The organism is Stenotrophomonas sp. MH181796 (assembly GCF_009659995.1).
In the GTDB taxonomy this organism is placed as follows: Bacteria; Pseudomonadota; Gammaproteobacteria; order Xanthomonadales; family Xanthomonadaceae; genus Stenotrophomonas; species Stenotrophomonas riyadhensis.
This window is the reverse complement of record NZ_RAHU01000003.1, coordinates 229,968-660,590: the sequence shown is the minus strand read 5'-3', so window position 1 is coordinate 660,590 and position 430,623 is coordinate 229,968. Positions and strand designations below refer to the sequence as shown.

General features: G+C 66.5%; 376 protein-coding genes and 3 pseudogenes (1 of these 379 cut by a window edge). 208 read left to right on the top strand and 171 right to left on the bottom strand.

All coding sequences use genetic code 11. The features are described from left to right. Positions 1–124 precede the first annotated feature (124 nt). On the top strand, positions 125–1,159 hold the full coding sequence (locus D5301_RS10360; protein WP_153855597.1) for a hypothetical protein: 1,035 nt from the start codon (positions 125–127) through the stop codon (positions 1,157–1,159). 503 nt (positions 1,160–1,662) lie between these two features. On the opposite strand, the pseudogene D5301_RS24235 reads toward D5301_RS10360, so the two are convergent. After that, a pseudogene (locus D5301_RS24235) lies at positions 1,663–1,827 on the bottom strand (IS5/IS1182 family transposase); the annotation flags it as partial. A gap of 141 nt (positions 1,828–1,968) precedes the next feature. Here D5301_RS24235 and D5301_RS10350 point away from each other — a divergent pair. From D5301_RS10350 to D5301_RS10325, 5 genes are all read left to right on the top strand, one after another. Then, the gene (locus D5301_RS10350) at positions 1,969–3,060 is read left to right on the top strand and encodes a DUF6708 domain-containing protein (RefSeq protein ID WP_153855595.1); all 1,092 of its coding nucleotides are present in this window, start codon (positions 1,969–1,971) and stop codon (positions 3,058–3,060) included. 172 nt (positions 3,061–3,232) lie between these two features. Continuing rightward, positions 3,233–4,270, top strand: a complete 1,038-nt coding sequence (locus D5301_RS10345; RefSeq protein WP_153855594.1) for a DUF6708 domain-containing protein — start codon at positions 3,233–3,235, stop codon at positions 4,268–4,270. A gap of 974 nt (positions 4,271–5,244) precedes the next feature. Continuing rightward, positions 5,245–6,045, top strand: a complete 801-nt coding sequence (locus D5301_RS10340; protein ID WP_153855593.1) for a DUF6708 domain-containing protein — start codon at positions 5,245–5,247, stop codon at positions 6,043–6,045. Positions 6,046–6,512: 467 nt separating this feature from the next. Further along, a complete protein-coding gene (locus tag D5301_RS10330) occupies positions 6,513–7,454 on the top strand; it encodes a DUF6708 domain-containing protein (RefSeq protein ID WP_153855591.1) in 942 nt (313 codons plus the stop codon). Positions 7,455–7,550: 96 nt separating this feature from the next. Beyond that, complete coding sequence (locus tag D5301_RS10325) at positions 7,551–8,597, top strand: DUF6708 domain-containing protein (protein WP_153855590.1); 1,047 nt, start codon at positions 7,551–7,553, stop codon at positions 8,595–8,597. A 102-nt stretch (positions 8,598–8,699) separates the two neighbouring features. On the opposite strand, the gene D5301_RS10320 is transcribed toward D5301_RS10325, so the two are convergent. Beyond that, positions 8,700–9,152 (bottom strand): hypothetical protein, encoded by a 453-nt coding sequence (locus D5301_RS10320; protein WP_153855589.1) that lies wholly within the window; start codon positions 9,150–9,152, stop codon positions 8,700–8,702. A 500-nt stretch (positions 9,153–9,652) separates the two neighbouring features. On the opposite strand from D5301_RS10320, the gene D5301_RS10315 reads away from it, so the two are divergent. From D5301_RS10315 to D5301_RS10290, 6 genes are all read left to right on the top strand, one after another. Continuing rightward, positions 9,653–10,534: a M15 family metallopeptidase gene (locus D5301_RS10315; RefSeq protein ID WP_248857913.1), complete on the top strand. Its 882-nt coding sequence runs from the start codon at positions 9,653–9,655 to the stop codon at positions 10,532–10,534. A gap of 102 nt (positions 10,535–10,636) precedes the next feature. Further along, positions 10,637–10,897: a PAAR domain-containing protein gene (locus D5301_RS10310; RefSeq protein WP_110712641.1), complete on the top strand. Its 261-nt coding sequence runs from the start codon at positions 10,637–10,639 to the stop codon at positions 10,895–10,897. Between the two features lie 42 nt (positions 10,898–10,939). After that, a complete protein-coding gene (locus tag D5301_RS10305; protein WP_153855588.1) occupies positions 10,940–12,373 on the top strand; it encodes a hypothetical protein in 1,434 nt (477 codons plus the stop codon). Between the two features lie 15 nt (positions 12,374–12,388). Then, a complete protein-coding gene (gene tssM, locus D5301_RS10300) occupies positions 12,389–16,102 on the top strand; it encodes a type VI secretion system membrane subunit TssM (RefSeq protein WP_153855587.1) in 3,714 nt (1,237 codons plus the stop codon). Further along, entirely contained in the window at positions 16,099–17,082 is a 984-nt protein-coding gene (tagF, locus tag D5301_RS10295; protein WP_110712638.1) for a type VI secretion system-associated protein TagF, read from the top strand. Before tssM ends, tagF begins: the two co-directional genes overlap by 4 nt. Positions 17,083–17,084: 2 nt before the next feature. Then, positions 17,085–17,870: an OmpA family protein gene (locus tag D5301_RS10290; protein ID WP_110712637.1), complete on the top strand. Its 786-nt coding sequence runs from the start codon at positions 17,085–17,087 to the stop codon at positions 17,868–17,870. A 51-nt stretch (positions 17,871–17,921) separates the two neighbouring features. Here the strand turns inward: D5301_RS10290 and tssA are convergent, their stop codons facing one another. Continuing rightward, positions 17,922–18,983: a type VI secretion system protein TssA gene (tssA, locus tag D5301_RS10285; protein WP_110712636.1), complete on the bottom strand. Its 1,062-nt coding sequence runs from the start codon at positions 18,981–18,983 to the stop codon at positions 17,922–17,924. Between the two features lie 236 nt (positions 18,984–19,219). Here tssA and D5301_RS10280 point away from each other — a divergent pair, with 236 nt between their 5' ends. The 13 genes from D5301_RS10280 (at position 19,220) to D5301_RS10220 (ending at position 35,797) form a co-directional block, all read left to right on the top strand. Next, positions 19,220–21,979, top strand: coding sequence for a type VI secretion system Vgr family protein (locus D5301_RS10280; protein WP_228756375.1), 2,760 nt, complete (start codon positions 19,220–19,222; stop codon positions 21,977–21,979). Positions 21,980–21,984: 5 nt separating this feature from the next. Next, positions 21,985–22,551, top strand: a complete 567-nt coding sequence (locus D5301_RS10275) for an Ivy family c-type lysozyme inhibitor (RefSeq protein ID WP_162622058.1) — start codon at positions 21,985–21,987, stop codon at positions 22,549–22,551. Further along, the gene (locus tag D5301_RS10270) at positions 22,548–24,002 is read left to right on the top strand and encodes a hypothetical protein (RefSeq protein WP_153855585.1); all 1,455 of its coding nucleotides are present in this window, start codon (positions 22,548–22,550) and stop codon (positions 24,000–24,002) included. The genes D5301_RS10275 and D5301_RS10270 overlap by 4 nt, the downstream gene beginning before the upstream one ends. Next, positions 23,995–26,196 carry an SH3 domain-containing protein gene (locus D5301_RS10265; RefSeq protein WP_153855584.1) on the top strand — a complete coding sequence of 734 codons (2,202 nt, stop codon included), beginning with the start codon at positions 23,995–23,997 and terminating at the stop codon, positions 26,194–26,196. The genes D5301_RS10270 and D5301_RS10265 overlap by 8 nt, the downstream gene beginning before the upstream one ends. A 2-nt stretch (positions 26,197–26,198) precedes the next feature. Further along, positions 26,199–26,792 (top strand): hypothetical protein, encoded by a 594-nt coding sequence (locus tag D5301_RS10260; RefSeq protein WP_153855583.1) that lies wholly within the window; start codon positions 26,199–26,201, stop codon positions 26,790–26,792. A gap of 221 nt (positions 26,793–27,013) precedes the next feature. Then, complete coding sequence (locus D5301_RS10255; protein ID WP_153855582.1) at positions 27,014–27,559, top strand: hypothetical protein; 546 nt, start codon at positions 27,014–27,016, stop codon at positions 27,557–27,559. Positions 27,560–27,652: 93 nt separating this feature from the next. Beyond that, entirely contained in the window at positions 27,653–28,273 is a 621-nt protein-coding gene (locus D5301_RS10250; protein WP_153855581.1) for a hypothetical protein, read from the top strand. 118 nt (positions 28,274–28,391) lie between these two features. Further along, on the top strand, positions 28,392–29,009 hold the full coding sequence (locus D5301_RS10245) for a decarboxylase (RefSeq protein WP_153855580.1): 618 nt from the start codon (positions 28,392–28,394) through the stop codon (positions 29,007–29,009). 119 nt (positions 29,010–29,128) lie between these two features. Further along, entirely contained in the window at positions 29,129–31,900 is a 2,772-nt protein-coding gene (locus tag D5301_RS10240; protein ID WP_153855579.1) for a type VI secretion system Vgr family protein, read from the top strand. Positions 31,901–31,902: 2 nt separating this feature from the next. Continuing rightward, complete coding sequence (locus tag D5301_RS10235) at positions 31,903–32,766, top strand: DUF4123 domain-containing protein (protein WP_194936626.1); 864 nt, start codon at positions 31,903–31,905, stop codon at positions 32,764–32,766. Positions 32,767–32,785: 19 nt separating this feature from the next. Next, on the top strand, positions 32,786–33,283 hold the full coding sequence (locus tag D5301_RS10230; RefSeq protein ID WP_164161586.1) for a hypothetical protein: 498 nt from the start codon (positions 32,786–32,788) through the stop codon (positions 33,281–33,283). Next, a complete protein-coding gene (locus tag D5301_RS10225) occupies positions 33,270–34,967 on the top strand; it encodes a DUF2235 domain-containing protein (RefSeq protein WP_164161587.1) in 1,698 nt (565 codons plus the stop codon). Before D5301_RS10230 ends, D5301_RS10225 begins: the two co-directional genes overlap by 14 nt. 56 nt (positions 34,968–35,023) lie before the next feature. Continuing rightward, positions 35,024–35,797 carry a CDP-diacylglycerol diphosphatase gene (locus D5301_RS10220; RefSeq protein WP_324187302.1) on the top strand — a complete coding sequence of 258 codons (774 nt, stop codon included), beginning with the start codon at positions 35,024–35,026 and terminating at the stop codon, positions 35,795–35,797. On the opposite strand, the gene D5301_RS10215 is transcribed toward D5301_RS10220, so the two are convergent. Beyond that, positions 35,794–36,393 carry a GNAT family protein gene (locus D5301_RS10215; RefSeq protein ID WP_153855575.1) on the bottom strand — a complete coding sequence of 200 codons (600 nt, stop codon included), beginning with the start codon at positions 36,391–36,393 and terminating at the stop codon, positions 35,794–35,796. The genes D5301_RS10220 and D5301_RS10215 overlap by 4 nt on opposite strands. Positions 36,394–36,608: 215 nt before the next feature. Here D5301_RS10215 and D5301_RS10210 point away from each other — a divergent pair, with 215 nt between their 5' ends. Together D5301_RS10210 and D5301_RS10205 are read left to right on the top strand one after the other, a co-directional pair. Continuing rightward, on the top strand, positions 36,609–39,335 hold the full coding sequence (locus tag D5301_RS10210; RefSeq protein ID WP_153855574.1) for a TonB-dependent receptor: 2,727 nt from the start codon (positions 36,609–36,611) through the stop codon (positions 39,333–39,335). A 110-nt stretch (positions 39,336–39,445) separates the two neighbouring features. Then, a complete protein-coding gene (locus D5301_RS10205) occupies positions 39,446–40,072 on the top strand; it encodes a hypothetical protein (protein WP_153855573.1) in 627 nt (208 codons plus the stop codon). Between the two features lie 29 nt (positions 40,073–40,101). On the opposite strand, the gene D5301_RS10200 is transcribed toward D5301_RS10205, so the two are convergent. Continuing rightward, complete coding sequence (locus D5301_RS10200; RefSeq protein ID WP_153855572.1) at positions 40,102–40,743, bottom strand: hypothetical protein; 642 nt, start codon at positions 40,741–40,743, stop codon at positions 40,102–40,104. Positions 40,744–40,926: 183 nt separating this feature from the next. On the opposite strand from D5301_RS10200, the gene D5301_RS10195 reads away from it, so the two are divergent. Further along, the gene (locus D5301_RS10195) at positions 40,927–42,087 is read left to right on the top strand and encodes an amidohydrolase family protein (RefSeq protein ID WP_153855571.1); all 1,161 of its coding nucleotides are present in this window, start codon (positions 40,927–40,929) and stop codon (positions 42,085–42,087) included. 49 nt (positions 42,088–42,136) lie between these two features. Here the strand turns inward: D5301_RS10195 and D5301_RS10190 are convergent, their stop codons facing one another. Continuing rightward, complete coding sequence (locus D5301_RS10190; RefSeq protein ID WP_153855570.1) at positions 42,137–42,574, bottom strand: DUF3806 domain-containing protein; 438 nt, start codon at positions 42,572–42,574, stop codon at positions 42,137–42,139. A gap of 173 nt (positions 42,575–42,747) precedes the next feature. After that, positions 42,748–43,629 (bottom strand): LysR substrate-binding domain-containing protein, encoded by an 882-nt coding sequence (locus D5301_RS10185; RefSeq protein ID WP_100434859.1) that lies wholly within the window; start codon positions 43,627–43,629, stop codon positions 42,748–42,750. A gap of 121 nt (positions 43,630–43,750) precedes the next feature. Here D5301_RS10185 and D5301_RS10180 point away from each other — a divergent pair, with 121 nt between their 5' ends. Both D5301_RS10180 and D5301_RS10175 read left to right on the top strand, forming a co-directional pair. Continuing rightward, complete coding sequence (locus D5301_RS10180) at positions 43,751–44,449, top strand: ankyrin repeat domain-containing protein (RefSeq protein ID WP_153855569.1); 699 nt, start codon at positions 43,751–43,753, stop codon at positions 44,447–44,449. Between the two features lie 51 nt (positions 44,450–44,500). Beyond that, positions 44,501–45,958 (top strand): amidohydrolase family protein, encoded by a 1,458-nt coding sequence (locus D5301_RS10175; RefSeq protein WP_153855568.1) that lies wholly within the window; start codon positions 44,501–44,503, stop codon positions 45,956–45,958. Positions 45,959–46,255: 297 nt separating this feature from the next. Here the strand turns inward: D5301_RS10175 and D5301_RS10170 are convergent, their stop codons facing one another. Then, on the bottom strand, positions 46,256–46,909 hold the full coding sequence (locus D5301_RS10170; protein ID WP_153855567.1) for a response regulator transcription factor: 654 nt from the start codon (positions 46,907–46,909) through the stop codon (positions 46,256–46,258). Next, the gene (locus D5301_RS10165; protein WP_153855566.1) at positions 46,902–49,931 is read right to left on the bottom strand and encodes a sensor histidine kinase; all 3,030 of its coding nucleotides are present in this window, start codon (positions 49,929–49,931) and stop codon (positions 46,902–46,904) included. Before D5301_RS10165 ends, D5301_RS10170 begins: the two co-directional genes overlap by 8 nt. A 96-nt stretch (positions 49,932–50,027) precedes the next feature. Here D5301_RS10165 and D5301_RS10160 point away from each other — a divergent pair, with 96 nt between their 5' ends. The 7 genes from D5301_RS10160 (at position 50,028) to D5301_RS10130 (ending at position 56,810) form a co-directional block, all read left to right on the top strand. Continuing rightward, entirely contained in the window at positions 50,028–50,363 is a 336-nt protein-coding gene (locus D5301_RS10160) for a hypothetical protein (RefSeq protein ID WP_110712614.1), read from the top strand. Between the two features lie 77 nt (positions 50,364–50,440). Then, positions 50,441–50,857, top strand: coding sequence for an AraC family transcriptional regulator (locus D5301_RS10155; RefSeq protein ID WP_228756374.1), 417 nt, complete (start codon positions 50,441–50,443; stop codon positions 50,855–50,857). Continuing rightward, positions 50,854–51,510 carry a hydrolase gene (locus D5301_RS10150; protein WP_100434852.1) on the top strand — a complete coding sequence of 219 codons (657 nt, stop codon included), beginning with the start codon at positions 50,854–50,856 and terminating at the stop codon, positions 51,508–51,510. The genes D5301_RS10155 and D5301_RS10150 overlap by 4 nt, the downstream gene beginning before the upstream one ends. A gap of 2 nt (positions 51,511–51,512) precedes the next feature. Then, complete coding sequence (locus tag D5301_RS10145) at positions 51,513–51,938, top strand: DoxX family protein (RefSeq protein WP_049398467.1); 426 nt, start codon at positions 51,513–51,515, stop codon at positions 51,936–51,938. A gap of 119 nt (positions 51,939–52,057) precedes the next feature. Further along, positions 52,058–53,905 (top strand): amidohydrolase, encoded by a 1,848-nt coding sequence (locus D5301_RS10140; RefSeq protein ID WP_194936628.1) that lies wholly within the window; start codon positions 52,058–52,060, stop codon positions 53,903–53,905. After that, positions 53,884–55,167: an alginate export family protein gene (locus D5301_RS10135; protein ID WP_153855564.1), complete on the top strand. Its 1,284-nt coding sequence runs from the start codon at positions 53,884–53,886 to the stop codon at positions 55,165–55,167. The genes D5301_RS10140 and D5301_RS10135 overlap by 22 nt, the downstream gene beginning before the upstream one ends. Beyond that, the gene (locus D5301_RS10130; protein ID WP_110712609.1) at positions 55,161–56,810 is read left to right on the top strand and encodes an MFS transporter; all 1,650 of its coding nucleotides are present in this window, start codon (positions 55,161–55,163) and stop codon (positions 56,808–56,810) included. Before D5301_RS10135 ends, D5301_RS10130 begins: the two co-directional genes overlap by 7 nt. 123 nt (positions 56,811–56,933) lie before the next feature. Here D5301_RS10130 and D5301_RS10125 read toward each other — a convergent pair whose 3' ends face one another. Further along, positions 56,934–57,758 carry an alpha/beta hydrolase gene (locus D5301_RS10125; protein ID WP_153855563.1) on the bottom strand — a complete coding sequence of 275 codons (825 nt, stop codon included), beginning with the start codon at positions 57,756–57,758 and terminating at the stop codon, positions 56,934–56,936. 186 nt (positions 57,759–57,944) lie between these two features. On the opposite strand from D5301_RS10125, the gene D5301_RS10120 reads away from it, so the two are divergent. Further along, positions 57,945–58,340: a hypothetical protein gene (locus tag D5301_RS10120; protein WP_153855562.1), complete on the top strand. Its 396-nt coding sequence runs from the start codon at positions 57,945–57,947 to the stop codon at positions 58,338–58,340. A gap of 69 nt (positions 58,341–58,409) precedes the next feature. Here D5301_RS10120 and D5301_RS10115 read toward each other — a convergent pair whose 3' ends face one another. The 13 genes from D5301_RS10115 to D5301_RS10055 form a co-directional block, all read right to left on the bottom strand. After that, positions 58,410–59,123 (bottom strand): DUF2968 domain-containing protein, encoded by a 714-nt coding sequence (locus D5301_RS10115; RefSeq protein ID WP_153855561.1) that lies wholly within the window; start codon positions 59,121–59,123, stop codon positions 58,410–58,412. A 99-nt stretch (positions 59,124–59,222) separates the two neighbouring features. Beyond that, positions 59,223–61,376, bottom strand: coding sequence for a TadG family pilus assembly protein (locus D5301_RS10110; RefSeq protein ID WP_153855560.1), 2,154 nt, complete (start codon positions 61,374–61,376; stop codon positions 59,223–59,225). Between the two features lie 8 nt (positions 61,377–61,384). After that, positions 61,385–61,840, bottom strand: a complete 456-nt coding sequence (locus tag D5301_RS10105) for a DUF3613 domain-containing protein (protein WP_153855559.1) — start codon at positions 61,838–61,840, stop codon at positions 61,385–61,387. Continuing rightward, positions 61,837–62,715: a Flp pilus assembly protein TadD gene (locus tag D5301_RS10100; protein WP_153855558.1), complete on the bottom strand. Its 879-nt coding sequence runs from the start codon at positions 62,713–62,715 to the stop codon at positions 61,837–61,839. Before D5301_RS10100 ends, D5301_RS10105 begins: the two co-directional genes overlap by 4 nt. Continuing rightward, on the bottom strand, positions 62,715–63,650 hold the full coding sequence (locus D5301_RS10095) for a type II secretion system F family protein (protein ID WP_110712602.1): 936 nt from the start codon (positions 63,648–63,650) through the stop codon (positions 62,715–62,717). Before D5301_RS10095 ends, D5301_RS10100 begins: the two co-directional genes overlap by 1 nt. A gap of 28 nt (positions 63,651–63,678) precedes the next feature. Beyond that, positions 63,679–64,635, bottom strand: coding sequence for a type II secretion system F family protein (locus D5301_RS10090; RefSeq protein WP_110712601.1), 957 nt, complete (start codon positions 64,633–64,635; stop codon positions 63,679–63,681). Positions 64,636–64,637: 2 nt separating this feature from the next. Next, the gene (locus D5301_RS10085) at positions 64,638–65,987 is read right to left on the bottom strand and encodes a CpaF family protein (protein WP_110712600.1); all 1,350 of its coding nucleotides are present in this window, start codon (positions 65,985–65,987) and stop codon (positions 64,638–64,640) included. After that, a complete protein-coding gene (locus tag D5301_RS10080; RefSeq protein WP_153855557.1) occupies positions 65,972–67,228 on the bottom strand; it encodes a fimbrial protein in 1,257 nt (418 codons plus the stop codon). Before D5301_RS10080 ends, D5301_RS10085 begins: the two co-directional genes overlap by 16 nt. A gap of 27 nt (positions 67,229–67,255) precedes the next feature. Then, entirely contained in the window at positions 67,256–68,614 is a 1,359-nt protein-coding gene (locus tag D5301_RS10075) for a type II and III secretion system protein family protein (RefSeq protein WP_110712598.1), read from the bottom strand. Positions 68,615–68,632: 18 nt separating this feature from the next. Then, positions 68,633–69,673, bottom strand: a complete 1,041-nt coding sequence (gene cpaB, locus D5301_RS10070; protein WP_153855556.1) for a Flp pilus assembly protein CpaB — start codon at positions 69,671–69,673, stop codon at positions 68,633–68,635. Between the two features lie 23 nt (positions 69,674–69,696). Then, positions 69,697–70,173 (bottom strand): TadE/TadG family type IV pilus assembly protein, encoded by a 477-nt coding sequence (locus D5301_RS10065; RefSeq protein ID WP_110712596.1) that lies wholly within the window; start codon positions 70,171–70,173, stop codon positions 69,697–69,699. After that, a complete protein-coding gene (locus D5301_RS10060) occupies positions 70,170–70,715 on the bottom strand; it encodes a prepilin peptidase (protein WP_153855555.1) in 546 nt (181 codons plus the stop codon). The genes D5301_RS10065 and D5301_RS10060 overlap by 4 nt, the downstream gene beginning before the upstream one ends. Positions 70,716–70,782: 67 nt before the next feature. Beyond that, positions 70,783–70,974: a Flp family type IVb pilin gene (locus tag D5301_RS10055; RefSeq protein WP_049448369.1), complete on the bottom strand. Its 192-nt coding sequence runs from the start codon at positions 70,972–70,974 to the stop codon at positions 70,783–70,785. A gap of 688 nt (positions 70,975–71,662) precedes the next feature. On the opposite strand from D5301_RS10055, the gene D5301_RS10050 reads away from it, so the two are divergent. From D5301_RS10050 to D5301_RS10035, 4 genes are all read left to right on the top strand, one after another. Beyond that, entirely contained in the window at positions 71,663–72,643 is a 981-nt protein-coding gene (locus D5301_RS10050) for a helix-turn-helix domain-containing protein (protein WP_110712594.1), read from the top strand. A 235-nt stretch (positions 72,644–72,878) separates the two neighbouring features. Then, positions 72,879–78,182 (top strand): ESPR-type extended signal peptide-containing protein, encoded by a 5,304-nt coding sequence (locus D5301_RS10045; RefSeq protein WP_153855554.1) that lies wholly within the window; start codon positions 72,879–72,881, stop codon positions 78,180–78,182. A gap of 61 nt (positions 78,183–78,243) precedes the next feature. After that, the gene (locus D5301_RS10040) at positions 78,244–79,086 is read left to right on the top strand and encodes an OmpA family protein (RefSeq protein WP_153855553.1); all 843 of its coding nucleotides are present in this window, start codon (positions 78,244–78,246) and stop codon (positions 79,084–79,086) included. 121 nt (positions 79,087–79,207) lie between these two features. Continuing rightward, entirely contained in the window at positions 79,208–79,498 is a 291-nt protein-coding gene (locus D5301_RS10035; RefSeq protein WP_019659952.1) for a hypothetical protein, read from the top strand. Positions 79,499–79,583: 85 nt separating this feature from the next. Here the strand turns inward: D5301_RS10035 and D5301_RS10030 are convergent, their stop codons facing one another. Beyond that, positions 79,584–80,411, bottom strand: a complete 828-nt coding sequence (locus D5301_RS10030; RefSeq protein ID WP_153855552.1) for a class I SAM-dependent methyltransferase — start codon at positions 80,409–80,411, stop codon at positions 79,584–79,586. Positions 80,412–80,474: 63 nt separating this feature from the next. Between D5301_RS10030 and D5301_RS10025 the strand changes: the two genes are divergently transcribed. Beyond that, the gene (locus D5301_RS10025) at positions 80,475–80,882 is read left to right on the top strand and encodes a MerR family transcriptional regulator (protein ID WP_110712590.1); all 408 of its coding nucleotides are present in this window, start codon (positions 80,475–80,477) and stop codon (positions 80,880–80,882) included. A gap of 73 nt (positions 80,883–80,955) precedes the next feature. On the opposite strand, the gene D5301_RS10020 is transcribed toward D5301_RS10025, so the two are convergent. The 3 genes from D5301_RS10020 to D5301_RS10010 all read right to left on the bottom strand — a co-directional run bounded on the left by D5301_RS10020 (position 80,956) and on the right by D5301_RS10010 (position 85,690). Further along, positions 80,956–81,672 (bottom strand): MgtC/SapB family protein, encoded by a 717-nt coding sequence (locus D5301_RS10020; protein WP_005409984.1) that lies wholly within the window; start codon positions 81,670–81,672, stop codon positions 80,956–80,958. 101 nt (positions 81,673–81,773) lie between these two features. Beyond that, entirely contained in the window at positions 81,774–83,546 is a 1,773-nt protein-coding gene (locus D5301_RS10015) for a chloride channel protein (RefSeq protein ID WP_153855551.1), read from the bottom strand. Positions 83,547–83,608: 62 nt separating this feature from the next. Next, positions 83,609–85,690, bottom strand: coding sequence for a TonB-dependent siderophore receptor (locus D5301_RS10010; RefSeq protein WP_153855550.1), 2,082 nt, complete (start codon positions 85,688–85,690; stop codon positions 83,609–83,611). A 131-nt stretch (positions 85,691–85,821) separates the two neighbouring features. Here D5301_RS10010 and D5301_RS10005 point away from each other — a divergent pair, with 131 nt between their 5' ends. Continuing rightward, positions 85,822–86,742: a M14 family metallocarboxypeptidase gene (locus D5301_RS10005; protein WP_153855549.1), complete on the top strand. Its 921-nt coding sequence runs from the start codon at positions 85,822–85,824 to the stop codon at positions 86,740–86,742. 106 nt (positions 86,743–86,848) lie between these two features. On the opposite strand, the gene D5301_RS10000 is transcribed toward D5301_RS10005, so the two are convergent. Next, a complete protein-coding gene (locus D5301_RS10000) occupies positions 86,849–87,700 on the bottom strand; it encodes a LysR family transcriptional regulator (protein WP_153855548.1) in 852 nt (283 codons plus the stop codon). A gap of 160 nt (positions 87,701–87,860) precedes the next feature. Here D5301_RS10000 and D5301_RS09995 point away from each other — a divergent pair, with 160 nt between their 5' ends. Beyond that, the gene (locus D5301_RS09995; RefSeq protein WP_010485170.1) at positions 87,861–88,214 is read left to right on the top strand and encodes an SMR family transporter; all 354 of its coding nucleotides are present in this window, start codon (positions 87,861–87,863) and stop codon (positions 88,212–88,214) included. Continuing rightward, complete coding sequence (locus D5301_RS09990; RefSeq protein WP_110712584.1) at positions 88,214–88,537, top strand: SMR family transporter; 324 nt, start codon at positions 88,214–88,216, stop codon at positions 88,535–88,537. Before D5301_RS09995 ends, D5301_RS09990 begins: the two co-directional genes overlap by 1 nt. A 210-nt stretch (positions 88,538–88,747) precedes the next feature. Here D5301_RS09990 and D5301_RS09985 read toward each other — a convergent pair whose 3' ends face one another. The 3 genes from D5301_RS09985 to D5301_RS09975 all read right to left on the bottom strand — a co-directional run bounded on the left by D5301_RS09985 (position 88,748) and on the right by D5301_RS09975 (position 93,225). Further along, entirely contained in the window at positions 88,748–91,696 is a 2,949-nt protein-coding gene (locus tag D5301_RS09985; RefSeq protein ID WP_153855547.1) for a TonB-dependent receptor, read from the bottom strand. Positions 91,697–91,765: 69 nt separating this feature from the next. Beyond that, positions 91,766–92,710 (bottom strand): FecR domain-containing protein, encoded by a 945-nt coding sequence (locus tag D5301_RS09980; protein WP_153855546.1) that lies wholly within the window; start codon positions 92,708–92,710, stop codon positions 91,766–91,768. Next, positions 92,707–93,225, bottom strand: coding sequence for a sigma-70 family RNA polymerase sigma factor (locus D5301_RS09975; protein WP_110712581.1), 519 nt, complete (start codon positions 93,223–93,225; stop codon positions 92,707–92,709). Before D5301_RS09975 ends, D5301_RS09980 begins: the two co-directional genes overlap by 4 nt. Before the next feature lie 151 nt (positions 93,226–93,376). Between D5301_RS09975 and D5301_RS09970 the strand changes: the two genes are divergently transcribed. Both D5301_RS09970 and betT read left to right on the top strand, forming a co-directional pair. Further along, the gene (locus tag D5301_RS09970; protein WP_106468284.1) at positions 93,377–93,757 is read left to right on the top strand and encodes a VOC family protein; all 381 of its coding nucleotides are present in this window, start codon (positions 93,377–93,379) and stop codon (positions 93,755–93,757) included. 195 nt (positions 93,758–93,952) lie between these two features. Further along, positions 93,953–95,932, top strand: a complete 1,980-nt coding sequence (gene betT / locus D5301_RS09965; RefSeq protein ID WP_153855545.1) for a choline BCCT transporter BetT — start codon at positions 93,953–93,955, stop codon at positions 95,930–95,932. 100 nt (positions 95,933–96,032) lie between these two features. Here betT and D5301_RS09960 read toward each other — a convergent pair whose 3' ends face one another. After that, a complete protein-coding gene (locus tag D5301_RS09960) occupies positions 96,033–98,657 on the bottom strand; it encodes a TonB-dependent receptor (RefSeq protein WP_153855544.1) in 2,625 nt (874 codons plus the stop codon). A gap of 227 nt (positions 98,658–98,884) precedes the next feature. Next, the gene (locus D5301_RS09955) at positions 98,885–99,862 is read right to left on the bottom strand and encodes a zinc-binding dehydrogenase (RefSeq protein ID WP_153855543.1); all 978 of its coding nucleotides are present in this window, start codon (positions 99,860–99,862) and stop codon (positions 98,885–98,887) included. 433 nt (positions 99,863–100,295) lie between these two features. Here D5301_RS09955 and D5301_RS09950 point away from each other — a divergent pair, with 433 nt between their 5' ends. The 4 genes from D5301_RS09950 (at position 100,296) to D5301_RS09935 (ending at position 104,590) form a co-directional block, all read left to right on the top strand. Beyond that, positions 100,296–102,659, top strand: a complete 2,364-nt coding sequence (locus tag D5301_RS09950; protein WP_153855542.1) for a ribonucleoside-diphosphate reductase subunit alpha — start codon at positions 100,296–100,298, stop codon at positions 102,657–102,659. A 99-nt stretch (positions 102,660–102,758) separates the two neighbouring features. Continuing rightward, a complete protein-coding gene (locus tag D5301_RS09945; RefSeq protein ID WP_087922822.1) occupies positions 102,759–103,799 on the top strand; it encodes a ribonucleotide-diphosphate reductase subunit beta in 1,041 nt (346 codons plus the stop codon). A gap of 25 nt (positions 103,800–103,824) precedes the next feature. Then, positions 103,825–104,292, top strand: coding sequence for a flavodoxin (locus D5301_RS09940; protein WP_153855637.1), 468 nt, complete (start codon positions 103,825–103,827; stop codon positions 104,290–104,292). After that, positions 104,264–104,590, top strand: coding sequence for a thioredoxin family protein (locus tag D5301_RS09935; RefSeq protein ID WP_153855541.1), 327 nt, complete (start codon positions 104,264–104,266; stop codon positions 104,588–104,590). Before D5301_RS09940 ends, D5301_RS09935 begins: the two co-directional genes overlap by 29 nt. A 330-nt stretch (positions 104,591–104,920) precedes the next feature. Here D5301_RS09935 and D5301_RS09930 read toward each other — a convergent pair whose 3' ends face one another. Continuing rightward, on the bottom strand, positions 104,921–106,252 hold the full coding sequence (locus tag D5301_RS09930) for an Nramp family divalent metal transporter (protein ID WP_153855540.1): 1,332 nt from the start codon (positions 106,250–106,252) through the stop codon (positions 104,921–104,923). Between the two features lie 116 nt (positions 106,253–106,368). Here D5301_RS09930 and mntR point away from each other — a divergent pair, with 116 nt between their 5' ends. Beyond that, a complete protein-coding gene (mntR, locus tag D5301_RS09925; RefSeq protein ID WP_006372477.1) occupies positions 106,369–106,839 on the top strand; it encodes a manganese-binding transcriptional regulator MntR in 471 nt (156 codons plus the stop codon). A gap of 68 nt (positions 106,840–106,907) precedes the next feature. On the opposite strand, the gene D5301_RS09920 is transcribed toward mntR, so the two are convergent. The 3 genes from D5301_RS09920 to D5301_RS09910 form a co-directional block, all read right to left on the bottom strand. Beyond that, a complete protein-coding gene (locus tag D5301_RS09920) occupies positions 106,908–107,468 on the bottom strand; it encodes a thioredoxin-like domain-containing protein (protein WP_153855539.1) in 561 nt (186 codons plus the stop codon). Next, on the bottom strand, positions 107,458–109,617 hold the full coding sequence (locus tag D5301_RS09915) for a TonB-dependent receptor (RefSeq protein WP_110712573.1): 2,160 nt from the start codon (positions 109,615–109,617) through the stop codon (positions 107,458–107,460). The genes D5301_RS09920 and D5301_RS09915 overlap by 11 nt, the downstream gene beginning before the upstream one ends. A 262-nt stretch (positions 109,618–109,879) precedes the next feature. After that, positions 109,880–111,550: an autotransporter outer membrane beta-barrel domain-containing protein gene (locus D5301_RS09910; RefSeq protein WP_228756372.1), complete on the bottom strand. Its 1,671-nt coding sequence runs from the start codon at positions 111,548–111,550 to the stop codon at positions 109,880–109,882. A 211-nt stretch (positions 111,551–111,761) separates the two neighbouring features. Here D5301_RS09910 and D5301_RS24230 point away from each other — a divergent pair, with 211 nt between their 5' ends. After that, positions 111,762–112,022 (top strand): hypothetical protein, encoded by a 261-nt coding sequence (locus tag D5301_RS24230; RefSeq protein ID WP_228756371.1) that lies wholly within the window; start codon positions 111,762–111,764, stop codon positions 112,020–112,022. A 637-nt stretch (positions 112,023–112,659) separates the two neighbouring features. Here D5301_RS24230 and fabR read toward each other — a convergent pair. After that, positions 112,660–113,316, bottom strand: a complete 657-nt coding sequence (fabR, locus tag D5301_RS09905) for an HTH-type transcriptional repressor FabR (RefSeq protein ID WP_005409961.1) — start codon at positions 113,314–113,316, stop codon at positions 112,660–112,662. Positions 113,317–113,408: 92 nt separating this feature from the next. Here fabR and D5301_RS09900 point away from each other — a divergent pair, with 92 nt between their 5' ends. Both D5301_RS09900 and D5301_RS09895 read left to right on the top strand, forming a co-directional pair. Then, positions 113,409–114,479, top strand: coding sequence for a ferredoxin reductase (locus tag D5301_RS09900; RefSeq protein WP_194936625.1), 1,071 nt, complete (start codon positions 113,409–113,411; stop codon positions 114,477–114,479). A gap of 11 nt (positions 114,480–114,490) precedes the next feature. Then, a complete protein-coding gene (locus D5301_RS09895; RefSeq protein WP_071229068.1) occupies positions 114,491–115,639 on the top strand; it encodes an acyl-CoA desaturase in 1,149 nt (382 codons plus the stop codon). A 5-nt stretch (positions 115,640–115,644) separates the two neighbouring features. Here the strand turns inward: D5301_RS09895 and D5301_RS09890 are convergent, their stop codons facing one another. The 5 genes from D5301_RS09890 to D5301_RS09870 form a co-directional block, all read right to left on the bottom strand. Further along, positions 115,645–115,980, bottom strand: coding sequence for a tetratricopeptide repeat protein (locus D5301_RS09890; RefSeq protein WP_008267331.1), 336 nt, complete (start codon positions 115,978–115,980; stop codon positions 115,645–115,647). Next, positions 115,980–116,555, bottom strand: coding sequence for a flavin reductase family protein (locus D5301_RS09885; RefSeq protein WP_110712570.1), 576 nt, complete (start codon positions 116,553–116,555; stop codon positions 115,980–115,982). Before D5301_RS09885 ends, D5301_RS09890 begins: the two co-directional genes overlap by 1 nt. After that, a complete protein-coding gene (locus D5301_RS09880) occupies positions 116,552–117,181 on the bottom strand; it encodes a superoxide dismutase (RefSeq protein ID WP_153855536.1) in 630 nt (209 codons plus the stop codon). The genes D5301_RS09885 and D5301_RS09880 overlap by 4 nt, the downstream gene beginning before the upstream one ends. Before the next feature lie 395 nt (positions 117,182–117,576). Next, positions 117,577–119,097, bottom strand: a complete 1,521-nt coding sequence (locus D5301_RS09875) for a thioredoxin family protein (RefSeq protein WP_153855535.1) — start codon at positions 119,095–119,097, stop codon at positions 117,577–117,579. Positions 119,098–119,216: 119 nt separating this feature from the next. Then, positions 119,217–119,666 carry a GNAT family N-acetyltransferase gene (locus D5301_RS09870; RefSeq protein ID WP_153855534.1) on the bottom strand — a complete coding sequence of 150 codons (450 nt, stop codon included), beginning with the start codon at positions 119,664–119,666 and terminating at the stop codon, positions 119,217–119,219. 66 nt (positions 119,667–119,732) lie between these two features. Here D5301_RS09870 and D5301_RS09865 point away from each other — a divergent pair, with 66 nt between their 5' ends. The 10 genes from D5301_RS09865 to D5301_RS09820 all read left to right on the top strand — a co-directional run bounded on the left by D5301_RS09865 (position 119,733) and on the right by D5301_RS09820 (position 131,454). Further along, on the top strand, positions 119,733–120,668 hold the full coding sequence (locus D5301_RS09865; protein WP_153855533.1) for a TIGR03571 family LLM class oxidoreductase: 936 nt from the start codon (positions 119,733–119,735) through the stop codon (positions 120,666–120,668). 125 nt (positions 120,669–120,793) lie between these two features. After that, positions 120,794–121,105 (top strand): DUF3817 domain-containing protein, encoded by a 312-nt coding sequence (locus D5301_RS09860; protein WP_032129991.1) that lies wholly within the window; start codon positions 120,794–120,796, stop codon positions 121,103–121,105. A 154-nt stretch (positions 121,106–121,259) separates the two neighbouring features. Beyond that, positions 121,260–122,456 (top strand): MFS transporter, encoded by a 1,197-nt coding sequence (locus D5301_RS09855; protein ID WP_153855532.1) that lies wholly within the window; start codon positions 121,260–121,262, stop codon positions 122,454–122,456. Further along, a complete protein-coding gene (locus tag D5301_RS09850) occupies positions 122,453–123,646 on the top strand; it encodes an isochorismate synthase (protein WP_153855531.1) in 1,194 nt (397 codons plus the stop codon). Before D5301_RS09855 ends, D5301_RS09850 begins: the two co-directional genes overlap by 4 nt. Further along, positions 123,643–125,295, top strand: a complete 1,653-nt coding sequence (locus D5301_RS09845) for an AMP-binding protein (RefSeq protein ID WP_153855530.1) — start codon at positions 123,643–123,645, stop codon at positions 125,293–125,295. The genes D5301_RS09850 and D5301_RS09845 overlap by 4 nt, the downstream gene beginning before the upstream one ends. Beyond that, positions 125,295–125,927, top strand: a complete 633-nt coding sequence (locus tag D5301_RS09840) for an isochorismatase family protein (protein ID WP_153855529.1) — start codon at positions 125,295–125,297, stop codon at positions 125,925–125,927. Before D5301_RS09845 ends, D5301_RS09840 begins: the two co-directional genes overlap by 1 nt. Further along, positions 125,927–126,184 carry a phosphopantetheine-binding protein gene (locus tag D5301_RS09835; RefSeq protein ID WP_049462779.1) on the top strand — a complete coding sequence of 86 codons (258 nt, stop codon included), beginning with the start codon at positions 125,927–125,929 and terminating at the stop codon, positions 126,182–126,184. The genes D5301_RS09840 and D5301_RS09835 overlap by 1 nt, the downstream gene beginning before the upstream one ends. Continuing rightward, positions 126,181–130,071: an enterobactin synthase subunit F gene (locus D5301_RS09830; RefSeq protein ID WP_153855528.1), complete on the top strand. Its 3,891-nt coding sequence runs from the start codon at positions 126,181–126,183 to the stop codon at positions 130,069–130,071. Before D5301_RS09835 ends, D5301_RS09830 begins: the two co-directional genes overlap by 4 nt. After that, positions 130,062–130,820, top strand: coding sequence for a 2,3-dihydro-2,3-dihydroxybenzoate dehydrogenase (locus tag D5301_RS09825; protein ID WP_153855527.1), 759 nt, complete (start codon positions 130,062–130,064; stop codon positions 130,818–130,820). The genes D5301_RS09830 and D5301_RS09825 overlap by 10 nt, the downstream gene beginning before the upstream one ends. Before the next feature lie 187 nt (positions 130,821–131,007). Continuing rightward, positions 131,008–131,454, top strand: a complete 447-nt coding sequence (locus D5301_RS09820) for a transposase (protein ID WP_153855526.1) — start codon at positions 131,008–131,010, stop codon at positions 131,452–131,454. Between the two features lie 64 nt (positions 131,455–131,518). Here the strand turns inward: D5301_RS09820 and D5301_RS09815 are convergent, their stop codons facing one another. The 6 genes from D5301_RS09815 to D5301_RS09790 all read right to left on the bottom strand — a co-directional run bounded on the left by D5301_RS09815 (position 131,519) and on the right by D5301_RS09790 (position 139,509). Beyond that, positions 131,519–132,979 carry an esterase-like activity of phytase family protein gene (locus D5301_RS09815; RefSeq protein WP_153855525.1) on the bottom strand — a complete coding sequence of 487 codons (1,461 nt, stop codon included), beginning with the start codon at positions 132,977–132,979 and terminating at the stop codon, positions 131,519–131,521. Between the two features lie 21 nt (positions 132,980–133,000). Continuing rightward, entirely contained in the window at positions 133,001–135,319 is a 2,319-nt protein-coding gene (locus tag D5301_RS09810) for a TonB-dependent receptor (protein ID WP_153855524.1), read from the bottom strand. A 268-nt stretch (positions 135,320–135,587) separates the two neighbouring features. Further along, entirely contained in the window at positions 135,588–136,028 is a 441-nt protein-coding gene (locus D5301_RS09805) for a DUF2894 domain-containing protein (protein ID WP_324187301.1), read from the bottom strand. After that, entirely contained in the window at positions 135,946–136,584 is a 639-nt protein-coding gene (locus D5301_RS09800; RefSeq protein ID WP_097047766.1) for an OmpA family protein, read from the bottom strand. Before D5301_RS09800 ends, D5301_RS09805 begins: the two co-directional genes overlap by 83 nt. Continuing rightward, positions 136,581–138,845, bottom strand: a complete 2,265-nt coding sequence (locus D5301_RS09795; protein ID WP_153855522.1) for a DUF802 domain-containing protein — start codon at positions 138,843–138,845, stop codon at positions 136,581–136,583. Before D5301_RS09795 ends, D5301_RS09800 begins: the two co-directional genes overlap by 4 nt. A 10-nt stretch (positions 138,846–138,855) precedes the next feature. Further along, the gene (locus tag D5301_RS09790; protein WP_153855521.1) at positions 138,856–139,509 is read right to left on the bottom strand and encodes a DUF3348 family protein; all 654 of its coding nucleotides are present in this window, start codon (positions 139,507–139,509) and stop codon (positions 138,856–138,858) included. A gap of 145 nt (positions 139,510–139,654) precedes the next feature. Here D5301_RS09790 and D5301_RS09785 point away from each other — a divergent pair, with 145 nt between their 5' ends. Then, the gene (locus D5301_RS09785) at positions 139,655–140,575 is read left to right on the top strand and encodes a M14 family metallocarboxypeptidase (RefSeq protein ID WP_014037468.1); all 921 of its coding nucleotides are present in this window, start codon (positions 139,655–139,657) and stop codon (positions 140,573–140,575) included. A 50-nt stretch (positions 140,576–140,625) separates the two neighbouring features. On the opposite strand, the gene D5301_RS09780 is transcribed toward D5301_RS09785, so the two are convergent. From D5301_RS09780 to D5301_RS09740, 9 genes are all read right to left on the bottom strand, one after another. Then, on the bottom strand, positions 140,626–141,018 hold the full coding sequence (locus tag D5301_RS09780) for a diacylglycerol kinase (protein WP_008265627.1): 393 nt from the start codon (positions 141,016–141,018) through the stop codon (positions 140,626–140,628). Between the two features lie 82 nt (positions 141,019–141,100). Then, entirely contained in the window at positions 141,101–141,727 is a 627-nt protein-coding gene (locus D5301_RS09775; RefSeq protein WP_153855520.1) for a hypothetical protein, read from the bottom strand. Between the two features lie 49 nt (positions 141,728–141,776). Continuing rightward, positions 141,777–142,304 carry a nuclear transport factor 2 family protein gene (locus tag D5301_RS09770; RefSeq protein WP_153855519.1) on the bottom strand — a complete coding sequence of 176 codons (528 nt, stop codon included), beginning with the start codon at positions 142,302–142,304 and terminating at the stop codon, positions 141,777–141,779. Between the two features lie 38 nt (positions 142,305–142,342). Next, positions 142,343–142,795, bottom strand: coding sequence for a hypothetical protein (locus tag D5301_RS09765; RefSeq protein ID WP_194936624.1), 453 nt, complete (start codon positions 142,793–142,795; stop codon positions 142,343–142,345). Positions 142,796–142,827: 32 nt separating this feature from the next. After that, the gene (locus D5301_RS09760) at positions 142,828–143,574 is read right to left on the bottom strand and encodes a hypothetical protein (protein ID WP_228756370.1); all 747 of its coding nucleotides are present in this window, start codon (positions 143,572–143,574) and stop codon (positions 142,828–142,830) included. A 395-nt stretch (positions 143,575–143,969) separates the two neighbouring features. Further along, entirely contained in the window at positions 143,970–144,317 is a 348-nt protein-coding gene (locus D5301_RS09755) for an RcnB family protein (RefSeq protein WP_153855518.1), read from the bottom strand. A gap of 161 nt (positions 144,318–144,478) precedes the next feature. Beyond that, a complete protein-coding gene (gene arsB / locus D5301_RS09750; RefSeq protein ID WP_153855633.1) occupies positions 144,479–145,510 on the bottom strand; it encodes an ACR3 family arsenite efflux transporter in 1,032 nt (343 codons plus the stop codon). A gap of 14 nt (positions 145,511–145,524) precedes the next feature. Next, positions 145,525–146,028: an arsenate reductase ArsC gene (locus tag D5301_RS09745; RefSeq protein WP_153855517.1), complete on the bottom strand. Its 504-nt coding sequence runs from the start codon at positions 146,026–146,028 to the stop codon at positions 145,525–145,527. Between the two features lie 15 nt (positions 146,029–146,043). After that, positions 146,044–146,373 carry a winged helix-turn-helix domain-containing protein gene (locus D5301_RS09740; protein WP_153855516.1) on the bottom strand — a complete coding sequence of 110 codons (330 nt, stop codon included), beginning with the start codon at positions 146,371–146,373 and terminating at the stop codon, positions 146,044–146,046. Positions 146,374–146,390: 17 nt separating this feature from the next. Between D5301_RS09740 and arsH the strand changes: the two genes are divergently transcribed. Beyond that, positions 146,391–147,119, top strand: coding sequence for an arsenical resistance protein ArsH (gene arsH / locus D5301_RS09735; RefSeq protein WP_153855515.1), 729 nt, complete (start codon positions 146,391–146,393; stop codon positions 147,117–147,119). Between the two features lie 30 nt (positions 147,120–147,149). On the opposite strand, the gene D5301_RS09730 is transcribed toward arsH, so the two are convergent. Then, a complete protein-coding gene (locus D5301_RS09730) occupies positions 147,150–147,560 on the bottom strand; it encodes a helix-turn-helix domain-containing protein (protein ID WP_153855514.1) in 411 nt (136 codons plus the stop codon). Positions 147,561–147,644: 84 nt separating this feature from the next. Between D5301_RS09730 and D5301_RS09725 the strand changes: the two genes are divergently transcribed. Then, positions 147,645–148,274, top strand: a complete 630-nt coding sequence (locus tag D5301_RS09725) for a cation transporter (RefSeq protein ID WP_153855513.1) — start codon at positions 147,645–147,647, stop codon at positions 148,272–148,274. A 120-nt stretch (positions 148,275–148,394) separates the two neighbouring features. On the opposite strand, the gene D5301_RS09720 is transcribed toward D5301_RS09725, so the two are convergent. After that, complete coding sequence (locus D5301_RS09720) at positions 148,395–148,769, bottom strand: hypothetical protein (RefSeq protein ID WP_153855512.1); 375 nt, start codon at positions 148,767–148,769, stop codon at positions 148,395–148,397. Between the two features lie 568 nt (positions 148,770–149,337). Here D5301_RS09720 and D5301_RS09715 point away from each other — a divergent pair. Then, positions 149,338–149,667: a hypothetical protein gene (locus D5301_RS09715; protein WP_153855511.1), complete on the top strand. Its 330-nt coding sequence runs from the start codon at positions 149,338–149,340 to the stop codon at positions 149,665–149,667. On the opposite strand, the gene D5301_RS09710 is transcribed toward D5301_RS09715, so the two are convergent. Next, positions 149,661–150,065 (bottom strand): ribonucleotide reductase subunit alpha, encoded by a 405-nt coding sequence (locus D5301_RS09710; RefSeq protein ID WP_094000758.1) that lies wholly within the window; start codon positions 150,063–150,065, stop codon positions 149,661–149,663. The genes D5301_RS09715 and D5301_RS09710 overlap by 7 nt on opposite strands. 194 nt (positions 150,066–150,259) lie before the next feature. Between D5301_RS09710 and moaA the strand changes: the two genes are divergently transcribed. The 19 genes from moaA (at position 150,260) to D5301_RS09615 (ending at position 170,086) form a co-directional block, all read left to right on the top strand. Then, positions 150,260–151,240, top strand: a complete 981-nt coding sequence (gene moaA, locus D5301_RS09705) for a GTP 3',8-cyclase MoaA (protein WP_054171909.1) — start codon at positions 150,260–150,262, stop codon at positions 151,238–151,240. A gap of 8 nt (positions 151,241–151,248) precedes the next feature. Further along, positions 151,249–152,244 (top strand): bifunctional molybdenum cofactor biosynthesis protein MoaC/MoaB, encoded by a 996-nt coding sequence (gene moaCB / locus D5301_RS09700; protein ID WP_153855510.1) that lies wholly within the window; start codon positions 151,249–151,251, stop codon positions 152,242–152,244. Beyond that, complete coding sequence (glp, locus tag D5301_RS09695; protein WP_153855509.1) at positions 152,244–153,497, top strand: gephyrin-like molybdotransferase Glp; 1,254 nt, start codon at positions 152,244–152,246, stop codon at positions 153,495–153,497. The genes moaCB and glp overlap by 1 nt, the downstream gene beginning before the upstream one ends. Beyond that, positions 153,497–153,757: a MoaD/ThiS family protein gene (locus tag D5301_RS09690; RefSeq protein ID WP_006371550.1), complete on the top strand. Its 261-nt coding sequence runs from the start codon at positions 153,497–153,499 to the stop codon at positions 153,755–153,757. The genes glp and D5301_RS09690 overlap by 1 nt, the downstream gene beginning before the upstream one ends. A gap of 3 nt (positions 153,758–153,760) precedes the next feature. Next, positions 153,761–154,261 carry a molybdenum cofactor biosynthesis protein MoaE gene (locus tag D5301_RS09685; RefSeq protein WP_153855508.1) on the top strand — a complete coding sequence of 167 codons (501 nt, stop codon included), beginning with the start codon at positions 153,761–153,763 and terminating at the stop codon, positions 154,259–154,261. Between the two features lie 33 nt (positions 154,262–154,294). Then, entirely contained in the window at positions 154,295–154,843 is a 549-nt protein-coding gene (locus D5301_RS09680) for a molybdenum cofactor guanylyltransferase (protein ID WP_153855507.1), read from the top strand. Further along, entirely contained in the window at positions 154,840–155,205 is a 366-nt protein-coding gene (locus D5301_RS09675) for a hypothetical protein (protein ID WP_153855506.1), read from the top strand. Before D5301_RS09680 ends, D5301_RS09675 begins: the two co-directional genes overlap by 4 nt. 144 nt (positions 155,206–155,349) lie before the next feature. Continuing rightward, positions 155,350–156,768 carry a NarK family nitrate/nitrite MFS transporter gene (locus tag D5301_RS09670; RefSeq protein WP_088026206.1) on the top strand — a complete coding sequence of 473 codons (1,419 nt, stop codon included), beginning with the start codon at positions 155,350–155,352 and terminating at the stop codon, positions 156,766–156,768. 72 nt (positions 156,769–156,840) lie between these two features. After that, positions 156,841–160,647, top strand: a complete 3,807-nt coding sequence (locus D5301_RS09665) for a nitrate reductase subunit alpha (protein ID WP_153855505.1) — start codon at positions 156,841–156,843, stop codon at positions 160,645–160,647. Then, on the top strand, positions 160,647–162,191 hold the full coding sequence (gene narH / locus D5301_RS09660; protein WP_012511273.1) for a nitrate reductase subunit beta: 1,545 nt from the start codon (positions 160,647–160,649) through the stop codon (positions 162,189–162,191). Before D5301_RS09665 ends, narH begins: the two co-directional genes overlap by 1 nt. After that, positions 162,191–162,871 carry a nitrate reductase molybdenum cofactor assembly chaperone gene (narJ, locus tag D5301_RS09655; protein ID WP_153855504.1) on the top strand — a complete coding sequence of 227 codons (681 nt, stop codon included), beginning with the start codon at positions 162,191–162,193 and terminating at the stop codon, positions 162,869–162,871. The genes narH and narJ overlap by 1 nt, the downstream gene beginning before the upstream one ends. Next, positions 162,868–163,575, top strand: a complete 708-nt coding sequence (gene narI, locus D5301_RS09650; protein ID WP_125895825.1) for a respiratory nitrate reductase subunit gamma — start codon at positions 162,868–162,870, stop codon at positions 163,573–163,575. The genes narJ and narI overlap by 4 nt, the downstream gene beginning before the upstream one ends. A 3-nt stretch (positions 163,576–163,578) precedes the next feature. After that, positions 163,579–164,478 (top strand): peptidylprolyl isomerase, encoded by a 900-nt coding sequence (locus D5301_RS09645; RefSeq protein WP_153855503.1) that lies wholly within the window; start codon positions 163,579–163,581, stop codon positions 164,476–164,478. 23 nt (positions 164,479–164,501) lie between these two features. Continuing rightward, positions 164,502–165,833 (top strand): nitrate/nitrite transporter, encoded by a 1,332-nt coding sequence (locus D5301_RS09640; RefSeq protein ID WP_153855502.1) that lies wholly within the window; start codon positions 164,502–164,504, stop codon positions 165,831–165,833. A gap of 142 nt (positions 165,834–165,975) precedes the next feature. After that, positions 165,976–167,190 (top strand): coproporphyrinogen III oxidase, encoded by a 1,215-nt coding sequence (locus D5301_RS09635; RefSeq protein ID WP_153855501.1) that lies wholly within the window; start codon positions 165,976–165,978, stop codon positions 167,188–167,190. Between the two features lie 11 nt (positions 167,191–167,201). Beyond that, positions 167,202–167,978 carry a helix-turn-helix domain-containing protein gene (locus D5301_RS09630; RefSeq protein WP_012511268.1) on the top strand — a complete coding sequence of 259 codons (777 nt, stop codon included), beginning with the start codon at positions 167,202–167,204 and terminating at the stop codon, positions 167,976–167,978. Between the two features lie 19 nt (positions 167,979–167,997). Continuing rightward, on the top strand, positions 167,998–168,741 hold the full coding sequence (modA, locus tag D5301_RS09625) for a molybdate ABC transporter substrate-binding protein (protein WP_153855500.1): 744 nt from the start codon (positions 167,998–168,000) through the stop codon (positions 168,739–168,741). Positions 168,742–168,744: 3 nt separating this feature from the next. Then, the gene (gene modB, locus D5301_RS09620) at positions 168,745–169,428 is read left to right on the top strand and encodes a molybdate ABC transporter permease subunit (protein WP_005413347.1); all 684 of its coding nucleotides are present in this window, start codon (positions 168,745–168,747) and stop codon (positions 169,426–169,428) included. Further along, positions 169,418–170,086: an ATP-binding cassette domain-containing protein gene (locus D5301_RS09615; RefSeq protein WP_153855499.1), complete on the top strand. Its 669-nt coding sequence runs from the start codon at positions 169,418–169,420 to the stop codon at positions 170,084–170,086. Before modB ends, D5301_RS09615 begins: the two co-directional genes overlap by 11 nt. A gap of 408 nt (positions 170,087–170,494) precedes the next feature. Here the strand turns inward: D5301_RS09615 and D5301_RS09610 are convergent, their stop codons facing one another. The 7 genes and pseudogenes from D5301_RS09610 to D5301_RS09585 form a co-directional block, all read right to left on the bottom strand. Further along, on the bottom strand, positions 170,495–171,295 hold the full coding sequence (locus D5301_RS09610) for a class I SAM-dependent methyltransferase (RefSeq protein ID WP_153855498.1): 801 nt from the start codon (positions 171,293–171,295) through the stop codon (positions 170,495–170,497). Continuing rightward, positions 171,292–172,068 (bottom strand): ABC transporter ATP-binding protein, encoded by a 777-nt coding sequence (locus D5301_RS09605; RefSeq protein ID WP_153855497.1) that lies wholly within the window; start codon positions 172,066–172,068, stop codon positions 171,292–171,294. The genes D5301_RS09610 and D5301_RS09605 overlap by 4 nt, the downstream gene beginning before the upstream one ends. Continuing rightward, the gene (locus tag D5301_RS09600; RefSeq protein ID WP_324187304.1) at positions 172,065–172,703 is read right to left on the bottom strand and encodes an iron ABC transporter permease; all 639 of its coding nucleotides are present in this window, start codon (positions 172,701–172,703) and stop codon (positions 172,065–172,067) included. Before D5301_RS09600 ends, D5301_RS09605 begins: the two co-directional genes overlap by 4 nt. After that, positions 172,672–173,031 (bottom strand): annotated as a pseudogene (locus tag D5301_RS24380) (iron chelate uptake ABC transporter family permease subunit); the annotation flags it as partial. The gene D5301_RS09600 and the pseudogene D5301_RS24380, both read right to left, overlap by 32 nt. A gap of 59 nt (positions 173,032–173,090) precedes the next feature. After that, positions 173,091–174,128, bottom strand: coding sequence for an ABC transporter substrate-binding protein (locus tag D5301_RS09595; RefSeq protein ID WP_153855496.1), 1,038 nt, complete (start codon positions 174,126–174,128; stop codon positions 173,091–173,093). Further along, the gene (locus D5301_RS09590) at positions 174,125–174,667 is read right to left on the bottom strand and encodes a DUF2478 domain-containing protein (RefSeq protein ID WP_194936623.1); all 543 of its coding nucleotides are present in this window, start codon (positions 174,665–174,667) and stop codon (positions 174,125–174,127) included. Before D5301_RS09590 ends, D5301_RS09595 begins: the two co-directional genes overlap by 4 nt. A gap of 2 nt (positions 174,668–174,669) precedes the next feature. Beyond that, a complete protein-coding gene (locus tag D5301_RS09585) occupies positions 174,670–176,652 on the bottom strand; it encodes a TonB-dependent receptor (protein ID WP_153855494.1) in 1,983 nt (660 codons plus the stop codon). Between the two features lie 182 nt (positions 176,653–176,834). Here D5301_RS09585 and D5301_RS09580 point away from each other — a divergent pair, with 182 nt between their 5' ends. After that, complete coding sequence (locus tag D5301_RS09580; RefSeq protein ID WP_110712527.1) at positions 176,835–177,641, top strand: TOBE domain-containing protein; 807 nt, start codon at positions 176,835–176,837, stop codon at positions 177,639–177,641. A gap of 839 nt (positions 177,642–178,480) precedes the next feature. Here D5301_RS09580 and D5301_RS09575 read toward each other — a convergent pair. From D5301_RS09575 to D5301_RS09560, 4 genes are all read right to left on the bottom strand, one after another. Beyond that, positions 178,481–180,010 (bottom strand): sulfite reductase flavoprotein subunit alpha, encoded by a 1,530-nt coding sequence (locus tag D5301_RS09575; RefSeq protein ID WP_324187300.1) that lies wholly within the window; start codon positions 180,008–180,010, stop codon positions 178,481–178,483. Then, positions 180,007–180,435, bottom strand: a complete 429-nt coding sequence (locus tag D5301_RS09570; protein WP_032128130.1) for a PAS sensor domain-containing protein — start codon at positions 180,433–180,435, stop codon at positions 180,007–180,009. The genes D5301_RS09575 and D5301_RS09570 overlap by 4 nt, the downstream gene beginning before the upstream one ends. 229 nt (positions 180,436–180,664) lie before the next feature. Beyond that, complete coding sequence (locus D5301_RS09565; protein ID WP_005409898.1) at positions 180,665–180,979, bottom strand: AzlD family protein; 315 nt, start codon at positions 180,977–180,979, stop codon at positions 180,665–180,667. Beyond that, entirely contained in the window at positions 180,976–181,707 is a 732-nt protein-coding gene (locus D5301_RS09560; protein WP_153855493.1) for an AzlC family ABC transporter permease, read from the bottom strand. The genes D5301_RS09565 and D5301_RS09560 overlap by 4 nt, the downstream gene beginning before the upstream one ends. 127 nt (positions 181,708–181,834) lie before the next feature. Here D5301_RS09560 and D5301_RS09555 point away from each other — a divergent pair, with 127 nt between their 5' ends. The 15 genes from D5301_RS09555 to D5301_RS09485 all read left to right on the top strand — a co-directional run bounded on the left by D5301_RS09555 (position 181,835) and on the right by D5301_RS09485 (position 208,344). Next, the gene (locus D5301_RS09555) at positions 181,835–182,299 is read left to right on the top strand and encodes an Lrp/AsnC family transcriptional regulator (protein WP_005409896.1); all 465 of its coding nucleotides are present in this window, start codon (positions 181,835–181,837) and stop codon (positions 182,297–182,299) included. Between the two features lie 394 nt (positions 182,300–182,693). Further along, entirely contained in the window at positions 182,694–183,374 is a 681-nt protein-coding gene (locus D5301_RS09550; protein WP_032128127.1) for a TonB-dependent receptor, read from the top strand. 16 nt (positions 183,375–183,390) lie between these two features. Further along, positions 183,391–183,921 carry a sigma-70 family RNA polymerase sigma factor gene (locus D5301_RS09545; protein WP_032128154.1) on the top strand — a complete coding sequence of 177 codons (531 nt, stop codon included), beginning with the start codon at positions 183,391–183,393 and terminating at the stop codon, positions 183,919–183,921. 69 nt (positions 183,922–183,990) lie between these two features. Beyond that, the gene (locus D5301_RS09540; protein WP_107433708.1) at positions 183,991–184,971 is read left to right on the top strand and encodes a DUF4880 domain-containing protein; all 981 of its coding nucleotides are present in this window, start codon (positions 183,991–183,993) and stop codon (positions 184,969–184,971) included. 58 nt (positions 184,972–185,029) lie between these two features. Then, positions 185,030–185,581 carry a hypothetical protein gene (locus tag D5301_RS09535; RefSeq protein ID WP_153855492.1) on the top strand — a complete coding sequence of 184 codons (552 nt, stop codon included), beginning with the start codon at positions 185,030–185,032 and terminating at the stop codon, positions 185,579–185,581. Between the two features lie 144 nt (positions 185,582–185,725). Next, positions 185,726–186,286 (top strand): hypothetical protein, encoded by a 561-nt coding sequence (locus D5301_RS09530; RefSeq protein ID WP_228756369.1) that lies wholly within the window; start codon positions 185,726–185,728, stop codon positions 186,284–186,286. Between the two features lie 57 nt (positions 186,287–186,343). Next, complete coding sequence (gene gspG / locus D5301_RS09525) at positions 186,344–186,781, top strand: type II secretion system major pseudopilin GspG (RefSeq protein WP_110712520.1); 438 nt, start codon at positions 186,344–186,346, stop codon at positions 186,779–186,781. Positions 186,782–186,790: 9 nt separating this feature from the next. After that, the gene (gene gspK, locus D5301_RS09520; RefSeq protein ID WP_153855490.1) at positions 186,791–187,696 is read left to right on the top strand and encodes a type II secretion system minor pseudopilin GspK; all 906 of its coding nucleotides are present in this window, start codon (positions 186,791–186,793) and stop codon (positions 187,694–187,696) included. Then, positions 187,693–188,856, top strand: coding sequence for a type II secretion system protein GspL (gspL, locus tag D5301_RS09515; protein WP_153855489.1), 1,164 nt, complete (start codon positions 187,693–187,695; stop codon positions 188,854–188,856). Before gspK ends, gspL begins: the two co-directional genes overlap by 4 nt. Next, entirely contained in the window at positions 188,853–189,380 is a 528-nt protein-coding gene (gene gspM / locus D5301_RS09510; protein ID WP_324187299.1) for a type II secretion system protein GspM, read from the top strand. Before gspL ends, gspM begins: the two co-directional genes overlap by 4 nt. Then, positions 189,377–191,758: a type II secretion system secretin GspD gene (gspD, locus tag D5301_RS09505; RefSeq protein ID WP_153855488.1), complete on the top strand. Its 2,382-nt coding sequence runs from the start codon at positions 189,377–189,379 to the stop codon at positions 191,756–191,758. Before gspM ends, gspD begins: the two co-directional genes overlap by 4 nt. Beyond that, on the top strand, positions 191,755–193,188 hold the full coding sequence (gspE, locus tag D5301_RS09500; RefSeq protein ID WP_324187298.1) for a type II secretion system ATPase GspE: 1,434 nt from the start codon (positions 191,755–191,757) through the stop codon (positions 193,186–193,188). Before gspD ends, gspE begins: the two co-directional genes overlap by 4 nt. Before the next feature lie 7 nt (positions 193,189–193,195). Next, positions 193,196–194,395 (top strand): type II secretion system inner membrane protein GspF, encoded by a 1,200-nt coding sequence (gene gspF, locus D5301_RS09495; protein WP_153855487.1) that lies wholly within the window; start codon positions 193,196–193,198, stop codon positions 194,393–194,395. Positions 194,396–194,612: 217 nt separating this feature from the next. Continuing rightward, complete coding sequence (locus D5301_RS09490) at positions 194,613–195,782, top strand: substrate-binding domain-containing protein (protein WP_049400282.1); 1,170 nt, start codon at positions 194,613–194,615, stop codon at positions 195,780–195,782. Between the two features lie 187 nt (positions 195,783–195,969). Continuing rightward, a complete protein-coding gene (locus tag D5301_RS09485; RefSeq protein WP_153855486.1) occupies positions 195,970–208,344 on the top strand; it encodes a filamentous haemagglutinin family protein in 12,375 nt (4,124 codons plus the stop codon). Positions 208,345–208,767: 423 nt separating this feature from the next. Here the strand turns inward: D5301_RS09485 and D5301_RS09480 are convergent, their stop codons facing one another. Genes D5301_RS09480 through gspH form a run of 3 tightly spaced genes read right to left on the bottom strand, consistent with a single transcriptional unit; the run spans position 208,768 to position 210,184 of the window. Further along, positions 208,768–209,382, bottom strand: a complete 615-nt coding sequence (locus D5301_RS09480) for a prepilin-type N-terminal cleavage/methylation domain-containing protein (RefSeq protein WP_153855485.1) — start codon at positions 209,380–209,382, stop codon at positions 208,768–208,770. After that, on the bottom strand, positions 209,379–209,741 hold the full coding sequence (gene gspI, locus D5301_RS09475; protein WP_032128115.1) for a type II secretion system minor pseudopilin GspI: 363 nt from the start codon (positions 209,739–209,741) through the stop codon (positions 209,379–209,381). The genes D5301_RS09480 and gspI overlap by 4 nt, the downstream gene beginning before the upstream one ends. Further along, positions 209,738–210,184: a type II secretion system minor pseudopilin GspH gene (gspH, locus tag D5301_RS09470; RefSeq protein ID WP_153855484.1), complete on the bottom strand. Its 447-nt coding sequence runs from the start codon at positions 210,182–210,184 to the stop codon at positions 209,738–209,740. The genes gspI and gspH overlap by 4 nt, the downstream gene beginning before the upstream one ends. Before the next feature lie 104 nt (positions 210,185–210,288). On the opposite strand from gspH, the gene D5301_RS09465 reads away from it, so the two are divergent. Continuing rightward, a complete protein-coding gene (locus D5301_RS09465) occupies positions 210,289–210,753 on the top strand; it encodes a general secretion pathway protein (protein WP_194936622.1) in 465 nt (154 codons plus the stop codon). Positions 210,754–210,853: 100 nt separating this feature from the next. Here D5301_RS09465 and D5301_RS09460 read toward each other — a convergent pair whose 3' ends face one another. After that, positions 210,854–211,189 (bottom strand): hypothetical protein, encoded by a 336-nt coding sequence (locus D5301_RS09460; RefSeq protein ID WP_049399766.1) that lies wholly within the window; start codon positions 211,187–211,189, stop codon positions 210,854–210,856. Positions 211,190–211,390: 201 nt separating this feature from the next. Between D5301_RS09460 and D5301_RS09455 the strand changes: the two genes are divergently transcribed. From D5301_RS09455 to D5301_RS09430, 6 genes are all read left to right on the top strand, one after another. Further along, a complete protein-coding gene (locus tag D5301_RS09455) occupies positions 211,391–213,007 on the top strand; it encodes a ShlB/FhaC/HecB family hemolysin secretion/activation protein (protein WP_049399765.1) in 1,617 nt (538 codons plus the stop codon). 38 nt (positions 213,008–213,045) lie between these two features. Beyond that, positions 213,046–214,830: a MotA/TolQ/ExbB proton channel family protein gene (locus D5301_RS09450; RefSeq protein WP_153855483.1), complete on the top strand. Its 1,785-nt coding sequence runs from the start codon at positions 213,046–213,048 to the stop codon at positions 214,828–214,830. A 10-nt stretch (positions 214,831–214,840) separates the two neighbouring features. Continuing rightward, a complete protein-coding gene (locus tag D5301_RS09445) occupies positions 214,841–215,254 on the top strand; it encodes a biopolymer transporter ExbD (protein ID WP_005409874.1) in 414 nt (137 codons plus the stop codon). 39 nt (positions 215,255–215,293) lie between these two features. Next, positions 215,294–215,959: a cell envelope integrity protein TolA gene (locus tag D5301_RS09440; RefSeq protein WP_049399763.1), complete on the top strand. Its 666-nt coding sequence runs from the start codon at positions 215,294–215,296 to the stop codon at positions 215,957–215,959. A gap of 41 nt (positions 215,960–216,000) precedes the next feature. Next, positions 216,001–217,746, top strand: coding sequence for a putative porin (locus D5301_RS09435; protein WP_012511241.1), 1,746 nt, complete (start codon positions 216,001–216,003; stop codon positions 217,744–217,746). A gap of 98 nt (positions 217,747–217,844) precedes the next feature. Continuing rightward, positions 217,845–218,174: a hypothetical protein gene (locus D5301_RS09430; RefSeq protein ID WP_005409871.1), complete on the top strand. Its 330-nt coding sequence runs from the start codon at positions 217,845–217,847 to the stop codon at positions 218,172–218,174. A 131-nt stretch (positions 218,175–218,305) separates the two neighbouring features. Here D5301_RS09430 and D5301_RS24465 read toward each other — a convergent pair whose 3' ends face one another. The 5 genes from D5301_RS24465 to D5301_RS09405 all read right to left on the bottom strand — a co-directional run bounded on the left by D5301_RS24465 (position 218,306) and on the right by D5301_RS09405 (position 222,649). Next, a complete protein-coding gene (locus D5301_RS24465) occupies positions 218,306–219,700 on the bottom strand; it encodes an ATP-binding cassette domain-containing protein (protein WP_153855482.1) in 1,395 nt (464 codons plus the stop codon). A gap of 126 nt (positions 219,701–219,826) precedes the next feature. Continuing rightward, on the bottom strand, positions 219,827–220,216 hold the full coding sequence (locus tag D5301_RS09420; RefSeq protein WP_110712508.1) for an OsmC family protein: 390 nt from the start codon (positions 220,214–220,216) through the stop codon (positions 219,827–219,829). Between the two features lie 116 nt (positions 220,217–220,332). Further along, positions 220,333–220,974 (bottom strand): hydrolase, encoded by a 642-nt coding sequence (locus tag D5301_RS09415; protein WP_110712507.1) that lies wholly within the window; start codon positions 220,972–220,974, stop codon positions 220,333–220,335. A gap of 56 nt (positions 220,975–221,030) precedes the next feature. Next, a complete protein-coding gene (locus D5301_RS09410; protein ID WP_071227966.1) occupies positions 221,031–221,711 on the bottom strand; it encodes a hydrolase in 681 nt (226 codons plus the stop codon). A gap of 71 nt (positions 221,712–221,782) precedes the next feature. Next, on the bottom strand, positions 221,783–222,649 hold the full coding sequence (locus D5301_RS09405) for a pirin family protein (RefSeq protein ID WP_110712506.1): 867 nt from the start codon (positions 222,647–222,649) through the stop codon (positions 221,783–221,785). Positions 222,650–222,800: 151 nt separating this feature from the next. Between D5301_RS09405 and D5301_RS09400 the strand changes: the two genes are divergently transcribed. The 10 genes from D5301_RS09400 (at position 222,801) to D5301_RS09355 (ending at position 234,314) form a co-directional block, all read left to right on the top strand. Beyond that, entirely contained in the window at positions 222,801–223,727 is a 927-nt protein-coding gene (locus D5301_RS09400) for a LysR family transcriptional regulator (protein ID WP_006370410.1), read from the top strand. A gap of 185 nt (positions 223,728–223,912) precedes the next feature. Then, on the top strand, positions 223,913–224,416 hold the full coding sequence (locus D5301_RS09395) for an RNA polymerase sigma factor (protein WP_153855480.1): 504 nt from the start codon (positions 223,913–223,915) through the stop codon (positions 224,414–224,416). A gap of 82 nt (positions 224,417–224,498) precedes the next feature. Further along, on the top strand, positions 224,499–225,455 hold the full coding sequence (locus D5301_RS09390; protein ID WP_153855479.1) for a FecR domain-containing protein: 957 nt from the start codon (positions 224,499–224,501) through the stop codon (positions 225,453–225,455). Positions 225,456–225,637: 182 nt separating this feature from the next. Next, positions 225,638–228,760, top strand: a complete 3,123-nt coding sequence (locus D5301_RS09385) for a TonB-dependent receptor (RefSeq protein WP_153855478.1) — start codon at positions 225,638–225,640, stop codon at positions 228,758–228,760. Between the two features lie 53 nt (positions 228,761–228,813). After that, positions 228,814–229,578, top strand: coding sequence for a Slam-dependent surface lipoprotein (locus D5301_RS09380; RefSeq protein WP_032129432.1), 765 nt, complete (start codon positions 228,814–228,816; stop codon positions 229,576–229,578). Positions 229,579–229,668: 90 nt separating this feature from the next. Next, positions 229,669–231,123, top strand: coding sequence for a porin family protein (locus D5301_RS09375; RefSeq protein ID WP_153855477.1), 1,455 nt, complete (start codon positions 229,669–229,671; stop codon positions 231,121–231,123). A gap of 136 nt (positions 231,124–231,259) precedes the next feature. Next, a complete protein-coding gene (locus tag D5301_RS09370; protein WP_019337750.1) occupies positions 231,260–231,664 on the top strand; it encodes a response regulator in 405 nt (134 codons plus the stop codon). 9 nt (positions 231,665–231,673) lie between these two features. Next, complete coding sequence (locus tag D5301_RS09365) at positions 231,674–233,269, top strand: PAS domain-containing protein (RefSeq protein ID WP_153855475.1); 1,596 nt, start codon at positions 231,674–231,676, stop codon at positions 233,267–233,269. 70 nt (positions 233,270–233,339) lie between these two features. Then, positions 233,340–233,681: a type II toxin-antitoxin system prevent-host-death family antitoxin gene (locus D5301_RS09360; RefSeq protein ID WP_110712500.1), complete on the top strand. Its 342-nt coding sequence runs from the start codon at positions 233,340–233,342 to the stop codon at positions 233,679–233,681. Between the two features lie 3 nt (positions 233,682–233,684). Continuing rightward, the gene (locus tag D5301_RS09355) at positions 233,685–234,314 is read left to right on the top strand and encodes an AAA family ATPase (protein WP_153855474.1); all 630 of its coding nucleotides are present in this window, start codon (positions 233,685–233,687) and stop codon (positions 234,312–234,314) included. A 96-nt stretch (positions 234,315–234,410) separates the two neighbouring features. Here the strand turns inward: D5301_RS09355 and proP are convergent, their stop codons facing one another. The 3 genes from proP to D5301_RS09345 all read right to left on the bottom strand — a co-directional run bounded on the left by proP (position 234,411) and on the right by D5301_RS09345 (position 236,602). Next, positions 234,411–235,898: a glycine betaine/L-proline transporter ProP gene (gene proP, locus D5301_RS09350; protein ID WP_153855473.1), complete on the bottom strand. Its 1,488-nt coding sequence runs from the start codon at positions 235,896–235,898 to the stop codon at positions 234,411–234,413. Positions 235,899–236,160: 262 nt separating this feature from the next. After that, positions 236,161–236,289 carry a hypothetical protein gene (locus D5301_RS24370; protein ID WP_256202341.1) on the bottom strand — a complete coding sequence of 43 codons (129 nt, stop codon included), beginning with the start codon at positions 236,287–236,289 and terminating at the stop codon, positions 236,161–236,163. Between the two features lie 85 nt (positions 236,290–236,374). Then, the gene (locus D5301_RS09345; RefSeq protein WP_121503426.1) at positions 236,375–236,602 is read right to left on the bottom strand and encodes a hypothetical protein; all 228 of its coding nucleotides are present in this window, start codon (positions 236,600–236,602) and stop codon (positions 236,375–236,377) included. A gap of 162 nt (positions 236,603–236,764) precedes the next feature. On the opposite strand from D5301_RS09345, the gene D5301_RS09340 reads away from it, so the two are divergent. Continuing rightward, on the top strand, positions 236,765–237,181 hold the full coding sequence (locus D5301_RS09340) for a host attachment family protein (protein ID WP_153855472.1): 417 nt from the start codon (positions 236,765–236,767) through the stop codon (positions 237,179–237,181). Positions 237,182–237,291: 110 nt separating this feature from the next. On the opposite strand, the gene D5301_RS09335 is transcribed toward D5301_RS09340, so the two are convergent. Next, positions 237,292–237,885, bottom strand: coding sequence for an NUDIX hydrolase (locus D5301_RS09335; RefSeq protein WP_153855471.1), 594 nt, complete (start codon positions 237,883–237,885; stop codon positions 237,292–237,294). Between the two features lie 218 nt (positions 237,886–238,103). Here D5301_RS09335 and D5301_RS09330 point away from each other — a divergent pair, with 218 nt between their 5' ends. Beyond that, positions 238,104–240,449 carry a GH92 family glycosyl hydrolase gene (locus tag D5301_RS09330; RefSeq protein ID WP_153855470.1) on the top strand — a complete coding sequence of 782 codons (2,346 nt, stop codon included), beginning with the start codon at positions 238,104–238,106 and terminating at the stop codon, positions 240,447–240,449. A 238-nt stretch (positions 240,450–240,687) separates the two neighbouring features. Here the strand turns inward: D5301_RS09330 and D5301_RS09325 are convergent, their stop codons facing one another. Then, positions 240,688–242,067 (bottom strand): sensor histidine kinase, encoded by a 1,380-nt coding sequence (locus D5301_RS09325; RefSeq protein ID WP_180847650.1) that lies wholly within the window; start codon positions 242,065–242,067, stop codon positions 240,688–240,690. Further along, positions 242,060–242,734, bottom strand: coding sequence for a response regulator (locus tag D5301_RS09320; protein ID WP_110712493.1), 675 nt, complete (start codon positions 242,732–242,734; stop codon positions 242,060–242,062). The genes D5301_RS09325 and D5301_RS09320 overlap by 8 nt, the downstream gene beginning before the upstream one ends. 62 nt (positions 242,735–242,796) lie before the next feature. On the opposite strand from D5301_RS09320, the gene D5301_RS09315 reads away from it, so the two are divergent. Genes D5301_RS09315 through D5301_RS09305 form a run of 3 tightly spaced genes read left to right on the top strand, consistent with a single transcriptional unit; the run spans position 242,797 to position 248,290 of the window. Then, on the top strand, positions 242,797–244,047 hold the full coding sequence (locus D5301_RS09315; protein WP_153855468.1) for a TolC family protein: 1,251 nt from the start codon (positions 242,797–242,799) through the stop codon (positions 244,045–244,047). Continuing rightward, positions 244,044–245,216 carry an efflux RND transporter periplasmic adaptor subunit gene (locus tag D5301_RS09310; protein WP_153855467.1) on the top strand — a complete coding sequence of 391 codons (1,173 nt, stop codon included), beginning with the start codon at positions 244,044–244,046 and terminating at the stop codon, positions 245,214–245,216. Before D5301_RS09315 ends, D5301_RS09310 begins: the two co-directional genes overlap by 4 nt. Beyond that, on the top strand, positions 245,213–248,290 hold the full coding sequence (locus tag D5301_RS09305; RefSeq protein WP_153855466.1) for a CusA/CzcA family heavy metal efflux RND transporter: 3,078 nt from the start codon (positions 245,213–245,215) through the stop codon (positions 248,288–248,290). Before D5301_RS09310 ends, D5301_RS09305 begins: the two co-directional genes overlap by 4 nt. A 110-nt stretch (positions 248,291–248,400) precedes the next feature. Here D5301_RS09305 and D5301_RS09300 read toward each other — a convergent pair whose 3' ends face one another. After that, complete coding sequence (locus D5301_RS09300) at positions 248,401–248,715, bottom strand: hypothetical protein (protein WP_032129447.1); 315 nt, start codon at positions 248,713–248,715, stop codon at positions 248,401–248,403. A 79-nt stretch (positions 248,716–248,794) separates the two neighbouring features. After that, complete coding sequence (locus tag D5301_RS09295; RefSeq protein ID WP_153855465.1) at positions 248,795–249,535, bottom strand: SDR family oxidoreductase; 741 nt, start codon at positions 249,533–249,535, stop codon at positions 248,795–248,797. A gap of 105 nt (positions 249,536–249,640) precedes the next feature. Between D5301_RS09295 and D5301_RS09290 the strand changes: the two genes are divergently transcribed. Next, positions 249,641–250,534: a LysR family transcriptional regulator gene (locus tag D5301_RS09290; RefSeq protein WP_153855464.1), complete on the top strand. Its 894-nt coding sequence runs from the start codon at positions 249,641–249,643 to the stop codon at positions 250,532–250,534. 65 nt (positions 250,535–250,599) lie between these two features. On the opposite strand, the gene D5301_RS09285 is transcribed toward D5301_RS09290, so the two are convergent. From D5301_RS09285 to D5301_RS09265, 5 genes are all read right to left on the bottom strand, one after another. After that, entirely contained in the window at positions 250,600–251,967 is a 1,368-nt protein-coding gene (locus D5301_RS09285) for a heavy metal sensor histidine kinase (RefSeq protein WP_153855463.1), read from the bottom strand. Further along, positions 251,964–252,662, bottom strand: a complete 699-nt coding sequence (locus D5301_RS09280) for a heavy metal response regulator transcription factor (protein WP_110712486.1) — start codon at positions 252,660–252,662, stop codon at positions 251,964–251,966. The genes D5301_RS09285 and D5301_RS09280 overlap by 4 nt, the downstream gene beginning before the upstream one ends. Before the next feature lie 45 nt (positions 252,663–252,707). Continuing rightward, positions 252,708–253,592: a copper homeostasis membrane protein CopD gene (gene copD, locus D5301_RS09275; RefSeq protein WP_197612624.1), complete on the bottom strand. Its 885-nt coding sequence runs from the start codon at positions 253,590–253,592 to the stop codon at positions 252,708–252,710. Positions 253,593–253,602: 10 nt separating this feature from the next. Further along, entirely contained in the window at positions 253,603–253,980 is a 378-nt protein-coding gene (copC, locus tag D5301_RS09270) for a copper homeostasis periplasmic binding protein CopC (RefSeq protein WP_153855462.1), read from the bottom strand. 110 nt (positions 253,981–254,090) lie between these two features. Next, positions 254,091–254,945 carry an AraC family transcriptional regulator gene (locus D5301_RS09265; RefSeq protein WP_153855461.1) on the bottom strand — a complete coding sequence of 285 codons (855 nt, stop codon included), beginning with the start codon at positions 254,943–254,945 and terminating at the stop codon, positions 254,091–254,093. 186 nt (positions 254,946–255,131) lie between these two features. On the opposite strand from D5301_RS09265, the gene D5301_RS09260 reads away from it, so the two are divergent. Beyond that, a complete protein-coding gene (locus D5301_RS09260) occupies positions 255,132–257,264 on the top strand; it encodes a TonB-dependent receptor (RefSeq protein ID WP_153855460.1) in 2,133 nt (710 codons plus the stop codon). Between the two features lie 114 nt (positions 257,265–257,378). On the opposite strand, the gene D5301_RS09255 is transcribed toward D5301_RS09260, so the two are convergent. Next, complete coding sequence (locus tag D5301_RS09255) at positions 257,379–257,855, bottom strand: MerC domain-containing protein (RefSeq protein WP_153855459.1); 477 nt, start codon at positions 257,853–257,855, stop codon at positions 257,379–257,381. A 32-nt stretch (positions 257,856–257,887) separates the two neighbouring features. Here D5301_RS09255 and D5301_RS09250 point away from each other — a divergent pair, with 32 nt between their 5' ends. The 8 genes from D5301_RS09250 to D5301_RS09215 all read left to right on the top strand — a co-directional run bounded on the left by D5301_RS09250 (position 257,888) and on the right by D5301_RS09215 (position 264,518). Beyond that, positions 257,888–258,421, top strand: a complete 534-nt coding sequence (locus D5301_RS09250; RefSeq protein ID WP_153855458.1) for a DUF2796 domain-containing protein — start codon at positions 257,888–257,890, stop codon at positions 258,419–258,421. Beyond that, on the top strand, positions 258,418–259,113 hold the full coding sequence (locus D5301_RS09245) for an ATP-binding cassette domain-containing protein (RefSeq protein ID WP_324187297.1): 696 nt from the start codon (positions 258,418–258,420) through the stop codon (positions 259,111–259,113). Before D5301_RS09250 ends, D5301_RS09245 begins: the two co-directional genes overlap by 4 nt. Further along, positions 259,106–260,359, top strand: coding sequence for an ABC transporter permease (locus D5301_RS09240; protein WP_153855457.1), 1,254 nt, complete (start codon positions 259,106–259,108; stop codon positions 260,357–260,359). Before D5301_RS09245 ends, D5301_RS09240 begins: the two co-directional genes overlap by 8 nt. Positions 260,360–260,361: 2 nt before the next feature. Next, positions 260,362–260,913, top strand: coding sequence for a DUF3299 domain-containing protein (locus D5301_RS09235; RefSeq protein ID WP_153855456.1), 552 nt, complete (start codon positions 260,362–260,364; stop codon positions 260,911–260,913). Then, on the top strand, positions 260,903–261,523 hold the full coding sequence (locus tag D5301_RS09230; protein WP_153855455.1) for a DUF3299 domain-containing protein: 621 nt from the start codon (positions 260,903–260,905) through the stop codon (positions 261,521–261,523). Before D5301_RS09235 ends, D5301_RS09230 begins: the two co-directional genes overlap by 11 nt. Next, positions 261,523–262,269 (top strand): hypothetical protein, encoded by a 747-nt coding sequence (locus D5301_RS09225; RefSeq protein ID WP_153855454.1) that lies wholly within the window; start codon positions 261,523–261,525, stop codon positions 262,267–262,269. Before D5301_RS09230 ends, D5301_RS09225 begins: the two co-directional genes overlap by 1 nt. Before the next feature lie 151 nt (positions 262,270–262,420). After that, the gene (locus D5301_RS09220; protein WP_153855453.1) at positions 262,421–263,953 is read left to right on the top strand and encodes an MFS transporter; all 1,533 of its coding nucleotides are present in this window, start codon (positions 262,421–262,423) and stop codon (positions 263,951–263,953) included. 4 nt (positions 263,954–263,957) lie between these two features. Next, entirely contained in the window at positions 263,958–264,518 is a 561-nt protein-coding gene (locus tag D5301_RS09215; RefSeq protein ID WP_153855452.1) for a TetR/AcrR family transcriptional regulator, read from the top strand. Between the two features lie 92 nt (positions 264,519–264,610). Here D5301_RS09215 and D5301_RS09210 read toward each other — a convergent pair whose 3' ends face one another. Beyond that, entirely contained in the window at positions 264,611–265,492 is an 882-nt protein-coding gene (locus tag D5301_RS09210; RefSeq protein ID WP_153855451.1) for an AraC family transcriptional regulator, read from the bottom strand. Between the two features lie 106 nt (positions 265,493–265,598). Here D5301_RS09210 and D5301_RS09205 point away from each other — a divergent pair, with 106 nt between their 5' ends. Then, positions 265,599–266,135 carry a peroxidase-related enzyme gene (locus tag D5301_RS09205; protein ID WP_032129465.1) on the top strand — a complete coding sequence of 179 codons (537 nt, stop codon included), beginning with the start codon at positions 265,599–265,601 and terminating at the stop codon, positions 266,133–266,135. A 70-nt stretch (positions 266,136–266,205) separates the two neighbouring features. On the opposite strand, the gene fdhD is transcribed toward D5301_RS09205, so the two are convergent. Continuing rightward, positions 266,206–267,045, bottom strand: a complete 840-nt coding sequence (fdhD, locus tag D5301_RS09200) for a formate dehydrogenase accessory sulfurtransferase FdhD (RefSeq protein WP_032129466.1) — start codon at positions 267,043–267,045, stop codon at positions 266,206–266,208. 243 nt (positions 267,046–267,288) lie between these two features. Between fdhD and D5301_RS09195 the strand changes: the two genes are divergently transcribed. After that, complete coding sequence (locus tag D5301_RS09195) at positions 267,289–269,574, top strand: FdhF/YdeP family oxidoreductase (protein ID WP_153855450.1); 2,286 nt, start codon at positions 267,289–267,291, stop codon at positions 269,572–269,574. 477 nt (positions 269,575–270,051) lie between these two features. Next, complete coding sequence (locus D5301_RS09190) at positions 270,052–270,591, top strand: DUF411 domain-containing protein (RefSeq protein WP_153855449.1); 540 nt, start codon at positions 270,052–270,054, stop codon at positions 270,589–270,591. 125 nt (positions 270,592–270,716) lie between these two features. Here D5301_RS09190 and blaL1 read toward each other — a convergent pair whose 3' ends face one another. The 5 genes from blaL1 to D5301_RS09165 form a co-directional block, all read right to left on the bottom strand. Then, positions 270,717–271,589 carry a L1 family subclass B3 metallo-beta-lactamase gene (gene blaL1, locus D5301_RS09185; RefSeq protein ID WP_153855448.1) on the bottom strand — a complete coding sequence of 291 codons (873 nt, stop codon included), beginning with the start codon at positions 271,587–271,589 and terminating at the stop codon, positions 270,717–270,719. Between the two features lie 118 nt (positions 271,590–271,707). Continuing rightward, the gene (locus D5301_RS09180) at positions 271,708–273,177 is read right to left on the bottom strand and encodes a P-loop NTPase fold protein (protein ID WP_153855447.1); all 1,470 of its coding nucleotides are present in this window, start codon (positions 273,175–273,177) and stop codon (positions 271,708–271,710) included. Between the two features lie 90 nt (positions 273,178–273,267). Next, entirely contained in the window at positions 273,268–275,685 is a 2,418-nt protein-coding gene (locus D5301_RS09175; RefSeq protein ID WP_153855446.1) for a TonB-dependent receptor, read from the bottom strand. A gap of 70 nt (positions 275,686–275,755) precedes the next feature. Next, the gene (locus D5301_RS09170) at positions 275,756–276,607 is read right to left on the bottom strand and encodes a FecR domain-containing protein (RefSeq protein ID WP_153855445.1); all 852 of its coding nucleotides are present in this window, start codon (positions 276,605–276,607) and stop codon (positions 275,756–275,758) included. Continuing rightward, positions 276,604–277,128 carry an RNA polymerase sigma factor gene (locus tag D5301_RS09165; RefSeq protein WP_153855444.1) on the bottom strand — a complete coding sequence of 175 codons (525 nt, stop codon included), beginning with the start codon at positions 277,126–277,128 and terminating at the stop codon, positions 276,604–276,606. The genes D5301_RS09170 and D5301_RS09165 overlap by 4 nt, the downstream gene beginning before the upstream one ends. 203 nt (positions 277,129–277,331) lie before the next feature. Here D5301_RS09165 and D5301_RS09160 point away from each other — a divergent pair, with 203 nt between their 5' ends. From D5301_RS09160 to D5301_RS09145, 4 genes are all read left to right on the top strand, one after another. Continuing rightward, positions 277,332–277,598 carry a hypothetical protein gene (locus D5301_RS09160; RefSeq protein WP_153855443.1) on the top strand — a complete coding sequence of 89 codons (267 nt, stop codon included), beginning with the start codon at positions 277,332–277,334 and terminating at the stop codon, positions 277,596–277,598. 9 nt (positions 277,599–277,607) lie between these two features. Then, a complete protein-coding gene (locus D5301_RS09155) occupies positions 277,608–278,780 on the top strand; it encodes a low temperature requirement protein A (protein WP_153855442.1) in 1,173 nt (390 codons plus the stop codon). A gap of 87 nt (positions 278,781–278,867) precedes the next feature. After that, positions 278,868–279,302 carry an EamA family transporter gene (locus tag D5301_RS09150; RefSeq protein WP_153855441.1) on the top strand — a complete coding sequence of 145 codons (435 nt, stop codon included), beginning with the start codon at positions 278,868–278,870 and terminating at the stop codon, positions 279,300–279,302. Positions 279,303–279,333: 31 nt separating this feature from the next. Continuing rightward, positions 279,334–279,726, top strand: coding sequence for a DUF3224 domain-containing protein (locus tag D5301_RS09145; protein ID WP_153855440.1), 393 nt, complete (start codon positions 279,334–279,336; stop codon positions 279,724–279,726). Between the two features lie 18 nt (positions 279,727–279,744). Here D5301_RS09145 and D5301_RS09140 read toward each other — a convergent pair whose 3' ends face one another. From D5301_RS09140 to D5301_RS09115, 6 genes are all read right to left on the bottom strand, one after another. Next, positions 279,745–280,386 carry a response regulator transcription factor gene (locus tag D5301_RS09140; protein WP_153855439.1) on the bottom strand — a complete coding sequence of 214 codons (642 nt, stop codon included), beginning with the start codon at positions 280,384–280,386 and terminating at the stop codon, positions 279,745–279,747. Then, a complete protein-coding gene (locus D5301_RS09135; protein WP_153855438.1) occupies positions 280,379–281,434 on the bottom strand; it encodes an ATP-binding protein in 1,056 nt (351 codons plus the stop codon). The genes D5301_RS09140 and D5301_RS09135 overlap by 8 nt, the downstream gene beginning before the upstream one ends. 377 nt (positions 281,435–281,811) lie before the next feature. Next, on the bottom strand, positions 281,812–282,549 hold the full coding sequence (locus D5301_RS09130) for an MgtC/SapB family protein (RefSeq protein WP_014037331.1): 738 nt from the start codon (positions 282,547–282,549) through the stop codon (positions 281,812–281,814). A gap of 28 nt (positions 282,550–282,577) precedes the next feature. Next, positions 282,578–285,337 carry a magnesium-translocating P-type ATPase gene (gene mgtA / locus D5301_RS09125; protein ID WP_153855437.1) on the bottom strand — a complete coding sequence of 920 codons (2,760 nt, stop codon included), beginning with the start codon at positions 285,335–285,337 and terminating at the stop codon, positions 282,578–282,580. A 62-nt stretch (positions 285,338–285,399) separates the two neighbouring features. Beyond that, on the bottom strand, positions 285,400–285,699 hold the full coding sequence (locus tag D5301_RS09120) for a hypothetical protein (RefSeq protein ID WP_088026117.1): 300 nt from the start codon (positions 285,697–285,699) through the stop codon (positions 285,400–285,402). Positions 285,700–285,991: 292 nt separating this feature from the next. After that, positions 285,992–286,291, bottom strand: a complete 300-nt coding sequence (locus D5301_RS09115) for a hypothetical protein (RefSeq protein WP_153855436.1) — start codon at positions 286,289–286,291, stop codon at positions 285,992–285,994. A 241-nt stretch (positions 286,292–286,532) separates the two neighbouring features. Here D5301_RS09115 and D5301_RS09110 point away from each other — a divergent pair, with 241 nt between their 5' ends. The 4 genes from D5301_RS09110 (at position 286,533) to D5301_RS09095 (ending at position 291,661) form a co-directional block, all read left to right on the top strand. Beyond that, positions 286,533–287,267 (top strand): CS1 fimbrial subunit B flags: Precursor, encoded by a 735-nt coding sequence (locus D5301_RS09110; RefSeq protein WP_153855435.1) that lies wholly within the window; start codon positions 286,533–286,535, stop codon positions 287,265–287,267. Between the two features lie 110 nt (positions 287,268–287,377). Beyond that, a complete protein-coding gene (locus D5301_RS09105; RefSeq protein WP_153855434.1) occupies positions 287,378–287,872 on the top strand; it encodes a CS1 type fimbrial major subunit in 495 nt (164 codons plus the stop codon). Between the two features lie 67 nt (positions 287,873–287,939). Continuing rightward, a complete protein-coding gene (locus D5301_RS09100; protein WP_153855433.1) occupies positions 287,940–290,477 on the top strand; it encodes a TcfC E-set like domain-containing protein in 2,538 nt (845 codons plus the stop codon). Then, on the top strand, positions 290,474–291,661 hold the full coding sequence (locus D5301_RS09095; RefSeq protein ID WP_153855432.1) for a hypothetical protein: 1,188 nt from the start codon (positions 290,474–290,476) through the stop codon (positions 291,659–291,661). The genes D5301_RS09100 and D5301_RS09095 overlap by 4 nt, the downstream gene beginning before the upstream one ends. Positions 291,662–291,714: 53 nt before the next feature. On the opposite strand, the gene pip is transcribed toward D5301_RS09095, so the two are convergent. After that, the gene (gene pip / locus D5301_RS09090) at positions 291,715–292,662 is read right to left on the bottom strand and encodes a prolyl aminopeptidase (RefSeq protein WP_153855431.1); all 948 of its coding nucleotides are present in this window, start codon (positions 292,660–292,662) and stop codon (positions 291,715–291,717) included. Positions 292,663–292,774: 112 nt separating this feature from the next. On the opposite strand from pip, the gene D5301_RS09085 reads away from it, so the two are divergent. Beyond that, positions 292,775–293,440, top strand: coding sequence for a TraX family protein (locus D5301_RS09085; RefSeq protein ID WP_153855430.1), 666 nt, complete (start codon positions 292,775–292,777; stop codon positions 293,438–293,440). Between the two features lie 463 nt (positions 293,441–293,903). Beyond that, positions 293,904–294,269 carry a hypothetical protein gene (locus tag D5301_RS09080; protein WP_153855429.1) on the top strand — a complete coding sequence of 122 codons (366 nt, stop codon included), beginning with the start codon at positions 293,904–293,906 and terminating at the stop codon, positions 294,267–294,269. A 129-nt stretch (positions 294,270–294,398) separates the two neighbouring features. Here D5301_RS09080 and D5301_RS09075 read toward each other — a convergent pair whose 3' ends face one another. Next, complete coding sequence (locus D5301_RS09075; protein WP_153855428.1) at positions 294,399–296,594, bottom strand: TonB-dependent siderophore receptor; 2,196 nt, start codon at positions 296,592–296,594, stop codon at positions 294,399–294,401. Positions 296,595–296,833: 239 nt separating this feature from the next. Here D5301_RS09075 and D5301_RS09070 point away from each other — a divergent pair, with 239 nt between their 5' ends. The 3 genes from D5301_RS09070 to D5301_RS09060 all read left to right on the top strand — a co-directional run bounded on the left by D5301_RS09070 (position 296,834) and on the right by D5301_RS09060 (position 299,453). Continuing rightward, positions 296,834–297,427, top strand: coding sequence for a TetR/AcrR family transcriptional regulator (locus D5301_RS09070; RefSeq protein ID WP_153855427.1), 594 nt, complete (start codon positions 296,834–296,836; stop codon positions 297,425–297,427). A 45-nt stretch (positions 297,428–297,472) separates the two neighbouring features. Then, complete coding sequence (locus tag D5301_RS09065; protein WP_228756366.1) at positions 297,473–298,585, top strand: crosslink repair DNA glycosylase YcaQ family protein; 1,113 nt, start codon at positions 297,473–297,475, stop codon at positions 298,583–298,585. A 211-nt stretch (positions 298,586–298,796) separates the two neighbouring features. Beyond that, the gene (locus D5301_RS09060) at positions 298,797–299,453 is read left to right on the top strand and encodes an alanyl-tRNA editing protein (protein ID WP_153855426.1); all 657 of its coding nucleotides are present in this window, start codon (positions 298,797–298,799) and stop codon (positions 299,451–299,453) included. A gap of 125 nt (positions 299,454–299,578) precedes the next feature. On the opposite strand, the gene D5301_RS09055 is transcribed toward D5301_RS09060, so the two are convergent. The 5 genes from D5301_RS09055 to D5301_RS09035 all read right to left on the bottom strand — a co-directional run bounded on the left by D5301_RS09055 (position 299,579) and on the right by D5301_RS09035 (position 305,022). After that, positions 299,579–299,857: a DUF3325 domain-containing protein gene (locus D5301_RS09055; protein WP_153855425.1), complete on the bottom strand. Its 279-nt coding sequence runs from the start codon at positions 299,855–299,857 to the stop codon at positions 299,579–299,581. Continuing rightward, positions 299,854–301,464 carry a PepSY-associated TM helix domain-containing protein gene (locus tag D5301_RS09050; RefSeq protein WP_153855424.1) on the bottom strand — a complete coding sequence of 537 codons (1,611 nt, stop codon included), beginning with the start codon at positions 301,462–301,464 and terminating at the stop codon, positions 299,854–299,856. The genes D5301_RS09055 and D5301_RS09050 overlap by 4 nt, the downstream gene beginning before the upstream one ends. Next, positions 301,461–301,760 (bottom strand): DUF3649 domain-containing protein, encoded by a 300-nt coding sequence (locus D5301_RS09045; protein WP_153855423.1) that lies wholly within the window; start codon positions 301,758–301,760, stop codon positions 301,461–301,463. The genes D5301_RS09050 and D5301_RS09045 overlap by 4 nt, the downstream gene beginning before the upstream one ends. A 52-nt stretch (positions 301,761–301,812) precedes the next feature. Beyond that, on the bottom strand, positions 301,813–303,990 hold the full coding sequence (locus D5301_RS09040; protein WP_153855422.1) for a TonB-dependent siderophore receptor: 2,178 nt from the start codon (positions 303,988–303,990) through the stop codon (positions 301,813–301,815). A 195-nt stretch (positions 303,991–304,185) separates the two neighbouring features. Next, positions 304,186–305,022, bottom strand: a complete 837-nt coding sequence (locus tag D5301_RS09035; RefSeq protein ID WP_153855421.1) for an SIP domain-containing protein — start codon at positions 305,020–305,022, stop codon at positions 304,186–304,188. Between the two features lie 170 nt (positions 305,023–305,192). Between D5301_RS09035 and D5301_RS09030 the strand changes: the two genes are divergently transcribed. Next, positions 305,193–305,801, top strand: a complete 609-nt coding sequence (locus D5301_RS09030) for a TetR/AcrR family transcriptional regulator (protein ID WP_153855420.1) — start codon at positions 305,193–305,195, stop codon at positions 305,799–305,801. A gap of 560 nt (positions 305,802–306,361) precedes the next feature. Here D5301_RS09030 and D5301_RS09025 read toward each other — a convergent pair. The 4 genes from D5301_RS09025 to D5301_RS09010 form a co-directional block, all read right to left on the bottom strand. Beyond that, on the bottom strand, positions 306,362–307,288 hold the full coding sequence (locus D5301_RS09025; RefSeq protein WP_153855419.1) for an ABC transporter six-transmembrane domain-containing protein: 927 nt from the start codon (positions 307,286–307,288) through the stop codon (positions 306,362–306,364). A gap of 189 nt (positions 307,289–307,477) precedes the next feature. Continuing rightward, positions 307,478–308,554: an ATP-binding protein gene (locus D5301_RS09020; protein WP_153855418.1), complete on the bottom strand. Its 1,077-nt coding sequence runs from the start codon at positions 308,552–308,554 to the stop codon at positions 307,478–307,480. Positions 308,555–308,557: 3 nt separating this feature from the next. After that, positions 308,558–309,274 (bottom strand): response regulator, encoded by a 717-nt coding sequence (locus tag D5301_RS09015; RefSeq protein ID WP_153855623.1) that lies wholly within the window; start codon positions 309,272–309,274, stop codon positions 308,558–308,560. 53 nt (positions 309,275–309,327) lie between these two features. Next, positions 309,328–309,894: a hypothetical protein gene (locus D5301_RS09010; RefSeq protein ID WP_324187296.1), complete on the bottom strand. Its 567-nt coding sequence runs from the start codon at positions 309,892–309,894 to the stop codon at positions 309,328–309,330. Between the two features lie 236 nt (positions 309,895–310,130). On the opposite strand from D5301_RS09010, the gene D5301_RS09005 reads away from it, so the two are divergent. Together D5301_RS09005 and D5301_RS09000 are read left to right on the top strand one after the other, a co-directional pair. Beyond that, positions 310,131–311,312: an efflux RND transporter periplasmic adaptor subunit gene (locus D5301_RS09005; protein WP_153855417.1), complete on the top strand. Its 1,182-nt coding sequence runs from the start codon at positions 310,131–310,133 to the stop codon at positions 311,310–311,312. A 2-nt stretch (positions 311,313–311,314) separates the two neighbouring features. Next, positions 311,315–313,258, top strand: coding sequence for a MacB family efflux pump subunit (locus D5301_RS09000; RefSeq protein ID WP_153855416.1), 1,944 nt, complete (start codon positions 311,315–311,317; stop codon positions 313,256–313,258). A 214-nt stretch (positions 313,259–313,472) separates the two neighbouring features. Here D5301_RS09000 and D5301_RS08995 read toward each other — a convergent pair whose 3' ends face one another. The 3 genes from D5301_RS08995 to D5301_RS08985 form a co-directional block, all read right to left on the bottom strand. Further along, on the bottom strand, positions 313,473–314,633 hold the full coding sequence (locus tag D5301_RS08995) for a M23 family metallopeptidase (protein WP_194936621.1): 1,161 nt from the start codon (positions 314,631–314,633) through the stop codon (positions 313,473–313,475). A 77-nt stretch (positions 314,634–314,710) separates the two neighbouring features. Then, a complete protein-coding gene (locus tag D5301_RS08990) occupies positions 314,711–316,420 on the bottom strand; it encodes a diguanylate cyclase (protein ID WP_153855414.1) in 1,710 nt (569 codons plus the stop codon). Positions 316,421–316,849: 429 nt separating this feature from the next. After that, entirely contained in the window at positions 316,850–317,491 is a 642-nt protein-coding gene (locus tag D5301_RS08985; RefSeq protein WP_110712439.1) for a TetR/AcrR family transcriptional regulator, read from the bottom strand. A gap of 123 nt (positions 317,492–317,614) precedes the next feature. Here D5301_RS08985 and D5301_RS08980 point away from each other — a divergent pair, with 123 nt between their 5' ends. Together D5301_RS08980 and D5301_RS08975 are read left to right on the top strand one after the other, a co-directional pair. Then, the gene (locus tag D5301_RS08980) at positions 317,615–319,903 is read left to right on the top strand and encodes a TonB-dependent receptor (protein ID WP_194936620.1); all 2,289 of its coding nucleotides are present in this window, start codon (positions 317,615–317,617) and stop codon (positions 319,901–319,903) included. A 17-nt stretch (positions 319,904–319,920) separates the two neighbouring features. After that, positions 319,921–320,817, top strand: a complete 897-nt coding sequence (locus D5301_RS08975; RefSeq protein ID WP_153855412.1) for a tyrosine-protein phosphatase — start codon at positions 319,921–319,923, stop codon at positions 320,815–320,817. A 98-nt stretch (positions 320,818–320,915) separates the two neighbouring features. On the opposite strand, the gene D5301_RS08970 is transcribed toward D5301_RS08975, so the two are convergent. The 10 genes from D5301_RS08970 to D5301_RS08925 all read right to left on the bottom strand — a co-directional run bounded on the left by D5301_RS08970 (position 320,916) and on the right by D5301_RS08925 (position 330,217). Continuing rightward, entirely contained in the window at positions 320,916–321,173 is a 258-nt protein-coding gene (locus D5301_RS08970) for a hypothetical protein (RefSeq protein ID WP_049422212.1), read from the bottom strand. After that, on the bottom strand, positions 321,170–322,522 hold the full coding sequence (locus D5301_RS08965) for a TFIIB-type zinc ribbon-containing protein (protein WP_153855411.1): 1,353 nt from the start codon (positions 322,520–322,522) through the stop codon (positions 321,170–321,172). The genes D5301_RS08970 and D5301_RS08965 overlap by 4 nt, the downstream gene beginning before the upstream one ends. A gap of 21 nt (positions 322,523–322,543) precedes the next feature. Further along, positions 322,544–323,683 (bottom strand): SPFH domain-containing protein, encoded by a 1,140-nt coding sequence (locus D5301_RS08960; protein WP_153855410.1) that lies wholly within the window; start codon positions 323,681–323,683, stop codon positions 322,544–322,546. A gap of 101 nt (positions 323,684–323,784) precedes the next feature. Then, positions 323,785–324,669 carry an NAD(P)-dependent oxidoreductase gene (locus D5301_RS08955; protein ID WP_153855409.1) on the bottom strand — a complete coding sequence of 295 codons (885 nt, stop codon included), beginning with the start codon at positions 324,667–324,669 and terminating at the stop codon, positions 323,785–323,787. A 108-nt stretch (positions 324,670–324,777) separates the two neighbouring features. Continuing rightward, positions 324,778–326,100 carry a transporter gene (locus D5301_RS08950; protein WP_153855408.1) on the bottom strand — a complete coding sequence of 441 codons (1,323 nt, stop codon included), beginning with the start codon at positions 326,098–326,100 and terminating at the stop codon, positions 324,778–324,780. 46 nt (positions 326,101–326,146) lie between these two features. Further along, a complete protein-coding gene (locus tag D5301_RS08945; RefSeq protein ID WP_110712432.1) occupies positions 326,147–326,896 on the bottom strand; it encodes a hypothetical protein in 750 nt (249 codons plus the stop codon). A gap of 13 nt (positions 326,897–326,909) precedes the next feature. After that, positions 326,910–327,614, bottom strand: a complete 705-nt coding sequence (locus tag D5301_RS08940; protein WP_110712431.1) for a C39 family peptidase — start codon at positions 327,612–327,614, stop codon at positions 326,910–326,912. A gap of 99 nt (positions 327,615–327,713) precedes the next feature. Further along, a complete protein-coding gene (locus D5301_RS08935) occupies positions 327,714–329,030 on the bottom strand; it encodes an adhesin (RefSeq protein ID WP_153855407.1) in 1,317 nt (438 codons plus the stop codon). Between the two features lie 42 nt (positions 329,031–329,072). Continuing rightward, the gene (locus D5301_RS08930; RefSeq protein ID WP_153855406.1) at positions 329,073–329,690 is read right to left on the bottom strand and encodes a hypothetical protein; all 618 of its coding nucleotides are present in this window, start codon (positions 329,688–329,690) and stop codon (positions 329,073–329,075) included. Then, positions 329,687–330,217, bottom strand: coding sequence for a hypothetical protein (locus D5301_RS08925; RefSeq protein WP_153855405.1), 531 nt, complete (start codon positions 330,215–330,217; stop codon positions 329,687–329,689). The genes D5301_RS08930 and D5301_RS08925 overlap by 4 nt, the downstream gene beginning before the upstream one ends. A gap of 396 nt (positions 330,218–330,613) precedes the next feature. Here D5301_RS08925 and D5301_RS08920 point away from each other — a divergent pair, with 396 nt between their 5' ends. The 4 genes from D5301_RS08920 (at position 330,614) to D5301_RS08905 (ending at position 333,163) form a co-directional block, all read left to right on the top strand. Then, the gene (locus D5301_RS08920; protein ID WP_153855404.1) at positions 330,614–331,969 is read left to right on the top strand and encodes a sigma-54 dependent transcriptional regulator; all 1,356 of its coding nucleotides are present in this window, start codon (positions 330,614–330,616) and stop codon (positions 331,967–331,969) included. 69 nt (positions 331,970–332,038) lie between these two features. Continuing rightward, entirely contained in the window at positions 332,039–332,500 is a 462-nt protein-coding gene (locus tag D5301_RS08915) for a helix-turn-helix transcriptional regulator (protein WP_153855403.1), read from the top strand. A 10-nt stretch (positions 332,501–332,510) separates the two neighbouring features. Next, positions 332,511–332,936, top strand: a complete 426-nt coding sequence (locus D5301_RS08910; protein WP_110712426.1) for a VOC family protein — start codon at positions 332,511–332,513, stop codon at positions 332,934–332,936. Beyond that, a complete protein-coding gene (locus D5301_RS08905) occupies positions 332,933–333,163 on the top strand; it encodes a hypothetical protein (RefSeq protein ID WP_153855402.1) in 231 nt (76 codons plus the stop codon). Before D5301_RS08910 ends, D5301_RS08905 begins: the two co-directional genes overlap by 4 nt. A 7-nt stretch (positions 333,164–333,170) precedes the next feature. On the opposite strand, the gene D5301_RS08900 is transcribed toward D5301_RS08905, so the two are convergent. Then, complete coding sequence (locus D5301_RS08900) at positions 333,171–333,866, bottom strand: HAD family phosphatase (protein ID WP_153855401.1); 696 nt, start codon at positions 333,864–333,866, stop codon at positions 333,171–333,173. 133 nt (positions 333,867–333,999) lie between these two features. Here D5301_RS08900 and D5301_RS08895 point away from each other — a divergent pair, with 133 nt between their 5' ends. After that, positions 334,000–334,908, top strand: coding sequence for a hypothetical protein (locus D5301_RS08895; protein WP_153855400.1), 909 nt, complete (start codon positions 334,000–334,002; stop codon positions 334,906–334,908). Between the two features lie 18 nt (positions 334,909–334,926). Here the strand turns inward: D5301_RS08895 and D5301_RS08890 are convergent, their stop codons facing one another. Together D5301_RS08890 and D5301_RS08885 are read right to left on the bottom strand one after the other, a co-directional pair. Further along, positions 334,927–335,667: a DNA/RNA non-specific endonuclease gene (locus tag D5301_RS08890; protein ID WP_153855399.1), complete on the bottom strand. Its 741-nt coding sequence runs from the start codon at positions 335,665–335,667 to the stop codon at positions 334,927–334,929. A 289-nt stretch (positions 335,668–335,956) separates the two neighbouring features. Continuing rightward, a complete protein-coding gene (locus D5301_RS08885) occupies positions 335,957–337,261 on the bottom strand; it encodes a hypothetical protein (protein ID WP_153855398.1) in 1,305 nt (434 codons plus the stop codon). Positions 337,262–337,599: 338 nt separating this feature from the next. On the opposite strand from D5301_RS08885, the gene D5301_RS08880 reads away from it, so the two are divergent. The 6 genes from D5301_RS08880 to D5301_RS08855 all read left to right on the top strand — a co-directional run bounded on the left by D5301_RS08880 (position 337,600) and on the right by D5301_RS08855 (position 347,180). After that, the gene (locus D5301_RS08880) at positions 337,600–340,956 is read left to right on the top strand and encodes a S8 family serine peptidase (RefSeq protein WP_153855397.1); all 3,357 of its coding nucleotides are present in this window, start codon (positions 337,600–337,602) and stop codon (positions 340,954–340,956) included. A 108-nt stretch (positions 340,957–341,064) separates the two neighbouring features. Continuing rightward, on the top strand, positions 341,065–342,246 hold the full coding sequence (locus D5301_RS08875; protein ID WP_228756383.1) for a YadA-like family protein: 1,182 nt from the start codon (positions 341,065–341,067) through the stop codon (positions 342,244–342,246). Positions 342,247–342,401: 155 nt separating this feature from the next. Further along, complete coding sequence (locus tag D5301_RS08870) at positions 342,402–343,976, top strand: alpha/beta fold hydrolase (protein ID WP_153855395.1); 1,575 nt, start codon at positions 342,402–342,404, stop codon at positions 343,974–343,976. 87 nt (positions 343,977–344,063) lie between these two features. Next, the gene (locus D5301_RS08865; RefSeq protein ID WP_153855394.1) at positions 344,064–345,515 is read left to right on the top strand and encodes a hypothetical protein; all 1,452 of its coding nucleotides are present in this window, start codon (positions 344,064–344,066) and stop codon (positions 345,513–345,515) included. 48 nt (positions 345,516–345,563) lie between these two features. Next, positions 345,564–346,469, top strand: coding sequence for a hypothetical protein (locus D5301_RS08860; protein WP_153855393.1), 906 nt, complete (start codon positions 345,564–345,566; stop codon positions 346,467–346,469). 219 nt (positions 346,470–346,688) lie between these two features. After that, positions 346,689–347,180 carry a hypothetical protein gene (locus D5301_RS08855; protein WP_153855392.1) on the top strand — a complete coding sequence of 164 codons (492 nt, stop codon included), beginning with the start codon at positions 346,689–346,691 and terminating at the stop codon, positions 347,178–347,180. Positions 347,181–347,309: 129 nt separating this feature from the next. On the opposite strand, the gene D5301_RS08850 is transcribed toward D5301_RS08855, so the two are convergent. Further along, the gene (locus D5301_RS08850; protein ID WP_153855391.1) at positions 347,310–348,956 is read right to left on the bottom strand and encodes a fatty acid--CoA ligase; all 1,647 of its coding nucleotides are present in this window, start codon (positions 348,954–348,956) and stop codon (positions 347,310–347,312) included. A 129-nt stretch (positions 348,957–349,085) separates the two neighbouring features. On the opposite strand from D5301_RS08850, the gene D5301_RS08845 reads away from it, so the two are divergent. Further along, a complete protein-coding gene (locus tag D5301_RS08845; protein WP_153855390.1) occupies positions 349,086–349,760 on the top strand; it encodes a response regulator transcription factor in 675 nt (224 codons plus the stop codon). 4 nt (positions 349,761–349,764) lie between these two features. Here D5301_RS08845 and D5301_RS08840 read toward each other — a convergent pair whose 3' ends face one another. The 4 genes from D5301_RS08840 to D5301_RS08825 are packed head-to-tail and all read right to left on the bottom strand — an operon-like array spanning position 349,765 to position 356,692. Then, positions 349,765–353,100 carry a PAS domain-containing hybrid sensor histidine kinase/response regulator gene (locus tag D5301_RS08840; protein ID WP_153855389.1) on the bottom strand — a complete coding sequence of 1,112 codons (3,336 nt, stop codon included), beginning with the start codon at positions 353,098–353,100 and terminating at the stop codon, positions 349,765–349,767. A gap of 36 nt (positions 353,101–353,136) precedes the next feature. Then, the gene (locus D5301_RS08835) at positions 353,137–353,616 is read right to left on the bottom strand and encodes a MaoC family dehydratase (RefSeq protein ID WP_110712411.1); all 480 of its coding nucleotides are present in this window, start codon (positions 353,614–353,616) and stop codon (positions 353,137–353,139) included. Between the two features lie 2 nt (positions 353,617–353,618). Next, positions 353,619–354,497, bottom strand: coding sequence for an alpha/beta hydrolase (locus D5301_RS08830; RefSeq protein WP_153855388.1), 879 nt, complete (start codon positions 354,495–354,497; stop codon positions 353,619–353,621). Positions 354,498–354,529: 32 nt separating this feature from the next. Next, positions 354,530–356,692: a TonB-dependent receptor gene (locus tag D5301_RS08825; protein ID WP_153855621.1), complete on the bottom strand. Its 2,163-nt coding sequence runs from the start codon at positions 356,690–356,692 to the stop codon at positions 354,530–354,532. 221 nt (positions 356,693–356,913) lie between these two features. Between D5301_RS08825 and D5301_RS08820 the strand changes: the two genes are divergently transcribed. The 5 genes from D5301_RS08820 to D5301_RS08800 all read left to right on the top strand — a co-directional run bounded on the left by D5301_RS08820 (position 356,914) and on the right by D5301_RS08800 (position 363,903). Further along, the gene (locus D5301_RS08820; RefSeq protein WP_153855387.1) at positions 356,914–357,918 is read left to right on the top strand and encodes a PHB depolymerase family esterase; all 1,005 of its coding nucleotides are present in this window, start codon (positions 356,914–356,916) and stop codon (positions 357,916–357,918) included. Positions 357,919–358,188: 270 nt separating this feature from the next. After that, positions 358,189–358,986, top strand: a complete 798-nt coding sequence (locus tag D5301_RS08815) for a DUF4198 domain-containing protein (protein ID WP_110712407.1) — start codon at positions 358,189–358,191, stop codon at positions 358,984–358,986. A gap of 30 nt (positions 358,987–359,016) precedes the next feature. Next, positions 359,017–359,922 carry an EF-hand domain-containing protein gene (locus D5301_RS08810; RefSeq protein WP_153855386.1) on the top strand — a complete coding sequence of 302 codons (906 nt, stop codon included), beginning with the start codon at positions 359,017–359,019 and terminating at the stop codon, positions 359,920–359,922. A gap of 33 nt (positions 359,923–359,955) precedes the next feature. Then, on the top strand, positions 359,956–361,407 hold the full coding sequence (locus tag D5301_RS08805; RefSeq protein WP_153855385.1) for a DUF2271 domain-containing protein: 1,452 nt from the start codon (positions 359,956–359,958) through the stop codon (positions 361,405–361,407). A gap of 126 nt (positions 361,408–361,533) precedes the next feature. Continuing rightward, positions 361,534–363,903: a TonB-dependent hemoglobin/transferrin/lactoferrin family receptor gene (locus tag D5301_RS08800; RefSeq protein WP_153855384.1), complete on the top strand. Its 2,370-nt coding sequence runs from the start codon at positions 361,534–361,536 to the stop codon at positions 363,901–363,903. A gap of 192 nt (positions 363,904–364,095) precedes the next feature. Here the strand turns inward: D5301_RS08800 and D5301_RS08795 are convergent, their stop codons facing one another. The 6 genes from D5301_RS08795 to D5301_RS08775 form a co-directional block, all read right to left on the bottom strand. After that, positions 364,096–364,470: a MerR family transcriptional regulator gene (locus D5301_RS08795; protein ID WP_110712403.1), complete on the bottom strand. Its 375-nt coding sequence runs from the start codon at positions 364,468–364,470 to the stop codon at positions 364,096–364,098. A gap of 56 nt (positions 364,471–364,526) precedes the next feature. Continuing rightward, a complete protein-coding gene (locus D5301_RS08790) occupies positions 364,527–365,018 on the bottom strand; it encodes a carboxymuconolactone decarboxylase family protein (RefSeq protein ID WP_228756364.1) in 492 nt (163 codons plus the stop codon). Positions 365,019–365,155: 137 nt separating this feature from the next. After that, positions 365,156–366,007: a helix-turn-helix transcriptional regulator gene (locus D5301_RS08785; RefSeq protein ID WP_324187295.1), complete on the bottom strand. Its 852-nt coding sequence runs from the start codon at positions 366,005–366,007 to the stop codon at positions 365,156–365,158. Positions 366,008–366,022: 15 nt separating this feature from the next. Continuing rightward, positions 366,023–366,412, bottom strand: a complete 390-nt coding sequence (locus tag D5301_RS08780; RefSeq protein ID WP_110712401.1) for a hypothetical protein — start codon at positions 366,410–366,412, stop codon at positions 366,023–366,025. After that, complete coding sequence (locus D5301_RS24365) at positions 366,402–366,524, bottom strand: hypothetical protein (protein WP_258015455.1); 123 nt, start codon at positions 366,522–366,524, stop codon at positions 366,402–366,404. Before D5301_RS24365 ends, D5301_RS08780 begins: the two co-directional genes overlap by 11 nt. 133 nt (positions 366,525–366,657) lie before the next feature. Further along, complete coding sequence (locus D5301_RS08775) at positions 366,658–367,584, bottom strand: hypothetical protein (RefSeq protein WP_153855383.1); 927 nt, start codon at positions 367,582–367,584, stop codon at positions 366,658–366,660. Between the two features lie 205 nt (positions 367,585–367,789). Between D5301_RS08775 and D5301_RS24020 the strand changes: the two genes are divergently transcribed. The 3 genes from D5301_RS24020 to D5301_RS08765 all read left to right on the top strand — a co-directional run bounded on the left by D5301_RS24020 (position 367,790) and on the right by D5301_RS08765 (position 370,581). Then, complete coding sequence (locus D5301_RS24020; RefSeq protein WP_012511114.1) at positions 367,790–367,951, top strand: hypothetical protein; 162 nt, start codon at positions 367,790–367,792, stop codon at positions 367,949–367,951. Between the two features lie 75 nt (positions 367,952–368,026). Beyond that, the gene (locus D5301_RS08770; protein ID WP_153855382.1) at positions 368,027–368,728 is read left to right on the top strand and encodes a lasso peptide biosynthesis B2 protein; all 702 of its coding nucleotides are present in this window, start codon (positions 368,027–368,029) and stop codon (positions 368,726–368,728) included. 11 nt (positions 368,729–368,739) lie between these two features. Then, positions 368,740–370,581 (top strand): asparagine synthase-related protein, encoded by a 1,842-nt coding sequence (locus D5301_RS08765; protein WP_153855381.1) that lies wholly within the window; start codon positions 368,740–368,742, stop codon positions 370,579–370,581. On the opposite strand, the gene D5301_RS08760 is transcribed toward D5301_RS08765, so the two are convergent. From D5301_RS08760 to D5301_RS08745, 4 genes are read right to left on the bottom strand one after another with little or no spacing between them, the layout of a single operon-like run. Further along, positions 370,578–371,288: an ABC transporter ATP-binding protein gene (locus D5301_RS08760; protein ID WP_153855380.1), complete on the bottom strand. Its 711-nt coding sequence runs from the start codon at positions 371,286–371,288 to the stop codon at positions 370,578–370,580. The genes D5301_RS08765 and D5301_RS08760 overlap by 4 nt on opposite strands. A 12-nt stretch (positions 371,289–371,300) precedes the next feature. Next, entirely contained in the window at positions 371,301–372,656 is a 1,356-nt protein-coding gene (locus D5301_RS08755) for an ABC transporter permease subunit (RefSeq protein ID WP_153855379.1), read from the bottom strand. After that, entirely contained in the window at positions 372,653–374,122 is a 1,470-nt protein-coding gene (locus tag D5301_RS08750; RefSeq protein ID WP_153855378.1) for a DUF3526 domain-containing protein, read from the bottom strand. Before D5301_RS08750 ends, D5301_RS08755 begins: the two co-directional genes overlap by 4 nt. A gap of 8 nt (positions 374,123–374,130) precedes the next feature. Beyond that, positions 374,131–376,521 carry a TonB-dependent receptor gene (locus D5301_RS08745; RefSeq protein ID WP_228756363.1) on the bottom strand — a complete coding sequence of 797 codons (2,391 nt, stop codon included), beginning with the start codon at positions 376,519–376,521 and terminating at the stop codon, positions 374,131–374,133. Positions 376,522–376,649: 128 nt separating this feature from the next. Between D5301_RS08745 and D5301_RS08740 the strand changes: the two genes are divergently transcribed. Then, positions 376,650–378,302 carry an ABC transporter ATP-binding protein gene (locus D5301_RS08740; RefSeq protein WP_153855377.1) on the top strand — a complete coding sequence of 551 codons (1,653 nt, stop codon included), beginning with the start codon at positions 376,650–376,652 and terminating at the stop codon, positions 378,300–378,302. A 50-nt stretch (positions 378,303–378,352) separates the two neighbouring features. Here D5301_RS08740 and D5301_RS08735 read toward each other — a convergent pair whose 3' ends face one another. Then, positions 378,353–379,255, bottom strand: coding sequence for a LysR family transcriptional regulator (locus tag D5301_RS08735; protein ID WP_153855376.1), 903 nt, complete (start codon positions 379,253–379,255; stop codon positions 378,353–378,355). Positions 379,256–379,364: 109 nt separating this feature from the next. On the opposite strand from D5301_RS08735, the gene D5301_RS08730 reads away from it, so the two are divergent. The 5 genes from D5301_RS08730 to D5301_RS08710 all read left to right on the top strand — a co-directional run bounded on the left by D5301_RS08730 (position 379,365) and on the right by D5301_RS08710 (position 384,793). Next, the gene (locus D5301_RS08730) at positions 379,365–380,486 is read left to right on the top strand and encodes a 4-oxalomesaconate tautomerase (protein WP_153855375.1); all 1,122 of its coding nucleotides are present in this window, start codon (positions 379,365–379,367) and stop codon (positions 380,484–380,486) included. 74 nt (positions 380,487–380,560) lie between these two features. Continuing rightward, positions 380,561–381,622: an ABC transporter substrate-binding protein gene (locus D5301_RS08725; RefSeq protein ID WP_153855374.1), complete on the top strand. Its 1,062-nt coding sequence runs from the start codon at positions 380,561–380,563 to the stop codon at positions 381,620–381,622. Positions 381,623–381,636: 14 nt separating this feature from the next. Next, a complete protein-coding gene (locus D5301_RS08720; RefSeq protein WP_153855373.1) occupies positions 381,637–382,470 on the top strand; it encodes an ABC transporter ATP-binding protein in 834 nt (277 codons plus the stop codon). Further along, positions 382,454–383,230 carry an ABC transporter permease gene (locus tag D5301_RS08715; RefSeq protein ID WP_153855372.1) on the top strand — a complete coding sequence of 259 codons (777 nt, stop codon included), beginning with the start codon at positions 382,454–382,456 and terminating at the stop codon, positions 383,228–383,230. Before D5301_RS08720 ends, D5301_RS08715 begins: the two co-directional genes overlap by 17 nt. A gap of 129 nt (positions 383,231–383,359) precedes the next feature. Beyond that, entirely contained in the window at positions 383,360–384,793 is a 1,434-nt protein-coding gene (locus D5301_RS08710) for a porin (RefSeq protein WP_153855371.1), read from the top strand. A gap of 37 nt (positions 384,794–384,830) precedes the next feature. Here the strand turns inward: D5301_RS08710 and D5301_RS08705 are convergent, their stop codons facing one another. Further along, positions 384,831–386,078, bottom strand: a complete 1,248-nt coding sequence (locus D5301_RS08705; protein ID WP_153855370.1) for an arsenic transporter — start codon at positions 386,076–386,078, stop codon at positions 384,831–384,833. 142 nt (positions 386,079–386,220) lie between these two features. Here D5301_RS08705 and D5301_RS08700 point away from each other — a divergent pair, with 142 nt between their 5' ends. The 3 genes and pseudogenes from D5301_RS08700 to D5301_RS08690 all read left to right on the top strand — a co-directional run bounded on the left by D5301_RS08700 (position 386,221) and on the right by D5301_RS08690 (position 388,225). Next, on the top strand, positions 386,221–386,535 hold the full coding sequence (locus D5301_RS08700; RefSeq protein WP_228756362.1) for a hypothetical protein: 315 nt from the start codon (positions 386,221–386,223) through the stop codon (positions 386,533–386,535). 91 nt (positions 386,536–386,626) lie between these two features. Next, positions 386,627–387,028: pseudogene (locus D5301_RS08695) on the top strand (hypothetical protein); the annotation flags it as partial. Between the two features lie 168 nt (positions 387,029–387,196). Continuing rightward, positions 387,197–388,225 (top strand): tetratricopeptide repeat protein, encoded by a 1,029-nt coding sequence (locus tag D5301_RS08690; protein WP_153855368.1) that lies wholly within the window; start codon positions 387,197–387,199, stop codon positions 388,223–388,225. Positions 388,226–388,280: 55 nt separating this feature from the next. Here D5301_RS08690 and D5301_RS08685 read toward each other — a convergent pair whose 3' ends face one another. From D5301_RS08685 to msuE, 3 genes are read right to left on the bottom strand one after another with little or no spacing between them, the layout of a single operon-like run. Further along, positions 388,281–389,315 (bottom strand): methionine synthase, encoded by a 1,035-nt coding sequence (locus tag D5301_RS08685; RefSeq protein WP_153855367.1) that lies wholly within the window; start codon positions 389,313–389,315, stop codon positions 388,281–388,283. A 39-nt stretch (positions 389,316–389,354) separates the two neighbouring features. After that, on the bottom strand, positions 389,355–390,332 hold the full coding sequence (locus D5301_RS08680; RefSeq protein WP_110714320.1) for a DUF1852 domain-containing protein: 978 nt from the start codon (positions 390,330–390,332) through the stop codon (positions 389,355–389,357). A 58-nt stretch (positions 390,333–390,390) separates the two neighbouring features. Next, the gene (gene msuE / locus D5301_RS08675) at positions 390,391–390,972 is read right to left on the bottom strand and encodes an FMN reductase (protein WP_110712388.1); all 582 of its coding nucleotides are present in this window, start codon (positions 390,970–390,972) and stop codon (positions 390,391–390,393) included. 176 nt (positions 390,973–391,148) lie between these two features. Here msuE and D5301_RS08670 point away from each other — a divergent pair, with 176 nt between their 5' ends. Together D5301_RS08670 and D5301_RS08665 are read left to right on the top strand one after the other, a co-directional pair. After that, complete coding sequence (locus tag D5301_RS08670) at positions 391,149–392,063, top strand: LysR family transcriptional regulator (RefSeq protein WP_110712387.1); 915 nt, start codon at positions 391,149–391,151, stop codon at positions 392,061–392,063. Beyond that, the gene (locus D5301_RS08665) at positions 392,063–392,932 is read left to right on the top strand and encodes a methylenetetrahydrofolate reductase (protein WP_110712386.1); all 870 of its coding nucleotides are present in this window, start codon (positions 392,063–392,065) and stop codon (positions 392,930–392,932) included. The genes D5301_RS08670 and D5301_RS08665 overlap by 1 nt, the downstream gene beginning before the upstream one ends. Positions 392,933–392,963: 31 nt before the next feature. Here D5301_RS08665 and D5301_RS08660 read toward each other — a convergent pair whose 3' ends face one another. After that, the gene (locus D5301_RS08660) at positions 392,964–393,242 is read right to left on the bottom strand and encodes a hypothetical protein (RefSeq protein ID WP_110714319.1); all 279 of its coding nucleotides are present in this window, start codon (positions 393,240–393,242) and stop codon (positions 392,964–392,966) included. A 189-nt stretch (positions 393,243–393,431) separates the two neighbouring features. Between D5301_RS08660 and D5301_RS08655 the strand changes: the two genes are divergently transcribed. Continuing rightward, positions 393,432–394,265 (top strand): trypsin-like serine protease, encoded by an 834-nt coding sequence (locus D5301_RS08655; protein ID WP_110712385.1) that lies wholly within the window; start codon positions 393,432–393,434, stop codon positions 394,263–394,265. A gap of 88 nt (positions 394,266–394,353) precedes the next feature. Then, positions 394,354–394,881: a DUF6622 family protein gene (locus D5301_RS08650; RefSeq protein ID WP_110712384.1), complete on the top strand. Its 528-nt coding sequence runs from the start codon at positions 394,354–394,356 to the stop codon at positions 394,879–394,881. A gap of 75 nt (positions 394,882–394,956) precedes the next feature. On the opposite strand, the gene D5301_RS08645 is transcribed toward D5301_RS08650, so the two are convergent. The 4 genes from D5301_RS08645 to ptsP form a co-directional block, all read right to left on the bottom strand. After that, positions 394,957–396,210 carry a carbohydrate porin gene (locus D5301_RS08645; RefSeq protein ID WP_110712383.1) on the bottom strand — a complete coding sequence of 418 codons (1,254 nt, stop codon included), beginning with the start codon at positions 396,208–396,210 and terminating at the stop codon, positions 394,957–394,959. 14 nt (positions 396,211–396,224) lie between these two features. After that, positions 396,225–397,931, bottom strand: coding sequence for a fructose-specific PTS transporter subunit EIIC (locus D5301_RS08640; RefSeq protein ID WP_153855366.1), 1,707 nt, complete (start codon positions 397,929–397,931; stop codon positions 396,225–396,227). Positions 397,932–398,005: 74 nt separating this feature from the next. Continuing rightward, complete coding sequence (locus tag D5301_RS08635; protein WP_153855365.1) at positions 398,006–398,962, bottom strand: 1-phosphofructokinase family hexose kinase; 957 nt, start codon at positions 398,960–398,962, stop codon at positions 398,006–398,008. After that, entirely contained in the window at positions 398,959–401,469 is a 2,511-nt protein-coding gene (gene ptsP, locus D5301_RS08630; RefSeq protein WP_153855364.1) for a phosphoenolpyruvate--protein phosphotransferase, read from the bottom strand. Before ptsP ends, D5301_RS08635 begins: the two co-directional genes overlap by 4 nt. Before the next feature lie 155 nt (positions 401,470–401,624). Here ptsP and D5301_RS08625 point away from each other — a divergent pair, with 155 nt between their 5' ends. After that, positions 401,625–402,608, top strand: a complete 984-nt coding sequence (locus D5301_RS08625) for a LacI family DNA-binding transcriptional regulator (RefSeq protein WP_153855363.1) — start codon at positions 401,625–401,627, stop codon at positions 402,606–402,608. Positions 402,609–402,661: 53 nt separating this feature from the next. Here D5301_RS08625 and D5301_RS08620 read toward each other — a convergent pair whose 3' ends face one another. Continuing rightward, positions 402,662–403,270, bottom strand: coding sequence for a hypothetical protein (locus D5301_RS08620; RefSeq protein ID WP_153855362.1), 609 nt, complete (start codon positions 403,268–403,270; stop codon positions 402,662–402,664). A gap of 14 nt (positions 403,271–403,284) precedes the next feature. Next, positions 403,285–404,841: an MFS transporter gene (locus D5301_RS08615; RefSeq protein WP_153855361.1), complete on the bottom strand. Its 1,557-nt coding sequence runs from the start codon at positions 404,839–404,841 to the stop codon at positions 403,285–403,287. Between the two features lie 151 nt (positions 404,842–404,992). On the opposite strand from D5301_RS08615, the gene D5301_RS08610 reads away from it, so the two are divergent. The 10 genes from D5301_RS08610 (at position 404,993) to D5301_RS08565 (ending at position 418,412) form a co-directional block, all read left to right on the top strand. Next, positions 404,993–405,874: a LysR family transcriptional regulator gene (locus D5301_RS08610; protein ID WP_110712376.1), complete on the top strand. Its 882-nt coding sequence runs from the start codon at positions 404,993–404,995 to the stop codon at positions 405,872–405,874. A 259-nt stretch (positions 405,875–406,133) separates the two neighbouring features. Then, positions 406,134–406,820 (top strand): sigma-70 family RNA polymerase sigma factor, encoded by a 687-nt coding sequence (locus D5301_RS08605; RefSeq protein ID WP_197612010.1) that lies wholly within the window; start codon positions 406,134–406,136, stop codon positions 406,818–406,820. Further along, positions 406,817–407,860 (top strand): FecR domain-containing protein, encoded by a 1,044-nt coding sequence (locus D5301_RS08600; RefSeq protein ID WP_153855359.1) that lies wholly within the window; start codon positions 406,817–406,819, stop codon positions 407,858–407,860. The genes D5301_RS08605 and D5301_RS08600 overlap by 4 nt, the downstream gene beginning before the upstream one ends. Positions 407,861–407,968: 108 nt before the next feature. Then, complete coding sequence (locus tag D5301_RS08595) at positions 407,969–410,425, top strand: TonB-dependent receptor (RefSeq protein ID WP_228756361.1); 2,457 nt, start codon at positions 407,969–407,971, stop codon at positions 410,423–410,425. A gap of 46 nt (positions 410,426–410,471) precedes the next feature. Further along, a complete protein-coding gene (locus tag D5301_RS08590) occupies positions 410,472–412,355 on the top strand; it encodes a PepSY-associated TM helix domain-containing protein (RefSeq protein ID WP_153855357.1) in 1,884 nt (627 codons plus the stop codon). A gap of 135 nt (positions 412,356–412,490) precedes the next feature. After that, positions 412,491–415,139, top strand: a complete 2,649-nt coding sequence (locus D5301_RS08585) for an excinuclease ABC subunit UvrA (RefSeq protein ID WP_153855356.1) — start codon at positions 412,491–412,493, stop codon at positions 415,137–415,139. 135 nt (positions 415,140–415,274) lie between these two features. Further along, positions 415,275–415,844 (top strand): TetR family transcriptional regulator, encoded by a 570-nt coding sequence (locus tag D5301_RS08580; RefSeq protein WP_324187294.1) that lies wholly within the window; start codon positions 415,275–415,277, stop codon positions 415,842–415,844. A gap of 61 nt (positions 415,845–415,905) precedes the next feature. Then, positions 415,906–416,382: a nuclear transport factor 2 family protein gene (locus D5301_RS08575; RefSeq protein ID WP_180846742.1), complete on the top strand. Its 477-nt coding sequence runs from the start codon at positions 415,906–415,908 to the stop codon at positions 416,380–416,382. A gap of 140 nt (positions 416,383–416,522) precedes the next feature. Continuing rightward, complete coding sequence (locus tag D5301_RS08570; RefSeq protein WP_324187293.1) at positions 416,523–417,620, top strand: hypothetical protein; 1,098 nt, start codon at positions 416,523–416,525, stop codon at positions 417,618–417,620. 60 nt (positions 417,621–417,680) lie between these two features. Continuing rightward, a complete protein-coding gene (locus D5301_RS08565) occupies positions 417,681–418,412 on the top strand; it encodes a hypothetical protein (protein WP_153855354.1) in 732 nt (243 codons plus the stop codon). Positions 418,413–418,432: 20 nt separating this feature from the next. Here the strand turns inward: D5301_RS08565 and D5301_RS08560 are convergent, their stop codons facing one another. The 3 genes from D5301_RS08560 to D5301_RS08550 all read right to left on the bottom strand — a co-directional run bounded on the left by D5301_RS08560 (position 418,433) and on the right by D5301_RS08550 (position 420,473). Further along, a complete protein-coding gene (locus tag D5301_RS08560) occupies positions 418,433–418,864 on the bottom strand; it encodes a hypothetical protein (protein ID WP_324187292.1) in 432 nt (143 codons plus the stop codon). 39 nt (positions 418,865–418,903) lie between these two features. Continuing rightward, positions 418,904–419,260 (bottom strand): hypothetical protein, encoded by a 357-nt coding sequence (locus D5301_RS08555; protein WP_153855353.1) that lies wholly within the window; start codon positions 419,258–419,260, stop codon positions 418,904–418,906. A gap of 457 nt (positions 419,261–419,717) precedes the next feature. Then, positions 419,718–420,473, bottom strand: coding sequence for a tetratricopeptide repeat protein (locus tag D5301_RS08550; protein ID WP_153855352.1), 756 nt, complete (start codon positions 420,471–420,473; stop codon positions 419,718–419,720). 79 nt (positions 420,474–420,552) lie between these two features. Between D5301_RS08550 and D5301_RS08545 the strand changes: the two genes are divergently transcribed. Together D5301_RS08545 and D5301_RS08540 are read left to right on the top strand one after the other, a co-directional pair. Beyond that, positions 420,553–421,404 carry a hypothetical protein gene (locus tag D5301_RS08545; RefSeq protein WP_153855351.1) on the top strand — a complete coding sequence of 284 codons (852 nt, stop codon included), beginning with the start codon at positions 420,553–420,555 and terminating at the stop codon, positions 421,402–421,404. A 93-nt stretch (positions 421,405–421,497) separates the two neighbouring features. Continuing rightward, on the top strand, positions 421,498–421,923 hold the full coding sequence (locus D5301_RS08540; protein ID WP_153855350.1) for a GFA family protein: 426 nt from the start codon (positions 421,498–421,500) through the stop codon (positions 421,921–421,923). Between the two features lie 130 nt (positions 421,924–422,053). Here D5301_RS08540 and D5301_RS08535 read toward each other — a convergent pair whose 3' ends face one another. Continuing rightward, positions 422,054–422,530, bottom strand: a complete 477-nt coding sequence (locus tag D5301_RS08535) for a GNAT family N-acetyltransferase (protein WP_153855349.1) — start codon at positions 422,528–422,530, stop codon at positions 422,054–422,056. Between the two features lie 892 nt (positions 422,531–423,422). Between D5301_RS08535 and D5301_RS24215 the strand changes: the two genes are divergently transcribed. From D5301_RS24215 to D5301_RS08520, 4 genes are all read left to right on the top strand, one after another. Continuing rightward, positions 423,423–423,818, top strand: coding sequence for a zonular occludens toxin domain-containing protein (locus D5301_RS24215; RefSeq protein ID WP_228756360.1), 396 nt, complete (start codon positions 423,423–423,425; stop codon positions 423,816–423,818). Positions 423,819–423,890: 72 nt separating this feature from the next. Next, positions 423,891–424,628, top strand: coding sequence for a hypothetical protein (locus tag D5301_RS24210; RefSeq protein WP_228756359.1), 738 nt, complete (start codon positions 423,891–423,893; stop codon positions 424,626–424,628). Further along, positions 424,625–425,176 carry a TraX family protein gene (locus tag D5301_RS08525; protein WP_153855348.1) on the top strand — a complete coding sequence of 184 codons (552 nt, stop codon included), beginning with the start codon at positions 424,625–424,627 and terminating at the stop codon, positions 425,174–425,176. Before D5301_RS24210 ends, D5301_RS08525 begins: the two co-directional genes overlap by 4 nt. 63 nt (positions 425,177–425,239) lie before the next feature. After that, the gene (locus tag D5301_RS08520; RefSeq protein WP_153855347.1) at positions 425,240–426,031 is read left to right on the top strand and encodes a hypothetical protein; all 792 of its coding nucleotides are present in this window, start codon (positions 425,240–425,242) and stop codon (positions 426,029–426,031) included. Between the two features lie 91 nt (positions 426,032–426,122). On the opposite strand, the gene D5301_RS08515 is transcribed toward D5301_RS08520, so the two are convergent. The 5 genes from D5301_RS08515 to D5301_RS08495 all read right to left on the bottom strand — a co-directional run. Continuing rightward, positions 426,123–426,485 carry a hypothetical protein gene (locus D5301_RS08515; RefSeq protein ID WP_153855346.1) on the bottom strand — a complete coding sequence of 121 codons (363 nt, stop codon included), beginning with the start codon at positions 426,483–426,485 and terminating at the stop codon, positions 426,123–426,125. A 69-nt stretch (positions 426,486–426,554) separates the two neighbouring features. Then, positions 426,555–426,935 (bottom strand): DUF3653 domain-containing protein, encoded by a 381-nt coding sequence (locus tag D5301_RS08510; RefSeq protein WP_153855345.1) that lies wholly within the window; start codon positions 426,933–426,935, stop codon positions 426,555–426,557. Between the two features lie 409 nt (positions 426,936–427,344). After that, complete coding sequence (locus D5301_RS08505; RefSeq protein WP_126412179.1) at positions 427,345–427,890, bottom strand: hypothetical protein; 546 nt, start codon at positions 427,888–427,890, stop codon at positions 427,345–427,347. A gap of 826 nt (positions 427,891–428,716) precedes the next feature. Then, the gene (locus D5301_RS08500) at positions 428,717–429,763 is read right to left on the bottom strand and encodes an ATP-binding protein (protein WP_072167141.1); all 1,047 of its coding nucleotides are present in this window, start codon (positions 429,761–429,763) and stop codon (positions 428,717–428,719) included. Between the two features lie 22 nt (positions 429,764–429,785). Next, a protein-coding gene (locus tag D5301_RS08495; RefSeq protein ID WP_024956856.1) for a hypothetical protein crosses the window boundary here: on the bottom strand, positions 429,786–430,623 show its 3' end. 1,013 nt of this gene lie beyond the right edge of the window; only the last 838 of its 1,851 coding nucleotides appear in the window; its start codon lies beyond the right edge, outside the window; its stop codon occupies positions 429,786–429,788.

Sequence of the window (430,623 nt, the reverse complement as noted above, 5' to 3'; positions counted from 1 at the left end):
TGCGCGCGCTTCAATCCACTACCCAGCAGGTGTGTGGCCAGGTAAGGATTGCCAATCCAGAGTTGGTTTTGCCCGACATCCCCCCAGATTGATGTGCGGCGATTAAGAACGGGTTGATGACCGAATGAAGATTGAAGTGATGGATATGGATGGCGCAATACAAGGGCGTGGCGGAAAGATGTATCCGCTACTCTTGCGTCGCACCGAAGATGGTGGCCCTGATTTTATCCTCGACGTAAATGAGGATGTTTTGATTGTTGTTCCGGATGTCAATTCAATTTCGGCTGGTAAAGGTATCGCGGTTATTTTGCTGTTCGCGATTATCTTGATAGTTGGCGTTGTTCTTGGTTTTTTGCCGATGCTCCTGGAGGATGCGTCGAAGTTGGTTTTCCCGTTGATTATGGTTTTCCTGGTTGCCGTTTTGGGTACTGCGGCGGCAGTATTTGTTTTCAGGGCGGTGCGTAATGGCGATCGCTTGGATCCGATCCTGTTCAATAGGCTGGACCAGACCGTTACCCATTACGGCGCATCTGGGGGCGTGGTCTACAATTGGAAATCGCTAAAGCCGTTTATTCGTATCATTCAGGTCGTGCATGCCGCGGGTGGCTCGGTTACGTACCAGTTGATACTGGCGGATATTGAGGATGGTACCGGTATCGTCCGCTCGGAATTTATTGCGGGCAAAGGTGATCTGATAGGCGCGGGTGCTCATAGGTTTGGATTCTTTCAGGTTTTCATGGAAGGCTCTCTTTCCGATCTTCCTAGGTTCCAGCTAGTTTCGTCGCGTATGGGCTGGCTTAAACGGATGGTGGTGAGTATCTGGACATTGGATGCGACTCGCAAGTGTTTGTTGGGTCGGCAGCCATGGACGCCCGTTATCACGTTGGTAAGTTTGCTTTGGACCGTTCTGTTGATGCCATTTCAGCTGTCAGAGCTGATCGCCGCTTGGATATCAAAGGGGCCATTCGGAGTTAAGGAGACGGGCCCTTGGCCGTCGCGATTTGATGCCTTGAAGGACGACTCAGTCCTGAAGTCGAAGGCGGATCGCTATGGTGACGTGACCCCAATTTCAAAGTGGATAATTGCTATTGCGCTTGCCTTGGGGGCCTTTGTCTGGATACTTCTCTTCGTCCTCTTGTACGTCGCTATACGGCGTTGAGTTGCTTGACGATAGGAGCCTGGATGATTATCTGCCCGGGCAGGCTCAGCACAATCATGGCGAGTAATTTGGACCGCTGCTGTCCGGTCGTGATCGCACCGCGTCGAGCTTTTTTTTTTTGGGGGGGGGGGGCATCGGTCGCCAAGGTGGCTGGATTTGGCCTGTTTTCAGGCCTCCCGGTTCTGAGAGCCAAGTTCGCGTTACGCGTGTGATTGTCCCCTTCTTGCGGGCTGCAGCGTCAGTGCCAGGGACTTAAGGGTGCCCTGAAAAATCGTTGCTGAGTGCTGGATTTCCAGCACCTGGATGGTCCGAAGCCATCAGGCACAGAGGATTGCCATCCTCTTTCGTGTTCGAAGTGCCCTTGAGGGCATCTGGGGAAGGAGTTAGCCCTATGCCGGCAGCAATTGCAGGCGCGCCATCCGCAGGTTGGGGGCCGTAAACAGGACACGCACTCTTCTTCGCCGTACAGCAACGCCAGGGTGAGTGGTCGGCGCGCACCTCCATTGCAACAGGTGAGTGTGCAGCGTCGTCTGCATTGAGTACGGCGGATGAACTACGCGTCCCGGGCTCGGGTAATGCGGCTCGATCTGAGCCAGCAGTGCCTTCCACGGCAACACCTGCTCCATCTCGGCCAGGAAGATCTCACGCAGGCTGACGTATTCAAACACATCGGGATGTTCTACGGGCCCAATCTGGCAGCACGGTTCCTCTGGCGGCCTGGTGCCTGTAGAGTTTGAATGGCGCTACGTGCAAATCGGCTCATGAGTGTCTGCGGAAGTCTGGCTGGTCCATAAGAAGAAGTAGTCCTGATGAATAGAAGCGCTCGCGATGCCCTGTTTGGTATGAACAGGCTCCCAGATAAAAGTGGGGCTTGGGGGAGGTTGCTTAGATTAGGGAAAGAGCCTCGAGAACTTGAGCCTGCGTCGGTCAATGCAATCCAGTCAATTAATGATTCGTTCCTATCGTTTGCTCATGATGTCCAAGTGTCGAGCAGGGGCTTTGCTTTTGTGCTCGGACTGGCAATAGGTTGTGCCGGGCTCAGTATGGTTCTTGCTGACGTGGTGATGGGTAACCTCCTGTCAAGTCCTAATTTCTGGCCTGACGCCGCAGCCGCATATGGAGTACTTGTCCTGATTTCAGGCGGGTTCATTGCGTGGGCAGTTGCATCCGTGGTGCGAACTATGGCGCCACCCGTAGTGTTGAGCAGGAAGCATCGACGCTTCTATTCATGGCTTGGACCCAAAGCTGGGTGGGTGGCGTTGAACTATGACGAAGTTCGGCCCGTCTGCATGGTTTCCAGAAGTTATAGCCTGGCAGGTGGGGCCACCGGCTATGTACTCGCAGTGGTGGAGCTTGGTAGCTCGGATAGACAGATCAAGATGTATGTGCCATTGGCTCAGCCGCACCGTGACATTCGTGCTCCAGAGATGATCTGGGAGTTCATTCGTGTGTACATGGATGGAGACCCCCGCAGCTTACCGGAGGTGGATCCTTTGCCGTCACCTGGCGACGCAAGGGCAGACTTGGCGCTAATGGACCGTCAGTTGTTCGGGGGTTTCATAGACAATCATCATCGAGTCAAGTCGGGAGCGTTTCCCCTCGCTTATATTGGAATTGTTGGGTCGTTCATGTACTGGTTTGAGAAGGCCGGACTCTGGATATCGCGTAATGCCCCCAAGCCTCAATGGCCAGAAGAAGTTCGAGCTGAGATTGCAGCTGGAGCCCCGAATGAGTCCTTCCGGGTCAGGCGGCTTACGGAAGCGGAACGGCTGGCATACTCGGGGCGGCTGAAAAACTTGAATCGGCGATGGGCGCTTCTTGGTTTTATCTCAACGATCATCGTATTCATGATGTTCGCCGTGCTCGGGGTGCCGCCTTGGTTCGCTAGTGCGGATTTCTAGGTGGGATCGATATATTGAGGTTCTATGCGTAAGGGATTTTATGGGTAACCAATAGCGAGCCGAGCAGCAGTGCTACTCAGGATTTGCCAGTTCGACGGTTTTGAATGCGGGGAGATGTTTGTTGCCATTGAATGGCAGTTCAAGCAGCTCCGGGCTTGGTTGAAGGGATAATATGGACTACACAGGCCTTGATTTTGGAAAGCTGAGGTTTCCAAAGAATAGACCCGTCACGACTGAGGAGCGGGTAAACCAGTTAAGCAAGTCTGAGCGCGCTTCGGGCTCGCCAAATGGGTATTTATCTGTTATATCGATCGGTGAAGATTGCTTGGAGCTTGTTGATCGATGGTATCCCGTCAAGGGATTCAATGCGTGGCTCGGAATGATGTTGGGTTTGATGATTATTCCAGGGTTTTTCTATTTTATTTTTGTATTTTTTAGTTCTGGTTATTCAATCGGGGACGTGGAGTCGTCGATAATATGGCTTTTTGTTCTGGTTGCTTTGCCTGTTTTTGCGTTCATTGTTTGCGGGGTTTCGTGGCTTATAAGAAGTGAATGCTTTCGTTGGACGCACTATCCGATGAGGCTGAATCGGCGCACTAGAAAGGTTCATTTATTCAGGCAGGACGGCACGGTGTTAACTGCAGACTGGGATAGCCTGCTTGTGTGCATTGCGTCAGCGCACTCGCCACCAATGGGAAAAACTAGTGATCTCAGAGCACACGTTCTTTCTGATGACGGAATGACGGTTCTGGAGAGTTTTACGCTGGGGTATGTGTTCCTTGGTGGCGAGGAGGATTTGCTTCATCTGTGGGAGCTTGTACGTAGATACATGGCGCATGAGGCGGGTGGTGAATTGATGGGGGAGGATCCCGTATTTGTGCCGGTACTTGGGCGCAAGGAAGGCTTTGAGTTTGGCGTTGCTAGAACGTTCGCGCCAATGATTCACTGGCCCTTGATGCAGCTGGTTGTCGCGCTACCCTTCGCATTCATTGCGCTGTCACGTTGGCTTGCGATGAGTACTAGTCGCATACCTGAATGGCCTGAGGAGGTCTTGCGAGAAAGTGATTCCTCGATGAGTTCTGTGGGGCAGCTCGACTGGAGGAATAACGCGCCTCTTGGATTTAAAGACAAGGGGTGGCCGATGATTTGTACTGCCTTGGGCGTACTCCTTGGTTGCTCTATTGTCGGGTATATCGGCGCTGCGCTTTGATGGCGCGGGGTTTGGGACTCATTTGGATGGAGTGCTGATGAGCCTCTCGTAACCCCTGGGGTCATTGTGGATGCCTCTCCCTACTTAGAAATTGGCGAGAAATTGAAGGCCATAAGTATGGGGCGTCGTCCCGGGTATCCGAGCGAGGCAATGACGGTATTAGGCCGAATGCGCTCGAAGCCTGAGCGCTTGAGCTGTTCCGAGGGCCTGATGTGAGATCGGCTGCGCCGGCGCATGTGGGCGCGGTCTAGGTCGTTGGCGTGGCAGGTTGTACGCCACGAAGGCATGTCGGCCCGCTATGGGTCTTGCGCGTACGTATGCAAGTCCGCTGATCGCGTTGGTAGGCCATGGTGCTTCGCGTAAGAAAGGCGTCCCTTCCGCGTCTATACAACTTTCTCATAGCCTTGCTGGGCCCATGCTCAAGTGAGTTGCCCTGCAGACTACCCATCTGATCGTTGATGCCTCTCTGCGTATGGAAGATCGTGCGTGCAGGGGGGGGGGGGCATCGAGGGCGTTCACTCAAGCAGAATGGCGTGAAGCGCTTGATGGTCGGAAGCAGAGGCTATTCTCAGGCTAGCTGGTTCCGGTGGGGGGGCGGGGGATACGCGAGTAAAGCAGCATCTGTGGGTCAGCCAGAGTGAAGAGCTACTGCGCGCGCTTCAATCTACGGCTCAACAGGGGCAATCGATGGCAAGTGCGCGGGCGGCGCCGTTACTGATAGCGGATAGGTCCAGGGTAGTTGCCGATGCGCCTATGGTGGCACGCGCGGGCGCAGGTATCATCCAGGCAAAGGAAGTTGCTAGAGCACGGCTGAAGATCGCCCGGCGAAGAGGATTGACGTGTATACAGGTTGGCTGACGAAATTCAGGACAAACAGGCCGATTGATGCGATTGAGCGACTGGAGAGGCTGCCGCGGGAGCGAGATGAACGTTGCTCTGAGCGGCACTGTGTAATCAGTCTTAATTCCACTTACATGGATGTAATCGATCGCCGCTATCGTCTGAGAGGCATGGTTGGTACAACGGTTGCAACGTTGGTATGCAGTGCGATGGCGCTGTTTGGTCTTTGGATGCTTTCTTTCTGGGTGCCAAACGCTCGACCGGATGGCATCTATGATTGGCGGGTCGCCGCTGTGTTTCTTTTGATCTTTGTTGGTCAGTGGCCCTTGGTTTGTTGGCTCACCTTTGGGCGAGATTTTTTTTCCTACAAGTACTATCCAATCAGGTTTAATCGACGCACGCGGATGGTGCATGCCTTCGTTGGAGGTGGAGACGGAGGCGTAGTCAGCGTCCCCTGGGAAGAGGCGTACTTTCACTTGGGTCACGGGGATCGTGAGAAGTACTTGCGTGATATTCGAGTGCACGTAATGGACGGTGATGTAGTGCGCCGCACTTTCGCCGTTGGTCACTACTTTGATGATGAGAAGAAGGTGAGGGAGATATGGGAGTTCATTCGGCGTTATATGGATGAGGGGCCGGAGCATTTGATTGACCCTGTGGCACCGCGGCGGCTGAACCTCTCCGTGGCAGATTCCTGGAAGAATTGCTATTTGACCGTGGTTATAAGCCTTGGTGAGTCCCTGCTTCAGTTGAGATGGCTGCTTATGCCTTTCCTCATTCCTCTGATAGCGTGCCGCTGGCTTGTACTCAAGAGTAGCAAGGCACCCACCTGGCCGGCGTATGTCAGGAAGGAATCAATGATTGACGCAGATGACCCGAACCTTTGGCGAGAGCCTGACTATGTCGGCCAGTTCCATGAAGGTGAACGCTTCTGAACGAAATGCGGCGGCGTCTTCTTGCGACGATGGGGAGGTGGCTCTCGTCGGCTGGCGTTTGCGACGCCTCTATCGGCCGGATACACAACCATCTTCCTTCCCGACCAAGTCGCGAGCTCCCATTGCGCCTCGGTTGGGAGCGTACGCTTTCGGCCTGGTCCCCTTCCTGCCCACTCGCAGAAGTCCATCGCGTCCTGCCATTTCACTCCGGCGGCAGCCTTGAGGTCGGCACGCTACAAATCAGCGTCGATTTTCGACGTGCGCATCCCACGATCGGCCAGCAGCCTCTGTGAAGGCATCAAAATCCGCAATCGACACTTTGTGGGCCATGCTCGAGAAGCCCTCCAGCGTGATTTTCGGGGGGGACGTCATCATTCATGCTTGGGCAGCCCTCGCGATGACGCCACGAAGCCACCCAGTAACTCAATCCCGTGTCATGCTCACTGGGGACGCTGAAAGGAGTTTCGATGTTCACCGGATGGATGCGGGAGTTTCCCCTGGGGCGTGGGCTTTCTCCACATGAGGACGCCTCGCGTTTCGATGCCCATAGCCCCCAATCCGTGACGCCTGCCGAGCGCGCCTGCCTGGTCCGCTTCAACTCGACCTACATCGATCTGATCGATCGTCGTTTCCGGCTGCGCGGCATGGTATCGACCACCGTGGTCCTGCTTGGCACGCTGGGGCTGTTCCTGCTTGGCTTCTTTCTTCTCTTCACTCTGGTCATCCCCAACCTTGAGGGAGATGGCTGGGACTGGGTGATGTATGTGATGGTGGCTGCGTGCGTGATCGGCGCCCCAGCACTGTTCTGGCATATCACCCTTCGATACGAGTTCTTCACCTACGTCTGGTACCCGACGAGATTCAATCGGCGTAACCGCACGGTCTACTTCTTCACCGGCGGGAAGGAGGGAGCCGTATCCGTCCGTTGGGATGAGGCCGTGTTCTACATCGGGCGAGGAACCAGCGAGGAGTTCCTGCGTGATCTGCGTTGCAGCATCATTGAGGATCACGTCGTCAAGCGGACCTTCGCTGTCGGCCACTACTTCGATGACGAGCAGAAGATACGGGCGATCTGGGAGTTCCTTCGTCGCTACATGGAGGACGGTCCTGCGGAAGTGGTCGACACTATCGACGGTAGGCAGATGAACCTGTCCGTGGTGCCTTCATTGCGCAACTGCTATCTGTTTGTGGTGGCCAGCCTCGGGCCAGCCATGCTGAGTGCCCGATTCATCCTGATGCCGCTGCTGTTGCCCCTGGTGTTCTGCCGGTGGCTGGTCCTGCGATCCTGTCGCATGCCTGTTTGGCCGCAGTGGGTAGAGGAGGCGTGTGCGGTTGATGCGGATGATCCACTTGGACTGGTCGAGACGGACGTCATGGCACAGGAGCAGGCCGTTGCATCATCTACTTGATCGAGCGCTCGTCAGGATGATTGTCGATCAACGCAGAGCGGGGCAGCGGGTGCCGTCCAGCTGCGACTTCGCTTTCATGCGCAGGGAGGATGGGCGATGAGCCAGTTCGCCGGCTGGCTTACCCAGCGGTATCGCAATAATCGTCCCCTTGCCGAGTACGAAAGGGCTGCCGATGTGCGTCATTTCGACTCATCCACGTTTGTCCCGATTGATAAGGGAATCATCGCCATTGATGATGATTGCATCGAGTATGTTGATCGTCATTTCTTGTATCGAGGTTGGGCGCTGATGGGGGCGAGCGTCTTCATCATGCTGGGGCTGTTGTTCGTCATTGCGATCCTGCACGCAACTTCATCGCTGGTTGATCGGACTGGGCCGCTCGAATCGAATGAGGTGTATGCAATCGCAGGCTTGATCGCCCTCGTTCTTGCATTCTTGGCGTTCATTCTATGGAAGATGCTCTTCCGGGATATCCTGCGTTATAGGTACTACCCCATCCGCTTTGATCGCGCTACGCGTCAGGTGCACGTCTTCACGGGGGGGCGTAACAAGGTGGTGTCGGCGCCCTGGTCGGATGTCCGCTTCATCATCGGCAGGGACAAGCCTGCGGGACCCGGCGAGGACTACACCTACGATCTCAGGGGCCTGGTGACGCGCGGCGATCAGGTGGTCCACACCTTTGCAGTCGGGTCGGATTGCGGCTCCAACCCCGCCGTCGTGCTTGCGCACTGGGAAATGATCCGGCGCTTCATGGAAGAGGGGCGTTCCGCGCTCCCGTTCCCGCCGTTGCAGCTCTACACCTCGGTAGCACCGAGCTTCCGCAATGCATTCATCATTCATGTGTCTTCGGCCGGCTCAGGGCTGATGTGGATCGCGCTGCCGCTCACCTTGCCCTGGGCACTGTTCCGCTTCCTGGCGATGAAGCTGTGCCGTGAGCCGGTCTGGCCCGCGTCCATCGTCAGGCGCACGGCGGCTTCTTCGGGTACGCCGCCACTCCGCGCCCCAGGCGTGTACGGGCGGGTTGATCATGCGGAAGGGCGCGCGGAAAAAATGGAGCACTTCTGGAAGGAATCGATAGCTGCAGCGAAGGCCCGCAACGATGAGGTGCGGCAGCAGCTGCTGCGGGCAACCGACGGTACCTGATCAAGCAGGTGGTGGGTAAAGCTGCACGGCCGCAGCGTGTGCGGACCAGGAAGCGCCTACGGGGAAAACCGAGTCGAGCACGGCTCGACTCTACTGAACCAACTACATCGCCGGGCAGGCCGGGTCCTTGCCGCTCACGGCGGCGCAGATCCGCCGGCGGCAATCCACGCCCTTCAGCGAGGTCGGGCTGGGGCAGCTGCGCAGCTGGGCCTGGATGTTCGACTCGGTCGACGCGGACTTCTTGCTGGCCACGCGCTCGAAGGCGGCACGCTCGTCCTCGGTGCGCTTGCGCTGGTCGGCCTCGATCTGCGCGATCAGGTCATCCATGCTCTGCGGCTGGGTACTGGCCTTCGCCTTGCCCTTGGCCTTGTCTTCTTCCTTGATGATGCCGAGCAGGGTGCCGAGCAGGTTTTCATCGCCCTTGCCCTGGGTGCCGGCCCGCGGCGCCTCGCGCGTGCTGCGTGACGCTGCTGCAGGGCTGCGTGCGCTGGTGCCTGTTGTTGCCGTGGCGGGGGCGGCGACTGCCGCGGCTGCATCAGCAGGTGCGGGCGCCATGCTCTCTGCAGGTGCAGGTAGCGCGGGCTCACCCACTGCAGGCGGCGCATCCACGATCATGGCCGCACCGTCGCGTGATGACGTGGCGGGGATATCCGGGTGCCCCGTTGCGTGAGCCGGATCCGGGGCCAGCGAATACTCGCTGGGCTCGGGGTAATCGGCGCTGCCGGAGAGGCCCCACGCAGCAAGCCCGGCAATTGCGACGACGGCGGCGCCGATGCCCAGCCATAGCCCGAGGCGACGGGTGCCACCAGACGATACGCGCGCAGCACGAGGCGACGCGGTTGCCTGCCGGCCCTCCATGTCTGCCAGAATACGGCCCGCATTGGGGGCCTGGCCTTTGGTCTGCGCTCCCCCTGAGAGCAGACTTGGCCGGTTGATTCCGCCATTATTCAAGTGCTTCCAGCCCTTGGTTTGAGTCGGCATCTGCCGAAGCGAATTTTCGCATTCTTAGTGAAAGCGGTTGGGGCGTCAACCAGATCGCGTGTCAGGGAGGACCAGTGTTGCCAATCGTGGTTGCAGCCATTGCCGTCGTGCTGCTTGTGGCACTGGTGTGCTGGGTGTTGTTGTTCCCTGAGACGGTGGAGTCGCTGCGTCAGGCGTTGGCGCGCCGGTTCGGCGGATTCCGGCGCAGGGCCGGGCGGGTCGGGGACAAGGTCGGTCACGGCGTCACGCGGGTGCGCAGTGGGGTTCGTGAAGAGGCCGGTGCGGCGCATAGCGCGATCCGGCGTCATTGGCCGATTCTGGCAATTGCCACGGCCGCTCTGGTGATTCCTCCAATTGTGATACTGGTCACGCGCCAGACGGTGGTGCTGGAAGATTTTCGCGGCGATGATCTGGCGGAATCCAGTTCGATGGTGGCCCAGCTGCTGCGTGGCGAGCGTCTGACCCCGCCGCCGCCGCCGCCGCCGGAGGTGTTCACGACCGCCGAGGTGCGTCGTTTGCGGCCTGAAATTGTCACGGCGGACCGCAAGTGGAACCAGATCGATGCGGATCTGCAGCAGCGCGTGCTGGCCATCTACGAGGTGATGCGGCGCCAGTATGGCTACGAGATGGTGCTGATCGAGGGCTATCGCAGCCCTGAGCGCCAGGCCGAGTTGATGGCGGGAGGCAAGGCGACACGGGCCGGTGCGTGGCAGAGCTGCCATCAGTATGGCCTGGGCGTGGACAGCGCCCCGATCCGTGACGGCAAGCTGCAGTGGGACATGAATGATGAGTGGACCAAGCGCGGCTACTTCCTGTACGGCGAACTGGCTGAACAGGCAGGGCTGGACTGGGGCGGCAACTGGCGCAGCATCAAGGACTATGTTCACGTGGAAATGACATCCCGCTGCCGCGCGGCGCGTGCGGCCAAGCGTGAAGAGCTGTCACGCCAAGGGTGATAACCACACGGCGGTGCTGGTATGGTTATGGCGATGATCTGGGTCGCCGGGGCACAGGGGGCGATGGAGCGCCAGGTCACACAGGATCAAGGAGCATGATGGATGGCACGACCATTTATTGTCGTTGGTGACAAGCTCAGCCACGGTGGCAGCGTGGTGGCAGGCACTGGCGAGACCGACATCAATGGCAAGCCGGTGGCGCGCGTGGGTGACCGTGCCGTGTGCGCGATGCATGGCACGACCACGATCGTCAGTGGTGACGCAACCGTCATGATCGACGGCCAACCGGTGGCGCGCGACGGTGACCGTACCGGATGCGGGGCGACATTGGTGGCTTCGCAGGCCGCTACCGGCCTGCGCTGATCGGCGCGGTCGACGGGAGCAGCGCATGGAGCAGGGCAACTGATGGCAGGATGGCTGGGCAAGGCAGCGTCGGTGGTGATGGTGTTCATCGCTACCTGGGGCGCGACGATTCTCTATTGGCGCAACAGCGGCACGGTACCGACCGGCATGCAGATGCTGGCCTACCTGGGCCTGCTGCCTGTTGGGCTGAGCAGCGCAGGCTTCATGCTGCGCGGCGCTGTGCGCCGTGGCGCAGAATCGGCGCTGGACAAGGCCACGTCTGATGACGCCAAGGCGGGAGCTGCAAAGCAGGAGGCGACCGATCCGCAGTCCGCTGCGCCGCCTTCGGTCGCGCTGCTTGCCGGCACCCTTCGGTTGGGCGTGGATCTGGATGCGCCGGCGCTGCTGGCGACGGCTGCGGCGCCACCGCGCCCTTCGCTGGATGGGCGCTTCCGTGACAACTACAACCTGCCGGTGCGGATGAGCGCGGCCCAGGATCTGGACGAGTTCGAGGTCGTGCAGGCGCGCCAGGATGGCATCGACACGGCGGCGCATGAACGCCGCGCACTGGCGTTGCTGCGACCGGTGCTGGAAGAACTGCTGGAAACCGTGTTCACGGCGCTGCCGGAGATCGTGGCCTCTGAGGAAGTGGTGGTGGCTGGGCTGCGTCGTCGCGACGAACAGCGCGTGGAGAACGTACTCAGCATCGAGCTTCTGGTGCCCGGCAGCTGGTCCGATCCGCTGCGCCACTGGGCACAGGACTGGCTGCTGGAGCAGGCGCGCCTGGCGGGCCTGGATGCGCGCCGCTTCGATGTGCGCGTCACCACGCTGGATGGCGCCCGCGAAGTCTGGCCGCATCTGCAGCGGGTGATCGATGCGCTGTCGACGGGGCAGCCGCGCTGGCACCTGGTGCTGGCGGCCACCTCCTTCATCGATTCCGCGCTCGTCGCGGCCTGGCAGGCCTCGGGCGTGCTGGCGACCGCGCAGAATCCCGATGGCCGGGTGCCGGGCGAAGGCGCCGCCGGCGTGCTGCTGTCCAGCCGGGCGCTGGCGCACGACGGGGCCGGCCGCGTGTGGCGCCCGCAACTGGTGCGTGCCGAACAGATCGAAGCGCAGCGCCCGGCCGAGCAGCGCCGGCAGCTGGCGGCGTTGGCCACGCACTGGCATGCCTCCCTCGGCCAGGCGCCGGCGCAGGCGCAGTTCGTGCTGCACGATGCCGATCACCGCGGCGACCTGATGGTCGATGCCGCTGCCATCGCCGCGACGCTGGCGCCCGACCTCGATTTCAGTCCGCAGAGCCTGGCGCTGGCGATCAGTGCCGGCGAGCTGGGGCCGGTGCTGCCGATCGCCCAGCTGGCGCTGGCCCATGCACAACTCCAACGCCAGGCCGAACCGGTGTTGCTGCTCGGCGTTGCCGACAACCAGCAGCGCCTGTTCGGCCTGGTCGACCCTCTTCCTTCCCCGACGCTGCCGGCCGATGCGCCGTCGGCCTCCTGACCCCTGGATCCCTGCATGAGTTTGAGCAATTTCAGCTACTACCTGCGCGACTACCGTCTGTGGATGGTGATCGGCCTGGTCGGTGCCGCTGCGCTGGCCCACTACGGTGAAGCCGAAGCGCGGCAGATAGGCATCTGGGTGGCCGTCGTGCTGGCAGGCCTGCTGCTGCTGGCGCTGCTGGTCTGGGGCATCAAGCGGATCCTCGCGCGGCGTGCGGCCAAGCGGGTGGAGGCGATGGTCAAGGACGAGGCGGACAAGGCGGTGGCCTCGTCGCAGCCGGCGCAGCGTGCCGATACCGAGGCGCTGCGCACCCGCATGATGGACGCGGTCAAGCAGATCAAGTCCTCGCGGATGGGCGTGCTGAAGGGCAACGCCGCGCTGTACGAGCTGCCGTGGTATGTGATCATCGGCAATCCCGCGGCCGGCAAGAGCACGGCCATCCTCAACTCCGGGCTGCAGTTCCCGTTCGAGGACAACCGCGGCAACGTGGTGCAGGGCATCGGCGGCACCCGCAACTGTGACTGGTACTTCACCACCAATGGCATCGTGCTCGATACCGCCGGCCGTTACTCGGTCAGCGTCGAGGACCGCATGGAGTGGCTGACCTTCCTCGGCCTGCTGAAGAAGAACCGCCCACGCGCGCCGATCAACGGCGTGATCATCGCCGCCAGCCTGGCCGAGCTTTCCGGCAGCAAGCCGGAATTCGCGATCGAGCTGGCCAAGAACCTGCGCCAGCGCGTGCAGGAAATCACCGAGCGGCTGGAAGTGTTCGCGCCGGTCTACGTGCTGTTCACCAAGGCTGACCTGATCGCTGGCTTCAGCGAATTCTTCCGCAACCTGGACCCGGGCGAGCGCGAGCACGTGTGGGGCGCGACGCTGCCGTTCGACGTACAGCAGCAGGGCGATGCACTGGCCGCCTTCGACAGCCACTTCGATGAGCTGGCCGAAGGCATCAAGGAAATGAGCCTGACCCACATGGCGATGCAGCGTGGCCGCGAGGTGTCGCCGGGCCTGCTGTCGTTGCCGCTGGAGTTCGTCGGCATCAAGCCGGCGCTGCGTACGTTCATCGCCACGCTGTTCGAAGACAATCCGTACCAGTTCAAGCCGGTGTTCCGCGGCTTCTACTTCTCCAGCGCGCTGCAGGAAGGGCGCTCGGTGCACCATGCTTCCGAGCGTGTCGGCCGCCAGTTCAATCTGGAACGCGGCTCCAATGTCGATGAAGCGCCGACCGGCCACACCGCGTTCTTCCTCAAGGATCTGTTCCGCAAGGTGATCTTTGCTGACAAGGAGCTGGTGCGGCAGTATTCCAGCCCCCATCAGAACCGCCTGCGCTATGGCGTGTTCCTCGGCGCGGTAGGTGTGCTGGCGTTGGCGCTGGGCCTGTGGACCTGGTCGTATACGACCAATGCGCAGCTGGTGGCCAATGCGACAAAGGATCTGGACCAGGCCGTGCGGGTGCAGAAGGACCGCATGGACCTGAAGTCGCGCATCGACGCGCTCCTGCTGCTGCAGGACCGCATGGAGCAGCTGGACCGTTACGGCAAGGAGGGCGGCATCACCACCCACCTCGGCCTGTACCAGGGCACGGCCATCCGGGAGAAGCTGCTGCGTGAGTACAACCATGGCATGCAGCAGGTGATGCTGGCCCCCACCGTATCGAACCTGGAGAACTACCTGGGCCAGGTGGTAGCCGAGCGCGACAAGCTGGGGCAGGGCAACAGTACCGCCGCCGAGAGCGAAGTGCTGTACCAGAATGCCTCGCCGACCAGCACCAACGATGCCTACAACGCGCTCAAGACCTACTTGATGCTGGGTAATCCCAAGTACGTGGAAGGCGCGCACCTGTCGCAGCAGCTGACCCTGTTCTGGCGTACCTGGCTGGAGGCCAACCGCGGCCAGATGAGCCGTGAGGAAATGGTCCGCGCGGCCGAGAAGCTGATGACGTTCTACGTGGCGCAGGCCGGCAAGCCGAGCTGGCCGCAGGTGCAGAACAAGGTCACCCTGGTCTCCGATACGCGCCAGGCGCTGGGGCAGGTGATGAAGGGCCAGCCGGCGATGGAGCGCGTGTATGCACAGATCAAGGCGCGGGCCGGCGCACGTTTCGGTACCACCACGGTCGACAGCCTGGTGGGTGTCGAGCGCAATGGCCGCCTGATCAACGGCAGCTACGCCATTTCCGGCGCCTTCTCGCGCAAGGCGTGGGAGGAGTATGTGCAGGATGCGATCAAGGAGGCGGCCAATACCCAGCTGAGCACCACCGACTGGGTACTGGGCACCACCGAGCAGAGCGACCTGTCACTGGCTGGCAGCCCGGAGCATGTCTCGCGCGAGCTGGTGAACATGTACAAGAACGACTACGCCCGCGAGTGGACCAAGTTCCTGCGGGGCCTGAGCGTGGCGGAGTTCAGCACCTTCGACGAGGCTGTCGGCCGCATCAACAAGCTGGGCGACGCCAGCAACTCGCCGTTGCGCATGCTGCTGGAGCGCATCAACGAGGAGACGGTGTGGGACAACCCGCAGGCGCTGGCACGCTCCAGCAAGGCGCGCAAGGGCTTCGTGGCCTGGTTCCAGCGCACCATCCTGCGCAAGGACCCGGCGGCGACGGCGGCGGCGCAGCCGGTCGGCCCGATCGGCAAGGCCTTTGAAGGCATCGCACGGCTGACCAGCGAGCGCGGTGACCAGCCTGCCGTCATCACCGCGTACTTCGAGACGCTGGCCAAGCTGCGTGCCCGCCTGAACGCGATCAAGAGCCAGGGCGAAATCGGCGTCGGCACCCGCAAGCTCATGCAGGACACCTTCAGCAACGAGGGTTCGGAGCTGAGCGTGGGCCTGGCACTGGTGGACGAGCAGGTGCTGACCGGGCTGGACGAGAAGCAGCGCGAGGCACTGCGTCCGCTGCTGCTGCGACCGCTGACCCAGACCTTCAGCACGCTGATCGCGCCGACCGAGGATGAGGTCAACAAGACCTGGAAGGCGCAGGTCTACGATCCGTTCAAGGCGCGCATCGGCCAGCAGTACCCGTTCAACCTCAACTCCGATGTCGATGCGGCACCCAGTGACATTGCCGGTATCTTCGGCGCCAGCGGCAGCATCGCCGCCTTCAACAAGGAGGCACTGGGGACGCTGGTGATCCAGCGCGGTCCGCTGCTGGAGACCCGGCGCTGGGCCGGGCAGGGCGTGAACCTGTCGGCCGAGCTGGTGGCCAACTATGGCAACTGGGTGAGTGGTTCGGCGGCTGGTGCGGCGCAGGACACCACGATCTTCGAGATCCTGCCGGCCCCGGCAGCCGGTGCGCTGGAGTACACCATCGAGATTGATGGCCAGGTGCTGCGCTACCGCAATACGCCGCCGCAGTGGACCACCATGCAGTACCCGAACGTCGGCCAGGTGCCGGGCGTGAAGATCACGGCGGTGACCGGCGATGGCAGGACGGTGGAAGTGTTCAGTGCGCCGGGCTCGAACGGCGTCAACCGCCTGATGTCGGCCGGCCAGGTCGAGCGCCTGGATGATTCCAGCCGCATCACCTGGACGGGCAATGGCGTGTCGGTTCCGGTCGAGATGCGCATCGTGCGCCGTGCCGGTGAAGCTGCGCAGGGTGGCGGTGATTGGCAGCGCGGCTTGCAGTTGCCCGAACGGGTGGCTGGTGGCGAACCCGCCGCACCGGCGGTGCCCACTGCCGCGCCGGCCGCGCCGGCGACACCGGCCCCGGCCGCTGGAGGTGCCCGATGAGCCGCGTGGTCAGCGCCGGTGTGTCGTACTTCGGCAAGGTGCCATCGCGTGGCGATTTCGTGCGTGCGGCCGACAACCATCAGTTGCTGGGCTGGCTGGATCGCTGGGCCGGCGAAAGCCTGGAGTTGCTGAGCCAGAGCCCGGACTGGAAGCAGCGCTACGACGAAGCACCGGAGATCCACTACGCCTTCCTCGGCTCGCGCAGCAAGATGGTGTTGTGCGGTCACTTCCTGGCCAGCCGCGATGCGTCCGAGCGACGCTTCCCGCTGCTGTCGGCGCTGCGCCTGGATGCACCGGAGCCGCTGCCGTTCATCGGCCGCAGCCCGCTGGCGATGTCCAACGCGTGGTCGGGCCTGGCCCGTCTCGCCCGCCAGGCCTACCAGGACAGTGATGCCGCACAGGCACTGGCGCAGCTGGCCGACGCGCGTTTCAGCATCAGCACCGATCCCGGTGACTACAACGGCAGCTTCCAGGATTTCCTGGAGAACACCACGGTCGCCGACCTCGAGCAGCGCCTGCGCGATTCCGGCCATGGTGACGTGGCGCTGCGCCAGGTGCTGCCGGCCCTGGGCCTGCTGCTGCAGCCGGTGCTCAGCGGCGGTGACGTCAACATCGACAAGGCACTGGTGTTCCCGCTGGTCCGCGATCCCGCCTATCGCCCGCTGGTGGCGGCGTTCTGGCTCGACCTGCTGTCCAGCTTCGTCGCCCGCGGTGATTTCGAACTGGCCGTGCTGATCCGCAATGATGCCGCGCCGAGCATGATCGTCGGCTTCAACGGCGCCGACCGCCAGGTGCTGCGCGCGGTGCTGGATCCGGCCGAGGCCGGCGACTTCCTGATCCGCATCCAGCACTCGGAATGGGTGGACGACTACCTGCGCGGCGACTACAACCTCAACCGCTTCGGCAGCTTCCTCGACCGTGACGACCTGGCCCTGGCCACCGCACGCAAGCTGTTCGGCGAGACTTTCCTGGGAACCTGACGATGCGCCTGTGCAATTCTCTTTCTCTCGTGCTGCCGCTGCTGCTGGCCGTCGCGCCACTGTCGGCGCAGAACGCGCCGGCTGCAGCCCAGGCGACCACGGAGCGCCCGGTGGTGATCGAAGGCGTGGTGCCTGACCAGGCAACCAAGGCCAAGCTGCTCAACAACCTGCGCGCGGTCTATGGGGCCGATCGCGTTGTCGACCGCGTCCAGGTCGAGACCATCGCCACGCCGCCGAACTGGGGCGATTACGTATCCGGCATGATCAACCCTGGCCTGAAGCGGGTGTCGCCCGGCAAGCTGGAAGTGAACGGCCAGGCCGTGAAGATCAGCGGTGAGGTCGGCAACGAGGCCCTGCGCCAGCAGGTCGCCAGTGACCTGAGCCTGGCCAGCAACACCAGCTACACGGTCACCAACGCGCTGAAGGTGGGATCGCAGCAGAACGTGCTGGACCAGACCCTGGCCAACCGCATCATCGAGTTCCAGAGTGGCAGCGCCCGCCTCACGCCGTTCGGCATGAGCATCCTCGACGAGATGGTGGCCAAGATGGCGCAGATGCCCGACAGCCGCTTCCTGATCATTGGCCACACCGACAACGTCGGCCAGCGCGAGTCCAACCTGACCCTGAGCCACGCGCGTGCGCTGGCGGTGAAGAACTACATGATGTCCAAGGGCATCCCGGGTAGCCATATGGACGTGCTGGGCAAGGGGCCTGATGAGCCGGTGGCGGACAACACCAGCAACGATGGCCGCGCGCGCAACCGTCGCATCGAATTCAAGATCCAGTAACCGCGCGGAGAGCGGGCCAGGCCCGCTCTCCGCTCGATGGCCCGGAAGCGCTCAGTCTTCCGGGTTCACGTCCAGCATCTCTTCCATCTGCTCCAGCGTGCCATGGTCCTTGATGACCCGCTTGAGCCACACGTGCAGCGGCATTTCGCCCCAGCGCGCGGCTTTCTCGGCCAGATAGGCCACGGGGCTGTGCGGTTCGGTACGACGGAAGAACTCGGCCACCTGGCGCAACTGCTGCAGGGCTTCCTTGCGTGAACCGGGAGCACCGGCCGGCCCACGCGGGGCGGCGCTGACCGGCGCCGGGTCGAATGCCGGGGCATCCGCGGCAAAGTCGGTGCCGCTGAACGTGTCCTCTGCCGGCCCGGTCTCGCCATCGAGCAGCACGCCCGCCTCACGCGCGAAGCGCAGTACGGTGCGCTGTAGATGCTCAAGCTGCTCGCGGACCGCGCTGAAGCTGGGGCCATCCAGGCCGAGCCGGTTGTCGACCGCGGCCTGCAGCTCGGCCAGTGCCTGGCTGCAGTCCGGCAGGTCATCGGCCAGCTGGCGATAGAAGCCGTGCTGGGTATCGCGGCGGGCGGCATTGAGGATGTCCAGTCCGGGGCGGCCGTCATCGTCCTCGCTGCTGTTGGCGCGGGCATGGGCGTGCTCGAAATCGGCCAGGCTGAAGCGGCCCTGGGGGGCGACGATGATCGGCACCGCCCGCAGCCACTGCAGCGAATTGGTCAGCAGCCAGCTGAGGTTGCCGATACGTTCCTCGAAGTCGCCGTCCGGTGCCTGTGGATGCACCTCTTCCCAGAACCGGTCGCAGAGGCCGGCGGTGACCCGGTAGCCCGCGGCCAGGCCCTGGAACCCCTCCAGCTGGGTGGCGGCCTCGCTGAGCCAGCCAGCCAGCCGCAGATCCTTGGTCCGGGTCTGCAGCAGATCGTTGGCATCGCGCAGCACGCTGCTCCAGTCGGCGTACTTGATGTCGGTCTGCCACGCGCCCTGGTCCAGGGTCGGGTCGTCGGCACGACGGTTTTCGATGATCCGATCGAACTCGGCCGAGAACGACAGGTCTTCACCGGTCGGGGCGTGTTCGGAAATCGGGGCCAGCAGGGCTTCCTGATCCAGCATGGCAGGTCTCGTTGGGGACTGCGGTCGATTCTAGCGGTTGAATGTGAACGCGGTTACGGGATGAGGGAAAGTCACGGGGGCTGAATACGGCATTCCGTCAGTTATGTGACGGAGAACGCAGTTCATTGCCCGATCTTGCGCCGTGATTTTGACGAACACCACGATCTGGTAGATTTATTGGCTGGAAACCGACGCCGCGCACCCGAGAGTCGTGCGGCTTTCACTCTGGAAATGGCATGGATCAGCTGAACAACCTGATGGCGCAGGTCGCCGGTCTTGGCGACGCCCAGCGTCTGTATCGCCTGCAGTCCGACGCATTCACGGCATGCACCGTGGAGCGTTGGCGTGGACGTGACGCGTTGGGCGAACACGCGTGGACCGAAGTAGACGTGCTTTCCACCGATGCGGATGCTGCCCTGGAGGCACTGCCTGCAACGCGTGCCACATTGACCCTGCAACTGGCTGACGGTGGGCAATCGCAGCGCAGCGGACTGGTGGCCGATGCCGCCCGGGTTGGAGGCGATGGTGGACTGGTCCGCTACCGTCTGCATCTGGTGTCATGGACCTGGTGGCTGCAGCACGCGCGCCACAGCCGTGTGTTCCAGGAGCAGGCCGTTCGCGCGATCGTTGACGCGGTTCTTGCCGGGCATGGGGACATCGCGCGCTGGCGCTGGGCCGAGGGGGTCGATGACTTCCTGGGCGAACGCGTGCGCAGCTACTGCGTGCAGTACCGCGAGAGCGATCTGGATTTCCTGCAGCGCCTGCTGGCCGAAGAGGGGCTGGGCTGGCGGCTGTACGCCGATGAAGAGGCTCCCTGCGGCAATGGCATGGAGATCTTCGCCGACAGCGTGGCGTTGCCGGAGGATGCGACCAGCGCCGGGTCCGGCGTGCGTTTCCATCGCAGTGATGCCACCGAAGCCAGTGACAGCGTGCAGGCCATCGGCATGTGCCGGAGCCTGGCCAGCACCACGGTCAGCCTGCAGAGTGATGATTACCGACAGGTACGTGCCTTGGCCGGCCAGTCGCCGATGGACGGCGGTGGCAGCCAGTCGGCGCGCGAGGATTTCGATGCCGTGGGTGCCTACGCGTTCAGCGATGGTGCCGCCGCTTCGCGCCAGGCGCGGCTGCTGGCCCAGGCACGCGAAGCACACAGCCGACGCTGGCGCGGACAGGGCACCGTGCGTGGCCTGCGATCGGGGGCCTGGCTGCGGCTGCAGCAGGCGCCGGGCGCGACACCGCCGGAGCTGCTGCTGGTTGCCGTGGACCATGCCGGCATCAACAACCTGCCGACCGACCTGCGGCGCAGCCTTGATGATGCGTTCGGTGTCGCGCCGGCCGAGAGCGACGACGCGGCGCTGTGGCAGCAGGCCGATGCGGTGGGCTACAGCAACCGGTTCGAGGCGGTTGAACGCAGCACGCCGTGGCGGCCACTGCTGCTGGATGGCACCGGTGCCCGGCTGAATCCGCGCCCGACCGTGCCGGGCTACCAGACGGCCGTGGTAGTGGCCGGGCAGGGCGGCACCAGCAAGGATCTGCATGCGGACAGCCAGGGCCGTGTGCGCGTGCGCTTCCATTTCCAGCAGGGACAGGGCGGGGGCGCTCACGACAGTGCCTGGTTGCGCGTGGCACAGCGCTACGCCGGCCCTGGCGTTGGCAGCCAGTTCCTGCCGCGGATCGGCCAGGAAGTGCTGGTCGGCTTCCTGGATGGCGATATCGATCGGCCGCTGGTGCTGGGAACGCTGTACAACGGGCGTGGCGAGGCCGGTGTGGTGCCGACGCCCGCTGGTGCCAGTGGCCAGGGCGACGTGTCGGCCTATGGCCAGGCCGGCGATGCACGCCACAGCGCGCAGGCCAACCTCAGTGGTGGCCAGGCACCGGCGTGGCATGCGGCCGGCGCGGGCGACCAGGCGCATCGCCAGGGCGGTGCGCTGTGGGGTATCCGCTCGCGCGAATGGGATGGCGGTGAAGGCAGCAACCATCTGTTGTTCGACGATTCCAACCAGCAGCTGCGTGCGCAGCTGGCCAGCAGCCAGCAGGTATCGCAGCTGACGCTGGGTCATCTTCGGCACCAGGCTGACAACTTTGTCGGCAGCGTGCGTGGCACCGGTTTCGAACTGCGCAGCGATGCCTGGGGTGCGGTACGCGCGACGGCGGGCGTGTGGCTCACCGCCTATGGCCATCGATCGTCCGCGCCCGCGGGCGAGGCGGTGCAGCCCTCCGCGCTGCTGGCCCAGCTGCAGACGCTGGGCGAGCGATTCACCCAGGCCGCGCGCAAGCACGTGACCAGCCCGCTGGCGATGCAGGAGGGGGCGAGAGGGGCGATGCGGTCGCGCATTGTGCAGAAGCAGGCCCCCTTGCCGGCGATGACGGCAGCTGTCCGAACGGTGGTTGCCGGGACGCAGTACACGTCGGGAGTCGCGGAAGCCCCTAAGCACAGTGCCGAGCCCGGTGAAGGACGGACTCCCCATAGCGGCGCTCCTCTGCTTGGGATGACGGCACCCGACGGGGTAGTGCACGTCGCCGGTCAGGGCATGATGTGGAGCAGCGGCGAAGCACTGCTTCTGGCCAGCGGCGGGCATTCCGATACCACGGTCATGGGGCAGGCCCGCCTGCATGCAAGCCAGTCGTTGGGCCTGTTGGCAACCACCGTCGAGGAAGGCGGGGCAGCTGCAGCGATGTCCGTTGTGAGTGGCACTGGGGCGCTTGAAGTCCAGGCACAGGCAGATTCCATTCGCATCCAGGCGCGCTCGGGCCTGCGCGGTGCGAGTGGCCAGGCCCACATCGAGCTCGCTGCGGGCAAAACGCTGCATATCGCTACGTCAGGAGGCGCCAGCATCACCGTGGCCGATGGTGGAATCGTGGTCAATGCGCCCGGTTCGATCGCTGTCCACGCGCAGCGCAAATCCTTCCTCGGTCCCAGCAACTACAAGAGCGAGTTGCCGACGTGGGTGCTGGGCAACATGAAGCAGAAACGGATCATCGGTTTCTCAGGATGAAGAACATGAAGAAGACGATATTCCTGCTGCCACTGGTGGCGGCGTTGTCGTGGGAGTGCGCTGCAGCAGCGCCACTGGACGCGCATGCAAGCGGCGCCCGCCCGGGAGACGCCTCCATCGATCTTCCGCAGCCGACCTGCGCCAAGCAGCCCCTGGCGACATACCTGTTCGCCCTCGTCGGCAAGGGGCTGTCGGCCCCCGATGGCTGCGGGCGCAGCAATGCAGTGGTGACCCAGGCATTCGATACCCTTCTGGCAGAGGTGCCCGCCAAGCAAGCACCGTCGCTGAAGGCGCGACTGCTGACCGGGCCCAGTGCGGCAGGCAAGCCGTTGTCGATCGAAGGGCGTACCTGGTGGCTGTACTCCGCCTGCCAGGCACATGCCTGCGGCTCAACACAGCTGGCAGCACTCTACGATCCTGCAGACAGGCACATGGTCGGCCGCTTGATCCTGAACTGTGAGGTGCGCTGGTTGGGCAATCCATCAGACGCGCAGCGCGCGGTGCTCGATGCACGCAAGCCCGTGAATCTCGAGATGGTCAGGCGGCTGGGTGACTGCGGGGGCGAGCCATGAGTGCTAAAAACCTGAAGGCGTTCCTGGATGCTGTCGGCTTCGAGGAATCGAGCGGAGACATCGGCATCATCAATACCTATAACTACATCGGCAAGTACCAGTTCGGTGAGCAGGCGCTGATGCAGCTTGGGTATTACAAGACGACGGCCGAGATCAAGAAAAAGCAGGAGTGGAAGGGCCACTGGACGGGTAAGAACGGTGCTACGAGCCGCGAGGTGTTCCTTGCGGACGAAGCAATGCAGGACAAGGCGGGCGAGGAGTGGATGCGCGAACTCTGCCGGCAGGGGCGCTATTTCGGCACGACCAAGTTCATCGGTCAGACCATGAAGGGCTTCGTGGTGACCGAGTCCGGCATCATTGCCGCCGCCCACCTGAAGGGCTACGGCCCGGGCAAGCCGGACAAGAAGACCGGGCAATGGGTGCGCCCTGCCGTGCTTGCGTTCCTGCGTACCGGCGGGGCGGAGGACGGTACCGACGCCTACGGGTCGAGTGTTTCGAAGTACATGAAGAAGTTCGGGGGCTACGAGCTGGGCTGCTGCGCGCCGGTAGAGGCGCAGACAACCTGGATGTATCCCTTCCCGGGGCAGGGCAAGAGCGATGCCTTTGATGGCGCGATGTACCTCGGCCTTCCTGCCCAGGAAGAAGGCGCCTTGGCGCGTGTCGACGATGGCTTCTTCCCGGTGGGGGCCAGCGGCCTGTGGCATGGGGGCGTCCATTTCGATGCAGGCAGTGGCACCGTGCTGGACCAGACCCAGGGCGTGCGCTGCATCAAGGACGGCGAGGTGGTGGCCTACCGGATCGACGAACGCTATCCGGAAATCACCTTCCCGCAGGTGCAGCGCAAGGCACTGTATTCGAAGGGCTTCGTGCTGGTGCGGCATACGCTGAAGCTGCCGGCCGATGCACAGGCGAAATTCGAGGCGGCCGACAAGGCGGCGAAGGAAGCACAGGACAAGAAGGTTGCGACGGCGGCGGGCAGCGCTCCTGCGGCGCCGCAGACGGCGGCCGCTCCGGCTGCTGCCGCCACCGCTCCGTCCAAGGCGGTCGCGCCGGCACCCGCCACGAAAACTGCGAAGGACTCGAAGGATTCGAAGGATTCGAAGCCAGCCGCCGCGCCGGAGCCGGGAACCGAGCTTTCCTTCTACAGCCTCTACATGCACCTGATGGACTTCACGGGCTATCAGGAGGATCGCAAGCGCGCACGCCCCGGGTTCTGGACCGAGGGCAACGAGTTCGTGGTGGGCGAGAAAGCGAAGGACGCGCAGGAGGTGCCACCGCCGCCTGCGGCGGCGCAGGCATCGATCGATGAGGATGACCACATCGGCTGCGATTGCGGTGGAACTTCGGGTGAATCCGATGATGTCGCCGACGCTCTGGAGCAGTTGGGCTGGGGGCCTGGACAGGTGAAGGAATGGGACAACGTCGTGCAGGAGGCACACGCAGATGAGTGAGGCTGCACCCGCGCCGATCATCGGTTTGAACATCCGCAGCGAGGCCAGCGGCCGCTCGGCCCGGTTGGGCCTGTTGCCGCGCGGTGCCCGGATCACCGTGAAGAACCGCAAGGACAAATGGGCACAGATTGACCGGATCCTCGAAGGCGAGATCGCACCGGTTCGCCCGGGCGAGGCCGTTGACCCAGCCGCGAAGCAGGGCTGGATATTCATGCCCGAGCTTGATCCCGGTCCGAAGCAACCGGTCCAGCTGGACAAGGTGGTCATTCCCGAAAAGCCGATCGCGATCGGTGCAGGCGCACTGCTGGGCCATGTCGGCGAGTACCAGCAGTACGTGGATGCCCAGCCGTTGCCCAAGCGTGGCATACGCCCATTGATGCACCTGGAGGTTTTCGCCGGTAGCGAGCTTCCCGTATTCCTGGCCAAGTCGCGTCGCTATGCGTCGCTGCTGCCGCCGGGAACAGGAAGCCTGTTCGTGATCGAGAAGGGCGCGCGCCTGAAGAAGGCGGCCGATCCGGACGGCGTGATGGAGCCGGAGCCTGGCTTGATCCAGCTCAAGGACTCGGGCCTGGGCGCGTGGACGCTTGTCCAGCGTTCGGAGTTGAAGGTGTTCGATCGCAAGGCGCTGGGTGCCTATTCTGCGAGCAGCAAAAGTTATGCAAACGCAAAGGATGGACAGTTCACCGGTGTATTCGTAGGCCCTGCCGATACCCAGCGTACCCAGTCGGAGAAGGAAGCGCGAAAGCACAACTACCAGCGGCGCGAGATGCGGATGCCATTGGGAGAGCCGTTCTGGATCCTGCGCAAGGATCTGCAGCAGTGCTCGGCGTGTGGGATGAAGTGGTGGAAGAAGCACCCGTTGCGTGCCGATGGTCCCGACGGTGAGGCCGTGGGCCTGGTGCGGGTGATGTCCCGCGCAGAGCTGGAGCGGCTGCCTGCGCCGAAACGTGCGCTGGACAGTGATGGCAAGGCCTGGTGGGAAGTGGCTGCCTGCGGCGAGAAGCCGGGTAGTTTTGTGCTGGGCTGGGCATGCGAGGCGGGGCACGCCAAGGTGGGCTGGCAGTCGCCTTGGGCGTGGCCGGGATTCGAGACGGTGGAGGAGGGGGGCATCCAGCCGGTCGACATGATGGCGGCGACGCTGGTGAAGCTGGGGATGATGCAGCCCCATGAGGTGACCGACCATCGCATGCGTGCGGACAAGGTTGAGCGCAGCGCGTTGATCCAGAAGCTGCACGCCTTGCTGGACACCGACGGCAATGGGCATATCAGCAAGCCTGAACTGCAGGCAGCCAGCAAGCAGCCCCTGCTCGCGCAGGCGTTGAGCCGGATGATTGTCCGCTACGAAAGCGAGTGGGGCGGGGAAGACGCCAAGTGGAACGAGCTGGATCCGCTGATGCTCGACGGCGCTGTGGAATGGAGCGCGGAGAAGCTGCGCATCAAGAACCTGCGCTGGTGGAAGGATGTGGCGCCCAATGTGAAGGGTTTCCCGGGCGCGCCGGAGGTCTTCCACCTGCACCCGGTCGGGTTGCTGAACAACTTCTACTCCGCGGTCGCCACGGCCAATGCCAACGCGGCACCCAGCAAGGACGACAGCTACAACGGCGAGCGTGAGAAGAGCGGTGCGCAATGGTACAAGCGGTTCAAGCAGAGCAAGAACGTTGCGGATCTGAAGGAGCCCTTCCAGTCGAACATCACCCGCTTCCTCGCGGCGCTGGATGAGGCCGGTGTGACCGTGAACATCAATACGACGCTGCGCCCGCCCCAGCGCTCGTACCTGATGTACTACGCACGGGAAATCGTCAATGGCACGGATCCAGCCACGGTGCCAGCGTTCGAGCCGCAGAATGGCGATGCGGCCGTGAACATCGATTGGCAGCACCTGGATGCCAATGGCAAGCCGGATCTCAAGGCCGCCAAGCAGGGAGCCAAGGCCATGGATAGCGCCTACGGTGCTGCAGGCGCCATCGGCAAGCCCTACCGATCAAACCACAATGGCGGTGAAGCAATCGACATGCGGTTGAGTCCTGCCTGGGGCATCGGCAAGACGGTGAAGAAGGCCGATGGCACCAGTGTGACGATCGGCAGCAAGCGTGACATCATCGACGTGGGTGCCAGTTACGATGTCCTGCATTGGAACTACGACGGCAAGCCGAAAAAGGTCGATGATCCCCATTGGTCCAAGACAGGCAACTGAAGATGGCGGGTTTCGTGATTAGAGCTGCTCTTTTGGTAGTGGGTGTCGCGCTCGCAGTGGGGTGCCATGCGCAGCCTCCCGAAGTGGGCGGCTGGCGCAGGGTCTCCGACAGTGATCTGGAGCGGCAGTTCCACTTCTCCATGCTGCCTCATGCCGCAGCTGCGGGGAGTCGCTGGGCGGTCTACGATGCCAAGGCGGGCAAGGTAGTGTGTTGCCTGTCAGTGGAAAGTGCCGAGGTGGGCGAAAGCGAGCTCCAGGATCGCTTTGACATTCCCGGGCCGTGGGTCACCGATCTGACCAATGGCTGGAATCTCGATGCCGCGCCCTATCGCCCGCATGTCCAGCTGCTGAAGGTGCAGGGTGCGATGAGCAGCTATACCTTCAAGGAAGAACGTGAAGCCGCCGGAGGCCTGCTGCTGCCGCCGGACGCGCGGGCGGTGGGGGCGAACATCCTGGAGATCGCCGGCGAGCGCTATACGGTCCAGCGCCGCGAGACCTCGCTGGCCGATGGAGACGGTGGTGTTCATACCTACACCTTGAAGCCGGCCAAGGGCGGGGCGGCCTTGAAGATCGAGGTTCCGTTCGGGACCTACTAGATTCGGGACCGGGCGTCAGCGGTGGCCCGCAACAGTGCGCGCGGTTGGCCGCAGGCATACGGGAATCGACGTCGGTCTGCTGCGCCCGTGGGTGATGCGGCGCAGCGTTCTGCGTGCCAATCGGGCGCTTCACCTCTGGGAGGCCGGGAGTCATGCACCAGGACAGGTCAGTGAATCGTCAACGCCCCGTTGCGCTGCGTCAGCTGTTCCTGGCCAGCCTTGTGCTGTCGCTGGCGGCGTGCCGGCAAGCCACCTCACAGGATGTCGAGCAGGCCGACACCGCCCGCCGTGCGCAGGCCGCCATCGAGGCACAGATCAAGGCCGACGCCCATGCCGCGCAGGCGGAGCCACCGCTGCCGGGTGATCCGGACAGCACTGAAACGCTCTTTGACGGATTGCTCGATTGCCAGCCGAAGGGCTGGTACCTCAGTGCTGAATCAGGCCGGCCCGCGAACCCTTACCTGGCCCTGCACACGCCGGAACCCTGCGAACGCGATGAGGCGTTCGGGATGGCGTACTTCTGCGTCAAGGCCGATTTCCATGGCCTACCGATCTACAGGGTGGTTGCCCATCTGGGAACCGCACCCACGCCCATCGGCATCCTGATCGATCTGCCACTGGACCAGGCGCGTGCGCGAACCCGCATGGCGCTGGGATCGGAGTTTCCCGATGATGCGCGCAGCCGGCGCGGCGAAAGGCCAATGCTGGGCCCCCAGGCCGGTGATGCACAGAAGTCACAGTTGATATGTACGCCCGATTGGGCCTGATCAAGAAGGGCAGGCGATGGCGCGAACAGGGAAAACGTGGAGTCCACACCGGCGGTTCGCGCGCTTCTTGTCGAAATCCTGGAACGCAGAACGATGATGAAGGGCAATACCAGCGTCTGGCGGGGACTGCAGCCTGTGCTGTTGCTCAGTCTTCTTCTTTCGGCCGCCGCTTGCACGGGGAAGCCGAATTCATCGGAGAACCCGGCCGCAGTTGTGCCGCCGACGGGGGTGGTCACCACGACGAAGGAAGTGCCTGCAACAACAGCGGGCAACGCACGATATGCCGGCGTCAAGATGCTCTCCCCTCATTCCGGGTGCGCTTTCCTGAGCAGTCCGATCAACTTCTGTGATGATCGTCATCGTGCCCAGATCGACAAGGTGCTCGCCGAGCAGCGGCCGAACTTCAACGGGCACTACATCGTGGCGGAGCTGGAGGAATGGCCTGAGTACTTCCAGCGCTCGGTGGTCGTCATCAACGCCCGGAGCGGGGTGGTGTATCCGTTGCCGATCGACGCATTGTCCGGCCCTTTGTCCAGCAAAGGAGAGCCGACCACTTATGGAAAGGTGGACACATCCGTGGATGCGCAGCAGTTCTGCCTGGTCGGAGCGATGCTGGCCTACCGTTCGATCAACGACGGGCGCTTCTGCTTCGGATTCGATGGTGTCCGCTTTACCGGACACCAGACTGCATACATGGCGCCCGAAGGCCAGTGATGGGTTTTCAATGGGCGGGGGCGGGCTCGCCGGCCGGAGCGCATGGCATGGCAACCGCTCCACCTTCATGGCATCCTCACGAAACTGATTGGCCTGACGCCATCGATGGATGAACGACATGCAGAACTGGATCGGACGCGCCGCCGGTGGACTGGCGTTGGCTCTCTGCCTGGCTGCGCCGCTGGCGCAGGCCGCTGAGCCGACCTTCGGCGGCTGGCGCAATCTCGGTTCCCGCGATGGTGCCGAGCCTGCATTGCGGGACGTTCCGTTCGCGCTGTTGCCCACGGCCGTGGCCCGCGATGCGCGCTTCTCGATCTACGACCGCGAGAGCAAGCGCGTGGTGTGTTGCCTGCAGGTAGCCAGTGCCGAGCTGGATGACACCGCGCTGCGCAAGGTCTACCAGTTGCCGGAGCAGTGGGTGACCGATCTGCGCAATGGCCGTAGTGCGGCACCTCCCTGGCCGACGCGGGTCTACGAAATGCGTCGCACCGATGAACTCGTCGACTACGGTTTCAGTGATGCGGCGGAGGCTTACAGCGATCTGGGCGGGCTGCTGCTTCCGGCCAGCGCACGGCTGCTGCCCGATGGCAGCGTGCAGGCCGGGGCGACCTATCGCCTGCAGTTCCGCAGCACGCCACTGGGTGATGACAGCAGCGCGCTGGACCGCTTCACCCTGCAACCGGTGCAGGACGGGGGCAAGCCGGTGGCGGTGGAAGTCTCCTACGGAACCTATTGATCCGGAACGTTAATCCGGCGTGACGGCGCGGGCGTGCGCCGTGGTTTTCCATCTGCTACCGTCGTCCTACAGGGGAAGGACCTGCCTCCGGCTACCGGGGCAGCAACGGTAGGAACGCCATGGAAGCGATTCGCAACCTCATGGTGCAGGCAGCGGGCCTGGAGGCCGGCAGCCGCCTGTATCGGTTGGATCTACCCGGCACGCCGGCGGTCGTTGTCGACCATTGGCAGGGCCATGATGCCCTGTCGCAAGGGCGGCAGCTGCAGATCGATGTGCTTGCGCTGGACGCGTCGCTGCCACTGGCCGGCTGGCTTGGGCAACCGGCGTGCCTGCATGCACGGCTGGCCGATGGCCGGGACTGGCCGCGCCACGGCGTCATTGCCGATGCGCGATGCGTGGGCAGCGATGGCGGGCTGGCGCGCTACCGGGTCACCCTGCGTGACTGGACCTGGTGGCTCGACCAGGCGCGCCGCAGCCGTGTTTTCCAGGAACAGAGCGTGCGCGACATCCTGGATGCGGTGTTCCAGGCGTACCCCGAACATGCCCATTGGCGCTGGAGCGATGAGGTCGACGGGATGCTGTCCCGCTCACGGCCCCGCAGTTACTGCGTGCAGTACCGCGAGACCGATCTGGCCTTCGTACAGCGGCTGCTGGCCGAAGAAGGGTTGGGCTGGTGCGTGCAGGAGGCGGAGGACGCAACGGCGGGGCATGGCATTTTCCTGTTCGCCGATTCGACCCTGCTGCCGGAAGCCGCCGCGTCGCAGGCAGCCGGTGGCATCCGCTTCCACCGCGCCGATGGCACCGAGCAGAGTGATGGCGTGCAGCAGCTGGGGCAGCTGCGCCGCCTGCAGAGCACCGACGTGCAGCTGCACAGCAGCGACTACCGCAGCGTGCGCTCGCTGGCCGGCCAGCTGCCGGTGCAGGCTGCAGCGCAAGGGGCAAGGGAGGATTACGATCCGGTGGGGGCGCACGCCTTCGCCGATGCGGCCGAGCTGCAGCACCATGCGCGGCTGGTGGTGGAAGCGCTGGACGCGCAGGCCCGCCAGTGGTGCGGGCGCGGCAGCGTCCGCAGCGCCGATGCGGGACAGGCCTGGGTGCTGACCGGCACGCCGGGCGCCTTGCCGACGGAGCTGGTGCTGGTGACGGTCGAGCATGCGGGCGTGAACAATCTGCCGACAGACCTGCGCCATGCACTGGCCGCGGATACGGCGCCCGATCCGTTCGGTACGTTGCTTGGCCAGGCACGTGAGCAGGGCTATGCACAGGATTTCGTCGCCCTGCAGCGGGAGCAGCGCTGGCGCCCGGTGCTGGACGATGGCACCGGTGCCCGGCGCAATCCGCGACCGCTGGCGCCCGGTTACCAGACTGCGATCGTGGTGGCTGGGCAGGGCAGTGACGGCGGTGAACTGCATGCCGATGCGCTGGGACGGATCCGGGTGCGTTTCCATTTCCAGGGCGAGCAGGGTGATGCGGGCAGTGCGTGGCTGCGCGTGGCGCAGCGCTATGCCGGCCCCGGTGTCGGCAGCCAGTTCCTGCCGCGTATCGGCCAGGAGGTGCTGATCGGATTCCTCGAGGGTGACATCGACCGCCCGTTGGTCCTGGGCGCGTTGTACAACGGGCGCGGCGAGGCCGGGGTCGCGCCGACACCGGCCGGGGCGAACGCGGAGCTGGACACCTCGGCCTATGCGCAGGCACGCGATGGAGGGGGCAGCGCGCAGGCCAACCTGGGCGGTGGCCAGGCACCGGCCTGGCATGCGGCGGCGGCGGGCGAAGCGGCGCATCGGAACGCCGGCGCGCTGTGGGGCGTTCAGTCCCGCGAGTGGCAGGGCGAGGGCTGGAACCACCTGCTGTTCGACGACAGCGACCAGCAGCTGGGCGCACAGCTGGCCAGCAGCCAACAGACCACGGCGCTGGCGCTGGGTCATCTGCGGCACCGGGCGGACAACTATCGCGGCAGCCTGCGTGGTACGGGTTTCGAACTGCGCAGTGATGCCTGGGGCAGTGTCCGCGGGCAACGCGGGCTCTGGATGGATGCCTATCAGCATCGTGGCGAGGAGCCGGCCGGCGCCACCCCGCAGGCCGCGGCGCTGCTGCAGCAGTTGGCGACACTCGCCGAGCGCCAGGCCCGCGCCGCGGCGACCCACCTGACGGTGCAGCCCGCGTCGCATCTCGGGGTGCAGTCGCCACAGCACTCCCGGCTGGATGGTGCGCGCGCGCCGCTGCCTGTACTGCTGGCCAGCGTACGCAGCACGGTGCCCGGCGAGACGATGCAGGCGGCGGTCGGCGCCGCCCCTCAACGCAGCGCGGAGGCGGCAGAAGGGTCCGTTCCGCATAGCGGCGACGCGCTGCTTGGCCTCTCTGCCCCCGCTGGTGCGGTGATGGTGGCCGGCCAGGGACTGCAGTGGGCGCAGGGTGAAACCCTGGTGCTGGGCAGTGGCCAGCACAGCGATGCGACGGTCATGGGGCAGGCGCGCTGGCACGGCCGCCAGGCCATCGGTGTGCTGGCCGCAACCCTGCAGGGCGCCGATGCAACGGTGCCTGCCTTGACCATGGCCAGTGCGGAGCAGGTGCTGGATATCAAGGCGCAGCAGGATCGTGTGGGCATGCAGTCGCGGCAGTCGCTGCGCGCTGCCAGCGCCCAGGGCGCTGTTGAACTCGGAGCGGGCCGCACCGTCCATGTGGCCACCTCGGCGGGTGCCAGCATCACCATCAGCGGCAGCAACATCGTCTTCAATGCGCCCGGGCGCATCACGGTGCACGCAGGGCGCAAGTCATTCCTGCCGGGGGGAGGCAGTCGCTACCCGCTGCCGGTGTTCCCGCAGTCCGTGTGTAAGGAATGCCTGCTGCTGGCGGCGCAACGCGCGGCGCCCTTGACGCCGAAGGGAGGCTGAGCGTGACCCGGGACTGGCATTTCCCACCTCTCGCGCTGCCGCCACTGGAAGCGGAAGCGCAGCGCTTCGTGCTGCTGGATGGCGCGCAGTGCGGCCAACCCTCGCAGGTGCTGCGTACGCTGCCGTGGACGCCGCTGCGGTTGTTTGATGGCCTGCTGGCCGACGGCAGCGAGGACGCCAGCGTGTTCCTGGCACGGCTGCCGCGTGACATGGACATTGAGCGCTTCCTGCAGCGGGCGGCTGCGCAGGCACGCTCGCCGGGCCTGCTGAGCCTGATCGACACGACCCTGACCGCAGAGGCGCTGCAGCAGCGCCTGCAACGGCGCCTGGATGCCAGCTACCCCAACGGCAAGGAGTTCCTGGCGCGCTTCTTCGATGCACGCGTGCTGCCCTGGTGGGTGCAGGTGCTCGATGAGCCGCAGTGCCGTGCATTCCTGGCGCTGGGGGAGCGCTGGTGGTACCTGCGGCACGACCTGCAATGGGCGCACCTGGATCTGCACGACGCCGCGCAGGATCCGCATGAACCACCGTGGGTACTGGAGGCACCGCAGCGGCGTGCCCTGATCGACGCCAGCTACCCCTATACCCTGATCGACCACTTCCAGCTGACCGACCCCGAGCTGTTGGCGCGCCTGCCACGGGCGCGCTGGTACACCTTCTTTCGGCGCGTGGTGGCGACGGCCGCTGCGGCCGGCATCGAAGACAGCCGCCGCGTGGTGATGGTGGCGACCTGGGCGCTGTTGGCCGGTACGGATCTCGGCGAGGACCCGGCATGGCAGCAGCGCCTGCAGGACTTCGCCAGCGGGCGGCGCAGCGCGGCCGATATCGGCGACGAAGTCTGGCCCCTGGAAGAAAGCTGGGATTGAACGGAGCGGGATCGCGATGATGAGCAACAAGTACCTGTGGTGGAGCATGCTGGCGGTGATCGCCGTGCTGGTGATGGGCGTGGGCTGCAGCCGGGCGATGGCACGCGGCAAGACGCCGATCATGTCGTTGTTTGCGTTCAACTACAGCCCGTACTACCTCGCCGACGTGCGCGTCGATGGGCAGTATCTGGGCGGGCTGGACGGGTACACCAATGGCGGCTCCGGGATGGGCCCGCGGGCGCCGCAGGGCAAGGGGCCGGACAGCGTGCGCGTGCGCTGGATCGAGGCCAATCGCTATGACCTGGCGACCAACCGCTACCTGAGTGAAGGGCACCGCGTGCCACGCGAGGCCGTGGTGCCGCTGAAGACCCCCTATCCGCCGAACCCCGCGACGTTGCTGCTGCATTTCTATCCGGACGGCCATGTCGAGGCCGAGCTGCTGGACAAGGGTGTCAACAAATGGAATGTGCGGCGCATGCCAGTGCCGAAGGAGCACAAGGACCATGACCAGTACTGATCCGACCGCGATTCCGGGGCAGGTGGATCTCGAGCCCGGCACTCCCGATCCGGTAGCCCAGGCCGAGGGCACCGCGCGCACGGCGCGGCTGGCCCGCGGCACACGCCCGTTGAGCGATGCCGAGCGCCGCCGCCGCCAGGAAGCGATGTGTAAAACGGTACCCGACAAGGAGGCCGCCACCACGGGCTGTACCCAGAGCCTGCACCTGAGCGTGTTCTTCGACGGCACCGGCAACAATCGCCAGGAGGAACTGGACAAGGACAAGGGAGAGCGGGCCCTTTCCAACATCGCCCGCCTTTACGACGCGCATGTAAGGGATCGCCCCAACAGCAAGCGCCAGTACCTGTCCGGTGTGGGGACGCCATGCCCGGAAGTCGGTGACAGCGGTGGCCTGCTGGGACTGTCGATCGGCAAGGGGGGGCGCGAGCGCATCGATTTCGCGCTGCAGGCGCTGGACGAACTGATCGATACCCAGCCGGAGCCGATGCGGATCCTGGTGGTCAGCGTGTCGGTGCTGGGGTTTTCGCGCGGGGCGGCCTCGGCACGGGCGTTCGCCCGCGACCTCGCCGCGCGCTGCCGGCGGCAGGCTGACGGCACCTGGCTGTACCGCGAACGCATCCCCCTGCGGATCGGTTTCATGGGGGTGTTCGACACGGTGTGCTCGGTGTGGCCGAGCCTGGCAGCCGCCGCAGTGAATTACCGCAATGGCCATACCGGCTGGGCCGAAGGCATGGGCGTTCCGGAAATCGTGGAGCAGTCGGTGCACATGACCGCTGCCCATGAGCTGCGCGGCCAGTTCCCGCTGGATTCGACCCGCGAGCACGCGCTGTATCCGGCCAACACGGTGGAGATCTGGTTCCCCGGCGTGCATTCGGACGTGGGCGGGGGCTATGACCCCCAGCATCAGGGGCGGCAGAACAGCATCGCGCGCTTTGCGCTGAACGAGATGTACGACATGGCGCAGGCCGGTGGTGTGCTGCTGAATCCGATCAGCCTCCTCGAAGATCAGGTCAAGGCCGAGTTCGACAAGCAGGATCCTGAGCTGCAGGCGGTGTTCAACGCCTATCTGCAGGCGGTGCGGGTCAAGCGTGGACGCATGGAAGACGTGCAGGCCTCGCACATGGAGCTGCTGTATCGCTGGCTGCGCGTGCGCGTGGCGCGCGGTGACAAGTTGCCATCGATGCAACGCCTGGCCGCGCGCGAGGATGCGCTGCGTGAACAGGTGCGGACCCTGCGTCGCCGCCAGTCGCAGCTGCCGTCCCCGTGGAGCAATGACAATCTGCATCTGGCCGAGCAGGGCAATGCGGACAGGACTGCCGAGTGGAACCGGGTTTCCGACGAACTGAAAGCCCGCGATGACGAGCTGTCTGCCGTGCGGAAACAACGCCGCGGGCTGGAGAAGGAGAACGACACGATGCTGGGCAAGATCGTCGGGCTGCGCCGGCGCCGTGAACGCGGTGCGACGCTGACGATGGCCGAGCGCGTCACATTGGAGTCGTGGGACAACACCACGCTGCTGCCGCCGGAGGTGGAGACGTTCTTCGATGGCTATGGCCATGACTCGGTGGCGCACTGGTTCATCGGCAACCTGAGCCAGTGGCGCGTGCTGTACTTCGGCGCGACCAAGTACACGCCGGGCAAGGTGGAGGAAAAAGCCGAGGCGCCGGAGGCGCTGCCTGGCTGAGGGCGCAGGCTACACTAGGCGGCGCGGCCGTGGGTCGTGCCATCGATGTGAGTGCCGTGTCCCGTCTGTTGCTGCTGTTGTCCTTGTTCGTTCTGGCTGGCTGTGCCAGTACGCCTCCGCCGCCGGCCCATTCCGATGCGCTGTGGCGGTTGATCGAGCGTGACTGCCGGGGCGCCGAGGGCCCGCGCGGCGACTGCCTGCGCGTGGAGACGGCGGCGGATCGGCGCGATGTGCTGGTCAAGGATGCGCATGGCGACTACCAGTTCCTGTTGATGCCGCTGGACAAGGTCAGCGGGATCGAGAACCGCGGTCTCTACCAGCGGGGGGCACCGAACTACTTCGCGGCGGCCTGGCGGGCGCGCAGCCATACCGAGCTGGCGCTGGGCCAACCGCTGCCGCGCAGCGTCGCCAGCCTGGCACTGAATTCACCGCATGGCCGCTCGCAGCATCAGCTGCATATCCACGTGGATTGCCTGCGTGCCGACGTGCTGCAGGCACTGGATGCCCATGCCGGTGAGCTGGGCACCCAGTGGGCAGCGCTGCCGGTGCTGCTGCGCGGCCATCAGTACCAGGCACGCCTGCTGCCAGGGGCGGAGCTGACCGCGAATCCGCTCAATCTGCTGGCCCATGACCTCGCAGGCGTGGACGACGTGGGCCAGTGGAGCCTGGTCGTGGCTGGCCGGGACGCAGTGCAGGGTGGCCCCGGCTTCATCCTGCTGGCCACCCGCGTGGACGCCGGCACCGGCAACGAGGCCAGCGCCGAAGAGCTGCAGGACCACGCCTGCTCGGTGCTGACCGGTGCCGGCAACGCGCTGGAGCGGGTGCGCTAGTCCAGCGCCGGATGCTGGCGGCGCCACATCGGCGCGGTCAGTGCCAGCAACTGGCGGTCCTGCCAGCCCTCCAGGCCCAGATGATGGTCGCGCAGCACGCCTTCCTGTTCGAAGCCGAAGGCTCGCAGCGCGTTGGCGAATGGCGCGCTGCAGTCCGGCGGCAGCATCACGAACAGGCGATGCAGGCCGACATCCTCGAACAGGAACGGGCACAGTGCCCGCAGCGCGGCATCGGCATGCGGGTGCCAATGCTGCAGCGACAACAGTTCGGCGCTGCGCGCGTGCAGTGACTGCAGCCGGATGTGCAGCTGGTCCAGCACCGTGCTGTGTTCATCGTCGAACACCCCCAGCAGCAGCTGGTCGTTGTCCTGCTCCAGGCGGGAACGATGCATGTTGGCGAGAAAGCGGGCTTCCTCGTCGATGCCGCCGGGGTGACGGCGGCCGCGCCGGCGGCGGTCATCGAACAGGCGCCAGCGTGGCAGATCGGTGCGTTGGAACGGACGCAGGGTGACCGGCGCTGCCTGCAACTGCAGCAGGTGGCGGCGCAGCACCGGGCGCAGGGGGGGAAGGGTAGGGGGCGGGTACGAGGTCATCATCCCGGCAACGATGGCCTCGCCCGCAGAGCCAGACCATTCAAAACATTGCAAAAACGGGGCGGGCCTGGGGCCGGGTCTGATTCGGTTCAGGCATAAGCCCATCAGGGCTGGTCATTTCCGTTGAAACCCCCCATTCAGGACACTTTCGTTACGGGATCGTTATGTGCCGCACAGGCCGCTGGCCCCGTACCACCACCCACTCCCCCAGGAAGCCCATGTCCGCCTCTCACAAGGCGCTGCGCCCGCGTCCGCTGGTGCTCGCGCTGTCGTCCCTGATGCTGGTCTCGTTGCCGGCCTTCGCGCAGGAAAGCGCACCCACCTCGCTGCAGGAAGTGAAGGTCACCGGCTCGCGCATTCCACGCGCCAGCGTCGAAGGGCCGTCGCCGGTGACGGTGATCAGCCGCGAGCAGATCGACGCGCAGGGCTACCGCAACGCGTTCGATGCGCTGAGCGCGCTGACCGAGAACACCGGCAACGTGCAGGGCGAGGACTTCGGCAACACCTTCACCCCGGCCGCCAACACCATCAACCTGCGCGGGCTGGGCCCGAACCGCACGCTGGTGCTGGTCAACGGTCGTCGCCAGGCCGACTACCCGCTGGCCTATGAGGGCTCGGTGAACGTGGTCAACCTGGCCAACATTCCCAGTGCGCTGATCGAGCGCATCGAGGTCCTGGCGGCAGGTGCGTCGGCGGTATACGGCTCCGATGCGATCGCCGGCGTGGTCAACATCATCCTCAAGGACCGCTTTGAGGGTGTGGACGTGAACGTGCGCGCTGGCGGCACCCTGCAGGGCGGCGGTGACAACCAGCGCGTGCAGGTGGTCGGTGGCAGTTCCGGCGAGCGCTGGGAAGGGCTGTTCGGCTTCGAGTTCGACGTGCGCAAGGCGATCCATGCGCGCCAGCGCGACTTCATGGATTCGCTGGACGATGATCCGGCCGGCAAGGCGCCGCAGGCGACTGCGATCGCCTATCGCCGCAATGCCGCCACTGGCCGCAACATCGATCCGGGCGTCACTGGCTGCGACGCGGCGTCGGGCATCTATGGCGGCAGCGTGTTCCGCGCCAACAACCCGCGCCAGGGGTGGTACTGCGGCAGCAACGAGGCCGCCGCCAGCTACTGGACCGTGCAGACCCAGAAGCGCAACCTCAACGGCTATGGCCTGCTGACCTTCCACGTCAACCAGACCACCGATCTGTTCGCCGATCTGGCGGTGGGCAGTGCGCGCATCACCAACAACACCCGTGCGCCTACCTGGACCTCGGCCCGCAACTACTTCTACAACCAGACCACCGGCAACCTGGAAAGCTGGTACCGCCGCTTCGCGCCGGAAGAAATCGGTGGCCTGCCGCGCAACGCGAACCGTTTCCTGGAAAACTCGTGGTCGTTCAATGTCGGCGCGCGTGGCCAGATCGGCGACAGCGGCTGGGACTACGAAGCGGTCTACAGCCGTTCGCGCTACGAGAACCGTACCCGTCGTCCGGTGCTGCTGGCCGGCATCAACGAATACCTGCTTGGCCCGAAGCTGGGCGTGCGCAACGGCGTCGAGGTCTATGCACCGGACCCGGCACGCCTGTTCAAACCGCTGACGCCGGAGGAGTACCAGGGCCTGTCCGGTTACCAGGAAAGCCGCAACGCGGCGTGGCTGCAGACCTTCAGCGCCAGCGTCAACGGCCGCCTGTTCGCGCTGCCCGGTGGTGACGCTGCGTTGGCAGCGGTGGTCGAAGCCGGCAGCCAGGGCTACCGCAACCGCCCGGACCCGCGGCTGGGAACCGGTGAATTCTGGAACACCAGCGCCGGTATCGGTGCCGGCGGCGAGCGTGACCGCTACGCCGCGGGTGTGGAACTGCAGCTGCCGCTGCTGCAGTCGCTGACCACCACGCTGGCCGGACGCTATGACCAGTACCGTGCCGGCGGCGAGCACATCGGCAAGGCGACCTGGAGCTTCGGTGTCGAGTTCCGCCCGATCGAGAGCCTGCTGATCCGCGGCTCTGCGGCGACCAGCTTCCGTGCGCCGGACATGAACTACGTGTTCGCCACCGAGACCCGTGGCTACAACCCGGGCATGACCGACTACTGGCGCTGCCGCACCGCCGGCCAGTCGTATGACAACTGCGACTACAACGGCCTGTCGATCGACTACAGCAACCGCGCCAACGCGCAGCTGCAGCCGGAAACGGCCAAGTCGTATGGCTTCGGTGTGGTCTGGTCGCCGCTGGCCGGGCTGGATTTCAGTGCCGACTACTACGACATCCGCATCGACAACGAGGTGACCAGCCTCGATACCAGCCGTATCCTGCGCGACGAGGCCGATTGCCGGCTGGGCCGTACGCTGGGCGGCGAAGCGCGTGACATCGGTTCGCCGCTGTGCCAGGACGCGCTGTCGCGGGTGATCCGCAATCCGTCCAATGCCACCGTGCAGCCCGACCAGGTGACCCGTGTGCTGATCAATCCGATCAATGCGGCCTCCGAATCGGTGCGTGGCCTGGACCTGAAGGGCAACTGGCGTTTCGATGCCGGCCGCTATGGCCGCTTCACCACGCGCCTGGCCTACACCGTGGTGCTGGAGCACAAATACCGACAGTTCTCCGATGATCCGGAGCGTGACATCCGCAATTCGCTGGATGACTACCAGTGGCGCAGCAAGGCCAACGGCAGCATCACCTGGAACCAGGGTGACTGGACCACCACGCTGTACGGCAACCGCTTCGGCTCGCTGCCGAAGACCGATGGCAGTGGCCGCATTGCGCCGTACATGACCTACAACGCCAGCGTGTTCCGCCAGTTCGGCGAGAATCTGTCGGTGGGTGTGATCGTCAACAACCTGCGTGACAGCCGCCCACCGGCGGACAAGAACGGAGGCGGCTGGCCGTTCTATCCGGTCGGCAACTACGATCCGTATGGCCGCCAGTACTGGGTGCAGCTGGACTACCGGTTCCGTTGATCCTGCAGGCGAACGAAAGGCCCGGCATTGCCGGGCTTTTCTTTGTGCAGTGCACCCGTGTAGCCGCTGCGTGCGTGGCATGCTGTGACGCTACCCGGAGGAGGATGCGCATGGATGTCAGGGTGTGGAGCGTGATTGCAGTGCTGGCTGTTACAGGTTGCAGTGGCAAGCAGGCGGCCAGCGTGGACGATGCCGCGGAGGTGGCCAATGCCGCGCCTGCGCAGTCTCACGCGCGGGCGGCGGAGCACGCTGGGCCATCGCGCGCGGCAACGGCATCGAGCGCCACGACGGCTGCCGCTGGGCCCGCGCGAACGGAGGGGCACTTCCTCGAGGGCGAGCGCATGCTGCTGAGCGAGGGTGCGGTGTCCGTGCAGAAGAGCGAGGCGCTGCTGGGTTCCGACAAGGCTTTCGCGCAGGCAATCAGCCAGTTCGAGCGCGATGCGGCCGGCCACCCCGAAGTGCAGGACCTGACCCGCCTGTACAGGACGGCCGCCAGCCGTCTCATGGGCCAGGACGGCACGCTGGTGTCCCTTGCCTGCGGCTACAGCCTGTGTGTTGGCGAGATCCGCAGCCGCACCGATGAGGATTTCAGCGCCTGGTCCGAAGCAATCGGCATGGACAAGGCAGCCCCGGTCTACAGCCTTGCCACGGCGCCGATGACATGGGGCAGGGACCAGCACGGTGGGCGTTTCGTGTTCTCGGTGGACCCGGCCGCCAACGGCATGGCGGGCCCGTAGCACCGGCGGATGCCCGGCGCCACGGCGTGTTACGGAAGCGCCTGCAGCAGGTACGACTCGATGACGTAGCTGAAAGGCTGCTGCTGGCGGTCACGCAGCAGGGCACGCACTTCCAGGATCACGCCGTGGTCGCCTTCCCCGCGTGGCGGCCAGAAGGTCTGGTCGGCCAGGGTCTGGCGCTGGAAGCCCAGCGGACCGACCACGCGACCGAACGGTTCGTCGGTGCTGTCCAGTACCTGGTTCATGGCCGGGCTGAGGTGGCCAGGCAGGTACCAGTTGTCGGCCTCGGACAGCACGCGGCTGCCGCAGACCAGCTGCACGCGGCGATAGCGCAGGTCGGTGCCGGGTTTCGCGCCCAGTGCCTGCAGCACGTCGGCCGGTGCCGTCTTGTCCTGGCCGTGCACGCGCACCGCGCGGACCCGTGCCTGTTCGGCCAGCCCATGTTCGGCGCACCAGTGTTCCAGGGTGGCGGTCGCGCTCTGTCCGGACAGCACGCGCTGGTGCAGGCGCTCGACGAGTGCAGCCGGGGCGATGCGCTGCTGGCCCGGCGGCGACTGCAGCGGCGCAGCGGCCGCAGCATCAGTGGCGGACAGGCTGGCGATCGGCGCGGCGGCGAGCAGGGACGCGGCCTGCCAGCGGCGGAGACGATCGTGGCGGTCGGACGGGCCCATGCGGCATCACAGCGGAAACAGGCGCCTATGGTACCCGTTCAGCGGTGTGCACGGTGTCGCTGCGACCGGCGGTCGCAGGGGCATTCATCGCTCTGGTGAATGCGTGCCATCCAGATATTTCGTTGGCCGATGGTTGTGTCGAGGCGCAGGATGGCGCCAGTCCTGGCTTTCCTGGAGTTCCCGATGACCCTGCAGTTCGTCCACGGTGGCGTTGACCGCGATGGCGCACCGCTGCATTTCCATATCCGTGATGGCCGCATCAGCGGGCTCAATGGCGATGCTGTGCCTGCCGATGAGGCGGAATGCGTCGATCTGAAGGGCTTCGCGGTGCTGCCCGGGCTGGTCGATGGCCACATTCACCTCGACAAGAGCTTCGTCGGCGACCGTTGGCACCCGCATCAGCCGGTGAACAGCCTGCGTGAGCGGCTGGCGGTGGAAAAGGCGGCAGTGGCGGCTGCGGCGCCGATGGTCGATCGTGCCGAGGCGCTGATCCGCCAGTGCAGTGCTTTCGGTACGGTGGCGATGCGCTGCCATGTCGATATCGATGGCAGCACCGGCCTGCGTCACCTGGAAGCGGTGCGCGAGGCCGCATTGCGCTGTGCCGACATCATGCATGTCCAGCTGGTGGCGTTCCCACAGGCCGGCGTGATGTCCTGCCCGGGTACCGCCGCCGTACTGGAGCAGGCGCTCGCCGCTGGCGTGGAGGTGCTCGGTGGCATCGACCCCACCACGCTCGATGGCGATGCCGAAGGCCAGCTGGCGCTGCTGTTCGGCCTGGCCGAGCGCTATGGCGTGCAGCTGGACATTCACCTGCATGAGCCCGGCGAAACCGGCCTGGCCCAGCTGCTGCGCATCGCTGCTCGTACGCGGGCGGCAGGTCTGCAGGGGCGGGTGGCGGTCAGCCATGCCTATTCGCTGGGGGACGTGCCGCTGTCGCGCGCGCTGCAGGTGGGCGAAGCATTGGCCACGGCCGGCGTAGCGATCATGAGCAACGCGCCGGGTGATCATGCGTTCCCGCCGCTGCGCGCGCTGCATGATGCCGGCGTGCGCGTGTTTGCCGGCAACGACAACATCCGTGACTGCTGGTGGCCGTATGGCAACGGCGACCTGCTGCAACGGGCGATGCTGCTGGGCTACCGCTCCGGCTTCCATACCGATGCCGACCTGATGCTGGCGCTGGACATGGTGACCACCCAGGCCGCGCAGGTGATCGGGCTGCCGCAGTACGGTCTTGTGGAAGGGCATCCGGCCACTTTCGTGGCGGCGCGTGCCGATCACGGCCCGGCCGCTGTGGCCGGGGTGCCGGTGGAACGACGCGTAGTGGTCGACGGTCGCTGGCTGTAGATCCACGCCGGGCCAACCCGTGTAGCGCCGAGCCATGCTCGGCGGCTTTTCAGACGTAGTCGTCGGCGCGGGTGGCGACGAACTCTTCCAGCCACGCCAGCAGATGGGCGATGTCGATGACCTCGCCCTGCTCGACGCGCTTGAGCAGCAGCGTGCTGGCGCCGATCTGCAGGCTGCTGTCGGCATAACGCAGCACCGCATCAATGCCCCAGGCATCGGTGACCTGCATCCAGGCCAGGCCCGGCACGCGCTGGGCCAGGGTGTCACCGAACGCCACGCCCAGCGCTTCCCAGCCATCGCAGTCGTTGCGGTCGATCAGCTCGGCATCGACCACGCGCTGCAGTGTGGCGGCCGGCAGCGGCCACTGCACCGGTAGCGTCGGAAAGCCGGCGGCCACGCGCGCAGCGATCAGCGAACGCTGGTGCTGCAGGTGTGTCTGCAGGGCAGCGGGCAGGGGATCGAAGCGGGCGGGGATTTCGTCGGACATGGCAAGGCGCCGTGGAGCACGGAAACAACAGGCACTGTAGCCGGCGATGCAGTGCCCTGGTGCGGCAGGTCTGATCAGATATTGATGATCAATGCGCGAGATCCATGCCCGCGCTGGACAATGTGGCTGTCGAGGTTGCCGGCCAGCGGCCGGCACTACCTCTGGTGCGGTGGTCAATCCGGTTCGCGCTGCACCTGGCGCCACAGTTCGCTGGCCAGCGCGCGCACGGCATCATCTGCGTCGGCACGATGCAGCAGGCCGATCTCGTAATTGTCGATCACCGGCAGCTCGCGTTCGCCATCGATGATGCGGTGATCGCGGGTGACCGCGCGGCGTGGCAGCAGGCTGATGCCGATGCCATCGGCCACCGCGCCCTGGATGCCACTCAGCGACGAACTGGTGAAGGCGATGCGCCAGCGCAGGCCCAGCGCCTCCACGGCGTGGATCATCTCGTCGCGGTACAGCCCGCGCGGCGGGAAGGTCACCAGCGGCAGGGGGTCCTGCAGCAGGCAGCTGCTGCGCAGGCTGTCGATCCAGTGCATCGGCTCGCGTCGGCAGTGCACCGCCTGGCGGGTGTTGCGGCGTTGCTTGACCAGCACCAGGTCCAGCTCGCCGTGGTCGAAGCCGTGGGCCAGGTCGCGGCTGAGGCCGCTGCTGATCTCCAGTTTCACCTGTGGATGGCGGCGGCTGAAAGCGGCCAGCATGCGTGTGGTCTGTGCGTTGACGAAGTCCTCGGGGACACCGATGCGCACCGCGGTTTCCACGGTGGCGCCGGCCAGCGCCTGTGCCATTTCCTCGTTCAGGTCGAGCATGCGCCGCGCGTAGCCGAGCAGGGTATGACCGGCGTCGGTGGGGTGTACGTCGCGGTGGCCGCGTTCGAGCAGGCGATGCCCGGCCAGTTCCTCCAGCCGGCGCACCTTCTGACTGACCGTGGACTGGGTCGAATGCAGGCGCGTGGCCGCCGTGGTGAAGCTGCCGCAGTCGGCCACCATCACCAGCGCCCGCAGCAGGTCCAGTTCGAACAGCGTTCTATTCGATTTGGCACTGTCTTGCATTTGAACATTTCACTTCTGGATGCGCGTGACGACTTCTACCATGCAGGGGAGGGGGCAGCAAGCACCGCGCCCCGGTTGTACCGGCATCGCCCGCAGTGCTCGCCGCACAGGAGAACCGAAGATGCGAATCCATCGTTGCCATCGCTGGCCCGCTCCGGTGGGGCGCCTGTTGCTGCTGTGCCTGCTGGCGATGGTCATTCCAGCCTGTTCGGCCACCGCGGGCTCGGCCGATGCCCGCCTGCGCGATGCCGCCGCCCGCGGCGATGCCGAGGCAGTGCGTGGGGCGCTGGAGGACGGCGCCGATCTGGAGGCGCGTGATGGCCAGGGTCGTACCGCGCTGCTGCTTGCCACGCATGGCAACAATGTAGACGCCGCGCGTGAACTGATCGAAGCCGGCGCCGACGTCAATGCCAAGGACGCCATGCAGGACAGCGCCTACCTGTACGCCGGCGCGCGTGGACTGGACGAGATCCTGGCGATGACCCTGGCGCATGGCGCCGACCTGCGCAGCACCAACCGCTACGGCGGCACCGCCTTGATTCCCGCCGCCGAGCGCGGCCACGTCGCCACCGTGCGCACGCTGCTGCGTGCCGGCGTCGCTGTAGACCATGTCAACCGCCTGCACTGGACCGCGCTGCTGGAAGCGATCCTGCTCGGTGACGGCGGCGCGCGCCACGTGCAGATCGTGCAGCTGCTGCTGGAGGCCGGCGCCGACCCCGAGCTGGCCGACGGCGACGGTGTGACGCCGCTGGCGCACGCGCGCCAGCGCGGCTATACCGGAATTGAAACCCTGCTGCGCCAGCACGGCGCGGTGCGCTGAATGCAAACCCCTTCCACCCGCACGCTGGGCGTGCCCATCAGGATGCTGTCCATGTTCCGTTCCCGTCCGTTGTCCCTTGCCATCCTCCTTGCGGTGGCGCCGCTGTCGGCGTCTGCTGCCGAGCGCGCCGACCTGCTGATCCGCAATGCCACCGTGGTCGATGTCGAGCACGCCAGCACTTTGGCCGGGCAGAGCGTGGTGATCCGTGGCGAGGACATCGTCGCCGTCGGCCCGGACGCGCAGCTGCGCAGCCAGTGGAGCGCTGCCCGCCAGATCGATGCCAAGGGCAAGTACCTGATCCCGGGCCTGTGGGACATGCACGTGCATTTCGGCGGTGGCACGGCGCTGATCGAAGAGAACAAGGCGCTGCTGCCGCTATATATCGCGCACGGCATCACCACCGTGCGCGACTGTTCCGGTGACCTGCCCGAGCAGGTGCTGCAGTGGCGCGGCGAGATCGCAAAGGGCACGCTGTTTGGTCCGCGCCTGCTCAGTTCGGGCGCGAAGATCGAAGGCATCAAGCCGGTCTGGAAGGGCACGATCGAGGTGGGGAGCGAGGCTGACGCCGACAAGGCGATCACCCGCCTGCAGCGCGACAAGGTTGATTTCGTGAAGATCACCGACAGCACGCTGAAGCCGGAACTGTTCCTGTACTCGGCCAGTGCTGCGCGCAAGGCCGGCTTCAAGGCCTCGGGGCATATTCCGATGGCACTGACCGTGGAGCAGGCGGTCGATGCCGGCCTGGCCTCGATCGAGCATCTGGATTACGCATTCAAGGCCGGCAGCAAGGACGAAGCGCAGATCGCCGCCGACTTCGGTGCCGGTCGCATCGACCGCGCCGAAGCCAACCGGCGCCTCGACGCCAGCTTCGACCGTGACACGGCGATGCACGCCTACCGCGATTTCGCAAAGCGCGGTGTATTCGTGACCCCGACCCTCAATGGGGGCCGCATCCTCGATTTCCTTGACCAGGATGACCACGCCAACGATCCGTACCTGGCCTACATCGGCCCTGGCCTGCGCGCGACCTACCAGTGGCGCGTGGACCGCGCGGCCAAGGCCACGCCGGCACAGATCGAAGCGCGCCACGCGCAGTACCACCAGGTCGCGGCGGTGCTGCCGATGCTGCAGGAGGCCGGTGTGACGATCATCGCCGGTACCGATGCGGGCTTCCTCAACTCGTTCAACTTCCCGGGCATCGCCCTGCACCAGGAGCTGCAGCTGTTTGTGAAGGAGGGCCTGAGCGCACCGCAGGCGCTGTCGGCCGCAACCCGTTCCGGCCCGGCCTGGTTCGGCCAGATGGACCGTTACGGTGGTGTCGCACAGGGCAAGGCCGCCGATCTGGTGCTGCTGACCGCCAACCCGCTGCAGGACATTGCTGCCACCGAAAAGATCGACAGCGTGATCCTGCGCGGCAACGTGTATGACCGCGCCGCGCTGGACAAGATGCTGGCCGACACCAAGGCCAAGGTCGCAGCGTGGAATGTCGAGGCCGCGAAGACGCAGTGATCGACAGGGTCAGAGCCCTTCCCGGCGGGAAGGGATCCGACCCTATGGCCTTGAACGGAATCCACGCATGGCGTGGATCTACCGTCTCGACCAAGGTCGACACCTACCAACAGCCATCGGAATCTGTCAGAGGTGGGGCGGTGTCGGAGTGCGGGGTGTCAGCCGCATGGGCCCGAGGCATGCCTCGGGCGGGTTGGGCAGGACGCCCAATCCCGCTTTTGCCGTTGCTGTTGAGGTTGCCGGCCAGCGGCCGGCACTACCGCGGGTGCAGGGCCGCAGACCCTGCCGAACACCCCCCTAATCGTGACCGCTGTCGTCCAGGCTGATGATCCCGCGCCGCAGCGCCTGGGTGACCGCGTGCGTGCGATCACCCACGCCGAGCTTGTCCATCAGGCTCTTCATGTGCGCTTTCACCGTCTGCTCGGAAATCTGCATGCGCTCGCCGATGCGCTTGTTCGACAGCCCGCTGGCGACGTGCCGCAGCACCTCGGTTTCACGCGGTGACAGCCGATCCTCGACGACATGCGCCGCAATGCTCGCCGCCACTGCCGGCGGAATCGGTGCGCGCCGGCCACCGGCGACGATGCGGATGGTGTCGATCAGTTCGTGACGCAGCATGTCCTTCAGCAGGTAGGCGCTGGCACCGGCCTGCAGCGCGCGGACCGCGCGTACGTCACCACGGTAGGTGGTCAGCACGATGATGCGCGCGCGCGGGTCCATCGCGCGGATCCGTACGATCGCTTCGACGCCATCCAGCCGTGGCATCTGCAGGTCCATCAGCACCACGTCGGGCTGCAGCCGCTGGTAGCAGGCGATGGCTTCCTCGCCATCGGCGGCTTCGCCGAGCAGGCGCAGATCGGGTTGTGCGCCCAGCAGGGCGGCCAGGCCGTCGCGCAGCAGTGGATGGTCGTCGACCACCAGCACGCCGATCGGGGCAGGGGACTCAGTCATGGTTTGCTTTACTCCAGGGCCAGCGCCAGCGCGATGGACGGCGGTGATACAGGCGCCGTGCCGGGACCGCCAGCGCCACTTCGGTGCCCAGGCCGGGCCGGGTCCACAGCTGCAGTTCGGCGCCAAGACGTTGTGCACGTTCACGCATGCCCTGCAGCCCCCAATGGCCGTGGCCGGCGTCTTCATCGGTGATGCCGACGCCATCATCGCGCACGTGCAGCAGGAAGCACCGCGTGCCGTATGACAGCTCCACTTCGATGGCGCTGGCGTTGGCATGGCGCAACGCATTGCGGATGGCTTCGCGTCCGATCAGGAACACTTCTTCGGCGGCATCGGCCTGCAGTGGTGGGGTTGCGCCTTCCACGGTCAGGCGCAGTGGATTGGTGCCATGCCCGGCGTACTCGGCATGCACATCGGCCAGCGCTGAAGCGAGGTCACGGCCGGCGAAGGGACCATCACGCAGTGCGTTGACCCGCTCACGGCCCTCGGCCAGGTTGCGCTCGGCCAGTTGCATCGCCGATTCCAGCTGGCCACGCACCGTGTCCGGGGTCTGCGGCGACTGGCTGATCGCGTGCAGGCGCAGGATCAGGCCCTGGCTGCCCTGCAGCAGGGTGTCGTGCAGGTCGCGGGCAATGCGTTCGCGTTCGCCGTTGCGTTCCTGCAGGCGTGCGCGGAACAAGGCCGCCAGTTGCCCGCTGCGGATGCGCACCGCCATCACCAGCAGTGCGAGGATCGCGGCTGCGCACAGCAGCTTGAACCACACGGTCTGCATGAAGGTGGGCGCGATGCGGAAGCTGCGGCTGGCAGGCGTGGTGCTCCAGATGCCGTCTTCGTTGGCGGCCTCCACGTCGAACCGGTAGTTGCCGGGGGCGAGGTTGGTGTAGTACGCCCGCGTGCTGCTGCCGGCATCCTGCCAGCCGTCGTCAACGCCGGACAGGCGATAGCGGTAGCGGTTGCGCTCCGGGCGCGCCAGCGACAGCGCCACGTAATCGATCTGCAATTGGCTGGTGCCGGCCGGAAGGCGCAGGCCATCGCGCAGTGGCTCGTGCTCACTGCCATACAGCACTTCGCCGATGCGCACGCTGGGCGCCATGGTGTTGACGTGCGAGCGGGTGGTGTCCAGCCAGGCCAGGCCCTGGTTGGTGGCCAGCCACAGCAGTCCGTCATCGGCCAGCGTGGCGGTGGCGATCGGTCCGCTCTGCAGGGCGATGCCCGGCATGCCATCCACCGCATCGAACAGGCGTGGCGTCACCGGCTGCCCGGTACGCAGCGCCCGTCGCAGCTGATCGCTCCCCAGCCGGACCAGGCCACGACTGCCATTGAGCCACAGGTGACCGTGCGCATCGGCAACCATGCCGGTGATGCCCTCCAGCACGCCGGCCATGTCGGTGTTGACCGGCATGAAGCGGCCATTGCCGATGCGGGCGGCCAGCCCGGCCTCACCGGCCACCAGCAAAAGATCCTCGTGGTGTAGCAGTGCGGTGACCGGGCCGACCGACAGCCCGTGGTTGGCGTCGAAGGTTTCGATGCGGGTCGCGCCCATGCTGCGCAGCCGGCCGTCGGCATAGCCGAGCAGCAGCTGGCCATTGGCATCCAGCGCCAGTGATGAGCAGGCCTGTTCGGGCAGGCGCGTTTCGCGCTGCCACTGGCCGTGCAGATAATGCAGCACGCCACGTTCACCGGTGCAGACCCAGGCCTGGTCGTCATCGGCGAACAGCAGGGCATGCAGCGGTTGCCCGGTGAAGGGCTCGGGCAGCGGAATCAGCGTGGTGTGGCCAGCCACCGTGCGTGCCAGGTTGACCCAGTCGAACTGCCAGATCGGCGTGGGCGCCAGGCGCGCGGCCGCCTGCAGTTGTGCGGCGCTGCCTTCCAGCAGTGGCCGGCGCAGGTCGTACGGCTTGAGGTCCTCGCCGTAGCCGTACACACGCCCATCGCTGGCCCGCACCAGCGAGCGATAGGGATCACTGGGGCCGACCGCCAGCGTGTGCACGCTGCGCGCGCGGAAGCGGTTGAGGCCGAGATTGGTGCCAACCCAGAGATTGCCTTCGCGGTCGGCGATGATCGGCACGGCCGAGGTGGCGGTCAGCCCGTGCGGCGAATCGAAACGCTCCATGCGCACGGCGCGGCTGCCGTCGAACGTGATCCGGGCGACACCGCCATGCGGGCTCATCGTGGCCCATAACGCGCCGTCGGCAGTGAACTGCAGGCGTGCGGCGACCAGGTCCGGCAGGCGTCGCGCCTCGCGTTCGCTGTCAGGCAGCAGGCCCTGCGCGTTGGCCAGCGGCGAGGTGCCGCGCACACGGTCCGCCAGCCAGACTTCGCCCTGCGGGCTCTCGGTCAGCGTCGCCATCTGGGATACGGCGATGCCGGTGTCCTCGAAACGCGGCTGGCCTGCAGGGCGCATCCAGATCCTGAGGTCGGCCAGTACCCAGAAGGTGCCGCGGCTGTCGTGCAGCACCCATTGCACGCGGTGTTCCGGCACCCCCGTGCCCGCGGGCAGCGGCTGCCAGCGCTGGCCATCGAACTCGCGCAGCCCTCCATTGATGGCGGCCCACATCCGGCCGTCGCGGTCCTGGCTGAAGTGCGGGACCACGCCAACCGGCACGCCCTGGCTGCGGCCGTAGTTGTACAGCTGGCCGCGCGCGAACTGGCTGATGCCTGCCTGGAAATAGCCGATCCACAGTGCGCCATCGGCGCTGTGTTCCAACGTGACCATGTTGGTGGACGGGTAGCGGGTGCCAGCCGGTGGCGCCTGCCGTTCGAAGCGGCGTCCATCGAAACGGTACAGGCCCGAACCGGTGGCCAGCCACAACAGGCCGTCACGGTCCTGGCTGATGTCCCAGATGTCACCGGGTGCACCCTGGCCGACCCGCCACGCGGTGTGCTCGTAGCCAGGCAACCCGCTGCTCACGGCCGGTCGCTGCACGGCAAGGGCGGGCAGGGCGGTCCACAGCAGCAGGCACGTCAGCAGCGCCGGCAGGCGACGCAGGAACGGGAAGGGGCGGCCATGCATGGCGCGCATTCTGGCAGGTGCGGGGCAGCCCCGGGTGACCCGAACGGGGTAGGCGCCTGGTGCCGAGGTCGGCTATCACGCCGGCATGTCCTGTGGAGCCCGGCCATGCAACGCCTGTTCGTGATGTTCCCCGACCGCGGGCCGGGCATCGGCCTGCTGTGGCTACGGCTGTGCGTGGCCGCTGCGTTGTGCACGCCGGGCACGCACGCCGCGGGCTGGCTGTCGGCGCTGTGCCTGCTGGCGGTGGCGATGCTCGCGCTGGGCGTACTGACGCCGCTGGCGGTACTGCCGGCAACACTGGGCCTGTATGCACAGGCACTGCCGTGGCCACTGGTGGTGTTGCCGCTGGCCTTGCTGGCGCTGGGCCCGGGTGCCTATTCACTGGATGCGCGGCTGTTCGGTCGTCGCCGGCTCGGCCATCGGCCTCCCCCATTCGGGTAGGTGCTGGCCTCGACCGACGGGGGTAGGGCATCGCCCGGCGTACACGCACCATGGGCCACCCCTTCGCGGCGCCCCACATGGCCACTGTTTCCCCGTCGGCTTCGCCTGCTGCATCGCTGGCCCCGCACCAGGCGGCGGCATTGCAGCGCGCCCTGCGCTACGTCGACGAGCATCTGTCACAACCGTTGCGGGTGACCGAACTGGCGCAGGCCGCCTGTGTCAGCCGTTTCCATCTGGTGCGCCTGTTCCGCAGCGGCACCGGTGCAAGCCCGCTGCGCTACGTGCGCCGTCGCCGCATCGAACGTGCGCGCCAGTTGTTGCCGGTCGCGCAGCTGCCGATGTCCTGCCTGGCGCAGCAGCTGGGCTTCTTCGACCAGAGCCATTTCGTCCGCAGCTTCCGCGCCGAGACCGGCTGCAGCCCCGGCCAGTACCTGGCCGGTGATGCCGCCCTGTTGCTTCCCCCTGATCGTGTTTCCAACGGAGTCCAACCATGAGCCTTGCCACCGCCACGCCCGCCCCGGCCCTGTTGTCGCCCACCGACCATGCCCTGGTGCTGATCGACTTCCAGTCGCAGATGGCGTTCGCTACCCACACCATCGACATCTCCGCGCTGCGCAACAACGTGTCGCTGATCAGCAAGGGGGCCAAGGGCTTCAACGTGCCGGTGCTGCTGACCACCGTTGCCGAAGCGTCGTTCTCCGGCCCGATGTTCCCGGAACTGCCGGAGATCTTCCCGGGCCAGCCGGTGTTCGACCGCACCTCGATGAACACCTGGGAAGACCAGCCGGTGATCGACGAGATCAACCGCATCGGCAAGCGTCGCCTGGTTGTTGCCGGCCTGTGGACCAGCGTCTGCATCGTCGGCCCGGCGCTGTCGGCGCTGGCGCAGGGTTTCGAGGTCTACGTGATCACCGATGCCTGCGGTGATGTCAGCGAAGAAGCACACGAGCGTGCGATCACCCGCATGGTGCAGGCCGGTGCGGTGCCGATGACCAGCGTGCAGTACCTGTTGGAGCTGCAGCGTGACTGGGCGCGCGGTGAGACCTACGACCTGACCACCGGCATCGCCCGCGACCACGCCGGTGGCTATGGCATCGGCATCCAGTACGCCAAGCGCATGTTCGGCGCGCAGGAAGGCGGGCACTGAGCATGCTGGCTGGCCATGGCCTCGACCTGGCCCTGCTGATGCTGCGCGTGGCAGCCGGGGGATTCCTGCTGCCACATGCGCTGGGCAAGCTGTTCGGCTGGTTCGGTGGCCCCGGGCTGGCCGGCTTCGCCACCGAACTGCGCGGCTTCGGCCTGCCAGCGGTGGCACCGCTGCCGCTGCTGCTGGCCCTGCTGCAGGTGCTGTCAGGGCTGGCCGTGCTGCTGGGCTGGCAGACCCGCGTCGCCGCGCTTGCAGCGGCGGCCTTCATCGGCTTCACCGTACTGTTGGCCCTGCCCAAGGGCTGGTTCTGGATGCGCGGCGGCAGCGAGTACCCGTTGATGTGGACCACGGTACTGCTGGCCCTCGCGCTGACCGGGCCCGGCGCCTGGGCACTGGACGGCCAACGCCTTCCGGGAGACCTCGCATGAGTCACGATCCACTCGATCACGGCCGCCGCAACGTGGTGCTGGCCGGCAGCGCCGCGGTGGCGCTGGGCCTGGCCGGCCGTGCCGGTGCCGCACTCGATTCCACTTCCAAGGAGCGTCGCATGAGCACGCTGGTCATCCGCAATGCCCGCATCACCACCCTTGACCCACAGCAGCCGCATGCACAGGCGCTGGCCGTGCAGGAAGGGCGCATCGTTGCCGTCGGCAGCGACGAGGAGATCATGCGTGGCTGGGGCAATGAAGCGACCCTGATCGACGCCCAGGGCCGGCGCCTGCTGCCTGGCCTCAACGACAGCCATACCCACCTGATACGTGGTGGCCTGAACTACAACCTGGAACTGCGTTGGGACGGCCTGCGTTCGTTGGGCGATGCCTTGGACATGCTGAAGGCGCAGGTCGACCGCACGCCTGCACCGCAGTGGGTGCGCGTGGTCGGTGGCTTCACCGCCACCCAGTTCAACGAGAAGCGCCTGCCCACGCTGCAGGAGCTCAACGACATCGCGCCGGATACGCCGGTATTCCTGCTGCACCTGTACGACCGGGCGCTGCTCAACCGCGCCGCGTTGCGCGCCTGCGGCTATACCAAGGACACCCCGGATCCGCCGGGCGGGCAGATCGTGCGTGATTCGCTCGGCAACCCGACCGGGCTGCTGCTGGCCAAGCCCAACGCGCTGATCCTGTACGCGACCCTGGCCAAGGGTCCGAAGCTGCCGATCGAGTACCAGGCCAACTCGACGCGCCATTTCATGCGCGAACTGAACCGGCTCGGCATCACCTCGGTGATCGACGCCGGCGGCGGTTTCCAGAACTATCCCGAGGACTACCAGGTCATCGAGCAGCTGCATCGCGATGACCAGCTGACGGTGCGCATCGCCTACAACCTGTTCACCCAGAACAAGGGCAAGGAAGTGGATGATTTCCGCGGCTGGAGCGAGATGCTGCAGCCGCGACAGGGCGATGACCTGCTGCGCCACAACGGTGCCGGCGAGATGCTGGTGTTCTCCGCCGCCGACTTCGAGCTGTTCAACGAGCCGCGCCCGGAACTGCCGCCGGAGCTGGAGCCCGAACTGCACGATGTGGTGAAGCTGCTGGTCGAGAAGCGTTGGCCGTTCCGCATCCATGCGACGTACGACGAGAGCATCACCCGCATCCTCGATGTGTACGAACAGGTCAACCGCGAGGTGCCGTTCGATGGCCTGCACTGGTTCATCGATCACGCCGAAACCATCACCCCGCGCAACATCGAGCGCATCCGTGCGCTGGGTGGCGGCATCGCCGTGCAGCATCGCATGGCCTATCAGGGCGAAGCCTTCGTCGAGCGCTACGGCGTGCAGGCCGCGCGGCATACGCCGCCGGTCAAGCGCATGCTGGCCGAAGGCGTGCCGGTCGGTGCCGGTACCGACGCCACCCGCGTGGCCAGCTACAACCCCTGGGTGGCGTTGTCCTGGCTGGTGACCGGACGCACCGTGGGCGGACTGGCCCTGTATGGCGATGAGAACCTGCTCGAACGCGAGCAGGCGCTGCGCCTGTGGACCCAGGGCAGCGCCTGGTTCTCCGGCGACGAGGCGGTGAAGGGCACGCTGAAGGCCGGCCAGCTGGCCGACTTCATCCTGCTCTCGGCCGATTTCTTCCGCGTGGATGATGCGCAGATCGCCGACATCACCAGCGTGTTGACCGTGGTCGGTGGCCGCATCGTGCATGCCGACGCCGACTATGCCGGGCTTGCGCCGCAGCTGCCGCCGGCGATGCCCACCTGGTCGCCGGTCAACAGGTTCGGTGGCTACCACGTCGGCGGTACCGCCACCGGATTGGCCGCCGCGCACCATCACCATCACGGTGTGGCCTGCAGCGCCCACGGCGCGCACGGCCATGCGGCCCGGCATGCTGCACCCACCGACGACCTGACCGCGTTCTGGGGCGCGATGGGATGCTCGTGCTTCGCGTTCTGAGCCTGGCGCTGCTGGCCGCACCCTCGCTTGCACAGGCCTGCGACGGTGGCCGCTGCAGCGAAGTGGGCAATGGCCAACTGCAATGGGAGGCGTCACTGCGCGTGCGCGGCCTGTACTACGACCCGACCCGGTTCGGCATTGGCGGCGCAGAGGATGGCTATGGCCTGCTGCGCGCGCTGGCCTCGGCCACCTATGTGGAAGAGACCTGGCAGGCGAAGCTGCAGCTGGGTGTGCATGGGGAGAATGGCAAGGCCGGTGGCCCTGGCCGTACCGACCGCAGCGCGATGGATGTGCAGCAGGCGTATTGGCGCTGGCAGCAGGGCGCGTTCCATCTGCAGCTGGGCCGGCAGGAAGCCGGCTATGGCAGTTCACGGCTGCTGTCGGTGCGCGATGGGCCGAACATCCGCCTGGCGTTCGACGGTGCACGTGCAGGCTGGAAAGGCCGCTTCGGCACGTTGGATCTGATGGCGCTGCGGCCGGTGGAGAACCGACCAGGTGCCTTCGATGATCGCGGCGAACACGGCGCCCACCTGTGGGGTGCCTATGCCACCACGGCGCGCGGGCAGCGGGCGGGTCAGTGGGATATGTACCTGCTGGACTACCGCCGCGACGGCGCGCGCTTCGCCGCGGGTGTGGGTGCCGAACGTCGGCAGACCCTGGGCACGCGCTGGTTCGGCCAGGCCGGTGCACTGGACTGGAACAGTGAGCTGGTGGCGCAGGGCGGTGAACTGCGGACGACCGCCGGCACCCTCGATATCCGCGCCTGGACGCTGGCGACCGATACGGGGTGGCGCTGGACCAACCTGCCGCTGCAGCCGCGGCTGGGGCTGAAGGCCGACATCGCCAGTGGCGATGGCAACCTGCATGACGGCCGGCTGGGAACCTTCAACGCCTTGTTCCCGAAGTCGGCCTATTTCAGCGAGGCCAGCCTGCTGGCCCCGGCCAACCTGATGGACATCCAGCCGACCCTGACCCTGCGCCTGCACGACGCGGTGACGACGGAGCTGGGCGTACAGATGGCGTGGAAGCATCGGCGCGCCGATGCGGTCTACACCACGCCGGCACCGCTGGTGGCCTTGCCGGGCAGCGCCGGTGGCGCGCGCCGTATCGGTAATCAGTACAAATCCGAAACCCGCTGGCAGGCCAGCGAACACTGGCAATGGCAGCTGCAGCTGGCCTGGGTCGACGCCGGTCCTGCGCTGAAGCAGGCCGGAGGCCAGGACACGTTGTTCGCCTCGATCGTTGGAGCATGGCAATGGTGAACGCAACCGCGTCGCAACCTTCCGCACAGGCCGCAGGCGCCTGGTCCCCGCTGAAAATCCGGATGTTCCGCTCGATCTGGCTGGCGATCCTGGCCAGCAACATCGGCACCTGGGTCAATGACGTGGCCGCCGCCTGGGTGATGGCCGAGCGTACCGGTTCGCCGTTGATGGTGGCCCTGGTGCAATCGGCCACCACGGTGCCGATCGTGCTGCTGGCACTGGCCGCCGGAACCCTGGCCGACATCGTCGACCGCCGCAGGTACCTGCTGGCCACCCAGGGCTGGATGCTGCTGGTCGCGGCGGTGATGGCGGCACTGACCGCGATGGACATGCTGACCCCGCAACTGCTGGTGCTGCTGACCTTCTGCATGGGCTGCGGTGCGGCGATGGCGATGCCGGCACAGGCGGCGATCGTGTCCGAACTGGTGCCGCAGCCGATGCTGGCTTCAGCAGTGGCGCTGAACTCGATCGGCATCAACATCGCGCGCTCGATCGGCCCGGCCATCGGCGGCGTGATCGTCGCCCAGCTCGGTGCGGTCTGGGCGTTCGGCTTCAACGCCATCACCTTCGCCGCGATGCTGTTCGTGGTGTGGGGCTGGAAGCGCGACCCGAAGCAGTCCAGCCTGCCGCCGGAAGGCTTCGGTGCCGGCCTGAAGGCGGGCCTGCGCTATGCCAGCCGTGCCGGACGGTTGCAGGCGGTGTTGATCAAGTCGGTCGGCTTCTTCTTCTTTGCTGCGGCAATGAATGCACTGCTGCCGGTGGTGGTGCGCGGCCAGATGCAGGGTGGGGCGGGGCAGTACGGCATGCTGCTCGGCTGCATCGGGATCGGTGCCGTGGGTGGTGCGTTGCTGCTGCCGAAGCTGCGTGCGCAGATGGACCGTGACCTGCTGGTGCTGCTGGCCACCCTGTCGCTGGCGCTCAGCCTGGTCGGGCTGGCGCTGACCCGCAGCTGGTACGTGCTGCCATTGGTGATGCTGATCAATGGGTTTGCCTGGATCACCGTGCTGTCGTCGCTGCAGATTGCCGCGCAGACCGCAGTGCCAGCGTGGGTACGGGCGCGTGCACTGGCGCTGTACATCATGGTGTTTTCCGCTGGCATGGCGGCGGGTGGCCTGAGCTGGGGTGCACTGGCGCAGCGCACCTCGCCGGAGCTGGCCTTGCTGGTGGCTGCCGCGGGTGCGGTGATCGGCGGATTGCTGGTGTGGCGCGTGCGCATTGCCGGTACTGAAGACCTGAACCTGCGCCCGGCAGGACACTGGCCGGCACCGGAACTGTCGGTGCCGGTATCCAACGATCGCGGCCCGGTGCTGGTGACCATCGAGTACCGCATTGACGATGCTGATCGCGCCGCGTTCCAGGCGCAGATGCGCGCACTGGGCACGATCCGTCGCCGCGATGGCGCTGTGGTCTGGGGTGTGGTGGAGGACGTGGCCAGCCCGGGCATCCACCTGGAGTATTTCGTGACCCCGTCGTGGCTGGAGCATCTGCGCCAGCACGAACGCATCACTGCCGATGACAAGGCGATCCAGGAAGTGCTGCGCGGGCTGCATCGTGGCGAACGTGCGCCGGTGGTGCGCCACTTCGTGGGTGGGCATGACCCGCTGCCGAAAACCGGTGTCCCGCACCACCACAGCGATATCTGACGTTCTCGTGGTAGAGCCGGCCGCTGGCCGGCTGCGCTGGATCGCGATGGATGATCGGATTGCCGGCCAGCGGCCGGCACTACCGAAGGGGCGGCGGCGCCATTACGGCGCCGCCGCGGCACATCAACTGCGTGCGAACGCCAGCAGATCGGCGTTGAACCGGTCGGCGTGGGTGACGGTCAGGCCGTGCGGGGCACCTGCGTATACCTTCAGTTCGGTGTCCTTGATGATCTGCGAGGACAGCTTGGCCGAGGCATCGAATGGCACGATCTGGTCGTCATCGCCATGCACCACCAGCGCGGGCACATCGATCTTCTTCAGATCCTCGGTGTAGTCCACCTCCGAGAATTCGTGCACGCAGTCGTACTGGCCCTTGACGCCGCCGAGCATGCCCTGCAGCCAGAACGAATCGCGCATGCCCTGGGTAACGGCGTTGCCGTCGCGATTGGCACCGAAGAACGGTGTGGTCAGATCCTTGAAGAACTGCGAGCGGTCACCGCCGGTGCCCTTGCGGATGCCGTCGAAGACGTCCAGCGGGGTACCGGCCGGATTGGTGTCGGTCTTCAGCATCAGCGGCGGCACGGCGCCGACCAGCACCACCTTGGCCACGCGCTTGCTGCCGTGGCGGCCGATGTAGTGGGCCACTTCGCCACCACCGGTGGAATGGCCGACCAGGATCGCGTCCTTCAGGTCCAGCGCGTCGATGACCGCGGCGAGGTCGTCGGCGTAGGTGTCCATGTTGTTGCCGTCCCAGGTCTGGCTGGAACGGCCGTGGCTGCGGCGGTCGTGGGCGATCACGCGGTAGCCGTTCTGGCCCATGAACAGCATCTGCGGGTCCCAGGCATCAGAGGACAGTGGCCAGCCGTGCGCGAACACGATCGGCTGGCCGTTGCCCCAATCCTTGTAGAAAATGCGGGCGCCATCGGCGACGGTGACGTAATTGCTCATTGCAGGTTCCTTGGCGGAAGGGAGGGAAGGTACTGGCAGCGGTGCCAGTGCCTTCGGCAGTACATCGCAGCGCACATCGGACGGCTTGCACGGCTGTGCTGGATTGCCCGGGCTGTGACGCATATCGCTCTGGCATGAAGCGGCCACCGCGCCGACGATGGCGGCAGCCTGGTCGAGGAGCCCGCGATGCCGAGACTGCGATGCAGCCCGCTGTTGTGCCTGCTGCTGGCCACGGCAGCGCAGGCACAGAGCAATGTCTACAAGTGCGTGGATGGACCGCATGCGGTGTACCAGCAGACGCCCTGCCAGGGACGTGCGGAATGGCGCTGGGAGGTGCCGGCGGAGGCGTCGCTGTCGCGTGGACCGGTGCCAGAGGCAGCCAGGACGGCCAGTGCGGTTCCGGCTCGACCTCGTGCCGCGCGGGTGGGACGGGCACGGGCCGCGCTGATACCCATCAGCGCGGATCCCGGCGCCTGTGAGCGTGCGCGGCAGCAGCGCGGGAAGGTGCTGGCCAAGGCCAAGCGCCTGGACTTCGTACAGCGTCGGCAGCTCGATGACGCGGTGTACGACGCGTGCCGCTGAATCCGCTAATGCTGGAAACGACAACGGCGCCCAAGGGCGCCGTCGTGCGGGACTACTGGGCGTTGGCCTTCAGCGACCGTCGCTGGCGGCGGCGGGTGCCGGCGAGGGCACGCTGTCCGGCTTGGGCAGGCTCAGCTCCGGGTTGCCCTGTTCGGCCTGCAGGATCTGGATGCGGCGTTGCAGGGCGTCCAGCTGGCTGTTGGTACTCTGCACATCGGTGCTGAGGCTCACGGCCTGCTGCTGGGCCTGCTGCAGGGCGGCGCTGACCTGCGCCGACTGCGCCTGCTGCTGTTCCATTTCCTGCTGCAGGGTGCGCAGGCGTTCTTCGTTGTAGGCCACCAGGCGCTCGGTGTAGCGCTTGCCGGCTTCCAGGCGGGTGGTGTCGATGTAGACCTGGGCCAGCTGCTCGGACTGCTGGGCGAAGGTGCGGTAGACACGTTCGGCATTGTCCACCGCGTCGGTCTTGATCACCCGCCAGAAGTTCTTCTCCTGGAACAGCGCGACGTAGTAGGTCAGGGTGTTGGCGTTGAACAGCAGGCTGGCGCCGTAGTTGCCGTTATAGGTGGTGCGCAGCTCGGTCAGCTGGCGCGCATCCATCAGCTGCTTGAGCTCGTCAACGGTGTTGCGCACCACCGGCGCGCTGCGCGTGGCCGGCTCGGCGGCAGCGTCGCGGTCGCCACGTGCAGCCATCGCCGCCGGTGCCACCAGCATCATGGCCACGGCCAGCAGTGCCGCGCCGCGCGCGTGCCGGGCGAAGACCGCGCCCCCTGAAGTTTCTCGCATGTCTAGACCATCCACGGATGAGTGTGGGTTGAGATGAAGGTGGTTCCCCGCCGGGAGTCTAGCATGGGCGCGGGCGCCGCCAAGGGCGCCCGTCACGGGTCAATAGACCAGCTGTGCCGCGCTGCACTGGATCGACTGCACATTGACGTCGGTGCGACCCAGTTCCAGCCCCAGCACGCTGGCCAGCAGGTTGGTCAGCAGGGTGCCGACACTGTTGAGGACCGGGCGCAGCGCGGCCAGGATCGGCTTCAGCAGCGTACACAGCAGCCCGCTGCAGCTGACACTGCCATCGGGGTTGGTGACGCCGGTTCCACCGGCACCATCGAGGAAGCCGGCCGGCGCGGTCTGGATGTACGAGGCGAGATTGTTGCGCACGCAGCCGTTGTAGTCGATCAGGTTCCCGAGCAGGCTGTCGCAGCGGTTGATCAGCAGGCCGCCGACCAGTGAGCCGAGCAGCCCGTCGAGCACGCCCAGGCCCTGGCCGGTGACGGTGACATTGAACGCATCCCAGACCGGCCCGTCCTTGTGGCAGGTGGCCAGGTTCAGCAGGCCGCAGGCGTAGGGCAGGCCACCGGGTACGTTCCAGCTGTTCAGCGGCGCCAGCTGCCGGCTGGGGTCGCCATCGCGCAGCAGCGGAATCAGCTTGTTGACGTCATAGCGCGTGTTGGGCGGAAAGGCCGCCTGCAGGTAGCGGTCGGCCAGTGCCTTGGCCGTGTCGTTGGCGCTCATGCCCTGTTTGGGCGAGCTGAGCATGCCCGACAGCACCCGCAGCAGTTCATTGACCAGATCCGACACCGCGTTGCCTACTGCCAGCGGGTTGATCCGGGTCGATGCAGTCTCGCCGGCGGCCAGAGTCAGGTTCTGCGAGCTGGTCAGGGCGGGCAGGGTGATCTTGTCATTGATCAAGGGTTGTCCGAGCAGCTTCAGCAACTGCTCGTTCTTCAGGGTGGCGTCGCAGACATTGCTCTTGGAGAAGCGTTGCGCAGGGTCGACATTGCCGACACAGGCGCGCAGCACCGACGAATCGACCTGGATGGTGGCCTTCTGTGGGCTGGCGCCGCATTGGATGCCGGTCAGCGTGCCCATCGCATTGGCGACATCGACATGCAATGGCAGGTGCAGGCGCGTGCCGAGCAGATTCAGCAGCGGGCCCACCGCGAACAGGTTATTGCTGTCCACGTCTACCATCAGCCGCACCTGGGCGTTGTACGCGCGCGTGCCGACGCCGCCGATGGCGATCGAGGGCGGCTCCACCACGCCGGCCTGGATGTTGATGCCCAGCAGATCCAGTCCCTTCACCGCCACGCCATTGCCATCGTTGGCGATGGAGATGGCGGTACTGATCAGGTTGAGCACGTTGACCTTCGTTTCCAGCGCGCTGCCGACGGTGCCATCGGGTGAGACAACTTCCGCGAACAGGCCACCGCCGCCGGACTGGCTGCCCAGCACGATGTTGAGCTTGTTGATGTCCAGCTGGGTGGCGACCAGGTCGGACAGGGCGCGCAGCTGCACGCCCACGGTGGTATCGCGGCCGACCACGGTGGCCGTGGCATCGACCAGCTGCGCCAGCGAGATCTTGTTGACCGACAGCAGGCGATTGAAGTCGGCCACGCTGAGATTGGCGGTGACCGGGATGTTCAACGCCTTGAGCAGGCCCGACGGGGTGATGTTGGCCTGGGCCAGACCGTCATAGGAGAGCACGGTGGCGTTGGTGACATCCAGGCCGACCAGGCGCAGGGTCGACAGCAGTACCGAGTCGCCATTGGTGCGCAGCAGCTGCGAACCGACCGCGAATACCGCTGTCGGTTCGGAACGTCGGGCTACCGCCTGCACGCTGACGGTGGGCAGGCTGGTGTTCTGGCCGAAGAACGGCAGCACGCTGCGCTGCGCGACCACCTGCACTGCATTGCGCGGATTGGCGGCATCGACGCTGGTGATGAAGCGGTTCGTGGTGGCGCGTGTGGCGCTCCAGTTGCCGCAGCGGATCTGCAGGGTGCCCGGGAACTTGTTCTGGGTGACTGCGCTCTGCCGTGCTGCGCTGTTGTCGCTGTTGTCCGAGGTGCACAGCTCCAGTCGTTGCGCACCGGCCAGCGCGGCCAGGTCGGCGACCTTCTGCGCGTCACGCTTGGCCCAGAACAGGTAGCCGATCTCGATCAGGCCCAGCATTGCCAGCAATGCCAGCATGACCAGCATCATGGTGACCGACATGCCACCGCGCGGGCGGTTGAAACTGAACTGGCGTGGGCGTTTCATGGCCTACCTCAGCGTCCGGATGAGGATGTTCCCTTGGACTTGGCGACATCGGTTTCAAAGAAGTCCGGGATCTCGTGTTCGAAACTCTTGATGTAGCGGGCATAGCTCAACGTGGCCTGGTCGCCGAGGATCGGCAGGCGCTGGCCGGCCTGCTGGCCCGATGCCTGCAGGCGGAACAGGCCGCGGGCGGTATCGCCGATCTGGCTGCGTGCAGGGCGGACCACCGGTGCGGCGGCATCAGTGGCGGCGATCGCCGCCGGCATCGCGGCAGGTGCCGGCGGGGCTGGCGCGGACAGGTCCACAGTCGTCAGCGCCTCGGACTGCAACGGTTGCGAGGCCGGTGTGGGGCTGCCGCCGCCGAGCATCTGCCCGGTCAACGGCTGTTGCTGCGCCTGCGCGGTGCCTGCAATCAACAGGCAGGCCAGCACTGGCAACAGGCGTCGGGTCAGGAGCGTTGCGGTCATGGTGTGTTCCCGTTCGGGTGATCAGAGGTGCTGAAGCGTTCCAGCATCGAAGGCGGCAGGCGCTGCGGATCGCGCTCATCGCGGGTCTCGCGGCGCGGCTCGACGGCCAGTCGTGTGTTGCCTGCAGTACTGCTGGCGACGGCACGCGGCGGTGGCGGGGCGGTTGCCGAGGCTACGGTTGTGGCCTGGCGCTGCTGCAGGCGGGTGCGGATCTGCGCGGCCTGCTGCTGGATGCTGCGCCGTGTGTCCTCGTTGAGGTTGGCCTGCTGGGCCAGGCGCTCGGCGGTGGCGGTATCGCCGCGCAGCACGGCCCACAGGGCGAGGTTGGCGGTGGCCTTGGCGTTGCCCGGGGACAGTTCCAGCGCCTTGGCCAGCGGCTCCCGCGCCTGTTCGAACTGGCCGGCCCGCAGGCGCGCGTAGCCGAGGTCGCCCAGGTAGTCGGTGTTCAGCGGTTGCAGTTGCGTGGCACGGGCCAGCGCCTGTTCACTGCCGGCATCGTCATCACGGCGCGCGGCGATCAGGCCAAGCCCGTGTGCGGCCGCGGCGGCCTGGGCGCCACTGGAAAGATCGCGGTACAGGGCGATCGCTGCGTCGGCCTGGCCGGTTTCGCGCAGCGCATCGGCCTGCAGCAGGCGCAGCGCCGGCGGATCGCCGTAGCGCTGGCGGAAAGCGTCCACGTGGGCCAGCGAGGCATACCAGGCGCCCTGCAGCTGCATGCGCCCGATCAGTTCCAGGTAGGCGTTGCGGCTGTCCTGCGGCGCCGGTTCGGGTGCGGCCAGGCTGGGTGCACGCAGGTACTTCGGCGTCGTCGACGCGCAGCCGCTGGCAGCGGCGGCGAGCACAAGCAGCAGGCAGGAGGTGCGCAGGGCAGGCATCAGGGCGATCCCATCTTGGACATGGTGGTGGCCAGCGCGACCAGCGCCGGGCCGGCAAGGACCAGCATCAGCGCTGGCAGCAAGGTCAGCATCATCACCACGGTCATCTTCACCGAGAGCTTGCCGACCTTTTCCTTCAGTGTGTTGCGACGCTGTTCGCGCAGCCGGATGCTGAACTGCCGCAGCGGCTCCTGCACCGCGCCGCCATGCGCGTGCACCTGCAGGATCAGCTGCATCAGGCTGGTCAGGTCATCGTCGGCATAGACTTCGCTCAGGCGCCGCAACGACTGCGCGCGCGTGCGGCCATGGGTGTAGGCGACGTTGGCCTCCTGCAGCTCGGTGCCGAGTACCGGCAGCGCATCGCGCAGCTTGTCGCCCAGCGTCTGCAGGCTCTGGTCCATGCTGAAGCCCACGCCCTGCAGCAGGCGCAGCAGGTCGATCAGCAGTGGCAGCTCGTTGTCGACCGCACGCCGGCGACGCTTTACCCAGGAGGAGAGAATGAACTTGGGCAGCAGCAGGCCCGCAGCGAGCGCGCCAATCATCATCATGATCCTGGCCCACCCCGTGACGCTGCTGAACGTCAGCGCCAGTACCAGCACCAGTACGGCCAGCAGCAGGCGCAGGCCGAGGTAGATGGCGGTACCACGGCGGGTGTTCCACCCGGCCAGATCCAACAGCAGGCGGTCTTCATTGGCCAGCAATGCCGTTTCCAGGCGACCGCCACTGAGGGCGCGGCCGAAGCGTTCCAGCCAGCCCAGCGAATCGCGCCGTGCAGCTTCGGTGTCACGGGACTCTTCGCGCGGCTGCAGGGCCGTCTTCAGCGTGGCCGTTGTACGCTGCTCACGATGGCTGCGTATCCAGCCGCCGATACCGAGCAGGGCGACGCCGGCGGCCAGTACCAGAAGGGAGAGGGCGAACCAGGCGCTGGCGCTCATCGGTCTTCTCCAGGGGAGTGGTGGTCGTTCATAGCGACTTGGCCAGGCGATACAGCAGGAAGCCACCGGCCAGCTCCATGCCCAAGGCAATCAACAGGATCTTGTGACCGAGTGGGTCGTGCAGCACCGGCTGGAAGAAGTCCGGGCTGGCGATCGCCATCAGTACGGCGCAGGCCGGTGGCAGCAGGCCCAGCACCCAGGCCGACATGCGCGTCTCCGAAGTCGTCGCTGAAAGCTCCTGCTGGGCCTGCTCCAGGTCACGCATGAAATCGCCCATGCGCTGGAGGATCTGGTCGGAGCGGCCACCGATGCGCACGCTGACACCGATCACTACCGACAGCACCTTCAGCACATCCATGCGATAGGGATGGGCGGCCTGTGCGAGCGCGCGGTCCAGCTCCATGCCACTGCGCGCGAAGCGCACCGTGGTGTCCAGCAGGCCGCGCAGCGGCGCGCTGGTCTGCATCGACGCAACCTGGAACGCGGCCTGCAGGCTGTTGCCCAGTGCGGTCAGCCGCACCAGGTTGTCAAGGAAGTCCGGCAGCTGGTGCAGCAGCTGCGCACGCAGTTTCGTGGTCCGCCGCATCACCCACAGCCAGCAGCCCAGCAGGTACAGCAGCAGGGTCAGCGGGAACATCCATGCGGTGCCGAGCCGCAGTGTTGCCACCACCGCAAGCACCAGGCCGGGTACCAGCAGCATGATCGGCAGCTTCCAACCCGTCTGCAGGCCTGCGCGCTGCAGCAGGCCGTCCAGTGGCAGCACGCGTCGCCCGCTGCCGGCGGGTCGCGCAGGATCGTTGGCCGCGGTGACGGACGGTCCGGCAGGTACCCCGCCGCCGGCACTGCCACGCGCCAGCTGCTGCTCGGCGTGCTGCATCGAGGCCTGGCGCTGTTCGCGGCTGCTGGCCGTGCCCCACAGCCAGACCGCCAGCGCCACCAGCACCGAAATGATGCTCAACACGCCCAGCAGCAGGCCGGTGCCCATGCTCAGAAGTCTCCGTACAACGATTCGCGCAGCTGCTGGCGGAACGGCTCCAGCTTGTGCGAATGCGGATGGAAGCCCAGCCCGATCCAGCGATCGGTCTCCTTGCCGCTGCCGTCGATCTGCAGCTCGTGGCGGAACATCTCCTGGGTGGTGATCAGGTTGTCGCTGACGCCGGTGATCTCGGTGATCGAGACCAGCACACGGCGCCCGCTGCCCAGGCGCGAGATCTGCACGATGAAATCGATGGCACTGGCGATCTGCCGGCGCAGGCTGTCCTCGCTGCCCTGGAACCCGGCGAACCCGGCCAGCATCTCGATGCGGTACAGGCAGTCGCGCGGCGAGTTGGCATGGATGGTGGCCATTGAGCCGTCATGGCCGGTGTTCATCGCCTGCAGCATTTCCAGCACCTCGGCGCCACGGACCTCGCCGACCACGATACGGTCCGGGCGCATGCGCAGGCTGTTGCGGACCAGGTCGCGGATGCTGACCGCACCGTGGCCCTCGGCGCCGCCGATGCGGCTTTCCAGCCGTACTACATGCGGGTGGTTGAGCGACAGTTCGGCGGTATCTTCGACGGTGATCACGCGCTCGTTCGGGGGCACGTAGCTGGCCAGTGCATTCAGCAGCGAGGTCTTGCCCGAACTGGTGCCGCCGGACACCAGGATGTTGCAGCGGCCCAGCACCATGGCCTTCAGCAAGGCCTGCATCGGCGCATCGAAGGTGCCCTTGGCCAACAGTTCGTCGGGGGTGAACGGATCCTTGCGGAACTTGCGGATGGAGACCATCGGCCCGTCCACCGCCAGTGGCGAGATGATCGCATTGAGGCGACCACCATTGGGCAGGCGCGCATCGACCATCGGATTGGAGTCATCCAGGCGGCGGCCGAGCGGGGCCAGGATGCGGCGCAGGATGCGCAGCAGGTGCGTGTCATCGGTGAAGCGCTGGGTGGCGCGCTTGAGCTGGCCGCCCTGCGAGACGTGCACGTCTTTGAAGCCGTTGATCAGGATGTCTTCGATGGACGGATCGTGCAGCAGGTCGTCCAGCGGCCCGAAGCCGGTCAGTTCCTTGACCAGCCCTTCGGCGACCACCTGCATCTCTTCCTCGTTGATCGGAATGCGCCATTCCTGGATGAAGCCCACGGTCTGCACCTGCACCCAGCGGGCGATGGTGTCAGGGGCCCAGGAATCGATGTCGATGCGCTCGTCCTCGATGCTGTTGAGCAGGTGCTCATGTGCGGCCGACAGCACCTTCTGGTACTGCTCGGTCTGCGCGAACGGCTGGTGGCCCGGTGTACTGTCGGGCAGCACCGGGCGGGTGGCGGCATGCGGGAACGGGGTTACCTTGTCTTCCATTGCGATCCACCCAGGGCAAGGGAGAGTCTTTCCCGCAGGCCTTGCGCCTGGACCGGGCAGGCCGCCGGGTCCAGGCGCGAGACGAGCGGGGCGAGGGCACGCAGATAGGGGTCGCGCGGCGCGTCCTGCAGCAGCAGGTGGCCCTGGCTTGCGGCCAGGCGCACGCGCGGGCGCTCAGGCAGAGTGGCCAGCAGAGGCACCTCGAAGCGGCGCGCGATCTGCTCCGGGCTCATGCCGCTGCTGTCGTCGTGGCGGTTGATCACCAGCTGCAGGCGTTTTTCGCGTTCGCGTTGCCCGGCCAGATGCTTCAGGGCCTGGTCGAGCGACACCAGGGTGGCGATCGAAGCGTCGGTGACCAGCCAGATCTCGTCCGACTGGTCCAGCAGCAGCGGTGGCAGCTGCCGCAACGGGCAGCCACCGGCATCGCACAACACGCTGGCGAAGACGCCGCGCAGGCGCTGCAGCAGCGCGCCGGGATCGGACGGCGGCACCGCATCGCTACCGCTCGCACGGTCCAGCAGGACCAGCCCGGAATCGTGACGTGCCATCGCGGTGCGGGCGAGGGTGGCATCAATGCGGCTGGCGTTGCGCAGTGCGTCTTCGTAGTGGAAGCGGCTGTCCAGGTTGAGGTACAGCGCCAGATCGCCTGAAGGCTGTGCCAGCTCCATCAGCAGGCCATCCTGCTGCAGGGCCTCGCCCTGGGCGAGCGCACGTGTCTGTTGTGCCAGCACCGACAGGTGCGCGGCCAGGGTGCTGGTGCCGACGCCGGCACGCACGCCCAGCAGCACGATCAAGCGTGCCTTGTGCGCGTGCTGTGCTGCGGCGGCCGGCCGTGGCGACAGCGCCCGGCGCAACGCTGCTTCGATGCCGATATTGTCGCTGTCCAGGTCCAGCACGTCGCGCAGTCCAACGCGCAGGGCCATCACCACGCCTTCCACCTGGCCTGCGCTGGTGGCGCCGACTGCAACCAGCATCAGGTCCGGTTCGGTCTGCTGCAGCTGCTGTGCAAGCACGCTTGAGGCGGCCGCGTGCTCCGGGCGGAAGTCGAGCAGCACCAGGCTCTGCGGCCCTCGCTGCAGGTCCTGTGCAGAGGTCGGGGTACTGCTGTCCTGCCAGTGCAGGGTGGTGGTCGGCGGCAGCTTTGCCGCCAGCCGGGGCAGCAGTTCGCGATCGATTCCGTACAGGACCAGGTTCATCGGTGGTCCTTGCGGATGCAGCGGCTGGGCGGTGGCGTAGGGCATGGGCGTGGTATCGCAGGCATCATGGAATCAGCGTGAGAAGCCGGGTACCGGGTCCTGGCTGATCGGGCCAAGCAGCCACGCGCCCCATTCGGGCAGGTGCGGCTTGGCCTCGCGCTCGCCAGGCAGCGGCAGCTCGGTGTTGCGGGCCAACGGCTGGACCAGCCGTGGCGTGACGATGATCACCAGCTCCTTGTCCTGGCGCTTGTAGTCGAAGTTGCGGAAGAACGAGCCAATGATCGGAAGGTCGCCCAGCAGCGGGATCTTGCCGACGTTGGAAACGACGTTGGAGCTGACCAGGCCGCCGATCACGAAGCTCTCACCGTCGCCCAGCTCGACCGTGGTGTCGGCGCGGCGCGTGGTGATCGATGGAATCTGCACGCCGTTGAGGGCGATGGCGTTGCTGTAGTCCAGATCACTGGCTTCCGGCGCCACCTTCAGTGCGATGCGGTTGGGGGCCAGCACCGTCGGGGTCACGGTCAGGCCGATGCCGAACGGCTTGTAGGTGATGGTTGTGGTGCCAAGGCCCTGGGGCTCCAGGATCGGCAGTTCGCCACCGGCGAGGAAGCTGGCGCTCTGCCCGGACAGGGCGACCAGGGTCGGTTCGGCCAGCACGCGTGCCATGCCGTTGCTCTGCAGCAGGTCGACATCGGCGTTCCACAGGCCCTTGGTCGAGCCGAACACCAGGCGGAAGGCCGAGGAAATGGGCGATTCGGCTTCATTGCCGGAGTTGCCTTCCTTCATGCCGGGCAGGATGCCGGTATTGCCCGGCAGCTGGCCGCCAGGTCGGGCGAAGCCATAGGCGAAGTTGCCATTGCGGTTCTGGAAGCTGATGCCGATCTGCTTCAGCGCGGTCTTGTTGAACTCGACCACCTTGACCTCGACCTGGACCACGCCGCCACTGTTGACGGTGGATGCGTCGGCAAGCAGGCCATCCTTGCCCAGTGCCATGGCAGCGGTCTTCTGTTCCTGCATGTGCGAAAGCACGCTGTCGGTGCTGCCCTGGAGCAGGCCCTGGCTGTCCTGCTGGGTGAACATCAGCCCGCTGGTGCCGGCGTCGGCCGCGCCCTGCACCGCGCTCTGCACGCGTACCTGCAACCGCTGTGGCTCGGCCTGCTTGTGGTGCCAGAGCAGCAGGGTGGTGGTGCCCGGCGCCTTGCCGACCAGCAATGCCTGGCGCCGCCCACGCAGCATCACGACATCGGCGACACCGGGATCGGCGATGGCAACCCGCTCCAGATCAGCCGGCAGGTTCCAGGGGCGTTGCTCACGCGCCTGCAATACCAGATCGTCGGCGGCCACACTCGTTGCCGGAGCCAGCAGCACCAGCAGCAGGGCCAGCCAACGCTGGCGGGGAGAGGGGTGTGGGCGGTGGCGACGTTGGGTCATGGATGCGCTCGATGCAGGTCAAAGGGAACCACGAGGGGTGGAACTGTCACCGCGGATGATCTCGATGCCGGCGGACCCGCGTGGCGCGCTGCGTCGAGGCGCCGGGGCGCGGGCGGGCGCATCCGGGGTGCTGCGGGCAGGCGCGTTGCCGCGACCGGCCAGTGCGTCGCCGTCGATGCCTGCGAAAGCGTTGTTCTCCGGCCGTTGCAGCGCGAGCTGCTGTTCTGCGTCGAGGCCGCGCAGCGGATCGATCACGCCGCGCGCCTGGGGGAACAGGGCGAGGTCGGGAAGGCCGGTGTCGGCGGGATTGCGCAGGGCCAGGAACAGCTTGCCCTGCTGCGCGCCCAGCAGCAGACGGTTGGCATCGGCCACCGGTACGGCCAGCACGGCGCTGCGCGCTGGCTGGGTGGCTTCATTGCCCGCAGCGTGGTTGCTGCTGTTGCCGGTGATGTCGGCAGCGCGTGGATCGTTGCGGGTGTCGCCTTCAGTGTTGGCGACGGCATCACTGGCAACCGGGGCGATATCCTGCTGGCCATAGCTGAGTACGCGCAGGCGTGACAGCAGCAGGCGGGTCTGGGCCGCTTCGGCCGGACCGCTGGCGTTGGGCTGGGCGTTGCGCAGGTTGAGGAAGACGTCGACGAAATCCCCCGGCAGGATGCGGTTGCCGGCACCGACCAGTTCGTCGACGGGTACCGCCAGCGCGCGCTCACCAGGGCGAAGCTGCAGCGAGAAGCCCTGGGCCAGTGCGCTGCTGCTGATCGCAGTGCCTTCAGCGATATCCTGCACCGGCACCTTGCCGACCACCGCGGCGATGCTGCTGGCAGCACCGGCAACCGCCGTGGTCCGCTGCGCCAGGCGCAGCCCATTGGCGCTGATCGGCTCGCCGGCAGGCAGGCGTGCGACCGCTTCCACCACGGTGACCGCCTGCGCTTCGCTGTGCGCGACCGGTGCGGCCGCGGCAGGTGTAGCCTGCTTGCGCCCGATCATCAATGCGATCACCGCCAGCAGCACGGCCAGCCCGATCAGGGCGACGGCGGCGATGCGGGTCAACTTGAGCATGGAACCGTCTCCTTCAGCGATCGTCAGTTGCCGCTGCCGAGGTCGAGCTGCGCGACCGCGATGCTGCGGATGGGAGCCGTCATCACCCACTTGTAGAGCGTGGCGGTGCCGGGCAGGAAGGGATGGCTGGCGTAGTCGTAGCTGACCGTCACGGTCATGCATTGGGCCGTGGCCAGGCCGGCGCAGGGGGCCTGAGCGGATACGGTGATGGCGTTGCTGCCCCCGTTGCTGCAGTCGACGCTCTGTCCCGAGAAGTTCAGCAGCCACTGCATCGAGCTGCGGGCCGCGACGCAGGCTGCAGTACGGCGCTCATTGGCGGTGCCGTAGCGCAGGGAGGCGCGCGCGCCCTCGGCCGAGGCCGTCGCCAGGGTCTGCTGCGCGGCCATGATCATGACCCCGGAAAAGGTGAACAGCAGCAGCGGCAGCAGGCCCAGCATCAGCATCAATGCGAACTCGATGCTGGCCACGCCGCGTTGCTGCCGTGGACTGTGGATGTTCATGCCACACCTCCGTACGTGCTGATGAGGACCCAAGCGATGGCGGACACTCCCAGGTAGGCGGCGTAGGGAATGCCCTGGCGTCCCTGGCGGGCGCTCTGCATCCCGCGCAGCGCCGGGTGCGAATGCCATTGCGAACTCGCCCGGTGCATCTGGGCCTGCAGGCCGATGGGCAGTATCGGACCCAACCGGCGCGACACCAGCACCAGTGCGGCATGTGCGCCCGCCGCCAGGCTGGCGACGATCCAGATCGGCAGCAGCGCTTTCCAGCCAAGCATCAGGCCCAGCACCGAGAAGAATTTGACGTCGCCAGCGCCCATCCAGCGAAACGCGTAGAACGGGAGCAGCGCGACCAGGCCGAGCGCCGCGCCGGCAACGTGGGAAGCCCACGGCAGGCGCGGCGCGCTGAACTGCCCGGCGATGATCAGTACGATGGCGATGACGGACGCGGACAGCAGCCAGGCGTTGGGCACCCGGCGGGCGTACAGATCGCTGATCGCGATCCGCAGGCATACACCGATGGTCAGCAATCCCAGCAGTGTCATCGCACACTCCATCGTCCGTCAGTGGACGGTCAGCAGCTGTTGTCCCTGATCCAGCCTGGGACGCGGCTCAGGCGGGTGTGGTGCCTGATGCCTTGTTGGCAAGCTTGGTGAGATTCTCAAAGAGCGTGCTGAAGAACGTCTGGATCTGCGTGCTGCCCAGTGCGATCAGCACACCTGCAATCACAGCCGCCAGCAGGCCGTACTCGAGTGCGGTAACGCCATCTTCTTCCTTCAGGAACTTGCGGATCGATGCGTTCATGACGTTTGTCTCCCTCTACCTGTCTGCTACAGGACACCTGTTGGGCGGTGGCCCGGCTCCGCCGGGATCGTCCGTGGGCCTCCGCACATCCTGGCGGAGGAGGCACGGCGGGATGGACCCGCTGTGCTCAAGCAGGGTGATCGTCTCCAGGCGGGACGCCGTTCGCGCAACCGCGACCGCGCGGCGCGGGGCCGGTGGTCGGCGTGTCGAGCGATACGCGCATGGTCATGCTGTCCCCCTGGGTGCGGTCATAATCAAAGACCGGATCACCGTGTTATCGACTTAGCCTGAATGGCGGCCGGCTGCAACCGGAACCTATATGCAAATTCGGCAGAAAATCGTCGGACCTTAAAACTTCAGTCGGTTTCTGTGACGAAAATCCGTTCCCGGGCAAAACGATTCATCGACGTGCAGATAATGTGATTCCGCTTGCCGGCGCATGCGAAAACCGTGCCAGTGGCGGGGACATTTTCTTCACCTGTGTATCTGTTTTCTTCAGTGGGGGCTTGCGGGTTTACCGGGATGGATTATCGGGCATACTCGTATTCAAGCTCTCGTATTTTCATGGGCGGTTGCGTGGCATTGGCCGCGTCCGCCCCGGCAGCAGCGGCGGTTCCTGGAATGGCGTGGCCCTGTCAGGCAGTGGGGGTCGCGCCGTGTGGCGGATCAACGGGGGGACGACACTGTCATGGTCGATGGTGGGGTAGGAGACAGCGACGACAGCGGCCTGCGGTCGATCGACCTGGCGACGCTGAGCGGCGTGCTTCGTGTATGTGATGTCGAACTGCTTCTGCTCGATGGCAACGGCCCTCGGGCAGCCTTCGCGTCGCGCGTACATGAAGAGGCCTTGTTCTGCAGCATCAGCTGCGGGTTCCATTGCCGTGGTCGTTTCATGCTGCCACCGGACTGGGCGATGCTGGGGTATCTGCACGCAACGGATGAAACGTTGAGCTGGTGCCACGGCGTACCGCTTACCCCTGGCATGGCGCTGACAGTGATGCCGGAAGGCATCAGCGAGTTCACGCTGAGCCCGGGCACGCACATGACCCTGATGCTGGTGCCGGTTGCGCGGGTGCAACGCAAGCTGACCGAACTGAGCCTTCGCAGTACGCCGCCGGCGGGCCAGGCGTTGTCGTTGTTCAATCTCGCCAGCGAAAGCACGCCTCTTGCGCAGCACTACCAGCAGCTCCACCTGCAACTGGGGCAGGGTGCGAACCTGCAGCCGGAAGAAACCGAGAAACTGCTGCACGAACACGTGCAGGCTTTGCTCGGCGCCGGTGCTGCAGACCGGCCTGGATGCAGCCGTGCACGGCGCACCCATTATCTGATCGCGCAGCGGGCGGAGAATTTCATGCGGCTCAACCTGCGCCGCAATATCTACATGAACGAGATCTGCGATGCCGCAGGCGTCAGCGAGCGCGGCCTGCGCTACGCCTTCGAGGATCTGTTCGGTACCTCGCCCAATCGCTACCTGTCGATGCTGCGCCTGTGCGCCGCCTGCCGCAGCCTGTCGATGGCCGATTCCAGCCGCCGTTCGGTCAAGGCCATCGCCCTCAGTTGTGGCCTGTGGGACCTGTCGCGTTTCGCCGACAACTATCGCAAGGTGTTCGGTGAACTGCCGCGTGACACGCTGATGCGCGCGCCCGCGCAGATCGGCCAGCCCGCCTGATCCAGGCCCCGTAAGGGTTTCCCGGCAGTTCCTGCCGGAATTGCATATCCGCTTGCCGATATGGTTGCCGCTTCTGCATAACGGGCTGCCGATTCCGACCGTGGATTTGCCGGAATGCGCGATTGTCGTGCCGGAATGAAGTGCGCAGCCGCCGTTGCAAACGCTGAAATGTCAGTCACCTGCCTAACGGCAAGTCCACTGACACTCCAGTTGTTCGCCTACGGGGGAAATGCTCATGAACCGCATCTACCGGCGTGTATGGAACCGCCAGCTCAATGCTCTGGTTGTGGCCTCGGAACTGGCCACCGGCGATAGCGGCGGCAGCGCTGCCCGCGATCCGCGCAGTGCCCTGCTGATGCCCACCGCTCTGGCCCTGGCCCTGCTGTGCGCGCTGGCCAGCGGGCATGCGGGAGCATCCGAATCCAATCAATCGCTGCGTGACCTGCAGGCGCTCGCAGCCAAGTACGCGCAGCCGATGCCGGTCAAGGTCGATGCCGAAGTGGCGTTGGCCGCCGCCTCGCGCCAGGCGCAGAGCACCCCGGCAATCAGCGCTGATGCGCGTGTCGGCCTGCAGCTGAGCACGAGCGCGTTGCCTGTGGTGCGCGACGTGCTGCCGGCCACGGTGCAGGTGAAGCTGGGTGCGAACGCCGCGCCGAAGCAAGTTGCCGTTCCGGCGCTGGCGGCCGATGTCCGTGCCAATGTAGGGTTGGGTCACGCGGCTGCCAATGGCGCGAAGGTTGATGCATCGCTGGCGGCACAGGTTGCGCCGTCCGCACATGCGCCGCTCGCTGTCGCTGCGGATGCGAGGGCGAAAGCCCATGTCGGTGTCGCCGGCAGCCAGGTGGCTTCGATCGATGCCGGGGCCAAGGCGGCGGCCGCCATCAGCGGCGCATCCGCCGGCTCCGTGTCTGGCCTGAAGGCCTCGGTTGACGGCACGCTTGATTCGCAGTTGAAGGTGGCGGGCCACCAGATCGATGGCCAGGGCCAGGGCCAGGGCCAGGGCCAGGCCAGGGCAACGGCGGCGGTCACGTTGCCGGCCAAGGAAGAACTGCCGGGCGAGACCCACGATCGTGCGATCACCGCCGCCTTCGATGCCGGCGTGGCAGGCAAGGTGCGCGTACAGGCACCGGACGGCCAGGAGGTGGTGGCCGACCGCAACCTCAAGCTTGCGGGTCAGGCCACTGTGGCGGCGCAGAACAGTGCGCTGGGTGTCGGTGGCCTGGTAGGCGGCGTCGTTGGCGCCGCTGGCAGTGCAGTCGGCGGCGCGCTGAACGGCACCGTCGGCACGGTTGGCAGCGCAGTGGGCGGTGCACTCAACGGCACGGTTGGCACGGTGGGCGGCGCGGTAGGTGGTGCACTGAACGGTACGGTCGGCAACGTCGGCGGTACGGTGGGCGGTGCGCTGAACGGAACCGTTGGTGCAGTCGGCAGCGCAGTGGGCGGTACGCTCAACGGCGCGGTTGGTACTGTCGGTGCCGTCGGCGGCGCCGTGGGTGGCGCACTGAATGGAACCGTCGGCAACGTCGGAGGCGCAGTGGGCGGTGCACTCAACGGCACCGTTGGCACGGTGGGCAGCGCGGTAGGTGGCACGCTCAACGGTGCGGTTGGCACTGTCGGTGCCGTTGGCAGTGCGGTGGGTGGTGCACTGAACGGCACGGTCGGCAACGTCGGCGGTACGGTGGGCGGCGCGCTGAACGGAACCGTTGGTGCAGTCGGCAGCGCAGTGGGTGGCACGCTCAACGGCGCAGTTGGCACTGTCGGTGCCGTTGGCGGTGCGGTCGGTGGTGCACTGAACGGCACGGTCGGCAACGTCGGCAGCGCGGTTGGCGGCACGCTCAACAACACGGTGGGCGCGGTGGGCAGCACCGTTGGCGGGGTGCTCAATGGCGCTACCGGCGGCAGCAGCGGGGGCTTGGGCGGCCTGCTGGGCAACACGCTTGGCAGCGTCGGCAGCGCCGTGGGCAACCTGCTCAACGGCAATCTCAACGGCACCATCGGCAATCTCGGCAGTGCCGTAGGCGGCCTGGTCGGAGGTACGCTGAGCGGCCTCGGCCTGACCAAGCCCTCGGCGATTCCACCGACCAGCCCGAAGGCGCCGGCTCCGGCTGATCCGAATGCGGGCCTGATCATCGGCACCGGCGGGCTGGTCGGCAACGTCGGCCAGCTGATCGGGCCGACCACCACCAGCCTGTTCGGCGGCAACGGCTACCTGAGCAACGGCAATCTCAAGCTCAGCAACGCCAACGTGATGCAGACCTATTCGACGGTCAACGTGCTGGGCCTGCCGGTGGTGAACCTGTCGCCGGTCGGCAGCACGCTCAATGGCCTGGGCGGTGCCGTCACTGGCGGCAGCTCGCACCTGACCCTGATCGGTGGTGTCACCTCCGACAGCTACATCTACAACATCAACAACGGCAACCCGGGTGGACTGCTCGGCCTGCTGCTGCCGAAGGACTCGCCGGCGTGGGCGGCCAAGTGCCTGGACATCGCCCTGGCCGACATTTCCTGCTGGGCCGTCAACGCAGCGCAGGACTACCAGGTGCTGATGGGCGACGGTGCTTTCGCCAACGGTTCGAAGGAAGTGGTGATCGGTGCCAATGCACGGCACGAACTGCCGAAGGTCGATGCCAACGTGGCCTTCCCGGGTGCAGGCACCAATGACCCGAGCAACCCGACCGGCGTGCCGACCGCGGACTACGCCGCACGCATGGGCCATTCGGTGATCGTCGGCGACAGCGCGGTGGGTACGGCCAACGGGCAGACCCTGCTCGGTGCCGAGGCCACCTCGAACCAGGCCAACTCGGTCGCGCTGGGCTATCGCTCCGCTGCGCTGCGCGGGGCCCAGGCCAGCTACACCGCCTATGGGCTGACCGCACCGCAGGTCTCGGCCGGTGAAGTGTCGGTGGGCACCGCCGGTGGCGGCGAGCGCCAGATCACCAACGTCGCGGCCGGCAGTGTCAACACGGATGCAGTCAACGTGGCGCAGTTGAAGGGCGCGATCAGCCTGATCAACGGCGTGGCCGATGCCGCCGTGACCTACGACCTGGATGCTGGCGGCAACCCGAACTACCGTCGTGTCACGCTTGGCGCGGGCACCGGCACCACCACCATCGGCAACCTGGCCGGCGGCGCGGTCACCGCCGGCAGCCTGGAGGCGGTCAACGGCGGCCAGCTGGCCGCGACCAACGCCGCCATCGCCAGCTTCTTTGGCGGCCGTGCAGCGTTTGATCCGGCCAGTGGCGCCTTCACCGCGCCGCTGTTCGAGATCAGCACCATCTCCACCGGTGGCGCCATTGCCAAGGGCTTGTATACCAACGCCACCGATGCGTTCGCGGCGGTCGACGGCTCGCTGGTCAACCTCAATACACAGATCACCGATATCCGCAACGGTGGCACCAAGTACCTGCGGGTGAACTCGACCGGCACCGAAGCCCTGGCCAGTGGCACCGATTCGATCGCGGTCGGCACCAATGCCCGCGCCACCGCCGCGAACAGCATCGCGGTGGGTGCCGGCAGCCTGGCCGACCGTGCCAACAGCGTGTCCATCGGTGCGGCCGGTGCCGAACGCCAGGTCACCAACATGGCCGCGGGTACCGCCGCCACCGATGCGGTCAACGTCGGCCAGCTGCAGGCGTCGGAGCAGGGTGCCCTGCGCTATGACCTCAACGGCGACGGCAGCGTCAACTACGCCAGTGCCACGCTGGGCCAGAGCGGCACCGCCACCACGCTGCGCAACCTCGGCCCGGGCCAGGTCAGTGCCACCAGCAGCGAGGCCATCAACGGTGCCCAGCTGTTTGCGGCCAACCAGGCCGTGGCCACCCACCTCGGTGGTGGCGCGGCGGTCAACGCCAGCGGCGTGCTGACCGCACCGACCTACTCGATCAACAACGTCGCCGCCAACGGCACCGTGACCAAGGGCAGCTACAACGACGTCGGTACCGCCTTCGATGCGGTCAGCAATTCGCTGGCCAACGTTGCCGACCAGACCGGCGAGGTCGACAAGCTTGCGGTGAAGTACGACGTCGATGGCGCTGGCAACGTACTCAACAGCGTGACGCTCAAGGGCACCGGCACTGGTGCGGTGAAGATCACCAACGTCGCCGCCGGCAGCATCCTGGCTGGCAGCAGCGATGCCATCACCGGCGACCAGCTGTTCAGCACGAACAGCACCATTGCCAACTACTTCGGTGGCACCACCGCGTACAACGGCACCACCAACGTGTGGACCGCGCCGAAGTTCAGCATCTCCAGCATCGCCACCGATGGCACCTTCACCAGCGGCGACTACAACAATGTCACCGCCGCCTTCACTGCGGTGGATGGCTCGCTGAAGGTCCTCAACCAGCGCATCACCAACGGCGGCGGTGGCAGTGCCTACCTGGCGGTGAACTCGACGGCAGCGGCCGCTACGGCGGCGGGTGCGGAAGCGGTAGCGGTCGGCCCGCAGGCCAGTGCGGCCGGTGCCAACAGCGTGGCGGTCGGCAACGGTGCCAGCGCCAGTGCCGGCAACAGCGTCGCCCTGGGTGCCGGTTCGGTGGCCAGCGTCGGTGCACAGAGTGGCTACACCGGCGCGTATGGCCAGACCGGCGCCAGCAACTCGGCCGGTGAAGTTTCGGTCGGCAGCACCGGCGGCGAGCGCAAGATCACCCATGTTGCCGATGGCTCCGATACGTACGACGCGACCAACGTCGGCCAGCTGAAGAACGGCGTGAACTACGCCATCGACGAGTCGAAGAAGTACACCGACCAGAAGATCCAGAACATCACCAACGTGGCCGGCAGCTTCCGCGCCAACAACACCAACAACCTGGCCGATCCGTCTGCCAGCGGTGCCAACTCGGCCGCCGGTGGCGCAGGCTCTACCGCCGCCGGTGCCAACTCGACCGCGCTGGGCAATGGTTCGCAGGCGCAGGCCGACAACTCGGTGGCGCTGGGTGCGGGTTCGGTGGCGAACCGGGCCAACACGGTCTCGGTCGGTGCCGCCGGTGCCGAACGCCAGGTGGTCAACGTGGCCGACGGTTCGCAGGCCACCGATGCGGTCAACGTGCGCCAGCTGCAGGCTTCGCAGCAGGGTACGATCCGCTACGACACCACGGTGAACGGCGCGACCAACTACAACAGCGTCACCCTGGGCAGCACCAGCAGTGGCCCGACCACGGTGCGCAACGTCGCCGCCGGCACCGCCGGTACCGATGCAGTCAACGTCGACCAGCTGAAGTCGGGCATGGCGCAGACCCTGGACTGGTCGAAGGCCTACACCGACGAGCGCATGGGCGGCTTCGAGCGCGACCTGCGCAAGACCGACAACCGTGCTTCGGCCGGTATCGCTTCGGCGATGGCTACCGCGGCGCTGCCGCAGCCCAGCGAGGCCGGCCGCAGCATGGCCTCGATCGCGGCCGGCAGCTACAACGGCGAGTCGGGCGTGGCGGTGGGCATCTCCGGCGTCTCCGAGGGAGGCCGCTGGATCTACAAGTTCAGCGGGTCGACCAACAGCCGTGGCGAGGCCGGTGTGGCCGTCGGTGCCGGCATCCAGTGGTGATCGCTGTTGCCGGGCCGCACGCGCGGCCCGGCACCGCGCAAACGTCCATAGGGGGAATGACATGAAACAGCATCGCATCGCCCGCAGCGGCCAGATGGCCGCCATGCTGGGCCTGATCCTGGGGATGGGCCTGCTGGCCGCCTGCCGCAGCCATGCGCCGGCCGCCGACGCTCCTGCCGAAGCCACCGCCGTGCACTTCCCGGAGGCCTCGAAGGCCTCGCTGAAGGAAGGCATCTATCCCGACGTCGCCGACCTGCGCCGCTTCGCGCCGGGCATGACCAAGCGGCAGTTGTACACGCTGCTGGGCACGCCGCATTTCAATGAAGGCATGTGGGGCGTGCGTGAGTGGAACTACCTGTTCAACTTCCGCACCGCACAGGGCGCGGAGTACTTCACCTGCCAGTTCCAGGTCCGCTTCGACAGCAAGGGCATCGCCCAGGGCGGCTACTGGAAGCCTGAATCATGTGCGGCGGTGCTGGACCCGCCGCGGCCTCCGGCGCCACCGCCACCGGCACCGGCACCGCTGCCGGAGCAGCCGTTGCGCCTGTCCGCCGATGCGTTGTTCGGTTTCGACAGCGCGGTGCTCAGCGCTGAAGGCCAGCAGGCGGTGCAGGGCATCCTGGCGCAGGTACGCGAAGCCGCGCAGGTACAGTCGATCCGGGTGACCGGCTACACCGATCGGATCGGTAGTGCCAGTTACAACCAGACCCTGTCGCAGCGTCGCGCCGACGCCGTGCGCAGCGCGCTGGTACAGGGCGGCGTGCCTGCAGCCAGCATCAGTGCCGAAGGACGCGGCGCGGCCGAGCCGATCGTGCAGTGCGAGCAGCGCAACCGTCGCGAGCTGATCGCCTGCCTGGCGCCGAACCGGCGGGTGCAGATCGCCGGGGTGGCGCAGCCACGCTGAGTTTCCTGCGCCGGGGCATCGCTCCGGCATCCCGAGTCCCCCCTGACCGTCGGCAGGACGTGGTTACGTCTCCCCCGTTGACCGCGCCTGCCGGCGGCTCAGGTTTTCCATGGTGCACGCGATGAACGCCCAATTCCTGCCTCTTTCCATGAAGACGGAAACCACACTGAGTGTGTACGGCCAGCTCGGCAATCATGCCGTGGTACGCATTCCCGGGCGGCGCCTGCCGGGGCTGATCCTGCAGGCCGATACCGTGGCCGGCTTCCTCGCCCAGCTGCAGGAAGCCCAGGCCTGCCTGCGCAGCGGGCGCGCACAGCGCACCGACGCCGAGCTGGACATGCTGATCGACGTGCTCCAGCAGTGGTATGCGCTGATCGAGTCGCGCCTGGCCGACGCTGGCGAGGCGCTGTAGAAGAAAAGGGGGACGGAGGGGATTAAGTCGTTCTTGCCCCGGCAGTGCCGGAAACGACTTAATCCCCTCCGTCCCCTTTTTTGTATCAGGCGCGGGCGCGGACCAGCCAGCACGCCGCATCCACGCGTACACGGTCGCCCTCGATGAACGGGGTGAATGCCGCCACAGCCTTGTTCCGGAGCGAGGTGGCGCGGTCTTCGGGCAGATTGCGCAGCGCCAGTCCCAGCGGGCCAAGTTGGCCGACATAGGTTGGCAGCTCGTCGCGGGCGATCGAACAGGGCAGGTCGACCGCAACCACTTCGACGTCCTTCCAGCCGGCGGCCTGCAACAGGCGCTGCACGCGCTTGCCATCGGCAAAGGCGAACTGGCCCGGTGCGCCAGGCGCACGGGGTGGTAGCTCGAGTTCATCACCAATAGCGCGTTCGGCCGTGGTCATGAACGTGTTCTCGTCGGCACTGCGCCAGGCGATGAAACGCAGGCCCGCGCCTGGCGTTGCGGCGTGGTGCAGGTTGGCGAAGGCGGCCTCGGTATCTTCGAAGAACATCACGCCCAGCCGCGACTGGATCCAGTCGAAGTGCGCGGAGGGCAGCGGATGCTGCTGCGCATCGGCCACGATGAAGTCCGCGTCCAGTCCTGCCGCTCCGGCGCGCTGGCGGGCCAGCGCCAGCATCGGCGCGGAGATGTCCAGGCCGGTGCAGTGTGCCGCCGGGCGCGCAGCGGCCGCGGCCAGCAGGCTGGCCCCGGTACCGCAGCCGATGTCGAGCAGTTGCGTGACGGTTTGCGGAAGCTCGGCCATCAGCAGGTCGGCCATCGGCTGGAACAGACCGTCGAGGATGGCCTGCTGGGCGACCCAGATCTGGCCGCCAGGGCCATTCCAGAGCGCATGCTGATCAACGGGGGATGTACTGGTCATGGCCTTGTCCTGCCGGGTAGTTGCCCATAGGTTGGCGCTTGAAGGTCACTTGAGGTCAAGCCCGTGCGTGAACTGGATATCGGCGAGGTGGTCAAGCGCAGTGGCGTGCCGGCCTCGACCCTGCGCTACTACGAACAATTGGGCTTGTTGCAGGCCCTGGGCCGTCGCGGTCTGCGTCGGCAGTATGACGAGCAGGTGCTGGAACGGCTGGCACTGATCGGTCTCGGCCAGGCGGCCGGGCTGTCGCTGCAGCAGATTGGAGCATCGCTGCCGCCGCAGCGCGGATGCCTCACGCTGGACCGGGAGGCCCTGCTGGCGCAGGCTGATGTGCTGCAGCAACAGATCAGCCAGCTGCAGCGGGTACGCCGGCACCTGCAACGTGCGGCGGCCTGCCCGGAAGCGCAGGACGCGCGGCAGTGCGGTTCATTCCGCAAGTTGCTGCGGGCACAGCAGCGCATGGCGGGTGGATGAGAGACGAGCATCCACGCATGGCGTGGATCTGCTGCGCCGCGACCTCGGTAGGTCCACGCCCTGCGTGGATGAATCAGTCGCGGGTGCTGACTTCCCAGGTGGCATGCAGCACGCCCGGCACGTGTTCCATCCGTGCCAGCACCACGTCCAGCTCGTCGGCACTGACGGCGGTACTGACCAGCACCGCGATCACATCGGTGGGCGCGTCGGCATGCTCGACCACCTGTACGTCGCCGACCGGATACTGCGCGGCCTCCAGCGCATCGACCAGGCGCTCGCGCACGCGCGGCACGGCTTCGGCATCCACGCTCAGGCGCACTTCGTAGGTCGCTTCGGTGGCGGCCTCGTTGATCGGGATGCGGTTGATCGCATTCACCAGCGGCCGCAGCAGGGTGTTGCCAGCGATGATCAGCACGGTCAGCAGCACGCCTTCGGCCAGCATGTCCGCGCCGGTACAGCTGCCGACCGCCGCCGAGCACCACAGGGTGGCGGCGGTGTTCAGGCCGCGCACGTTCATGCCTTCCTTCATGATTACGCCGGCGCCGAGGAAGCCGACCCCGGAGACCACGTAGGAGATCACCCGCACCGCCTCGGCACTGCCGGCGATGCGCATGCCCAGGTCGACGAAGGCGGCGGCGCCGACCGCCACCAGCACGTTGGTGCGCAGGCCGGCGGTGCGTTGCCGGTACTGGCGCTCGGCGCCGATCAGCGTGCCGAGCACGAAGGCGGCCAGCAGGCTGACCACGGTGTCGGCGAAGGGGCCGGCCTGGAAGGTTTCAATGAAGCGCATGGCCGGAGTCTACCCGGTCGAGGTGACAGTAGATCCACGCCATACGTGGATTTCGAGGGGGCCAGAAACGACTTAATCCCCTCCGTCCCCTTTTTGCGGGGTCAGTCGGTGTCCTCGACGCGCTCGCCCATCAGTTCGCGCTGGCGCTTGTCCAGTTCCTCGGCGTAGCGCTTGCGCACGAAGGCTTCGGAGACCACGCCCAGCACCTGGCCGTCGGCGGCGACCACGGCCAGTTCGTCGGCCTGGGTCTGGTCGAAGCGTTGCATCACGCTGACCACGTCTGCGGCCGGTGACAATGACACGTCACGGTTCTCGGCCAGCTCGCCGATCATGGTCTCTGGCTTCACGCCGTCGCCGTAGACGCGTGGGATCTGCACGATGCCGGCATAGTGGCCTTCGCCATCGATCAGCACCACCCGGCTGCCCGAACCCAGCGGGAAGCGCTGGCGGAACGCGGCAGCGTCCAGGTCGGCCGGTGCGGTCGCCACGCCCTTGCGCATCAGCCGGCCGGCATTGAGGTTCTGCACCCAGCCGACGTCGCGTGCGCTCTTGATGGTCTCGCCACGCAGGTGCATGCGCCAGGTCGAGAACGAATAGCCGAACCACTGCCGCACCAGCGTACTGGACACCAGCACCGCACTCATCACCACACTGGTCAGCAGGAAGTCGTGGGTGCCTTCCAGCACCAGCATGGCCATGGTCATCGGCGCGCCGACCACGGCGGCGGCCAGCGCCGCCATCCCGGCCAGGGCGGCCGAAGTTGCATCAATCACCGGCACGCCGGTGGCCATCGCCAGCAGGCCGGCGAACAGGGCGCCGACCAGGGTGCCCATGAACAGCGAGGCGAAGAACAGGCCGCCACGGAAACCGAACCCGAGCGAGATGCCGGAGGCCAGGCACTTCAGGGTGAGCAGGCCGCCGATCCAGATCAGCGGCAGATGCGTGGTCAGGTCCAGGTGCAGGGCGCCATGGCCGGACGACAGCACCTGCGGGCTGGCCAGTGCCAGCGGTATCAGCAGCAGGCCGCCCACCACCGGCCGGCCCCACAACGGCAACGGGCTGCGCTTGACCGTGCCCTCGATCGAGGCGATCAGCCGCATCACCGTGATGCCGACCATCGCGCAGCAGCAGCCCAGCAGCCCGTAGATGGCGTAGTCGGCGGCGCGGACATCAATCGTCGAGGCGGCGGGCAGCAGGTAGGCCTCGATGCCGGCCTGGTCGGCGACGAATGCGCCAGCCAATGCAGCGACCGCCACCGGGGCCAGCGCGGCCGGGGTGTAGGCGCCGATGACGATCTCGAAGGCGTAGAACGCACCAGCCAGCGGTGCACCGAAGGCGGCGGCGATGGCGCCGGCGGCACCGGCGCCGACCAGGATGCGCACGTCGTTGCGGCGCAGGCGCATCACCCGGCCCAGTTGCGAGCCGCTGCCCGCGCCCATCTGCGTATACGACGCCTCCAGCCCGACCGAGGCGCCGCAGCCGTTGGACAGCAGGGTCTGGGTCAGCACGATGAGGTTGTCGCGCATCGACATGCGGCCGCCATGCAGGGCATTGGCTTCCACCGCATCGAGCAGGGGCCGCTTGAGCCGGGTCGCGGCCAGGCTGACCAGGCCGACCAGCAGGCCACCCAGTGGCAGTACCAGCAGCGCGGTCCAGGTCAGCGAGGGCAGGGAACTCAGGCGCATGCCGTCGTCCAGCCCGTACAGGGTGCCCTGTAGCCAGCGTGCGATGCCGGACTGCAGCAGGGTCAGGTAGCCGGCGATCAGGCCGACCAGCAGGGCAAGCGCGATGAACCACAGGTCACTGCCGCGCAGGCGCAGGCGCAGGCCCTGGAAGGCCGCATGCAGGCGCGATGGCGAAACAGGCAGTGACATGGTGGCGGCATGATACGCCGCCACCGTGATCGCCGCCGTCACTGCATCGGGCGGTTACTGCGTCAGAAGCGGTAGCGGCCCTGCACGTAGAAGGTGCGCGGCGCAGCCACCATGCGCCCGGCGTTGCCATCGACGTTGCGGGTGTACCAGCGCTTGTCGGCCAGGTTGTTGACCCCCAGCGCGATCTCGCTGTCGCCCAGCCCGGGCACCTGCCAGGCCACCTGCGCGTTCCACAGGCGCACGCCCGGCACGCGGCCCACGCGCGCATCGGCGGTCTCATCCCAGGTGTTGGCCGCATCGGAGAACTGGCCGCTCTGGTGGGTGCTGGAGACATTGAAGGTCCAGCCGGCCAGTGCATAGCGTGCGCCGACGCTGTCGGTGTCGCGCGAAGAGAACGGCACGTCCAGGCCACGGTTGTCACCGGACTGCTGGATCGCCTTGGTCCAGGTGTAGTTGGCGTACAGCTCCAGCCCGGCCAGCGCGCTGTCTTCGCTGAAGTGGTACTCCAGCGCGCTCTCCACGCCCTTGTGGTCGGTGGCGCCGATGTTCTGGAAGGTTGGCGGGGTGATGCCCGGCACCTGCAGGATCTGGTTGTCGAAGCGCATCTTGAACACGGTCACTTCCGCGCGCAGTGCACCGTCCTGCCAGCGTGCGCCGAGTTCGGTGGTCCTGGCCACTTCCGGGTTCAGCGGGTTGCTGGCGGTCTGCGAATTGAGCTGGATGTTCTGCACCGGCCCGAACGAGGTGGTGTAGTTGCCGAACACGGTCAGCTGCGGGGTCAGCAGGTAGGCGATGTTGAGCGAGGGCAGTGCCTTGTCGTTGCGGCTGCTGAAGGTCGCCGCGCCACCCGCCTGGCGGCGGTCCATGTCGATCCACTCCATGCGCACGCCCGGGGTGATCCGCCACTGGCCGATCGCGATGCGGTCGTCGATGTAGAAGGCGTGTGCGTCGGTGGCGTTGTCGAAGCGGGTGGTGGCGCTGGCCGCGCCGGTGCGGCGGGTGACGGTGTAGCTGCGGTCGTTGCCGCGCTCGCGCAGGAACCGGTAGCCGGCGGTGATGTCATGCACCGTGCTGCCCCAGTGCAGGCGCTGGGTATAGCGCGGCTCGATGCCGAGCACGCGGTAGTCGCGCGGCTGCACGGTCAGCTGGGTATTGGCGGCGTTGATCAGCGAGCTGGCACGGCTGCTTTCGTTGTAATAGGCCAGCACCTCGAACTCGCTGTTGGCCGACAGGGTGTTGGTGTAGCCCAGGTCGATGCCGGTGCGGTGGCCCTTCCAGAAGTCGGTGGGGCGGGTGTTCTGGAACGGGTCGGCCTCGTACTGGGCGCGGGTCAGGCCGCCCGGCGTCAGCGAGCGCACATCGTAGTAGGAGAGCTTGGCGCGCAGTTCCTGCTGCGCGTCGATGGCGTAGGCGAACTTCAGCGCGAGGTCGTTGAAACGGTCATCGCTGCCCTGGCGCCAGCCGCGGCCGTCCTGGCCGGAGTACAGCAGGGCCGCGCCCAGGCCGTTGTCGCCGGTGCCGCCGAGGAAAGCGTTGTACTGGGTGCTGTCTCCGCCGCCATGGTCGTAGGCGGTGTAGCGCACGCCGGCCTCACCGTGCAGGCCGGCACCGGTGGGAATGGCGCGGGTACTGAAGTTGATGATGCCGCCCACGTTCTGCGGCCCGTAACGCACCGCGCCGCCGCCACGCACCACATCGATCGATTCGATGTTGGACAGGCTGGTCGGTGCGAACGACAGCTGCGGCTGGCCATACGGCGCCACCGCCAGCGGTACGCCGTCCAGCAGCACGGTCGAGCGCGGCGAGTAGCGCCCGGTCAGGCCGCGCACGCCGATGTTCAGCGACACCGAGCTGCCGGCGGTACCGGAGTTGTCGGTGACCTGCACGCCGGGGATGCGGCGCATGGCATCGCCGATGCTGGCCGCGCCGCTGGCTTCGATGCGCTGACGGTCCACCACGGTGCGCGCGCCAGCGAAGCTCTTCACGCTGTCGTGCAGGCCGGTGCCCAGCCAGCTGCCGGAGACCTGGATGCTGTCCAGCGTGGTGGCGCCGTCCTGGGCGAAGGCGCTGGCAGCCGGGAGCAGGCACAGGGCGAGGGCGGCGGCCAGTGGCAGGCGGGCCGATTGCGGGGCGTGGGTGGGCATCGGTGCAGGTCGCGGAAGGTCGTAAATGAGAATTATTGCTGATTCCATTCGCCAATGGAATGCGTCTCCGGTTCATGCCGATGGCGCGGTGGTAGAGTAGGCGATTGCTTCCTGACTCGCTGAGATCTGCCATGTCCCAAGCCGCCTTCTACCCCGTCGGAACCCCTGGCCAGCCGTGGGGAGCGGCGGAACGGGAGGCGTGGCGTCGCCGCCAGCAGCGCCTGCGTCGCTACGACGAGGAGGTGCTGCCGCGCATCGAAGCGCTGGCATCGCGCTTTGACAAGGTGGCCTATGGCCAGCTCGATTACGCGGGCGAGACCTACACCCTGTACGCCCTGCGCAGCCGCGACTGGAACCCGGCGCTGCCGGCCGCGCTGGTCACCGGTGGCGTGCACGGCTACGAGACCAGCGGCGTGATGGGCGCGCTGGAGTTCCTCGAAAAGCACGCCGCCGACTATGCCGGCAAGGCCAACCTGCTGGTGGCGCCGTGCGTGAATCCGTGGGGCTTCGAGCGCATCAACCGCTGGAACTTCGATGCGATCGACCCGAACCGCAATTTCCGCGCCGATGGCCCGGCCCGCGAATCGACCGCTGTCATCGAGCTGATCGCGCCCTACCAGGGCCAGTTCGTACTGCACATCGACCTGCACGAAACCACCGACAGCGACGAAAGCGAGTTCCGCCCGGCGCTGGCGGCGCGCGACGGCAAGCCGTTCGAGCCGGGCCTGATTCCGGATGGCTTCTATCTGGTGGACGACAGCGAGAACCCGCAGGCGGCCTTCCAGCAGGCAGTGATCGCCGCGGTGGAGAAGGTCACCCACATCGCGCCGGCCGACGACAAGGGCGAGATCATCGGTTCGCCGGTGGTGGCCCATGGCGTGATCGAGTACCCGCTGGTGAAGCTGGGCCTGTGCGCCGGCATTACCGGGGCGAAGTACACCACCACCACCGAGGTCTACCCGGACAGCCCGCGTGCGACCCCGCAGCAGTGCAACGACGCGCAGGTGGCGGCGGTGTGCTCGGCGCTGGATTACGCGTTCGCCCATCGCTGATCGGTTCGGTAGTGCCGGCCGCTGGCCGGCAACTGAAAAAGGGGACGGAGGGGACTAAGTCGTTTGTGCCACAAACGACTTAGTCCCCTCCGTCCCCTTTTTCGGTTCACCCCAACGCGTCGGCCCACCATAGTGCGGCCGGTCCGGGAGGCGTGTCGCGGCGCCACAGCAGGTCGCTGTGGATGCGCCGTGGCCAGCCGGGCAGTACCAGTTCCACCAGCCGCCCGCGGTCATAGCGCTGCACCAGCGCCCGCGGCAGTTCGGCCCAGCCGAGGCCGTCCTCGGCCATTTCCATCACCATCAGGTAGTCGGTGGCGGTCCAGGCCAGGCCGGTGACCACGCGCGCCTGGTCGACTTCGGCGCTCAAGCGTACCTGCCGATGCCGCGCCAGCTGAGCGGCGGCGCGACGGCCAGCGCTGGCGAGCGGATGCTCGCGCGCCACGTACACCGACAGTTCGCTGTGATGCGCCAGCGGCCGTGCCACCAGCCCATCCGGATAGTGCTCCTGCCGTGGCAGCAGGCCCAGCGCGGCGCGTCCGTTGCCCACCAGTTCGAGCACGTCCTCGCCCTCGGCATCCAGCCATTCCAGCTCGATCTCCGGGAACGCCTCGGCAAAGCGCTGCAACACGCGCTGCTCCGGATCGAGCTGATAGACGTCGGAGAACGCCACGGTCAGCCGCGCTTCGACCGGGGCGGCCAGCCGCACGCTCAACTGCTGCAGGCGGGTATCGGCGGCGAGGATTTCCTGGGCATGACCGAGCACCTGGCGCCCGGCCTCGGTCAGCTGCGGGTAGCGCCCGCTGCGGTCGAACAGGCTCACGCCCAGGTCGGCTTCCAGGTGGGCGATGGCGGTGCTGACCGTCGACTGGGTTTTGTGCAGGCGTCGCGCCGCCGCCGAGAACGAGCCCAGCGCCGCGGCTTCCACGAAGGCCTGCAGGGATTCAGGGGAGTAGGGCATCGATCCATCGTTCCTGTCGATGGAATCCATTTTGATCCCACCGTAAAAGGCGATGATACTGGCTTCCGTCGCCCCCGTCTGCGGGGCGTTCCGGACCCTCCACGCTCGGCGTGGATCCATTGATGAGGCGGCGTGGTCCCCGCCCTGCAAGGAGCTTCACATGTCCCGTACTGTTCCCGCCCGTGGCGCGCTGGTCGCCTGGGCCTGCCTGACCGTGGCGATCGTCGCCGAAGTGGTCGGTACCTCGTTCATGGCCCATGCCGCCCGCGATGGCGGCTGGACCGGTTACCTGATCATGGCCGGCGCGCTGGCGCTGTCCTACTTCTTCCTCGCGCAGTCGGTGCGCCGCATCGCCGTCGGCGTGGCCTACGCAGTGTGGGAAGGCCTCGGCCTGACCCTGCTGACCGTGGTCGGCCTCACCGTCTTTGGTGAAAGCCTGTCGCTGCAGCAGCTGGCCGGCCTGGTGCTGGCAGTGGTCGGCATCGTCTGCGTCACCCTTGGGGAGGCGCACTGATGAATACCCTGGCCCTGTTTTTCGTGATCTGTTCTGCGCTGATCGACGTCGCCGCCAACATGATGGTGGCCAAGTCGGAAGGTTTCCGCCGCTGGCGCTGGGGCGTCGGCGCGATCGTCATGGTCTGGATCGCCTTCGCCCTGCTGGGACAGGCCGTGCGTTACATGGATCTGGCCACCGCCTACGCGATGTGGGGGGCGATCGGCGTGATCGGCACCGCCACCTGCGGCCGCCTGTTGTTCGGCAACCGCCTGCGTCCGATCGGCTGGGTCGGCATCGGTCTGGTCACTGTTGCAGTGCTGCTGCTGAGTACTGCGAAGTAACGCGTCGCTGTGCCAACCAAGGTTGGCACCTACCAGTGCTGAGCTGCTGTGCCAACCCAGGTTGGCACCTACCAGTGCTGAGTTGCTGTGCCAACCAAGGTTGGCATCTACCAGTGCTGAGTTGCTGTGCTGGGATGTACCAGAGCGTGAGCTGCCGCAGGCAAGCGCCCCGGGGATGATCTCCCCGGGGCGTTGCTGTTTCTGCAGCACTCAGAAGCGTGCGGTGAAGTTCAGCCGCGTGGTGCGGCCCGGGCCCGGCATCAGGCTCATCGCCAGCGTGTCCATGTAGTAGGTGTTGCGCAGGTTGCTGACCACCAGCTCCACTTCGCTGCGCGGGGTGAACTGCCAGCGTGCGTAGAAGTCATAGATCGCGGTCGGCAGGTAGATGTTCTGCAGGCCGGTCGAGCCGGTGGTGTTCCAGGGCTTGTCCAGTTCGTGGGTGGGGCCGCTGTTGTAGGTGCGGCGGATGCCGGTATCCAGTCGCTTGTCGAACAGGCGGAAGCCCAGCGTGCTGTGGATCGAGTACTTCGGCGGGTTCTGTGCATTGACGAACGAGGTGCCGAAGCCGCCGTCCACGCAGTCCGGGGTGGTGTCCAGCTTGCTCCACTTCGCATACGGGTCTTCGCGCAGGCGCTTGGCGGTGGCCGCGTCGCAGGTGCGCGCGCGCTGGTAGTAACTGGCCGACAGGTCCAGGTAGGCGATGCCGGCGTCATAACCGGACTGCAGCTCGTAGCCGGACACCGTGTAGTTGTCGACGTTGTCGACGTAGAACGCCCAGTTGCTGGAATCGAAGCGGCGGGTGATGGCGTTGTCGATATCGTTCTTGAACCAGGCCACCTTGAACGCCAGGCGGTCACCGTCGCGCCACAGGTCCTGCTTGAGCAGGCTGAAGCCGATGTCCCACGAGCGGTTCTTCTCCGGCTTGAGGTCGGCCACCGGCGCCGAGGTGCTGTTGCCCAGCGTCGACTCGAACAGGCTGGGCATCTTCCAGCCCTGCGCGTACTTCACGTAGAAGAACATGTCCTGATCGAGGTTGAAGCGCGCCTCTGCATACGGCGCGAAGCCGTGGCCGGAACGGCGGATCGCCGGCTTGTAGCCCCAGGCGGTGGGAATCTGCTTGGTATAGAAACCGTTGGCGCCGCGCGGATCAGGAATGAAGCCGTCGAAATCGTAGGCCTGGCCCAGCGTGCTGTCGCCATAGGGCGTGGCGCGCAGCGAGTCGTAGGTGTAGTTGCCCTGGGCATCCGGGTACCACTCCTTGTACCAGCCCGGCAGCAGCTGGCCGCCCTTGCTCAGGCGCGCGAAGGTGTAGCGCAGGTCACGCGATTCGCTGACGAAGGCGACGCGGTTGCGGTCGCGGGTGCGGTAGTCGGTGAAGCGGCCGCCCGCGGTCAGCGACAGCCAGTCCCACGGCTGCCATTGCAGCGAGGCGACGGCGCTGGCCTCGCGGCGCGTGCCCGAGCGCAGGTAGCGGTTGTTGTTGAAATCCACCGGCAGCACCGGTGAGTTGGGCGCGGTGTCCTCGTGCTGGAAGGAGGCGCCATAGCGTAGCGTCCAGTCGCCCAGATCATTGCTGAAGCGCGTGGTGTTGCTGCTGTCCACGCCCCAGCGCTGGGTCTTCACGTCCGACTGCAGGCCCGGGCCATAGGTTTCGCCCAGCGTATCCGGCATCTGGTCGTTGGGCACGTCCTTGAACAGCGGCGTGTTGGCGATGTTGCTGTTGAACATGCGGCTGGTGGCGGTGGTGAACCACAGGGTGCTGCTCAGGTCCAGCCACGGGTGTGCCTCGGGCCGGTAGCGGTGGCGCAGCGAGGTGGCGTTGACCCGCATTTTTCCCGGCTCGAACTGGAACATGGTGTTGGCCTTGTCCACGTAGGTCACCCATTCATTGGACTCACCTACGCGGCCGATCGCCGACGGCATGATCTCGCCGAAACTCGAATTGAAGTAGCGGTGGCTCAGCTCCAGGCGTTGGTCCGGGTTGGGCGTCCAGGTGAATTTAAGCAGTGCGGATTCGTTGTTGGTATGCGTGTTGAGCACTTCATCGCCCGGATGGAAGAGCTTGGACACCGCCTGGCTGGACATGCCGGTACCGCCGCTGGACAGGTGCTGGTTGTCGTAGCGATGCGCACCGTTGCTGCCGGCGAAGAAGTTGCCCTGGCGGCGGCGCGCATAGGCCGCGACCAGCTGCCAGTCTTCGCCACGCTGGGCGAACGCCACGCTGCCATTCCAGTCGCGCGGGTCGCGCAGGCTGTTGCGGTTGTCGCTGCCGCGCGCGATCTGCTTGAAGGTGCGGGTGCGGTCGATGCTGTTGTCGGCCACGCCGCCGCGCATGCGCAGGCCCCAGGTCTGGCCATCGTCGAGGATGTCATCGACGTTCAACGTTTCCATGTAGACCACGCCGCCGATCGCGCTGGCGGCGTTGGCGGCCAGGCTCGGCCCCTTCTCGATGCTGACCGCACTGATCAGGTCCGGGTCGAGATAGCTGCGCTGCTGCACGCCGGCATAGCCGCGGTACACGTCGATGGCCTGCTGGCCGCCGTCGATGATCACCGGCACCCGGTTCTGGCCCTGCAGGCCGCGGATGTTGACGTCCAGCGCACCGCCGTTGCGAACGTCAGCGGTGTGCACGCCCACTGCACCGGCCAGCACGTCGCCGATCGACTGGCCGCGGAAGCGTTCCAGCTGCTGATGGTCCAGGTGCACGCGGGAGCCGCTGTCACGGTAGACCGCGTCCGCATCGGCCAGCCCCCACGGTGAAGCGCCTTCGCCGGCCTGGCCAGCCACGCGCAGGGTGCCGATCTGGCGTACCCCGGCTTCAGCGGTAGGTGCCGCCTGCAGCACCACGCCGCTGGCATCACGCTGGAAGACCAGGCCGGTGCCGGCCAGCAGCTGCGCCAATGCGGCGTCAGTACCGAGCGTGGCCTGCACACCGCTGCTGTGGCGGCCGCGGGTCAGGCGCGCATCGGCAGCGATGGACAGGCCCGACTGCTGGCCGAACGCGGTCAGGGCCTGGTCGAGCGGGCCAGCCGGGATCTGCCAGCGAATGGCGGCCGCAGTGTCCTGTGCATGGGCGGCGGCCGGCAGCAGGCACGGGGAGGCCATGGCCAGGCACAGCGCGATGGCCAGGGGGCGAGGGGAGGGGCAAGGCAGTTTCATGGGGGCGGCAACATCCGCAATGGGTTCCCTTGTAGTGCCCGGTGAGCGCGCAGAAAGGGAACCGCAATTTCAAAGCGGACGCACGACGGTCCACCACGGCCAGCGCTGCTCGATACGGATCGGCAGGGCGCGGGCCAGCAGTTGCAGCGCCTGGGTGCTGTCCAGGCGTGGCATTACCGCCGTGACTTTCAATGCGGCGAGCGCCGGATCACAACCCAGATAGCCCTGATGGTGGCGGGCCAGCTCATCGATGACACGGATCAAAGGCGTGTCCTGTACCTGCAGGCGTCCGTCCTGCCAGTCACCGCGCAGAGGATCGGCAGCGACCGTTGTGAGCCCGCCCATCGGGCCGATCCGCACCGCGTCTCCCGCAGCCACATCCAGCGCCGCACCGAACATCGGCAGGCAGCGCACCGCGCCCTCGAATACATCCAACCGGCTGTCCTGCGCCTCACGACCGACGGCGAAGCGGGTGCCGATCGGCTGCAGGCGTGCGCCCGGCACATGCACGGTCAGCGGCAGGCTGGTGAATGCAGGGTGGTGGCCGGTCTGCAGCAGCAGTTCGCCACGCAGCAGATGCAGGGCGCGGCGGTCGCTGCCGATGTCGATCGTGACTTCACTGTCGGCGTTGAGCCACAACTGGCTGCCATCCATCAGCGTCCAGTGCCTGGTATGGCCGGCAGCGGTGCGCTGCGTCTGCAGCCCGTGTTGTTCACGCAGCCCGTGCAGGCCCAGCAGTGAAACCGCACCGATGCCGAGGGCGCCGCCGAGACTGCGAAGCGCGCGGCGGCGGCGACGTCCGGCAGCATCCAGCGCCGTGGCAGCAGCCGGTGCCGACAGGGGCGCAAAGGACTGCCAGACCGACTCGACCCGGTGCCACGCATCGGCATGACGGGCATCGGCGTGCAGCCATGCGTGCCATCGCTGCTGGTCGCCGTCACTCCAGCCCTGTTGGCGCAGCGCGAACCACGCTGCCGCCTGCTCCAGTGCCGGGCTGGCCAATGCGGCATTCATGCCGTGGCATCGCCGGACAGGCGCAGGCAATGCAGCATCGCCTGCGCCATGTACTTCTTGACCATGCGCTCGGACACGCCCAGCTGTTGGCCGATCTCCGCATAGCCCAATCCGGACAGTCGTGCCAGCAGGAACGCGCGGCGTGGGCGTTCGGCCAGGCCAGACAACATGTCGGCGATGGCATGCAGCAGTTGCAGTGCCTGTGCGCGTTCCTCCGCAGACGGGTGCACCGGCTCCGGTTGCGCAGCCAGTGCGGCCAGGTAGGCGCGCTCCAGGTCCGCGCGCTGCCAGTGGTTGACCAGCAGGGCGTGCGCGATGGTGCTGAGGTAAGCGCGCGGCAGGCGCAGTTCGGACGGATCGACGCGACGGCTGAGCAGGCGCAGGAAGGTGTCCTGGGTCAGGTCGGCAGCGCAGTCGGCGTTGTGGGTGCGGCGGCGCAGCCAGCCCAGCAGCCAGCCATGGTGTTCGCGGTAGAACCCCGCCAGCGCGGTGCTGGAGGCGGCGGGCACGGCCATCGGCATCGATCATTAATGAGAATGATTCCCATTATAGGGTGATCGAGCGGTGTACGACAAACCCTGCGCACGTGGCAGCAGGCCGGAGGCGTGCATTTGCGATGCCCGCCGGGCTCGCCGACACTGCGGTCTTTCCACAAGGAGTGCCCGCATGTTCAGTCACATCACCGTCGGAACGAACGATATGGACGTCGCGCATCGCTTCTACGATGCCCTGTTCACCGCATTGGGCGCCCGTCCGGGTGTCTTCGATGACAAGGGTCGGCTGGTGTACTTCAAGGACGGCCGCATGTTCATCGTCACTGCACCGATCGATGGGCAGCCGGCGTGCCATGCCAACGGCGGCACGATTGGTTTCACCCTCGACAGCGCCGAGGCCGTGCGTGGCTGGCAGGATGCGGGCGTGGCCCATGGCGGCACCGCCATCGAAGACCCGGCCGGCATCCGCACCATGGCCGGGCGCCAGCTGTTCCTGGCCTACCTGCGCGACCCGGATGGCAACAAGCTGTGCGCGGTGCATGTGATGTCGTGATTGGACAGTACGCGCGTGGTCGCGATGCACGCGGTCCACGCGCGGCTGTGCTCGCAGGTACGGTTCGGCGCGCGCGTGATAACACGGAATGGTGGGTCGAGCCTGCGACCACAGGCCGCAACTTCATGCTCTGTCCACTGCGGTTCAGCCAGAATCGGTCGGCTAACCCTTTGATCTACCGGAGAACGCCGCCCCATGGAAGTACTGGAGCCGCAACAATCCCCGGTGCGCACCCTTCGACCTGTGTTCGCCTTCGCGGCGATCGTTGTCGTGGCGTTCGCGCTGTTCGTCAGCCTGTTCCCGCTCGGTGCGGGCCGCCTTCTGGTCAAGGCGCAGGACTGGGCCGCACTCAATGTCGGCTGGTACTACCTGCTGGCGATGACCCTGTACCTGGTGTTCGTGGTCGGCGTGGCGCTGTCCAAGTACGGTGGCATCAAGCTCGGCGCCGACCATGACGAGCCGGAGTTCAGCTACCTTTCCTGGGCCGGCATGCTGTTCGCCGCTGGCATCAGCATCACCCTGTTCTTCTTCTGCGTCTCCGAACCGCTGACCCATTACCTGCAGCCGCCACAAGGCGATCCGGCCGCAGGCGAGGCCGGCGCGCGCCAGGCCATGCAGCTGCTGTTCCTGCACTGGGGCCTGCATGGGTGGGGCGTGTTCGCGCTGGCGGCGATGGCGATGGCCTACTTCGCCTATCGCCACAACCTGCCGCTGGCGCTGCGTTCGGCGCTGTACCCGCTGATCGGCAAGCGCATCAATGGCCCGATCGGCTACACCGTGGACGCGCTGGGCATTGTCGCCACCGTGTTCGGCATCGGCGCTGACATGGGCTTCGGCGTGCTGCACCTCAACGCCGGCCTGTCGCACCTGTTCAACATCCCGCACTCCAACCTGGTGCAGATCATCCTGGTGGTCAGCATGATGGGCGCGGCGGTGGCCGTGGCCGTTTCAGGCGTGGAGAAGGGCGTGCGCTGGATGGCCAACATCAACATGCTGCTGGCGATAGCGCTGGTGCTGTTCATGCTGTTTGCCGGGCCGACGCAGTACCTGTTCAGCACGCTGATGCAGAACCTGGGCGACTACCTCGGCAGCGTGGTCGGCAAGAGTTTCGATGTGTACGCCTATGGCGGCCGACCGGAATGGCTGGGCGGCTGGACGGTGTTCTACTGGGCCTGGTGGATCGGCTGGGCGCCGTTCGTCGGCCTGTTCATCGCGCGCATCTCACGTGGCCGCACCATCCGCGAATTCGTGTTCGGCGTGCTGCTGATCCCGCTGGGCTTCACCCTGGCCTGGCTGTCGATCTTCGGCAACAGCGCGCTGGACCAGGTGCTGCACCACGGCCAGCAGCAGTTGGCACAGCTGGCGGTGGATGATCCACCGACGGTGCTGTATGCATTGTTGGATGGCTACCCGTGGAGCCGCACGGTGATCGCGGTGACGGTGCTGGTCAGCTTCATCTTCTTCGTGACCTCGGCGGATTCCGGGGCCGTGGTGTTGTCGACGTTGTCCTCGCATGGCGGGGCGCCGGAGGATGATGGTCCGCGTTGGCTGCGCGTGTTCTGGGGCACGGTGATCGCGGTGCTGACCGCTGGGTTGCTGCTGGCTGGCAGCATCGATGCGCTGAAATCGGCAGTGGTGCTGGCCTCGCTGCCGTTCTCGGCGGTGCTGTTGCTGATGATGTGGGGCCTGACCCGCGCTTTCAGTGACGAATCGCACCGCAAGCGCGCGCTGCAGTACCGGCCCTCGCCGCTGATCGGTGACGACCGCCACCACCAGGGCTGGCGCCAGCGCCTGAGCCAGGCCATGCACTTCCCGGTGCGCGACCAGGTCTACCGCTTCATGGACGATACGGTGAAGCCGGCGATGGAAGCGGTGGCCGAACAGCTACGCGGGCAGGGCTGGGACGTGGCGACGCGCTTCGAGGCTGGCGACATGGAGCTGTCGGTGAACCACGGCGAGCAGCAGGACTTCCTGTACCGGGTGATCCTGAGTGGCTACCTGACGCCGTCGTTCGCCGCACAGCAGCTGCGCAACCAGCGCTACTACCGCGCTGAAGTGCACCTGTTCGAAGGCAGCCAGGACTACGACCTGGTCGGCTACAGCCGCAAGCAGATCATCAACGACATCATCAGCCAGTACGAACGGCACCTGCAGTTCCTGCACCTGAGCCGCTGATGCACGACCGCCGGGCATCCCCCCCGGCGGTCGGTGGTAGTGCCGGCCGCTGGCCGGCAGCACAAATGGGGCGGCGCATTACCGCCGCCCCGATATCGCATCAGAACCGGTAGCGCGCCCCCAGCGAGACGAACTGCCCGCGCAGGTTGTACTGGCTGATGTCGAAACCATTGGAGCCACCGGCCGGGTCGAACGGCGGGTCCTTGTCGGTCAGGTTCAGCACCGACAGCGACAGCGTGGTGTTGGGAATACCGTCGTAGGCCACGTAAAGATCCAACTGGTGATACGGCTTGATGCGGTCGCGCAACCCCGGGTTGCTGGTGGCCGTCGCCACACGCTGGTCGTAGCCACTCACGTACTGCAGGCTCAGCGTGCTGCTCCAGTCGCCCACCGCCCAGTTCAACGACGTGGTGCCGCGGGTTCGGGGCAGTGCGCCGTGGCGGTTGTTGCCGGCGCCGTCATAGGGCGCCTGGCCGGCCACCAGCGGCTGCTTGAAGCTGAGCAGGTGGGTCCAGCTGCCGGCCACGGTGAAGTTGCCCCAACCGTCGGTGCGGAAGGTACGGCTGGCGTCCAGGTCCAGCCCCGAGGTGGTCAGCTCACCCTGGTTGGCGTACTGGTTGGTGATGAACTGGATGCGGCCGTTCTCGCGTTGTACGCGGCCCGGGAACAGGGTCGGGTTGTCGACGATGAACTGCGCACTGTCAGGCTTGACCAGGTTGTCCTGTTCGATGCGGTACCAGTCCAGGCCGATGCTGGTATCGCCATCCGGCGACCACACCGCACCCACGTTGAAATTGCGCGAGCGCTCGGCCTTCAGGTCCGGGTTGCCGGTGCGGATGTTGGTCACGCCGCGGCTGCCGCCTGGTTGCAGTGGGTCGAACGGATCGATCACCGAGCCGTAGCTGACGGTCTGGCCCGGCGCGATCTCCGGCAGCGACGGCGCACGGAAGCCACGCGAGAACGAGCCGCGCAGCAGCAGGCTGTCCAGCGGCTGCCAGCGCAATGCCACCTTCGGCGAGAACGCCTTGCCGAAGTCATCGTAGCGGTCGCCGCGACCGGCCAGCTGCAGTTCCAGCGTGCGGTGCAGCGGCACGCTCAGTTCGGCGTAGGCGGCACTGACCTGGCGTTCGCCGTTGACCACGTTGATGGCCGGGCGCAGCTCGGTGCCCGACAGCACCTGCGCGCTGGTACGCGCGTCCAGTGATTCCTTGCGGAACTCGGCGCCCCAGGCGAAGCCGACCGCACCGGCCGGCAGCTCCCACAGCGTGGTCGACGCCTTCACGTTCAGCGAGTGCAGCTTGTACCAGCCGGGGCGTTTGGTCTGCAGGCGCAGTGCATCCAGCGCCCCCGGCGTGCTGGACGGATTGAGGAAGTTGTAGCTGCCATCGCGCAGGATCTGTTCGAACGCGTAGCGGTTAACGAAGTTATCGACGTATTCGCGCTGCGCGCTCTGCGAGGTCAGCGCCGCCACCTCCCAGTCCCAGCGTTCGCCACTACCACGCACGCCGGCCAGGGCGCGGTAGAACACCTGGGTGTTGTCCTTCAGGCGCGGGCCGAGGTCGAAGAACGTGTACTCGAACGGCAGCGGCGTGCTGCCCGGGTTGTTCGGGTGGCCGACCGGCAGCACCGCCGGTACGTCGATCAGGGTGCCGGTGGCCGGGTTGTAGGCACGCAGGCCGGGACCAACGGTCAGCGGCGCGCTGAAGTTCTGGTCGGCCTTGTTGTGGCTGTACAGGACGTCGGCGAACGCTTCGATGCTGTCACTGAAGCGGTAGGTCGCGCTCAATGACGCCTGCAGGCGCTCGGCGCCGGGCTGCAGGGTCTTGAACGGCTGGGCATTGAAGGCGCAGGCCTGGCCGGGCAGGGTGCTGCCGAAGTCGCTGTACGGACGCAGCTGGCTGCCATCGGGGCAGTTGGCGAACGGTTGCGGTGCACGGGGGTTGCTCAGCCAGTTGCCACCGGCAGTGGACCAGCCGGCCAGGCGGCCGCCCGGCTTGTCGCGGAAGTCGCCGCTGCGGGTATAGGCGCGGTCATCGCCATCAAGGCGGTCGCGCTTGAGCAGGTCCAGCCCGAACAGCACGTTCCAGCCCTGCTGTTCCAGATCACCGAAGCCGGCCAGCAGGTTGGCCTTGCGTTCGTTCAGGCCGCCCTGGGTGGCGGTTCCGAAGCCGCCGCCGACTTCCACGCCCTGGAAGTTCTTGCGCAGGATGATGTTGATGACGCCGGCGATGGCGTCGGAGCCGTACACCGCCGAGGCACCGTCCTTCAGCACTTCGATGCGCTCGACCGCACTGATCGGCAGCGCATTGAGGTCGACGAAGGTGTCCTGGGTATTGAGTGCAAAGCCGAAGTTGGAGACCCGATAGCCGTTGACCAGCACCAGCGTGTTCTTCGGCGACAGGCCGCGCAGGCCGATTGATGCAGAACCGGCGGCGAAGCTGCCGGTGTACTGCTCGTCGAAGCTGTTGCCGGCGTTGGCCGACAGGTTGCGCAGCACGTCGGTGAGGGTGGAACGACCGGTCTGTTCGATCTGTTCGCGGCTGACGATCTGCACCGGGTTGGGCCCGGCGGTATCGCTGCGCTTGATGTTGGAGCCGGTCACCAGCACGGTGCCGAGGGTGGTGCTGTCCTTGCCGGTGTCGGCGGTTTCAGCGGCGCCGGCAGCGCCGGCGGAGAGGCCCAGCGCGATCGCGCCGGCAAGCAGGTTCAGGGTGGTGCGGTACATGGAAGCGACAACGCCAAACGGGGGAGGAGCCGTCAGTACCGCATGCAGATACATGCGCCTTCCAATGACGAAAGCGCATTCAGTTATACATCACAGGTTCTTAACGAAAGTCTGTGGCCTCGGTGGGGCGGTCTGTGCTTCGGTGGGTGCGGACCGTTGGTCCGCACTCCTGCTGCGGGTCAGATCCCTTTCCAACGGAAAGGGATCTGACCCCGGTTGTCCGGCCATCAAGGCCGCAGCAGCACCTTGCCGTTGCGGCCCGAACCCGCACCGGCCTTTGCCGCCTGGGCGATGTCGTCCAGTGCGAAGATCTGCTCCACCGGCAGGGTCAGTTCGCCGCTCGCCGCGCGCTTCAGCAGTTCGCCAACCAGCCGGCGCTTGTCCTCCACCGCCATCGCCTGGCTGACCTTGCTGCCCCAGAAGCCCTTCACCGTGGCTTCCTTGTAGATCAGGCCGCCGGCGGGAATGCGCATCGGCTCGCCGCTCATCACGCCGAACGACACCAAGGTGCCATGGTGGCCAAGCAGGTCGACCAGATCGCCGCTGGCGTCGCCGCCAATGGAATCCACCGCGGCCGCGGCCTGCGCTTCGCCGGTCGCCTCACGCACGCGATCCTTCCAGCCGTCCACCGAGGTGTCGAACACATGATCGATGCCCAGCGCTTTCAACTGTGCGACCGCATCGGCATTGCGCACCAGGTTGGCCACATGCACGCCACGCGCCCGCGCCAGCATCGCCAGCGATTTGCCCACCGCGCCGTTGGCGGTGTTCTGCACGATCCACTGGCCCGCCTCGACGTGCAGGAACTCCAGCAGCATCAGCGCGCTCAGCGGCATCGCGATCAGCTGTGCGGCCATTTCGTCGGGGATCGCCTCCGGCATCGGAATCACCATGCGAGCCGGTGCGATGAAGGCCTCAGCCCAGGTGCCGTGTACCGAGGCGGCGGCCACCCGCTGGCCGATCTGCAGGCCGTCGACGCCGTCGCCAAGTGCATCGACCACGCCCAGTGCTTCACTGCCCCCGATCGCCGGCAGCGTTGGCTTGTAGCCATACAGGCCGCGCACGGTCAGCAGGTCGTGGTTGTGGATCGAGGCCAGCACGGTGCGGATGCGCACCTCGCCCGGGCCGGGCTCGGGCAGGGTTGTTTCGCCGACGGCCAGGACATCGGCCGGATCGCCGAAGGAAGAATAAAGGGCAGCGCGCATGGGCGGTGTTCCGGGGAAAGTTGATGTTGTACCGAACTGGGGACGCAGGCGTTGTCGACAAGGCGCCGCAGGTGCAACACGGCATCCTGCGACTGATCGTCGCGACAGGTATTGATTACCGCATCTTGTGTTGACGGGTTGGAATATCCCCACTATGTTGTGTCCGTCACTCCCGGTCAGCCGCCGCCGCCGGACATGCAGCAAACGTCCCGCGGCCCGCCCCTGAAGGCTTGCCGTGTCGACGCGGCCGCCATCGTGCGGACCCAGATCGCCCCCACGGCCCGGATACCGGCCGCAGGCGCAGGCTGTTGCCGACGATCTGGTGTTCCCGCGCTTTGGCATCCCACCCCGACCGCCCCGTGCGCCGGTATCGCGTGCAGGGCCGCCATGGCATCGACCGCCAACGCGCGTGCGAGCCTGGAGTTTCACCACCATGACCGACAGTACCTTCCGCGTGGCCGATCTGGCCGGCGCTGGCGACGCCTTGCGCGCCGGTGGCGAGCGCGTGCCGACCTGGATCACCAAGGAGGCCGGCAACCGTCGCCTGCCGTTCGAGGCCGAGCGCCTGCAGCGCAGCATCGACGCCGTGCATGCCGAGTTCCCGCAGCTGGATGTGAGCGACTACCGCCGCGTAGTGCAGGCGATGGTCGAACGCAAACCGAGCATCAGCGCCGATGACCTGGTCGATCTGCTGATCCGCGAGGCCGAATCGCGCGTGGACCTGGTCGCGCCGGAGTGGGAGCAGTTCGCCGCGCGCATCTACCTGCGCCGCCTGTACAAGCGCGCCAGCCGCAACCGCTTCTACGACGTTGGACTGAAGTACGGTTCCTACGTGGGCCTGCAGGAAAGCCTGGCCGACCGCGGCATCTACAGCAACGACATCCTGCGCTGCTATTCCAAGGAAGAGCTGCAGCAGGCCGGCGAGATGATCGATCCGGAACGCGACCGCCTGTTCGCCTACAACGGCCTGTATCTGCTGGCCACGCGCTACCTGGCCAGCGACCGCAGCCGCGAGGTCTATGAACTGCCGCAGGAGCGCTGGCTGACCATCGCGCTGTACCTGATGCAGGAGGAAAAGCCGCGCGAGCGGCGCATGCAGCTGGTCGGAGAGGCGTACTGGGCGCTGTCCAACCTGTACATGACGGTGGCCACACCGACCCTGGCCAATGCCGGCAAGGTGGGTGGGCAGTTGTCCAGCTGCTTCATCGACACGGTGGACGACAGCCTGCAGGGCATCTATGACTCCAACACCGATATCGCCCGCGTGTCCAAGCACGGCGGTGGTGTGGGTGCCTATCTGGGCTATGTGCGCAGCAGCGGCGCGCCGATCCGTGGCGTGGCCAATTCCTCCGGTGGCGTGGTGCCGTGGATCAAGCAGCTCAACAACACTGCGGTGTCGGTTGATCAGCTCGGCCAGCGCAAGGGCGCGGTGGCGGTGTACCTGGACATCTGGCACCGCGATATCGAAGCCTTCATGGACCTGCGCCTCAACAACGGCGACCAGCGCCTGCGCGCGCACGATGTGTTCACTTCGGTCTGCGTGCCGGACCTGTTCATGGAAGCGGTCGAACGCCGCGCCGACTGGTACCTGTTCGATCCGCACGAGGTGAAGCAGGCCAAGGGCTGGTACCTGCAGGACTTCTACGACGAGAAGCGTGGTTCGGGCAGCTTCCGTGACCGCTACGCCGAGCTGGTGGCCGATGAGCGCATCAGCCGCCGCACGGTGAAGGCCATCGATCTGTTCAAGCGGATCATGCTCAGCCAGCTGGAGACCGGCAATCCGTTCCTGTTCTACCGCGACGAGGTCAACCGCAGGAACCCGAACAAGCACGCGGGCATGATCTATTCCAGCAACCTGTGCACCGAGATCCTGCAGAACATGAGCCCGACGCGGATGATCCAGGAGATCGTCAGCGGCGACCAGATCGTGACTACGCGCCGCGCCGGTGACTTCGTGGTCTGCAACCTGTCCTCGATCAACCTCGGCCGTGCGATCAGTGCGCCGGATGACCTGCTGGCCACCGACGTGCTGGAGCGCCTGATCCCGATCCAGGTGCGCATGCTCGACAACGTGATCGACCTCAATGCGCTGCCGGTGCCGCAGGCCACCATCACCAACCGCAAGTACCGCGCCATCGGTCTGGGCACCTTCGGTTGGCACCACCTGCTGGCGCAGCAGGCGATCCAATGGGAATCGCCGGATGCCGAAGCGTTGGCCGACCGTCTCTACGAGCGCATCAACTTCCTGACCATCCAGGCCAGCGCGCAGCTGGCGAAGGAGAAGGGCAGCTACCCGATGTTCGCCGGCAGCGACTGGCACAACGGCCGCTACTTCAGTGACCGCGACTACAGCGGCGCCGCGTGGGACAGCCTGGCCCGCGAGGTGGCCACGCACGGCCTGCGCAACGGTTGGCTGCTGGCGGTGGCGCCGAACATGAGCACGGCGCAGATTGCCGGTTCCACCGCCTCCATCGACCCGATCTACAGCGCGTTCTACTACGAGGAAAAGAAAGACTTCCGGCGTCCGGTGGCCGCTCCGGGCCTGTCGCTGGAGACCTGGCCGTACTACGAGAAGGGTGCCTACAAGGTCGACCAGTTCGCCAGCGTGCGCCAGAACGCGCGCCGCCAGCGCCACGTCGACCAGTCGATCAGCTTCAACCTGTACGTGCCCAGCACCATCCGCGCCAGCACCCTGCTGGAGCTGCACCTGAGTGCCTGGCGCGAGGGCCTGAAGACCACCTACTACGTGCGCTCCAACGACATCGACATCAGCGAATGCGAGTGGTGCTCCAGCTGATCAATGGTAGTGCCGGCCGCTGGCCGGCAACCGCGCGATCTTCGGTAGTGCCGGCCGCTGGCCGGCAACACGATAGAAAGAGAACGAAGGCAGAAACCCATGGCAACCCCCCTCGACCGCATCAAGATCCTCGAACCGCGCCATCCCAACCGCAGCACCGGCATCATCAACGGCCGCACCAGCGGCATCCTCAACTGGAACGACATTCCGTACCCGTCGTTCTATCGGGCCTACAAGGAGCTGTCGACCAACTTCTGGATTCCCGATGAGGTCGACATGAAGCTCGATGCCCGCCAGTACGGCGAGCTCAATGCGCGCGAGAAGAACGCCTACGACTCCATCATCGGCCTGCTGGCCACGCTCGACTCACCGCAGACGCGCTTCATCTACAACGTCGCCGAGTACATCACCGACCCGGCCGCGCACGCCAATGCGGCGATCATCGGCCAGCAGGAAGTGATCCACAACGAAAGCTACAGCTACGTGCTGGCCTCGATCACCGACCTGCCGAACCAGAACCGCGTGTTTGAACTGGCACGCACGCATCCGACCATCATCAAGCGCAACGCACCGATCATGGGTGCGTACGACGACTTCATGCGCGAGAAGACCGCCGAGACCCTGCTGAAGTCGTTGATCCAATCCTCAATCCTGGAAGGCATCAACTTCTATTCCGGGTTTGCATACTTCTACAACATGGTGCGGCAGAACCGCATGACCGGCACCGGCAAGATCATCAGCTTCATCAACCGCGACGAGCTGGCGCATACCAAGTTCATCAGCGAGCTGATCCGCGCCATCATCGGCGAGAACCCGGAGCTGCAGACCAACGAGCTGACCGCCTATGTGCACCAGGCGTTCGAGCACGCCATCGAACTGGAAACCCAGTGGTCGTCGGAAGTGCTGGATGGCATCGACGGCATCGACGTGGAGGAAATGACGCGTTATGTGAAGTACCGCGCCAACAAGATGGCCGGCATGCTCGGCATCGAACGCCTGTACAGCGATACCACCGACAACGTGATGCCGTGGATCAAGGCCTACGCCGACAACTTCACCGAGACCAAGACCGACTTCTTCGAGATGCGCAATGCAAGTTACAAGAAGACCAACGTCGACAACGGCTTCGACGATCTCTGAGCCCGGCGCGGCGCTGCACATCCTGCTGGTGGTGGCCTCATTGAGTGGCAACACCCGCGAGCTTGGCCGGCAGATTGCCGAGCGTTGCCGTGCCGCAGGGCATGCCGTGCACTGGCAGGAGGCCGACGATCTGCGCCAGGCCCCGCCACTGGCCGCCGATGAGGCCGATCTGGTGCTGCTGGGTTGCTGGACCGACAACGCCGGCCGCACGCCGGCGGAGATGAAGGCGTGGGTGGCCGGTATTGCGGAGCGCGGCGAGCGGCCACGGCAGCTGGCGGTGTTCGGTACCGGCGAAACGCAGTGGGGGCAGGAGTACTACTGCGGCGCCGTGCACCGGCTGATCCGCTACTTCCACAGCGACTACCCGCCGCTGGAGATCGAACAGATGCCGCATGGCGTTCGCCATGCCGCGGCCATCGAGGCCTGGACCGACGCGGTCCTGGCCCATTACTGGAGCAACACCGATGAAGATCATCGACGCCACCACGCCTGAGCAGTTCCAGCAGCTGCTGGCCGAACACCCGCGGGTGCTGGTGGACTTCCACAAGGACCAGTGCCCGGGGTGCCGGATGCTGGAGATGTCGCTGCACCGCGTGGCCAACAGCGTGGCGGGGCAGGGTACGACCCTGCTGCGCGTGCAGCTGGAAGTGCTGGGCGAGGCCTTCTTCAAGGAGCTGGGGCTGCGGCAGACGCCGACACTGTCGCTGTTCCGTGACGGCGACGAACGTACCCGCCTGGCCGGGTTCCAGTCGCCGCAGCAGATCGAGGCCGCGATCGCGTTGCATCTGTAGCGTGGAGATGGCGGGGTCGGATCCCTTGCCAGAGGCAAGGGCTCTGACCCCACATCGTGTAAAGGCATCCACGCATGGCGTGGATCTACGGGTGGAACCCGCTTCCTGTAGAGCCGAGCCCGCGCTCGGCTGCCGTTCGTGCGGTGTNCGGATCCCTTGCCAGAGGCAAGGGCTCTGACCCCACATCGTGTAAAGGCATCCACGCATGGCGTGGATCTACGGGTGGAACCCGCTTCCTGTAGAGCCGAGCCCGCGCTCGGCTGCCGTTCGTGCGGTGTGCGATGAGTCGAGCATGGCTCGACTCTACAACGGCGTCCCAGGCATTTCGCGCTATGCGCCGCTGAAGGTATCCACCAGCAGCTTCACGTTCAACACCACGATCACCAGCGCGATCACCCAGGCGATGCTGCCCAGCCAGCGCGGGGCCACCAGCGCGCCCATCGTCACCTTGTCGGTCACGATCCGCACCAGCGGGATGATCGCGAACGGCAGCTGCATCGACAGCACCACCTGGCTCAGCACCAGCAGCTTTACCGCGCCCTGGTCGCCGAACAGCATGATCACCACCACCACCGGAATGATCGCCAGCGCCCGCGTGATCAGCCGCCGCAGCCACGGCGGCAGGCGCAGGTGCAGGAAGCCTTCCATCACGATCTGGCCGGCCAACGTGGCCGTCACCGTCGAGTTCAGGCCGGAGGCCAGCAGCGCAATCGCAAACAGCGTCGCCGCCGCGCCCACGCCCAGCATCGGCGCCAGCAGCTGGTGGGCCTGCTCGATGTCTTCCACATCGAAACGGCCATTGGCATGGAACACTGCCGCCGCCAGGATCAGGATGCTGGCGTTGATGAACAGTGCCAGGGTCAGCGCAATGGTGCTGTCGGTCACCGCCCAGCGCAGCGCGCTGCGACGGCCCTCATCGGTGCGCGGGTAGGCACGGGTCTGCACGATCGACGAATGCAGGTACAGGTTGTGCGGCATCACCGTGGCGCCAATGATGCCGATGGCGATGTACAGCGCATGCGGATCGGTCACCACCTGCGCGCGCGGAATGAAGCCGCCCAGCACCGCCATCACCGGTGGTGCGGCCATCGCGATCTGCACCACGAAGCAGGCGAAGATCACCATCAGCAGCGCGATCACGAAGGCTTCCAGCGCACGGAAACCGCGGTTCATCAGCAGCAGCACCAGCAGCGTGTCCAGGGCGGTGATCACCGCGCCCCACAGCAACGGCAGGTCGAACAGCAGCTTCAGCGCGATCGCGGTGCCGATCACCTCGGCCAGGTCGCAGGCGATGATCGCCGCCTCGCACAGCGCCCACAGCGCCAGGTTCACCGGCTTCGGGTAACGCGCGCGGCAGGCCTGGGCCAGATCCATGCCGGTGGCGATGCCGAGCCGCGCCGACAGCGCCTGCAGGATCACTGCCATCAGGTTGGAGATGAGAATGACCGACAGCAGCAGGTAACCGAAGCGCGAACCGCCGGCGAGGTCGGTGGCCCAGTTGCCCGGGTCCATGTAGCCGACCGAGATCATGTAGCCCGGGCCGAGGAAGGCCAGCAGGCGGAACCACCAGTGGCCCTTGTCGGGCACCGCCACCGAGGCGTTGAGCGCACCCAGGCTGGCCGGGGTGGAGGCCGAGGGGTCGCGGGATGCCAGGGTGTTCATGGCTCCGAATATAGCTCCTGCTATAGTCATTAGCAATGTGAAACAATCGTCTTTATCGCGTTACTGGTCCAGAATTCAGGTTCAACACCGGAACAACCGGAAGGACAGGCGCAGGCGTGGGCAAGACCGACGATTCGACATCGCTGAAAAGCACCCCCTTGATCGAGGCCGAGCGCCAGGTCGAGAGCTTCCGGCAAGTGCGCGAGGCGCACCGGATGGAGCTGGTGGAGGACTATGTCGAACTGATCTCGGATCTGCTGGCCGACGGCGGCGAGGCCCGCCAGGTCGACATCGCCACCCGCCTGGGCGTGGCCCAGCCCACTGTGGCGAAGATGCTGCGGCGGCTGGCCCGGGATGGCTGGGTGGTACAGCGGCCGTACCGCGGCGTGTTCCTGACCCCGGAAGGCGAGGCGCTGGCGCATGCCAGTCGCCAGCGTCATCAGACCGTGGAGCGTTTCCTGCTGGCGCTGGGCGTGGACCCGGATACCGCGCGGCGCGATGCCGAGGGTATCGAGCACCATGTAAGCGAGCAGACGCTGGCGCTGTTCGAAGCGTTCGTGCGCAAGGCCGAGGGCGAGGCGCCGTAACGGTAGCGCCGGGCCATGCCCGGCGGCCGTAATGTTGCGTCACGCATTTCGCCGGGCATGGCCCGGCGCTACCGCGATTGGATGCCGGCGTTGGGACAACGGGCCTGCTGCTGCGCACACGCCTGCTTCGCCCATTCCTTCAACACCGGCTGCAGGCCTTCATAACGTCGGCCTTGCCAGCCATTGGCCAGCACGGCGCCGTCGGCATCGATCAGCACCAGATTCGGCGGTGCCAGCCCCGCCAACGCCTGCAGTGCCGGCATGCGCGCGGCGCGGCGCGGGTCCAGCACCGGCCACGGCATGTCCTGCGCGTGCATGTAGCGGCGCAGCGCGGCCTCGCTTTCATCCAGGCTGACGTACACCACTTCGGTATCGGCGCCGGCCTCGCGCAACGCGTCACGCACGCTGCGCAGGGTGGGTACGAAGGCATGGCAGGTCGCGCACCAGTCGGCGCCGAAGTACAACGCCACCAGCTTCGGTGGCGATGGCCACTGCATCGGCCGCAGCGAGCGCTGTTCCGGCCGCATCAGCGAGGCCGAGACCTGCGCATGCAGGTCCGCAGCCATCGCCGGTGCGGCCAGCAGCACGGCACAGGCCAGCAACAACGCTCGTAGTGGGTCAGAACGCATAGCGCAGGTTGACGTACCACGAGCGCGCGAAACGCGGCCCGTAGACATAGTCGCTGTCGCGCAGCGCGCCGACTTCCAGATCCTTCTGGCGCTGATCGAACACGTTCTTGACGCCCGCGGCCACCGACACTTCCTGCTGCGCCTGCGCGCCCAGGTGACGGTGCCAGCGCGCACCCAGGTCGGTGACCAGGAATGAACGCGTGCGGTGCAGTTCGCCCAGCCGGTTGTTCAGCACCGACATCGGGCCGGTGTGGCGCAGCGCGACGAAGGTCTCCCACGGCTCGGCGGGCATCCAGCTGAGCTGGGCCAGGCCGGTCCAGCGTGGGGTCTTCAGGTAGTCGCGGCTTTCGATCACGGTGTCGCCGCCGTCGCCGGTGTCGTCGAAGATGCGCTGCGGTTCGCGGAAGCGCGAGCGGTACCACGAGGCACCCGCGGTCAAGCGCCACTGCGGCGACGGCTGCCAGCCGAGGTTGGTTTCCGCGCCCAGCACATTGGAACCGGACGCGTTGTAGCGCAGCTGGCTGAGCTGGCCGTCATCGCCGCGCTGGATCTCGCCCAGTGCGAAGGTGTCGCGGATGCGCGCATACGAGGCGGTGGCATCCCAGCTCCACACCGGATTGGCCGGGTCCGATCGCCAGTCGAAGCCGAACAGGGTGGTCAACGCGCGCTCTTCCTTCAGGCCGTCGGTGTTGCGCACGCGCACCTGTTCGCCACCCAGCGTATCGACATGCACATCCTCAACGAAGATCTCTGGGGCACGGAAGCCGGTGGCAATGCCGGCGCGCCACTTCAGGTTGGGCGTGGCCTGCCAGGCCAGCGCGATGCGCGGCGAGAACACCGCGCTGTCCAGCTCCGAGCTCTTGTCCACGCGCGCACCCAGCACCAGGTCGACGTTGTCGCGCAGGCTCCACTCGTCCTGGATGAAGGCGCCCAGGTTGTGGAAGGTGGCGTCTTCCAGCACCGCCAGCCGCTGCCCGTCACCGCTGCGGTTGTCGTCGCGCAGCGCCTCGTGCTTGTACTGCACGCCGAAGGCCAGCGCGTGCGCACCCAACCGCCAGTTCAACTGGCTGTCGATGTAGTGCAGCGGATTGTGGGTGCGGCCGTACTGGCGCCACGACCGCGAGGCCGCGCTGCCGGCCACGTTGGGGTCCAGCTGCGACGGGTCATAGCCCGGCGCAGACGGATCGGTGACCACGTCGCCCAGGCCGCCATAGAAGCTGTCACGGTCGATGTCGGCGAAGGCATAGGCCAGGCGGAAATCGACGTCGGCATTGATCTCCTGGTCCCACGACACGCTGCCGCGCCGGTACTTCGTATCCAGCGATTCGGCGATGTTGGCCAGGTATTCCGGCTGGTCCAGGCGGTTGCCGCCGCGGCGGGTTTCATCGGTCACCTGCAGGTCCAGGCGCAGCCGTGTGCCCGGCGTGGGGGCGTACCAGGCCTGCAGTCCGCCGACCTTGAGATTTTTGCGGGTGATCTCGGTGTAGCCGTCGCCGTTGTAGTCGATGCCACTGTTCCAGTTGCGCTGGGCGATCACCGACAGCCCGGCATCGGCGTCCTTGGCCACCAGGTCCAGCCGCAGGTCGGCGTTCTTCTGCGGCGTGCCTTTCAGTACATCCACGCCGGCCTGTACATGGCCACCGCTGCGCGCCGGCAGCGGCGGGATCAGGTTGATCACACCGGCCACCGCGCCCGGGCCGTACAGTGCCGAGCCGCCGCCCTTGACCACTTCGATGCGGTCGACGAAGCCTGCCGGGATCTGTTCCAGGCCGTACACACTGCCCAAGGTGGACAGCAGCGGGATGCCATCGAACAACAGCTGGTTGTAGGCGCCGGGCAGGCCCAGCAGTTGTACTTCGCTGGTGTTGCAGTTCTGGCAGTTGCTTTCCACGCGCAGGCCATTGATCAGCTCTGCGGCGCGCGAGAAGTCGGTGGCCGCGCGCAGCGCGATGTCTTCCTTGCGCAGCACCTCGGTGCGGATCGGCACGTCCGACAGCAGGCGTTCGCTGCGGGTGGCAGTGCTGACCTTGACCTGCACACGGTCCAGCTCGGTCGGCTTTGGTGTGGCTGCCAGCGCGGGCAACGGCAGGGTCAGGGCGATGGCGGCAGCCAGAGGCAGCCGGCGGGATAGGGGTCTGGAAACGGGCATGAGGGCGTCGTCCTTGGGAGAGGAAAGGCGGCGAGGGCGACCTGGCTGACGCATATGAAAGCAGAGGGTCATAGATATAGCAAATGCTATATAGATGAGTCCTGGCAATCATGAGGACGAGGGCTCAGGTCAGATCATCGCGGACGACAGTGTTATAACATTACATTGCGTCAGCAAAACCCTGCCGGATGTCATGCCCGGCAGGGTGCGATGGAGAATCGAGAGACGCCGCCCCGGGCTGGTCCCAGGGCGGCGAGGGGGCTTACCAGGCGGCGCGCAGGCCGACCTGGGCGCCGTGGTTGCGATAGCCGCTGTCGCCACGCTGCACACGCAGGTCACCCCATGCGCTCCAGCGCTGGCCCAGCTGCAGCTGGGCACCGGCCTGTACCTCGTAGCGGTTCTCCGGCGTCTTCGCGTTCAGCGACTCGCTGTTGAAGCGCATCGACGCGTCGCGCTGGCCACGCAGCCAGTTCGCCGCCAGGAACGGCTGCACGCGGTTGCCCTGCAGTGTGCCCTGGCCAAACAGGCGTACGCCGAGGCGGCTGTTGAGGCCGCCGCCGCGACCATCCTCGACCGTGGTGCCATTGTTTTCGACCAGGCTGTCGCCTTCGTAGTCGGTCCAGGTCAGCTGCGCCTGCGGCTGCAGGTACAGCGTGCTGGCCTCACTGCTGCGGATGGCCCAGGTATAACCGGCTTCCAGCGATGCGCTCCGAGTCCTGGAATCGTAGGTCTCGCGGGCGATGCCTTCGCCCTGCACCTCGTTGTCGAAGCGTGCCGCCTGCAGCCAGCCGTCCACATACAGGCCGGCACTGCTCTGTGCATCCTGCACCCAACCCAGGTAGACACCGGCCGACTTGCCCTTGACCTTGCCGCGGGTGCCATAACCGCTCAGCGTCGACACCGCCTGCGTGGTCGCCTCGCCGGTGCCCAGCATCACGCCGACCTGGCCACGGCCATCGCCCCAGCGCCAGACATCGCTGCCCAGCTGCAGGGTGTTGATGTGGGTACGGGCATCGACCTGGCCGGCCACGTTCGCCTGCAGCTGGTCACGCCCGGCGCGCACCCAGGTGCCGATGCGGGCGCGGTCGAAGCTGGGCTCGCCGCGGTCATGGCGGCGCAGCTGGAACATCTGCACGGCCGCGGCCTGGTTGGCCAGGTACGCTCCGGGCTCCGGACGCAGCACGGGGACCGGGTCGACCGGCACTTCCGGGTCCACCGGATCAACCGGGTCGGTCGGGTCGGTCGGATCCACAGGCTTGCACTCCGGCAGCGCCGGATTGATGTCGCACGGATTGCCGGTGTAGGCCGAGGTCAGGTACCAGTTGCCGTTGGTCGCGCCGGGTGTGCCCTTGCGCAGGAAATACTCGTACATGCCACCGATGGCGCGGCCCTGCAGCGCGAGGTGGCCATTGCTGGCACCGTCCACCTGCACCAGCGGAATGCCGTTGACGGTCTGTGCGCCAGCGCCGGCAATGTTGTTGACGGTGACCTGGGTGGTGCCGCTGGTATCACCGGTCACGTGCATGCGCGAGCTTGCTGCGTCGTCGCCGGCCAGCACCGTGTTGAAGTGCAGGGTGCCGCCGTTGCCGGCGTAGTTGCCGTTGACGGTCAGCTGCGGATACGCCGCCGTACCCGCAGCACCGAGGAAGATGTCGCTGCCCGCACCCAGGGTGAGGTTGCCGGTGTTGCTGTCGCCGGACAGCGTCCAGCGGCCGCCCTGATCGACGGTGACATCGGCCGGGCCGAGGATGCGGCCGGTGAGGTCGAGGCCGTCAAGGAAGCGCAGCGCGCCGGTGGCGGTATCGGCGATGGTGATATCGCCCTTGAGCGTGGAGGTGCGGGCGGTGATGTCATAGGCAGCATCGCTACCGATCTCAATGATATTCCCATTGCCTCCGACCAGAACGGCATTGTTCTGCAGGGCGACTCGCATGACTTCAGGGTGCGTCCCAGCAGCAAGCGACAATGCGGCTCCGGCTCGCCCTTCCAGCCGCGAATCATCTACGAGCAATCCCCAGTAGGAGCTGTCGGGAGACTCGGCAGCGAGCACGGTGGAATAGCTCATCCTGATGCCATTTTCTTCGCCAATGGCGCTGGATCCACTCCGAAGGTTGACCGCAGCAGCACCAATTCGAATGGCAATCATGTCGCTGGTCAATTGTGTCCTGCTGGCATTCAAGGTGCCGCCGGCGTTTGCATTGAGTGCGAAAGAATGCCCGCTGATCTGGCTTTCGTTTGCTGTGATTGAAGCGCGGGGGCGCTCGGGGGAATGTCGTTGTGAAGAGAGCGTCATGCCGCCGAGAACTGTTGAGTTATCAAGGATGGCATTGCTGTTTGCAACCTGGCTCGGGCTTGTTGAGGCGTTGTTGAGCGTTGCGCCGTACAGTTGGATGCTTGACGGCTGACCACCTGCAGTTGAAGCCGAACTGATCCTGCCTACGTTCGCGTCGCGAACAATGAGCGTTCCACCAGCCAACGATACTTGGGTGCCTTCGCGAGGGCTGCCCGGCGTGATCACGAGCGTCTGCCCTGGGCCGATCGACTGGGCCTGCGCCCACGACGCTCCACCGGCCAGAATCAATGCGGTGGCAATAATCTGGCTCAGCCGTGATCGGACAAAAGTGGAAGCAATCTTCGGTGTGAACTGCATCATGCGCATGGGTGTGTCTCCTTGGAACGTTGGGTGGGACCTGCATCCGCAGGGCCGGAGGCGGCACTGTGCGGATCGGGTCTTGCCTGGGCCATGCAATTAATCTGAAACGACTGCAGCGACACCGATTGGGTTCAAACGCCGTTCACTGACGTATTCAGCTGAATGGGTCGCCGTGCTGGAATAGTGCACGGCAGGTGAGGGCGTCATGAAGATCGTGTCGGAACCACGCGAAGCCCTATTCACATATGTAGATATGTGACGGGTGATCCAGTTCATTCAGGCGCGCCGGCGTCCGTCGCTGCGCTGCGACAATCGAGGTGAAGACCCACTGAGGAGCGCAGCGTCTGCCGCCAGGGCCGGACGCCATCGATCCGGCAAGCGGCCAGGAATCAGCCGCGGCGGAACGCGGCGGGGGTACGGGCGCCGACGATGATCATGCGGATCATCGTGGAGATCTGCTCGACCAGCTCCGGATCCTTCTCCGGCGGCAGGTCCATGGCGGTGGCGCCCATCGCGAACACCAACCGGGTGATGGCCTTGGCCACCAGTTCCGGGGCATGCAGTACGGCGCCATCCAGTGCGGCCAGGCGCACCAGGTCGTGCTGCAGCTCTTCCTCGAAGTAGTGCAGCTCGCGTTCGACCGCATGCTTGAAGTCGTCCGAGCCGACTGCGCCCTCGCGCAGCAGCACGTGCAGCAGCTTGTCGTCGGCGCGCAGCTGCTCCATGAAGGTCTCCACCGAGACCCGCACCACGCTGGTGGCGGTGGAGGTGGCGCGCTGCCGGGCCTCGCCGATGATGGTGCGCAGCGAGCGGCCGGCCGCATCGATCAGCGCCACGGCCAGTTCGTCCATGTCGCGGAACTGCCGGTAGAAGCTGTTCGGCGCGATGCCGGCCTCACGTGCCACTTCGCGCAGGCTGAGCGTGGACAGGCTGCGGTGCGGCCCGATCAGTTTCAGGGCAGCAGCCAGCAGATCCTCGCGGCTCACCGTACGGCGGGCCGGGCTGTTGGCATCTTCGGGCGTCGACAAGGCGGTGGCGGCGGCCATGGGGGTTCCGGTGGGGCGAGGCTGAATCATACCCAATCCGGTTCAATATACACATGTATACACAGGTGTATGTGCGCCCGTATAGTGCGCCCATGAGCGCTGTCGTCCGTCCGTCCCTGTTCTCTCCGTACCGCTGGGTCTCGCCGTCGCTGTTCGATTTCTGGGCGGGCCAGCTCAATCCCCTGTGGACCCTGCGCGAGCCGGTGGCCCGCCTGGTCCGGCGCGAGCCGGCCGGCGAGGGCGCGGCGACCCTGGTCCTGCGCACCAACCGGCACTGGGCCGGCATGCGTGCCGGCCAGCACGTCACCCTCGGCGTCGAGATTGAAGGACGCCTGTGGCAGCGCAGCTACAGCCCGACCGCACTGGGTCGGCGCGAGCTGGCGATCACCGTCAAGGCGGTCGATGGCGGGCGGGTCAGCCAGCATCTGGTCAACCATGCGCAGCCGGGCGAACTGTTCCGTCTCGATGCCGCTTTCGGCGAATTCCACATGCCGGCCGCGGCGCCGGTGCTGCTGCTGGCGGCCGGCAGTGGCATCACGCCGATGCGCAGCCTCCTGCGCGAGGCCTGCCAGCGCCCGCTGGCGGCGCCGGTGGACCTGTTCTACTGGGAACGCACCGCCGCCCACCTGCAGTTCCGTGATGAACTGCAGGCGCTGGCCGCAGCGAACCCGAACCTGCGCGTGCACCTGCTGACCACCCGAGAAGGCGAAGCACCGGCCGCGCGTATCGATACCCACGATCTGCAGGTGGTCGGCGATGACACGCCGTTGGCGCAGCGCCATGTGCTGGCCTGCGGCCCGGACGGCTTCGTTGCCGCCGCGCGCGAGCGCCTGGCGCACCAGGTGGCCGGTTTCCAGGCCGAAGCCTTCACCCCGCCAGCGCCGCTTCGCGATGCCGACAGTGAAGGCGAAGTGTCGCTGACGCTTGCGCGCAGTGGTCGCCAGCTGAGCGTGCCGCGTGGCCGCTCGCTGCTGGAAAGCCTCGAAGCCCATGGCATCAAGCCCAAACATGGATGCCGCATGGGTATCTGCAACAGCTGCTCCTGTGACCGTGTAAGTGGTGCGACCCGCCACCTGCGCACCGGCGACCTGCAGTCCGAAACGGCGCAGCCGGTACGGATCTGCGTGAGCGCACCGACCACCGACCTGACCCTGGATCTCTGAGGACGCCTGCCATGACCCGCGCTACCGACCGTGCCCTGAGTACTGCCGAGATGCATGCCTTCGGTGAGGAACTCGACGCGATCCGCGACCGCGTGATCGGCAGCCTCGGCGCCTCCGATACCCGCTACATCCGCCGCGTGGCCGCCGCCGTGCGCTGGTTCGGCGTGGGTGGCCGTGGCCTGCTGTTCCTTGCGGCGTTCTCGCCACTGTTCTGGATGCCGCTGCTGTGGCCGGCCGCGATCACCGGCACGCTGCTGCTGGCGCTGTCGAAGATCCTGGAGAACATGGAGCTGGGCCACAACGTCATGCACGGCCAGTTCGACTGGACCGGCGACCCCAAGCTCAACGGCAACACCTACGAGTGGGACATCGTTGCCACCGCCGACAACTGGCGCAAGACCCACAATTTCCGCCACCACACCTACACCAACGTGCGTGGCATGGACGATGACATCGGCTACGGCCTGCTGCGCATCTTCCCGGAACAGCGCTGGAAGCCGTTCTACCTGCTGCAGCCGATCATCGCGCCGATCTTCGCGCTGCTGTTCCAGTGGGGCGTGGCCGCGCAGGACCTGCGCCTGGGCCGCTGGCTGAAGGGCCGCATGAGCAGCCGTGCGATGTGGCTGCAGACCCGTCCGGTGGCGCGCAAGATGCTGCGCCAGGTGCTGAAGGACTACGTGTTCTTCCCGCTGCTGGCCGGTCCGTTCTTCCTCACCGTGATGCTGGGCAACCTGGTCGCCAACGGCCTGCGCAACATCTGGACCTACGTAATCATCTTCTGCGGCCACTTCACCGCTGAATCGGAAACCTTCCCGAAGGAGTGCCTGCGCAATGAGTCGCGCGGTCACTGGTACCTGCGCCAGCTGCGCGGTTCGTCGAACATCAGTGGTGGCTTCCTGATCAATGTGTTGTCGGGCAACCTCAGCCACCAGATCGAGCACCACTTCTATCCGGACCTTCCGGCCAACCGCTATGCGGCCATCGCCAAGGAAGTGAAGGACATCTGCCGCCGCTACGGCCAGCACTACAACAACGGCTCGCTGCCGCGCCAGTTCGGCCAGGTGGTCTGGCGCATCCTGCGCCACGCGTTCCCGAGCAAGCCGCGCCGCCTGCCGATGTCGGACATCATGTCCGCACCGGCATCGGCCAACGCGGGCTGATCGACTCAGCCCGCCTTCGCCAGGGCCGCCTGTTCGCGGTCCAGGCGACGCAGGAACACCTGCATTTCCTTGCGTGCCTGCTGGTCGCCCTTGCTGCCGGCCACGCTCAGCCCGCGCTGCCACGCTTCGCGCGCCGCCTGCGGTTGGCCACTGGCCAGCCAGGCCTTGCCCAGCAGCTTCCACGCCGCCGAATACTGCGGATCAAGGACCACGCAACGGCCCAGATGGGTCGCCGCGCGCACCGGGTTGCCGGCATCCAGCCAGCCCTTGCCCAGGCCGAAGCGCAGCAGTGCGCCGTCCTTGCCGCTGGCGAGCATGCATTCCAGAGCCTCGATGTTCATCAGCGCACCTCCACCAGCAGCTCGGCCGGTCCCGGCTGGAAGCGGCCGCGATGGAACAGCAGCGGTGCGCCGCCGTTCTCGTGCACCTCGATGATGCGGCCGGCCAGCAACAGGTGATCGCCCACCGGCCACTGTGCGTGGCGGGTACAGGTGAGATGCGCTACCGCACCGGCGATGCGTGGCGGGGCGTCCTCGTCGTCATCCAGCAATGCCAGGCCGTCGAAGCGGTTGCGTACCTGCGGATCGGCAAAGCGCCGGGCCAGTGCTTCCTGGTCGGCCGCCAGCACGCTGATCGCGAAGCGGGTGGCGCGCTGGAAGGTGGACAGGCTCTGCGCGTGCAACGCCAGGTTCCACAGCACCAGTGGCGGCTGCAATGACACCGGCACGAACGAATTGATGGTCAGGCCGATGGGGTTGCCCTGCGCATCGCGCGCGCAGACGATGGCCACGCCGGTAGGAAAGTGGCCGAGCAGCCGCCGCAGGGCACGCGGCGGCATCTCGACCGACGGCACCGGGGCCGGGGCGGGGAAGACCCCCGCCCACGGCCCGGCGTACGGCAGTGTCTCGCCGCTCATGAGGCCCGGGCCTGGCGGTAGCGCCGGCCGACCTCGGCCCAGTTGATGATGTTGAAGAACGCACCGATGTAGTCCGGGCGGCGGTTCTGGTAGTGGAGGTAGTAGGCGTGTTCCCAGACGTCCAGTGCGAGGATCGGGGTATTGCCCGACAGGCCGACCGCCGTGCCCATCAACGGGCTGTCCTGGTTGGCACTGCTTTCCACCTGCAGGCGGCCATCGCGATCGCTGGTCAGCCAGGCCCAGCCACTGCCGAAGCGGGTCTGCGCAGCCTTGGTGAAGGCCTCCTTGAAGGCATCGAAGCCACCCAGATCGCGGTCGATGGCGGCGGCCAGCTCATCATCGGGTGCGCCGCCGTTGGTGCTGAGTACGGTCCAGAACAGGCTGTGGTTGGCGTGGCCGCCACCGTTGTTGCGGACCGCGCCACGCTGCGCCTCGGGCACGGCATCGAGGTTGGCGATCAGCGCCTCGACCGGCTGCTCGGCGATACCGGCCTGCTCGATGGCGGCATTGAGGTTGTTGACGTAGGTCTGGTGGTGCTTGCTGTGATGGATCTCCATCGTGCGCGCATCGAAGTGCGGCTCAAGGGCGTCATAGGCATAGGGGAGCGGGGGAAGCGAGTACGACATCGAAGCAATCTCCGTGGGGAAGGCCAGAAGGGCTGGCCGTGGGGAGATCGTTATCGCACCTCAACATTGGTTGAGGTCAAGAGATCAAGAGGTCAAGACGGAGGCGTGGTAGTGCCGGCCGCTGGCCGGCATTCAGCGAAGGTCGGGTTGCCGGCCAGCGGCCGGCACTACCAGAACCCGCGTTCCGAACCCTCACCGGCGCGCTGATGTGCTGCCCGCGCTCACAGGAAACCGTCCGGTGGCGGGGGGAGGCGCTGGCCGGGACCGTTGGCGCCATGGATGGCGCCATCGAGCCCCCAAGGATGGGTTTACGGCGTGTCCCGGCCAGCCCCTCCCCCCGCCACAACCGATATCAACAAAAGCGCCGGCAGGCGAACTAGCCGCCAGCGCTTTCATCAACTCAACCAGTCCTTGCATGCACCATCCGCCTGTTCGCCGCATGCCTGCTGCATCCGCTGCTGCAATCGCGCCAGCGTCTCCGCACCCTGGTGCTTGCCGCTCCACGCCTTCAACTCCCCGGCCAGGCGCTCGAAGCGCTGGCGGGTGCGCTGGTGGTAGCCCGACGGCTGTGCTTCCAGTTCGGCAATCAGCGAGGCAGTGGCCTGCTCGACGCGCGGCGCATCGTCCGGGGCCAGCCGCAGCAACCCTTCCACGTACAGCACGCCCCACTGCACGCGGGTGGCCGGGCCCTGTGCACCGTCGTAGGCACGCTTCAGCCACTCCAGCGCACCGGCGGTGTCGCCGCGCTGCTCGGCCAGTTCGGCCAGTTCGGGCATGTAGTAGTACGGCTGCTCGCTGCGCTTCAGCTCGGCCAGCAACAGCGCCTCGGCACCGGCGTCATCGCCCGCTTCGCGCAGGGCATATACCGCGCTGCTGATCGTGGCCTGGCGTGCATGCGCATCGGTGGCGGCGGCATCGGCCGCGGCCACGCGCTGCTTGACCCGTTCCACCAGCGCCGCCGGCAACGCGCCCTTGGGTTGCTGCTGGCGGGCCAGCGACACTTCGGTCAATGCGCGCGACAACGCATCGTCGGCGCGGTCACCGCGCTCGGCATCGGCGCGCTCCAGTGCGACCAGCAGTTGCTGGCCCAGGGTGTTGGACGTGGCCGGGCCTGTGCTGGCCTGCTTCACCAGCTTGGCGCCGGCATAACCCAGCAGCTCGCGGTTGCGGCGTACTTCGGCGGGCTGCGCCAGCGCCGCCTGCAGCAGTTCGCGCACTTCGGTGGGCGAGGCATCGGGCTTTTCGGCTGTAGCCAGAGCCAGCAGGGCGAAACGACGCTGCAGGGCAGCGTCCGGTGCGGCCTTGGACAGTTGCCGCAGCACGTCCTGGCTCCTGCGCTCGCCGGCCAGGCGGTTGGCGTCCACTTCCCAGCCGTAGTCGCCCAGCACCTGCCAGTCTTCGGCGGCCAGTCGGTCCGGTGTTGCCAGCGCGGTGGCCAAGGTGGCCGCAACAGCGCTGCGGCGGCCCGCGGCCACGGTCAGTGCCCGGGTCAGTTCGGCGGCGTCATTGCCACCGGCGACGCGGGTGATTTCGTTGCGCTGTGGGTCCAGCACGATCAGCGTGGGATAGCCGCGCACGCCGAAGCGTTCGCCCCAGGCCTGCGCGCCTTCCTCGTCGCCATCCAGGTAGACCGGCACGAACTTGCTGGTCAGTGCGATGAAGGCCGGGTCCTTGAACAGGCCGGCCTTGAGCTGGTTGCACGGTGGGCACCAGACGGCACCCCAGTACAGCAGCACCGGCTTGCCGCTGTCGGCGGCCTCGGCGAAGGCATCATCGACGTCGCCCTGGCGCCAGGCGATGGCCGTGGCCGGTGCGGGAGCCTCGGCGGAGTTGGCGGTTGGAACCGGGGCCGGGGTGCAGGCGCTCAGCGCCGAGGCCAGCAGCAACACGGAAAGCGCGACGCGCATCGGCAGCATCTCGAAGGGTAGGGTGACAGGCCATTGTAGGAACCGCCGGGGAGCCTGCTGATTCAGTTTGCTTATGACAGGCGTGCCGCAGGGCATGACGCCCGTCGGGCATTGCCGGGCGGTTGCCTTCAGGCCGCTGCCCGCACCATCTGCTGGTACACCAGCCCGTTGATCTCGCCGACCTCGCCATCCAGCACAAAGCCATAGCGCAGGTAGGCAGGCACTGCGTTGAGCGAGGCGCGCACGGTCAGGACCGGCTCGCGTACCTGCGGCAGCACGGCTTCGAGCAAGGCATGGCCGATGCCCTGGCCCTGGCAGGCGGGATCGACGAACAGCATTGCCAGGTGCCGGCCCTCCTTCAGTTCGACCACGCCGACCACGCGCGCATCCTGTTCGGCCACCAGGATGTGGTTGTCACCCTGCAGGCGCGCACCAAACGCATCGGCTGCTGCGACACTGCCGAAGGCGGCGATGCCGGCCGCGCTGAGAGACGGCGCCACTGCCTCGTTGAACGCGGCCAGGCATACCGCGCTGATCGCAGGCAGGTCATCGGCGTGGGCAGGGCGGATCCTTGGCATGCAGTGTTCTTCCTGTGGTGGGCGGCGCATCATCGTTGCCGCAGACCTGCAGGCTAAGCTGGCGGCATGAGTGAATTCAATCCCGCCCATGCTTCGTTGTTTCCTCAACAAGGACTGAGCCTGGGCCTGATGACGCCGGTTGCGGCGCATGGACTGGCCGATCCGGACGAGGCGCGGCGCATCGCACGGCTGGCCGATGATCTTGGCTTCGCCGCGCTATGGACGCGCGACGTGCCATTGATGGTGCCGCAGGGCCCGGATGCAACAGCGAGTGCGCTGGATGACCCGTTCCTGTGGCTGGGCATGCTGGCTGCAGCGACCGAGCGCATCGTGGTCGGCAGCGCAGCCATTGTGCTGCCGCTGCGGCAGCCGTTGCAGGTGGCGAAGTTGGCGCTGAGCCTGGACCGGATCAGTCGCGGGCGCTTCGTGCTCGGGCTGGGTTCGGGTGACCGCCCGGAAGAATTTGCTGCGTTCGGCGAGGATCTGGAGGGCAGGGCGGCGACGTTCCGTGAGCGCTGGACGTTGTTGCGCGCAGCACTGTCACCGGAGGCCGATGAGCGGACCGCCGTACTGCAGGCGACCGGCGGCTTCGACGTGCTGCCGGCGCCGGCAACGCGCATTCCGATGCTGGTGGTGGGTACTGCGCGACAGAGCCTGCAATGGATCGCGCGTGAGGCCGAAGGTTGGGCCACCTATCACCGCGAGGAGGTTGCGCAGGAAGGACGCATCGGCCTATGGCAGCAGGCGCTGGTGCAGCGCGGCGGGGCAGGCAAGCCGTTCGTGCAGTCGATGCAGCTGGACCTGCAGGCGGATCCGCAGGCGCCCGCCGAGCCATTGCCGCTGGGCCTGAAGGTCGGCCGCGATGGTCTGCGTGACTACCTGCTGCGCGTGCATGCGCAGGGCGTGGCACATGTGATGTTCAACCTGGTCGACAACGGGCGGGCGATGGACGCCGTGCTGCGCGAGATCGGCGAGCAGGTTCTGCCGGATGTGCTCCGGTAGGTGTCCACCTTGGTGGACACGTTCCAGCAGTCGAGCACGGCTCGACTCTACATGGGGTTCGCATCTGCGTATCATTCGCATTTGATATCCCGATGACGGAGCTCCGCGTGACCCAACGTTCCCCCATGCACCCGACTGGACGCCTGTTCGCGGCGGTCGCTTTCATCGAGGCCGTGACCTGGGCCGGCCTGCTCATCGGCATGTGGATGAAGTACGGCCCGATGGCCAACGTTGCGCTGGTCAAGCTGTTCGGCCCCCTGCACGGCGTGGCGTTCCTGGTCTACGTGGCGGTGACGCTGTTCGCGGCAGTACGCCTGCGTTGGCCGTGGTGGGCCAGTGCCCTGGCCCTGCTGGCGGCGATCCCGCCGCTGGTGACGCTGCCGCTGGAGTGGTGGTTCAAGCGCCGTGGTCTGCTGGGCCTGCGTGCAATGCGCTGAACCCACTGTTGCATGCCCATTCAAGAGAATGGGTATCAAATGCAAATACGAGCCGTTATCATTTAAGGATGGCATCGGGCCCTGAGCAGGACCGGTGCCGGGCGGGGGCGTACAGACGCGCCCGGCCATCCTTTCCTGTTACGGCTGGTGTTTCATGCACGCACGTCCCGTCGTTCCCGGCTTGCCGGCGCTGGTGTTGGCTGCCCTGATCGGCACCATGGCGATGATGTCCTTCGTCGCCGTGATCGGCCCGGTGGTCCGCATGCTCGGTTTGTCCGAGTGGCATGCCGGCCTGTCGGTCACCGCCGCCGGTGTGTTGTGGATGCTGGCCGCGCGCCCCTGGGGCCAGCTCAGCGACCGCATCGGCCGCAAGCGCGTGCTGATGCTGGCGATGAGTGCCTACACCGTGGTCTACATCGCGCTGGCGGTGTTCATCGACGTGGCCCTGCAGGCGGTGCCGCCTGTGTTGGTATCGGTGCTGGTGCTGGTCGGTGCGCGTGGCCTGATCGGCCTGTTCTACGCCGCGGTGCCTCCTACCGCTGCCGCGCTGATCGCCGACAAGGCACCGACCGGCCAACGTGCGAAATTCCTCGCTCGCCTGGGCAGCGCCAACGCGCTGGGCATGGTGCTTGGCCCGGCCGCCGCTGGCTGGCTGGCCTATACGAATCTGTCGCTGGCGCTGTATGTGGCCGCATTGTTGCCGCTGCTTGCGCTGGCATTGCTGGCGTGGCGGTTGCCGGCCACACCGCCGGTGGAGAGCGCTTCTGCGCAACGCCGCCAGCCGATGAGCCGTCTCGACCCGCGCCTGCGCCTGCCACAGCTGGCGGCGTTCATCGCCATGGTCTCGGTGACCATCGCGCAGGTGACGGTCGGCTTCTTCGCGATCGACCGCCTCGGCCTGGATGCAGCGGCGGGCGCGCGCATGGCCGGCATTGCACTCACGGCGGTCGGCGTCGGCCTGATCCTGGCGCAGGCGCTGGTGATGAAGCTGGAGGTGCATCCGCGGCGCTGGATCATCCTGGGTGCGTTGATTTCCGGCATCGGTTTCGCTTCGGTGGCGGGCGTGCAGCAGGCCTGGCAGTTGCCGGCGGCGTACGCGTTGGCCGCGTTCGGCATGGGCTTCGTATTCCCCTCGTTCCAGGCGCTGGCCGCCGATGCGGTGGAGGCGCACGAGCAGGGCGCCGCGGCCGGCACGGTGGCGGCCGCACAGGGGCTGGGCATGGTGGCCGGGCCGATGCTCGGCACGCTGTTGTATCGCGGCGGGCCAAGCCTGCCTTACCTGCTGGTCGGCGCGCTGTTGCTGTTGCTGTGCGCGCTGGCTGCAGCGCATCGGATGAAGGAGACCCCATGAACGATTCCCTGATGCAGGGCGCGTGGCCGGAGGCTGCGTCGGCCGCGCCGGAAAACACCGATGACGCGTCGCTGTTCCTGCTGCAGCATGCTGGCCAGCACGTGCACGCACGTGGTTGCCGGGCGACGCTGCCGAGTGGCGCGCTGGCGACCCTGGCTGAGCGTGTTGCGGAATTCTTTGCCCAGCAGCGCGGCGGTCCGGGCCTGCTGGTGGGTGCGGTGCCGTTCGAACCGCGAGCCGACGATGCGTTGTACCAGCCCGAGCGCCTGCTGCCGGCGCTGCCGTTGCAGCCGCAGGCGGCACCGGCGCTGCAGGGCGCGCTGCAGGCGGAGCCCGCAGCGCAGGACTATGCCGCCGCGGTTGCCGCGGCAGTGACGGCGCTGCGCGCGCCCGATCAGGATCTGCATAAGGTAGTGCTCGCGCGCAGCCTGTTGGCACGCACCCGCGCGGCGTTGTCTCCGGAGGTGCTGCTGGCGCGGTTGGGCGCGGATCCCTCGGTGGCCACCTATGCGGTGCCGCTGCCGGTGGAACTGGGGCAGGCACCGGCCTGGCTGGTCGGCGCAACACCGGAGCTGCTGCTGCGCAAGCGCGGCGTGCAGCTGCTGTCGCATCCGCTGGCCGGGTCCGCACGCCGCAGCGCCGATGCCATCGAGGACGAGCGTGCCGCGCAGGCATTGCTGGCTTCAACCAAGGACCATGACGAGCACCGCCATGTGGTGGACGCCATCGTCGATGGCCTGGCGCCGTACTGCAGCCACATCGATGCGCAGCCGCGCCCGGCCTTGCACGCGACCGCCAGCATGTGGCACCTGGGCACCCGCATCCATGCCACCCTGAAGGATCCGCAGACATCGGCGGCCGAGCTGTTGGCACAGCTGCATCCCACGCCAGCAGTCTGCGGTACGCCGCGGTTGGCGGCGCTGCAGCGCATCCGCGAGCTGGAACCTGTACCGCGTGGCTTCTATGCCGGCGCGGTCGGCTGGCTGGATGCGCAAGGGGATGGCGACTGGTACGTGGCGATCCGCTGCGCACGCCTGCAGGGCACGCAGCTGCGCCTGTACGCTGGCGCCGGCATCGTCGCCGAGTCGCAGCCCGAGGCCGAGGTCGCCGAAACCGCAGCGAAGTTCGCTGCCCTGTTGAACGCGCTGGGTGTCCATGAATCCGCGCCCGTCATCGAGCCTGCCGCATGACCACCTCCACGGATTCCTCCCGCCTGCCACTGCAGCAGGTATGGCCCGATGCGCTGATGGCGCGCTATCGCGAGGCGGGCCACTGGCGTGGCGAGACCTTCCCGGCGTTCCTGCGCGAGCGCGCGGAATGCTATGCGGATGACATCGCGGTGGTCGCTGGTGATGTCCGCCTGAGCTACGCGCAGCTGTGGCACGAAGCCGGACGCATCGGCGCGGGCCTGCTGGCACTCGGCCTGCAGCCGGGTGAGCGGGTGCTGGTGCAGCTGGGCAACACTGCCGGGTTCATCACCACCGTATGCGGACTGTTCCGTGCGGGCCTGGTGCCGGTATACGCGTTGCCGGCGCATCGCATCACCGAACTGGTGCACTTCGCCAACAAGGCCGAGGCCAGTGCCTACATCACTGCCGACCTGCACGATGGCTTTGATCATCGCGGGCTGGCGCGGGCGCTGCAGGCCGAGGTGCCGGCGCTGCGCCACGTGGTCATCGACGGCGATGCGGCGGAGTTCACCGCGCTGGAGGCGCTGCAGGGCGATCGCAGCGAGCTGCCGGCCGACCCGGACCCGCAGTCGGTGGCGTTCCTGCAGATCTCCGGTGGCAGCACCGGCCTGTCCAAGCTGATCCCGCGCACGCACGACGACTACATCTACTCGTTCCGCGCCAGCAATGACCTCTGCGGCATCGACCGCGACAGCGTCTACCTGGTCGCGCTGCCGGCCGCGCACAACTTCCCGATGAGTTCGCCCGGCTTCTTCGGTGCGCTGTATGCCGGCGCCCGCGTGGTGCTCAGCCCCGGTCCCGGCCCGGATGCGGCCTTCCCGCTGATCGCCCGCGAACAGGTGACCTGCTGCGGACTGGTGCCGCCGCTGGCGCTGCTGTGGGCGCAGGCGGCGGCTACGAGCAAGCACGACCTGTCCAGCCTGCAGGTGCTGCAGGTGGGCGGCGCCAAGCTGGTACCGGAAGCCGCACGGCGCGTGATCGACGGCCTGGGCTGCACCCTGCAGCAGGTGTTCGGCATGGCCGAAGGCCTGGTCAACTACACCCGGCTGGATGATCCGGAGGAACTGATCGTGGCCAGCCAGGGCCGGCCGATCAGCCCGGACGACGAAGTGCGCGTGGTCGATGACCACGACCAGCCGGTGGCTGAGGGTGAAGTGGGCCATCTGCTGACCCGCGGCCCGTACACCATCCGTGGCTATCACAACGATGCGGTGGCCAACGCGCGTTCGTTCACCGACGACGGTTTCTACCGAACCGGTGACCGCGTGCAGCAGCTGGCCGGTGGCTATCTGGTGGTGCAGGGCCGCGCCGGTGACCACATCAACCGGGCGGGCGAGAAAATCTCCGCCGAGGAGATTGAAGATCACCTGCTGGCCCACCCTGGTGTGTTCGACGCGGCCGTGGTCTCCATTCCCGACGAGTATCTCGGTGAGCGCAGCTGCGCGTTCGTGATCCAGCAGGGGGAGCCGATCAAGGCGCCGGCACTGAAGGCCTGGATGCGTACCCGCGGCCTGGCCGCCTTCAAGGTGCCGGACCAGGTCGTGTTCGTCGACAGTTTCGATACCACTGCGGTCGGCAAGATCAGCCGCCGCGAACTGCGTGCGCAGCTGCGTGCGCGTCATCTGCAACAGACAGGAGGAACGCGCTGATGGCGCTGCCCCGTATCACCAACTATCCCTTGCCGACCGCTGCCGAACTGCCGCAGGCGCGTGGCCCCTGGCGCCCGCAGCGTGATCGTGTCGCACTGCTGGTGCACGACATGCAGCGCTACTTCCTGGCCGCATTCGATGCCGGGAACGCACCGCTGCGGCTGGCGGTGGACAACATCGCGCGCCTGCTGGCGCATTGCCGCGCGCAGGGTATTCCGGTGTTCTACACCGCCCAGCATGGCGATCAGGACCGCCGTGACCGCGGCCTGCAGGCTGACCTGTGGGGGCCGGGCATGCGCCGCAGTGCCGACCATGAGCCGATCATCGAGGCACTGGCACCGCAGCCGGGCGAGCATGTGCTGGTGAAGCACCGCTACAGCGCGTTCCAGCGCAGCAACCTGGAAACGCTGATGCGGGTGCGCGGCCGTGACCAGTTGCTGGTGACTGGCGTGTACGCCCATATCGGCTGCACCGCGACCGTGGTGGAGGCGTTCCAGCGCGATATCGAGGCGTTCATCGCAGCCGATGCGGTGGCGGACTTTTCGCGTGCCGATCACGATCAGGCGCTGCACTGGATCGCGCGCACCTGTGGCGTACCGATGACCACCGATCAGCTGCTGGAGGTGCTGTGATGGCTGCCACGGGTGATGCGCTGGATCTGGAGCGGATGCGTGCCGACGTTGCGCGCGTGCTGGAGTGCACGCCGGCCGAGATCGGTGACGACGACAACCTGATCGACCTGGATCTGGACTCGATGCGCATGCTCGGCCTGGTCCTGGCCTGGGGCAACACCGGGTTGCCGCTGGAGTTCTCGCAGTTGGCCGAACACACCACGTTGCGCCAGTGGTGGGGGGTGGTGCAGAAGCTGCAGGCCGCGCAGAACGCATGAACGTCGCTGTGCTGGCCACGCCGGTGGCACTGACCGAGGCCCAGGCCGGACTGTGGTTCGCGCAGCGGCTGGCACCGGACAATCCGTCATTCAATACCGCACATGCGGTGTGGATCGACGGTCCGCTGGATGTGGCCGCGTTCGTCGCTGCGGCGGACCAGGCTGCGGGCGAGGCGCAGGCCTTTGCACTGCGCTTTGCCGAAGGGGCCGACGGCCAGCCGTTGCAGTGGCATGACCCGTCGCACGTGCCGCTGCTGTCGGTGCGCGATCTATCCGGCGAGACAGACCCGGCATCGACGGCGCGTGCCCTGATGCAGGCCGACCGGCTCAGCGCGGTCGATCCGACCCGCGACCGCATAAGCCAGCAGGTGTTGTTCGATCTGGGTGGCCAGCGCTGGGTCTGGTACCTGCGCGTGCATCATCTGGCCGCGGATGGTTACGGCATGGCGCTGTTTACTGATCGCGTGTGCGCCTTGTATGCCGGTCGTGCGGGTGAGGCACTGCCGGGGCTGGCGGGCGTGCTGGCCGATGATGCCGCCTATCGTGCCGACCCGCGCCGCACGCAAGCCGGGCAGTGGTGGCGCGAACAGATGCAGGGCGCGCCGGCGGGCGCGGGCCTGGCCGGTACGCTCGCGGCCAGTGACGACGCGCTGCGCTGGGTGCAGCCGCTCGATGCTGCATTCCGTGAGCAGCTGCTGCAGGCATCGGTGCGTTGGCTGCAGCCCTGGCCGGATGTGCTGGCCGCGTTGTCGGCCGAGTACCTGCGGCGGATGAGCGCCGCCGATGAAGTGGTGCTGGGGGTGCCCTACATGGGGCGGCTCGGCAACGCATCGGCGCGGGTGCCGGCGATGGTGATGAATGTGCTGCCGCTGCGGGTGGCGGCCGGCGAGGGCAGTGCCGAGGCGTTTACCCGGGCATTGGGCCGGCAGCTCAGCCAGGGCCGCAAGCACGGCCGCTACCGTGGCGAGCAGTTGCGCCGCGACCTGGGCCTGGTGGGCGCGCAGCAGCGCCTGCACGGTCCGCTGGTGAATGTGCAGCCGTTCTACAAGCCACTGGCACTGAACGGCGTGCGGGCGACGCTGGAAGTGCTGTGCACCGGGCCGGTGGATGATCTGACGCTGGGCTTCCGTGGCGACGGCCAGCACCTGCTGGATCTGGAGATCGAGGCCAATCCCGCGTTGTACAGTCGCGACGATGTGGAGGCGCACGCGACGCGGTTGCTGCATTTCGTGTCGGCGGCGCTGGAGGCCGAAGACATCGCGGCGGTGCCGCTGGCCACCGTCGCAGAAGCGCAGCAGGTGGTGCATGGTTTCAATGCCACCGCGCATGCGCTGCCACAGACTACGTTGGTTGAACTGCTGCAGCAGGGCATGGACCGTGATCCGCACGCGCCTGCGCTGGTGTTCGGCGACACCACGCTGGACTACGCAACGCTGGAAGCGCGGAGTTTCGCGCTGGCGGCACAACTGCGCGCGATGGCGGTCGGTCCGGGCAGTGTGGTGGCGGTGGCATTGCCGCGCTCGCTGGAACTGGTGATCGCGCTGGTGGCGGTGCTGCGTGCGGGTGCCGCTTACCTGCCGCTGGACCTTGCCCATCCCGATGAGCGCCTCGCGCGCATTCTCGCCTCGGCGCAGCCGGCGTGCGTACTGGCTGCGGCAGAGGTATCGGCGCGCATGGACGGTGTGCCGGTGCTTGCCCCCGATCAATGGACCGCGCTGAGTTTCGCAGCACCGTGGGCCGATCCGGCGCCCAGCGATGCAGCCTATGTGATCTACACCTCCGGTTCGACCGGCGAGCCGAAGGGCGTCGTCATCGAGCACCGCGCCATCGTCAACCGCCTGCTGTGGATGCGCGAGCACTACGGCATCCGTTCCGATGACCGTGTTCTGCAGAAGACCCCGGCCACGTTCGATGTTTCGGTCTGGGAATTCTTCCTGCCGCTGCTGTGCGGCGCGACGCTGGTGGTGGCGGGTCCGGACGCGCATCGTGATCCGACCGAGCTGGCACGGCTTGTGCGTGCCCACGACATCACCACCGCACATTTCGTGCCGTCGATGCTCGACGCGTTCCTTGCCGCGCCTGCCTCCGAAGGCCTGCAGCTGCGCCGCGTGTTCACCAGTGGCGAGGCGCTGGACGCATCGCTGCGTGATCGTTTCCATGGGCGCGTGCAGGCCGAACTGCACAACCTGTATGGCCCGACCGAAGCGGCAGTGGACGTGAGCTACTGGCCGGCTTGGGCGCAGGACCGCTCACGGCCGGTACCGATCGGCTTCCCGGTCTGGAACACCCGCCTGTACGTGCTGGATGCGCGGATGCAGCCGCTGCCGGTGGGCGTGCCGGGCGACCTGTATCTGGGCGGCGTGCAGCTGGCACGCGGCTATCTTGGCCGCGATGACCTGACCGCCGAACGCTTCCTGGCCGATCCCTTCCTGCCAGGGGAGCGCATCTACCGTACTGGCGACGTGGCGCGCTGGCGCAGTGACGGCGCAGTCGAATACCTGGGCCGCAGCGACCACCAGGTGAAGCTGCGCGGCCTGCGCATCGAGCTGGGCGAGATCGAGGCGGCACTGCGTATGCTGCCGGGCATGGAGCGGGTGGAGGTGCTGCTGCGCCAGGATGCACCCGGTGATGCCCGGCTGGTGGCCTATGTGCCAGCGGCGCTTGCCGATGCCGTGATGCTGCGCAGCCACCTGGCCGCGCACGTGCCGGACTACATGGTGCCGTCGGCGTTCGTTGGCGTGGATCAGTGGCCGGTGACCGCCAACGGCAAGCTCGACCGCACCGCCTTGCCGAAGCCGCCGCAGAGCGAGATTGCCGGACTGGCGCCGCGCACGCCGCTGGAACAGGAACTGGCAGTGCTGTTCGCACAGGCGCTGGGCCGCGAGGCAGCGGTGGCAGTGGATGCGGACTTCTTCAGTCTCGGCGGCGACTCGCTGTCCGCGGTGCACCTGCTGCTGGCCATCGAACAACGCTGGCGCTGTGACCTCGGCCTCGGTGCCTTGTTCGCGCAGCCGACCGTGGCCGCGTTGGCGACGCGCATTGCCGAGCCGCCGGCGCTGGCCGACCACGCGTTGGGCCCGGTGATCTCGTTGGCTGCCACTGATGCTGACAGGCCCACTCCGTTGTTCGTGCTGCACCCGGCCGGTGGCATCGCCTGGAACTACCGGACGCTGGCGCGCGCCCTGCAGCCGGCACGCCCGGTGTATGGCCTGCAGTCGCCCGCGCTGGATCCGAAGCAGCCGTTGCCATCCAGCATCGAAGCCATGGCCAATGACTACGTGCAGCGGGTGGTCACGCTGCAACCCAAGGGACCGGTGCATCTGCTGGGCTGGTCGGTGGGCGGCATCCTCGCGCAGGCAATGGCGGTGCGCCTGCATGAGATCGGGCGCGAAGTCGGCGAACTGGTGCTGCTCGACGCCTATCCCAGCGAATGCTGGCGGGCCGAGCCGGAACCCGATGCCATCGCCGCACTGCGTGCGCTGCTGGCGATTGCCGGCCATGACCCGGATGCACATCCGGAGCTGGACAGCCGTGAACGCATTCTCGGCTTCCTGCGTCGCGGTGGTAGTGCGCTCGGCAGCCTGCCGGATGTAGTGCTCGATGGCGTGGTGCGTGCGGTGACCGGCACCAACCGGTTGATCCGCGAGCACATCCACCAACCGTTCGACGGCACGCTGGTGCACGTGCGCGCTGGCCGGGATCATCAGGCGCGGCCGCAGCTGCAGTCGGCACTGTGGCGCACGCACGCGCGCAAGGTGCAGGCGCTGGAACTGCCGTTCCTGCATGCCGAGCTGACCGGCCGCGATGCGGTGGCGCAGCTGGCACCGTGGTTGTCGGCGCGCCTGCGCCACTGGGATGAGCAACAGGAGATCGCAACATGCAGTTGACCGGCTTTGAAGGTCGCGTGGCACTGGTGACCGGTGCCGCCGGCGGCATCGGCGAGGCACTGGTACGGCTGTTGGCCGAGGCCGGCTGCACTGTGGTGGCAACCGACCGCGAGGCGCCTGTGGTAGTGGATGCACGTGTGCAGGCGTTTGCGCTCGACGTGACCGACAGCGCAGCGGTGGACGCCCTGGTGGATCGTGTGGAAGCCAGCATTGGGCCGATCGGTCTCGCCGCCAGCGTGGCGGGCGTCCTGCATGTGGGAGCTGTTACGGAGACCACCGATACCGATTGGCGCCGGGTATTCGCGGTCAATGCCGATGGTGTGTTCCATGTCGGGCGTGCGCTGGCGCGGGTGATGTCACCGCGAGGTCAGGGTGCGATCGTCACCGTCAGTTCGAATGCCGCCGGCGTGCCGCGGCACGGCATGGCCGCCTACGCCGCGTCCAAGGCTGCTGCCACGATGTTCACCCGCTGCCTCGGGCTGGAACTGGCGCCGCTGGGCATCCGCTGCAACATCGTCGCCCCGGGTTCAACGCTGACCCCGATGCAGACCGGCATGTGGCAGGACGCGCATGGCGCAGAGCGGGTGATCGCCGGCAGCCTGGAGACGTACAAGGCCGGCATCCCGCTGCGCAAGCTGGCCACCCCGGAAGACATCGCTCATTCGGTGATGTTCCTGCTCTCCGAGCAGGCCGGGCACGTGGCGATGAGTGACCTGTACGTGGACGGCGGCGCCACCCTGCGCGGGTGAGTCCTGCATATTCCGACCACCTGCCGGCAACCCATGGCCCCCGGTAGTGCCGGCCGCTGGCCGGCAACCCATAGTTCCCGGTAGTGCCGGCCGCTGGCCGGCAACCTCATTCAACTTCAGACATCTCCGAACATTCATCGAGGCATGGCCTGACGTTCAACGCCCAATGATCGCTCCACCATGGGGCATGAGCAGCCACCGCCTCCGCCTGGGCCGGCGTTCCATTGTCGGTCAGGTCTACGTTCTGACAACGACGACGCATCAGCGCCGCCGGCTCTTTGAAAGCGAAGCTGCAGTGGCATGTGTAATCGACCAGTTCCATTACATCGAACGTCGGGGGCTGGTGCAGTCACTCGCGTGGGTCGTCATGCCGGATCACGTCCACTGGATGTTCGAGCTGCGTGCAGCTCACCTTCCAGACATTGCGCGCCGAATGAAGTCGTCAAGCGCGCTTGCCCTGAATCGCCTGGCGGGGCGTCGAAGTACGGTATGGCAGCCTGGCTACTTCGATCATGCAGTGAGGGCTGAGGAGTCGCTGGCGCGGCAAGCCCTGTATATCCTGGGGAATCCGGTGCGCGCTGATCTTGCCGGGCAGATTGGCGAGTACCCACATGCGTGGTCGGTCTGGGCGTGATGCCGGCCAGCGGCCGGCACTACCAGGCTTTCGAGCGAGACGGTTGCGGCAATACACGTTGCAGTCAGGGCAGCGTCAGGCGGTAGACCAGCACACGGTTGTCGTTGTCGTACGGGCTGTCGCAGGATTGGCCCTGCATGCGGCAGTGGCGGGCGATGAAGTCGTTGTCGTTGCCGATCAGCAACAGCACGTCGTTCGGATGCTGCGGGTCCAAGGCAGGCAGCACGTCCATGGCTTCCCACTTTTCCGAGAGCAGACCGGCATGCGGGCCGCGCTTGGTGTCCAGGTCAAGGCCGGCACGCGCGAGCTGCGGGCGGTCGAGCAGGTTCAGCAGTTCGTCGCTGCGCGCGGGCACGATGCCGGCCTTCAACGTGGTGTCCGCCGCATCCGCCAGTACCGAGGTCGTGCCGGTTTCATAGGTGCTGCCGGCCAGGTTGCTGGCTTCGGCCACATCCACCAGCAGCACCGACTTGAAGACGATCGGGTCGTCGCCATCCTTGCCCAGGCCATTGCCATCGCGGGCCAGCAGCAGGAAGCGATTGTCGTCCAATGCGCGCAGCTCGCTCTGCGCGGCGGTGCGGTCCAGCTTGCCCTTGCCGTCGTGTGCATAGGCGGGCAGGGCCATCACGTAATGGCCGATCGGTTGCTGTGGCGTCGGCGAGACCGTCACGTCGTAGACCAGCACGCGGGTGTTGATGCGTCCGGCCGCATTGCCCTCCGCGCTGTCCTGCAGCGTTGCACTCTGCAGGGCGACAAACAGGCGGGTACCGTCGGGCGAAAGGCTCATGCCTTCCACGCCCTGGTTGTTGCGGCGGCCGGTCTGCGGTGGCGCCAGTGAACCGAACGCTGGCTTGCCCTCGCGCTGCGGCCTGATCGCGGGCGGTGCCACGATCACACCCTGCAGCTGACCCTGCGCATCGAAGTAGTAGACGTTGGCGGTGTACTCGTCGCCGATGTAGAAGTGGCCATCGGCGGTAAACTGCAGCGATTCCGCATCCAGCGAGACCTTGCCCGCGCCTGCGCCGCTGGCCGGCGAGGGCAGCACCACATCGCGCTGGGTGATCGTGTGCTCACCCGGGTCAGCACCGGTGAACGGCTGCCCGTTGAAATCCTTCAGTACCACGCCCTTGTCGGGCACCATCGTCAGCGCGCCGAGCGCACCGGGCTTGCCTGGGGCAATGTCGATGCGCAGCTGCATGCGCTCCACGCGGCCGGCGTAGTCGTAGAACAGGCCAGCCTCGGGGTCGTTGCGGCCGCGGTCGGGCAGGGTCCACAGCACGCCTTCGTAGCCGCTGGCGGTGCGCTTCCAGGTGCCAGGCTGTACCGCCAGCGACGAGAACGAGCCCAGCGTGTCGCCGAGGAAGTCCACCGTGCCCGCCGGCAGCCGCCCGGCGGCGACCAGGCCTTTATCCACGTAGGTACGACCGCCCAACTGCAGGGTGCGTGGCGGTGCGCCAGCGGCCTCGTGGGGAGCGGAGTATCCGCTGGCGGAGAGCGTGGCCAGCAGCAGGGCGGTCGCGAACATCGGTGGACTCCGGGCGGTCAATCAGAAGCGAAGGTCGATCGTACCGAACACCTGGCGCGGTGCCGAGGCATGGAACACATACAGCTTGCCGGCCGGGTCGCTGGGCGCGAACACGCTCGAATCCAGGTTGCTGGCGTAGCGCTTGTTGGTCAGGTTGGTCACGTTGAACGACAGGCGCATGCCCTTGGCGAAGCCGACCTGGCCGAAGTCATAGCCACCGGCGAGGTCGAATACGGTGAAGCCGCCGAAGCCCTGGTCGTTGGTGTAGGTGTAGAAGCGCTCGCCGGTGTACTTGCCACGCAGGCTGGCGAACCAGCCGTTGTCGCGCCAGGTGATCTCGGTGGCCAGCAGCTGCTTGGGCGTATCGGTCTGGATCCTGCCCTTGATCTGCTGCTCGACGCCCGCCTGCACGTAGTTGGAGGCGTAGGTCGAACGGTTCAGCGAGGCCGAGGTGTACCAGCTGAAGTGCTCGTTCGGGGTCCACAGCACGGTCAGCTCGGCACCGCGGCTGTCGACGCCGCCCACGTTGTAGAAGCGGTTGCCGCAGGTCGGGCCGACCGGCTGCCGCGAATCACAGGGGTTGTACTGCAGCAGGCGGTTGTCGAAGCGCACGCTGTAGGCCGCGATCGAGGCCTGCAGGGTATCGGTGACGAAGCGGTAGCCGGCTTCCAGCGAGCGCGACTCCTCCGGCTTCAGGTTGCCCTGCGCGTTCCAAGTGGCCTGGCTCACCGCCTGCGGTCCGAGCTTGAAGCCGCCCTGGAACATGGCGATGTTCTCGGCGTAGCTGGCGAAGATCTCGTGGTGCTCGGCCAGGCGGAAGTTGGCGCCGATGCTGGGCAGGAAATTCTTGCTGGCCTTCAACGAACCGGTGGCGAACTGGTTGTTGGAGGTCGGCGAGATCGGCGTCTTCGCATCGCCCGGCAGTGCTTGTGCATCGGAGGTGGCGTGCGGGCTCTTGGCGCCGAATTCCAGGGTCAGGCGGTCATCGAGCAGGCGCCAGGTGTCCTTCAGGAAGAACTGGTGGGTCTTCCAGCGGGTGCGCTGGGCGAACACGCCGACATCGGAGGGCAGGGTGTTCATGCCACTCAGGTCACGCGGGCCGTCCACGGCGGTCTGGTAGCGCTCGGCGCTGCTGGTATTGCGCTCGTACCAGACGCCGCCTTCGATGCGGTGCGCGCCCAGCTCCCAGTCGAACGACAGCGTGCCGCCGTCGCGGTCGATGGTATAGATGGTGTTGCGGAAGATGATCGGGATCTCCTGCGCGGTGCCTTTGTTCGACCACGCGCCGCTGTTCCAGTTGTGGCCTTCGCCGCGGTCATCGTGGTGGTAGGCCAGCGCCCGCAGGCTGAAGCCATCGGCCAGGAAGAAATCACCGGCCAGGTAGTACAGGTTGTCATCGCGCAGGATCTGGCCGGCGGTGAAGGCACCGTCGGCATCCTTGTCCGGGCCGCTGTTGTCGCACTTCTTCGCATTGAAGCTGGCGGTGTTGCAGTAGGCCTTGGCCACCGCCTTGTTCCAGTCCGGCGCGTAGCCGCCCCAGTCCCAGCCCAGGCCGCGCGACATCTCGTCCTTGGACAGGTAGAAGTAGTCGGCCTGGGTGGTGCGCGAGGTATCGACGAAGCCGGTGATCTGGCCGCGGCCGAAGTTCCACACGCCCTTGGCGTTGAACTGCTTGGTGATGGATTTGTTGTAGGCGGTCTGGTCGTTCCACAGATCGGAGACGGCATTCATGCCGGAGACGTAGCCGGAGAAGCCGTTGTACTCGCCGCTGTCCACGCGCACGAAGGTGCGGCGGTTGGCATCGCTGCCGAAGGTCTGCACCACGCGGCCGCCGAGTTCCTGCGCCGGGCGGTCGGAGGTATAGGAAATGGTGCCGCCGAGGTTGCTGGTGGACGGCGTGCCGAGGCTGCCGATGCCCACCGCCAGTTCGGCGCCGGCCATGTTCTCGCTGATCAGCGCACGGTTGATGGTCAGGCCGTTGTAGTTGTTGTACGCGCCATCGCCCAGCGGCACGCCATCCAGTGTGTAACCGAGACGGGTGGAGTTGAAGCCGCGCAGGCTGAGGGTCATCGACTGCTCGTTGGTGCCCAGCGCATCGGCCGACTGCGCGTTGACACCCGGAAGCAGGTTCAGCGTCTTCTGCAGGCTGGTGCCTGGCGGCAGGATGTCGAGGTTCTCGCGGGTGATGCGCTGCACCTGGCGCGCTTCACCGCTGCCGATCACAGAGACTGCATCGAGGTTGGTCGCGGAGGGCGTGCTGGAGGTCGAGGCAGCATCCTGCGCCCAGGCCGCGGGAGCGAGCGCGATCGACAGCGCAGCGGCCAACAAAGTCTTCGTCATGTTACGGACACTCAGGCAGGCACGAGCCACCGCACGGGCGCGGAGCTCATGGAGTTCAAAAGGGGAGACAACCGATGCGACCGGTGACGCTGCAGGCGCCGTGGATCAACGTGAAAATGGTGCGCTAGACAGATGACTGTCTGGTGACATGTTCATTCGTTGTGAGGCGTCTACCACGACGGGTAGTGCCGGCCGCTGGCCGGCAGCCACGTGGACCCATCTGGCAATGTGCAGCTGCCGGCCAGCGGCCGGCACTACCAATCGGTGTTCAGCGCAGCTTGCGCGTGCGCTTTGGCTTCGCGGTATCGCCGCCGCTGGCGGCGCCATCCTGCAGCGCCTGCAACCAGGACAGGGTGTCCACGTAGTCGATGAAGTGGCGCAGGTAACCGGGGCTGGTCGCCTGCATCGTGTCCAGCATGCGCTGCACCAGCACCGCCGAGTTCAGCGGGCCGCCGTCGGCGGGGGCTTCGGTGCGCAGCGAACGGCGTACCTGCAGCTCGCTGCGCAGCTCCGACCACTCGCGCTGCACCTGCTGCAGCATCGGCACCTGCGGGTAATGCGGCAGCGAGCGCGACCCCGCATCGAGGTCGCGCACCAGTGCGCGCAGGCCCTCCAGTGCGGGCGGCTTACTTGGCATCCGGGGCCCTGGGCTTGGGAATCGGCGCGATTTCCACGCGACGATTGCGCGCGCGGCCGTCTTCGCTGGCATTGGAGCTGACCGGCTGCTCGCTGCCGAACGCGGCGGCGAATACCGCGTCAGCCGGTACGCCATCGGCAATCAACGTGCGGGTCACGGTCAGCGAACGCTGTGCCGACAGCTCCCAGTTGTCGGCGAAACGCCGGTTGCCTTCGCGCACCGGCGCGTCATCGGTGAAGCCGCTGACCATCAGGATCTCTTCGCGCGTGCCCAGGTAGGCGGCCAGCGGCGCAGCCAGGCTGCGCAGCAGCTCCTGGCCTTCCGGCTGCAGCTGGTCCGAGTTCAGTGCAAACAACACGCTGCCACTGATGCCGATGCGTCCATCGACCAGGGTCACGCGACCGGCGGCCAGCGGGCCCGCCAGCGCCTGTTCCAGGGTCTGCAGGCGCTTGGCTTCGGCCTGGCGCTGCTTCACTTCCTGGTCCAGTCGCTGCGACAGCTCCAGCTGCACGGCAACCACACCGACCAGTATCAGCACGAACGCGCCCAGCAGCACCGACATCAGGTCGCCGAAGGCGGCCCAGATCGGGGCGTGTGAGCCGCCGTCGACCTCCAGCTCGTCGCTCATGCGCTGCCGGCCTTGCCGCGGCGCGTGGCCAGCTGCTGCAGTTCTTCCATCACCTGCTTCTGCGACAGCAGGCTGAGGTCGACCACCTCGCGTGCCTGCGCCACGTAGTAGGCCAGCTGCTCGTCGCTGCGGGCCAGCGAGGCATCCAGTGCGCCGCCAATCTGTTCCAGGCGGCCGGACAGCTCAGCCGAGGCCGTACCGAACTGCTCGACAGCGGAACCGAAGGTGCCGGCCAGCTGGCCGACGTCGCCGGCGCTGCCGCTGAGCGCTGCGGCAATGCCATCCAGCTTGCCGGTCTCGGCGGCGATATGGTCGGTGAAGCGGTTGCCGACGCGTTCCAGCAGCTCGGCCGAACCACCGACCAGCGCGTCCACGGCGGTGCGCTGTTCGTGCGAGGCATGGTTGATCGCATCCAGCAGGGTCTGCACGGTGGCCAGCAGCCGGCCGCGTTCTTCCAGCATCGCGTTGTCGCGCACCAGGCTCTCGGAGAGCGTGCTGCGCAGCTCGTTGATGACGTCGGCGGCGGCCTTCGGTGCAGCGGCCGCGGTCTGCAGCAGGGTGGACACTTCCGCCAGCGTGGCACTGGCCTGGGCGCGACCGTTCTCGCCGATCTGCTGTGCGGTGGCCGCCAGCGTGTCGCAGACCTGCTGCTGCTGCGCGGCCAGGCGTTCGCCGTTGGCCTGCAGGCGTTCGGCCAGCTCCGTGGAAACGTGCTGCAGGGCATCGCTCCAGCGCTGCAGGCGCTGTTCGTCGCCGGCCTCCAGCTGGGCCTGCAGCGCGGCGTGGGCCTGCTGCAGTTCGGCGCTGACCGCATCCCAGCGCGCCTGGCGCTGCTGCTCGCGGCTGTCCAGGCTGGCCTGCAGTTCGGCGTGCGCGGTGGCGGCGGCGGCCTGCGCGGCCTGCCACTGCTGCGAGCGCTGCAGTTCGTGATCCTGCAGCAGCGCCTGGCTGGCGCTGTGGTGCTGTTCCAGTGCCTGCAGCAGCGCCTGCGCACGCGCGTCCAGATGCTCGCTGGCGTCCAGCAATGCCTGCTGCTGGCGTTCGACCAGTGCGGTATTCAATGCCTGCTGCTGTTCGGCGGCGGCGCGCCAGGCCTCGGCATTGCCGCTGGCATCGGCCTGCAGGCGCTCGCCGATGCGCGCGACCAGTGCATCGGCCTGGGTGCCCTGGCCATCGCTGAAGGCCTGCAGGTGCTGGCGCAGATCACTCACCAGCGCCTGTTGTGCCTGGGTCTGCTCATTCACCACCTTGGCCCAGCTGGCTTCGGTGGCGACGCGGCTGCGTTCGAAACCGTCGCTCAGGCCAGACAACTGCTGCTGCACCGCCTGCTCGACACGGGCATGCAGCGCCTCACCATGCTGGGCCAGGCCGGCCAGCGTGGTCTCGGCCATCGGCTGCAGCGCGCCACCGATGGCAGCGGCGCTGGCCTCGGCACCTTCGCGTAGCGACTGCTGCAGCGAGACGGCCAGGCGTTCCTGCAGCGCCTGGCTCTGGGTCAGGAACTCGGCCTGGCCGGCCAGCAGGCGCTCATTGGCGGCCGCACTGTGCTGTTCGAAGGTGCTGGTCATCGCCTGCAGGCGGTCGACCAGCGCCGGCAGCGCGGCGGACTGTGCCTGCAGCAGTCGAAGCGATTCGGCGCGCTGCCAGGCCTGCGAGTACGGGTGCAGGTCGCCGGTAATGGCACGGTCCAGCTGCTGCACGGCCTGCAGGCGGTCGCGGCGCAGCAGCGCTGCCAGCAGGCCGAGCATGGCCGAGCTGGCCACGCCGGCGATCGAGGTGCCGAATGCCACCGCCAGGCCCTGCACGGGCGAGGCCAGCGAGCCGCGGATGGCGGCCATGTCGGTCGCGCTCTGCAGGGCCAGGCCGGTACCGCGCAGGGTGTCCATCATGCCCAGCAGGGTGCCGAGCATGCCCAACAGCACCAGCAGGCCAACCAGGTACGGAGTCAGTACCGGCGCGGGCAGGGCGGTGCGCTCGCCTTCCACGCGCAGGCGCACGGCGTTGCGCAGGCCCATCGGCACGCGCTCCAGCCAGGGGACAAGGTTTTCCTTCGCGTTGGACAGGTCACTCAGTGCGCTGCGCAGGCCGTTGCTGGCCTGGCGGTAGCGGTACAGCTCCACGCCACCGGCGATGTAGCAGGCCGCGATGATCGCCGCCACCGCTGCACCCAGCGGATGCACCGAAACGTAGCCAATGCCGATCCAGCACACGGCCAGCAGGCCGACAAGGAAAACAACGACATGGAAAGCAGTTCTGGACATGGTGTTCCGGTCAGTGGGAGCGCAGGGCGTCTTGCAGCCCTTCGATCGGGTGGAAGCGCAGCTGCAGCTCGGCAAGCAGCAGGGTGCGCATGTCATGGCGGAAGGCCGCGCGCCAGCCGGGCTGGCCGTGCACGCGTTCAAAACGGGCGCCGAGCACCGCCGGCGCAGTGGCCAGCAGGCTGTGCTCGCGCGGGGTGAGGGTCTGTTCCATCACCGCATCGACCTCGGCCAGCCGTGCCAGCTCGGGTGAAACCTGCACCAGTTGGTCGCGCAGGCGGCCGCGCAGGCGCCCGGTGGCGGTCTGGATGGCCTGCTGCAGCACCCGGTAGCGCTGGCGCAGCGAGGCGAAGTTGGGTGCGGCGGCGGCTTCGGCCAGGTCCAGCAGGCGCTCGGCCTCGGCATCCTCACTGATCGAGGCCAGCAGGCTGGCATGGGCCTGGGCGCAGTCGCCCAGCACATCCCCGGCCGCTTCGGTGGCCTCACCCGGCTCGAGCAGGCGTCCGCCGAGCGCCCCGGACAGGGCCACGGCACGGCTCCAGTCCACCCACTGGCCGAGGCGTTCGGTCAGGGCGGGACTGCTGGCCGGCATCGCGCCGTCGCTGAGACGGGCGAGCAGGCGGAGGAATTCCGGTCCACCCAGGACCGGCTGCGCTGCTTTCGCCATCAAGGGGTGAGGGGCCAAAAACCGTTGATTTTACAACCAGATGACCTTGGCTGGATGAAGGCGGGGCCGGGGGAGGGGACCCGCAGGCGCGACAAGGCTTAGAATGACCGGCTGCACCCATCCGTTCGACCCTTGGAGTTCCCCAATGACTGTTGCGCAGTTCTACCCGATCGGCACCCCCGGACAGCCCTGGGGCGACGCGGAACGCGCACAGTGGCGGGCCCGCCAGCAGCGCCAGCGCAGCTACCACGACGATGTTGTGGCCGCCCTTGAACGCCTGGACGACAGCTTCGACGTGATCCAGTATGGCCAGTTGGACTATGCGCCGGACCATTACCCGCTGTTCGCCGTGGTCAACCACGACTGGAACCCGGCGCTGCCGACCGCGCTGATCACCGGCGGCGTGCATGGCTACGAGACCAGCGGCGTGCATGGTGCCCTGCAGTTCCTGGAGCAGCAGGCCGAGCGTTACCTGGGCCGGCTGAACCTGATCGTGGCGCCGTGCGTCAGCCCGTGGGGCTACGAGCGCATCCAGCGCTGGAACCCGGATGCCATCGACCCGAACCGCAGCTTCCGTGACGGCGGCCAGATCGAAGAGGCCGCCGCGCTGATGCGCTGGGTGGCTGAGCGCAAGCCGAACCTGCTGGTGCACCTGGACCTGCACGAGACCACCGACAGCGACCTGCACGAGTTCGATCCGGCGCGCTGCGCCCGCGACGGCAAGCCGTTCGAGCGCGACACCATTCCGGATGGCTTCTACGTGATCGGCAACAGCGAAGATCCGCAGGCGGAATTCCAGAAGGCATTGATCACCGCCGTTGCCCCGGTCACCCACATCGCCCCGGCCGACGCCGAAGGCAACCTGGTCGGTCTGCCGCTGCAGTCACCGGGCGTGGTCTGGGGCGAGTCGCGCTCGATCGGCGCCTGCGCCGGCTTCACCGACGCACGCTTTGCCACCACCACCGAGGTCTACCCGGACAGCCCGCGCACCAACCCGCAGGAATGCAACGACGCCCAGGTGGCAGCGGTATGCGCGGGTCTGGATTTCGCCCTGGCCGCCCAGTAACGCATCAGCGCAGGGTAGCGTTGGGTCACATCCGGCGGCTTGGGTGTGATCTAGCCCAGCAGGATCACGCCCCACACCGTGCCGACCATGAGCAGCGCGGTGGTCTGGGCGGCGCTGCCCATGTCCTTGGCGTTCTTGGACAGCGGGTGGTGGTCCAGCGAGATGCGGTCGACCACCGCTTCGATGGCCGAGTTGAGCAGTTCCACCAGCAGGCTGATGAAGCAGACGGCCAGCACCACGGCCCGCTCGATCGTGCTGATGTCCAGCACGAAGGCCGCGACCATCAGCAGTGCATGCAGCAGCAACAGCTGCCGGAAGGCCGCTTCGCCACGGAAGGTGGCGATGAAGCCGTCGCGCGAATGGATCAGCGTGTGGAAGATGCGGCGAAGGCCGGTCTTGCCATGCGGGTACTTGCCGCTGTCCCTGGGGTGAGGTGGCTGCATGCGGGTTCTGCCATGAATTGACCTCACGACAGGATGTGCAGGCGGGCGTCGGGAAAGCGTCGGACGCCCGTTGGATTTTCCTTCAGCCGGCCTGGCGCTGTGCCTGGATGGCCTGGTCGAGGGCATCCAGATCGTCGGTCGGCGAGGCCAGCCATGCCGGGTATGCCTCGGTCTCGATGAAGGCGGAGGAACGCAGCACATCATCGAACGCCGGATTGTCCTTCTGCGGATGGCGCAGCAGGCCCGACATCAACCCGCAGATACGGACTGCGGCCTGGAAGGCGCCCTGCAACGAACCGGCCGGCTCGGTGACCGTGTTGAGGAAGGTCGCATAGGCCGGGCCATCGAACACGAAATCCTCGCGGTTCTTGAACGCTTCGCCGCTGAGGTTGGCTTCGCCGGAGACGTGCCGAGAAAACCCCCAGGACCAGATGTCGAGGAAACGCAGGTCATCCAGCATCTGGCGCGCATCGTCATCCAGTGGAAAGGCACCGGACAGGGCGTGTTCCAGCGTGACTGCCGCGAAGGGCTCGGTGCCCTGGTGAGCCAGGAAATCGCTCAGGCAGCGCAGCGCACCGGGATGATGCGGGTCCAGTTGCAGCGCCCGATAGATCACGCGGGCGCCTTCCACATGGCGGCCCTGGGCGATGAAGATGTTGAGCGCGTGGTGGGCGAGCTGGTCGGCGTTGAGGTCGGCAATCCGGGTCATCGGGTCTGGCTGGCATGGACGAACGGTGGGCACCAGTCTGACAGATCACTCATTCGGCCGGGCTGCGTGAATCGCGGATCGAATAGATCACCGAGAAGATCTTCCAGCCCTGTTCGGTGCGGATCAGCTGCCACATCTCCTTGCCCCAGTTGGTCTTCACCCCATCGTCGTGGAAGCTGTAGTCAAACGACACCGAGGCCACATCGCCATCCGTCTCGATCTTCGTGTTGGAGAATGTCTCCTCCTTCGGTTTCGGCGAGGCCACCGCCCCGTCGATCAGTGCGATGAAGTTGTTGGCGGGAATCCGCCGCGCCTTGATCGCATCGGGCTTGGCCTTGCGGATGTCCTGCAGGCGCACATCCTCGGAGACGTACTGCCAGCCGATGTCTTCCGGTTCATCCGAGAAGAACAGGCCCATGTAGGTCGGCTTGTCCTTGTTGATCAGCGAGGTGCGGAAGGATTCGACCACCTGTTCGATCGCCTTGACGTCGGCGGGAGCGTTCTTCGCGGCGTAGGCCGGCAGGCACGCCGGGAGGAGGAGGGCGAGGGCGGCGAAGCGTGCATGTGTGATGGACATCGGTGAATCCTGATGGGAAGAATGGCTGCGCAAGCGCATCAGCGCGGGTACGCCCGCCAGAAAAGCACGCGGTCTTCGTTTCTGCTCACCGCCACGAAAACCGATTTCCCGAGCTCTGGCGTGCAGCGAAAAATCCTGTACGACCCGTCGAGCGTCCCCTCATCCGGCCACCAGGATCGATCGAACGCAACAGGATCGCTGTCGCCGGATGTGGTCGCTTGGCAATCGGCAGGCAGCTTCAGCAACACCACACGGGGCTTGGTGAACGCCAGCGCGCTGGTGTTTGAATCCAGATCGTGCACCTCATGCAGGTTGGTCGCTTCGTGGGGCACCCAATCGGGAATCCATCCCTTGTTCACCATGTCGGCGTCGATGGCCTGCTGCTGGGTGTCGAACGAACTGTCCATCACCAGTCCGCAGGCGCTGAGCGCCGTGCAGACCGTCAATGGAAGGATGGATCGCATCCTGGTCCAGTTGGCGAGTGCAAACATCGTCCTTGCGTCCCCGTGGAATGCCGTCGGACCTATCGGGTCAGCGCGTCGAACAGGCGATTGCGGTCCGCATCGCTCATCGACCAGCTCTGTCCGAGCGGGGCCATGCGAACGGATTCGGTCCGGCCGCAGGCCCGGTACTGCCAGGTTTCCGAACCATCGGGCTGGGCTGTCACGTCGATGCCCTCCAGGCGTGCGCACTGCAGCCGGGCCAGCGCCATCGGCGCGAAGTGCAGCATGTAGTGCTGCACCCGGTCGGCCGGCATTGCCGTTCCGGCAGGCAGCGGATGAGCCGGGCCATATTCGGCGAGCAGGCCAACGCAGGTCGCCGCGGCGGACAAGGTATTGCGACCGAAGGCGCGGGAGGCATCCCGCTCCACGCCTTTTTCCAGCGCCTTGCCTTCCTTGCTGCCGGCATAAGCCTCGGCCGCCTGCCGCTGCGCAGCGTCGAGCGTCGACAGCCAGTGCTGGCGGCCCTCCTGCAACTGCAGTTCCAGGCCGGGCAGCGTCTTCTGGCAGCGCGCGGCGATCGCCTGTGTCTGCACGAAGTCCTGGCTGCGATCACCGGGCGTTGCAGCCGGTGATGCGGCCGCCGCGGCGGCCGTGAGGGCCATGCAGGCCATGACCAGGCCACATCGCATTCCATTGCGCATCCTGCACCTCATGGAGAGTTTGACGGCGCACGCTAGCACGGATGCCGGGCGGCGCAACAGGCCGGTGCCGGCCTGTCCGTGGCGTACATTGCCGGTTGTTCGGCGATCTCGGCGAGGCATTGCCATGCGCTTGCCTTGGTCCCGGTCGGGGCGGGCAGGGCACAGGTCATTCTGGCGCTGGGGCAACCTGACGTGGTGGAGCACGCCGGTATTCCCTTTACCTGTTATGCAAGCAGTGGATGCAGTGGTCGCTGTGCGCAGCGATGGTGGTATGAGAACCGGTTGGGCCTGGATACCGAAGCCTGGTCGGTGGAGCTGGATGCTTCTGATCGCGTGCTCGCAACGTCGCGCTGGACATCACCGTAGGCTGTTCACACGGGAGATATCCATCCGCCTGCTCTTTGGTGATCGGGCTCTTTGCCGCGGTGTTGATGTGCGGGAACATCTCATTGCGGCCCAGCATGAATGCCGGGCCGCATCGCAGGGGTAATTCGCCGCGTGTGGAGAAGCTGCAAGTCGCTTCAGCGATGCAGCGCGTCGATGATCAAGCCGGTGGCGATCTCCACCAACAGGTACTCGTTATCGGACTGGCGCACCCAGCGCCGGTCGCGGCCCGGCTCGCGCAGGTGATAGCGCGCGTAGTCGTCCACCCAGTAGCGGCGGTCCACTTCCGCCCATGGCAGGCGCTCGCCGCGACGCCAGGCCTTCTTCTGCCAGCCCGGCGGCGGTGCATCACGGTTGTGCGGGCCACCGGCGTGCGGCGGTGGCCCGTTGCCGCGCGCATGGTGCGGCGGATCAGCGAAGGCGGGTGCCACGGCCAGCGCGGCAGCCGTGGTCAACGCAATGGCGAACAAGCGTGCGGTGTTCATCGCAACCTCCGGGCTTTGCCGCTGCATGCGGCGTGGTGCCGTGGAGTATGGATCAAGGAACGTGAACGGACTTCTGAACTGTCACCTTCGTAGCAGGGCGCTTTCCACTGCGCTGCAACTGACGGCTCGGGCGCGACGCCGCCGCCTCCGGCATGGCCGCCTCAAACACGCTCGCGCGCCTCATACCAGTCGCGTGAGCGGTTCACGATCTTCACAACCGAAAGCATCACGGGCACTTCAATCAGCACCCCCACCACCGTAGCCAGCGCCGCACCGGAGTGGACACCAAACAGGCCCACGGCCGTCGCCACCGCCAGTTCGAAGAAGTTGCTGGCGCCGATCAGTGCTGACGGCCCGGCCACGCAGTGCGCCACACCCAGGCGCCGGTTGAGCAGGTACGCCAGGCCGGAGGTGAAATAGACCTGGATCAGGATCGGGACCGCGATCACCGCAATCACCAGCGGCTGCTGCACGATCTGCTGGCCCTGGAACCCGAACAGCAGCACCAGCGTCAGCAGCAGTGCCGACAGTGACAGTGGCCCCAGCCGGCGCAGCGCCGCCTGCAGCCCGGGCTGGCCATGGCGTGACAGGATCCAGCGGCGCAGCAACGCGGCCACCAGCACCGGCGCCACGATGTACAGGCCGACCGACAGCAGCAACGTATCCCACGGCACGGTGATGGCCGACAGCCCCAGCAGCAGCGCCACCATCGGCGCATAGGCCACCACCATGATCGCGTCGTTCAGTGCCACCTGGCTCAGTGTGAAGTTGGCATCGCCGCGACACAGATTGCTCCACACGAACACCATGGCCGTGCAAGGCGCGGCGGCCAGCAGGATCAGGCCGGCGATATAGCTCTCGATCTGGCCGGCGGGCAGCCAGTCCGCAAAGACGTGGCGCAGGAAGAGCCAGCCCAGCAGCGCCATCGAGAACGGCTTCACCGCCCAGTTGATGAACAGCGTCACCCCGATGCCTTTCCAGTGCTGCCCCAGCTGGCGCATCGCACCGAAATCCACCCTCAGCAGCATCGGAATGATCATCAGCCAGATCAGCACCGCCACCGGAAGGTTGACCTTGGCCACTTCAGCCGCCGCCAGGGAGGCGAAAGCACCTGGCAGGAAGTGCCCGAGCAGCGTGCCGACGATGATGCACAGCGCGACCCAGAGCGTCAGGTGGCGCTCGAACAGGCCCATGGGTGCCGCTGTGCTCATGGCGTGCGCGCTGCCGGCAGCAGATGGCCGATCTGGTCCAGCGCCTGCTGCAGCATTCCGCGGTCTTGCCACACGTGCCCGGGCAGCGCCAGCAGGGCCTGCACGCGTGCCTTCACGATGGCATGCGCATGGGCGAAGGCGGCAGCCTTGTCGGCATCGCTGCCCTCTACCTCGGCCGGGTCCGGCAGGCCCCAATGGCTGCGGATGAAATCACCGAACAGCACCGGGCAGGTCTCCGCTGCCGCCGCATCGCAGACGGTGATCACCAGATCCATCGGAGCCGCGTCGGCGAACTCATCCCAGGATTTGCTGCGCAGTCCCGCGATCGGGATGCCTTCGGCGCGCAGCTGTGCAAGCGCGAATGGATTGACCTGGCCGGTCGGGTGGCTGCCGGCACTGAAGGCCGTGAAGCGGTCGCCGCCCCATGCGCGCAGGGTGGCTTCGGCCAGCACGCTGCGGGCGCTGTTGCCGGTGCAGAGAAACAGGATGGAGCGGGACATGGTGGCGTTTCCGAATCAGCAGCTGTAGGGATTGCCTGACGGGGTGCATTGTTCGCTGGGCGAACCGGCGCAGCAGTTGTGCGTGAGGTACTCGATCAGGCCGGTCATTGCGCTGAAATTCGCGCGGTAGCAGACGTGGCGGCCCTGGCTCTCGCTCTCGACCAGGCCGGCCTGTACCAGTTCCTTCAGGTGGAAGCTGAGGGTGGCGGGAGGAACCTGGAGCGCTGCGGCGATGTCGCCGGCCATGCGACCGGCCGGGCCGGCTTCGACCAGCAGGCGGAAGGCTGCCAGGCGGGTGGCGTGGCCGAGTGCAGTGAGCGCGGCGATTGCATTTAATGTTTCCATATTTCTAGAATAGTCGAATGAATAAGCCGATCACAAGTCCTTTGCTGCCCCATCTGAGGCAAGCCTCGCTTCCCCAGCCGGATCACCAGCGGTTGGCCGCCGAACGCCAGGGGCCGCCACGCATTCTGGTGCTGTACGGCTCACTGCGGCCGCAATCGTTCAGCCGCAAGCTGGCACTGGAGGCCGAATGCCTTCTGCAGCATCTGGGCTGCGAAACGCGCGTGTTCGATCCACATGCCTTGCCGCTGCTGGACAGCGTGGACAAGGGGCATCCGGAAGTGCAGCGGTTGCGCGAGTGGTCGCACTGGTCGGAAGGGCAGGTGTGGGTCAGCCCGGAGCGGCACGGCACGGTGACCGGCGTGTTCAAGAACCAGATCGACTGGCTGCCACTGGAAGACGGCAGCGTGCGGCCGACCCAGGGCAGGACGCTGGCGGTGATGCAGGTCTGCGGCGGTTCGCAGTCGTTCAACACGGTCAATACGCTGCGGGTACTGGGCCGCTGGATGCGCATGCTGACCATTCCCAACCAGTCGTCGGTGGCCAAGGCCTGGCAGGAGTTCGACGAAGACGGACGGATGAAGCCCTCGCCTTACTACGATCGCGTGGTGGATGTGGTCGAAGAACTGGTGAAGTTCACGCTGCTCACCCGCGGCCGCGCCGACTACCTCGTGGACCGTTACAGCGAGCGCAAGGGCGATGCGTTGGCGGCGGAGCTGGCGCAAGCGGCGGGAGCGACCGGCGTCTAAGGCGGGTGCCGAATCGCGTGCGGTTCCTGCTCAGCTAGCCGGCGCAGGCTGCAGGGCTTCCAGTACCCGGCAGTCGGCCACGCGCCCGCCGGGGCAGTTGCCGATCATCCGCTGCAGTTCGCCCTGCAACGCCTGCAGGTCGGCAATCCTGCGCGCGATGTCGGCAATGTGTGCCTTCACCACGTCATCCACCGAACTGCACTGGTGCTCGCGTTGCTCGCCGAAGGCGATCAGTTCGCGGATCTGCTCGATGGCGAACCCCAGCTCGCGCGCACGGCGCACGAATGCCAGCCGCCGTTGATCCTGCGCGCCGTAGCAGCGGTAGTTGCCCTGCGAACGCAACGGCGGCTGCAGCAGCCCGATCTTTTCGTAATAGCGGATGGTCTCTGCCTTGGTGCCGGTGTGGCGGGCCAGTTGGCCGATGGTAAGTGGGGCTGTCATGGGCTTGACCTTGTAGGGGCTACAAGGTTGATAAAGGCAGCTCCCTTTCATTTCAAGCCCGGGCACGCCCGGCGGAGCGCCCCCATGGACCAGTGCTGCGGCCACAAGCGCCAGGAGCTGGCATCGATAGCGCTGCACAGCGCCCAGCGGCGGGTGCTGGTAGCGGTGCTGGCAATCAATCTGGCGATGTTCTTCATCGAGTTCGGCGCGGGCCTTGCCGCGCGATCCAGTGCCCTGCAGGCCGATGCGGTCGACATGCTGGGAGATGCCATCGTCTATGGCCTGAGCCTGTGGGCGGTAAACCGGGGCGCGCGCTGGGAGGCGGGCGCGGCGCTGGCCAAGGGCCTGCTGATCCTGGCCTTCTTCGTGTTCATCGTGTTCGAAGTGGCCGGCAAGCTGGTCAACGGCGTGCCACCGTCCAGCACGCTGATGCTGGTGTTCGGTGGCATTGCCCTGGTGGCGAACCTCACCTGCGTGGCGCTGCTGTGGCGTTTCCGCAGCTTGAACATCAACATGAAGAGCACGTTCGAGTGCTCGCGCAATGACGTGGCCGCGAACCTGGGCGTGCTGGTGGCCGCAGGCGGCGTGGCCATGACCGGGCGCGGCTGGCCGGATATTGTCGTCGGCGCAGTGATCGCCCTGTTGTTCCTGAGGTCGGCAGTGAGCGTGATCGCTGAAGCGTGGCCGGCATGGCGAGCAGCACACCGCCAGTGACTCAGTTGCGGTGGTGGCTGCCCGCTCAGGTCGCCACGTGTTGACTGCGTTGGTCGATCAGCATCACCGTTTCCTGCAGTGCATGGGCGCCCATCACCGCTTCCGGATAGCGGGTGCCGATCAGCCTTCAGGCTGCAACCGCCCCACCGCCTGCGCGCACAACGACTGGCTGGCCAGTACCAACCCCTCCATCACCCGGTCGCCCACGTACTCTTCCGGTTCGCCGTTCTGCCGGGTGCGTTCGGCCGCCAGCAGCATTTCCAGCACCACACGCAACCCGCTCAACGCGCAATCGGCATCGGCCAGGGCCAGGCAGCGGCCGGGAAGTTGATGCCGCTCCGGCCAGGGTTGGCCATCGGCTGCCGCACCGGAGCCGATGCGGTTGAGATTGGAAATGAAGGTGTTCCTGTCCACTGCAGGCGCAGCCTGTGGCGAACCGTCGTCGTGGGTGGTGCCGTGGTCGGCGTGCAGGTGCGGGAAGTTCGATTTGTTCATGGCAAGGCTCCGTGCAGGGCAATCGGTAGCCGCCACCCATAAAAGTGGCGGGCGGTGCATGGTTCGAATCCGGGTTGGTCCCAAGCCGGTGGGCGCGAACGCCCCCACGCACCGCCCGCCATAGCCGGCAGACGGATTGCCAGCCGGCGCCACGGAATGTGGACGCCGACTGGCAAGCGCAATCACTCAGGACCAACTCGGGATTCGAAACCCGGCCACCCTTTTCCGGTGGCACGCCATCTGAGCCCCTGGCGCTGTGCAATGCCAATCAGAAGAGTTGCAAACATCGCTCGATTGGAGACGCTTTCGGCATTCTCCCACGCTGTTAAGCACCGCCAGCGCGGGCTGGCGCGGTGATCCGCCCGCACCGTGCAATCTGCGACAGACGTCGAGGTTGGGGGAGGGAAGGGCGCGGGTTGGGCGGGGCGATGGCGACAGGCTCCGCGCGAGCCTGAGTCGAGCGTCGCTGGGCCCCACCGGCGCCAAAGCGTGACGTGCGACTCGGGTTGACGTTCCCAGCCACCAAGCGCAGGCTGGTCCGGCACGTTTCCTAACCAGAAGGAGACTTATGACTGCCACCGCTTCCCTGCACCCGGCGCCCGATATCCCGGGGCGTTCACGGCTCTGGAGTGTGTTCTGGCTGCAGGGCGTCATTCCCAGCAACATTCTGTGGGCCGTGGCCCTCTGGGCGTTGGCCAACCAGCGCACGTCGCTGCTGCTGGGGGTGTTCGCCGTGTTGCTGCTCTATACCGGCTGGATCATCCCGGCGGTGTGGCGCTCGGCGCCCACCGCGCACAACCCCAACCTGGGCGTGGCCGCGCGCGGGCTGACCGTGGCCTGGGGGCTGAACACCGTGCTGGTGATCTTCTTCCTGACCCTGCAGCTGGTGGCTCAATAGAACTGAACAGGCTCGCCGCCCCGGTCGAAGGCGGCAAAGCGGCCGATCTGACCGTCATGGATGGCGTTGACCATCAGCTGCAGCGGGCGAGCGGCTTCATCGCTGTTGGGCGCGAAACCGGCGCGGCCGTCCAGCGCCGCCACGAACACCAGGTCCCACTCGATGCCGGTGGTGGTCGATTCGGTCGCCAGCGCCAGGAAACTGGGCACCTCGGCCGGCAGCTTGTCCACGCACAGCACCGGCGACAGGGTGCCGCCCTCGCGGCGATCATGCCGGTCGCGCTGGTCGCTGGTGGGCGATTCGGGCAGCTCGGCGCGCACGAATACGAACAGCAAGCGTTGCGGTTCAGCCTGCTGGCCTGCGGCGTGCAGCAGCTGCTGGAAATCGTTCATCATCATGAGGGTTGTCACACGCCCGCTGCACGGAAAGCCGCATGCTGCCATAACGCCTGCCGCGCGGGGCCGAAGACGATTGATTTAAGTCATGCCCATGGAACTGACTGCCGCGTACTCTGGCAATCGTTCCAGCAGACGAGGGTTTCCGGGCCGTTCCGGGCACAGGCAAGACGGTGGAGCAACAAGGTGGACCAGCCATGAGCCAACTCACCGACGGTTTCGGACGCAGCTTTCCGTACCTGCGCCTGTCGCTGACCGAAGCCTGCAACTTCCGTTGCAGCTACTGCCTGCCCGACGGTTACCAGGCCGATGGCCGCCCACGCTTCCTGCAGGTGGATGAAATCGCGCGCCTGGTGCGTGCGTTTGCCGCGTTGGGCATGAGCAAGATCCGCCTGACCGGTGGCGAGCCCAGCCTGCGCAAGGACCTGGACGAGATCATCGCCACCGTGGCGGCGGTGCCGGGCATCCGCAAGGTGGCCATCACCACCAATGGCACGCTGCTGCCGCGTCGCCTGCCAGGCTGGCATCGCGCCGGCCTGACCGCGCTGAACGTGAGCATGGACAGCCTGCAGCGCGAACGGTTCAAGACCATCACCGGGCATGACCGCCTGCCGGAGATCGAACAGGGCCTGGCCCTGGCACAGGCGCTGGGCCTGCCGGCGATCAAGCTCAACGCGGTACTGCTGCGTGGCCTGAACGACGACGAGCTTCCGCAATGGATGGACTACCTGCGCGACCGCCCCTTCAGCGTGCGCTTCATCGAACTGATGCGCACCGGCGACAACGAAGCCTATTTCCAGCGCCACCACCTGCGCGCCGACGTGGTGATCGAGCAGCTGCTGGCGGCCGGCTGGCACGAGCGTCCACGCGCGGCCGATGCCGGGCCAGCGCGGGAGTTCGGCCACCCCGACCATCGCGGCAGCATCGGCATCATCGCCCCGTATTCGCGTGACTTCTGCAAGGGCTGCAACCGCCTGCGGGTGACCGCCAAGGGCGACCTGCGGCTGTGCCTGTTCGGCGAGTTCGGCGTGCCGCTGCGCCCGCTGCTGCAGAGCGACGATGACCACGACGCGCTGCTGGCACGCATCACCACACAGCTTGGCCTGAAAGCGGCCGGGCATGGACTGCACCAGGGCCAGACCGGGCTGACCCCGCACCTGGCCTCCATCGGAGGATGAGCAACACGATGAGTGGGGAATTGAATGCGGCCTTCCATATGGCCGATGTCCGCGACAAGCGCATCACCCGCCGCCGTGCGGTGGCGGTGGGCGAGCTGCATGCCGGTCCGGTGGCCTATCCGCTGATCGTCGAGCGCCGCCTGCCCAAGGGCGATGCGCTGGTGATGGCCGAGATTGCCGGCCTGCAGGGCGCCAAGATGGCCTCGATGCTGATGCCGCTGTGCCACCCGCTGCCGCTGGAACTGGTGCAGGTGTTCTGCGCGCCGGTACCGGAACGGCAGGCGATCCGCGTGTGGTGCGAGTGCGCCAGCGAGGCGCGCACCGGCGTGGAGATGGAGGCACTGGCCGGCGTCAACGCGGCGCTGCTGACCCTGTACGACCTGAGCAAGCCGGTGGAACCGGCACTGCGCATCGAGGGCATCCGCCTGCTGTTCAAGGAAGGCGGCAAGCGCGGCGTGTGGCTGCACCCGGATGGCATGGACGATGCCGAGCGCGCGCGCTTCAAGCCGCGTGCGCCGAAGGGCCTGGAGGGCGCGGCCTGCGCGGTGATCACGCTGAGCGATCGCGCCAGCGAGGGCACCTATGAAGATGTGTCCGGCCCAACCCTGGTAAGCGGCCTGAAAAAGCTGGGCGGTGAGGTCGTGGCCGCCGAGATCTTGCCCGACGGCATCGAGCCGTTGGCGGGCCGCCTGCAGGCACTGGCCGCCGAGGGCGTGCGCCTGTGCCTGTGCAGCGGCGGTACCGGGCTGGGCCCGCGTGACCTGACCCCGGAGGCGCTGCGTTCCTTGAACGCACGGCCGGTGCATGGCCTGGCGCAGATGGTGCGGGCACTCAGCGCACAGCACACGCCGATGGCCTGGCTGAGCCGCGCCGAGGTGGTGCAGCTGGGCAACATGCTGGTGTTCGCACTGCCGGGCAGCCCGAAGGCGGCGGCGCAGTGCCTCGATATTCTGGCGCCGGTGCTGGGCCACGCTTTGGCGATGGTCGATGGTGGTGGCCACTGATGATTGCCTACAGCGAAGCCCTGCAGCACCTGCTGGATGCGGCCACGCCGCTGCCGGCCGAGCGCCTGCCGTTGCATGAGGCCGGCGGCCGCACTCTGGCCAGTGACATCATCAGTGGGCAGTCGCTGCCGCCGTTCGACAATTCTGCGATGGACGGTTTCGCGCTGCGCGCCAACGGCACGACGTTCGAAGCCGGTACCGAATTCGCGGTGCAGGGTTGGCAGGCGGCCGGCGATGCCGGCGCCGAAGGTGGCGAGGGTGCCTGGGAAATCATGACCGGTGCGCGCATGCCGGTTGGGCTGGATACGGTGGTGCCGGTCGAGAACGTGGAGATCCTCGCCAGCGAGGAGGGCCGCCCGACCCGCATCGCCCTGGAGGGCACGGTGAAGCCGGGCCAGAACGTGCGCCTGTGCGGCCAGGATGTACGCGAAGGCGAGCGCGTGCTGCAGGCTGGGCAGGTGCTGGATATCAATGCGCGCACCCTGCTGCATGCCATCGGCGTGGGCCAGGTGGCGGTGGTGGCGCGGCCGAAGGCGGCAGTGATCGCTACCGGCAAGGAGTTGGTGACCGAGGCGGCGCAGACGCTGGAATCCGGCCAGATTCGTGACAGCAACCGGCCGTATCTGGTTGGCCGCCTGCAGGCCGCCGGTGCCGAAGTGGTGTGGCAGGGCACGGTGGGTGATGACGTGGCGGCGTTCAATGCGGTGCTGGATGACGCGCTGGCTGCCGGCGCGCAGCTGCTGATCAGCACCGGCGCGGTGTCGGCCGGCCGCTACGATTTCGTTCCCGATGCGCTGCGTGGACGTGGTGCGCGCATCGTCTTCCACAAGGTAGCGATCCGCCCCGGCAAGCCGCTGTTGTTCGCGGTGCTGCCCAATGGTGCGCTGTATTTCGGTCTGCCCGGCAACCCGGTCTCGGCCGCCGTGGGCCAGCGCTTCTTCGTCGAGCCGGTGCTGCGCCGCCTGCTGGGGCTGGCACCGGAAACCGTGTTGCAGCTGCCGCTGCAGGCCGACGTGCGCAAGCCGCTGGGCCTGCGCTTCCACGCGCGTGCGCGGGTGGAAGTGGACGCGCAGGGCCGCCTGAGTGCGCGGGTGCTGTCCGGGCAGGAGTCGTTCCGTTTGATGTCCATGCTGCAGGCCAACGCCTGGGTGGTGCTGGAGGCCGAGGGAGACCTGGCCAACGCTGGCACCTACGTGCGTGTGCAGGGCTGGGGTCACCATGACCCGGTGCAGCTGGCGAGCCAGGAGTCATGATGAAACAGGTGAATCTGCAGTTGTTTGGTGCGTTTTCCGATCTGGATGCCAGCCGCGAGATCGCGGTGGAGGTAGCCGGTGGCACTGTGGCTGATCTGCGCCAGGCGTTGCGCGAGCTGCTGCCTGCGCGCTGGCCGGGCTTCCGCGCGGGCCTGCTGGACTACTCGGCGTTCGCCGACCAGCAACGCGTGCTGCGTGACCACGAGGCGCTGCCCGACGATGGCCGGGTGGCGATCCTGCCGCCGGTAAGCGGGGGCTGAGCCATGAGCGAGAAGATCATCGCCAAAGTGGTGGATCGCGCGCAGGCGTCGATCGATCCGGCCGAGGGCATCGCTGCGGTGTCCGATCCGGGTTTCGGTGGCATCGATGTGTTCATCGGCAAGGTGCGCGACGTCAACATCGGCCGGCCGGTGAACGGGATTACCTATGACCTGTTCGAGCCGCTGGTGCTGAACGAGTTCAAGCGCTTGGCCGCCGAGGTCGAGGCGACGTTCGGTCCGAAGCTGAAGCTGTATGTGGCCCATGCAAAGGGCCGGTTGGGCATTGGCGATGTGGCGGTGGTGGTGGCTGCGGGCAGCCCGCATCGAGACGAGGCATTCAGGGCCTGCCGGCAGTTGATCGAGGTGGTGAAGCACCAGTGCCCGATCTGGAAGCAGGAGCATTACGAGGACGGCGACAGCGAGTGGAGCGAGGGTTGCAGCCTGTGCCATGCGGACAGCGAACCCGCACATGCCCATGACCATGCGCACGACCACCAGCATTGAGCCCGCTGCAGCCACGCATGGCGTGGCTCTACCATGAATGGAACCATCAACGGCATCGTGCTGGCCGGTGGCCTGTCCAGCCGGATGGGGCGCGACAAGGCGCTGCTGCCGTGGCAGGGGCGCACCCTGCTGGAACACATGCGTGGCCTGCTGCTGCAGGCCGGCGCCGATCGGGTCTGGGTGAGCGGTGACTATCCGGCCTTCGGTGGCATCCCCGATCAGGTGGCGCGCTGCGGTCCCCTGGGTGGACTGCACAGCGTGATGCAGCAGATGCCCGACAGCCCGGCCTGGGTGGTAGCGGTGGATACGCCGTTGCTGGCGCCACGGCTGCTGCAACGGCTGGCTGCCGAGGGGCGGGGCGCGTGCACGATCTTTGACGGGCATCCCTTTCCCATGCGGTTGAATGTGGACAATGCCACTCGTAGCGTGCTGGCCGCGATGCTGGATGATGCGGACGGGCCGCGCTCGGTACAGGCCTTCCAGCGCCGCCTGCAGATGCACGCGCTGCTGCTGGAAAGCGTTGACGAAGCCTGCCTGGTCAACTGCAATACCCCCGAACAATGGGAGGATGTTGCGTCATGAAAGTGCAGTTGCAGGATCAATCAGTACGGCTTCGCCTGGACGAGGCCGAACTGGCGCGCCTGCTGGCCGGTGAATCGGTCGAGAACATGACCCGCTTTGGCGGCATCGAGGGCTGGGGCATGGCGGTGTCGCTGCATGGCGGTGATCAACCGGTGCTGCTCGATGGCGGCACCTTCTGCCGCCTGGTACTGCCGCGCCCGGCAGTCGAGGCCTTGGCGGCCCGGCTGCCGTGCCGGGATGGGCTGTCATTCGACATTGCCCTGGAAGATGGCGGCCAGCTTCAGCTGCAGTTCGATGTGGATGTGCGCGACAGCGTGCGCCAGCGCGGGGTGACCCGCCGCACCACCGCTTCATCGGTTTGACATTTGTCAGGGGCACGGTGGAAACCGGCCCCTGATTGATCCAGATCAACCCAGTCGTTGTTGCTGCGCTGCCTAATGGCTGCATGACGACGGGTCACAACTTGAAAGCAATACCCACGTCATTCCACAGCCTTGGAGCCATGTATGACCGTCGGTAGCGATCCTGTTGTCCGCAGCACTGCCCGTCCGGGTCGCGTCATCAGCGACTGGACGCCGGAGGACCCCGGCTACTGGGAGCGTACCGGCAAGCGGGTCGCCACCCGCAACCTGGTCATCTCGATCCCCTCGCTGCTGCTGGCCTTCTCGGTCTGGGTACTGTTCTCAGCGGTGTCGATCAGCCTGCCGAAGATCGGCTTCAACTTCAGCACCGACCAGCTGTTCTGGCTGGTGGCGCTGCCCAGCCTGTCCGGCGCCACGCTGCGCATCTTCTATTCGTTCGTGATTCCGATCTTCGGTGGCCGCCGCTGGACCGCGCTGTCCACGGCCTCGCTGCTGGCGCCGACGCTCTGGCTCGGCTTTGCGGTACAGGACCCGGCCACGCCGTACGGGGTGTTCGTGGCCATCGCGATCCTGTGCGGGTTCGGTGGCGCGAATTTCTCGTCGTCGATGTCCAACATCTCCTTCTTCTACCCCAAGCAGAAGCAGGGCCTGGCGCTGGGCTTGAACGCCGGCCTGGGCAACGTGGGCGTGTCGGTGGCGCAGGCGGTGATCCCGCTGGTCATCACCGTGGGCGTGTTCGGTGCGCTGGGTGGTGCACCGCAGCCCACGGTGGAGGGTGGGGCGCCGTTGTTCCTGCAGAACGCCGGCTTCATCTGGGTGCCGGCGATTGCGCTGTGTGCCATCGCGGCCTGGTTCGGCATGAACGACCTGACCAGCGCCCGCTCGTCGTTCTCCGAGCAGGCGGTGATCTTCCGCCGCAAGCACAACTGGCTGATGTGCTGGTTGTACATCGGCACCTTCGGTTCCTACATCGGTTTCTCGGCCGGCTTCCCGATGCTGGTGAAGAGCCAGTTCCCGGATGTGAACCCGCTGGCCTACGCCTTCATCGGCCCGCTGCTGGGTGCGTTGATGCGCTCGGTGGGCGGCAGCATGGCCGACCGTTGGGGCGGCGCACGCCTGACCTTCTGGGTGTTCGCGCTGATGATCGCGGCCGTGTTCGGCGTGCTGCACTTCCTGCCCAGCCACGGCCAGGGCGGCAACTTCCATGGCTTCCTGCTCAGCTTCATGGCGCTGTTCGTGCTCAGCGGCATCGGCAACGGCACCACGTTCCGCATGATCCCGGTGATCTTCCGCACCCTGCATGAGCGCTGGTCGGCCAACGACAACGCCGAAGGCAAGGCCACGGCCGCGCACCAGGCCAGCATCGAGTCGGCCGCGGTGGTCGGTTTCTCCGGTGCGATCGGTGCCTATGGCGGTTTCTTCATTCCCAAGAGCTACGGCTCGTCCATCACTTTGACCGGCAGCCCCGACATGGCGCTGTACGGATTCGTTGTTTTCTACGTCACCTGCCTGGCCGTGACCTGGTGGTGGTACTACCGGCGCGGTGCCGAGACACCCTGCTGACGACATGAAAACGCACCGCAGCCAGATGACACACACAGCCACGATGCCGATGTCCGCAAAGGGAGACCCCCGATGAGTTATTTCCTCGATCGCTTGCAGTTCTTCAAGCGTGACCCCCAGACCTTTGCCGATGGCCACGGATTCGCCAAGAGCGAAGGCCGTGACTGGGAAAACAGCTACCGCGCCCGCTGGCAGTACGACAAGATCGTGCGCTCCACCCACGGCGTGAACTGCACGGGTTCGTGCAGCTGGAAGATCTACGTCAAGAACGGCCTGGTCACCTGGGAAACCCAGCAGACCGATTACCCGCGCACGCGCCCGGACCTGCCCAACCATGAACCACGTGGCTGCCCGCGTGGCGCCAGCTATTCCTGGTACCTGTACAGCGCCAACCGGCTGAAGTACCCGCTGATCCGCGGCACGCTGCTGCGCCTGTGGCGCGAAGCGCGCAAGAGCAAGGCTCCGGTCGATGCCTGGGCCAGCATCGTGGAGGACAAGGAGAAGGCGCGTTCGTACAAGACCCGCCGCGGCATGGGCGGCTTCGTGCGCCTGCAGTGGGAAGAGGCCAACGAGATCATCGCCGCCTCCAACCTGTACACGGTGAAGCAGTATGGCCCGGACCGCGTGGTCGGCTTCTCGCCGATCCCGGCGATGTCGATGGTGTCCTACGCGGCCGGTGCACGCTACCTGTCGTTGCTGGGCGGCGCCTGCCTGTCGTTCTATGACTGGTACTGCGATCTGCCGCCGGCCTCGCCGCAGATCTGGGGCGAGCAGACCGACGTGCCCGAATCGGCCGACTGGTACAACAGCCGCTACATCATCGCCTGGGGCTCGAACGTGCCGCAGACGCGCACGCCCGATGCGCACTTCTTCACCGAGGCGCGCTACAACGGCACCAAGACGGTGGCGATCTGTCCGGACTATTCCGAGCTGGCCAAGCTGACCGACCATTGGCTGCACCCCAAGCAGGGCACCGATGCGGCGCTGGCCTTCGCCTTCGGCCATGTGATCCTGCGCGAGTTCCACGTCAATTCGCCCTCGCAGTACTTCCAGGACTACTGCCGCCAGTACTCGGACATGCCGATGCTGGTGCGCCTGGAGCGCCGCGACGACGGCCGCCTGGTGCCGGGCCGTTTCCTGCGTGCCAGTGAGCTGGGCGGGCTGGGTGAAGCCAACAACCCCGACTGGAAGACGCTGGCCTATGACGAGACCAGCGGCCAGATCGTGGTGCCCAACGGTTCGATCGGCTTCCGCTGGGGCGAGAAGGGCAAGTGGAACATCGAGGAGAAGGAGAGCAAGGGCGCCGAGACGCGCCTGCGCCTGAGCCTGGCCGATGGCCATGAGGGCATCGAAGCGGTGAGCTTCCCGTACTTCGGTGGCATCGAGACCGATGGCTGGACTGCCGCGCCGGCCGACGACGTGCTTGAGCGCAACATCCCGGTGCGTCGCCTGGCCCTGGCCGAGGGTGGCGAGACCCTGGTGGCCACGGTCTACGACCTGCTGCTGGCCCAGTACGGCGTGGACCGTGGCTTTGGCGGCGGCAACGTGGCATCGAGCTTCGACGACATGGTGCCGGGCACGCCGGCCTGGCAGGAACGCATCACTGGCGTGTCGCGTGCCGAGGTGATCGAGATCGCCCGCGAGTTCGCGCGTACCGCCGACAAGACCCATGGCCGTTCGATGATCATCGTCGGCGCGGGCATGAACCACTGGTTCCACAACGACATGAACTACCGCGGCCTGATCAACATGCTGATCATGTGCGGTTGCGTGGGCCAGACCGGTGGTGGTTGGGCGCACTACGTGGGCCAGGAGAAGCTGCGCCCGCAGACCGGCTGGCAGCCGCTGGCGTTCGGCCTGGACTGGAGCCGCCCGCCGCGCCACATGAACGGCACATCGTTCTTCTACTTCAACACCGGGCAGTGGCGCTACGAGAAGCTGCAGGTGGACGAGCTGCTGTCGCCGCTGGCGGACGCGAGCAAGTACAGCGGCAGCCTGGCCGACCTGAACCTGCGCGCCGTGCGCATGGGCTGGTTGCCGTGCGCGCCGCAGCTGGACCGCAACCCGCTGCAGCTGGTACGCGAGGCGGACGCGGCGGGTGTTGCCCCGGCCGACTACGCGCTGGGCAAGTTCAAGGACGGCTCGCTGGACTTCGCCTTCGCCGATCCGGATGCACAGCAGAACCACCCGCGGATGATGTTCATCTGGCGCTCGAACCTGCTCGGTTCCTCGGGCAAGGGCCACGAATACATGCTGCGGCACCTGCTCGGCACGCGCCATGGGCTGCAGGGCAAGGACCTGGGCGAGATGGGGGCGATCAAGCCGGAGGAGGTGACGTGGCGTGACGAGGCACCGGAGGGCAAGCTGGACCTGCTGGTCACGCTCGACTTCCGCATGTGCACCACCGCGCTGTACTCGGACATCGTGCTGCCGACCGCGACCTGGTACGAGAAGGACGACCTCAACACCTCGGACATGCACCCGTTCATCCACCCGCTGTCGAAGGCGGTGGACCCGGCATGGGAATCGCGCAGTGACTGGGAGATCTTCAAGGAGGTCGCCCGCACCGTGAGCGAGATGGCGCCGGGCGTGCTGGGCGTGGAGAAGGACCTGGTACTGGTGCCGACCCTGCACGACACCCCGAACGAGCTGGGCATGCCGTTCGGCGTGGCCGACTGGAAGAAGGGCGAGTGCGAGGCCATCCCGGGCCAGACCATGCCGTCGATGACGGTGGTGGAGCGCGACTACCCAAACCTGTACCGCAAGTTCACCTCGCTGGGCCCGCTGCTGGACAAACTGGGCAACGGCGGCAAGGGCATGAGCTGGGACACGAAGCACGAGGTCGAATTCCTCGGCAAGCTCAATCACACCGTGCACGACGCAGGCGTCAGCCAGGGTCGACCAGCCATTTCGACCGCGATCGACGCGGCAGAGGTGATCCTGCACCTGGCGCCGGAAACCAATGGCCACGTCGCAGTGAAGGCCTGGGAATCGCTGGGGACCTTCACCGGCCGCGAGCATACCCACCTGGCGGTGGGCAAGGAACACGAGGCGATCCGCTTCCGTGACATCCAGGCACAGCCGCGCAAGATCATCTCTTCGCCGATCTGGTCGGGCCTGGAGGACGACAACGTCAGCTACAACGCCGGCTATACCAACGTGCACGAGCTGATTCCGTGGCGCACGGTAACCGGTCGCCAGCAGTTCTACCAGGACCACGAGTGGATGATCGACTTCGGCGAGGCCTTCATGGGCTACCGGCCGCCGGTCAACACGCGCACGGTGGAGCCGCTGCTGAACCAGCGCCCGAACGGCAACAAGGAGATCGTGCTGAACTGGATCACGCCACACCAGAAGTGGGGCATCCACAGCACCTACAGCGACAACCTGATCATGCAGACGCTGTCGCGCGGTGGCCCGATCGTGTGGATCAGCGAGGACGACGCGCGCAGCGCCGGCATCGTCGACAACGACTGGATCGAGCTGTTCAACGTCAACGGTGCGATTGCCGCGCGTGCGGTGGTCAGCCAGCGCGTGATGCCGGGCATGGCGATGATGTACCACGCCCAGGAACGCATCATCAACGTGCCGGGCTCGGAGATTTCCGGGACCCGCGGCGGCATCCACAACTCGGTGACCCGCATCGTGCTCAAGCCCACCCACATGATCGGCGGCTACGCGCAGCTGGCCTACGGTTTCAACTACTACGGCACCTGCGGCACCAACCGCGACGAGTTCGTGATCGTGCGCAAGATGGACAAGATCGATTGGCTGGACGATGAACAAGGAAGTTCGAGTGTCGCGGGCGCAGGACGCGCAGGAGCGACCGATGAGCAGCCCGCTGGTGCTTCGGCATCGGCCAGCAAGGAGGTGGTGTGATGAAGGTCCGTGCACAGATCGCGATGGTGCTGAACCTGGACAAGTGCATCGGCTGCCATACCTGCTCGATCACCTGCAAGAACGTCTGGACCTCGCGCGAGGGCGTCGAATACGCCTGGTTCAACAACGTGGAAACCAAGCCGGGCATCGGCTACCCGAAGGAATGGGAGAACCAGGACAAGTGGAACGGCGGCTGGGTGCGCACCCGCGCCGGCAAGCTGGTGCCGCGTGCCGGTGGCCGCTGGCGCATGCTGGCCAAGATCTTCGCCAACCCGGACCTGCCGCAGATCGACGACTACTATGAGCCGTTCGATTTCGACTACCAGAACCTGCACACCGCCAAGGACAGCCAGCACCAGCCCACCGCGCGGCCGCGCTCGCTGATCAGTGGCGAGCGCATGCAGAAGATCGAGTGGGGCCCGAACTGGGAGGAGATCCTGGGTTCGGAGTTCAGCAAGCGCTCGCGCGACTACAACTTCGACCAGGTGCAGAAGGAGATCTACGGCGCCTTCGAGAAGACCTTCATGATGTACCTGCCGCGCCTGTGCGAGCACTGCCTGAACCCGGCGTGCGTGTCGGCGTGCCCGTCGGGCGCGATCTACAAGCGCGAGGAAGACGGCATCGTGCTGATTGATCAGGACAAGTGCCGCGGTTGGCGCATGTGCGTCTCGGCCTGCCCGTACAAGAAGATCTACTACAACTGGAAGAGCGGCAAGTCGGAGAAGTGCATCTTCTGCTACCCGCGCATCGAGATGGGCGAGCCGACCGTGTGCTCGGAAACCTGCGTGGGCCGCATACGCTACCTGGGCGTGATGCTGTACGACGCCGACCGCATCGCCGAGGCGGCTTCGGTGGCCGCCGAGAAGGACCTGTACCAGGCCCACCTGGACATCTTCCTGGACCCGAACGACCCGGCGGTGATCGCCGCCGCGCGCAAGGAGGGCATCCCGGACAGCTGGCTGGATGCGGCCAAGCAGTCGCCGGTGTACAAGCTGGCGATCGACTGGAAGCTGGCGCTGCCGCTGCACCCGGAATACCGCACGTTGCCGATGGTCTGGTACGTACCGCCGCTGTCGCCGATCCAGTCGGCTGCCGAACGTGGCCGGGTGGGCATGAGCGGCGAGCTGCCGGACGTGGCCTCGCTGCGCATCCCGATGCGCTACCTGGCCAACCTGCTGACGGCGGGTGACGAAGCGCCGGTGGTACGCGCGCTGGAACGGCTGATGGCGATGCGGGCCTGGCGCCGGGCCAAGAACGTGGACGGCGTGGAAGACACCGCGGTGCTGGAACAGACCGGGTTGAGCATCGCCCAGGTGGAAGAGATGTACCGCTACCTGGCCATCGCCAACTACGAGGACCGTTTCGTGATTCCGACCGGCCACCGCGAGTACGCCAACGATGCCTTCGGCGAGCGCGGCGGCTGCGGCTTCACCTTCGGCAACGGCTGCAACGGTGACAGCCCGGCCGACCTGTTCGGCCAGCGCAAGAGCACCACCTTCGTGGTGGACAAGGGGCCGAACCACCGCCGCAAGGAGGTGGTGTGATGAGCGTGCTCAAGCTGGTCGGGGTGCTGCTGGACTACCCCCGTGAAGAACTGTGGCAGCACGGCGAGGAGCTGCTCGCCGCCTGCGACGACCCGGCGCTGAGCGCCGCCCGCCGCCAGCAGCTGCGCAGCTTCGTGCAGCAGCTGCTGGACACCGATGCGCTGGACGCACAGGCCGCATGGCTGGCCAGTTTCGACCGCGGCCGCTCGATGAGCCTGCTGCTGTTCGAACACATTCATGGCGAGTCGCGCGACCGTGGCCAGGCCATGGTCGATCTGGTCGAGACCTACCGCCGCAACGGCTTTGAACTGGATGCACGCGAGCTGCCGGACTACCTGCCGCTGCTGCTGGAGTTCCTGGCCCATCGCCCCGGCAGCGAGGCCCGCGAGTGGCTGCACCACATCGGCCATATCGCCGGGATGCTGGCAGCGCGTGCCGCCGAGCGTGAGCTGCCGCACCGGGTGCTGTTCGAGATCCTGGTCGAAGCCGGTGACGGCAAGGCCGATCTGCAGGCGCTGCGCCAGCGTGCCAGCGAGGAAGTCCGCGACGATACCGCCGAGGCCATGGACCGCTTGTGGGAGGAGGAGGCGGTGCGCTTCGGCGCCGAAGCACCCTCCGAAGACTGCAAGCCACCCGTGCGTTCGCCGGCCCGTCCTTCGCATCGAGAGGTCCAGCCATGAGTTACTCCCTGCATCAATTCGCCTTCCAGTACTACCCGTACATCGCCGTGGCGGTGCTGCTGATCGGCAGCTGGGCCCGCTATGACAAGGCCATGTACACCTGGCGCACCGGCTCCAGCCAGATGCTGTCGGACAAGGGCATGCGGATCGGCAGCAACTGCTTCCACATCGGCATCCTGGCCATCCTCGGCGGCCACCTGGTCGGCCTGCTGACCCCGCACGCGGTGTATGAGCACTTCATCACCTCGTCGCAGAAGCAGATGCTGGCGATGGTGGTCGGTGGTGTGTTCGGCGCACTGTGCTTCATCGGCATCAGCATCCTGCTGGTACGCCGCTTGTTCAATGCGCGCGTACGGGCCACCGGCAGTTTCGGTGACACCCTGGTGCTGGTGCTGCTGTTCGCACAGCTGTGCCTGGGCCTGTACAGCATCCGCATCTCGTCCGGCCACCTGGACGGTGCGGTGATGGTGCAGCTGGCCGAATGGGCGCAGCACATCGTGACCTTCCGCGCCGGTGCCGCCGACTACATCGAGGGCGTCAGCTGGGTCTACAAGATGCACATCTTCCTGGGCCTGACCCTGTTCCTGATCGCGCCGTTCACCCGCCTGGTGCACGTGTGGAGCATCCCGATCAGCTACCTGTGGCGGCCCTACCAGGTGGTGCGCCGCCGCCAGGCCACGCTGCGTTACGGTCCGCGGGAGTAAGCGATGGGCAGCCTGCCGAAATTCCTGCCGATCACCGTGATCGACTCCAATGCCCCGGTTCCGGCCGAGGCCCATTCGCACCATCACGACGCGGCGGAGCAGGGGCCGCGCTCGCTCGGGCAGCCGGCACCGTGCCGGCTGTTCGTGGGCGAGACCGCGATCAGCGAGGCCGATATCGCCCGCGAGATGCAGCACCATCGGGCGATGCGCCCGGAACAGTCACGTGCCGAGGCGGCACGTGCCCTGGTGGTGCGCGAGCTGCTGCGGCTGGAAGCGCAGCGGCTGGGCCTGCAGGCACCGGAGGGCAACCGGGTCAGCGACGAGGAAGTGCTGATCCAGCAGCTGCTGGAAGACGCGATCGAAGACCGCGTGCCGACCGACGAAGACTGCCGTCGCTACTTCGAGCAGAACCCGGAGCGCTTCCGCTCGCCTGACCGCGTGCGCCTGCGCCATATCCTGCTGGCTGCGCCGGCCGACGACGTGGCCGGGCGCTTCGCCGCACGCACCGAAGGCGAGCGGCTGGTCGGACTGCTGAAGGAATCACCGCACCTGTTCGCCGATTTCGCCCTGCGCCATTCGCGCTGCCCGTCCAGCAGCGAGGGCGGCGACCTGGGCTGGTTGCAGCGTGGGCAGACCACGCCGGAGTTCGACCGCCAGGTGTTCCGCCTGCGCGAGGGCCTGGCCGGTTTCCCGGTGGAATCGCGCTGGGGCTACCACGTGGTCTGCGTCGACGCTCGCGAGGAAGGCCAGCCACAGCCGTTCGAGGCGGTGCTGCCGCAGCTGCGTGATTACCTGGAGCTGCAGGTACGTCAGCGCGAGGTGCAGGCCTACCTGCTGCAGCTGCAGGAACGCTACCCCGTGCGCGGGCTGGACGAGATCGAAGCCGAAGCGGATATCGGCTGACCCCCATTGAACGAGGAGACCCCATGAACCAGGCCCTTGCCCCCGCCAGTGCCGGGCAGCAGCAGCGTGCGCTGTGGCTGAGCACGTTCGCCTTCACCGTGTGCTTCGCGGTGTGGATGATCTTTTCGATCATTGGCATCCAGATCAGTCAACAGCTCGGTTTGAATGACACCCAGTTCGGCCTGTTGATCGCCACGCCGGTGCTGACCGGCTCGGTCAGCCGCGTCTTCCTCGGCATCTGGTCCGACCAGTTCGGTGGCCGCAAGGTGATGGTGCTGGTGATGCTGTGTGGCGCCGTGGCCACCTGGATGCTGACCTACGCGCAGACCTACACCCAGTTCCTGATCGCCGCGCTGTGCGTGGGCATCGCCGGCGGCAACTTCTCGGTGGGCGTGGCCTACGTGTCGAAGTGGTTCCCGGCCAGCAAGCAGGGCACTGCGCTGGGCATCTTCGGTGCCGGCAACATCGGCTCGGCGGTGACCAAGCTGTTGGCGCCGCTGGTGATGGTGGCCGCGGGCTGGACCATGGTTGCCAAGGTCTGGGCGGTCGCGCTGGCGGTCACGGCGGTGCTGTTCTTCCTCTTCAGCAAGGAAGACCCGTCGCTGGAACAGCGTCGCCGCGAGGGCGTGAAGCCGGTGCCGTTCGCCGAGCAGATGGCGCCACTGAAGAACCTGCAGGTGTGGCGGTTCTCGCTGTACTACTTCTTCGTGTTCGGTGGCTTCGTGGCGTTGGCGCTGTGGCTGCCGCACTACCTGGTGGGCGCCTACGGCATGGACGTGGGCCACGCCGGCATGCTGGCGGCGTGCTACTCGATCCCGGCCAGTCTGTTCCGCGTGGTCGGGGGCTGGATGTCGGACCGGATGGGGGCGCGCCGGGTGATGTGCTGGACCTTCGGCGTGTCGGCCATCTGCACCTTCCTGCTGGCCTACCCGGATACCGAGTACGTGGTGAAGGGCATCCATGGCCCGATCCACTTCCATCTGGCCATCGGTGTGGTGATGTTCACCGTGCTGGTGTTCGTGCTGGGCTTCTTCATGTCGCTGGGCAAGGCGGCGGTCTACAAGCACATTCCGGTGTACTACCCGCAGCACGTGGGTGCGGTGGGCGGTGTGGTCGGCATGATCGGCGGCCTGGGTGGTTTCATCCTGCCGATCGTGTTCGGGGCATTGAACGATGCCGTGGGCATCTGGAGCAGCTGCTTCATGCTGCTGTTCGTGCTGGTGGCGGCTGCACTGGCGTGGATGCATTTTGCGATCCGTCGCATGGAGCGCCGTCACTTCCCGCAGATCGACCGCGAGACCGACCTGCCCGAAGCCATCGATGCGGCCGCGGCCGAGCGGGTGCGCGGCAGGTGAACGGGGTTACCGGCCAGCGGCCGGCACTACCGGGTAGCGGGTGAAAGGGTAGTGCCGGCCGCTGGCCGGCATGAACCCACCGATGCGCCACGCTTGATTTCAATCAGGGCCACGCGAAGAGGAACGCCCGAAGATGGCTGCCATGAGCTTCCACGTCGATGAGAGTGAGGACACTGCGCTGCAGGCGGCATTGCTGCGGCAACCCCGGCATGTGCTGTTTCCGGCGGCTGACCAGTTCAGCACCGGGTTTGGCGAAAGCGGCTGGCGTGCCGCCGTGCGCGCCAGCAACGAGCACCTGATCCCGCGTGGCTTGACGCTCGGCTTCCAGGCCGGTCGTGGTGGTCGCGACGTGCCGCCGCAGGCGTATCTGGACACCTTGCTGCTGGCCCTGCAGCTGCAGGCCGATGCCCTGGCCGAGGACCGCGAAGTGGTGGCGATGGTGTTGCAGCTGGGATTGGCCGAGACGTTGCCGCCGCCGCAGCTGGGCCAGCTGCTGGACGCCGTGCCGCAGCACCTGCGCACCGTGGCGCGCCCGCAGGTGGAAGTGCGGCTGGACGCCGGCAGTGCGCTGTCACCGGCGCAGCTGCGTGCGGTCGGCTGTACCCGCCTGAACGTGATCGACCGTGCCGATGCGCCGGGGCCGACGCTGCTGGCACAGGCGCGACAGGTCGGCTTCACCGCGCGCTACTACCAGCTGCGCGTGCCCGCCAGTGAGGACATCGGCTTCATCGAGCGTCTGCATGAGGTGCTGGCCGAAGCGCCCGAGCGCATCCTGTTGCCAGCGCCGTGCGCATTGCCACGGGATCCCTCGGCGGCCCACTGGCTGCAGGCCTGGCGGCTGCTGCGCGCGGCCGGTTACGAACCGATCGGTGGTGACCACTACCAGCGCGGCGACCTGCCCAACCCGCATGGGCCGGGTGACGGCCAGCGCCATTGCGACCTCGCCGGTGTGCCACGGCGTGACCGCAGTGATTTCATCGGGCTTGGCCTGTCCGCCTGCAGCCAGATCGGCGAAGTGTTCTACCGGCTGGAGGACGAGCTGGGCGAATGGCGGGCGCGATTGCAGTCCGGTCACATGGGCGTGGCCGCGGGCCTGATCCTGTCCGAGGACGAGCGGATGGCGGCCGAGGTGGCACAGAGCATCGCCTGCGATCATGCGCTCGATGCGGCCGCCTTCGAGTGGCGCAATGATGAACCGTTCGAGGAATGCTTCGCCGCACAGCTGCCGGCGCTGTCGCCGCTGCTGTCGCGCGGCTGGGCGCAGTGGGATGCACGCGTGCTGCGGCTGGCCGAAGAAGGGCGGTTGCTGTGGCGTATGATGGCCGCATGCTTCCGGCCGGCGGCCGCCATCGCTTGAGTCCTGCCCTGATGTCTTCAACTCCGCCTTCCCAGGGTCGCCTCGGCCGGGCCACGCCGAACCCCGCCGCCGCCGATGATGGCGACGCGCTGCACTTCTGCAGTACCTGTGCATTTTCCGATGCCTGCATGTCGCAGGGTTACGACAAGACCGCGCTGGGTGACCTGCATGTGCTGGTCGACCACGTCGGTCCGTTCCATGCCGGCGACTACATCTTCCGCGCCGGTGAGTCGTTCGATTCGATCGCTGCGGTGCGCGCTGGCATGGTCAAGACCTTCGTTGATGACAGCCAGGGCAACGAGCAGGTGCTGGGCTTCAGCCTGCCCGGCGAAGTGATCGGCCTGAATGCGATCCACGGTTCGCGCTTCCCCTGCAACGCGGTGGCGCTGGACACCGTGCACCTGTGCCGCATCTCGTTCCCCAAGCTGAGCCTGCTGGCCACGCGCATGCCGGGGCTGCAGGCCAAGCTGTTCAGCCTGCTCAGTGCGGAGATCGGCAAGGTCGCCACGCTGGCTGCCAACCACCGTACCGAAGAGCGCATGGCGGCGTTCCTGCTGGACATGTCCGAGCGCTACGCACGCCGCGGCTTTTCCGCCACGCGCTTCAACCTGACGATGGCACGCACCGAGATCGCCAATTACCTGCGGATGGCGCCGGAAACCGCCAGCCGCGTGCTGCGCCGCCTGAGCGATGATGGGATCATCGCGGTGAAGCAGCGCGAGATCCTGCTGCTGCAGCCCGAGCGCCTGGCGGCGCTGGCGGTGGCAGACGAATCCGATCCGAACTGAACCTGGCCGGGAGCCGACGATGAAGCGCGCTGGACTGTTGTTGCTGGGACTGCTGGCCACGCTGCCGGCCTGGGCGGCCGAGCTGACGGTGTCGGCGGCATCGAGCCTGACCGAGAGCTTCCGCGAGCTGGGCACCGCCTATGAGAAGGCGCACCCGGGAACCAAGGTCGATTTCAACTTCGCCGCGTCCGGCGTGCTGCTGCAGCAGATCAGCCGTGGTGCACCGGTGGATGTGTTCGCGTCGGCCGATGAAGCCACGATGGACCAGGCCCAGCAGCAGGACCTGCTGGCGGCCGGTACCCGCGAGGTGTTCGCGGTGAATGCGCTGTGGGTGGTGGTGCCGCCGCAGGCCAAGGCCGCGCCGCGTACCTTGAAGGGCCTGGCCGGTGCCGGCGTGCAACGCATCGCACTGGGCAACCCGGACAGCGTGCCGGTCGGCCGCTATGCCAAGGGCGCGCTGGAAGCAGCAGGCCTGTGGTCGTCGGTGCAGGGCAAGACCATCACCACGCAGAACGTGCGCCAGTCGCTGGATTACGTGGCGCGCGGTGAAGTGGATGCCGGCTTCGTCTATGCCACCGATGCGCAGGCGATGCCCGACCGCGTGCGCCGCGCCTTCGCGGTGCCTGTGGCGGGGCGTATCGCCTATCCGCTGGCGGTGACCAAGGCCAGTGCGCAACCGGCTGAAGCCAAGCGCTTCACCGCCTTCGTGCGTTCCGCACAGGGCCAGGCGATCCTGGCCAAACATGGGTTCGGCAAGCCCTGAGGCATGGATCTCGACTGGAGCGCACTGTGGTTGTCGCTGAAGGTGGCCGGTTGGGCCACCGCGATCAATCTGGTGCTGGGCGTGGCACTGGGTGCGCTGCTGGCGCGTCGGCGATTTCCTGGCCGTGAGCTGCTGGATTCACTGCTGACCCTGCCAATGGTGTTGCCGCCGACGGTGCTGGGCTACTACCTGCTGGTGCTGATCGGCCGTAACGGACCGATCGGTGCGTGGCTGCAGTCGTGGTTTGGCATCAACCTGGTGTTTACCTGGCAGGCTGCAGTGATCGCCGCCGCTGTGGCCTCGCTGCCGCTGGTGTTCAAGCCGGCACGCGCGGCGTTCGAGGAAGTGGACGGACAGCTGGAGCAGGCCGCACGCACGCTTGGTGTGTCCGAAGCAGCGGTGTTCTTCCGCATCACGCTGCCGCTGGCCTGGCGTGGCATCCTCGCCGGCCTGTTGCTGGCGTTTGCACGTGCGATGGGCGAGTTCGGCGCGACACTGATGGTGGCAGGCAGTATTCCGGGCCGCACGCAGACGTTGTCGATCGCCATCTACGAGGCGGTGCAGGCCGGTCAGGACGGCAAGGCCAACGCGCTGGTGATCCTGACCTCGGTCGTGTGCATCGTGATCCTGCTGCTGGCCGCACGGTTGGTGGGCGGGCGTCGCCGGGAGCTGCGTGATGTGGCTTGACCTGCAGGTGCAGCGCCGACTGCAGGCGGCCAGCCAGGATTTCATGCTGGACGTAGCTTTGCAGTGCACGCAGCGGCAGGTAGTGCTGTTCGGCCCCTCGGGCGCCGGCAAGAGCCTGACCCTGAAGGCGGTGGCCGGGCTGCTGCGGCCGGGCCAGGGCCACGTACGCCTGCAGGGGCAGACCTTGTTTGACGCGGCGACCGGCGTGGACCTGCCGCCGCAGCGCCGCCGGCTGGGCTACGTGTTCCAGGACTACGCACTGTTCCCGCACCTGAGCGTGCGCCAGAACGTGGCGTTCGGTCTGCAGAAGGGCTGGTTGAATCCGCGCGCCGGGCAGCGCTTCGAAGCGGTGGAGCAGTGGTTGCACGCATTCCGCATCGACACGGTGGGCGATCTGCTGCCCTCACAGGTATCCGGGGGACAGCGCCAGCGTACCGCCCTGGCGCGCGCCCTGGTGACACAGCCGCAGGCGCTGCTGCTGGATGAGCCGTTCTCCGCGCTGGACCATGACCTGCGCCAGCACCTGCGCCAGGAGCTTGAGACCGTGCTGGACAAGACTGGTATTCCGTTGCTGTTGATCAGCCACGACCCGCAGGATGTGGCCATGTTCGGCCAGCAGGTAGCACGCGTGGTGGATGGTCGCATCGTCGGCGGTTGACCCGCGATGGACGCACTGGCGATGAATGGCTACATCTGATGGTAGTGCCGGCCGCTGGCCAGCAACCATGGAATCCGGAGCAGCCGGCCAGCGGCCGGCCCTACCGGTTCAGGAGTTCCGCGACGCTCAGGCGATGAATGGTTGCATCTGATGGTAGTGCCGGCCAGCGGCCGGCTCTACCGGTTCAGGGATTCCGCGACGCTCAGGCGATGAATGATTGCATCTGATGGTAGTGCCGGCCGCTGGCCGGCAACCATGGAATCCGGAGCAGCCGGCCAGCGGCCGGCTCTACCGGTTCAGGGGTTCCGTGACGTACAGGCGATGGTTGGTTACGTCTGATGGTAGTGCCGGCCGCTGGCCGGCAACCATGGATTCCTGAGCAGCCGGCCAGCGGCCGGCTCTACCGGTTCAACCGTTGGTCGCCCATTGGATGAACGCCCAGCGTCGCGTTGGTGCCATGCCGAAACGATGCTGCGGCGAGCGGGCATGCCATGCACGTACGCGTGCTTCCTCATCCGCATCCAACGCACCAAACAGCTCTACTGCCTGGCGCACCAGGCCATCGGCATCCTGTGCGACATCACGCACCGATTCGGGCAGGTAATCCACCTGCGGCTCGCGCCCCATGTCCAGCAGCATGTTGATCGGGTAGCGATGGTCGGGCATCGGCACCCAGTCACGGCCAAGCAGCCCGGCCAGCTCCGGTACGCCGGCACGAGGGCCGGTGGCGAAAGTAATGCAAGCGCGCTGGCGGGCGTGCGCATCCAGCCTGCGCAGCGCGGCCTCCAGATCCGGCACCATCAACGAGCGCGAGGCAATGGCCAGATCGCAACGTGGCACGTCGTCCCAGTCGTCGGTCCACGACAGCGCCCACGGTGTGATGTTGCCGATGCCGTCGCGGGTGATCGCGGCGCGCAGTCCTTCGAGCATGCCGGTGCTGTAGTCGAGCGCGTGCACATGGCCCACCTGTGCGGCAATTGGCAGGCTCAGCAGGCCGGGGCCACAGCCGACATCCAGCACCGTGGCCACGCCACTGAGATCAAGCCGGTCGAGGAATGCCTCGCTGTAGTCATCGTGGCGCCGCTTCCAGCTGGACTGCGCGGCACGCGTATCCCAGGCACTGGCCGGCTTGGCTTGGAAACCACAGGCCTGCAGGTGTTGGCGATAGCGTGCGCAGTGGTCGATCGGGGTCGGTAGGGGGGTACTCATAGTGGCGTTCCAGAAGCGGGCAGGGCGGCGGCGACGCGTGTGGCATCGACGCCATACAGGGTGGCGAGGCGCTCGGGCGTTGCGACCTCGCGGGCAGGACCGAGCACCTGCAGGCTGCCAGCGGACATCAACGCGATGCGATCAGCCACCTGCAGCGCGTGCTGCGGTTGATGGGTGGACAGCAGCACGCCGATGCCACGCTCGGCCAGGCGGCGCACGGTATCGAGGATGCGCAGCTGGTTGCCGAAGTCGAGGCTGGCGGTGGGTTCATCCATCACCAGCAGTTGTGCCTGCTGGGCCAGTGCACGTGCGATCAGTACCAGCTGGCGTTCGCCACCGCTGAGCGTGGTGACGGTGCGTTCGGCCAAGGTCTGCAGGCCCAGTTCGCGCAGGCAGTCATCGGCGATGACCTCGTCGGCGCGACCGGGTGCGGACAGCAGGCCCAGGTGCGCGGCGCGGCCCATGGCCACCACCTCGCGCACGCGCCAGGCAAAGGGCAGCGGCGCGGCCTGCGGCACGTACGCCATGCGGCGGGCGCGGGCGGCGCGATCATGCGCGTGCAGCGGCGTGCACTGCAGGTCCACTTCGCCGCGAACCGCAGGCAGCAGGCCGAGCAGGGTGCGGAACAGGGTGGTCTTGCCACAGCCGTTCGGGCCAAGCAGGCACAGCACCTCGCCGGGCTGCACCGACAGTGCAAACGGCACGCCCAGTGCCACGCCGGCATGGCCGATGACCAGGCCACGTGCTTCCAGAAGCGGGGCCGCAGCATTCATGGGCGACGCTCGCTGCGTGCCAGCACCAGCAGGAAACACGGCACGCCGACGAAGGCGGTGAGGATGCCGAGTGGCAGTTCGATCGGCGCCAGGGTGCGCGCCAGCGTATCGGCGGCAAGCAGGAAGCTGGCGCCGAGCAGCAGGCTGGCCGGCAGCAGGCGACGGAAGTCGGCGCCGACCAGCAGCCGCGCGATGTGTGGAACCACCAGCCCGACCCAGCCGATGATGCCAGCCAGCGACACCGCTGCCGCCGTGCACAGCGTGGCGGCGGCGATCAGTGTCCAGCGCAGCGGGGTGACCGCCACGCCCAGCGCGCTGGCCTCCTCGTCACCCAGGCCCAGCAGGTTCACCCGCCAGCGCAACAGCACCAGCGGCAACAGCCCGATCAGCAGCAATGGCGCGGTGACCTTGAGGTCGTCGATCACCACCGCGTTCAAACCACCCAGCAGCCAGAAGGTGATCGACGGCAGCTGCGTGTACGGATCGGCCAGCAGCTTCAGCAGCGAGATGCCGGCGCCGAGCAGCGCCGAGCAGCGCCGACACCGCGACGCCGGCCAGCACCAGCACCAGGACCGGATCGTGCCGCCGCACCAGCGCTGCCACCAGGCAGACCAGGCCCACGGCCCCAAGCCCACCGGCGAAGGCGATGCCCTGCACCAGCAGCATCGGCAGGCCGAGGAACAGCCCCAGCGACGCACCGAGGCCCGCGCCGGCCGAGACGCCGAGGATGTCCGGCGATACCAGCGGATTGCGGAACATGGCCTGGTAGGCGGCACCGGCTGCCGACAGTACCGCGCCGATCAGCATGGCCGCGAGCACGCGTGGCAGGCGGATGTGCCAGAGCGCGGCCTGCACTGCGGGCGCGCTGGGTTCGCCGATGCCGAACAGCTGCCAGCCGATGGCCTGCAACAGCGCCGCCGGGCGCACCGGAAACTGGCCGACCGAGAACGCCAGCAACAGCATTGCCAGCAACAGGCTCCAGCCACCGGCATGCCAGGTCCAACGTGGAAGCGTTCGCATGTTCAGGCGTTCGCATCCAGGCTGCGTGCAAGCGCGGCGGGCAGTGGCTGGCCCCACAGCAGCTGATGCAGCGTGCCGATGCGGCCGCGCAGTGCGGCGGGTGCCAGCGCGGGGACTGCGCCCGGATGCAGCCTGGACAGCAGCCAGGGCAGGCCGGGCAGGCGGTTGACACCGGGCGGACCATCCAGCCATCCGAATGGCAATACCGGCGCGCAGTGCAGGCGGCGCTCGCGCACGGCACGCAGGGCGCGCCAGCGCGGGTCCTGTGCCGCCTGCGCGGCGAAGCCAGCATCCTGGGTCAGGATCACGTCCGGATCCCAGGCCAGCAGTTGTTCGAACGACACCCGGGCAAGGCCCCCGGCGCCGGCACTGGCAGCCACGTTGCGGCCGCCACAGAACTCGATGACTTCGGTGTTGATCGAGCCGGACAGACCGCTTTCCAGGCCATCGCTGCCACGCCCGTAGTACACGGTGGGCCGCGTCGCAGCGGGACGCGTCGCCAGCACCTCGTGCACCAGTGCCAACTGCGCCTCCGCCGCCTGCGCCAGTGCTTCGCCACGTGCGGCAACGCCCAGCAGCCGGCCGACGTGGCGCAGCTGCGCCGGATGATCGGGCAGACGGCCGGCAATCAGCTCGAACGGAATCGCGGTCTGCTTCCAGACCCGCTCGGCCGAGTCGCGGTAATTGGCATCGAAGTCACCGGCATCCAGTACCAGGTCCGGCTGCATCGCAAGCAGGCGTTCAAGGCTGACCGTGCTGCCGCGCCCGGCCAGGCGACCGACCACCGGCAGCGTGCGCAGCGACGCCGGCAGCTGCGCCAGGGCTTCGGGCGATACCTTCATCGGCCAACCGAGCAGACGTTCGGGTGCCACGGCGGCGAGCAGTACCGCAGCCGGCGGACCGGCCGCGAACACGCGCTTGGGCGTGGCCTTGGGCGCACCCAGCCGCAGCACGCGCTGCGCCGGCATCGCCAGCAACTTGGCATTGACGACCAGCAACGGTGCCAGCGCGAATGCCTGCAGCAGGGCGCGCCGCCTCATGCGGCGGCCTCCGGCGCGGTGCGGCAGGCATCCCACCAGGCCTGCAACGCCGCGTCATCGGCGGGCAGCTCGACGGCCATGCCGCCGGTGAACTGGCGCCACGCGTCGAGGTAGGGCAGCTTCACCGCGGTCAACAAAGGAATGCCGGCCAGCATCAGCGCCAGCAGCTCATCGGCCATGCCGCCGCCTTCCGATTCCAGCGTGCCGAAGCGGTTGGCGATGGCCAGCGCGGCGTGGTCCTGCAACGCGCGGCGCAGCACCACGCTGGCATCGGCGATGCCGCCCGGGTCCAGGTTGCAGCCACAGGAGGCCGGGCCCAGCGCCTGGCTGATCGGATAACGCGAACCGGGATCGGTCACGTCCATCAGTGCCATGCGCTTGTTGCCGTTGGCGGTGGGTTCGTGCGGCAGGTGCACCAGCCCGCGCACGCGGTGGCCGGCGGCCAGCTGGCGTGCGGCGAACGCGGCCAGCAGGGCATCGGGCTCGCCGCTGTGGTCATGCACGATGGCCGCGATGCGCGGGGCCTGTATGGCGCTCATGCTCAGAACCTCCAGTTGGCATTGGCGAACCAGGTGCGGCCCGGCATCGGGTAGCCGTCGGCCAGTTCGTACCATTTGTCACCGATGTTGCGCACGCCGAGGTCGAAATCCCAGGCGTCGCGCGGGCTCCAGCTGGCCTTCAGGCCGGTGATGCCATAGCCGGGCAGCTCGCGCACCGGACGTGTGGCATCGGCGTAGCTGACCTTGCGGCCCTGTTCGGCTTCCAGCGTGGCCTGCAGCTTCAGCTGTGGCAGAAGCTGCCAGCCCACCGCCATGAACAGCCGTTGGCGCGGACTGTCGAGCAGGGCCACGCGGCGGTCTTCCAGGTTGGTGCGGCGCAGCCAGGTGTAGCTGGTCTGCAGGTCCCAGTCGTCGCCGATGCGCTGGCGCAGACCCAGTTCCACGCCCTGGTGGCGGGCCTTGCCGATGTTCTGCGCCTGGTTGCAGGTGCTGCCACCGCATTCGCGCGAGGCCACCACGGCGTTCTGGATCAGGTCATCGATGCGGCTCTGGAAGAGGGCGGCCTGCAGTTGGCCACCGTCCCACCAGCGGCCACGCAGGCCGACTTCGAAATGCGTGGCATGTTCGGCCTTCAGGTCCGGGTTGGGCAGCGCCGCACCCATGCGCGCCGAGTAACGATCCTTGATGGTCGGGAAACGCGTGCGCCGCGCGGCGCTTGCGTACCACTGCTGGTCCGGCGCCAGCTGCTGCACGTACTCCAGCACGGCGTTGGTGGCATCGGTGCTGCCGGTCGGCCAGAAGTACACGCGCTTGGCGTCGCGGCGGTCATGGCCGATACCCACGCGCAGGTGCGAGGTGTCGGTCAGCGCGATGCGGTCCTCGATCGCCATCGAAGTGGTGACATCACGGAAGTCCTTGGTCGGCGAGTGCGGGTTGCGCTCGCTGTGCCGGTCTTCCTTGTAGTGGATCGCGAACTGCAGTTCCTGGCGCGGCAGCGCCGTGGTGGCCAGGGTCACCGAGCCGCCCACGGTGCGGTCATCGTAGATGCTGGGGAAGCTGCTGTTGTCCATCGCCACCTGGTAGCTGCCGTCGGTGTAGGCGTCCAGGCCGTTGCCATAGGTATCGCGGTAGACGCGGGTGCGCAGCGTAGTGTGCTCGCCCAGGCGGGTGTTGCCGATGAAGTACAGGCTGTCCTTGTCCCACCACGGCCAGCGCCAGTAGCGGATGCCGCTGCGCGCTGTGCCGGTGTAGACCGGGTTGTCCTTCTCGCCGTCCTGGCGCGCGTAGCCGATTGCGTACTCGTCGCCCTCGCGCGGGGTGTAGCCCAGCTTGAACGACAGGCGACGGTCGTCGCGCGAGGCATTGCGCCGGTCCTTGCCGGTGTCGGTGGGTACGCGCTTGTAGTCGACGAAGCCATCCGGCAGCGGAAACTCATCGGCCTTCAGGATCGACGCACCGAGCTGGAAGTACCAGTCGCCACGACGCCCGCCGAGGTTGACCGCCGCCTTGCGCTCGCCGCCATCGGCGATGCCCAGCCGCACGTCGCCTTCCAGCGGGCGCTCGGGGCGGCGGCTGACCAGGTTGATCGCACCGCCGAGGATGTTCGGTCCGTACAACAGCGAGGCGCCGCCGCTGGCGACCTGGATCTCGGCCAGGTCGAAGGTGGTGAAGCGGCCGAAGTCCACGTAGCCGTCATAGGGCACGTACAGCGGGATGCCGTCGAGGAACACCGGCACCTGGCGCGCATCGAAGCCGCGCAGGTAGACCATGTCCTCGTTGCGCGAGTTGCGCGCCAGGCTCACGCCCGGCAATACGCTGACCGCATCACCGACCGTGTTGCGGTCGAGCTGCTGGATGCGTTTGGCGTCGAGGCTGCGTTCGGCCACGGTGGGCGACGTGCCGCGCTCGGCATGCACGTCGATCGTGCCCAGGGTGAACACCGGCGGCGAGGCCGTGTCGGCCGCGGTGGCGGCAAGCGGGAGCAGCAGGGCGGACAGGGGTAGAACGAAACGACAGGTACGCATCCTCGCGAGTCCTCGGGTTCGTTATATCCAAGATGATATAACGGTTGGCAGGGGTCAACTTGATGACCGACCCGGGGATTCTCGGCGCTGGCCGGCACGGCCACCTTGATCGATATCAAGCACGGTGCAGGGCGGTCACGCCGTACACTGGCCGCTCGCGCGAACGCAGGGATCGAAGCACGATGAGTGAGGCCGAGCCGCCGTTGGAGCTGCAGGGCAACCTGTGGCTGAGCATTGCCGGGCAGAGCGTGGGTGGGCGCGGACGCTTCGCGCTGCTGGGCCTGATCGATGCGTGTGGCTCGATCAGCCAGGCCGCCAAGCGCATGGGCATGACCTACAAGAACGCCTGGGACGCGGTGGACGCGATGAACACCGCGGCCGGCGAACCCTTGGTCGCGCGCAGTGTGGGCGGCCGTGGTGGTGGCGGTGCGCGACTGACCGAGCGCGGCCACAAGCTGATCGCGCGGTTCGAGGAGGTCGAGCGCGCGCACCGTACGTTCCTGCAGTCGCTGCAGGCCACCCCCGGGCTGGACGAGGATCTGGCCCTGATCCGGAGAATCGGCATGATCACCAGTGCACGCAACCAGTTCCACGGCCGGGTCAGCGCGCTGGCCACCGGCGCGGTGAATGATGAAGTGCAGATCGAAGTGGCACCGGGCCTGGCGCTGGTGGCCACCATCACCCATGGCAGCGTGGAATCGCTGGGGCTGGCGGTGGGCGTGCCGGCCTATGCGCTGGTGAAAGCCTCGTCGGTGATCGTGGCGCAGGGCGAGGGCGCGCGCTACTCGGCGCGCAATCAGTTCACCGGCACGGTGGAGCGGATCACCGAGGGCGCGGTGAATGACGAGGTGGTGGTGGACATCGGCCATGGCTGCAGCGTGGTGGCGGTGATCACCCGTGCCAGTACCGCAGCGCTGGAACTGCGCGAAGGCAGCACGGCAACAGTACTGTTCAAGGCGTCGAGCGTGATCGTGGGCGTGCCGATGTAGAGCGGTCTGGTAGTGCCGGCCGCTGGCCGGCAGCTTCATGGTGCGAAGCGCAGCCGGCCAGCGGCCGGCTCTACCGATCAAGGGTTCGTGTGGTCCAGTGGTGATGGATCAATACAACTCGCAGTGCGTGCGGCCTTCACCTCGTAGCGTGTCCCAGTGCCCCTGGCCACCGACGGTGATCACCCGCGCCAGTACCGCAGCGCTGTTCAAGGCGTCGAGCGTGATCGTGGGCGTGCCGATGTAGAGCGGTCTGGTAGTGCCGGCCGCTGGCCGGCAGCTTCATGGTGCGAAGCGCAGCCGGCCAGCGGCCGGCTCTACCGATCAAGGGTTCGTGTGGTCCAGTGGTGATGGATCAATACAACTCGCAGTGCGTGCGGCCTTCACCTCGTAGCGTGTCCCAGTGCCCCTGGCCACCGACGGTGATCACCCGCGCCAGTACCGCAGCGCTGTTCAAGGCGTCGAGCGTGATCGTGGGCGTGCCGATGTAGAGCGGTCTGGTAGTGCCGGCCGCTGGCCGGCAGCTTCATGGTGCGAAGCGCAGCCGGCCAGCGGCCGGCTCTACCGATCAAGGGTTCGTGTGGTCCAGTGGTGATGGATCAATACAACTCGCAGTGCGTGCGGCCTTCACCTCGTAGCGTGTCCCAGTGCCCCTGGCCACCGACGGTGATCACCCGCGCCAGTACCGCAGCGCTGTTCAAGGCGTCGAGCGTGATCGTGGGCGTGCCGATGTAGAGCGGTCTGGTAGTGCCGGCCGCTGGCCGGCAGCTTCATGGTGCGAAGCGCAGCCGGCCAGCGGCCGGCTCTACCAGTCGAGCGTTCGTGCAATCCAGTGGAATGGATCAATACAACTCGCAATGGGTGCGGCCTTCGCCCCGCAGCGCGTCCCAGCGCCCTTCGCCACCGATGGCATCGATGGCCTCGCGCACCGCGCCTTCCAGATGGCTCTTGTTGCCGCACAGGTACAGATGCCCACCGCGGGCCAGTACATCGCGCACGTCATCGCCGCGCTGCTGCAGCACATGCTGCACATAGACCTTTTCGACGCCGTCGCGCGAGAATGCAGTATGCAGGCCGGCCAGCACGCCTCGCGTGTGCCAGTCCTGCAGCTGTTCGCGGTACAGGTAATCGTGCTGGCTGTGCTTCTCGCCGAACACCAGGTGCACTTCGCGCGCACAGGCGCTGGCCTGCAGCTCCTGCATCAGCCCCATCAACGGTGCGATGCCGGTGCCGGTGCCGACCAGCAACAGGGGGGCTTCGCCGGTATCGGGCAGATGGAAGCCGGGGTTGGAGCGGCAGTACACACGGGCATGGTCGCCACCGTGCAGCAGGCTGCCGGTGGCTGTGCCAACGCGCTCGCGGCCGCGCAGGGTGTAGCGTACTTCGCGCACGCACAGGCTCAGCTGGTCGTTGCAGGGGTGCGAGGCAATCGAATAGGCGCGCGGCAGGCGCGGTGACAGCAGCTCGTGCAGGCGGGCCAGCGGCACGCTGTCCGGGGTAGCGTGGTCCTGCAGCACGTCCAGCAGGTCCAGCCCGTGCAGGTAGGCTTCCAGCTCGCGTTTCTGGCTGACCTTCAGCAGGCCCTTCAGCACCTCGCTGCCGCCGAGCCTGGCCAGTTCGCGCAGCACGCCCTTGCTCAGCAGGCGCAGCTCGCGGTCATGCAAGGCGGTCACGGCGGCAGTGTCGCCATACCAGGTGGCCAATGCCTGCAGCAGGGCAGGGTCGTTCTCGGGTACTACATGCAGGGTGTCGCCCGCGCGGTACGCCATGCCACTGCCGGCAATGTCCAGCTGCAGGTGCCAGGCGGCCGGGTCGCTGCTGTTCAAGCGGCGGCGTTCCAGAATGGGGGCGGCAAAGGCGTTGTCTTCGCCATAGGCGGTGACCTGCAGGTGCAGGTCCTGGCCCGCGTTCACGTCGCCGTCCAGCACCTGGCCCAGCACTGGCTGCCATTGCTGGAAGAACTGCTCGTAGCCCAGGTCGGCATCCACGCGGTGCAGCAGCGGCTGCGCCTGGCGCTCGCTCAGCGCGGCATCCAGCGCCTTGGTGAAGCCACAGAAGCTGGGGTAGCCGGTGTCACCGAGGCCGAACACCGCATAGCGCAGGCCACTCAGTGTCGGGGTCTGGCGCAGCGTTTCGAAGAACTGCTCGCCGTTGGCTGGCGGTTCGCCGTCACCGAAGGAACTGGAGATCGCCAGCAGCACATCGCCGTGGCCGAGGCTGGCCACGTCGATATCGTTGAACGGGAGCACCTGCGGCGCGTGCGGCTGCAGGTCCGCGCCCAGGCGCTGGGCCAGGGCGCGGGCATTGCCCGACTCGGACGCGAAACCCACCAGCAGGCGGCTGAAGGGCGTACTGGTCGGGAGGGCGTTCACGCGGCCTCGTAGAAGTCGTCGAACTTTTCCTTGCTGAACTCGACCAGGTCGTAGTTCTGCATCAGGTCGTTCACCACGCGGCGGATGCTGATGTACGAGGTGATGTTGCCCTCGGCATCGAACAGCGGCTGCACGGTGGTGTCCACCACGTAGAGCACGCCGCCCTTGCCGAGGTTGGGCACGATGCCGGTCCAGGTCTTGCCGGCCTTGATGGTGTCCCACATGTCCTTGTAGACGGCCTTGGGCACGTCCGGATGACGCACGATGCTGTGCGGCTGGCCGATCAGCTCCTCGCGGGCGAAGCCGGTGAGCGTGCAGAACAGGTCGTTGGCGTAGGTGATGTTGCCCTGCAGGTCGGTGGTGGAGATCACCATGACGTTCTGCATGGCATTCAGCAGCTGGGCGTTGTCGGGGGTGTAGCTCATCGCAGGGTCCTTGTGGATGCCGGTAACGCCGGCGTGTTCGGGTCCTGCATAGAAATACGCCCGCACGGCGGCGGGCGGTTTGACATTGATCAAGTGGGTGGCTGGATCGGCTGCGACCGGGTGTCGCAGGGAGAATCTCTGCAGAGACGAGCCCATGCTCGGCTCACGCGGCAAGCGGGAATGCCAGCAGCCGAGCATGGGCTCGGCTGCTACAGGAACGGCGAGCGCGTCAGCCCATCAGATAGCGCAGTACACCCGCCGAGACCACGCCGATCAGCACCGTCGGCAGCATCGACAGCCGCGTGGCAGCCAGCAGGGTGATCGCCAGCGCGGCGAGGTCGGCGGGCTTGTCGGCGACGAAGTCGGGCGCGATCACCGAGATCAGCACGCAGCCCGGCGCGGCTTCCATCACCGTTACCGCGCGCTTGCTCAGTGTGCGGTTGCGCAGTGCGAGGAAGCCGACGATGCGGGTCAGGTAGGTGGCGGCGGCCATCAGCACGATGGTCAGCACCGAGGTCCAGTGGATCAATCCGTTGAAGATCATGCCGCGTCCTCCGCCAGCAGCCAGGCCGCGGCCAGGCCCGCCAGTGCGCCGCTGGCCACGTACCACGCACCCGGCACCAGCAGGTAGGTGGCAGCGGCCACCACCAGGCTGACCAGCCACGGGCGCGCGGCCTTCATGCCCTGCCACATGCCGCGCAGCAGCACCAGGAACACGGCGGGGAAGGCCATGTCGAAGCCGTAGGCGTGGATGTCGCCCAGCATCGGCCCAACGATCGCGCCCAGCGCGGTGCAGGCCACCCAGACCGTGTACAGGCCTGCCGACACACCCAGGTAATAGGCCAGGCTGAAGCCGAGCGCACGGCGGCGCGCATCGGCCACGCCCATTGCCCAGCTTTCGTCGCACATGAAGAACAGCGCCGGCAGCACGCGGCGGCGCGGCAGGTGCTGCAGCAGCGGGGCCAGGCTGGCACCCATCAGTAGGTGACGGCTGTTGACCAGCGCGGTGATCGCCACGATCAGCGCGATATGCGGCGGCGAGGTCCACAGTTCGACGGCGGCGAATTCCGAGCCGCCGGCGAAGTTGAGGCCGGTCATCAGCGGCACTTCCAGCGCGCTCAGGCCCTTCTGGGCGGCCTGGGCGCCGAGCACCAGGGCGAAGGGAATGAAGCCGATCATCACCGGTATGGCGGCGCGCAGGCCGCGCAGGAATTCGGCGCGCGGGGCGGTATCGCAGGTATCGGGCAGGGGGAGGGTGGTACGGGCGTCCATGGAACGGCACAACGAGGTGGGGGTGGCCCATGCTAGCGGCCTGATCGCGAAATCGGGTTGCGTTGATGCCATTCGATTCGGGAATATTGAGATTCCATGCGGCCAGGGTCGCCAAAGGTGAAATCCCATGCAGTATCAGCTCGACAACCTCGATCGCCGCATTCTCGATGCCCTGCAGCGTGACGGTCGCCTGCAGAACCTGGAGCTGGCCCGGCAGGTGGGCCTTTCGCCCTCGGCCTGCCTGCGGCGGGTGCGGCTGCTGGAGGAAGGCGGCTACATCGACCGCTACGTTGCCCTGCTGAACGAGGCCAAGGTGGGGCGTGGCTTCACTGTGTTCGTGCGGGTGTGGCTGCGCGGGCAGGACGAGGACACCACCAACCACTTCATCAACAGCATCAAGTCTTTCCCGGAAGTGCTTGAATGCCATCTGATGGCGGGCGACTGCGATTTCCTGCTGCGGGTGGCGGTGGCAGACCTTGATGCCTACCGGCAGTTCCAGATGCAGCACCTGAACCGGATCGCCGGGGTGCAGAACACCAAGACCGAGATTCCGATGCAGCGGATCAAGCAGACCACCCAGTTGCCGCTTTGAGGGATGGGGGTTCCGGCCGGGTTGCACCTGGCACCCGCGGTAGTGCCGGCCGCTGGCCGGCAACGTCAGGAGCAACAGCCGAAGCAACAGCGTGCATTAGCCGCTCTTGGTGGGTGTCGACCTTGGTCGACACGTTTTGGCCGGCAAGGGGTCGGATCCCGTTGCTGCGCAACGGGCTCTGACCCCGGGAGCAGATGAACATGTCTGTTCGATTCATTGATGCCTGATCCGTGACTGGCTCCAGGAAGGCTGGCCCGACGGTCGGCCGTGGGCGGCGGTCATCGCAATGACATGTGCCCCCGGTACGGTTTGAGCCCGCTTGCTGGTCGCGCGCGGGCCGGGGTTCCGGTCGTGGCGCGCGTCCACTGCAGCTGCTGTCGCTGCCGAGGGTCATGTGTTCTACGTCAGGGGGCTGAATGGACACCATGCGGTCAGAACTTGGAAGGTGGCCATCGCCGCATGGCTGCTGCTGTCCTTTGCCGCTGTGGCGCAGGACGGTGTTCATGCCTACGACATCCCCGCGCAGCCGCTGGAGCAGGCGGTCGAGCGCTTCAGCGTCATCAGCGGGTGGTCGGTGATGTACCCGGGCGATCTTGCCGCGGGCCGTAGCAGCCATGCGCTGCGCGCCAGCCTTGCGCCGCTGCCTGCCTTGCAGATGCTGCTGCAGGATTCCGGTATCGAGGCCGAGGTGATCGGCGAGCAGCGCGTGGTGCTGCGGCGGGGCACGCCCGCGGCAGCCGAACCCGGTATTGGCGCCGAGCTCCCGGATGCCGAGCGTCGGCGCCGCTATGGCGGGCTGCAGCAGCGCCTGCGTGCGGCGTTCTGTGACGACCCCGAGATCGCGCCCGGCCGCTATGCCGCAACGCTGCGCTTCCACGTCGACGGCGAGGGCCAGGTGCAGCAGCCCGAGCTGCTGTCCGGCAGTGGCAGTGCCCGCCGCGATGCGCGCCTGCTTCAGGCGCTGCAGGGCCTGGTGCTGGCGCGCGATGCCGCTGCGCTGCCGCAGCCGGTGACCCTGCAGATCCGTCCTTCCGGCGCCGACCACGACTGTGGCCGGCGCGCGCCCCTTCCATGACTTCAAGGATTCGAACATGAGCAACGGTACGGCTGGGGCAGTTGACCTGATGGACCACCTTCTGGGGGCCTACGACGAGCTGAAGCGCCGGCTGGTGCGCAAGCTGGGCTCGGAGGAGCTGGCCGGCGATGCGCTGCAGGACACCTGGATGCGCCTGAGTGCGCGCCGTGACCGCCTGGATGCCGTGCAGAACCCCGCGGCCTACCTGTTGCGCATGGCGATGAACACGGTGATCGACCGCCAGCGTGCCGACCACCGCCTGCTGAGCCTGGAAGAGGTGGATACGCTGATGGAGATGGCCGACCCGGCACCGGGCCCGGCGCAGGCGGCCGAACTGGATTTCGCGCTGGAAGACATGGTCGGCCTGCTGCAGCGCATGCCCGAGCGCCGACGCCGCATCCTGCTGGCGATCCGCGTCGATGGCCTGCAGCAGCGCGACGTCGCCGACCAGCTGGGCGTGTCATTGCGGCTGGTGCAGCGTGAGTTGAAGGCGGCCCAGGATTACCTGGCCGAGCGCAGCGGGCAGGGGCGCCAGGTGCGGTTCTGAGCGGCGGCATCCGTCTACACTTTGACGCCGAGCAGAACCCCGCAGCGTGCGGGTCCGGCATGAGCCCCCATGGATCCTGACGATCGCCCGCAACGCCCGCTGGATGCCGTCGAGCGTCAGGCCCACGCGTGGGTGGTGCGGCTGACCTCGGGCGAGGCCACCGCCGCCGATGGGCGCAGGTTCCGTGAGTGGTGCGAGGCTGATCCGCGTCATCGCGAAGCATTCGGCCGTGCGCGCCGGCAATGGGAGCAGGTACGCCTGGCCGGCGAACAGCTGCCCGCTGCTGCGCGCCAGCCGGTCGCGCCGACGCCGGCCCAGCGCTGGAGCCGGCGCGCCTTCCTGGGCGCCGCGATTGCCGCACCGGCCAGTCTGGTGGTGGTGGCGGCGATCCGCCCGCCGCTGGGGCTGTGGCCCTCGGTGACGGCGATGGCGGCCGATTTCCACACCGGCACCGGTGAACGGCTGCAGATCGCGCCCTTGCCGCAGCTGAAGATCGAACTGGATACGCAGAGCAGCCTGCGCCGTCGTTCGGATACGCAGGGCGAAGGCTTCGAGCTGGTGCAGGGCCAGGCCGCGATCGAAACCCAGGCAGGCCTGCGCCTTGCCCTGTTCGCGGGGCCGGGCTGCGTGATTGCCGATGAAGGTGCGGTGCGCCTGGACGTCCGCAACACCCACGGCCAGGTACGGGTAACCTGCCTGCAGGGCAGCGCCCGCATCGAGCACCCGCAGGGCCGCCTGCAGCTGCAGGCGGGCCAGCAGACCCAGTACGACGAGCGCCTCAGTGGCGTGGTGGCCGAAGCCCTGGCCTCGGAAGTGAGCGCCTGGACCGAGGGCATGCTGGTGTTCCGCCGCGCTCCATTGCGCGAGGTGGTGGATGAAATCAACCGCTACCGCCGGGGCAAGGTGCTGCTGGGCGAATCGGCATTGGCGCGGGCCCCGGTCAGCGGCCGTTTCCGCATCGATGATCCGGACGCGGCGCTGGAGCAGCTGCGACTGACGATGTCGCTGGATCTGCGTCGCTTTCCGGGTGGCATTGCCGTCCTTGGTTAGATGAAGACGCTGGCCGTGCGCGCCGCGCAGGGCTGTTGCAAGCAAGGAGACGCCAAGGATGCGCAACGAGACCATCGGTGTGCTGGATCTGCGCCGCAATCTGTCGGCGTTGCTGGAAACCACGCAGCGACGGCCCTTGATGGTGCATCGCTATGGATCGCCGTGGGTGTGCGTGGTATCCGATGCGCAATGGCAGCAACAGGCCGTTCTGCTGGAGTTCGATCCGCAGTCCCACCCGTTGGCGATGCTGTTGCGGCTGCAGCAGCAGGTGCTGCCCCTCGCTGAGGCCGGCACGCTGCCGCCTGCGGCGATGGCGCGCGTGCTGCTGCTGATGGGCATGCACGGCATCGACGATCTCGTGCAACTGCACGAACAGGTACAGCACCATCGTCTTTGGCACTGGTTCGTGGCCGGCACCCATGGCGTGATGGATGGCTGGCAGCTGCCGGCGCTGCGTGTTGCGATGGCGTCATGGTGTGATGACGTGGATATGTCCAATGCGCTGACAACGTTCGCCGCACGCAGCGATGTGGCGATACTGGCGCGCCGTTGCGGGGGCGAAGCGCCGCGACTGGAGCGCGAAGCCTGCAGGCAGATGACGCTGCGATGACGTTGCTGATGAAGCGCCACGCAGCGCACAGAGACGCATTCGCGTTGTCGCTTCACCTGCCTTGCTGACGTCTTCTCCAGAGTACGACGCACCACGCGTCGTGGAGCACGGGCGGCGCCGATGGCAGATAGTCGCAGGATCAGCATGCTGGAACTGGATCGCCACCTGAGCCAGTCGCTGGAGCAGGCTCGGCACACGCCTGTGAACGTGCAGCGCTATGGGCACTCGTGGGTCTGGGTGCTGTCCAGTGATGCCTGGGCCGATGCGGCGCGCTGGGCGGCACTGGACAGCAGCGCGCATCCGCTGGCCGCGTTGCGGCGCGCCCTCGATCTGCAGCTGCGGCCCTGGCCCGAAGCGGCCATGAACGCGCTGCCGCTTGACGCGGGCGATGTGCGGCAGCTGCAACGTGCGGCGTTGCTGGTGGTCGTGCGTGATCTCAACAGTGCGCAGCGCGTGTACGACGATCTGCGCTACCACCAGGCCTACCGGATGTTCATCGGCCTCGACCATGGCACCGCGTGGTCGCCGATGCAGTGCGTGCGCCTGCTGCAGGCCTGCGCGCACCCGTTGCTGCGCGGCTGCATCGACGATGCGCTGGCCAGCGTGCCGCAGCACTTGTTCGAGTCTGCATGTGTACCTGCGGTACGTGCTGCGCCTGCACAGGCACACGCGCAGCGAATAGCAGGCGGATGTTTATCGTACTGACACATGCACCGCTGACCATGGCGCAGCGGTCTCTTCCAGGATGACGAGGGCGGAACAATGGCAAGGCAGGTGGGTGGTCGCAGGGCTCGGCAGCAGGGCTTCAGCCTGATCGAGATCATGGTGGTGGTGGTGATCATCGGCATTCTCGCGGCATTGATCGTGCCGCGGTTGATGGACCGTCCCGACCAGGCGCGCGTGGTGGCGGCGCGCCAGGACATCGCGGCGCTGATGCAGGCATTGAAGTTGTTCAAGCTGGACAACGGGCGCTATCCCAGCGCCGAACAGGGCCTGCAGGCGCTGGTGAAGCCGCCGCAGGGCGGCGGTGCGATGCCGGTGACACCGTATCTGGATCGCCTGCCGAATGACCCATGGGGCCATCCGTACCAGTACCAGATTCCCGGAACCCATGGCGACATCGATGTGTTCTCGCTGGGTGCGGACAGCAAGCCCGGTGGCGACGCCGGGAACGCGGACATCGGCTCCTGGCAGCTGTGAGGCGTGCAGATGACAGCCCGGACGCGTTCGGTCCCGTGCACCCGCCAGCGCGGCATGGCGGTGATCGTCGCCCTGCTGGTGGTGGCATTGGTGGCGGTGATTGCCACTGCACTGCTGACCCGGCAGTCGGCACAGCTGCGTGCGCTGCGTGGCGACCAGCTGCGTGCGCAGGTGCGCATGGCGGTCGATGCCACCCTGGAGCGCGCGGCGCAGCAGCTGCGTGACGATGTAAAGGAGCAGTTGACCACGGTGCGCAGCGGCCGTTGGGCGCGTCCACTGACGCTGCAGGCGCCGCTGCCGGTGCAGCTGCAGCTGGTCGATGCACAGTCCATGTTCAACCTGCGCACCCTGCTGGCCTATGGCAAGCCGGACCCGGAGGCACGGCGCGCGTTCATCGCGCTGTGTGCCGGGCAGGGCTTGGGGCAGGGTGCCTGTGCATCTGCTGCCGATCACATCCAGGCGAGGCTGCGTGATGGCGACCTGCAGGCGCAGGCGCCGTTGCCGCGTGAATCGCTGATCGAGCAGGCCCTGGCGGGCGCCGACCCAGTGGCGGTGCAGGCACTGGCACGGCGCACCGTGGTGCTGCCGGCCCAGACCCTGGTCAATGCCAACACCAGTGACATCAGCGTGTTACAGGCGGTCACTCCCGGCGTGGAGCCGGGGCGCCTGCAGGCGCTGCTCGGTGAGCGCGACGGTGGCCATTGGCTGCTCAACCGCGGCGATATCGCCAATCGACTGCAACTGAGCAACGCGCAGATGGCCGTGGTGCCGCTTGGCATTCATAGCGAGTGGTTCCTTGCCGTCGGCCAGGTACAGGCCGATGGCAATGCGGTCGACTTCCGGGCCCTGATCTGGCGCGAGTACCGCGACGATGGAGCGCGCGTGCAGCGCGTGTGGACGAGGATCGGCGCATGAACATGCAGCTTCGGGTGCGCCTGCCGGCGCTGGAGTGCCTGCGCGCCGACAGTACGGTGGAGTGGGTTCAGCTGCACAAGGGCGAGGTAGTGGCACACGGCCGCGACACGCTGGCCGCGCTGGGTCTGCGTCATCCGCAGGCGACGGTGCGCGCCTGCCTCGATCCGCATGACCTGATCCTGCTGGAACTTCAGCTGCCGCCGTTGTCCGGGCGGCGCCTGCAGTCGGCGCTGCAGGGCGAGGTGGAGGCGATGCTGCTGGATGACCTGCAGGAGGTGGCGCTGGCCCACGGTGCGCAGGCGGCTGACGGCACGGTTCCGGTGGCCTGGCTCGGCCAGCAGGCAGTCCTGCAGGCGCAGCAGCTGCTGGCCTCGTGCGCACTGCAGCTGCAGGCGCTGTATCCGACGCCGCTGCTGCTGCCGTGGCAGGACGCACAGGCCACGCTGCAGGTCAGCGGCGAGCACCTGCTGGTGCGCAGCGGGCGCGATCGTGGGTTCGTCCAATGGTATGGCGGACGTGACGCGGGTGCCGTGATGCAGGCTCTGGCCGTGCGTCTGCAGCAGGCCGGCGTGCAGGCCGTGCAGTGGATCGACAGCGTGCCGTCGGCGTGGCCGGAGAACCTGCCGGCCACCGTGGTCGCGCATGAACGGCAGGCATGCGGACCCGTGCCAGCGTGGTCGTTGCCACTGCCGGGTCGCAGCAGGCAGGCACCCCGCGTGGCGATCGGCCTCGCATTAGCGGCGGTGTTGCTGGCTGCGCTTGGGCTGCAGCTGCAGGTCTCGCGCTGGCGCAGCGAGGGTGAGGCGTTGCAGCAGGACGTGGCGCGGCAGTTCAGCTCGCACTTTCCGGAGATCACCGATGTGGTGGACCCGGTGCTGCAGGCGCGGCGCGCGCTGGCCGTGCCGTTGCCGGCGCCGCCGTTGCCACCGGTGCAGCGGCAGGTCGCAACGATGCTGCAGGCGATTCCGGAGTTGGGCGGCCAGGTGCGCGGCCTGCACTATCAACCCGGCCAGTTGGAACTGGAGCTGGACGCCGATGCGCAGGCGGTAGCCGATGACGCACAGCGGCTGGAACAGTGGCAGCAGGCGGCGCAGGCGCAGGGCCTGCAGCTGGCGCGCGAGGCCGGTGGACGCCTGCGCGTGAGCGGGGGCGGACAGTGACCGCCAGAGCCGTGCGCCTGGGCGAGGGTGTGGCCGGTCTGCAGCGACGCTGGCAGCACCTGCCGTCGCGCGATCGCTGGATGCTGTGGGTGATGGTGCTGGCGCTGCTGGCAGCCGGGCTGTGGTCATTCTGGCTGGAGCCGCTGCTGAAACAGCGTGCGCACTGGCAGGCTGAGCTGCCGCGGCTGCAGGCGCAGGCGCGCGCACTGGCGCCGCTGCTGCGTGCACGCGAACGCCAGCAGCAGGTGCAGGGGCAGCGCCCGACGCTGGCCGCGCTGCGTAATGGAATCAAGTCCGCCGGCCTCGCCGATGGACTGCATGTCGAAGCACGCGACGGGCGTTGGCACCTGCAGGTGCAGGCCGTACCTGCTGACGCACTGTGGAACTGGCTGCTGCCCGTGCTGGCCGATCCGGCCATCGAACTGCAGCAGCTGCAACTGACACGCACAGGGGATGCGAACATGCCGGCGGCACGGATATCCGGAAACATCGTGATGGCACTCACTGCGGGTGGCCATTCATGAGGGCGATGCGCAGCCTTGCCTGCAGTACTGTACTGGCCCTGATCGTGGGCGCCGCTCACGTTGTTGCACCGGCACAGGCGCAGGACGCCCCCGATGAGCCGGTGCAGCTGAACCTGGTGGATACCGATATCGGTGGCGTGCTGCGCATGGCAGCACGGTTCACCGGCCGCCAGTTCCTGGTCGACCCGCGGGTGACCGGCAAGATGACCGTGGTTTCCGATGGTCCGGTCAGCCGTACCCAGGCCTACCAGTTGCTGCTGGGCGCGCTGCGCATGCGTGGCTTTGCGGTGGTCGAGAACGGCGGCGTCAGCCGGGTGGTGCCGCAGGCCGACGCCAAGCTGTTGGGCGGGCGCGTCGGCACCGGCGGTGCGGGCGGTGAGGTCGCCACGCGCACCTTCGCGCTGCGCTACGAGAACGCGGCCGCGCTGGTGGCGGTGCTGCGGCCGATGATCAGCCCGGACAACCCGATCACCGCCAATCCGGGCAACAACACCCTGGTGATCACCGACTATGCCGACAATCTGGAGCGCATTGCGCGGGTGATCGCCAGTGTCGATACACCGGCCGGCATGGACACCGACGTGGTGAAGCTGCAGCAGGGCATCGCGGTGGACGTGGCTGCGATGGTCGCGCCGCTGCTGGATGCCCAGGGCGCCGAGCCCAGCCAGAAGGTGGTGGTGATGGCCGACCCCCGCAGCAACAGCGTGCTGCTGCGTTCCAGCAGCCCGGGCCGAACGCGCCTGGCGCGGCAGTTGGTGGAGAAGCTGGACCGCGCGCAGGACGAGTCCGGCAACCTGCATGTGGTCTACCTGCGCAATGCCCAGGCCAATCAGCTCGCCGGCGTGCTGCGCGGCGTGGTGGCCGGGCAGAGCGATGCACCGGCAATGGGCAGCAACGAAGGCATCACGCCACTGCCGGGTGACGCCAACCGCGCCACACCGGCGCAGCCGTCGCAGCCGTCGCAGTCCAAGACCGGTGGCAATGCGCTGGAATCGCAGCGGCTGGACCCGAACCGCCGCGACCCGATCGACGCCGGCAGCACCGGCTTCAGCCAGAATGGCATTTCGGTGCAGGCGGACGTGGCCACCAACACGCTGCTGATCTCCGCCCCCGAGCCGGTGTACCGCAACCTGCGGCGGGTGATCGACCAGCTCGACCAGCGTCGTGCACAGGTGCTGGTGGAAAGCCTGATCGTGGAGGTCAACCAGACCGACGCGGCCGAACTGGGCGTGCAGTGGATGCTGGGCAATGGCCGCACCTTCGGCGGCACCCACTTCGGCGGCACCACCGGTGGCAGCGGGCTGAACACCACCGCACGCACCACCCTGGACGTGCTGCCCAAGGATGGCCTGAAGATCGGCGTGATCGACGGCACCATCAACCTGCCCGGCGTCGGCCAGATCCTCAACATGAAGGCGTTGGCCAACGCGCTGCAGAGCAAGGGCGGTGCCAACATCCTGTCCACGCCGAACCTGATGACGCTGGACAATGAAGCGGCCAGCATCATGGTCGGGCAGACCGTGCCGTTCGTCAGCGGCCGCTACGTGACCGACGGTGGTGGCGGCAGCAACAACCCGTTCCAGACCATCGTGCGCGAGGACGTGGGCCTGAAGCTGCGGGTGCGCCCGCAGATCTCCGAGGGCGGCACGGTGAAGCTGGACATCTACCAGGAAGTCAGCAGCATCGACGCGCAGAGCGCGAACAGCACGGCCGGCATCATCACCAACAAGCGCGCCCTGGATACCAGCGTGCTGCTGGACGACGGCCAGATCATGGTGCTGGGTGGCCTGCTGGAAGACAGCGTCAGCCATGGCCGTGATGCGGTGCCGGGGCTGGGAAAGATCCCGGTGCTGGGTGCCTTGTTCCGCAGCGACACGCGCAAGCGCGCCAAGACCAACCTGATGGTGTTCCTGCGCCCGCACGTGGTGCGTGACCCCGCCGCCGGCCAGCGCCTGACCCGCGACCGCTACGACTACATGCGCAACGCGCAGGCCGGCGCGCAGCCGGTACAGAGCTGGGCCTTGCCGACGCTGTCGGCACCGCAGCTGCCACCGCAGGACCTGTCTGTACTCGGCCAGGGCAATGCACGCGATGGCCAGGGCCAGCCGCTGCAGAACAGCAGCCTGGCGGCGCTGTACCCGTCCGGTGACGGCGATGCGCAGCTGGTGCAGTTCGCGCAGGGGCTGGACCCGGCGCGTGCCAGCCAGGGCGTGGCGCAGGTGCGTGCACTGGGCCTGCAGGCCTATGCCGAAACGACGCCCGGCGAGAGCGGGCAACGCCTGCGCGTGCGATTGCCGCGCGATCCGGCGACGCTGGACCCCGCGCTGCAGCAGCTGCGCGGGCTGGGCTACACGCCGGAACTGGTGATCGGGCCGTGAGCGCCGCCGCGCCACTGCCGTACGCCTGGGTGCGCAGCCATGGCGTGATGCTGTCCGAAGTTGGCGGCGAGTCGGTGCTGCTGGGCACCGCCGAAACCGCGGCGTGGGCCGTGGCCGAACTGCGCCGACGGCATGGCCCGCTGCCGTTCCAGGCGCTGGATGCAGCGACCTGGCAGCAGCGGCTGGGTGAGCAGTACCGTGACGGCGGCGATGCCGCTGCCGTGGTCGGGGCTGCTGAAAGTGAAGTGGATCTGGACCGGCTGATGCAGGACATGCCGGAGGTCACCGATCTGCTGGATGCACAGGACGATGCGCCGGTGATCCGCATGATCAACGCGCTGCTGGCACAGGCCGCACGCGATGGCGCCAGCGATCTGCACATCGAGCCGTTCGAGACCCATTCGGTGGTGCGCTACCGGGTGGACGGCACCCTGCGCGACATGGTGCAGCCACGGCGCGCACTGCACGCGGCGCTGGTGTCGCGCATCAAGATCATGGCCCACCTGGACATCGCCGAGAAGCGGCTGCCGCAGGACGGGCGCATCGCGATCCGGGTGGGTGGGCGTCCGTTGGACATCCGCGTCTCCACGGTGCCGACCGGGCATGGCGAGCGTGCTGTGCTGCGCCTGCTGGAGAAGGATGCCGGCCGCCTGCAGCTGCAGCGGCTGGGCATGGCCGATGACACCCTGGCCACGTTCACCGGATTGATCCGCCAGCCGCATGGCATCGTGCTGGTCACCGGCCCGACCGGCAGCGGCAAGACCACCTCGTTGTATGCGGCGCTGGGCCAGCTCGACAGCAGCACCAGCAACATCCTCACCGTGGAGGACCCGGTGGAGTATGACTTCGCCGGCATCGGCCAGATTCAGGTCAACGCGCGTATCGGCATGAGCTTCGGCACGGCGCTGCGCGCGATTCTGCGCCAGGACCCGGACACCATCATGATCGGTGAGATCCGCGACCTGGAGACCGCGCAGATTGCGGTGCAGTCGTCGCTGACTGGCCATGGCGTACTGGCCTCCCTGCACACCAACGACGCGATCTCGGCGGTGACCCGCCTGGCCGACATGGGCGTGGAACCGTTCCTTCTGGCCTCGTCGCTGCGCGGCGTGCTGGCGCAGCGGCTGGTGCGGCGGCTGTGCACGCAGTGCCGGCGCGCCGAGGTGGACGACGAGGGCCGTATCGTGTGGCGTGCGGTGGGCTGCGCGGCCTGTGCCAACAGCGGCTACCGGGGACGCACCGGTATCCACGAACTGTTCGTGGTCGACGACCGCGTGCGTGCGCTGATCCACGAAGGGCAGGGGGAACCTGCGCTGCGCGAGGCGGCACGACGTGCCGGCATGCGCACGTTGCGCCAGGACGGCCAGCGCTGGGTCGACAGCGGGGTGACCACGCTGGAAGAGATCCTGCGCGTCACCGGCGACGACTGAGGCTTACATGGCGCTGTTCGACTACCAGGCCGCCAACGCGCAGGGCCGCATCGAGAAGGGTCAGCTGGACGCCGACAGCCCGCGCGGCGCACGCCAGCTGCTGCGCGGTCGCGGGCTGACGCCCGTGCAGGTCAGCGCGGCGCGCGGTGCGGGCAGTGGCTGGGGCGCCCGCCGGCTGTCTGCCAGCGAGCTGGCCTGGGCCACGCGCCAGCTGGCCAGCCTGCTGGCCGCCAGCCTGCCGTTGGAAGCTGCATTGAGCGCGGTGATCGAGCAGGCCGAGCGCCCGCACGTGGCCCAGGCACTCACCGCCGTACGCGCCGACGTGCGTGCCGGCCAGCGCCTGACCGTTGCGCTGGCTGCGCGGCCGCGCGATTTTCCGCCGATCTATCGGGCGCTGGTGGGCGCCGGTGAAGACTCCGGCGACCTGGCACGGGTGATGGAGCGCCTTGCCGACTACATCGAAGAACGCAACGCGCTGCAGGCCAAAGTACTGACCGCTTTCATCTACCCAGCGGCGATCAGCCTGGTGTCGGTGGCGATCGTGATCTTCCTGCTCAGCTACGTGGTGCCGCAGGTGGTGACCGCGTTCGTGCAGGCGCGGCAGACGCTGCCGATGCTGACCCAGGTGATGCTGGCCGCCAGCGCGTTCGTGCGCAGCTGGGGCGTGTGGGCAGGGCTCGGCATCGCTGCGTTGGTGGTGGCATGGCGGTTGGCCCTGCGCAAGCCCGAGCTGCGCCTGCGATGGGACGCGATGCTGCTGCGGGTGCCGATGGTCGGGCGCTTCGTGCTGGGCGTGAACAGTGCGCGCTTTGCCTCGACGCTGGCGATCCTGCTGGATGCCGGTGTGCCACTGCTGCGTGCCTTGGAGGCGGCGCGGCAGACGCTTGGCAATGCGCTGCTGGCGCGCTGTGCCGATGACGTGTCTGCGCGCGTGCGCGAAGGTGCGGCGCTGGGTGCTGCGCTGAGGGTGCAGAAGGTGTATCCGCCGATCCTGGTGCACCTGGTGGCCAGCGGCGAGAAGACCGGCTCGCTGGCGCCACTGCTGGACCGCGCCGCACAGACGATCTCGCGCGAGATCGAACGTCGCGCGATGGCGCTGACCGCGCTGCTGGAACCGACCATGATCCTGGTGATGGGCGGCGTGGTGCTCACGATCGTGCTGGCCGTGTTGATGCCGATCATGGAAATGAATCAATTGGTCCAGTGATGCGCAACGCGCATCACGGCACGCTTTCGATTCTCCACACAATCCTCCACACCTTTTTTCGATCTTCCACAGGTTTCTTAAGCGGCCTGTCATCGGCGCGGACCAGCATAGCCACGTCGCCGCAGAGTGGGCTGGGAGGCCCTCGGCGGCAGCAGGCGTGTAGTGACCGTTCCTCCCTTGGTGTTTCCCTTCGTAGTAAACCCTTCAGGAGAAGATCATGAACAAGTACAAGACCCTGGCCGCGCTGGTTGCCACCGCGCTGCTCGCCACCGCCGGTGCCGCTTCGGCCCAGCAGTCCCTCATCAACGGTGGTGGCGCCTCGCTGCCGGCCGATCTGTACAAGGGCCAGGCCGACAGCATCCTGCCGGCCAACTTCAGCTACGCCGTGACCGGCTCGGGCACCGGCAAGAAGGCGTTCCTCGAGAACACCATCGGCCTGTTCATCACCAACGGCACCGGCAACGTCCATTTCGCTGGCAGCGACTCGGTCCTGAGCAGCACCGAGATCAGCAACTACAACAGCTCGGCGCTGGCCTCCACGCTCGGCCCGGTGCTGCAGCTGCCGTCGGTCGCCACCTCGGTCACCGTGCCGTACAACAAGGCCGGTGGTGATCTGAACCTGGACGTGGCCAAGATCTGCGGCGTGTTCTCGGGCAAGATCAACGACTGGTCGCAGCTGGACAGCGCCCGCAGCGGCGCCATCAAGGTCATCTACCGCGGCGAAAGCAGCGGCACCAGCGAGCTGCTGACCCGCTTCCTGACCGCCGCCTGCGCCACCGAAGACCTGAGCGCCACCCGTCTGGTCGGCGGCAAGTTCCAGGTCAAGTCGACCTTCGCTGATCTGTTCACCCGCGATGCGCAGAACAACCTGCCGGCCTTCCTGGAAGCGGCCCCGGCCACCGGCGGCACCTCGCTGTACAACCGTGTCTACCAGGTTGCCGGCGCCATCGGCTATGTCGGCCCGGACGTGATCCCGAACCTGCAGGATGCGACCAAGATTGCCAAGGTGAAGGGCTTCTCGCCGGATGAAGTGAGCGTTGCCGCTACCCTGAACACCGTCGCCCCGCCGACCGGTGCCGACATTGCCAACCCGGCCAAGTGGGTGCCGGTGTTCACCAACCCGACCGCCGGCTACCCGATCGCCGGTTACACCAACCTGGTGTTCGCACAGTGCTACCGCACCCTGCCGCAGCGCCAGGCCGTGCGCAACTTCCTGGAAAAGCACTACAACCTGGGCGTGGATGGCAACAACGATGCTGCCGTGCGTGCGCACGGTTTCATCCCGCTGACCCAGACCTGGCGTGAAGCCGTTGCCAACAACCTGATCTCGGCCACCCCGGCCACCGGTCTGGGCAACGCCAGCACCTGCGCCGGTATCGGCCGTTGATCCACCGTACCTGCTGAACAGGGCGCCGACCGCGAGGTCGGCGCCTTTTTTTTGTGGTCGCGCCGAATGTGAAGAAGCTGTCGTTTTTCCGGCGCGGACAACGTCTATCTGATAGTGCCCGGCGATGCCTGCGGGCAGTCGAATCTCTCCTATGCCGCAGACCGTCCGTCGGTCGCTCGAGGTCCTGATGTCGCACCTGCACTCGCCTGTTCCGCACACTGCGCCGCACCGCCATCCGATGGCCTGGGCCATCGCGCTTGCGCTGGGCGCCACGCCCATGCTACCTGCCCAGGCGCAGCAGGCATTCTCGCCAGGCTGGTTTGCCGACCGCGGTGCAGCGCAGGGCGCAGCCGCGCAGAGCGGGCGCATGCCCAACGGTGTGCCGATCCAGTTCCAGTTGCCTGTCCAGCAACAGGATGCAGCGCGACAGAAACTGCAGCAGTCGATCGACAATCTGGGCACCGCCGCGCAGGCCATTGCGCTGCAGCAGCGCTTGCAGGAGCAGGCGCGCACGCAGCAGCGCGCCGCCGGGTTCGTGATTGCTGACGGCCTCGGCAAGGACGGCCTGAAGGTTGATGAGAATCCGCTGACCCGTGGCTGGGTGAATGCGCGCGAAGCGATCCAGTCGCAGGGCAGCGACGGCAAGGTGCAGGTCAGCATCGAGCAGACCGCCGACCGCGCGATCCTGAACTGGGAAACCTTCAACATCGGCGGCAACACCACGCTCGATTTCAAACAGAATGCGGACTGGGCGGTGCTGAACCGGGTCAATGATCCGAGCGCGCGTCCGAGCCAGATCCTCGGCCAGCTGAAGGCCAACGGCACCGTGTTCGTGGTCAATCGCAACGGCGTGGTGTTCGGCAACAACAGCCAGGTCAACGTGGGCAATCTGGTCGCGGCAGCGACACGGATCAGCGATGGCCAGTTCCGTGACAACGGCCTGTACAGTGGCGACAACAACACCGCTGCGCTCACCGATGCCTTCGGCAAGGTCCTGGTTGAGCAGGGTGCACGCATCACCACGCAGGCGCCTGCCTCGGCAACCCGCGCCGGTGGTTATGTGCTGCTGGCCGGCCACACCGTGGAGAATGCAGGGCAGATTGAAACGCGCAAGGGCCAGACGCAGTTGGCCGCTGGTGACGCGTTCGTGATACGACGTGGTGTGGGTACCGCGCAGAACACCGCATCGACCACAGCCGGCAACGAGATCGCGCCACGCATCGCGGCCGGCAGCAATGCCGGCAGCGTGCGCAACAGCGGCCTGATCCAGGCGCGCGAGGGCGACATCACGCTGGCCGGGCGCAGGGTGGAACAGGCCGGCGTAGCCGTGGCCACTACCACGCTGGACCAGCGCGGCACGGTGCACCTGCTCAACGCCATCAGCGACCGTGCCGGTACGGTCACCCTGGCCAGCGGCGCGACCACGGCGGTGCTGATCGAAGACGATGGCAAGAACACGGCCCTGGACAGCCGCCGTGATGCGTTGGTCAAGGCTTCGGCCGAGCAGGACCTGCTGCGCGGCGCCAGCAGCACTGGCACATTCGACAATCTCTCGCGCATGCAGGACCGGCGTGACCAGTCACGCGTGGAGATTGTGTCCGGCGGCGACGTGAATTTCCAGGACGGTTCGCTGACCGTGGCCACCGGCGGTCAGGTGGTAGCGGAAGCCGCACGCCGGACTTACGCCGGCAATGCCGCACGCATTGATGTGTCCGGTGCGGTGGGCGTGCGGGTTGCGATGGAGAGCAACAACGTCCAGGTGAAGGTGCAGGGCAACGAACTGCGTGATTCGCCCGACAACCGCGACAGCGGCAAGCTGATCAGCAGCGAGGTCTGGATCGATCGCCGCCAGCTGCAGCACGTGGCCGCAGGCACCGGTGGCAACACCGCCGAGCGCTGGTATGCCGGTGGTGGCCTGCTGGAAGTCGGGGGGTATCTCGACAACCAGGGCCATTCGATCGGCGAATGGGCCGCGCAGGGCGGTACCGTGCAATTGTCCGGCAGCGAAGTGGTCACCCATGCCGGCTCGAGGATCAACCTGGCTGGCGGCAGCCTGGATGTGCAGAGCGGTGCCATCAAGCAGAGCTGGTTGCGTGGCACCGACGGTCAGCTGTACCGGCTGGATGATGCGCCGGCCGAGATGCGGTACGACGGTTTGTATCGGGGCTTTGAAGTAAAGCAGGAGCGCTGGGGAGCCACCGATGTGTTCCGCAATCCGCTGATCGGTACCGAACAGCGGGTGGAGAACGGCTATACCGTGGGCCGCGACGCGGGCCGTCTGCTGGTGTCCGCGCCCAGTGCGGTACTGCAGGGTCAGGTGGCGACCGATACTTTCCAGGGTGCGCAGCAATCGAAGACACCCGATGCTGCGCGCGACGGCTACGCGCAGGCGCAGACCGCCGTAGCGCGCAATGCCCAGCTGTGGCTTGGGCGCTACGACGGCAACGGCAGAAACGCGGTGTTCGACACACAGGTGCGGATCGTCGATGGCGGGCTGCCTGCCGCCGACGTGTCCCTGCAGGCGCCGCTGCAACAGGAACAGCGCAATACGCTGTGGCTGGATGCCAACCAGCTCAGCGCGCAGCAGTGGGGACGCATCGATCTGGCCAGCGGTGGCAGCATCGCGGTGGAGGGTGCGCTGCGCCTGCAGGACGGTGGCCAGCTGGTGCTCACGGCCGCCGATGTACTGCTGGGGGGTGACATTCAGATCGCGGGTGGACAGGTGCAGGCGGGCAATGAACTGACCCGCGTGGGCGCTCCCGCCGCCTGGCTGCTGCAGGGCGGCCGTTCGCACGTGGCCCTGGCGGAGGGCACGCGCATCGATCTCAGTGGCCGCTGGGTGAATGCGTTGCTGGAACCGGCGTCCAGCCCGGGCATGGCGTGGACTGACGGCGGCAAGCTGCGGCTGCAGAACAGCCATGATGTTGTGGTGCCGGGCAGCGACGTGCGCGTCGATGGCGGCGGTCGGGTTGATGCAAAGGGCAAGGTCACGATCGGCAAGGGCGGCGACGTCAGCCTGCAGGCAGCGAGCGTGGCCGACAGCAGTGGACGGGTCGGTCGCCTGCAGCTGTCCGGCGATGCACGCTTGAGCGCGCTCGGCGGCGGCAGCGGTACGCTGTCGTTGGGCGATGGTGGACGTATCGTGATCGGCGGGCAGCCGGCCGACGGCGCACTCACCCTGCAGGAGACCCTGTTCAACAAGGGCTTTGCCAGCTATGACATCAATGGCCAGCAAGGTGTGGAGGTGGCGGACGGAGCCATCGTCGCCGTGCGCATGCCGGGCCTGCGCCTGGCCGAAGCAGCGATGCAGGCACGCGACCGGCACGACGCATTGCAGGTCTGGTCGGCACCCCTGTACAGCGCGGATCCGATCACCGGCAGGTTCAGTCAGCGCAACGGTGCGAGCCTGACGCTGCGTTCACAGCAGGGCGAGGCCGGTGGTGATCTGCGCATCGGTCGCGGCGCCCTGGTCAGCGTGGATGCCGGTCAATCGATCACCCTGCGCGGCGCGGGCAGCATCACGGTTGATGGCAGCCTGAAAGCGGCGGGTGGCCGCATCCGCCTGGATGACATTCGCGAACCGACCAGCCTGTTCGATTCGCAGCGCAACGAGCGCACCTACCGCATCGGTGCGCAGGGTGTACTCGACGTCAGCGGTGACGCCTTCACTGCGCGTGATGCCAGTGGCCGCCTGCGCGGGCAGGTGCGCAAGGGGGGCAGCATCGAGATTGGAGGCGCGCTCGACTGGGACGGCCAGGACAACGTGCCTGACCGGCCGGTGGATGCATTCGTGGTGGTTGAACGCGGTGCGAAACTGCTGGCCAACGGCAGTTCGGCGCAGCTGGACATCGATGGCGCCGGCCGCCAGGATGTGGCCAGCGATGGCGGCACCATCGTGGTGCGCTCGGCCAATGCGCTGTACTTGCAGGGCGCTCTGCAGGCCGCTGCAGGCGGCGCCGGCGCGCAGGGCGGAACCCTGGGTATCGCCTTCGGAGGCAGCATCCATGCGGGCGGTGCCAGCGAAGATGTGTTGGCGCCGCGCGCCATCGTGCTCAGCCAGGACGATCGCGAGCAGGCCGTGCCGGCGAAGCTGCAGTACGGGCACGCACGCCTGTCGGCGGCGCAGGTCGGTGCCGGTGGTTTCGACAATCTTTCGCTGTTCGGCAACGTGCGTGCCGAAGGTGATGTGGAACTGCGCCTCGGCCAGAGCCTGCGCTTCCAAGGTCTGCAACAGGATGGGCTGGGCATGCTGCAGGGCGGCAGCGCTGGCGGCCTGCTTGCGCTGAGCGCGCCCTACGTGCGCTTGGCGCAGAGCAGCTGGTTGAGGCTGCCTGGCGATACCCTGGTCGGTACCGCTGCCGTGGCGGTGGATACCGGTCGCCAGCATCGCTTCAGTGTGGATGCGGACCTGATCGACCTGCGCAATACCACCTGGCTGGCGGGGTTCGATGACGTGCAACTGCGCAGTCGCGGCGATCTGCGCTTCCTGGGCAGTGGCGCAGCGCTCGGCAGTACCGGCGCGCAGCTGATCGCGCCGCGCAGCCTGGACGTAACCGCAGCGCAGCTGTACCCGGTGGCCGATGCGGGCGGCGTGCTGGCGGCCGGTGTGTCGCAGCCGGGCAGTGCGATCAGCCGCTGGGATGATGCCGAAGGCATCGTGCGCATCCATGGTCTTGGCGGGGCGGTTCCAGTCCTGCCGTTGTCGGTGTCCGGCGGCCTGTCAGTGGTGGCAGCGACCATCGAGCAGGGCGGCATCCTCCGGGCGCCGTTGGGCGCCATCACCCTGGGTGGTACCGATGCCGACGGGCGCCGGGCCGGCTCGGTGACGCTGCTGCCCGGAAGCGTGACCTCCACCAGCGGCGCGGGGCTCAGTGTGCCGTTCGGTGGCACCGTCGATGGCGTGGACTGGCGCAGGGACGGCAGCGCCCATGCCATACCGCCGGTAGGCGGTGTCGCGCCCGGCGCGGACCCCAAGGGCATCGCCATCATCAGCAGCCGTACCGAGGTGGCCGAAGGGGCGCTGCTGGATCTCTCCGGCGGCGGCGAGTTGACCGGTGCTGCCTTTGTCAGCGGGCGCGGTGGCTCGGTCGACATCCTGCGCCATGCATTGGCCGATGCCAATCCGCGTTATGGCTTCAGCGAATCGGCCAGTCCGGTATATGCGATCCTGCCCGGCTACACCGGCAGTGCAGCGCCGCTGGGATTGAGTGACGGCTCGCTGGACCCTGGCATTGGCCAGCAGATCACGATTCCCTCAGGCGTGCCTGGATTGCCGGCCGGCACCTACACGTTGTTGCCGGCCAGCTTCGCGCTGCAGCAGGGCGCGTTCCGGGTGGAGCTGGGGCGCACCGGCGCGGTCGGCATCGGTGCACCGCTGGCCACCGGCACCGGCTCCTGGATGGTCGGCGGACACACGGGGTCGGCGCTGGGTGGCCTGCGTTCGCCCTTGCTGACCGCGTTGCTGCTGACCCCGGCCGATACCGTTCGCCGGCATTCCAGCTACAACGAGACCAGCTACAACGCATTCGTGACCACGTCGGCACAACGGTTGGGCACGCCGCGCGGCTGGCAGACCGTCGATGCCGGCACGCTGCGCCTCGGGCTTGGCAATGGCGCCGGCAGGGACGGCACGCCCGCTGTGAGTTTCCAGGGCCAGACCCGGTTTGCGCCGGCGGCGGGCAGCGCCGGCATTGGCGGTTCGGTGGAAGTGAACCTGGTCAACCGGCTGGGTGAACTGGAAGTGGTGGCGGCCGGTCGCACGCCCAGTTCTACTGGCAATGGTGCCACCATCGAGGCGGACGTGCTCAACGCGTTGCAGCCCTCGCGCCTGGTGCTCAACGCACAGGTCCGCGCGACCAGCAACCAGCGCCTGCAGGTGGCCGGTGTCGGCCAGAACCTGGTGTTGCGTGACGGCGCGGTCCTGCGTGCGCCTGAGGTGATTCTGGGGGCGGTGGCCGGAGGCAAGGGCGTGCGCGTGGAGGCAGGCGCAGGCATCGACACGCTCGGTCGCGGCGCCGCTCCGTTGCCCGACAACGCCGGTTTCTACTACCAGGCCGAAGGCGGAGTGATGGTGGTGTCCAACGGGCGCACCGATCTGCTGGCCGCGCCCTTGCGCGAGGGAGCCGATCCGTCGCTGGTCAGCTTCGACATCGGCACCTGCGACCCGGGCCGTCAGTGTGCGGGCCAGGCACGATTGGTGTCGGAGGGAAGCATCAACGTCGCCACCAATGGCGGCCTGCAGCTGCGCGACACGGCCAGCTACGGCACCCGCCAGCTCGGCGTCAGCGTGGCGGCGATCAATCTGGGCAGCGACGATGCCATCGCGCAGGCCGCCGCGGCCGCCGCTTTGCCGCCGGGCATGCTGATGAACCAGCAGGTGCTGACCACCTTGCTGCGCGGCAATACCGCCACCGGCGCACCGGCACTGGAGACGCTGAAGCTCTCGGCGGCCGAGTCAATCAATGTATTCGGCAGTGTCGATCTTGATACGCGCGACAGCGCGACCGGCAAGTCGAGCCTGCGCACCCTGGTGCTGGGCGCACCGGCCATCCATGGCTATGGCAACAGCAGCGACCGTGCGCGCATCTTCGCCGGCAACCTCACCTGGGCCGGTGCACTTGCGGCAAGTGGGTTTGCGGATTCGAATGCCGCGCAGCCCGGCGGGGCGGCGATGGTCGACCGCCTTGGCAGTGGCCAGCTGGACATCATTGCCGATACGTTGCGGCTCGGCCCGGCGCCACAGTCGTGGCCCGCCTCGGAGGTCGTGGCCGGACGCCAGGTCCTCGGCTTCGCCGGGGTGAACCTGCGTGCCGCACAGCAGGTTGTCTTCGCCGGCAATGGTGCGTTGAATGTGCATCAGTTCCAGGGCGCCTACGACCCAGCCAAGGGCTGGACCTACAGTGGCGGCAACCTCGATATCCAGGCACCGCTGGTCACTGCCGAAGCAGGCGCGAAGCTGGCGGTGACTGCTGGTGGCACGCTGCGCGTGCACGGCGCAGGCGCCTCGACGGCGGCCGATGCTCTGGGCGCAGAATTGACGCTGGACGCCGACGATATTCTCCTCGACACCCGTATCGCGCTGGCCTCGGGCCGCCTGGCGGCCACGGCGGCCCGCTCGGTGCAGCTTGGCAGCAGCGCCAACCTCGATCTGTCCGGGCGCAAGGTCAGCCTGTTCGATGTGGATACCTACAGTGTCGGCGGTGACGTCACGCTGACAGCAACGGAAGGTGACGTGCGCAGCGACGCAGCATCGCGCGTCGATCTGTCGGCGCAGAACAACCGCGCGGGTCGCCTCACCGTGACCGCGCTGGGTACTGCCGGCGGGCATGTCGACCTGGCAGGACGGCTGCTTGGCCAGGCCAGCGGCACGCTGGACGCAGGTGGCAGCCTGGTGCCGTATGAGAACGGTGAGCTGGTGGTGCGCGCACGTGAACTGACAGACTTCAGTGGCCTCAACCAGCGCCTTACCCGCGACGGTGTCACTGGAGCGCGCAGCTTCCAGATCAAGCAGGGAGACCTGCTGATCAACGACGAAGTGAAAGCGCGCAAGGTGGATATCAGCGTCGACGGTGGTGCGCTGCGGGTGCTCGGGCGCATCGACGCCAGCGGCGACCAGGTTGGCAGCATCCGCCTGGCCGCGCGCGATGGCCTGCAGTTGGACGGAAGCCTGGACGCCCACGGCACGGCACTGCGTGTGGACAGCTATGGCAAGATCATCGACAGCCCGAACCGTGCCATCGTCGAGCTGGAAAGCCGCGATGGGCGCGTGCAGCTGGGTTCGGCGGCGCGGATCGATCTTCGCAGCGGCACCGGCGTTGCCGTCGGTACCGGAGCAGGGCAGAACGATGGACGCGCCCGCGGCACGTTCGTGCTGAACGTGCCGCGAGTGGGCAGCGACGATGCCGGCGTCGATACCGGCAGTGGCGTGCAGGTACTCGGCGCGCGCGATATCTTCGTGACCGGCGTGCGCCGCTATGACGACGCACCCCTGGCTGACACGGCGGATGTGAACGGCCGACGCGGCCAGCTGGTTACCCAGTCGTGGCTGGATACGGTGGTTGACCCAGCCAACACTGCATGGATGAATGCCGCGCTGGGCAATGCCGGGCTGTCGGCACGGCTGGCCACACTGGGGACCGTGCGCCTGCGTCCCGGCGTGGATGTCGTCGGCGCGATCTCGTCCAGCAACCCGCATGGTGATCTGACCGTCAGCGGCGATATCGATCTTTCCGGCTATCGCTACGGCCCGCAGGCCAATCGACAGGACCCCGCGCGACGCGGCTTCGGTGAGGCGGGCGCGCTGCGCCTGCGCGCAGCCGGCGACCTGTTCATCCATGGCAGCATCAACGACGGCTTTGCGCCGCCACCTGCCAGCCCGGATGATCGCGGTTGGCAGCTGGTGCCCGGACAGAGTTTCGGTGCCGGCATTACACCGTTCGGCAGTGACATCCTGGTGCCCAATGACAACGTCGTACTGGAGGCCGGTACGCGCTTCCCGGCGGGTGCCGTGCTGAATTACGCGATTGCGGTGCGCGATGCGGTGCTGCCTGCCGGCACCACGTTGCCGGTGGAGATGACGCTGGGGCAGGCACTTACGTTGCCGGCAGGCTATGTGCTGCCGGCCTCCGTCACGCTGACCGATGGCCAGGTGCATGCCGCAGGTAGCGTGCTGGCGCAGGCGCTGCAGCTGCCCGCTGGTTCGCGCCTGGGCGCCGGTTTCCAGCTGCGCAGCGAGGCCAACGTAAGGGCCACGACCTGGCCGGCCGGCGCGCGATTGCCGACGGAGCTGCGACTGGCGACGCGCACCCCGTTGGCGCGAGGTTCACTGATTCCGGCAATGACCACGCTGGAGCTGGCCGGTGGGCAACCGATCAACCTGCGCCCGGTGGGCAGCGATGGTCGACAGGGGCGCAACTGGGCGTTGGCGCAGATGTTGCCCGAGGGCACCACCTCGTGGGATCTGACCGCCGTTGCGGGCGCCGATACCGAGGCGGCCGACCCGCGCGCACGGCGGATCGGCAGCGGCGATCTGGTGATGGCCGATACCCATTACGGCGTTGTGCGTGCGGCTACCATGGTCTCCACGTTCGTGCGCGAACAACGGGTGACCGCCCTGGGCGCGCAGCGCGAAGGAGTGGATGCAAGCTGGGTCGGCAAGCCGGTGAAGGCGCTGGCCGAGCACCTGGGCAAGCCCGAGTCTGCGATCTGCGCGGCTGGCAGCAGCTGCGAGGCGGCACCTTACTTGTTCACGGCGCAAGGTGCCGATGAAATGGGCGATCCGTCGCTGGTCGGCATGCCCGTGAAGGAAACTGCCGAGATGTTCGGGATGACCGAAGAGGAGCTGTGCGGTTCGGTCAGTTCGGGCATCTGCGTGATGCCCGGCGAGATGCGTGACGTGGCGACCATGGGTCAACCGAAACATGGCACGCCGCTGTGGAGCGTGCTGCGCACCGGCAGTGGCGACCTGCAGTTGATGGCCGGCCGCGATCTGTCGATGCGCTCGGTGTACGGCGTCTATACCGCGGGAACGCCGACCGCGCTGGGTAATGGCCTCGATGCCCGTTTCCAGTCCGAGCGCGCGCCGCCGTCCGGACGCGAGGCATTGCTCGGGCTGCAGCAGTCCAGCGGTGACTATGACGCGGCACTTGGCGCCTATCGCGCGTGGTATCCGGATCACGGCGGCAACCTGAGCATCGCGGCCGGCCGCGACGTGACCGGGGCAACATGGGGTGCGCTGTCGTCGTCCGGCTCGGCGGCGGGTGACCTGGCCAACCACGCCAGCGGCGCGGTTGCCAACTGGCTGTGGCGCCAGGGCACAGGTGCGGTTGCGGGCGTCGAGCAGCAGCCTGTCGCCTGGTGGATCAACTTCGGCACTTACGCCAATGTGTCCACGTTCTCCAACCCCAGTCCACGCATGGTCGGCTTCACCGGCTTTGGTACGTTGGGTGGCGGCAATCTGGAGATTGATGCGGGCAGGCATGCCGGTGTGACCGATGCCAAGGGTGACGCGCTGAAGAACACAAGCAGCACCCGTTTCTCCACCGCGATCAACGCAGCCGTGGGCTCGACCGGACGTGTTGATGATGGGCGGCTGGTGCTGACAGGTGGTGGCGATCTGAGCCTGCGCGCCAGCGGTGCACTCAACCCGAACCTGATGGCCACTACGATCAATCACGTCAGCAACGAGCAGGACCTGGAACTCAATGGCACATTCACGAACCTGCGCGGCAGCCTGAGTCTTGAGGCCTCCCGCATTGGCGGCAGTGCCGTCGGCATCTCCCAGTACACTGATCCCAGCAGTGGCCTGCGCCCCAGCGATCCGTTCCGCGCTTTCGGTGGCAAGGCGATGGGTGGTCCGGTGCTGGTGCTGGGCGACGCCGTGGCAAACCTGCACGCCCGGGGCGACGTCATCCTGGGCGGCGTCGCCGATGCCGGCCGTGTGGTGCAATTCAATGCGCCGCAGGTGGCGCTGGCGGGAGGCGGCCTTGCGGCGGGTACTACCGGCTTCTCGCTGTGGACCGCGGCCACGGCAGTAAATCTGGTTTCGTTCGGCGGCGACGCCACCCCGCTGACAGCGCATGCCAGCACCCCGGGGCAGAATCTGCGATCGGAATCCACCGGCGACAATTTCGCCTACTGGATCTATCCCTCCAGGCTGCAGGTGCAGGCCACCAGCGGCGACATCAAGTTGGGCGAAGGCGGTGAGAACAACATACTGCTTACCGCTCCTTCCCCTACGGGCAGCATGCAGTTGCTGGCTGGCAATTCGATCATCGCCGGCGATCGGTCGCCGTACATCAGCAGCTCCGGTGCGGACACGCGCCTGCCATCCCCGTTCGATCCGGTGTTCACCGCACGGGACGCGAAGGGCACCGAATTGCTCGGCAACATTTCGCCCGATGGCATCAATGCTCGGGTACCCACATGGGGCGATGCCATACCGCTGTTTGCCTTTGGGCCGAACCGTCCCATGGCGGCGGTGGCACGCACCGCCGGGGGCACGCCGAACCGCTTCTACGCAGGCTCGGGCGACATCATCGGTCTGCGCACGGGCGAACAATGGATGCTGAACGCCGCCGGTGGCAGCCGCCGCACCGTTCGCGAGTGGATTGATGTGGCTGCGCCGGTGCAGCTGCGTGCAGGCCAGGACATCCTGTCCAGCACCGTCCTTGCGTTGAACAACAGTGCCAGCGATGTCACGGTGCTGCAGGCCGGGCGGGACATCGTGCATGCCAACGTCACCGTATACGGCAGCGGCAATGTCGATGTCAGCGCCGGCCGTCAGCTGCGCCAGGAAGACCGCGGCAGCATCGTCAGCCGCGGCGGCCTGGTGCAGGGCGACACGCGCCCGGGTGCCAGCATCGCGATGACCGCCGGCAACCAGCAGGTCGACTTCGGCGCCGTGCGTGCACGCTACCTGGATGCGACCCGGCTGGCCGATCCCGCGCAGACACTGGCGTCGCAGCCGGGCAGGGTGGTCAAGGTCTATGACAAGGAACTGAAGCAGTGGCTGCTGGAGCGTTTCAACATCAGCGCTGACGGCGCGCAGGCACTGGCCCTGTTCGACACACTGCCACAGGAGCAGCAGCGCATCTTCCTGCGCCAGGTCTACTACGCCGAACTGCGCGAGGGCGGCCGCGAGTACACCGATGCGGATGGCCCGCGCGTAGGCTCCTACCTGCGCGGCCGCGAGGCCATCGCCACCTTGATGCCGGACAAGGATGCAGCGGGCAAGACGATCCAGCGCACCGGCGATATCGTGATGTATGGCGGCGCCGGCGTACGCACCGAGGCCGGTGGCAACATCGAGCTGATGGCGCCGGGCGGGCAGATCGTGGTGGGCGTGGTTGGCGAGGCGCCGCCGGCAAGCGCGGGCCTGGTGACCCAGGGGCAGGGCGACATCCGGCTGTTCAGCCAGGACAGCGTGCTGTTGGGCCTGTCGCGGGTGATGACCACCTTTGGCGGTGACATCCTGGCCTGGTCCGAACAGGGCGACATCAATGCGGGCCGTGGCTCGCGCACCACGCTGGTGTATACCCCACCACGCCGCCTGTACGACCGTTGGGGCAACGTCAGTCTGTCACCGCTCGCACCGGTCAGCGGTGCCGGCTTCGCTACGCTGGACCCGATTCCCGAAGTGCCGCCGGGCGACGTCGACCTGATCGCGCCGCTGGGCACCATCGATGCGGGCGAAGCGGGCATCCGTGTCTCGGGCAACATCAACCTCGCCGCACTGCAGGTGCTCAACGCGGCCAACATCCAGGTGCAGGGTGAGAGCAAGGGCCTGCCGGTGCTGGCCACGGTGAACGTCAATGCGCTGGCTTCGGCCAGTGCAGCGGCGAACAGTGCCAGCCAGGCCGCACAGGACGTGATGCGCAAGAGCCAGGACGACGCACGGCGCAACCAGCCGTCAGTGATCAGCGTGCAGATTCTCGGCTTCGGCAGCGGCACCAGCAGCATTGCGCCGCCGGCGCGCGGCACGACCGCCAACAGCGGCTACGACGCCAACAGCGCCTTCCAGTTCCCGCAGGCAAGCCGCGACGAAGGCACGCAGCGCCGATAGGCATAGCACGCCCCGGTAGGTGCCGACCTTGGTCGGCACACACCGCTGCCGATCTCGGTCGGCAGTAGATCCACGGCAGGCATGGACGCGAACGGGCCGGAAGAACAGACAGCATCGGGCCAGCCGCCAGGGAGCGGTGGCGGCCCCAGCCAGGACGGCACGGAGGGCAGGGAGAGGCCATCAGCGGTGAGGACCACCGACACAGCGCCGCCGGGTGCAGGAGAGCACCCGGCGGCAGGAGGGACGCGCGCATGTGTCACGGTAGATGCCGACCTTGGTCGGCAGTAGATCCACGCCATGCGTGGATGGCTTGGCCAGCTTCAGTGCCGACCAAGGTCGGCACCCACCAGAGCAGGCCGCGCAGCAGGAACAGGCTCGGCAGTAGATCCACGCCATGCGTGGATGCGGCGCCACGAACCAATCCTAAAGCTCCAGCACCCGCCGGTAACTCAACGGCCCACGCCCATCGCGCAGGCCCAACCGCAGTTCAAGTCCGGTGGCCGGCAATACCTCGCCCTCGCTCGGCAACACGGCCCATCCCGTTCCAGGCTGCCACGCCCGCACCTCGAACCGCTGCACATCGCGCGCCACCGCAAGGCCCTTCGACGGATCCGGTGCGGGCAGGGGATACCGGTCCGTAGCCGCACCACTGGCCCGCCACAGCGTGCTGCCCTGCCGCCACCAGCGCACCCGCTGCCAGTGCCGCCCATCACTGCCGACACTGCGGGTGATCTCCAGCGCGAAGCTGCCATCCGGGTGCCGCTCGCTCACCAGCGACGGGGGCAGCAATCGCTGCGGACGATCTGCCGGGCGCACCGCGCCATTCATCAGCGCATCGTCGGCACGCATTTCAATATCGCGCTGGAACTGCTGCAGCACGCGCAGCGCCGTCGTGGTCTCGGCATCGGCCTGGCGCAGGCGCTGGTCGCTGTTGGCCACGCTGTCCAGCGCACGCCAGCAGATCAGCGCCAGCACGCCCATGATGGTGATCGCGATCATCACCTCGATCAGGGTGAAGCCACGCACGGCGCGCCTCATTGCGCCGCAGTCCACGGCAGCTGCATCCGGGCCAGCGACTGTCGCGGTGCATCTTCGGCCACCACGGTCAATTCCAGTTGCGGCTGCCCGTCGCTGCCAGTGCCCAGATGCTGCAGGACCAGGAAGCTGCCGCGTCCCTGCACACAGCGCTGCCGCGCATCCTGCGGCGGCTGCCCGGCGAGGCGCAGCTCCTGCCAGCGGTCCTGCGCACACAACAGCGCCAGGCGACGGTCGCGCAGCCGTGACTGATCGTCGGTCGCCACTGCCACCGAGCGCATCACCGCAGCCAGTGCAATCGATACGATCGCCAGCGCGATCAACACCTCGATCAGGGTGAATCCGCGCGCCGTCTGCTTCACTGCACGACCTGCAATTGTCCGCTGCCATCATCACGAAGACGCAGTGCGCGGCCGTCCAGCGACAGTCCAAGCTCCCAGGCGGTACCGATCCACTCCGGGCTCAGCTCGATGGCGTTGGTGGGCTGCACCGCGATGCCTGCAGCCTGCCACTTCTGTGGACGCAGCAGATCATCGCGTTCAACGGTGACCCAGCGGCTGCCTTCGAGGCGGCTGAAACGATAGCCGGTGGCGTCGGCCTGCCAACGCAGGGGGCGGCCATCGATGCGGGCCTCGTCGCGCGCCACCTGCAGGCGCTGCGCCAGTCGTTCGCCTTCCTGCCGCAGCTGGCGCGCGGGATCGAGCAGACTGCCCAGGCCCAGGCCGATGCCTGCCGTGCAGATGCCGATGATCACCAGCACCACCATCAGTTCCAGCAGGGTGAAACCACGCGGGATGCGTCGCATCGACATTGCCTCCTGTCCCTTGCCGATGCGTGCCAGCGTAGGCCCGCATGATGAAACAAAAGCGTCAGCCGCACCTGCTAGCGTAGGCGGACACGAACGTGGCGATGATGTTGAACATGGACGGCAGGCGCTGGGATCGGAATCGGATGTTGACCCTGCTGGCGGCGACGCTGCTGCTGGCCGTGGTGGCCTATTGGAGCGTCACCCTGTCTGCGGTGGCGCCAGCGGCGGCCGCGAGCGAAGCGCATGCCGAGGCGCCGGTACGGCCGATGTTCGATGCAGTGGCCAGCCTGCCACTGGTGCGGCTGCTGTCTCCCGGCGCGGTGCAGACCGAGGTGGTCGTGCTGGGCGTGATGGCGGGTGACCATGCGCCATTGGCCCTGCTCTCGGTAGATGGACGCCCAGCGGAAGCGTATGCGCCCGGCCAACGACTCGGACCCTGCACGGTACTGGCCAGCATCAGCGCCAGCGCTGTGGAACTGAACCAGGCCGGGCAATCGCGCAGCCTGCCGGTGCCCGCGCTGCCAGCGGTGCCGACCGATGGCATCGTGCCCGCCAGCTCCCTGTAGAGCCGAGCCCACGCTCGGCTGCGTCTGGAAGAACAGTCGAGCATGGCTCGACTCCACAAAATCCTGCCGAACGCGGGCCCGGCTCTACAGCTGCGCAGGCTCAACGCGCCGGACGCTGCGGTTCCACCGAACGACCAAAGGCATCGCCCATGCGCTGTCGTGTGCCTTCCAGGTTGTACTGCATCAGCTGGTTGCCCGGCTGCCGCATCAGGCGTTCGGCTTCAGGCAGCGCCGGTGACTTCGCCGATTTCGGCGCCGGGGCCAGTTTGCGTTGCAGGCACTCCCAGGCGGGGATGCGCTCGCCGTTGACCTGTACTTCGATGCAGGGTGCGGCATCGTCCTGCTTCTTCGCCTCTCCGGCCCAGGCCGATGGCAACGCCAGCAACAAGGCAAGGGCGAGGGCAGGGCGAAGGCCCGCCTTCAACGACTCACTCATCTTGAATCTCCTGCGAAAACCGACGCTCAGCAATGAAGACGTATGGCGAAGACAGTGTCCGCCTGCAACTGTTCCGGCGCTGTCAAAAGATGACAGCACTGTCACAAAACTGTTGGCGGTTTTGACGCGACGTACACGTCCTGTTGATAGACCCACGCGCCGCTCCCTGGCCACTCCCTTCGATACGACGCGATGCCTTCGATGACTCCTGTTCCGTGCCGAGCCGTCCGCCTTCCGCTGCGCCTGCATCCGCTGGTGCTGGCTCTGGCCGCGATGCCGCTGCCATTGTTCGCGCAGGACGCGGCGCCTGCGCCCAGCGTGAACATCAATGAATACATCGTGCGCGGCAACACCGTGCTCGATCCGCGCCAGATCGAACGTGCGGTGGAGCCGTTCCTCGGCCCGGGCAAGACCCTGGCCGATGTCGAGAAGGCGCGCGATGCCGTCAACGCGCTGTACCAGCAGGCAGGCTACCAGTCGGTCTACGTCGAGCTGCCCGAGCAGCAGGTCAGTGGTGGCGTGGTGCTGCTGAAGGTGCAGCAGACGCCGATCGGGCAGCTGCGGGTCGTAGGCACGAAGCACGAATCGCCCGAACGCATCCGCGAACGCGTGCCGGCACTTGCCGAGGGCAAGGTGCCGGACTTCGACCAGGCGCAGAAGGAACTGACCGCGCTGAATGAAGGCGGACGTCGCCAGGTGATGCCGCTGGTGCGAGAGGGCCAGGTGCCGGGCACGATGGATGTGGACCTGCAGGTCGAGGAGAAGTCGCCGTGGCGTGCCAGCGCGGCGCTCAACAACGACCACAGCGCCGATACCGAGAAGCTGCGCCTGAGTGCATCGCTGGCCTACGACAACCTGTGGAAGCGCGGCCATAGCGCCAACATCGGCGTGTACCTGGCGCCGGAAGATACCAAGCAGGCCAAGGTGTTCTCGGCCTCGTACATGATGCCGTTCGAGGGCACGCCGTGGAGCCTGGAAGCGTCCGGCTACAAGTCCGACAGCCGCGTGCTGAACGCGGGCGGACAGGTCGGTACCGGCACCGGAACCAATGTGATCGGCAACGGCCATTCGATCGGCCTCAAGCTCAACTATCGACTGGCCGGCAGCAGCCAGTGGTGGCGCCAGCTCAGCCTCGGCGTGGACTTCAAGGACACCGAGGAAGACACGCAGATGGGCAAGGAGAGCCTGAAGACGCCGCTGAAGTACGCGCCGATCACCCTGGCGTTTGTCGGTGTGCGCCAGGGCGAGCAGGATCAGTTGAGCATCAATACCCAGCTGGTGGCCGGTACCCGTCGGCTGTTCGGCTATGGCAGCGATGCCATCGGGTTCGGGCAGAAGCGCTACTGGGCGGACCCCAGTTTCATCGCGTTCAAGGCCGATGTGGCCAACACCCACACCTTCGGCAGCGATTGGCAGTGGTACGCGCGCGGCTCGCTGCAGGTGACCGACGCACCGCTGGTGTCGGCCGAGCAGTTCGCCGCCGGTGGCATGTACACCGTGCGCGGCTATCTGTCGGCCGAGGCCATCGGTGACTACGGCGGCCTGGCCAGCCTGGAATGGCGTACCCCGGCGTGGTCGCTGTGGAGCGGCACGGATCTGCGCGTCTACAGCTTTGCCGACGCCGCCTACCTGCGCCTGCGCCAGCCGCTGCCCGAACAGCGTGACAAGTACAACCTGGCCTCGGTCGGCCTGGGCGCGCAGCTGCGCCTGGGTGAGCACCTGCAGCTGCGCCTGGACTACGCCTGGCCCTATGCCGATGGCCCGGTCACGCGCAAGGACGACCCGCGCCTGCATTTCAACATCAGCACCAGTTACTGACCCATCCCTTGAACATGCGTTCTCCGGAGACCCTTCGCATGGACCGTTTGCTTTCCCGAGTGTTGCTGCTGCTGGCCGCGCTGGTTGCGTTGCCTGCTGCTGCGGCCGATGCCAATTGGTGGCAGGCCGAATGGAAGTACCGCAAGCCGATCACCGTCGACGCCGGCCCGCAGGGCGCGGGCCTGGCCGGTGACCCGGGCCGCACGCCGCTGCTGCTGCGCCTGCATACCGGCAACTTCGGTTTCGATGGTACCCAGGACGCGGGCAACGACCTGCGCTTCGTGTCGGGCGATGGCCGCACCGTGCTGGCCCATCAGATCGAACAGTTCGATCCCAAGCTGGGCCTGGCCCTGGTCTGGGTGGACGTGCCGGCAGTCAGCGCCGCCGCGCCGCAGACGATCTGGATGTACTACGGCAATGAGAAGGCACCGGCCAGCGGCAACGGCCAGCAGGTGTTCGACCCGGACTACACGCTGGTCTACCACTTTGCCGAGGCCAATGCGCCGGCGCGCGACACCACCGCTTACGGCAACAACGCCGGCGCCGTCGTGCCGCCGTCCGAGGGCGCGGTGATCGGTCGTGGCGTGCAGCTGGGTGCGGGCCCGCTGCCACTGCCCGCCAGCGCGTCGCTGGTCCAGGAAGCGGGTGCGCCGCTGACCGTCTCGGCCTGGATCAAGCCGGGCAGCAACAATGCCGCGCAGGCGATCTACGCCCGTCGTGATGGCGCGTCCGAGCTGGTGCTGGGTATCGAGAACCGGGTGCCGTTCGTGCAGCTCAACGGCCAGCGCAGCACGCCTGCGCAGCCGATTCCGGAAGGGCAGTGGGCGCACGTGGCGCTGACGGCGGAGAAGGGCGCGTTGCAGCTGTACCTCAACGGCCGTGTGGTGGCCCAGCTGAGCGGCGAGCTGCCGGCGCTGGGCACCGCGCCGGTGGTCGGCGCCGATGCCCCGGGTGCGGCACAGCCGCTGGCCAACTTCGAAGGAGCGCTGGATGAGCTGCGCGTCTCGCGGGTGGCACGCCCGGCGGCGCTGCTGCTGGCCGACGCCACCGCGCAGGGCGCCGATTCACGCCTGATCAGCTACGGTGCCGACGAGCAGTCGGCCGGCCAGAGCCACTTCGCCTTCATCCTCAAGGCGATGCCGTTCGATGCCTGGGTGGTGGTCGCCATCCTTGGCCTGATGATGCTGCTGTCGTGGGCGATCATGATTGCCAAGAGCCGCCACTTCGGCCGTACCAGCAAGGCCAATGCGGTGTTCACCGAGAGTTTCGGCAAGCTGTCCGGCGTGCCGCTGCGCACCCTGTCGGACATGGATCGCCAGGGCAAGGCGCCGACTGCGATGCACGATGGCTCGTTGTGGCGCATCTACCAGGTGGCCATCGATGAAATGCAGCAGCGCCACCAGCGCGACGGCAACAGTGGCTACCTGAGTGGCGCCACCATCGCCGCGATCCGTGCCTCGATGGATGCGGTGATGGTGCGCGAGCAGGAGGCGATGGCGCGGCGCATGAACTGGCTGTCGACCACCATCGAAGGTGCGCCCTACGTGGGCCTGTTCGGCACCGTGATCGGCATCATGCTGGTGTTCGTGGTGGCGGCGATGGCCGGCGCGGTGGACATCAACTCGGTGGCGCCTGGCATGGCCGCGGCGCTGCTGTGTACCGCTGCCGGCCTCGGCGTCGCCATCCCGGCACTGTTCGGCTACAACTACCTGGGTGCGCGTGCCGAAGCGATCGGCGCGGACATGGCGGTGTTCATCGACGAGTTCGCCGCGCGCCTGGCCGAAGAGCAGGACGGGCGCGGCCCGGCCGCGGTCCAGGGCTGAGGGGCGCGCCATGGGCCAGAAGGCGAAGTTCGGCATCAAGAAGCGCGAGAAGGGCATCAACGTAACGCCCTTCGTCGACGTGCTGCTGGTGGTGCTGGTGATCTTCATCCTGACCAGCAACGCCTCCATCCCCGGCATCGAGGTCAATCTGCCGAAGGCCAGCAACAGCGTGGCCCTGGAAAAGCCGAAGACCAAGGCGATCACCATCGACCCCAGTGGCCAGGTGTTCCTGGATGCCTACCCGGTGACGATGGCCGAGCTGGAAGACCGGCTGCGTACCGAACGCGCGACCACGCCGGATTTCCCGGTGATCGTGCGCGGTGATGCGCAGGTGCAGTACGCCCGCGTGGTCGAGGTACTGGACCTGCTGCGGCGCCTGGAGCTGGCCCAGGTCGGCCTGGTCACCGGCAAGGCGCAGGGTTGAGGCATGACGGCCCATCAACCCCCTCGACCGGAGCCCGGCATGCGCGGTCGCCAGTTGCTGGTGACCGTGGCACTGGTGCTGGCCGCGTTGCTGGTGCTCGGCATCGCGGTGTGGTGGCTGTTGTTCAAGGACACCGCCAGCACCCGTCGGCCGGTGGTGCAGCCGCCGATGCTGGCGCTGCCACCCCCTCCGCCGCCGCCCCCGCCGCCCCCGGAAAAACCACCGGAGCCGGAGACACCGCCGGAAGAGACGATGCCCGAACCGGAGCCGCTGGATCAGCCGACGCCGGCCGAAGAGCCGACGCCGACGCCGGATAACAGCGATCCGGTGACGATGAATGCCGACGCGCAGGCCGGTGGTGACAACTTCGGTATCCAGTCCGGCAGTGGTGGCGGTTCGTCCGGCGTTGGCCGTGGTGGCGCCGGCAACGCTACCTACGGCCGCTACCTGGGCTACCTGATGCAGCAGGCGATCTCGCGCGACGACAAGGTCAAGCGCCTGGCGTTCCAGCTGCAGGTGAATGTGTGGCTGGCCAACGACGGCCGCTTGGAAAAGGTCGAACTGGTACGCGGCAGTGGCAACGAGGAGGCCGACGCGGCCGTGCTCGATGCCCTGCGTCGCATCGGCAAGGTTGACCAGGCACCGCCGCCGTCACTCGATTTCCCCGCCCGCGTCCTGATCCAGGGCCGCCGGCCCGGGGCCTGACTCCGACTTCCGTGATTTCCCTTCTTTCGATGAGAACCGTGATGAACGACCACGTCCGCGCACGAACCGACTCCCGCCGCCCGCGGCCGGCCCGACGGGCGCTGCTGTGCTGCGCCGTGCTGCTCAGCCTGGCCGCCCCGGCCGGTGCGATGGCGGCCGAAACCACCATGGTCAAGCTGATCAAGGGCCTGATCGCCAGCGGTGCACTGAAACCCGAAGACGGCCAGGCACTGCTGGTACAGGCCGAAGCCGAAGCGGCGGCCGCACAGCGCACTGCAGCCACGGGCAGCACCGCGGCGAGCGGTGGCGTGGCCCTGGAGGCCGGTGACGTGCGCGTGCCGTACGTACCGCAGAGCGTGCGCGACGGTATCCGCGACGAAGTGCGCCAGGACGTGATGGCGCAGGCGAAGTCGGAAGGCTGGGCGGCACCCAACGAAGTGGCCGAGTGGACCAAGCGCATCAAGGTCACCGGTGACATGCGTGTGCGCAGCGAGTCGCGCTTCTACTCCGAGCGCAACAGCGACATCGTGAGCAACTGGTCGTCGATCAACTCCGGCAACGGCTTCGACACCAACACCAATACCAATCTGCAGTTGCCGCCGCTGCTGAACACCCGCCAGGACCGCCGTAACCTGTGGCGCATCCGTGCCCGCCTGGGCATCGAGGCAACCATTGGCCAGCACACCACGGCCGGCGTGCGCCTGGCCAGCGGCAGCAGCAATGGCCCGGTGTCGACCACCGAGCAGCTGGGCGGCGGCCTGAGCAAGAAGGACGTGTGGCTGGACCAGGCCTGGCTGGCCTACAGCCCGGCGGACTGGGTGACGGTGCGTGGCGGCCGCTTCGGCAATCCGTTCTGGACCAGCGACACGCTGTTCTCCAACGATCTCAACTTCGATGGCCTGGCCGCGAACCTGAAGTATGACTTCGATGGTGGCGACCTCGACCTGTTCGGCAACCTCGCGGTGGTACCGCTGGAGTACACCTCCGACAGCTCGCCGAGCCAGAGCAAGGTCAAGACTCCGAACGAGAACAAGTGGCTGTCCGGTGCCCAGGTGGGCGTGAACTGGCGCTTCAACGATGACAACGCGCTGCGTGCTGCGCTGGGCTACTACGACTTCAAGAACATCAGCGGTCGCCTGTCCTCAACGTGCTCGCTGTACTCGGGTGCGGTGGGCTGCGACACCGATTGGTCGCGCCCGGCGTTCATGCAGAAGGGAAATACCCTGATGCTGATCCGCAACATCGCGCGCAATCCGGTGGATCCGGCCGGTACGCCGACCCCGCAGTATGTCGGCCTGGCCTCGGCGTTCCGCCTGGCCACGCTGAACCTGCGCTGGGACACGCAGCTGGCGCAGGGCATCGGTCTGCGCCTGGATGGCGACTACATCCGCAACCTGGCCTACGACAAGCAGGCCATGTTCAGTCGTGCCCAGAACGGCATCGTCAACAACTACGGCGCCGGCGATACTGTCGGCATCGATACCTTCCGCAGTGGCGACACCGCATGGATGGTGCAGGCCACCTTCGGTGCCACCGAGCTGAAGGAGAAGGGCCAGTGGCAGGCGCTGCTGGGCTACAAGCACATCGAGGCCGACGCACTGCCCGATGCCTACAACGATCCGAACTTCCACCTGGGCGGCACCAACGCCCGCGGCTACTACGTGGGCGGCGCCTACGCGCTGGATGCACGCAGCTGGATCAGCGGCAAGTGGATGGCGGCCAAGGAAGTGTCCGGCGCGCCGCTGTCGATCGACGTGTTCCAGCTGGAGTTCAACACCGGGTTCTGAGTGGCGGGCGTGATGCGGATCACGTAGTGCGTGGCGGGGGCGCAGCGATGCGCCCGTCTAAGGAAAGGAGACCACGCGTTGTTCAAAAGGAGGAGTGGATGAGCCGTCGCAAGCTGTTCGAGAGTCCCGAACCGTCCAGCCAGATGCTGGGTGTTGGACCGGCCTATGTTTCAGTGGAGGGCCTGCGCCAGCACCTGGCCGAGTTCCTGCTGTATGCGGGCCGGCCGGTGGTGATCATGCGCGGGCGCAGCGAAGTGGGCTATTTCCTGCCGGCGCGCTGCTGGCGCCAGCGTGACGATGATCCGCTGGCGGCGGCTGCCGCCGACCAGCTGCTGGATGCGGCCGGCTTCCAGGCCGAGGACATCCAGCAGGTGGAGCAGGAATTCAACGCCATGCGCCAGCGTACCGTGCTGCATTCACGGCGCTGAGCCTTCCGTAGAGCCGGGCCCATGCTCGGCTTTTCGGGCGGTTGCACGCGACGTTGGCAACAGCCCCTGCCGTTGCCTTCGGCTCTACAGTAGATCCACGCCGTATGTGGATAGGCCACACCCGGCGGCAGCTACAACGCCAGCACCTGTCCCGGCTCCAGCGCCTGCAGAAACGCGTCGTCATGCGACACCACCACCAAAGTGCCCGGGAACACCCGCAGCACCTGCAGCAGGTGCATCCGCAGCGTCATGTCCAGGTTGTTGGTTGGTTCGTCCAGAACCAGCAGCGCTGGGGGCTTGGCCGCCATCAATGCCAATGAAAGCCGCGCCCGTTCGCCACCGGACAATGCGGACACGGGCGTCTGCGCCGTGGCATCGCCGCGGAACAGGAAGTCGGCCAGGTGCAGCCGGCACTGGGTCTGGCTCCAGTCCGGCATCTGGGCAGACAGCGCCTGGAGAGGCGTGGCCTGCATCGGCAGGTCCCGGTAGTGCTGGTCGAGCAGGGCGATCTGATCAGCTGGCGGCAGCAACCAGTCACCATCACGGCGGATGCTTGGGTCGCCGCACAGCGCGCGTGCCAGCGTGGACTTGCCGCTGCCGTTGTCACCGGTGATCGCCAGGCGATCGCCGACATCCAGGCGCAGATGCAGTCCACCCAGCACCGTTTCCGTGGCATGCGCCACGCTGGCGTCGGTCAGCTGCACCACCACTCCCTCACGTCGCCAGCCGGCCGGCAACGCGAAGGTAGGCTCGATGATGGTCTCGCGCTGCAGGTCATTGCGACGAGCCACGATGTCTTCCTGCTGCTCACGGATCAGCAGTTGCTTGCTGCCGGCGGTGGTATTGCCACGGCCGAGCTTGGTGGCTGAACGCACGCCGCCCCACTTGCGCTGTTCCACCTTGCGCACACCGCGTTCCCGCGAGCTGGCAGCGCGCTGCTGTTCGCGCATCAACGCCTCATGGGCCTGGCCGCGCTCCTGATCCAGCTGGCGCAGCTGCCGGTCGCTGGCCTCGCGTCGCTGCTGCAGGTCCGCCTGATAGTCGCGGTAGCGGCCGCCGAAGTGGCTCACGCGCCCGCCACGTATGTGCCAGAGCTCATTACAGAGCGCATCGATCAGGGCTTCATCGTGGGTGGCCACCAACAGTGCGCCGTGGAACTGGCGCAGGCGCGCGATCAGCGAGCGGCGTGCACTGCGGTCCAGGTGATTGCTGGGTTCATCGAGCAGCAGTACATCGGGGGCGGCATCGAGCGCGCGGGCGAGCGCATGGCGCATCTGCTCGCCGCCGCTGCGAGAGGAGTCATCCAGCACGTGCTGCGGCACGTAGGCGATGCGTGCGCCATCGCGCCGGATGATGGTCCCGCCACTGGGCACCAGAGTACCGGCCAACGTCTGCAGCAGGCAGCTCTTGCCACTGCCGTTGTCGCCGATCAGGGCGATGCGGGCACCTGAGGGCAGGTGCAGGTTGACGTCGGCCAGCAGGGCGCGGCCGTTGAAATCCAGATCCAAAGCATGGGCACGTAACATCGCGTGCGGTCCTCCTGTTGCTGCGCGCTCACTGCATCCGAACGCGGACGCGCAGCTTGGAACAGGGGCGAGGCCGGAGCAAGCGAGGAACCGGCCAAGATCCGCCGCAGGTGGGCCAGACCTCCTTCAGCCGCGCTCACTGGTGATGCGCGCACCTTCGCGCATCACCAGCGTCACCGGGGTCCTTTCCACCACCTCCAGCAACCGCTGCCACTGCGCATCGCTCAGCTCGGCGCTGGCATGCAGCACGCGGTGCACGTGGAAGCGTCCATCTTCGTCGCGTTCCGAGCGCAGCTCGGCATGGAACTCGCCCAGCTCCCAGCCCTTGCGTTGCGCATACATGCGCAGGGTGATGGCGGTGCAGGCGGCCAGCGAGGCCAGGTACAGATCGAAGGGCGCGAAGCCCTTGCCCTGACCGCCCAGCGAGGCGGGCTCGTCAGCGTCTACATCAAAGCTTCCATTGCTGATGTGGTGCAGGTAGTTGTCGCCGGTCGAAACAATGCGCGCGTAGGCCATCACATTCTCCATCTGTCTCTAGCGTCGAGCCACGCTCGACCAAACCCACTGTAGCGTCGAGCCATGCTCGACTGCTCCCAAAGGCGGCGCCAGCCAAGGCCAGCGCCGCCACCCATTCACTCGGTACGATCGTACGAGAACTGGATGCCTGCCGTACCACCGGTTTCAATGAAGAGGTTCATGAACGCCGGCACCGTTTCTGAGCGGGCCCAGTCGCGCTGCAGCTCGCAGAACAACTGCGGCACGCTGATCAGCTGGCCCCCGGCCTGTTCGATGCGGCGCAACGCGGCATCATGCGCCGCCAGCGAAGTGCCGCCAACGGCATCGACCACCACGTACACCTCATAGCCTTCCTTCAACGCATCCAGGGCCGGGAAAGTCAGGCAGGCTTCGGTCCACAGTGCGGTCATGATCAGCTTGCGGCGGCCGGTGGCCTCCACCGCCTTGCGGAACTCGACGTCTTCCCAGGAATTGATGGTGGTGCGGTCGTAGGTGGGGTAGTCGCCCAGCACCTTGCGCAGCTGCGGAATCGGCGGCTTGTTCAGGCCGGTCTTGACGTTGACCGTCGAATGCACGATCGGCAGACCGTAAGCCACAGCGGCTTTGGCGGTGCCGACGATGTTGTTGACCAGCAGCTGGCGGTCCATCGAGGCGATGGAGTTCACCTGCACCGGCTGGTAGTCGATGATGATGAAGGCGGAATTCTTCGGGGTCAGCAGGTGGTCGCTGGCCGGGTCGCGGATCGGTTCACTGGACATGATGGGTCTCCGGTTGGGAGGAGTGCCGGCAGCGGGCCGGCACCCCGGGGGGTAGCTCAGCTGCGCTGCGAATCCAGCTGCTCCTGGTTCTTCTGCACGTCCTGCGCCTTGAGGTAGCTCTCGATCAGCAGCTGGTAGTTCGGGAAGATCTTCGTGTAGACCTCGGCCCACTGCTGGGCATCGTCGCGGTTCCAGCTGCGCTGGATCTCCGAGGCCACCGCGGCGGTGTCCATCGGCACCACGCCGGCCTGCACTACGCGGGCCAGGGTGATCTCTTCGGCCATCTTCGAATAGGTGCCCGAGGCATCGATCACCGCGAACACCTGGTAGCCATCGGCCACGGCGGCGATCGACGGGAAGGCCATGCACACGCTGGTGATGGTGCCGGCAATGATCAGCTGCTTGCGCCCGGTGGCCTTCACCGCAGCAACGAATTCCGGGTTGTCCCAGGCGTTGATCTCACCCTTGCGCGCCACGTACTGGGCATGCGGGGCCGCGTCGTGGATCTCCGGGATCAGCGGGCCGTTCGGGCCCTGCGGGACCGAGGCGGTGGTGATCACCGGCATCTTTGCCAGCGTGGCCATCTTCGCCAGCGCAGTGGCGTGGGCGCGCACGCTGGTGAATGGCATGTCACCGATGGTCTGGAACAGGCCGCTCTGGTGGTCGATCAGCAGCATCGCGGCGTTGTCCGGATCGATCACCGGGCGGGCACCGTTGAAGTTGGCGGGGGTACTCATGGTCAGTCTCCTGGGGAAGGTGGGCGATGGCCCATTGGCGCGGCGGGTCGTCGCCCGCCGCGCGGAAGCGCTCAGTGCGCGATCTGGCCGAAGCGGCCGCTGTTGAAATCGTTGACCGCCTGGCTGATCTCGGCCTGGCTGTTCATCACGAACGGGCCGTAGCCCACCACCGGCTCGTCGATCGGCTCGCCGCTGAGCAGCAGCACAGTGGCGTCGCTGTCGGCGTCGACGAACACGTCCTCGCCGCTGCGATCGAAGGTGACCAACTGCGCCTCGCCGACCGGCTGGCCGCCGTTGATCCGGACCTGGCCCTTCAACACCACCAGCGCCAGCGTGCGGCCATCGGCCACCGGCAGTTCGGCGTGGTGGCCCTGCTGCAGGCGGATGTCCCAGACATCCATCGGCGTGTGGGTACGGGCCGGACCGGCGTGGCCGTCGAAGCGGCCCGCGATGACACGCACGCGGCCGGCGCCCTCAGGCAGATCCACCGAGGGGATCTCTGCGTCAAGCAGGGTCTGGTAGCCCGGTGCGCCCATCTTGTCCCGCGCCGGCAGGTTGACCCACAGCTGGACCATGTCCAGCGTGCCGCCGCGCTTGCTGAATTCCGGCGTGTGGAATTCCTCGTGGAGGATGCCGGAGGCAGCCGTCATCCACTGCACGTCACCCGGGCCGATGGTGCCGCCGGCCCCGGTCGAATCGCGGTGGGCGACCTCGCCCTCATAGACGATGGTGACCGTCTCGAAACCGCGGTGCGGATGCTGGCCGACCCCACGCGGGGTATCGCTGGGGGCGAAGCTGTACGGGCCGGCATAGTCCAGCAGCAGGAACGGGCTCAGGTGCTGGCCGTGGGTGTTGTAGGAAAACATCGAGCGGGCGGGGAATCCATCGCCCACCCAGTGCGGGCGGGGGGCGCTGTAGGTACCGGTGACACGCTTCATGGCGATCTCCTGGCCGGGGCTGCCGGCCGCTGTTCTTCGTTGCAGGAGACGATATCGCCGTGACAATTGGGCCGGTAGACGCCAATATTTGCCGTCATAGTCCTATCTGGTGAACAATGGCGGCAGGCCGTGGGCCGCAGGAGTTCGCCCCGTGTTCATCGCTGATATCCGCCGTTGCGACCTCAACGACCTGTTCTACTTCGCCATGGTGGTCGAGCACGGCGGCTTCTCGCAGGCCGGCCGGGCGCTGGCCATGCCGAAGTCGAAACTGAGCCGGCGCATCGCGCTGCTGGAGGAACGGTTGGGCGTGCGCCTGATCCAGCGCTCGACGCGGCGTTTCTCGGTCACCGAGGTCGGCCAGGACTACTACCGCCACTGCAAGGCGATGCTGGTCGAGGCCGAAGCAGCCGAAGAAGCGATTGCGATGTCGCGCGCCGAGCCGCGCGGCACCATCCGCCTGGCGTGCCCGATCGCGATCCTGCACGCGCGCATCGGCCCGATGCTGGCCGACTTCCTGGCCCTGCACCCCCAGGTGACGGTGCAGCTGGACGCCACCAACCGCCGCGTGGACGTGGTGGGCGAGGGTGTGGACGTGGCGATCCGGGTACGGCCGCCGCCATTGGAAGACAGCGACCTGGTGGTGCGCGTGCTGGCACGCCGGGTCTGGTGCACCAGTGCCAGCCCGGCGCTGCTGCAACGGTTGGGTACGCCGCAGGTGCCGGCCGACCTGGCGATGATGCCGACTGTCGATCTGGCCTCGCCCAGTCAGCAGCATGTGTGGGAATACAGTGGGCCTGGCGAGGTCCAGGCCAGCGTGCATCACCGCCCGCGCCTGGTCAGCGATGACATGATCGCGTTGCGCGCAGCCGCGGTGGCTGGGGTCGGGCTGTTGATGCTGCCGCGGATGATGATCACCGATGAACTGGAGAGCGGGGCGCTGCTGCCGGTGCTCCCCGAGTGGGTGCCGAAACACGGCATCGTGCATGCGGTGTTCCCGTCGCGGCGTGGGCTGCTGCCGGCGGTACGCGCGTTGATCGATTACCTCGCCGAGCGTTTCGAGGCGTTGGACGAACCGTAGGCTCCGCATCCACGCACGGCGTGGATCTACTGGATCCGCCGCCGCCTGGTAGATCCACGCCATGCGTGGATGATCCTGGTGCCGCGCGACCGGCCTTCGCTTGCCGCCCGCGGCCGTGCAGCCCACAATCCACGTCCGGACCGTCGCCATCACGCCCATCATTCCCCGGTCCGGCCTTGGCACCTATGTCTCCCAATGCCCTGGCGCTGGTCGAGCTGCTGATCCGCGAGCGCCGTGCGTTGTCTCGCTTCATCGCGCGCTATCTCGACCCGGCCAGTACCGAGGACACCCTGCAGAACCTGTACCTGAAGGCGAGCAGCGTGCCCGGTGATCCACCGATCCTTGAGCCGCGCGGCTATCTGTACCGGATGGCCTATCACCATGCGCTCAACCGCAGCCAGGCCGACGCCCGCGAGCGGCGCGCGATGGCCGAGTACGCCACCGACATGGCCGAGGCGGGCCACGACGGCGAGGCCCAGGCGCTGGACCAGGCACAACTGCGCGAGATCACCCAGACCATCCTCGCGCTGCCGGCGCAGGTCCGCGAGTGCTTCGTGCTCAACCGCTACCTGGGCCTGAGCGAGCGCGAGATCGCCACACGGCTGGGTATTTCCAAGAGCCTGGTCGGCAAGCATGTGCTGCGCGCGGCGCTGTTGATCCAGCAGCATCAACAGGGAACGCGCCGATGACCGGCGTTTGCCGTGGGCAGATCGCGCCCGCCGTTGTCACAACAGGAAAGCGCACCCGTTCGCGGTGCGGCAGGCCACAACCATGACCACGTCCGAACCCTCGCCGCGTCAGGCCAGGCAGGCGTTGCGCTGGGTGATCCGGTGCAGTGCAGGCCCGCTGCCGGAACGCCAGCAACGAACCCTGCAGCGCTGGCTGCAGGCCGATCCGCGCCATGCGCTGGCCTGGCGCCAGCAGCAGGCCTTCTGGCAGGGGCTGGATGCCGCCGGGCCCGACGTGCTGGCGGCGCTGCCTGAACTGACCGCCGACCGCCAGGGATTGCGTCCGGTCGCACCGCGCCGTCGCCTGCCATGGCTGTTGGCCAGCGCCGCCGCCGTGGTTCTGATGGTCGCGGCCGCACCGCAGGCGCTGTTGCTGGCGCGCAGTGACCTGCGCAGCAGTGATGCGCCGCGCGTGGTGCAGCTGGACGACGGCAGCACCGCCGTACTTGACGCTGGCACCGCACTGGCGATTGAGTTCGACGGCCAGCAGCGCCACCTGCGCTTGCTGCGCGGCCAGGCCTGGTTCCAGGTGGCGCACGAGGCGCGCCCGTTCCAGGTCGAGGCGGCGGGCGGCCTGGTCCGTGACATCGGTACTGCCTTCAGTGTGTCGATGCTGGATACCACGGTCACCACCCAGGTCAGCGAGGGTGTGGTCGACGTGCGTCCGGGCGATGGCAGCGTACAGCGCCTGCATGCGGGGCAGTCACGCGTGTTCCGTGACGGTCGCTGGCTGCAGCCGGTGCAGCTGGAAGATCGCGAGACCATGGCGCCGTGGCGGCGTGGCGAGGTGGTGATCGACGATCAGCCGGCCGCGCAGGCCATCGCCGGTCTGGCGCGCTACCGCCGTGCCCCGGTCTGGGTACTGGGCGGGCAGGGTGCACGCGTACGGGTCAGTGGCCTGTTCCATCTGCAGCAACCGGAGACTGCCATCGATGCGGTGGCCGCGCAGGCCGGACTGCGCGTGCAGCGCCTGCCTGGCGGCGCGATGGTGTTGTGGTGAGGTGCAGCAGGTTGATGGCAGAAAGCGCCGCATGAAAAAAACATGAAAAAACCGTGGGCACCTGCAGTGCCCCGCTGTCTATAGAGGTATAGCCAGAGCGAAACACCGTTTTTCCTCAAGCCAGACACACCACCGGCACCGGATGTGCCCGTGGTCCCGCCACGCTTGAGGAGTTCCTGTCCATGCCGTCCACGGCATCCGCCTGTCATCGTCGCGCCACCGCCCTGGCCCTGGCCATCTCCACCGCATTGCTGCCGCTGGCCTGGGTGCCGGCCGTGCAGGCGCAACCGGCCATCGTCGCGCCGCTGCGCCAGTACGCCATTCCGGAACAGCCCCTGGCCGACGCCGTGCGTGCCTTTGGCCGCCAGGCCGATGTGCAGGTGGTGTTCCGCAGTGACCTGGTGGAGGGCCGCCGCTCCAGTGCGGTGAGTGGCGAGTACAGCCAGATGCAGGCCCTGCAGCAGCTGTTGCGCGGTAGCGGCGTGCGCGCACAGCGCGGCATGGACGGCACCTGGAGCCTGCGGGCCGCAGCGGAGGCGGGTGAAGGGGAAGGGGTGCGGGTGACCGAGACGCTGGACGTGGCCGGTCGCCTGCAGTCGGAAGGGGGCGAGGCCCGCGATCGGCGCGGCTACGATGATGTGTTCGCGCTGGACCTGACCACGGCGTATTCGGGGCGCGACCGGGTGGAGCGCTACCGTGGCTCCAACCCGGCCGACGTGGTCAAGGATCTGGTCGGCGTGTTCAGTGGCGATGCGCGCAACAGCGGCGCGCTGGACATCAACATCCGCGGCATCCAGGGGCCGGGGCGGGTGCCGGTCAGCATCGACGGCGGCGAACAGGCGCTCACGGTCTGGCGCGGCTACAACGGCGTGAGCAACCGCAACTACATCGATCCCAACCTGATTGGTGGCATCCAGGTCATCAAGGGGCCAGGGCTGGTGCGCGATGTGCACAGCGGGATCGGTGGTGCGCTGGTGATCAAGACCATCGACGTTGACGACATTGTTGCTGCCGGCGAACGCTTCGGCGGGGAGCTGAAGATCGAAGGCAGCAGCAATGCGGTGGCGCCACGCCTGCCGCGCCTGCACACCGGCGAGGATTACCGCACGGTGCCGGGGTTCCCGCAGGGCTCGCCGAACTCGCCCTATGATGACCGCACCCTGGTGGTGCCGGTGAAGTCGCGCAGCGGCAACAACCCCTTCGATGGCGAAGATCAGGCCTGGCGGTTGGCACTGGGCGTACGCGGCGACAACGTCGACCTGATGGCTGCCTACGCCTGGCGCAAGCGCGGCAACTATTTCTCCGGGACCCAGGGCAGCGCCTACTACGACCAGGACCGGCGTGAGCAGTTCGAGTACCAGGGCATCGACTACATCACCACGCTGGCGCGTTACTTCAAACCGGGCGATGAAGTGCCCAATACCTCCAGCGAACAGGAGTCCTGGCTGGTCAAGGGCAGCTGGCAGATCAATGACGACCAGCAGCTGAAGGCTACCTGGCGGCGTACCTTGTCCCACTACGGCGAGATCATGCCGTCGCGCATCCTGTCCGCGCCCGACTACGGACGCATCCAGTGGCCGCTCAGCCGGGTTGCGTCCGATGCCTGGAACCTGGAATACCGCTTCCAGCCGGCCGGCAGCCGCTGGCTGGACCTCTACGCCAACCTGTGGCGCACGGAGACGGACAGCGATACCTACAGTGCTGGCGGCTTCCCGAACTTCGCAGTGGGTAATCCGGCATGGAACCCGGACGCCAGCCCGATCCTGCGCAACACCGCGCTGGCCAACGCGCGCAACGACCGCACCGGCCTGATCCTGAGCAACCGCTTCGCCTTGCATTCGACCCTGGACCTGACCGTGGGCGGCAACTGGCAGTACGAGAAGCTCGGCTCGAGCGATCCGTACTTCGGTACCACCGATGGCTGGCGCATGTTCCCGCGTGCCGGGCGCCGACAGGAGGGCGAGGGCTACCTGACCCTGGAGTGGCGGCCGGTCGACTTCCTTACCCTCAATGCAGGCGTGCGCTACAGCCGCTACTGGGCCTTCGACGATTTCCTCGAGGCGCACCCCGAGCTGCTGACCAAGGGCGTAGGTGGCAAGGAAGCGCAGTACACCGTGAACGAGTTGCCGCCCCGTCCCGCCAATCTGCAGGCCCGCATCGACGCGTTGGAAGCACGCCGCGCCGTATGGGAAAAGCGCGGCATGGGCTGGTTCATCGATGACAGCATCCGTGCCTTGCTGGCACCGTACGAGACGCCGCGTCCGGTCAGGTACACGCGGCCCTGGCTGCCCGATGCCGATGGCAACTACACCCGCGCCGGCAATCCCTGCCTCAATGGCGAAGTGGCGGCCATTCCCGGCGTGCAGCCGGTGTTTGCCGGCAGCGACCAGGTCTGCAACATCGGCAACAGCGTACAGTCGCAGCCGGTCGATGCACGCAACAGCCGCCGCCGCGACCATGCCTGGCTGCCGACCTTCTCGGCCACTGCACACCTGTCCCCGGCCGCCCGTGCCTACGTGCGTTACAGCGAAGCGGTGCGCTTCCCGAGCATGTTCGAAAGCACGATTGCCTTCTCCGGCAGCCTCAATCCGCTGCATGCGCTCAAGCCCGAGCACGCCTACAACTACGAAGTGGGCTACGTGCACAACCTGTCCGCCCTGTTCGGCAACACCGCCGATGCCGACGTCAAGCTGGCGTACTACGTGCACAAGACCCGTGACGTGATCGAGCGCGATGGCAACTTCCTGTTCGACAACATCGACAAGCAGACCATCCGTGGCATCGAACTGCAGGCCCGCTTCGACAACCGGCGCTTCTTCACCGATCTGGGCATCACCCGCACGTTGGAAAACGAGGTGTGTGACGAGAGCACGGCGGTGCTCCTGGATGCGAACCGCGGCCTGGTCCCGAACTGCGTGCAGGATGGTTTCGTTGGTGGCTACCTGCTGACCCAGGCCATTCCCAAGCTGTCGATCAACTGGTCGCTGGGCACGCGCCTGTTCGATGAGCGCCTGGAGCTTGGCAGCCGCATCGTGCACTACCAGCGCCACGAGAACCCTGATCTGCAGGCCTACCGTGACCGTTTGCTGAGCGGTGGCAGCGGCCTGCTCTGGCAGAACGTGCCGTTCACCTGGGGAAACATCACCACCGTCGATGCCTATGCGCGCTGGCGCTTCAACGAGCATGCCAGCGTCGAACTGGTCGGCAGCAACCTCGGCAACCGCTACTACGTCGATCCAGCCACGCGGTCCACGCTGCCGGCTCCGGGTCGCACCCTGAAGCTCGGCGTCACCGCACGCTTCTGATCTCCCACCTTCAAGCGTTGTACCCGTAGTTCCCTCAACCAAGGAGCAATACCATGAAAATGATCTCCCGTTCGGTTCTCGCCGTTGCTGCCTCGCTGGCTCTGGTCGGTGCCGCGCATGCTGCCGATATCGTCGGTGCCGCCAGTGCCAAGACCGATGCCGAGCTGTATGTGGCGGTTGGCGAATCGCAGGTCAATGGCGGCCCGCACCGCGCTGGCAAGGCCGGTATCGGTGTCGGTACCGTGTCCCAGGCCAAGCCGGTGGACTTCCAGGGCCTGAGCGCCTACTCGGCACCGACCACCGTCAATGGCGTGACGGTACGTACCCTGGCCATGCCGATCACCGGCGCACCGGGCAGCCACGCCGGCATGGGCCACTTCAACTTCGTCAAGGTCGGCAGTGGCGATGTCTGGTTCGGTGAGTGGTCCAAGGATGGCGCCGCCGGTGGCTTCAACAACCGCCAGGTCTACTTCGTTGGTGACCGCGCCGGCACCACGTTGCCTGCTGGCGTGGCGTCCTACACCGTGGCTGGCCTGAACAAGTTCAACGGCAGCAACCTGCTGAGCGGCACCTTCGACGCCGACTTCGGCGCCGGCACCCTGGATGGTGCGCTGTCGGGCAACGGCCTGAACCTGGCCATCGTTGCCAACATCAACAGTGCCGACGCATCGTTCGCCGGTTCGGCCACCGCCAACGGCAGCGTTGCCGGCACCACCCAGGGGCAGTTCTTCGGCGCCAACGCGGCCGCCCTGGCCGGTATCGCCACCTTCAGCGGCAACAGCCAGTACGACACCGCCTTCGGCGGCAGCAAGAACTGATTGCCACGCCCCTGACGGGGCAGGGCAGGGACAAGCCGCGATCCGCCAGTCCCTGCTTCGGCCCGCTGCATGCACCACCACGGATCGACCATGCGCCATCCCATCTTCCTTGTCGTACTGCTGCTGGCGGCCGCCGACGTGCGCGCCCAGCAGGACGATCTTCGCCGCGTGCTCGAACAGGGCACCGACCTGCGCCACCAGCAGCAGGACCAGCAGCGCCTGCAGCAGGCCGAGTCGGAGCGACCGACCATCACCATCGACGGCCAGACCCTGCGCGTGGAGCGCACGGTCGACGATCTGGGCCAGGCGCTGTACCTGTCGCTGCAGCATCAGCAATGGGGCGCCGCGCAACGCTTCCTGGATGAATACATCGAACTGCCTGGCCACGACCCGTTGCTGCGCCACTATGCGCAGGGCGGCCTGGCGCGGGTGGCCGGCAATCACCATCGCGCGGCCAACGAGTACGAGGCGCTGCTGGAGGCACAGCCGGATTTCCTGCCGGCCCGCCTTGAACTTGCGCGCGTCTACGCCGAAGACCAGCGCGATCGCGATGCGGTGGCGTTGTTCACGGCGATCGCGGATGGCATCAGTGCCGATGACCCCGCCACCGCAGGTGTACGCGGACGGGTGGACGCCTATCTGGCTGCGCTGCAGGCGCGCCAGCGCTGGAAAGGCGCGCTGTCCGCCGGCCCGGCATGGAGCGACAACATCAACCGCAGCTCGGCCAGCCGCACCTGCCTGTTCGGGGTAGGCGACACCTGCATCATCCAGCGCAATCTTCCCGATGCCCAGCGCGCCATGGGCCTGGACTACGACGGTAACCTCGAACGTCGCTGGGCCCTGAAGGGCCACCATGGCGTGTACGTGCGTGGCCTCGCATTCGGCCAGGCATGGCGTGGGCACAGCGCCTACAACGAGCTCAATGCCAACGTGCAGGCGGGTTACAGCTGGCGTAGCGCGCGGCATACCCTGCAGATCGCCCCCAGCTATGACTATCAGGGCCTCGGCAACCGGGCCCTGCAGGGCGGCAGCGGGCTGCATGGCGAATGGCAATATGCGCTGGACGCGCGCAGCCTGCTCAAGCTGGAGGCCGACTGGAAGCGCCAGCGCTATCGCCAGCGTGGCCTGGCCAGCAATTACGACGGTGAGCTGGCCGCGGTGTATGCCACCTGGTTCCGTGCGCTCAACCCGCGCTGGACCCTCTTTGCCGGGCTGGACCTGAGTGACAGCAGCGCCGCCAACCCAGCCAACGGCTACCGCCAGCGCGGCGTGCGGCTGGGTGCAGCGCGGCAATGGAGTGGCACCACCGCCACCGTATTCGTCTCGTTGCGCGAGCGCGACTACGACGCGTGGAGTCCGCTGCTGGAGGCGCGGCGTGAGGACAGCGAACAGAACCTGATCGCCATCGTGCGCAGCGAGCGCCTTGCCGTGGCCGGGCTGGTACCCAGCCTGAGCCTGCGCTACGCGCGCATCGACAGCAACGTTGGCTGGCTGTACAGCCACGACCGCAGCCTGCTCAGCCTGAAGTGGGAGCGGGCCTTCTGAACACGCCGCTGCAATGCCGCGGTGAACGGGCCGTGGCCGCGATCTTCATCCATCATCACGCGCTCTTGTAGCCCGGTTCGCGCATCCTGCGGGCGTTGCGGCAGAGCTGGGCCGCGTGTATCGAGGAGCGCCGGTCGTGCTGGAAGCGGGCAACAAACCAGAGGGCCTGAAAGGGCTGCGTGTACTGGTGGCAGAGGATGAATTCGCCATCGCAATGTTCCTGGTCGACTATCTGGAGCTGAAAGGCGCACAGGTAGTGGGGCCGGCCGGTGACCTGCAGGCGCTGGGGCAGCTGGTCGATACCCACCCCATCGATGTGGCGCTGCTGGACATCAACCTGGGCGGTGAGCAGGTCTATCCGCTGGCTGATCGGCTGGCCGAGGCGGGTACGCCCTTTCTGTTGACCTCCGGATACGACGACAACCTGCCCAGCCGCTTCGCCAGCGCGCCGCGCTGTACCAAGCCTTATCACATCGAAACTCTGGTCCAGCAGCTGGCCGGGCTGGTGGCGGCGCCGCAGGTCTCTGCGGGCATCGCCTGATTGCGCGGCATGTCGCGCCGTCCTGAAGGCATCCACGCCGCCAAGCTGCGTGGCTCGATGCCACCTGCGCCGCGCCTGCATGCGCGCCACGATGGCATGGCCGCGCGCATCGCCCGCCACGACTGGTCGTCCACGCCATTGGGTGCCTGTGAGCAGTGGCCGCCCCACCTGCGCGCCACCGTCGACCTGATGCTGGCCCATGGCTTCCCGATGATCGTGCTGTGGGGCGAGCAGCTGGTGCAGCTCTACAACGACGGCTATGCCGAGATCCTGGCCGACAGGCATCCCGGCGGGCTCGGCCAGCCGACCCGTGAATGCTGGCCCGAGGTCTGGCACATCAACGGGCCGCTCTATACCCGGGTTTGGCAGGGCGAGACGCTCACCTTCGAAGACAAACTGTATCCGCTGGTCCGGCGCGGCCGGCTGGAAGACATCTGGTTCACGATCACCTACAGCCCGATCCGCGGCGAGGAAGGGCGGATCAACGGCGTGCTGGTGACGATGTTCGAGACCACCGCCGCGCATCTGGCGCTGGCCGCGCGCGAGCGCGAGGAACTACGGCGGCGCGAGAGCGAGCGGCGCCTGGAGCTGGCCTTCAGGATGCTGCCGGTCGGCCTGTGCATTGTTGATCTGCAGGGCCGCATGCTGCTGTCCAACGATCAGATGCGCGCCTATCTGCCCACCGGCAAGGTGCCTTCCAGAGACGCCGACAACCAGCATCGCTGGCACGGCTGCCATCCCGATGGCACCACCATTGCACCGGACGACTTCGCCATCGCCCGCGCGATGCGCGGCGAGACCGTGGTGCCGGGGCTGGAGTTCCAGTACCTGCATGATGATGGCCGCGCGCGCTGGACCCGGGTTGCTGCCGCGCCCCTGCGCGATGGCGACGGTGAGGTCAGCGGGGTATTTGCCATCGCGGTGGACATCGACGACCTCAAGCGTGCCACTGAGCGTCAATCGGTATTGCTGGCCGAACTGCAGCACCGGGTGCGCAACATCATGTCGACCATCCATGCCATTGCCTGGCGGACCCGCGAGTCGGTCAGCAGTGTGGATGAATACGCTGAACGGTTGTGCGGGCGGCTGATGTCGCTGGCGCGCACGCAGAGCCTGCTGACCCGTGGCGCCAATGCGGGGGTCTGCCTGCGCGGCATGCTGGATGAGGAGATCGCAGCGCAGATGCCGGCCACGGCCGCCTATCGCCTGCAGGGCGAGGACGTGCTGCTGCCACCGAAGGCGGCCGAAGTGCTGTCCCTGGCGATCCACGAATTGGCGACCAACGCCCTGAGGCATGGCGCGCTCAGCCATGAAGACGGTCGCATCGAGGTGACCTGGGACCTGCAGGTTCAGGCCGGGCAGCCCTGGCTGGGCCTGCACTGGTGCGAGCGCCATGCCGAGGTGGAGGACTGGGAGCTGCCACGCCAGCGTGGCCTGGGCCGGGCGCTGATCGAGCAGCGCGTGCCCTATGAACTGGCCGGCAGCGGCGAGTTGCGCTTCGGCCCGCAGGGGCTGGATGCCTGGATCCGCTTCCCGCTGCGCGAGCGTGACAGCCTGCTGCAGACCGATGCCCCGGGCGCGTCGGGGCCCGGTTCGGGCAGCTGAATGTCCATTTATCCCCAATTGGGCCAAATTGGGCATAATGGCCACAACCGTCGCCGTTTGGAGCCGTGCCATGACCCTGCCGCTGGATCTGCCTGGCCTTGAAAAGGCCCCGGCCTCGTCGGTGAAGACCCGGGGCTGGCCGAGCCTGATGCGTACCGTGCGTGAGAAGCAGGCATTGGTCATCACCAACCACAATCACCCCGAAGCGGTGATCGTCGACATCCGCACCTACCAGGAGCTGCTGGCCAAGGCGGCCGGCGGAGATGCCGGAGAGCGCAACGAAGAGCTGCTGCGCCTGCGCAGCGAATTCGACCAGACCCTGGCCGGCCTGCAGCGTGGGGAAGGGCTGGGCAAGGTGCTCGGCCAGCCGATCCGTCGCGGTCGCAAGGTCACCCTCGGCCGTCCGCTCTGACCGATGGGGAGGATCCTGGTGCTGGCCGGCGTCAACGGCGCCGGCAAGAGTTCGCTGCTGGGCACCTGGCTGGAAGCCGAAGGGCTGGGCTGGTTCAACCCCGATTCGTTCACCCGCCGCCTGGTGGAGACCGGCTGGCCGCTGCCTGACGCCAATGCTGAGGCCTGGCAGGAAGGCACCCGCCGCCTGCGCCAGGCCATGGCCGATGGCACGGACTTCGCCTTCGAGACCACGCTGGGCGGCAACACCATTCCCCGCCTGCTGCGCGAAGCTTGCGAACGCCATCACGTTGCGATCTGGTTCTGCGGCCTGGCCACGGTGGAGCTGCATATCGCCCGCGTTGCGGCGCGGGTGGCTGCCGGCGGCCATGACATCCCGGTGGAGAAGATCCATGCGCGCTTCGATTCGGCGCGCGAGAATCTGCTGGAACTGCTGCCGCACCTGGCCGAACTGCATGTCTACGACAACAGCGCGCCCGCCGATGCCGAAGGCTGCGTCGAACCGTTGCCGGTACTGGCGATGGCACATGGCCAGCTGCAATACCCGGTCTCGGTGGCCGAACTGCTGCACACGCCGGACTGGGCCAAACCCATCGTAATGCGCGCGATGGAGTTGAACGTTGCGCGCGATTGAGGGCGCATGCGTTGTAGAGCCGAGCCCACGCTCGGCTGATCCCCCGAAAGGCAACCGGGCGCGGGCGTGGCTCTACAACGCCGGCTCCGCCGAGCCTCAGGCCGGCTTTACCTGCTCAGGTTCCGCAGCCTCCGGCAGTGGCGGCAGGCTCGGGTCCACCGTCACCGGCACATCGCTCTTCAGCAGTGCGGCGGCTTCCTTGTCGCTGCCGACTGCCGGCGGTGAACCGCGCAGCGGCAGCCCCGCGGTTTCCTTCACGAACAGCATGGTGACCAGGCCGATCACTGCTGCGCCCATCAGGTAGTAGGCCGGCACCAGCGGGTCGCCGGTACGTTCCACCAGCCATGCAGTGACCAGTGGCGTGGTGCCACCGAACAGCGATACCGAGACGTTGAAGGCGATCGACAGCGCGCTGTAGCGCACCGGGGTATAGAACAGGGCCGGCAGCGTGGACGGCATCGAGCTGGTGAAGCACACCAGCGCCAGGCCCAGCAGCATCAGGCCAAGGAAGATCATCCAGTCGTTGCCGCTGCCGACCAGCAGCAGGCACGGAATCGCCAGCACCAGCAGCGCGATGCAGGCGCCGATGATCATCGGGCGGCGGCCCAGCCTGTCACTGAACAACCCGCCGACAATGTTCAACGGCATCATCACCAGCATCACGATGATGATCAGCAGCAGGCCCTTGCTCTCGGCGTAGCCCATGGTGACGCTGAGGTAGCTGGGCATGTAGGTCAACAGCATGTAGTCGGTGACGTTGAACACCAGCACCAGGCCCATGCACACCAGCAGCTGGCGGCCGTGCACCTGGAACAGCGCGCCAAGCCCGGGCCGGTCGTGCTCGCGCTTCTCGGCTTCCTCGGCGAAGGCGCGGAATGCCGGGGTCTCTTCCAGCTTCATGCGCATGTACAGGCCGAGCAGGCCCAGCGGGCCGGCCACCAGGAATGGAATGCGCCAGCCCCAGTCCAGCATCTGTTCGCTGCTCAACAGCATGTGCAGCGCGGTCACGGTACCGGCGCCGGCGATGTAGCCGCCCAGCGTGCCGAACTCCAGCCAGCTGCCCATCAGGCCGCGGTTGCGGTCGGTGGAATACTCGGCGATGAAGGTGGCCGCACCGCCATACTCGCCGCCAGTGGAAAAGCCCTGCACCACGCGCGCCAGCAGCAACAGCACCGGTGCCCAGATGCCGATCCGCTCATAGGAAGGAATCAGGCCGATCGCAAAGGTACCCAGCGCCATCAGGATCATGGTGAACGCCAGTACTTTCTGGCGCCCATAGCGGTCGCCGAGCGGGCCGAACACCAGACCGCCGAGTGGACGCACCAGGAATGCCACGGTGAAGGTGGCGAAGGCTGCGATCACCTGTGCGGTGGGATTGCTCGACGGGAAGAACACCTGGCCGATGGTGACGGCCAGATAGCCGTAGACACCGAAGTCGAACCACTCCATGGCATTGCCGAGGGCGGCGGCACCGACGGCGCGCTTGAGCATGGGCTTGTCGACGACGGTGATCTCATCGACCTTCAGGTGGCGGCGGCGTTTGAACCAGCCGAAGTGGGCATGGGAATCGGGCGTGTCCTGCATGGGGCTCCCTTGTAGGTATGGAATAGGGGAATGGGCGGTGTGGTGTGTCCCGGAAATCGGAAACGGCGATGCAGGCGCAAGTGGCGCAGGGGCATCGGAAGGCGGCGTGGGGGCCGGGGAATGTGTGCAGGCGCAACGCCACGCGCACGGCAAAGCACCGCCGCAACGGCGGAAACGCGGCAACGGGATCACAACGGCCGCGCAGTTGGCAGCCGCGTGTCACATCAGCGTGTGGGGAAGGCAGGCCGTGGGCCTGCGGGCGTCATCCGCCGGGATCCAGCGCGAGGCGATGGAAATGCAGGGCGGGAGCATTCGTGGCAAGCGAAGCGCCGGTCGGCAGTGCTTCCCACGTAACAGGTGCGCCCGTCACGTAGTGGGTCGTGTCGATCATCCGTTCATCATAACGGCATCGGCGTGAGCATGCAGCGAAGCAGGCTGATCTGCACGCTGTGTTCCATCTCGCCTGTTCAGAAGGCTCAGGCCGACTTCGCCATCAAACCGAACACCGTGCAGGCCATCGCCAGGGCGCCCGGCAGTGCCAGTTTCCGCGTGACCAATGCGGCGCCGATCATCGTGAGTACCGAAAGCATGATGGCCAGGGCGAAGAACGGTTGGCCCTGCAGGAACTGGTGGATGCAACCGGCGCAGCCGGCAATGGCCAGGCTGGTGGCGAAGCAGACGTGGAACAGTGAGCCAGCGTACACAGAGGTTCCTCGCGATGATGGAGGCCATAGCGGCAGGCCTTCGGGCAAATTTAGGGCGGATTTCAGATTGCGATGACGGAATCACATCCTGTACGCGCTCTGGTGACATCGGCGTGCATAAGGTGGAGCGCACACCCACTTTTTGGATTGATGGAGGATGCAATGGCGCGGACGATTCCCGAAGGAACGCTGATCGTGGTTGCCGACGGTGGTTCGGCGCGGGTGTTCACCAACGTGGGCAGCAACCATCAGTTGACCCTGAAGCAGGAAGGCGAGCTGCGTCTGCAGGACATCAGTGAGCAGGGCGTGTCCGGGCAGGGGCCTGCGGGTGCAGTGCCGAAGGACATGTCGGTCTCGCAGCTCAACGAGGCAACGTTCGCCAAGCAGGTGGCCGAACAGCTCAACGAGGATGCCTTGAAGAACCACTATGCGCATCTGGTGTTGATCGCTGATCCGACCACGCTGGGCCGCATCCGTCCGTTGCTGCACAAAGAGGTCCAGGCACGCCTGCTCGGCGATATCGCCAAGGACCTGACCAACGCACCGTTGGCGGATATCCAGAAGGTACTGGCGGCGTAGCGAGGCCAATCGATCTGCCGTAGCGCCGAGCCCATGCTCGGCTGTCGCGCGGAGCGCGGCGGTTCCGCGCCGCGCAAGACGCAGCCGACGCTATCCCGTCGGTGCTGACCTCACCGCAACGGGTAGAACGGTTCGATCAATCGGGTGCCCGTTGCCTCATCGCCCTTGAACGACAGCTCGAACGCACCGCCCCACAGCGTTCCGGGGTGGTCGAGCACCTGCAGGATTTCCATCCGCAGCGCTTCCATGCCGATCAGCGTCGCTGCCTCGTCGCGGCTCACCCACTGGTATTCCTTGTCTGCGGTTCTCGCCGGTGGTTGCCCGGCCCGCAGGGTGGCGCGATAGTGCTGCCGGAACGACACCGCGTCGTGGCTTGGGTCCGGCGGGTCTTCGTTGAAGCGATAGCTGTAGATTGCCGCCAGCGTGAACGGCGATACCTGCAGGCCGAGATCCGATGAGAGCTGTTGCAGCGCCTGCTGGATGCTCTGTTTGCGGTTGGCGCGTACAGCGGGTGTCATCCAGCCGCTGCGGTTGTGTTCCAGCAGCAGGTGGTCCTGGTCGTCGGTGACCAGCAGGCGCAGGATGGTGTAGTCGTCCTGGGCAGGACGCGATGGGGCGGGGGGCGTGGGCGGCGCGGCATGGCTGAGCGTTACGACACCCAGCAGGCTTGCCATCACGATCCATCGTGCAGTGCGGATGAGCATGCGTCCTCTCCCGGGTGTGGACGCAGGGTAGGAGGGGGCGGGGTACACGGCAAGTGCCGGTACAGCCGTAGAGATGAGCCATGGCCGGTCGCATTTCCTGCGGGCGTCAGCCGCGCGAGGGCATGCAGCGGGTGCAAGGCCGATGGCCGCACTGCAACATGCGGCACGGGATGCCCGGTGCTAGCATCCGGCAACCACCTGAATCGATCCAAACGCCGATGCCCACGCTGGACCGTCGTCTCCTGATCGCTGTCGCCGCCACGGCGATGCTCGCTTCCGGCCTGGCGTCGGCCGCTCCCGCCAAAACGGCCGCCGACAAGGCATACGCTTCGGTCGACCCGTTCATTGGTACCGGTGGCGAAGGCCACACCTACCCGGGTGCCACGGTGCCATTCGGCATGGTCCAGCTCAGCCCGGACACACGCATCCAGCCACGCGAAAAGGCCTATGGCTGGGCAGCCGGCTACCGCTACGACGACAGCAGCATCGTCGGCTTCTCGCACACGCATTTTTCCGGCACCGGTCATTCGGACCTCGGCGACATCCTGCTGATGCCGTTCACCGGCAATCCCGGCCTGGAGCGCGGTGACCCGGAAAAGCCGCGCAGCGGTTACGCGTCGCGCTTCCGCCACGATGACGAGAAGGCTGAGCCGGGCTACTACGCGGTCACCCTGGATGACTACAAGGTGCGCGCCGAACTGACCACTAGCGCGCGCGTGGGCGTGCACCGCTATGCCTTCCCCAAGGGCACCGATGCCAAGGTGCTGCTGGACATGCGCACCAGCATGTACGACTACCCGGGCAAGGTGCTGTGGTCGCGGGTGCGGGTGCGCGCCGATGGCACCGTGACCGGCTTCCGCGAGACGCGCGGCTGGGCGCCGGGCCGCCAGCTGTATTTCGCGATGCGTTTCTCGCGCCCGCTGGCCGGGCATGAGCTGCACAACACCGAGCAGGACATCGTCTACAAGGGCTTCCCGCCCCCGGGTGAGAAGGATCCCGCGCAGCGTGCGCAGATCGAAGGGCGGCAGCTGGTCGGTACCTTCGCGTTCGGCAAGCTGGACGCGCCGCTGGTGGTCAAGGTGGCGATCTCGCCGGTCAGTGAAGCTGGTGCCATCGCCAACCTCGACGCGGAAGTGGCCGGCTTCGATTTCGACCGCGTGCGTGCGCAGGCAAGGCAGGAATGGATGCAGGCGCTGTCGGTGCTGGATATCGAGGCCCCCGAACATGCCCGGCGCAGTGCCTACACCGCGCTGTACCACACGATGCTGGGGCCGACGCTGTTCATGGATGCCGATGGCCAGTACCGCGGCTCGGACAACGCCGTGCACCAGGCCAAGGGCTACACCAACTACTCCACCTTCTCGCTGTGGGATACCTACCGTGCGTTGCACCCATTGCTGACGCTGGTGCAGCCGGAGCAGCGCAACAGCGATTTCGTCAATTCGATGCTGGCCCACCATGAGCACAGCCCGTACGGCATGCTGCCGGTGTGGTCGTTCCATGGTCTGGAAGACTGGTGCATGATCGGCTACCACGCGGTGCCAGTGATCGCCGATGCCTACGTGAAGGGCATCCGTGGCTTCGACGCCGACAAGGCGCTGAAGGCGATGGTCGAGACCGCCAACTACGGTCCCTACGACGGCATCGCGCAGTACCGCGAGCTGGGCTATGTGCCGATCGACGAGGAAGGCGAAGCGGCCAGCAAGACGCTGGAATACGCGTTCGATGACTGGACCATTGCTCGCATGGCACAGGCGATGGGCAAGACCGATGTTGCGGCCACCTTCGACACGCGCGCCGGCAACTGGCGCAACGCCTTCGACAAGGACACCGGCTTCATGCGCGCACGCAAGCGCGATGGCAGCTTCCGCACGCCATTCGACCCCAGCGCCAGTGGCTACGGCACCGACTACACCGAGGGCAATGCCTGGCAGTACTCCTGGTACGTGCCGCAGGACGTCGCCGGCCTGGCCGCCGCGCACGGGGGCAGCGACAAGCTGCTCGCGCGCCTGGACGAAGTGTTCAACGCCAAGGTCGATCCATCCATCTTCGAGCACATGGAAGACATCACCGGCCTGATCGGCTGGTATGCGCATGGCAACGAGCCCAGCCACCACGTGGCCTACCTGTATTCGTATGCCGGCCAGCCGTGGCGCACCCAGGCGCGCCTGAAGCAGATCATGGACACCCAGTACGCCGACCGCCCCGATGGCCTGGCCGGCAACGATGACGTCGGCCAGATGTCGGCGTGGTACGTGTTCACCGCGCTGGGCTTCTATCCGGTGGCGCCGGGCTCGGGCGAGTACATCCTCGGCCGCCCGTTCCTGCCGAAGACCGCGATGCGACTGCCGAACGGCAAGACCTTCACCATCGTGGCCGATGGGCTGGATGACAGGCACAGCTATGTGGGCAGCGTGAGCCTCAACGGCAAGCCGCTACAGCGCACCTTCCTGCGCCATGACGAGATCCTGGCCGGTGGCGAGCTGCGCTTCAGCATGCAGGCCGAGCCGAACAAGGACTGGCCGGGGCAGGGCGCGCAGGCGCCGTATTCGATGAGCCGGTGATGGGTTGTGGGTTGGCATACGGGGATCCCGCTTCTGGTAGGTGCCAACCTTGGTTGGCACACGGGACATCAACGGCGCCAACCGAGGTTGGCCGCTACCGAGCCATGTTCCCGGGGAATCCCGCTTTGGTAGGTGCCAACCTTGGTTGGCACACGGGAGGTCAACAGCGCCCACCAAGGTGGGCGACTACCGGGTGGCGTGACCGGGTAGGTGCCAACCTTGGTTGGCACGCAGGACGTCAGCGGGATCGAAACCGCAACCCCACCCGTGCGCCACCGATCGGGGCGGTATCAATCATCAGGGTCGCACCATGCCGCTGTGCGATCTCGGCCACGATCGCCAGACCCAGCCCGCAGCCATCGCCTTCGCTGCTGGCCCGGTAGAAGCGTTCCGTGACGCGCCCGCGTTCGGCCTCGGCAATGCCGGTGCCGTCATCATCCACCCATGCCTGGACGCCTTCGGCATTCTGCTGCAGGCCCAGGGTGATCACACCACGCACGGCACCGTAGCGCAGTGCGTTGTCCAGCAGGTTGCCGAGTGCCTCGCGCAGCAGTTGCGGGTCGCCCTGTACCTGCACGCCGTCGTCGGGCCCGTCGTAACCCAGGTCCACGCCCGCCGCCAACGCACGGTCGGCGTAGCGCTCCACCACGCCACGTGCCAGCACGGCCAGATCCACCGGCTGCAGCGGCAGCGCACTGCCTTGCGGGTCTTCGGAACGGCTGAGCATCAGCAGCTGGTTGACCAGGTGCTGCAGCCGCGCCAGCCCGGCCAGCGTGCCGGACAACGCCAGCTGCTGGGCCTGCGGATCGTGCTGGCGCAATGAACTCTCCAGCTCCACCTGCATGGCCGCCAACGGTGTGCGCAGCTGATGTGCGGCGTTGCTGACGAAGCGGCGTTGCGCCCCCTGCATTGCGTCCAGGCGCTGCAGCAAGGCGTTGTAGGCCTCCACCGCCGGCCAGAGTTCGCGGGGAGCTTCCTGCGCCGGGTCCAGCGGCGCCAATGGATCCGGCCGCGGGCTGGCCAGCTTCCGTGCGACCAGGTTCGCGTGGCGTGCGGCGGCGCCGGTGCCGGACCAGGCCAGCCACGCCGCCAGTGCCAGGATCGCGGCCTGGAACGGAACGCTGGTCAGCAGCAGCTTGCGTTCCAGCCGGTGGCGCTTGCGCAGCGTCTCGGCCACGCGCAACCGGATGTCATGGCCCGGCCCGGCGCTGACCACCACTTCGACCATGCGCACCGGCTGCCCACGCAGGCGGGCATCGTAGTAGACCGCGTCGTCATCCGCGGCAGCGCTCGCCGGGCGCGGCAATGCTTCGGGCAGGTCGCCATACAGGCGCCCGCCTGCAGCGTCGACCACCTCGCCATGCACTTCGTCGGCGGTGTCCCAGGTGAACATGCGCGATACGGCCGGGGTGATCTCGATCGAGGCGCGGCCATCCTGCACTGTCACCAGCTCGGACAACGACATCGCCGAGTCCAGCAGCCAGCGGTCGTAGACCTGGCCGGCGTAGAAGCGCGCCAGCGCGAACGAACCTACTGCGCTGCACAGCAGCAGCACCAGCAGCGGCAGCCACAGGCGCCGCAGCAGCAGGCCGCGCAGGCTGTGCACGCGCTCAGTCACCCACGGCCTCCAACCGGTAGCCAAGGCCACGCAGCATGCGGATGCCGACGCCGGCACGCGCCTGTTCCAGCTTGCGGCGCAGGCGGCTGACATGCACCTCGATCACCGACAGGTTGGCCTCGTGGTCCCAGCTGTACAACGCATCGAACAACCGCTGCTTGGTGACGGTGCGGCCCGGATGCTGCATCAACGCTTCGACCAGAGACAGCTCGCGTGCGGTCAGCTCGATGCGCTGGCCTTCCACCTGCACTTCATTGCGGATGCTGTCGAAGCACAACCGGCCGAGTCGCTTCTGTGCCGGCGCATCGCTGCGGCGGCGTGACAGCGCACGCAGGCGGGCTTCCAGCTCACCCAGTGCGAATGGCTTGGCCAGGTAATCATCGCCACCGCGGTCGAGACCGAGGATGCGGTCCTCCACGCCATCGCGCGCAGTGAGGATCAGCACCGGCAGGGTGGCGCCGTCGTTGCGCAGCCGCGAGAGCAGGTCGAGGCCATCCACGTCCGGCAACGAAAGGTCGAGCACCATGACGTCATATGGGGTGCTGGCCAGCGCGGCCGGCGCGTGCAGCCCGCGCGAGAGGTGGTCGCACAGATGACCGGCGCCCTGCAGGGCACGGATCAGTCCATCGGCCAGTGCGGCGTCGTCTTCGATCAGCAGGATTCGCATTGCAAGCTTCGTGCAAGGTTGGGGCAAGTTTGGCGCAAGTCCGTCACCTTACCGTGGCGTGCATGAATTTCTCCCCTCGTCTTGCGGTCGTGCTGGCCGCCCTTTTGTGCGCGCCTGCGGCTTCGGCGCTGTCCCTGGCAGAAGCGCAGCGTGCAATGGAAGCGCACAACCCGGACCTGCGCGCCGCGGCACTGGAGCTGCGCGGGGTGCAGGGTGACGCGCAGACGGCGGCGCTGCGCCCGGCCACCGAGCTGTCGATCGGCACCAGCAAGATCAGCCCCAAGCACGGCATCGGCCCTGGACGTTGGCAGGACAAGCGGGTGGACAGCACCGTGGGCCTGGGCTGGACCTGGGAACGCGGTGGCAAGCGTGCATTGCGCGTCCGCCAGGCGGAAGCGCTGCTGGAGGTGGCCGGACTGGACATGCTCGATACCCGGCGCCGCCAGCAGGTGGCACTGCATGAAGCCTATTTCGGCCTGAAGGGCGCGCAGGAGCGGGCGCAGATTGCCGACGCCAACCGGCAGAGTTCGGCCGAGCAGATGGCGGCGGCCGACAAGCAGGTCGCGACAGGGGCGATGGCACCGGTGGATCGCGCGCGGCTGGCGGTGGACGACCTCGCCGTCGCCGACGCGTCACGCGAGGCAGCATTGGATCTGCGCGATGCACGGCATGCGCTGGGCCTGCTGCTGGGCAGCGATGACAGCCGCGACGACCTCAGTGCCGATGACCCCTGGCCGGATGCCAGCAGCGTGGCCGATGTACGCGCGTTCGACCCGCAGCAGCGCGCCGACCTGCGTGCCGCGCGTTCGCGCCTGGTCGCGGCCGACGCAGGCGTGGCCCTGGCGCGCAGCGAGCGCCACCGCGATATCCAGCTGGGTGTGGAGGCCGAACGTGAGCCGACGGACATCAGCGGTGTTACCTGGGGCGTGTCGTTGACCATTCCGCTGGGGGGGCCGTCGCGCGCGCGCGGCGCGATCCAGCGTGCCGAGGCCGACCGTGACAGCGCCGCGCTGGAGCTGCAGGTGCTGCAGCGCGAAGCACGCGCCGAACTGGACCAGCTGCAGGCCAGCGCGCAGTCCGCCGCACAGCGCCGCAGCGACTATGAGGGACTGCAGTCCGACGCCGCACGCAGGGCGGTGCAGGGCATCGAACTGGCGTACCGGCGCGGTGCCGCCAACCTGACCGATCTGCTGGATGCGCGCCGCAGCTGGCGCGATTTCGAGGCCGCGCTGATCGAGGCGCGCACCGACCATGCCATTGCCCTGGCGCGCTGGGAAGCCGCCACATCCGTTGCCGAAGGAGAATCCCGATGAAGTCCACCGTCGCCCATCGCCTACGGGCGCGACATGCCGTGCTGCCGGCGTTGCTGGCGCTGGCCCTGCTGAGCGGCTGTGGCCGCGAGCCAGCGTCCTATACCGAGGATGCGCCCCAGGTCAGCGCGGGCCAGATCCAGTTTCCCGCCGACAGCCGCCAGCTGGACGTGCTGCGCAGCGAGGCGGTGACCGCCGGCGCCAGCGCCAGCCTGCAGCTGCCGGGCCGGGTGGTCTGGGATGAGACGCGCTCCAGCGCACTGCACACGCCGTTGCCGGGTCAGGTGGCGCGCATCGAGGCGCAGCCGGGGCAGAACGTGAAGGCCGGCCAGGTGATTGCCTGGATCACCTCGCCCGAGTTCGGCCAGGCCCAGGCAGAGGGCGTGCGTGGCCGTGCCGAGCTGCAGCAGGCGCGCAAGGAGCTGGACCGTACCCGTGAACTGCATGCCGCGGGCGTGGCCTCGGGCCGTGAGCTGGATGAAGCCGAGGCGAACTTCGCTGGCAGCCAGGCTGATCATGCACGCGCGACCGCGTTCGCCAGGGCCTACGGCAATGGCCAGCGTGTGGACCAGCGCCTGCCGCTGCGCGCGCCCATTGATGGCGTGCTGGTGGAGCGGCGGATGAGCCCGGGCATGTCGGTCAGCCCCGACAGTGAACAACCCTTGGCGGTGATCGGCGATCCGGACCGGCTGTGGTTGCTGCTGGACATCCCCGAAAGCCTGGCAGGACGGCTGAAGGCCGGCATGCCGGTCAGCGTGCCGGGCGCAGATGGCCAGCCGTTGCAGGCGACCCTGCAGCACGTGGATGACTTCGTCGACAGCGAGCGCCGCGTGGTGCAGGCACGCGCCGAGCTGGACAACCGCGCACGCGGCTTCAAGGCCGGGCAGTACGTGCGTGCCCAGGTAGCATTGCCGGCCGAGGGCGGCGTCTCGCTGCCCGATGCGGCGGTGCTGCTGATCGACGGCAAGCAGGTGGTGTTCGTGGAGGAGGGCAAGGGCCGCTACGTGCGCCAGGCCGTGCACGCCGAGGAGCTGGGTGACGGCCGACTGTGGGTGCGTGACGGCCTGGCGGTTGGCAGCAGGGTGGTGGTCGAAGGGGGCCTGCTGCTGCAGCAGCTGGTCGACAGCGCGCCAGCGGCCGCCAGCACCGGCGCGGGGCATGCCGCCCCATGATCGATCGCCTGATTGCCTATTGCCTGCGCCAGCCGCTGATGGTGATGCTGGCACTGCTGTTGTTCATCGGCGGCGGCATCGCCGCGTTCCGCGTGCTGCCGGTGGAGGCCTTCCCGGACGTCTCCGACACCCAGGTGACGGTGGTGTCGCTGCACCCGGGCCGCGCTGCCGAAGAGGTGGAACGCGAAGTGACGATGCCGCTGGAAGTGGCCTTGTCCGGCATTCCGCATTCGGTGCGGGTGTTCTCGCACACGCAGTTCGGCTTGTCGATGATCATCCTGACCTTCGACGACAAGGCCGACGACTATTTCGCGCGGCAGCAGGTGCTTGAACGCCTGCAGGGCGTGGAGCTGCCGGAGGGCGTGACCCCGGAGCTGGAGGCGATGAGTTCGGCGGTGGGCGAGATCTACCGCTACGTACTCAAGGGCCCGCACATGACGCCGACCCAGCTGCGCACCGTGCAGGAATGGACGATGGAGCGCAGCCTGCGCACCGTGCCGGGCGTGGCCGATGTGATCAGCTTCGGCGGGTTCGCGCGCACCTTCCAGGTCAAACCGGACCTGGACAAGCTGCGTGATCGCGGCATCAGCCTCGGTGAATTCGCCGAGGCGCTGGAGAAAGGCAGCTCCAATGCCGGCGGCGGCTACGTGGAGCGTGGCCAGCAGCAGTTCCTGATCCGCGGCGTGGGCCTGATGCGTTCGCCGGGTGACATCGGCAACGTGGTGGTGGCGCAGCGCGGTGGCACGCCGATCCTGGTGCGCGACCTGGCCGGCATCGCCGATACCGGCCTGCCACGGCAGGGCCTGGTCGGCCAGGACGACAATGACGATGCGGTGTTCGGCATGGTGCTCATGCGCAAGGGCGAGAATCCGTCCGACGTGCTCGACGCCCTGCATGCGCGCATCGCCGAGATCGAAGCGAACCAGCTGCCGGCCGGGGTCAGCATCGAGCCGTTCTACGACCGCTCCTGGCTGGTGTCGACCACCTTGAAGACCGTCTTCCGCAACCTGCTGGAAGGTGCGGTGCTGGTGTTCCTGGTGCTGTGGCTGTTCCTGTACAACGCCCGCGCCGCGCTGATCGTGGCGGCGATGATGCCGCTGGCGCTGTTGTCGACCTTCCTTGGCCTGCACCTGTGGGGCGTGCCGGCCAACCTGCTGTCCTTGGGTGCGATGGACTTCGGCATCATCATCGATGGCGCGGTGATCGTCACCGAGCACATTGTCTCGCGATTGTCGAAGCTGCCACCTACGGCTGATCGGAAGACGCGGTTATCGACCATTCTTTCAGCCGCATCGGAAGTGGGCCGGCCGACGTTCTTCTCGATGCTGATCATCATCGCCGCGCACATCCCGATCTTCACCCTGCAGCGCCAGGAAGGCCGCATGTTCGCGCCGATGGCGTACTCGGTGACCTCGGCGTTGATCGGTGCGTTGATCCTGGCGCTGACCGTAGTACCGCTGTTCTGCTACTGGTGGCTGCGGCGCGACCGCATGCGCGACGGCAACCCGCTGATGGACCGCCTGACCGACTGGTACCGGCCGATCCTGGAGCGCGCACTGGCCCGCCCGCGTGCGGTGGTGCTGACCGCGGTCGCGCTGCTGGTCGGCACGCTGGCACTGGGTACCCGCCTGGGTTCGGAGTTCCTGCCGGAGCTGGACGAAGGATCGATCTGGCTGACCGCCACGCTCGATCCCAGCACCAGCCTGGCCGAAGCACAGCAGCAGTCGCGGCGCATCCGTGAGCTGGTCGGCACCTTCCCGCAGGTATCGACGGTGGTGGCCAAGCTGGGGCGGCCGGAAGACGGCTCCGATGCCAAGGGCGCCAACCAGATCGAAGCGCTGGTGGCGTTGAAGCCGGAGAAGGAATGGCCGAAGGGCGTGGACAAGCGGCAGCTGGTGAGCGACCTGCAGCGCACGCTTGAGCAGCGCATTCCGGGGCCGGAGTTCTCGATCTCCCAGCCGGTGCGCGACAACATCCTGGAGAGCATCTCGCAGATCAAGGGCCAGGTGGTGATCAAGGTCAGTGGCTCGGATCTGGACGTGCTGAACCAGCACGCGCAGGCGATCCTTGGCCAGGTGCGTGGCGTGGAGGGCGTGGAGAGTGCCTTCATCGACCGCGACGGCTCCTTGCCGCAGCTGCAGATCGATATCGATCGCGACCGCGCCGCGCGCTATGGCCTGAACGTGCGCGACATCGACGAGGTGATCGAGACCGCGCTGGGCGGGCGCCAGGTCGGCGAGCTGTGGGAGGGCGACCGCAAGTTCCCGATCACGTTGCGCCTGGACGATGCCGATCGTGACCTGCAGCGGCTGCGCACGGTGCCGGTGGGCATCGGCGATGGCCACACCGTGACGCTGTCCGACGTGGCCGACTTCCGTATGGCCAGCGGCGCGATCAACATCTCGCGCGAGAACGCACAGCGGGTGAAGGCGGTAAGCATCTTCATCGCCGGGCGTGACATGGGCAGCGTGGTGGCCGACATGCGCAAGCGCGTGGATGCCAGCGTGCAGCTGCCAGAAGGCTACCGGCTGGAGTGGTCCGGCGAGTTCGAGAACCAGCAGCGTGCGATGAAGCGGCTGGGCTGGGTGATTCCGCTGTCGGTGCTGATCATCTTCGTGTTGCTGTTCGATGCCTTCAAGGACATCAGCAGCGCAGCACTGATCCTGGCCAACGTGCCCCTGGCGATGATCGGCGGCATCCTGGCCCTGTGGCTGACCGGCATTCCGCTGTCGGTGTCGGCGGCGATCGGCTTCATTGCATTGTTCGGGCAGGCGGTGCTGAACGGCGTGGTGATGCTCAGTCGCTTCGCGCAGCTGCGCGAGCAGGGCATGGACCTGCTGCAGTCGGTGGTGCAGGGCTCGCTGCAGCGCCTGCGTACGGTGCTGATGACCGCGCTGCTGGCGATGTTCGGCCTGCTGCCGATGGCGACCTCGCATGCGATCGGTGCCGAGACCCAGAAGCCGCTGGCGGTGGTGGTGATCGGCGGCCTGCTGTCGGCGATGCTGCTGACCCTGCTGGTACTGCCGACGCTGTATTACTGGGTGCACCGACGCCGCGAGGCGCGGACGGGCTGACGATAATGTAGAGCCGAGCCCATGCTCGGCTGCTTCTGGCTTCTGCGCGAAGCGCAGCCGAGCATGGGCTCGGCTACAGTAGCGCCACGACTCGAGCGGATCCGCCAGCCTTACTGCGCCACGCCCTGCCAGGCGATCATCATCGGTACGATCAACAGGCCCAGGCAACTGACGCACAGCACCGTCGTGGTGATGTGGAAGAGCCAGAAACGGCCTGGCGTTTCAGCACGCCATACCTTCTTGGCGATGTTGACGCCCCAGATCGTAAAGCCATCGGCGATGCCACCCAGGAAGAAGCAAAGGGTGGCCAGTGCCCACAGCACCCAGATCAGCGCCATCGCCAGATTGCGTACGTCGCCACGCAGCGAGGACCACAGCACCAGCGTCGCCAGCGCCAACAGGCCTCCCAGCAGAAACGTGATCATCCAGAGTCGATACCAGATGCCCGGCCTTTCCATGCGCGTGCCCCCTCCGTTTGGCCGAGCATAGCCAGTCCGGTGGTCCTTACACCATCCCGCCATTGGCGCGCAGCACCTGGCCGTTGATCCACCCGCCATCAGCACCGGCCAGGAAGGCCACCGCACCGGCGATGTCCTCCGGCGTACCCAGCCGCTCCAGGGGATTCATCTTCGCCAACCGCTCGATCAGCTCCGGTGACTTGCCCTCCAGGAACAGGTCGGTGGCGGTCGGGCCGGGCGCCACTGCATTCACGGTGATGTTGCGCCCGCGCAGCTCCTTGCTGAGGATCGCGCCCATCGTCTCCACCGCCGCCTTGCTGGCGGCATACACGCTGTAGTGCTCCAGTCTGATGCCGACCACGCTGGTGGACAGGCTGATCAGGCGGCCACCGTCGCGCACCCGTCGCGCGCTCTCGCGCAGCACGTTGAAGGCGCCTTTCAGATTGATCCCGATCACCCGCTCGAACAGGGCATCGTCGCTGTCGGCCAGCGGCGCCAACTGCAGCACGCCGGCACTGTTCACCACTACGTCGATACCGCCGAAGCGCGCCTCGATGGCGTCGAACAGCTGGCGCACCGCCTGCGGGTCGGCCACATCGGCCTGCAGCGCGATGGCCTGTGCGCCGGTGGCGATGAGTTCGGCTGCCAGTGCCTCGGCATCATCGCGGCGGCCGGCATAGTTGATCACCACGGCATGGCCGTTGGCGGCGAGGCGGCGCGAAATGGCGGCGCCGATGCCACGGGAACCACCGGTGACCAGGGCGATGCGATTGGGGGAGGTGGGCATGATCCGGTCCAGCAGGCACGCCGGAGTGGCGCAGGGCCATCTTCGCCACCTTGCCCGGTCGGATAATCATGCATAATCCGCCAACATCATCCGGGTAGCCGAACAATGGACCGATTCACGGCCATGCGCGCCTTCGTCCGCATCGTCGAGCGTCGCAGCTTCACCCGTGCCTCCGAGGACCTGGGCCTGCCGCGGGCCACGGTGACCGACGCGATCAAGGCACTGGAGAATCGGTTGGGCGTGCGCCTGTTGCACCGGACCACCCGGCTGGTGGTGCCCACCCTGGAGGGCGAGGCCTTCTATGGCCGTTGCCTGCGCCTGATCGCCGACATGGACGATGCCGAAGCCGCGTTCCGTGACGTGCCGCCGCGTGGCCCGCTGCGCATTGAAGTGCATGGCACGCTGGGCCGGCACCTGCTGTTTCCGCACCTGCCGGAGTTCCTGCAGCGCTACCCGGAGATCGAACTGGAGGTCAGCGAAGGGGACCGCTACGTCGATCTGTTGCGCGAGGGCGTGGATGCGGCGCTGCGTGTCGGTACCCTGGCCGACAGCGATCTGGCGGCGCGGCGGTTGACGCTGCTGCGCGAGGTCACTGTGGCTTCGCCAGGCTACGCGCAGGTGCACGGCGTGCCCGGGACCATCGAATCGCTGGAGCAAGGCCACCAGATGGTCGGCTACCGCTCCAGTGCCACCGGCCAGCTGATTCCGCTGGAATTCCAGCAGGGCGCGCAGGTGCGTTACGTTCCACTGCCGGCCCGGGTGCGTGTTTCCGGTGCGGATGCTTTCCTCGGTGCCGCGCTGGCAGGGCTGGGTATCATCCAGGCGCCGCGCTACCGGATGGATCCGTACATTGCGCGTGGGCAACTGGTCGAGCTGCTGCCGGACACACCGCCGACACCGAGCCCGTTGAGCCTGGTCTACCCGCGCAATCGCACGCCATCGCCGCGGCTGCGGGTGTTCATCGACTGGGTAGCCGGGGTGTTCGACCAGATGAGGTAGTGCCGGCCGCTGGCCGGCAACTGCAACACGCTTGATGTGCCAAGGTTGCCGGCCAGCGGCCGGCACTACCGGGCTGACGCGCTGGGCAGCACCAGCTCGAACACGGTGCCGGTTTCATCGGAGGCCACGCTCACCGTTCCGCCATGCGCCTGTGCAATCGCACGGGTGATCGCCAGGCCCAGGCCGGCGCCCTCGTGGCGGCCACGCTCGCCGCGATAGAAGCGGTCGAACAGGCGCGGCAGCGCTTCGGTGGCAATCGGTGCCCCCGCGTTGTGCACGCTTACCCGGCAGCGGCCGCCGTCCTCGTGCAGCCGTACCTGCACTTCGCTGCCTGCCGCTGCATGCTTCAACGCATTCGACAGCAGATTGGCGATCGCACGGTGCAGCATCAAGCGGTTGCCTTCCACGCTCGCCACGCCGTCGCGGCGCAGGCTCAGCTGGCGGTCCTCGGCCAGCAGTTCGTAGAACTCCAGCAGCGAATCCACCACCGCATCCAGTGCCACCGGCTCGCGCGAAGGCAGTGCCCCCGGCGCTTCGGCCTGCGCCAGATACAGCAGGTCGCCCACGGTCTGCGCCAGCTGCTGCAGCTCCTCGGCACAGGACGCCAGCGTCTCGCGATAGGCCTCGTTGCTGCGTGGGTGGGCCAGCACCACCTGCACCTGGGTCAGCATGTTGGTGATCGGCGTGCGCAGCTCATGGGCCAGATCACCAGAGAACTCGGTCAACCGCGCGAAATCCTGCTGCAGCCGTGCCAGCATGCCGTTCAGGGTCTGCGCCAGCTGTTCCAGCTCGGCCGGGGCGCTGCGTGCGCTCAGGCGCCGCTGCAGTCGGCCGGCGGTGATCTGCCGGGCTTCATCGGCCAACGTGCGCAGCGGTCGCAGCGTGCGTCGCACGACGTAGCCCCCCAGCAGGCTGCTGGCCACGGCGGCACCGATGATCGCGATCGCCAGCAGGTGGCGGAAGCGCTGCAGGAAGTCGGCGTGGCGGGCATCGTCGATGGCCAGCAGGATGACCAGCTGGCTGCCGTCGGCAAGGGTCTGGCGCAGGTGCAGGGCATGCATGCAGCGGCCATCGGCAAGGATCCAGTCGTGCCGACGCGGGGTGGTGTCGATGGGCTGGCTGCGAGCGTGTTCGCGCAGCAGTGCCGGTGCGGTGGAAAACAGCACGGTGCCGCGCCCGTCGACAATATGGAAGGCGATGTCCGGATGGTGGCCCAGCGCCTCTGCCAGGCGCCGCCCGCGAGCCGGCGCGGGCCCATTGCCGGCCAGGTCACGGATCAGCGCAACCTTGTTTTCCAGTTCGGTGAAATCCTGGGCGACCAGGTCGTGGCGGGCACTGACATAGATCGCCACGCCCAGTGCCGTCAGCACCAGCGTGGCCACGGTGGCGAACAGCAGCGTCAGCCGCACCGCGATGGAACGGCGCAGGCTCATCCGCCGGGCGTGGCGCCGCCGTCCGGCGCCTCCATCACATAGCCCATGCCGCGTACCGTGACGATCAGCTTGGCATCGAAGTCGTCGTCGATCTTCGCGCGCAGGCGGCGGATCGCCACGTCGATCACGTTGGTGTCGCTGTCGAAGTTCATGTCCCATACCTGTGAGGCGATCAGCGACCGCGGCAACACTTCGCCACGGCGGCGCGCCAGCAGCTCCAGCAGGGTGTACTCCTTCTGGCTGAGGGAGATGCGCTGGCCGCCGCGTTCCACCCGGCGGCGCAGGGTATCCACCACCAGGTCGGCAATGACGATGCGTTCGGCCTGCGGCACGGCCTGGCCGCGACGCAGCAGGGTGCGTACGCGGGCCAGCAGTTCGGCAAAGGCGAACGGCTTGGCCAGGTAGTCGTCGGCGCCCAGTTCCAGGCCCTGCACGCGGTCGGCGATGCTGCTGCGAGCGGTCAGGAACAGCACCGGTGTCTGCCACCCTCCGGCGCGCAGTCGTGACAGCACGTTCCAGCCATCCAGGCCGGGCAGCATCACATCGAGGATGACCAGCTGGTACTCGCCACTACCGGCCAGATGCAGCCCGTCGACACCGTTGCAGGCGAGGTCGACCACGTAGCCGGCCTCGATCAGGCCCTGGCGCAGGTAGTTGCCGGTCTTGGGTTCGTCTTCGACGATCAGCAGTTTCATGGTGTGCCCATCATCGCAGCTTGGGCCCGCACCGGAACGGATCGGTCATGCCAGCGGGTCCAGCGTTCCAAGCACCGCGACGCAGGCCAGCACCAGCAGCGCCAGCACCGATTCGCAGGCCAGGCTGTGGCGGAGTGAGCGCAGCGGCCTGGGCTGCCAGCCGCCACGGATGGAGACTGCCAGCGCCGGCACCAGCCGCCAGCGATGCAGCGCGGCCAGGCCCAGCATGCCACCCACCAGCGCCAGCTTGAGCAGCAGCCAGCGTCCATGCGCGGCGCCGGTCAGGGTCTGTATGGAACCGCCGAGATCGACATAGGTATAGGTGCCGGTCATCGCCAGCAGGGCGACGATGATCGTGCCGGGCACGGCGAAGCCGTGCGCGGCCTTCCATAGTTCGTGGGTGCGTTCGCGCAGGCGCAGGCCCTGGCGGCGCAGTGCCAGCTGCACGATGGCGGCGATCGCACCGATCCAGGCGCCGGCCGCCAGCAGGTGCACGATGCCGGCAGCAAGACGCAGCCTGCCAGCGACCCCATCGCCAGCAGCGGCGTGGCCGTTCCAGGCGAGGCTGGCCAGGGTCACCGCCGAGAGTGCCAGCAGTGCAGGACGGCGCAGGCCCTGCACCGGGCGATTGACTGCCAGCAGCGGCAGCATTGCCAGCAGGGCCAGGATGCGCAGCAGTCCCGCCTCGCCCACCGGCGTACCGGTAAGAAACCAGCGCGCTGTCTCGCCATCGATGTCGACCGGTGATATGCCAAGCACGCCGGACAATCGGGTGACCGCATCGATGCCGACCAGCACCAGTGCCACCACAGTGAGGGCCAGCGAGACGCTGCGCGGCAGTCCGGGGCGGATGAACAGCATCCGCCCGAACAGCAGCATCAGGGCCAGATACAGCGCCAGCCGCAGCGCGTATGGCGAAAGCTCGGCCACAGCGATGGCCTTACTTCACGGTGAAGCGGTAGGTGCCGGTGATCGGATGGCTGTCCTGGCCGACCGCGCGCCACTGCAGCGCGTAACTGCCGGCGGGCAGCGGCTTGGCAAAGCGCGCGCGCAGGGTGTGGCCGTCCTCGGAGATCTCCTGCGCGGCGGTCGGCATCGCCATCTTCATGCGGCCGTGGTCCATGCTCAGTTCGATGCGGGTGGCACGCGGCATCACCTTCTCACTGAACTGCAGCTCGATCTGGCTGGCCGGGGCCACGGTGGCATCGGCCGCTGGCGTCGAACGCACCAGGCTGGGATGGGCCAGCGCCAGCGGTGCGGCCGAAAGGCCGGACAGCAGCAGGGCGAGCGGGGCGACGCGGAACAGGGAGCGGGTCATATGCGGATCACCGATGGGGAAGTGGCCTGCAGGGTGGCGTCCACCGCCTTTCGAGGCCCTGACCTGGACATTACCGGTTTGTAATGTTGGCAGCCGGCCTGCGGGCGGCACTACCGTGCCCGTGACTGCGCGATCCATGCCGACGGCGAACAACCGACCACACGCCGGAACGCCGCGCTGAACTTGCTGGGATTGGCATACCCGCTGGCCAGGGCAACGTCGGTGACACGCCGGCCCTGCGCAAGCTCGGCGCGCGCCCGCTGCATGCGGTGCTGGGTCAGGAACGCATAGGGCGGCAGGCCAGTGGCCGCACGCAGCGCGCGGCTGAACGTCGCGGCCTCCATCTGCACTGCAGCGGCCAGCTGTGGAACGGTCAGCGCCTGGCCGTGTTGCGCGTCGATGTAGGCCTCCAGTTGCCGCAACCGTCGTGCCGACAGTGGGGACACCGTGCCACGCGCCTGGCACGGCTGACCGGCAAGCTGACCCAGGCGGTGCAGCAGCACCTGCGCGCCATGTTCGAGGAAGCCGGGCAGGCAGGCGTCGGCCTGTGCGCTGGACCACAGCGCCTGCAGCACCGAAGTCACCACCGGATCGCGGTGCAGCCGCGCCGCCAGGGGTTGCAGGTGCTGCAGCGCCGGCGCGTCGTGCGGCAACATGCGGGTATCGATGGCGATGCCGAGCAGATCGACTGCAGGGCTGGCATAGGTGCCAGACTCTCCCGGCAGTACCAGGTTGAACTGTCTGGGCCGCCACGGCGCCTGCAGAAGACCGCTGAGGGTGCGCTGCTGCAGCCGACCGCCGCCGCCCACGGCCATGCCCAGGCGCAGTTGCTGCGGATGTCCCATCTCACCTTCGCTGGCATCGAAGCGATGGCGCAGCAGCACCACCGCACCGTCATCGCTGGCGTAGGCCGCAGGGGCCTGCGGGCCGGTTTCCTGCAGCAGCTGGTCGGCGAGGGCGGGCATCACGGATCCGGGAATGGAGCGGCACTGCCGGAAATGGAGTGGCGGCGCCGCGTGAATGTTACAGGATAACACTCTTGCCCGCGCTGCCGCCGCTCGCGCGTCCGCCACTCCATTCGCCGAGGTTCCCCGTTGAAGTCGTCCACGCCCGCCGCCGCGCTCGTCGCGGCATCCCTGCTCATTCCTGCAATGCCCGTGCTCGCCCAGCAGGCCGACCCTGCAACGCTTGATGGTGTCCGGGTCACCGGCTCCAAGCGCGATACCCCGTACCTGAAGAGCGATCTGTCGGTGACGGTGCTTGATCGGCAAGCCTTGAAGGAGGCAGGTGTCACCGAGTTCCGTGATCTCGACAAGCTCGCGCCGAACGTGAAGTTCAATGCGATGGGCCAGCTCAGCAACATGTTCATCTCGATCCGCGGCATCGAGTCCAATCCGTTCCTGGTCAACCGCGCCTCGGTCTACATCGACGGCATCCCGTTCCGCGAACTGAGCAATGCCGTGCTCAACCAGGTGGAGTCGGTGGAGGTGCTGCGCGGCCCGCAGGGCACGCTGTACGGCGCCAACAGCGAATCCGGCCTGGTACTGGTGCGCACACGCGGCCCGGCTGATGCACGCGAGGGCGAGATCAACGTGCGCAGCACCTGGTTCGGCAACGGCAATGGCACCGCTCTCGATGGCTTCCTGGCAGGGCCGCTGAGCAAGACGGGCAGCCTGTCCGGCTCGGTGGCGTTCATGGGCTCGGACGAAGATGCCTACCTGAAGAACCTCACGCCCTCCGGTGCGCGCGGCAGGGTGGGTGAAGGCTACCTGCAGGGCAAGCTGCGCTGGCGGCCCAGCGACTACGTTTCGGTGAATGCGCTGGCCTACCATCTGCGCACCCGTGCACCGGGCATGTTCGAGTACGAGTACCTGCCGCTGGATACCGGCCTCTACAACCGTACCTACGGCGCCTCGCTCAATGGTGGCCGGCGTGCAGGCGATTTCACCTACATCAACGACGCGCCCAAACGCACCGAAAAGGATGAAACGGTGGCCGGCCTCAGTGCGCAGTGGCAGCTGCAGGCCGGTACGCTGGACGTGGCCGCTTCCTGGCGGGACGAGGAGGTGACCTCGGCCGGCTACGACTTCGACATGACCAACAGCCCGGCATTGGCCGGCCGCATCTACGACAGGAAGAAGGAATGGACGGCCGAGGCGCGCTTCAGCTCGCCCAGCGACCAGGCGCTGACCTGGATGGCCGGTGTGTCGACCTACCGCAACAGCAAGGATTCGATCCTCGGCACCTTCGTCGGCCCGGCGCTGCATGGGCTGGACAGCTACAACCTGGCGCCACGGCAGACCTCCAAGGGCGAGGACTACAGCGTGTTCGCCACCGCCAGCTACACCTTCCCGGGGCTGCCCAAGCTGACCGCCAGCGCCGGCCTGCGCCATGAGCAGGCGCGGCGTTCCACCGAACAGCGCGCCGGTGCGCTGGACCTGGGCGCCGGTGGCCGCGTGCTGTATCGCGATGCCGCACTGGCGCACACCTTCTCGGCCACGTTGCCGCGGGTGTCGCTGCGCTACGACGCCAGCGACGATCTGTCGTTCTATGCGGCATCGGCGAAGGGCTATATTCCGGGTGGCTTCAATCTGGCCGCGGCGCAGAGCGATGTGGTCAACGACAAGGTACTGCGCTACGAATCCGAGCGCATGTGGAGCCATGAGCTGGGCTTCAAGATGAACCTGGCCGACGGCCGTGGCCACATCGGCGGCGCGCTGTTCCACATCACCTCGGACAACTGGCAGGAAATCCAGGTGGCCACCGATGGCAACGGCCGCCCGATCTCGTCGGACTACGTGGGTTCGGATGCCTCGATCCGTTCGCGCGGTGCCGAGCTGGAGGGCGTGTTCGAAGTGCTGCCCGGTTTCACCCTGATGGCGAATGTGGGCTACGTCGATGCGAAGTACACCAGGTTGTGGGTCAGCGTGGACCAGAACCTGGATGGCAAGCGGGTCAAGCTGACGCCGCACTACACCGGCTATCTCGCGGCCCGCTACCAGTTCGAGTCGGGCGTCTATGCGCGACTGGAATCGCAGTTCACCGGCTCCAGCGCGCTGGATGAACGCAACCGTGCGTTCCAGCCGGCCGTGGTCGTGCTGGGGGCACAGCTGGGTTATGAGACCGGGCCGTGGAGCGCGCGGGTGTTCGTGCAGAACCTGACCAACAAGCGCCGCATCAACGGCCTGATCTTCGACAACCTGGCCTTCGGCCGCGACGGCAACTACTACGGCCCGGTGGACAGCCCACGCATCTTCGGCGCGGAAGTGGGGTACCGCTTCTGAGGAGGCGGGCCGCGCGCCGGCCAGCGGCCGGCGCTACCGGTGGTGGTGCGGCGCAGACGGCCCGCGCTTCCAACGAAACGGTAGTGCCGGCCGCTGGCCGGCATCTTCGGAACGCTACCGGTGCTGGTGCAATGCCCGCCGGTTGCCGATGTGCGCACATGCCAGCAGCACGCCACCACAGGCCGTGGCGACGCCGTGCCAGAGCAGCGATTCCTTCAGCGGCAGGTAGAGCGAAGCCGACAACAGCAGGATGGCGCCCGTTGCGGCCAATCGCACCGGCAGCCCGCGCCCATGCCGGTACAGCCCGGCCGTGGTACTGGCCAGCGCCAGCGTCGAGGCCATCAAGGCGAACAACCATTCCCAGCGCGACATCATCAACAGCAGCGTCATCACGCCGTGGCCGGGGTGCTGGAACGAGCGCAGCGCCATCATTGCCGCCGGCACGAAGGCCAGCAGCAGGGGCAGGGCGATGCAATGGGCGGCGCAGGCCAGTGACAGCCAGGCACCGGCCAGATCGAAACGGGGATGCCAGCGTGCCGAAGTTGGCGGCTGGGCCAGAGCCCTTGCGGGGGTCGGGGGGATGTGGTCCATTATGTTACAGAGTAACAATTGGAGTCTCCCCCATGAAGCTTCCTGCTGCTCTTTTCCTGCTGCTGGGCGCCAGCGCCGCGCAGGCCCATGACGTGCGCCAACTGGGCGCACATGTGCACGGCCAGGCCACTGTCGATCTCGCGCTTGACCAGCAGACGCTGGAATTCGCCCTGCAGGCGCCCGGCATCGGTATCCTGGATTTCGAGCGCCCACCGGCCAATGCAACCGAGCGGGCATCGCTGGCAGGTGCCACCGCCGTGCTGAAGAGCGGCAGCTGGGTCACCCTGCCCACGGCGGCCCATTGTCGTCTGGTCAGCGGTGATGCCAGGGCCGAAGGCTTCGATGCGGCCGTTGCCGTGCCCACGGCCGGGCAGCATCGTCATGCCGGCTTCAGTGCCAACCTGCAGTACCACTGTGCGAATCCGGCAGCGCTTCGTGCCCTGGTGATGCGTCTTCCCACGCAGTTCCCGGGCCTGCACGAGGTCATCGTCAACACCGCGACGGACGGTGGCCAGGGGCGCACCGTGCTGACCACGGACAACCTGCGCGTGGTGCTGTCACCGTGAGCAGCGCGGCGGTGATCAGGCTGGACGAGGTGCAGTTCGGCTATGGAATGCGGCCCGTGCTGGACATTCCCCGGTTGCTCATCGCGCAGGGCAGCAGCGTGCTGCTGCGCGGCGCCAGTGGTGGCGGCAAGAGCACCCTGCTGGGCCTGCTGGCCGGCGTACTGCTGCCCAGCCAGGGCCGTGTCGAGGTGGCCGGCCATGCGCTGCATGGGTTGCGCGGGCCCGCGCGGGATCGGTTCCGTGCCGATCATCTGGGCGTGATCTTCCAGCAGTTCAACCTGCTGCCCTTCCTCAGCGTGCGCGACAACATCGCGATGGGCCTGCGCTTCTCGCGCCTGCGCGGTGGACGCATCAGCGGTCCGCTGGATGCCGAGATCGAGCGCCTGCTGCGCGCGCTGCAGCTGGACCCGGCGCTGATGCCGCGACGTGCCGGTACGCTGAGTGTCGGCCAGCAGCAGCGCGTGGCGGCCGCACGTGCGCTGATCGGCCGGCCGGCGGTGCTGTTGGCCGACGAGCCGACCTCGGCACTGGATCGCGAGGCCGCGACCGCGTTCCTGCAGTTGATGTCCGTGCAATGCCAGGCCGCCGGCACCACGGTGCTGGTGGTCAGCCATGACGACAGCCTGCAGCCCTTGTTCGACCGCACCATCGCCCTGGCGGAAATCAACCACGCAGGTGCCGCCCATGCTTGAACTTGCCTGGGCGAGCCTGCGCAGCCGCGCGTTGAGCGTCAGCCTGACCGTGCTGGTGATCACCCTCAGCGTCGTGCTGCTGCTCGGTGTCGAGCGTGTACGCACGCAGGCGCATGAAGGCTTCGCCAGTACGGTGTCGGGCACCGACCTGATCGTTGGCGCGCGATCAGGGCCGGTGAACCTGCTGCTGTATTCGGTGTTCCATATCGGCGACCCGACCAACAACGTGTCCTGGCAGTCCTACCAGGAGCTGTCCTCTCTGCCGCAGGTGAAGTGGACGGTGCCACTGTCGCTGGGCGATTCCTGGCGCGGCTACCGGGTGGTCGGCACCAGTGGTGGCTATTTCGAGCACTACCGCTACGGCGCGGGCCATGCGCTTGCGTTCGCGCAGGGGCGGCCATTCGATGATCTGTACGATGCAGTGATCGGTGCCGAGGTGGCGCGCGCGCAGAAGGTCGGTGTTGGCGACAAGATCGTGCTGGCGCACGGCACCGGCGCGGTCACGCTGGCCACGCACGCCGACAAACCGTTCCGCGTGGCCGGCATCCTGCAGCGCACCGGCACGCCGGTGGATTCGTCGCTGCTGGTCTCGCTGCCGGCCATCGAGGCGATCCATGTCGACTGGCGTTCTGGTGTGCAGCTGCGCAGCCAGAGCGTCAGCGCCGAGCAGGCGCGCCACCTGGACCTGACCCCGACCAGCATCACCGCCTTCATGCTGGGCCTGAATTCGCGCATCGCGACGTTCTCGGTACAGCGCAGGATCAACGAGTACCCGGACGAGGCGATGCTGGCGATCCTGCCCGGCGTAACCCTGCAGCAGCTGTGGCAATCCCTGGGCACGGCCGAGCGGGCACTGCAGCTGATCAGTGCGATGGTGGTGCTGCTGGGCATGGTCTCGCTGGTGGCGCTGCTGGTCTCGACCCTGCAGGAGCGCCGGCGCGAGATGGCGGTGCTGCGTGCCATCGGTGCACGCCCGGGCTACATCGCCTGCCTGCTGGTGGTCGAAGCGGTGGCGACCAGTGCGGTGGCCTGCGTGCTGGCACTCGTGGTGCTGGTGCTGGCGAGCCTGGCCGGGCGCGCGTATGTGCTGGCCAACTTCGGCCTGTCGATCACCCACATCTGGCCGGATGGCCGCGAACTGGCGTGGGCCGCGGGCGTACTGGCAATCAGCGCGGTGGCCGGGCTGGTACCGGCGTTTCTGGCCTATCGGCGCACGCTGGCCGATGGCCTGTCGCCGGGAGGCTGAGCATGCGCTGGTTGCCGCTGTTGCCAGTCTTGCTGGTGCTGACCGCCTGCGAACGCTCGGTGGATACCGGCGTGCAGGCGCTGCCGCCGTCACCGGTGGTCGATCACGATGCCTCGGCAGCCGCCGAAGAACAGGAGCTGGACTGGCTGCAGATGATGCCCAGGGACGAGCTGGCCGCGCTGGAACGCGGCGAGGGCCCGGAAGTCGAGCACAACGGCAACCGGCGCATGCCGCAGTTCGGTACGTTCCGTACCGTGGACACCGTACTGCAGCGGCCGGTGCGCCTGCCCGGCTACGTGGTGCCGCTGGCCAACGCACAGGACGGGCGCCTGACCGAATTCCTGTTCGTGCCGTACTACGGCGCCTGCATCCACGTGCCGCCACCGCCACCGAACCAGATCGTGCACGTGGTGCTGCCACGCCCGATCGAGATGCCGGACATGTACTCGCCGTTCTTCCTGGCCGGCACCCTGCGTGCCGAACGGCTGGATGACGATCTGGCCGGTTCGGCCTACACCATGCGTGACGCTCAGCTGAGGCCGTATGAACCGTAGTGTCATGATCGGACTGACCTGCTGCCTGGGCCTGTTGGGGTGCACGCAGGCGGGGGGGGACGCCATGGCCCCCAGCGCAGCACCAGGCGCTGCGCGGCCGGCCACGACCGAGGCTCCCATCGATCGCTGGGACGCGCTGCGGCCCGATGAAGTGACCTACCAGCGCCCACCGCCGCAGATCGGCCTGTCACGCAATGGCATGGACGGGGTGGGCGGGCTGATCGACGACTCCGGCTCGGGCACGCCACCGGGGCAGGAGATCGACCACTCCAGCCCGGACCGCGCCAAACAGTTCGGTTCCTCGCAGGTGGTCGATGCTGCCGATGGCCGCGCCGTGGACCTGGATGGCTACGTGGTGCCGCTGGGTACCAACGATGCCGGCCTGGTCGATGAACTGCTGTTCGTGCCGTTCTACGGTGCATGCATCCATGTGCCGCCGCCGCCGCCGAACCAGATCATCCACGTGACCCTGGCCACGCCGATCGCACTGGGCGACCTATGGGATCCGTACCGGTTGGCCGGCCGCCTGCAGGTGAAGCGCTTCGATGCGGACATTGCCAGCGCGTCCTACGATGCCGCAGCGGCGACACTGACGGCGATCCACAACTGATGCGCACGCGTTGGATCATGGTTGCCGGGGTGTTGGTCACCAGCGTGGTGTTGCTGGTGTGGTGGCACCTGCACGCCGACGTCACCGAGCCACCGGCGATCGCCTTCCCGGCACCCGCGGCCGATGCCAGCCAGCGCATCGAACAACGTCTCGGCGAAGACCACGCTTTTCGCAACGATGTGCTGTTCCTGCTGGCGGCCACGTTGCGCGACCGCTGCGTGCCGGCACAGGCGGGGTTGCTGGCGCGCATGGCCAATCGTGCATCGCTGCCGGTGCTGGCCGCGGTCAGTGCGGTGACCCAGCAGGATCCAATGCTGGACCGGCCGATCTACCAGTACATCCAGCATCGCGCCGATGCCACGCGCTGCGGCCAGCCGCTGCAGATGCCGTTGGCCGGTGGGCGCAGCATGGAGGTGGACATCGAGCAGTACGCGCGCACCTTCCCGGACAGCTACTTCGACCCGCAGCGCAGCACTGAGCCGCGGGATTTCGGCGGCCTGTCGCTGCAGCAGCGGGCCGGTAACGCCTGCAACAGCGTGGTGTATTCGGTGTTGCCGCTGGGTGGCACCGATTGGCGATGCAGCAGCCTGCGCGCCAATGCGCGTGCGCGGGTGCGGGGCCTGTGCGAGGACGAGCTGCGGCGCCAGCATGGGGCAACGGGCGGGGAACTGGACATGGCCGTGGGGCAGGGCATGCAGGGTGCGGTGGTGTCGGCGATTGCCGCGCTGCCGGAAGACTGCCGATAAGCGTTTACCAGTAGAGCCAGGCCATGCCTGGCTGGCGGTTCAGCCAAGCAGACTTGCCCCTACAGACCCTGAACTGGTGGATTCCGAAGATCATAACTATACAGGATATCCGGTATAGTTATGGCCGTACTCGATCCCACCAGGTTCTCCCATGGCTTTGTCCCAGCCCCTGGCCGGTGCTCCGGCCCTGTCGCGTGCCCGTCGCTGGGCACTGTTGTTCACCGTCGCCGCCGGCCTGCTGCTGGTCACCCTCGACAACTCCGTGCTGTACACCGCACTGCCCACCCTCACCGAGGAACTCTCGGCCAGTGCCGGCCAGGCGCTGTGGATCATCAACGCCTATCCGCTGGTGATGGCCGGCCTGCTGCTCGGCGCCGGCACGCTCGGTGACCGCATCGGTCACCGCCGCATGTTCCTGATCGGCCTGGTGGTGTTCGGTATCGCCTCGCTGGCGGCGGCCTTCGCCGACAGTGCCGCACAGCTGATCGCCGCCCGTGCATTCCTGGCGGTCGGTGCGGCGGCAATGATGCCGGCCACGTTGGCGTTGATCGGCCTGAGCTTCCACGAAGAGCGCGAGCGCAACATTGCCATCGCGATCTGGGGCTCGGTGGCCATCGTCGGTGCAGCGCTGGGTCCGATCATCGGCGGCTGGCTGCTGCAGCACTTCTGGTGGGGCTCGGTGTTCCTGATCAACGTGCCGGTGGTGGTGGTCGCATTCGTGGCCACGCTGCTGCTGGCACCGGAAGGCCAGCGCGATACCTCGCGGCCGTGGGATCTGGTGTCTTCGTTGCTGGCATTGGCGGCGCTGTCCGGCCTGGTGCTGGCGATCAAGTCACTGATCGCTACGCCGCCGTCGTATGCGCTGGGTGCCGGTGCGCTGTTGCTGGCCGTCATCAGCGGCGCGGCGTTCGCACGTCGCCAGCAGCAGTTGCCGTACCCGTTGCTGGACTTCGCGATCTTCCGCAATCCGGCGTTCCTGGCCGGCACGCTGTCGGCGGTGTTCACCCTGTTCGCGATGGCCGGCCTGCAGCTGGTTACAACCCAGCGTTTCCAGCTGGTGGCGGGCTTCACACCGCTGCAGGCAGGCCTGCTGGTATCGGTGGCGGCGCTGGGCAGCCTGCCGAGTGCACTGCTGGGCGGCAGCATCCTGCACCGCGTGGGCCTGCGTCCGCTGATCTGTGGTGGCCTGGCGGCTGGCGTCGTGGGTGTCGGTGTTGTGGCGTTCGGCTTCCCGCACGGCCTCGGTTGGGTGGTGGCCGGCATGGCGATCACCGGTTTCGGCATGGGCTCGGCCATCTCGGTGGCGTCCACTGCCATCCTCAACAACGTACCAGCGCACCGCGCGGGCATGGCCTCGTCGGTGGAAGAGGTGTCCTACGAGTTTGGTGGCCTGCTCGCTGTGGCGATGCTGGGCAGCCTGAGTGCGGCAATGTACGGTGCCTTCCTGCCGGTCTCGGCCGACATGCCCGAGCTTGCCCGCGAAGGCTTCACCCAGGCGCTGCATGCCGCACGCGAAAGCGGGCAGGGCGAGTGGTTCGCGCTGGCTGCGGCCGCATATGACCGTGGCTACCAGATCGTGCTGCTGGTGATCACGGTGGTGCTGGCAGTGGGCGCGGCGATCATCGCGCGCCTGCTGCGGGGGCGCGTCGGTGGCCGCGAGGGTGCGGCCGATCGCGTAAAATGACGCGATGAGAACCAGCAAGCGCGACCGCATCCTCGACGCCGCCGTCAACGTGATCAATCGTGACGGCGTGCGCGCGGTGACCTTCGAGTCGGTGGCCGCCGAGGCCAAGCTGACCCGCGGCGGCCTGCTGTACCACTTTCCGTCGCGCGAGGCGCTGCTGCGCGGTATCGACGAGCACCTGGTGCAGGCCTGGGAGACGTCGATGGAAACGCTGCTGGGCAAGCGTGCGGAGGAAGCATCGGCGCTGGAGCGCTACCAGACCTTCGTGCGCGTCTCGGCGCAGAGCGCCACCCGTGCCGAACTGATGTTCATGCTCGAATCCGCCGACCCGGACGCCGACGAGCGCCCGTGGGGACCGGCAGTGCGGCGCTGGGCGCCGTTGCCGCCGTCGGCCGGAGAACAGGATCCGGCCGCGCTAGACAATTTCGTAGCGCGGCTGGCCGCCGATGGCCTGTGGATCTACGAAGCGATGTACGAAGGGCAGCTGGATGAAAGCGTGCGCGCCCAGGTGGCCGAACGCATCGCGGGGCTGCTGGCGAAGCCCGACGGGTCACCGCCCTTGTAGAGTCGAGCCATGCTCGACTGCTCGTCGGTCAGACAACGAAATCCCGCGCTGCGCGCGATAGTCGACCAGCGGTCGACTCTACCCCTTTCCATTTACCCAGCCTGTGCTGCGGTCGCCGCCAACCACGCCCTGGGCGACGCCCCCAACCGCTTGCGGAACGCCTTCGACAACGACGCGGTATCGGCAAACCCGACTTCAATCGCCACCTGCTTGACCGCCACCCCGGCACGCAGCTGCGCACAGGCCAGGCTCAGCCGCCAGTCGAGCAGATAGCTTGCCGGCGTCGCCTGCATCACCTCCTTGAACACGGCTGCGAACGCGCTACGCGACATGCCGGCGGTCGACGCCATGCGCGGCAGCGTCCATTCGTCCTGCGGCGCCTGGTGCATCGCCACCAGCGTGCGTGCCAGCCGCGCGTCGGACAGCCCGCGCATCAGCCCGTGGCTGACCCCGGCCGCATCGGGATGATCCACCACCCAGCGCAGGATCTGGATCAGCGCCACCTCGAACAGCCGGTTGGTCAGCAGCCGCGAACCGCAGCGTTGGCGGTCGGCCTCGGTGAACAGCAGATGCAGGGTGTCGTCCAGCTCGTCGATCGCGGCGAGCGGCACCACCATCACCGGCGGTAGCGACTGCACGATAGGGTTGCGCGCGCCACCATCGAAGTCGAGCGTGGCGCAGGTGAAGTCGGGGCCATCCAGCGGCGCATTGAAGAACACGTGGTGCAGTGGCTGCGGGTACAGCAGCAGGCTCGGGGTGTCGATCCTCAACCGTGGCAGCGCGGTATCGCCATCGGGATGGCGGACCTCCATCTCACCCTGGCGCAGGATGTGCAGGAACGCACGACCGGGCTGCGGCTCGAAGACATGGCGCCCGCACAGCGGACCGCTGTGGAACAGCGCGGCCTGCACCCGGAAGCGTTCCAGCAGAGAGGAGAGGCGGTCGGGCGCGGTGGTGTCGAGGGAAATGCTCATGGACGTATGGACAAAAGATGTGGCTGATACGGCCTGATCCGTCCAATAAGTCTACCTAGGATGAGCGGGTCGTCCAATCCCGGGCGCTTTCCCAAGGAGATCCACCATGTCCCGTGTCCCCCTGATCGATGCCGCCAACACCACCGCCGACCGCCAGGCCCTGCTGGGCCAGGTCCACGCCGCCTTCGGTGCCACCCCGGCCATGTTCCGCGCGGTGGCCAATTCGCCGGCCGCCCTGCAGAGCATGTGGGGCTCGTTCGGCGCACTGGGCGGCGGTCGCCTGTCGCCGCTGCTGGGCGAGCAGATCGCCGTCGCCATCGCCAACCGCAATGCCTGCGAATACTGCCTGGCCGCGCACACGGCGCTGGGTCGCAAGGCCGGCGCCAGCAGCGAGCAGATGGCTGCCGCGCAGATCGGCCAGTCCAGCGATCCGGCCACTTCGGCGGCGCTCGACTTCGCGCTGAAGGTGGTCGAGCAACGTGCGCAGATCGCCGACAGTGATGTGCAGGCGTTGCGCGCAGCCGGCTTCGATGACGAGCAGATCGTCGAGATCCTCGCCCATGTGGCACTCAACCTGTTCACCAACTACGTCAACGTCGCGTTCGACGTGCCGGTGGACTTCCCGAAGGTGGCGCTGCGCTGAGATGCGGTTCGGCCCGGGTGGCAGTGGGCCGCCCGGGCCGGTCGAAATGGAGCAGACGGCGTGGTCGGCGCTACCTGTCGTCCGCCTGCAGCCGCTCAGGATGGGTATACACATTGAACCCGCTCTCCCGCGCGAATCCGACCAGGCACAGTCCGGCACTGCGGGCCAGGTCGATCGCCAGCGCGGTCGGCGCCGACACGGCTGCCAGCACGCTGGCACCCGCACGTATCGCCTTGCTGACCATCTCATAGCTGGCGCGGCTGGAAATCACCAGCAACCCGCCGTCGATGGCGTGCTCGTTGTGATGCAGGGCGCCGATCAGTTTGTCCAGCGCGTTGTGGCGGCCCACGTCCTCGCGCACCCAGCCGATGCGCCCACTGGCATCGGCCCAGGCGGCGGCGTGAGTCGAGCCGCTTACCGCATTCATCGGCTGATGTTGTGCCAGCGTGGCCAGTGCCCGCTGCAACGCGGCATGCGGATAGGTGCGACGCTCGCGGATCTGCGGCAGCGGGCGCAGCACATCCTCCAGCTGGCGCGTGCCGCACAGGCCGCAGCCACCGCGACCGGGCAGCAGGCGGCCATTGGCCGGATCCAGATCGGCACCGGGTGCGTCTTCGGAAACGGTCATCTGCAGTTCGATGCCCTCCAGCTGCGGGCGGACCTCGATCGACAGCAGTTGCGAGGGCGTATTGATCAGCCCCTCGCTGAGCGAGAAACCCAGCGCGAAGTCTTCCAGGTCGCAGGGCGTGGCCATCATCACTGCGAAGGCGGCGCCGTTGTAGCGCAGTGCAACCGGCACTTCCTCGGCCACCACGTCGACCTGCTGCTGGTGCCCCTCGCTGCGCCAGCGCTGCAACGGGCGCTGGGCCGTGCCGGCAGGCGGGGTGTGCGGCGGGGTCGAGTCAGGCATGCAGCGCGTCCGGGCAAGGGAAATACGCAGGTGGTGGACCACCCACGGCTTCGAGAATAGCGCAGTGGCCGGGCGCTGACGCGGGTGTAACCGTTGTCATGGCAGGCTGCGCTGAAAACAGCGTTTGCCTCTGGCGAAGCGGCCTTGTCCGTGCTTGACTGCGGGGCTGGCCGCGCTCCAGACGCCGTATCCGGCCCATCCCGCGCCGTTGATTGTTGTGTTCCTCCCGCCAGGTTCCCGAACATGTCCGAGCAGAAGCCGCCGCGCTACAAGCCCTACAACCAGCCGGCCGGTGGCTGGGGTGCCGCCGGCGCCACGGCCAAGGTGCTGTTGCAGCAGAGCGTGATCGGCAAGGGCTCGAAGGCGCTGCTGGCGATGAACCAGCCCGGTGGCTTCAAGTGCCCCAGCTGCGCGTTCCCCGATGCCGACGAACGCAAGAAACTGGAATTCTGCGAGAACGGTGCCAAGGCGCTGGCCTGGGAAGCCACCCAGTTCCGTGCTGGCCGCGAGCTGTTCGCCCAGCACACGGTCACCGAGCTGATGGCGCAGACCGACTACTGGCTGGAAATGCAGGGCCGGCTGACCGAGCCGATGCGCTACGACGCGGCGACCGACCATTACGTGCCGTGCAGCTGGGACGACGCCTTCGCGCTGATCGGCCGCCACCTGCAGGCGCTGGACAGCCCGCACCAGGCCGAGTTCTACACCTCCGGCCGCACGCCCAACGAAGCTGCATTCCTGTATTCGATCTTCGTGCGCGAGTTCGGCACCAACAATTTCCCGGACTGCTCGAACATGTGCCACGAGCCGACCAGCCGCGGCCTGCCGCCGGCCATCGGGGTGGGCAAGGGCACCATCGTGCTGCAGGATTTCGAGCACGCCGAGGCGATCTTCGTGATCGGCCAGAACACCGGCACCAATTCGCCGCGGATGATGAGCAACCTGGTCGAAGCGCGCAAACGCGGCATCCCGATCGTGGCGGTCAACCCGATGCCCGAGCGCGCGCTGATCCGTTTCGCCGAGCCGCAGGATGTGGTGCAGATGGCCACGTTCGGTTCGACCGAGATCACCAGCGAGTTCGTGCACATCCGCATCGGCGGCGACCTGGCCCTGATCAAGGGCATGATGAAGGTGATGTTCGAACGCGAGGCGCAGGGCGAGCGTGTGCTCGACCATGAGTTCCTGGCCGAACACACCGTAGGCCTGGAGGCATTGCGCGAGGATGTGCTGGCGCAGGACTGGGACGAGATCGTGCAGGTCTCCGGCATCACCCAGGCGCAGATCCGCCGCTGCGCCGAGATCTACATCCGCTCCAAGGCCACCGTGATCTGCTACGGCATGGGTCTGACCCAGCATCAGTATGGTTCGACCCTGCTGCAGCAGGTGGCCAATCTGCTGATGCTGCGTGGCAACTTCGGCAAGCCCGGTGCCGGCATCGGGCCGATCCGTGGCCACTCCAACGTGCAGGGCGACCGCACCGTCGGCATTGACGAGAAACCCAGGCCGGCCTATCTGGACCGCGTGCAGCAGGTGTTCGGCTTCGAGCCGCCGCGTGAGCATGGTCACCACGTGGTCGAGTCGATCGAGGCAATGCTGGATGGCAGCGCCAAGGTGTTCATCGGCCTGGGCGGCAACTTCATCCACGCGGTACCGGATACGCCGCGTGCGTACGAGGCCATGCGCGGCCTGGAGCTGACGGTCGGCATCGCCACCAAGCTCAACCGCGGCCATCTGGTACATGGCCGCGATGCGCTGATCCTGCCGGTGGTCGCGCGTTCGGAGCGCATCGTCACGCCGGCCGGCGAGCAGTTCGTCACCATCGAAGACGCCATGTCCAATGTCACCGCCTCGCGCGGTGTGCTGGAACCGGTCAGCGCGGAGGTACTGCCCGAGGTCGAAATCGTCTGCCGCATGGCGATGGCCACGCTGCCGCACAGCAGGGTCGACTGGGCCGGCTGCATGCATGACTACACACCCATCCGTGAGCTGATCGCGGCGGTGTACCCGGAGATCTACACCGGCTTCAACGAGCGCATCCAGCAGCCGCACGGCTTCCATCTGGACATTCCACCGCGCCGCCGCGTGTGGCCCACGCCGAATGGCAAGGCCAACATCCTGGTGATGCCGGGCCTGGACGTGGACGCGCCGGTGGACGACCCCGAGATGCTGCGGTTGGCCACGGTGCGCTCGCACGACCAGTACAACACCACCATCTACAGCTACAACGACCGCTATCGCGGCGTGTACAACGATCGCATGGTGCTGTTCATGAACATCGAGGACCGGCTGGCACGCGGGCTGGAGAAGGAGGCGCTGGTCTACCTGGAGACCATCAGCGGTGATGGCGTGCAGCGGCGCATCGAGGGCCTGACCGTACTGGACTACCCGATGCCGCGCGGCGCCCTGGCCGGTTACTACCCGGAACTGAACCCGTTGTTGCCGCTGGACTACTACGATCGGGTCAGCGGTACCCCAGCGGCCAAGTCGATCCCGGTGCGGATGAGCGCAATGGTGGCGGCGATTGCGTGATGCGTTCATCGGCTATCATCGTCCGGTGAACCTGCCTGGCCTGCTGCTGCGATGGATGCTCCTCCTTGCCCTGGTGCTGAACGCACCGGCGCTTGCGATTGCCTCATCCTCGTACGCGGCGCAGTCCAGCGCGGACCATTGCGCCGCACCGCATTCGGCGGCCATGGCCGGATGCTGCGACGAGGCAGCATCAACGGTCTGCCAGAGCAATGAGTGCGAATGCCCGCCGGCCAGCCTCGGCATGCTGGCCACCCTGAGCGGAACGCCAGCGTCACCCTGGCGTGAGGCGCCTTTGCCAGCCAGCGCCCAGCAACGCGCACCGCCGCCGTTGCCGGATCCGCTACGGCCTCCCATCGTGTGATTCCCTGCAGGCCTCAAGCGCCTGCCGTAGCTGCTCGACTCATTCTCGACTCTGCCTGTGCCTTCGATGCGCAGGCAGCGGGCCGCGTTGCCCGCATCTGCAAAGGAATCAACACCATGAACCGTTCTCTCTCCCTCGGCCTGCTGCTGGGCACCGTACTGGCCACGACCGCCTGCGCACGCGCTGCCGAAGAATCGCCTGCCGCGCCGGTTGCCAGCGAAACCCCGGCCGCACCGATCAAGTCCAGCCCGTCGAAGGTGGATCCGGCACTGCCCATCGCCATCGTGCACAAGACCGCAAGCTGCGGCTGCTGCGGTATCTGGGTCGACCACCTGAAGGCCGAAGGCTTCCAGGTGGATGTACGCAATACCGATGACATGAACCCGATCAAGGTCCGGCTGGGTGTGCCGGTTGGCAAGGCCTCCTGCCACACCGCCGAGATCGGTGGTTACGTGGTTGAAGGCCATATCCCGGCCGAAGACATCAAGCGACTGCTGGCCGAACGTCCGGCGGCGCGTGGGCTGGTGCTGCCCGGCATGCCGGCCGGTTCGCCGGGCATGGAAATGCCGGACGGCTACGTGCAGCCGTATACCGTCGAGCTGGTACGCACCGATGGCACCACCGAGCCGTTCGCGCAGCACGGCCAGGGCGGCTGATGGTCGCGGGTGCCGGTCGTCCTGACCGGCACCCTGCGCCGCGTCCCGTGTAGAGCCGAGCCCACGCTCGGCTTGCTTTTTGTAGAGTCGAGCCATGCTCGACTGCTCTGCTCGACGCTACAGAATCAGCGGGCCCCAGCGACTTCCTTGGCCAGCTGCACGTCGAACTTCTGTTCGGCCGCATCCGCGTAGGCCTTGCAGGTCAGCGCCTTGGCGTTGGCCTTGCTGCCCGCGGCGTAGTCCCAGTTGCTGGCACCCGGATGCGGTGTCAGCAACACGTCGCAGGGCAGCGCCCGCACCGTGGCGAAGCTGCGCCTGTAATCCTCGATCAGGTGCGGATAACGGGGGTTGCCCTGCAGCTGGTAGCCCGGTGCACTCAGGCTGTCGGCGTAGGCGATGCGCACCGGCTTGCCCTCGCGGGTATCGGTCCAGGTCCACGCGGTGCTGCCCGGGGTGTGCCCCGGCATGAAGTGCGCAGTGAACGCGATGCCGCCCACCGTGATCACTTCGCCATCCATGACGATGCGGTCTGCACTGGCAGGCGGGTAGGTGATGCCATCGCCGAAGTGCAGATCGTCGCTGCCACCGCGCGCCAGCAGCACCGCCGATTCGGCGTTGGCCGCTACTTTGGCGCCCGTACGGCGCTTCAGCTCCGCCACCGGCCCGGCATGGTCGGCGTGCGCGTGGCTGAGCAGGATCAGCCGCAGGTCCTGCGGCGCCACGCCGCGCACCTTCATGTTGCTGATGAGGTGGCCGGCCATCTGCGGCATGCCGCCGTCGAGCAGCACCGCGCCCTCGGCGGTCTGTACCAGCAGGGCGGTCAGGTCCTGCGTGCCGATCTGCCAGGTGTGGTCGGCAATCTGCAGCGGTGCCATCGGCTGCAGCCAGGAGGTGTCTACGGTGTAGGCGCGCAGCTGGGGCAGAGGGGCTTCGGTGGCGCTGGCGTGCGCGACCGGAAGAGCAGCGGCCAGTGTGACGGCGAGCAGGAAAAAACGCATGGTTCACGTCCGTTTGAAGGAGGCCTTGAAACTATCATGGGGCCTCAGTTGGCTGAATCGCATACTTCTTATCGGAGCCATTAGCACACTGATGGTACGTCCGCTGCCTCTGGCAGAGTCAGTTGGCGCCCAGCCTCAGGAAGGAGGTCGAATATCGGTAAAGATCAAACTGTCGACCGTGAAGCCTCGCAGCGAGCAAGAGTAGTGGCAAACGTTTCTCCCTTGAACGGCTAGGTCCTCTATAGCTCTCTAGAATCTGCTCTGAAAGAGTGGGGGGCTCAATTTCATCGTCGACGCTTGACATGTCGGGAATTACTGCGTTCCTTGCAAGTAACTGTAAGGCATCCCAATGGGGAAGAAGGCGCAATCTTTGGTTCGTGACCTGACTGACGTCATCCTTTGCGTCCATGAGAAGGATTTTTCGCGAGCCATCCACCAATGCCTTGAAAGAGGCGGGATGCCCGAAGCGAAGACATGCCAGGAAGCAGTCTACTAATGGTACAGCTTCCATCACCGATTCGCGCGTATGGATGAATGCTGTGATCATCGTGATTGCTTGCTCTTGGTCACGAAGCGTCAGCGAGAATGTCTTCGAAAACTGCGGAAATGCATCCATGTACTCGCCTTTGAGGACGCGTTTTCCCTTCTCGTCGGATTGAATGGCTAGCACCGCATGCTCAAAGTCGCGGCCATTTGGAAGATGAATTTCGCTAGGCAATACGTGCTTTTCTTCAGGAGTGATGCACGTGGCTACCAGGTGCGTGGAGTAGATCTCCGGCTTAGGTTGTCGCAAGTGGAACTCGTAGTCGAAGAACTTCCGAAGGTAGAGTTCGCCATCCACGTGGGCGCCATATACCGATCGAACCGCCGCTGGGAGATTTCCTTGATCCGTTGCAATGAGGAAGGAAATTCCAGGAACATCAAAGTAGTGTTTGATCCGCTCAAGCGTCCTGATCGCGTGATCCGGACGGCAGCGATCGAGCTCGTCAATGATCAGCAGTATTGGAGCAGGGATACGGTCTCGCTCTTGATGAGTAACCAAGCATCTTGCCTCAACTAGAACATCTCTAAAGTCCTTTTCTGCTGAGCTTCGGTCCTTCTGCATGTCAAGTAGTCGCTCTGCAAACGCGCCTGCGGATCGAAGGACGTCGCCGCTTCCCGGTGTATGAAGGTCGGCGACGATCGAAGCTGCGGGAAGCATGATCTTGGATCCGAACTTGGCAAGGCGCGATACACAGCCATCGATCCTCTCTGCAAGGGATTCATTGTGCTTCCTGAAATCTTCAAGATGCAGCGAAAGTTCGGCAATGATGGCGACAAGTGGATCGGCGCAATCATCGGTCTTCCACGCATCTATGCGAATTGTGGGAATTCCTTTAGCGATCTTCATGTGAAGGGCGAGACGTCTTAGAAATACGGTCTTCCCGCTTCCCCACGGAGACTGAAGTGAGATCACCAATGGAGCATCTGTACTGGATGCGATCAGTCGAGCAAGCATCTCTCCCTCTGGCTCCCGCTCAAATGGATCGCCGCTCCAGGGTGCTGACTCGTCGATTCTTGGACCCGCAGCCTTTTTAAGGAGTGTCATTCCTAACCTATCATTTCATTCAAGAAAGAAATGATAGTACTAGCTACGGGTGGGTGTTCCAGCGCCTGGGACGGCGCTGGAACGAGCTCGTCAGTACCGGTACTGCCACCCCAGCGTCAGCACCCGGCCGCGCCCGGAGAAGTAGCTCGGGTTCGACGGCGTGGTCTGCGAGTAGTAGCTGATGTACTGCCTGTTGGCCAGGTTCTGCACGCCCAGCGTGAAGGCGTGCTTGTCCAGCGTATAGCGGGCCACCAGGTCCACCGTGGTGTAGCCCTTGAACTCGGCCACGCGTGCCCCCTGCAGGTCGAAGTCGCGGTCGAAGGCATGGCTAGCCTGCAGGCGGGTGCTCAGCTGCGGCGTCCAGTTCTGTTCCCAGAATGCCGTCAGCCGGTTTGGCGCGATGTTGACGCCAGCCAGATCGCTGTCGAGACGCCCATCGACGTTGGCGTCGTAGCGGCCGTTGGCGCGCGCGTAGCCCAGGCCCAGCCGGCTGTCGCCCAGGCGCAGGCGCAGGTTGGTTTCGAAGCCTTCCACCCGGGTGGCCTGGCGCTGCACCGCGTAGGCGTCGATGCCCGGGTCGTAGATCAGCACCGAGCCGAGCTTGGATTCGGACGTGTAGTAGGCGATGTCGCCGCTGAAGCGGCCATCGTCGTACTCCAGGCCGATCTCGCGGTTGTCCGACACCACCGGTGACAGGTCGATGAGATTGTCGACGCGCTGGCCGTCGCTGTTGATCGCGCGCAGCACGCGGCCGACGTCGGCCACGGTGTAGCCTTCGGAGTAGGAAGCGTAGGCATTGAGGCGATCGTTGATGTACCAGACCGCGCCGAAGTTGGGCAGGGTCTCGCTCATGGTCGGCTTGCCGCCGGCCACCTTGCGCGCGCCATAGCGCGGCAGGGTGGTGTAGTCGCCCACGTCCAGCTCGCCCTTTTCGTAGCGCAGGCCGCCGGACAGCATCAGGTGGTCGGTTGGCCACCAGTGCAGCTGCAGCAGTGGCGACAGGCTCTGGTAGGTGGTCTGCGGCACCCAGTTCATGCCACTGGCCAGCAGCACCTGGTGGGTGCGGTCACGCAGGCCGTCCAGGCCCAGGGTCACATCCAGCGTGGTATCGGCAATGCGGGTCCAGCTCTGGGTCAGCTTGAAGCCGCGCTTGTCCGATTCGTTCTGGGTCTGGTCCCAGGCGGCATTGGCGCCGGTATTGCCCCACGGGTCCCACTGGCTGGCGCCATAGCGACCTTCGAAGTCGACCGCGAACGCCTGTGCCTGGAAACGGCCGCCCAGCAGTTCAGCGGCGCTGTAGTCCACGGTCAGCGAACGCGAGCGGTTCATCGGCGGATCCAATGGAGTGTCGCCGGGCACCGAAAGGGTCGGGCGGCCGGTGCGGTAATCACCGTTCACCGCCAGGTAGTTGTCCAGCCCGCGCAGCTCGTAGCGGTTGGCCATCAACTGCAGGCGGTGGCCCTCGGCAATGTTCCAGCCCAGCTTGGCGAACACGTTCGACGAGGTCGAATCCATCAGTTCGCCCTGCGCGTTGGTGCCGATCGAACGGCCCTCGCCGTCATGGAACAGCCCCTGCTTCTCGTAGGCGAGGCCGGCAACCAGGTCGAACTGCTCGCCGCGCATGCCGACCAGTGCCGAACCACGCTGGCCATTGTCATCACTGCGGCGGGGCAGGGCAGAGCTGTAGCTGACGTTGGTGTCGAGCAGGAAGCTGCCCGGCTCGCTGGGCGCGCTGCGGGTGATGATGTTGACGATGCCACCGGTACCGCCGATGCCCTGCAGCGCATTGGCACCATGGATGACCTCGATGCGTTCGATCATCGCCGGATCGATGGTGTGGGAATCACGTGAGCCATCGCGCAGCGGCGTCGACTGTGGCACGCCGTCGACCATGTACAGGATGCCGCGGCCACGCATGGTTTCACCGTAGTTGGACATCTTTTCGCGCGCCGGTGCGAATGCCGGTATCTGCGACGACAGCACGCGCGAGACATCCGAACCCAGTGCCAGCTGCTGGGCAATGTCTTCGCGGGTCAGCACGGTGATGGTGTTCGGCATGGCGGTCTCGCCCTGTGGCATGCGCGCGGTCGAGGCCGATACCGTGACGCGGGCCAGCGAGGTTGGCGCGGTCGAGGCGGTGGCCCGCGCCTGGGTGCTTGCTTTCATTGGCGCAGCGGCGGCGCTCACCACGAACACGCCTGGCGAGCGCTCCTGCAGCGTCAGACCGTGCCCGGCCAGCAGGCGCTGCAGCGCGTCGCGCGGGGTGTAGCGGCCATCCAGCGCCGGGGCCGTGCGGCCGCTCACGCTGTCGGCCGCGAACAACAGCTGGATGCCAGTCTGACGGGCCAGTGTGTTGAGCGAGGCCTGCAGCGAACCCGCTGGCAGATGCAGCTCCACGGGCGCGGACGCGGTGGTCTGCGCGGCAGCGGGCAATGCGGCGCAGAGGCAGGCGGCGAGCAGGGTGGGGGTCAGCCGGCGCAGGGCGGCGGGCAGAACGGGGCGGGTCATGCGGGGTCCTTCGGAGGGGTTCAAGCACCTGCCGGATGGGACGGCGCGCAACCCACCCTGGTGATGCCGATCAATCGCGTCGGCGCAGATGCAGGCTGCCATCGCCTGCCGTATGCACCTGTACCGGCAGGATGTCCGGCAACAACGACACGGCGGTCTCGGCGCGGTCGGCATCGAAGACGCCCGAGACTTTCAGCGGGCCCAGCGTCGGGTCGTCCAGCACGATCGGACGGTCGTGGTAGCGCTGCAGGACCCGCAGCACCTCGGCCAGCGGCAGTTGATCGAACTGCAGCCGGCCATGGGTCCAGTCGGCCTGGTCCGGGTCGATCGCTTCCGGTGGAGAGATCGACCCGGGCTGGGCCAGCAGGCGCTGCCCGGGTGCCAGGCGCTGCTCGCTGGTGCCACCCTCAACGCGCACGCCCACGTCGCCGCGCCAGAGCGTCACTTCGCTCAGCTCGCCCTGGCGATCCACGTCGAACACCGTGCCGTAGTTGCGTACATGCACCGGCCCGGCGTCCACCTCGAAGCGTCGCCACCCCGAGTGCTGCACCTCGAATCGTGCGCGCCCCTGCATCAGCACCACCTGCCGCGAACGCAGATGACGACGCACCTGCAGGTGGGTGCCGGCGTCGAGCAGCAGGTGGCTGCCGTCGGCCAGATCCAGTTCGCGACGCTCACCCACGGCGGTGCGATGGTCCTGCACCTGCCAGGCTGGGTCGATCAGCAGCAGGGCGGTGACCACCAGTCCAAGTGCGGGCAGCACAACCCTGGCCGTGCGGCCGCCGCGACGACGCTGGAGCACCTGCGGGTCCGGCAACGGAAAGCGCTCCTTCAGGGCGTCCCGATGCTGGTCGAGCACCTCGTCGGTGGACGGCGCCTGCGACGGCTGCGGTCGCGCGGGGGGCTCGGGTGCGCGGCTCATGAGCGTGCGGCCTGCTGGTGGCAGTCAGCCATGGCCAGGCGCAGGTGGCGTTCTACCGCCTTCAGGCCGATGCCCATCCGCTGCGCGACCTCCGCCTGGGGCAGTTCATGGATCTTGTGCAGGATGAAGACCTGCTGGCGCCGGCATGGCATCCGCGCAATGGTGACGCTCAGGCGCTCCAGCGCCTGCTGGCCCTGGGCCTGCTGCTCGGGCCCCGGGCAGGGGCAGGCCCCTTCGGGCAGCTCGGCACGTGGTTCCACCCAATGCCGGCGCAGATCCTCGGCGCGGCAGCGATCAACCGCAGCGTCGTGGGCGATCCGGCGCAGCAGTGCGATCGGCTGCCGCGCGTCGGGCACGGCCGGGCGTTCCAGCAGGCGCACACAGACATCGTGCACCACCTCGCGGGCCAGTCCGGGCGAACGGAAACGACGGCGCAGGTAGTCCACCAGTTCCTCGTAGTGGCGCACCAGCGAAGACACCAGTGGCAGCACAGGTGGGTGGGATGAGGGCAGCTGGGACATCCGGACGGGCAGCAAGGGCGAAGGGCGGGCGCGGGGAGGCATCCCTGCGCGATGACGCAATACTAATGGGAACCGTTCGCGTTTGCCATGTGTGGCGGATCCTGCCGATTGTTCGCGGCGGCTGGAAGGTGAAACCACGATCATCGGCTGGAGCGCAGAATCGGCCCGGGCTAGCCTGCCTGCAGGCTCAAGGAGATCGATACATGCATGTGCTTCTGGTGATCACCGCGGGCATCCTGCTGCTGGGGGTGTTCCTGCTGTTCGGCCATCTCTGGAGCGTGGGCAGCTCGCAGCTGCCCACCGCGCTGGTCGCATTCATCGCCACCTGGCTGCTGGTGGCCGTGACCAACATGTGGGTAGGCGTCAGCAAGGCCGGCTATGCGGTACGCGAGGAGCTGCCGATCCTGCTGCTGGTGTTCGCGGTGCCGGCATTGCTGGCCGGTGTCCTGTGCTGGCGCCTGGCGCGCTGAAGGAGTGCCATGAGTCCCCGACTGCGCCTGCCCGCGCTGCGCCACCGCGATGGCCATCATGCCCGTGTGACCTACGAAGAGCTGTTCTTCGACCTGGTCTACGTGTTTGCCGTTACCCAGCTCAGCCACCACCTGCTGCACCACCTGGACCTGGCCGGCGTGCTGCAGACCCTGGTGCTGTGGTTCGCAGTCTGGCTGGGCTGGCAGTACGCCTGCTGGGTCAGCAACTGGTTTGATCCACAGGCGCCACGCATCCGTGGCCTGTTGTTCGCCACCATGCTGCTGGCGCTGTTGATGTCCTCATCCATCCCCGAGGCGTTCGACGATCGTGCGTGGATGTTCGCCGGTGCCTACGCCACGATGCAGGTCGGGCGAACGGCCTTCGTGCTGCTCGAGGTTGGCCGCAACCATCCGTTGGCGCCGAACTTCCGCCGCATGCTGGCCTGGGTGAGCGTTTCGGCCTGCTTCTGGCTGGCGGGCGCTGCGGCCGAAGGTCCTCTGCGGCTGGCGTTGTGGGCGATGGCGGTGGCCTGCGAGTACATTTCGCCGATGTTCGGCTTTGCATTCCCGGGCATGGGGCGTTCGCACACCCGGGACTGGACCATCGAGGGTGGCCACCTGGCCGAACGCTGCCAGCTGTTCGTCATCGTCGCACTGGGCGAGACCCTGCTGGCCACCTGCGGCGTACTCAGTGAGGTCGAGCACTGGAGCGGGGAGGTGGTATCGGCGGTGCTGGCCACGTTCGCCGGCACCATCGCCATGTGGTGGCTGTACTTCGGCATCTCCAGCCACGATGCCACCGAGGCCATCAGCCACGCCGAAGATCCCGGTCGGATGGGCGCCAACTTCCACTACGTGCATGCACTGCTGATCGCCGGCATCATCGCCACGGCCGTCGGCAACGATCTGGTCATGGATCATCCCGGCGCGGCGGTCACCCCGGTGTACGCCACCGTGCTGGTGGCGGGCCCGTTGATCTACCTGCTGGGCAGCGCCCTGTACAAGCGGGTGGTGTATGGGCGTGCGCCCTGGTCGCATCTGTTCGGTGCCGTGGCGCTGGTGGTGCTGGGCGTGCTGTTGCCGCAGACCCATCTGCTGGCCGCCGGTTGGCTGACCAGTGCGGTGCTGCTGGCGGTGGGGCTGATGGATACGCGCTTGAAGCAGCGCCTGCAGCGCGCCTGATCCGCACGGCGGCCGGTACTGCTTGCGCAGGCGGGCGATGAGAGTAGCGTGGGCAGTGGGTGCTCTGGGAACCGGGAGTGGCACAGCATGCAGAACGTTCCGCAGTGGCTGGTCTGGGCCGGCCTGTCAGCCTGCTTCGCCGCGCTGACCGCGCTGTTCGCCAAGGTGGGCGTCAAGGGCGTCGACTCGGACCTGGCCATGGCCATCCGCACCCTGGTGGTGGCGGCGGTGATCCTGCCGCTGGTGGTGGTCACCGGCAAGTGGTCCAATCCGCTGCTGCTGCCCGGGCGCACCCAGCTGTTCCTGGTGCTCTCCGCGCTGGCCACCGGCGCGTCGTGGCTGTTCTACTTCCGCGCGCTGCAGAGCGGTGAGCTGGCCAAGGTGGCGGTGGTCGACAAATTCAGCGTGGTGCTGGTGATCGTGCTCGCCTACCTGTTGCTGGGCGAACGGCCCAGCCTGCGGGAGTGGAGCGGCATCGGCCTGGTGGTGGCCGGGGTGATCGTACTGGCGACGAAGAAGTAGCAGCATTCCATCCAACAACGGGGAGCGCAGGATGCAGGGCGAGGCACGCGGCACCTTTGACGTAACGCTGCTGCCGATCGGTGGCAAGGACAGTCCGATCGGGGTGATGTCCATCGACAAGACATTCCATGGTGACCTGCAGGGCAGCAGCGTCGGCCAGATGCTGGCGTTCCGCACGCCGGTGCAGGGTTCGGCGGGCTACGTGGCGATGGAACGGGTGACGGCCACGCTGGCCGGGCGCGAGGGTGCATTCACCCTGCAGCACAACGGCGTGATGACCCGCGGTGTTCCGGAGCTGAGCGTGGTCGTGGTGCCCGATTCCGGCAGCGAAGGGCTGCTCGGCCTGACCGGCACGCTGGAGATCACCATCAGCGACGGTCGCCACGACTACCGGCTGCAGTACACGCTGCCTGACCCGGAGTAGGACTGGCCGGCGTTGCAATCAGCTGTTGCCGGCCTGCAAGCGGTCATACATCCGCACCAGGTCGACCAGGGTACGCGCGCCCATTTTGCGCATCACCTGTGCGCGGCGCACCTTCACGGTGATCTCGCTGACCCCGAGGTCTCCGGCGATCTGCTTGTTGAGGCGGCCGCGCACCACGCCATCGACCACCTCGCGCTCGCCGGCGTTGAGCGTGTTCCAGCGCTGCTGCAGGGCATCGAGTGCCTCGCCGTCGCGACGGCGCTGGCGGTCGATCTCGATGCCCTTGTGGATCGCATCCAGCAGTTCCTGGTCACGGAACGGCTTGGTCAGGAACTCGATGGCACCGTCCTTGATCGCATTGACGCCCATCGCGATGTCGCCGTGGCCGGTGATGAACACCACCGGCAGCTGCAGGCCGTGGCTGCCCATCGTGCGATGGAACTCCAGCCCGCTCTGGCCGGGCATGCGTACGTCCAGCACCAGGCAGGCCGGCGCATCTTCCAGCTCGTGTTCGAGGAACGCCTGGGTGGAGGCGAAGGCCCGCACCTGCAGGCCCATCGAGGCCAGAAGGTCTTCCAGCGCAGCGCGCACCGACGGATCGTCGTCGATCACGTAGACGATGGGTGCCGGGTCGGTGATGGGTGCAGCGGGCTTACGCATGGGGGACTTCCGTGGCGATGGGCAGGTCGAACACAAAACAGGCGCCGCCACCTGCCGGTCGCTCAGCGCGGATCTGGCCGTCGTTGGCCTCGATCATCGAACGGCTCAGGCTCAGACCGAGGCCCAGTCCGTGCGACTTGGTGGTCCAGAACGCATCGAACACACGCTCGGGGTGATCGGCGGGCAGGCCGACACCACGGTCGCGCACACTGAGGCTGACCCGCTGGCCGTCACGCCGGGTCAGCAGCGACAGGCGACGATCAGCAGCCGGCACCGCTTCCATCGCGTCCACCGCATTGAGGATCAGGTTGCCGATCACCTGCTGCACCTGCACGCGGTCGGCCTGCACCAGTGGCAGGTCGGCGTCCAGCAGCAGGGCCACGGCCACGCCGTGCTGGTCCAGTTCACTGCGCGACAGCGCCAGCATTTCCTCCACGGCCTGGTTCAGATCGAAGGCGCGCCGTTCCGGTGCGGCACCCTGGGTCAGGCCACGGATACGGGCGATCACGTCACCGGCGCGATGCGCATCGGCCAGGATGCGGGCCACGGTCTGCCGCGCCTTGTCCACGTTCGGTGGGTCCTGTGCCAGCCAGCGCTGGCAGGCCTCGGCGCTGCTGGCGATGGCCGCCAGCGGCTGGTTCACTTCATGGGCGATGGAGGTGGTCAGCTCGCCCACCGTGGACGCGCGCGCCACCCGCAGCAGGCGGCCCTGCGCTTCCTGCACGGCGGCCTTGGCCGCTTCCATGTTCAGGGCGAGGTAGGCGGTGATGCCGATCACCAGCATGCCGATCACCGAGTTGACCAGGCCGATGCGGTAGGTGCCGAAGCGGGTCAGGAAGAAACTCAGCCCGGTCAACGCGATGCAGGCGATGGCCAGGGTGATCAGCCCGCGCGCGCTCAGTACGCGCGATGCGGCGAGGATGACTGCTGCGTAGAAGCAGGCGGCGGCGACGGCGTAATCGGTGACGGTATCGATCAGGAAGATCGCCGCCATCACGACGATCAGGGCCAGCAGCACCAGCGGGCGACGGGGCGACAGCGATGGCATCGGAACGGCTCCCGGGCGTGGGGGGAAAGGATAGCAAAGCCGCCTCTGGCAGGTGCCGACCGTGCTTGGCGTGCTCCTGTGCTGTCGGCACCCACCAAAGCGATGCCTGGTAGTGCCGGCCGCTGGCCGGCAGCTGCAGGATCGTCCCGGAGTTCATGAGGTTGCCGGCCAGCGGCCGGCACTACCCAAGTCTGTGCCGACCAAGGTCGGCACCTACCAGAGCGGTGCATGCGGGCTGTTGGTAGATGCCGACCAAGGTCGGCAGGCTCTGGCAGGAGTCATGGCATCTGATGGATCTGTGCCGACCAAGGTCGGCACCCGCCAAGGCGGTGCACGGTGTTGCCGGCGTCCATGAGGTTGCCGGCCAGCGGCCGGCACTACTCCTCCAGGCTGGCGTTCCAGAATCCCTGCAGCACGCCGGGGGTGGTCGCCAGCGTGGCCAGCACCGCATCCAGTTCACCGGCATCCACCGTGGTGGCATACAGCACCGCTTCGATCTCCACGTCGCGCTCGCCGAACGGGCGCTGGTCCACCGCGCGTACCGGGTAGTGCGCCTGTTCCAGCAGCAGCAACAGCTGGTCCAGCACCTCGGCCTGCTGCTCGCGCTGGCAGACCACGTTGATCGCATAGGTCGCCTCGCTGAATGCCTCCGGCAACGGCTGCCGCTGGATGCGGTTCACCACTGGGCGCAGCAGGGTATTGGCGGCCAGCACGAACACCGCCGCCATCACTGCCTCCGGCAGCAGCTTGATACCCGCGCAGGCACCGACCGCCGCCGAGCCCCACAGGGTGGCGGCGGTGTTCAGGCCGGACACCTGCGCACCGTCCTTCATGATCGCACCGGCGCCGAGGAAGCCGACGCCGGAGATCACATAGGCCACCACATGCAGCGGTGAGGGCGGGCCGCCATACAGGTCATGGAAGCGCACGGCCAGGTCGACGAACACCGCCGCACCCACTGCCACCAGCGTATTGGTACGCAAGCCGGCGGTGCGTTGGCGCAGCTGCCGTTCCAGGCCGATGGCCGTGCCCAGTACGAACGCCACCGAAAGGCTGATCAGCGAGCTCAGGGTTGCGCCGGCGTTGAACGCCGGCAGGTTCGGATTGATGTCCATTGTGTTTCTCCCTGGACAAGGCGGGCGCTTACTGCCAGCCGTAGCGACGGATGTAGAACTTCTTCAGTGCGGTGGTCAGCACCGCATAGCCGAACAGGATCGCCACCAGGAACGGCCAGTAGCCGGTCGGCAGGGCCTGCAGCTTGAAGTAACCGGCCAGCGGGCTCATCGGCAGGGCCACGCCGATGGCCATGATCAGGCCGGTCATCACCAGCAGCGGCGGTGCGGCGATGCTCTGCAGGAACGGCACCTTCGGTGTACGGATCATGTGCACGATCAGCGTCTGGGTCAGCAGGCCCACCACGAACCAGCCGGACTGGAACAGGCCCTGGTCAGCGGGTGTGCGTGCATCGAACACGTACCACATCAGGGCGAAGCAGGTCAGGTCGAAGATCGAGCTGATCGGCCCGAAGAACACCATGAAGCGGCCGATGTCCGCCGGGTTCCACTTCAGCGGCCTGCGCACCAGCTCCTCGTCCACGTTGTCGAACGGAATGGCGATCTGCGAGATGTCGTACAGCAGGTTCTGCACCAGCAGCTGCAGCGGCAGCATCGGCAGGAACGGCAGGAAGGCCGAGGCCACCAGCACCGAGAACACGTTGCCGAAGTTGGAGCTGGCGGTCATGCGGATGTACTTCAGCATGTTGTTGAAGGTGCGCCGGCCCTGGATGACGCCTTCCTCCAGCACCATCAGGTTCTTTTCCAGCAGGATGATGTCGGCGGCCTCCTTGGCGATGTCCACCGCGCTGTCCACGCTGATGCCGATGTCGGCCGCGCGCAGCGCCGGTGCATCGTTGATGCCGTCGCCGAGGAAGCCGACCACCTTGCCCTGTGCGCGCAGCTCGCGTACCAGACGCTCCTTGTGCAGCGGGGTCAGGCGGGCGAATACGCGGTGATGGTGCAGCGCCCGCGACAGCGCGCCGTCATCCATGCGTTCGATCTGCGGGCCGGTCAGGATGGTGTCGGCGTCCAGCCCCACCTGCGCGCAGACGCGGGCGGTCACCAGCTCGTTGTCGCCGGTGAAGACCTTCACTTCCACGCCATGCGCGGCCAGCGCCTGCAGCGCCTGCGCAGCCGATTCCTTCGGCGGGTCCAGGAAGGCCACGTAGCCGACCAGGGTCAACCCGCACTCGTCGGCCTGCGAGTAGGCGGTCTGGCTGGCGGCAGTCTCCTTCATCGCCACTGCCACCACGCGCAGGCCCTGTTCGTTCAGTTCCTCGGTGGTCTGCCGCACGCGCGCCAGGCGGCGCTCGTCCAGCGGCATGTCCTGGCCGTTCTCGCGTACGGTGCTGCACACCGCCAGCATCTCCTCAACTGCGCCCTTGCAGATCAATTCGTGGTGGTCCTCGCGCTCGGATACGACCACCGACATGCGGCGGCGCTCGAAGTCGAACGGAATCTCATCCACCTTGTGGTAGTCCTGCGACAGCCGCAACGAGCTCTGCAGCTCCACGTGTTCCAGCACCGCGCGGTCCAGCAGGTTGATCAGGCCGGTCTGGAAGTGGCTGTTGAGGTAGGCGAACTTCAGCACGTCCTCCGAATCGTGGCCGAACACATCGGTATGCCGCTCCAGGGCGATCTTGTCCTGGGTGAGGGTCCCGGTCTTGTCGGTGCACAGCACTTCCATCGCGCCGAAGTTCTGGATCGCATCCAGGCGCTTGACGATCACCTTGCGCCGCGACAACAGCACCGCACCCTTGGCCAGGGTGGAGGTAACGATCATCGGCAGCATTTCCGGGGTCAGGCCCACCGCCACCGACAGTGCGAACAGGAACGCTTCGGTCCAGTCGCCCTTGGTCCAGCCGTTGATCAGCAGCACGAACGGCACCATCACCAGTGCGAAGCGGATCAGCAGCCAGCTGACACTGTTGACGCCGGCCTGGAATGCGGTGGGCGCACGGTCGGTAGCGGTGCTGCGCTGGGCCAGGGTGCCGAAGTAGGTGCGGTTGCCGGTGGCCAGCACCACGGCGGTGGCGGTGCCGGACACCACATTGGTGCCCATGAACAACAGGTTGTGCTGCTCCAGCAGGCCGGCCAGGCCATCGCCCGGGTGCGCGAACTTCTCCACCGGCAGCGACTCGCCGGTCATCGCCGCCTGTGCCACGAACAGATCCTTGGCGGTCAGCACGCGGCAGTCGGCCGGAATCATGTCGCCGGCCGACAGCACGATGTGATCACCGGGCACCAGTTCGCGGATCGGCAGGTCCAGCAATCGCGCCGGGCGACGGCTGTGCAGGTGCGCACCGAAGTACTGGTCGGCCACGTCTGCCGCCTCGGTGCCGGGATTGCGGCGCAGCACGCGTGCGGTATTGCCGACCAGTGCCTTCAGCCGCTCGGCGGCACGGTTGGAGCGGCCTTCCTGCACGAAGCGGATCAGCGTGGACAGCAGCACCATGGCGCCGATCACGATCGTGGCCTTGATGTCCTCGGTCAGCCAGGATACCGCCGCCAGTACGGTCAGCAGCAGGTTGAACGGGTTGCGGTAGCACTGCCACAGGTGCCGCCACCACGGCAGCGGCTTTTCGTGATCCACCTCGTTGGGGCCGAGCGTGGCCAGCCGCTCCTCGGCCTCATGCGGGCTGAGGCCATCGGCATGCGATTCCAGCGTGGCCAACAGCTGGGTTTCATCCTGCTGGGCAAGGGTAACCAGGCCGGTGGTGAGCGCGAACGGCGCGGCCTCGGCGCTGCCCGGGCCAAAGCCGGCTTCGGGCATTGCGCGGCGGCGGAACAGGTTGCCTGCGCGACGGCTGCGCAGGAAGGCGTTGAACCAGGCGTTGAGCAGGCTCATGGGAACTCCTTGAATGTCAGAGCCGGCCGCGGCCGGAACACGAACGGAACGGATGCAACGGTTCAGGCGTGGCGCATCGCCAGCACCGCCGGCGACCACGGCTGCATGTGCAGGCGCTGGCTGCCGCCGATGCACAGCGGCTTCATCGCATCGCGAAGGGGGTAGGGCAGATGGCGCAGCACGTTGATGCGTTCGCTGATCGGCAGCAGCGACAGTGCGTCGGCCACCACGCGGGGCGAGCCGAGCGACAGCGAACGGGCGAACATGACCGGGCCGTGCTGCAGCAGCTGGCTGCGCAGGGCAGAAACATCGCGCTCACCGATCAGGCGGCGCAGGGTGATGTAGAGGATCTTGTAGGACATGGGGGCGATCTCCAGGCAGGCGGCACCTGGCGATCCCCCGTCACTCAGGCAGGCAGGGACCGGCGGGCAGGCGCCAGGAACAGGCAACAAGCAGGCATCCGGGGCGCGGTGCGCCCGGCAGGGTCGGGGTCCATCTGCGTCTCCATGAGGGGAGGGGCCGGCCAGGGTTGCCTTGGCCAGTGGCGCTATTGTCCGCCCCTGAATGGGGCAGTCCTAGAGGCTCGTGGGTTAGCCCGGCTATACCTTGGTATAGCCGGGTACGCGTCGCGCCAATCGATGGCGCATTACGGAATCAATGCGCGGTGCTGGTCTGCTTGCACACGTCGTACTCGCCGCGGCTCAGTTTCTTGTCGCGATCGGTATCGCAGGCGTGCAGGCGCTCGGCCCAGTCGGGTGCCACGGCATCCACTTCAGCCAGGGTGACGATGCCGTCCTTGTCCTTGTCCAGCGACTCATAGGACGGAATCAGCTTCACTTCGGTCACGTCCTCGGCGGCAGTGGCCTTGCTGGCCTCCTGCGGTTTGGAGCAGGCCCCCAGCAGCAGGCCGGCGACAACGACGAAGGCAGCGGGAAGGTAGCGGAAACCGGTCATGGCGTGCTCCTGTAGAGGGTTGGGTTCGCCACCGTGGCGCCCATGGCCGGATCATCGGCACCAGTCTGTAAGGGAGGTGCGAAGAATGCAGGTGATCCTGCAGACGGGTGGGGCGCCGTTCACTGCCAGCGTAGGAATCGTTTCAAACCTGTAGGACAAATCCGATCTTTGCAACTTGTTGCATGGCTGGCGTGTAAGGCCGCTGTGAAAATTGTGGCTCGCCTCTCCCAGCGAGTCCGCCATGCCGCGCGTCCTCTGTTCGATCCTGTTGGCTCTGCTCGCAGGCAATGCCCAAGCCAAGACCCCACAGATCAACGTCGGCGTACTGTTCGACTACCTGCAACCCACGCACAGTAACCTGCTCAAGCGCATCCGCAACACCGGTGACGCCACGGCCTATGTGCGTGTGGAAGTCACCCAGATGCACTTCGATGCGGACGGCAAGGCCAGCGAAACGCCGGTGGATACCACCGCGCTGGTCCGCAATACGCCGGATGCCCAAGGCGTCATCGCCAGCCCCAGCCGCCTGATCATTGCGGGCAATGGACAGCAGGCCACGCGCCTGGTCTACCGCGGCGCCCGCGATGAAGAGCGCTACTTCCGGTTGCGCTTCATCCCGGTGGCCCCAACGGCCGAGGAATTCTCGCTCAGCGAAGAGCAGGCCCGTGAGGCAGCAGAGCTCACCTCCGCCATCCGTGTGTTCACCGGGTACGGCACGATCTTCTTCGTAGCGCCTGAAAACCCGCGTTACGACACGCTCATCGAGCACCAGCAGGTGCGCAATCGCGGCAACGCCACCGTGGTGCTGGACAACCTGCGCCAGTGCGAGCGCGACCGTCCCGATACCTGTACGCCGGGAATCATCGCCCATGTGCGTCCCGGCAACAGCTATGCGCTGCAGGCTGCCGAGCACCAGTTCCTGCGTTTCGAGCTTCGCGAAGGCGACAGCCAACGCAGCATCGACTCACGCCGTTAAGCCCACTTCCACCGATGGATCTGTCCCGAACGGGCCTGCCAGGCGCCCGCTGGGACGGCGTTGCCCTTGCCTGGCACCTTGATTTCCACCCTTGACCCTGGAGTGCATCCATGTCCCTGAAGACCACCCTGATGGCAGCGGCCACCGCCCTGCTGATCACCCCGGCCGTTGCCCTGGCCGCGACCGAAACCAAGTCGATCACCGTCAACGTCACCGCTGATGTGCCGAACACCGCTGGCCTGCAGGTGTCCACGCCGGATGGCTGGGAAGGCCTGCCGCAGAACCTGCCGTGGGATACCGCCCGTCAGACCCTGGGCGATCTGACCGGCCGCGTCGTCAACATCAAGTCGCCGGCGGCCATCACCGCTTATCTGTCAGCGCCGGCGCAGATGGCCTCGGCCGCCGACGTGGTCGACCTGGCCGTGAAGCTGGACAACGTGGTGGTGCCGGCCACCTCAGCCGCCAAGATCACGGTGGCCAATGCCGCACAGGCCGCGGCCGGCAAGTCGTTGGCATTTGCCATCTCGCCCACCGTGCCGGCCGATGGCTACAAGCAGGGCAGCTACGGCGGCCAGTTCCACATGATCTTCGAAAGCGACATCTGACGACCATGCAGCTTCGTGCCCTTCCTGCCGCGTCATCGATGCGGGGGGAGGGCACGGGCATCCGCCCATGAAACGATCCGTCCGTCCCGCATCTCCGGCTCTCGCGCGATTGGCTGCTGGCATCGGCGCCGTGGTGTTTGCCGCGTCCAGCCATGCCGCCGGCCTTGCGCTGGGTGAGCTGCCCAGCCTGCTGGAGCAGCGCGAGCGCATGCCCGCGGAGTTCCGTGAGCATCTGTTCGGAAATCCGCTCACCGTGCGGGTGGAACTGGACGGGCGCTATCTGGGTGACGCCGAGGTGCTGCTGCACGAAGACAATCGAGTGCAGCTGATCGGCTTCGGCGAAGCCCATGAAAGCCCGCTTCCACAGACGGAGCGTTCGCGCTGGGCAGAGGTGCTGGCCGAGCCGATGGCGCTCGGTGTGTGCAGTCAGCAGTGTCGCGGATTGGCGGCGCTGCACTACAGCCTGTCCAATTCCCTGCTCAGCCTGCTGACTCCAGCGGGTGCGGACAAGGAAGGGCGCCACGTCGCGCTGCCGGAGCGCGGCAGCCACGGCCTGATCGTCCGCAACAGCGTGGCCGTGCATGGCGGCCAGGGGCAACAGACGTCGGCACGCTACAGTGCCGAGCTGCGTGGCAGTGTTGGCCGCTGGAGCACGGTCGGCAGCTACCAGTACTACGCCCAACCGGGCAGCCGCGAGCACTATCTCAGTGCCCTGTATGCCCAGCGCGAGCTGGGCGACCATTTCGTGCGTGCAGGCTACTTCCTGCCCACCTTCGAAGGCATCATCCGCCAGCCGCGCGCACCCGGCACGCAGAACGATACCGCGCTGGGCTTCATGCTCGGTTCGTCGGACGTACTGCTGGCCGACACGCGCAGCCCCAGTGTGTACCCGGTCTATGTCACTGCCAGCCGCGAAGGCATGGTGGAGATCCTGCGCGACGGCAACCTGCTGTCCACGCAGGCCGTCAAGCCCGGCATCCAGGAGATCGACACCCGGCGCCTGCCCGGCGGCATCTACGACGTGGAACTGCGTGTCATCGAGGACGGCCACGAGGCCTCGCGTGAGACCGCGTCGATCCACAAACCAAGTCGATGGAGCGACCCCAGCCGCCGCTGGCGCTATAGCGTGTTCGCTGGCCAACAGCGTGGCCTGCTCGATAGCGGTCGCGCACTGCTGGAGGGCAGGCTGGCCGCCGGCGCGGTGGTCAACTACCTGGTGCATCCACGTGCGGTGGCCGGTGCCACCGTGCAGCAGATCGGCACGCGCCACGCGGCCGGTCTGTCGATGGACTGGCAGGCCAGTGACCGCTTCAGCACCTACACCAACTTCTATACCTCCAGTGATGCCGGGCGCGGCGTGGATCTGCAGGGGTTGTACCGCTACCGCGCCGGATCGGTAGTGGCCAACCATGCGCGCAGCTGGGCCGAGCAGCGCCAGCGCGTCCTGCCCGGTGACGGCTCGGCGCCGCACTGGGAAACCCGCGGCGGCTGGCAGGACACCACCGCGGTGTCGGTCACCCATCGCTTCAGCCATCGCGACAACGCCAGCCTGCGGGTGGCGCGCAGCTCGGGCTTCACCCAAGGCACCGGCATCGATGTGTCCTATGGGCGCCGGGAGACCCTGTTCGGCACGCACGACGTGAACTGGCGGGTTTCGGCCTACGACCGCCCTGGCAGCCGCTTCACCCATTACCGCCGCCAGCGCGGGGTCGACCTGACCGTCAGCGTATCGCTGGGCAGCGAGCGTCGCAGCTACAGCGGCAGCCTGGGCAGCCGCACTGGCGAAGCCGGCCAGCGCGACACCTATGTCAGCGCGGCAGCCACGCAGCGTGTGGATGGCAAACTAGTGCAGAGCGTGAACGGCATGATCAGTGCACAGCGCGGCGGCGTTGGCGCAGGCGCCGGTGCCTATCTGCAGAGTTCGCTGCTGGAAGGTGATGTGCAGCTGTACCGTGGCGCGGGCTCGGGCCACGTCAGTGGCAGCGCGAATCTGGACAGCACGCTGGTGATCGGCGGTGGCCATGCAGCGGTGCTTGGCCAGGGCCGCAGCGGCAAAGTGGAAACCGGGATCATCGTTGACGTGCGCAGCGACTATCCCGATGTGAGGCTGCGTGCCGACGACAGCCGGGGCGGCGGTGTGGAACTGAAGCCGGGGCGTAACTTCGTGCCGGTGACCGCTTACCGCGCAGGCCACGTGCAGTTTGATTTCCAGGGCCGGCATGCGCCCGCTGCCACGCTGCAGCCGTCCACCGTCACCTACCACCTCAACAAGGGCGGGGTGATGCACGCAACCGTGGATGTGCTGCGCACGTTCACCGTAATGGGTCAGGTGCTGGATGCCGACGGCAACGGCGTGCGCGGTGTGCAGGTGATCAACCACGCCGGACGCAGCGTCAGCCAGGAGGAGGGGTTCTTCACGTTGGAACTGAGTGCACGGGCGCCGGTGGTGGAGCTGCGCTATCCCAACCTGGTGAGCTGTGTGCTGACGATGGAAGAGGGGCGCTACCCCCGCGAGGGGGACGTGCTGATGGTGGGTGGGATTGGTTGTCCTCATCTGGTCGCATCCAGGGCTGGTACGTTGAATACCGATGAGAAGAATCCATGAAGTATCGTGCGTATCTGTTCATTGCAGCCCTCTGGATGATGGCAACGCCCGTATGGGCCCAGACAGTGGAAGCCATGGTTACCGGGCAATTCCGGCCGAATGCTGCGAACCCGGGCAATACATCATTTGAGAACACCACACCTCGCGGTGCGTTCTGCAACTGGAGGCCAACGGAGTGTGACAAGGCAGGAGCCTACATCTTCGATCTTGGCACGGGTGAGTTCTGGCAGAAGAACGGAGACGGCGACAATGAATCCCGTCGTGACACGACCTACGTCAGATTCCCCGCCCCCCGCTCAATCACCCTGCGCGACGAGCGAACCGGGGCGACGGCGCAGGCACGTGTCAGCTTTGTCGCGATGTCGCTGCGGCTGAATTTCGGAAATGGAGCTGACCCCTGGTACCACGGCGTCAGTGGTGGGTGTACCGCAATACGTGGTGCAGGCGGGCTTGGATGGTCGAATGGGGGTTGGGGTGTGCGTGATCCCTCCAATCCCCAGGAATGCTACAGCTCGCAACGCCGCAACGGGCGAAGTTACTCCTATCGCAACGTGGGGATTGGCATTCACGTGGAGCTTCCCGGCGCCATCACTCTGCAGAACGGTCGCTACATTGCGCAGGAGGATTGGACCACCGGTGGGGCGGAGGCCGACATCGACCTTGGGGACAATGTCTCGGGCGTCAAGATGATCCGCTTGAACTTCGTGTTCGACGTGGCCCATGAATTGGAGGTGCGGTTCCCTGGGGAAGCGCCGAAAGCCACGCTGGTGCCGGACGGAGGATGGCGGGCATGGATCGATCATGCCATTCGTCCCACCCGCCTCTCACAGGAGCTTCCGTTCTTCGTCACTTCGTCCATGGATTTCAGTCTCAAGCTCCGCTGTGAGCATGAACTGGACAATCACTGCGGCATCCGCAATCTGCATAACAATGACGTGATTCCGGTCGCGGTGGACGTCACCATTCCCGGTATGCGGAGCCGGATCGATGGCTCGCCAGTACAAGGAATGCATCTTCCGCCGGGTGATCTACGCGCACCTCGCCTTACACCCGATGCATACATGGTCCAGCGACGTTCAACGCTTCGATTCACCGCTGAGAAAGGCGCGGTGGACGAGATGTTGAAGTCGCCCGGTTCACATTGGGAGGGCAACATGACGGTGGTGTTTGATGCCAATCCGTGACAGGCGGGCAGAACGCTGGGATGCCGGCCAGCGGCCGGCACAACCTCGTGCCTTCAGAATCGATCAGCAAACGCGTCCGTGGCCCGCACCAGCGCATCCACCGTCGCCGGCTCGTTCGCGCTGTGGCCGGAGGTCACCATCTCCAGCCTGGCTTCCGGCCAGGCCTTGGCCAGGTCCCAGGCGCTGCGTGGCGGGCAGATGATGTCGTAGCGGCCCTGCACGATCACGCCGGGCAGATGGCGGATGCGGTCGATGTCGCGCAGCAGCTGGTCCGGCTCCAGGAAGATGCCGTTGCGGAAGTAGTGCGCTTCGATGCGTGCCTTGGCCAGCGTGTCCAGCGGGTCGTCCGTAGAAACAGCATCCACGTCGTGCTGCAGGGTGGCGGCGTTGTCTTCCCAGCCCAGCCAGGCCTGCGCGGCGGCGATGCGGGTGGCCTCATCGGTGCTGTCCAGGCGCGCCCAGTAGGCCGCGATCATGTCGCCACGCTCGGCTTCCGGGATGTAGGCCTCATAGCAGTCCCAGCGTTCCGGGAAGATCCAGCGAGCACCTCCATTGGCTTCCGCAAACCAGCGGTTTTCCATCTCGCGGCCGAGGAAAACGCCGCGCACGATCAGGCCGGTGGCGCGTTCGGGATGCGCCTGCGCGTAGGCCAGCGACAGGGTTGAACCCCAGGAACCGCCATAGACCAGCCAGCGTTCGATGCCAAGGCGCTCGCGTACCTTCTCGATGTCGGCAACCAGGTCCTGCGTGGTGTTGTCGCGCAGTTCGCCAAACGGTGTGGAGCGACCGCTGCCACGTTGGTCGATCAGTACGATGCGGTAGCGCGCCGGGTCGAAGAAACGGCGGTGGGTGGGCGAGATGCCGGCGCCGGGGCCGCCATGCAGGTACACCACCGGGATGCCCTCTGGCGTGCCGCACTCTTCGATATGCAGGGTGTGCAGATCGCTCACCGGCAGGGTGAACTCGCGGTAGGGCTCGATGGCGGGGTAGAGGGTACGCATGGGGGTGCTCACAAACAGGGGCGGCCAGCATAGCGCCGCGGCCCGGTGCCTGCAGTGGCACATGCTTTCGCGGTGCTGGAAATGGGCTGGCCGATGCGCATAAGCTTCCGCGATGCAAGCGACCACGACAGGGATGTCCACGCCCGATCCCAGCCTCAGCAGCGGCGCACGCGAGCTGCTGAAGTGGATCGCGCTGCTGACCATGACCGGTGACCACGTGGCAAAAGTGGTCTACGGCGGCTACCTGCCGGTCATAAGCGAACTGGGGCGCATCGCGTTCCCGCTGTTTGCACTGGTAATGGCCTGCAACCTCGCCCAGCCGGGCGCGGACCTGCGCAAGTCGATTCGTCGCCTGGCCGTATGGGGCGTGATCGCGCAACCGCTGCATGCACTGGCCTTCGGTTCCTGGTTACCGCTCAACATCCTGCTCACTTTCGCGCTGGCCGCGGTGGCGGTGCATGCACTGGCCAGCAATCGGCCACTGCTGTTATTGCTGGCGGCGGGCATGGCGCCGATGCTGGTGGACTACCATTGGGCGGGTGTCGGCTTCGTGCTGCTCGGGTGGCTGGCGTTCCGCCATGGTGCGTGGTGGCTGCTGCTGATCGGGCTTGCTGCAGTGTGCTGGGCCAACCACAACGGCTGGGCGTTGCTGGCCGTTCCTGTGTTGCTGTTGGCGGCGCGGGTGCCGTGGCAACTGCCGCGCTGGCGCTGGGCGTTTTATGGATACTACGTGGGGCATCTGGCGGTGCTGGCGTTGATTGCTCATCTGCTTGCGTAATGTCGGAACTGGCATGTGGCATGTCCCTGAATGCCGGATGCGGTCAAGGAATGCGCGATGCCGATGCGGGTGAAGCATGCCGTCATCGGCGTGGTGCAAGTTGTTGAATCTTCGGCTCGATTGTCGATATGCGACAATGCTGCCACTGCGTGAACGTTGCTGTCTTTGCACTTGGGTTGTTGGCGCCTGCCACCCCGTTGTGCTCATGATGGGGTGCCATCGAAAAAGGATGGCCGGGGCCTGGAAACCCCGTTGGTCGCGTGTAGTTTGCGCTCGCCAGCCGGCGTCGCCTTGTGCGGCGTCGGCTGGCATTCCGTTCGAGCTTTATGGCGGGCGGTGCGTGGAGGTGGGTGAAAACCCACCTGCCGGTTAGTGCTTACGCGACCACCGGATTTCCAGCCACGTACCGTCCGCCGCCTTTGTTAAGCGTGGCGGTCCCGTATGCCTTGCACGGAGACCTGTCATGAACGCATCAGATATTCCCCCTCTGCGCGCCCAGTACGCCCCGGCCAATGCCGAAGAGGGCGAGGCGGCAAAGCCTGATCCCAACAACCTGATCAGCCTGCTGCACCAGATTGGCCGCGGCGCAGCGGCCGACGGCCAGCCCTGGCCCGAGCGCCATCAACTACCGGGCCGATGCCTGGCATTGGCCGATACCGATGGCGCGTTGGCGGGCCTGCGCATCGTGAACGAGATCCTGCTGGCCGCCGAGCGCGCCCGGCAGAATGGTGGTCCGGAGCATTACGTGGGCGACCGGGTGATGGAGGGGTTGAAGCTGGCCGCATTGGCGTTGACCAATCAGGCGATTTATTGCCTGCACCCGGAATAGAACTACGCCACGCCCAGCGGCATTCGGGTTCTCTGTAGAGTCGAGCCATGCTCGACTCATCGGGGCAATCGGAGTCGAGCATGGCTCGACTCTACAGGTGAGGCATGTCTGGCGCGGAGGCCGCCCGGCTCAGAAATCCATCGTGGCCGACAACAACACCGTCCTCGGCGCACCCAATGCGAGGCTCGACAGCAGTGGCATGCCCCAATACGCCTTGTTGGTCACGTTGTTCACGCTGGCGCGCAGGGCAAGCGGTCGGCTCGCCACCGTGGTGCTGTAACGCGCACCCACATCAAACAACGTACGCCCCGGCACCGACAGTCGATTGTCGGCACTGATGTACTGCTTCGACATCGCGGTGGCATTGCCGGTCAGGGTCAAACCCTCCAGCGCAGGCACATCCCATTCAACGCCCAGCTTTGCCTGCCGCTGCGCAACCGCTGTGGCGATGCGGCCTTCATTCACGCCACCGGCCGTGCGGGTCAGCTTCGGCTGCACGTAGGCCACGCCACCCAGCAGGCGCACGCCATCCAGCGGTGAGCCGAAGAAGCCCCATTCCACGCCACGGTTACGCTGCTCGCCCCCGAACGAGAAGATATTCGTGACCGGGTCGGTGTAGCTGCTCGGGCGCTTGATCTCGTACACGCTGAAGGTGTGCGCGAAGCTGCCCAGGTCCAGTTTCAGGCCCAGCTCCTTCTGCTTGGTGCGGAACGGTGCAAACACATCGCCGGCATTGGCAGCAGTCATCGGCGCGGTAGCGCCCTGGCTGAGGCCTTCGATGTAATTGGTGTAGACCGAAAGTGTATCGGTGGCCTTCACCAGCAATGCCGCGGCTGGGGTGATGGCGCTCTCGTCATAGCGTGAGGTGCGCGCGCCGCTGGCCACGTTGAAGGTCTCGCTGACCACCTGCTGGCGACGCGCGCCCAGCGTCAGCTGCACGCGGTCATCGGCGAAGGACAGGGTGTCGGCGAAGCCGAGGCTGTCCAGCCGCAGTTCGGTGTGCGAGATATGCGGCGCGATGAACGGCGCAGCCGGACCCCACACCGGGTTGTAAAGGTTGGTGGTCCAGTCCCAGCCCGGCACACTGCGGCGGCCGTAGTCGTTCTGGGTGTGCTGGTAGTGGGTCACGTTGGCGGCCCACTGGTGGCTCACGCTGCCGGTATGGAAGCTGCCGCGCAGGCCGGCATCACCGGACTGCTTCTTGATGTCGAACGCCAGCTGGCCCATCACCGTGGTGAAGTCACCGGCCGGGTTGAGGATCTGCGCGCTGATCGAACCGTTGTAGCGGTAGTCGGTCTTGCTGGTGCCATAGGCCAGGTAGGCCATCAGGTGTTCGTTGATGTCCAGCTCGCCGCGCAGCATTGCGCCCTTGTCCTGGCTGTCCACATAGGCCCAGTCCGGGTTGATCAACGTGTCGCCACGCGGCGGCCGCGGGATGGCCACGCCCGGTGCCAGGCCAACACCACGGGCGGGGCCATCGACGCGGTCGTCGGCGCTGTACAGATCGGCGGACAGGCGGGCGCGCTCGCCGCGCCAATCCAGCGCCAGCGAGCCCAGCTGCACCTTCTTGCTCTGCTTGCCGACTGCGCCGTCGCCGTCACGGTAGGCGCCGTTGAAGCGAATGCCGAACTGTTTGTCGGCGCCCAGCCGGCGGCCCACATCCACATGGGTGCCAAACTGCGCATCGGAGGCGAAGTTGGCGCTGACCCGCAGCAGCGGTTGCTCGCTCGCACGCTTGGGTACCAGGTTGACGCTGCCACCGACCGAGCCGCCCGGTGGCATGCCGTTGAGCAGGGCGGACGGGCCCTTCAGCACTTCGATGCGCTCGAACATCTCCGGCGAGGTGCGGTAGTAGGGCGCCATGCCGCTGAGGCCGTTGAAGGTGGTATCGCTGGTGCTGGAGGCGAAGCCGCGGATGGCGTAGTTCTCGCTCCAGGAACCGGTCACGCCGTTGCTGAACACCGTGGGGTCGGTGGCGGCGATGACGTCGGTGAGGTCCTTGGCCTGGCGGTCGCGGATGAAGGCTTCGGTGTAGCTGACCGTACTGAATGGCGTGTCCATGAAGTCCTTGTCGCCGAGCAGGCCGACCCGGCCACCGGAGGCTACCTGTCCGCCGGCATAGTCACCGGTCACCCGGCGCTGTTCCTGCACCTGCACCGAGGGCAGCGTGGACGGCGCGGAGTCGGCCAGCGCGGCAAACGAGGCCAGCAGCCCCAGTGCCAGGGCCGACACCCGGTAGCGCCGGGCCATCGGCGGATGCATCTGCACGCGGGTCGCGGAGGCCGCTGTGGGCTGCAGCGGAGAGGAAAGGTGGTACACGGTCATGCCAGGTTCCTGTGAATCGCAGGTGCGAACGCGCCTGGCGCGCTGCCGACGGCAAGCACGGAGGAGGGCGCAGCGCAGGGTTGTCGGCTGGGTGGGGACCTGGCGGGAAGTGAGCCATGGGCTCGATCGCGGACGGCGGCGGGGTTGCGAACCACACGCATTCCGAATTAGTTGAGTAAATTAAACTAAAGCATATGAAGCGGACAAGAGGGTCCCTTTGCTGGCACCCTCGCTACGGTATGAACATGCACCCTGAGATCCCGGCGTCGGCCCGTGGCCGTCCGCCCACCATCACCCCCGATCGCCTGGCCGACATCGGCATCAAGCTGGGCCTGCCGAACCTGACCATGGCCAACGTGGCCGCCGAACTGGCAGTGACCCAGGCCGCGCTCTACAAGCGCGTGGCCAACCTGGAGGCCTTGAAGCGGCTGGTGGCCGATACGGTGTTCCAGCGCTGGCAGATTCCGCGCGCCTCGGCCGATGTGCCGGGTGGGCTGCAGGCTTACCTGCTGGGGTTTGTGGATTCGCTGTGCGAGGTGGTGAAAGCGCACCCCGGGCTGCCGCCGTACCTGCTGCGCCGTTCGGTGGCGACCGCGCCGATGCTGGACAAGATCGCCTCGCACCAGGCGCATGTGGCCGAGGTGTTCGGCCTGCCGATGGACAAGGCGCGCTGGCTGCTGGCCACGATCGCGTTCTACTGCATTGCCGGTGCGGATACGGTCTACGGGATTGCCGACGACGAAGAGGGCCAGGTGATCACCGAGTTCAAGCAGGGCATGCGTGCGCTGGTGATCGGTTCGCTGGAGGTGTTGAACGAGGATGGCAACTTGTAGAGTCGAGCCATGCTCGACTGCTCTTTCGGATGAATGCAGTCGAGCATGGCTCGACTCTACAATGCGGCCATGCCTGCCACGCCCACCCTCGATGATCTGCGCCGCCATGCGGTGGCGCGTACGCTGTTCAAACCGACTACGCTGCTGACCGCGATCCGGCGCCTGGGCTTCGTGCAGGCCGACCCGATCCGCGCACCGGCTCGCGCACAGGACCTGACCCTGCGCCACCGGGTGAAGGACTACCGCGCCGGTGATCTGGAGCGGCGCTATACGCGCCTGCCGGTGGAAGAAGATTGCCTGGTGAACTACGGCTTCCTGCCGCGCGAGCATCTGGCGCTGATGCACCCGCGTGTGTCCAAGCGCGCATGGGATGCCGAAACGCAGCGCCGCGCGGCGGACGTGCTGGCCTTCGTGCGGGAGCGCGGCAGCGTGCATCCGCGCGAGGTCGACCAGGCGTTCGCGCATGGCCGGGTGACCAACTACTGGGGCGGCACCAGCAATGCCAGCACGCACCTGCTGGACGGCATGCACTACCGCGGCCTGCTGCGCGTGCAGCGGCGCGACAGCGGCACCCGCATCTACGCGGTGGCCGAGCACGCGGAAGCCGATGCCAGCGAGCAGGCGCAGATCGAACGTGCCGCGGCCCTGATCGATCTGGTGGTGCGTAAGTACGCGCCACTGCCATCGGCCAGCCTGACCTACTTGGTGCGCCTGCTGGGCTACGGCGCACCGCATCTGGCCGATCAGACCCGGCAGGCATTGAAGCTGGCCAAGCAGCAGCTGGCCAGCTGTACGCTGGACGGCACCACCTGGTACTGGCCGGCGGATGAGAATCCGCGCTCGCGCCGGCATGCGCCGGACGATCAGGTGCGCCTGCTGGCGCCGTTCGACCCGGTGGTGTGGGACCGCCGCCGCTTCGAATTGCTGTGGGGCTGGGTCTACAAGTTCGAGGCCTACACGCCTGCGCCGAAGCGCCAATACGGCTACTACGCGTTGCCGGTGCTGTGGCACGACCAGGTGGTGGGCTGGGCCAATCTCAGCGTGCGCGACGGTGAACTGACGTCCAGCGTGGGCTACGCCGGCAAGTCACTGGCCCGCGACAAGGTGTTTCGTGGCGCGCTTGAAGACGAACTGCAGCGCATGGCCGCTTTTCTGTAGAGCCGAGCCATGCTCGGCTGTTTTTCGCGCGGGCCAATCGCCAACCTTGGTTGGCGCTGGCTTCCACCGGTGCCCACCAAGGTGGGCATCTACCAGAGCTGAAGCCGCCGATGGCTTGCCGCCATGTTGATCAACCCGCACGGGCATTCACGCTCCAGTCAATGCGTTCGTACGCCTGCACCGTGCTAGCGTCCATGGATTGGAGGTCACGATGACGATCAAGGCATTCTGGGACGATCCCTATCGGCTGCGCCATGAGGCGCGGGTCAGTGCTGTCTCGGGTGATGAGATCTGGCTGGATGAAACCATTTTCTTCGCGTTCTCCGGTGGCCAGGAGAGCGACGCTGGGTCCATTGGGGGCCATCCGGTGCTGGAGGCCCGCAAGGACGGCCTGGATATTGCCTATCGATTGCCCGAAGGGCACGACCTGGCTGCAGGCGATGCGGTTGCGGTCGAGATTGATGGCCTGCGCCGCTATGGCCTGATGCGCCACCATTTCGCGGCAGAGATGATCCTGCAGCTGGTGTATGCGTTGGAGCCGGGCATCGACAAGGTCGGCGCGCATATCGGCCCGGCCAAGGCCCGCATCGATTTCGCACGGAATGGCAGCATTTCGGCGTTGTTTGACGCGTTGCAGGCCCGGTCCGCAGCCCTGGTTGCGGCCGACCTGCCCATCATCACCGCATTTTCCGATGAGGCCAACCACCGTCGCTACTGGCAGGTGGAGGGGTTCGCGCAGATGGGTTGTGGCGGTACCCATCCACGCCGTACCGGGGAGATCGGCACGCTCTCGCTGAAGCGGAAGAACCAGGGCAAGGGTGTGGAGCGCATCGAGATCACCCTCGACGCCCGGCCGTTCCCGGCATAGCGCGATACGTTGCCCGGGTAGCCGCCAACCTTGGTGGGCATCTACCGAAGCAACGCTCCTAAGGCCCGGGTAGCCGCCAACCTTGGTTGGCGCCGTGGTGTATGGGTGCCCACCAAGGTGGGCATCTATCGATTCCACCGCCCATGCGCCACCATTGCCAACACCACCAGGCCCGCGGCAACACTGGTGTGACCGGACAGCGCGGCCAGACCAGAACCCACGCCCAACCCGCGCATGGCAAACACGGTACTGAACACCAGCAGTGCCCAGCCAATCGCGCGCAGCTGCTGGGTTGCCTGCGCGCTCAGCACACGATGCAACACGTCCCGCTGATGGCGTTCCATCGCCAGTGCCAGGCAGGCGAACGCGGCCAGCGACAACACGAACAGAATGACGTGGATCATGCGCTGGCCTCCGGTGCCGCAGTGCGTGACGGGGCAGACGGCCGTGCGCGCTTCACCTTCGGCGCATGCCGCCAGGTGCGCCAGGCCAGCAGCGTGTGCAGGGCGGCCAATGCCAGCAGGGTCAGGTCGGTGCCGGCAAACGCCCAATCGCCCGCGGCCAGCGTGCGCCACAGCGGATGCAGCGTGGTCATTGCAGTCAGCACCGGCAGCAGCGCCAGCAGCAACGCCGCCAGCAGGAACTGTTCGATCCATGCACGCTTCGGTGTGCGCAGCGTGGCGTGCACGAACATGGCCGCCCAGGCCAGGAAGAACACATGCACCTCCCACGCCGCGCGCCCGTCCATGGCAGTGGGCAGCAGGCGGTTCGCCCACAGGTAGGCCGCCATCGCCACCGACAGGCCGGCGACGGTGGCGATGTTGAGCCGCTCGACCAGGCGGAAGCCGAAGTAAGGGCGCTGCGGATCAGGCAGCTGCGCGCGGCGCTTGACCGTCCACAGCACCAGCCCGGTGCCGACCATGGCCGTGCCGGCCAGGCTGACGATGAAGTACAGCCAGCGCAGGGCGGCATCGGCGAAGCGGCCCAGGTGCAGGCCATACAGCACGCCCTGGGTATCGGCGGCAACGCCCGAGTGTTCCTTGATCTGCAGCAGCTGCCCACCGCTGCCGTCGAACAGCAGATAGTTCGGGGTGGTCGAAACGCGGCTGGACTGCGCACGCACCACGGCCACGCGTGCGTTTTCGTCGCCCGGGTTCTGCACCTGCACGCTGCCCACCGCGCCGGCTCCCCAACGCTGCTCGGCCTGCTGCACCAGTGCACCGACGTTGGTGAGCGGAGCAGGGTGGCCGGCGGCCTTCTGCGGTGGCAGGAACAGGCGCATCTCGCTGACCACCTCGGCCTGCTGGCGCTTGTCCGGCAGTTTGGCCAGGCCCCACGGCATGTACAGCACCGCCAGCATCACCAGGCCGCTCCAGGTGATCATGAAATGGAAAGGCAGGCCGAGCACCGATACCGCCGCGTGACCGTCCAGCCACGAGCGCTGGCCCTTGCCCCAGCGGAAGGTGAAGAAGTCGGCGAAGATCTTCTTGTGGGTGATCACGCCGCTGACGATGGCCACCAGCATGAACATCGCACACAGGCCGACGATCCAGCGGCCCCACATCGCCGGCATGTAGTGCAGGTTGAAGTGGAAGGCGTAGAAGAAGTCGCCGCCGCCGGTGTCGCGTGCCTGCAGCGGTGCACCGGTGCTGGCGTCGAACAGGCCCGAGTCGAAGCCATGCCGGCCACGCCCGCCCGGGCTGGCCCACATCGCCGACACCCACGGCATGCGCGTGCTCGGCAGGCTCAGGTTGATCTGGCTGGCCGCCGGTGTGTCGGCCATGATCGCCGTGACGGTACGCTGCGCGACCGTAGCGGCGTCCGGCAACACGGACGGTGTGGCGATTTCCGGGCGGGTGTAGCGCGAGAGCTCGTCGCGGAAGTAGCTGGCGGTGCCGGTGAGGAACATCGCGTACAGGATCCAGCCGGCCAGCAGCCCCACCCAGATATGCAGGTCGGACATGGTCTGGCGGATGCCGCGTGGCTTGGGGGTGCGATCGACCGTGCTCATGCAGCGCCTCCGTTGCCGACCGTCTGTGCGATCAACCACAAGGGCAACGCGACGAGGAGCAGGCCCAGCCACGCGCGCCACGCCGAGCGCACCGCGAACACCCAGACCACGGCACCGGCGTACAGCAGGAAGCTGGCCAGCATGCCGGTGAACACGGCCTGGCGGCCATCGGTGGGCAGCGCCAGTGCGGCGATGCTGCACAGTGCGGCCAGCACATAGCCGCCGAACAACGCGGCGATGATGCGTGAGACCAGGGGCAGCCAGGCCAGCACGGGGGTGGTACGGGAAACGGTCAAAGCACTTCTCCAGGACACCACGCGCAATGGCGTGGTGCCCTTGAAACGAGGATCAGAAATCGACGGTGGCCGACAGCAGGGCGGTGCTTGGCGTGCCCAGCCCCGAGCCGAGGCTGCCCGCCCAGTACGCCTTGTTGGTCAGGTTCTGCACGGTGGCGCGCAGTACCAGCGGATGGCCGGCCGCTTGCGTCGCATAGCGGGCGCCGAGATCGAACACAGTGCGACCCGCCACCCACTGGCTGTTGTCAGCACTGACGTAGCCCTTGGACAGGCTGACCGCGTTGCCGGTGAGGGTGAGGCCGGCAATGGTCGGCACGTCCCATTCCACGCCCAGCTTGCCCTGCCATTGCGGTGTGGCCGTCGCCAGCCGGCCTTCGTTGATGCCGCCCTGGGTGCGGGTCAGCTTCGCTTGCAGCCAGCCGATGCCGCCGAGCACGCGCAGCTGTTCGGTGGCCTGGCCGAACACGGTCCATTCCACGCCCCGGTTGCGCTGCTGGCCGCCGAACGAGAACACGTTGGTCGCCGGGTCGGTGTAGGAGCTGGGCTTTTCGATCTCGTACACGCTCAATGCGCTGGCCAAGCGGCCGAAGTCGAATTTGGCACCGACCTCGCGCTGGCGGGTCTTGAACGGCGGGAACACGTCGCCTGCGTTGGCGGCGGTGGCCGGGGCGGTGCTGCCCTGGCTCAGGCCTTCGATGTAGTTGGCATACAGTGACAGGCGGTCGCTGGCCTTGAACAGGAGTGCACCGGCCGGGGTGTTGGCGCTGGCGTCGTAGCGTGCGGTGCGCTTGCCGGTGCTGCCGTCGAAGGTATCGCTGAGCACGGTCTGGTGACGGATGCCCAGGGTCAGCTGCACACGGTCATCGATGAAGGACAGCGTATCGGCGATGCCGAAGCTGGTGGTGCGCACTTCCGCGGTCTTCGGCAGCGACGCATCGCTGAAGCTGCGGTCGATGGCCGGGCCCCACTGCGGGTTGTAGATAGTGGTCACCCAATCGCGGGCCAGCAGGTTGCGCTTGAAGCCGAACTTCTGGTCGTGCTGGTACCAGGCCGCACTGATCGCCAGCGCATGATCGACCGCGCCGGTGCGGAAACGCGCCGACAATCCGGCTTCGGCGGTGTCCTTGCTGTAGATGAAGCGCTGGTGGGCGAAGTTGTTGCGGAAGTCGCCGGCCGCGTTGGTGATCAGCGTGGTGGCACTGGCGATGGAGTCGAAGTCGGTGTGGCCGTGGCCGTAGCTGGCATGCGCCTGCAGGTGGTCATTGATGTCGAACGACCAGCGCAGCGCGGCGGCCGAGTCCTTGACGGTGCTGAAGGTCCAGTCCGGTGCGAACAGGGTGCTGGCTTTCGGCGGGCGGGGCACGACCAGGCCGGGCGCCAGCGAGACGCCACGGTTGAGGCCATCCACATGGTCGCGGCTGCTGAACAGGTCCAGCGACACCTGCGAGCGCTCACCACGCCAGTCCAGGCCGAGCGATGCGAGCTGCGTCTTGTGCTGCTGGTGGTTGGTGGCGGTGTCGCCGTCGCGGTGCACGGCATTGAGGCGCACGCCGAACTGCTTGTCCGCGCCGAAGCGGCGGCCGACATCCAGGTGGCCGCCCCACTGCGCGTCGCTGCCGTAGCTGGCGGTGAAGCGGGTCAGCGGCGTGTCGCCTGCACGCTTGGGTACCACGTTCACCGCACCGCCCACCGAGCCACCGGGCGGCATGCCGTTGAGCAGCGCGGACGGGCCCTTCAGCACTTCGATGCTCTCGGCCAGTTCCGGGGTGACGCGGTAGTAGGGGATCAGCCCGTACAGGCCACCAAAGCCGATATCCGACGAGGCGACACCGAAACCGCGGATGTTGAAGTAGTCGGTGATGCCACCGCTGGAGCCACTGCTGTAGACGCTGGGGTCGGTCAGTGCGATGACCCGCACCAGGTCCGGCGCCTGGATGTTGTCGATGAAGTCGGCGGTGTAGCGGGTGGTGTTGAACGGCGTGTCCATGAAGTCGAGCTCGCCGAGCAGGCCGACGCCGCTGCCGCGCGTGACCTGGCCACCCGCATAGGCATCGGTGGGTGCGGTCTTGTCGGCGCGCACGTTCACGGTGGGCAACTGGCGGGCGCCATCGGGTGCATCGTTGGCGTGCGCGGCGATGGCGATCAGCAGGGTGGGCAGCAACGCTGCTCGGGCGGCCAGGGACAGCGCCGAGCGGCGTGGGAGGGGCAGGGTTCGCAGGGGGAGGGACATGGCGGTTCTCGTGTGGTGGGTCGTGCGGTCGGCCAGCACGGCGCCGTCTGTGACCTGCAGGGGCAGGACGACGCGGGCTGTGGAATGGCTGGCAGAGGGCACGGCGCTGCCGCTGTGGCAGTGCTGCACGCGAGGTGCGTGGGCGATCTGTGGCTGGGTGGAACGAAGCGCAGGGCGCGGATGCTGCGGGGTGGATCAGATATCGTCGGCGAGGTCGTCGAGGTCCTGCAGGCCACCGCCGCGTGCCAGCACGCGCTCGTAGTTGCGGCGGCGACGCTGGTCGGTCTCGGTGGTGGTCTCGCCACGTTTCCAGTAACCGGCCGCGGCAACGTCGCTGGGTGGCAGGCCGACCATTTCGATGAAGTGGCGGCGCAGGGCACGCATTTCCTCGCGCTCGCCGGCCGCCCAGACCGTGCTGCCGCGCTCCGGCCGCAGTTGGCGCGCCTGCTGCAGCAATGGCGCGTCACCGGTGGCGATGCGGTGCACGCGGACGCCTTCGATGGCGGGCAGTTCGTCTACCGGGAAAGCATCATCCGAGGCGATCCAGGCCTGCGCGTGCAGTCCGGTGGGCCACTGCTGCAGCAGCGCAAACAGAGCAGGAATGGCGCTTGGGTCGGCGAACAGCAGGGCGCAGGTGCCTTCGCGCTGCGGCACCTGCAGATGCGGGCGCGGCCCGCTCAGATCGAAGGCATCACCGGGACGCAGCGCACGTACCCAGGCCAGCATCGGCCCCGGCGCCTCGTGCAGCACAACGTCCAGGGTGAACTGGCGGGTGGCGGTATCCACGCTGCGCACGGTGTAGATCCGTGACACATCGCCGAACGTGGCGCCAAGCTGGATGCGCACGGCGGTGTTGGCACGCTGCCAGGGTGCGAGTTCTGCATGCTCCGGCAGCTGGACCACGACGCGCAGCAGGCTGGCGCACGGCTGTGCAACCGCGACCACCTGGACCTGCAGCGCCTGCAGGCCGCGATCATGGTCGGCGCCGCGCAGCGGCCCGGCCGGGGTGATTGAAGTGGGGGGCGCGGACATCGACAACGATCCTGGACACTGCAAATGCGAATTAGTTACATCATAGTAAACTAAATTGATCGTGCCGCAACCGGGGCCTGTCCACGGACCGCAGCGACGCGTTGACCACGGCGTCGCTGCGGACCACCATGACAGCCCTTGCCCGCGCACCGCGCAGGAACCGTTACCGCATGGCTGCACCGAAAAAGACCGCTGCCCGTGGGCGGCCGCCCAGCATCACCCGGGAGCGCATCGCCGACGCCGGCATTGCCATGACGCTGCCGGGGCTGAGCTTCGTGGGCGTAGCGGCGGCGCTGGGGGTCAGCCACATCGCGCTGTACAAGCATGTGGCGAATCTGGCGGCACTGCGCGAGCTGGTGGCCGAGGCGATCTTCGAGCGTTGGCAGGCACCGCCGCTGGATGCCGCTGGCCGGCGCAGCATCGAGGAGGATCTGCGTGCGTTCCAACGTTCACTGCGGACGCTGGTGGACGGGAATCCGGGCCTGGCGCCGTTCCTGGTCAGCCACGGCGCGAAGACACCGGAGATGCTGGCGCGCATCCAGCGCCACCATGCCGAATTCAGCCGCGTGCATGGCCTGCCGCTGGAGCAGGCGGCGTGGCTGTTGTCCACCGTGGCCTATCACGCCGTGGCGTTGGCCGACACCGTGTACTCGCGGCATGCGGTGGTGGATACAACGCGACGTCCGTTGGATCGGAAGGCGCAGGAAGCCGAGTTCGACCGCAGCATGGAAGCGTTGATCATCGGTGCATTGGCGATGTGCGGGCGCACGGCAACGTAGTCGCCAACCTTGGTTGGCACCGCGATACATCGTTGCCCACCAAGGTGGGCATCTACCGGTCACGCGGCATCCTTGTGCTCCGCATCTTCCATGCCCGGGCTGACGCGGCGGCCGATCTCCTTCCGCGAGGTAACCGCCAATCCTGGTTGGCACCGTTGCCCCGGTAGTCGCCAACCTTGGTTGGCGCCGCGATATATCGTTGCCCACCAAGGTGGGCATCTACCGGTCACGCGGCGTCCTTGTGCTCCGCATCTTCCATGCCCGGGCTGACGCGGCGGCCGATCTCCTTCCGCGAGGTAACCGCCAATCCTGGTTGGCACCGTTGCCCCGGTAGTCGCCAACCTTGGTTGGCGCCGCGATATATCGTTGCCCACCAAGGTGGGCATCTACCGGTCACGCGGCATCCTTGTGCTCCGCATCTTCCATGCCCGGGCTGACGCGGCGGCCGATCTCCTTCCGCGAGGTAACCGCCAATCCTGGTTGGCACCGTTGCCCCGGTAGTCGCCAACCTTGGTTGGCGCCGCGATATATCGTTGCCCACCAAGGTGGGCATCTACCGGTCACGCGGCGTCCTTGTGCTCCGTATCATCCATGCCGGGGCTGACGCGGCGGCCGATGTCCTTCAACCGCGCCAGCTGATCCACCATCGACGGTGCATCATCCAGGCTGCCGACGAACGTCCACAGATAGGTCATCACCGCGTACACATGGCCCGGGGTAACCCCGTCGGTGGTGGCGAGACGGCCAATGGTCAGCGCGAACAGCACCGCCGCCGCCGCGCCAACGACCACGAAGGCACCGGCTTCGCGATCGGAGAGCAGGATGCGCAGCCGCGACAGCGTGGTGTAGTGGCGACGCAGCACCGAGGGACTGACCCGGTCGACCAGGCGGATCTCATGTTCCAGCCGGTTGTTCAGGCGTCCATGCAGCTGCTCGTTGCGGCGTGCGAACGACGGCAGCAGCAACAGCGCGCCCAACAACGCGACCAGGCTTGCAGCGCCCACCAGCGGTTCGATCGCCAGCAGCATCGCCGCCGCACCGAACATCGATACCAGCGCAGTGGCGATGATCGGCACGTGCTTCTCGAAGAAGTCGACGAACTCACGGGCCAGTACAACGCGCGCGGCCGAGGTGGAGGTGGCCTGGCCCAGCCTGCGCTGCGCCTGCACCACATTCACCGCCAGGTCGGCATAGATGCGGGTGAAGGTGCGGGTATCGACCGCACGGCGGGCGGCGCCGACCAGCCAGAACAGCAGCACCACGCCGGCGTAGGAGATGGCATGGCCGATGTTGCCACGAATGATCGCGTCTACCGCGAAGCCGGCAAACAGCGGATAGGCCAGCAGCAGCGCATTTTCCAGCGCCACCAGCGAAAAGGTGCCGGTGAGCTGCCACGGGTAGGTGCGCAGGATGGCCTTGAGGGTGGCGGCCGCGTTCTGCTGGCCGATGCTGCCGGCGGCGGCCGCCGGATCGTGCGGGTGTTTCATGGGGATGCCTGGGCGAGGTGGAGGCAGGGCAGGGGGCCGGATACCTGCCGCCTCCCTGGTCACGCCCAGTATCGGCGGCCCTTTGGAGCGGGTATGGAGGGACGATGGAGATTGCGTGGAGGAACCGGCGCCGTTCAGCGATGCGAATGCCCACCAAGGTGGGCCGCTACCAGGGCAGTGTCTACCGCCTCAACGGCGCGCATGCACCGGCCAACGGATCTCGAACGAACTGCCGCCACGTTCGGTGGCCCGGCATAGCGCCGTTCCGTGATGGGCCACGGCAATCGCACGCACCACCGCCAGGCCCAGCCCGGAGCCACCGCTCTGCCGCGAACGCGAGACATCGGTGCGCTGGAACGCTTCGAAAATGCTGTCACGCAGTTCGTCCGGCACACCGGGGCCGCCATCCTCCACCGCCACCGTGCAATGACCCTGCGCCAGCGTGACGCGCACCCGCAGCGGGCAGGGAATGGCATGGCGACGCGCGTTCTCCAGCAGCGCCAGCACCGCCTGGCGGATGCGCGCCGGATCGCAATCCGCCAGCGACGGCCGCGCGTCCAGCCTTACCGAGAACCCGCTTTCGTTCAGTGCCTCGGACATGGCTTCCACCACCGCGGCCACCTGCACACTGACATCGCTGCGCTGCAGGCGCAGATCCAGGTGGCCACTCTCGGCCAGGCTGACCACGCGCAGGTCCTCGATGATGCGGGTCAGGCCTTCCAGCTGGGTGAGCATGCTGTTGAACTGCTCCGGGCCCGGCTCGAACACGCCTTCGGCGATGCCCTGCAGGCGGCCCCGCAGGATGGTCATCGGCGTGCGCAGTTCATGCGCGATCGCGGCGTTCCAGAACACCCGGTTCTCCGACATCCGGCTCAGCCGCTCTGCCATGGAGTTGAAATCGCTGACCAGCGTGGCCGCTTCGGCCATCGTAGTATCACCACCGCGTGCACGCGCTTCCAGATCGCCACTGGCGACCCGGCGCAGGCTTTCGGCCACCGAATTCAACGGCGTGATGATGCGCCGGGTCAGGCGCGAGGCGACCAGTGTGGCGAAGATGACGACCACGGTAGCGGTCAATCCGATCCACAGCCATTCCAGCCCGGACGGCATGATCGTTTCCGGCTCGTCATACCAGCGCGGGTAGAACACCTCCATCAGGTAATAGAACAGGTAGAAGCCGCTGATCGACAGCACTGTCGAACACAGCGAGGCCACCGTGATGGACAGCGTGATCTGGCGTCCGATGCTCTTGCCTTTGGGATTCATCATTCAGTCCAGGAAGCGGTAGCCGACGCCGCGGATGGTGGCGGGAATGCCGATCACGCCGACATCCTCCAGCTTGCGCCGCAGTTTGCTGACATGGCTGTCGACGGTGCGTTCCTGCGCGTCGCCCTCGGGCAGGCAGGCATGCAGGAGATCGGCCCGCGCATGCACCTGCCGTGGCGCACGCGCCATGTGCACCAGCAGCCGGAACTCGGTGAGGGTGAAGTTCAGTGCGTGCACCTGCTCGCCGTTGCGCACCGTTACTTCGTGGCTGCGCAGGTCGATCTCGAAGGGCCCTTGGCGGATCAGTCCGTTGGGCGCTTCGACCACGGTCCGGGAACTCCGGCGCAGCACGGCCTGGATGCGGGCGACGATCTCGGCCGGATTGAATGGCTTGGCCACGTAGTCGTCGGCGCCCACGCGCAGGCCGGTCAGCTTGTCCACGTCCTGGTCGAGCGCAGTGAGCATGATGACCGGGGTGTTGCCGATCCGTCGCAGTTCGCTCAGCACCTGCCAGCCATCCAGTTTTGGCATCTGCACATCCAGCAGCACCAGGTCCGGGCGCAGTTGGCGGTGGCTGGCGAGTGCCGCCTCACCGTCGGCGGCGCGGGCGCTGCGCAAGCCGGAACGGGCCAGGTAAGCGCTGAGGATGTCGGCGATTTCGCCCTCATCTTCGGCAATCAGCACCAAGGGTGCCTGTCGGGTACGGAGATCGTGTTTCATCGCGTGCTGCGGGTTCAGGGCAAGGGTGGGCAAGGGCGGGATCAGGAGCAGGGTCATCGTCGGCGCTGCATGTCCTGCGCCTCTTCGTTGGCAGCCCAGGCCAGGGTGGCCAGCACCAGCGTGCGCTGCAGGCTGGGTTCCACTGCACCTGCGCCGCGCAGCTGCTGCAGCATCAGGGTGGACAGCGCCGCCGGCAGCTTGCTCCAGCGCGATGCCATGGGGGTGGTGTTTACCCGGGCCTGCAGCCGCGAGGCCATACCCAGGATGGCGCGCAGGCGCAGTGCCAGCAGGGCGACGACCACGAGAGTGGCTAGGGCGAACAGCAGATGCAGGGTGACGTCGGCGACCGGGTGCGTTGCCGCCCAGACCGCCAGACCCATCAGCGCCAGCGACGCGAGAGCGCCGGAACGGCCGGTGCCACCGGGCCCATCGCTGCGGAACCCCACCAGGGCGGCCGCCCCGAAGCCCGCCAGCAGCGGGGGTAACGGATCCGGCGCGGCCAGCATCCAGCTGGTGGTCGATGCCAACACGACGGCGATCAACCACGGCGAAGGCGCACACCACGCCAGGTAGGCACGGCGCACATCGATGGGTGGCAGGTCTGGATGGGAAAGGGACACGGCAGGCGGGCAGTCGGCGAGGCCGACGAGGCTAGCGACCGTTGATGGAGACTCGGTCGAGATTGTGTCGAGATTGCGTGGACGCAGGCCGCAGCATTCAGGCGCGGGGCTGGTGCCTGAACGGCTGCCGCGCCTCCATGCAATCTCCACAGTGGCTCCAAGAAACGTCCATCCGCGGCTTCCAGACTGCGGTTTCGGCGGTCGCACGGGGCGACTGCACGCAGCCGGGCGTTTCGATGAGCAACCGCAGGACCTGGATCATTGCCGCTACGGTGGCCACATTGGCCGCCGGCGCTGGATGGTGGGCGTTCGCCGGCGGCGATGATGCCGCGCTGATCACTGCGCCGGCAAGGGTGGCAGATCTGGAGAAGACCGTACAGGCGGTCGGCCGGGTCCATCCCAAGGAGCTGGTGGCGGTGGGTGCGCAGGTGTCCGGCCAGGTCAAGCGCCTGCATGTGGTGCTGGGCCAGCGCGTACAAGCCGGTGACCTGATCGCCGAGGTCGATTCGCAGCCGCAGCGCATCGCACTGCGCAGCGCCGAGGCGGCTACCAATACGCTGCGTGCCCAGCATGCCGCCAGCCAGGCCCGCTATGCGCAGGCCAGTCGCGCTTACCAGCGGCAGTCGCAGCTGGTGGCGTCGCGCCTGGTGTCACAGGAAGGTTTCGAAGCCGCACGCGTGGCACGCGATGCGGCACGCTCAGAGGTGGCCGCGCTGCAGGCGCAGATCGACCAGGCCGTGACCCAGGTCGAAACCGCACGGATCAACCTGGGCTATACCCGCATTGTGTCGCCCAGCGACGGCTACATCGTGGCCATCGTCACCAAGGCCGGGCAGACGTTGAACTCGATGCAGACCACGCCGACCATCGTGATGCTGGCGCAGATGGATACGATGACCGTGCGCGCCGAGATCGCCGAGGCCGACGTCGAGCTGGTGGCACCGGGACAACCGCTGTGGTTCTCGACCTTGGGGCCGAGCGGCCGCCGCTATGAATCCCACCTGCAGCAGCTGGAACCGGCGCCGTCCTCGATTGCCGACGTCGCCACCGGCAATGCGGGTGGCTCTGCGCAGACGCCGAAGGCGGTGTACTACGCTGGCCTGTTCGACGTGGCCAATCCCGGCCTGAAGCTGAAGCCTTCGATGACGGTGAAGGTGACCCTGCAGCTGGCGCGGGTCGCCAACGCGCTGCAGGTGCCACTGACGGCGCTGGCCGATTCGGATGGCAAGGACGGCAGCCGCGGAACCGTGCGCGTGGTGGACACGAAGGGCCGCCCCCAGGAGCGTGCGGTGACGACCGGCCTGCGCACCGCCACCGCCGTGCAGATCCTGTCCGGCCTGCGCGAGGGCGAGAACGTGGTGGTCGGGCAGGCGCCCAGCGGCGGCGAATCCGAACCGACCAGCCTGCTGGGGATGTGAGCATGGCCGACGCACTGCTGGAACTGCATGGCGTATCGCGCGCCTATCGCTCCGCTGCCGGCGAGGTGGTGGTGCTGAAGGACGTTTCGCTGCGCATCGATGCCGGCGAGTTCATCGCCATCATCGGCCCCTCGGGCTCGGGCAAGTCCACGCTGATGAACATCCTTGGCTGCCTGGACCGGCCGACCGAGGGCAGCTATCGGGTGAACGGCGAGGCCACCGAGCAGATGGCGCCCGACGCGCTGGCACGCCTGCGCCGCGAGCATTTCGGCTTCATCTTCCAGCGCTACAACCTGATGGAGAACCTGAGTGCCACCGAGAACGTGGCGCTGCCGGCAGTCTATGCCGGCGTGGAGGCGGACGTGCGCACTGCGCGTGCACGCACGCTGCTGGAAACACTGGGGCTGGGCGAACGCACCGCGAACCGCCCGAGCCAGCTGTCCGGAGGCCAGCAGCAGCGCGTGTCCATTGCCCGTTCGCTGATGAACGGCGGCGCGATCGTGCTGGCCGATGAACCCACCGGCGCGCTCGATCACGCCAGTGGCCAACAGGTGATGGCCGAGCTGAAGCGCCTGCATGCACAGGGCCACACGGTGATCCTGGTGACGCACGATGCAGCGATCGCCGCCAACGCGGCGCGGGTGATCGAGATCGCTGACGGCCGGGTAGTGGCCGACCGCGGCAAGCGGGGATCGCGTGCTGCGGCTGAAACTCCCGGGACCGAACGCGGCGCGTCGCCGGTCACCGAGCGCCGCGCACGCATGGACGCAGTTCGCGAAGCCGCGCGCATGGCCGTGCGCTCGATGCTGGCCCATCGCCTGCGCACGCTGCTGACCATGCTCGGCATCATCATCGGCGTAGCGGCCGTGGTGACTGTGGTTGCGCTGGGCAAGGGTGCACAGGCGCAGGTCGAATCACAGATCAACGAACTGGGCGCCAGTACGCTGGAGATCTTCCCGGGCGCCGATTTCGGTGACCCGCGCTCGGCGGAGATCGAGACACTGGTGGTGGGCGATGCGGACCATCTTGCGGCCTTGAGTTACGTGGACAGCGTGAGCCCGAACCTGAGCGGATCGGTGGCGGCGCTGCAAGGCAATCGGCGTGCCAACACCCAGGTGCTGGGCGTAGGCGCCGACATGCCGCGCGTGCGTGGGCTGCGGCTGAAGGCCGGCCGTTTCTTCACCGACGCCGAAGTGGATGCGCACCGTGCCGTGGGTGTGGTCGACCAGAAGGCGGCCAAAGCGCTGTTCAGCGGCAGCCCGATCGGCAGCACGGTGCTGCTGGGCGGCATGCCGGTGGAGGTGATCGGTGTGGTCGGGGCCAATGCGTTCGCGGGTGGTGCAACCCCGACTGTCTACGTGCCGTATACCTCGGCGGCCTCGCGGCTGCTGGGCAGCGAGCGCCTGGAGAGCATCACGGTGCGTGTGCGCGACAACGTGCCCACCAACGCCGCCGAAGCCTCGCTGGGGGCCGAGCTGGAGCGGTTGCATGGCCGTCGTGACTTCTTCATCTACAACGCCGACCAGATCCGCAAGGCGGTGATGAAGTCCAGCCAGACCATGGCCGCGCTGGTCTCCGCCATTGCCGCCGTGGCGCTGGTGGTCGGCGGGGTGGGGGTGATGAACATCATGCTGGTCTCGGTGAAGGAGCGCGTGCGCGAGATCGGCGTGCGGCTGGCGGTGGGCGCGCGGCAGGGCGACATCCTGCGCCAGTTCCTGATCGAGGCCGTGCTGATCTGCCTGTTCGGTGGCGTGCTGGGGGTGCTGTTCGCGTTCGGGGTGGGTGCACTGTCCAGCCTGCTGTCGCTGGGTGTGCCGTTCCTGTTCACGGCGGGGCCGGTGCTCGCCGCGCTGGCATGTTCGTCTGCGATCGGGCTTGGCTTCGGCTACTTCCCGGCGCGCAGTGCCGCACAGCTGGACCCGATCCAGGCGCTGGCAGCGGAGTAGGCGCAGGCCCGCTGCAGGACTTGTAGAGCCGAGCCTGCGCTCGGCTGCTCTCCGGCCAGATCACGATGAATCCTGCGCTGCGAGCAGCAAGCCGAGCATGGGCTATGCCGGTCGTCCTGACCGGCACCCTTCGGGCCGTTGCACGCGACGTTGGCAACGGCTCCTGCCGTTGCCTTCGGCTCTACAGGAGCATTCTTGCGGTGGAGTGAACGTGTCAGCGTGGCGGGAAGGCAATGACGATGTCGTTCAGCGGCAACTGGTTTTCACGTGGCATGGCCATGCCGGGCTTCCAGGCCTCCCCTTGGCCGAACAGCTGCGCCTCGCTTTCAGGCCCGAAATCGTCGAAGGCCTGGAAGACGTACGGAATGCCCTCGGAGCCTTCGAACGTGGCCTTGTTGGAAAGCTGGAAGTGCAGATGAGGTGCGGCGGAATTGCCGGACTGGCCGAGCTGGGCCAATGCCTGTCCGCGCTGGACCCGTTGCCCGGCCTCTACCTTGATGCTGCCGGTTCGCAGATGGGCGTAGCTGGCAAACACACCCGGCGAGATTTCCAGGACAACGTAGTTACCGAACAGGCCGTCGGCCGTCAGTGCGCTGGGTTCCGGCTGCGCGGTCAGCGGCGGGTGCTCCGGTTGCCCGTCACGGACCGCGCGCACGATGCCGTCGGCCACGGCCAGTACGGGCGCGGCATAACCGACCCAGTCCGAATGGCGGGTGTGCTGCAGATCCCGGGCTGTTGGACGCACGGCGCGCCCACGTTCGTCGACGCCGACCAGGTCGAGCGCGAAGCGCTGTGGAATGGTCAGATCACCATTCACCGCCACCAGGCTGCCCCAGTGGTGCGACTGCGCCGCGCCGGGCCCTTCATGGGCCAGCCATCGACCGCCTTGCAGGGGCGGACCGAGCACCATCACCGGCGCCGCGTTGACCGCAACGTGGGCGCCATCCAGTTCCATACTGCCGCCGCGCTCGGTGCCCAGCAGCATGCGGTGGCGAAGGATGTGCGGCACGTTACCGGTGGCTGGCAGGGACAGCCACAGGAACACCACCAGGCGCTTTCCCGCTGCAATGGAGATGGCGCCATCCTCTGGAGGCGACGGCCGTACCCAGTGGCGCAGGGCAGGGGCATCCAGGCTCAGCAGCGGGGTTTCGGCGTCGTCGCCGAACACCTGCAGCGATTGCGGCTGCAGCGCCCCGGTGTCGCCGTAGTAGTTGGTGATGTGCAGCTCGTAGGCCAGATGGCGCAGGCCGTCGCTGCCAACGAAGGGAGTCGGTGCGAAGGGCACCCGTGCTTCGACCGGCGCAGGTGCTGGCGCTGACAGGGTGAGGGAAGGAAGCAGTAACAGCAGCAGAGCCAGGCAGACGCTGCGGATCATGCGTGTTCCCCCAGGCCGACGGTGGCCGCTGCCGAGCATAGCGCTACGCCGGGGGCGCCGGTACACCGGCGGGCGTATCAGGGCGCTGGCCGTGGATGTTGGCGCACGCGTGCGCGCTCGCGATACAGGCGGCTGTCGGCACGCTGCAGGGTATCGGCCACCGACTCGCCGGGGCTGTGATGGGTCGCGCCCAGTGAGAACGGTGTGGGTGACTGTGCAGCCTGCTGCGCATACCACTGCTCGAGCGCGGCCAACCGACCCGGTTCCGGTGCGGTCAGCACCACCATGAATTCGTCGCCGCCCATGCGCACCACGTTCTCCGCCGCGCCCAGCGGCGAGCGCAGGAAGGCGGCGAACTCGACCAGCACCGTGTCACCCCGCGCATGGCCCTGGGTGTCATTGATCTGCTTGAAATGATCCAGATCGAACATCAGGCAGGCCCAGGGCTGGTCGATCAGTTCGTCCAGGCGGGGCAGGAAGCGGCGGTTGTAGCTCTGGGTGAGTGGATCCTTGAAGGACATCTCGCGCAACTGCTGTTCCTGCATCCGCAGCGCCGTGACGTCCTGCGCATGGCCGAGCACGTAGGGTGGGGTGGCCTCGTTGTCGAGCACGTTGTGATACGCCCAGAAATGCCGGGTACCATCGGCGGCGATCAGCTCGATGACGCCGGCATCGGTGTGGTTGACTGCGATGCGATCAAGATAGGCCTTGAACGCGGCCCGCTTCTCCGGCGGCATCAGGTCGCACAGGCTGCGCCCGATCATGTAGCTCTCATCGAAGCCCAGCGACTGCACGGCTGCCGGGTTCACCGAGGTCAGCACGCCATCCAGCGTGTGCGTGCAGATCAGGCCAAGGCTGTAGTGGAACAGCCGCCGGTAGCGGGTTTCGCTGGCCTCCAGTGCATCCAGCGCGGCGCGCTCCTCGGTGATGTCCTGGATGGCGCCGACCAGCCGAGGCCGCCCATCGATCTGCTGCCGGCCGCCGACCACACGGGTCCAGATGGCCCGTTCATCGGCGGTGGTCATCGGCAACTGCACTTCCCAGGAGATGCCTTCATCGATGCAGCGCTGCACCGCTGTGCGGATGATGTTGCGGCTGTCCTCGCGATAGAACGACAGCGCGGTTTCGAGCGTTGGTTCGAAGTTGCTGCGCACGCCGTGAATCTGCTTGGTCTCGCGGGTCCAGCGGACCTCGTTGCTGGCCAGGTCCATTTCCCAGCCACCCACCCGCGCCGCGCGGTTGGTGCGCTCCAGGAAGTCCTCGCTGCGCTTCAATTCGCGATGCAGGGCCTTGGCCTGGCCGACCTGCGCCATCAGCGTGCTGCGCTGCTCCAGTACCTGGGTGGTGACCCGGGCCAGATGCACCATCAGTTCGCGTCGCGAAGGCGACAGCACGCCGGGCATCGGGTCGAGCAGGCACAGTGTTCCGATGCGTGCGCCGTGCGCCGAGCCGAGTGAGATGCCGGCGTAATGGCGGATGCGTGGGCCACCGGTGACCAGCGGATTGCTGGCGAAGCGCGGGTCCTGGCGCGCGTCGGGAATCTCGAACAGCGTGTCCTGCTGGATGGCATGCGTGCAGAACGAAATCTCGCGTGCGGTCTCGCTGACGCCTTCCAGCCCGATGTTGGCCTTGAACCACTGCCGCTCGTCGGCCACTACCGAGATCAGCCCCATGGTCATGCCGGTGGCGGCACGGGCGGCGGCGACGATCGCATCGAAAACAGGCTCTGGCGGTGTGTCGAGCAGGTGCAGGCGGTCGAGTTCAAGCAGTCGTTCGGCTTCGTCCATGGCGCTTTTCAGGGCAGGGTGGCGAGGGCGGCTTCGGCTGTCGGGCACTACGCTAGTGCGTACCGCGTTATGTATCGCCACGACGGGGTGATGCCGACGTGACGCGTTGGCATCAGCGTTTCGGTGGGCCGCACGTGGGTCGAGCCAAAACGTGACGGCGGTCGCGGACATGCAGCGCGTGTCGAACGACGGGGTAACGACGGGGTAGTGCCGGCCGCTGGCCGGCAACCTCATGACAGCCGGGTCATTGCGGATGCCGGCCAGCGGCCGGCACTACCGTTCGATAGGCCGGCAGGCGACGCAACATCTGCATCACGGATGCCTTCCGCCAGCAGCCGCAATGGTGGGCTGCATAGGCTGGGTAGTGCCGGCCGCTGGCCGGCAACTTCGTGACGTCGCGGTACTGGAGATGCCGGCCAGCGGCCGGCACTACTCCATTACACGACCAATCGCATCGGCCAGCAGGGCGCGGACCCGTTCCGGCGGCAGGTCGGGGTCGCGCACGGCACGCATGGCCAGGCCTTCCACCAGCAACCGCAGCAGCAGGGTGCGTCCGGCGATGCCTTCCTCGTCGACGCGCCGGCCCAGATTGAGGTCACGCTGGCGCAGCCAGGCATGGATCGCTGCGCTGGTCTGCTTGTCGTGGGTGCGCAGCACCTCGGCCAGCACAGGGTCGCGGTGAGCCTCGGCGTTGATTTCCGCATACAGCGCCACGCTGGCAATGGCATTGCCGTGGATCGGCAGCACCTCGCCGCGTGCCCATTGCTGGTAGCACGCGAGCAGGCCATCGACCAGATCCGAGGCCGCCGGCATCTCGCTGATCGAGGCCTGGTCGTGACGCAGCTGGCGTTCGATCAGGGCCAGGATCAGGGCGCGCTTGTTGGCGAAATAGCGGTACATCAGCCCCTGGCTGATCTCGGCCTCGGCGGCGATATCGCCGATGGAGCCGGCATGGAAACCGCGGGTGATGAAGCACTTCTGGGCGGCGTCGAGGATGCGACGGCGCTGGGCTTCGGCATGGGCGGCGGCAGGGGCGTCAGCGGGTACGGCTACGGCGGTTTTCGGCGTCATTGCGTGAAGTCGGGGCGTCCAGAGGCGGGATAGTACGTCACAAAAGGTGTGAATGAACGGTCATTCATTTGTAATTCCCGCCTCCCAGACTGCGCCGGCCTTCTCCTTCCGCGAATGAGTCCGATGCGCCACGCCCTGCTGCACCGCCCGCTGCTCACCCTCGCCATTGCCGCCGCGCTGCCGGCACTGGCCCATGCCGAAGACAGTCCCAGTGCCGACGCCGAGGCATCCGCCGAGGCCGCGCGCACCGTCGTTGCCCTCGACCAGGTGATGGTGACCGCGCAGAAACGCGCCACCAACCTGCAGGAGACCCCGATCTCGGTATCGGTGGTTGATGCCGAAGCGCTGAAGGGCCGCAGCGCGATTTCGCTGGGCAGCCTGTCCGATGGCTCCATCCCGTCGCTGCGGGTCACGCCGTTCGCTACCCGCAGTTCGGCGCTGAACATCGGCATCCGTGGCATCGGCGCCTCCGGCGACGCCAACCAGCCGGCCCGCGACGCCGGCGTCGGTATCTACGTCGACGGGGTGTTCATGGGCCGCGCACAGGGCCTGGGCAACATGCTCTACGACGTGGAGCGCATCGAAGTACTGAAGGGCCCGCAGGGCACGCTGTTCGGCCGCAATACCGAAGGCGGCGCAGTGAGCATCGTGACCAAGGCGCCCACCGGCGAATTCGGCGGCAGCGTCAGCGCCGGCGTGTCCAACTTCAGCGGCTACAACAGTGCGCTGCACCTGGATCTGCCCAAGGTGGGCGATGTCAGCTTCAAGATCGACGCCGTGCAGGCCAAGCGTGGCGGCACCACCGACAACCCGATGCGCGGCGAGCGCGACTTCAACAGCTACGACAAGCGCGGCGCACGCCTGAGTGCGCTGTGGCAGCCGAGCGATGACTTCTCGCTGCTGTACGCGTTCGATCGCTCCTACGACGCCACCACGCCGTACCACACCCAGGTGCTGGTGCCGGGCGCGTACCTCAGCCCGTTGCAGAAGGCCGGTGCCAGCCTGGATCGCCGCGACAGCGCGATCCTCGGTGGACCGCAGGAAGACAACATCGGGCGTACCAGCGGCCATCTGTTGAACCTGTCGTGGACGCTGAATGACAACCTGGAGCTGAAGTCGATCAGCTCATACCGTGAACTCACCCAGGGCCAGTTCGACATGGGCCTGGTCGATGCGATTTCCGCTTACGGTGGTGCAGGGACGCCGTTCGGTCGTTACAGCCTGGCGCAGGTCTACCAGCACCAGTACAGCCAGGAATTCCAGCTGATCGGCAATACCTCGCAGGTGCAGTTCCTCGGCGGAGCGTTCTACTACCACGAGACTGCCGATGACAATGCGCAGACCCCGAACATGCTGGTCTGGGGGCCGGGTGGCAACAGCTACACCGTGAATCCGGCGACCAACCCGCTGGATCTCTCGCGGGTACGCATCGACCGCGCCAGCAAAGCGTGGACGGACAGCCTGGGCGTGTTCGGCCAGGCCACGTGGACGCCGGAAGCACTGCAGCGCCTGCACCTGACTGCCGGCGGTCGCTACACCCGTGATGACAAGAAGGGCAGTCTGTACACCGTCAACGGCGCGGCGACGAATCTCGCTTTCAAGGACCGCTGGAGTCGTTTCGACCCGATGGTCAACATCGCCTACGACCTCGGCGATCACGCGATGGTCTACGCCAAGTACAGCACGGGCTTCAAGGCCGGCGGTGCCAATTCGCGCTCGACCAACTACACCGCGTTCGGTCCGGAAGAAGTGACCGCCTACGAGCTCGGCTTCAAGTCGCAGTTCTGGGACAACCGCGCCCGCCTGAACCTGGCGGTGTTCGATTCGACCATCGCGCACAAACAAATGGACTTCTCGCTGCCGTTCGACCCGAACAGCGGCGAAACCCGCACCACCATGGTCACCACCAATGCACTGAGCGATGGCAAGTCCCGGGGTGCGGAGCTGGAGTTCAACGTGATGCCGGTGGACAACCTCACCCTCGGCCTCAACTACGCCTACACGAAGATCGATGCGCAGACAGCAACCGACCCGTTCGGTGCGGGCGTGCAGGTGACCGTGCAGCCGCTGCTGGCGCCGAAGAACGCCGGCAGCCTGTCGGTCGACTATCTGGTCCCGTTCGCCAACTTCTCGGCGCTGAAATTCCATGTGGACGGCAACTGGTCCGATGGCTACTACACCAGCGAGTACGACCAGATGCTGACCGACAGCTCGTTCGTGGTGAATGCACGGGTGGCGCTGGTGGACGTTCCGGTCAGCAGCACCGGCACCACGATGTCGTTCTCGCTGTGGGCGCGCAATCTGCTGGATGAGCAGCACCTGTTCTACAAGCTCAACAGCCCGGCGCTGGGCCAGACCGGCATCTTCAATGACCCGCGCACCTTCGGCCTGGACGTGGCCGTCAACTTCTGATTCGAACGGAGAACTCCATGAAGCACCGCTCTACCGAACTTGTCCTGGCCCTGATGCTCAGCCTGCCGCTGGCCGTGACCGCCGTTGCTGCCGATGCACCGCAGGCCACCGCCGCAAAGCCGACGGCCGCTGCCAACGTGAAGCCGGTCGCTGCCGACGCGCAGCGGCTGATCCCGCTGCAGGGAGCCTGGAACGTGCGCACCTTCGCCGGCCTGCAGGGCCGCCATGGCCCGATTCCGGCCGACGCGTTCGTGCGCACCGCCGATCTCGGCCGCCTCACCGATGCCGACCGCGACGCCCTGGCCGCGGCCGGCGTGAAGCTGGACATCGACCTGCGCACCGCCGATGAGGAAGCGCAGTCACCGGACCTGCTGGCCAGGGATGATCGCTTCGACTACCAGCGCATCTCGCTGATGGGCACGGAGAAGATGGACCTGCAGAAGATGATGACCAGCTTCCCCGATTCGCTCGGCGCAGCCTATGTGCAGTGGCTGGGCCACAGCCAGCCGCAGTTCAAGCAGGTGTTCCAGCGCATCGCCGCGCAGCAGGACGGTGCCGTGCTGTTCCATTGCACGGCCGGCAAGGACCGTACCGGCATCATCGCTGGCCTGCTGCTGGACCTGGCGGGCGTGCCAACGGCCGAGATCGTGCACAACTACGCGATCTCCGCGCACTATCTGGAAGGGCAGCCGAAGGACAGTGCGATGAACGCGCAGATCATGGCGCTGATCAAGCAGAACCCGCAGATCGCCCGCAAGATGGCGGGCATGTCCGGTACCGCACCGGACAACATGGAGCAGTTCCTGGCGGCACTGCACAGCCAGTACGGTGGTGCGGAGGGCTACCTGAAGTCGATCGGGGTCAGCGAGCAGGAGATCCAGCAGCTGAAGGTGCGGCTGGGGCAGGCCGGCTGAGGGTAGTGCCGGCCGCTGGCCGGCTCCCCGGTGACGTCAAGCGAACGAGGCAATGCCGGCCAGTGGCCGGCATTGCCACAGCCAGGTACGGCCTGGCCCTACCGATCGGGCTTTACCCTGGCAACCCGTATCCGGTACTGGTACACGTTGTCGCCTTCGATGCGCGTGGCCTCCGTGCCACGCACCTGGCCGACCTTCTGGTTCGAACCCGTGACCGGCTTCGCCTGCACCTCGGTTTCGTGTTCGAAGGAATGCGATTTGTCGGTGTTGCGGTAATAGCGGTACAGCGCCCAGTACAGCGCAGTTGCGCCGGCCGGACCTGCCGCCAACAGCCAGAGGCCGCTATCGTCGCTCATGAGGTCGCCATCAGGATGAGGATTGCCAGTGCTTCGATGACCGTGCCGGCCGTCAGCGCCGCCAGCAGCATCTTCCACTGCTGCACGGGCACGCTGCCCATGGTCTCGCCGGTGCGGCCGTTCACGGCGATGTAGTGCAGCATGCCGCCGTTCTTGCCGGGCTGGTGGTAGGAGTAGAGCCAGACCGGCAGGTACATCGACACCCAGCGGGTGCCATGCACTTCCAGCTGTTCCTGCTCCCAGCGCACGCCGCGGTTGTAACCGCGCACCGAGGACTCCACCTGCGATCGAGCAATCGACAGCAGCTGGTCCTCCAATCGTGGCCGCAGCGCCTCCACGTCCAGGTTGCGCTTCTCCGAGGTGAAGCCGGCCAGGTACGAGGCGTTCCACTTCACCGCGTTCTTGGTATCGAACGGCAGGATGGTGTTGATGATGTTGTTGGTGTTGGCGCGGATATCCAGATTGCCGCGTTCCGCGGACGATTCCAGCGGCAGATCATCGACCGTGAAGTCGACCTGGCGCTCGATCTGGTAGATGTCAGCGTCATACACGGTGCGCTTGTTCTTTTCGCTGCCCACCGTGTACTGGCGGGTCTGGATCTCGCCCTTGCCGGCCACGGCCGCGCTGACATTGCTGTCGACGATCATGTAGGGCAGGAACACACCCACCACGTTTTCCGGGGTGAACTGTTCCTTGAACGCCTTCAGCGCGAACAGCCGGCGCTTGTCGACGAACTGGCGGATGCGCGCGACCGCATCGTCCTTCTTGATATGGAAGGGCAGTACCGCATCAGGCACCGCGCCATTGCTGATCTGTTCGTTGACGCCGAACACATGGCGGCACCAGTGGCAGCGCGCCGTCATCGTGCTCTCGGTGTTGACCGTGACTTCGGCGCCACAGCCCGTGCACTTGAAGGTCATCAACGCCGAGGTGTCGGCATCGATGTCGCGTGCGCCGGAGGCGATGACGGTGCCGCGCAGCTGGTCGATGGCCTCGCCCAGCCCGAACTCCTCCTCGACCCGCGCACCATGCCATTCGTGACGGCAGTACAGGCAGACCAGGATGTCGGTACCGGCCTTGGGCCGGATGTCGGTGGCGCCGCACTTCGGGCAGCGGTTGAGGCCGTCCTTCAGCTCGCTGGCCGAAGTATCGATGGCGACCGGATCAGGCGCTTCCACTTCATCGCGGATGGCCTGCGGCAGCGTCGAGGTGTCCAGCGGGAAGCTGCCGGGCAGGGGAGGCACGTCCTGCGGCGAACCCGGCCCGTCCAACGACGCCGCCGGCAAGGGCGGTGGCGTCGCGGGCGCGGATCCGGGCAGCGGCGGTGGGCCGTTTCGGGGATCGGACATGTTGGTTGCGTGCCCTGCCGGTTACAGGCCCAGTGCCTTGGCTTTCAGAGCGTCGTAGTCGCTCTGGGTGATCAGGCCCAGGTCCAGCATTTCCTTGGCCTTCTTCAGCTTGGCGACCGGATCGTCGGCAGCCGGGGTGACCGGCTGCTGCATGCCGCCGACACCGAACATGCCCGAGGCCATGCCGACGCCGACCAGGCCTGCCGCGCCGCCGTTCTCACCGGCTGACTGGATGCCCTGGGCGACGCTGGCCTGCAGGTTGGAATTGCCGCGCGAACCGGACAGCGCATCGGCGCGCTGCACGGTCTTCAGCAGTTCGCGGGTATTGGCGTCGTACTCGATCGAGACGATGGCGGTCTTGACGATGGCCAGGCCGCGATCGGACTTCCACTGGTAACCCTGCTCGACGGCGGCCGACAGGCTCTGCGCGAAGCCCAGCGAGTCCTGCTGCAGCTTGGTGATGCGGTTGCCCTTGCTCGGATCGTTCGTGTACAGGCTGAAGGCGGGAGCCAGCGAACCGACCACTTCATTGAACAGCTGGCTGGCGGCGGCGTTGTCGAGGTCGGTGAAATCGAACACCTGGCCCGGCTGCAGGTAGCTGGCCGGCACGAAGTTCTTCACGAACAGGATCGGGTCGACGATCTTCAGCGTGTAGGAGCCGCGGGTGACCGCGCCGACCTGGGTATTGAGGAAGCCGTCGTCCCAGTAGATTTCCGACTGGGTGCCGAAGCGGTTGTCCGGCAGCTCCTTCAGCGAGACGAAGTACGCGGCCTGCTGCGAACCCGGCTGGCCGCCGAACTTGAAGCGCTCCCAGCTCTGCTTGATGAAGGTGCTGACCAGGCCGTCTCCGGCGAAGATCGACTGCGAGTTGAGATCGTCCGAACGCCACTCGTAGCCGCCCGGTTCGGCGACGAACGCGGTGATCGCGCCGTCCTGGAACAGCAGCAGGCCATAGCCCTCCGGCACGATGATCTTCGAGCCGTTGGTGATGATGTTGGACGAGCCGCTGGTGTTGGAACCGCGGCCGGCATTGGTGCCCTGCGGCACCGCCGCGAACAGGGCCGCCGTGGACGGCAGGCCCGTCGGCACGGTGTAGAAGTCCTTCCACTGGTCGGCCAGCACACCGCCTACCGCACCCTTCACCGCCTGTACCAGACCCATGTCCAACTCCCTGTGATTCGAGGGCAGGCACCGTGCCTGCCGAGCTTGGCTGAATATAGCAGCGGCCGGGGGCGGCTGTGGTGCCGGAACATGAATCCGTATCAAGCGCCGCTGTCAGCGCCCTGGACCTGCCGGATCGCCTGCACGACGGCTGCCATGTCCAGCCCACCCAGCCCCATCTGCTGAGTGCGGGCGAACAGCACGTCGCTTGCTTCGATCAAGGGCGCCTGTACGCCGGCGCTGCGGGCGGCTGCCGCCACCAGCTGGCTGTTCTTCAGCACGTCGGTAATGGAAGCCTGCACTGTAAAGTCGTCGCGGATCATCTTGTCCAGCTTGATCCGCGAAACCTCACTGGCCATCGGCCCGGCGTTGAGTACCTGGGCAAAGCGCTCCAGCGCGATGCCATGTGCCTCGGCGAAATGCACGGCTTCGGCCAGACCGGTGACCAGGGTGATCAGGAACAGGTTCACCGCAAGCTTCATCTGCAGGCCTGCCGGGACCTCGCCACAGGCGACAATCTGCCGCCCCAACGAGGCCAGCAAGGGCGCTGCCTCGGTCAGATCTGCTTCGTTGCCTGCCAGCATGACCACCAGCTGTGCCGCCTCGGCCTGCAGGCGTGACCCGGAGACCGGCGCTTCGACATAGCGCCCACCTGCGCGACGGACCTGATCGGCCAGCGCCCTTGAGTAGGCGGCGGAGCTTGTGCCCATGTTGATGAGCAGATGCCCTTGCACGCGCGCGTCGAAGTCATCGGAACCGCGCAGCAGCACGGCGTCGATGGCTTCATCGTTGGCCAGCATCATGATGATCGTGTGGCAGGCGTTGAATACCTCCTGCACGGATCCGGCGCGCTCTATGCCCGCCGAGCGCGCTGCCTCGTCGTTGTGGCTGGAGCGTGACCATGCCAGTACACGGTTCCCGGCGCGGGCCAGGTTGACGGCCATGGGCGTCCCCATCACGCCTAGACCGATGAATCCGATGGACATGGTGCGACCCACGCGACAGGAAGGAAGACCATCATGACCCAGAACCGCGCCGGATTGAGTGCATGGGGGGCGCGTGAAGCATGGCCATTGATACCGTTCAGTTCATTTCTAGAGCATGTAAGGGATCTTGAACGCCAACGTGAAGTCCGGTGCATCCGGGGTCAGCCCGATGCCGAGCAACGTCACCAACGTGGTGTGCTGGTTCAACGCATAGGTCACGCCCAGGTTCAGTGACGCCGCGTTGGCATCGCTGCCGATCACCTTCATCCACTTGCCGCCCTGGAAGCGGGTGGAGGCGCGGGCACTGATGCGGTCACTGAAGGACAGGCTGAGGCTGGTGCGTTCGTTGAAGGCGAATGCCACGCCCGCGCCGAAGTACACCGAACCACCCAGCTTCACGTCGCCCGGGTTGACCGTGTCCGGATTGCTGTCGATGTCACTGAAGCCTCGCGGGAACGAGTGCACGTAGCCCAGGTTGGCGAACAGGATGGCCGGGTCGGCGGTCTTCACCATCGACAGGCCGACGTTGGCCTGCCAGACACCATTGCCGGTGGGTTGCTCGCGCGGCACGGCGAAGCGGATGTAGTCGTCGTCATCGCGCTCGATCACCTTCCAGTCCAGGCCGTAGGGCGCACGCCCGGTGGGGGCGGTGACACCGGCGGTGAGCACGGTCTCCGGGCGCCAGCCGCGTTCGCCGAACAACCGGTAGTTCGCGCTCAGGCCGATATCACCCAGGCCGTTGCCGTTGGTCTCTTCCTGTGCAATGGCGGCGGCTGCTCCGCCGGCGCCGCCTTTCTGGTACACCGTGCGCCGTGCGAGGTAGGGCACGTCCAGGTTCAAAGTCAGGTTCGGGCTGACGCCCCAGCGAGCGGCCAGGTTGTAGGTGAGCGAATCGGATTCGACGTTCTCGATGGCGATGTTGCCGAGGAAGATCGCGTCCAGGGCCAGGAAGCCATTGAGGGTGAGCTGCTTGCGGTCGTAGCGGGCGTAGGTGAGGCTGTTCTCGATGGTGAAGCGGCGTGAGAACAGTGCAGACTGCTGCTGCTTCACGTCGTCCACGCTGCGCCGCGACTCCTGCCTGGCCTGCTGCGCCTCGGCGGCGGTGCTGGCGTATCCCTCGCTGCCCGGCGGAACGGCTGCACCACTCTGTAGAGTCGAGCCATGCTCGACTGCCGTGCCCGTGCCCGTGCCCGCTGCCGATCCTGGCCCGATGGCCGCCGTACGCCCACTCAAGCGCGCCTGCATGGCCTGCACCTGCATGTCCAGTTCGCGCAGGCGCCGCACTTCCTGTGCGTAGTTGGATTTCAGCTGCTCCAGCTGGTTGGCCAGTGCCTGCACGTCCGCGCCGTCGTCGGCCGTCGGCGCTGCAGCCAGGGCGGTGCCCGCCAGCGCCGCCAGCGCCAACGGGGTGATCCTCATCAGGGTGTGCATGTTCGTGTCCTGCGTTGTGGAGCGTCTCCCCCAATGCCGTGCCGTGCTACTGGCCCGGCCCCATGCCGCGGTTCAGCGCGATTGCCTGGGCCACGTTCTGGCTCAAGGGCAGGTTGCCGCCCACGGTGTCGCGTACCAGTTCCAGCCGCAGCTGGTTGCTGGCGATCTGGCCATCACCGGCGAGGGCGATGCCCTGGCCGACGCTGCCATTGCGGATCCATTGCTGTACCAGGCCCTGGCCATCCACCTGCAACTGCAGGCGCAACTGGTTGCCATCGAGTACAGCGGTGGCGGTGGCGCCGGACTGTTGCGTACTGACCGAACGCGCGTCGCCGCCTGGCAATGTGGGCACGCCGCCATCGCGTACGGTCAGCGTGGTGGCATTGCGTGCGCTGTTGCCATCGCCGGCCACCTGCACGCTCTGCACCAGCCCGCTGACGTTGGCCAGGCCACTGCTGTCGATGGTGCGGCCGTGTGTTCCGGGCAAGGGCGCGTCAGCGGCGGTGACGTGCACGCTGGGCTGGAAACTCAGCTTCGGCGAGCCGCCGCCGCGGAAGTCCATGCCCAGGGTCAGGGCACCCTGCAGGGTCGTGCCATTACCGGCCTGCCACTGCGAGACCATCGTTACCCCGAACCACGCCACGGTATTGCCGCCGACGGTGTAGCGGCCGCGCATCAGGTTCAGTTCGGGGTCCGGAATTTCCTTGAGGCCGTGGCCAGGCGCGCCCTCTGCCGCTTGCAGGGGCAGGGCAGGGATCGCCAGCAGCAGGACGATCGGCAGGGAGTGACGGAACATGGACGCACCTCCTTCAGAACAGGTCGGCATGGCTGAAGCCGAAGTCGACCAGCTCGGCATCGGTGATCGGCCCCTGCCGCGCGTAGAGCGCGCGGGCACTGGGCCGTTCGCTGGGTTGCAGCAGAACCGTGTTGCGATCGAAATCGCTGCCGATCACCACGAATACCGCTCGCGATGGCCATGCAGCGAGGAACTCGGGCAGCGCCAGGCTGCGGTTGCCAAGGATGGGATCAGCGACCTCGACCACACCGTCGCGAACCTGCTTGAGCACCACGAAATGACGGAAGCCGCGCACGTCCATCAGCACCAGCCCCGGCACGCGCAGGGTGCGCAGGCGAGCCTCGTCGATGCGGTAGCCGCGTCCGCGCATGCCCAGCGATTCCACGTAGCGCTTGATGTCGAGCAGCGAGAAGCCGCGCTCGGCGACCAGCGCCGGATCGGAGACCCCCATCATCCCCTCGATCACCGTCGCTTCATCGGTATCCAGGTGATAGGCATGGCGCAGGATCGTCGCCAGAGCGGCCGCGCCGCAGCTGTAGTCGGTGTGCTGGCGCACCACGTTGCGGTAGCGCCGCTCCTGCATGCTCTCCACCTTCTGCTGCAGCAGTGCCCCGTTGGGCAGCACGCCACTGAAGCGGACATCGCCCGCCCACGCCGATGCCGTACCCAGCAGCAACAGGCAGGGCAGCAGGCGCAGTGAGCGTCGGCAACGGATCATCACGTTCTCCGGCAGCAGGGGGGAGCCCCTGTCCCAAGGGGGAGGAGGAACAGGGGCTCCCGGGAACCCGGCCATTGGCGGACGGCCGGGGTGTTGCGCTTACTCGCCGCTGCCACCACCGCCGCCGGTGCTGGGCTGGGCGACGGCCAGGGCCAGGCTGTTGGCCTGCAGGTTGCCGGTGCCGGACGCCACGTTCACGCCGATGTTGCCGGAGGCGCCCGAGAAGGCACTGCCCGACAATGCCGAGGTGTTGGTGGCATCGACGTTCACCCAGCGCGTGGTGCTGACCGTGCCGCTGAGGCTGGCGTACAGGTCGGCCACGCCCAGTTCGACGAACTGGCTGGTGCCGCTTTCACGCGTATCGAAGCCCAGGCCACCGACCCCCGGACGATTCGGGTTCATCGTGGCGTTCTGGATTTCGTTGTCGAGATCGATGTGGCCGGTGCTGTTGCCACCCGGGTGCGGCAGCTCGCCATTCCAGGTATCCAGGTAGTAGTTGGCCATCTGGTAGGCGTTGCCGGTACCGCGGTAGGTGCCCGCGCCATAGGCCAGGGTCAGGCCGCTGACGCCGCCATGCATGCCGACCTGCACGGTATCGGTGTACGACTTCACGAAGCCGGCGTTGCTGACCGTGTTGCCGGTGGAGACCTGGTTGGAGCTGATGCTCGACTGCGCCACCGCCGTGGTCGCGACCGAGGCGGCGAGCGCGTTCTTCTGCTCGTTGTTGTTCCCCGAGGCGATGTTCACGCCGATGTTGCCCGATGCGCCGCCGAAGGCATTGCCACCGAGGCTGGCGGCATTGGTGACGCCCGAGTTCTGGGTGACGTTGCCGAAGCCAGCCTGGTTGACGAACACCTCGGCGTCAGCCATGCCGAAGCTGAAGGACGCGTCGGCCGCGGACAGCGACGCGGCATTGTCCTGGGCGTTGTTGTCGCCGGACACCACGTTGAAGCCGAGATTGCCAGAGGCACCGGCACCGACGCTGTCACCGATCGAAGCGCGGTTGGTGACCAGGCTGTTGCTGGTGGCGTTGTTGCTGATCGACTGGCGGTTGTCGATCACCGCGATGGCCGCGGAGTCGAGGTCGATGTCGCCGGTGATGTTCGGGTCACCGGAGAAATTGACGTCGGTGCTGAGGCGCAGGTCTTTCTCCAGGTTCACGTCGACGCCGTGGTTGTTCTTTTCCTTGCGCTCGTCGGCCTGGATGTTGCTGTGCTTCTGCACATTGACGTTGACGGTGCGGTTGCGTACGTCGTTGTCGGTATGGTTGTGGGTGTCGTTGCGGGTTTCGCTGACGGTGTGGTTGTGGTTGATGTTCGCGTTGGCGTTCTGGTTGTCCCAGCCATTGGCCGCAGCGGCGGTCGAGGCAGTGGCAATCGCCATGGCGAGCATGGTCCGTTTGACGGTCGCTTTCATGGTGCCCTCTCTCTCATCGGGTGGTGCATCGGTGGGTGGTTGTCACGGACGGTCCTGCACGACCAGGCCCAGCACATTGGCCGTGTCGTTGCCGCTGCCCGCGATCTGATTGAGTTGCAGGACCCCGTCGAATCCCCGCAGTGCGGTGCTGGCTACACCGGCGCTGCGGGTGCCCGTCGCGACGCCGTGACCGGCGTCGTCCCGCCCCCCTGCCAACGCGGAACCTTCTGCGGCCAGGGCCGTGTCGTCGGTTTCGCGTATGCCCTGTCGGGCCAGCGTCGCGCTGACGACGTTGAGCGTCGTGTTGGCGATGCCGCTGGCCTGGTTGATTGAAGCGATGCCGCTGGCACCGGCCAGCGCGTTGCCGCCGATCTGCGCGGAGGCAGCCAACGGTGCCGACAGCGCCCGGTTGCCCCGCTGCAGTTGTTGCGTGCTGATCGCCACCTCGGCGCGTTCGCCCCGGGCGATGCCACGCAGATTGGCCTGGAGGTTCAGGTCGCCGGCCGCCTGGTTCACGGCGATGGCCCCGCTCGAGCCGGCCAGGGCGCGGCCGTCGATGCGGGTCACGTCCAGGTACGCGAGCATGCCACTGTAGTCGTCGGCCATCGCCAGCAGGGGCGTGGCACCGAGCCCCAGCAGCAGCCAGCACAGGCGCTTCATTTGCCACCTGCCGGGGCCGTGCCCTGCAGCGGGAACTGACCCACCGCGCCACGCACCGTATCGGCAATGCCGCGGGTACTGTTGCCGACGGCGCCCAGCGGTCCACTCATGGCGCCGCCGAGGCTGCTGCCGACCATGCCGTCGCTGCTGCGTCCCAGGGTGCTGCCCAGGGCCTGCTGGGTGACCCGTTCGACCGTGGTGCCGCCAGGTGCGGCCATGGGCCTGGCCTGGCCCGCGCCCATTCCGGCGTAGTCCTCGTCGCTGAGTTCGTCCATCCCGATGGCAGGGCCACCCGTTCCCAGTGCAGCGGCGATTTCGCGCTGCGGCTTCGGATCGGCGATCAGCGCCATGCCCGGCGGTGCCATGCGATAGGCCGGCCGCGCGGAGACATCTCGCAACAGGACGATTTCGCCCGGCTGCGGCTTCACGCCCTGGCGTGCGCCGGAGGCGGAGGCGCTCGTGACGATTGCCAGCAGGGTGAATCCCAGCGGCGCAGCCAAGCCACGAATCAGGGTGGTGCCGTCCATGCCGATCTCCCGCGATGGGTGCGGCGGATCCACGCATCAACCGTGCCAACGTCGAAAGTCCTGCGCGCCAAGCGGGGAGACAAACGACGGCGCGATGGGGTGGCCCCGGTGTGTTACAGCAGCGTCGCAGAAATGTTGGGATTCCGCAGCGCCAAGCGCTGCGGGGCAAGGCGGCGGGATGACTGTCGCATTCCTGTTACAGCGACCGGCGCAGAGTGCAACGGTGCAGCTTCAGGTGCGTATTTCTTGACGCGCTGCTCATTGCAACGCCGTTTAGCGGGGCGCTAGCATCCGCCCAACAAAGGCCGCCGTGGTGGCCGTAGGGGTCCCGGCGGAGGGCGGCACGCCGGCGATTGGCTGACAGTCCGCCGACGGTGTCCGGATGCTGGGGGAAGCATGGCAGCGGTCCCGGAAGTTTCTGCATCGCGTTGCGTGCTCTGGTTTGGCCAGCCGCTGGCGAGCGAGCGCAGCGCGATGGCGGCTGCAGGCTGGTACGTGCGCAGCATCCACCCTGATCCTGCGATGGCGATCGGCTTGCGCGGGCGTGACCGACTGCTTGCGGTGCTGGATCTGCGCCATCTGGATGCCACCGACCTGCACTTGCTTGAGCCGTGGATCGAGCAGCATCTGCATCTACCGTGGCTGGCGGTTCTGCCACCGGGTGCCGGCGTGACACCACCGGCGTGGTTGCCCCTGCTGCAGCGCTGCCTTGCACGGTTCACCCTGCCGTTCGGGCTGCAGGACCTGGTCTGCGCGATACGCCAGCAGTTCGATGCGGATGATCCCTCGATCGATGAGGCCTGTGGCGGGCAAGGGCCGCGTGCGCTGATTGGCGAGAGTCCTGCGCTGCATGCGGTGCGCGCAGTGCTGCACAAGTTCGCCCCGGTGGAACTGCCGGTGCTGGTCACTGGCGAGACCGGTACTGGCAAGGAGTTGGCGGCGCATGCGCTGCACGCGCTGTCGGGTCGCGCGGGCAAGCCGTTCATCGCGGTCAACTGCGGGGCCATTCCGGCCAGCCTGGTGCAGTCGGAGCTGTTCGGCCACGAACGCGGTTCGTTCACCGGCGCCGACAAGCGCCAGATCGGCGTGTTCGAGTCCGCACACGGCGGCACGGTGTTCCTGGATGAAGTCGGCGACCTGCCCGCCGAGGCGCAGACCAGTCTGCTGCGCGTACTGCAGGAGGGCACTTTCGAGCGCGTCGGCAGCAGCCAGTCGTTGCGCGCGGATGTGCGGGTGCTGGCCGCCACCCACGTGGAACTGGAACAGGCGGTGGCACAGGGGCGGTTCCGCAGCGATCTGTACTACCGTCTGAACGTGCTGCGCCTGCTGATGCCACCACTGCGCGAACGCGGTGCTGATGTGCAGCTGCTGGGCGAACACTTCCTGCGCTGCTTCCGGCTGCGCCACAGCGTGCGCGCGCGTGGCTTCTCGCCATTGGCGCTGCAGGCGATGCGGCGTTTCGGTTGGCCCGGCAATGTTCGCGAGCTGCTCAACCGGGTACAACGGGCGGCGATCATGGCCGAAGGCGAGCTGATCAGCGAGCGTGACCTGGAACTGGGGGAGCCGGCACAGGCGCTGCCCAGCGCCATGCTGCACGATGCCCGCGGCCAGGCCGAGCGCGATGTACTGCTGCAGACCCTGCGCCAGACCGGCTACAACGTCTCCGAGTGTGCGCGGCAGATGCAGATCTCGCGCGTGACGGTGTACCGGCTGTGCCGCAAGCACCGGCTGGAGCTGCCGGCGCAGCGTTGAGCCGGGTTGACGCGGCGGGGCGCTCCGCCCACCCTTCGGTCAACGCCCCCGTGTGGCCACGCGAGCCAGATGAACCAGAGCCCCGAACTGCTGCGACGCTTGCTGCGTGCCAAGGACCGGATGGACCGCGCCAGCCACGAGGAGTGGCCGGTCGCGCGCCTGGCCGAGGTCAGTGCGGTGTCGCCGGCGCATTTCGCGCGTTCGTTCAAGCAGGCGTTCGGGCTGCCGCCGCACCGCTACCTGCTCAGCCGTCGCATCGAGCGTGCCGTGGCGCTGCTGCGTGATACCGACCTCGCGGTCACCGAGATCGCGGCGCAGACCGGCTGGGCCAGCCTCGGCACCTTCGGCCGTATCTTCCGAGACATCACCGGCGACAGCCCCGGCAACGTGCGCGAGCGGGAACGGGCAGCGCAGGGGCCACAGCACGAAGTGCCCGAGTGCCATGCGCGTGCCGCCCAGCGGCCCGACCTCAACATCGCAGTTTTGGAGAAGCGCCGCCGCCAGGCCGTTGCTAACGTGGGCCCCACCTGAGGGAGGTCCCATGACGAACACTGTGAACACGGTCGGCCTGTACGTACGCGACCAGGATGAAGCGCTTGCGTTCTACGTCGACACGCTCGGCTTCGAAGTACACACCGACGTACGCAATGGCAGCTATCGCTGGCTGACCGTGCGCTGCCCCGGCCAGGATGGCTTCCAGCTGGGCCTGTTCGTGCCGGGGCCACCGACCCATGATGCTGCCACGGCGCAGGCGCTGCAGCAGCTGGTGGCCAAGGGGGCGATGCCACCGCTGGTGCTGGCCGTGGATGACTGCCAGGCGCGCTACTCGCAATGGTTGGCACAGGGCGTGGAGTTCACCCAGGAGCCGATCGAGCGCTTCGGCGCCATTGATGCCGGATTCCGTGACCCCTCGGGCAACGGCTGGAAGATGATCGAAGCCCGCTCCGATGCGAGGCGCCGTCAATGAGCCGCGGCCGTTGGGCGCGGCCGCTGCACCGCTGGACCTCGATCGTGTTCACCCTGGCGGTGATCGCCAACTTCATCGCCCGTGGGATGGGGCAGGGCGAGCCTGCCGCGTGGCTCACCTATTCGCCGTTGCCACCCCTGTTCCTGCAGCTGTTCACCGGCCTGTATCTGTTTGCATTGCATTACGCGGGCAAGCGCCGCAGCGCCTCGCTGGGCGCTGCGGGATGATGCCGCGTCAGGCCACGGCGTCGATGGCGTGGGCGGCAAGCAGGGCGGGCAGGTCTTCCATGCGCTGGAAGATGACCTTGGCACCGGCAGCGCGCAGGGCTTCGGGCGTGCTGTGGTGCGGACCGCCCTCACTGAAGCCGAATACGGTGGCTCCGGCTGCCACGCCAGCCGTTGCACCGGTCACGGTATCCTCGATCACCGCGCAGCGCTTCGGGTCCACGCCCAGCGCTGCGGCAGCGGCCAGATAGACATCTGGATGCGGCTTGGTGTGCGGCATGTCCTGGCCACTGAACACATGGGCACCGAAGGCATCAAGGATGCCGACCTTGCCCAGCTGCAGCTTCACCTTGTGCAGGTCGGCGCCGGACGCACAGGCGATCCGGCCGCCGGTGGCGGCGCCGATCGCGCGCACGGCCTCAGGCGCGCCCTGGATCGCAACCAGGTCGCGCTCCAGCGCCCGGTTGCGCTGCTGGCGGAATTCTTCCAGCCATTCCTCGGTGAACGGCTTGCCGGTTCGCTCTTCGATCAGCCCCGCCAGATGGGCTACGGACTGGCCAAGGAACACCTCGCCGGCCTGCGCCGGGGTCAGCGGCCAACCACGTTCGGTCAGCATTTCCGAGAGCACGCGGGCCACCAGTGGCTCGGAATCAACGAGTACGCCATCGCAGTCGAACAGCACGGCATCGAAGGGAAAACGGGACATCTACAACTCCTGGGGCATGCGATATGGGCGGGCGCCTGCCATTTTCCCATAGCCACGCAGGCAGGGCACGCTGCCGGACGGAGCGCTAGACTGTCCACGGTTGCGTACCGATACCGTTGCACAGGAGCGAGCCTTGAACCGGCTGCGATTGTTCTTCAGCGCCTATCCCGTCGTATTCGCAATGGCTGCGAAGCTGTCCGTGCTGAGCCTGTTCCTGCCGGGCTTCATTGAAGGCATGGCCGTGGCGCGCGGGCATGGCATGCAGATCGGGGCCAGTGGCTTCGCCGATGCCCTGGTTTCGTTGGCGTTCCGGCTGTGTTGTTTCGCCGCGGCGGCCGTGCTGGCTTCCACCGTTCTGTTCGGGCGAGGAGGCGCACTGTGGATCCGGCATCCGCTCGCGTCAGGCGTGTCCTTCTACCTGATGTTGATCGTGCTGGATCATCTGTCGGTGTGGATGTACCTGCAGATGGGCCCACCGGACGCACATTCCCTGGTCTGGGTGGTGGCCGCTTCACTGCTGCACACGCTGTTGCTGACAGCGGTCGCACTGCTGCCTGCACTCCTGTTGCAACGCGGTCGCGCAATCCGGGGGCCGCACACCGGCGTGGTCAGCGCCAGTCAGGTGGGCGCCGGCATGCTGCTGCTCGGTGGCGTGTGCCTGCCAGCAATTCTCGTGCAGCTTCGCCTGATGGCACTGGAGTCCGGTTCCCCGACGGTGGGGGATGGCCTTTGGCTGGAGCTGCAGATCGTTCTGCTGCTCACGCTGGTGCTGGCGGCACTGGCTTCAACCGCAGGCGTTGTGGCAGGAATTCCGCCTTCTGCTACTCCGGCAATGGGGCGCCTGCTGGCCACTGCAGCGCTGCTGACTGGAACGGCCTCGCTGATCGTGATACTCGTGTCTGGCGTCCTGCTGATGATCGCGCAGGTGCCTGGGCCGTTCGGACTGCTGCTGTTGGCACTGGCGATGCTGGCCGCCAGCGCTGCCCAGTACCGGCTTGCCAGAACGCTGGCGTCGCTACGGCTCGCAACGCCAGCACATTGAGTCGGGCGTCCTGCCGGATCAGCTCAGATCACAGCCCGCGGGCTGCGGCCAGGTCGTGGCCGGCAGCATGGCCTTCAGCGAGGCCGGCGCGTTGATGGCCACATAGCTGGCGCCCAGCAGCTCTTCCAGGTCGGCGATGGTCACCAGGTAGTTGTCCAGGCTGCCCAGGTTCGCTTCGTTCGGGATGATCCAGCTGATCGCCTTGGCGGTGCCGGTGTTCGGGTCGCGGGTGATGATCGTCTTCCAGAAGAACTCCGGCGTGGGAATGCCGTGGCTGGCCAGGAAGTAGTCATTGGAGGTATCGCCATAGACCACGCCGCCATAGACATCCACCGGCGCGATGTCGCGGTAGCACTCGGCCACGTTCTCGGCCTTCACCCAGATGCCCTGGTTGAAGCTGGATACCTGCGGAACGATGTTGGTCATGTAGTTGGCGCGACGGATGTAGGTCGCGTTGTAGTCCATGTGGTTGGAGGTCACCAGATGACCGCGGTCATAGCCGGATTTGATGCTGGCATACGAGGCCGTGCTGGTCTGGCCCAGGCAGCCGGCGGGCAGGTCCGGGTCCTTGTAGAAGCTGGAAGGGCGCGCTTCCGAGCCGGTGTCTGCGGTGAGCGTGTATTCGTAGCGGGTGGCGCTGTGGATGCTGCAGTCGTAGGTGAGCACGAAGCCGCCCTTGTTGAGGGTGACGACCTGGGCCTGGGCTGCGCCGGCGACGGCGCTGAGGACGAACGCGAAGAAGAAGCTTGCGAGGCGCATTGCGGTTCTCCAGCAGAAGTTCAGGGCGCAGCCGTCCGCCAAGACCGGGCCGGGGCGAAGTCATGGGAGGACGTTGCGGAGACGGGTGCTGCGGATTGCGGTGGGACGTGACCGCGATGACAGGGCCGTGGAGGCCGTGCGGTGTCGTAAGCGTCACAAGCTGTCGTCTTTCGGTCAACGACGAAAAGACCAAGCTGTGACAGCGCGCAAGCACTGGAGATGTGTCAGATGGAGCAGGGCGTGGCTGAAACGCAGGCGTGCTAGAGCATCGCGATGCCTGCAGGTGTTGTCAGGGGTTCGCCTTCAACACGTAGTCGCCATTGCGTGTTCCCGGCACCAGCGACCACTCCGGCTTCAGGTTCAGCGACCATCCCGGCCCCTGCAGCGGCGGCTCAGTACTTGCGGGCGCCTGCACGAACACCGCCTTCCAGTCGCTCTGCATCAACGCACCGTCGGTGACATCCAGGCTGCCCCAGACGTCGGTCAGTCGCATCGTTGGATACACCGTGCCACGGCCAGGCAACGGCTGCATCGTGTTGGGGTTGAACTGGATGCGCATGCTGCGCAGGTCCAGGCGCACCACCGGGCCTGTCACGAAGCGCGCGCGATTGTGTTCCAGCTGCGCCAGACGCTGCTGTTCGCGCAGCGTTTCAGCTTCGCGCAGTACTGGCCCGTCGTATCGCGCGGCAGCTGCCCGCAGTGCGGCCACGTCGGTCGGTGGAGGGGCACCGGTCGCTTCGGCCAGACGCGTGCCGAGGTCCCGGGCGTGGTGGGCGAGATCGCTGCGCCAACCGGGGGCCGCCTGGTCCAGCAGCAGGCCATAGGCCGGGCCGGTGGCGTAGGCGAAAGAGCGGACGAAGCTGCGATCAGCAACGTGCGCCCGAAGGTCATGCAGCGCCGCCTGGACGCGTGTCGCGGGCGACGGGTTGCCGACGACCACGCCGGTGTATTCAGCCAGGCCCTCGTTCAATTCCAGCGCCGCTTCCTCCTGCGCGGCCGCAGGGAACTGGCGGTGGCGTTCGGCGCGGAATGCAAGCGCATCCATCATCGCAGTGTGCTGCGCCACTGCATCGGTGGCCGCAAGCGCATCCGCCAGTGCGCGCCATTCCAGCTGCAGCCAGTAGCGTCCTTCAAGCGTGTCGAGGTGTTCGTTTCCGCCCTCGGTTGGCGCGATGATGGGCAACGCCGGTTGCAGGCGATGGAACATTTCGTGAGCCAGCAGGGTGCTGCGCCGGGACGCGTCCTGCGGCAATGGCCAGAGCAGCTGCGTCCAGCGTGTGCCGGACCAGTCCACGGCGGTATTGGCGACGATCGCATCGGCCGGAAGCTGGCCTGCGAACACGTTGCCGCGTGCCTTCAGCGCACCCTGTGCGTCTGCGTGCGAGGCGATGACCTGCCGGCTCCCTGGATCAACCAGCATCATCGGCCCGCACAGGGATTGGCCCCACAACTGTCCGCCATCGGCCTGGCACAGTGCACGCGCTTCCCTGAAGATTCGACTCGCGTCCGCATCGGCGATCGGTGATTCGACGGACCATGCCGGTCCTGCCGCACAGGCAGCGCAGGCGATCAGTACGAAGCGGAGAGTGTCCATGGCATCCGTGCATTGATGGGCACAGACAGTCATAGTACTGGATACTCCTGCCCTTCAATGATGGACAACGAACGCGGTGCCGCTTCGGCTGCCCAGGCCATGGCTACGCCCTGCAGGAAGGCATCCATACTTTCGCGTACTGATCCCTGCCTTGCAGTTGTCACGAAAAACTGTGCGCCACGTCAAATTTTGAGGTAGTGTCGATTCTGCTGCCGGGGCGCAGCGGGGTGCAAGGCGTCGGGGACTACGCGCCGCACCCGCAATTGAAGCACCAGACATCACAGCGCCGGCGCTGACGCCGGCGTGCATCTCGGGCTTTCAATGAAAAGGGGTATTCGATGCGCAATGCATGGATCAAACGAGGCAAATGGGTTGCACTGACCCTGGTGGCGGGGGCCGCATTGGCCGCCGCAGCCGTGGGCATACGCAGTACCGGCGCCCAGTCGAAGACGGGCAATCCCTCCGTGGATGCACGCGCCGGCAATCCGGCCGGGCCTGCAGCGACGGGTCCGGGAAGCGGCTTCGCCGAACTTTCCAACCGTTACATCGTGGTCTATCGCGAGGAGCCGCTGGCCACCTACAAGGGGGATATCCAGGGCCTCGCGGCACCGGAACGCATGCGTCCGTCCGCCAGCGCCGCGCGCGCGGCCGCGGCCACGGGCAATGCGCCAACACCACGCATTGCGGTGCGGGGGGCACGTTCACAGGACTATGTGCGCTTCCTCGCGGATCGCCAGGTACAGCACGAGGCCCGCATCAATGCCACGCTGGGCCGCAGCGTGAAGGTCGAGCGGCGCATGCAGCATGCGATCAACGCATCGGTGCTGCAGATGAATCCGCAGGAAGCGGAGCGCGTACGCGCACTTCCCGATGTGGAGCTGGTCGAGGAATACCGGGAGTACGAGCAGGATACCGATGTCGGACCTGGGCTGATCGGCGCACCCGCGCTGTGGAACGGCACCCCCACGCCGTTCCGTGGCGAAGGTGTGGTGATCGGTGTCATCGATTCGGGCATCAACTTCGGCAGCCCGGCCTTCACCGCCCGTGCGGAGGATGGCTACGAGCACATCAATCCGTTGGGTGCGGGCAACTATCTTGGCACCTGCGCACCGGGTGGCATCGACGAAGGCCGCTGCAACAACAAGCTGATCGGCGGCTACGATTTTGTCTGCGGTGCGCCGGGCAACCAGTGTGGCGTTGCGGATGTACGCGAAGAGCCCGGCTTTGGTGACACCAACGGCCACGGCAGCCATACCGCTTCCACTGCAGCGGGCAACCCGCACACCGCGTCCTACCGGGGCAACCAGATCCACATTTCCGGCGTTGCGCCGAGCGCCAACATCATCGCCTACGACGCCTGCTACACCGAAGTGTCCACCGGGCGCGGCTTCTGCCCGAACACCTCGACGCTGGCAGCGGTCAACCAGGCCCTCGCCGATGGCGTTGTCGACGTCATCAACTACTCCATTGCCGGCGGTACCGCGCCGTGGGGAGAAGCTGTCTCGCTGGCCTTCCTCAATGCGTCCGATGCCGGCATCTACGTGGCGACATCCGCCGGCAACTCCGGCCCGGGCCCGAACACGATGGGTCATCTGGAGCCCTGGACCGGCAGCACTGCGGCGGCCACGCATGGCCGCGGCGACATCGTGTTGTTCGCTGCGGTCAGCGGCCCCGGCAGCGTGCCGCCGGCGCTCACCGCCATCCTGCTGACCGAAGGTTCGGGCGGCGTGCCGTTCGCAACGCCGATTCCGGCGACCACGCCGTTGCGCGTCAGTGCAGGCATCGACAGCGCGAACGACGGGTGCGCGCCGTTCGCGGCCAACACCTTCCAGGGCGCCATTGCGGTGATCCGTCGTGGCTCGTGCAACTTCAGCGACAAGGTCAACAACGCCGCCGCTGCGGGTGCGATCGCCGTGCTGATCGGCAACAACCAGCCGGCACCCATCCTGCCCAACGTGGCGGGGGCCACCATTCCCGCCTTCGCCATCGATCAGTCGGACGCCAATGCACTGCGGACCTTCGCCGCCAGCGCTGGCAACAACGCAACCGCTGGCATCGCCTATCCGGCCAGCAAGATCAGCAACACGCCCGACGTGCTGGGTGACTTCAGTTCGCGTGGCCCGGCCGGGATCTTCGATCTGGTCAAGCCGGACGTCACGGCCCCGGGCGTGCGCGTGTTGGCGGTAATCGCAGGCAACGAGGTGACCGGCTCGGAGAACGCCGTTGGCCTGATGGACGGCACCTCGATGGCATCGCCGCATCACGCGGGCGCCGCCGCACTGTTGCGCCAGGCGCGTCCGGACTGGACGGTGCAGGAGACACGCTCGGCATTGATGATGACCGCGCGCCAGGAAGTGCTGAAAGAAGACGGCGTCACTCCGGCCGATCCATTCGCGATGGGCGCGGGCCGCATCCAGGTGGACCAGGCGCTGCGTGCAGGCCTGGTGCTGAACGAGACCAAGACCAACTTCCTGGGCGCCAATCCGGCCAATGGCGGTGAAGTGTCGTCGCTCAACATCGCAAGCCTGGGCAAGCGCAGTTGCCCCGACAGCTGCAGCTTCACCCGCGTGTTCCGCAACGTGCTGCCGACCCGGCAGACCTGGACGGCGAAGGTGCAGGGCCTGACTGCGGTTGTCTCGCCATCGGTGTTCACTCTGGCGCCGGGCGAGAGCAAGTCGGTGCGGATCATCGTCACCACCGGTTCGGTACCGAACGATGGCAGTTGGCGCTTTGCCAGGCTGACCCTGGCGCCGCAGGGGGGGGATACCAGCCAGCCACTGCTGCGCCTGCCGATCGCTGTGTCGGTGCCGCCGCCGCAGATTGCCGCCACGCCGCCGTCGAACACGCTGACCCTGCCGACCGGTGGCAGCGGAGCGGTGAACCTGCAGATCGCCAATACCGGTGGCTCACCGCTGGAGTGGCAGATCGACAATTCCGGAGTAGGTACCCGCACGCTGGTCGCACAGGCGGCAAACAACGCCAACGGGCGTCGCTCGACACGCTTCACCGATGCCGTGTCTGTGGGTGCACGTGCACAGCTCGCTGCAGATGACTTCACCCTGGGCGAGGCCACCGGCATCACCCGTATCGTCGCTGACGGCTTCGTCAACGGTGGCACGCTGGCGACATCGACCAACATCAACTGGTCGATCTTCCGTGATGTCGGCGGCAATCCGGAGGGCAATCCGGAATCGAGCCCGCAGGTGGCACTGTGGACCTATACCTCCACCGTCAGCGGCCCAGGCGTAAGAACGTCAGCCACGCTGGCCACCATCAACCTGGACATGGCCGCGGCGGGCCAGAACGTCAACCTGCCCGCAGGCCGCTACTGGCTGGTGGTCTCGGTGCGTGCGCCTCTGGCCACCAGCTGGTTCTGGTTCAACGCCACCAGCGGCGACAGCGTGTACCGCAGCGCGATCATCAACCCGGATGGCAGTGGCGCCTGGTCCGCCACCACCGGCGCCCCAGGGCTGGCCTATGGGTTGGGCGGAAGCAACGCCTGCGGTGCCGGCTGGATCGGCACACCGACCCGCGCCCTGGGCCGCATCTCCGCAGGCGGCAGCCAGAGCACGCAGGTGCAGATCAATGCCGGGGGCCTCGCGCCGGGCAGCTATTCGGGCTTCGTCTGTGTCGGCAGCAACGACCCGAGCACGCCGAAGACGGCTGTCCGTGTCGCCTTGACCGTAACGCCGTAAGGCGCCTGCAGCATCCAGGCCGCCCTGTGCCGGGGCGGCCTGTTTCCCAACGTTCCCGGCGCCTGCCGGGAACCCTTCCTGATGGACCTCGGGGGTACCGTGAAGACGATGCACAAGCACATCCTTGCCGTGGCACTGGCCATGGCAACCGCACCGGCGTGGGCCGGTGATACCTGCCAGCTGGACGATGGCTTCGGCGGCGTGTCCAACGGCGGCGCCAGCGCCGGTGGTGCCGCCTCGCTGGCCTGTGGCAGTGGCGCCGATGCCAGCGGCGATCTGTCGGCGGCCGTCGGCACCGGCGCCAGTGCCAGCGGCACCGGCAGCACGGCGATCGGTGCAGCCAGCAGCGCCTCTGGCGACCAGAGCGCCGCCGTGGGCGTGGGCGCCTCGGCATCCGGCGCCAACAGCGCGGCGATCGGCGACAGCGCCACTGCCAGTGGTGACTTCAGCAGTGCCAGTGGCTCCGGCAGCTCCGCGACGGGCTCGTTCTCCACCGCCTCCGGTGCTGGCAGCAACGCCACGGGCGAAAACAGCACCGCGCTGGGCAGCCTGTCCGAAGCCAGTGGCAACAACAGCAGCGCCGTGGGCAATGGTGCCATCGCCTCTGCGAACGACAGCGTCGCACTGGGCAATGGCTCCGTCGCCGACCGGGCCAATTCGGTATCGGTGGGCAGCGCCGGCAACGAACGCCAGTTGACCAACGTGGCCGCCGCCACGCAGGGCACCGATGCGGTGAACCTCAATCAGATGAACACCGCCAATGCCAACACGCTGTCCTCGGCCAACAGCTATGCCGATGCGCGGGCCACGGCGACCATCAACTCCGTCAACGCCTACACCGACGCGAGCAGCGCCGCGGCAGTGACGACCTCGAAGGCCTACACCGATGCCAGCAGCGCAACCACGCTCTCTTCGGCCAACTCCTATACCGATACCAAGTCCGCGCAGGCGGTGACGACGGCCAATGCCTACACCGACCAGCGCCTGGCGCAGTTCGCGCTGGACAACAACGGGTTGAAACAGGAGATGGAGCGCCGCCTGCGCCACCAGGACCAGCGGATCGATCGCATGGGGGCGATGAGTTCGGCGATGTTGAACATGGCCATCAACGCTGCCGGCTCACAGAGCCCGCGTGGTCGTATTGCCGTGGGTGCCGGCTTCCAGGGGGGCGAGCAGGCGCTGTCGATCGGCTACGGCAGGCGCATCGGCGAACGCGCCTCCTTCTCACTGGGTGGCGCCTTCAGCAATGGCGAGAAGTCTGCAGGCATGGGCTTCGGCGTGGACCTGTGACGCGATGATGGGGCAGGGGGCGGCCTCCGCCCCCTGTTCAGCCAACAACCGCTGCGAACATGCAGCAAACGTCATGCTGCGTCGCAAGGTGCCACCCACCATTCGCACTGGTACGGTCCAACCCGTTGCACCACCACCGACGGGGAGAGACGACGATGCGCAAGGTATTGCTGCTGTTGATCCTGCTGACCGGCCTGGCGCCGACCGCCTGGGCCGCCACGGTCAAGACCACCCACCGCACCATTCCCAGCTGGGATGGAACGCCTCTCGGGGCCTTCGTCATCGAACCGCAGGACGCGGGCAGCGGGCGCTATCCGCTGCTGGTGATGCCCAGCAGCTGGGCGGTGCCCAGCGTGGAATACGTGGGAGTGGCGCAGTCGCTGGCGCGGCGCGGCTATGTGGTGATCAGCTACAGCTCGCGTGGCTTCTGGGAATCCGGCGGCAGCATCGACATCGCCGGCCCAGCCACGGTCGAAGATGTCAGCGCCCTGATCGATTGGGCGCTGGACAACACCCGCGCCGACCCGGCCCGGATCGGCGTTTCGGGCATCTCCTACGGTGCGGGCACCAGCCTGCTGGCGGCGGCACGCGATCCGCGCATCAAGGCCGTGGCAGCGCTCAGTGGCTGGGCCGATCTGCAGGCGTCGCTCTACAGCAACGACACCCCCAGCGCACAGGGCATCGCCCTGCTGGTGGCGGCCGGACTGGTGACCGGACGCGCCGGCTCGGAGCTGGCCACGATCAACCGCAATGTGCTGGTCGGCAACTACCAGGGCGCCGTGGAGTCGCTGCTGCCGGTGGCGGCGCAACGCAGTCCTGCGGCCAGCATCGACGAGATCAACGCCAACCAGCCGGCGGTGTTCCTGGCCAACGCCTTCAACGACAGCCTGTTCCCGCCGGGCCAGCTGGTTGACTTCTTCAACCGGCTGAAGGGGCCGAAGCAGCTGCAGCTGCGCCATGGCGACCACGCGCTCAACGAAGCGTTCGGTGCACTGGGCATCCCCAATGAAGTCTATGACCAGGTGGGCGACTGGTTCGATCATTATCTGAAGGCGGTGGCCAACGGCATCGACCGCCAGCCGGCGGTGCAGCTGAAGTCACAGAAGGGCAGCTGGAGCCGCTATCCGGATTGGCAGGCGACCAGCAAGAGCGCCATCAGCTACGGACTGACCGCACCCTCTGGCCTGCTGCTGCCGACCGGTGGCCTGGTCGAGAATGGCAGCAATACTGGCTGGAACTACCGCATCGGCAGCGGGCTGCTGACCGCAGCCAATTCCGGCGTGGCGATGGCCTCCGGCGCGCTGCAGATGATCAATCTGCCGCCGGGTGCCTACGTGCCGTTTGTTGGCCGCAGTGCTGCCGGCGTCTGGCAGGGGCCGATCCAGTGGAGCGCCAAACGGCTGGACGGTACGCCGGAAGTGCGCCTGACGGTCACGCCCAGCCGCGCCAATACCACGCTGTATGCCTACCTGTACGCCGAGGATGTGCTGGGCAACGGCCAGTTGATCAGCCACAAGCCGTACACGCTGCGCGGTGCCACGCCGGGCCAGCCGAAGACGCTCGACCTGCGGCTGGAAGCGAGCAGCTGGAACCTACCGGCCGGCAGCCGCCTGACCCTGGTGGTTGATACCGTGGACCTGCGCTATGCAGGCATCAGCCAGCTGGGTGGGGCGGTGACCTTCAGTTCGCCGGCCAGCGCGCCGTCGGTATTGAAGGTGCCGCTGCATTGATGTGGTGCCGTGCCCGTTGCGGCGGGCACGGTACGCCAGTGCGGAAAGCTGCGAGACTGCAGGTCGATCCGGTAGAGGGATGAATCCATGGCCATTGCATGGCTGCTGCTGGGTGCAGTGCTGGCTGCACCTGCCACACAGGACGCGCCGATCGACTGGCCGAGTACGCTGCAGAAGGATCTGGAGGCTGCCGATGCGGCGATGCGCGGCAGCCATCCAGGGGCCGTTGATCGGCAGAACCCCGGATTCGGCGCCCAGCTGGACGCTGCCCTGGCACTGGCACGCTCCCGCGCTGGAAAGGCGGAGAGTTTCGCGGGTTACTGGTGGGCCATGAAGGGCTATGCGGCCTCCTTCAACGATGGCCACGTCAGTCTCAACACGCTTGCCGCTGCCCCCGGGCTGCCGACGCGCTGGCCCGGCTTCCTGACCGGCTTCGATGGCGACACGCAGGTGGTCATGACCGTGGACGGCGGCCCCGCTCATCCGCCACTGGGGGCGCGATTGCTGTCGTGTGATGGCATCGATGCAGAAACGCTGGCTGCGCGCCGGATCGGAGACTTCAGCGGGCGCTGGAACCTGCAGGCCAGCCGCCTCCATGGCGGTGGCGAGGTGTTGCTGGAGCAGGGCAATCCTTACGTGCCAGTACTGCACACCTGCGTTTTCCAGGTGGATGGTCGCGAGAAATCCTATGCACTGCGCTGGCAACCGCTGGAGGCGGGGCAGCGCAAGAAGCGGTTGGCTGACACCCGGCGCAGCGTCCGTCCGGCCAACGGCTGGCACGCGATGCCCGATGGCGGTTACTGGATCACCACCAGCAGCTTCAATGCCGACCCGACCGAGCAGAACTTCAGGGAACTGACCGCGCTGCTTGAGCAGCTTGCTCCGAAAGCCGAAGCGCTGCAGCAGGCACCATGGGTTGTGCTGGACGTTCGAGGCAACAGTGGCGGTGCGTCGCAATGGAGCATCGAACTGGCGCGATTGATCTGGGGCCGTGCCGCGGTGGACGCGCTGCCCGACCACAGTTGGGTGGAGTGGCGGACTTCCCAGGCCAACATCGCCCAGCTTCGCGGCTTCCTGCAGAAGCTGGAACAGGCGCCCGACGCATCACCGGCGCTGCGTCGCATGCTGGAATCCGTGACGGCGGGAATGGCCCAGGCAAGGGGGCGGGGCGAGGCATTGTGGCGCGAGCCACACGCGGCCAACGCAGGCGCAGCACCCACCGCAGGCCCGGTCGCACCTGTGCGCAAGGGCAGGGTCGTGGTCGTGGCGGATGCTGCCTGTGGCTCGGCCTGCCTGGATGCGCTGGACCTGTGGAAACGGCTCGGCGCGGTGCAGGTCGGCGTCGAGACTTCGGCCGACAGTCTTTACATGGACGTGCGGCCGGAACGGCTGCCGAGCGGGCTGGCCAGGATCTCGGTGCCGATGAAGGTCTTCAGGGGGCGAGTGCGGGGTTCGAATGAACCGCATGTGCCGCATCATCGCTACGAGGGCGACATGCGCGATACGCAGGCCCTGGAAGCGTGGCTGTTGACCTTGTGAGTGCGCGCAGGGCGCCGTACAGGGATGAATTCCGAAGGAGAGGATCGCATGGCTAGCCCGTCCCCCAATCCCGCCAGGCCGCCGTTGCAGTTCGGAGCCTTCCGTCGCTGGATGCTGACAGTCGCTGCATTGCTCGGCGTGGCGCTGCTGATGTACCTGGTCGGCGCACTTGTACCGCTGGCCAGGCCGAGCGGCATGTACGCCGGGATGGGGGTGATGATGCTGCTGCCGATCCTGTTGCTGTGCGCGGCATTGGCAGCAGTGCTGGGTGCCACGTTGGTTGCGGCGGTTGCATGGTGGGTGGGTGTAAGACGGATCGGCCTTGGGCTGGTGCTGTTGCTTGCCGCAGGTGTCAGCGCGGTCAGCTTCTTCGCGGGCTGCGATTCGGCGTGGTTCGATCCCTCGGCGATGTCGCGCCAGGAGCTGGCCGCCATGAACGCGAAGCTGGAAGCGATGAGCGCACACCGGGCGCGCCTGCAACCGGCCATCGCGCAGGGCGATCTCCCCGCTCTGCAGGCGGCACTGGACGCCAACGACCCGACGCTGGCGCCGGCCCAGCTGCTCTGCCTGGTGCGGACCGACGTGATCGAGGGGCATGGCCACGAGGGCCTGCCGACGGTATCCGAAGAGCGATACCGGTTCCTGCAGGGCGTCGCAGAGGCCGCCTGGAACAAGGCGACCCGTGAGGACGGGCGGCGTGCGATCGGCCTGCTGGCCATTGATTCGGCGCTGCGCCATGGCACTGCCCGGGATGTGGAGCGGTGGCTTGAGCGGGGTGTCGACCCGAGGGACGTCGACTGGGCAAGGGATGTGTCCGCACAGACCGAACCTGCCGGCCTGTGCAGCACGTACGAACGTTGGCCGCTGAGCACCGTGGATCACAGCGAACTCGATCCAGACCGCAAGCGTGACCTGCTTTTCAGATTCGGCGTCAAGGCGCTTCCCGCGTGGTAGCGCCGGACCGGCAGCCATTGATGCAGGCAGTGCGGATGCAGGTGGTGCAGTCCATGCAATCAGCACCCTGGCCATCGGCGCGCTGGATCATGCGCGGAGCCTGATGGATATGAGCAATGGGCATGACTGCGCCGATGCCAGGCCTGCCCGCAATGCCTACACTGCCCCCGGGCCATCGACGGCCCATTGGGAAAGCTGCATACACACAAGGAGCAGGGTATGAAGTTCTCGCTGTTGGGCGTGGCGTTGCCATTGGTGATCGCGTTGGGCGGAGTCTCCGCCGCAAGTGTCAGTGCGGGACCGATTGCGGGCACGACGTCCGCCACTGTGGTTGCGAAGGCCAGGTATGCTTCGGATTCGCTGGAAGCCGGCTACATTGTCGATTGGATCAAGCGGAACTCACCCGCCTATGCGCCCGCATTGCAGACGGGCGAACTGACCATCTCGCACACCTATCAGCCTGCAGGCAACCTCAAGCCCGCGGGCGCGGCGGGGCCGCCGGTCCCATTGCCTGCACGCGGAGTGGAGGGCGAGGTCATCTCGATCTCCAATACCTTGCCGAGCGGTGCCTCCGAGTCGTGGACATACCGGTGGTCGAGCGGGGCGTGGAAGCTGATCAAGTACAGCTTTGACGCATGCCAGGGCCCCGCCGGCATCAGTGCGAAGGGGGCCAGCACAGAGATTGCTGCGAAGGGGCCCTGCATCGACTGAGCGTGACCTGTCCTGGTCAGGGCACGATCCGAGTCTGCTGCAGAACAGTGGCGCCCCAGGAGATCATCGACCCGGGGCGCCACTCCGCGCCTTGCCGGACGAACAGTGACGTCGGCGAACAGGCGAGCGTCACGCGCGGCCCAAGCCAGCCGCCGGATCATGCAGCCCACGCAGCTTTTTCTTGTTGATCTTGCCCACGCTGGTCCGTTCGATCGAATCCACGAAACTGACCTGCTCCGGAATCGCATAGCGTGAGATATCCCCGGCGCGGCTGCGGGCTGCGATCAGCTCGATGATCTCCGCCTCGCTTACTTCAGTGCCGGGCATCCTGACCACCAGCGGCAGCGGCCGCTCGCCCCATTTCGTGTCGGTGATGCCGATCACTGCGACTTCGCTGACCGCCGGGTGCAGGGCGATGATGTCCTCCAGAGCGAGCGAGGAAATCCACTCGCCTCCGGTCTTGATCACATCCTTGATGCGGTCGGTCACCCTCAGGTAACCGCCTTCGTCGATGTTGCCGATATCCCCGGTATGCAGGTAGCCGCCCGCCCACAACGCCCTGGACGCGTCCGGGTCGTGCAGGTAGCCCTGGGTGAGCCAGGGCGCGAGCACCACCACCTCACCGGTGGCGATGCCATCGTGGGGAACGTCGTTCATGTCCGGATCGACGATGCGCAGCTCCACCAGCGGCACCGGAATGCCGGCCTTGGTACGCAGCGAAAGCACCTCATCCGCATCCGTCACGGCGTCCGCATCGATCTGGGCAAGCGTGAGCAGCGGACAGGTCTCGGACATGCCATAGCCACCGAAGATGTCGATGCCGCGAGCCAGAGCCCGCTGCGCCAGTGCCCGCGGCAGGGCCGCACCGCCGATGATCACCTTCCAGTTGCCGAGATCGGTGTCGGCCGCAAGCGGGTGTTCCAGCAGCATGTGCAGGATGGTCGGCACGCAGTGCGAGAACGTCACCTTCTCGCGGGCGATCAGCGCCAGCAGCTGGGCGGGCACGTAGCGCCCGGGGTAGACCTGCTTGATGCCCAGCAGCGTAGCGACGTAGGGCAGGCCCCAGGCGTGCACATGGAACATGGGGGTGATCGGCATGTAGACATCACCGCGATGCAGGCGTCCCTGGTTGGCCGCACTGCCCAGCGCCGCCATGCCCGTCAGTGAGTGCAGGACCAGTTGCCGATGGCTGAAGTAAACCCCCTTGGGCAGGCCGGTGGTGCCGGTGGTGTAGAACACCGTGGCCCGGGTGTTCTCGTCGAAGTCCGGGAAATCGGTGACCGCAGAGGCTGCGCGCAGGCCGGCCTCGTACTCGGTCACGAAACCCTCTGGCAGTGGACCGCCGGCATCATCCAACAGAACGCGTACGCGCAGGTCCGGCAGCTGTTCGTCGATGGCCTGCAGTATCGGCAGGAATTCGCGATTGGCGAGGACGACCCGTGCGCCGCTGTGGTTGAGCGTGTAGGCAATCTGTTCGGGTGCCAGGCGGATGTTCACCATCATCAGCACCGCACCGATCATTGGAACGGCGAAGTAGGCCTCCAGATAGCGGTGGCTGTCCCAGTCCATCACCGCCACGGTGTCACCCTGCTTGACCCCGAGCGAGGTCAACAGCCCTGCCAGCTGGCCGATGCGCGCCTGCAGCGTCCGGTAGTCGAAGCGGACCGAGTCGCCGTACACAATTTCCTGGTCCGGGCTTACTGCCAGCGGTGTATGCAGCAGCTGCTTGATCAGCAGCGGGCAGGTGGAGGCGTCGGGAGCAGGGGAGAATGACATGGTGAGTCCTCGTGGGCGACGCATCGGATGACGCCCTTCATGCCACCACACTATCGGCACGCCCGCGTGACGCCAGCGTACCTAGGTACGCCTTCCCAAAGGCGGACGATTTGCTACTCTCGCCTGGACATGCCAACCCTGCTCATTGCCGACGATCACCCCTTGTTCCGCGCCGCACTGCATCGCGCGGCCGAAGAGGCGGTTGCCGATCTGCAGATCAGCGAGGCCGACGCGCTGGACAGCGTGCTTGAGGTGCTTGAACGCCAACAGATCGACCTGATGCTGCTCGACCTGCATATGCCGGGCAATCATGGCCTGGCTGGGCTGGCCACCATCCGCGCACTGCAGCCAGGGCTGGCCATCATCATCGTCTCGGCCAATGAAGAGCCGCAGGTGATCCGCCGCGCCATCGACCTGGGTGCTGCTGGCTATCTGCCCAAGAGTTCGGGCCTGAACGAGCTGCAGGCTGCACTGCAGTCCGTGCTGGATGGCGAGCGCTGGATCCCGGCGTTGCTGCGCGAGCCCGTGGCGCGCGTGGTGCCCTTCAGCAAGGATGCCGATCTGGCTGCGCGGCTGGCCAGCCTGTCCGCGCATCAGTACCGGGTGCTGAGCCTGGTGGCCGAGGGGCTGCTCAACAAGCAGATTGCCGATCGGCTCGGGGTGCAGCTGCGAACGGTAAAGGCGCACATGACCCGCATCATGGAACGGCTCGGGGTCCGCAATCGTGCGCAGGCGATCCGGGTGCTGCATGAAATGGGCCTGGCCGACCCCTCCCGCCAGATCGAAGAATCGCGCAGCCCCTGACTCGTCAGGCCATGTTTGTGGAACGGGCCGTCAGCAGATGGTTGATCGCCCAGCGCAGCGCCAGTGGCTTGAAGGGTTTGTTCAACAGCGAGAGACCGGCGCCACGTACGGCATCGCGGGTCTCGCCGCCGGTATCCGCACTGAGGATCACCGTAGGCCGTGGCCCGTGCGCCGCAACCAGCCGCGTGAACAGTGACACACCGGTGTCGCCGTCATCGAGGTGGTAGTCGAACAGCCACAGCGCCGCATCGCGCGCCGACGAACCGATGCCATCCGCATCACGCACCGCGATGACGTCGCAGCCCCACGACAGCAGCAACTGCTGCATTGCCGCCAGCGCATCCGCATCGTTGTCGACCACCAGCACGCGGATACCCTTGAGCGTGCTGCTGCCGCTGGCAGGCGATTCGATCCGCGGTGCCGCTGGTGCTGCGATCCTCGCCACGGCGATGGAGAACACCGAGCCGCGGTCCACCGTGCTGTGCAGCCGCAACGGGGCATGCAGCAGGTCGGCGATGCGGTGTGCGATGGTCAGGCCAAGCCCCAGGCCCTGGCCGTTGCTGCGATCGACGCGGTGGAATTCCTCGAACACCGCCGCCTGCTGCTCGGCGCTGATGCCGGGGCCGGTATCGTGCACGCCGATGGACAGGGCGTGCCCCTGGCGGCGCACGCCCAGCAGGACGCCGCCATGGCGGGTGTAGCGAAGGGCGTTGGCGAGGAAGTTCTGCAGCACCCGGCGCAGCAGCAGCGGATCGCTGTGGACCCAGGCGCGGGTCCGCAGGTAGCGGAACTGCAGCCCGCGCGCCGCTGCCAGCACCGCAAACTCCTGCGCGAGCGGATCGAGCACGGTCGAAAGCGCGAACGGACGCGGATCGGCGACCAGCCCGCCCGCCTCAAGCCGGGAGATATCCAGCAACCCGGACAGCAGGTCGTCGGTGGAGTCCAGCGCACCACGGATCTGGCGCAGGAAGCTGTTGAGGAACTCCGATTCGATGTGCTGTGACATCGCATCGGTCAACAGCTGTGCCGCATGCAGCGGCTGGATCAGGTCGTGGCCGACCGCCGTCAGGAACCGCGTTTTCGCCACGTTGGCACGCTCGGCGGCGTGCACCGCCTGCTCCAGCCGTGCGGTGCGGTCCTGCACGCGGCGCTCCAGCGTTTCATTGCTGCGCTTGAGCGCTTCCTCGGCGCGGCGGAACGCAGTGACGTCGGTGAAGGTGGCCACGTAGCCACCGCCCGGCATCGGGTTGCCACGGATCTCGACGATGGTGTCGTCAGGAAAGATCCGCTCGGACAGGTGTGGTGTGCCACGCCGCATGTGGGCAACGCGACGCTGCAAGGCCTTGTCGCGGGAGTCACCGGGGCCGTCGCCGATCTTCAGTTCGGCCAGCGCCCACGCCGTCAGGTTGACCACCGGCTGCCCGACCTGCAGCAGCTCGGGCGGGAACTTGAACAATGCCGCGTACTGGCTGTTCCACGCCACCAGCTGCAGCTGTGCGTCGACCACGCTGATGCCCTGGCTCATGTTCTCCAGTGCCGCCTCCAGCAGGCGCTGGTTGAAGCGCAGCACCTGGGTCGCTTCGCCAACTGCACGGGTCACCGCATCCAGTGGCGCAGTGCCGCCATCGCGAGCGGCCTCCACCAGCAGGCGTGCCATGCCCGCACCGACCACGGCGGTCAGCTCGCGTTCGACCGCAGTGACCCGGTCGTCATCCAGCATCTGTCCGGCGGGCCCCTCCATCAGCTGGCGCGCACGCTCCTGGCCGAGGAAACGTCCGGCGGTCCTGCGCAACGAAGCTGCAGCCACCGCGTCGCGCCGCCGGGGCTGCGATGGGCGCACTGCCCGCGATACCAGGACAACCGCCAACAGGTTGATCGCCAGGCTTGCGCCCATGCTGACGGCGATGTGCCCCGGCTGCACGCGCAGCGAAACGACGGCCAGCCAGTGCAGTTCATCGGCGCCTGCGGCCGGGGGCGTGGCAGGGATCACCATCGGCAGCAGCACCAGCCACAGCCAGGCCAGCGACCCCAGCACGATGCCGGCGATGATGGCCGGAGAGGGCGTGCGCGGGCGATACACCGCCAGCAGGACCGCCGGCGCCAGCTGCGAGAGGGCGGTGAAGGACATCAGGCCGAAATCGCTGAGTGCCTCGGTGTCGCTCATCGCCCGGCTGTACAGCCACGACATCAGGAACACGGCGAGGATGCCGGCACGGCGGAAGGCCAGCACGCGTGGACGCAGGTCGGCCGCCGCGGCACCGCCGGCAATGCCGTCCAGCAACCGTGAGCCGAAGCCATGGTTGCCGAGCATGATCGACAGCGTCAGCCCGGACAGGATCATCATGCCGGTGGCCGCGCTCAGGCTGCCCAGGTAGGCCAGCAGCGCCAGCAGGTGGTGGCCACCGGCCTGCGGCAGCGCCAGCACGTACAGGTCAGGTGACACCGATGCGGGCAGCTGCGCGGCACCGGCCAGCGCCATCGGCACCGACGGCAGCCCGATGAGCAGCAGGTAGACCGGGAACATCCAGCGTGCCGTCCTCAGGTCCGAGGTCTGGCGCAGCTCGACCACACCGACATGGAACTGGTGCGGCAGGGTAAACGCGGAGATCGCGCCCAGCGCGACCATGGTGAGGTAGTCCGGCATGATGGCCGGCGGCGGAAGCTGTGCCATCTTTTCCAGCAGCGGCGTGCCCGCCTGGCGCACCGACAGCGCCGCATAGAGGCCAATGGCGAGCAGCGCCACCAGCTTCAATACCGACTCCAGCCCCAGCGCGACCACGATGCCACGATTGGGCTCGGTGGCCGATGCCTTGCGTGCACCGAACAGCAGGGTGAACGCGGCCATCGTCAACGCGAACCAGAACGACATGTCCAGCTGCGCGGCAGCAGGCGCGAAACGATCGCCCAGCAGGGCGCCCAGGCCCTGGCTGACAGCCTTCAACTGCAGGGCGATGTAGGGAATGATGCCGAACAGTGCCACCAGCGTGATGGTGAAGCCGAGGCCGCGATCGGCACGCAGTCGTGCGACGACCAGGTCGGCGATGGTGGCACTGTTGTGCTGCTTGGCCAGCCGCCCCAGGCGGAGCAGGAACGGCAGGCCGAAGGCAAAGATCAACGCCATGCCGGCCAGGGTGGGTGGAATCGGGAAGCCCCATTGCAGGCCCTGCGAGGCCGCGCCGTAGTAGGTCCACGCGGTGCAGTGCACCGCAAGCGACAGCGCATAGATGAGCGGCCATGCCTTCGACAGCCGATGCCCCCGGCGTTCGCCCCACAGCGCGACGCCAAACAGCAGTGCGGTCCATGCAATGCAGGCGAAGAGGACGATGGAAGGCGTCAACATCGCTCCAGTGTAGGGAGAGAACCGGGCAGGGTGGTGCTAGGGGGCGACCACGATCAATGACAGCTGCTCAGCGACCAGTGCCAGCGCGCCATCGGCAACTCGCTCGATGGCCTTGCGCTGGGTCAGCAGCCACTGGCCCGGCTGGCGCGCGTCCAGTGACACCAGCTGCGAGCGTACCCGCACCCCGGACCCGCTCGGCACCGGTGCCAGGAAGCGGACCTTGTTCAAGCCGTAGTTGAGCACGTGGTCGATGCCGGGGAAGCCAGCGAGGGCGGCCACATCGTCCTGCACGGTGAGCGAGAGCAGCAGGAAGCCGTGCGCGATGGTCTGCCCGCCCGGCAGCTGCGCCTGCGCGCGGCCAGGATCGACGTGGATCCAGTTGTGGTCGCCGGTGGCGTCGGCAAAGGCATCGATGCGCGTCTGGTCCACGCGGGTCACGCCACTCACCCGCTCGCTGGCCGCCCACTGCTGCAACGCCTCGAGGGCAGGAGGCAGGGCGATGCCAGCGTCGTCCATGCTCACGCCACACGCTCCAGCAAGGTCAGGATCGCCTGGCGCGCCTCCGGCTCGGACAGCATCGGCGCATGGCCGACGTCCGGCACTTCCACCAGGCGTGCGCTGTCCGAGGTGGCCGCCATCTGACGCGCGACATCGGCCGGCAGGATGTCGGACAGCGCACCGCGCACCACCAGTACCGGCACCCGTGCGGTCAGCCCGCGTACCGCACGCCACAGCACCGGGCGCAGCAACCACAGCAGCCAAGGGCGCGTCGTTCGGATCACCGCCGGGTCGTAGTCCAGCTCCAGCAGTCCATCGCTGCGTGGGCGGAAGGTACGCACCGCCATTGCTCGCCAGTCATCGCTGCTGAAACGCGGGAACGCGGCCTTGCCGATCGACGCCACATAGGCCGTGGCCTGCTCCAGATCCATCGGTGGCACCGGCTTGCCGGCGTACTTGCCGATCCGTGCCAGCGCCTCGCGTGGCACCTTGGGGCCAGCATCGTTGAGCACCGCCCCGGCAATCCGCTCAGGCGCACGCGAGGCGAGGGTAATGGTCACCAGCACGCCCAGCGAGGTGCCGACGAACACGGCCTTGTCGATGTTCTGCGAACGCAGCAGCGCGACCATGTCGTCCGCATAGGTGCGCGGGTTGTAGCTGGACGGGTCATGTGCGCGCTCCGAACCGGCGCGACCGCGCAGATCGACCGCGATCACGCGCCAGCCCTCGGCGGTGAGTGTCTCGGCCAGTGCATCGAAATCGGCACCATTGCGGGTCAGGCCCGGAATGCAGACCACGGTGCCGCGGGGCGCCTGCCCGGCGTCCGCTGCATGGTCACGCGCGTGCAGGCGCAGGCCATCGTCACTGTTCCAGTACAGATCTACGTAAGACTGCATCATGCAGGGGCTTCCTGGAAATCGAATCGGATGCTCTAGAAATCGTAACGGACGCTGAGGCTATATTGGCGCGGCGGGCCATAGAAGCCAATCAGTGTACCGACCGCAGGAATGTTGTAGCCGGTGGTGCGGTATTCCTTGTCCGTCAGGTTGGTACCCTGCAGCGAGAAGGTCCACGCATCATCCAGCCGCCAGATCACACCGGCATTGACCAGGCCGTAGCCGCTCTGCCTGATCACCGGGCTCAGGTCGGTGGTCGGCCAGACTTCGCTCTGGTAGCTGTAGCTCACCCGTGCCGACAGGTTGCTGCCATTGGCCAGCTCGGTACGGTACTCCACGTTGAACGCCCCGGAGAATTCCGGCGCATTGGTGAACTTCATCTGCTTGGCCACATTGACGCCACGGTCCATGTACTCGTCGTACTTGGTGTCCAGCCAGGCCAGGTTGCCGGAGATCAGCCAGTGCTGGCTGGGCAGGTACTGGTATTCGACTTCCAGGCCCTTGACCGTACCCGCGCCGGCATTGGTGAAGTCGCCGAAGAAGGAATCGTCGATGCCATCGCCATTGGTATCCAGGCCGGTGAACACTGACAGCTGGATGTCCTTGTACTTGTTGTAGAAGGCCGACAGATTGAGGAACAGGCGCTGGTCGAGGAAGGCCATCTTGCTGCCGACTTCGTAGCTGTCCACGGTCTCGTCGTCGAACGGCTCGGCCGAGCGCGGCACCGCCACAGCGTTGGCGCGGATGTTGTAGCCGCCTGACTTGAAGCCACGGGTGGCCAGCCCGTAGACCATGATGTCCGGGGTGATCTGGTAGTCCAGCGAGACCTTGGGCGAGACGTTCTTGAAGTTGGTCTTCTTGTCGAAGTCCGCGGTCACCGCCACTGGCCGGCTGAAGCCCGGGTCGGCGTAGAGGCGGTTGAGCACGATCGCGCGCTTGTCCTCGTCGGTGTAACGGGCGCCCACATCCAGCTTGAGTTTGCTGGTCAGGTCGAAGGTCCAGTCCGCGTACAGCGCGATGCTGTCGGTCAGCACCTTGCCCTGGTTGTCGGCGAACTGCGCACTGAAGTAGTTGTTCTGGATCTGCCCGCCGGCCTCGCCACTGAACTGGTACAGGCCGACCACGCCGCGCACGCGGCCGCCGGCATCGTAGTTCAACTGCACCTCGTTGCTGACCTGGTCGTCGTGATAGGTGCCGCCCACGTCGGCCAGCTTGACCGGCGTGGTATCGAAGTCGATGTTGGCCTCGCTGTCCGATTCACGCTTGGCGACCACGTACTTCACCGCGATATCCTCGTTCGGCCGCCAGTTCACCGTGGCCGAGGCACCCTTGCTCTCCACGTTGTTGAGATTGCGCATGCCCGAGCGGATGTCGTAGCGGCTGTCCATCGGTGGATAGGCGCGCAGGAACGGATTGGGCGCCAGCATCTTCGAGCCGCGCATGCCGGACTGGTCGTCGATCCAGTCCAGCGCGAACTGCACGTCGAAGTCGTCACCCGCATACGCGCCGACGTTCAGTCGTGCGGCATTGATCTGCTTGTCGCTGACCGGCTGGCCGTTGAAGGTGTTCTCGCCAAACCCGTCGTGGTTCATGCTGGCCACCGCCACGCGGGCGCGCAGGCCACTGTCGGCACCACCAATCGGGCCGCCGATGGCCGCTTTTGCATCCAGCTGGCTGTAGTTGCCCACGGTGATCTGGGCGAAGCCCTCGGTCTGGGTCGGCAGGCCGCGCGAGATGTACTTGATCGCACCGCCGATGGTGTTCTTGCCGTAGAGCGTGCCCTGCGGGCCGCGCAGCACTTCGATGCGCGAGACATCGAACACGTCCAGCAGCGCGCCCTGCGGACGTGCGATGTAAACGTCATCCAGATAGATGCCGACGCCCGGGTCCGCGCCCCAGGTGGGGTCGGACTGGCCGATGCCACGGATGTAGGCAGTGACCGTGCTGCTGGCACCGCGCGCCGCGTAGATGGTCAGGTTGGGCACCTGCGCGTCCAGGTCGCTGATGTCCTGGACATTCATCCTGTCCAGCGCCTCCGAGGTAAAGGCGGTGACGGCCACCGGCACTTCCTGCAGGGTTTCCTCGCGCTTGCGTGCAGTGACCTTGATGCTGTCCAGGTTGGTCGGCGAAGCGGATCTACCTGCCGTCGGCGCGTCCTGTGCCAGTACCGGCCCCGTGGCCAGCAGCGCGCCGATCATGAGACTCAAACAATTCCGTTTCATTCGGTCCTCCCCCAGGCATGAACGTGCGGATGGCCCATTGCCACCCCTGCAGCCAAGGCTAGCGGTGTCATCGGCCGGCAGCGAGTGGACCTAGGTCCAGTCGGCAGCGGCCGGTGGATGCGGATACTGGGCGCGCCCCCAACCGGAAGCGGTCCCCGGTACTCCTTCATCCACGACTCACGCATGAGGATCTGGTCATGAAATCCGGAATCGATTCGATCAAGGCGGTACTGCTGGTGCTGTGCGGCTGGCTGGCGATGGCAGGCAGCGCCGTTGCCGCTGGCCCTGCAGGGCATTGGGACATCGGCCTGTATGGCAATCTGTTTGGCGCCCGTGAATACCAGGTGTGGGTGCCGGCCGGCTACGATGCCACGCAGCCGCTGCCTCTTCTGCTGGTGCTGCACGGCTGTGTCAACGGGCCGAACCTGATGGGCGAAGCCTCCGGCTTCAACGATGTGGCCGATACCGAAGGCTTCATCGTGGTGTATCCGCGGCAGAACGTGACCGCCAATCCGGCCCGCTGCTGGAACTGGCAGCTGCCGATCAACCAGGCCCGCGACAGTGGCGAGGCCTCGATCCTGGCCGGCATCGTGGACAAGGTGAAGACCGGGTACAGCATTGATCCGCACCGGGTCTATGTGACCGGCATTTCCGCTGGCGGTGCGATGACCTCGATCATGCTGGCCTGCTACTCGGATGTGTTCGCTGCAGGTGCCATCCACTCCGGCGGCATGTACAAGGGGGCGACCACGATTTCCGGCAGCGCCTATGCCTTGCTGGCAGGCAGCATCTATTCGCCGGACAGCAATGGCCGTCTGGCCTGGCAGTGCTCGGGATCGCCGTCGCCGCGACCGCTGCCGGTGCTGGTGTTCCATGGCAGCGCCGATCTCACCGTCAATCCGGTGAACGGCCAGCAGGCCGTGCGCCAGTTCCTGCAGACCAATGATCTGGCCGACGACGGCCTGGACAATGACTCGGTGAAGTACGTGCCGACCAGCACCTATCACGGCCAGGTGCCGGGTGGACGTGCGTATACGGTGGATACCTACGCCTACGGTGGCAGGACGCTGGTGCAGCACTATGTGGTGCAGGGCATGGGCCATGCGTGGAGCGGCAGCCAGTCCGGCCTGCCGTTCACCGACCCGAAGGGGCCGGATGCCACGCTGATCACCTGGTTGTTCCTGAAGGACTACCAGCGCTGAGCAGACCAGCGACTGGATTTGGGAGTGCTTGATCCGCAACGACTCACCAGGCGCTGGAAGGTGTCTGGTGTTGTTGTTACCCGTCAACTGCTGTAGCGGCTCTGTCCCATCGCGGGGGCAGAGCCCGTCCAATCCAGCAACCTGCATACGCAGCGATACAGATCGCAGAATTTCACCAATTGATAACGAATCGCATTTGGCATAGCATTCAGCCCGCCAGCACCGGACCTTCGTCTCGCCAGCGCTCCCGCTCACCGACACGAAGGCACCATGAAGACCCTGACCCTGCTTGCCACTGCGGCATTGGCCCTGGCGGCCTCGCTGCCCGCATCCGCGCACACGCCCTATCTGGTGCCCAGCAACTTCGCGCCGCGGGCCGGGCAGACGATTGCCCTGGACGCGTCGTTCGCGGAAACCTTCTTCGTGCCGGAGACCGCTTTCGACGGCAGCCACTTCAGCGTGGTCGCGCCCGATGGCACTGAATCGGCGCTGGCCTCGCAGGCAATGAAGACGCGCACCGTGGCCGAGTACACGCTGCCCGCCGGCAGCGGCACCTACCGGCTCAGCACCGGACCGCGCCTGGGTGCGCTGTTCCGCACCTGGGAGCTCAATGGCAAGCGCGAAAGCTCGCGTGACCCGGCGGTCAGGATCCCCGCCGGTGCCCAGGTCATCTCCGATTTCCAGTCACTGACCCAGGCCGACAGCTATGTCTCCGTCGGCAGCCCGGACCGTGCTGCGCTGAAGCCGCGCAACAAGGGAATCGAACTGGTGCCGGTCACCCATCCCAATGATCTTTACGTGGGCGAGACCTTCGAATTCATCGTCCAGTACGACGGCGTGCCGCTTGCAGGGCACGCGGTCGAGATCACCGAGGCGGTCTGGAGTTCGGATCGCAGTCCCCAGGTGCTCAGCCTGAAGACCGATGGCAAGGGCCGCGTTCGCTTCCCGCTGAGGGTGGCAGGTACCTGGATCGCGCTGGCCCGCCACCGTACGGCGGCACCGGCAGGTTCGCCGGTGGCCGAGTTCAGCAACAGCATCACGCTCAGCTTTCGCGTGCTCAACCCCTGATTCCTCCGCAACAACACCTTTGAGGTCGACATGAAAACCACCGTCCTTGCCAGCGCCTGCCTCGGCGCGCTGCTGCTGTCCTCTGCCGTGTCCGCGCAGAGCACGCCCGGTCCGCGCCCACTGGTGGGTGGCCACGGCAACAACGTGCTCGCCTTCATCGCCGAGCACGACGACAACGGCGATGGCCGGGTGACGTGGCAGGAGTTCGAGACTTTCCGTCGCACCCGTTTCGATGCCACCGACAGCAACAAGGACGGCACCGTGGATGAGGCCGAGTACGTGGCCGAATTCGATGCCCGCGTGGCCGCCGAGATCGATCGCGAGCGCGCCGCCCAGGTCGAGCATACCAAGGCACGCTTTGCCGCGCTGGATACCAGCAAGGACGGTTTCGTGTCGCGCGCCGAATTCGATGCCGCTGGCGAAAAGACCTGGCGGGCAGGGAAGCAGGCGCTGGCCAGCAAGGGTGCCGGGGCAAAGGCCGCAACGGGTGGCGAGGCAAGGACCGCCGCCGGTGCCCAGCGCTTCGACAACCAGCGCCGCAGCCGGCTGGGCATGCCGACCAGCCACACCGTTGCCGGCTTCCTTGAGCTGTACGACGAGAATGGCAATGGCGAGGTCGATCTGGCCGAGTACCGGCGCGTGCGCGACGCGCAGTTCGCGCGTACCGACAGCAATGGCGATGGCCGGCTGGCGCTGGATGAGTACCTGGCCGAGTTCGAGACCCGCGTCGACCGACGCATCGCCGCGCTTGACCAGGGCAGCGACCGCCAGGTGCATGTGCGCTTCGGCGTGCTGGATGCCGACAAGGATGGCCGCATGACCTTCCCCGAGTACCAGGTCTCGGGCAAGCGCCTGTTCGAGACCGCCGACCGCAACAAGGATGGCGTGGTCGACGCCGCCGACGCCAAGGTGCCGGCACCCACGCCTCGTCGTTGATGTCGGCCGCCGCCGCACCTGATCGAGCCCTTGATGACACGATTCCGCACATTGCTGCGCGTTGCCTGCGCGATGCTGTGGTGGCTGCCAGCGCTCACCGCGAGCGCGGCAGCGCTGCACCACGACGATGTCCTGGGTACGTCACTGGACCTGCACATCGACGCGCCGCCAGCACAGGCAGTTGCGGGCGAGCAGGCCGTGCTTGCGGAAATCGCACGCCTGGATGCGGTGCTGAGCCGGTGGCGTACGGATAGCGAGCTGAGTCGCTTCAATGCCAGTACCGGGCCGCAGGAACTGTCCAGCGATCTGCGCGCGGTGCTGACGCTGTGTGAGCAGTGGCGGCTGCGCACCGACGGGCTTTTCAGTTGCCGGCTGGGCAGTCTGGCGCAACGCTGGCGGCAGGCGCAGGACAGTGGCGTGCCGCCACCGCGTGATGAACTACGGGCGATGGCCACTGCCGCCGCCGCGGCGGAGTTCACGATGGAGGACGGCATGCCGGTCCATCGTCCTGCGGACGTGGTGTTCGATGTTGACGGCCTGGCCAAGGGCTACATCATCGACCGTGCGCTGGAGGCGGCCCGTGCCGCGGCACCGGCAGCTCGCGGCATCCGCCTCGATATCGGTGGAGATGCGCGCTACTGGCAGGCAGACGGGGCAGGGCAGGCATGGCAGGTGGGCGTGGCCGATGCCCGCGCACCGCGCGACAACGGTCCGGCACTGGCTACGGTGGCGCTGCGTTCGCACGCGATCGCCGCCAGTGGCCATGCCAGCCGGGGCTATGCGATCGGTCCACGCCACTACAGCCACATTCTGGACCCCTGGTCGGGCTGGCCCATGCAGTTCGCACCCGCCGCTACGGTGGTGGCCGCCGATGCCAGCAGTGCCGACGCGCTGGCCACCGCGCTGTCGGTGATGCCCGTCCGCGCCGGGCTGGAGCTGGCCGACGCACTGCTGGGCGTTGCTGCATTGGTCCTCAGTGACACCGGTATCGCCTTCGCTTCGCAGCGTTGGCCGTCGTTGCTGTCGCCCGGCGCGGCCGGAACAACGGCGCCAGAGCAACTGGTCGTCGAGTACCAGATTCCGCACCTGGCCAGCGAGCGCTATCACGCGCCGTATCTGGCGCTGTGGATCGCGCGCGACGATGGCAGCGCGGTACGGCAATTGCTGGTGCTGGGCGAACGTTCGCGCTACCTGCGTGATCTGCCGCAATGGTGGCGCAGCTACGGCCGCGACGACCTGCCGGCCATCCAGGCCATTGCCCGGCCGACCCGCCTGCCGGGCCGCTATTCGATTGCATGGGATGGTCGTGATGACCGCGGCCTGGCGATGCCTGCGGGCCACTACCGGCTGCAGGTCGAGGCAGCACGCCAGGGCGGCGGCCATGAACTGTTGTCGGTGCCTGTCGACACCGGGCAGCCGATGGACCTGAAGGCGCAGGGCGCCAGCGAGATCGGCAGCCTGCAGGTGTCCAGCGCAGGCAACTAGCCACGCACCTTCTTTCCTCATTTCCCAGCAACGCAGAAAGCGCCGCATCCGGCGACCCGCAGCCAGGAACGCCCAGGGCCCTGATCCGACCTTGGCACCACCACTTCCACAACTGCGGAGTCTGCGATGAAACTGAAACCCTCCCTGCTGGCCCTGGCCGTCGCCACCAGCCTTGCCTTGCCGGCGATTTCCCATGCCGCCGCGCTCGAAGCCGACAGCACCCTCGATACCATCAAGGTGGTCGAGACCCGGAAGAAATCCGAGAACCAGAACGTCACCACGCTCTCCGCCAAGGACCTGCAACAGCAGGGTGCCCAGAGCATGGAGGATGCGATCCGTTACGTACCCGGCGTGGAAATGGTTGACCTCGGCCGCGCAGGCTTCAACGGTTTCAACATCCGTGGCCTGGAGGCGGATCGAGTGTCCATCACGCTTGATGGCCTGAGCTTCCCGCAGAGCATGGACCCGGGTTCCTATCAGCCCTATGAATTCTTCCGCTCCGGCCGTGGCAGTGTCGATCTTGAAGCGGTGAAGGCGGTGGAAATCATCAAGGGCGCCGATGCCATCACTGCGGGCAGTGGTGCGCTCAGTGGCGCGGTGATGTTCACGACCAAGGATCCGGCCGACGTCCTCAAAGCCGCCGGCAATGACAGCTTCGGTTCGATCAAGTACGGCTACACCGCCTCCAGCGGCGAGAACATGGGCTCGCTGACCCTGGCCAACCGCACCGGCCGCTTCGAGTCACTGCTGGTCTACACCCGGCGCGATGGCCACGAAACCGAATCCTGGTACGACTCCACCCCTGCCACGCTGGGCCCGGCCCGACGCACCCCCGATCCGGTTGATCGGGAGAGCGACAACCTGCTGGCCAAGGTCAACTTCCTGGCCACCGATACGCAGACCCTCGGCGTGGTCTACGAGCGCGCGCGCGCCACCAACAATGTCGACAACTGGACCCGCAGCGACGGCACCGGCTCGTATTACTTCCGCAGCGCCGAAGACCGCAGCGACCGCGATCGCTACGGCCTGAAGTACACCTGGCGCGCCGGCAATGCGCTGTTCGACACCCTGGAAGCCACCGCCGACCACCAGAAGAACTACATCCAGGGTCAGACCAACGTTCTGGTCGCCAACGGCACCGCCGCGGTCTACGGCACCCGCTGCTCGACCACCGCGCTCTGCTCGCGCCAGGAAGACCGCTGGGACACCCAGAAGCGCGACCGCGTTGCACTGTCCTTCGACAAGAGCGTGGACGTCGGCGGCATCCGCCACGACATCATCTACGGCGCCGCCTGGCAGCGGGCCAGGATCCATTGGAATTCGGTCGATTCGCGCTGGGGCAGCACGGGCACGCTCTACAGCCGCGAGACCGATCCGTCGCTCTGGCCCGACACCCGCGAGACCGACTTGACTGCCTACGTCCGCGACCGCGTGCGCCTGCTCGATGATCGCCTGACCCTGACCGGTGGCGTCCGCTACGACAGCTACAAGTACACGCCGGAAACATCCGCCGGCGGCAACGGCCAGTCCGGCTATGTGGACAAGGGCGGCAGCGTGGGGGTCTCAAAGTTTGCCTCGCCCACCTGGAACCTCGGCGCAGACTTCAAGTTCACCGACACCCAGTCGCTGTGGGTGCAGGGTGGCCGCGGCTTCCGCGCACCGGGCGTGAATGACATGTATGGCACCTCGTCCACTACCGACGTCACCCGCGTGTCCGACGGTGCGACAGTCACCGTGCCCGATGGCAGGAGCAACCCGGACCTGGATGCCGAGCGCAGCCTGAACCTGGAGCTGGGCTGGCGCTACCAGGCCGAGCGGCTGCGCGTGGGTGTATCGCTGTTCCGTGACAAGTACAGCAACTTCATCGATACCGCGCAGTTCGTGGCGGACGAAGGCACCCGATACAGCACTACCAGCCGCGGCGTGACCACGGTAACCAACGGCTACACCTACACCATGCCGATCAATCGTGGCGAGGTGGAAGTGAAGGGCGTGGAAGTGGAGGGCATGTGGCTGCTGGCCGATGACTGGCTGGCCCGCGTGGCGTACTCCTACAACGAGGGCACCGACAACGACGGTGCGCCGCTGGCCAGCATCATCCCGGCCAAAGCGGTCGGCGGCCTGACCTACAACGCACCGTCGCGGCGCTGGAGCGTCACCGCCAACCTCACCCACCAGCAGCGCAAGGACCCGTCCGACTACGGCAAGAGCGTGACCAACGGCAGCTACGGTGTGGAAGTAGTTCCCGTCTATGCCTACAAGGCGCGCGAGTACACCTTGCTGGACGTGTTCGGCAGCTACGCGATCACCCCGAAGCTGCACCTGACCGCAGGCGTCTACAACGTCTTCGACAAGGAATACTACCTGTGGAACCGCGTGCGCACGGCCGGCGCCGGCAGCGCGATCTTCCAGGGCGCGACCAGTGCGGAGGGCATCGGCCGCTGGTCGCAACCGGGTCGCAATGTGCGCTTCACGCTGAGCTACGACTTCATGTAAGCGCATTCTCCCGCACGAGACGGGGTATCGATGGGCCGCAGGCGTGTCACGCCTGCGGCCCTGCATGCCCTGCACAACTTCACCTGGCTGCCCTGCGAACCGACTGAAGATCGCCGCACGCGTTGGCACGTGCATGAACTGACCGGACCTGGGGACCTGGCTGGCGTGGTCATCGTGAGCGACGCCTGGAACCTAGATCAGGGACGTCTCGAGCGAACGGTAGTAGTCAATTTTCGCGCGTAGAACTTCGACCGACCGGTCCATCGCTTCGATCTTTGACAGCACCTCTATCAGGTATTCTTCCAGGAACCTGCGTCGGTCCGCCACCGTCGAATCTCCGGCGCTACGCAGCTTGGCAAATGCCTGCATCTTCCCGATGGGCATGTTCGTCATCCGCAGGCGCAGCAGGAATTCAATCCACGCAAGGTCCGAGGTGAGATAGCAGCGCCGTCCTCCGACGGCACGACTGATCGGTGCGATCAAGCCGATGCGTTCATAGTAGCGCAGGGTGTAGGCCGACAGGCCGGTTCTCCTGGAGACTTGATCAATCGTCAGATGTGATTCCATCGCTTGGCCCTGGGAGTGGGTGAGTTGGGCTGGCCCGGGAAACGCTGGCCTGCACCTCAGCGTTCACCGGTCCTCGAATTGGCCGTAGTGACGCCTACGCCTCTATCCGCGAAGACCTCCCTGGCCGCGCTTACACCATTCAATGCGCTTGGAAAGCCCGAGTACACTGCCATCTGAATGATGACAGCCACAATGGCATCCGGACTGCAACCAACATTCAACGCTCCGTCGATGTGGACCTTGAGCTGGGGGCGCGCATTGCCCAGCGCAGTCAGTGCCGAGACGGTCGCAAGCTCTCGCGTGCAAAGTGACAGCTCAGTGCCCGAGAAGACGTCGCCGTAGGCGAACTCGATGATCCAGTCTCCCAGCTCGGGAGAGATGTCGCTCAACGATTCAACGACCATCCTGCCTTCATCAGCTGTGATTCTGTTCAACATGGCCTCGCCGCGTTCGCGGCGTCCGTCCGGCTCTGCTGCCGAAGCGGGAATACCGAAAACCATGGCCACCAGCAGGACGCCGAGTGGCGCCCTGCGGTTCTGGATGTTCATGACGCGCTTCATCAGCCTGCACCCTTGGTGTCGAGTCACATGACGGGAGTGGGAACTCAGATCCCGGGGTCACGCTACGACCTGGAGCGCGCTCCAAGTCAAGCTGGAGAATCGAACAGGGCTGAAGCCGTTGGGACTTACCGGGGCACTCCTCCAGGCGGCTGAATGTCTGCGCCGGATGCGGGTAGCCGCCCCCCTCGTTCGACAAGGAAGCGCTTGGGGGGCGCTCCGACCGCCTTCCGGAACATGGTGACGAATGCACCTGAACTGTCATACCCCAGATCATCGGCCACGGCCTGTACCGTCCGGCCCTTGGCAAGCATCGGCAAAGCGACCACCACGTGCAGCTGCCTGCGCCATCGCCTGACACTCAGGCCCGTTTCGCCGGAGAACAGGCGCGACATGTTGCGCTCACTCATCCCGATCCGGCTTGCCCACACCCCAAGCGTTGCCCGCTCCGCCGGCGCGTCCAGCATCGCACTGGCCAGCTTGCGCAGCCTTGGGTCGGAGGGCATGGGCAGGTGCAGCCACTCCGGCGGCGCCGCGATGAGTTCGTCGAGAAGCACAGCCATCAGGCGGGAATCGGCGCTCCCGATTTCATACTGCTGGGGAAGCCGTGCCGTGCGTTCGAGCAGGGCATACATGAAGGGCGTGATCGCCATTGCGAAGCAGTGTGTTGGCAATCCTGGAACTACCTCGGGCTCAACGAAGACAACAAAGCCGTGCGGCTTTCCGCTGCTGCTGGCACGATGGAGCAGGCCTCCCGGAATCCAGATCGCCCCCTGTGGCGGAACTACCCATAGGCCTGCGCTGGTCTCCAGCGTGATCAATCCGCTCGTTGCGACCAGAAGCTGGGCTTTGCGATGCTGATGAAAGGGCATCTCCCAGGTATCTGTGATGGGATCGACCCCAAGCACCATGACAGGGCTATCGACGAGATCAGGATAGTCCGGCCCGACTCCACGTTGCCTCATGCTCGAGGTTGTCACTCCGCCTCCTGCATGTCAGGCGTCAGTCAGAAGTGAAAGCGCCTTGGCAAGCCCGGCATCCACATCCGCAACAACGTACATCGGGTAGCCCCAGAACTTGAAGAATGCAACGGAAAAAGCCTCCATCGCCTCTCGTTCCTGCGCCTCCTGGACGATCTGTACATGGCCTCTGATCTGCTGCTGGATGCTGTGGGTGTTCTGCTTCACCCAGGCCGCCAGCGCACGCCGCTCGTCAACGTCATTCCCGCTACTGCTGCGTTGTGGAGCATCCTCAGCGATGCATACAAAGGGTTTCTGCAGGGAAAGCAAAGAGGACAGGTCAGAAAGAACCTGATCCAGGGGCTCGGCAAGGGCGGGATCGTTGCGCATCCAGACAATGGGAAAGTGCGCGCGGTCAATCTTCATGTTGCACCTGCCGTGGTTCACGCCTGTGCCATACACAAATGAATCCCATCAGGACGTGGATGATGGGCGGATCGGTTTTTCCTGCTGCGGCAGCCAGTGCTTGTTCATTCACGTTGGCATCCTCTCTGGTTGAGGATGGGAAGCGTATGCGGCAAGCCCGCAGGCGTCATTCGACAGTTCCGCCAGGTGATTCACCAATCCGGCCATATCGACCGCACGACATCGAAGCAGCTGGACAGCCAGGCCTACAAGGCCGGAACCGTGATCCTCTGCAGGTCGAGCTTGGCCCTCAGAGCGTAGTGCTTGCGGGTGACCGGCACGACGCATGTCAGGCGAGGATCGACATAGTCCTTGAACAGCGGCGGACGCGGGGAAGACAGGTAGAATCCGCGATCCTGCTTGACCGCCGCCGGCAGCAGAACCTCGCTGAGGTCGCTGTCGGAGGCATCGGTGACGAGGCAGGGCGCATGGCTGAACCCGAGCCGGCGCAGCAGGTACAGGCGATGGGAGCCATTGGTCAGCACCATGCGCTTGCCAAACCGGGTGGCGCTGATCAGGTTGTCACTGAAACCCAGATAGATGACGACGGCGTGGCTGGCCGCGCCGAACGGCTCGTAGTCGGCGATGGCAGCCGGATCGAGGGTAGCCACATCGAGGAAGCGCAGGTCGTTCGAGGTGGACGCGAAGGTGTAGCTGCCATCGGACTGGGTGAAGCGCACTTCCGGATGTGCATGGCTGCCGCTTCGCGCGACAAGCTGCATGACCTCCTGCGCGGTGGGCGAGGCGGTCAGGGATGCCGCCAGCTGGTCGATGTGACGCAGGTTGATGCACTCCTGGAAGATCACCAGTCGATCGATATCGACCATCTGCCAGGCGCGCGGCAGCACGGTGGTCATGCGGTGCATCGACGGTTGCCGCAGGGCCTGATCAGCCAGCGGCGTCATCTCATCCGGCAACGCATGGACATTGATGGCGTCGGCCTCACCGGCTTCCTCCTGCTGCAGCCTCAGCACCTCGGCACGTGCCGTCCGCCATTCCTCCACCAGCGCAGCCTCGTCGAAGCGTCCCGGGGGGCAACGCTCCCGTACGAAGCGGATGAGCTTCGGCAGGGGAAACATCCCCTTCAGCAGAAGCGTGGGATCCAGCCCGGCATCACTGATCTCGGTGTTCATCCCTCTTGCCTCTCATGGGTCGCATCGACAGCGGGCAGGCAGCGTCATTCGTCACGCCAAAATAATATGTTATATCGTAACATTTCGGTGCCTTGGCGGCAATCGCCCTGCAATGTGGCGGCGATGGTGGCTTGGCTGCTCCGTATCCAATGCAACGCGATCCAACGCAATGCGCGGGTACATCCACTGACGATAGGAGATGTTCATGAACGAGCTGATTGAGCTGGGTGTGGTGGCAGGACAGCAGAACCCTGAGGATCAGGGTGTGGGTGGCGAACTGATCGAGCTGGGCTCGGTGGTTTCGGAAACGAAGGCGCACAACCACGGCACGTTGTGGGACGGCGTGTTCCCGACCACGTCGCCCTGATCTACCGCGCAATGTTGCATCTGCGGTGCATGCCCTGCATGCACCGCTTCTCCGGTTCCGGCGCAGGAGCGCATGATGGAGCAGGCTGCCGCACCGTACTTCCTGTCAAAGCACGCCCACGTCTGTGTCACCGGCGATGCGATGGTGATTCTGGACCAGGCCACGGGAAAGTATCTTTCCCTCGAAAAACGCGGCGCCGCAGGCCTTGGCAGGCTCGTTCTCGATTGGCCCCTGCAGTCCGATGACGCAAGCACCCCCAGGCTTCTGCAGGCCTTGATCGACCGCCGCCTGATCACCGCGGATCCGCAGCAGGGGAAATCCGCTGCCAGCCCCGCCATTGCGCTGCCACGATACTGGGCACGCGAAGGCGAGCCGCGTGGCCGTCCTTCGATCAAGGCGCGCGACCTGCGTCGATTCATCGCCTCGTGCGCCTATGCCGCCTGCAGCAGAACAGTCCTTCCTTTCAGTGCCACGGTGTCGGCCGTGCGCCGTCGGGCGGATCGCGGCCACGGCAGGCCGGTGAGCATTGAAGAACTGGCCTTGAGGGTGCGGGTGTTCGACTGGCTCCGGCCCGTAGCCTTCCGCAAGACCGATGAGTGCTTTCTCTACTGCCTGGCAATGCACGGATTCCTGTCGAAGTACGGCATCGTTCCGGCCTGGGTGTTCGCGGTCGGAACCCAGCCGTTCGCCGCGCACTGCTGGCTGCAGCACGGCGATCACGTGCTGACCGACATTCCCTTCAACCTGCGCCGGATGGTTCCCATCCTGGTGCTGTAACGAAACCTGCCATGTACCGATACCTCGCCGTGCTCTGGAACACCCACTCGGATTCCGCGACGACCCAGGCGGAACGGATCGTGGAAAGGATCGGCGCCAGGCTGCCTGGCACCGCCTGCGTGATGAACGGCAACGGTGCGGCGATCCATGTGCAGAGCGACAACCACGGCTATTTCGAATGCGGTCGCTCGAACGCGCTGGTGGTATTGGGCAAGCTGTTCCACAAGACGTTCGGCGAAGGCGCCGTGCCTGGTCGCGTGGACCTCGATGCCGCATCAGCGCATGCCGCCTGCAGCAGCCAGGGCCGCAGCATCATCGAACAGTACTGGGGCCGCTACGTGGCGTTCGGATTCCAGCAGGAAACATCGAGCTGGTTCGTCCTGCGCGATCCCACTGCGGAGATCCCGTGCTACCTGACCACGGTGGGCCAGTTGACGCTGGTCTTCTCCAACATGGAAGACTGCCTGATGCTGGGCCTGCGCGACTTCAGCGTTGACTGGTCCTTCCTGTCGTACTCGCTGCTGTACCCGTTTCGTGATGGCCTGCAGACCGGCTTCGAGGAGGTCACGGCGGTCGAAGCGGGCGAGGCGGTTTCAATCCGCGATGGAGAGCCGGTGGGCCGCCACTGCCAGTGGGACGTGGTGCGACTGGCCCGCGACGCGCCGATCGAGGATCTTCAGGAAGCCGTGTCGCTGGCGCGTTCCACGCTGCTGGGCTGCATCGGTGCACTGGCCAGCCCGCACCGGCGCATCCAGCTGCAGTTGTCGGGTGGGCTGGATTCCTCGATCATTCTGGCCGGCCTGCTGCAGGCGCCGTCGGCACCCGAGGTGACGTGCATCCATCACTACGATGACGGCATTGGCGCCGACGAACGGCTGTTCGCACGGATGGCAGTGCAAGGGGCCAGTGATTCTTCGGGCAGGCGTTGCGAATACATCGAGTACCGAAGGCAGCCTCACTGCGCGCTGGAAGAGATCATGACCTTCCCACGCACGGCCCGGCCGGCGCATTGTTCCGGCTATCTTCTCCACCGCCGTGACGTGGTCTTCGACGGTGACACCGTGCAGTTCACCGGTGTCGGCGGTGATGCGGTGTTCCTGCGCTTCAAGGGCAACGCCGCTGCGATCGACTATGCCTGGCGCCGCGGCATCGACCGGGATTTCTTCCGCGTCGCCTTCGAAACCGCGCAGTCCGGCGATTCACTGTACGGCGTGCTGAAGGATGCGATGGTCCATGGCCTGTTCAAGCGGCCAGGCAGCATCAATGGCCGTTGGGGCAAACCCTGCCCATGGGTGCGGGTGGACCTGTCCGAACAGGATGGCCTGCAGCCGGCCTGGTTGCGGCATGCGCAGGCGCAGGGCCATCACGTATCACCCTACAAGCTGGCCCATATCGGCCGCATGGTGTTTCCGACCAGCGTCCTTGATCCCTTCGAAGGTGCAGGCCACTGGCATGGCGTATCGCCGATCAGTGCACAGCCGCTTGTCGAACTGTTCGCGCGCATTCCGCTGCACCTGCTCATCGCGGACGCGGAAGACCGCACCATCGCGCGGCGTGCAATGAAGGGACTGTTGCCGGATGCGCTGCTGTCGCGGAAGGTGAAATCCTATCTGGATGATCACTCCGTGGCGGTCACCCAAGGGCACCAGCACTTCATCAGGAATCTGCTGGTCGATGGAATGCTGGCCAGGCGCGGCTATCTCGACAGCGCGCTGGCCGATGCGGGCATCCAGCAGGTCGGCCCGGACCACTCGTCGCAGGTGCTCGGCATCTTCGGCCCACAGATCAATATCGAGGCGTGGCTGCGGCGCTGGTCCGGCCAGCGTGGCGCGCAGGCGGCTGCCGTGGCCTAGGCGCTGCGGCTCATCTCTTCCAGATAGAGACTCTCGAGATCGTTCGCGGTGATCGTGCTCGCATCCAGCGTCCTGCGCAGGCGACCGGCCCGCATCAGGCCGATCGTGGTCGCCACCTCACGGGCACGGAACAGATCGTGGGTGGCCATCAGGATCGCCGTGCCGCGATCGCGTTGCCGCACGATCAACTCGTGGAACTCGGCTGACGCCGTTGGGTCCAGGCCCGAGGTGGGTTCATCCAGCAGCAGGGCGCTGGCTTCCTTGACGATGGCCAGTGCGATGCCGACCTTCTGCCGCATGCCCTTGGAATAGAGGCCCACGCGTCGCCCGAATGCGTCGGTCGCCAGACCGGCGGACCTGAGCGCGTCCTTCAGCCGCGCAGGCGAGCGTTCCTCGACACCGGCCAGGCGGGCGAAGTAGTCCAGGTTCTCATAGCCGGTGAGCTCGTCGTACAGCGCCACGGTCTCGGGGATGTACAGCAACCGCCGGCGTACCTCCTGCGGCTGCCGGTGCGCACTGAGACCGTCCACTTCGGCCGCACCGGAGGTGGGTTTCAGAAAGCCAAGGAACAGTTTGATGGTGGTCGACTTGCCGGCGCCGTTGGCGCCCAGCAGGCAGAAGATCTCGCCGGGCTTCACCTCGAAACTGACGTCGTCCAACGCCCGATGTGCGCCGTGTTCCATTACCAGGCTTTTTGCAGACAGCATGTGGACGTCTCCTCAGGGCGTTGCCAGCCGGCTGCGCAATGCACCGGCTGCAAGCAGGACAAGCAGGGTGGCAATGATCAACGCAGCAAGATCGGCCAGGACCCCGGGCTGGACGACGCCCACAGGCTCGCGGTACTGGAAGCGGGGCAGTGCGTCGTACTCTTCAAGGGTCTGCGGCGCGTCACGGTCCAGATAGTCCTTGTGCAACAGCCGTCGTGCCTGCCAGAAGCCGTGGACCTGATGTTGGAAGTCGAGCGCGCGGTCGGCATCCGAGCCTGCGATGCGGTCGAGCGCGTCCTGTGTCGCGACGGCCGGCAGCAGCAGCCGCACCTTGTCCAGAACCTGGCGGTGTGCGGCCTCGGCCTGCGCATGCGAGGCAATCAGGCGCGCCAGCTCCCGGTCAGCTGCAACCCGATCGGCGTACGCCTGGCGCACAGTGTCGGAGATGACGGCGGACGGCGAATTCACTGGCGCCGACGTCGCATGCTCGCGCTGCTGGCGCGTGGCGATGTCGGACTGCATCGCCTTTACCTCGGTGGCGAACTGCATCTGTGACGGCGGCGGCGCGATCAGGTTCACCGTGGCCAGCGCCAGCGACGGCGCCATGACCACGATCAGCAGCCACAGCGCGCCGGCGGCGATGGCCGCCTCGGTGGTACGCCGGGCAAGGCAGCCGATCAGCAGTGCCAGGGCCAGCCAGAAGGCGCCGTACAGCAGGACGGTCAGCGCCAGCATGGCCAGGCCTGCTGGACTGCGCGCGCCGGCCCCGATCGCCGCCACCAGCAGGATGGCCAGCGCGGGCAACAGCACTACCAGGCCGCGCGCCAGGACCTTGACCACCAGCAGGCGTGTTGCCGACACCGGCTGCGACAGCACCAGCGCCGCGATGCCGCGTTCGCGCTCACGTGACCACAGATCGTGGGTGGCCACGAGAATGACCAGCGGCAGCAGGAAGACGATGACGAAGGCGAGGTCGAACCGTCCCGCAGCCCGTGCCGCTGGATTGCCGATGTCGGCCCAGACGTGCTTGAGCAGCTGGGTCGGATCGCCCAGCGCGACCACATCGGCGGTGTAGGGGTAGGCGTCTGCCTGGCCGATCGACAGCGGTGCCATGGCGCCGGGCGCAAGCACCGGCTGTGCACGCGGCAGCACCGAGGGCGCCTTGCCGACGAATGCGCGGCTGTGCTCCTTCGTCTGCTGTTCTTCCTGCTGGATCAGGGCGATGGCCGCCTCGCGCTGGCCCACCCATGCGCGGCCGTTCCATGCAGCGTAGGTACCCAGCGCGAGCAGCAGGACAAGCAGCACCGGCAGCGCTCGATCACGCAGCAGTCGGCGGATCTCATAGCGGGCAATCGACACACCGCTCATGGCGATCTCCCCAGCTTCCGTGCGGAGATGAGCACCACCACGCAGCCCAGCATCAGCCAGGCCAGCAGAATGACGAGATTTCCGCGCTGCGCGGCAGCAGTACCGGCCAGGGTCTGTTGCGGCGGCCGGTACTGCACTGAACGGGTGATGCCGGCGATGTCGGCCACATGCTTTCCGCCCTGCGGCGCCTTGTGCAGCTTCACTTCCTGGTTGAGTGCCTGGATCAACCGATAGCGGTAGTCCTCCACGCCACGCAGGAACGCCAGATGCGCCGGGAAATCCGTGCCGGCAAAGGCGCGCGACCAGGACTGCAGCGCCAACATCGGCGAGACAAGGCCAAACAGGCGCTGGGTGGCGTCCTGCTGCTGGTAGGTGGCATGCAGGCGATCAAAGTGGCGATTGTAGACGCGCGTCGAGTTGGCCTCGGCAAACTCCAGGGCCACGCCGCGGAAGTTCACCGGCAGGTCGTCCACGTTGTCGACCCGGTAGCGCGCCATCAACGTTGCGCGCAGGGCATCGAGGCGTTTGTCGGCCGGATCGTGGCCATCCGCGCCGTTCTCCGCTTCCTCGGTCACGCTGGCCCTGAACGACGGTGCCGAGGGGGTCGGGTACAGGGATTCGGCGATGGCAGGCGCCACCCTCGGCACCAGCAGCGTGGACACCACCCAGAAGCCCAGCAGCACGACCAGTGACGTCCGTGCGGAGCCTGCAAGCGCCGAGACCCCCACGGTCAGTGCGCAGAACACCAGCAGATAGAGTACGTAGGCGGCAGCCAGTGCTAGCAGGGCAGCGAGATCCGCGGCGCCGCCGTACTGGATGGACAGCCCCGGAAGGCTGATCAGCAGCATGGCCAGCACCAGCACCAGCAGCAGCGACGCGGTCGCCAGGGCAATCAGGCGCCCGCAGATCAGCACGCCCGCCGAGGCGCCGGTGCCGAGTTCCTGGCGCAGGGTCTCGCGGGCAATATCGCCAGACAGTGTCGCGAACCCGGCCAGGATGATCAGCAGCGGCGCCACGACCTGCAGCGCCCACGCCGCAGAGAAGCCCTCGAAGCGGCTGAGTGCGGTACCGGCATCAACCGCGCGGTGCCGGGCCGGGTTCTGTGCGTGGCCCTCGATGAACACCGAGGTTCCCAGGTAATCCGTCAGCCCCGGATCCAGTGCAGCCAGCGGCCGCACGGGGGCCGGAATGGCACGCCCGACATGCGCGGCACTGTGCGGGTCGATCGTGCCCTGGCTGTCCCACAACCGCGCCTCTTCCGCGCTCACGGCCTGGCGCTCCTGCGCCTGCAGGGTCAGGCGTGCGGCACCGCTCAGCACCGATGCTCCCGCAATCAGCAACAGGGCAAGGGCGAGCCACAGCACGCGCCGCTCGCGCCACATCAGCGCAAGCTGGGTTGCCGCGACAGCGAGAGCCTGCTGGATGGCCATGACGGTCCGCGACAGGGCAGGGGTATCGGCGCGCATGCGGCGGCCTACCAGCGATGCGTCAGCGTCATGGACAGGAAGCGACCCAGCGCTGTTGCATTGGTGGGGTCATAGCCGGTGTTGATGCTGTTGACGATGAACGGCGGATCCCGGTCGAACAGGTTCTGCACGTTGAACGCAAGCGATGTGCCACGCTGCGTATCTGCCGATGGGCCGAAGTGATAGGCGAGATTCAGATCGACGGTCGTCCAGGAGCTGACGTGCGGCCGCGCGACATTGGCAGGGTCGCGATAACTGTCCACGAAGTTCACGAAGAGCCCGCCCGCTGCCTGCTGCCGGCTGAGCGTGATGCCGCCGCGCATCTTGAGATCCACGGGGTAGTACACCGCGTTCACCGCATCCACCTCGGGCGAGGTACTGGTCACGCGCCGCTTCGATTCGATGATGTACTGCCCGGCCAGGTTCACCGCGATGTGGGTCTGGCCGGCATCGAAGGCATAGGACCCACTGAAGTCCACACCCCGCTGCCGGGTAAAGGCGTTGTTGCGGAAGCGGTTGTCGAGGATCACCTGGCTGTTGCTCTCATCCATTCCAGCCGGCAGCGCGTACGGCCCCACGCGTGAGACAAACAGGCCCAGGCCCGAAATGCCCAGCTGGCGTGCCTGCTGGATCTGCTGTTGCGTGGGGTTGGTGGTCAGGATGTCTGCATAGGGCGCGGTGGACTGCTGGAACAGCGACGGGAAGCTGCCGCCGAAACCACTGCCGATGCGGTCGGCGTATTCGATGTGGTAGTAGTTGGCGTCGATCTTGAGGCCGGGTATGGACGGCGGCGCGAACGAGAAACCGCCGGTCCAGGTCTTGGCACGCTCAGGCCCCAGATCCGGGTTGCCATTGGACAGCATCATCAGGATCGTGTTGCCACCGGGCGCGCCTGGGTTGGGCACGTTCGCCACCACCACGGTGTTGTTCAGCTGCATGTCCTGGTACACCGGCGCCCGGTAGGAGCGGCCGTAGCTGGTACGGAACGAAAGCCCCTGGGTCGCCTCCCACAGCAGGCCGAACTTGGGATTCAGCGTGGAACCGAAATCGCTGTAGTCGTCATAGCGCGCTGCAGCGGTCAGGGACAGGCTGCGCACGCCCGGCAGATCCTTCAGCAGCGGAACGTTGAGCTCGGCAAAAGCGGACCTCACGGTACGCTGCAGGTCGAGCGGCTTTTCCAGGCCGCGGTGATCGACCAGTTCATAGCCGTCGCGGCGGTAGCCCGCACCGAATGCCGCGCGGACCCCACCGGCGGGCAGGCTGAACAGCTCGCCGTCGGCGACCAGGTCCAGGTAACGCGATTCGGAGTTGGTATTCGTGGGCGGCGCGGTACTGGCCGAGCTGCCAGTGATGGTGGTGCGCTGATAGGACACATCGCTCCTGCCGAACCCCGAATCCAGGCGCGCCTGCCACCCGCGTGGAAGATCCAGGGTGAGTCCGGCGAACAGGTCGAACTGCCGCGTGTGCGGGAACAACCGGGTTTCGTCGGCGGTGCCGGAAATGGTGGTGTCCATCTCGCGCTTGGCGAACGAGCCGGTCACGTTCAGGGTCAGCACATCGCTGAGCTGCTGCACACCGTCCACATACAGGCTGTGGCGCTTGGATCCCGGGTAGAGGTCATACGGCTTGACCCGCACGTTCTTCGAAAAGTCCTTGTCCACTGCCGGCAGGTTGCTCTGCTTGAGGAACTCATAGCTGGCCAGCACATGGCCGCCATTCCATGACCAGCCTGCCGACTGCGAGGCCTGGTACTCCTCCATGCTGCCGGCGGTGACAGCGCCGTAGCGCACAGCCGTCTCGTACCCGGTGAAGTCGCGCCGCAGGATGATGTTGACCACGCCGCCGACCGCATCGGTGCCGTAGATGGCCGAGGCACCATCGGTGAGGATTTCCACGCGCTCGACGGCACTGAGCGGAATCAGCGAGACATCCACGTACTGGTAGCGGTTCGATGAGGTCACGCGATGGCCGTTGATCAGGGTCAACGTGGTGCCGGTTCCCAGCCCGCGCAGATTGAGGGCGGTGCCCTGGCCGAAGTTGTTGCCGGTATCGCGGTCGACGCCGAGATTGGCGACGTTGGCACCATTGGCGCCACCGCCGAAGTTCTGCGGCAGCTTCTCGAGCAGCTGCTGCACGGTGGCCACGCCGGTGCGGTCGATGGCCTCCTTGTCGATCACGATCACCGGCGATGCACCGCCGCCAACGGCATCGCGGATGTTGCTGCCGACCACCAGCACCTTGTCCAGGGTGGCGGTCGGCGCCTCGGGCGGTGTGACCGGCGCTTTCGCGCTGCGGTCATTGCCGGGGTTCTGGGCCAGTGCGGGCAGGCTGGCCAGCAAGCCCGCAGCGATGCTGATCGCCAGGCGCGCGCGCGCCATGGCAGTGGATGCGTTCGTCATTCCCCGGTCCATCGATCTCATTGGAGTGTGGCCTGCGGCAGGGTCACGCCGCTCCTGAATAGCGATGTTATATCATATCATTAAGGCGAACGACGGAGAGGGGCCGACCCCATGCTGGAGCGAGGCCAATGACGAAGAACGCCGTTCCGCCTCCCGTGGCGGAGATTCTGGGTGCGTACTGGAAGACTGATCGTCGGCTGTTGCTGCTGATCGCCAGCAGTGTCGTGCTGTCCAGCCTGGCCACTGTTGCGGCACCCTATCTGTTCTCGCGCCTGATCGACCGTCTGCCCAGCGACGGGGTCGGCGCTCTCGCTGGCGGCTTTGTGCTGTATGCGGTCATGCTTGGCGCTGGCAGCGCCCTGCAGAACATCGTGCAGTACCTGTCGTTCCTCAGTGGCGAGAACCTTGGCTTCATCACCAGCACCCGCTACTTCACCCGCCTGCTGAAAAAGACCAACAGTTTCTTCCTGGACCACAACGCGGCCGAGCTGCAGGTGGCTGGCGAAAAAGGCCGCGGGGCGCTGAAGATCGTCGTGCAGCTGGGATTGGTGGCCTTCATTCCCAGTGCGCTGCAGATTTTGCTGACCCTGGTCACGCTGGGGGCGCTGATCAATCTGCAGGTGGTGTTGATCGTGCTGGTCTACGGCGCAGTGGCTGTCGCCCTTTCCGCGATTGCCACCCGGCGTGCGCGGATCCATCGCGAAGCCGCGGTCGAGGCCGGGCAGCAGAACGCCCGCTTCGTCGGCAATGCCATGAATGCGATGGAGACATTGCGGCAGTTCGGTGGCAGCGCCTGGATGGTGCAGCGCTTCGAGCAGAAGGCCCAGGAGGTGCGCGACAGCTGGCGTGCCTATGTACTGCAGCGCATCGGCTTCATCGCGCTGCTGGGCGCCGGCCTGGCTGTCGAGTTCATCGTCACCTTCCAGCTGTTGCTGCCGCGCTACCAGAGCGGCGCGCTCAGCATCGGTGACATCGTGCTGTTCAACCTGCTGCTGCTCCAGCTCAACATGCCATTCGAGATGATCGCCCGCTCGATCGACGACGTCGCGCGCTCCTGGAGCATGCTGGGCCCGCTTTCAACGCTGTGGGCGGCGCCCGAGGAGCAGCAGGTGGCCGATGCCCAGCGCTTCGCCGGGGAAGGCGGCCGCCTGGAGTTCCAGCAGATCAGCCACCGCTATGGCAATGGGCGCGGGGTGAGCGATGTGTCCCTCGAGGCCGAACGTGGCGGCATCAATTTCCTGATCGGGCCGACCGGGGCAGGGAAGTCGACGCTGTTCAAGCTGGGCCTGAAGTCGATCGATCCCCAGCGTGGCCGGATCCTGGTCGATGGCGTTGACCTGTCCCGGATCGACCGTGCGGCGTGGCATGCCGCCGTCGCGGTGGTTCCGCAGGATGTCATCCTGCTCAACGAAAGCCTGGCCGACAACATCCTGCTGGGGCGCGCGCGTGATGATGATCGGCTGCGGCATGCCGCACGCAAGGCTGCGATCCTGCCGTTGATTGAAGTACTGCCCGAGGGGCTGGAAACCACGGTGGGCGAGCGCGGCCTGAAGTTGTCCGGTGGTGAGCGCCAGCGCATCGCGATCGCCCGTGCCCTGTATGGCGAACCGGCCATCCTGTTCCTGGACGAGGCCAGCTCCGCGCTGGATGAGGCCACTGAACGCGAGATCATGGACCACATTCGCGCACTGGCGAATGACGTAACCGTCGTGGCCATCACCCATCGGCGCGGCATCGTGAGCCCGACTGACCGGGTGATCGAGCTGGAGAGTGATCGCTGAGCCAGCGGCGGCATGCGGGCCTCCTGCAGGTTCAAGGGCCGCCGTCGTGCTCAGGCATCGCCGCGCCACTGGCTCATCAACATCTGCAGGAAGCGCTCGGCAGTGGGGGAGAGCAGGGCGCCCCGCCGGCGCACGATGCCGATCGTGCGCGACACCACCGGGTTGCCGATCGAACGCGTCACCAGACTCGGATGATCACCATCGGGCGTGGCCATCTTCGGCAGCACCGATACGCCGATACCTGCCTCGACCATGCCCAGCGACGTGGACAGGTGCGTCACTTCGTAGTGCCAGCTGAGCTTGAGGTTCTCACGCGCCAACGCACCATCCAGCAGCGTGCGGTTGCCGCTGGTGCGGTGCACGGTGATCAGCTGGTGCTCGGCCAGATCCGCCCATTCCACTTTGCGCTTGCGAGCCAGGGGATGATCGCGCCGGCATGCCAGCACGAATGGATCTTCAGCGAGCACGTCGAAATCAAGATTGGGATCGTTCGCGCCCATGAAGTTGATGCCGAACTCGACTTCGCCACGCTCGACCGCCTGCAGGCCTTCGGTGGCCGGAATGTCCAGGATGCGGAAGCGCACATTCGGATGCGCCTCATGGAAGCGCGCCATCACGCTGGGCAGGAAGTAGAACGCTGCCGTCGGCAGGCAGGCGATGGTCACCGTCGCGCCGCGGGTGTCTTCGCGGCCGCGCAGTGAGAACAGCGAGCCATCGAACTCTTCCAGCATGCGCCGCACCAGCGGCAACAGGTTCTCGCCCACCGCCGTCGTGCTGACGCTGCGCGTGGTGCGCTCCAGCAACGGTGACCCCACGGCCTGTTCGAGTTTCTGGATGCGTCGGCTGAGCGCCGGCTGGGAGACATGCAGGATCTCGGCGGCGCGATGGAAGCTGCGGGTCTCGGACACCAGCAGGAACGCGCGCAGATCCAGGATTTCGCAATTGATGCTCATTGGGTATCAATCATCAAAAAATCAGCAATTCACAGATCAATTGGCGCCATGCCAGTATCGAATCACAGAGGGGTCATTCATCCCCTATACGCATCAATCTAGCACACGTATGTCCAACGATCTGCTCAGCATTCCCTGCGTACTCATGCGCGGTGGCACCTCCAAAGGCCCCTTCTTCCTGGCCAGCGACCTGCCTGCGGACATCGCCGAGCGCGATCGCCTGCTGCTGGAAGTGATGGGGTCGGGTCATCCGCTGCAGATCGACGGCATCGGTGGTGGCAACGCGCTTACCAGCAAGGTCGCCATCATCGACCGTTCCAGCCGGCCCGAGGCCGACGTGGACTACCTGTTCGCCCAGGTGCGGGTGGAGCAGCAGGTGGTGGATACCTCACCGAACTGCGGCAACATGCTGGCCGCCGTGGGTCCGTACGCCATCGAGCGTGGACTGGTGCAGGCGCAGGACCCGCAGACGCAGGTGCGCATCCACAACGTCAATACCGGCAAGTTGATCATCGCCACAGTGGAAACGCCTGGCGGCACCGTGGTGTATCGGGGTGACACGCGCATTGCCGGCGCGCCGGGCTCGGCCTCGCCGGTGCGGCTGTCGTTCCTTGACGCGGCAGGTGCCCGGACCGGCAAGCTGCTGCCCAGTGGCAATGCTGCGGAAACCATTGACGGCGTGGCGGTCAGCCTGGTGGATTGCGCGATGCCGATGATGCTGGTGCGCGCCGAAGACCTGGGGGTGCGCGGTGATGCTTCGCCGGCTGAGCTGAATGCGAACAGCGCCTTGCTGGCGCGACTGGAGGCGCTGCGCATCGAGGCGGGGACCCGCATGGGCATCGCCGATGCCGGCAACAAGGTCATCCCGAAGCCGGTGCTGCTGTCGGCACCGCAGCATGGGGGCGATCTGCAGGTGCGCTATTTCATGCCGCACCAATGCCATACCGCATTGGCGATCACCGGCGCGGTTGGCCTGGCCACGGCGGCGGTCACCCCAGGCACGCTGGCCCACACTTTGGTCGGATGCGTGCAGTTGCCCGGCAGCATTACCCTCGAACATCCGAGCGGGGCCCTGGAGGTGGGCCTCAGTCGCAGTTCGGGCGACACGCCAGTGGTTGCCAGCGTGGTGCGTACCGCACGCCGCCTGTTTGAGGGCCGTGTATTTGCGACTACGCCGGCATCTGCCATGGCCAGTTCCACCCAAGCCCGCCAATGGACGTCAGCGGCATGATCTGAACGCGGTCGGCCGGCGCAGGCGCGCCTGTCTGCCATTACAACGTAGATGCTTCACTCCTGGGAGGGATGATGTACAAGCAGTTCTTCATGGCCGCGCTGTGCGCGGCGGGCCTGGCCGCGGCCGGGTGCAGCAAGCCCGACGGCGATGCAGCTGGCACGTCCGCACGCAGCAGCGAAGGTGCCCCGGTGCGCATCAGCGTCGGCTCCTACAACCTCAACAACCTGCCGTTCTTCATCGCCGACGCCAAGGGCTATTTCAAGGACGTCGGCCTCGAAGTGAAGACCGAGAACTTCGCCCAGGGTGGCTCCAAGGTGCTGCAGGCACTCGTGGCCAACTCCACCGACGTGGCGGTCGGCTTCTACGACCACACCATCCAGATGCAGGCCAAGGGCAAGGACGTGGTCGCCTTCGTGCTGCTCTCGCGCAACTCCGGCCTGGTGATGGCGGGGCGCGAGAATGCAACCTTCGATCCAGCACGCCCGGAGACCATCAAGGGCCAGAAGGTGGGCATCACCGCACCCGGCTCGTCGTCGGACTTCTTCGTTCGCCATTTCCTGGCGCAACACGATATTCCGGTCGACAGCATCTCGCTGATCGGCGTCGGCTCCGGCGCCGCAGCGGTTGCCGCACTGGAGCAGGGCAAGATCGACCTGCTGGTGAACTACGACCCTGCCGCCACCCTGATCACCGAGCGCAAGGTCGGCAGGATCATCATCGATGCCCGTAGCGACGACGGTGCCCGTCAGGTCTATGGCGGCCTGTATCCGACCTCGGTGATGTATGCCAACCAGAGCTTCCTCGACAAGCGCCCCGAGGCGGCGGAGAAGATCGCCCGCGCCGAGCAGATGGCACTGAAGTTCATCGCCGACAGCAGCGCCGAGGACATCGTTGCGGCACTGCCGGACAGCTACGTGTCTGGCGACCGTGCCACCTATGCACGCGCCGTGGAGAATGCGCGCGCGATCTTCACCCGCGATGGCCGTTTCACCCCCGCCGACCTGGAAACACCGCTGAAGGTACTGCGCGAGTTCAACACGGATGTGGCCAGCGCCAACATCGATCTCTCCAGGACCTACACCAATGCCTTCGTCGAGCGTGCCAACGCCGCGGCGCCGGCAACCCAACCGTAAGCGGAGGTAATCCCATGGCCCTCAATGCCACCGTGCGCCAGTTCAACGGCGCGCCGCAGCTGGAGCCTGCACAGACCATGGTCGCCATCAACAAGGTGACCATGTCCTTCGGTGAATTCACTGCCGTCCGTGATGTCGACATCCAGGTGGGCAATGGCGAGTTCCTCGCCATTGTCGGGCCCACCGGCTGCGGCAAGAGCACCATCCTCAATTCCGTGGCCGGCCTGTTGAAGCCTTCTTGCGGGCAGGTCAGCATCGACGGCCGCGCGGTCAGCGGCGTGCAGGAATCGGTGGGCTACCTGTTCCAGCAGGATGCACTGCTGCCGTGGAAGACCGCATTCCAGAACGTCGAGCTGGGCCTGCGCTTCCGCGGTGTCGCCGAAGCCGAACGCAAGGCCAAGGCCAATGCCTGGCTGGCCAAGGTTGGCCTGACCGGATTCGAGCATCGCTATCCGCACCAGCTGTCCGGTGGCCAGCGCAAGCGCGTGCAGATGGCGCAGGCACTGATCGTGGAGCCGAAGGTGATCCTGATGGATGAACCGTTCTCGGCACTGGACATCCACACCCGCCACCTGATGCAGAACGAGCTGCTGCGCCTGTGGCAGGAGGATCGGCGCTCGGTGATCCTGATTACCCACGACCTCGAAGAAGCCATTGCCCTGGGGGACCGCGTGGTGGTGCTGTCGTCCGGGCCGGCCAGCCGGGTCGTGCGCAGCTTCGATGTGGATCTGGAGCGCCCGCGCAACGTCGCAGAGATCAAGCTGGATGACCGTTTCACTGACCTGTACCGCGACATCTGGGCCTGCCTGCGCGGTGAAGTGGAGAAGAGCTATGCACGCCAAGACTGACAAGTTCATCCAACTGGCCCTGGTGGTCGTCGTGTTCGGTGGCTGGGAGGGCGGCATCGCGCTCGGCGTGATCGATCCGTTCTTCTTCCCGTCGCCAACGGCGATCGTGCAGCAGGCCTGGACCTGGCTGTCCGACACCTCGTTCTACCAGCATGTCTACATCACCCTGACCGAGACCGCGCTGGGCTACATCATCGGCACCGGGCTGGGTGTGGCCGGCGGTGTTTGGCTGGGCCTGAGCCGGCGCTCGGCACGCATCCTGGATCCCTTCATCAAGGGCTTCAATGCGATCCCGCGCGTGGTGCTGGCACCGATCTTCGTGCTGTGGCTGGGCCTTGGTCTGTGGTCAAAGGTCGCACTGGCCGTAACGCTGGTGTTCTTCACCACGTTCTTCAACGCCATGCAGGGCGTGCGCGAGGTCAATCCGGTGGTGCTGGCCAATGCGCGCATCCTTGGTGCCGGACGCAGCGACCTGTTGCGCCACGTGTACTTCCCGGCGGCCGCCAGCTGGATCCTGTCCTCGCTGCGCACATCGGTCGGCTTCGCCGTCGTCGGCGCCATCATCGGCGAGTACCTCGGTGCTTCGGCCGGCCTCGGCTACCTGATCGCTCAGGCCGAGGGCAACTTCAATGCCGTAGGTGTGTTTGCCGGCATCATCATCCTGGCCGCCTTCGTGCTGGTCATCGACGCGCTGCTGGACGTGGTCGAGAACAAGCTGATCACCTGGCGTCCCAACGCCCAGGCACAGGCCACCAGCTGAGCACGGCCGCCTGAGCCTGCCTGTCGCGCCGCCGGCCTGATCCGGCGGCGCGCACCTCCCCGTCATTCCCCCGCATCACCGCAACAGGCCAGCGCCAGGCCAGGGGGCCGGCTGGCCGGAGAGAGAGCCATGAAACACTCCAGTGTGCTGCCACGCGCAGCGCTATCGGTCGCGCTCGGCCTGCTGCTGGCCAGCGGCCCTGCAGGTGCACAGGCCGTGTCATCCCCGCCGGTGCCCCTCAGCCAGGCAGAACTGTCACGCCTGGTGCAGCAGCAGGCACTGCAGATCCAACAGCTGGAAGCGCGCCTGCGGGCAGTGGAGGGCGAGCAGGGCATTGCGGCCATGCGGCCCGCCCCGCCCGAGCCTGCAGTGGAGGCGCGGGTCGCCGCACTGGAGTCCGGCCAGTCCAGGCTGCCCAAGGTATCGTGGTCCAAGGGTGCCCCGGAATTCAGCAGTGCTGACGGCACTGTGGCTTTCCGCCCACGTGGACGCCTGTTCGTCGATGCCTCCAGTACCGACGGCGCCACCGTGGGCGATCGCAACATCTCCGGCACCGAGATCCGCTCGGTGCGCCTGGGTGCGGAAGGGCGCTACGGCATCCTCGGCTGGGCGGTGGAGGGTGACTTCGCCGACAACGCAGTGGCTTGGAAGTCGGTCTATGCCACGCTGGATCACACCTTGTTCGGGTTGCCAGCCGACCTCACCATCGGCAACCGCCTCAACGACCGCGGCATCGACGGCTCCAGCAGCACATCCAACACGCCGTTCCAGGACCGCAACGTCGTGGGCACGTTGATGCTGCCGCAACGCGGCCTGTTCGGCGTGGGCCTGACTGAACGTGTTTACGGCAAGGGTTGGCATGCCAGCCTGTCGGTGGCCGGCAATGACCTCAACAATGCAGGCACCGACAACGACAGCCAGACCTGGGCCACGCGCGTGCACTGGAATCCCGTGGCCAGCGACCGCGCCACCGTGCACCTGGGCGCCTGGGCCTTCCACGAGGAGATCGCCGCGGGCGCGAGTGGCGTCGTTCGCAGTTCGGCCATCGCAGGGCACTTCAACGACCTGGTGAAGATCGCGCCGGGCACCTTGTCGGGGGCTGATCGCAGCACCGCCTACGGCGCAGAGCTTGCCGGCTTCTTTGGCCCGGCCTGGGCGACCGGCGAATGGGGCACGCGCAACCTGCGCGGCGCCGACGCCAGCGGCCGTTACGATCTGGACCATCAGGCCTGGGCGATCTCGGCCGGCTGGTTCCTGGCCGGTGCGATGCCGGCCTATTCGGGCAAGGCCGGTACATGGGGCCGGGTGAAGGTGGCCGATCCGGTCACCCGCGGCGGTGCCGGCGCGTGGGAGTTGAAGGGCCGCTATGAGGACGTGGACTATGCCGAGCTGCCCACTGGCGGAACAGGGCATGCGTGGACGCTGGGCGCGAACTGGTATCTCAACGATTTCAGCCGCGTGATGTTCGAAGCGATCCGCTGGCAGACCCACAATCGCAGTGGCACCGGGCAGGGCAGGGACGAGGGGACCACCTTCAATACCCGCCTGCAGGTGGCCTTCTAGCATCTGCGTGCCGAATCCTGTGTGCCGCTTGCGTCGATCAGAGCAGCAACAGCGCCCCGATCAGCGCAGGCGGCATCACCAGCGCACCGACGCGCAGGAAGTCGAGCGCGCTGACATGCTCGCCCTCGCGGCGCAGCGCCACCAGCCACAGCATCGTGGCCAATGAGCCGGTCACCGACAGGTTGGGGCCCAGGTCCACGCCGACCAGCAATGCGGCGCGGGTCTGTGCCGGCAGTTCGGCCATCTGGCCCAGCGAGCCTGCGGCGAGGCCGACCGGCAGATTGTTGGCCACGTTGCTCAGCAGCGCGACCGCGCCACCGGCCAGCCAGCTGGCCTGGTGTGGGGAAGCCTGCGCAACGGCCTGCAGCGCGCTGGCCGCCGTCTGGATGACACCGGTCTGGGCCACTGCTTCCACCAGCACGAACAGGCCGGCCACCAGCGGCAGCACGCCCCAGGACACATGGCGCAGCAGCGGCAACGGACTGCGCCGCTGGCGCATCGCCACTACTGCCACACTCAGCGTGCCTGCGCAGAACGTGGCCAGGCCGAGCGGGCCGTTCAGTGCGGACGTCACCAGCAGCACGGTGCCGGTGAACAACACGCCCAGCGCGCTCAGCCGGCCACCTTCGGTCAGCGGGCGATGCTCCGGCGCCGCCACCAGCGGCTGCGCGATCTCGCGCCGATGCACCCAGCGCAGCACCAGATAGGTGGCACCGATCGCGGCCAGTGACGGCAACGCGAACTGCGCCAGCCACTGCATCAAGGGTGGCATGTGCTGGCCGTACACCACCAGGTTGGCCGGGTTGGAAATGGGCAGCACGAAGCTGGCCGCATTGGCGATGAAGGCGCAGACGAACAGATAGGGCAGGGGGTTGGCGCGGGCGGCCTTGCAGGCGGCGTAGACCGCCGGGGTCAACACCACCGCTGTGGCATCATTGGAAAGGAACACAGTCACCAGCGTGCCGACCAGGAACACCAGGTCGAACAGGCGTCGTCCCGAGCCTCCCGCATGACGGACCGCATACAACGCCAGCCAGTCGAACAGGCCTTCGCGCCGGGCCAGCTCGGCCAGCACCATCATGCCGACCAGGAACAGATAGACATCGCGGCCCTCGGCCACCGCGTGCAAGGTCGTGCCGAACGACACCGCTCCCAGCAGTGGAAGCAGAATCGCCGCCCCCAGTGCCCATACGTACTCCGGAATGCGGAACGGCCGGAACAGCAGGCCGAGGGTCGCCACGGTCACGGCCGCCCAGATGAGGAAAGAGGAGCAGGAAGCGAGCATCGGGCGGGGTGTCTCAGCGGCGCCGACGCGTACCTCAACAGGACGCGCCCGCTGCAATCACGGTGGTTCGGGGAAGGCGGCATCATACCCTGCGAGCCGCGCCCTGGCTGTAGCGCCGAGCCCAGGCTCGGCTGTTTGCCGCGTGCCGCTGGCACGCACGCTCCGCGAACGTTTTCTTCGGGCGTTCTTCACCACCACCCCGCATAAGGTGGGAGCCATTCAAGGCGTTGCGGTGGACTCAACGATGTTCGAATACCAGGACTGGACCTTCAACGCCAATGGCCGAACCCTGGTGGCCCGGGTGGAACTGGATGGCGACGGCGGCGGCACCATCAACCGTTACCGGTTGACCCCCGGGCCTGCCCAGTCCGGGCTGTGCATCAAGGTGGCCTCGCAGGAGGAAGCCGCCAAGAGGCTCGAAACCGAGGTGGAGAAGCTGCTCGGCCCAGAGTGGTAAAAAGGGCTTCGCTGCGGCAGAAGCGTTGTGAGGTTGCCAGCGCCACTCCGCAATCTCAGTCCATGCGACGGCCGACCGTATTCTTCCGGCCATGCATTCGCCCTCCAGCCCTCCCGATTTCATGACGGCCCGCCGGCCCTCCGGCTGGGTGCAGAGCGGTGACCGCTGGGACCTGTGGTGGAACGGCCGCTGCGTGGCCAACGTCGTGCCGCATGCCGTGCTCGGTGTCCGCCTGTTCCTCGACGCGCGGAAAATGTCACAGACCAAGGTGGTGGCTGCCGCGAATGCGCGGCAGGCCAAGCGCTACGCCGAACGCTGGTGCGCCGCCCGGCTCTGCCCGCAGTTGCGGCTGCGCGATGCGGTGGCGCGGCTGCTGGATGCCGGTACTCCACCACCTTCCGCGCTCACGCGGGAGCAGCGGCAGCAGGCCCGCCGCCTGGCCGAGGCCGGGTCGCGCGAGATGGGCCGGATCAAGGAGGCGCTGGCGCTGAGACGGACCCCTGCGATGTCGCGAGCGCAGGAGCAGGCACGCCCGCTACCCAGATAGAACCTCGGCCACGTAGTCCTGCGCGCACCTATAATGCCGCCCCCGGGCCCGATCACTTGCTGATCAAGGCACCTGCCGGGTCTACCTGCGGCATCCATCTGGAGTTGATCAAGAATGCAGACGTTCACGGAAGAATGGATTGGCGCCCTGCGGCGCGTCGCACTCTGTGCGGGACTGGCTGCCCTGGCCTGCAGCACGCCTGCGCTTGGCAATGACAACGCAGCCGAGCGGGATCGGGTGATGACTGCGGCGAAGGCCGGCAACGCGGAAGCCCAGAATGAACTTGGAGACAGGTATCTGCGCGGCGCAGGCGTCGACAGGGACGCAGCGAAGGCAGCGGACTGGTACCGCAAGGCGGCCGATCAGGGCTATGCGCCGGCACAATCCATGCTGGGTGTGCTGTATCTGCGAGGCAATGGCGTGCCGAGGGATTCCGCTCAGGCCCTGCACTGGGTACGCAAGGCTGCCGATCAGGGCAATGCGGACGCACAGTCCGATCTCGGGATCATGTACCTGCAGGGCCTGGGCCTGCAGCAGGATGATGCCCAGGCTGTCCTGTGGCTCCGGCGAGCCGCTGAACTCGGCTCGCCAGCCGGGCAGTACAGCCTTGCCAATCTCTATCAGAAGGGACGCGCCGGCCTCACGAAAGACGAGGCCCAGGCCATGCAGTGGTATGCCAGGGCAGCCGTGCAGGAGCTCGGCCTGGCGGGAGTCAAGGAGGCCCGCCTGGAGCTGTGCCTGAATCGCAAGGAGAACGAGGTGTGGTGTGCCGAGATGGACACGCCCGGCGCGTTTGGCCCGGTTGAAGCATTCACAGCGGCTGCCGATGGCGGTGATGTGGAGGCGCAGACCAGGCTCGCCCTGATGTATGCCAAGGGTATCAGCGTAGAGAAGGATGAGGCCCGATCCGCCGACCTGTATCGCAAGGCGGCAATGGCGGGCTACGCGCCTGCACAGGCCGAGCTGGGATACCTGTACTCCATCGGGCATGGGGTGCCCAAGGACCAGGATGAGGACATCTACTGGACCTGTGAGGCTGCAGCGCAGGGAAATCGCAGGGCGATCCGCAATCTGGCCATCAAGCAGACCTACGATCTGTTCGATCCGAAGCAGTGCCCCGAGCGGCGCGCGCGCAAGCGCTGAGTGCCGATGCGTCCGGACCCCGCACAGAGGTCCGGACGCAGATCGCTTGCAGCGGTTACGCCGAGAGCTCCTCGCGCACGATCCTGGCCCCTTCGCTGAGCGCCCGCAGCTTGCCCCGTGCCACGTCACGCGCCAGCGGCGCCATGCCGCAGTTGGTGCTGGGATAAAGCTTGTCGGCATCCACGAACTGCAGCGCCTTGCGCAGGGTGTTGGCCACTTCCTCAGCCGTCTCCACCGTGCTGGAAGCCACGTCGATGGCGCCCACCATCACCTTCTTGCCGCGCACCAGCTCGATCAGATCGATCGGCACGTGCGAGTTGTGGCATTCCAGCGAGATGATGTCGAGGTTGGAGGTCTGCAGCTTCGGGAACGACTCTTCATACTGGCGCCATTCCGAGCCCAGCGTCTGCTTCCAGTCGGTGTTGGCCTTGATGCCGTAGCCGTAGCAGATATGCACGGCAGTCTCGCACTTCAGTCCTTCGATCGCACGCTCCAGTGCGGCCACGCCCCAGTCGTTCACTTCGTCGAAGAACACGTTGAAGGCGGGCTCATCGAACTGGATGATGTCGACGCCAGCGGCTTCCAGCTCCTTCGCTTCCTCGTTGAGGATCTTCGCGAACTCCCAGGCCAGCTTCTCGCGGCTCTTGTAATGCGCGTCGTACAGGGTGTCGATCATGGTCAACGGGCCGGGCAGGGCCCACTTGATCGGTTGCGTGGTCTGCCGGCGCAGGAACTTCGCATCCTCCACGAACACCGGCTTGGGCCGGCTCACGGCGCCGACCACGGTCGGCACGCTGGCGTCGTAGCGGTTGCGGATGCGCACGGTTTCGCGCTTCTCGAAGTCGACGCCGCTGAGATGCTCGATGAAGGTGGTGACGAAGTGCTGCCGGGTCTGCTCACCGTCGCTGACGATATCGATGCCGGCGTGCTGCTGTTCCTGCAGGGACAGGCGCAGGGCATCCTGCTTGCCTTCGGTCAGGCCTTCATCCTGCAGCTTCCAGGGTGACCAGAGCTTTTCGGGCTCTGCCAGCCAGGAGGGCTTTGGCAGGCTGCCGGCGGTGGAGGTGGGGAGCAGTTTCTTCGTCGACATTGCGTCTTGTGTCCTGGGGGCGAATGGAAAATCGATGGATCAGCGGGCAGCCCACTGTTCAAGCACGGCGCGGTACGGCTTGATGAAGTGCTCTTCGGTGAACCTGCCCTGCTTGACCGCCAGCTGGCTGCGCTCTTCGCGGTCGTAGACGATGCGGGTGGAGGAGTAGTCCTGGTGCTTCAGGCTGGGCTGGTAGACCTTGCCGGCCACGGAGTTGGCGTTGTAGATCTCCGGGCGATAGATCTTCTGGAAGGCTTCCATCGTGCTGATGGTGCCGATCAGCTCCAGGTTCGAGTAGTCGCCCAGCAGGTCGCCCTGGAAGTAGAACGCCAGCGGCGCAACACTGCCCGGTGGCATGAAATAGCGCACCTGCAGGCCCATCTTGTCGAAGTACTGGTCGGTGGGGGAGAACTCGCCTTGCCGGTACTCCACGCCCAGGATGGGATGGTGGTTCTCGGTGCGGTGGTAGGTCTTGCTGCTGGAGACGCTGATGCAGATCACCGGCGCCTTGCTGAAGTTGGCGCGGTAGGCCTCCGATTCCAGGAAGTGCTGGAACAGTTTGCCGTGAAGATCACCGAAGCCTTCCGGAATGCCGAAGGTTGCCTTTCCCTCGTTGCTGGCCGGCAGCACCACGCTGAAATCGTAGTCACGCACATAGGACGAGAAGTTGTTGCCGACGATGCCCTCGGTGCGAGCGCCGGTACGCGTGTCGACAATGGTCGGGCGCAGCACTTCGATCAGCGGGAACGGATCGCTGCCATCGGCTCCATCGATGTGCATCTCCACCGAGATGATGTCCAGCTCAACGGCGTAGCGGTCCGCGCTCGGGTTGTCCCAGTGCGCCAGGTCGTTGAAGCGGTTGTTGATCATGCTGATCGTGTTGCGCAGGTTTTCCTGGCGGGATGCGCCACGGGCCAGGTTGGCGAAGTTGGTGGTGATGCGCGTGCCGTCAGCGGGCTGGTAGTCCTCGTTGAAGGGGATGCGCGTGATGCTGAAAGTGAAGGTGTCGGTCGTCATGGGCGGCGTTCCGGGTTGCGGGGGTGACATCCGAATGCAGGTCGCTGGCATTCGGCATTCAGAGGACTGCAGCGGCCTCGGCGGCAGCGGGCGCTGCACGATGGGACAGCGCAAGCAGGGGCAGCGCCCGCTGCACCGCCAGCCGTGCACGCTGGATCAGGGCGTCGTTGTGCACGCGGCCCTCGGCGAAATCGCGGTCGGTGGCGTACACGCCCAGGGGCAGGGTGCGGGCCTGGAAGAAACTGAAGAGTGGCCGCAGCTGGTGGTCGATCACCAGCGCGTGGCGCTCACTGCCGCCGGTGGCGGCGAGCAGGATCGGGGTGTCGACCAGTGCGTCCTGGTGGATGAAATCGAAGAAGTGCTTGAACAGGCCGGTGTACGAACCGCGGTAGACCGGCGTGGCCACCACCAGCACGTCCGCCTGTTCAACGGCAATCAGCTGCTGCTCCACGCTGGCCGGCAGTTGCGAGCGCCACAGCGCACCGGCCAGTTGCGGCGCCAGCTCGCCCAGCTCGATCAGGTGCGGTTCGCAGGCAACGTCCTCGCCGATCAGGTCCAGCAGGTGCTCGGCCAGGGTTGCAGCCCTGGAGGGGCGCTGCAGTCCGCCGGAGACGGCGACGATACGGAGGGGGCGGGTCATCTGTTCGCTTTCAGCAGGAGGGGGAGCTCCTTCGGGCGATCTGCGGGGGCGCAGTCCTGCAGGCCGGCGAGGTGACCGGGCTGGCAGGCAACCGAAGGCATGACCCGATCCTAGTCATGCCCTTCCATGACGTAAAATGGTATTACTTCACTAATCCATGAGCAGGATTCATCGTCATGCTGGAACGGATCCACCTCAGCATCGTGCAGCAGGTCGAGCAGCAGGGCTCGTTGACCGCCGCCGCGGGCGTACTCAACCTGACCCAGTCTGCCCTGAGCCACAGCATGAAGAAGCTGGAACAGCAGCTGGGCACCGATGTCTGGCTGCGCGAAGGCCGCAGCCTGCGCCTGACCCAGGCCGGGCAGTACCTGCTGGCGGTGGCCAATCGCGTGCTGCCGCAGCTGGACCTGGCCGAAGAGCGACTGGGCCAGTTCGCACAGGGCGAGCGCGGTGCACTGCGCATCGGCATGGAATGCCATCCCTGCTACCAGTGGCTGCTGAAGATCGTCTCGCCGTACCTGGCCGCCTGGCCGGACGTGGATGTGGACGTCAAGCAGAAGTTCCAGTTTGGTGGCATCGGCGCGCTGTTCGGCTACGAGATCGACCTGCTGGTCACGCCCGATCCACTGCTGAAGCCGGGCCTGAAGTTCGTGCCCGTGTTCGACTACGAGCAGGTGCTGGTGGTGGCCAGGAGCCACCCCCTGGCCAAGGTGGATCACGTAAAGCCGCGCCAGCTCGGCCAGGAAGTGCTGATCAGCTACCCGGTGCCGTTCGAGCGCCTGGACATCTACAACCAGTTCCTGCTGCCGGCCGGCATCACGCCGCGGCGCCACAAGACCATCGAAACCACCGACATCATGATGCAGATGGTGGCCAGCGGCCGTGGTGTGGCCGCGATGCCGCGCTGGCTGGTGGAGGAGTACGCGGCGCGCATGGACGTGGTGCCGGTGCGCCTGGGGGCGAAGGGCATTCCCAAGCAGATCTACCTGGGTGCGCGTGAGGCCGATACCGGCATCGACTATCTGCAGGCCTTCGTCGAGCTGGCGCGTAACAGCACGCCGGTTGCCGGCAATGTGGGCGGAGCGCGTTGATGCCTGCACGCGCGCCTGATCGGGCGGAAGCCTTCATCAACAGGTTTTCGCTGGAAGTGAGCGCCAAGGCCATGCCGGCACTGCGCGCGGAAGCGGATCGCATCGCTCCGGGAACGACGATCTCGATCCCTTACCTGGCGAGCGAGGACGACGACGCCCGGCTGGCGGCCGCGCGCACGGTGCGCGAACTCGGCTTCGAGCCGATGCCGCATCTCTCTGCCCGCCGCATCGGGTCGCGTGCGGCGCTTGCGCGGTTCATGGAACGCGCCGCCAGCGATGCGGGGGTAGAGAAGTGCCTGCTGATCGCCGGTGACCTAGCCACGCCTGCCGGGCCGTTTGCTGACAGCATTTCGCTCATCGAGACAGGGCTTCTGGAGCGCTCCGGCATCAAGGTTGTGGCCATCGGCGGGCATCCGGAAGGCCATCCGGTGATGACCGCCGAGGATCGGTGGCGCGTGTTGGAACGCAAATGCCAGGCCATCGAAGCGCAGGGCATGGCGCCGTTGATCATCACCCAGTTCGCCTTCGATGCCGATACCGTGCTGGCCTGGCTGGATGCGCTGCGCGCCCGTGGCATCACGGTTCCGGTACTGGTGGGCGTGCCCGGCCCGGCCAGCATTGCGCGACTGGCCCGCTACGCCGCGATGTGCGGCGTGGGTGCCAGTGCATCGATGCTGGCGCGGTACGGCATCTCGATCGGCCGGCTGCTGGGAACGGCAGGGCCGGAGGTGTTCATGGATCGCCTGCTGAGTGGGCTGACGGACGCCCATGGCCCGGTCAGCCCGCACTTCTTCCCGTTCGGTGGCATTGCGCCATCACTCGGCTGGATAGAGCGGTACCGGCGGCGCACGTCGGCCGCCAGCGTTTGATGCTCTATCGATGATCGCGTGGCTGGGCCCTTCAGCCCGGCAGTTCGCACTTCATCCTGCCGTCCACGTAGTACGGCTTGGGTACGTTTGGGTTCTCGCTGGTCTTCTCGAAGACCACCTCGAAGGAAGCCGCATCGGGCGAGCCCTTGCGGTCGGTGCACGCGTCCTGCAGCTTCTTCTTGACCGCCGCGATGCCCGCATCGCGATTGGCGCCGTCGGCGCTGTTGGTCAAGTTCACGCTCTCGGCGGAGGCCAGGGGGCTCAGTGCCAACAGGCAGCCGGTCAACATCAGGGTGTGCAGCTTGGTCATGGTCATACCTCGTTGGTCTGCAATGAGGTCCCAGCATAGAGACAGGCTGTTAAAGGCCCGTGGCCGCCCCGGTTTCGTAGCCGGTTCTGCGGCATTCGTCGTCGAACACGTGAGGTTGGTCGGACGTTTTCCCTTCGCGGGAGGTGTTCGGCTAGGCTGCAGCGACTGACCGCAAGGATGAAGACACCCATGATCCGCTGGCTGTTCCTCGCGCTTGCCGCGCTGCCGCTCGCTGCCGGGGCCGTGGTCATCCGCCACGACGTGGACGATGCCCGCTACCGGATCGAGGGATCAGAATTTCCCGCCCTGGCCGACATGCCGGGTGAAGGGCAGGGCGTTCTGATCGCCCCACAGTGGGTGCTGACGGCAGCGCATGCCGCACCAATGGAAGGGATGGGGCTGGCCATCGCCATCAACGGCAGGGACTACGGCGTGGAGCGCGTGTTCGTGCACCCCGGCTACAGGAGAATGCCCGACGCATTGGGAAAGGAGGCGCTGGCGACGGGAAGCCCGGCGAAGATCCACGCGTTCCTGGCCGGGTCGGATGACATTGCATTGATCCGGCTCGCCACCCCGGTGAACGATGTGCAGCCCGTAGCACTCTATCGCGGCAGCGCCGAGGTCACGCAGGTCGCCGCCTTGATCGGAAAGGGCGCCACCGGCAACGGTGCGATGGGGCTGGTACCGGGCGGGCCACATCGCACCACGCTGCGGCGGGCATACAACGCCATTACCGGTGGCAATGATCGCTATCTCTGGTATCGGTTCGATGCCCCGCCACAGGGTCTCCCACTTGAAGGCGTGCTCGGTAACGGGGACAGCGGCGGCCCATTGCTGATCAAGGATCACGGCGCCTGGCAACTGGTCGGACTGGGCTCCTGGATCACCGCCGTTCCCGAGCATGCCCTTGAAGCCGGCTTCTATGGCCAGGTGGTGCACAACGTTCGGGTATCGCGCTATGTGGGTTGGATCGAGAGCGTCCTGAGTGCGCCCGTTTACCGCCCAGTAACACCCGAAGACTGACAGCTGTCACTGGTTGCAACCCGGGCGGAAGCGAATAGTGGGCGCCAAGGCGAGGGCACCTCGCCACCACCCACCAAGGCGACCGCTCATGAACATGCTCCAGCAACTCACCTCGCAGACGCCGATCTGGGTCTGGCTGCTCCTGGCGTTCCTGGTCACGCGCGGCATTGCCGCGATGAAGCCGGGCGAAACGTCACTGCAGAAACTGGCCGTCGTGCCTGCGCTGTTCACCGTATGGGGCGCCTGGTCGATCAGCCATCGCTACGGAGTGTCCTGGAGCGCTTGGGGCGAGTGGCTGGCCGGCATCGGCACCGGCGCGGCACTGGGGTGGCTGCTGCTGGGCCACGTAAAGCTGACTCTGGATGGCGCCACCGGAAAGCTCTGGCGCAACGCGGACTACAGCGTGTTGCCGCTGCTGCTGGTCACGTTCCTGGTGAAGTACGGTTTCGAAGTTGCATTCGCGGTGTCACCGTCATTGATCGCCAATGCCGGCGCCAGTGCGGCCTACCTGCTGCTTGCCGGTGGATTCACCGGCCTCTTCATCGGCAAGTACTGCCGCTATCTGGCCTCGTTGCGACGGGACGCAGCGGGGAAGGGGCTGGAGGTCGCAGGCTGAATCCCACTCCGCCGTGATGCATCACATTAATAGCCCGGGAGGGTAGTGCCGACTGCTGGCCGGCGCCCCTTGTCCCTACAGGCTCCAATCAACCCGCATGCCGGCGATCAACGCATTCGGCAGGTCCCGCTGGCGGGCGGGCTCGTTGAACTGGTCTGGATGCACGATGTAGTGCAGGTTCGGGGCGATCCGGAGCTGCGGGGTGAGCTGGATGCCATAGCTCAGTTCCATCATCACCTGGCTCCCGTGCGGCGTGCCGCTACCGCCGGCCGCGGCGCGGGCAAGGCGCAGGTTCTCCAGCGCGATGCTGCTGTACTTCTGCTGGGTCACAACGAAAGCGATGCTGTCCTGCGGCCGGCTGGCGAACGTGCCTTTCTGCACCATGCCAGCCTGCAGGAAATGATCCTCGATCAACTGGCCGGAGGTGCCCTTGAGCGCCGCACCGAACAGGGTCAGGCCGCGGCCGCCACCATCACTGGTGAGCTGTTGCTCGAAGCGGGCGAACGCACCGGATCGGCCGCGACGGGACGCATAGTCCTGCCCGCTGAGCAGCGCCGGGCTGCCGTTGGCATCTCGCAGCGGATCCAGATAGGTCGAGTTGTCCTGCCAGCCACCGAGTTCGTAGCGGGCTTTCAGCCGTGCCGAAGCAGGGCTGCGCCAACCGAGCGTGTAGGGCACGATCCAGCCGGTGGCCTGGTGGGTACTCCATTTCAGACCGTGCTGGCCGTCCTCGGCCTGGCTGGGATCGACCTGGTAAGCGCCGACGCGCACATAGACATCGGGCGTCACCCAGGCCGTGGCATCGGCCATCCAGCTCGATACCGGCCACCAGGTGAAATTGCTGGTGCGGAACACGTAGGTCGGGTTGCCGCAGGCCGAATTGCCCTGGAAGTACTGGCACAGCTCCGAACCGAGGTGATGGATGTTGGCGACGCTGCGCCCGGCTTCCAGCACCAAACGGTCGTTCAGCAGTTTCTGTTCAAGCGTCAGGTTGGCCAGGCGCGTGCCCTGGCCGCCGTAGATTTCCTGCACCGAGGTGCTGTTGCCAGTGCTGCTGTTGGCCAGATTGGTGCCATGGCGGTTGATGCCGTAGGCCTTGATCGTCGCGCCCTGCCAGCCAAACGCAGCATCCAGGTTCACGTCGGCGCCGAACATCAGCTGGCCGGCATACGCCGTGCCGCTGCGCTTGCCGCCGTCGAGCGTGGCAGCCGCTTCGCCGGTGTACGCCAGCTTGGGGGTGAAGACGTCGCTCGCGTCGGCGGCTGCGGCCACGGACGGCAGGGCCAGCAGGATCGCTACCGGCAACAGGCGGCGGGAAGAGCAGGTCATGGGCGAGGTTCCGTTTACAGGGTGGGAGCCGTGACCGGCTTCTTGAGGACGCGCAGCGCGACCGCGGTGACGGCCACGCCGGCCACCAGTGCCAGCAGGTAGACGCCAAGGTGGGTGACCGCGTTCGGGATCGGCAGCACGAACACCCCGCCGTGCGGCACCTTCAGCTCGACGCCTGCGGCCATCGAGATCGCACCGGCCACGGCCGAGCCGAGAATCAGCGCCGGAATGGTGCGCAGCGGGTCGCGCGCGGCGTAAGGGATCGCACCCTCGGTCACGAAGCTGAGGCCAAGCACGCCCGCGGCACCGGCCGTGCCACGCTCCTCGGCAGTGAAGCGGTTGCTGAACAACCACGTTGCCAGCGCAATGCCCAGCGGCGGCGTCATGCCGCCGATCATCGTCGCAGCCATCGGCGTGTAGACCTGGCTGGAAATCAGTGCGGTGGAGAACGCGTAGGAGGCCTTGTTGACCGGCCCGCCCATGTCCACCGCCATCATTCCGCCCAGCAGCAGGCCGAGCAGGATCGCGCTGCTGCCCTGCATGCCGCGCAGCCAGTCGGTCAGCCAGGCCAGCAGTCCGGCAACCGGCGTACCGATCACGTACATCATCAACAGACCGACCAGCAACGTGCCAAGCACCGGCAGGATCAGCACCGGCTTGAGGCCTTCCAGGCTGCGCGGCAGGCGCAGCGCACGATTGATCCAGTGCACACTGTAGCCGGCGATGAAGCCGGCCAGGATGCCGCCGATGAAGCCCGCATCCATGTTGACTGCCACCAGTCCGCCGATCATGCCCGGCGCGATACCCGGGCGATCGGCGATGGAGTAGGCGATGTAACCGGCCAGCGCCGGCACCATCAACATGAAGCCGGACTTGGCGCCGATCTGGAACAGCGACCAAGCCAGCGTGCCCTTGTGTGCATCGTCGAAGGCATAGATGCCGCCGAGCGCGAACGCCAGTGCGATCAGCAGGCCACCGGCAGTGACGAACGGCAGCATGAACGACACGCCGGTCATCAGGTGCTTGTAGGGACCGGTGACCTTGGCCTTTTCGGTGGTGCGGCCTGAAGCCGCCGTACCCGCCTGCACGCTGGCCTCGGCCAGCGCCTTGCGGATCAGGCTCTGGCCGTCATTGATCGCCGGCTTGGTGCCGCTCTTGAACAGGCGTTTGCCAGCAAAGCGTGACAGATCGACTTCGCGGTCGGCGGCGATCAGCGCCAGGTCGGCGGCAGCGACTTCTTCGTCGCTCAATGCGTCCTGCGCGCCGACCGAGCCCTGGGTTTCCACCCGGATCGCGTGGCCCAATGCCTTGGCGGCTTGCTGCAGGCCTTCGGCCGCCATGAACGTGTGGGCGATGCCGGTCGGGCAGGAGGTAACGGCGACGATGTGCTTGCTGGCGTCCGGGGCGGGCGCGGTTCCGGACGTCGCGGCAAGCTGCGCCAGCACGGCAAGCGGGTCGTCCAGCACCTCACCGAGGCTGGCGCGTACGATCTGGGCGCTGCCGAAGCGCGCGGCATCCGCCTCGCCGTCACCCACCAGCAGCAGCTGCGTTGCGGCGGCGGCCTGCGTGGCGGGCAGTGCCCCGGTCACGCCCTGGTCGCTGCGAATTTCGATCGCCAGTTCAGCGCCTTGCTGGCGGGCGGCGCGGCGCAGCGCTTCGGCGGCAAGAACCGCCTCGATGCTGCGTTCGCCTGCGGCGATGACTACGGGGGAAGCTTGCATGGGCACTCCTGGAATTCTTCGGGTTCGTCCTTGCGGGAGGGGGCGGGCCAGCCGCAGCTCCCTCTGCAGGGGTTTCAATCCAACCGCTCGATCAGTACGTCGCCGGTCCACGCGCGCACCTGCGCCGGGTCCAGTCGTCGCGCGTCGCCGCTCTCCAGCCGGCTCATCGAGAACGCCGTCGCCAATCGGGCGCAACCCGTCAGATCCAGGGAGGGCTCCAGCAAGGCGGCGGCGATGCCGGCGACCATGGCATCGCCAGCACCGACCGTGCTGCCGCGTGCCAGTCGCGGCGGTCGCGCGATCAGGGCGCCGCTGCGATCAATGAACAACGCGCCGTCGGCGCCCATCGAGACCGCCACAAGCGCAACTCCGCGTTCAACCAAGGCGTGGCCTGCGGCCCGCAGGGCGCTGCGATCCGGCAGCGGCGTACCGGTCCAAGCCTCCAGTTCGTGGCGGTTGGGCTTGATCGCGTAGGGCAGTGCGCCCTGTGCGCCGCTCAACGCCGCGGCCAGCGCGTCGCCACTGGTATCCAGCAGCACGAGCGCACCGGCGGCGCTCGCCTGCGCCTGCAGTCTCGCCCATGCATCGGCTGGCAGCCCGGACGGCAGGCTGCCGGACAGCACCACCGGCAGGTCCGGCTGGAGCAGGGCGTCGAGTCGGCACGATACCGCGTCCAGATCGGCATCACACAGTGACAGGCCGGGCAGGTTGATGTCGGTGGTCTCGCCGCTGGCCTCTTCGACCAGCTTGATGTTGGTGCGGGTGCGGCCCGCAACGCGCAGGCAAGCGTCTGCGATGCCGCGCTCGGCGAACAACGCGCTGAACACGCCGTCGTTGCCATTGCCGAGCACGCCCATCGCGGTGGTCGGCACGCCCCAATCGGCCAGGCAGGCGGCCACGTTGATGCCCTTGCCGCCGGCGGCGTCGCGGGAGCTGTGGGCACGATGCACCTGTCCCGGATGCAGGTGCGCCAGCCGCACGGTCTGGTCGATCGCCGGGTTCAGGGTAACGGTGAGGGCCTGGGCGCTCATGCGTGCGCTCCATCAAGGGCACGCACCTGCTCGGCGGTTTCGCAGTCCAGCGCGGTAGTGGCCAGCGCTTGCAGATCGGCCAGCGCGTTGCCACGCAGGCGTGCCTTCACGGCCGGGATGTCGTTCGGGGTCATCGACAGTTCGTCCACGCCCAGGCCGGCCAGCAGCATTGCGCCGAAGGGATCGCCGGCCAGGCCACCGCAGACGCCAACCCAGCGTCCATGCAGGCGTGCGCCTTCCACTGTGGCGCGGATCGCGCGCAGCACGGCCGGGTGCAGGCTGTCGGCCTCGGCCGCGAGTTCCGGGTTCTGGCGGTCGATCGCCAGCACGTACTGGGTCAGGTCGTTGGTGCCGATCGAGAAGAAGTCGGCATGGCGCGCCAGCACATCGCTCTGGGCTGCTGCGGCAGGGACTTCAATCATGATCCCGATCGGCACTTCGGGTGCCTCGAGCGCGGCGCGCAACCGTTCGCAGATGGCGCGCAGTGCAATCAGCTCGGGCACCGAGGTGATCATCGGGAACATGATGGACAGGCGTGCGCCGTCCTTCGCCGCGCGATACAGCGCACGCAGCTGTGGTTCCAGCAGGTCGGGGCGGCGCAGCAGCAGGCGCGCGCCACGCACGCCGAGAAACGGATTTTCCTCGCGTGGCAGCTCCAGATGAGCGACCTGCTTGTCGCCACCGATATCGAGCGCGCGCACGATCAGCGGGCGGCCGTCGAGTGCCTTGGCCATCGCCACGTACGTGGCGTACTGCTCATCCTCGCTGGGCGTGCTCCCGCGCTCGAGGAACAGGAATTCGGTGCGCATCAGGCCGACGCCTTCCGCGCCTTGCTCCAGTGCCAGCGGCACCTGCTCGGGAAGGTTGACGTTGGCGCCGATGTCGATGCGGTGGCCGTCAGGGGTCTGTGCCGGCTGCGCGCGTTGCGCCGCTTCACGCTCGCGGATCTGCTGCTGTTCGGCGATCCACGCACGTGCCGAGGCGAGATCGGCCTCGGACGGCGACAGATAGAGGCGCCCGCTGCTGCCATCGATGATCGCCTCGCTCCCCGCGCTGATCGTCAGCAGCTCCGCGCCAGCGGCGACCAGCGCCGGCAGGCCCAACGTGCGCGAGAGGATCGCGGTGTGCGAGGTCGGCCCGCCCAGCGCGGTGGCGAGGCCGAGCACGCGACCGGTATCGAGGTTGGCCGTGTCGGACGGCGACAGATCAGCAGCGAGCAGGATGCAAGGATGTGCAGGCAGGTCGGCAAGGCCGCCACCCGCCGCGGACGGATCAAGCTGTGCCAGTACGCGCCGGCCGACGTCACGCAGGTCGGCGGCGCGCGCGGCCAACACCGGGTTGCCCAGTGCCGCCAGGCCGGAGGCGATCTGCTCGATGGCCTGGTGCCAGGACCACGCAACGCCATGGCCTTCGACCATCAGCTGGCAGGTACGGGTAATCAGATCGGTGTCGTCGAGCAGCGCGGCCTGCGCCTTGAAGATTGCCGCATCCGAGGCGCCGAGCCGGCGCTGGGTGTCGTCCTGCAGTGCAGCCAGCTGCTGGCGGGTGCGGCTGAGCGCCTCCTGCAGGCGTGCGCCGCCTTCGCCGAGCGGGGTGGGGCGGTCAGCAACGTCGGCATGCGTGCTGGCCAGCACATGCACCGGGCCGATCGCCAGGCCTGGGCTGGCACCGATGCCGACGATCGCCGCCTGTGCGTCGGGCGGATTCCAGCCCGCAACCGGCGCGGCCTTGCGCTGCGCCGCGCGCTCGGCATCGGCCCTTTCCTGTGCCACCAGCCCGTCCATGACCTTGCGCAGCGCGGCCAGCAAGGCAGGGGCATCGGCGCCCTCGGCAGACACGCTGACCGCGTCGCCATGGCGCAACCCGAGCTGCAGCAGCGCCACCAGGCTCTTGGCATCGGCAGCCTGATCGCCCGCGCGGACCTGTGCGCGGGCCGCGAAGCCGCGCGCTGTTTCAGCCCAGCGCGTGGCCGGGCGTGCGTGCAGCCCGTTGGGATAGGCGATGGTCCAGTCGAAACGCTCGGCCAGGTCAGTCACCGGCACAGTGGGGGCCGTGGTCGCAACATCGCCGGTCAGCGCGCTGATGATCTCGCTCGCATCTGCCGTGGTGAACAGGCGCTGCAGCGTTGCGTCATCCTGGATCAGTCGGGTCAGCCGGCGCAGCAGGGTGATGTGGGTATCGGACTGGGCGGCAATGCCGACCACCAAGCGGGTGACCTGGCCCGGATTCCACTCCACGCCTTGCGGGAACTGCAGCACGGCAATGCCATCGCGGCGCACCAGGTGACGGTCCTCGCCCAGCCCGTGCGGAATGGCCACGCCATGGCCGAGGAAGGTGTTCGCCAACGCCTCGCGACGCCACATGCTGGCCTCGTAACCCGGCGCAACGCAGCCGGCAGCGACCAGCATCTGCGCCACCTGGGCGATGGCGTCGGCCTTGTCGAGCGCCCGCGCATCCAGGCGGATCAATTCCCGGCTGACGGGGGCAGGGGTAGTCAAGGGCTGCAAGGCGGGCTCCGGCAAAGGGGTGCTGTGGCGTATTGGGAACGTTCCCAGTGATCATTTCAATGTGCACTGCACAAAAGCCAATAGTCCTTTGGCGTTAGCATTGTCCTGAATGGCCATCCGGCCTCGAACAGTGAAAGTTTCCGGGAACGGTTCCAATGAGCATCAGCATCAACGACGTCGCGCGCGTGGCGGGGGTCTCCAAGTCCACGGTGTCGCGCGTGCTCGGCGGCGGCCCGGTCAGCGAGGTCGTGCGTGGCCGGGTGGAGGCGGCGATCCGCCAGACCGGCTATCACCCCAACCTGCAGGCACGGCGCCTGCGTGCCCGGCACACCGGCATCATCGGGCTGATCGTGGCGGACATCCGCAACCCGTTCTTCACGGCGCTGATCCGAGCGGTGGAGGAGGTTGCCTATCGCGAAGGCCTGCGCGTCACCCTCTGCAACACCGACGAGGACCCCGAGCGCGAGGCGCTGTATCTGCAGTTGATGCACGAGGAGCGCATCAGTGGACTGATCTTCGCGCCCACCCGGACCACGGTGGGCCGGCTGGAGCGGCTCACACTGGACTATCCCACGGTGCTGGTGGACCGCGCCGCACCCGGCGGATCGATCGACAGCGTGGTGCTCGACAATCCGGCCGCGATGGCGGGCCTGGTCGAGCATCTGGTCGCGCGCGGCTATCGCCGCATCGGCGGCCTGTTCGGCAGCACCAGCACCACGGCGGCCGAGCGTCGCGACGGCTATCTCGCTGCGATGCGTACACATGGGCTTCAGCCGGATTACCGCGAGGTTGAGCCCACGGCTGAAGCGGCCATTGCAACGGTCGATCAGTGGCTGGCCGGCCCATCGCGGCCGGAGGCGCTGGTCGCCAGCAACAGCCTGCTGCTCATGGGAGCGTTGAAGGCCGCCCGCAGTGCAGGCCTGGCAATTCCGGACGCGCTGGCGCTGGCGGGCTTTGACAACGAACGCTGGACCGAACTGGTCGAACCGGGCATCACCGTGATCGAACAGCCGGTCGAAGAGATGGGGCGCGCAGCGATGTCGCTGTTGCTTGAGCGCCTGCGCGCGCCGGAGCTGCCGGTACGCCGGCTGGTGATGACGGGCCGGTGCGTGGTGAGGGGATCAACGGCCTTGCGATGAACCGGCGGCCGTTTGCGGCCATCCATGGAGGGATACCCTCGCGTACATGTGGGTCATGGCTGCCCCTTGGCCTGGCGTATCAAATGAATGGTCATGAGTGGGCCGCTGCAGCCCGCCGGGATGGTCGCGGCAAGGCTCGAACGGAGCAGATCGTTGCCATGACCTCCTCCGAATGATGCAGCGATTCCGAACGCCATCATTTTCCCCGATCGTACGTCCTGCACCCCTATGGGAACGTTTCCCCTTATGGCCAGCGAGTAACCATCGGGCCATGCCGCAAGATAAGCCGTGCCACCTGGGTCCACGAAGTAGACACAGCCATTGATTGGCTGCAGTACTCCCCTTAGCAGCCCGGTTGCAAGGACCGCACTCTGCTCAGGCGGGAGCTTGACAAGGACCGGTGATCGGGCCTCCCTGGCACCTGCCAGCGGGGGCACGGAGGTGCAGGCGGCAACCATCAAAACAAAGAGCGCCGCGAACTTCGCTGAGAACCTGCCCGGCATCATGGACATCTCCTGCCTCCATGCCACAGATTGTTTCCGACCCGAAAGAACATCGGCCGCATCATCAATCAAGTTGCGGCGGGCTTGACGGCATTCTGCCATTCCGCCGATAACCGCGGCCAGTTTTACGAACGGGCGCCGCACGGATGGGCGCAGCATGTTCTGCTCAATCCTCAGATGTCTTCTGGCAGTTTCGATTCCCCGGCGGACGATGTGGGCCCGGGATGATCGCCCCGGAACGTAAGCGCACTGACTACGGCCAGGGCACAGGCACATGCGCCCGCGTAGGCCATGGCAAGCCGATAGCCGAAAAGCAGCGACTGGTGCGCAACGTCGCTGGACACAACCTGGGCTGCGGCCGTCAGCCCATCCAGGCGCGCTGTACCAGCGGACAACCCCTCGGCAAGCGATCGCAGATGCGAAGGATCGCCCCCGGGCAGGTTCGTTTCAAGTGCGTAGTAAGTACCTTTCACCAGAATCAACCCCACCACGGCGATGTTGATGGCCAGGCTGATGAATCTGGCGCTGGTATCCATGCCGGATGCCATGCCAGCGCGGTCGCTGGGCACGGAACTGGTCGTCGTGTTGGTGATGGGCGTATTGATCACCCCCAGGCCCGAGCCCGCAAGAATGCAGCCTGGCAGCAGGGTCAGCCAGCTCGCGTTTTCCGCGCCTGCACCGATCGCCATCATGAGCATCCCGCCGCCCATGGCAAACATCCCGACGGGGATCACGCGCTCAGGCCCGAAGCGCACAGCGAGACGCTCGCCGCAAGGCGGCAGCAGCAGCGACGGCAATGTGTATGCCAGGACAGACAGGCCGGTCGCGATGCTTGAGTAGCCAAGTCCGTGCTGGAAGAACAGTGGCAGGTACACCATCAGTGGCCAGAAACTGAAGTTCATGCCCATCGAGCCCAGCAATGCGCCCGAGAAGCGCCGGTTGCCGAAGATGGAAAAATCGAACATCGGGTCCGGCACCCTGCGCTCGACCGCGATGAATACCGCCAGGCTGATGACGGCAACCAGAGCGGCCGCCATGGAAGAGGCGCTTCCAAGGCCTGCAGGAATGCCCTGGGTGATGTACCAGGTGAAGGAAAAGACGGCCACTGACAGCGAGACGATTCCTGCAAGGTCCAGTTTCCGCTGGCTTGGCGCCCGCGATTCCCGGATGCCCAGAACGGCGAGAGCTGTCGCGCCCACTGCCAGGGGCGCATGCACCAGGAACACCCAGCTCCAGCTGCTGATGACAACAACGCCAGCACCAATGACCGGTCCGAAACCCAGCCCTATGCCAAAGACCACGCCCCAGATGCCAAAGGCCTTGGCGCGCTGTGCGGAGTCACTGAACTGATGGGAAAGCACTGTAAACACGCAGACCAGCATTGCGCCTCCCGCCGCACCCTGCAGCGATCGAGCCACGATCAACGCCGTTCCGCTTCGAGCAAGGCCGCAGGCCAGGGATGTGATGCCGAACAGCAACAGGCTGATCACGAAGATGCGCTTGCGCCCGTACCGATCCGCCAGTGCGCCAGCCGCCATCAGCACCGTCGTGCAGGCGAGGGTGTAGGCATTCATGATCCACTGCAGGCCGCTGAAGCTGCTGCCAAGCTCTGTCTCCAGAATCGGCAGGATGACCGGCACGCTGGAGATTTCCAGCCCGAACATCAGGGACGCCAAGCACGCCGCAGAAAGCGTCAGGCGGTCTCGAGCGGCAGGTGAAAGGGAAGTCATGGGTCTCCTCAGGCAGGTCCGGGATCTGGCGCACTGCCGGGTCGACTGCAGCTGCGCGTTTCAAGTGAGCGGCCATCTTGGAGGGACTTCCATGATGATAAAAATGATTTGATTTAATAGAATTGATCAATCCTCATCATGGATTGCCCCGGTGTTCTTTGACCCCGACCTGCTGCGTGCCTTTGTCGCCGTCGTAGAGACCGGCGGCTTCACCAAGGCGGGTGAGCGCATGAACCTCAGCCAATCCGCCATCAGCCACCAGATCCGGAAGCTGGAAGAGCAGGCGGGCAGCGCCTTGCTGAAACGGACCACGAGAAGCGTGACACTCACCGAAGACGGCGAAGACTTCCTGCGACATGCCGAGCAGATTCTTGCTGCCCAGAGCCTGCTGGTTCGCCGGTTCCAGAGGACTCCTGTTACAGGGGCAGTGCGCCTGGGTGTGCCAGAGACCTATGCCGGCGACCGGCTGACCGCAATGCTGTCGCGCTTCTCCCGCAGGTTCCCCGCGGTGCGGCTGGATGTAGTCGTGGAGTCCTATGGGGCACTGAACGAACAGATACAGGCGGGAACACTCGACCTGGCGGTGAACCTGTTCCTGCGGGAGGACGTTGAGTGGCCGGTTCTGAGGCGGACACGTTTCGTCTGGGCCATCGGCTCGGGATTTGAGTACGAACCGGAGAAGGCGCTGCCACTCGCACTCGCGCCCAGCCCGTGCATGCACCGCGACGTGTGCATCGGAGCACTTGTTGAAGCCGGCCTGGAATGGCGCGTCACCTTTACCTCGGCGAACCAGCAGGGCCTGCGATCGGCTGCGAAGTCCGGGCTCGCCATCACTGTCGCTCTTCAGGATGACATCCAGGATGGCCTGATGATTGCGGGCAGTGGATTGGGGCTTCCTGTGCTCCCCGCCGCGAGCTTCCGGCTGATGCGCAGTGCGGCCGTCCGGACGCCCGCGATCGAAGCGTTGGAGGAGCAGTTGCTCCGCGCTGGCGATGGCGCATGTTCGGTCCGTGCACTCAGCGCGGTGGGCTGAAGCGCAGCGACTGGACAGTACGTTTCGTAACGGGCGGTAACGGATATCCGCGTGCGCTGGACGGGTTGATCCCCGCACGACCTGGATTCGCCTTCGCATTACGGCAAGAGCGGGCCAGGGGAGTTCCAATTGCAAATGACTCTCACTACACTTGCGGCATCCAACCCCTTCCGTCGCCTATGGCGGCCAGAACTCCGGCTCCCAACGTGAATTCCCCGCGCCACCTGTGCAGACCGCAGGCATTTGCCCTGAGGGTGATGTGTCCACGCTAGGCCGGGGCACGGACAGCAACGCGGAACAGGCCTCCTCCACAGAGCCGGGCATTCCTGAAGACGCCTTGCCAACGGGCGGGAACCTCCTTGCGAAAGCCTATGCCCGCTGGCGCGGACCCATCCTCCGTGGTCTTGCACGCGTCAGAGGTGCGGACGGTGAGGACGCCCTGCACGACGGTGCGGTGAAGTGGATTGCGGCATGCCCTGCACTGGAATCCTGCGATCAACAGGGCGCCTACCTTCGCCGGACGGTGATGAACACCGTGGCCGACGAATACCGCGAGCATCATGCTGGGCGACGCCTTCAGACCTTGCCGCTGGCAGACGCGGAGGAGGCTGGCCACGCCATGGCCAGCGATGAATCACAGTGCCCGTTGCAGCTCAGCGCCCAGCGGCAGCGCCTGGAACGCCTTCGAGAGGCACTGGCCGAGCTGCCGGAACGTCAACGCGAAGCCTTCGTGCTCTGCCGCTTCGATGGGCTGACCCAGGAGGACGTGGCCGCTCGCATGCAGATCTCCCGCCGCATGGTGGTCAAGCACCTGTCGCGAGCGGTTGCCTACTGCGAAGTGCGGGTACGCTATGCGTCTCTGGCACAGATGCAGGAGCTGCATCGCCCGACCAAGGCGGGCGAGGCGTTGGCGCCTGCCATCGATGCTGATTTTCCCTGCCGATGACCGATCTCCCTTCTGCCGCAGGTTCCGACCCGTTTGCCCTGCATGAGGCCGCCGCCGCGTGGCTGGTACGACGGCAGGATGCGGACTGGCAACCGAAGGACGAGGCGGCCCTGCAGCACTGGCTGGCCGAGAGCGAAGCACATCGACAGGCGTTCGCCGATGTGACCAGAACCTGGCACGACCTGGGCCAGCTGCCACGCCCCGTACTGGCCTCGGACGCGCATGCGGTGATCGCCACAGCAGTACCTGCACCTGCCGCTCCACGGCGAGGCAGGGCGGCGCGGCGTGCACGGTCGTGGCGCCTGCCACGCGTTGCGGCGGCTGCGGCCGTGGCGATGCTGGCCTTGGGGTACGTCGGCTACGGTTGGTACGCCGCGCCCAGCTACGTACAGGACGTGGCCACCGGCGCGGGCGAGATACGTGATCTGCAATTGCCGGACGGCTCACGGATTTCGCTCAATGCACGCAGCACGCTGGCCGTGCATTTCTATCGATTCCGCCGTGAAGTGGTGCTCAGCCAGGGCGAGGCGTTCTTCGAGGTCGCCCCGGCGGCCGACCGGCCCTTCACCGTCGATGCCCAGCGCAGCCGGGTGACGGTGGTCGGCACGGCCTTCAATGTGCGCAATGGGCCGGGCGAAGTCGTGGTCAAGGTGCTGCATGGGCACGTGTGGGTGCAGCCGGATCGCGCCGAAGGTGCCTCGCCGGTCAGCCTGCACGCCGAACAAGGCCTGGCCGTTACCACGCTCACCGCTGCTTATCGCCCCATCGCCGCAAGCGCAGACAGCATTGGCGGTTGGCGCAATGGACGCCTGGTGTTCCGGCGCACCCCGCTGGACGAAGTGGCGCAGGAGGTCGGGCAGTATCTGGGCCACCCCGTCACGCTGGGCCAGCCAGGGCTGAAGTTCCTGCCGGTCTCCGGCTACGCAGCCACCGACGCCCCGGCCACCTTCCTGGAAGCGCTGCCGGATCTGTTGCCGGTGCAGGTGACCCGTACTGCCCAGGGCGGCTATCGCATCGACGAACGGCCTGTGACCCGCTGACGCCGGAGCGAATATTTCTTCCGGCGCGGGTTCCCACCCCACCGCCATTTTCCGTTTACCCCAGTGAGGCCAGTAGCGGCCAAGCATGATGGAGCGGTAATGGGGTACATGAAGATCAAGCGCGCACTTGTTGCTGGCGCGTTCTCTACGGGGGTACACGCCAAGCGGCTGCCGTTGCTGGCACTGTGCATTTCCAGCGCGCTGGCAGCGCCGGCCATTGCACAGTCGCAGCCGGCTGCACGCGTGCAGTTCAATATTCCGGCGCAATCGCTGGATGCCGCACTGCGCCGCTTTTCCGAGCAGTCCCGGCAGCAGGTGCTGTTCAGCGAATCGGCGGTGGCGGGCCGTCGCGCCCCGACCTTGACCGGCAGCTACACGCCGCAGGAAGCACTGGCGCGCCTGCTGGAGGGCAGTGGGGTGCGTGTCATTGCCACGCGTCCGGGCGTGTTCACCCTGGCGCAGGACGCAGCAGCACCTGCGCGCAGCAAAGACACCCAGACCACCCTGCAGACGGTGAACGTGACCGCCAATGCCCCAAGCGATGGCGCTTACACGGCACGTGAGCTGAGCCTGGGCAAGCTGGGGCAGAGCATCCGCCAGACCCCGCAGTCGGTCAGCGTGATCACCCGCCAGCAGCTGGACGACCGCAACCTCACCACGCTGGACGAAGCGCTGGCACAGACCACCGGCGTGACCAAGACCGCCCGCAACTTCGGCAACCACAAGTTCTCGATCCGCAGCTTCACCGTGGACGACAGCAACTATCTGGTCGATGGCGTGGCCGGCATCGTCTATGCCCCGGTGGGCTGGCTGCCGATCGACACCGCGGTGCTGGAGCGCGTTGAAGTGCTGCGCGGTGCAGGCGGCATGATGCTGGGTGCGGCCGACCCCAGCGGGGCGATCAACATGGTGCGCAAGCGTCCGCGCGACCAGGCCCATCTCGATCTGGCGGCAACCGTGGGCTCGTGGGACAACTACCGCGTCGAGGTTGATGGTGGTGGCCCGCTCAATGCCGCCGGCAGCGTGCGCGGCCGACTGGTCGCCGCCTACCAGGACCGCGACTACTTCCAGCGGGGCACCTCATCGAAGACGCCGGTGGCCTATGGAGTGATCGACGCCGACCTGGGTGCGGACACCACGCTGACCTTTGGCCTGCGCCATCAGGCCAGTGACACCGACGGCTACTGGCTGTTCGGCCTGCCGCGCTACACCGATGGCGGTGCGCTGAACATCAAGCGTTCCACCTCGCTCATCCAGGACTGGAACCGGCAGGAGGGCTCCGTTGACGAAGCCTTTGCAGAGGCGGAGCACCGCTTCAACGAACGCTGGAAGGCACGCCTGTCGGTGAACCGCACCGAGTCGGACCTGGACCAGCGTGTCGCGGTTCCGCTGGGCGGGGTGGACCGCGCCACCGGCATCGGTTCGCGCTTCTATGACATCTATTTCAACCGCTCGCGCGTGCGTAGTGATGGCATCGACCTGCACACCACCGGCAGTTTCGACGCCTTCGGCCGCAGCCATCAGCTGCTGCTGGGCGCGATGTGGTCGCGCCAGCGTACCCGCCAGAGCTCGGCGGACCTGGCCATCGATGTGCCGATCGATGTCTACGCACCCGACCACAGCGCCATTGCGCAGCCGCTGCAACCCGCGTGGGACTGGTCAGAAAACGCCCGCGCCCAGCAGAGCGGCGTGTACAGCAACCTGCGCCTGCAGCTGGCAGAACCGCTGCACCTCACGCTGGGTGGCCGGCTGAGCTGGGTGAAGTACCAGTCCAGCGATGGCTTCACTGGCGCCAAGAGCCGCGACTACGAACAGAAACACGAATTCACCCCGTACGCCGGCCTCGTCTACGACCTGGGCCCGCAATGGTCGGTCTATGCCAGCTACGCCGATACCTTCCAGCCGCAGAGTTCGTACGTCACCGCGTCCGGCTCGGTGCTGGATCCGGCCATCGGCGCCAACTACGAGCTCGGCGTGAAGGGTGAGTTGAACGATGGCCGCCTGAATGTCTCCGCCGCAGTGTTCTCCATCCGCAAGACCGGCAACGCCGTGGTGGACGAATCCGACCCGGGCAGCTGCCGTGGCTCGCTGGCGTCGTCCGATTGCTACCGCAATGGCGGAAAGCTGCGCAGCAAGGGTTTTGAGCTGGAGGCCAGCGGCGAACTGGCGCCGGGCTGGCAGATGATGGCGGGCTATACCCACGTCACCAGCCGCGACGATGAGGGCGCGACCATCAGCGCCGAGACACCGCGCCACCTGCTGCGCCTGTCCACGTCCTACCAGCTGCCCGGCAGGTGGAACGCATTCTCCGTGGGCGGTGGTGTATCGGCACAGAGCAGCTACTCCTATCCGGCCTACGACGACCCGGACTGGCGCATGGGCGCAGCGGGACGTGCCGTGTGGGACCTGCGGGCCGGCTACCGGATCAATCCGCGCTGGAGCGTAGGCGTCAACGTGGCAAACCTGTTCGACACCCGCTACTACGCGATGATCAGCCAGATCCGCCGCGGCAACTTCTTTGGCGAACCCCGCAACGTGATGCTGACGCTGCGCGGCTCGCTGTGATCTTCCGCAACCGGCGGGGCAACGGCCTGCCCGCCACGGGGGCGGCATGAAGGCAGGCTTCCGGCAGAGCATGTCGTGGCTGCACACCTGGGGCGGCCTTACCTGTGGCTGGCTGCTGTGCGCGATCTTCCTCACCGGCACGCTCAGCGTGTTCCGCGAGCCGATCACGCGTTGGATGGAGGCCGGCCCCGTGCCGGCCTCCTCGCCTGTGATGGACACGGGAACGCAGGCGGTGCGTGCACAGCACTGGCTGGCTGCAAACGCCGCCGATGCCCGGGCATGGCAGATCCGTTGGCCTGCGCAGCACGGCTGGCCGCTGGAACTGTCCTGGGAGGATGGCGACGGCACCGCGCACGAACGCTGGGTGGATGCCGGCACCGGCATGCCACACCCTCCACCCCGTCTTCGGGAAACCGAAGGCGGGCGCCACTTCATGTCCTTCCATTACACCCTGCACGGCGGCATGGCCGGCTACTGGCTGGTGGGCTGGATCACCGCCTGCATGCTGCTGGCGCTGGTGTCCGGCGTGGTGGTGCATAAACGCATTTTCAAGGACTTCTTCACCTTCCGCCCGGGCAAGGGACAGCGCAGCTGGCTGGATGCGCACAACCTGAGTGCCGTGCTGACCCTGCCGTTCCTGTTCATGATCGGCTACACCGGGCTGACCTTCTTCTACAGCAGCTATCTGCCGTGGCCGGTGCATGCGGCCTATGGCGATGCCGATGACGCCTATGCGCGCTATGAAGCCGAGCTGGCGCCTGCACAGCCGGCTCCACCAGGCATCCTGGTATCCACCGCGCAACTGCCGGACCTGCAGCAACTGCTGGCACGCGCGCAGGCCATCAACGGGCAGCCGCCGGCACTGATCGTGATCCAGGCACCCGGCACCGTGCACAGCGTGGTGGAGGTGATCGGCCGCAAGCCCGAGGGGGGCGCGGACAGGCATCTGCTGACCGAAACCAGCCGGGCGGCGTTCGATGCTGCCAGCGGCACGCTGCTGCAACAGCATGGCGCACATCCGCATGCGATTGGCGCCGTACAGGTGCACGAAACCATCGAAGCACTGCACAAGGCCGATTTCGGCGGCTGGCCGATGAAGTGGCTGTACTTCATCAGCGGCCTGCTGGGCACGGCGATGATCGCCATCGGCACGCTGCTGTTCTCGATCAAGCGGCGCAAGCGCAGCGAGCATGAGTTCGGCGCGGCCACGGCGGGCATCTACCGCTGCGTGGAAGCGTTCAACGTCGCATCGCTGGCTGGGGTGGCGCTGGCAAGCATCGTCTACCTGTATGGCAATCGCTTGCTGCCATTGGAAATGAGCGATCGCAGTGCGTGGGAAATACGCATTTTCCTTTTGACCTGCGCTGCCTCGGTGCTGCATGCGCTGTGGCGCCCACCGCGCCTGGCCTGGATCGAGCAGTTGTGGCTGGCCGCAGCACTGTGCCTGGCACTGCCCCTGGTGAATCTGGCAACCACCGGGCAGGGGCTGCTGATGTATCTGCAGCGGGGCGCATGGCAGCAGGCCGGCGTGGAGCTGGTCGCACTGGCATTCGGGCTGATGTTGGCAAGAATGGCCCTGATGCTGCAGCGCCGTTGGCCCCGGGCGCAGGAGGCGGCGCGCCCTGCCAAACCTCCGGCCGGGCGGGAACCGGCCTATCGCTGGCAGGTGGCGAGCCGGGTACTGGCCGCCTCTCTGGGCGGCTACGTGTTCACCGCCGCTACTGCTACCGCACTGGCGTTGCTGCTGCCCGCGCTGGTGGGTGTAAGGACGTCCGTTTCGGTCCTGGCCAGCTCACTGCTGGGGTTCGTGCTGTTGATTGCCGTTGCAGTGGGCGTCTTCTGTGCCCGCAATGTCGGGAAGGTGTGGCTGAGTCTGGCGGCGGGGAGTGCCCTGATGGGGGTGTGGGTGGTAGTGCTGCAGCGAGGGTAGGGCGGAGGGGCGAGGCGCACGGGATCATGTCGGCGGTCACCGTGCCCGCCCTCGCCAAATTCACCTCTCAGCAGCGAGAATGGGCCACTGGGCGCGCCCTGAAGCGCGCCATTCACTGCCTGCAGGGTCGTAACGATGTCCAACACCCCCTTTGGTGAAGCGTCATGCGCTGCCGCGGCCAGCGGCTGCGTCGAGGTGCGTGGTGCGCGCGAGCACAACCTCAAGAATGTCGACGTCTCCATCCCGCGCAATGCACTGGTGGTGTTCTCCGGGGTATCGGGTTCCGGCAAGTCATCGTTGGCCTTCGGTACCGTCTTCGCTGAAGCACAGCGGCGTTACTTCGAGTCCGTTGCGCCCTATGCGCGCCGCCTGATCGACCAGGCGGGCGTGCCGGACGTGGATGCCATCGATGGTCTGCCGCCAGCAGTGGCCCTGCAGCAGCAGCGCGGCGCCAGCAATGCGCGCTCATCGGTGGGCAGCGTGACCACCCTGTCCAGCCTGGTGCGCATGATGTACTCGCGTGCGGGGGCGTACCCGGCCAACCAGCCCATGCTGTACGCCGAGGACTTCTCGCCCAACACGCCACAGGGCGCCTGCAGCACCTGCCATGGCCTGGGGCATGTCTACGGAGTGACCGAAGCGCTGATGGTTCCGGACCCGTCGCTGAGCATCCGCGAGCGCGCCATCGCTTCCTGGCCGCCGGCCTGGCATGGCCAGAACCTGCGCGACATCCTGGTCACGCTGGGCTACGACATCGACGTGCCGTGGAAGACGCTGCCGAAGAAGGACCGGGACTGGATCCTGTTCACCGAAGAAGCCCCCAGCGTGCCGGTCTATGCCGGGTTCACGCCCGCCGAGACGCGTGCCGCGCTCAAGCGGAAGCAGGAGCCCAGCTACATGGGCACGTATACCGGCGCACGCCGCTACGTGCTGCACACCTTTGCCAACACCCAGAGCGCGCTGATGCGCAAGCGCGTGTCGCGCTACATGGAAGGCAAGCTGTGCCCGGCCTGCCACGGAAAGCGCCTGAAGCCGGAGGCGCTCTCGGTCACCTTTGCCGGCGTGGATATCGGTGAGTTCATGCGGCTGCCGCTGGATCAGCTGGCGGCGCTGCTTGAGCCCATCGCACAAGGTGATTTCGGCGCGCACAGCAACGGCGCACGTACCCGCAGGAGCGCAACGCCCCGCGATCGCGCCCGGCGGGCCGCGAGTGGCCAGGCGACCCATGAGGGCGCTCCGGACGTGCGCCTGACCTCGGCCTTGTCCGAAGAGAAGCGCCTGGCGGCACAACGCTTGGCAGGCGGGGTCATGGCGCGGGTACGCCAATTGCGTGACCTGGGCCTGGGCTATCTCTCGCTGGACCGTGCGACGCCAACCCTGTCGGCGGGCGAACTGCAGCGCCTGCGGCTGGCCACGCAGCTCAGCTCCTTGCTGTTTGGCGTGCTTTACGTGCTCGACGAACCTTCGGCCGGCCTGCACCCGGCCGACAGCCAGGCACTGTACGACGCGCTTGAGCGCTTGCGCGACGGCGGCAACTCGGTGTTCGTTGTTGAACACGATCTGCAGCTGATGCGCCGCGCGCAGTGGCTGGTGGATGTGGGCCCGCAGGCGGGGGAGCACGGCGGGCGCGTGCTCTACAGTGGCGAGCCCGATGGCCTGCGCCACGTCCAGGAGTCGCGCACGGCCCTGTATCTGTTCGATCAGGTGCCGGCGCCTGCCAGCCAACAGCGCAGCGCCAACCGCTGGCTGGAATTGAAGGGCATCCACCGCCACAACCTGCGGGGCGTGGACGCACAGGTGCCGTTGGGGCTGCTGACGGCAGTGACCGGCATTTCCGGCTCGGGCAAGTCCAGCCTGATGGCGCAAGCGCTGCCCGAGCTGTTGCTGCTGCACCTCGGGCATGAGCCCGCGGACGACAGCGCCGATAGCGCGCCCACCGACGGACCGACCGTGATTGAAACGACGCGGGGCACATTGGCAGGCGATATGGACGCCATCCAGCGGGTGGTGCAGGTCGACCAGAAGCCCATCGGCCGCACGCCACGCTCCAACCTGGCCACCTATACCGGGTTGTTCGATCACGTACGCAAGCTGTTCGCCGCGACACCCGCCGCGCGCCGCCGTCGTTTCGATGCGGGTCGCTTCTCGTTCAACGTGGCCAAGGGCCGGTGCGAGACCTGCGAAGGCGAGGGCTTCGTCAGTGTCGAACTGCTGTTCATGCCCAGCGTCTATGCGCCGTGCCCCACCTGCCACGGCGCCCGTTACAACGACGCCACGCTGAAGGTGCAGTGGAATGACCGCAACATCGCCGAGGTTCTGCAGATGACGGTTGACCAGGCGCATGCGTTCTTCAGCGAGGAGGAGGCCATTGCCCGGCCGCTGCAGTTGCTGCAGGAGATCGGGCTGGGCTATCTGCGGCTGGGCCAACCGGCCACCGAGCTTTCAGGCGGCGAGGCCCAGCGCATCAAGCTGGCCACCGAGCTGCAGCGCAGCCAGCGCGGGCGCACGCTGTACGTGCTGGACGAACCCACCACCGGCCTGCATGCCTCGGACGCGGACAGGTTGCTGGTCCAACTGCAGCGGCTGGTGGACGCGGGCAATACGGTGGTGATGATCGAGCATGACATGCGCGCGGTCGCGCAGGCGGACTGGGTGATTGATGTCGGGCCTGGCGCAGGCGGGGCAGGGGGCACCATCGTGGCGAAGGGAACGCCGCAACAGGTCGCTCGCGCCAAAGGCAGCAGGACGGCACCGTTCCTTGCGAAGGAGTTGGCCTCTCTGTAGGGCCGAGCCATGTTCGGCTGTCGATGTGGGTATCGGTCAGGCCATGCGGCGCGCCCGGGCACACCATCGTCCTTGCGCCCTTGATCAGCTTCGCCGCCCATTGACAGGGTAGAACGATCGTTCTACCTTGGCGCCGTGAACACAATCACCACCGACACCCAGCAGAAGATCCTGGCCACGGCCGAGGCGCTGATCTACCAGAACGGGATCCACGCCACCGGCATGGACCTGCTGGTGAAGACCTCCGGCGTTGCCCGGAAGAGCATCTACCGCCACTTCGAAAACAAGGACCAGGTGGCTGCAGCTGCTTTGAACGCGCGCGACGTTCGATGGCTTCAGTGGTTCCAGCAGGAGTGCGACAAGACCGACACCCCGGAAGCACGCATCCTCGGCATGTTCGCCGTGCTCAAGGGCTGGTTCCAGTCCGAGGGCTATCGCGGCTGTGCTTTCATCAACACCGCAGGCGAGGTCGGCGACCCCGACGATCCGATTCGGCACATCGCAAAACACCACAAGCAGAAGCTGCTGGATTACACGCTGGAACTCACCACGCAGCTGGATATCCAGCAGCCGGACGCTCTGGCGCGCCAGCTGCTGGTTCTCATGGAAGGCGCCATCACTGTCTCGCGCGTGATGGGCGACTACAGCGCTGCAGACACCGCCAGGGATGTTGCAAAAGTGTTGTTGGAGCAGGCCAGGCGCTGACGCCTGAGTCATCAAAACCCGTCGAAGCACCCCGTTCATCCATTTGATTGGAGGCCCCACCGTGTCCACTGAAGCACCCCGCCCGCCACTTCCCCCGTTCACCCGTGAATCGGCCATCGAGAAAGTGCGTCTTGCCGAGGATGGCTGGAACACCCGCGATGCTGACAGGGTTTCGCTGGCCTATTCGCTGGACACCGAGTGGCGCAATCGCGCCGAGTTCACCCATGGCCGCGAGGAAGCCCGGCAGTTCCTGGCCCGCAAGTGGAACAAGGAACTTGAGTACCGGCTGATCAAGGAGCTATGGGCCTTCACCGACAACCGCATTGCCGTGCGCTACGCCTATGAGTGGCATGACGACTCCGGCAACTGGTTCCGTTCCTATGGAAACGAGAACTGGGAATTCGGTGCGGATGGCCTGATGCAGCGCCGGTTCTCGAGCATCAACGACATGCCGATCAAGGAAAGCGAGCGCAAGTTCCATTGGCCGCTGGGGCGTCGCCCGGATGATCATCCGGGGCTGTCTGACCTGGGTATGTGAGCATGGGTGGCCGACGTTCGCTTCACCCTCCATTGCGTAACCTGCACGCCACAGCACGTCATGCCTCACGTTGAGGCATGACGCGCGCCGAGGCTAGAATCGAGTGCTTTCACTCGCAGAACAGGAGGCAGGACGCGACCGTGAGGGCAGTTCCCATCATCATCGCAGCAGCACTGGCCGCACCCTTGCTGGATGCGCGCGCGGCCAGCGAAGACCGCAACACCGCGCCCCACTTCGATCTCGGTGGCGCAGTTCGATTCAACTATGGCTGGCTCGATTACGGGCCCACCAGCCGCCTGCAGCTGGAGCTGCTTCGCGCCGACATCGATGCCGGCAGCGGGCCTTTCTCCTTCTCCGCCCAGTACCGTTGGTACGATGGCTTCAACGGCATCCATCACGCCTACGCGGGCTGGCAATTCACCGATGCCACGCAGCTGAAGGCTGGCATCCAGCAGGTACCCTTCGGGCTGCTGCCCACGGTCTCGCAGAGTTTCTGGTTCGGGTCAGGGTATTACCTGGGCATCGAGGATGACTACGATCCCGGCGTTGTGGTGATTCACCATGCTGGCGATACCACCTGGCACCTCGGCTGGTTCTCGGGTGACGAATACGGAACCGGGGCACGCTACGACCGCTATTCCTTCGATGTGGCACAGACCGACGCGTTGCCGTATCGCGAACGGCAGCGGTTCAATGCTCGCGTCGAGCAATCGCGCGACTGGGCAGGCGGCGAGCTGCTGGTTGGCGCATCGGCCTTCGCAGGCAAGGTGCAGAACACCCGCAGCCGCCGCCATCACGACCATCAGGCCGCCGCCGTGCACGCGCAGTGGAAGCGCGATGGCTGGACCACCCAGCTGCAATGGGCGCGGTACCGCTACAACGTGCCCGACGAGCGCATCGCACTGTCGGCGTTCCAGGCTCCGTTTGAAATCGCGGCCGAGGCCGATGTACCCAGTGCCAACGTTGCCTATTCCTTTGGCCCGCGCGGTTGGCTGAACGATGTGACCTGCTACAACAACCTCAGCATGACGCGCCCGGTGGGGCACAGCAGCGGGGTGCGCGACTCCTGGCAGAACGTCACCGGTTGCAGCCTGCAGAAGGGCGTGATGCTCACTTATGTCGACTGGATTGCAGGCCGCAACATGTGGTTTGCCGGCGGCGATGGCATTGGCATCAACAACGGCGGCCCGTCGCGCTGGCATTCGCGGCTTAACCTCAACATCGGGTTCTACTTCTGAAAGCAGCTATGGGTCGGCTACGATGCCACGGCCGGCATCGTAGCCGGGGCAGGGGACGCAATGGACATGCAGACAGGGGGCGAACTCGATTCGCCGGCAAAGACCGATTCGCAGGAATTGACCTTCCACTGGCTTTACCAGCGGGTGCAGGGGCTGGTTGAGCACAGCATCTACCCCAAGGCCGGCAGGGTGGAGACGTGGGCGTTTCGCGTTGGTTTGGCCGCCGCGATCGTTGGCATTCTCTGTGGCCAACTGCCTGATCGGTGGCTACCCGTCAGTGTGGTGTTGCAAGTGGTTGTTGCGTGCCTGTCGATCGAGATCGGAGGCTTTCTTCTTGGAGGTGCTCTTGCCGTCCGCAGAGGCTTCCGCCAGTTCAGTCAGCCACGGTTGTCGCACGCGATGGAGATGGACGGCGACTTCGCACACTGGCATGCGGTGGTTACCGAGCTTCGCAGTTTCCCTCGCATTGAGCGCGAGCGCCGCTTGCGCTACGTCAGCACGCTCCGTACCAATATGATCGAGCGTATGGGCCTGATGTACGGCGGGCTGCAGCGCCTTGGCCCGTTCCCGCTGTTGATTGCGCTCTACCTGCAGTTCCGCGGATGGAAGTGGGGCGACTGGGCGGGCGCTTTCGACGTCAGCCTGGTCGGCGCATTGCTGATCTTCGCCATGGTGCTGCTGTACCTGTTGGGCTGGATGCTGATCAGCATGCGCACCCGCCTGGACACTTACGTGGCCTTGCTCGAAGGGTCCATCCACGAACCTGAGCCGCCGCAGCCAGAGCCACTGTAGAGCCGAGCCATGCTCGGCTATCAACCGTCACCACATCTAGCACCCGCAGGCACGGCACCCGCCAGCCGCTGCAGCATCCGGTCCATCAGAACAGGCTCCGGCACACCAGCCAGCACCTGTTCCAGATAATCCAATGGCTCCAGCTGCCATTGGAGGATTGCCCGCAGCTGCAGAACTGCGGGCGCCCGTTGCTCCGCGTCCAGTGAGACCCGCAACAGCAGATGTTGCGAGCGCCTCTCCAGCCACAGCACCGGTACGCCCCGGCAATGAACCTGGAGCTCGGAATCCCGATGCCGTTCCACGAACTGGAAGCCCTGCCGAGGCCGAGCGTCCACGAACTGCATCGCCTGGCGGCGCAGTTGTGAGAATCGATCGTCGTTGATGCTTTGGAACCCGATAGGAGATGGCAGTGGGGGCGTCAGCCATCGCGTCTGTGCCGCAACCACCGCCACGAGGCACAGCACCGTGGCCGCCCAGCGGCAGCAAGCCACTCAATCCTCCGGGCGCACCCGATCGATGGCATGCGCCGTGAGTCCCAGCCCGGCCATGATCAGCCCCTCCATGACGCGCGGGCCGACGTACTGTTCCAGTTCGCCGTTCTCGCGGGCGCGCCGTGCGGCCAGCAGGATCTCCAGCACCACACGAAGGCCGGCTAGCGAGCAATCGGTGTCCGCCAGGGCGATGCGACTGCCCGGCATCTGATGACGCTCAGGCCAAGGCTGGCCGTCGGAGGCGGCGCCGGAGCCGATGCTGTGCAGCAGGGCGATAAGCGTGTTCGAATCCAACGCGGGGCCGTTGGCGGGCGCGTCTTGGATCGGGTGCGGGGCAGGGGAGTGGGTCTGGGTCATGGCTGGGCTCCTTGCGTGCAGGCAGAAGCCGCCACCGATAAAGGTGGCGGACGGTGCATGGTTCGAAACCCCGTGTGTGGATGACCGGGCAGGCGCAAGGCCTCCACGCACCGCCCGCCATAGCTGGCCGACGGATTGCCAGCCGACACCGCGCGTAGCGGTGCCGGCTGGCAAGTGCGAGCAACATCCACACAACCGGGGTTTCGAATCCCGACCACCGATGCACGGTGGCACGGCAAGGAATACGCGGACCTATGCGTGATGCCAATGCAGTAGGGCCGATGCCGACACCACTTTCAACATTTTCAGAATCGTTGCATACGGCGCAATGAAGCTCGAGCCTTGCGCTGCAATGCTATCGGCGATGTCGGTAGTGCAGGCCTGCGGACTGTCGGCATCCGCCCGGAGAGACCATGAGCGAGGCGGATGCGACAGGATTACCAAAGGCTGGCAGGCGTCAGTAGCCCTTCAACGCGACCTTGGTCCGCTCCAGCCACGCGGCATTGTGGCTGCGCGCATGGCGCGACCAATGCTGGGCATCGTCGATGATGCTGGCGAACAGGCTGCGGGCCTGCTCACGGTCGGCGGGCTGCGGTTGTGCCATCAGCCACTCGGCGTAAAGACAGCGGGCGGCCGCATCGTTTCCACACTCCACAGCGCGCTCGAACGCGGCGCGGGTGCCAGGTGCCTGTGCAGCAGCCAGCGCCTGCGCATGGAGCAGGGTCTGTTCCGGCTTGCGACGCACATCCGGGTGGCGGGCGAACAGGCCGTCCAGCGTCTCAACTGCAAGCGCGGCGTGCCCGGACTCGAGGCGAGCACGCGCCAGACCGGTAAGGATGTAGGGGTCGTCACCCAGTGACGAGCTGGCCGCCTGCTCAAGCAGGGTTCTGGCTTCCTCCGCCTGGCCGGCATCCAGCAGCGTCATGCCCAGGCGAACCCGGTTCTGCACGGTGGGCGTTCGCGACAGATCAGCACGTGCGTTGCGCAGGTCCTGACCCGGGTCCATGAGCTGCTTGGCGGAGCGGATGGCCTGACGGGCGCCGCGCGAGTTGCGGGCTTCCGGGAAGTAGATCGCAAGGAAATAGACGACGCTGCCGAGCAGCGGGAACGAGAAGAGCAGGATCAGCCAGTAGAGGCTCTGGCCCGAGCGGATGGCGTGCACCGCGAAGTAGATGGCTGCCAGTACGTGGAGTCCGATTCCGATATAGGGCATGTGTGCCGCCTCGTCCTTGTGGGGTTGGCACTATAGTGGGCGTGGGGTGGGGCGCCAATGGGGTGATGCTGGATCTGAGGTGACGCGTGCGTTGTATACCTCCGCTCCGACAGCCGCCGCGTCGAAGGCAAGAACATCGTGCGACCAGCCGACGGGCCGCAGAACTGAGTGGCGCAGGAGAGGCTTCCGGCGCCTGAGTCCATCCATCGAACTGGGCATCCGAATGCCAACATCACCGCCGATCAATCCATCACTGCATGTCCTCGAACTCGAAGCCGATGAATACCGACGCCCCCGACAGGCCCTGATCCGACTGGAGTACACCGAGGGGGATCGCCCCGCCATCAAGCTGAAAGTCTTTGCCCAGAACCGGCATGATGGGTGGCACTTCATCGGCAGCTTCGGCGGCAAGCTGGACTATGTCGATGGTACGGGCCCGCATTACAGCATCACCGATGGCGACATGTACCTCCGCGAGCTGAGAGGTCTGCACATCGGCACCTGGTGCCAGAATCAGGTCATGCTTTGGCTGCAGCGGCAACCGGCGGGGCGTATCCACTCCTTCTGGCTCGCTCCTGCCGATGCCCACGAACAGAACCAGGCACGACGCAGCCGCTTCTATGAACAGTTCGGCAGCCAGATCGACTGGACTGTCCCGGGGATAGATGGGCGATCCCAAGTGCAGCCCACATCTGACCTCCACGCGCTGGACGATGTTCGCGGGGTCAAGGCCATGGACATCGGCACCGCACTCGCGAAGGCCTATTCGCGCATCGAACTTCTGGAGCTGCAACTGAGCGGAAACCGCAGGCAGTTCGCAAACCACGACAAGGAAGTGCAACAGGCTTCCGCTCGGGGCGCTTTCCGCTGCTGGGGCAGCATTGCTTTCGCGCTGATCCTGGGGGCGATAGTCTTTCTGAAGTTGCGGTAATCGGCGCGCGAGGCTCATCACGAACATTTCCCGCCGTTCTTCAGGCTGTAGGAACAGTACAATCCGGAATCGTCCACGCCTTGCTGGCCCACCATGTCGATTCGAGTAGCGTGCCTGTGCGGGAAAGTTGCCATTGAGTTGCAAGGACAGCCGGTAGCGCGCGCCAACTGCCACTGCGCATCCTGCAGGGATTTCTACGGAGTACCCATGTTCTCTGCAACGGCATGGGAGCCCGCCTCTGTTCAGATGAAGGCCTCTGACGTGAGGAGCTTCAGCCATCCCGAAAAGCAACTGAAGAAGACCTTCTGTGCCGTTTGCGGCGAGGTTGTGTTCGGCACCAATCGGCTCGGCATGCATGTAGTTCCCAATGCCATGCTCCACCGCATCAGCGGTGAGGGCTCTCATTCCAGCTGGGCTCCCACCATGCACCTGTTCTACCGCCAGCGGGTGGTGGATGTTGTGGATGATCTGCCCAAGTACCTCGACGGCTGGGATGGCCCTCTCTACTCACCGGAATGACTGAGCAAGTGCAGAACTGACTGACTCAGCCGACGCGCTTCGCCAGGAGGCCCACAATTGCAGTGGTTCGGGGCAGGGCAGGGACGAGGGAACGACCTTCCGCATTAGTGCGCCAGCGGCGACGAAACAATCATTCTGGGTTCGTCCTCAATGAATCGTTGGGCCTGGCCCTCACCATGAGGACATACGGACCCTCCGGACCATCGGCCTCACTACACACGCGCCATCCCTGAGACTGATAGAACCGCTTGGCAGGATCATTGGCTTTCAGGCATTTCAGCGTTGGTGCGGCGGAAAAAAACTTGTCGCAGCCCGCCAGCAGCATTCTTCCCACGCCGCATCGCTGATAGTGCGGATGAACAAATAGGTTATGCAAGAAGCTGTCGTCCTGCCATACGGACGCAAAACCGATGGGGGTGCACGAATGCTCTGCCACCAGAATCCGCTCGCCTGCAGTGCTCACATCAAAGTCTTCAAGCTTGTGGGCACCAACGGCAGCCCACGAGAAAGCGGCATCGCGGGATGCGACAAACAGCTTGCGAAGGGCCTCTCGATCGGCCTCGACAAACTCGCGAACGATGACCTGCCCTTCATTAACGTGACGCATCACGGGCAACGATCTCGCGGCGAAAGAACCCAGCCACCATCTGCAGCCATCTGCCTGTAGGGCTTTCCGGCGAAGCACTGGACAGCGCCGCTAGGGATGTCGCCACATCGAGAGCCCGGCAGGTTCTCCCAGCCACCTTCAATTCGACGGAAGAACATTCCATTGATACAGCGCAGATCCTGCGCCTTCTGAGTCGGCCGCACCTGCTGACGCTCAGGAGGAGCCGATGACGCCGATCTGACAGCCGTTGGCGACTCAGTCCTCACAGCAGACGGCTGCTCAGCGGCCTCGATGGATCGCCGCACACCTTCAAAACGCTCACTCCAGGCACTGTTGGTGCGGCCGAGCGTAAGTACGCCGATGGTTGTAAGACTCACCAGAGTCAAAAACCCGGTGATCAGCCATGGGAAATTCCAACGCTTCCGCTCAATCGGCGGAAGGTACTCAGGCCGTTCGCGCTCCATACGCCCCCCCAATCACGTCCAGATTGCATTGTACTGGGGTGTAGGGCAGTCGCCCGCACAGTTGTGCCTTACACGCGCTGACACGATCTCTGTCCACGACTCATCTAGACCACAATGGACGCCTCGGCGTCGGGGCCGAGATCATGCGCGTCCAGGCGTCGCTCTCGGCGAATTCTGAGCGCTTCGACCAGATGGATGACGCTGGATTTCGTCGAATCAGAAACCGGCCCAAGGGGCGGCTAGGTCGATTCGATCATGGGGCTCGATCTTGCCCGTGCTGCGATCTCATCCTTGTCGGAGGAGCCAACAAGGAAGAGAAGAAGGGCCAAGCAAGGGCCGGAATCACTGCCAGGCGAAGCCCAAGGGCCGGATCAGACTAGCCACATAATTTCGCATTCAGCGGCGCAGCGTTTGGGAGTAACCAAGGAATGATCTACTGGTATACGGGCCAGCCTGGACACGGCAAAACACTTCACGCCATCGATCACGCCATCGACTATCGCAATGCGGGTCGTTTGGTCTACGTCTGCAACGTGCGTGGCTTCAAGCATGATGAAGCGCGCATGCTTGAAATGACGCCTGAGCAGTTCTGCGACTGGCCGAACTTCCTCCCTGATGGCGCTGTCTGCGTGGTCGATGAGGCGTATGATCACGGAATGCTGCCTAAACGGCGTCCGGGCTCCACGGTTCCGCACCATGTTGAGCAACGGGCTAAGCATCGCCATCGCGGCTTGGACTTCATTTTCGTAAGCCAGTCGACCGACCGGCAATGCGACGACTTCGTGCAGGATTTGATCGAACGCCATGTTCACGTGCGCCGCTGATTCGGACTGCCCTATGCCCATCTGTGAACATTCGATCGATACGAAAAGAATCCGGAGAAGGTCACGCCGCTGGTGCTCAAGCGGGTCAAGCTGCCCAAGCGTCCGATGGGGCCCTATGAGTCCACCGTCATGGACACCAGCGAGAAGTCGATCCCCTGGTATTGCCCCACTGCGATCCTTCTGCTTGTCGGCGTCATGCTTGGCGGTTGGTACACGGTTTCGCGCGTCAACAAGCAGCTCAATGGAGAGCTTGAGCATCAGAAGCTAGACCGCAAAGCGCAGCAAGCGGCGGAGAACGGAGCGGGAGCGACGGTCGCAGCCGCGCAGCAAGCGTCCCCCGCTGCGATCACGCGCAATAACGACTATCTGGCGTGGGTCACGCCGCGCGTGCAGGGCCAGCCTTGGACGGCACCGGCTTACGATGCCTTGTCTATTCCGACCAATCAGCCGCCGCGCGTGTACTGCATGGCATCCGGGGATGGCCTGGACGCAAATGGCGAGCATCAGATCGGCCGATGCAGCTGCAAAACGGAGCAGGGCACCACGTACGCCATGGATCATGAGCAATGCCGCGTGATCGCGCTCAACGGGCAGTACGAGCCATTCCTAGACACCAATCAGGCGGAGGCGAGGCGTATGAACGACTACCAGCAGTCTGCGCACTATCAGGAAGAGTCCCGAAGGGTCCGCAGCGAAGCGGGTGGGGCGGTCATGCAGCACGTCGAGCGGGCATCAGGTACGTTCCCCGAGTCAAAGGCGCACGGAACTAGCACGTTCCTGACCACGGCCACTGCACCGAACCTCCTATGACTAGCGGCGCACGTGAACTGTTGAAGTGGCTGGCCGTGATCCTGATGACCGGGGATCACGTCGCCAAGGTGATCTATGGCGGCTATATGCCAGGTCTCAGCGAAGCGGGGCGGGTGGCCTTCCCATTGTTCGCACTGGTTATGGCCTACAACCTCGCCCAGCCCGGTGCCGATGTGGTCAAGTCCGTTCGTAGGCTTGCCATGTGGGGCGCAATCGCGCAGCCGGTGCATGCGCTAGCCTTCGGCTACTGGTTGCCGCTCAACATCCTGCTGACGTTCGCGCTATGTGCGGCGGCGGTGTATGCGGCCAGCCAGCGCAGATGGATTGTCCTGGCATTCGCCGCGGTGGTGCTGCCGGCATTCGTTGATTACCAGTGGTCGGGCGTAGCCTTTGTGCTGCTGGCGTGGGTCGGGTTCCGCACCGACCGGCCGCTACTGATGCTGGCCGGCTGGCAGCTGCCACGGGGCCGGCGGGCCTTCTACGGCTACTACGTACTGCACCTGGCCTGCATTTCGGCCGGAGGATCGCTTGGCATATGGCGAACCTAGAACGAAGCCAGTTAAGCTCCTAGCAGCGAGATCAGTCGGATCTGAACTGCCAAGGGGGGCGCAATGTTTGACGACATAGTTAAGGGGATCAGGGAGTACGTATCTGACAGATTCATGAGCCCTTTAGGGGCTTCGCTCACGGTGTCATGGTGCCTCTGGAACTACAAGGCACTGCTGATAGTGCTGTCAGGCGAATCCGCGATTCGAAAAATACACTTGCTACATCTGGTCTATCAAGACAACGCCTACTCCGCAGTCCATCTGGCGGCTGGCCCATTGGCTACGGCAGCATTCTACATTCTTGCCTTCCCGTATCCGTCCAATTGGGTCTATAGCTATTCGCTAAGACGCCGCAAGGAGGCGCTTGATCTGAAGCGTGAGATTGACAACCAGACCGTCCTTACGCATGAGGAGTCGCGCGCTCTTCGAGCGCAGTTCGAAGAAATGGACCTCGAGCACAGGTCTGCGACGCTAAGGCTCAATAGTCGCATCGATACACTGAAGGAGCAGCTTAAGCAAGCCATCGATGAAAGAGACGGCGCTCTCAAAAAGTTGAACGACGTGCACGTCACGGCCGCTGATCCGGTGATGGACGAGGAGCATGGCGGAGTTCAAGAGATTGTTCTAAGCAAGCTTCAATGGCGCGCGATAGACGTACTTGGTCGTAGCGGCAATCAGGTTTCGATCTCAACATTGGCGGGCCCTCTTGAACTGGGTGCGGCGGCGGTTGGGCTTTTGCTCCGAGACCTGGAGGAGATGGGCCTCGTCTACCTCGAATATGACTATCAAACTGATGCTCCAGAATTTGCCGGGTTGACAGACGTCGGGCTTAGGCTGTTTATGAGCAACATCTAATCATCTATGTGCCAGGTCTCAGCGAGGCGGGGCGGGTGGCCTTCCCATTGTTCGCACTGGTGATGGCCTACAACTGGCCGCTATTGCGGCTCTATGGGCATGAGCCGGACTGTTCCCAGCCGTTTTCAACTCTGCGAAGGCGCGCGCCACCGACGCATCGCTCATCGTTCTTCAAGGGGACCGGCGCTGTCATCCGCGCTTGGTTGAGCGCCTCAATTCTGCGTTGTTCCTCGATGCGCTTGTTGTTCGCTTCATACCGCCGATTGCTTTCGTCGGTCATCTTTGTCGTTTCGTCCATCCAGTTTTGGATGGCAGCAGCCTTGGTCTGTTCCTGCTGCTGCATTGCGGCGCTGCCGCCTACTGCCAGCAGCCCGCAGGTTGCCAGTAGACATGCTGTACCCCCGAGGAAAACGCCCAGAGCAACTTTCCAGATCAAACCGTTCGAACTTGCCATCTATGGCCCCCAAGTTGTCCTGGGCGCAGTCTAGCCGGGGTGTAGGGGCGACGCCCATACGTAGACGCCTCACACGCGTTGGCGGCGTTTCGGCCCCGGTACCGGCAGGACTGCTGCGGGTGATTCGGCGTCGGGCCCAGCCATCGCCAACGCCGAACGCTCTTTGCGACGGCTAACCACATCGCGCAGATTGACGACAGTGGCAGGATGATGGCGAATGCCAGGGTCGCGATTGCGAGCATTTCTGGAACTGTCGATCGACGGTGCCGAACGTGCGGCTTCCATCATCCGTCGCCATTCCTGCGCTTGGCAGGCGGTGAGCGACAGCCAAGCCAGGTCTTCTGGCTGCAGTTCGCGGCCTTCAGGGGTGATCAGACGATCACCGAGGAAAGAAAAACCGGCCCAAGGGCCGGTCAAGTCGATACGGTGGTGCGGGTCGAACTCAATCATGCCGCGATCTCATCCTTGGCCGGGTGTCTGCCGCACCGAAAACGCCCGGCCTCTAACGCATTGATTTTAGAAGATATGGATGGGGTGAGCTTAGCCTCTTCCTGGCAGCTTCCGTCCACCAAAGATGCCCGATATTTCCGGAAGTCCACCAAAGATGCCCGATATTCCCGGAAGTTCACCAAAGACGCCCGGCATTTCCAGAAGTACATAAATAACGCCCAACAGTTCCGGAAGCCCATAAAACACGCCCACGACTGCCGGGGGTTCATTAGAATTGCCAATTAGCCCACGCGGCGGCAAAGCCTCCCCTTGTGTTGCGTACTCGCATGAAGGCTACTGCCGTTCGCAGTCCGGCACGAGACAGTGCCGTTGCCCCAATGATGGCAAAAATTGCTAAGAACTGCCTGCCTTAGGATTTCTGCTGGATTCTAGCTGTTTTTCGAGGTGTCACCCAGGCGACCCGGACTTCTCTCAAGGAACGGGCGGAACCCTGAAGCTCGATGACCGGATACCCACCTGAAGGCAGTACATCCTTCGGATTCAGCTTGAACACCCTTGCAAGCGTCAACGCCAAGCCTTCCTCATAAGCGGTTGCCAGAACCCACACAAGCGCGTCGACCAAGGCGGATCTTCCCTTAATGCTGTCCAATACCGAAGCGACGATTACGGAAGGGGACCTATCCGGCTTGTCGTTCGCGATACCAAAGGCCGCAGCGGCCAGCTCCAGCGCTGTGCCGCACGCTAACGTTACCATCGGGTCGACAACCGAGAGATTGAGCCAAGTCGCGCCGCTGGCAGAAACACCATAGGGAGCTAGGAACGACTCGTGCCGCTCTACCTCAGTGGGTCCTTGGGTGTCGTAGTGCGTTGAGCGGAAGCTCAGGACAGATAGGCCTTCAAGTCCGACCCTGGCGCATGCCGCTGCAGTGGCCCGCGTCAAAGCATCGTAGGCCATCAATGGGAGCGGAGCGCACATGAGGCCCGAGTTGCCGCCAATCATTGCCCAGCCCCAGAACGCCCCTGGCTCCGGATCGTCAGCGGATGGCTGGAAAGCCTCATACCTTACGTGAGCATTGCCATCGTCCTGGTGGACGGGCGGCATAGGAGTCGTTCTATCAATCAGGCGCGCCAGAGCTGAAGGCCAGCTTTGCGCATCACTGGGGAAGTGAATCACTCGGCCTGCCCGCTGGCGTGATGCCCAATGAAGGTAGTCATCCACCCACTGCGACACTTCACGAGCGGGAAATTGCCTGACGTCCAGTAGCGCTGTGTGGGCGTCGATTGGCTGAAATCCACAAGTACAAGTCCCGAGACCACCGGAGTGGTCAAAACTGGTGCCCAGCGTCCTTCCGCATGCCTCGCAGTGGCTGATGAGCTTCTCGCCATGCCAAGGGCACGCAGAGATGGAAGGAAGGAGAAATAGTGAACAATGGTAGCCGTGAAGTGCGCATGCGGGGCACCGCATATATGGAAGCTCACTACCCGCGAGAAGTCGAAGTGATTGAACTGGAAGCCACGCGGCCGGATTCCATAGATTCTTCGTTGTGACGTCACGGACTTCGATGGCTGACGCAAAAGTATCCTGCACCCGGCCCGGCAGAAGCAAAGGGCGGAGCATGGAGCGCCCAGTCTTACGCCTCACCCCCATGATCATGAGTTGCTCACTTGTTGGCATGCCCAGTGCAACGATCCGCTGCAGCACGCCGTAGCCCGATATGTATGGATAGAACTCATGCTCTGCGCCGACAATCCGAGGCGTAGAAGGATTTACGGCGCGAGAGCTATTCATTGCTTCCCCCTACCTGGTTTGCCGTATTCTGTATCTTCTCAATGATGGCGATTGCCTTGTCGGACATCTTCTCGCGCATGCGAATGAACTCGGTTCGCAGGTACCCGACATGCACAAGCGCAGCACGGACGTCAGATGGAGTGAAGCGTTCGAAACTCTGCTGAAACCAAGCGTTCGTTAGCAGATTCCGCACGGTCGATGTGAAGGAGCACATCGGCCAGCCACTATGTTCGGGAAGTCCCACCTCCCTCCGGAGGGCGGACACAGCATCGCAAATCATCTCCGTTTCAGATTCCAGCCGCCATCCGCGATCAAATGCGTCGGTGGCGAAGTATCTAGAAAATGGCATGTCCTCTGTCGGCCACCATGCTGCGCCGTCGTAGCGCGACAGGGCATGCCTGACCTCATCTCGCGCCGCAAGAGGAAGAAATGGGGCTGAGTCCAGAAACCACCGGCGAACAACATGTGACGGATGGTGCTGCCACATGTCGCCAAGCTCGATGCCCTGCTGGTCACTTTGGTACACAAAGACCAAAAAGAGAGTAAGCCTGTCCTTGCTCATCAAGTTATCAAGATCTTCTAAGCACTGAAACTCAAGATTGGTGAGCCGTTGAGCACTGTCGATGAACAATACGTACCTGCGTACGTCGGCGTGCCCACACGCGGCGCGCATGTGATTGTGTATTCGTGCCCTCAGCTCGTGAGGCCTGGCCGATGACCAGCGCGGCATTCCCAGTTGATGTGAAAGCGCGTGCCAGAAGCTCAGCGGGCTCCTGCATGCATCTGAGGTTGCGACGATTGCCCTGGCCACACCTGCGCGGCGTCCGTCCTCCACGAGCCAGCGCCAGTCGGTTTCGACTAGATAGTCTTGCGCCGTGGATTTGCCAACCCCGCTCTCGGAGTAAAGAGAGCACCCATGATGACCCTGCTGAATGTTGTACAGAACGAAATCCGCCATGCGTTCGACAGGCTTCGTGTTGATACGGTAGCCAGACTCAATGAAAAGTGGATGGTCGGGGTCAAGGCGACGGACGGCCATGATGGCCTCCGCAAGGTCCGATCTAGTCATCAAGATTCACCTTGCCTCCCCGGGGGACTCTTACCGGGATGTGAGCTGGCTGGGACCGAATGTCGGGCAGACGGCCGAAGTGCAACTGCTGCAAGCGCGCAAGTTGGTCGACTGCGGGTTGGGACGTGTCTGCAGTAGATCGAAGATGCGCTATGAAGGCTTCAATTGCACACTCCACGCCAGCGATTGAGAAATCACTGCGCTGTTTGGACCAACGACAGATGATCCTTCGCGTCCTCTCGTCATGCGGCGCGCGCGACCAAGGCGCTCGCGCGGTAGCCACTCCGAATGGCACGGTGGCACTTTGAAGTAGCACGATTGAACGAAGATCGCGCCTATTCACGCGCGCAAGAATCCTGGTGCCAATCAGTCCCCATTTATCGTTAAGGGAAGGGGATCGGTAGTCCGCATACAAGTAGGTGACATGGGGCAACTCCCCATTATCCTTGTTGCCTTTTACGGGCAGGCTTACGATTGTCGAAGCCATATCTGCAGCATCCAGGCCACAGGTTTCCGGCGCAAACGCAAACGCTGACTCTTTGCGATTCGTGAGATACGCTAGCGGCGTCATCTGTCCGAGTGCGGAGTGAGGCGTCGCGTTGTAGTTGGCTATGATGACGTCCAGGAGCTCCTCGAGAAGGTGCATCTGGATGGGATGGGCATCCGGAGAGAAGTTGCTGATCCTGATCTTGTTTTCCCCCAGCCGTTTGGCGGGCTCAAAACCGCCGGGGATCTTACGCAGCGCACCACGTTCCAAGCGCGAGAAGAATTGCTCTACAATGGGTCGTGAGCGCGGTGTGTGCGACTTTCCGAAGATCATCACACCTCCC

Coding starts and splice junctions, on each gene's coding strand:
- D5301_RS10320 (WP_153855589.1), bottom strand. CDS start 9,152: ATGGCGCCCGCACCTGCTGATGCAGCCGCGGCAGTCGCCGCCCCCGCC.
- D5301_RS08790 (WP_228756364.1), bottom strand. CDS start 365,018: ATGAACATCCAGAACCGCAGGGCGCCACTCGGCGTCCTGCTGGTGGCC.
- D5301_RS09180 (WP_153855447.1), bottom strand. CDS start 273,177: ATGACACTCCTTAAAAAGGCTGCGGGTCCAAGAATCGACGAGTCAGCA.
- cpaB (WP_153855556.1), bottom strand. CDS start 69,673: ATGCTCAAGTTGACCCGCATCGCCGCCGTCGCCCTGATCGGGCTGGCC.
- D5301_RS09005 (WP_153855417.1), top strand. CDS start 310,131: ATGAGCAACCGCAGGACCTGGATCATTGCCGCTACGGTGGCCACATTG.
- D5301_RS08910 (WP_110712426.1), top strand. CDS start 332,511: ATGACGAACACTGTGAACACGGTCGGCCTGTACGTACGCGACCAGGAT.
- D5301_RS09780 (WP_008265627.1), bottom strand. CDS start 141,018: ATGCAGCCACCTCACCCCAGGGACAGCGGCAAGTACCCGCATGGCAAG.
- D5301_RS10095 (WP_110712602.1), bottom strand. CDS start 63,650: ATGAGCGCCAGCGCCTGGTTCGCCCTCTCCCTTCTGGTACTGGCCGCC.
- D5301_RS09355 (WP_153855474.1), top strand. CDS start 233,685: ATGGGGAGGATCCTGGTGCTGGCCGGCGTCAACGGCGCCGGCAAGAGT.
- D5301_RS09545 (WP_032128154.1), top strand. CDS start 183,391: ATGAGCAACGGTACGGCTGGGGCAGTTGACCTGATGGACCACCTTCTG.
- D5301_RS10105 (WP_153855559.1), bottom strand. CDS start 61,840: ATGACCGCAACGCTCCTGACCCGACGCCTGTTGCCAGTGCTGGCCTGC.
- D5301_RS09995 (WP_010485170.1), top strand. CDS start 87,861: ATGTCCCGTACTGTTCCCGCCCGTGGCGCGCTGGTCGCCTGGGCCTGC.
- D5301_RS10330 (WP_153855591.1), top strand. CDS start 6,513: ATGTTCACCGGATGGATGCGGGAGTTTCCCCTGGGGCGTGGGCTTTCT.
- D5301_RS09740 (WP_153855516.1), bottom strand. CDS start 146,373: ATGGAAACATTAAATGCAATCGCCGCGCTCACTGCACTCGGCCACGCC.
- copC (WP_153855462.1), bottom strand. CDS start 253,980: ATGACCCGCTCCCTGTTCCGCGTCGCCCCGCTCGCCCTGCTGCTGTCC.
- D5301_RS09375 (WP_153855477.1), top strand. CDS start 229,669: ATGCGCCATCCCATCTTCCTTGTCGTACTGCTGCTGGCGGCCGCCGAC.
- D5301_RS09855 (WP_153855532.1), top strand. CDS start 121,260: ATGCACGCACGTCCCGTCGTTCCCGGCTTGCCGGCGCTGGTGTTGGCT.
- D5301_RS09415 (WP_110712507.1), bottom strand. CDS start 220,974: ATGTCCAGTGAACCGATCCGCGACCCGGCCAGCGACCACCTGCTGACC.
- D5301_RS09820 (WP_153855526.1), top strand. CDS start 131,008: ATGAGCAGCCACCGCCTCCGCCTGGGCCGGCGTTCCATTGTCGGTCAG.
- D5301_RS10035 (WP_019659952.1), top strand. CDS start 79,208: ATGAACGCCCAATTCCTGCCTCTTTCCATGAAGACGGAAACCACACTG.
- gspG (WP_110712520.1), top strand. CDS start 186,344: ATGGCAAGGCAGGTGGGTGGTCGCAGGGCTCGGCAGCAGGGCTTCAGC.
- D5301_RS09340 (WP_153855472.1), top strand. CDS start 236,765: ATGGCGCGGACGATTCCCGAAGGAACGCTGATCGTGGTTGCCGACGGT.
- D5301_RS09975 (WP_110712581.1), bottom strand. CDS start 93,225: ATGGCCGTGCCCGCCGCCTCCAGCACCGCGCTGGCGGGGTTCTACCGC.
- D5301_RS09440 (WP_049399763.1), top strand. CDS start 215,294: ATGCGCGGTCGCCAGTTGCTGGTGACCGTGGCACTGGTGCTGGCCGCG.
- D5301_RS08940 (WP_110712431.1), bottom strand. CDS start 327,614: ATGATCCGTTGCCGACGCTCACTGCGCCTGCTGCCCTGCCTGTTGCTG.
- D5301_RS09070 (WP_153855427.1), top strand. CDS start 296,834: ATGAACATGCACCCTGAGATCCCGGCGTCGGCCCGTGGCCGTCCGCCC.
- D5301_RS08835 (WP_110712411.1), bottom strand. CDS start 353,616: ATGGACGACGCTGGCATCGCCCTGCCTCCTGCCCTCGAGGCGTTGCAG.
- tagF (WP_110712638.1), top strand. CDS start 16,099: ATGAGCCGCGTGGTCAGCGCCGGTGTGTCGTACTTCGGCAAGGTGCCA.
- D5301_RS08705 (WP_153855370.1), bottom strand. CDS start 386,078: ATGCTCGCTTCCTGCTCCTCTTTCCTCATCTGGGCGGCCGTGACCGTG.
- D5301_RS09240 (WP_153855457.1), top strand. CDS start 259,106: ATGCTTGAACTTGCCTGGGCGAGCCTGCGCAGCCGCGCGTTGAGCGTC.
- D5301_RS09115 (WP_153855436.1), bottom strand. CDS start 286,291: ATGACCGGTTTCCGCTACCTTCCCGCTGCCTTCGTCGTTGTCGCCGGC.
- D5301_RS09175 (WP_153855446.1), bottom strand. CDS start 275,685: ATGACCCGCCCCGTTCTGCCCGCCGCCCTGCGCCGGCTGACCCCCACC.
- gspL (WP_153855489.1), top strand. CDS start 187,693: ATGAACATGCAGCTTCGGGTGCGCCTGCCGGCGCTGGAGTGCCTGCGC.
- D5301_RS09120 (WP_088026117.1), bottom strand. CDS start 285,699: ATGTCCTACAAGATCCTCTACATCACCCTGCGCCGCCTGATCGGTGAG.
- D5301_RS09835 (WP_049462779.1), top strand. CDS start 125,927: ATGGCTGCCACGGGTGATGCGCTGGATCTGGAGCGGATGCGTGCCGAC.
- blaL1 (WP_153855448.1), bottom strand. CDS start 271,589: ATGCGTTTTTTCCTGCTCGCCGTCACACTGGCCGCTGCTCTTCCGGTC.
- D5301_RS08950 (WP_153855408.1), bottom strand. CDS start 326,100: ATGCACACCCTGATGAGGATCACCCCGTTGGCGCTGGCGGCGCTGGCG.
- D5301_RS08755 (WP_153855379.1), bottom strand. CDS start 372,656: ATGAGCGGTGTGTCGATTGCCCGCTATGAGATCCGCCGACTGCTGCGT.
- D5301_RS10030 (WP_153855552.1), bottom strand. CDS start 80,411: ATGACCAGTACATCCCCCGTTGATCAGCATGCGCTCTGGAATGGCCCT.
- D5301_RS09910 (WP_228756372.1), bottom strand. CDS start 111,550: ATGCGAGTCGCCCTGCAGAACAATGCCGTTCTGGTCGGAGGCAATGGG.
- D5301_RS09960 (WP_153855544.1), bottom strand. CDS start 98,657: ATGTACCGCACCACCCTGAACCTGCTTGCCGGCGCGATCGCGCTGGGC.
- mgtA (WP_153855437.1), bottom strand. CDS start 285,337: ATGAGCCTGCTCAACGCCTGGTTCAACGCCTTCCTGCGCAGCCGTCGC.
- D5301_RS10200 (WP_153855572.1), bottom strand. CDS start 40,743: ATGGGCCCGTCCGACCGCCACGATCGTCTCCGCCGCTGGCAGGCCGCG.
- D5301_RS08640 (WP_153855366.1), bottom strand. CDS start 397,931: ATGCAAGCTTCCCCCGTAGTCATCGCCGCAGGCGAACGCAGCATCGAG.
- D5301_RS09215 (WP_153855452.1), top strand. CDS start 263,958: ATGAGAACCAGCAAGCGCGACCGCATCCTCGACGCCGCCGTCAACGTG.
- D5301_RS09285 (WP_153855463.1), bottom strand. CDS start 251,967: ATGAGCCTGCGCCGTTCCATCGCGGTGCGGCTGACGCTGCTGTTCGCC.
- D5301_RS09315 (WP_153855468.1), top strand. CDS start 242,797: ATGAATTTCTCCCCTCGTCTTGCGGTCGTGCTGGCCGCCCTTTTGTGC.
- D5301_RS08775 (WP_153855383.1), bottom strand. CDS start 367,584: ATGAACACCGAGATCAGTGATGCCGGGCTGGATCCCACGCTTCTGCTG.
- D5301_RS09220 (WP_153855453.1), top strand. CDS start 262,421: ATGGCTTTGTCCCAGCCCCTGGCCGGTGCTCCGGCCCTGTCGCGTGCC.
- D5301_RS09405 (WP_110712506.1), bottom strand. CDS start 222,649: ATGAAGCGTGTCACCGGTACCTACAGCGCCCCCCGCCCGCACTGGGTG.
- D5301_RS10100 (WP_153855558.1), bottom strand. CDS start 62,715: ATGCCTGCCCTGCGCACCTCCTGCCTGCTGCTTGTGCTCGCCGCCGCT.
- D5301_RS09055 (WP_153855425.1), bottom strand. CDS start 299,857: ATGATCCACGTCATTCTGTTCGTGTTGTCGCTGGCCGCGTTCGCCTGC.
- D5301_RS09930 (WP_153855540.1), bottom strand. CDS start 106,252: ATGAACACCCTGGCATCCCGCGACCCCTCGGCCTCCACCCCGGCCAGC.
- D5301_RS08585 (WP_153855356.1), top strand. CDS start 412,491: ATGTCCAACACCCCCTTTGGTGAAGCGTCATGCGCTGCCGCGGCCAGC.
- D5301_RS09990 (WP_110712584.1), top strand. CDS start 88,214: ATGAATACCCTGGCCCTGTTTTTCGTGATCTGTTCTGCGCTGATCGAC.
- D5301_RS09030 (WP_153855420.1), top strand. CDS start 305,193: ATGGCTGCACCGAAAAAGACCGCTGCCCGTGGGCGGCCGCCCAGCATC.
- D5301_RS09610 (WP_153855498.1), bottom strand. CDS start 171,295: ATGAGTACCCCCCTACCGACCCCGATCGACCACTGCGCACGCTATCGC.
- D5301_RS09295 (WP_153855465.1), bottom strand. CDS start 249,535: ATGCCCACCTCCCCCAATCGCATCGCCCTGGTCACCGGTGGTTCCCGT.
- D5301_RS09730 (WP_153855514.1), bottom strand. CDS start 147,560: ATGACAGCCCCACTTACCATCGGCCAACTGGCCCGCCACACCGGCACC.
- D5301_RS08595 (WP_228756361.1), top strand. CDS start 407,969: ATGAAGATCAAGCGCGCACTTGTTGCTGGCGCGTTCTCTACGGGGGTA.
- D5301_RS09710 (WP_094000758.1), bottom strand. CDS start 150,065: ATGATGATGAACGATTTCCAGCAGCTGCTGCACGCCGCAGGCCAGCAG.
- D5301_RS09225 (WP_153855454.1), top strand. CDS start 261,523: ATGCGCACGCGTTGGATCATGGTTGCCGGGGTGTTGGTCACCAGCGTG.
- narH (WP_012511273.1), top strand. CDS start 160,647: ATGAAGGTCCGTGCACAGATCGCGATGGTGCTGAACCTGGACAAGTGC.
- D5301_RS08760 (WP_153855380.1), bottom strand. CDS start 371,288: ATGCTGTCTGCAAAAAGCCTGGTAATGGAACACGGCGCACATCGGGCG.
- D5301_RS10260 (WP_153855583.1), top strand. CDS start 26,199: ATGGCGGGTTTCGTGATTAGAGCTGCTCTTTTGGTAGTGGGTGTCGCG.
- D5301_RS08845 (WP_153855390.1), top strand. CDS start 349,086: ATGCCAACCCTGCTCATTGCCGACGATCACCCCTTGTTCCGCGCCGCA.
- D5301_RS09135 (WP_153855438.1), bottom strand. CDS start 281,434: ATGCCATCGCTGTCGCCCCGTCGCCCGCTGGTGCTGCTGGCCCTGATC.
- D5301_RS10160 (WP_110712614.1), top strand. CDS start 50,028: ATGCAACGCCTGTTCGTGATGTTCCCCGACCGCGGGCCGGGCATCGGC.
- D5301_RS09130 (WP_014037331.1), bottom strand. CDS start 282,549: ATGGACATCAATCCGAACCTGCCGGCGTTCAACGCCGGCGCAACCCTG.
- D5301_RS09025 (WP_153855419.1), bottom strand. CDS start 307,288: ATGAAACACCCGCACGATCCGGCGGCCGCCGCCGGCAGCATCGGCCAG.
- D5301_RS09850 (WP_153855531.1), top strand. CDS start 122,453: ATGAACGATTCCCTGATGCAGGGCGCGTGGCCGGAGGCTGCGTCGGCC.
- D5301_RS08960 (WP_153855410.1), bottom strand. CDS start 323,683: ATGGGTCTGGTACAGGCGGTGAAGGGTGCGGTAGGCGGTGTGCTGGCC.
- D5301_RS08620 (WP_153855362.1), bottom strand. CDS start 403,270: ATGCTGCGCCCATCCGTGCGGCGCCCGTTCGTAAAACTGGCCGCGGTT.
- D5301_RS09915 (WP_110712573.1), bottom strand. CDS start 109,617: ATGCCCGTTTCCAGACCCCTATCCCGCCGGCTGCCTCTGGCTGCCGCC.
- D5301_RS10040 (WP_153855553.1), top strand. CDS start 78,244: ATGAAACAGCATCGCATCGCCCGCAGCGGCCAGATGGCCGCCATGCTG.
- D5301_RS09870 (WP_153855534.1), bottom strand. CDS start 119,666: ATGCCAAGGATCCGCCCTGCCCACGCCGATGACCTGCCTGCGATCAGC.
- D5301_RS08820 (WP_153855387.1), top strand. CDS start 356,914: ATGAAATCCGGAATCGATTCGATCAAGGCGGTACTGCTGGTGCTGTGC.
- D5301_RS09300 (WP_032129447.1), bottom strand. CDS start 248,715: ATGATCACGTTTCTGCTGGGAGGCCTGTTGGCGCTGGCGACGCTGGTG.
- D5301_RS09040 (WP_153855422.1), bottom strand. CDS start 303,990: ATGTCCCTCCCCCTGCGAACCCTGCCCCTCCCACGCCGCTCGGCGCTG.
- D5301_RS08935 (WP_153855407.1), bottom strand. CDS start 329,030: ATGAAAGCGACCGTCAAACGGACCATGCTCGCCATGGCGATTGCCACT.
- D5301_RS09935 (WP_153855541.1), top strand. CDS start 104,264: ATGAAGATCATCGACGCCACCACGCCTGAGCAGTTCCAGCAGCTGCTG.
- D5301_RS09785 (WP_014037468.1), top strand. CDS start 139,655: ATGACTGTTGCGCAGTTCTACCCGATCGGCACCCCCGGACAGCCCTGG.
- D5301_RS10075 (WP_110712598.1), bottom strand. CDS start 68,614: ATGACCCAACGTCGCCACCGCCCACACCCCTCTCCCCGCCAGCGTTGG.
- D5301_RS09320 (WP_110712493.1), bottom strand. CDS start 242,734: ATGCGAATCCTGCTGATCGAAGACGACGCCGCACTGGCCGATGGACTG.
- D5301_RS09810 (WP_153855524.1), bottom strand. CDS start 135,319: ATGACGAAGACTTTGTTGGCCGCTGCGCTGTCGATCGCGCTCGCTCCC.
- D5301_RS08555 (WP_153855353.1), bottom strand. CDS start 419,260: ATGACCCAGACCCACTCCCCTGCCCCGCACCCGATCCAAGACGCGCCC.
- D5301_RS09825 (WP_153855527.1), top strand. CDS start 130,062: ATGCAGTTGACCGGCTTTGAAGGTCGCGTGGCACTGGTGACCGGTGCC.
- D5301_RS09255 (WP_153855459.1), bottom strand. CDS start 257,855: ATGGACCACATCCCCCCGACCCCCGCAAGGGCTCTGGCCCAGCCGCCA.
- D5301_RS09170 (WP_153855445.1), bottom strand. CDS start 276,607: ATGAGCCGCGCACCCGAGCCCCCCGCGCGACCGCAGCCGTCGCAGGCG.
- D5301_RS09665 (WP_153855505.1), top strand. CDS start 156,841: ATGAGTTATTTCCTCGATCGCTTGCAGTTCTTCAAGCGTGACCCCCAG.
- D5301_RS09385 (WP_153855478.1), top strand. CDS start 225,638: ATGCCGTCCACGGCATCCGCCTGTCATCGTCGCGCCACCGCCCTGGCC.
- D5301_RS09535 (WP_153855492.1), top strand. CDS start 185,030: ATGCGCAACGAGACCATCGGTGTGCTGGATCTGCGCCGCAATCTGTCG.
- D5301_RS09380 (WP_032129432.1), top strand. CDS start 228,814: ATGAAAATGATCTCCCGTTCGGTTCTCGCCGTTGCTGCCTCGCTGGCT.
- D5301_RS10115 (WP_153855561.1), bottom strand. CDS start 59,123: ATGCGAGAAACTTCAGGGGGCGCGGTCTTCGCCCGGCACGCGCGCGGC.
- D5301_RS10090 (WP_110712601.1), bottom strand. CDS start 64,635: ATGGGCACCGGCCTGCTGCTGGGCGTGTTGAGCATCATTTCGGTGCTG.
- D5301_RS09790 (WP_153855521.1), bottom strand. CDS start 139,509: ATGGCGAAAGCAGCGCAGCCGGTCCTGGGTGGACCGGAATTCCTCCGC.
- D5301_RS09615 (WP_153855499.1), top strand. CDS start 169,418: ATGTGGCTTGACCTGCAGGTGCAGCGCCGACTGCAGGCGGCCAGCCAG.
- D5301_RS09480 (WP_153855485.1), bottom strand. CDS start 209,382: ATGAGGCGCGCCGTGCGTGGCTTCACCCTGATCGAGGTGATGATCGCG.
- D5301_RS09265 (WP_153855461.1), bottom strand. CDS start 254,945: ATGCCCGCCCTCGCCGACCAGCTGCTGCAGGAAACCGGCCCGCAGGCC.
- D5301_RS08535 (WP_153855349.1), bottom strand. CDS start 422,530: ATGCGTCACGTTAATGAAGGGCAGGTCATCGTTCGCGAGTTTGTCGAG.
- D5301_RS09435 (WP_012511241.1), top strand. CDS start 216,001: ATGAACGACCACGTCCGCGCACGAACCGACTCCCGCCGCCCGCGGCCG.
- D5301_RS08810 (WP_153855386.1), top strand. CDS start 359,017: ATGAAAACCACCGTCCTTGCCAGCGCCTGCCTCGGCGCGCTGCTGCTG.
- D5301_RS08520 (WP_153855347.1), top strand. CDS start 425,240: ATGTTTGACGACATAGTTAAGGGGATCAGGGAGTACGTATCTGACAGA.
- D5301_RS09430 (WP_005409871.1), top strand. CDS start 217,845: ATGAGCCGTCGCAAGCTGTTCGAGAGTCCCGAACCGTCCAGCCAGATG.
- D5301_RS08880 (WP_153855397.1), top strand. CDS start 337,600: ATGCGCAATGCATGGATCAAACGAGGCAAATGGGTTGCACTGACCCTG.
- D5301_RS10005 (WP_153855549.1), top strand. CDS start 85,822: ATGTCCCAAGCCGCCTTCTACCCCGTCGGAACCCCTGGCCAGCCGTGG.
- D5301_RS09460 (WP_049399766.1), bottom strand. CDS start 211,189: ATGAGTGAGTCGTTGAAGGCGGGCCTTCGCCCTGCCCTCGCCCTTGCC.
- moaA (WP_054171909.1), top strand. CDS start 150,260: ATGAGCCAACTCACCGACGGTTTCGGACGCAGCTTTCCGTACCTGCGC.
- D5301_RS09290 (WP_153855464.1), top strand. CDS start 249,641: ATGGACCGATTCACGGCCATGCGCGCCTTCGTCCGCATCGTCGAGCGT.
- D5301_RS08670 (WP_110712387.1), top strand. CDS start 391,149: ATGCTGGAACGGATCCACCTCAGCATCGTGCAGCAGGTCGAGCAGCAG.
- D5301_RS08855 (WP_153855392.1), top strand. CDS start 346,689: ATGAAGTTCTCGCTGTTGGGCGTGGCGTTGCCATTGGTGATCGCGTTG.
- D5301_RS09585 (WP_153855494.1), bottom strand. CDS start 176,652: ATGCGTACCTGTCGTTTCGTTCTACCCCTGTCCGCCCTGCTGCTCCCG.
- D5301_RS09900 (WP_194936625.1), top strand. CDS start 113,409: ATGAGCGCTGTCGTCCGTCCGTCCCTGTTCTCTCCGTACCGCTGGGTC.
- D5301_RS09235 (WP_153855456.1), top strand. CDS start 260,362: ATGCGCTGGTTGCCGCTGTTGCCAGTCTTGCTGGTGCTGACCGCCTGC.
- D5301_RS09465 (WP_194936622.1), top strand. CDS start 210,289: ATGATGTTGAACATGGACGGCAGGCGCTGGGATCGGAATCGGATGTTG.
- gspK (WP_153855490.1), top strand. CDS start 186,791: ATGACAGCCCGGACGCGTTCGGTCCCGTGCACCCGCCAGCGCGGCATG.
- D5301_RS08505 (WP_126412179.1), bottom strand. CDS start 427,890: ATGGCCTACGATGCTTTGACGCGGGCCACTGCAGCGGCATGCGCCAGG.
- moaCB (WP_153855510.1), top strand. CDS start 151,249: ATGAGTGGGGAATTGAATGCGGCCTTCCATATGGCCGATGTCCGCGAC.
- D5301_RS08990 (WP_153855414.1), bottom strand. CDS start 316,420: ATGGACGAAGCCGAACGACTGCTTGAACTCGACCGCCTGCACCTGCTC.
- D5301_RS09305 (WP_153855466.1), top strand. CDS start 245,213: ATGATCGATCGCCTGATTGCCTATTGCCTGCGCCAGCCGCTGATGGTG.
- D5301_RS09920 (WP_153855539.1), bottom strand. CDS start 107,468: ATGCGTTCTGACCCACTACGAGCGTTGTTGCTGGCCTGTGCCGTGCTG.
- D5301_RS09590 (WP_194936623.1), bottom strand. CDS start 174,667: ATGAGCGCCATACAGGCCCCGCGCATCGCGGCCATCGTGCATGACCAC.
- D5301_RS10135 (WP_153855564.1), top strand. CDS start 53,884: ATGCTCGTGCTTCGCGTTCTGAGCCTGGCGCTGCTGGCCGCACCCTCG.
- D5301_RS09675 (WP_153855506.1), top strand. CDS start 154,840: ATGAAAGTGCAGTTGCAGGATCAATCAGTACGGCTTCGCCTGGACGAG.
- D5301_RS08540 (WP_153855350.1), top strand. CDS start 421,498: ATGTCGATTCGAGTAGCGTGCCTGTGCGGGAAAGTTGCCATTGAGTTG.
- D5301_RS09775 (WP_153855520.1), bottom strand. CDS start 141,727: ATGACCCGGATTGCCGACCTCAACGCCGACCAGCTCGCCCACCACGCG.
- D5301_RS24215 (WP_228756360.1), top strand. CDS start 423,423: ATGATCTACTGGTATACGGGCCAGCCTGGACACGGCAAAACACTTCAC.
- D5301_RS09840 (WP_153855529.1), top strand. CDS start 125,295: ATGGCGCTGCCCCGTATCACCAACTATCCCTTGCCGACCGCTGCCGAA.
- D5301_RS09715 (WP_153855511.1), top strand. CDS start 149,338: ATGACTGCCACCGCTTCCCTGCACCCGGCGCCCGATATCCCGGGGCGT.
- D5301_RS09970 (WP_106468284.1), top strand. CDS start 93,377: ATGTTCAGTCACATCACCGTCGGAACGAACGATATGGACGTCGCGCAT.
- D5301_RS08865 (WP_153855394.1), top strand. CDS start 344,064: ATGGCCATTGCATGGCTGCTGCTGGGTGCAGTGCTGGCTGCACCTGCC.
- D5301_RS10345 (WP_153855594.1), top strand. CDS start 3,233: ATGGACTACACAGGCCTTGATTTTGGAAAGCTGAGGTTTCCAAAGAAT.
- D5301_RS09670 (WP_088026206.1), top strand. CDS start 155,350: ATGACCGTCGGTAGCGATCCTGTTGTCCGCAGCACTGCCCGTCCGGGT.
- D5301_RS09800 (WP_097047766.1), bottom strand. CDS start 136,584: ATGAGCGACGAGCTGGAGGTCGACGGCGGCTCACACGCCCCGATCTGG.
- D5301_RS10150 (WP_100434852.1), top strand. CDS start 50,854: ATGAGCCTTGCCACCGCCACGCCCGCCCCGGCCCTGTTGTCGCCCACC.
- D5301_RS10140 (WP_194936628.1), top strand. CDS start 52,058: ATGAGCACGCTGGTCATCCGCAATGCCCGCATCACCACCCTTGACCCA.
- D5301_RS08725 (WP_153855374.1), top strand. CDS start 380,561: ATGTACAAGCAGTTCTTCATGGCCGCGCTGTGCGCGGCGGGCCTGGCC.
- D5301_RS09455 (WP_049399765.1), top strand. CDS start 211,391: ATGACTCCTGTTCCGTGCCGAGCCGTCCGCCTTCCGCTGCGCCTGCAT.
- D5301_RS10290 (WP_110712637.1), top strand. CDS start 17,085: ATGCGCCTGTGCAATTCTCTTTCTCTCGTGCTGCCGCTGCTGCTGGCC.
- D5301_RS09390 (WP_153855479.1), top strand. CDS start 224,499: ATGACCACGTCCGAACCCTCGCCGCGTCAGGCCAGGCAGGCGTTGCGC.
- D5301_RS08915 (WP_153855403.1), top strand. CDS start 332,039: ATGAACCAGAGCCCCGAACTGCTGCGACGCTTGCTGCGTGCCAAGGAC.
- D5301_RS10180 (WP_153855569.1), top strand. CDS start 43,751: ATGCGAATCCATCGTTGCCATCGCTGGCCCGCTCCGGTGGGGCGCCTG.
- D5301_RS09165 (WP_153855444.1), bottom strand. CDS start 277,128: ATGTCCCAGCTGCCCTCATCCCACCCACCTGTGCTGCCACTGGTGTCT.
- D5301_RS09720 (WP_153855512.1), bottom strand. CDS start 148,769: ATGAACAAATCGAACTTCCCGCACCTGCACGCCGACCACGGCACCACC.
- modA (WP_153855500.1), top strand. CDS start 167,998: ATGAAGCGCGCTGGACTGTTGTTGCTGGGACTGCTGGCCACGCTGCCG.
- D5301_RS10275 (WP_162622058.1), top strand. CDS start 21,985: ATGAAGAAGACGATATTCCTGCTGCCACTGGTGGCGGCGTTGTCGTGG.
- D5301_RS08740 (WP_153855377.1), top strand. CDS start 376,650: ATGACGAAGAACGCCGTTCCGCCTCCCGTGGCGGAGATTCTGGGTGCG.
- D5301_RS09980 (WP_153855546.1), bottom strand. CDS start 92,710: ATGAATGCCGCATTGGCCAGCCCGGCACTGGAGCAGGCGGCAGCGTGG.
- D5301_RS08965 (WP_153855411.1), bottom strand. CDS start 322,522: ATGTCCGATCCCCGAAACGGCCCACCGCCGCTGCCCGGATCCGCGCCC.
- D5301_RS09605 (WP_153855497.1), bottom strand. CDS start 172,068: ATGAATGCTGCGGCCCCGCTTCTGGAAGCACGTGGCCTGGTCATCGGC.
- D5301_RS09330 (WP_153855470.1), top strand. CDS start 238,104: ATGCCCACGCTGGACCGTCGTCTCCTGATCGCTGTCGCCGCCACGGCG.
- D5301_RS10305 (WP_153855588.1), top strand. CDS start 10,940: ATGGCAGGATGGCTGGGCAAGGCAGCGTCGGTGGTGATGGTGTTCATC.
- D5301_RS08985 (WP_110712439.1), bottom strand. CDS start 317,491: ATGACGCCGAAAACCGCCGTAGCCGTACCCGCTGACGCCCCTGCCGCC.
- D5301_RS09630 (WP_012511268.1), top strand. CDS start 167,202: ATGTCTTCAACTCCGCCTTCCCAGGGTCGCCTCGGCCGGGCCACGCCG.
- D5301_RS24230 (WP_228756371.1), top strand. CDS start 111,762: ATGTCGCTGGTCAATTGTGTCCTGCTGGCATTCAAGGTGCCGCCGGCG.
- D5301_RS08930 (WP_153855406.1), bottom strand. CDS start 329,690: ATGAAGCGCCTGTGCTGGCTGCTGCTGGGGCTCGGTGCCACGCCCCTG.
- D5301_RS08900 (WP_153855401.1), bottom strand. CDS start 333,866: ATGTCCCGTTTTCCCTTCGATGCCGTGCTGTTCGACTGCGATGGCGTA.
- D5301_RS10185 (WP_100434859.1), bottom strand. CDS start 43,629: ATGCAAGACAGTGCCAAATCGAATAGAACGCTGTTCGAACTGGACCTG.
- D5301_RS09310 (WP_153855467.1), top strand. CDS start 244,044: ATGAAGTCCACCGTCGCCCATCGCCTACGGGCGCGACATGCCGTGCTG.
- D5301_RS08515 (WP_153855346.1), bottom strand. CDS start 426,485: ATGGCAAGTTCGAACGGTTTGATCTGGAAAGTTGCTCTGGGCGTTTTC.
- D5301_RS10130 (WP_110712609.1), top strand. CDS start 55,161: ATGGTGAACGCAACCGCGTCGCAACCTTCCGCACAGGCCGCAGGCGCC.
- D5301_RS08805 (WP_153855385.1), top strand. CDS start 359,956: ATGACACGATTCCGCACATTGCTGCGCGTTGCCTGCGCGATGCTGTGG.
- D5301_RS09190 (WP_153855449.1), top strand. CDS start 270,052: ATGAACCGTTCTCTCTCCCTCGGCCTGCTGCTGGGCACCGTACTGGCC.
- D5301_RS08780 (WP_110712401.1), bottom strand. CDS start 366,412: ATGAAGATTGACCGCGCGCACTTTCCCATTGTCTGGATGCGCAACGAT.
- D5301_RS08970 (WP_049422212.1), bottom strand. CDS start 321,173: ATGAGCGACGATAGCGGCCTCTGGCTGTTGGCGGCAGGTCCGGCCGGC.
- D5301_RS08685 (WP_153855367.1), bottom strand. CDS start 389,315: ATGTCGACGAAGAAACTGCTCCCCACCTCCACCGCCGGCAGCCTGCCA.
- D5301_RS10325 (WP_153855590.1), top strand. CDS start 7,551: ATGAGCCAGTTCGCCGGCTGGCTTACCCAGCGGTATCGCAATAATCGT.
- D5301_RS08860 (WP_153855393.1), top strand. CDS start 345,564: ATGGCTAGCCCGTCCCCCAATCCCGCCAGGCCGCCGTTGCAGTTCGGA.
- narI (WP_125895825.1), top strand. CDS start 162,868: ATGAGTTACTCCCTGCATCAATTCGCCTTCCAGTACTACCCGTACATC.
- tssA (WP_110712636.1), bottom strand. CDS start 18,983: ATGCTGGATCAGGAAGCCCTGCTGGCCCCGATTTCCGAACACGCCCCG.
- D5301_RS08600 (WP_153855359.1), top strand. CDS start 406,817: ATGACCGATCTCCCTTCTGCCGCAGGTTCCGACCCGTTTGCCCTGCAT.
- D5301_RS08885 (WP_153855398.1), bottom strand. CDS start 337,261: ATGGACACTCTCCGCTTCGTACTGATCGCCTGCGCTGCCTGTGCGGCA.
- D5301_RS10230 (WP_164161586.1), top strand. CDS start 32,786: ATGAGCAACAAGTACCTGTGGTGGAGCATGCTGGCGGTGATCGCCGTG.
- D5301_RS09210 (WP_153855451.1), bottom strand. CDS start 265,492: ATGAGCATTTCCCTCGACACCACCGCGCCCGACCGCCTCTCCTCTCTG.
- D5301_RS09410 (WP_071227966.1), bottom strand. CDS start 221,711: ATGAGTACCCCCGCCAACTTCAACGGTGCCCGCCCGGTGATCGATCCG.
- D5301_RS08525 (WP_153855348.1), top strand. CDS start 424,625: ATGACTAGCGGCGCACGTGAACTGTTGAAGTGGCTGGCCGTGATCCTG.
- D5301_RS09015 (WP_153855623.1), bottom strand. CDS start 309,274: ATGAAACACGATCTCCGTACCCGACAGGCACCCTTGGTGCTGATTGCC.
- D5301_RS10175 (WP_153855568.1), top strand. CDS start 44,501: ATGTTCCGTTCCCGTCCGTTGTCCCTTGCCATCCTCCTTGCGGTGGCG.
- D5301_RS08890 (WP_153855399.1), bottom strand. CDS start 335,667: ATGCGCCTCGCAAGCTTCTTCTTCGCGTTCGTCCTCAGCGCCGTCGCC.
- D5301_RS10085 (WP_110712600.1), bottom strand. CDS start 65,987: ATGGAAGACAAGGTAACCCCGTTCCCGCATGCCGCCACCCGCCCGGTG.
- D5301_RS09555 (WP_005409896.1), top strand. CDS start 181,835: ATGCAGTATCAGCTCGACAACCTCGATCGCCGCATTCTCGATGCCCTG.
- D5301_RS09450 (WP_153855483.1), top strand. CDS start 213,046: ATGGACCGTTTGCTTTCCCGAGTGTTGCTGCTGCTGGCCGCGCTGGTT.
- D5301_RS09420 (WP_110712508.1), bottom strand. CDS start 220,216: ATGGCCTACGCGCGCATTGTTTCGACCGGCGACAACTACCTGCACCAC.
- D5301_RS09770 (WP_153855519.1), bottom strand. CDS start 142,304: ATGTCCATCACACATGCACGCTTCGCCGCCCTCGCCCTCCTCCTCCCG.
- D5301_RS09335 (WP_153855471.1), bottom strand. CDS start 237,885: ATGCTCATCCGCACTGCACGATGGATCGTGATGGCAAGCCTGCTGGGT.
- D5301_RS08710 (WP_153855371.1), top strand. CDS start 383,360: ATGAAACACTCCAGTGTGCTGCCACGCGCAGCGCTATCGGTCGCGCTC.
- D5301_RS10360 (WP_153855597.1), top strand. CDS start 125: ATGAAGATTGAAGTGATGGATATGGATGGCGCAATACAAGGGCGTGGC.
- D5301_RS09060 (WP_153855426.1), top strand. CDS start 298,797: ATGACGATCAAGGCATTCTGGGACGATCCCTATCGGCTGCGCCATGAG.
- D5301_RS09195 (WP_153855450.1), top strand. CDS start 267,289: ATGTCCGAGCAGAAGCCGCCGCGCTACAAGCCCTACAACCAGCCGGCC.
- D5301_RS24370 (WP_256202341.1), bottom strand. CDS start 236,289: ATGATCGACACGACCCACTACGTGACGGGCGCACCTGTTACGTGGGAA.
- D5301_RS10195 (WP_153855571.1), top strand. CDS start 40,927: ATGACCCTGCAGTTCGTCCACGGTGGCGTTGACCGCGATGGCGCACCG.
- modB (WP_005413347.1), top strand. CDS start 168,745: ATGGATCTCGACTGGAGCGCACTGTGGTTGTCGCTGAAGGTGGCCGGT.
- D5301_RS08690 (WP_153855368.1), top strand. CDS start 387,197: ATGCAGACGTTCACGGAAGAATGGATTGGCGCCCTGCGGCGCGTCGCA.
- D5301_RS10190 (WP_153855570.1), bottom strand. CDS start 42,574: ATGTCCGACGAAATCCCCGCCCGCTTCGATCCCCTGCCCGCTGCCCTG.
- D5301_RS08500 (WP_072167141.1), bottom strand. CDS start 429,763: ATGGCCGTCCGTCGCCTTGACCCCGACCATCCACTTTTCATTGAGTCT.
- D5301_RS10155 (WP_228756374.1), top strand. CDS start 50,441: ATGGCCACTGTTTCCCCGTCGGCTTCGCCTGCTGCATCGCTGGCCCCG.
- D5301_RS08955 (WP_153855409.1), bottom strand. CDS start 324,669: ATGTCCATCGGATTCATCGGTCTAGGCGTGATGGGGACGCCCATGGCC.
- D5301_RS09160 (WP_153855443.1), top strand. CDS start 277,332: ATGCATGTGCTTCTGGTGATCACCGCGGGCATCCTGCTGCTGGGGGTG.
- D5301_RS08635 (WP_153855365.1), bottom strand. CDS start 398,962: ATGAGCGCCCAGGCCCTCACCGTTACCCTGAACCCGGCGATCGACCAG.
- D5301_RS08590 (WP_153855357.1), top strand. CDS start 410,472: ATGAAGGCAGGCTTCCGGCAGAGCATGTCGTGGCTGCACACCTGGGGC.
- D5301_RS08665 (WP_110712386.1), top strand. CDS start 392,063: ATGCCTGCACGCGCGCCTGATCGGGCGGAAGCCTTCATCAACAGGTTT.
- D5301_RS10170 (WP_153855567.1), bottom strand. CDS start 46,909: ATGACTGAGTCCCCTGCCCCGATCGGCGTGCTGGTGGTCGACGACCAT.
- arsB (WP_153855633.1), bottom strand. CDS start 145,510: ATGGGCCTGTTCGAGCGCCACCTGACGCTCTGGGTCGCGCTGTGCATC.
- D5301_RS10165 (WP_153855566.1), bottom strand. CDS start 49,931: ATGCGCGCCATGCATGGCCGCCCCTTCCCGTTCCTGCGTCGCCTGCCG.
- D5301_RS08550 (WP_153855352.1), bottom strand. CDS start 420,473: ATGCCCTATATCGGAATCGGACTCCACGTACTGGCAGCCATCTACTTC.
- D5301_RS08730 (WP_153855375.1), top strand. CDS start 379,365: ATGTCCAACGATCTGCTCAGCATTCCCTGCGTACTCATGCGCGGTGGC.
- D5301_RS08830 (WP_153855388.1), bottom strand. CDS start 354,497: ATGATGCAGTCTTACGTAGATCTGTACTGGAACAGTGACGATGGCCTG.
- D5301_RS08750 (WP_153855378.1), bottom strand. CDS start 374,122: ATGCGCGCCGATACCCCTGCCCTGTCGCGGACCGTCATGGCCATCCAG.
- D5301_RS10015 (WP_153855551.1), bottom strand. CDS start 83,546: ATGTCACTGCCTGTTTCGCCATCGCGCCTGCATGCGGCCTTCCAGGGC.
- D5301_RS09075 (WP_153855428.1), bottom strand. CDS start 296,594: ATGACCGTGTACCACCTTTCCTCTCCGCTGCAGCCCACAGCGGCCTCC.
- D5301_RS08645 (WP_110712383.1), bottom strand. CDS start 396,210: ATGACCTGCTCTTCCCGCCGCCTGTTGCCGGTAGCGATCCTGCTGGCC.
- gspH (WP_153855484.1), bottom strand. CDS start 210,184: ATGCGACGCATCCCGCGTGGTTTCACCCTGCTGGAACTGATGGTGGTG.
- D5301_RS09540 (WP_107433708.1), top strand. CDS start 183,991: ATGGATCCTGACGATCGCCCGCAACGCCCGCTGGATGCCGTCGAGCGT.
- D5301_RS08975 (WP_153855412.1), top strand. CDS start 319,921: ATGAAGCACCGCTCTACCGAACTTGTCCTGGCCCTGATGCTCAGCCTG.
- D5301_RS10225 (WP_164161587.1), top strand. CDS start 33,270: ATGACCAGTACTGATCCGACCGCGATTCCGGGGCAGGTGGATCTCGAG.
- D5301_RS09755 (WP_153855518.1), bottom strand. CDS start 144,317: ATGAACACCGCACGCTTGTTCGCCATTGCGTTGACCACGGCTGCCGCG.
- D5301_RS08735 (WP_153855376.1), bottom strand. CDS start 379,255: ATGAGCATCAATTGCGAAATCCTGGATCTGCGCGCGTTCCTGCTGGTG.
- D5301_RS08615 (WP_153855361.1), bottom strand. CDS start 404,841: ATGACTTCCCTTTCACCTGCCGCTCGAGACCGCCTGACGCTTTCTGCG.
- msuE (WP_110712388.1), bottom strand. CDS start 390,972: ATGACCCGCCCCCTCCGTATCGTCGCCGTCTCCGGCGGACTGCAGCGC.
- betT (WP_153855545.1), top strand. CDS start 93,953: ATGGAAGTACTGGAGCCGCAACAATCCCCGGTGCGCACCCTTCGACCT.
- D5301_RS09155 (WP_153855442.1), top strand. CDS start 277,608: ATGAGTCCCCGACTGCGCCTGCCCGCGCTGCGCCACCGCGATGGCCAT.
- D5301_RS10120 (WP_153855562.1), top strand. CDS start 57,945: ATGCCGAGACTGCGATGCAGCCCGCTGTTGTGCCTGCTGCTGGCCACG.
- D5301_RS09580 (WP_110712527.1), top strand. CDS start 176,835: ATGAGTGAGGCCGAGCCGCCGTTGGAGCTGCAGGGCAACCTGTGGCTG.
- D5301_RS10210 (WP_153855574.1), top strand. CDS start 36,609: ATGTCCGCCTCTCACAAGGCGCTGCGCCCGCGTCCGCTGGTGCTCGCG.
- D5301_RS08650 (WP_110712384.1), top strand. CDS start 394,354: ATGAACATGCTCCAGCAACTCACCTCGCAGACGCCGATCTGGGTCTGG.
- D5301_RS08510 (WP_153855345.1), bottom strand. CDS start 426,935: ATGATTGAGTTCGACCCGCACCACCGTATCGACTTGACCGGCCCTTGG.
- D5301_RS09560 (WP_153855493.1), bottom strand. CDS start 181,707: ATGGACGCCCGTACCACCCTCCCCCTGCCCGATACCTGCGATACCGCC.
- D5301_RS09100 (WP_153855433.1), top strand. CDS start 287,940: ATGAAACGATCCGTCCGTCCCGCATCTCCGGCTCTCGCGCGATTGGCT.
- D5301_RS10010 (WP_153855550.1), bottom strand. CDS start 85,690: ATGCCCACCCACGCCCCGCAATCGGCCCGCCTGCCACTGGCCGCCGCC.
- D5301_RS08825 (WP_153855621.1), bottom strand. CDS start 356,692: ATGATCGGCGCGCTGCTGGCCACGGGGCCGGTACTGGCACAGGACGCG.
- D5301_RS08720 (WP_153855373.1), top strand. CDS start 381,637: ATGGCCCTCAATGCCACCGTGCGCCAGTTCAACGGCGCGCCGCAGCTG.
- D5301_RS08715 (WP_153855372.1), top strand. CDS start 382,454: ATGCACGCCAAGACTGACAAGTTCATCCAACTGGCCCTGGTGGTCGTC.
- D5301_RS09490 (WP_049400282.1), top strand. CDS start 194,613: ATGAACAAGTACAAGACCCTGGCCGCGCTGGTTGCCACCGCGCTGCTC.
- D5301_RS10050 (WP_110712594.1), top strand. CDS start 71,663: ATGGTCGATGGTGGGGTAGGAGACAGCGACGACAGCGGCCTGCGGTCG.
- D5301_RS09635 (WP_153855501.1), top strand. CDS start 165,976: ATGAGCTTCCACGTCGATGAGAGTGAGGACACTGCGCTGCAGGCGGCA.
- D5301_RS09865 (WP_153855533.1), top strand. CDS start 119,733: ATGAGTGAATTCAATCCCGCCCATGCTTCGTTGTTTCCTCAACAAGGA.
- D5301_RS10060 (WP_153855555.1), bottom strand. CDS start 70,715: ATGACACTGCTGGGATTGCTGACCATCGGTGTATGCCTGCGGATCGCG.
- D5301_RS09595 (WP_153855496.1), bottom strand. CDS start 174,128: ATGAGGCGGCGCGCCCTGCTGCAGGCATTCGCGCTGGCACCGTTGCTG.
- D5301_RS08625 (WP_153855363.1), top strand. CDS start 401,625: ATGAGCATCAGCATCAACGACGTCGCGCGCGTGGCGGGGGTCTCCAAG.
- D5301_RS10110 (WP_153855560.1), bottom strand. CDS start 61,376: ATGAAACGCCCACGCCAGTTCAGTTTCAACCGCCCGCGCGGTGGCATG.
- D5301_RS09950 (WP_153855542.1), top strand. CDS start 100,296: ATGACCGACAGTACCTTCCGCGTGGCCGATCTGGCCGGCGCTGGCGAC.
- D5301_RS09360 (WP_110712500.1), top strand. CDS start 233,340: ATGACCCTGCCGCTGGATCTGCCTGGCCTTGAAAAGGCCCCGGCCTCG.
- D5301_RS08850 (WP_153855391.1), bottom strand. CDS start 348,956: ATGTCATTCTCCCCTGCTCCCGACGCCTCCACCTGCCCGCTGCTGATC.
- D5301_RS09365 (WP_153855475.1), top strand. CDS start 231,674: ATGTCGCGCCGTCCTGAAGGCATCCACGCCGCCAAGCTGCGTGGCTCG.
- D5301_RS10205 (WP_153855573.1), top strand. CDS start 39,446: ATGGATGTCAGGGTGTGGAGCGTGATTGCAGTGCTGGCTGTTACAGGT.
- D5301_RS08795 (WP_110712403.1), bottom strand. CDS start 364,470: ATGGAATCACATCTGACGATTGATCAAGTCTCCAGGAGAACCGGCCTG.
- D5301_RS10270 (WP_153855585.1), top strand. CDS start 22,548: ATGAGTGCTAAAAACCTGAAGGCGTTCCTGGATGCTGTCGGCTTCGAG.
- D5301_RS08945 (WP_110712432.1), bottom strand. CDS start 326,896: ATGTTCCGTCACTCCCTGCCGATCGTCCTGCTGCTGGCGATCCCTGCC.
- D5301_RS10055 (WP_049448369.1), bottom strand. CDS start 70,974: ATGAACGCATCGATCCGCAAGTTCCTGAAGGAAGAAGATGGCGTTACC.
- D5301_RS08815 (WP_110712407.1), top strand. CDS start 358,189: ATGAAGACCCTGACCCTGCTTGCCACTGCGGCATTGGCCCTGGCGGCC.
- D5301_RS09445 (WP_005409874.1), top strand. CDS start 214,841: ATGGGCCAGAAGGCGAAGTTCGGCATCAAGAAGCGCGAGAAGGGCATC.
- D5301_RS09765 (WP_194936624.1), bottom strand. CDS start 142,795: ATGTTTGCACTCGCCAACTGGACCAGGATGCGATCCATCCTTCCATTG.
- D5301_RS10340 (WP_153855593.1), top strand. CDS start 5,245: ATGGATGTAATCGATCGCCGCTATCGTCTGAGAGGCATGGTTGGTACA.
- narJ (WP_153855504.1), top strand. CDS start 162,191: ATGAGCGTGCTCAAGCTGGTCGGGGTGCTGCTGGACTACCCCCGTGAA.
- D5301_RS09280 (WP_110712486.1), bottom strand. CDS start 252,662: ATGAAACTGCTGATCGTCGAAGACGAACCCAAGACCGGCAACTACCTG.
- D5301_RS10245 (WP_153855580.1), top strand. CDS start 28,392: ATGCAGAACTGGATCGGACGCGCCGCCGGTGGACTGGCGTTGGCTCTC.
- D5301_RS08920 (WP_153855404.1), top strand. CDS start 330,614: ATGGCAGCGGTCCCGGAAGTTTCTGCATCGCGTTGCGTGCTCTGGTTT.
- D5301_RS10240 (WP_153855579.1), top strand. CDS start 29,129: ATGGAAGCGATTCGCAACCTCATGGTGCAGGCAGCGGGCCTGGAGGCC.
- D5301_RS09020 (WP_153855418.1), bottom strand. CDS start 308,554: ATGAATCCCAAAGGCAAGAGCATCGGACGCCAGATCACGCTGTCCATC.
- D5301_RS09140 (WP_153855439.1), bottom strand. CDS start 280,386: ATGCGTAAGCCCGCTGCACCCATCACCGACCCGGCACCCATCGTCTAC.
- D5301_RS09875 (WP_153855535.1), bottom strand. CDS start 119,097: ATGCTGCCGATGCGCGTCGCGCTTTCCGTGTTGCTGCTGGCCTCGGCG.
- D5301_RS10125 (WP_153855563.1), bottom strand. CDS start 57,758: ATGAGCAATTACGTCACCGTCGCCGATGGCGCCCGCATTTTCTACAAG.
- D5301_RS09250 (WP_153855458.1), top strand. CDS start 257,888: ATGAAGCTTCCTGCTGCTCTTTTCCTGCTGCTGGGCGCCAGCGCCGCG.
- D5301_RS10065 (WP_110712596.1), bottom strand. CDS start 70,173: ATGAACATCCACAGTCCACGGCAGCAACGCGGCGTGGCCAGCATCGAG.
- D5301_RS09645 (WP_153855503.1), top strand. CDS start 163,579: ATGGGCAGCCTGCCGAAATTCCTGCCGATCACCGTGATCGACTCCAAT.
- D5301_RS09760 (WP_228756370.1), bottom strand. CDS start 143,574: ATGGCAATGCCTCGCCGAGATCGCCGAACAACCGGCAATGTACGCCAC.
- D5301_RS09880 (WP_153855536.1), bottom strand. CDS start 117,181: ATGTCGTACTCGCTTCCCCCGCTCCCCTATGCCTATGACGCCCTTGAG.
- D5301_RS08875 (WP_228756383.1), top strand. CDS start 341,065: ATGCACAAGCACATCCTTGCCGTGGCACTGGCCATGGCAACCGCACCG.
- tssM (WP_153855587.1), top strand. CDS start 12,389: ATGAGTTTGAGCAATTTCAGCTACTACCTGCGCGACTACCGTCTGTGG.
- D5301_RS09845 (WP_153855530.1), top strand. CDS start 123,643: ATGACCACCTCCACGGATTCCTCCCGCCTGCCACTGCAGCAGGTATGG.
- D5301_RS09230 (WP_153855455.1), top strand. CDS start 260,903: ATGAACCGTAGTGTCATGATCGGACTGACCTGCTGCCTGGGCCTGTTG.
- D5301_RS09395 (WP_153855480.1), top strand. CDS start 223,913: ATGTCTCCCAATGCCCTGGCGCTGGTCGAGCTGCTGATCCGCGAGCGC.
- D5301_RS09690 (WP_006371550.1), top strand. CDS start 153,497: ATGAAACAGGTGAATCTGCAGTTGTTTGGTGCGTTTTCCGATCTGGAT.
- D5301_RS09570 (WP_032128130.1), bottom strand. CDS start 180,435: ATGAGCTACACCCCCGACAACGCCCAGCTGCTGAATGCCATGCAGAAC.
- D5301_RS09065 (WP_228756366.1), top strand. CDS start 297,473: ATGGCTCGACTCTACAATGCGGCCATGCCTGCCACGCCCACCCTCGAT.
- gspD (WP_153855488.1), top strand. CDS start 189,377: ATGAGGGCGATGCGCAGCCTTGCCTGCAGTACTGTACTGGCCCTGATC.
- D5301_RS10020 (WP_005409984.1), bottom strand. CDS start 81,672: ATGCGCTTCATTGAAACCTTCCAGGCCGGCCCCTTCGCCGACACCGTG.
- D5301_RS09885 (WP_110712570.1), bottom strand. CDS start 116,555: ATGAGCGGCGAGACACTGCCGTACGCCGGGCCGTGGGCGGGGGTCTTC.
- D5301_RS09680 (WP_153855507.1), top strand. CDS start 154,295: ATGAATGGAACCATCAACGGCATCGTGCTGGCCGGTGGCCTGTCCAGC.
- D5301_RS09805 (WP_324187301.1), bottom strand. CDS start 136,028: ATGCCAGCGAAGACGGCCGCGCGCGCAATCGTCGCGTGGAAATCGCGC.
- D5301_RS09640 (WP_153855502.1), top strand. CDS start 164,502: ATGAACCAGGCCCTTGCCCCCGCCAGTGCCGGGCAGCAGCAGCGTGCG.
- D5301_RS09830 (WP_153855528.1), top strand. CDS start 126,181: ATGAACGTCGCTGTGCTGGCCACGCCGGTGGCACTGACCGAGGCCCAG.
- D5301_RS09035 (WP_153855421.1), bottom strand. CDS start 305,022: ATGTCCGCGCCCCCCACTTCAATCACCCCGGCCGGGCCGCTGCGCGGC.
- fdhD (WP_032129466.1), bottom strand. CDS start 267,045: ATGCCTGACTCGACCCCGCCGCACACCCCGCCTGCCGGCACGGCCCAG.
- D5301_RS08840 (WP_153855389.1), bottom strand. CDS start 353,100: ATGTTGACGCCTTCCATCGTCCTCTTCGCCTGCATTGCATGGACCGCA.
- D5301_RS09000 (WP_153855416.1), top strand. CDS start 311,315: ATGGCCGACGCACTGCTGGAACTGCATGGCGTATCGCGCGCCTATCGC.
- D5301_RS24465 (WP_153855482.1), bottom strand. CDS start 219,700: ATGTTACGTGCCCATGCTTTGGATCTGGATTTCAACGGCCGCGCCCTG.
- glp (WP_153855509.1), top strand. CDS start 152,244: ATGATTGCCTACAGCGAAGCCCTGCAGCACCTGCTGGATGCGGCCACG.
- D5301_RS09890 (WP_008267331.1), bottom strand. CDS start 115,980: ATGAACATCGAGGCTCTGGAATGCATGCTCGCCAGCGGCAAGGACGGC.
- D5301_RS10265 (WP_153855584.1), top strand. CDS start 23,995: ATGAGTGAGGCTGCACCCGCGCCGATCATCGGTTTGAACATCCGCAGC.
- D5301_RS09095 (WP_153855432.1), top strand. CDS start 290,474: ATGAAGTATCGTGCGTATCTGTTCATTGCAGCCCTCTGGATGATGGCA.
- D5301_RS09955 (WP_153855543.1), bottom strand. CDS start 99,862: ATGCGCGCTGCCCTTTATTCTTCCTTCGGCGATCCGGCCGATGTCCTG.
- D5301_RS24020 (WP_012511114.1), top strand. CDS start 367,790: ATGAACGAGCTGATTGAGCTGGGTGTGGTGGCAGGACAGCAGAACCCT.
- D5301_RS08905 (WP_153855402.1), top strand. CDS start 332,933: ATGAGCCGCGGCCGTTGGGCGCGGCCGCTGCACCGCTGGACCTCGATC.
- D5301_RS09860 (WP_032129991.1), top strand. CDS start 120,794: ATGCACCCGACTGGACGCCTGTTCGCGGCGGTCGCTTTCATCGAGGCC.
- D5301_RS09085 (WP_153855430.1), top strand. CDS start 292,775: ATGCAAGCGACCACGACAGGGATGTCCACGCCCGATCCCAGCCTCAGC.
- D5301_RS09530 (WP_228756369.1), top strand. CDS start 185,726: ATGCTGGAACTGGATCGCCACCTGAGCCAGTCGCTGGAGCAGGCTCGG.
- D5301_RS08870 (WP_153855395.1), top strand. CDS start 342,402: ATGCGCAAGGTATTGCTGCTGTTGATCCTGCTGACCGGCCTGGCGCCG.
- D5301_RS09795 (WP_153855522.1), bottom strand. CDS start 138,845: ATGTCCAGAACTGCTTTCCATGTCGTTGTTTTCCTTGTCGGCCTGCTG.
- D5301_RS08765 (WP_153855381.1), top strand. CDS start 368,740: ATGTACCGATACCTCGCCGTGCTCTGGAACACCCACTCGGATTCCGCG.
- D5301_RS08995 (WP_194936621.1), bottom strand. CDS start 314,633: ATGATCCGCAGCGTCTGCCTGGCTCTGCTGCTGTTACTGCTTCCTTCC.
- D5301_RS09685 (WP_153855508.1), top strand. CDS start 153,761: ATGAGCGAGAAGATCATCGCCAAAGTGGTGGATCGCGCGCAGGCGTCG.
- D5301_RS08800 (WP_153855384.1), top strand. CDS start 361,534: ATGAAACTGAAACCCTCCCTGCTGGCCCTGGCCGTCGCCACCAGCCTT.
- D5301_RS09745 (WP_153855517.1), bottom strand. CDS start 146,028: ATGTCCCGCTCCATCCTGTTTCTCTGCACCGGCAACAGCGCCCGCAGC.
- D5301_RS08980 (WP_194936620.1), top strand. CDS start 317,615: ATGCGCCACGCCCTGCTGCACCGCCCGCTGCTCACCCTCGCCATTGCC.
- D5301_RS08770 (WP_153855382.1), top strand. CDS start 368,027: ATGGAGCAGGCTGCCGCACCGTACTTCCTGTCAAAGCACGCCCACGTC.
- arsH (WP_153855515.1), top strand. CDS start 146,391: ATGAATAAGCCGATCACAAGTCCTTTGCTGCCCCATCTGAGGCAAGCC.
- D5301_RS10000 (WP_153855548.1), bottom strand. CDS start 87,700: ATGCCCTACTCCCCTGAATCCCTGCAGGCCTTCGTGGAAGCCGCGGCG.
- D5301_RS08925 (WP_153855405.1), bottom strand. CDS start 330,217: ATGGACGGCACCACCCTGATTCGTGGCTTGGCTGCGCCGCTGGGATTC.
- D5301_RS08565 (WP_153855354.1), top strand. CDS start 417,681: ATGGACATGCAGACAGGGGGCGAACTCGATTCGCCGGCAAAGACCGAT.
- D5301_RS09105 (WP_153855434.1), top strand. CDS start 287,378: ATGTCCCTGAAGACCACCCTGATGGCAGCGGCCACCGCCCTGCTGATC.
- proP (WP_153855473.1), bottom strand. CDS start 235,898: ATGCAGGACACGCCCGATTCCCATGCCCACTTCGGCTGGTTCAAACGC.
- D5301_RS10310 (WP_110712641.1), top strand. CDS start 10,637: ATGGCACGACCATTTATTGTCGTTGGTGACAAGCTCAGCCACGGTGGC.
- D5301_RS10080 (WP_153855557.1), bottom strand. CDS start 67,228: ATGCCCTACGCCACCGCCCAGCCGCTGCATCCGCAAGGACCACCGATG.
- pip (WP_153855431.1), bottom strand. CDS start 292,662: ATGCGTACCCTCTACCCCGCCATCGAGCCCTACCGCGAGTTCACCCTG.
- D5301_RS10045 (WP_153855554.1), top strand. CDS start 72,879: ATGAACCGCATCTACCGGCGTGTATGGAACCGCCAGCTCAATGCTCTG.
- D5301_RS08680 (WP_110714320.1), bottom strand. CDS start 390,332: ATGACGACCGACACCTTCACTTTCAGCATCACGCGCATCCCCTTCAAC.
- D5301_RS09985 (WP_153855547.1), bottom strand. CDS start 91,696: ATGAAACTGCCTTGCCCCTCCCCTCGCCCCCTGGCCATCGCGCTGTGC.
- D5301_RS08655 (WP_110712385.1), top strand. CDS start 393,432: ATGATCCGCTGGCTGTTCCTCGCGCTTGCCGCGCTGCCGCTCGCTGCC.
- D5301_RS10280 (WP_228756375.1), top strand. CDS start 19,220: ATGGATCAGCTGAACAACCTGATGGCGCAGGTCGCCGGTCTTGGCGAC.
- D5301_RS09895 (WP_071229068.1), top strand. CDS start 114,491: ATGACCCGCGCTACCGACCGTGCCCTGAGTACTGCCGAGATGCATGCC.
- D5301_RS09945 (WP_087922822.1), top strand. CDS start 102,759: ATGGCAACCCCCCTCGACCGCATCAAGATCCTCGAACCGCGCCATCCC.
- D5301_RS10215 (WP_153855575.1), bottom strand. CDS start 36,393: ATGATGACCTCGTACCCGCCCCCTACCCTTCCCCCCCTGCGCCCGGTG.
- D5301_RS09150 (WP_153855441.1), top strand. CDS start 278,868: ATGCAGAACGTTCCGCAGTGGCTGGTCTGGGCCGGCCTGTCAGCCTGC.
- D5301_RS09145 (WP_153855440.1), top strand. CDS start 279,334: ATGCAGGGCGAGGCACGCGGCACCTTTGACGTAACGCTGCTGCCGATC.
- D5301_RS09205 (WP_032129465.1), top strand. CDS start 265,599: ATGTCCCGTGTCCCCCTGATCGATGCCGCCAACACCACCGCCGACCGC.
- D5301_RS09050 (WP_153855424.1), bottom strand. CDS start 301,464: ATGAGCACGGTCGATCGCACCCCCAAGCCACGCGGCATCCGCCAGACC.
- D5301_RS09080 (WP_153855429.1), top strand. CDS start 293,904: ATGAACGCATCAGATATTCCCCCTCTGCGCGCCCAGTACGCCCCGGCC.
- D5301_RS08660 (WP_110714319.1), bottom strand. CDS start 393,242: ATGACCAAGCTGCACACCCTGATGTTGACCGGCTGCCTGTTGGCACTG.
- D5301_RS09260 (WP_153855460.1), top strand. CDS start 255,132: ATGCCCGTGCTCGCCCAGCAGGCCGACCCTGCAACGCTTGATGGTGTC.
- D5301_RS09725 (WP_153855513.1), top strand. CDS start 147,645: ATGGACCAGTGCTGCGGCCACAAGCGCCAGGAGCTGGCATCGATAGCG.
- D5301_RS10250 (WP_153855581.1), top strand. CDS start 27,653: ATGATGAAGGGCAATACCAGCGTCTGGCGGGGACTGCAGCCTGTGCTG.
- D5301_RS09565 (WP_005409898.1), bottom strand. CDS start 180,979: ATGATCTTCAACGGATTGATCCACTGGACCTCGGTGCTGACCATCGTG.
- D5301_RS09485 (WP_153855486.1), top strand. CDS start 195,970: ATGTCGCACCTGCACTCGCCTGTTCCGCACACTGCGCCGCACCGCCAT.
- D5301_RS10350 (WP_153855595.1), top strand. CDS start 1,969: ATGAATAGAAGCGCTCGCGATGCCCTGTTTGGTATGAACAGGCTCCCA.
- gspF (WP_153855487.1), top strand. CDS start 193,196: ATGGCGCTGTTCGACTACCAGGCCGCCAACGCGCAGGGCCGCATCGAG.
- D5301_RS10145 (WP_049398467.1), top strand. CDS start 51,513: ATGCTGGCTGGCCATGGCCTCGACCTGGCCCTGCTGATGCTGCGCGTG.
- D5301_RS09815 (WP_153855525.1), bottom strand. CDS start 132,979: ATGTTCGCGACCGCCCTGCTGCTGGCCACGCTCTCCGCCAGCGGATAC.
- D5301_RS08745 (WP_228756363.1), bottom strand. CDS start 376,521: ATGACGAACGCATCCACTGCCATGGCGCGCGCGCGCCTGGCGATCAGC.
- fabR (WP_005409961.1), bottom strand. CDS start 113,316: ATGGCCGCCGCCACCGCCTTGTCGACGCCCGAAGATGCCAACAGCCCG.
- D5301_RS09110 (WP_153855435.1), top strand. CDS start 286,533: ATGCCGCGCGTCCTCTGTTCGATCCTGTTGGCTCTGCTCGCAGGCAAT.